Below are 459,599 nucleotides of genomic sequence, written 5' to 3'. Positions count from 1 at the left end.
CGACGAGCACGTTCCGCCGCACCCATAGCTTTATTACGGCCTAACTCAGCTTCGAATGCTGCTTTTTCGCGAGCTTTTTCAGCCGCGAAGCCAGCTTGCATCTGAGCCAGTTTAGCTTGACCTTCAGCCGCTTGCTTTTGAAGGGCGCCATAAAGACCTTTAACTTCGCCTTCTTTTTTATCCAACAACCCTTGAGTCGCAGCCAATTGTCCTTGAGTATTCGTCAACGCAGTATTTGTCTGATTCAACTGCTCATTCGTCTGAGCGAGTTGAGCATTAGCTTGTTTCAACTGACCGGCAGCTGCTTCCAATTGCTCATTGTATTTTTCATTTGCCAAAGCCAACTGATTCACGCGCTTGTCATTTTCAGCTTTAACTTGAGCAAGTCGCATGTTGTAACGTTCACGAGTGATCTTGTTCGTGCGAAGCGCTTGCTTCAACTCAGCCTGCTTAGATTTTAAGTAATTATTAGCTTCGTCGATCTTTCTTTCACCCTCAGCAATGAGAGCCTTTTTTTGCTGAACGTCTTTTTGAAGATCAGATATTTCACCCTTTTTAACTTCGATCTCTTCGTCCTGATCTTTAATTAAGTCATCACGATTAACGATCTTAGACTTCGCCATCTTATTGGCGTTCATTACGTTACGCACCATCTGCTGGTACTTATTCAAAGCTTTCACTTTGCCATCGTTAGCAAGAGCTTGCTCGATGAGTTTGTCCTTCTCGGTTTTTGCGTCCTCTTGCAACAGCGTGAGTTTGTCCATCAACTCTTGGTACTCTTGAACTTCGTCTTTCGGGGCATTGTTCATGTACTCGTTTTTTACGTTCTCATACATTTTGAGCTGACCTTTTAACTCTTCCACTTCCATGGAAAGTTTCTGGCTCTCAACCTGTGAACGGATGGCATCAGTGCTGGTGCGAAGACTAGAGATCACATACAACAGCAAGAAGATCGTACTAAGACCCAAAAATAGATCCGAATACGACGTCCAAAAACTGTCGTTAGAATGTCCTTCTTTATTTTTATGATAATTGAATGACATCTCAGCCAACTCCATTAAATGCTAAGCGCAGTCACAATAACCGCTATCATGCCTAACGGCTTTCCCACGTGGGAACTGGAGTCTGGGTGGCGTAAAATCACAACTTTGCGCACCACCCTGTTGGCCGAAAAAAAACAAGCCTGGAGTATCGTCCAGGCTTGTGCAGGTATAAATTTGTCTAGATGGAATTATGGCTCAGCCAGGAACTCTTCTTGGCGAAGTCGAGTCCATTTAATCTTTTCGTCCAGTTTGCTAAGTTGTTCACTCAGGACCTGGCCGATATCGCTCAATTCGTTAATACGTTTGAGAGTCTCTTCGTCTTGTCCACCGACAAGACGGATGCTTTCGAGCTTGGCCCCGTTGAGTTCGAGTTCCTTATTCAAGGACTCTAACTTTTGGTTCAAACGCTTACGATCATGACTGAGGGCTTTAATGATTTCGTGAAGTTGGTCAAGGTTCAGGATTTCTAACTTCCCTGTTTCAAAGGCGCTGTCTTCCTGATCCTCGCCCGCGATGCTCTCCCAGAAGAGAGCCCATTCGTTCTTTAAATTTTTAACTATCGATCTACTACCGTCGTCGCTCATACTTTACTTAAAAACTCCTAAAAAAAGGTGAGTGCTCACCTTTCAGCCATTATAGCAGAGTCGCTCCCCTGCGCCTACGACAGCTAAGGGCCAGAAATGAATGCGATGCATCGTCAGGTTTTAAACGAATATAAGCCTTCTTGGGTTAAACAAGATCGCTGCTTTCCGACAAATGACCTTCAGCGTATGGACTTGCGTCCTGTAAAAAGTTCAGGCCAAACGTCCAGTGGTCAGTATATCAGCCCCAAATGACAGTGTTTGCGGGTTTTTCACCTGAAGGCGCTCGCGCATTTCACCAATGCTGATTCCCTCAGTCCACGAGCGGCCGCCTTGGGCACCGACCACCACCGGAGCGGTGAAAATATAAAGCCTGTTTACTAAACCGGCCTTCAAGAAGTTTGCTGCCGTCAATGGTCCACCTTCCACCATCACAGAACGAAGCCCGTGATTCCAAAGATTCTGCAAAAGATCTTCGAGGTTCAAACTGCCGTCGGCGTTTTCTTGCACCTTCACGATTTTGGCAAAAGGCAGGTCCCTAGAGGAGTTTTTCACCGCGCTCACACACCAAAAAATATTTTCTGGTTTATGCAGCCGAGTGATCTGCAACTGGGAGGCCTCATGCAACAAAGTCCCGCTTGGATCAATCACCACCACGCGGTTGTCTTTTTGAATTTCAGGATGACGGATATTTAAAGACGGATTGTCGTGCTGAACCGTCCCCCTTCCAACCAGCGTTGCATCATAACAAGCCCGAAGATAGTGAGCATACTCCCGCGATTTTTCATTCGTGATCCACTTACTCTCTCCGGTTTTAAGTCCGACTTGTCCATCGAGGCTCTGAGCGATCTTCAGCGAAACGAAAACTTTCTTCTCGCGAAAGTTCCAGAGGAATGCTTCGCAGACTTCTTCGAGTTCATTTTTAAATTCAGGATGGGCGTCTGAGAAAACTTCAGTCTCGATCCCGGCAGCCTGCAAGATCGCAGCACCTTGACCGGCAACAAGTGGGTTCGGATCGACAAGACCAAACACGACTTTCTTGATTGGCAGCTTTGCCATCATCTTTGCGCATGAAGGCGTTTTTCCTTCGTGCGCACAAGGCTCGAGTGTGACATAAACTGTGGCCCCACGAAGCTGTTCGATGGAAAGATTTTTCAGAGCATTCACTTCCGCGTGTGGACCGCCATAAAATTCATGATGACCACTTGCTAAAAAGTTTCCTTCAGCATCTAAAACGACGGCTCCAACAAGAGGATTCGGACTGACTCTTGTCGCCCCTTTGTATGCTTCTTGTATGGCCATTTTCATGGCTTGCTCTGGAAACAGTTTCATGGCCGCAAAACTACTCGCACTTCGTGGCCTTTTCAAGACTTTATCATGAAGCATTCAAGACCCCTTCCCATAATTGCCCCTGGACCCTAACAGGAGGAACCCATGAGAAAATTTGTGACACTAGTTTTGGCTTCATTGATCGTTGGCTCAACACCCGTTCTGGCCGCGGAGATGAATGCAGAAGAAGCTCCATTACCAAAGGTATTAACTGATCTCGGCATCACCTCAAAAGACTTACAGGATGTCGATTCAAAAGTTGTTACTGAGAACTCTACCAAGGGCGAAGTAGACATGATGAGACGCTATCGTCGCTACTGCCCACGCGGCTATCGTTTAGAGGCCTATCGTATTCGTATCGGCCGCTTCGTGATTGTGCGCTATCGTTGCGTGAGAGATTACCATCGTGGTTGGCACGGTCAGCAACCTGTGGAACAACAATCCGTTGAACCACAAATTATCGAATAAAACTTACATGCCACTCGGCTGAGTTTGCTGCGGTGGAAGACTGCTGCTGCGACCAAACTTTTCGCTGTTCCAATCCGGGAGTGACGCCATCATGGTCGTCACTTCTGTCTTAAATTGTGCGAGGCGATCTTGTGGAATTGGCTCCGCAGATGGAAACTTCTTTCCGAGCGGATCGATGTAACGGCCGCCTTGGAAAAATTCAAAGTGCAAATGCGGGCCCGTTGAAAGACCCGTGTTGCCGGAATATCCAATAATCTGACCTTGCTGAACACGAGAGCCACTGTGAATACCCTTGGCAAAACCACTGAGATGCTTGTAAGCGGTTGCGTATTCTGAATTGTGACGGATGCGGATCATTTTACCCGCGCCACCGCGAACTCCCGCTTCGGCAATAACTCCATCGCCGACTGCACGGACTGGAGTTCCCACCGGAGCCGCGAAATCGACGCCCAAGTGCGGACGATTGTATTGCAAAATCGGATGGAAGCGTTTTGTACTGAATCTAGATGAGATGCGTCCGTAACGAATCGGACTCTTTAAGAACATGCGGCGAAGACTTTGGCCATCTGGAGAATAATAGCCGGACTCAGTATCGCTGGTGCGATAAAGAATACCTACGAGCTTTTGATTTTCATTTTCATATTCAGCTGCCAAGATGGAACCCCAGCCGACCGGCTGGCCTTTGACGAACTTCTGCTCAACTGAAAGTCTCCAACGGTCATCCGCTTGAACTTCACGCGAGAAATCCATTTGCCATGCGAACACTTCGGCAAGATCCGCGATCAAGTTCGGATCCATCTTTGCTTCAGCAGCAGAGCCCCACAAAGAACTTTTCACAACACCGGCGAATGTGACGACTTTGATTTCAACTTTTTCGGTGATCTTCTGAGCCGTCCACTGATCATTCACTTTATGAACTTCCAGCATTTCTGTCGGCGAGAAATGGAACTTAATTCCCGTCACTTCAGAAGATTCGTCTTTTGGATTTTTGTAATAAAGCTGAAAGCGCGTGCCCGGCTTGATGCGGCCAAGATCGCTGACGGGTTTCGCTGCTTGCACGATTTGGTGAATCACTTGCGAACTAATATCCATTTCACCAAGAACGCTGCCCAAAGTGGACTTCGGCGGAATCTCGTAAGGATAAAGCTCTTCGAGCGAAGGCAAAATATTTGGCGGTGGCGGAGCCGCGGCCACAGGGTTTTTAATCACTTCGTCATTAAATTGGAAAAGAAAAGATCCTCCCCAACCCAAACAAAGCCCACACACCACAATCGCGGTCATTAAATAAACATTCTTTGTACTCACCTGTCCATTATAGGCAAATAAATACACGAACGTGAAGTCTTCTTTCCTAAATTTTTCTTAAATCGACTGATAAAACTCGAGAACTTTTGGATCAACAATGATGGAACGCGGATTCCATCCAACTAATTTGAGTCCTTCAGCAGTGCGCAAGCGGCTCAGTGCCACATACGCTTGTCCTGGCTCCCACAGTGAGCGCAGATCACACCAGACTTCGTCGAGCGTTGCTCCTTGAGATTTGTGAATTGTTGTCGCGTAAGCAAGTGTTAGCGGAAATTGAATCACAGTGGCCGTCACGTTGCCTTCAGCATCTTGCAAACTGAAGGTGGTCTTATCAACATTTACTTCGCGGCCGCCATCTTTGCGCACAGTGATTTTATCCATCTCAATTTTTGTAACAGTACCGCGTGTTCCGTTAATCCAGCGTTTTTGCGGATCATTCTGCAGGAAAATGACTCTGCAGCCGATTTTCAGCGTCAGTTTTTGCGGCACTGGAGCCATTTTCATGAGGGTTTCAATAAACTTTTCAGCACCAATGTAAATTGAATCAATCGTGACTTCGACTTCGTTGATTTCGCCGAGTTTTTTTTGATTGAAGTTCTCAGACATATCACGACGACCGAAGAGTCTCGTCCCCGTATCTTCTTCATCGTGTGGACGCACTTTTTCAGACAGGAAATCAAAAACTCTCTGCGTGACTTTGCCATAGCGGACATCCGCCAGCACATCGAGGAAATAATTGTCTTGCACGCGCTGATTGTGTGAAAGCTGGCAGACTTGAAAGCCACTGCGCTGCCAAGTTTCGTTGATAAAGGCCCAATCACGCGGCCCAGAGCGCGTTACCGGCGGGAGCTGTGCGAAATCGCCGACGCTGATGACTCTCATTCCGCCCCAAGGAAGCTTCGAATCACGGGCCTTTTGCGCAAGGGCTTCAGCAATCATCAGAGCCGCACCTGGAATCATCGAAATCTCATCGATGATCACTCCTTCGACTTTTTTCAAGCGATTCAGAAGGCGATGGTCTTTGCAGCAACGCTCATAAGTGGCGTCGACGCCGCCCTCCATAATGCCGAGGCCAAAAAAGCTATGGAACGTCCGTCCCCCCAAAAGCACTGCAGCAGCGCCTGTGGAGGCTAAAATAGGCGTTTGTTTTGGATCCAGCTCGCCCATAAAATGGCGAATCAAATAGCTTTTACCGCTTCCGGCGCCGCCAGTAAGAAAAACGTTCTCCCCCGAGCGGAGAATTTCTAGAGCGTGTTCTTGTTCTGCTGAGAGAGCGATATCCATGACTTTCCTTGCTAGGACTGCCATACTACGATAAGATGGCTCACTTGACTATAACGCAGGAGCTAGAGGTCGTAATGAATCCTGGAACGAAATACATTCAATTCACTTCGAAAACTGAAAACCCACATTACGAAGGTGTATTTGATATCGGCCCCCAGGAGCTGAAAGATAAATTAAATGAAGTAAAACTAATTGATGTTCGCCAACCCGACGAATACACGGGCGAACTCGGCCATATCGCCAACTCAGAACTGATGGTCCTCGACACCTTGCCAGATAAACTCAATGCAATTCCGAAAGACAAAACGGTTGTGTTTATCTGCCGCAGTGGAGGTCGCTCTGCTCGCGCCACCGCTTTTGCTTTGATGAACGGCTTTCAAAGTGTGTTCAATCTCCAAGGTGGCATGCTTCTCTGGAATGAGTTGCAATTGCCTACCCAAAAATAATACTGCACAAGAAAAGGATTTTTTTCTTCTATGACTGGAAAAGTCTACGTAAACAGAACGCTCAATCTCAAAAGAATTCGTTACATCGGATTCGATATGGACCATACGTTGGTTCGCTACAACAGTGAAAACTTCGAAAGACTTTCTCACACCACAATGATCGATAAGCTCATCCGCGGTAAAGGTTATCCGGAGGCTTTGCGCAAACTTCTCTTTGACTACAAGTTCGCGATTCGCGGTCTGGTTATTGACCGCCAAAAAGGCAACTTGCTTAAATTGAATCGCTACACGGCGATTCGCGCGAGTTACCATGGTATGAAGCCTTTGGATTTCAAAATCCATCAGAAGCTTTACAAAAGCACTTACATCGATTTGTCGAACTCCAACTACATGGCGATCGATACGTCGTTCTCAATTTCTTTGGCTGTGTTGTTCGCACAGATCGTTGATTTGAAGGATAACGATAAGTCTAACACTTATCCCGAGTATGCTCAGATCGCTGACGACGTGTTGGATGCTTTGGATGAAGCTCATCGTGATGGCTCGTTGAAAGACGAAGTTAAAAAGAACCTCGCTCACTACATCATCAAAGATGAATCTGTGGTGCGTGGCCTCGAAAAGTTTTTGAAGCACGGAAAAAAGATCTTCGTATTGACGAACTCTGATTTCCACTACTCAAAGCTTTTGCTCGATTACGCGATCAATCCGTTTATGAAAGACGGTAAAACTTGGCACGATCTTTTTGAAATCGTCGTGACTTTGGCTTCTAAGCCTAAGTTCTTCTACGAAGATCAAAAATTTCTTGTGGTGAATCCTGCTGACGGCACGATGACCAACCTGAACAACAAGTTCGGTCCTGGCATCTACCAAGGCGGCAATGCGAAGAAATTCACTGAAGATCTTGGCCTGAACGGTGATGATATTCTTTATATCGGGGACCATATCTACGGTGACATCCTTCGTTTGAAAAAGGACTGTAACTGGAGAACCGCGATGGTGATCGAAGAGTTGGCTGAAGAAATCGCCAACAACAAAGAGGCTGAGCCTACGAATCAGGAAATCGAAGTTCTGATGCGTAAGAAAGAGCCTCTCGAAGATGACCTCACTGAGATGATGACAAAGAAAATCGAAAAGCACGCCGACGTGAACGAGGCGGCGATCGAAGGTTTGCAAAAAACCATCTCTGAAATCGATGCACAGATCAGCTCACTCATCAAAAAGCAACAGGCTTTGTACAACGATCACTGGGGCCAATTAATGAGAGCCGGCAACGAAGAGAGCTACTTTGCATATCAGCTCGATCGTTACGCTTGCGTCTACATGACGAAGATTTCGGATTTGCTGGAGCTATCTCCGCGCACTTACTTCAGAGCGCCGCGAAGACCGCTGTCTCACGAATTGTACTAATACAAAGCCGGGTTTCGACCCGGCTTTTTTTTTGACTAGTCTATTTTACTGAGGGAAGTTGATTGGGCTAGGGGAAAATATGCTTAGACTACTTTCTATTTTATCGATCACTTTTCTGCCAAGGACTTTGATCGCGGCTAATGCGCCTCCAAAAATCTTTGTCGATAAAGGGGCTTGCCCATTTGAGTGCTGTACTTATCGTGAATGGACCACTGAAAAGGATACGGATCTTTTTGATAGTGTCGATGGTAAGAAAAAAGTTGGCAAAGCAAAAAAAGGAGAGAAGGTCACCGCACTCACAGGTGAAGTACATACTATACCAATGAAAGTCAAAACCAATGAAGGAAAGGAACTCTATGTTCTAACATCTCAAGGTGAAGGCTTCTGGAAGGTGTGGGAGGATGGCAAGGTCGTAGAAAACGTAACCGAAACTTGGCAGACAGAAAAACCTGTTCAAAGCACTTGGTGGATTCAAATAAAGCTCAGTAATGGAGTCACAGGTTGGACCAAAGAATCAAAGAACTTTGGCAATAAAGACGCCTGCGGATAAAGCTTTTTGCTTTTTAAGCCCCTCGAAAATCCTCGCCAAACCCTCGAAAACACAAGCTTGTTGTTACCTAAAGTATTTACCTGGGTGTCCATTTCGTGGTCAATCCCGGGGGTGCTCCCCTGCAATTGGCTCGCATGCGGTGGTGGCCCTGCGATTGCTATTATCTCCCCTATTAATCGTGGCTAGGACCGGCCCATTTCAAAAACCCTTGCGAGGTATGTATGTTCAAAGTTTCTGCGGCTCTTTTGAGCCTGTTGGTGGCGCCGTCGTTGTATGCGCAGACCACGTGTAAAAATCCGACCCTTCATGACTTCACCGTCTATAGCATCGGCAATATCGATGTTCAGCAGTCTGACTATCAAGGCATGACTGGTGCCGGTGGTTTTATCTTGGCTCGTAATTTTCAGTTCAATTCAAATCCTGCGAATTGTTTAGCTGTTGCTGCTGGTGGCGATCTTGGTATTTCTTCTGCAGCTATCAATGGCAACACTGAGGCCGGTGGTTCTGCGGGTATCAACTCTACGGGTGCCCGTGGTGATGTGGTGGCAAAAGAAGCCTTCATCAATTCATCGAGTGTTCGTGGCAACCTCGTGACTGTTCAACCTGCTCGCGTTCAGTACTCTGGCGTTGGCGGTTCACGCAAGCGCTCGGCTCGCATCAGCCTTCGCGCAGATCACAACCAGATTTCAAACGAACTTCGTCTTGAGAGTTCTTATTTGAAATATCAAACTCCGAACAACTCGATCAAAATTACGGGTTCTGACGTAGTGATCTCCTTGAAGCCAGGCGCAAACGTTCTGACGTTCTTACGCCCTGCTGATTTGAATAACGCAAAAAGAATCTTCATCACAGGTGACTCTACTTCAACAGCGGTGATTAACGTTCCGGGCGACCAGATTATCTTGGATGGCCAAGATGTAATCTTGAGCTCTACGATTCGCGTCAGCAACATCACTTGGAACTTCCATGAGACGAGCTTCTTGCAAATCACTCATACCCACAACGGTAAATTGGGTATGCCAGGGATCGTGATGGCGCCAAATGCATTGGTTGTTTTCAATGAAGCTCTGATCACAGGTGCTTTATATGCAGGTGAAATCGTGACCAACATGACAGATTCTACTCTGAATGCGGGTCAGGTGAATATCGAGCCAAATCCAGCTCCAACACCAACGCCCACTCCGGCGCAACCTGCTCCAGCTCCAAAGCCTAACTAATTTTATTTTTCGATTGTGAATACTTGGGACCAGTCCGATTTGCTGGTCCCTTTTTCTGCACGGACACGCCAGTAGTTTCTTCCCTTCGGAAGAAGTTTTGTGACGACCAACTGATTTTCACGAACGCTTGTCGTATAGACAATCTCTTTAAAGCCTTCATCTCCGGCGATTTCAAGACGATAGATTTCAGCTTTTTCAACCGCACCCCATTTAAATACGATCGGGTCCTGCGTTCCATTCAACGAAACTAAAGACACTCCATTTGGCGGGAGCTTCGGCAGAGGCACCGGCAAATCGTTCTTCGGCGCTGGTGGCGCTTCGACAACACGCACTTCAGGAGTCGGTCTTGGTTTTTTTGCCACCGGAGGCGGCGGTGTCACCGAGGCCGGTGCACGCTTATCAAATTTCAGTGTGGCGGTTTTCGAGAATTCACTGACTTGTTCTCCGTCAGGTCCAATGACCGCGACCTTCACATAGTAATTGCCACCCTCAACCAAAGAGACATTGGCCGAATTGCGATCCGTTTTCAGATCGACTTTGCTTGGCAAGAAATTCTGATTGTCAGCAACGAGAACTTTGTACGCCGTCGCACCCGGAACTTTATCCCAAGTCACAGGCACTGATGTCGCTGCTGCATATTCAGCACGCGTCTTTGCTTTCACTTGATGGGTCATTGTTTTCTTAAGACCCGGCGCCGGCAAACTCATTTCCAAAGTCGCGGTTGCAGAATATTCGCTCTTCGCAGAGCCTGCACCATTCGCGCGAACACGCCAATAGTAACGACCCGGTCGTGCCGCATCCCAGTAGGCCTGGTTTTTAGCAAGGTTACGGCTCCAATCTATTTTAGAGAAATCTGCTTTGCTTGAAACCTGGACTTCATAGGTTTTTGCGCCTTTGATTTTGTCCCACACCAAAGAAGGTGGATTGCTCAAAGACTTGCTATCAGAAGCAGGACCTCGTCTGCCGCCAGCTTTGAATCGCAGAACGAGCTTCTGATTACCTTTACCAACATTAGGTATCTGCAACGCTTTCGGATCTGGCTTCGCAGGTTTTTCCACTCTTGGCACAACTGTCGGTGCCGGTGCAAACGCCGCGACATTCTTTTCCGGTTCTGGCGGAGGCGGAATTGGAGTCGGCGTACTCGACGCGAAGACCGCAGGTTTTTCAATAGTCAAACGACGTGGCTCAGTCCATTGAGTAAAGGTTTTCTCATCACCTTCACCGCGCACGCGCCAATGGAAATCACCAACCGGAATATTCTGAGGAGTCGTCTGTGTTTCATCGACTACAAAGTCGCTCAGAAGATGTTCAAAGGATTTATCAAAAGACATTTGGAAGCGATACTTGGTCACGCCATGCTTAGCCTGCCAGTAAAAACGCATCGCTTTACCCTCTTGAGAATTCATATTGCCAAAAGGATAAATCATTTGCGGCGCTGTCTTTGTAATTAAAGTAAAGCGTACGGGTTGTAGCACTTCAATGGCTTGACCGTCTGTTCTGCGGACAATTCTGTAATAGTAATCACCTTCGCCCGGCATCTTATCTGTCGACAACGGTGAACGTGGTGATGGAGTTTCCATCACGAGATCACGGAACTCCGGATCACGTGCAACCTCTAAAAGATCGTCTTCACCGGTGTGCCCAGTCCACTCGAAGCGGAAAAGCTCTTGCCCTGAGATCCAAATTTTTTGTCCATTGGCTGGTGTCCGAGTGCCAAATGTCTTTGCTTCTTCCTGAAGGAAACGCTGATTCAAGTAGTAGCCACCACCAAAGAATACAAACGCAAAAATAGCCATGATCAGCGCTAAACGCTGAGGCCATTTCGCAGGCTCTTGATTCTGCGTATTCGTATTCAATGACGGATTACTACCCATGTTGCCCTTTCAACAAAAACAACTTTGCCTCTCCTTTATCGGCGCCTCCAATTTTATATAAATCCGCATTTAGGCGAGTGCGGTCAGAACTGGTCCTTTTATCGTTGCCCCTTTATTTCGAAAGTCCAGGAAACGGTTATAAAGCCATTCAGTTCGAACAGAAACGCTCCGATGAGGGAAGCGTGAAAACACCATTAGCTTTATTTATTCTATTTCTCAGTATCTGTCCGCACTCCGTGAGCTTTGCGCAATCAAAGCAGGGAGCGGCTAATTCTTCTCTCGAAGTCGAGTGGTATCCACCCGAAACTGAGAAAGGCCGCACGCCCGATCGTGCTCGCGTGGTCGTCAGCGGACGCACCACCGCCAACTCACGCATTCAAGTTGATGGCGAAAGCGTCACGATCATGAATAAAGTAACCGGGGCCAGCAATGCAAAAATCGATAGCCGTGAGACGCGTTCAAACTTTGAGGGATTCTTTGAAGTCGCCTTAGAGCTACCACAAGGTCTGGCCCAGATCCCGATTCAAATTACCACCGGCGATCGGACTCAAAAAACTTTCATGATTTCTGTCGACGTAAAGATCGTGAAGAACAATATCGATGAAGTCAGGATTAACAATACAAAGATCTCGCGTAACAAACCTCCAGCAGCGGCAAAACGCTTCCGTCTGTGGGCTGGTGCCGGCTGGACTTATCAGAGTTATAATCAAAGCACGACAGGCTCGCCTGATTTACAGTTTTCGACGGTGCAAGCTCCGGGCGTTGTGTTGCGCGGGGGTTACTGGGGTGAAAAATTCGGCCTCGATCTTTATTTCCGCGATGCCCCTGGAAAGATTACGGCAGATCCTCCTCTGACAGTGAAAACAGATTCTTATCACTGGCGCACTCTCGAAGCGAAAGGTCTTTATCAATTTGATCGCGGACCTGGCAGCCGTATGATGGGTTTACCGAGCCAGTGGCAGCTTCGCTTTGGCGCGCAAAAGCATCAAGTGCCTTACTTGAACATCAATGCCAGTAATGAGATCAGCGTATCTGATGTGGATATTACAACCGCGACATTGGGTATTGGTCTTCTTTTAGGGCAAGAACAAAGCTGGTCCTACGAGTTCGCATTGGGACTGCAACAACCAATGTCTGCTTCGGCTGCTGACGGAGATTTTACTCTCTCTTCGAAGATGGCTTATGAAGTGCAGATAGGAGCAGCTTACAAATTTGCTCCCAATTGGCGTTTGGGTGTGTTCTCTTACACTCAATCTCTGGACTACACGTATGATTATAAGCCAACTTCATCTACCACGAAGAGCGGGCAACAGAAACTCTTCTACACCACTTTCGATCTCCGCCTCGGATATGAGTTCTAAGGCGGCATTTTCTCACTCTGAGACACGAGTAAACGAAAAAATGTTATCTGGCTCTCGTCGATCACACCATTTACTTATATACTAATAGGACGACCATTTTTATGGGCAGGGGGATGCCATGAAAAGATCTATCACGCGGCAAATTGCCGCCGCGGCAGTATTCATATCTTGTGTCGCTCTATTTCAGAATTGCGGTCCCGCAAAAGTCTCTACCAGTGATGTAGGTGTTGTGGGCTCGAGTGCTGATCTTGGATCTAGCACTCCAGACGCTCCTTCTTCCACTCCGATTCCAGCATCGACGCCCCCTGTTTCATCTACTCCGGTTGCAATGGCTGCGGCTTTTAGCGCCTCAAAGACGACTTTGGATTTTGGTAACGTGGCGTTTGGAGATACCAGCGCCCAACAGGTTGTCGTCGTGACAAACACTGGAAATGCTAATTTAACTCTGACAAGAACTCTGGTTGGCGGGGATTTCTCTCTCTCGAATACCGGCTTAACGAATGCTTGCACCAATAATATTTCCCTGGCGCCAGGACAAAGCTGCAGCCTTGGGGCCCGATTTTCGCCCTTTGCTACCACTGGTGCAGTTACAGGAATGATTCGTTTCAATTCAAATGCACCCAACTCACCGCACTTGATTCAGCTAATGGGTAATAGCACCTTCTTCTAAGAGGAACTCATGACAGCTATGCTTCGCGCTTCTCTTGTAATAGTCGCGACTGTTTGTCTCTTTATGTTGTTTCAAAACTGCGCGCCTGCCAAAGTCTCTTCCACTGGAGCCGATTCTTCGGGATCCGGTGGCAGTACTGATTTGGGTTCCAACTCTCAGGAGCCCGCTTCAACGCCCGCGCCGGGAGTTTCACCCACACCGACTCCGATATTAACTCCGACTCCGGCAGCAACACCAACGGCAACGCCGATTCCAACCGCTACGCCAACACCGACCCCGACACCAGTTCCTGCGCCGGCTGTGATGGCGTCAGCGACCTCACTTAATTTGGGTGACGTTGGCCTTCTGGACCGAAGTAAAACTCAAACTGTGATGTTAAAAAATACGGGCACCGCCACGCTGACAATTTCCAGTAGAGTCGTCATTGGCTCAGGATTCTCAGTAGATCCTTCGACGGCGGTGACAACATGTGGATCTTCACTCGCCGTCGGACAAACTTGCTCGATCGGGATTTACTTCACAGCTCAGATGTTTGATAAGAGCACAGGCATGCTTCGCATTACGACGAATGCACCCAACTCCCCTCTGCTGATTCAGCTCGAGGGGAATTGTCCGTTCTTCTAACTATTTCTTGGTACGGGCTTTCTTAACTGGTGGTTTCGGCAAACCCGGAGCCGCCAGATTCGGATATTCTTTCACTTGCGGATTATAAGCCGCTTTCTTTTTCAATTCCTTCATAGCTTCTTCAATCGCGCGCGCAAGCTGTGGATCACGACCGGCTTTGTAATCCTCCGGCGTATATTCGACTTCGATATCTGGATCGGTCCCGTAGTTCTCCACTCCCCAGCCCACATCCTGGAACCAGTGACTGTACTCAGGCTGAGTCACTGACGTCTTATCACGCAAGCTGTACTGCATATTAATCCCGATCACGCCACCCCAAGTGCGTTTACCGATCAGCTTTCCAAGCTTCATCAATTTAAAACTGTGCGAGAAGATATCTCCATCAGATCCCGCCAACTCATTGGTCACAGCCACAATCGGGCCACGCAAAGAATAGTGCGGATAATAACTGCGCGTCGAATAACGAGTCTCACCAACACCGATCGGCTTTTGTGCCAAGATTTTCAAAATATGCTGAGACACGTGACCGCCGCCGTTGAAACGAACGTCGACAACCAATCCGTCATAACCAAATTCGGTAATAAAGAGGCGATAGAACTCTGCATAGCCCCAGGGGCCCATGTTCGGAATATGCACGTAGCCTAATTTTCCCTTAGAAGCGGTGTGAACGTACTCGCGATTCTTTTCGACCCAGTCACGATAGATCACATCTCCCTGACGGCTCAAAGTTTTCACTACAACATCTTCGAGATCCTTCTTGCCTTTGCGTTTGACGGTCAATAAGACTTCGACCTCATTTTGATTCTGCAGGCAGGAATCGATGTCCATAGCATTATTGAAACCATGACCATGAATTTTATGAATCTCATCGCCCTCGGTGAGCTGCACGCCTGGAGCCAAGAGTGGTGAATCATTGCCCGGCCGCCAAGAATCGCCACGGTAGATACGAGAGATTTTATAAGACTTCGTTTTATCTTGGAACTGCAACTCACAACCGAGCAATCCCAAAATGTTGTAAGTAGGGCGGCGATAATACTGACCACCGGATTCATAAGCGTGGCTTGTACCGAGGTCGCCCTGCATTTCCCACATCAGGTCTGAGAACTCTGCACGTGTTTTCACACGCGCAAGAAGTGGCAAATAGTTGTTATACGTTTTTGCCCAGTCTACTTTGGACATATCTGCCCGCCAGAAGTGTTCTTTCTGCAAGTACCAAGCTTCACGATACATCTGCTTCCACTCTTCGCGCGGATGGATGTGCAAACGGACGCGGCTTAGATCAATCCAGCCGTCTTTTTTGCCGACGTTGTGTTCTTTATTTGGCTTAGAACCTGTGCCGACCAGACGCAAATCACTGCCTGTGCGATACAGTAAGTGATTGCCTTGAGCGCTCACTTTAAAACTGCTGACATTTTCAGCCCAACGCTCTTCTTTATTTTCTTCAAACTTAAATGCGCAAAGAGCGTAGTCTCGGTCCCAACTCCAATGCGAAAAATCCCCTTCCGCTTTGATTTCTGCCATTCTATAGAGAACACCGCCTGGAATCGCACGAATTGAATCGTAAGCTTTCAAATCCACCGGGAAGGACATGATACGGTGATCAATACCATCGAAATCAATTTCGATGTCTTCGGGCTCTGAGGCCTTCACTGGCTTTTTCTTTTTGCTTGCAGCCTTATCGTCATTTTTAGCTTGATCAGGAATCGGCAAATTGCTGACACTAGCCTTAAACGGATTCGGCGCAGTCTTCGTCAAAGAAACCACGTACGGCTTCACCGCGAATGGGAAACCTAAGTCAAAGTGAGTGGCATTGTAGATTGGATAAAACTCACGCACACTCAAGAAATACAGGTACTGTCCATCAGGACTGAAACTCGGTGATTCATCTGCAACAATAGGAGTAATCAGCAGCTGCGCTTTCTTTGTTTTTGTATCATAAACGTGGATTTCAAAATTGCGGCGAGTTTCTACCGCGATGGTGTACGCGAGGTAGCGGCCGTTCGGCGACCAGGTCAGATCCGAAGCTCTGTGAACACTTGAGCGCTCAACCAGAGTTACCTTCTGAGTTTTCGTATCCATCAAATAAAGTTCATTTCGGTTATTGGCAATCGCCACCAAATCTTTTTTCGGATTGCAGCGCATGGAGCGAACCACACCCCAGTCATGCTTTTCAGCCATGACTTTCATTTTACGAGTCGCCACTTCACACTGCACCACTCTGTCAGACATTTGCGAGTTATTACCGACCATGTACAAGTACTTGCTATCGTGTGAATATGTCGGATTTGAATAGCGCACATCACGCAGCAAATCCCACTCGATCACCGGACCATCAAACACCGGCATACTGAAACCATGACCACGAGAAACAATGAAAAGCTCCTGCAGATTTGGCGCAATCGCATAAGAATCCAAATAGGATTCGGCATTTTCAAAGCGCGGCTGGGCTTGAATTCCCGGTGTGGGGCATTCGATCACGACCTTTTGCTCTTTACCGTTAGAGAGGTCATAGTAGTAAATATCCGCGCCTTTTTGATAGACGAGCTGCGAGCCATCAGTGTCCATAAAGCGCACGTAATAGTCTTCATGATTTGTCAGACGCTTCAAACCCTTGCCGTCCAGTTCACAGCGATAGACATTGGCAGAACCTTCATGATCAGAAATAAAATAGATCTGATTATTCACCAAACGTGGTGACGACAAATTGGTTTTGAGATTTTTCAAAATGCGCTGGAATTTATCTTTGCTGTTTTTACGAGTCCAAATAACACCTGCAGTTCCGCCCTTATAACGTTTCCACCGAGCAGGATCTCCATTCTTACGGCCAATCATCATCGCGCCGCTTTTACCGTAGGCACACATCAAAGCTTCGCCCAAATCCAGCTTGCGATAATTTTTCTCGAGGAGATCAAACTCATAGACTTCATTCACGCCGTAAGTTTGAAAGCTGCTTGAGAACATGATGGTCTCTTCGTCTTTCCAGCCGATCAGGGACGAGATATTGAAATGAATCAGGTGCTGAGGAGTTCCGCCTTCGACTGGAATCAGGTAAAGACCCATTTGGCCTTTGTCATTGCCGATATAAGCAATACGCTCACCGTCCGGAGAAATTTTCGGAGACCGCGCTATACCAATGTTGGCTGTCAGGCGCTTCGCAAGACCGCCTTCACGCGTGACACTCCACAAATCATCGTCTGAAACAAAAACGATGGTGTCATGGTGAATATGAGGTTGTGAGTAATAGCCAAGATTGTCGGACATAGACTTCCCTTCCGTAGTAAGTTCTGGAAGGAATATCTAAACATGGCCCCATTGCCCTGTTAAGGACTTTTAAGGGGCGTTGAAAAGAACCAAATAGTCGCGCTCGCCGACTTGGTCCATCAAGCCTTCGTAGAAGCCAGGCTTCGATTTTTTGCGATAGACGAGGCGAGCTTTTTGTTCTGCCATACAGCCCATGGCACCGATCCCATCGCGATCGTTCGAACCCATTACGCACTTGATTGGCATGTCGGCCTCTTGCTCCGGGGAGCGCGGGAAACCCATGATCGAAAAACTCATAGGCGTCAGATCTGATTCTTTACGAATTCTGTCCACAGGATTTCCCTGCAAACGCTGAGAAGCATAAATGCTTGGCACAATTACAGCCATTCTCAAACCCTGCTCACGGGCTTTTTTAGCGCCTTCGATAAAACGCGTGACGTCTGCTTTAATATCCAATTTAACAGCGCTCGGAAACATCTCGGAAGCAAATGGAAGTTCAGGGTCGACAATCAACGCCTGGTATTGGATCTCAGGAATTTGGCTTTGCTCTAAGAAAGCCTTCCATACTTCGAGGTCCATTTTACGGCCCGGCATCACGCCAAGCATCAGAAGCGGAGCGCCTTTGATCTCTTGATTCAGTCTCAAAATAATTGCGTCTGACATCTTCGCGGGCCCGCTAAAATGACTGTAAGTGATTTTAGGAATGCTCTTAGGTTGGATGCCAAAATAAACCGAGAATCCGATACCACAGAGAAGAACAACCGCCGCTAGAATTCCGTACAAATATTTCATAATTAGGGGGTTAACACCTCCCCTGACGGTTAGCAAGCTTGGGGTTAAGAAACGCTTGTTTTTATTAGGATTTGTGACTAAGTTGTGCCACTCTTAAGTAAAGGACTTGATCTCCAGGTTTAAGAAACCCGACAGGTACCGTAAGGCTATGACAAAGTATTTAATTATTGGTGCAGGCAAACTTGCTAAGCACTTAAATCACTACCTCTCTCTTCTTGAGCATCATCCGCTCAACTGGGATCGTTCGCAAGATCCACACCTGCTTAAAACCAAAGTTGCTGAAGCTAGCCATGTGTTGCTTGCCATTTCTGATTCTGCCCTCGAGAACTTTTATTTAAAGCATCTCGCTGGCCTGGATAAGACCGTGGTGCATTTCTCGGGGGCTCTGAATATTCCTGACGTGATCGCGGCTCATCCGCTGATGACTTTCGGGCCGAAGCTCTACGACCGCGACACCTACTTCCGCATTCATTTTGTTCTGACAGGCGCTACGAGTTTGACTGAGGCTTTGCCTGGTTTGCCCAATGAGTTTTCAATCTTGGCACCGGAGCATAAGGCTCTTTATCACTCGCTCTGTGTGATCGGCGGGAACTTTCCGGTGATTCTTTGGCAGAAAATGTTTTCAGAGATGGAACGCCTCGGAGTTCCTCGCGAAGCCGCGCGGGTTTACCTTGAAACCGTTCTTCATAACACCATGAAGAACCCGCAAACCGCACTGACAGGTCCGCTGGCGCGTAAGGACAAAGCCACCGTTCTCAAAAATATTGAGGCGCTGGAGAATGATCCGTTTCAAGAAGTCTATTTTACATTTGCACGCATTGTCGCTCCGGAACTTCTGGGCGAGAAAGAGAGGAAGCCATGAACATCCTTGAATTCCAAGAAAGAAAGCAAAAAGGGCAAAAGATCTCGATGATCACTTGCTACGACTACAGCTTCGCTAAAATTTTAAACGAAACTGACATCGACGTCTTGCTCGTTGGTGACAGTCTCGGCATGACCATGCACGGATTCGCGACGACTTTGAATGTTTCGACTGAGATGATGGCTTTGCATACGGCCGCTGTGGTTCGTGGTGCACCTAAAAAATTGATTGTCGGCGATTTGCCGTTCTTGGCTTACCGCAAATCTCTTGATGAAAACATGAACTGCGTTGAGCAGATCATGAAAGCCGGTGCTCATGCGGTGAAACTTGAAGGCGCAACAGGCAACGTCGAGTTGGTTCGCCACCTGGTGGACTCCGGTGTTCCAGTGATGGGTCACTTGGGTTTGACTCCGCAATCTATCAATCAGCTTGGTGGCTTTAAAGTTCAAGGCCGCAATGAAAAAGCGCAAGAGGCGATCAAGAAGCAAGCTTTGCAATTGCAAGAGGCTGGTGCGTTTAGCGTTGTTCTGGAGTGCGTGCCTTCGCATCTTGCCTATGAAATTACAAAATCTCTGGAGATTCCAACCATCGGCATCGGTGCCGGGGTTGATTGTGATGGTCAGGTGTTGGTTCTGCAAGACATGCTCGGCATGAACAACGAGTTCAAACCGAAATTCTTGCGTCAGTACTTTAACGGGGTTGAAGAGCTCAAAAAAGCTTTCAACAAATACCACTCCGACGTTATCCACAAAGAATTCCCCACTGAGAAAGAGAGTTATTCATGACCCGTGTGATTCGCAGTCCGCAGGAATTCAAACAATGGCGCCGTGATCAGGCCGGCATGACCGTTGGTTTCGTGCCGACGATGGGTGCTTTGCACGCAGGTCATGAAAGCCTGCTCAAACGCTGCCGTGAAGAAACTGAGTTGGTTGTATTAAGTATCTTTGTGAACCCCACTCAGTTCAATGATCCGAAGGACTTCGAAAAATATCCGGCGACCTGGGAACAGGATCTGGCGATGGCTGAGAAAAACGGCGTCGATATTGTTTTCTATCCGCGCCCTGAAGAAATGTATCCAGACGGCTATCACTACAAAGTGATTGAAAACGATTTCACCAAAGTTCTCTGTGGTGCGACCCGCCCCGGTCACTTTGACGGCGTTTTATCAGTGGTGATGAAGCTGTTTAATATTGTTTCTCCGACGAAGGCGTACTTTGGCGAGAAAGACTTTCAGCAGCTGACTTTGATTCAAGGAATGGTTCGCGCGTTCTTTATGGATCTGATCATCGTGCCTGTGGCCACCATGCGTGAGGCGGATGGCCTTGCGATGAGTTCACGCAATGTGCGTTTGACCCCTGAGCAGCGCGCGAAGGCGCCTGAGATTTATAAAGCAATTAAGACAGCAGCGTCGGCATCTGATGCTGCTGAAGTATTAGCGAAACAAGGTTTTAAAGTGGACTATGTGACGGATTTTAAAGGCCGTCGTTTTGCAGCCGCCTTTTTAGGTGATGTGAGGTTGATCGACAATGTCCAAATCTAAAGTGCTTTTCATGATGACAGGCTCGATTGCCTGTTACAAAGCCTGCCAAGTGATTTCCCGCCTCGTGCAAGCCGGAAACGAAGTCCAAGTCGTGGCTTCACCGGGGGCTTTGCAGTTTGTGGGCAATGCGACCTTTGAGGGGCTCACCGGCAAAAGTGTCGTGAGTGATCTGTACGCTCCGGGCAGTGTGATGGATCATATCCACCTTATGCGCTGGGCGGATCTCGTGGTCGTCGCTCCTGCTACGGCGAATTACATCAATAAGATCGCTCAAGGTGTCGGCGATGATTTGCTAACGACCTTGTTCTTGGCTCATGACTTCAAAAAGCCATTCTTGTTGGCTCCGGCGATGAACACCAGCATGTACATGCATCCAGTGACTCAGTCGTCGATCAAGCGCCTGCGTGAAATGGGAATCGAGATTCTCGAAACCGCTTCCGGCGTATTGGCCTGTGGTGAAACCGGCTTTGGCCGCTTGCTGGAACCTGATTTGATGCTCGAAGAAATCCGTCAGCATCTGCCTACTGGTATTGCTACATCCGCCGCGCAGAACGAAGCTTCTGGTTCGTTGTCAATTCCGAAAAGCGACCTGGTACCTTTTCGGGTGTTGGTGACTTCGGGGGGGACGGTGGAGCCGATTGATAATGTGCGCGTGATTACGAATGTGAGTTCCGGTGAAACCGGGGCGCATCTTTCGGAACTGCTCACTGATCTTGGCTGCAGTGTTCATCTTTTGCGCGCTGAAACCGCAAAACTTGCGGATTCTCGGGTTGAGCAGTCGACCTACTCGACTTTCCATTCTCTGCAGAAGAATCTGAAGTTCTTGCTCGCGAACCGTGAGTTCGATGCTGTTATTCACACGGCGGCTGTCAGCGATTTCTCTGTCGCGAGCCTTGAAATCAACGGCCGCGAGATGTCTGCCGGCGAATTCCCTAAGATTCACTCTTCAGATAAGCTGACGATTCATTTGAAAAACAATCCAAAGATTGTCGATGAGATTAAATCCTACAGCCGCAATAAAAACGTAAAACTCGTCGCCTTCAAATTGACCAGCAAAGCTTCTGAAGAAGAGCGCGATCAAGCCGTGGCAAAATTGCGTGAGCATTCAAAAGCCGATCTCGTCGTTCAGAACGACACAAGCGAAATTGATAAAATTAAACAACAGCATCGTTTTACTCTCTATAGCGGTGCAGATAAAAAGGTCCCGCTTGAAAACATCCAGGCGCTGGCCAGCGAATTGCTACAGAATTTTATGAAGGAGAAACTATGATCCTCGCCCTCGACGTAGGTAATACTCAGATTTACGGCGGCGTTTTCGATAAAGAGAAAATGTTGCTTTCATTTAGAAGAAATTCGAAACAAGGGTCTTCTTCAGATGAAGTCGGCATTTTTTTGCGCACAGTTCTTCGTGAAAATGACATTGATCCTTCCAAGGTCAAACAAATCGCGATCTGCTCAGTCGTTCCGGATGTGATCTACTCACTTCGTGGCGCTTGCAAAAAGTATTTCGATATCAACCCTTTCATTCTGCAAGCCGGAGTGAAAACAGGTTTAAAAATTAAGTACCGCAACCCCGTTGAAGTCGGCGCGGACCGCATTGCAAACTCGATCGCAGCGACTCAGCTTTATCCGAATAAAAACCTCATCATCGTGGACCTCGGAACAGCGACGACTTTCTGTGCGGTTTCAAAAGATAAAGACTACCTTGGTGGCTCTATCGTTGCTGGCTTGAGACTTTCGATGGAATCGCTTGAGGCGAAGACTTCAAAGCTCCCGTCAGTTGAAATCGTGGCGATGAGCGAAGCTCTGGGCCGCTCAACGATTGAAAGCTTGCAGTCCGGTTTGTACTACGGCCACATCGGCACCATCAAAGAGATCAGCGAGCGCATCTCGAAAGAAGCTTTCGATGGTGATAAGCCGTTTATTATCGGCACCGGTGGATTCTCGAATCTGTTTGAAAAAGAAAAGATTTTTGACGTGATCATCCCGGACCTCGTTTTGAAAGGTCTTTTGTGCTCGCTGAAGATGAACGCCTAGTTGGATAATTGAAAATAGATCTGGAAAATGGAGTTAAATATGAACGTATCGATGTTGAAATGTAAAATCCATAGAGCGACTGTCACTGGTGCTGATCTTAACTATGAAGGGTCGATTTCGATTGATCCTAAATTGATCAAAGCGGCTGGTTTATTTTTGAATGAGCGCGTAGATATCTACAACTGTAATAATGGCGCACGTTTCTCGACTTATGTGATCGAAGGCAATAAAGGCGAAATCTGTCTGAACGGCGCGGCTGCCCGCCACGTTCATAAAGGCGATTTGGTGATTATTGCGGCCTATTGCGGAATGGACGCAAAGGAAGCTCCAAACCACAAACCCACAGTTGTCTTCGTTGATGATAAAAATCGCGTGAAAGAATTGCGCGCTGAGCGTAAACATAAGTAATGGGCATTACTCTCATCCAATTACAGAACGGCGCTAAAGGCTACGGCACTCGGAAGCTTTTCGAATCTGCAAGTTTCGCTATCAATGAAGGCGAGCACGTCGGAGTTATCGGACCTAATGGCGCCGGTAAGACCACTATGTTCAAAGTCCTCGCGGGACAAGAATCCCTCGATGAGGGCCAAGTCACGCGCTCACAGCAGCTGCGTTTGGGTTACCTTGAACAAGAGGCCGAATGGGATTTGGATGAGATCGTTGAAGACTATCTCGCAACCAACTGCCTAAAACCCATCTGGGATTTAAAGCAGCTCGGTCTCAAACTCGGCCTGACAGAGCAACACTTCCGCTCGCGTTTAACAGAACTCAGCGGCGGTTACCGCATGCGTGTGAAGTTGCTCTTCTTGATCGGACAAGAGCCCAATTTACTTCTTTTGGATGAACCGACAAACTTCCTCGATTTAGAAACATTGCTGGTTTTTGAAAACTTCCTGCAAGATTTCCCAGGCGCTTTCCTGATGATTTCCCATGACCGTGAGTTCTTGCTGAGAACCACAGATCACATCGTTGAAGTCGAAGGTGGCGATATCACAAAGTTTCCCGGAAACTTAGATGACTACTTCGAGCAAAAAGCCCAGCTTCGAGAGATTTTGCAGAAGCAGCTTTTGAATCAAGAGGCTAAACGCAAATCCGTCATGGATTTCGTGACTCGCTTCGGAGCTAAAGCCACTAAAGCTAAACAAGCCCAGAGTAAACTTCGCACGCTTGAGAAAATGGAAAAGATCGAAATCAAAGATCTGCCACTGCGGGCGTCGATTCAAATCCCTGAACCGATTAAAACCGGCAAAGAGATCTTAAGCCTGACTGGCGGTGAATGTGGTTATCCGGGCCGCAGCATTCTAAAGAACGTCGATCTGCGCTTAGAGCGCGGCAAACATCTTGGCATCGTGGGCCTCAATGGCGCCGGCAAATCGACTTTACTGAAATCCCTCGGTGATCAGATTCCCCTTGTCCAAGGCGAATTGAAGTATGGCCTGAATGTTTCCTGGGCTTACTTCTCTCAGCACAGCGCGGATCAGTTGAATCTGAATTGGACCGTCCTTGAGGCACTTAATCATGGTGCGCACTCGTCAGTTCTTCAGCAAGAAGTTCTGAATATCGCGGGCTCTTTGTTGTTCGCAGGTGAAGCCGTGAATAAGAAAATCAAAGTCCTCTCGGGGGGCGAAAAATCCCGCGTGGCTCTGGGGCAGATTCTTCTAAAGAAAGCTCCCCTCTTGCTGCTGGATGAGCCGACGAATCACTTGGACTTCGACACCGTCGAGGCTCTGACGGAGGCGCTGGCTCGCTATGAAGGAAGCATCATCACTGTCAGCCATGATCGCGCATTCATTAGCCGTGTCGCGAATCAGATCCTTGAAGTTCGCAATGGACAGCTACTGCTCTATCCAGGCTCTTACGATGAGTATGTTTGGAGTTTACAGAAAGGTTACTTGTCAGAACTTGGCAACTCACCAAGCCTGGCAACTCCCGCTGCGAAATCGTCTACGGTCGCGGCGGCAGAGCCTTCAAAGTTCAACTACAAAGAAGAACGCAAACGCCTTGATACTTTGATTAAGAAAACTCAGAAAGAAATCACAGACCACGAAAAAAAGCTCGTCGAGCTTGCTAAAACTCAGGCTGAGATGACCGAACAGCTGATCACAATGACAGGCCCCCAAGCACAAACAATGTCGAGAGAGCTTCACGGAATTTCCGGGACGATCATGGAGACCGAAGAAAAAGTTCTCAGTCTGATGGAATCTCTCGATTTAGCGCAGAAAGATTTGGAAAGCCTCGTCCAGCAAGGGTGAGGCCCTTAAGCTTCGTCTCCGGCAACGGCTTCTTCATCAAGTGGCGAGAAGGCGCGCGGCGGACGGAATCTTGCAGCCACCGCTGCGTGAGCGCGAGCGGCAACTTCACCACGATTGGCGTCAGCCGATACAACAATCGGCTCAAGATATTCGATTTCAACTTTGATGTACGGCGTGCTTAGCAAGTTGATCATGGCTTGGCCAAAGCTCATTTCACCATACCAACAAACATTATCACGGGACTTCATATTGAAATCCTGGCCACCGATATCAATATAATTAATAACTCCCGGCTGAATCGGACGACCTGCTTGAGGCCCCGCCATCATCAGAGTTTTCTTAAACGGATAAACCATGGCTCCATCGGTGGAGGTAGCTTCTGGATACAGAACAACGTTCAGGCCCTGCTCGAGAGCTTCTTTCAAAACTCCGAGTTCATTCATGATCTGCGTGCGGCTACGGCGTTCCACGAACACACAGCCAGCCATCTCGCAAATATCGCCTAAAACGGGAGTCTCACGCATTTCTTGTGAGGTTACAAAAACTGCCGGCATCACAGACGACAGCGCAAAGATATCCACAAAGCCCGTATGGTTACCCACATACAAAAAGCTGCTGTCTTTGTGAGGTTTGCCCTTCACGCTGACTTGAACATTAAAAACTTTATTCATGAGAGCACAGTGAACAGATGAGTTTTGGCTGAATGCATGCCTGCGGGCGACAACGTCCTTGCGGCTGTAGCGGAACTTAATGATAAGCGCGTGCACAAAGAACTTAGTAACAACTAGAACAGCTAAAAAAAATCTTAGGACTCCTCGGAGTCCAGCTTGTATCTCTTCCACAGTGTTCTATTTAAATCTTCGCGGTGCAGGATCGTCAAGAAATCAATGCACTTAAACTCAGCATCCCATGCAGGTTCTCCACCGATATAGGCACCAATCTTGAGATAGGCCCGACAAAGGGGCGGAATAAGCACTTCGACTTCCGCTATTTCTGCCTCTGTCAGAGGGTTTTGGAAGTACTGAATCCACAAATCCAGCTTTGGCATCGTGTAGGCTTTTGTTGGAATTGCCAAGTATTCAGAAACAATACGACCCTTCTGCGCAAAGTATTTATAAACTAAAGCAGCTTCTCTTGGGTTTTCGGTTTTGATGCTCGCGCAGCCAAAAAGCAACTGCGCGCGGCTATTTGCCATGTATTCAGCAATCCCACGCCATAACAAAGAAATGACAACCCCTCGTCTGTAATCTTTGAGTATGCAAGCGCGTCCCAGCTCCAGCTTAATTCCCGGCTGTTGCATAATACGATTGAGATTGAACTCGCGGGCGGAGTAGAAGTCTTTCGAAAACTCCGAACAGTTCAATCGGTAGGTGCCCACAATTTTACTGGTTTTCTTTTCGACGATGACCAAGTGATCGCAAAGAAAGTCGAACTCATCGACGTCGATGCCGATAGGTTTTGCTTTGCCGATCATTTCGCGATGGAAAACTTGGTAACGTAATTCAAGAGCCGCCCTTAATTCTTGTGCAGAAGAAACGGTCTTAACGAGGAATGGACCGATTTCAGAGTAGACTTCGATCTTTGGTTTGAATTGATTGATGCGGTTCAAACGCATCTGATACATTGAGTGCAAGGTCGTAGAAACTCGGTCGAGACTCCCAAGGACTAATGTGTTCAGCATACAAATCCCCCATCTGTTGCTAGTCATAGAGTAACTAATTTCCTGTTAAGGTTGGGTTAGGAGTCCGTTAGTCTTTCATTTCCTCCTTTAGTGAAAAACGTCTTTCGTCCAGCTTTTCGCTTTATGCTAGAGTCATTCGAGGAGGTTTCTATGGTTGCCGAAGCTGTTACGAGTTTCATTTTGTCATCAAGCGCATTTAAAAATAATGAATCCATTCCCGCAAAGTACACTTGTGAAGGTGAGGACTTCTCTCCGCCACTGAGCTGGAAGGGAGCTCCCGCGAATACCAAGAGTTTCGCTTTGATCGTGGATGACCCCGATGCTCCGGATCCTCAGCATCCGCAAAGAACATGGGTTCATTGGGTCGCTTATAATATTCCGGCAGAGGTTTCATCTCTGAAAGAACATACCGAAAATCTACCGCCCGGTGCGACGGATGGACTCAATGATTGGCATAAGAAAGGCTACGGCGGTCCATGCCCACCGATTGGTCAGCATCGTTATTTTTATAAAATCTACGCCCTGGACACAAAGCTGCAGGATTTAAAGAATGCTGACAAGGCGGCTCTCGAAAAAGCGATGCGGGGACACATTCTGGCCAAAGCCGAGCTCGTTGGAACTTACGTTAAGCGAAAGCACTAAGATGCTCTTAAAACCCAAATTTGAGCGCAACTTAGCAATTCTGGACAAGCTTTTTAGCCTGGCTCGGGCCACAATGCTATATGCAGAAAAAAACCAACATCAAACTGAAGCACTTTCATAGATCCCAAATCGGCCGCGCACAGAGATTCATCCGCGCTCACTCCACCAAAGATATCAACTTGAGGCAGATTGCTAAAGAAGCCGGCTCTTCAGAATATCATTTCGGCCGGTTGTTTTTATCTTACACCGGCGAAACGACATTCACTTATTTACGAAGAATCCGCCTCGTCAATGCGCTAAAGATTCTGCAAGAAGACCTCGAATGCCCCGTGACCGAAATCGCTTTGAGCGTCGGCTATGACACTCCTTCTGCATTTAACAAAGTTTTTAAATCATTCTTTAAAATCAGTCCCTCGCAATTTCGCCATCTCGGACAAGCGGAGAGAAATCGGATGATTTACGATCATAGCATCAACCCAGAAGAAAAGGAGATGACTATGAACTTAAACCTAAAACCAGAAATCGTACAGCGGCCGAACAGCCATTTACTCTATGTAGAAAAGTCCGGGATTTTTAAAGAAGTCGCGATGCCGACGTGGTATGAGCTTATTCCCCTCGTAGATAAGTTCGTCGCCAAGGACACCATCACTGAATATCTTGGCTTGAGTATTTTGGACAATAACTCCAGTGATGAAAGCAAAATGTACTACGGTGCAGGTGTTACCGTAAAAGAAGCCCCCAAGAAAGTTCCTAAAGGACTCGAGTACAAAAAAATATCCGGCGGCAACTACGCGAAGTTTATGCTGATTGGCCCGACTCACTTGGTATGGCCGGCCTTCGATCAGATTTTCAGATATCTTGCTGAAAACAAATTTAAACTCCGTGCCGGGCCTTGCATTGAGAACTACTTAAGCAATCCAGAAGTCGTTCCCGAAAATGAACTCGTTACAGAACTCCTTGTGCCGATCGAGTAATCTTATTACGGAATCACTGGCGGGTGATACTCAAGCGTGCCCGCCAGTAACCACAACAGAATGATCACCACGGGCGCATGCACGATCAGCTGCGTGACTGTGTAACCAACGATGTCACGGGCTTTCAAGCCGAGGACACCGATGAGTGCGAGCATGAAGAACGGGTTGATCAAGTTCGGCAGAGCTTCAGCTGCGTTATATACAACAACCGTCCATCCGAGATGCACTTTGAGTTCATTCGCCGCTTGCATCAAGTAAGGAGCTTCGATCACCCACTTACCACCGCCCGATGGCACAAAGAAACCCAAAATCGCCGAGTAAATCCCCATCAAACCCGGGAAAGATTCTTTGGTAGAGATCGAAATAAAGAAATTCGCAATGTGATGCGAGAGCGGCTGACCGTCAGATCCCGTTGCCTTCGTCAAGATATAGGCAATACTTCCGTACAATGGAAACTGAATCAACACACCCGTTGCAGTGGGCACAGCCTTCGCCACTGAATGCAGAAATCTCTTCGGCCGCCAATTTAGCAACATTCCCAGCATCAAGAAGAGCAAGTTGTAAGTATTCAAATTTGAAATCGCAGGAATAATCGTCTTTGCTTCGACCTCAATGAAGAACCACCAGAAACCCAGAATAATAATAAAGAACGTCAGAATTGGCGAATACTCGAGCCACTCGCCCGGGCGATCCGGCTTTTCGATATTTTCAGCCGCATCATCAGTGATCGAAATACCCAAGGCTTCCGCGGTGACTGCGCGGTCTTCCTTCGGCGCTGAGAAATAAGAAATGACCACCGAGATCACCATCAAGATGAAAAGAATCAGTAGCGACTGGGGTAAGAAAATCGTTTCACTAAACGGAATCACCCCTGTGATCGGTAATAAGCTTTTCGGAATACTATCGACGTTGGCTTGCAACTGCGAAGCAGAAGAACTCAGTCCCATCGCCCAAGTGGCACCTAAGCCCAAGTAAGCAGAAGCCCCCGCCGCTCGGTAATCCATTTTCAAATCTTTACGACGAGCCAGCGCACGAACCAACAATCCACCAAACACAAGACTAAACGCCCAGTTCAGTAACGAAGCAATGATCGTCAAGAATGCAACGAAGGCCACGGCTCCACGGCTGGATTTTGGAATACGCGCAAGCCAGTTAATCAACTTGGCAGCAGGAGGAGAAGAAGCTACCACATACCCCGAGATCGAGACGATAGCCATTTGCATAGTGAAGGGAATCAGACTCCAAAAGCCATCCCCGAAAGCAACGGCAACTGAGCGGACAGGAACACCACTGATCAATGCCCCCGCACCGACAACAATCACAGCCAGAACGGCGAAGATGTAAGAATCTGGAAACCATTTTTCCGACCACGCAGTAATACGTGCGGCAATTCTTTCAAGCATCCCCGGATTCTCTATACTCATGACGTCCCTACTTTCTGAAGAAGTCACTCAATCCTACGCCCAACTGCGAAGGGCGAAAAAGAAAAAAGCTGCATCTGTCACCTAGCAGTATGAATCAATGAAACTCTTGGAGTGGATCTTTGTGGTTCACATACTTATCAAAATTTTCAAAGACCCAAGCAAAATCAACGTTCACAAACGGCAACGGAAAAACACCCGTGAGCGGTCCCAGATGCCATTCAGCCACGCTTTGATGGCTATTTCTAAAAAAGAAAAGCACATTCCCCAATATTTTCTGATTCTGTTGGATAAGCTCGTCCGTCGTGGGCTGTTCCGAAATGGAAAACTGAAAAGTCATATCCACATTTGTCATCACCCGTCCGCCCAAATAGTTTTTATAGTTTTCATCGCAAACTTTCTTGAGCAAATGTAAAATGTAGACACGTAAGTAAGGATCAGCGGCACGAATCTTTGTAAGACGCCAATCGCAATCGCCCTTCTGATTTAAAACAATCCGCGCATTTACAAAACCACTGATTTGATGGCGGGCCAGAACCCCGGGATAAAATAACAAAGCATCAACTTTCGCGTGGAAGCGCTTCATCAGAGAAAAATCCTGAATGCGCTCGAAAGTCCCACCGCCGGCCCCCCAAGCGACGTTGGGATCATCCTCTTTGCTGTAACCACCTTCCTCCCAACTGCCTTCGCGATGGTGACGGGATCCTTTGCCAGACGCCAAAGGACCGTCAGGGGAATAATCATTGGAAAGAATTTTGTGAACCAACTCACGCGAAGTGGGTTTCTTTGAGGTCGCCCTCGAACCTCCGCTTTTCTGCGAACCTAGAGGAGTTTCAGCAGGACCGTCGCTAGAGGCTGAGGGCTTGAGTTCGAATTCAATAACGTCTGGTGGTGTCTTTAGATCTTTTTCGGCTTTCGGCCAAAACAGTAGCAGCAAACCAATATGCAAACTCAGAGATAAAAGAAAGAATCTAATGCTTTTGATCCATGTGTTTGACGACCTCAGAGGTCATATCGGTACTCGAGCCTACATAAAGCAAATCCGGCTGCTGATTCAAAACCAATCCGTACCCGCGCTCGGCCGCAACTTCAGTGATGGCTTTCTTAATTTGCTCAAGCACGGGAGAAAACAAATCGTTTTGCTTCTTCTGAAGATCAGTTTGGCTCTTGGTTACTTGTTCTCGGAATTCCATAAGTCGTTTTTGGAATTCTTCTTGTTTTCGTTTGATTGCTTCTTCAGAAAGAACAGCTTTCTTTTTTTCGAGGTCTTTTTCCAGCGTTCGTAAGTCATCTTCTGCTTTCTCCAGTTCGGTTTTCTTTTTCTTGTAGTCTGATTCAATATCTGCGCGGATCTTCACCGCCCGCGGCAGGGTCTTCATAATCTTTTCCATGTCTACCACTCCGATTTTGGTGTCAGCCCGGGCGGGAGGGGATATCACCGCCCAGGCAAACAAGAGAACTAAGTACTTTTTCATGGCTTGCCCTACTTCTGATACGCTTTCAGATTCACATTGATACCGTTTGCACGGCCACCACTGGCGTCATCCGCACTCGCACCAATTAAGAGCAAACCATGAGCCGTCTGAGGGAGGGGCTTAAAGTTTGTTCCATCTAAACTAACTTCTAATTTTGATCCGTCGACTTTCATCCACAGGTCTTTCTTCACTTTCAAAGGCGTTGGCTGCACTTGCGTCGTTTCGAAGAAATCGCCCTCAGCAGTGAACGTGAGTGGCAACGTGTCTCCTTTGCGGAACTCAATTAGAAAATCTTTGAGTTGGCCGGCAAAGACCTTCCCCCAAGTCGCTTGATCCATCTCTGTGGCTCGTATCGTTCCCGCCTCAGAGATGGCTGCAAAAAGAATAAAGATCGCGACACTGGTGATTTGTAATACATGTTTCAAAGATGCCTCCTGGTTTTACTACTACATATGTAGTATTTAGTTTCAAAAAAATGCTTTAGCTGTCTTGTGAAAAGATATGCACAGAACCGTGAGCATATGGATTGTATGTCTGATGATTGCCGCCGAGATTTGAACTCAGCACCGCACCCACAAGCCAGAACGTAATTAATAAACGGCTCCACAGATTCTTCCACATCCAACGTGGCGGCTGTTCATCCGGAAGTCCCAGCAGACTTTCGATACGAATCTTCAACAAAGATTGTTCTCTTAAAAACGGCGCATAGAAAATCATTCCGCCTTCACCGAGCATCGCAATCTCTCTTAACTTAATCAATGCGGAAGCCAGAACTTCCGGAGTGGCACCTGCGTGCACTGCTCGTTGATCGGCGATAATCTCGCGCATGCGCTCAAGCTTACGACAAAGCCAACGGTAACCCGGAACAAACCAGAAGATATCACCCAGCGCACAGATCGCCATCGTGATCAGTAAATCAAATTGCTGAACATGACCGAGTTCATGCGCAATCACCGCTTGCAATTCCGCAGGGGACAGAGACTCATAGGCATCACGGGGAATACAGATATATGGATTCAACACCCCGCCGGTAAATGGCGTGCCCGAAAACGATTTTGAAATATAAATATCAACATTACGCAAAAATAATTGCTTAGTTTCAAGCAACACCGATTCTTTGCGATCGCCAATACGCTGAAGCTCAAACTGCATTCCGAGATAAGCACGGCGAACAAGTAGTACAAGCCCCACGGCCAAGATCGCATAGACAATATAAAGCGGAAACTGCGGGCTGACATTACGAGCCAGCCAGTACACCACGTAATCACCGACGCTGACACCATACTGAGTGCCATCATAGTCATGAATCGTAAACAATGCCTTGAGCTGCGGGATGAAGTTATTCACCCCGACGCCCAAGGAAAAGGTCTGCACTCCGGGAGGGACGGCATAAGGATCGATATTGTTCAGTAAGATGGACGAGCGAGGCACACCTTTTGAGAAATCATAAATAACTTTTACAAACGGAAGTGATAACAAAAATAACTTCCAAGGACCGCAGTTCACGCGCATGTAGTGAGTGCAGGCCAAAACAAGCCCGAGCCCCACTAACAGCGAGAACGTTGCATTCACAAAGAGGTTAAAGAAAATCACTTCCACGCTTTAAGTCCTCTTCAGTCTTTGCTCGACAGCTTTTTTAAGCTCTTCGAGTTCTTCACGCGTTAAATCGTCTTCGTTATCAAGCAAACTTAAAATCGGCGTCAGACGCTCTGAGCGAAACAATGAGTTCTTCACTTTTTCGAAAATGGACTGAGCCGAAGAGTCTTTCTTTTTCGCCGCTGCATACAGGAACAAACGTCCGTCTTTTTTACGAGTCACAAGATCTTTATTATACAACCGCACAAGCACCGTCATCACAGTTGTATAGGCCAAATCGTGGCCAGAGTTTTTCAAGTGAGTTTGAATGTCACTCACGGATTGCTCTCCCGCGGTATTTAAGATGCCGAGGACTTCGAGTTCTAATGGGCCGACTTCAAGGAGTTTATTTGCCATGAAAAAATCCTACTACCGCGGTAGTAATTGTCAACTACGTTTGTAGTAGACAAAGTAAAATAGACAAAAATAACCTGTAATTACTGATACTTGTAACAACACCGCGCCGTGAGAAATGTTTAGCAGCGTTCGCAAAAGCACCATCTTATCGTCGAACTACTACGATACCGGAAACCCATACTAAACCCAAGCCGGTAACTTTCCTGGTAATGTTGAGGTTAGAAATAACTGATTCATGAGGTAAAGAAACCGGCCCTTTTTTTTACTTTGTCACTGACTCTATCTTTTCTGTCCTTGTTCCACCTCCTCGCCTTAGCTAGTTTGAGATCATGAAAGCTCTTTATGCTCTCTTTTTACTAGCTCTGCTGTCGGCGTGCTCAAGCTCGCAAGTGATTCGTGATTCCGAATACAAATACTCTGAAGCTGCTTTCAAATTTTCAAATCCTCAGAAATCTCTCGAAGAGTTTCCAACAAAAGAACAAGGAGGTTTTGTCACATCGGTTGAAAAATCCTGGCTTGGCTTTTGGGCCGACGGCAAAGACCCCTCAGCTCTGCAGAAGCAAACGAAAACACTTGAAGACCGTAGGTACATCAGCATCAGTCGTGAAGCTGAGTACTTTTTCATGAGCGAGAGTGAAGAGGGCTATATTCCCGCCGAACATGAAATCATTCTCGCGCACATTATTAGTGCCATGTACTATATGCGGGCTGAAAAATGGAGCGAAGCTCGGGTTGAAGTAAAGCAAGCTTCGTACTTCCTAGAAAACTTTTTCCGAATGGATCAAAAACATTTCGACGACCCCGCACTCAGAATCTGGATCGCCGCTCTGTGGGCCGCCCTCGGAGAATGGAATGAGGCTCAAGTCGATCTGCGCCGGGCTTATGAGATGACAAGAGATCCAGATATCCTACCACTCCTTAAAGGCACGACACCACCCAAAGTGCTGAGCCTCGCGTTTGATGGCACCGGTCCGCAGGTAACATGGGAGTTCGGCAATCCGCAGCCGACATTTGATGAAAAGGATTCTGAACCCGCTCTTGATATCACATTCTCGACACTGCCATGGTATCGTCGTCACCAAGAACGAAACTCCGCGATCCGCGATAAGATTTCAAAATCAAATTACATGAGTCAGTACTACGGCATTCAGCTTAGTAAAGGCGGACAAAAGACTCTCGGCACTGTCACCTCAACAACCATTCGAGTCGCCGGAGTTGCCGTGGCGGCCGCAGTTATTGCCGCAGGCGTTTACATTTTATCATCCGCTTCAGGTTCTGGCGAGGCTCTCGCTTATCCGGTGGCTGCTGGCATGTGGATCGGGAAAACCATGTGGAAAGAGGGAGACAACGTAGACAACACCGTCAATCAATCCGTGATGGAAACCGATCAGCGCGGGCGAGAAGATCTCAAAACATATCGTTTTGTGCGCTTTCTGCCGAGCTGGATTTCACTCACCGATACTATTGTCGTAACCGCCACCGGCAAAGATGTCCCATTTCAAGCGCCGAATTCGCAAACCACTGTGCATTTCGTTCAGAGATACTAAACCGCTTCTTTTACGAAGCTTTGATTTTCGTCAGATCCATTCGGCGCAGAGTTGGTGAGATGAATGCAATAATCACCGCGGTCAACAAGCACATGGTTCCTCCGAAGACAACAGACGGAACCGTCCCGAGCAAACGAGCCGCAACGCCCGACTCGAACTCACCAATCTCATTGGATGAGCCAATAAAGATAGAATTCACCGCAGAAATCTTGCCGCGCATATCATCCGGCGAAGCCAACTGAACCGCTGAAGAGCGAACCACCATACTGATACTATCAAAAGCGCCACTAAGACCTAAGGCAACCAAAGACACATAAAAATCACGGCTCAGACCAAAAGCTAAGATACAAGCACCGAAGCCCGTGACAGCGGTAAATAACCACGGACCGGCTTTGCGACTAACATCGAATTTCGTCAAAGCAAAACTCATCACGGTTGCACCAATGGCCGGAGCGGCTCTCAAAGCGCCGAGTCCTTTCGGGCCGATCATCAGAATCTCTTTCGCAAATATTGGCAGTAACGCCGTCACCCCGCCGAAAAGAACTGAAATCATATCAAGTGATAACGCCGGCAATAAAATCGGATGCGTGAATACGAATTTTGCGCCGGATAAAAGCTCTTCTTTGCGAGATCTATGCTTGCCATTTGGTGGCAGTGGTTCTGGATTTGATTTAATTGTGAATAGCGCTGCAAAGCCCGCCATTAAAAGCACCACGACTAGCCAAGAAGTAGTGATCATTCCGACAAAGCCATACAATAAACCGCCGGCCGCCGGGCCCGCGATACGTGCCACCTGCATCGCCGTGCTGGACCAAGCCGTTGCTCTCGGAAGATCTGCACGGTCCACGATCCGCGGAACAAATGCAAAGATCGCCGGCTGTGAAAACGCTCGGGCTGCGCCTGTTAAGAACGACGCTGTATACAACGCCCCTGCTTGAAAATTTGTACTAAAGAACGTCGGATGAAATTGTGAAACCAAAACCATGAGACCAGATAATAAACTCAGGGCGAGAACCCCTTGATAAACTCTGAGGGGGCGACTTCGGTCCGTCAGGTAACCGGCATAGAGCGCAAGCCCAATTGCCGGTACCGCTTCAACAAGTCCAATCATCCCGAGGGCCAAAGGATCTTGCATCAATTCGTACATGCGCCAACCAAGAATGACCGCCTGCATTTGCACAGCGAAGGTGAATAGAAAACGCGCGGTCATCAGCTTTTTGAAATCTTGGAGCATGCACCTAATCTACAGATTCTCAGAGGCCTCCGGCAAGGACTTTAGAAAGTTGTAAAGAGCTTTTAACTCGGTCTCATTCATTGCCGCCATTGCAGGCCATGGCATAAATTGCGGATTCAAGTTTTTCCCCTCGGGAGTGATGCCCGTCGAAGCCGTCTTCTGGAAGTCAGCAAAACTCCATTTAGAAATATTCCCTTTGACTGTGAGATTTGCCGATTTTGGCCAGCTTGGCGGAACGCCTGGAATTTTGCCGCCGCCAAAGTTAGGATGATGACAACCGACGCAGCTTGCAGCGAGGTACTTTCCATACTCCGGAGCTTCGCTTGCTTTGAGACTTACCGGAACTGTGGATTTTGGATCCACATTCTCGCCCGAGAACAAAAGAGGCATCTTTCCAAAAGAGTAGAGAATCTTAGCCATCGGGCCCACTTGAACTGCCTCCACATCACGATCCACCGCAGGGATGCTCTTTAAGTAAGTGATAAGTTTCCCAAGGTCTTCATCCGTCAAGAATGCGAACTCTTGAGAAGGCATGAACTTTAAATAGTGTTTCTGAGGTCCACGGCCGAAACGAATACTGCGAATCCAGTCTTCGTCAGTGTAGTTCGCACCAACACCGCCTTTGCCTGTGGTTAAATTAGGGCCGGCAAAAAGTCCGATGGCCGGGTCATTGACGAACACATTGCCGCCGAGGTCTTTACCATGGCAATCAAAGCAACCCTTCATTTTAGCAACTCGCTCCCCTTCTTTGATCCAATCCGGCGCCGGAGTCGCCGCGAGTTTTAAAGTAGGATCTTCCAAAGTGAGTTCCGCCGTAGAGCTAAATTTGCTTTGTGCTCTGAGGAAAACTCCGGCCCCAATGGCCACAACGATGATGATAAAGACTCCAATCCACTTTAAAACCCGTTTAAACATGGCAACTCTCTTTCTAAGTTGAAATTTGATAAGTTAGTGTTTACTAATTTAAACTAGTAAACACTAATTTGTGATTGCGGGTCAATGAATTTTAGATTACTGTACCTTCCTATGGCAGGAAAAAAGCCCAAGAAGCCCCAAATTCGCCTCAGCTCTGCAGAGCGCCGCCAGATGATTATTCTTAAGGCCGGGACCCTTTTTGCTGAAAAAGGCATCCACGGAGTCACGACAAAAGAAATAGCAAAGGCCTGTGAAGTCAGTGAACCTGTTCTTTATCAGCATTTTGCAACCAAAGAAGCTCTCTACAACGAGCTACACACTCTTTGTAAAGGTGATACGACCATGGCAAAGAAAGCTCTCGCCCGCCGGGAAGTTTCTACTGAAACGCTCTGTTTCTTTGTCTATATGATTACGTCCATCATTGCGATTTACAAACTACCAGGCGACACAGAACCTTCGCGAGACACTTTGAATATTGTTCGCCTGACAGGTTATAGCTTTTTGGAAGACGGACGCTTTCTGACGACTGTTTTGAAAGATTGCATCGGCAGTCTTTTTGAGGATTGGCAGAAGAACTATAAAGCCGCTCTGAAAAGTGGCGACCTCGAAGTCAGCACCGCTGATTCAAAAGATCTATGGGTTGCTTACGAACTTATGGTCGGTGGGTCACTCTTTAATCTTGTCGGCAAAAGGCATCTGCCGCAGCTTCATGCGGATGAAAAAGACTATCTTGAAAGAATGTCCGTATTTGCTCTCAGAGGTCTAGGCGTGAAGGATTCTGTGATTAAGAAGCACTTCAAACCGAAGGCCTGGAACGCTGAAATTCAGCAGCTGTTACAGAATTAAGCTCGCCGCTTTATTGATACGATCGTAGAGACTTTCCCAACGCTCCCCAGAGTGTGAAGGCTCTTTATACAATAAAATACAATCCGGCTTTTGCGCCGCAAGCTCGCGCAATTGAGAATAGAAACTTCTCGTCGCCAGAACCGGATCAGCCGAAAGCTGCATGCGAGCCATTTTCTGAATCGCTCCCGCGGGCTTGATGATTTTTACTTCTTCAATTGTATCCGGAAGTTCCGCAAGTCTTGTTTGAACCAGAGCCTTGATCTCGCTCTCTGTTTTCTTCGGATCCAGGCAAAGAATCAACGGCACGGGCGGCATGTAGTGATGCTTCATATGCCCCGGAGATTCTTTCTTATCGACAGTCTCAACGAACTCAAACGCAAGACCTTTCGTATGAAGATATTCTTCGATATCAGATTTCAGCACATGACCTTTGCGTAAAATCGAAAGCTTGCCATCGTCTTTCACCAACAAAACTGTCGACTCAATCCCTATTTCACTTTCGCCACCTTCGAGGACGAAAACATTTTCTTTCTGAAATTCCTGGCGGACATGAGAAGCCGATGTGGGGCTTGTTTTACCAAACTTGTTTGCACTCGGAGCCGCGAGCGGAACTCCCACCGTGCGGATCAGCTCCTGCGCCACAGGATGCGCCGGCATACGCACACCGACAGAATCCAAACCTGAAGTGATCATCGGATTCACTTTTGCACTTTTTGGCAAAATCATCGTGAGCGGCCCTGGCCAGAATTTTTCCGCCAAAGCGCGTGCAAGCGGCGAAAAGCTCGAAGTGATTTCTGTAACTTGCTTGAGATCAGAGACATGCACAATCAGCGGATCAAAGAATGGACGCTCTTTGGTTTTAAAGATCGCTTCGATCCCCGCCGGCAGATCTATGCGCGCAGCCAAGCCATAGACAGTTTCCGTGGGCATTCCCACGACCTGACCCTTTGCGAGCAGTTCTACGGCTTTTTGGATTTCAGCGTTCATAACAAGTAGTTAGCGCTCTTCCTGCAAAATCACAAGAGGACTTTCATTCACTACTCGGCGGCTGGCAAAATATGCAATGAGCGCGCTCAGGACGCACACTCCGAGGGCCGTAAACACCGGCCACACCCAGTTAAATACGAAGCTTCCCTCAAATACATAGTACGAAATAAAGTAGCTGACGACCACGCTGAGTCCAGCCCCCATGATCCCCGCGCCCAAGGCCAGAGTCACAAACTCCAGCACCAGATAGCGTGAAACCGCACCGAATTTAGCTCCCACGACCTTGAGCATATTGAGCTCCCAACGGCGCAGGCGCACCTGACCACTAACGATGGAGTAAAGCACCACGTAGCCGGTAAATAATGCCAAGCCCGCCATGAGTTCCAGCGACCAGCTCATTTGATCAGCGATCTTAAGAACCTCATTCACAGTCCTTTGCACATCTACGATAGACACATTCGAGAAGCGCTTTGCGAGCTCCATCTGCATTTGCTCTTTTTTCGCTTCAGGCATTTTCGGCAACGCCGTAATGAAGGTCTTCGGCGCATCATTCAAAACTCCGTTTTGCATGATCACGAAGAAGTTCGGCTGAAAGCTGGTCCATTTCACTTTGCGTAAGTTGACCACCTGCCCGTCGATCTCAACTCCTTGAACATCGAATTGCAGGACATCGCCGATTTTAATGCCTAAACGATCGGCGTACTTAGCTTCAACCGAAAGTTCGGCATATTTCTGCTTCGACGGATCAAACATCGGAGCTAGCGGCCGGCCTTCAACGATGGTTTCGGATTCGCTGACACCTTCGCGATAAGACAGATTTACACCACGATTACGGAACCGAGCTTCGGCCTCTTGCTCACGCGTAGTAAAACCACCGTCTTCAGCCTTACGCTCAAACTCTTGACCATTCACCTTTAAGATACGTGCACGGACCAGCGGAGAAAATCCGATGCTGGAAATATCCTGTTGCCTCAGAAATTCTTTTACTGGCTCGACTTGATCATCTTGAATATCAAACATGAAAAGGCTCGGAATCTTCGACACCGATTCTGTCTTAAATTCATTCTGCAGGCTCACTTTTAATTGCGGAAGAACGTTAATCAGTAACGAGCCCAGCCCCAGCGCAATGAAGATAGCCAAACTGCTCGCACGACGGCGCGAAAGCCCCAGCAGAGAATACTTATTCACCCAATTTTTAAATCTTCCAGCGCCCCGCAATGCCATCAACAAAAGCATCCCCGTCGCCGATAGAATCAATAGTACAACAAAGAACGCACCAACGAACACTGAACCGATTTTAAATGAATTCGACTGAGCTACCGCGAGCAACCAGAAAAGCACAATCCCCGGCAAGAACACCCAAGGCTTTTGAATTTCAATCGAAGAAGAAAACTTCTCTTCCGCAAACAAACGCGATGGTTTCAAGTCTTGGATCTTCAGCAAAAACGGCAAGCAAATCACAAAACTGCCGATCACACCCAAAATCAAAGCCATCAACACCGCTCGCAAAGACATGCTCGGATACAAATTAAACGGCGTCAGACTCGCGAGCAGCTCACTTAAGAGTGGCAGCACTAACGAAGACACAATCACCGTTGGAATCAAAGACAAGAGCCCCAGAATCGTCACCTGAGCCGCATAGAGGCTCACCGCACGAGTCGCCTGCAAACCAAGGCTCCGCAAAATCGCCACTTCACGCATTCTTTGGGTCATGAAAAGACGGAACAGGTAGGCCGCACCCAGCGCTGACATGAATAAAGCAATGATCGCAACCAAACCAAGATAGTCCGACAAGTAACCGAGCTGGCGGCTGGAGTCCTCGCTCGCAGTCTTTGCAGTTTCAATCTGAATCGCCGGATCTTTCAAAACCTTCAGCAACTCCGCCTTGCGATCATTGGTGAATTCCTCATTCTTCAGTTTAAAGAAGTAATTCACCGAGAACGTACTGCCGAACTGAATCAACCCCGACTGCGGTAGCAATGCGCGATTAATAAACACCCGCGGTGCAATCGAAGCCGCACGGAACGTCTGCGTGCCATCTTTAGAAATGACATCGGCAATTTTCAGTTTCAACTGCCCCAGCTGAATCTCATCGCCCTTATGCAACCCGATCTGCGCTTCAAGCTCTGGATAAACCCAAGCCGTCATGGATTTTAAAATCTCTTTATTCGGAGAATCGCCGCGGATCTCTTCCCCCGAGGCCAAGCCCACGGTACCATACAAAGGATAAGTATCGTCCACCGCACGGACCATCACCAGGCGCGAGCCCTTATCCGAAGTCATCATTGCATAGAACTCATAGGTCTGACTCATCGTTGAGTCTTGAGCCATGACAGCAGTCATCGCGTTCTTTTCAGCCTCGGTCAGTTCGCGGCGCGCTGACACAGCCACGTCCGCTGACAAGATCGCTTTTGAGTTCGCACTCAAAGTGTCTTGCAGAGAAACTTTAAACGCCTCGAGCGAAACATAGCCCGTCAGCCCCAGGCTGAGATTGAATATGAAAAAAAGGCCGAACTTCCAGCTGCGCAGAAGCTCACGGCGAATCCAACGGAGAAACACCTAGGCCTCCACAAGCTGACCTTCAGAAAGACGCAAGGTCCTCTGACAGCGCTTTGCCAAGGCTTCACTGTGAGTTACAAGGATCGTGGTAATTTGATATTTCTTCGCGGCTTCAAAGAAGATCTCCATCACACGATCGCCGGTGTGAATATCCAAGTTTCCACTTGGTTCATCGGCAAGCAAGATCTTCGGTCGCACAGCCAGAGCCCGCGCAATCGCCACCCGCTGACATTCGCCACCGCTCATACGGCTGGGAAACTGATGCAAGCGGTGCTCAAGGCCCATTTCTTTCAAGAGCGCAGTCGCTTGCTTTTCAGCATCGGGCTTACCGAGAATTTCCATCGGCAGCATCACGTTCTCAAGCGCCGTGAGGTGTGAAACGAGATGATACTGCTGAAAAACGATACCGATATTCTGCCCGCGGAAATCAGTGACTTGCTTCTCTGTCATCGTGCTAATGTTCACACCATCCACGACAACATCACCTGTATCGGCCTGATCAAGCCCCGCCAGCAAAGACAGCAGCGTGGATTTACCACTGCCGGATTGACCGACAATCGCCACAACCTCGCCATTCTTAATATCTGCCGTGAGGCCTTTCAATACAGCCACGCGGTCTTCGCCTTGGTTAAACGACTTCTGCAAATTCTTGATATAGAGACTCATAACAGACCTTTGATTTCCTGATAAACCGTATCCGCAATAATTTTATGTCCAGCTTCATTTGGGTGAATGCCGTCTGCTTGATTGTACTTAGGATCCCCCGCCACCTTATCAAGAATGAAAGGAATCAGCGGCGTCTTATATTTCTTAGAAAGATCGAGATACATTTTTTTGAATTTCTCAGTGTAGTCCTTGCCATAGTTCGGCGGCACATACAGTCCACCAAGAACCACAGGAACTTTCTGAGCTTGCGCAAACTCAATCGCCGCGGCGAGATTTTTCTCGCTCTCTTCGATTTTCAAGCCACGAAGACCGTCGTTTGCACCCATCACAATGAGAAGCAAATCAGGCTTTGATTTGAACAACCACTTCAAACGGCCGACAGCAGACGCCGTAGTAGAGCCACTGACACCGGCGTTCACAACGGTCCATTCTTTCTTACCACTGTCGTGGATCTTTTTTTCGACGAGCGCTGGATAGGCCGCTTCTTTCGCGACACCGATGCCTTCAGTGAGAGAATCACCAAGCACGACGAGCTTTTTGTTTTGAGCAAATGAGAAGGAGAAAGAAAAAAGAAGGGCTAAAAATAAAAAGAGTCTCATGGGTTCCATGAGACTCTATCTAAGACTTAAATGACAAGTCCGACTGTATTATTAACTCTTTGATGCGAGTTAACAATCGCAGCTACTAGTAACGACCACCGCCGCCACCGCCACGTCCGCCGCCGCCGAAGCCACCGCGTCCGCCGCCACCGCCGCGTCCACCGCCGCCGAAGCCACCACGACCGCCGCCACCTTCACGTGGAGCTTGTGGACGAGCTTCAGATACGTTGATCGCGCGACCGTCGAATTGAGCGCCGTTCAACTTTTCGATAGCCATGTCAGCGTCAGAATCTGATTCCATTTCTACGAAGCCGAAACCTTTGCTACGGCCAGTTTCACGGTCAGTGATAACTTTTGCAGAAGAAACAGCACCGAACTCAGCAAATTTGCTGTGAAGGCTGTCGTCAGTGATTGAATAAGGAAGATTGCCTACGTATAACTTTTTACCCATGGTACCTCCAGGGATCTTTAGACCGCGGGAGCCACGAGCAAACAGACTCTAGGAACTACGAACGCGGGACATTGTTAACTTTTTTAAATCTAGCACAGCCTACAATCTGTGCAAGTGAAATTCCTATCTCATATTGTTGAATTGTAATGGAATCGGGAAGTTGCCAGACCGGACTTTAGCTATGGTTTCCTGCAATTCGTCGATGCTTTTAGAGGTAACCCTCACCTTATCGTCCATAATTTGCGGCTGGACCTTTAATTTAGAGTCCTTAATCCATTTTACGATGTCCTTAGCCACTTCCTTATCGATGCCCTGTTGAATTGTAATTTTTTGGCGGAGCATCTTGCCCCCAGCTGGCTCAGGCTTTTCGAACTTAAAGGATTTTATATCCACGCCGCGACGGTGCAGCTTCGTTTGGAGGATGCTCCCCATAGCCTCAACTTTATAGTCGTCCTCAGCTAAGAGTGTGATTTCCTTCTTGTCCCACTGAATTTCAGCCTGACTGCCCTTGAAATCATAGCGGCCTTCAACCTCTTTACGAGCCTGATTGACCGCATTGTCCACCTCTTGAATATTGATTTCCGAAACAATATCAAACGAAGCCATTCTCAACCCATTCTCAATAAATTCTATTGTCCATTATCCATTTTCTATTAATGGTGGTGTCCGTGGCCATGTGCGCCGTGCGCGTGGCCGTGTTGAAGCTCTTCCGCAGTCGCTTCACGGATTGCAACCATGTCGATATCAAACACGAGGTCTGTTCCCGCCAAGGGGTGGTTTCCATCGAGAGTAACCGTTTTATCACCGATGTTAGCAACGCGAACAACTTTCGTTTGCTCACCCAAGTTCAATTGCAAGTAAGCACCGAGTTCGATTTTCAAGTGAGCCAATTCTTCTTTTGGCACTTCCATAGTCATTTTTGGATCTGGCAAGCCGTAAGCGTCTTTTGCAGCCAACTTAATCGTTTGCTTATCGCCTACTTTCATCTTCACAACTTCCTGTTCAAGCATAGGAATGATCATTCCAGTGCCTTCGAGGAAAGCTAGTGGTTCACCTGCATCTGAAGCGTCGAGGGTTTGGCCATCGGCTCCTTTTAGGACGTAATTAAATGCGAAAACTCGACGTTTCATAATGGGTCTCCTTTGATTTAACAGGGAGCTATCGCGAAAAGGGCCTAATTTCAAGGGATTATGGTCCAGGTACTTGAAAATCATACCCCAAACCCTCTATAATTTAAGATAGAGAGCTCCATGGGAGGGGTAATGCATCATTTATCCTCACTCAGGTCTCTGCTTCTCAATTCGAGTTACGAGCCAATGCGGATTGTTAGTTGGCAGAAGGCCTTGATTCTGTGGTTCCAGGATAAAGTAGAAATCTTGGAGTACCACACTGTGTTTGCCAGGTCGGCGCGGTCCAGTTACCAAATGCCGAGCGTTCTGAGGTTGAAGAGTTATGTTCGACCCAGATCCAACGGTGCGGTCCGATTCTGCCGCGAAAATGTCTATATCCGCGATAACTTCACCTGCCAGTATTGTGGCGACAAACTAGCCGCCAAACATCTCACTCTTGATCACGTAGTACCTGCTTCAAAAAATGGAAAAAAGACTTGGACGAACGTTGTTTCCGCTTGCCGAGAATGCAACCAACGTAAAGCCAACCGCACGCCACAAACTGCAAATATGCCTTTATTAACTGAGCCGAAAATGCCATCATGGCTGCCAATTCGAGAATTGGAAATCCAGATGGAAATGGAGTTGAAATCAAACTCCGCTCCGGCCAGTTGGTTGGAGTATTTGCGGTTTAAGGCAGGATGAAGTTACACCACCACATCTCTAAAATCCCAACGGAGTATACGCTCCCCTTAAGGCAGAAAGTGCTGAAGCCCTTTCTGCACGTCGATGATTGCGTGAATGTTGGCGATAACGATCCGACGACTTTTCATTTAGGCCTGTTTCACGAGAGAAAACTGGTCACTATTTGCACCTTCCTCACCGAATCCCATCCTCAATTCAACGCCGGCAATCCTTATCGCCTCCGTGGGATGGCGACAGATCCGAATTATCACGGCCAAGGCTTCGGTCAGATTCTTCTTCAACATGGAACGGTTTTGTTGCGCCAAAAATATTGTGATCTTCTCTGGTGTAACGCTCGGATCAAGGCTTTCCCGTTCTATGAAAAAATGGGTTTTGCCTACCATGGTCCGCTCTTCGAAATGGACCGGATCGGACCCCATAAAATCATGTACAAGTATTTGAATCCTCGATAGATTCTATACATGCCAAAAAATGAAAAAACATCGGGCGTGTTAGACCCGAAAACCAAAAAAGACTTAGTAAAATGGCTCACTCTGATCGTGAGCGAAACCAACGGGATCTCCCTCAAAGACACTTTGAATCTTCTGATCTCTTCCGAGCTAAATGCGGAAAACCAAAAAGCTTTGGATCTTGCCGTTGAATTCCGTGGTCTGATCGACCAGTTCGTGACAAATAAAATCAATATCAACGCTCTGCTGGTTCATCCGATTTCAGAGTGCTTGTTCGAGCTGTTTAAAAACTTCCCGATCAAATATCACGAGGAGCATATTCATCTGACGGGCTCAGTGACGGCGGAGTTCCTGTACCCTCGTTTGAAGAAACTTCTCGAAGGTCCTCACAAAGATATTTACGAAAAGAAAATCAAAGAAGTTTACGGCGACCAAGCGTTGCCGATCAAATCGGTGGCTGACGTTGATAAGCTGATTCGCCTGGATGAGACCGAGGGCTTCCTGACTTACTTAAAGATTTTATATCTTCCGAAGCTGGTCTTCATTGATCGTCAAACGCATGCGGATGCCGCTTACGATATGGCCAATGAACTCTACAACAAGTTCAATGTCGGCCGTATTCGTTTAAAGTTTACTTTGGATCGCGCGACGTCTAGCTCTTCGGAACAGATTCCGGGTATCGACGATGTCACACCTGAAGACGTCGTGCTTGGTTTGTACGAAGGTTTTAAAAAGTTCCAAGATGAGCATCCTGATTTTGATTTCGTGCTTTCTCCGTCTTTCCGTAAAGAATCGAGCTTCTTTGATTCGGCTCGCTTTAAATCCCGTAAAGATCACTTCATGGCGCAGATCAACGATATGATCCGCATGATGGATAAGTATCCTTTCCTGCAAAAGCATATGACTGACGTGGATACCGTGGGCGATGAGCGCGAACTTTACCGCAAAGAACATTTCTACGAGATGCAAACCGGTTTCCGCAAACTGCAATACCGTGGTTTGAAAATTCGCTCGCATCACGGTGAAACTTGGCACACACTCAAAAAAGGCATCCAGGCTGTCGACAATGCCATGAACATCTGGCACATCGATACGCTGGAGCACGGGATTAGTCTGGGGATTAATCCAAACGTGTACTTCCACCGCCTCTATCAAGAAGTTTCCCATAAGAATAAGCAAGGCATTGCGATCACGGCGAAAGATCCGCACTATCGTGAATTGTCGGAGCTTGATTGGGGCAACTACAAACCGGTCTTGGATAAACTCCTCAAAGGCGAGCTTTTGAGCGAGAAGGACAATACCGAGTTCTTGAAAGCAAAGTTCCATACGGCCCGTGAGGTAGAGCACTATCAGCATGACGTTTTGAACCGCATGATTCAGAAAGAGATCTCTTTGATCTCGCTCCCTTCTTCAAACAATAAACTCACCGGTAAGTTCGATGACTACAAAGATCATCCGTTCTCTTGGTGGGAAAAGAAAAATGTTCAGCTTGGCGTAGGAACGGATAACTACGTGACGCTGAATACGAACTTCATCCAGGAATTGCTGATTTTGCTCTACACAGATCCAAACGATCTCAAAATCACAAAGCTGCTGATGGTGGCCTCGAAAGAAAATCGCCGCCCTTATATCAGTCACCTCCTCTGGAAAATGAGAAAGAAAATTCTAAGCAACAGCTAGCAAGGAAGCACCATGGCCGAAAAAAAGACTCCGCTCTTAAAGGAGATCTTCAGTAAGAAGATGCTCATTATATTTTTATTGGGATTCTCCAGTGGTTTGCCGCTCTTATTGACCGGCGGAACTCTGAAGACCTGGCTTGCCCGCGAGCAAGTTGATATCAGTATGATCGGCTACTTTGGCTGGGTGGGTTTGGCTTACTCGCTCAAGTTTATTTGGGCACCGCTGCTGGATCGTTTTACTATTTCTAAAAAACTCGGCCGCCGTCGTGGCTGGATGTTATTAAGCCAGTTGTTGCTCGTGGGCTCGATCGCCGGCATCGGGATGTTTGATCCTAAGTTCTCGCTGATGAATATGGCAGTGCTTTCAGTTCTGACGGCGTTCTTTAGTGCCACTCAAGATATCGTGATCGATGCTTATCGCCGTGAGCTCTTGCATGATGAAGAGCTCGGCTTTGGTTCTTCGATGAACATGTACGGTTACCGTATTGCGATGCTCGTGTCGGGTGCTTTGGGTATGGGGCTCGTGGGAGCTCCCGGCTTTAGCCTGACTTGGAATGAGCTTTACTATGCGATGGCTGCATTTATGGGGATCGGGATCCTGACAACTCTTTGGGCGCCAGAGCCTAAAGTCAGCGAAGCTCCGCCACGTACTTTGATGGCAGCCGTGATTGATCCTTTCCGCGAGTTCTTAAAGCGCGATGGTGCTTACTTCATGCTGACTTTCGTATTCCTATTCAAACTCGGTGATGCTTTATCAGGTGCGATGTTGAATCCGTACTATGTGCAGATTGGTTACAGCAACGCAGACATTGCTTTGATTGCGAAAACTTTTGGTTTGATCTCAGGCATGGTGGGACTCTTCCTTGGAAGTACGTTGATGTACTACATTGGTATCTATCGCTCGCTTTGGATTTTTGGAATCCTGCAAGCTCTTTCAACGGGCGCGTTTGCGATCCTGACGATGACAGGTCCACAGAACTGGGCGCTGGCGTTTACGGTGTGCTTTGAAGATGTCACTTCGGGAATGGGCTCTGCCGCATTCATCGCGTTCATCTCAGCCATCACGAATAAACGCTACACGGCGACTCAGTATGCGATTCTTTCGAGTATTGCGACCCTCGGCCGAAATTTCTTTTCTGGTTTCTCCGGAGACATGGTGAAGCACCTCGGCTGGGCGAATTTCTATTACACTTGCATGTTTATTGCGATCCCAGGACTGTTGATGCTAATCCTGATGAAGAAGTACCAGAAGCAGACGGAGTCTGTCGTAGCTTAGCTTTCAAACCTGCAGGCAAATCCGGTTTCAAGAACTGGAACGGCTTTGCGGGTTTAAATTTTCCGGTGATATCTCCAATGAGATCATAATTTTTAACTAGCGTGATCTTCTTCACGCTGGTTCCTTTATTGAAGTTCAACTTCTGCAGTCGTACCCATACTAAGTTAGGGCTCAAAGTATTTTCATAGAAATAGATGCCCTTAGTAAGATCGGCAACGACTCTCCAGCGAGTCGTCGAAACATACGGACGTGCCGGATCCGGGGCGCCGAAAGGTTGCGAGACATTGCGAAGGACGCTCAGGACTCCCGCGACGGCTTCACGGTAATCGGCTGCCGGTGGCAGGTTCTGCGCGTAGTACGCAGCACGCACAAAACGGTCGGCGGCATCTGTGGTACCAGGAAGGGGCTTGTCGCCGCCGAAGCCTTTGTACTGCTTCATTGTGACCAGCTGTTGATCGTAAGGTGGAGAATTGGTCATCACGTTGTACTGACGACCGTGATAGATCTGCGCTTTGCCATCAATATATTCAATGACGGCGTTATCACCCGTCTTATCCGAGAGCGCTAAGTGAACCGTGCCTTCTTTTCTGCCTGAATCAGTTTGTACTCCGGAAGGCAAAACTTGGAAGGCAGTTTTCTCCATCCACTTCACCGCCTCATCGACAGTGGCAAAGTTATCGAGGAAGTATTGCGGCCACAAGCTCACAGCTAGACCCGGCAGCTTTTCATCGCGCACTCCGAAGTTGGCTTCGGTTAGGTAAAGGACATTGGCATTGAGGCCTTTTTCATTAATGCCGTCAGTGGTGCCGACGTCATAGGCCGATAAAATCACGCTGCCATATTTCGAAGTCCACTTCAGCGAGTTTTCGCCGGCCAGTCCATTACGAGCCATCCCTCGAGGAAATTGCCACATATTGGTACCGATATCTTCGACCCAATCCATATTGCGGCCGACGATCACGTCTTGGTTTGAGGATTCAGAAAGGACGCGTGTGCATGGATATGCAGGAAGCGCCAGCAATAGACTTAGAAAGAGTGATATTGTTTTCATGAAAAAAGCTTAAGGCGCGCATGCAAAGAAAGTCGCGTGGAGATCTCTTCAAACTGAAATGTATTTCGTCAGATTAGTGCTTGCGTTCGATTTTGCAAGAATAGCCCGGAGACAAAAAGCTATCCCCGTCCGCTTCAAGCTGCGTTCCCATCGCCAACGGATTGCTGTAAATCCCGGTCAAGGTTCGGAGGCAGGCATTGAGGTCCTTAAGATCGTCGGTCACGGTGTCGCCGCCGACTTCGCCATAGGACATGAACATATAAGTCGGCTCTTGATAGCTGTTGAGTTTGCGAGAGTACTTGCCAACTGTGTCGACCTGCACTCCGTGAGCAGCGTCACCTTCGCGATAAAGACCGAAGAACTGAATCGAGCTGGCTTGGCGGCTGTGAGTATTAATTTCTTTGAGCCAGTAGCTGATGTACTCGATGTTGTTGGGCTCTTTGATTTCCGTCGCCATCTTCTCAAGCCAGAGCTTTAAGTAAGGCTCGGCATCTTTGCTCTTCGCGTAAGGGACTTCGGGACCGATTTTCAAAATCGCCTGGCGCTCGGCTAAGAACGTCAGGAAATCCGTATTGAACTGAAAGCTCGGAACGTCTTTCTTATTGGGTGCTTGCTTCAATGCGAGCTTCATCTCTTCGATATTTGGCCAGTCGATATTCGTTGTGATGAGATCTTTGCCTTCATAATCGGTGCCGCTATCATAGCAAGGGACTGTCGTGGTGGAGGTCATCTTTTCACGGGTTTCACGTTTGGCGTAAGTGATTGTCAGGTAAGTGACATGCGAAAGGTCTTCGCTGATCTCTGCGCGCGCTTTATCACCGCGTTTGATATCCACGATGTGAAACTTGTTGTAGTATGCTTCTTTGTCTTTCTCTTTGAGCATGGTCAAGAGATCCGTGAGCATCGCTGACCAAGTGGGAGCATCGGCTTTGCGGCAGCGATCGACCTGGCGTGCGGGCACATCGCGGAAAACAGTGTCACTGACTTGAAAGACGATCCCGTTTTTAGCGGCGGCTTTTAAGAGTTCGACGGTGCTGTTGTTATATTTAGGTTTGAAAGAAGCCGGAAGACGAATGTTGCTTGAAACACAGCCCGCAGCGAAACAAATAGAAACCACTCCAAGAACCTGGGCAATAAAACGCATGCATCCTCCGCTTCCAGTATACTCAGAGAAAGGGAGCAGCTTCATCTTTGCAGCTATTTTCAGGAGGTAGGTCCGGCCCCCCGACCGACTTCCGGGTGCATTAACTCGAAATAAAAGGCCTCTGGTGGCGTTTTTCCACGAATTTTACCTAAATCCAGCTTTGACCTGGCAACATTCAACGTGCTAAACCTAGCACCTCAAATCGTTCCAAGAAGTGGACAGGTGGCCGAGTGGTTTAAGGCGCACGCCTGGAACGCGTGTGTGGTCTAACCGCCACCGTGAGTTCGAATCTCACCCTGTCCGCCAAATTTTGCGCAGTCAAAATTTCGTCTATTCTCCATTTTCCATTTTCAAAGCGATGCCGAAGGCGAGCCAGAAACTCCATGCGCAAAATTAGAAAATAGATCTAGAAAATGGACAATAGATTCAAATACCGGACATCTATTTTCCTCATCAACAATCTATTTTCTTATAGAGCTGGCTTCTGAATTGCAGTTACCCGCTTTATGGCATTTCCATTCGAAGACTTAGAAGTATACAAACGCTCCATCAACCTCTGCACACAAGTAGAATCCCTGCTCACCAGGGAAGGACTTACCAAAACCATCGCCGACCAACTCTCTCGCGCAGCACTTTCCATTCCTCTCAACATCGCCGAAGGCAACGGCCGTTGGCATTCCGGCGATAAACGCCAATTTTTTTGGATCGCTCGCGGCTCCGCGTTTGAATGCATCCCAATCATCGAGATTCTAACAATAAAATCTGTAGTCACCGCAAGAGAACGCGAAGAACTTCGCAGCAAGCTCGAAATCATTGGAAAAATGTTAACCCGATTGGTCCAAGCCCACGATGCAGCGGAAAGTTGTTCTCCAAAAAAGCATAATATCCAAAAGCGAAGTTATCGTAACTTCCCTGATTCATAATTTGTTTTATCCTGAGATTTTATTTCAGTGCTTTATTTGGCTTACTTTCAGATAGTGCGTTCGACATTCATCTTTTCTTTTCCGGCAATCTTCTAAAAATTTGCAATTTTTGAAAGTCATCGAATCTAACTTATGTCTTTTTTTGAACCATATTTTGTAGAATCGAAAAATAAACCGGAATACAAATATATTGGATTAGGAGTTCAAAGCCAATAGGTTCAACTTGAGAATACTTTAATTCTAAATGGCACATATTGTGATTAAACTTATAAATATCTGTTTTAACTAGACTTTACTTAATGATAATTTGGCTTTATTTTGGTCTAAAGTTGGTTTACATTCGTCCCGATAATATTAAAGGGAGCTATAATATGGATCAAATTAATCATCAGTTATTTTCAAATATTGCCCATACTAAAATTCCTGATTTTTATACTCCTGAGGGAGATACTAATTATCGCCAAGTGGCCTCTGTCTTTCTCAAGCTTTCTAATGACGACTTAGCAAAAATAGCCAGTGTATCTGTTAAAACTGTACGATTTGATGAAGGAAAAATGCCACAGGCATTAAAAGACAGAATTGAAGAAATTAAAAACGTCTGTGAGCTTGTTGCCGATATGCTTGGTGGAGATTTAAAGAAAACTCAGTTATGGTTTACCACTAAAAATCAAATGCTCGGTAATATATCACCAAGAGATATGATCCGATTTGGACGATATAATAAGCTTCTTGATATTTTAATGGACATTAAAAACGGAAACAATCCATAACTAAATATATGGCAAAGAAAGCTCCGCCTTATATTAAGAGAAAGCCTCCAGTACGCCCTTCATATCTTCCAAAGTTACAAACCGACAAAAAGCAAACGGGCTTCGAGCAAGGTAAGTTATTATTAGATCGGTTAAGTGCCGCAGATATCGACCTCTATAAAGAAACAGAAGCCCGTCTTCAAGCTTACTATTTGGATGAATACTATTATTATGCTGCGGAACGCGCTAAGCGATCTGTTCAAATAACTGAAGCTCTTTGCAAAAAAACCTCAAAATTTGAATTCGAAAATCACTATAGGTGCGTACTAACGCAATATAATGATAGACCACTTTCATCAGCAGGAAGCCGAATTAGCGCCGTTGGTGGTAGATTTAACTTCGGCAGAATTAACGATTTTTTTCCTACATTCCCCGCATTGTACATAGGAGAAAACGCACGGGTTGCACGCTTAGAAATGCGTCAAGTAGACGAGCAAGACCCCAAACAAATTAGCTTTGAAGATTTTAAGGGCGTTAGTATTTCAGACTATAGAGTAAACGGCGTGCTTAATAATATTCTAGATATAACTGTTACCGACAACCTCAAGCCATTTTTGAAAGTTATATCAAGGATTGAAGCTTCGCCAACATTGAACGATGAAGCAATTAGAGCGGGACTAAATAGGACGAATCCAGTTTCAACTATGAGAGAACTAACAAATGCTCTTCTTCACCCCAACTGGAGATTATCAATTACCAGATTTAGCATCCCATCTAACTCCCAATCTTTCGGCAACTTAGTGAAGGCGGCAAAAATAGAGGCAATTCGATATCAATCAAAATTTCGCACAGGCACGTGTATTGCGATATTTCCCGAAAACCTTGGTCCTGGAAGTTACGTCTCTTTAAGTGATAAGGCTGCTTCCAACGTTATCTTAACTTTAAACTCTGATAGCTATCCCAATCTGATTTAAATTCCATAAAGACAGTTCGAAACTTACCTTTTCATCTCCAGTAAGTTTTGCGGAGTCAAAATTTTCTTTAATCTCAACTTTCCAATTCCAAAGCGACATCAAAGACGAACCAGAAGCAAGTGCGCAAAATTCCTCATCTCTTCTCTCTTGAAGTATTCAAGAGGCTTTAAAATGAGACAAAGTAAATCATTTAAGTTTATATAGACTGATGCCGATTTATAGGCGATGAAAACACTTATTATCAGTCTTGTGATGCTATCTCTACTTGCATGTCAGAAAAAAGAAACTGCCAATGAGCCGAGCGAAAGCATCGAGGGCAGTAGCTGGGGTTCTAACTGCGCCCCTGCCGGCCAGCTCTATGATTTCCGTACCGCAAATTTCACCAACGGACAGTTTTCTATGACTTCGAGTGCTTATGCTGATTATCGCTGCTCGACGGGGCTTCTGAAAATGGAAGCTAAAGGAACCTACACAATTGGAAGTGTCATTTCTTCGACCACCAACTATGTGGCAATCGATGAAGTCCTTATCAATATGCTGGTCACGCCACTGAATGCATCGGTCGTTAATAGCTATAACACAAACTCTTTCTGCGGATTTACAAACTGGGCATTGGGGGTCGCTAAAGATGTCGCGGGCTTAGTTTGTAACGGAGAACAAGTGACGGCATCAGGTACTGCAGGCTTTGATATTTATTATGCCTCTAACGGAGTCCTTAACTTTGGGCTCTTCGATGCCTCTCATGACGGATCATCCGCTTCCACACGACCTGTTGATCTCGATAAAAGCTTTAACTACACGAAGTAAAGTGGCCCGCCGCCGCCAATTTAATATCTTCGACTCTTTGAGTGGAACGAACCGTCCGCGAAAGTTCTTTGCCTAGTAGAACAAAGGCGCCCGCTTTTCAAATTTTCCGTTGCCAATCTTATAAATAACCGTATCAGCATCAAGTACGTGAAAGTATCCCGCCGAAAACTTTGAATCTATGACTGGTACCTGAACACGCTCTGTTCCGACCTTACTAAAATTGTTCAGGTCTGAAGAAGTATACACGTAACCACTACTATCTATGAGGTAGATTTTTTTTGCTTCAGTATCTATGCTAAAATCTAATATTTTAAGGTCTTTGAAGCCGCTCCACTTAATGTTGGCTTTTTTGGTATGAAATACCAAATCAGACTGTTTAACTATAAACTCACCATTGAATTCCGAGATTTTTTTCAAGGTATCGCGGGCATTTTTCTCCGTTAAGTTCTGTGACTTTGGAGTTGCGATAGATTTGGAGGTTTCCCAATTATCTAAGGTTGTTCGCAAATCATTGCCATCCAACGAACCGGCAATCCCCGCCTTATCGTTAGACATAAAAATCGAAGCAAGACGGTGATCGGTATTAAATGAGGTCTTAAGCTGCTTCCATGTTTTTCCAAAGTCTTCAGAATAGGTGATCAATCCAGCGGACCCACCCATCCAAACTTTTCCGTCCGGGGTGAAATATACTGAATATACCCACTGATCATGGGTTGGCTTACTCTCTTTCCATGTAATACCGCCATCTTCTGTATGATAGATTTTTCCGTTTAATCCCCCCGTTGCGATAGCTATTTTGGTATTAAAAAAACTAATTCTTTCAAGGTCACTTGCGTACTTATCTTTTGTAGCCAACAAAGAGCCAGGCACCCAGTTATCTTCAAACTTATTAATGAAATAAGAATAGCCTGCAGCTGTCGTAATCCACACTGTACCAGTAGGTGAAACTGAAAGTTCATTCACTCTTCCTCTTGGACTAAATCTCTTGAGTTCACTTGCAGTTTTGAATCGGAATCCTGGTGGAGGGTTTGGAGGAGTCGTCTGCCCTTCCGCCCACTCATAGTTTCCCTTAGTGCCATCTTTGCATCGAATACGATAGCTATCAATTATCTCGCCATTCTTTCCATAATTAGTCCCTACTCCAGCAAACTCTGGAGTTGAGCCATCAGGGCACGCCAAACTTCTGTAGAAGGCATGCCCACTAGCTACTATCTGTTCTGACTTCTTGATCATCTTATCTAATTCTTTGGGATCTATATCTTTTGGATCTAACGCCAGTGAGAAATTGAGTTTGAGCAAGACTGCTAAAAATAAAACGCATGTAAATTTACTCATATTTATAATATGAACAATGTATCTTTCAAAAATAAAGTGGAAATTACTTTCCTGGACAGAAGTAGTTAGTGCGTGTTTTAGAAAGCAGAGAACGCGTTTAATACTTTCAACGCTATTTCAAATTACTGCGTCTCAAAGTTTATTCAGACCTAAGGCCACTCGATTGTGCATATTCATCGCAATCGTTTTATATATTTGATATTGTTTATATCTAAATCAAATAGTTTACGAGGCAATATGCACGAGTTTTCAAAATTAACTTTCTTTGGAACTTTATTTTTTTGTTCATTCCTTTTTGCAGAAAATAAAATTGAAGATATTGATGCCATACTTATAAGAGACGATAGTTCTATTGGAGTTCACGCTCCTCCCAACTACTTTCTTGATAAAGACTCTGCTTCGAACTTTGGAGTATGTAGTTTCTATATCCAGGAAGGCAATACCTTTAATAATAGCCCTGCAGTCATTTATGCCCAAATCGCTCATCCGTTTGCAAAAGGAGAAGATGGAGTAGAAAAACTTGTGAAAGAAGTTGCAGATCCATACAAAGCAAAAAGCCCAAAGTTCAAATTAGAAAAACAGCCTGCATATACTTCAAAAAATAAATATAAGTTTGAAGTAAGGTATTTTCTTAATGGCCCTTCCCCGAATAACTTTGAGGCCGCTGCCTATTTAAAAAATAAAAAAAATATTCTTCAAGTCATTTACTCCGCCAGAAAAGAGTCTGATTTCACTTCAAATATCCAAGCTTTTTATAATACTCTTGATCGAGTAAGCCCTTACTCGACACAGATGCCCGCATTCTCTGGATCATGCCTTTATCCCGTCCAAACAGGAAAAACTCCGAATAAATAATTGAAGACAAGTACGGAGACTAATTGCGCCCCATCGTTATAGGAAGAAAGTATTGGATGACTACTCCGCAGGGACTGAGAGTAGTGGTTATTGCCAAAGAGACCAATAGCTCAAGCTCTTCTATAGGATTTGTTTTAGTAGAAATCGAGTCAAACGGTATACAAACTCACGTCCAGCGCTCAAAGTTACGTGAACTAAATCCAATAGGAAAAACACCTTTCAGAAATAAGGACGCGAAACCCACAAAGCTACGGAGGGTTATAATTGTGTATTCACTTTTCGCGGCGCTATTCCTGTTTATGCTATTTCATTTTTTTTCAAGATAGAATAGCGCGCCTCTAGCGATTTCAAACTAGCTGGATAGGTTTTCTGGCTGATACACCTGCACCATCGCTCCAGTACTGAAAACTTTCGTATCAATCAGCTTGAGGTACAAAGGCTTGCTGAGCTTTTCAAAGAGGCCGGCGCCGCGGCCGGCGGCTACTGGGTGCACGGCTAAAAGGAATTCGTCGACGAGGCCTGTTTGAACGAGGTTCTGTGCGAACTCGATGCCTCCGTGAGCCATCAAGTCTTTGCCTGGTTGTTGCTTCAAAGCTTTAATTTCCTCGGCCAGATCGCCCGTCAAAACTCTTGCATCCGCCCATCCCTTTGCACTTGTCACTTGGGTGGGATCAAAACCTTTTTTTGAAAAGATGATTTTTGGGATATCGTTCATCGCCTTGGCATTGGGACCGCTCGCTGTCGGCCAGAAACTAACAAACTCGCTGAATGTTTTTCGACCTACTAGATGGGCTCCGGCTTGGCTCATTTTCTCTGCCACCAAAGCCGCACCTTCGGGACTTCTGGATTTGCCAAAATCGAGCTTTCCGGCAGAGGACTCCATAAATCCATCGATTGAAACAGATATTCTTAAGATTAATTTTCTCATGGGTTCTCCAAGCGCCGTGGCTGAGCCCAATCATATCTTTTTAGTCTGCAGGATCAAGGCTGTAAATGGAAAGTTTCTCTATCTCGGTCGTCAGGCCGCTTCAGATAAGGCGTATATTCAAGAGGCGCCCCCGCAGGAATGAGAGGTTCGCGTTTTACGCTTTCAAAAAACTCTTTTAAGATTTTTGCGTGATGAGCTCCGGCCCAAGAATGCAAGTATGGAAAGTCCACTGCATTTCTTTCTTTGGGATCCACTATGAGATTAACCAGGTGAGGCGTTGCCAATTTCTGCGGAGGTTCCGTCAAGGTTCTTTGTAGATACATCACGAGTTTAAAATCGCGCCACTTCACTCCGTACAAAGTATCACCCATCCAATAAGGAAACCCCTCGCGAGATGAATTGCGCTGTCGTCCCTCTAAAAAACCGCGCTGATCAACTCCGTCAATTTCACGATCCTTAGGGATCTCGGCCCCCGCCCATCGCAAGAGAGTCGTGAACATATCCGTGATATGAACAATCTCATTACTCTGTTGATTCACCGGAACTTTTCCCAAATAGCGAACAATGCAAGGTGTGCGGAGAGAACCCTCCATGCCGGTAAAGTAAGAACCGTCAAAAAATCCTGAGTGACCGCGCCAAGGCTCCAGTTCTTCGGGGCCATTATCTCCGGAAAACACCACAATCGTATTTTCTTCCGCTCCAAGGTCTTTAAGCATATCAAGTAAAGAGCCAAAATCCGCATCCAGCTGAAGGAGACAGTCGGCCCAATCGCCCTGACCCGATTTACCTTTAAACTCTTTACGTGGAATCGTCGGAAAATGCATCAATGAGTGATTGAAATAAAGAAAGAAGGGCTTTCGTGCCTGCTGACTCTGTTCAATAAATTTTCGGCTGCGGCGTAAGAACTCACTGTCGATGTCTCGTCGCACATCGAGTGTCAATTGCTGGTCAATTTGGACTTTACCACCCTTGCGACTTTCAAGAACATAAGTGATTCCGTCGCGCTCGGGTTTGTACCAAGGATCTTCGGGCCACAGGCACTCATCCCAAGTCCGAGGAATGCCATACCACTCATCAAAGCCATGATCCGTAGGCCAACGCCCTTCACTGGCGCCGATATGCCACTTTCCAAAACAGGCAGTGGCATACCCCTGCTTCGACAAAATATCGCCCATGGTTTGTTCCCACGCGACTAAGCCTCCTTCATCTCCGGCCAAGGCGACGGTGTGATTGCCGGAGCGAATGGCATACCGACCCGTCATCAACGCTGAACGCGAAGGCGTGCATTGAGCTTCAGGAGCAAAATTAAAGAGCTTCATCCCTTGCTGCGAGAACGTATCAATACGTTTGGTATCCGCCCCGCGAAGAAGGCCTCCACCATAGCATCCCAGTTCTCCAAGCCCGAGATTATCCACGAGAAAGTAAATAATGTTAGGACGATTTGCACGCGATGCCATTCAGTTATCGTCACCTAATCTCTCTTTGCATTCTTCTCCGGATTAAAACCATCCCAGCTCTCGAAGACATCCATGAAGCCAGGCACTGTCTTTGCGCGGGCCCAATCACGTTGAAGTTCGCAATAGAGTTGGGTCTTACTGATAAGCTTTGCGCCGGCCTGCTCTACGCGACGAAGAGCTGCCTCGTGGGCTGCAACAGAAGTTCCACCAACGGCGTCCACGACAACATAAACTTCATAGCCCTCTTTCATCGCATCAAGCGCAGGGAAGGCAAGACAGGCTTCGGTCCATAGGGCCGTCATGATCAGCTTTTTTCTGCCGGTGGCAACGACGGCTTTTTTGAACTCCACGTCCTCCCAACTGTTGATCGTGGTGCGATCATAGGTTGGGTATTTTGCCAACACGTCCATCAAGGGGCCAATCGGTGGCTTATTTCTGCCGCTCGTGACGTTCACAGTCGAGTGAACTATCGGAAGATCATAGTTTACTGCGGCCTTTGCCGTATGAACGATATTGAATACCAATTCCTTCTGATCCATCGAGCGGATGGAACTCACCTGAATGGGTTGATAATCAATCACAATGAACGCTGAGTTTTGGGGCGTTAAAAGATGGTCCTTCAAAGGATCACGAATAGGTTCGCTAGACACGACGGCCTCCTAATGATGTTGGTAGATATTTTTTCAAACATACTACCAAAGGGCCTCTGAAACGCCTTATGTAATATTGCACTGAGCCTGCTATTTCTTTTTACGTACACTCTTCTTGGCATAGTGCTCGACAATGCAGTCCATGAAGTACTTATAAATTTCTTAGTCACACCACTGAGTACATCCGTCGTTAGTAGCTATCAAACAAACTCTCCGACCGTATATGCTATTTCGAAAAGTGCGGGTTTCGCCTCGTCGATAAGTGTTCGCAAGTGTTCAATATGTGTTTGAAACATCGGAAGTTTACGAACGGCTTCTTGCTGCTCCATAGAGGCAAAAACGCTGACTAGAACTGCTGTCTTTCCATCAAGCCCCTTGAACATCCTACCACCAATAAGGCCATCAAAATTTTTCGAAAGTTCAGAGGCAAAGCGCTGTTGTAAATCGATAAACTCATCAAGTTTGCCATTTTTTACCGTAAATATATTGATGACCGAAACTTTGCTCATATCCACTCCTTGTCTCAAGACAATTTATATAGTAGGTATCATCCTACTATAATTGTAGGTGATTTCCCACTAATTTCATATTAGAGTCGATATTATGGACTTAAAGCCTCAAAATGATTCACAAAACGAATTGCCGACCCGCCTTCTCGATCTGCCTATGTACCTGATGCTGATTCTGAGCAGGATAGGTTACAGAAACGCCGTACAGAGCAAAATCAAATTCAGAATGCCTGAATACGCCGTAATGGCGACCTTGGAAGAATTTGGCCCAAGCAATCAGCAAGCCCTGGCTCAACGAGTGGGTTTTGATAAGAGCGATGTGACCAAAATTATTAATAATCTCGAAGCCGCGGGCTTCCTAAGTCGCAAAGAGGACCATGAGGATCGTCGCCGATACTGGGTGAACCTCACCACATCGGGAAAAAGGCAGCTTGAACATGCCGAGCGAGAAATTACTGAGACAATGAAGAGCTTTCTCGGAGGACTCTCCTCTAGCGAATATAAAATGCTTCAAAAACTTCTCTTAAAAGCCCTCGCAAAACATGATTCTCGCTTTCAACGGACTTAAAAAAAGGACTCCTCTCAAGCGGAAATCTACTTATTCAAATCCTTACCGCAATTAGAGCAAAAGAGACTGCGGTTTTTTCTATCGAACGCATGAGTCTGAGCGTCGCAGGTTTTGTGAGCCTTTACATGGCTCATAAATTTCTCGCCACATGAGGGGCAGAATGCAACTGGAGGGTTTTGTTTTCCGTGATTGTAATTTCGGCAATTCGGTTTAGACGCCATTAGTGTAATACCTGTTTTGAAAGAGGATTGGATAATTCTTCAAGCTCTTCGTCTGAAGCTTCACGAACTTCAAGGGTTTCAATTTCAAAAATTAAATCCTGTCCAGCCAACGGATGATTCCCATCGAGACTCACGAACTCACCAAGAATTTGTGCTGCTGTATACGTATGGACCCGGCCACTTTTTCCCGCAAGGCGAATCAGAGATCCCACGCGAATCTCTTTCGGCAATTTCTTTCGAGGATACAGGATCACCTTTTTGGGATCATAGAACCCGTAAGCCTCTTCGGCGGGCAAATGAATCACCCTTTTTTCACCTTTGGTCAGGCCTGCGAGATGTTTAGAAAGACCCTTTAGAAAAAGCGGAGTCTCCTCCGCGGCGGTAAGAACATCTTTGTTCGTACTGTGACTAATTGTTTTTCCAGTTTTCGTGCGGAGATGACAATTAAAAGAAATGACTTGTACGGACATTCTAACCTTCATTTCTATAAAAGAAAAAGTCGGCTACTTATAGCCGACTCTTCTCATGCTAGTGACTATTTATATCTAGTAAGCAGTACGCGGTCGAAAGCTTCCGCCGCTACGAGATTTGCGGTTTTCCTGAGGTTTTGCTTCAGATACGTTCATCGCGCGCCCATCAAGCGAAAAACCATTGTATTTACCAATAGCGTCTTGAGCCTCAGCGGCATCTGACATCTCAACAAAAGCAAAGCCTTTGCTACGACCAGAGTCGCGATCCATAATGACATTCGCAGATTCAACAGAACCAGCTTGCGCGAACAGATCGTTCAATTGATTTGAATCAACTGAATATGACAGATTACCAACGTATAATTTTTTTCCCATTTTATGCCTCCCTAAAAAAGCTTGGGGGCCATTCGAAGAAGACAAAAGAAAATCTAATGAATTGTCAGAACGGACAGTGGTGATCAGAATACAGAGCTCTCTGCTATAAAGATATAGCTATTTCGCCAGAGCGAACCTGACCTACTTGGCAGGGAAAATAATTTTGACGTTCCTAGACGGTGACAAACCACCACTCTTGTCAGGCGCCATATCGAACACCGCCACTTAGGCGACGGACAAACTCTGCAATCGCTGACTGAAGTTGGTCAAAATAAAACCAACAGAAGGCGCGATTGAATGAAATAATATTTGTTTTATAGCAACGAGAAGTTTTAGTGAGGTGCCGCACTCTTGTTTTACTTTGGTAACTCGGTAGAATTTTTTCAAAATCTTTTCTGAGAAAGGACCCCCTATGTTTGCCGCAAGATATGTTCCCGGCCAAAAAGAGCTTTCGTTAGTTGATATTCCGAAACCTAAGCCAGGTCCTCTGGATGTCATTTTAAAAATTCGTGCAGCCGGCATTTGCCACTCTGATTTACATATTTTGCATGGAGATATTCCGTACAAAGAGACATTCACAATGGGCCACGAGGCCTGTGGCGAAGTCGTAGAAAAAGGCTCGGAAGTTGACACGGCTTACAGTGCCGGAGAATTGTACGCCGTACACGGGCCGAACCCTTGTGGGCATTGCAACTTCTGCCGTTCCGGGCATGATAACCTATGCAACGATCCAGGCAGAACATTTATTGGTTTGGGACAAGACGGCGCTTATGCTGAATATTTGAAAGTCCCCGCACGTAATATCGTCAAAGTTCCAAAAGGCATCAGCCCTGAAGTCGCAGCCGTCGCCACTGATGCTGTGTTAACGCCTTACCACGCCATCAAAACCATAGGTCAGGTCGGCTTAGGCTCTAAATTTCTAGCTATCGGCCTTGGCGGGCTTGGTATGAATGGAGTACAGATTGCTTTAGCCCTTGGTGCCCAAGTCACTGCTTGTGACTTAAAAGAATCGAATCTCGAGATGGCAAAATCATTTGGCGTGCAAAAGGTCCTTAACTCGAAACAGCTTTCTACACTCGCACCTCAGTCTTTTGATGTTATTGTGGATTTTGTTGGTCTCGAATCGACATTCAAAGATGCGCAAACCTACATTAAACCCGGCGGTACGATTGTGCTTGTCGGCTTGGGCTCAACAAAAGTTACTATCGAATCTACCGCTGCTATTACCTATCAAGTTCGTGTTCAAGGTACTTTCTGGGGAACTCATATCGAAATGGAAGAGCTCTATGATTTAATTGCTGCCGGAAAAATCAAACCACAAGTTGAAACCGCGCCGCTAAAAGAGGTCAATCACTGGTTACACGAGCTAGCTGAAGGAAAGATTAAGTCCCGAATGGCTTTGATTCCCTAAATTCGTATTATTTGACGTCGAACTAACTATATAGTTTATGCCAAAGAGGGATTCGGCAACCGCTTTGGCTTTTGTTTGATTTCAATGCTGATGAATTTACCTCTTGGCAAACTGAGCCGGAAATCTATCCAAGAAATAGCCCCATCCGTTCTCATGCCCCTTTGCAAGTTCATGATCAGGAAGATCCGAATGCACTAAAGTCATCAGTGTATCCTCGCCTCTTCTTTGGAAGGTCAGGGTTACGATGGATTCTAATCCTAAAGTGTTCGGTGAAACCCATGTATATTGCATTCGCATCGGCCTGTGTAGCTCAACAAAGCGGCCATATAAGGATTTGCCTTTGAAATTCCAATACCAGAGTCCATCCAATTGAGGGTTGAGTATTAACTTATCGCTCTCGTTCCAAGGAGTCCCCGGTGTCTCTGGATTTAACCAAGCATCAAAGACTTCCTCGGGCGAAGCAGGAATGACTCTTTCAAACTTGAAGTCTAGTTTCGAAGTGCTCATGATTTTTACCCCTCTCTAATTTTTCCGACGTAAATTCTTTTTTGCATAGTGCTCAACAATGCGATCCATGAAGTAGTTCCAGCCGCCTTCGTGCGCCTTTGCCTTCTCGTCTTTTGGCAGATCAGAGTGTGTGAGCGTCATCAGCGTGCCCTCGCTCACTTTTTTAAATGTCAAAGTCACTGTGGATTCTTCGCCGAGAGTATATCGTGACATCCATGTGAGTCTGATTTTTTTACCGCGTTTGAGTTCGAGAAAGCGGCCATAGTGAACATTGCCGTTGGTAAGCCAGTAATACAGGCCGTTCTTTTTCACATTGAGAATCAAATCGTCGTATTCGTGCCAAGGAGTGCCCGGAACTTTTGGATTGAGCCAGCCGTCATAAACTTCATTGGGAGAGGCCGCGATGGTGCGTTCAAAGCTCAATGCCATGGTCTTTGCATTTTTCATTTCTTCTTCTCCTTCTTTGCTTTCTTATCTTTAAAATGCTGTTCAAACTGATCAAGTTTCTTATTCCAGAACCGCTCGTACTCATGCACCCAGCCCGCCACTTGCTTGAGCGGTTCAGCCCGGAGCGAGATCATCACTTCGCGCCCTTGCTTTTCGCGCTCAATCAGTCCCGCCCGCTCGAGGAGTTTTAAATGCTTCGTCACCGAGTTCAGAGCCGTATCGTAAGGCTCTGCAATGTCGAGAAAGCGTGCAGGCCCATTCGAAAGCTGATCAAGGATCGCTCTTCGCGTGGGATGAGAAATAGCAGTCAGTACATCTGATAACTGGTCCATATTAATATTACACCATAAGGTGTAATATTTTGCAAGTAAGGTTTTTTGAAGGACAGAAAGCTAGCGACTTCAATGGGTTAGGCTTGGTCATGCCAGGACTAAAAGGACTAGAATTAGAATCGTCACTTGAAACCATCGCATGTCTTTGTGCATGCTCAATATGTTATAAGAAAGATTAGGAAAGGATCTATGAAAACAAGTTTGGTCAAATGTCTCGCAGTGATGTCTCTTTTTGTCGGCTTTGCTTTCGCAGCTCCACTAAAACCGAAAACTCTTGATGCCAAAGACTACTTCGAAAACGCCGCCGGGTGTTTTCTGCTTTATAATATGAAAACCAACACCTTTGAGAAAGTCATCGGCGAGGAAAACTGTCGTGTGGACTATCCGGCAGCTTCAACGTTCAAGGTACCACTGGCGGTAATGGCCTTCGACTCCGGCGCCCTGAAAGACGAAACCGAAGTGCTGAAATGGGATGGTAAAAAAGACGTCCGCCCCGAAGCCAATCATGATCAGGATGCCAAGAGCTGGATGAGGGACTCCATCGTTTGGTTCTCGCAAAGGCTGACCCCAAAGATCGGCGAGGAAAAACTTCAAGCTTATCTCAATAGCTTCAACTATGGAAACAAGGACCTCAAAGCCGGTATCACCCAGGCCTGGCTGGTGGCCCCGAACGCCAAAGGCCCGGCTTTAAAGATCACAGCTTATGAGCAAGTCGACTTTATGAAGAAACTGTGGACGAACAGCCTTTCGGCTTCTCCCCGCTCGATGAAGCTTACTCAGGATATTACTTACCTGGAAACCTCGCCTGATGGTTTTAAGCTAAACGGAAAGACCGGTTCGAGCTTCTATGACAAGAGCCACAAGCTCGCACTTGGCTGGTTTGTCGCCCACCTTGAAAAGGATGGCCTCGAATATATCGTCGTTACGAACTTCCGCGACCTTAAGCCCACCAAAAGCAAATCCTACGGAGGCCTCCGCGCGAAAGAGACCACCAAGAAAATCCTAGGTGACCTCAAGCTTTGGTAAAGATGGGCCTGACGATCGTGAGGGAAACCTCGCTAGTGTAAGCGCTCGTTTGTGGTCTGCAATACCCACTCTGGAACTTCCGCTTGTAAGGACTACTTAGTCTGCAGGCTGCCTCTTGCGAACTCTCTAAAATGGGACTAAAACTCGCACATTATTCGAATCGGAGTTCCCATGCGCTTACTTGCTCTTGTCACTGTCTCTAGCATGTTCTTTCCTCTCTTTGCCTCTGCCACCCCGGCGGTTTTACAACCTAACGCTGTTCTTGCAAATCCCCTTGCAATGACTGTCACTCAAACACTCGCATCCCCTAAAGACGATCGCTCAAAACGTGCAACGATCAGCTTAATACCTGAACGACGTCAGACGTTCCTCTTTGAAAAAGACTCTGATTTGAAATTCACGTACCGAGTTCAGAAAGATGCCACAGCACCGCTCGTTTTCATTGTTCCTGGAACCGGTGGCGTGGCTGAATCTGCGGGCGCTCTATTTTTAGCAGAGCAGCTCTATGACCTCGGCTATCAAACTGTGACTGTTGACGACGGTTTCTCTTGGAGATTCGCACTTTCGGCAAGTAAAACGGGCCTTCCAGGATTTACGCCGGCTGATTCGCAAGATCTTTATAAAGCTCTTCGCGCTGTGAACTCGAAACTTCAAACTGAGAAGAAAATCCAGCCGCGCTCTTACTCACTCGTGGGCTACTCACTCGGTGCTTTGCAGGCGGTCTTTATGCATCGCTTGGATCAAACAGAAAAAGCTTTCAACTTTGAGCGCGTTTTGATGATCGATCCACCAATGGATCTGATGCAAGCCGTGAACTCGCTGGATAACCTCTATAATATCGGCAACACACTCAGTGACAATCGCAAGCTATTCGTTTTTAACCGCGTGATTGACGTTGGCGGCAAGTACCTGAGCGCACACGCTGACTTCACCGATCCAAATCTTTTACAGCAAGCCTTTGGCGAACTGGGCTTTGACAGCAAGGATCTTGCTTATCTTATCGGCGGCAGCTTCCGCGACAGTCTGCGCGATGTGATCTTCGCGAGCCAGCAGATTCACGATTTGAAAATTCTGAAGATGCCGGTGACTCGCTATCATCGCAACGCTCGCTACGATGAAGCTCGCCAGTTCTCATTTAAACAGTACATGAGTCAGTTCCTTTATCCGCAGGTGAAAAAACAAAAAGGCTCTGGCTACAGCATCGATAAGATGAATAAAGAATCCAGCTTCTACCAATTCGGTGAGTACGTACAAACTCACAAGAACCTTTTCATTGTTCACACGGCTGACGACTTTATCTTAAAGTCTGGTGACATCGATTGGATCCGCAGCAAGTTTGGCGACCGCGCGGTGATCTTCCCATTCGGCGGACACTGCGGCGCCATGAACTTCCCAGCCTTTGCTGAATACCTTAAATCCGTCTTTTAAGGTGCCAGGTCCTCTTTCCGGACGCGCCGCCACATCAAAGCCAGGATAACCGCACCCGAGGCAGGCTCGAGGCTTGCAGTTATCCTGGACATGCCTAGAGCCAAAGCAATTCTTCAGTCAGAGTTTCCGTACAATATCAGCGCCCGTTGTATTAATCGGGAATGGTTCAACCTGCCTATGCCGACCGCCTGGGAAATATTCTGCCAGGAGTTGACCAGAACCTCTCATGAACACAACTTACGTATTCATAGTTTTGTTTTAATGAGTAATCACTATCATCTGATAGCCTCTACTCCAGATGCGAATATCAGTCAGTGCATGCATCAGTTTATGACACGAACAAGCCGTAAACTGACTCGTGCGGGCAATAGAATCAACGAGACTTTCGCCGGACGCCACTACAAATGCATTTTGCAACATCCAAACTATTTCTTGAATGCGTATAAGTATAACTATCGCAATCCCGTAAGCGCGGGCATATGTGAAAGAGTTGAGGCTTACCCATACAGCACTCTTCATGGAAAATTAAAATTATCTAAACTACTCATTCCTGTTTGCGAAGATACCACATTGGCATTTGATCAAATTGGAACACTAAATTGGCTCAACACAGCTCCAAACCCAGAAAAAATTGAAGCTTTTAGATTTGGTTTAAAACGTCAGTTTTTTACTTCGAAAAAAAATCGCATAGATAATAGTCCGATCCTCGGAGATTCTGACATCCTGTAACAAGAAACAGGACCTGGCACTTGAAGAAAAAGCGAAGGTATTTCGGGAGATCTTCATAAATGATGGGTGGCGGACCGGTTATAATAGGCAGCTATAGATAACCTTTGAAAAGGAGTGTTTATGGCATCCGTGAGTGAAACAACCGGTACCGGGCATAGTCCGAAAAAAGAACGAAGTGTTGCAGGAATTCTTTATCTTGCACTTTTCTTTGCCGTCGCAGCAGCTGTTGTCGTTTATTTTATGGCGAGCAGCCACGAAAAGCTCAATCCGTATGAATCCAATCGTCCAGGCGCAACAGCCCCTGATGTTGGATCACAGGTGCCAGGCGACCGTTCTGGTGCCGTGGCAGCTCCGCAATCTAACGAGGTTCCTGCACCCCAAGCAAAACCTGCAGAACCACAACAACAGCCGAATCAGTAATCAGAATAGGGACGGTCGCGTTTATCTATCAAACGACCGCTCGCGAAGATTACTGGGTAAGGGGCGATGGAAATACATGCTCTTTTCCAATATCTTCGCGGTTCCCACTCCCCAATACGAATAAGCTTTGATGACGTCCATCACGGGAACATGCAGAACTTCAACATCCGTCCTTAAGTCGATCTGAATACTCCCTGTGAAAGCCGCCGGAGCCGAAGGAGTAAAAATCACCACCTGTCCGTGCGGCAAATGCTCCACAATAAAAACCAACGTCGGCATCTCATCTTTCCTGGTAAGAAGAGCAGGCTCAAATAAAACATTATTCTCTTTCGGAACAAGCCTTTTAGAAAATTCTTTGAGCGTGCGATAGATCGGTAAGTGCATCAGCGTGCGTGATTCAACCCAGTCACCGAACCATAGGCCAAACCGGGTATTTGCCACAACTCCCAAGAGAAATGCGAAAAACAGCAGCAACAGAAAAGTCACAAACTCAGCGGCAAAGTTTCGTAGATAAAAATGTTGTGGGAAAATAGACTCTGCAAGTGGCGACGTGATCTTTCCGGTCATGGTTGTAAGTTTCTCTAAAAGAAAAACCATTAATACCAGAGGAAGGATCACGCCAATCCCAGCCAGAAAGCTGGATTTAATAACTTCTTTTAATCGTTTCATGAGAGGAGCCCTCCCATGAAATGATATAATACTTATTTACGACGGAAGAGTTGTTTAATCACAGGAGCGTACGGCGGAGCAAAGAACGCCAAATAGATCTGTAACAAGCCCAAGATGAGCGCGAGTGGCAATCCGCTTGGAGCCATAAACGCATGAACCATAAAAATGTTCAAAGTCACCGGCGCAATAACAACGAGCGCAAGCGGCACAAAGTTTCCGGTTAAAATTAACAACCCGCAAACAGTCTCAGTGATTTTTAGCAAATACATAAAGTAGCCGGTTGCAGCCAACCCCGTATTAAAGGCAACGAGCTTCTCAGGAAGACCTTCTGGCGGAGGTGTCCCCTTGATGGTCATGATCAACCCCATCAAACCGGAAGCGAAAAAGATAAAGCCAAAGATGATACGTGCAATGAGTGGTAATTTTGCTTTCATAATTGTAGTCCCCTTTTACATATCCCAGCTTAAAATGTGGAATTCGGCAAGGAAAGTCTGCAAAAGGTCAGGGTCGAGCAATCAATTTGCTTTGCTCAGAGCTCTGTTAAACAATCAACGACGGCTGATCAATAATGCCTTCGATAAAGCGCTTCATTTCGTCAAATTGAGATGGTCCGACGTACTTCACGTCATTGATAAAAAAGGTCGGAGTACCTTCGACGCCACTCATTTCTCCACTCATGTAATCAGCCCGCACCCGATTTAAGATCGCTTCGCTTTTGATGTCTTCATCAAATTTTCTAAGGTCCAGCTGTAAACTCGTCGCATAGTGAGCGAGATCCTGGGCCGTCAAACGATCTTGATTTTCATACAGCATATCGTGCATTTCCCAGAAGCGGCCTTGATTGCCCGCGGCCTCCGCCGCAGCGGCGGCTAACAGCGCATGCTGGTGTGATTGGATGAGTGGAAAATTCCTAAAACTAAAACGCAGGTCCTTGCCAAAATGGCGCTGCAACCTCTTAACAACCGGATATGCCATTCCACAGAACGGACACTGGTAATCTCCATACTCCAAAAGAGTAATACTCGCTTTCTCATTTCCTTGAATATGATCCTGACCTGAAACAGCCGTGTGCAGCTTATTGTGTGCCATAGGTTTTCTCCGTGGTGGAGTTAAATGGTATGAGCTTCTATCACCACTGCCTAGCTGCTTTTTAGCATGTTGAAAAACGCAAGCTCCTTGTTATCCTCGCTGAAAAGGAATTTTTATGGCCAATGCAAACATCGTCATCGAGTCGAGAGTGCAACTCTTTTCAACTTTGGCCGAGGCCGCCGAGCTAGAACACAATTTCATGTGTCTTTATCTGTATGCGATGTTTGGCCTTAAAAGAACTATCGCCGAAGGAGTCAGTCCCGAAGAGCTCGAAGCCATCGAGCGCTGGCGTCGCGTGATTCTTGGCGTGTGCCTTGAAGAGATGACTCATTTGGCACTGGTTTCAAACTTGTTCGTGGCCATCGGTTGTACGCCTCACTTCTCGCGTCCGAACTTTCCCGCCTTTCCAGGGATGTATCCCGAAGGCATCGTTGTTGAGCTTGCGAAGTTTGACATGAACACCTTGGATCATTTCATCTTCTTGGAGCGTCCGCGCGCCATCGAACTGCAAGATGGAAAGAGCTTTAACTCCGAAGTTCACTACAGCCGCACTTCTCAACCGGGAAAATTGATGCCCTATCATGGTGACTACGATACGGTCGGAGACCTCTATCAGGCCTTGCGGGATTCCATTGCTTATTTGTGCGAGACGGTCGGAGAAAAAGATCTCTTCTGCGGAAGCCCCGCTCAACAAATCGGCCCCTTAGATTCTCCATTACCAGGCTTGATGATCATTAAAGACAAAGAAACAGCCTTTAAAGCTCTGGACACGATCATCACCCAAGGCGAGGGCGCTCTTCAGGAAGAGGGCTCTCACTTTGCCCGTTTCATGGGAGTCAAAAAAGAATACGAAGAGCTTCTGAAAAAGAATCCAAAGTTTGACCCTTCTCGTCCGGTTGCAAGGAATCCGGTGATGCGCGTGCCTTTAGATAAAGAACACCGCGTGCTCGTCGATGAACCGCTGGCCGCACAGTACATCGACCTTTCTAATGCGCTTTACATGTTTATGCTGAAGTCTCTTGTTCAAGTCTATACGATCGAGAATCGCCCAAGTGCTGAAAAGAAAGAGCTCATTGAAATCGCGTTCACAGTGATGCATACGATGGGAATTATCGGCGAAACGCTCACTCACATGCCGGCGTCTGCGAGCTGCCCGGGAGTCAATGCCGGAATGAGCTTTGCTATGAACCGGTTTATGTCAGCCCTCTCCTCAAAAGGAGAGCTCGTGATTATCAATGAACGCCTTTCGCAGTTTGAAGATGTCTTTAAAAAACTCGTGGATGAGCTAACGAGCCGCGAGAAAGATAATAAAAATATCCACGCCTGTCTTGAACAGCTAAAGGTCGCAGAGTCACAGATTCGCGAAGTCATGATCCGCGCCCAACGCCTTGCTGGTAACGGCGCGGGGCACAGTAAAACTTCATCCAGTGCCGCGAGTTCCTTAGCCGAAGTCGCCCAGTCAAGCAGTGCGGCCCCCGTGGAAACGGCGGAGTCTGGCACCATCGCGGTTTCGTTTGAAACTAAGAAATGCATGCATGCCCGTCATTGTGTCACGCAACTTCCTGGCGTGTTTCTGGCAAACACCCCCGGCAAATGGATCTATCCTGAGAATGCTTATCCTGAAGAACTCGCGGCCGTCATTCGGCAGTGCCCTTCTGGCGCCCTTTTATACAAAAGCAAAAGCCCGAATCTGCACAACGAAGAAGCTCCCGCCGTCAATGTGATGCGCCTTCGTGAAAATGGGCCTTATGCGTTTCTCGCAGATTTACAAGTTGATGGACAAAGGGTCGGCTATCGCGCAACCCTTTGTCGCTGCGGAAAATCCAACAACAAACCTTTCTGCGATAGTTCCCATATTGCTGCTGGATTCAAAGCCGGTGGCGAGCCCGACACCATCGACAACACGGAGCTTAAAACCCGCGGCGGCACTTTGTCAGTACAGCGAACGAACAACGGCCCCCTTTCGATCTCTGGCAACCTTGAACTTTGCAGTGGTACAGGCCGGGTCGTTCTTCGCTGCGAGAGTGTTCGCCTGTGCCGCTGTGGAAATTCAAAATCAAAACCAATTTGCGATAGCTCCCATGTAGCGGCGGGGTTTAAGGATGCCATCGAAAGACCACCGGAAGCCCATGCTTAGGACTTCATTTCAAATATAGACGGTCCAGGAGCCCTCTTGACTTTCTTTTAATTAAGGATATATAATATCCTTAATTAAACGGAGGACTCCATGAGCCTAAGAGTGAATTACCCACAGATTTCCCCTGATTCCTATAAACACCTTCTCGCCCTCGAAGCATCCCTTGCAAATTCATCGATAGATAAATCGCTGCGTCAGCTAATTAAAATCCGCGTGTCGCAAATGAACGGCTGCCTGTTCTGCCTCGACATGCATGTTAAAGAAGCGAAAATCCACGGTGAACGCGAGCTTCGCATTGTCCATTTATCTGCATGGCATGAATCGAGCTTATTCACACAAAAAGAAAAAGTGGCTCTTGAATGGGCCGAGCGCCTGACGAAGATGCCGCAAACGGGAGTGGAAGACTCTGAGTTCCAGAAAGCGCGGGAGTATTTCTCGGAGAAAGAACTTGCTGATTTGACTTTCGTTGTCGGCACTATCAATATTTGGAACCGCTTCGGCGTGGCTTTCAGACCCACTCCCGGAGACATGGATAAATTAATGGGTCTGGATAAAAGTGGATTGGTGTAATGGTTTTAAGAAACCAAGTTGAATGGGCTCTGCACTGTTGTTCTGTTTTGTCGGCTCTTCCCGAGGGCAAATATCTTGCAACGAAAGATCTGGCAGAATTTCATGGCGTGCCAAAAGAGTACCTTTCAAAAGCATTGCAAGCCCTCGCTACTGCAAAGCTGGTTGATACAACTTTAGGTCCAACGGGTGGCTATCGCTTAAGTCGCCACCCGAAGGACATCACTTTTCTAGATATCGTCGAAGCTGTCGAAGGTCGTAAAACAACTTTCAACTGCACTGAGATCCGTCAAAACAATCCTTGCATGACGGCGAAATCCAAAGGCGTCTGCGATGTTGCAAAGGTCATGTACGAAGCCGACGAAGCTTGGCGCGAAGTTCTGCGCGGCATGAGCTTAGAGACACTCAGACGACAATTGGAGCAGAAGCTACCTCAGTCTCTCCAAGACAAAATGGCCGATTGGTTCGCTAAACGCTAACCTATTAAGACCTCTGCAAAAACACAAAGATGATCCCCAATTGAAATCTGGAGTTTTCCCTGAATATCTGGGAAAGTAGTTTCTACAGGAGTGACTAGCCATATTTGTCACCCCCGCCGTCAGCACCTTGTCGTTTACTTATAGCATGCGGGTTTTAGGCATAATGATTGCTTTAGGTAAAGATAGGAGTTTCTATGAAGTCATTGATTTTGTTCATTTTAACGATCCTTGGTTTTCAAACGGCGATGGCCCAACTCAATAATAAGATTCCTGAAGTGGGCGGCCACTATCCCCTTTTCACTTTTGAGAAGAATGAAAACCCCCAAAACATTCTCGTGCTTTACACGAAACTTGACAATAACTGCCATGTTGCCGAAGAAGCTCATATTCCGGTTTTTGATATGTACTGGTTGATGGATCGCCTCACTTACAAGCCAACGAATAGCCTGATCAAGAGTGGCATCAAAGACCGTTTGCAAGTGATTCCAACAAATGAATCTGCGGGTTTCTATATTTTGATTAATGATTTGAAGGAAGTGAATTCTGACTTACAAGATCCGCGTTTGACGGTGATCGCCGACAAACAACAAGGACAGTGCAAAGTCCGTTCACTCTTTACTCTGGGGCCTTCGGATAAGAACGCAACGATGCAGCTGATTTCAATATACTCTGAAGCGACAAAGACGGTGATGCCGCCTTTCCGCAAATTGAAGTCCGTCACTTTGAACGGCATTAATGTTCTAACTGGAGCAAAAATTAGTCGTAAGTATCTCGCAAAATAATACAAGGGCGCGAACCACGCGCCCTTTTCTTTTTATTAAGCTTGTTTTACAAACTGAACATCTAGGCTAATAGTGACATCGTCACCGACGAGGAACCCGCCGGCTTCCAAAGCCGCATTCCATGTCAAACCAAAGTCTTTGCGTTTGATTTTTGTCGTACCAGATGCACCGATTTTGATATTTCCCCATGGGTCTTTCATCTCATCACTTGGACCTTCCACGTCCAGAGTCACTTGCTGAGTCACTCCGTGAATTGTAAGGTCGCCAATCACTTTCAACTCACCGCCAGAGCCTTCGACACGAGTCGATTTGAAGGTAATTGTTGGGTATTTTTCGACATCAAAAAAGTCAGGACTTCTTAAGTGTGTATCGCGCTGTGGCTCGCGCGTATTAATACTTGCCGCCTCAATCGCAACTTGCACGCTCGATTTAGAAGGGTTGGCTTTATCGTATGTCAAAGTACCGCTCATTTTTTCGAAGCCGCCATGAACTTTGGCGATCATCATATGTTTAATGCTAAAGCTTGCAGTAGAGTGGGAAGGGTCGATTTGATAAGTGTTGCTCATTTGAATTCTCCTTAGTGATTTATTCAATTCAGTATCGTTAACTACATAATCACTCTATCGTGCGTTTTCATAATTTATTAGATAGCAAAAAATGGAATTATATTTCATACTAATGTATAATATGAGCGTCGATCTAAACGAAGTATTTGTTTTTATTAAGGTTATTCAAGAAGGCAGCTTCAGCCAGGCTGCTAAAAAACTAGGAATGCCAAATTCCACAGTCAGCGCCAAGGTATCGTCTTTAGAAAAACGTCTTGGAGTGACACTGATCCAACGCACCACTCGTAAGCTCAATATCACTGAGCCTGGCAAAGCTTATTTCAAACGCTGCATGCAAGGCCTTGAAGAAATTGAGTCCGCCGAGAGTGAGCTTGCCAGTGTTCAAGGCGAGCCTAATGGTCTTCTGAGAATCACGGGACCGGTTGAGCTCGGCAGCTCCATCCTTCCGGATATTCTGACAGAGTTTGCGAGCAAGTATCCGAAAGTGCGCACGGAAGTAATCTTAACTGACCGTCGCGTGGATTTACTTGCTGAGAGCGTCGACCTTGCTATTCGCGCCGGCGAGCTCAAAGACTCGACCCTTATTGCCAAACGTTTAGGCTCTGCTTATTTCGTGCCTGTGGCTTCGCCGAAATATCTGAAAGCTAAAGGTACTCCGTCGCATCCACGCGATCTGAGAAATCATCAATGCATCATCTATACTCCGCTTGGAATCGATGAATGGAAACTTGTCAGCTCTAAGGGTGGATTTAATGTGCCCCTCCCCGGCCGTATTATCGCCAATGACCTTAGGATGATTCGCATGCTCGCTCTTCGCGGTGAAGGCATTGCCCTTGTACCGACGCATTTGATTTACTCTGACTGCCAGGCGGGCAAACTTGTGCGTGTTCTACGCGATTGGCGAACGGCGATTTCGCCGGTTCACTTTGTCTATCCGGCACAGAAGTACGTGACGCCGAAGCTGAGCGCCTTTATGAGCTTAGCGACCGATTCTCTAAAAAAACTTTTTGAAGAATTTGAGATGTAATGACCTCCCTGAAAGAACTGGCTCTGCTTTTTCTAAAACTCGGCACCATCGGCTTTGGCGGTCCCGCCGCTCACATTGCTCTCATGCGGGATGAAGTCGTACAAAAAAGAAAATGGCTCACTGAAGATGAATTCTTGGATTACCTCGGCGCCGCCAATCTAATCCCCGGGCCAAACTCTACAGAGCTTGCGATTCACATCGGTCACAAACAAAGAGGTATCCCGGGACTTCTCGTGGCTGGCAGTTGCTTCATTCTTCCGGCAATGCTGATCGTGTGGATCATTGCTTGGGGATACCAAAAATATGGATCCCTTCCCGAAGTTGCGGGAATTCTCGCAGGAATTAAGCCTGTGATTATCGCAATTGTTCTTCAAGCTATCTGGGGTCTCACGAAGACTTCTGTTAAGAACATTCCTCTCGGAGTGATCGGAGCTATTGCGCTTCTGTTGAGTGCTTTGGGTGTTGATGAAATCTTGGTTCTTGGTATTGCCGGCGTTTTGGGTATTTTGTCGGTACAGATCCGCGGCCGTTCAGCATTAGTGCTTATTCCGACGTTGATTTTGTCCTACGCACTTCGCGCCGCCGCTGCAACAGGCGCCGAGAGTGATTCCGCAGCTAGTCCCCATCGCGTGTTCTGGAGCTTTGTGAAAATCGGATCGGTTCTTTATGGCAGTGGCTATGTGCTACTTGCCTTCATTCGTGCAGAGTTTGTTGAGAAGCTTCACTGGCTGACGGAAGCTCAGCTGTTAGATGCAATCTCCGTGGGCCAATTTACTCCTGGCCCCGTCTTCACAACAGCCACCTTTATTGGCTACATCATGGCTGGTTCCGCAGGCGCCATCTTAGCGACGATCGGGATCTTTTTACCGGCATTTATCTTTGTCGCCCTGAGCGCGCCGCTGATCCCCCGTCTTCGTAAATCCAAATCTGCGGGCGGCTTCCTTGATGGCGTGAATGTCGCTTCGCTGGCTTTGATGGTACTCGTGACTTGGCAACTGGGGCGCGCAACTCTCATTGATTGGAAAAGTTTTCTCATCTCGGCGGTGGCTTGTGTGCTTTTGATCCGTTACAAACTGAACTCCGTGTGGCTGATCCTCGCCGGAGGAGCCCTCGGCGCCTTAGCCCTTGGCATTTGAGTGAAAGTCAGTTAACTAGAGCTATGCATTTCGAAAAGCGCATCCCATTGATGATTGAACTTGGCTTCCGTGAAGAGGCCCTGCCTCAGCTAAAGGCCTACGTGGACCTTTTGTGGGCTGCCAACGAAGAACTCAATCTCGTGAGCCGTAAGATGACTTTCGAAGAGCTTATCGACAATCACATCATCGATTGCTTGCTGCCATTGAAACAGTTTCCACAGGGCGTGAAAGCAGCGGCAGATTTTGGTTCTGGAGGCGGCATGCCGGGTGTGATTTATGCCATTCAGTTTTCAAAGATTCCGTATCACTTATACGAAAAAAGCCCACTAAAGCAGGAATTCTTGAATCGCTGTAAAGCTGTGGCTCCGAATCTACAAATCCACGGAGAAATTCCCAAGAACTTGCCAGGCATTGATGTCGTTACAGCCCGCGCTTTTAAACCAGTCGATGTGATTTTAGATATCAGCCGCGATTATTATAAAAATGGCGGTAAGTACTTCTTGCTCAAAGGTCGTCGTGAAAAGATCGACGAAGAGATCACTCTTTCGCTCAAGAAGTTTAAAGACCTGAAGGCGACGATCGAGCCGTTGAAGTCTCCGATCCTCGACGTCGAACGCCACCTCGTTTTGATTTAAGCCCTACAGGTGTCTTTTTTCTTTAGGCTCGTTCATCCAATTATTATTGAGACCATCACAGTAACGAATCGGTGCATTGATAAATTCTGTGTTTTCGATTCCGGGAATAGTCGCTAGGTTTACGCTCACGTAAGCGCCACCTAGCACATCTAAATGCCCTTCACCATGAGTCGTGATTCCGCAGGTTTTGCAAAAGTAGTGGTGACCCGTCATCGTGTTGAATTGATAGTCGCCGTACTCTCCTTGACCCGTCAGTAGCTTAAAAGCCGCGGGCTTTGCGATCGTACCCCAGTATCTCGTGCGTGCGCAGTAAGTGCAGTTACAACGAGAACTTCCATTCGCAGGATCCAACTCAACTTGATAACTTACTTTACCGCAATGGCAGCTGCCTTTGAATGTCTGAGTGCTCATGGGGCCTCCTTCGGTTGGCCTTTAGTCTGTGGGTTATTTCATTTTGACAGCATGCTGTCATTTACTCAAGATAACCGATTGACAGTACGCTGTCAATATTTCAAACTGAGACCTATGTCCAGACGAACGCCGGCGGGAGACGCCTTTTCATTAGTAGCAGTTAAAATCATGTACCTTAACGGGATTCTTTTAGAATCCGGAGACCGCATAGCCTCAGTCGCAGGACAAACTTCTGCGAGATGGAGAGTCCTCGCCGCTGCTGAAATGAAACTGATGACAGTGGCCGAAATCGCCCGCGCCTTGAGCTTAGCTCGCCAGAGTGTGCAACGACTGGCGGATTCGCTGACGGAGGAAGGTTTAACCACGTACAAAGACAACCCCAACGACAAGCGCGCAATGCATTTAGCACTGACAGCGTCCGGGCGCAAAGCGCTCACGACGATTCAAGCTGAGCAAAGAAAATGGGCCGATGAAGTTGGAAGCCACATGAGTGTGAAATCTCTCAAAGAGATCGATAGCACTCTTCGAGAGCTGATTTCAGCCCTCGAAGAAAAACCGGAATAGTTACTTTTTATAAGCAAGCATCAAGCCATCACCAACGGTGAGCAGGCAAGAATTTACGCGGCGATCTTTACTGACCTTTTCATTCATCGCGCGAATGGCTTTAGTCGTATCGTCTTGAACGCTTGGGTCCGCCACAGCGCCATCCCAAAGCATATTATCCAAAACAATCAGACCGCCGGGACGAAGAAGCTTTAAACAAGCTTCATAGTAACCGTCATAGCCTTTTTTATCGGCATCGATAAATGCAAAGTCGAAGCTTCCAGCTTGGCCGTCGCCAATAAGACCATTCAATGTTTCAATCGCAGGCGCCAAACGCAGATCAATCTTTTTAGAAAGCTTGGCTTCATCCCAAAACTTTTTACCGATGTTCGTCCATTCTTCGCTGACATCACAGCAGATGAGCTTTCCGCCTTCTGGCAATACAGCTGCCACTTTCATGGCCGTGTACCCAGTAAAGGTTCCGATCTCTAAAGCTTTCTTGGCATTCACCGCTTGTGCGAGAATTCCCAAGAAGGCTCCGACATCACTACTGCTGATCATTCCGCCGGACTGTAGTTTGCTGGTCTCTTTGCGAAGCTTGCCTTCCAATTCAGTTTCGGTAGTGATTTTTTCCGCAACATAGCGGGCGACTTTTTCAACTGTAATAGAACTTTTAACGACGAGATCTTTACTCATTTTCTCTCCAAGCGGCATTGAGCGCCTCTACGAATGTTTCTACAGGCTGTGCACCAGAAATTAAATACTTTTCTGCCAGAACGAAAGCAGGCACACCTGAGATTCCCAACTCGTTTGCAACTGCCTCATCTTCACGAACTTCAGCAGTGTACATTTCAGACTCAAGCATATCTTTGATCTCTGTGGGTTTTAAACCCGCTTCCGAGCCCAGCTGAATCAGCTCATGGTGCGAGCTCACGTCTTTTCCCTCTGAGAAATAAGCGGCAAAGAGCTTCTCGGCCATCAACGGCTGAACACCGCGGTCTTTTGCTAAATGCAAAAGACGATGTCCATCGAAATGATTCGTCAGAATTGCGGCTTCTAGGTCAAAGTGAATTCCTGCTTGCGCCGCACGCTCTGTCACAGAGGCGTTCAGGGTACGGGCTTTCTCGACGGTCATATTGTATTTCTTCGCCAGCATCTGATCCATGCTGACGTTTTGATTCTTGGGTGCATTCGGATCCAGTTCAAAACTATGCATTGTCACCTGAACTTGATCCTTATACGGGAACTGAGCCAATGCCGCCTCGAAGTTTCTCTTTCCGATGTAACAGAAAGGACATGCTATGTCGGACCAAATATCTACTTTCATGCTGTCTCCTAGTTCGTATGAATCTGCTTATCAAGAACGGCACGCAGCTCTGTAGTCAGCTTCTCAGCTTCTTCCGGGCGCCCGTGATAAGCCGCAGGCGTATTTTGGAACATCGCCACTTTCCAATCCCCACCTTTTTTCACCGCGATCATTGTTTGCACGGCATTCACCGCAGGATTGATATCAGAGTACCCACGCGGAACCATACCCACATTAGCACGAACCATCGCCGTGTCGGCAGCCAGCTGGCGAACTTCACGAACAATGTGGATAAAACGCGCTGTCGGATACTGAGCAAAGATCGGAGTGAGGTGCGCTTCGATATCTTTCAATGTATTCACCTGACTGCCGTCAAAACCCACCATGCTACCATCGTCAGTAAAAAGATTTGCCATGCCTTGGCCTTGCTTTTCATTCCACTGATTCAGCAACTCTTTATAAAGATTTAAAACTTTTTCTTCGTCAGCAAACTTTGTCGTCATGAGGTGATCTCCTAAGGCAGTTTATCATTTGGCAGTGGAATAAAGTCGACTTCGCCTTCAACGTGCCCGAAGGTTTGGTCCTTCCAAGCGGCAGCGGCTTGATGAATACGTTCTTTGCTTGAAGATACGAAATTCCACCAGATATGGCGCGGCTCCGGGAATGGCTCTCCGCCGATCGCGAGAATGCGTGTGTTCTCGGCGTACTGGATATCAATATTTTTCGGATCAGCCACCAGAATCAAATCATCGCCCTTAAGCTCATGACCGTTGATCGTTGCAGAACCATTTACTAAAAACAGGCCTAATTCTTGTTCATTGAAAGACCATTTGTCGTGACCCGCTTGTTCGCACGGAATATCCATAAATAACGTGCGTGACAGGCACTTCACCGGAGACTTTGCCTCACCGTGCTCGCCAATCATGACTTTCGCGTTAATATTCTTTCCAAATTTCAAACGTGGCATTTTATCACTCGGCCAGTGCGCAAACGTCGGCTCACATTCTTCATGCTCCACCGGCAAACCCACCCAGATTTGCACTCCGTGCATCCACTTGTGTGGATGAGCGACCTGATCTTCTTTTGGAGTTCTTTCTGAATGAACGATCCCGCGTCCCGCTGTCATCCAATTCAGATCACCCGGAGTAATCATTTGCTTTGAACCGATGCTATCGCGATGATAGCCGCGACCATCAAAAAGGTAGGTCACCGTTGCAAGACCAATGTGTGGGTGAGGGCGCACATTCATCTGGCGCTCTTCTGTTACTTCCATCGGCCCCATGTGATCTAAGAAAACAAAAGGCCCACAGAAGCGTCGCTGGGCGCTGGGCAGTGAACGATGAACTAAAAAACCACCTAAATCTCTTTCACGTCCGTGAATAATAATGTCTTCCATATGACAGTCATAATTGCTTATCCCCCTCATAAAAACAATTGATAAGACAAATAACAGGCTTTCCATTATTCTGGCTGCAACTCGTCGATGAGGATGACAACTCTACGCACACGACAGTACGAATCAAAAGCGCCGGATTTCCCGGAAGCTGGATGGCACCGCCCACACGAGTCTTGGGCTCCAGTATCAAAGACACAAATAAATGAAGACCCACCATAGGAGGTGCCAAGTGCATCAAGGGCGAAGTTTTATCGGCGAGATAACGCCGGTACAGGGACAAACCATTTCTATTTGCGGATGGATTTATTATCTCCGCGTATTAGCGCAAACCACGTTTATTGTTGTGAAAGACTGCACCGGAATCCTGCAGTGTGTGATGCCGACGAATTTGGATAATAATGATCTGCATCTCAGACTGGATGATTGCGTTGAAATTAATGGCCATGTGAATTTGGACCCACGTTCTCAATCTGGTTTTGAACTGCACGTGACTTCCATTCGAAAAATCAGCGAGTCTTCACTCGTGCAGCTGCCATTTAACTCTTCATCGCAGGTCGAGAAGATTTCTTCGGAGCTACAAATCGAAAATCGTCCGCTGGTTTTACGCAGTGAAAAGTCCGGCGGCATTTTTAAGTTGCAGGCATCTGTGATCGAACTCTTTCGCGAGTATTTGCGGAAGAATCATTTCACCGAGATCGTAACATCGAAAATCGTTGCTGGAGGAACTGAGGGCGGAGCGAACCTTTTTCAGATGAAGTATTTTGATAAAGTGGCGTACCTTGCGCAGAGTCCGCAGTTTTATAAAGAGCAAGGAGTCGCTGGATTTGAGCGCGTGTTTGAGACAGGTCACGTTTACCGGGCCGAGCCCCACGCAACGAGCCGGCACTTAACGGAGTACTACTCCCTCGACGTCGAGATGGGGTTCATTCAAGGCCCCGAAGAGATTATCGAACTTGAGCGCGATTTACTCAACTTTATGTTTGAGCGTTTGAACTCTGAACACCAAGCAACCCTCGAAGCTTTTCAGCAAAAGCCGCTGATCAGTCTCGAGAACGCTCCGGTGTGGGAATTCGGCGAGTGCCTTGAAAGATTGAAACAAGCGTTTGGCAGAACAGACCTTGTCGACGATTTAGATGGTGAGGCTGAACGGCAGCTTTGCGCTCTTGCAGAAAAAGAGTTTGGCGTGCCTGCGGTTTTTGTTCTAGGGTTTCCGCTCTCTGCGCGGCCGTTCTATACAGCTCCGCGTGGCACTTCGGGCGCGGCGCAAAGCTTCGACTTACTCTATCGTGGCCTTGAAATTACTACTGGTGGTCAAAGATTACACCGCCGCAGTGAACTCGAGGCCGCCATCAAGCAGCGCCGAATGGAAGTGGCTTCCTTTGAAAGCCATTTGCGTATGTTTGAACTCGGCATGCCCCCGCATGGCGGATTTGCGATTGGAGCTGAACGTCTCACCGCGCAGATCCTAGGACTTACAAACGTGCGTGAAGCGACACTCTACCCGCGCGACAGAAACCGACTGACGCCTTAAAGACACACTAAGGGGGAAAAGACCTCTTTTCCCCCTTTCTTCTTTGAACCGATCAATGCAAGTGATTGCCAAATGAGACGAACAGGATCATTCTGTGCACATTCGCCCGGAGGATTCTATGCAATTTGTCCATCCTGAGAAACTCAATGGGAAGAAAATCGTCATCGTTGTCGGCGGCGGCTTTGCCGGTCTTAACACCGCAAAGAAACTTGCTGCTCAAAAGGGACTTCACGTTCTTCTCATCGATCAACGCAATCATCATTTGTTTCAGCCACTCTTATATCAAGTTGCCACTGCCGGACTAAATCCCGCAGATATCGCGGTTCCGATCCGAGCGCAGTTTCCAAATACATCCAATATCGAAGTCCATCTCGGTCGCATCACCGGTGTGAACCTTGACAAGAAATCTGTGTTCAGTACCGTGAATGATGAACCCGTCGAGATGGCCTATGACTATCTTGTCTTAGCTTGTGGTGCTCAACATAGTTACTTCGGCCGCAATGACTGGGAAGACTTTGCTCCAGGACTCAAAACATTGGAGCAGGCCACCGAGATCCGCCGCCGTATTCTTTCGGCTTTTGAGCAAGCAGAGAATGCGCTGGATATTGCCGCGACCAAAAGCCTTCTCACATTTGTGGTTGTCGGTGCGGGACCGACTGGAGTCGAACTCGCCGGAGCCATTGCTGACATCAGCCGCACCGTCTTGGTGAAAGACTTCCGCCGTATCGACCCGAAAACAGCCCGGGTGATTTTAGTCGAAGCCGGGCCACGGGCTCTGGCCTCTTTCCCCGAGGATCTCTCAAGTCGCGCTGTCCGAGATTTGCAAAAGCTCGGCGTAGAAGTCAGAACCGGCGCTCGCGTTGAAAATATCAGTAGCGAAGGCGTTCAGATCGGCAACGAGTTCATTCCTGCAACCAGTGTGTTCTGGGCCGCCGGCGTTCAAGCCGCGAAAATGGAATTCACTCCGCCCGTCGAAAAAGACCGTGCCGGCCGCGTGCTTGTCGGTAAAGACTTTTCTCTGAAAGACCACCCCGAGGTTTTCATCATCGGTGACATGGCCGCTTTTGAATATGCTCCTGGAAAAATGCTGCCGGGGCTTGCCCCTGTGGCAATCCAGGCCGGCCACTTTGTGGCAGAAGCCATTCTCGGCGACCTTGCAAGTCACCCGCGCAAAGAATTCGTATATTTTGATAAAGGTCAGATGGCAACCATCGGCAAACGTCGCGCGATTGCCTTATCCGGCCACCTCAAGATGACCGGCTACCTCGCATGGCTTGCGTGGCTCTTTGTGCACATTTTCTATTTGATTGATTTTAAGAACCGCGTTTCTGTTCTGACCCAATGGGCATGGAACTATCTGTTTTCAAAACGCGGCTCACGGCTGATAACGGAAAAAGACTGGAAACTTAAGACCTAGTTCTGGCCTTTATTCGATTTTCCACTTTTCTTCGTGGCATCAGGCAAATCTGCTTTGTAGCCACGCAGCTTTTCGTCATTCGTCCCTTGAACGGTCGTATCAATGTCGCACGCTTTGATTTTCTCATAGAAATCTCGCGAGAACTCACACTTCATATTTTTAAACTGATCTGGCATCGTGAGGTTCTCTTTATCATAGACAAGCTTTGATACGCCGACTCGGCCCTTGATATCGCCAGAGCCAAACGGTTTCTTTAATTTGATCGTTAAATTCAATTTCTGGTTATCCGTCGGATGCATCTCGCTGATTTCAACGTTGCACTGGTCACCGCCCTCGGCCACGCGCGAAATCACGTTCACACCACGGGTGCCAAGATCCGTCGTCTTGTCTTTAAAGACCTGATAAATGGCACGTTCACCATAAGTGAAGTCCGAATTCATATCGATACGGATATGATTTTCGGTCTCGTCGACTTTTTCTGAACGGCAGAAAATACCTTGCGATACCTCAGGTTTACTTTTTACTTCGCAGTCATTCAGCTGCTTACGCATTTTTTTACTGAGAATTTTGCAAGAAGCGTTGGCGAATGCGGAGCCTTTTTTCCCTTTCAAGGTCAGATCCTGATCCTCATAGACAAGTTTCATCGGCATCTTGGTGTCTTCATCTTTGCCTTCAACAGTTTGCTCAAGACTTAATACACATCCCGTGTCAGACGCTTCGGTTTTTGTGATTTCCAATGCTTGCGCCGGTGCTTCTGCCTTTGCATATCCCTCTAAAGAGAAAATCGTTTTCCATTTTCCGCTTTGGGTCGACATTACAGTAAACGTGTTAGTATAGCCCGCCTTGTTTTTGCCACCTTCGCAGGTAAATAAAACTTCTTCTTTCACAGCAAAAGCGCTGCTCGCAGACAATAGAAAACCAAAAGCTAAAAAGGCAATTTTCATTGGTGCATTCTCCTGCCTCCAGTATAGCTGGAATTCTCGCAGGAGGTGTGCTCCGCTCTGAATCTAGACAGAAGTTCAGACGTAAGTTCCGCACGCGCGGAGTTCTCCGAAGGTGGGATTTTATGGTGGGATGTGAGAATGCGCGATCTGCGCTTGATTTTAGTGGCGCCCACCATCAACTGGTGCGGGCGAAGAGGAGAACCTGAAAAAACAAATATCAAGATCTTCGCCCGGCTGGCCAATTGATTGATTTTTAACCATCCATAAGAAATTCTTATGGATGGTTTTTAGAGCTCCCAATCCCCGGAAGCTTCTGGCTGATACTTAATTCCCGTGACCGTCAGCTGACGCGATTGTCCGTTCGGCATAGGCCAATCAATGCTCTGCCCCACTCGTAATCCAATCAGCGCAATCCCCACAGGCGCTAGCACAGAAACGTGACCTTTTGTCACATCCGCGTCCTTAGGGAACACCAGCTTAATTTCTGATTCCCTGCCGGTATCCTTGGCCACAAATGTCACGATGGAGTTCATAGTCACCACGTCACCGGGAATTTCTTTCTGACTCACCACCTCGGCGCGGCCGAGTTCTTCCTCGAGCGCCGCCGCATTCGGACCGTGAGAATGCAGAATTAATAATGCTAAACGTTCAAAATCTTGTTCCGTTACTAGGATGGATTCACCCGTAGCCATAGAGACCTCCTGGTTGTTTAAAAAAACTAAATTGTAAGAAAAAATAAATGCGTCGGCCGCTTAAGAGCCGACTTAAGAAATAGAGACTGTCACCCGGTCTAGAAGACGAGTATGTGAAATATATGATTTTGTAAACACAAGTTCAAAAAGCATAAGCTACTGTACCACAAGACTAACCCTTTCGTAAGTGATTCGAGTCTCATTTTAAGAAAGAAGATCTCAGGCTGATACGCCCGGGAATGTTTAAATTTTCGTATAAGAAGTTTTCAAAAGGGACTTTAGTCTCGGCATAAATTGCCGATATACTATACATCCAGTATGTAACAGGTGAGGACTCAAATGCTTAAATACACTGCAACTTTGTTTATCTGCACTCTTCTCGCAACGTCTGCGTACTCAGTACAGGACAACACACGCGTTTTGGACTCTCAGGGCGAATTGATCCTGACGAAGGCTGAGAACGTTGGTTTGCAAATGACGGATCAGTGCAAGTCCTTCCGTATCTCGAAAAACCCACCACTGGTCCCACGTTTGAAATGCCGTTGGTCTTAATTATTGGGCTGCTTTTTGGTTCGTAGCTGGCTTCGGTGAAGCCGGCTTCACTGCAGGCTTCTTCGCCTCTGTCGGAGTCGCCTCGTCCGTTGCCGCAAGGGTATCGACCTTGCACTCAGAGATCTTCGCAGCAAGATCTCCCATAAACTCACACTTCATATTTTTAAACTGATCCGGCATCGTCACGGTCTCTGTTTTTCCATCATCAGTCTTAGCCGTAATTTTTGAAACCTCGACTCGTCCTAAAGCGGCATCGGCGAACGGCTTCTTAAGGCGAATCACCAATCTGAGTTGCCTATCAGCGCTTTCTTTAGATTCCGTCACAGTAACAACACACTCATTCCCATCGCTGACTAAGTTGGATGTGATCTCAGACGATCTCGTTCCCAGCTTTGAAGCCTTGCCTTGATAGACCTGATAAACTGTGCGCTCGGTGTAAGACACATCTTTATTAGAATCGATGCGGATATGGATTTCGGTATCATCCGAATTATCCGAACGGCAAAGCATGCCTTGTGAAACTTCTTCTTTGTCTTTGATTTGGCAGTCATTAAGCTGTTTACGTAGATTCTTACTAATGATTCTGCAGGGAGCATTGCCAAAGTTCGAAGCAGTCTTATCCTTCAGAGTCAGTTCTTTATCTGCATAAACCAAATTGAGCGTACGTGGCTTGCCATTGATTTTTTGATCAAGTGTCACCACACAGCCATTGTCTTTTTTCGATTGATTACTGAGGGTGATTACATCGTAAGGAACATCGCCTTCACTCATAACACCTTCAGCTTCGACTGTCGAAACCCAGCGTCCGCTCCGTAAAGACTCCACTTTGTAGATAGGAACCACTCCGCTCGTGGTTTTGCCGCCTTTGCAGCTAAAAAGCACTTCCTCTTGTGCCGCTAACACATGTGTTGCAAACACCAAAGAACTCAAAATGAAAACGAGCATTTTCATCCACTTCTCCTATCAATTTTTATTATAAACGTTTTTTGAACTAAGATATGTTTGGGTCAATGAATCTGGACTTAGGATAGAAGTGACAAAATGGCCGAGATCACTTGCCTTCAGCCGAGCGAAGGTTTAGTTATAGGCCATGACAAACTCCCTCTCTCAATCTCACCCTCTGTCTCTGTCTCGATTTGTTTTGTGGTCTATGACAATTGCCACTGGGCTTTGTGTAGGAAACATCTACTACTGCCAACCGCTCCTACATCAAATGCAAGACACCTTCGGCGCTACACCCCAACAAATGGGACTCATCCCGACCTTAACCCAATTCGGGTACGCCGTGGGAATGCTCTTTTTGATTCCGCTCGGCGATCAAGTCGAACGCCGCCGTTTGATTTTTATTTCGACCATTATCTCCGCGTTCTCTCTTTTGGGTATGGCCTTCTCACAGAACGCATCCGCTGCCATCCTCATGAGTTTTGCTGTCGGAGTGACCACTCTCACTCCTCAGTTCATCATTCCTTTTGCCGCTCACATGGCTCCGCCGGCAAAACGCGGGCAAGTCGTCGGCATGGTCATGAGTGGCCTATTATTAGGAATTCTTCTTGCTCGCACGGTTGCGGGATTTATCGGTGAAGCCTTCGGTTGGAGGGTCATGTTCTCTTCCGCCGCTGTGGTTTTGTTCATTGTCGCTTTTGTCTTGCGTGCCGTTTTGCCGAAAAGTGAGCCGACTTTCAATGGCAGCTATCTTCATTTGCTGCGCTCAGTATTTCAACTCGTTAAAGAGCAGCCGATTTTGCGAGAATCCATGCTCTTGGGCTCTACACTGTTTGGCGCATTTAGCGGATTCTGGGCCACGCTGATTTACCTCATGGAATCTCCGGCGTTTCAATTGGGCCCTCGCACTGTGGGGCTCTTTGGTGTGTTGGGTGCATTAGGTGCTTTGGCAGCTCCTGTGGTGGGACGTTTTGCTGATAAGAAAAGTCCACGGGTTGCCATCGGCGTCGGTATTCTGCTCTGTGCGGTGGCCTTTGTTATTTACTGGCTGTGGGGTGGTCATTCGCTGATTGCTCTGGGCGTTGGTATTTTACTCATGGATGTGGGATTGCAAGGCGCACACGTTTCAAATCAGAGCCGTGTTTTCTCTCTGATTCCAGAGGCTCGCAGCCGTTTGAACACTGCTTACATGTTCGCTTACTTCATGGGCGGAGCCGCCGGCTCTTGGGCTGCAAGTTATGCTTGGCAAGTGGCTCAATGGGATGGTGTTTGTATTTCAAGCCTGTTATTTGTCGGTGTGAGTGCGTTCGCCTATTTCCTCGGGAACAAGGACAAGAAGCGCCCACACCTGTCTAGCCGATCAACAGCGAACGGCTAGAACGCGAGTTCTACTCTCATACTGCCGTTTTGGCACCAAAGAGCTGGAACCGGCTTTGCAAACACCTAAGTCATGGCAAAGCCGGAGCAAACAGACATTTATAGCTTCTTAAAAAGCGTCTCAGAACGATACGCTTCACGTCCAGCATTCTTCGGCCGCCAAGGCACTGCTGAAAATCACACGTGGGTTCCACTGACCTACAGTGATGTTTGTCATCATGCGGAGAAACTCGCACAAAAGCTGGTCTCTTTGGGCCTTGAAAAAAGTGACCGCGTTCTGATTCTGGCAAAATCTCGCCCTGAGTACTCTGTCGGATTTTTTGGGATCCCACTTGCTGGCGGCATTATTGTGCCTGTGGATATCCGATTAAGCCTTGCTGATCAAAAATTTATTTCTGAATTCTCTGAAGCTAAATTCGTCCTCTGCATGAATGATGAGACTCGTGCTATTGGGGAAAAGCTTGTGCAAAACTCCGCGCAAGAACTTCGCCTGCTTAATATCAACGACGTCATGACCGAAGATCTCGCTGTTACAGCGGATCTCACATCCCTTTCGCGCCCTCCTGATGAAACCTTCCTGATGGCTTTTACTTCTGGCACAACAAGCCAGCCTAAAGCTGTAATGTTAACTTTCAAAAGCGTCCATTTCCAAGTCGACCTCGCAGGTGAGTTGTTCAGCACCAAGAAAGACTTCCGCTTGCTGTCCATTTTACCTCTTCACCACATGTTTGAGATCACCGGCGGATTTTTGTTGCCGTTTAGCCGTGGTGGCAGCGTGTATTACGCGAACTCCTTGATCCCACATCAGATTATTTCATTCTTTAAAGAAAATAAAATTCGCGATTTGCTGGTTGTACCCCTCTTCTTGCGCACACTGAAAAAAGGCATTGAAAGCGAAATCCGCACTTCAGCCTTAAAACGGATTTGGTTCTATTCAACGCTGCGTTTGGCGCGTTTTATTCCAAGCAAATCCATTCGTCGCATCCTGTTTTATCCTCTCCATAAAAAATTCGGCGGCGAACTTCATCAAATCATCTCCGGCGCCTCGGCGCTCGATTTAAAAGTGGGAAAATTTTTCGACCTCATTGGCGTTTCAGTCTTTGAAGGTTATGGCATGACTGAGACAGCTCCGGTCATTTCGTGCAGCTCGCCGGGAGTTAAAAAACCCGGCAGTATTGGTAAAGCCCTTGAGGGAATCGAAGTGAAGCTGCACCCTGAAACTCAAGAGATCTTGGTTCGCGGCCCTATCGTGATGCAAGGATACTTTAAAAATCCTGAGGCAACAGCGGCCTGTATTTCAGCCGACGGCTGGTTTAACACCGGTGATGTTGGCGAAATTGATTCCGACGGTTTTATTACTATCAAAGGACGCAACAAGGACTTGATCGTCCTTGGCAGCGGTAAAAAAGTTGCTCCAGAAGAAGTCGAAGAAAGCCTGCGCGAAATCCCGAACGTCCAGGAGATCTGTGTCCTCGGGATGAAATCAAGTCAGGGCGCTACAAAAGGAACAGAAATCGTGACTGCGGTTGTTGTCGTCAATCCCGCGGATGCTATACTTCAAGAACAAATTCAAAAATCACTGCACCAAGCGACTATGCAACTAAGTTATTACAAGCGTCCTTCGAAATTCATCTTCCTGACCGAACCGCTTCCTAAAACAACAACATTAAAAGTTAAAAAGAATTTAGTTAAAGAACTCCTATTAAAACAAAGGATCACTGTATGAACATGACTCTCGTCACTTTACTCCTCGTGAATTTCGCTTATATCGGCATTCTTCCGCGCATTTTCTTTAAAAAAGACGGCCGCTATAATTTGATGTGGTGGATGACGGCGGGTCCTTTGTTCTTAAATGCGATCGTGATCTTCTTGCAACAGGTCGGCGTGATCAATCTCGAAACCTACTGGTCACTTCCCCTTGCCGGCGAAATCGCCGTTGTGATCCTAAGCTCCTTCTCCATCGGTATGATCTCTTACACAATGGGTACTCACCGTATCCCCCTCGCACTTTGGCACCAAAATAACGATGCGCCAGCAAACATCGTAACTTGGGGTGCTTACAAGTACATCCGCCATCCGTTCTATAGCTCTTTCATCACAGCACAGTTGGCTTCAATCATCATGATGCCTCACTGGATTACATTCTTGGGTATGGTTTGGTGTATCGTGATCTTGAACCGCACGGCGGCTCGAGAAGAAAATAACTTGTCAAACTCGGCCTTTGGTTCTGAGTACCAAAACTATATGAAAACGACGGGTCGCTTCTTTCCTAAAATCGGAGCTTAATAATGAAATCCGTTTTCGTTCACGACTTGGCTTATTTCCTGGGTGACCAGAGAGTGTCGATTGAAGAATCGTCTAAGGCCGGCCGTCTTCTTACAGACTACCAGCAATTTGTCGAAGCGGGCTTCGTGTTTCACCGCATGAGCTCGCCTTCGCAGAATGCCTATGACTTGGCCGTGGGCGCAGTTTCACAAATTAAAAATGCGCTGATCAACGTGAACTCGATTGTCTATGCGACATGCCTGCCTTTGAATGGCAATATTGGATCTTTTAATAAGTTTAAAGAAAGCCGTGATGTGAAATACCTCATGGACTATCCAGCAAGCCACTTGCAAGCCGATTTCGGTCTTGAAAGTGCGGCAGTAATTGGGCTGAACCAGCAAGCTTGCACGAGCATGCTTGGATCTTTGCGCCTTGCCCGTGCTTTGATCTTGTCAGAGCCAGAGCAAAAGAAAATCCTCTGCGTCACAGCAGATCGCTTTCCAGAAGGCGCTTCTTACGAACAGGCTTATAATGTGATTTCTGACGGCGCTGCTGCATGTGTCGTGAGCGACGAAGAAAAAGGCTATCGCTTGATTGCAACACATGCGTTGACGAACGGTGCTTTGGCGCAAGCGAACGACGACGAAACTGTCGGCAGCTATTTCAGTTATACTCATAGACTGCTTACGGAGCTTTTTGAAAAGTCCGGTCTTAAAATCGAAGATATCGACTGGATTATCCCACAAAACACCAACGTGAATGCATGGGTGATTTTATCCCGCCTTTTGGGAACTGAGTTTGAAAAGGTTTACTTCAAATCTATTCAGGAAGTCGGCCACATCATCAGTTCAGATAACATTGTGAACTTGGTTAAAATCGAAGAAGACAAGCTTGTAAAACCAGGCCAGAAGTTGCTGCTCTTCATGGCAGGCTTTGGTTTGAACTGGCAGGCCGTCATCTTAGAGAAGGTGTAGTATGAGCCACGATATCTCACAAGTTGCTAAAAAGCTGACTGCTCAATCCATTAAGGGATTCTACAATCCTTTTACCCATATTCAATTCCCTGAGCAGCTTGAGAAGAACAACTGGTTTCTGAGCCCCGAGCTCATCTCCATCTATGGCACACCTGAATGGGAAGCTCTCAACGAAGAGCAAAAGAAAAAACTCAGCTTCTTTGAAGAAGTGAATTTCTTTAGTCTGAATGTTCATGGTGAAAAGTCCTTGCTTGAAGGTCTAACTCGTCGTTTGTACGAGAGTGAAAACCAAGATGTGACGGATTATATCCATCACTTTATCGATGAAGAAAACAAACACATGTACTTCTTCGGTACTTTCTGTGAAAAGTACGCAGGCAAGATCTATCCAGATCGCAAAATTGTTTTTCCACGTGAATATGCACCTGGCGAAGAAGAGTTTTTATTTTTCATTAAAGTCTTCGTTTTCGAAGAGATCGTGGACTATTACAACGTGACGACAGCTCGAGACGAGCGCGTGATGCAGCTTTCTCGCGATATCAACGCCAATCACCACGAAGATGAAGTTCGTCACTTGGCATTTGGCCGTGTGATTTTGAATGACCTATTTAAAACATTCTCTCCGCAGTGGCCCGCGGAAACTCTGCAAGGCATTCGCGACTATATTCGTGGTTACTATGTGACAACTTGGCGTGAATACTACAATCCCGACATCTACGTAGATGCCGGGATTGAAGACGCTTACGACTTGGCTTCGCGCGTATTTGAAAGCGACAAAGCCCGCGAACACCGTGCGCGCGCTTCCCGCGCAAGTCTCAATTATCTAAAAAAATGTGGCATTATCGAGGAGATTTTCGAGTTATGAAAACAGAACAAGAAGTCAAAGAAACACTCCGCCAATGGGTTTTGAAAAAGTCTAAGAAAGTAACAGAAGCAGAACTTGCCTTTGATACACACCTTTTGGAGACCCGCATTTTGAGCTCACTCCACGTGATGGAGTTAATTTTGGAAGTCGAAAAAATCAAAGGCTCGAAATTCAATCTCAAAGCGATTAAACCAGGTGCTTTCAACACAATTGACAGTATTTATGCTTCCTTCTTTGGGAGTACAACATGAGTGAAATCAAATTCACTGAGATTCCTGGCTATAAATGGATTCCAAACGGACAATCGAATCTGAGCGGATCTATTTTTGAGCTCTTTAAAGCTCTTGATGCGATGTTTTTAAGAATTGCAGCGACGGCCCAGGCTCGTGAATTTTATTTCCCACCTTTCATTCAAGCGGCAGAACTCAATAAGCTTGATTACTTTAAATCATTCCCTCATTTGATTACTTTCCCGGTGGCTTTGGATCAGAACGATGCCAAGAACCTGGAAAAGTTCACTGAAGGCCCCCGTTTTAGCGACGGCAAAGTCCATCTTACTGAAATCGACAAGGTCTGCGACTGTTTAACGCCGGCCGCTTGTTATCATTTCTATATCCACTTCCAAAATCAGGATCTGCAGGAGCCTTTACACCTGACAACACGTGCAAATTGCTTTCGTCGTGAACTTTATTATAAACCTTTGCAACGTCAGTGGTCTTTCAACATGCGTGAAATCGTTTGCATCGGTCCCCAAGATCACGTTCGCAGCTTCGTAAAGAAGTACCGTGATATCGTGACTGAGACACTCGCCAAACTCGATCTCGGCATTTCTTGGGAAGTCGCCACGGATCCTTTCTTTAATCCCGAGAGCAATCCAAAGTTCATCATGCAACAACTGGATCCTGTGAAACACGAAATGATCTTTAATAAAGACCTCTCGATTGGCTCGACCAATTTCCATAAAGATTACTTTGGCGAAAGTTTTAACATCAAATACCAAGGCGAAACAGCAACTAGTGCTTGCATCGCTTTCGGTTTAGAAAGATGGCTCTTTGCCATTGTCAGCCGTTACGGGACGAATCCCGCTCACTGGCCGATGAAGGAGATCCAAAATGGCTAAGATTCTTCTGACCGGCGCAACCGGTTACATCGGCAAAAAACTCCTCGAGCAGCTTCTCACTGAGCGCTCGGAAACTCTTTTAGTGCCTGTGCGTGCAGGTTCCGCAGAGGAACTTGAAAAGCGCAAAGCAGATCTTTTGAAAGATGTGCCTACGGCTCAGCACGCGCGCGTTGAAATAGTCCATAGTGATTTAACAAATCTCGTGGAAAACCTGCAAGCTCAACGCAACGATATCAACATCATTATCCACAACGCCGCAAAAACCGCGTTTAACGTTGATGAAGCCACCGCGAACTCTGTGAACCGCGATGGCTCTTTGGCGCTATTAAAGTTTGCCTCTGAATTACCGAAACTAGGAACCTTCACTTATGTGAGCACTCTCTATGCTTCAGGTATGGCAGCGGGTCCGATCAAAGAAGAATTCTTTAGCTCTCCTGTTTTTGCCAATCACTACGAACGCTCAAAATGGGAAGTCGAAGAGGCCATTCGCACTCAATTCACAAACCTCCCGTGGAGAATCGCTCGCGTCGCTACGATCATTGCTGATGGCGATAGCGGCACTGTGATTCAGCACAACGCCATTCACAACACTCTCAAACTTTTCTACTATGGCTTGATTTCTTTGCTTCCAGGCCGCGCTGAGACACCGATTCACCTTGTGGACGGCGAATTCACTGCGAAGTCTTTAGCCGCCGTCGTGAACAAAGGTCAGAGTCAGAAAATCTATCACGTCTGTTATGACCAAGCCGCGAGTATTCCACTCGGTCGATTTATTGATATTGCTTTTGAAGAATTCAACAAAGATGAGATGTTTAAATCAAGGCGCTTGCTCAAACCTCTTTTTGCTGACGAGAAATCTTTTGATACGCTCGTGACAAATATGAAAGGTTTCGGCGGCAGCGTTTTGAATCAGGGTCTCGCGAGTATTTCTCCGTTTGGCCGCCAGCTCTTCGTGAAAAAAGAAGTTTCTAACCAAGCACTTCAGTCTTTGCTCCCAGGTTACAAGACGGCAGCCATGGAAGATATCGTTCGAAAAACTTGCCAGCACCTTGCTCAAACAAAATTCACTAAAGGAGGCGCCTAATGAAAATCCAGCCTTTAACAGAGAATGAAAGATGGCTTCTGAGCTTTTACCGCACGAGTGAAATTTCGGGTGCCCTCTTTTTCGGCCGCCTCGCCAAATCATTGCCTCCAGGTCCGATTCAAACGGATCTCACGAAACATTTTGCCGATGAATCCCAGCACTCTTGGTTCTGGACTCGTTGTTTGCAAACCCTTGGACACGAACCTATCAAACTCGATACCGCTTATCAGGACCAGTATATTTCTGCTGCGGGAATGCCGGCGAATATCATGGAAGTTTTGGGCATCACGTTGATCTTTGAAAAACGCGTGATTGGGCAGTATGCTCTTCACCGTCAGGCTCAGGACTTAAATCCTGAGATTAAAAAGACACTCGACCTCATTGTTGAAGATGAAAAGTGGCACATCGAATGGGTGACACAAGCTCTGAAAAACATGGAGGGCGAATACGGCAAAGAACACATCGATAAAACGCTCAAACGCTTCTACGATGCGGACAAAGAAGTCTATCAGAAGACAGTGAAAGAGCATGAAGAGCGCATTGCTGGTATTTTAAAATTTAAGAAGGACTAAGGTAGAACCATGTTAGATAATAATAAGATTAAAACTCGCATTAGCCAGATTTTGAGTGTTCCTTCAGAGAAGATCACTGACAACGCAGTCCTTCAAGAACTGGTTATCGACTCTTTCATCCTCATTGACATGGTCATCGATCTCCAGAACACTTTTAATATTAGATTAAACCAAGAGGATTTGATCCCGGTGAAAACAGTGGGGGATCTGATCTCGGTCATGAATAGCAAAACTTAGGGACCTCAATGCAAGCAAATGAAATTCTCGCCTTAAAGAACGTTGTTAAGACTTATCACCTGGGCGAGACGACCGTCCCAGCATTGCGCGGTCTGAATCTCTCGATCAAAAAAGGTGAGTTCACAGCTCTCATCGGAAAATCAGGTTCAGGTAAAAGTACTCTTCTCAATCTCGTCGGTTGCATCGATTCACCTGATAACGGACAAATCATTTTCGACGGCCAAGACATCACTCACTTGGACGAAGTGCAAAAAAGCTCCCTCAGAAATCACAAGATCGGTTTTATCTTTCAATCCTTCAATTTGATTCCAGTTCTCAATGTTTATGAAAACATCGAACTGCCACTGGTGATTCAGCCTGAGGTCAGCGCTGAAGAAAGAAAAAACCGCGTTCTTGCGGCCCTCAAAGATGTCGAGCTTGAGCAGTTTGCCCACTACCCGCCGGACAAACTCTCAGGTGGTCAGCGCCAGCGCGTGGCGATTGCTCGGGCCCTTGTCACTCATCCGACATTGGTTCTTGCCGATGAACCGACCGCGAACTTAGATTCCAAAACAAGCCATAAGATCATCGACCTTCTTTTGGACCTCAATCAAAAGAAGCACATTACTTTCTTGTTCTGCTCACATGATGAAAAGCTTATTGATCGCGTCGGCCGTATCATCCGCATTCAAGACGGAGTGATCACAGAATGACGTTGTTTAGTAAAATGGCCCTTCGCAATCTCTGGAAGAACAAGCGTCGCAGCTTTTCAACCGGGATTGCGATCATCGCGGGCTTTACAGGTCTTTGCCTCTTAGGCGGTTACATCATCTACGTAGAGCACTTCATGCGCACAAGCTCTGTGTACGTGAATCATACGGGTCACATCGCCATTTATAAAAAAGGCGGAGTGGACGGCTTCTACAATAATCCTCGCAAGTTCCACCTGAGTGCCGATGATATCCAGAAAATCCGCGATATCACAGCACAAGAACCCGCGGTTGAATTCACAGTCCCAGTTCTTCAAGGGATGGGTCTTCTCAGCAATGGAAATAAATCCGTTCCTTTTGTTGCCTATGGCATTACACCGGCTGATGAAAAGCGTATTCAAACGCATCCACAAGTCGTTCGTTGGACTCCTGAATTGGTGCCGTCTTCAAAAGAGCCCTCAATCAAGGATGCCGAAGGACCACTTGCTGAAACGATCTCTGTAACAAAGCAGCTAGGAACATTGATCGGCCGCAAAGCTCCTTTCACGGATCTATCCGTTGCTGAAAGAGATGTTCAGCTTGCGGGCCGAACTTTTGATGGCGATCTGAATGCCGTCAACGCGAACTTAGGTTTTAAACATACTACCGGTATGATGATGGCCGAAGACACGAGCCTCATTGCGCCACTCAGTGTGCTGCAGAACCTTTATGCAACAGACGGCGCAACTTACCTGGCGATCTACTTGAATCCTGAAGCCAGCGTCAGCAGTGTTCAGAAAAAGATCCAAACAAAGATCGATGCTGCGGGTTTTGACTTCCAGACAGTTCCTTTTGACGATGATTCAATAGGTCTCTTTTACGTGGGAACGCTCGGGTTTCTTTATATCATGGCCGGCTTTTTTATCTTCTTGATTTTTAGTGCCGTCGCCCTTTCGATCGTGAACTCCATGACCATCGGAATTCTTGAGCGTGTTCGCGAAATCGGAACTTTGCGCGCGATTGGATTCACAAATGCACAGACAGCCTGGCTATTCACACTCGAGAGTCTGTTCCTAACAGCAATCAGTTTGGTTTTCGGTTACATTCTGGCGCAGGCAATAGCCCTAGTGATGAATTCAATGAATATCCGTTTCGACCCCCCAGGCATCGCCGGCGACATGCAGTTTATGATGAATCCGGATACTTGGTTCTGTTTCATCTTGGCGATTCCGATTATGATTATTTGTCTTATTTGTGCATACGTTGTTTCCAAGAAACTTGTTAACAAGCCGATTATTCACCTTTTACAACAGGCAAACTAGTGAGAGTGTTTATGAAAAAGTTAGTTATTCTTTGTGCAATCACTTTAGGTTACTCGCTTCACTCTGTCGCAGCTGAAAGTGCGGCTGAGCTTCTAAAAGTCAGCGATCGCGCTCGTGGTGGCTTGAAAGACGGCGTTGTTTGGGATGCAAAAATCATCACTGAAGAAGATGGCGATAAGAGCGAAAGAACATTCACGATTAAAGCAAAAGGCAATGACGCCAACGTTGAAGCTCTGACTCCGGCCCGCAACAAAGGCGAAGTCTTCTTATTCAATGACCGCAATATGTGGTTCTTTAAGCCAAGCTTGCGCAAACCGGTTTCAATCTCTGCCCGTCAGAAACTTTCCGGCCAAGCGGCAAATGGCGATATCGCTTCTACGAACTATGCTCGTGACTACGATGCCAAAGATGCCGGCAGCGAAAAAATAAACGGCGAAGACGCCACGGTCTTGATGCTGAAAGCAAAATCGAACCAAGTGACTTACGATCAAATTAAGTACTGGATCTCTAAAAAGTCAAAACTCGCATTGAAGGCTGAGTTCATGACTTTGCAAGGAACTCCATTCAAAGTAGCGGAGTTTGAATACAATAACAAAATGACGGCAGAAGGTAAGACTTTTGCATTCATCAGCAAAATGACGATCACGGATTCGAAGTTCCCAAAGAACCGCAGTATCATTGAATACACTAAACCAAAGGCAGAATCCCTTCCGGCTTCTCTCTTTAATGTGAATAACTTGAGCCGATGAAGAGTCTGTTAAAAATAGCCCTTAGAAATGTGTTCTTGCATTGGCGCCAAAGCTTGGCGGCGACGATCAGTCTTGCTGCAGGCTTGATTTCTCTGGTGATGTTCCAGGGATACATGAAGGACGTTGAAAGAATCTATCAAGAATCCTTCCGCTCGCGCATGATGTGGGGAGATGTGGTGGTTGAAAACCTCAACCTCCGCCATGCCGAAGGCCGTGCAGAACCTTGGAAGTACGAAGTCACTCCTTCTGAGCAAGAATTCGTAAAAAAGTTCTTCGATCAGTATAAAAACAAAATCGATGCTTACAACCGCTTCCTTTCCATTAACGGAATGGTGACGAACGGTAAGACGTCGACGATCTTCCGCGGCTATGGCTATGACCTTGCTGAGGGTGAAAAAACCCGCGCGCCCGACTGGGGCTGGAATGCTCTCTACGGAAGTCCTCTTAAAGAACAGCACACGGTCTTGGTTGGGCAATCTCTCGGTAAAATCCTGGGCTGCGTTCCGGATCAAAAAGTAAAGATGATGAATGCGGTGGCAGGTTATAAACCGGAAGTTCGCCCTTTCCACTGCAGCTCTCCGGATATTCAACTCAACATCACAACGCCAGAAGGCCAATTAAACGCTTTGGATCTGCAAGTCGTGGGCTTGATGGACGCTCTTTACAAAGATATTGACGATAAGTTTCTCGCAACCTCTCTTGAGGATGCTCAGACACTGATGAACACGAAGAATATCAGTTACATCACTGTGAAGTTTATCGAAAAAGGCAGCTACATCGACGGCATCATCAAAGAATTCAACGCTGCAGCCGAGAAAGCCGGGCTCCAACAACGCATGTCCCGCTGGGAAAACCATATCATCGGTGAAATGTACGTCCGCACGATGAGCCTTCTTGGTGTTTTCAGAAACTTCGTGGTTTCAATCATCGTAGCCATCGCAGGTCTTTCTATCTTCAACACTATGATGAAGCTCGTGAAAGAACGTACGCGCGAAATCGGAACTCTTCGCAGTATCGGCTTCGTGCCGAAACAGATCTTGTATATCTTCGTGAGCGAAGCCGTGACTCTGTCGTTTATTGGCGGAGTGATCGGAAGCATCATTGCTATTGTGGGAACCTTGATCCTCAATGGAGTGGGTATCGTTTACAAAGCCGGCGTTCTTGTTGAGCCTGTCCCTTTCCAAATTCTTATTAGCCCGAATCTTTATGTTTTTAGCTTTATTTTCTTGAGTCTTTTGGCGGCCGTGACTACATGGATTGTGTGCCGTTCAACTCTTAAAAATAGCACTGCTGAAAACTTAACTTATGTTTAGAAACTCGATTATTCTAGCCCTGCTCTTGTGTGCGACGCTTCCAGCCGCTGCACAGAGCTTTCGCTGGGATATCGAGTGGTACAACTCTGTTCAAGGTATGGAACAAGATCAGGAAAGCCTGATCGACCCGACTGGCCGCCGCTTAGATAATCCAAAAGCTCGCTTTCAATCAGACCTCCGAATCAATACAAAATACACTTGGAAAAACGGCACACGTTGGGTCTTCCGCCCCCGCTTTCAGGGGTGGGCGAACCAATATCACTATCTTGATACGGATGAAACTAAGACCACCGTCACGGGCGAAGCCTCTCTTCCCGAGGCTTATCTTGAAGGCGATGCCACTCGCCGCCTGACTCTGGCAGGGGGCCTTCAGAACTATCAATGGGGACCGGCCGAATTTATCAGTCCGACCAATCCGTTCTTTCACTTCCGCCGCGATCAGCGCTCTTACACTTACCGTGAAGATGGGCGCTTCCTGCTGCGTGCGAATTGGAGCCCCAATAGCCGCTGGAGCGTCATTACCATCGCCGAGCCGATCAATAACGGCCAGTCGTTCTGGATCTACGAGCAAAAGTTTAAGCCCAAAGGGGTCGTGAAGATTGAATACCGGGGCCGAAATTCTTTGAATTACCTTGGCGTGGCGAGCGGAACCATCGACGACACCATTCCGTTTGTTGGCGAGTATTTCAATACTGAGCTCGTTCCGGGTTTTAGCATTTACCTCGATGCCCGTCACACTCATGGTTCGGCCCAGTACATGCCGGATATTTCGCCCGATCTTCTCTATGACATGGTTTATGTTCGCAATACTGAAACTTGGAATACTTTGGCTGTCGGCGGGATTCGCTGGGAAGGCAGCGTGGATTTCCGTTTAGAGTACGTTTACAACTCCTACGGTATGACCCAGGAAGATATGCTGGCGGCTTTCCAATCGGCAGTGCCTCAGCACCCACGTGGCGATGAAAACTTAAAACGTATCTTGGGTTCGGGCCGCGAGCTCTTAGGGCAGCACTATGGCTATGCCTCTTTGCGAATGCCCGATCTCTTTATTCAGAATAACAACGTCTTCCTTCGTTATATCCAGTCTCTGACCGACCAATCCTCTACGGTGCAGCTGGCTTGGGATACGGCCGTGGGCGATGCTTGGACCTTCTTTGCCGAGGCGAACTATAGCTTCGGAGACAACACTCAAGAACTCTCTGCCCTCGAGAGAGCCAGCGGCCAAATCGGCCTTAAATGGAACCGCTAACCCTGCGGAATTGCGTCTTTTAGAAATAATTCACTCTGTATAAACCCCTGACACTTTTGTAAAAAGCTTCGCGGGGGTTAAAAAATAACAATTTTCGGCGCTTTTCAGCTATAACCCTTTCCACAATATTAAGGAGACACTATGTCTGGGGTTATGGGGAAGTTCCTGGTAACGGGAATTGTTTTGAGTTCTATCGTCGCTTGTTCAAGCAGCTCCGACGACGGCAAAAATCTAACTGCACCGAAAGGGATGAACACATTTAGTTGTCAGTTCTCTTTAACTGAAGGTGGCACTGCTGATTATAGCGCCTTGGGTACTTCTAAAACGGCTCAGGCTTACTTCGATAAAGAGTTCAACTTGAACTACTTGGCAGCAGTATCTACATCAAGTGTTGATGAAACTCTTCATTTCGTTAACATGACGGGTGCGACTGTTTATAAGTCTGAATTGATCCCGACCAACCTTTGCTCTTCAAGCTTATTCTCTGGCGCGCAGACAATGCCTTCAGATATCTCTGATAAATGGAAGTCTTCCAATAAAGATTTACCAGAAGGCCAGGTTATCCTGGGTCTCTATTTGCCGAAGAAAGATTCTACCTTCTTCCCTTCACTTCATGATGGCGCTGCGATCATCGTTCGTGAAAATACAAATAGATGGACTCTTGTTCACGAATTCATGCATCACTTGTTCATGCTTCGTGCGGTTGAAACAGGTTACAGCGATGAAGCAATGAGAGCGGAATATTCGATTTCTGCAACTATCGTTGATGATATTGATTCAGATAAATCTTTGGGTATGTTTGAAAAATACCAAAAGATCGCTTTGCCGTTCGCAAGATTCGCAAATGCTCAAGACAACTTGCTTCTGCACTACTTCCTTGAAGAGATCACGATCGAAGCAACTTTGAAAGATGCTTCTGCAGCTGGCGTTCTGAAATACGTGCCAACTGAAGAAGGCAATTGGTACATTTACGAGAGTGCTAAAAAAGCTCTTAAAATGTATGAAAACGTAAGCGATGTCGCTGACAAAATGCTGATCTACTTGCCGTCTTCTGCAACTGCTGAAAGAGCTGCAATGACAGACTTGAAAGCAAGCATTGCTAAACGTAAAGCGACTATTGCGACTTTGAAAGCTCGCTTCCCTTACGATGATAATTCTCAGGGCGGTGTTCTTCTTGCTGGCGCAGCACCATCACATGTTGGTTGCTCTCACACTGAAGAAGGCGAAAAGATTATGGCAATCGGTAACAAAGTAACCGATAAGCTTAAGAACTTACACTAGACTTAAAAGCGACACTGCAAGTGTAACCGGGAACAGCTTCAAAAAACTGTAGATCCCAATCTGAAAGGCTTCCGAATTCCAACGGAAGCCTTTTTATTTTCCAGCTGGTCTCATCGACCAAAACTTCGTGAACATTCTTAAAGACACCACCGCCAACAGTTTTGACAAGGGCCTCTTTGCCGGACCAGAACTTGGCGAAGATCTCGGTTTGCTTTGCCGGATCCGCTTCTTGTTTAATCAAATCTGTTTCAGGTGGCGAAAAGAACTTCTCCGCGATCTGAGTCAGATGCTGAGGTTGGCGAATTTGCTCAATATCAACACCGACCTCACCTTTTTCAGTGAGGGCGATCGCGAAGTATTCAGCACTGTGGGAGATATTGAAATCAAGGTGTACAGTGGGATTCATCAGAACCGGCTTGCCCTCACCGACCTTTTTGAATTGAATGACATTGGGACTTAATCCCATATACTTCGCTAAAAGATTCTTGAGCACAAAGCGTGTCTGCAGGTATTCATTTTTGCGCTTTTCATTACTGAGTGTGCCGACGTAAGTGATCTCTTCCAAATTCAGAAAAGACTCCGCAGGCTCACTGAAGTCCGTAGCGAACTGATGAACCTGCAAAAGATACTTTTGCTGAGAGTCTCCGGTTTCAAAGGCTAACATTACTTGAAGTTCTTTTTAAAACCCTGCCAGCAGTCTTGATAATCCTCTTGGAGGAAATCCTTCTGCATAGCAAAGTCTGTCAGCATATAAGGAGCACGGCTTTCAAACATGAACGCCAAAGTGTTTTCAAGTTTGTGCGGCTTCAAGTCTGCGCTGCTCGCTTTTTCAAACGTATCAGCATCAGGTCCGTGAGCTGAATAGAAGTTATGTAAGCTGCCTCCACCAGGAACAAAGCCACCGCTGGTCTTTGCGTCGTACACGCCATAGATCAGACCCATGTACTCGCTCATGCAATTACGATGGAAGTACGGCGGACGGAAGGTGTGTTCACCCACCATCCAACGTGGCGGGAAGATCACAAAATCCACGTTCGCAGTTCCAAGCGTATCACTTGGTGAAGTCAGAACTGTAAAGATCGAAGGATCCGGATGGTCAAAGCTCACAGTGTTGATGGTGTTGAATTTACGAAGATCGTACTTGAATGGAACATAGTTCCCGTGCCAAGCAACAACATCGAGTGGTGAGTGATTCATCTCTGCACTCCATAGCTGATCAGAGAACTTACCGATCAACTCGATCTTAGCTTCGATATCTTCGAAGGCCGCGTGCGGAGTTTCAAAGTGACGAGGATGTGCAAGACCATTAGCACCGATCGGGCCCAAATCCGGCAAACGGAAAGGCGCACCAAAGTTTTCACCGACATAACCACGGCAAACAGATGACAATGGATTTACTTGAAACTTCACACCGCGTGGAACAACCACGATCTCGCCCGGTTCCGCATCGATGATCCCCATTTCAGTTTTCACCTGAATAGATCCCGACTGCAGCACAAACATCATGTCACCATCGGCATCCATGAAGTAACGAGAACCCATCACTTTATTGAATGCATAGAGGTGAATATGCAGACCTCTTTGCTCAATAGCAGAACCGATGCCGCAAACAGTGCGCAAGCTTTCAACGAAATCTTGCGGAGCTGCAGGAAGTGGAAGCGGATTCCAACGCATTTGATTTGGATTAATGTGTTTTGGCTTGAAAAGAGTCTTCTCAGTCAGCTCTTTCATCGGCACAAAGGGTTTGTGCATAACAGAAGGACGAATACGATAAAGCCAGCTTGCCAAATTGTGAGCACGTGGTGCGGTGAAGGCCGTGCCACTCAGTTGTTCAGCATAAAGTCCCTGCGGTGCAACCTGCGGAGAGTTTTGATTTAGTGGCAATGCATGAGGGCGTGCCTCTGACGAAAAGTGATTTCCAAAGCCTGACAAGTATTGTTTTTCCATGCTAAAAAGATAACCAGGTTTCACCTCTGAAAGTCAAAGGAGATTTTATGATTCGCTTGGGGCTCTTCTTCGCATTTCTCTCTCTGATTCTCGCCTGCTCGCACAAGGCTGTTGAGACAAAAATACCCATTTCACCACAAAAAGGTTTCGACGCAGAACTGAGTAATTATGCCTATCCGTTCCCGGTGGAATACTTCAAATTGAACGCTCAGGGACAAGATTTAAAAATGGCCTACATGGACCTGAAACCCGCTCAAGCAGCGCAAGACACCATTGTCCTACTCCATGGGAAGAACTTCACCGGCGCTTACTTTGCTCAGCTCGCTAATGCCCTTGTGGCAAAGAATTTCCGGGTGATCATTCCCGATCAGATCGGCTTTGGCAAATCAACAAAACCAAAGAGCTTCCAATATTCTTTCCAAGCTCTGGCTACGAATACAGATGCGCTGATGGAAAGTCTCGGCATTCACAAGTATCGCGTTTTCGGACACTCGATGGGTGGGATGGTCGCAACTCGCTTAAGCCTCATGCATCCAGAGAAAGTCACTCGTTTGTATTTGGTTAATCCGATTGGACTTGAGGACTGGAAAACCATGACGAGCTATCGCACGATTGATGAAAATTATAAATCAGAGCTCGCAAGCACCCCCGAGAAAGCCAAAGCCTATCAGCAAGAAAATTATTACGGCGGCTCTTGGAGGCCCGAGTATGACAAATGGGTTGAAGTGCCTCGCGGTTGGATGGAAGGACCCGACTATCCCCTGATCGCATGGAACTCTGCCCTGACTTCAGACATGATTTTCACTCAGCCGGTCGTTTATGAGTTTAAGAATCTCAAGCAGCCTACAGTGCTAGTGGTTGGACAAAAAGACCGCACCGCTATCGGCAGAGCATGGGCGCCTGAGGGAATGAAAAAGAAAATGGGCGATTATCCAAAGCTGGGCCGCCAAGTGGCGAAGATGATTCCAAAGGCAACACTGATTGAAATCAAGAACGTCGGTCATCTGCCTTTCATTGAGGATTTTGATGGCTTTTGGAAAGTATTCGAGCCAAATTTGAAGTAACAAACAACAAGGAGCAAAATATGAAATCACTCATCGCGAAATATTCTGTCGCCCTCAAAAAAGGGAATACTTACTCTTGGACTATTCTCATTGTCCGTCTCGTCGTTGGCTTAGCCATGATGATGCATGGCTGGATGAAAATTCAAAACCCTTTTAGCTGGATGGGCCCTGATGCTCCGGTACCGGGAATCTTCCAAGGACTTGCTGCGCTCTCGGAATTTGGCGGAGGTCTCGCTTGGATTTTAGGTCTTTTGACTCCACTTGCATCTTTGGGAATGTTCTTCACAATGGCAGTGGCCGCTTCGACTCATATGGGTCGTGGCGATGCTTTTGTAGGAACACCGCCAACCTATGAGCTGGCTTTGGTCTACTGTGTTCTTAGCCTTTTCATCATGCTGAACGGCCCAGGGAAGTTCTCGGCCGACTATAAGATTTTTTCCCGCTAAACTAGTCTATAGGCAAGGACCCGGCCATTAAGTCGGGCCTTTTAAACCGCGATAAGAATGCATGAGACTTTTCTCTGCATTCTTTTTTTTCGCCCTTCTTAGTACGACGGCAGTGGCTCAGCAGCTCACAAGCTCCGTCTATGAATGCAGTTTTCAGAATAATTTCGTGACGACTCAAAGTGTGCGCATGAAGGACTACTTTGATACGCAACTGGGGCAACGTGCCGGCAAAATTGATCTCTTAGACAATTTAGTTTCTATTGAAAGCACTCCTGTTCTGGTTTACCAAATTCCCTTTATAGAACAGCAGTTCTATGTACAGATTTGGTATTCCAAAGAAGTTCGGGTGGATTCGCAAATGTCGCTGACTGGCTCCAACAGGACCTTTCCGGCCACCTATCACAAAGGTTCTTTGCAACAACAACTGTTTTGCACTAACCTCAGCAATTGATGAATAAGAAAAAAGCCAGCGTACAGTTTATTTTTGCCACCATCTTTTTAGATTCACTAGGAATAGGTATTTTGATTCCTGTTTTGCCGGATTTAATCCGCCGTTTTTCCGATGATCCAAGCTTTGTCAGCCACTACTACGGATATTTTATTTCCGTCTACGCGTTGATGCAGTTTGTGGCATCTCCAGTTCTGGGTGCACTTTCAGACCGCTTCGGCCGTCGCCCGGTTTTGCTGGTTTCCCTCATCGGCGCCGTTCTTGATTATATTCTGATGGCGTTCGCGCCAAATCTTTCGATCCTTTTCATTGGGCGTGTGATTGCGGGTCTTACCGGTGCCAGCATGACGGTGGCAACTGCTTACATGGCGGATATCAGTGATGACAATAATCGTGCGGCGAATTTCGGTTTGATTGGCGCTGCGTTTGGTTTTGGATTTATCGTCGGTCCCGCCATCGGTGGCTTCACAGGTTCGATGGGCCATCAGTACCCTTTCTTGGCCGCGGCGGCTTTGAATCTTTTAAATTTCGTCTTTGGTGTTTTCATCTTGCCGGAGTCCTTGCCAAAAGAACTTCGACGCAAAGTCGACCTTACAAAGTTGAATCCCCTGAAGTCCCTCGTAAAAATTTTGAAGCCTTCGCCGATTTTGGCGCTGATTTGGGTGAACTTCCTTCTTTATTTTGCGGGCCAGGTGCATCCGGCCAGCTGGGCGCTTTTCACCGAATATAAATTTAAATGGTCACCGACGGATATCGGTATTTCTCTTTCGGTGGTGGGGATTGCCACCGCGATTGTTCAAGGGGGCCTGACTCGCATTTTGATTCCAAAGCTGGGCGAGTGGCGTTCCGTTTTTGTTGCCATTGTGGTCAGCGCTGTCGCGTACGCAGGCTACGCGTATGCAACAGAGAGCTGGATGATGTACGCAATCTTGGTACCATCGGCAATTGCAGGTATCGCCGGACCGGCACTCCAGTCGCTGATTTCCCGCGAAACCCCATCGCAGGAACAAGGTGAACTTCAGGGAACACTGGTTGCTTTAATCAGTCTTACCGCCATCTTAGGTCCACTCCTTTACACAGAGTTGTTTGCGCGTTTAACAGCGACGGGAATTGAAAGCCCCTTCCCCGGCGCACCTTATGTAGCGGCTTCCATCATTACTGTGATTTCAGGAATTATCTTCGCCGCTCATCGCGCTCCAAAAGCTCAACCTTAATTGCCATTCCACAGTTTTTCTGTAGACACAAGACGTTGGTCCAGTTCTAATTTGGAACTGGCATCCGCGCTTGGCTCTCTCTATCAGCGGCAGGATGATCAGCATCGGAGGGGGAATCATCATGAAAACTACTATGTTAAGTCCACTGCTGTGGATTATTTTGGCAACGTCCACGAGCTGGGCGGAGTCTGTCATCAACGTGACAAACTTGAATCAAACTTTGAAAAAGCAAAACGCGACTTGGGTGGCAAAAGACAATTGGCTCACTCAATTGCCGAAGGCTGAAGTGAAAAGAATGATGGGTTTGCAACAAGCTCCGGCGGTGGACGTCGAGTTCGTTGTGCCACAACAAATGAACACGCAAGACGTCTTGCCTGCCACTTTGGACTGGAGAAATAAAGACGGTCGCAACTGGGTATCACCAATTTTGAATCAAGGAAGCTGTGGAAGCTGCGTCGCTTTTGCCGCTATCGGGGTCCTTGAAACACAATTGAATATTTCTTCTTTGTTGCCGAACCTGAACATTCGTTTGTCACCATCTCACCTGTTCTCTTGCGGTGGCGGGGCTTGTAACTATGGTTGGATGCCAGAATCAGCAGCTCGTCAGCTATTGAGAAGCGGCGTCACAGATGAGGCTTGCATGCCTTATCTTTCTGGCGCAACTGGTGAAGACGTTGCTTGTAACTCTGCTTGCGCGGATGTTGCACAACGCACTTACAAAATTTCTAACTACACGACTCCGACAAGCTACGCGAAAAACGTAGACTCTGTGAAGAGAGCTCTTCAACACGGACCTGTAATGACCTCTTTGTCAGTCTACGCTGACTTCATGTCTTACGCTGGTGGCGTTTACAAGCACACAACCGGCGAATACTTGGGCGGTCATGCGATCTCTATCATCGGTTACGACGACACTACTCAATCATTCATCATCCGCAACAGTTGGGGCGAAGACTGGGGTGAGGGCGGTTTCGGTCACGTTGCTTACTCTGATTCTTCAGGAGTTGGTAGCTCGACTTGGGGCTTCGACGTTCCGGCAATGGGTGGCGCGGTTTCTATGTTGAGCCCACGCGATTACACTTATGTAACGGGTGCTACGAACTTCCAGGCAGAATCAACGATCCAAGCCACAGACGCAGTAAACTTCGCTGTCTATGGGCCGGGTAACAAATCTGCAGTATGGGCTTCTTCATGCACAGGTGCAAACTGCACAGCAAACTTCGACAGCATGAAATTGGCTGACGGCCGTTACGAAATCCAAGCAGTTGCTACGAATGCACACGGCGACAACTTGGGGACATCAACTCGTCAGTTCTTCTATGTGGTGAACAAAGCTCCAACATTGAGCTTGTCATTCAAAGGTAAGACCGACTTGAGCCGTCCCGTGAGCGATCGCATCGAGTTCGCAATCACGACACAATCAAGCAGCGTCCCTATGAGTTCTCTGGAGTTCCACTTTAAAGATGCTTCAGGCAAAGAAACAACTCGCGTAAGCAACGTTGTATTGCCAAGCATGGTAACAGGCTGGAGAACCAACCTCGTACCAAACGGCAAATACGAAATCTGGATGGTCGGCCGCTTGAAGTCCAACTCAATGGACCTCAACACCGAAAGCCAACACTACACAGTCACAGTACAAAACTAAGACTGAGTACGGTTGAAAAACAAAACCCACGCTGATGAGGCGTGGGTTTTTTTATTCCGCAATGTGCAATTTTTAAAGATTTAATAGAATGAGAGAATTTAGAGTAAAAAATTAATAGCCTCTTATTTTTCTTAGCTCTTCCGTTGAGTAAAATCGAACATTCGACATTTCTTTCGCTTTACCGTTAGTCTTGATATTCTCAAAAATGATGATTGGACCATACATGTATCCTTTCACCCCTTTTTTTTCGTCTAGTGTAGACTTAACCGTAAGAGTATATCCTTCTCCAACATAAAAAGTTGTTCCACCGTCAGAAAGATCAGGTTTTTTGGGATCTGGAATCGCATGGATTGGTTTTTTCCCCGAAAGTACTGCCTCAAAATCTTCTTTGGCGTTAGATTCCACTTTAGAACTGCTCATGCTGGTTTGATCCTTTTTGTTTTCAGACGTTGAAGCTTTAACACATGCACCCAACATCATCGCAGCACAAAATATCAATATTTTCTTTGTCATTTTCTCCCTCTTCCACTTTTCTCTTATTAAGTTTACCTAAATAATCACTTAAACGGAACTGGACTCGGTTGAAACACATTCCATTTTCCTGATCCAAAGACCGTTAAATCTCCAGTTGTATAAATGCCCAATATATCGTCAGGTGCCGTGACTGATACCCCTAGAATATTTGACAGTTGCTGTGCAAAGTTAGTTTTTCCAGGCCCCGCTGAGCCTCCTGTCGAGCATGAATTTAACTGCACCGATTGACCTACGTAACCAGGACTGTTTTGAATCATTTGAGCCACTTGCTGAGCGCTCAAAGGGCTGCCATTAGGGCCATACATGCTAGCTTGGTTGCCATGGCCCCCGACTGAAAAGCCATAGGGCGTTGGTGTTATATTAAAATCGGAGCTGTGAATTCTTTCCGCTGGTGGGAAAAGGTTTATATCGCTCAGGCCCGAGGGATCAAGTCCGTTAATAGGATCGTTAGCGACATAGCCGTAAAGATTTGCCTGACCACCTCCAAACAGAATCGGATCTTTCGATGTCCATCGCCCAGAATCAGGATCATAATCACGAAATCCAAAGCGAACTAGCTTCGAAGTTTGATCATAAACTCCGCCGGCAAATCCAAATGGTTGTAGGCCCGGATTTGTATCATTTGTTACTTTACCCCATTCATCATAGTCCATTCTCTGTTGAATTACGCCATCTGAAGACCTTACGACTAGGCGAGGTGAACCAAGATGGTCTTTAAAAATTCTATATCTAACCCCACCTGAAATCATGTAGTCAGCAGCATTGCCAGGCGTAGCAAATGCAAAAACCTTTTGGATTACGCCAGGGCCTGTAAGTTGGGCCGCAATTCTATACTTATCTTCATAAATATATCTGAAGTTTACGTTAGACGTGCCAATTTTCTTACCGACTCTTCTGTTAAATGGATCCACAATATAGTCATGCACCGTTCCCGCAGTATCAGTGAACTGATCAAGGTTTCCAAAAACATCGTAACTATAAGATGTCGTGTCGGTAGTATTCCATTGAATCTGGGAAAGATCTCCGTTTTTATTGTATGAATAAACTCTAGAATTATAAGTTAATAACCTATCCTGATCGTCAAAAGTTGCTGTAAAGGCAACGCCGGCAGTTTGGCCGGATGTTCTATTGCCGCTACCATCGTAGTTGTAACTAGAATAAACGACGGAATTCTTTTTAATTTCTGACAATCGTTCTTGAGTATCATACTGATAGTCCCAAGTGTCTGTGGTGCCTCCAATAGATTCCACTTTTTGGCTAATACGGCCAAGAACGTCCCTTGATAAAGAATAAGAATACAAAACTGTTTCGACACTTGTATTAGGATCAATATACTTTGCTGTATACGTTGCAAGAGCACCATTTACATCATACGTCCTAGCATCGTAGACATTGTCGAGCTTAGTCGTGGATAGACGACCGCTTGGGTAAGTATAATAAAGATAGAGATCACTTAATCTATTAAGTTTTACATCAAGGTTGTAATAATAATTTAGAGTTGTCGTGGTCGAAGCGTTACCTTTGACAACTCGGGTGCTTGGCATATCAATATAAGTATTATCAAAATACCAATTTACGCGGCCAAATACGTAATCGTCGGATTTCCTTCTTTGCTCATCGCTCGCAAGTCTCTCACCAGAATATTGTAAAACATCTCTAATGCCATAAGCATTACCAATAATATTTAACCGCTTAGAATTCGCGTAATAGACAAGATTTGTTGGTCCTGCTGGGCTGGCAATTGAAGTCAAAAGCCCACTTGTTGCATTATAGGTATAAGTTGCAACTTTTCCGTCCGGTCGAGTAATTGTCGAAAACTGCTTATCAAGATTGTAGGTATAGGTTGTGTCTTTCGGAGTAAAAGATAAGTTCGGTGGAGCATATTTAGAAACCCTTTCGAGTAGATTATATTCAAAGACATGCTTTGGCTTACTTGAGGGCGTGATTCCGGTAACATTTCCATTTTGATCATACTCAATTGCGGTAACCGTAAGATCTGGTTTCGTGATTGAAGTAACTCTTCCAGCTAGATCATACCCATAAAGAGTTTCTTGATTTAGAGCATTTTTTATTTTTTGGATTGTGCCATCAGTGTTGTAGATAAAGTCAGTTCGCTTATTGGTACCTTGCTTAAAGTAGCTGATTCTACCGTAAGCATCAAATGAGATTTCCCAAGGAGTATCAGTTCCTAATTGTCCTTGTATGGTTCTTCCATAGTTATCAATTTTCTCTTTAAAAGTAGTCCCTTCAGTAGTTGAAGTTGTAGTTTCTTTATTTGTCCCGTCATAAGATTTTGTAATTACCGAAGCGCCACTTGCTCCTCTTGCAACAGTTTCCGTTCTTGTACTTACTGTGAATGGATCTCCGGACGTAAATAATGTCGCTTGCCGTGAAATAGTAGTGGACTCAGTATTCCCGCCCCAATTTTGACTGATCCAATTCGCATATTTACCGGCATCTCCCCAAATAGGATCGGATGAAAATAAACGATAGTCACTCGTGTATAGAACTGGTGGATAATACGCTTGTTTAGTATTTGAGCTTATATAAGATTGAGTTTCACCTGTCGGCAAGTACTCGGTTCTTGTGGTTTCATTCGTCTCAGGATTATAGACAACATCGTAGGAAGTCGATCTTCCCATCTGGGAAGTTTTAACTAATGGCTTATTTGCCAAACTAACATTTCTAACGAGTTCCCAAAAATTACCAAACGCTCCAAGTTCTTTTATTAAATTTCCGTCGGAGTCATAGGTAAACGTTGTTGTTTGGCCCCCAGGTTTCTGAAACGTAGCCATGAGTCCGGTTGATCCATATGTCATATTGTAGATTTCACTAGCTGGATTTGTAACTGAAGCAATGAAACCATTCGTATCTAAAGTAATCGCGGTGTTTTTCCCATAAGGACTAGTAATTCCAGTAATCGCTCCACTGCTACGATTTATAGTTGTTTCGTTGCCAAATGCATCGGTGATTTTTGTTAAGCAATCATTTGAATCATAAGTCATTGTCAATAAGGCTTGGCCAGTAAGTGCGGCGCGAGTTTCCAAATGACGTCCATGAATATCAAATATATAACCTTCCTTTTCATCTGGGCTAAGCACAGCATATTCGCCAGTAGGTAATGTCTTATAATCTGTATTTTTAAAGGTTCCGGTTCCAAACCAAACTCTTTTTGAAGCAACATCCAAAAAATGAACTGGAGTAATATTCCAACCCGCCATGCAAATTCTTGATGGAAGAAATGTTCCTATTGTCAGAGATCTTTGATCCTCAAGTTCAAATGCCGTGCCATTTTTATATTTTGCTTTGTAGGTAATTGGAATAGCATTCAAAACCGCGTTTGAACTACTATCTAAGTGATTCCAAGTGTAGTTGAAATTAAGATTATCGACTGGTGTGAGACTGAAATTTTCTGTGCGACCAGCGAAATTCAATTCCACGTCTACAGAAGTAAGACTAGTTGGTGGAGCTGTGCCAAGTACAGCGACATTAATACTGCGACCCTGCTTGTAGCCTAGTGTTCTTTGGGAATCATAAGTTAAACTCCAGTTCGTACCGACTATCGGAATAGACTCAACAAATGTCTGTGCATCAATATTGATCACAGATCCTTTTCCAGTGGCTGGGCATTGTCCCCCATTTCCCCCGCTACCTGGAGGAGATCCCGGTCGACCGCTTCCTACCCGACTTGAATCGGCCGTGATTTGACAATTGCGAAACCAAAATGCGGGAGCAATACAAAGATCAGAAAACAAAGTGTGAGCTCCATCAGAGCAGACAAAACCCATAGTTATAAATGGTTGTCCTGGAGGGCAACTACTTTGGAGGGTGGCTCTATCATTGACATCTTGAGTGGATCCACATTCCATAGGCACGGTCGGGCAGGAGCTTCCATATGCAAGCGCGCTCAAAAATATACCGCTGAAAAGTAGTAAAAGCTTTTTCATAGAGTCTCCAGATTCATTTTAAAAATTTATAAAATGGTTTTCGATCGTATAAACTAAGTCAATTTAATATTTAAATACAAATTGTTTAATAAATAAAACAGCAAAAAATGATGAGGCTTAATTGAGGAATAGTCGCAATAGTTAACTATGCGAATTGCTGATGTTTCTATGTATTCAACATCGCCATCGAAAATAATTTTCTGATAAGCTAATACCTATAGTTGAACTAGATAGATCAATAAAATTCTGGACCCAGTAAAAATTATTTTACTTGTTGCCCATTCCTATTTTTTTCTGAAACACTACAGAAATCCGAAATATTTTCTAGCTAAAATTTTTCTTTAGTGTTTTATGTGTTCTAAAATTTAAGAAATATAACATTGATTAAATATTATCTTTTAAAAATAATATTTCTACTGCTTACAGCTAACACAAACCCGGTTATCGCCGAAGACCATTTTAGAAACATTCTTACTGAAATACCGTCCACCACACTTTGAACATTTGTAGTTCAAGACATGTAAGTACAGTAAGTAGAAGAGACATCCCGGAATTATCGCCGCGAAGATGAGTGCAACCCAGTCGCCCGTGTGATTGAAGTATTTTTCTTTAAGCTCTGCCAGAATTACCACTAAAGGAACAAACAGTATTAGAGCGACTCGTATATACAAAGCTGATTTGCTCTTCATATCGCCGTGTTTCGTTTTATTATGTACACAATAAGACTACTTCACTGGCCCCACTGCACTCAACCAAATACCGAAAACAATACGTAGGGCGATTAGTATGAGCAAGACTATCCACATTCGACGGTAAGTCTTTAGTTTCTTAAGCCCCTGCTTGCTAAAGAAGTTGTGCTCCCCTTGCATTGATGTGAATGATAGATGCATACGCTTTTGAAAATCGAACTGATTGAGCTCAACCGGACGAAGAACGAACAGCATGCATAGGAAAAGAATGATCGGTAATCCCATCAACGCCATTCCAATATAACTGCCGTAGCTCACGAGCACTTCATGGGGCATAAGACTTTCTCCTTACGCTCCCAGAATTTCTAGGAAACAGTTTAAAAACAATTTCTTTGACATGAACTAGACTTAATTTAGTTTCCAAAAAAAGTTGGTTACGTTTTTTTCTAAAGAGAAACAAACTTCGAAGCGCCGGGGTAAAAAGGGCTTTATCTTGAAGCAGGTTTGCGCGGAGAGGAGACAACAGTGATTTCAACTTTGTCAGTGCCGCGACTGATGAAACCTAATTTCTGTGCCGCTGCTTTTGATACGTCGATGATTCGTCCTTTCGCAAAAGGACCGCGATCATTGATTCGAACAGTGACAGCTTTTCCAGTCGTGAGACTTTTCACTTTAACCATCGAGCCCATCGGCAAAGTTCTATGAGCCGCCGTGAGTGCATTCATATTAAACTTCTCACCGCTCGCGGTGCGCTTACCTTGGTGATTCGCTCCGTACCACGAAGCAGTTCCGCGCTGACCTTTTTTCTTTTTGGTTTTCTTGCTCTGTGAGTGAGTTGTCTTTGAACGAGAAGACTTCGCGTGAGTCACCGAACCCACGCCGAAGAAAAGCGCCATGAAAAGTGTCATTGCGACGAAGCCTCTCATACCCTTTTCTTATCGGTCGTGAGAGGTTCGAGTTGAGTTTTTTCCTGGACGTCGGTCGAAGTTCGTCAAAAACTTCGTCAGTTTTAAGAAGTTAGCTCGAGCGGATCTCGCTCATGAGTGCTTTATGCAACAACATCAGATCGTTGCTCGTTTGATTCAGACGATTCATCAGGATCAGTGCAATACGCTTCACAACTGGTAAAGCAAAATGCGGCTGTTCCACTGCGAACTGATTGAACTCCTCACGATGAAGCACTAAGCATTCAACTTCGGAGTCACAAGTCACAGTCGCCGAACGCGCTTCACCTTCGATCAAACCACCTTCACCGAAAGCGGCGTGATGATCGCCATTCAAAACAGCAACCTTATAGCGATCACCTTCTGTCGTCAGCTTCTCGACACTAACTTGCCCGCGAAGTAAAACGAAGAACTCATGACCTGCATCGCCTTGCTGAATCAGCGTGTGGCCTTTGGTGAACTTCACCGGCTTCATGATGCGCTCAAAGCCATTCAGGGCTTCGGGCAGGTGCTTGATGTCTTGAAACAAAGTCACATTCGCCAAAACATGATGAGACGGAGCATTAGACGTCGATGGATTCATTATTACCTCGGCTACGAATAACAATCGCCATAGCACCTTCGCCAATCACGTAATCATCCTTCGGCGAAAACACCGGACGATTGAAACGAAGATCTTTCACGCCTTGCAGGTTCTTCACAAGCTGAGTCACATTCGGAGTCAGCTGCGCTTTACGCAAAGCCAATTCCTTAGCTTTGTGACCATTGCCAGAGTTTTCAAGCACACCTAGCAAAGTCATCTCAGGATGTTTCGCATGAAAGATCTCGCGCAATTTTCCGTAAGACTGATTCATGGCTTCGTCAGGAAGCTCACGCGTGCCAATTGAAAAATCGCCATGCGGATTTAAAAGGTCATGGAAAATATTTGTGAGACCCGTACCTGTAGAAGCCATCGCCAGCAACAAACGAGAGTAATCGCGGCTATAGATAATCTCATGCACATGCGCAAGCTTCAGATATTGCGCCATATCCGCATCAAGTATTTCTGCGGCGACCGGCACACCCTTCGCGATGTTATTCAAAGACATCGCCGTCATGATCGTGCGAGCATCTGCCTCCGTCACCGTCGGAATTCCACCGCGAGCATTCGGAGTCGCATCCGCCAAAATCAAAATCTTGGCCGCTTTCTCTGGAGCTGCACGTTTCAACACATCAGCCGAGAAGAATTCTCCGTGAATGATCTTCACATTTTTCAATTTCGGAAACTCATGCAGAGACTCGATGTCTGTATCTGCCACGTTATTCACAAGAATAATTTTTGATGCAGGCAATCCTGGATTTGAATCCAAGATGTGAGTCAGAAGGCTGTGCATTTCGTTTTTCCAGCCGCAGATAATGTAATGGTTCTTGAGAGCATCGCTATCCACGAGTCCCCTCCTGTCTCTGAGTGCAATTTCTAAAAATACTGAGGAAATTTTTGCAGTGATGATAGCTGTCGCCGCCACACCGGAAAACATACTGACGGAGCCCGCAACGCGGCCCCATTGAGTGACGGGATAACGATCGCCGTACCCCACAGTGAGCATCGTGACAATTTCCCACCACAGTGAATCTGTATAGCTGGTAATGTTTGAACCTTGAACGCCTTGCTCACAGAGATAAACGATGTACGCGTTACCGAGCCATATTATAAGGAAAAAAGTTGTCGCCACTAAAAATGGATGAGCGAGTAAAACAGCTCGGCTTTGACGCAATATTTTCTGCAGCTTTTTCACAAACTTCCCCAACAATCCCGTACTCTTATGATGATCGAGCCTTGTGAATCCTGTAAAGACCAGCTAGACTCAGCAAAAGTCGTGAACCGCCAAAATTAAGGAAATTCTATGGTAAAAGTGACTGCAAAGTACGAAGGCGACAAACACTGTGAAATCGAACACGGCCCTTCTCAATCTACAATCGCAACAGATGCACCCAAGGATAACAATGGTCGAGGCGAGTTATTCTCTCCTACAGACCTTGTGGCAGCCGCAACTGGCAGCTGCATTCTCACGGTGATGGCCATCATGGCTGAAAAAGATGGCGTGAGCCTCAAAGGTTCTTACACCACGGTTGAAAAAGAAATGGTTTTGAATCCACGCCGCATCGGTAAACTGACAATCAATGTTTTCATGCCGAAAAATATTGAAGACACTTACAGACAAAAACTGGAAAACACGGCGGCAACTTGCCCAGTGAAAAAGAGCCTGCATCCGGATATGCAATTACCAATGCAGTTTCATTACACTTTGTAGTGTGAATGTCACTTGTGCTTGATGGATAAATGTACTAGCGTTTTGTTTATGAAAAACCTTTTATACACATCCATCATCACAGTAGCCCTTTGCGCAGCTTGCGCAAGTAAACCACCACCGCCACCACCAGAGCCACCAGCTCCGCCTCCGCCGCCACCACCAATGTCGGCTCAGGCAACGCTGAAGCCTGCTAAAAAACAAAAAGTGAAAGGCATCGTGCATTTCACTCAAGAAGGCGACAAAGTGAAAGTCGAAGCTATGATCGAAGGCCTAAAGCCAGGCCCTCATGGTTTCCACATTCATGAAACTGGCGATTGCAGTGCTGCGGATTTCACATCAGCTGGCGGTCATTTCAATCCAGGTCACAAGGCTCATGGCGCTCCAGATGCGGCAGAAAAGCACTCTGGCGATATGGGTAACATCACTGCGGACTCTAAAGGCAAAGCAAAACTCAACATCGAGTTGAGCGGCGTTGCACTCGGTGGCCCAGAAGGCATCATCGGCAAAGCAGTAATTATTCATGAAAAAGCGGATGATATGAAAACTCCACCAACTGGTAATGCCGGTGGCCGTTGGGCTTGCGGCGTGATCGAGCCACTTAAACCATAAACGAAAAAGCTCCTCTGGATCCCAGAGGAGCTTCTCTTTTTCTCTCTTAATACTTTAAAACTTACTTCTTCGTTGAACGAACTTTTTGGAAGATCGTTCCAAAGATATTTTCACCGCGAGCATTCTTCATTTTCATTTCAACGGTATCCCCGTCTTTCATGAACGGCGTTGTGATCTTGCCTTCGTGAATTTGCTCCAGCGTGCGTTTCTCAGCCAAGCAGCTAGAACCCATCGTCATATCTTCATTAGAGACAGTCCCGCTTCCGATCACTGAGCCCGCCGCCAAGTTACGAGTCTTCGCTGCGTGCGCAATCAACTGACCAAAATGGAAAAACATGTCCTTCGCATTGGCTTTACCAAAGAACGCGCCATTGTAATTCACTTCAAGTGGCAGGTGAATACGGCCGTCTTTCCAAGCCTCGCCTAACTCATCCGCTGTCACCGCAAAAGGCGACAATGCTGATGCCGGCTTACTTTGGAAGAAACCAAAGCCCTGCGCCAACTCTTCAGGAATCAAACCACGCAGAGAAACGTCATTGATCAAAACAAACAGGCGGATTTTCTTTAACGCCTCTTCCGGAGTAATGCTCATCGGAACGAAGTCCGTGATCACACCGACTTCACCTTCGAAATCCGTCCCGTGCGAGAAATCCACTTGCGGGATATCTTCCGTCGGGGCCAAGAACCCGCCGCACTCCCCTTGATACATCAAAGGAACCGTCGACAAAGTTGCAGGCAACTCCGCCTTACGAGCCATGCGAACGAGTTTGATATGATGAATGAACGCAGAACCATCGGCAAAGAGCCAAGTGCGCGGAAGAGCCGAATGGAAATCCGACTCTTTCACATCAAAGGCGCCCGCAACTTTTCCTGCATTCAGATCGTCTGAAACTTGTTTCAGGCTAGCTTCAACGTGAGACCATTTTTCAACGGCCTCACGCAGAGAAGGAGCAATCTGAGGAACCTTTACAGCTTTCTTGTTATCACGACTGACAACAACAAGTTCCCCATCAAGAGATTTCGTAGATTTTAGAGAACCAAGCTTCATGATCTAATCCTTAGTCAAAAGTAACCAAAAGGTTCGCGCCAACCGCAGAGCCTTTTTCGAAGTCTTCACCGATTTTACCGATGGCTTCGTAGTAAACATCAACACCGAAGTTAGGTGCGAATTTGAAAGAGCCCCCGATTACAACCGGCATTGCGCCCTTTTTAGACGGCGAAGTAGCACAGTTATCACAATCAGCCGATGCTGCCAAAGCAACATTCACACCGCCGTAGACTCCACCGAAGTCATTCATCTTCCAAAGAACAGTCAATGGGATGTCAAAGTAGTTGTAGGTGTATTTATAAGTAGTACCACCTGACTTTGCAGTCACCGGTCTTTGTGTGTACAAGAAGCCAGAGCGGAACAAGAAAGTCTCAGTCATAGGGAACGCGCCCACCAAACCAAATTGGTAAGCCATCTCAGTGCTGGTAGAGACACCGGCTGCCACCGCATCAGCAGATTGCTGGCGAACACCCAACTCAACGCCCATGAATTGTGCGGATGCATTCAAAGAAACAAGAGCCACTAATGCTGTTGTAAAAACTGCGAGCTTCTGAAACATAGATACCTCTTCTGCTCCAATAGGGAGCGTTTGAGGCTCATTCTTTCATAACTTGAATGAATTTAAAACTTTTTATCAAAGGCCCATACCGGGCTTAATGTCATTTGATTCAGGGCCTGAACACCACTGACTTCTGAATGCTCAATGTTAATATGATGCGCAGTCCAAGTCCCACGAGCCGCCAGAGCTGTAATAAAAAGCGGAAGGAGCACGCCCATCACGACCAAAGCCAGTTTCGACTCACTGAATTTCAGTTTCTCGAGCGACACAGAATTGAGCTGAACCTTATACAATGTAAAGATGCTGCGAAAAAGCCACAGCACAATGAACAACATAATAACGCCAAAAGTGAACAAACCACCCCACGCGGACGCAACTTTACCGACAAAACCCAAACCGCTAGCTTGCCAATCATAGTAAGTCCAACGATGGCTATTCGCCGTAAAGAACATGAGATCCAGCAAACCAAGAACATGGATAATCAGAGTAGTCACGCCAAAGTATATCCAGAGTATCCAACGACGAATGAATTGAACAAGTTTGTTGGTGTTATTGGCAACCTTATCTGTACTGAGAATCCAAACAATGAACAGAACCGGTAGATTCATGAAGCCCAAAACGCAAAGATCAAATCGCGCCCCGGTAATAAAGCTCATGGCAATCGTCAGTCCATCCGCACCAAAAAGCCAATGACGTACCACGATTAGAAACAAAACCAGTCTTTGCAAGCTCATGGAAAAAAGTACCGAGCCATTGACGTACATCAGTTTTGTGAAGATCTGAGTGGATCTATTCAGTGCATTCATCATCGCAATCACCTTTGACTCGCTGGATATCTAGTAGTGTTATCAGATTATGGCAGAATTTATTTTACACAACTATTTTCGTAGCTCGACATCCTTCCGCGCCCGTATCGCAATGAACTTAAAGGGCCTCAACTATGAATATAAGGCTGTGAACCTTCTCAAGAATGAACAACAAAGCCCTGAATACAAAAAACTAAACCCGATCGGCGGAGTACCTTCACTTATTCACAACGGAAAAGTCATTCCAGACTCCTACGCAATCATCGAGTATCTTGAAGAGCTTTACCCAAACCCAGCCCTTCTGCCCAAAGATCTCTACACTCGCGCCCGCGTCCGCCAAGTCTGTGAAATCGTAAACTCATCCATGCACCCGATGGGGAACTTAAGAGTTCTCAGCTACCTAGAAAAAGCCAAAGGCTACAACCAAGAGCAAAAAGAAGAATGGTTCCAAGAGTGGGCCTACCGCGGACTCGATGCCCTTGAAAAAAACCTCGAGCAATTCGCCGGCACCTACAGCTTCGGCGACCAAGTGACAATGGCCGATGTCTTCATCGTCCCGCAGGTCATCACTTGCCAACGCTTCAAAACCAACACCGAAAAATACGCAACCATCACAAAAGTCTTCAACAACTGTCAAAAACTCGAAGCCTTCGCCAAAGCCCATCCATTCAGACAGCCGGACTGCCCCGAAGAAATGAAGATCAAGTAGCCCCTAGCAGTTAGGGGTCTGCGAAATTCGTTTATTCATTTCCTCGACCTCAACGCTTTGTTTCAGGGTTACACCACACTTCTTTTCAAGAAGTGATTCTAAGGTATCAAAACGAGCTTTCACGCCTAAGTAGACATCATTAGTTAAGGGTGAGGTTAATCCTGAAGAAGTCATTTCTAGAGAGCGCTTTCCATCAGCAGTTACATGTTCAGCAATCTTTGCCCTGTAATGCTGATGGTCCATTTCGCTAAAGCCAAATGCGACATACCAAACAGACACACCAACGATTTTACAATTTCTAACGGAAGCAAATTTGAAACTCTCGGCTATCGAATCTTCGATACAGGCTTTTTCTGGGATAGATGCAATCTCTACATCCTTCCTCACTCGATAAAAGCCGTCGCACCCCACAACCAGCGGCAATAAAATTGTCATAAAAACTACATTTAATTTACTCATACTGAAAGACTAATAGATTCAAAGAAAAAGTCATGTGTGATTTAAAACATCCACAGCCCTTTTCTTCCCCAAAATACACTAGGAGGTCGGCCACGATGGCCGAGCTCTACGGGGTTCGGGGCAGTAGCCCCGATTACAGGATGTAGAAAGACCTGCGGAGCTACACCCACCCACCAAATCTCATATATAAAAGATGATCCGGAAAAGCGACCTGGTACCTTTTCCTAGTTACGGCCGATGAAGAGGAAGTTCCATTTGTCGATGACTGGAACGAAAAGGAAGACCAGCATGCTGATGTTGGTCCACATGAAGAACGCAAACCAGCGCTCAGTTCCTTTAGAGCGGTAAAAACGAATAAATTCCTGCATCACCTTAAAAGCAAACGGCAAGCAGACCAAAAGATAAATCCAACTTGAATGCACAAACCATGGCGAAGCTAAAGCCACTGCCACATACAAGATTGTGTACAAACCAATTTGATAAAGAGTTGTATCCATTCCGAGGGCTGCCGGCAAAACCGGAACTCCGCCCTTGGCGTAATCGTCTTTGAACTTGATCGCCAAAGTCCAGAAGTGCGGCATCTGCCACAGGAACATGATTAAGAACAAATACACAGATTCAGAATTAAAAATATCTGCAGCGTTGGCTGCATAACCGATGGTTACTGGTAAAGCTCCTGGGATTGCACCCGGAACGGCGGCATAGATCCACTTCGGTTTTAAGTACATCGTGTAGATCACGTTGTAGAAAATCACCGTGAACAATCCCACCCAACCTGCTGTCGGCGACGTCTGGAAGAGCCAGTTCACACCAACGAAAAGCAAAGCAAACGCCAAAATACCCGCCGCAGCTGGTTTTAGTTTTCCAGCGGCGATCGGACGTTTCGATGTGCGGGGCATTTTTTGATCGAGCTTCCATTCTTGAACTTGGTTTAAAGCCAAGCTGCCGGAGCTCAGGAAGTACAAACCAGCAACAAACTTAAGAAAATGATGCCAGTCGAATGCGGTCTCAATTTGAAAGCTAGTGGCATAGCCAGCCAGTCCAGAAAGAAGGACGAAGATGACTATGCCAAACTTAGTAAGATCCGCGTAAATACGAAGCACAGCTTACAACGTGCTGGTCTCTACAACACGTGTCCAGATATCCAAACCGCTAAACGCAAGCAACAACGCCAAGAAGAAGAATCCTGCGCCGAAGATCACACGGTTGATAACACTGTCGTATTTTAAGTGCATGAACCACAACATAACCAAAACTGCTTTTACAGTTGCGATCAAGAACGCAACCGGAGCCGCCAAAGCGCCCAACTGTTGGTTAAAGTGGTGAGCAATGACCGTCAAGAAAGTGAGAGCGAACAAAGCGCCCGCAACTTTCAAGTAGGTAGCAAACGGAGTGATGTGATGTCCCTGACTGTCGTCATGTGAATTTGCCATTGCAATCCTCTCCTATCCAACCAAGTAAAGTAATGGGAACAAGAAAATCCAGATCAAGTCGACGATGTGCCAGAAGATACCAACACCTTCAACCGCTGTATAATAGTTCGAGTTAAAGTCGCCACGAACAGTTCTGAAAAGAACCCAAGAGATCAAACCCATTCCCAAAAGAACGTGGATCCCGTGAAGGCCCGTCATGCAGTAATAGAAACCGAAGTACATACCAAGGTTCGCATGCTGAGCGCCGACTTTCGCCACGTCCAAGAAACGACCCGGGAAAAGACCCAAGTGGAACTTATGCGTGTATTCGAAGTACTTGATGACCATGAAGATCGCACCGCAAAGGATGGTGATCGCCAAAGACATCGCCGCTTTTTTCGCTTGGTTCTTCTGCAAGAAGTAGATACCCAAAGCCATTGTCAAAGAAGAGAAGATCAGAACCAAAGTGTTCGTGAAGCCCATCTTCCAATCGAGGGACTTCGCACCTTCAGCAAACATCTCAGGATAGATGTTATGGAAGATAGAATATCCAACGAAAAGACCACCGAACATGAGGATCTCAGTTACCATGAATAACCAGATGCCTTCTTTGCTCGTGAGGTACTCATGCTCAGCACTTCTGAAGTGATGAGCAAAATGATGTTCGTGTCCGTGTGCTGAGTGACTATCTGTACTCATATGGCCCCGCTGTAATAACTGGTTCTACATCAAAGTTGAAGTGAGGCGGAGGAGATGCCGTTGTCCACTCGAGAGTTTTACCTCCCCAAGGATTCATCGGAGCTTTCTCACCTTTCGTCAAACCATTGATGATTGTGTACAATCCAATCAAGAAACCTGTAGCGATCAACCAAGATCCCACAGTCGAAATCGCGTTCAAAGAATGATACGCCGGAATGTAGTCGAAATAACGACGTGGCATACCCATCGCACCCAAAACGAATTGAGGGAAGAACGTCACGTTGAACCCGATGAAGATGAACACGAAAGACAAACGAGCTGTTACTTCGTTGTACATCTTTCCGAACATTTTCGGGAACCAGTAGTAGAAACCCCCCATGATCGCCATCAAAGTACCACCCACCATTACGTAGTGGAAATGGGCTACAACGAAGTAAGTATCATGGAAGTGAACGTCGATTGGCAAAACTGCCAACATGATCCCTGTCACACCACCGATGGCGAACAAGAACAAGAAGCCCAACGCGAACAACATTGGCGACTGCATTTGCACAGAGCCTTTGTACATAGTTGCGATCCAGTTGAACATTTTGATCGCCGTAGGAACACCTACGAGCATCGTGATGAAAGAGAACAAGATACCCGCTGTCGCAGATTGACCAGACACAAACATGTGATGGCCCCATACGAAGAAGGAAACGCCCGCAATACCCAATGAAGAGTATGCAATCGCTGTGTAACCGAAGATTGTCTTGCGAGAGAACGTCGCGATCACTTCAGACACAATCCCCATTGCAGGCAAGATCATGATGTAAACCGCAGGATGCGAGTAGAACCAGAAGAAATGCTGGAACAAGACCGGGTCACCGCCCAATGCTGGATCAAAGATACCAACACCGAAAGTGCGTTCCATAGTAAGGAGCAACAACGTGATACCCAAAACCGGAGTCGCCAAAACCTGAAGGATCGCTGTTGAATAAAGCGCCCAAACAAAGAGTGGGATACGGTACATCGTCATGCCAGGAGCACGGAGCTTATGTACAGTCGCGATGAAGTTCAAACCTGTCAAAATGGATGACATACCCATGATGAAGGCCGCGATCACCATTGTTACAACGGAAGTTCCAGTCTTAATAGAGTAAGGAGTGTAGAACGTCCAACCAGTATCGATTTTGTGTGTGAACAGAGTCGAGAAGGCTAGAAGAGCACCCGCCATCAAGCAGTACCAAGAAAGAAGGTTCAGTTTCGGGAAGGCCACGTCCTTTGCACCGATATGAATCGGCAGGAAGAAGTTCCCTAAGATAGCCGGAATTCCCGGGATGATCACCATGAAGACCATGATGGCCCCGTGGTAAGTCATGACTTGATTGTAAGTGTCAGCTGTCATGATCGTCGGGCCTGGAGTCATCAACTCCAAACGGATCAAGAGAGCCATGATTCCACCCAACAAGAAGAAGAACATAACTGTAACGAAGTACATGATACCGATACGTTTGTGGTCCAAAGTTGTTAACCAAGACCAAATACCGCTGGTTTCATTTAGATAATTTTTATCACTACCGTGGGCTGCTGCATTTGCCATCGTGCCCTCCTTATTTCAACGTCTTAATGTACTCGATGAGTGCATTAAGCTCGGTTTCGCTCAATTGACCTTGGAACGTAGGCATAACCCCTTTCGGGAAGCCTTTTACGATCTTCGCATTTGGATTCAAGATAGATTCGCGAATGTAGTTTTCATCAACGCTCACATCCGGCTCACCCTCGATATGCTCAGAGGTAGCAAATTTTTTCCAAAGAGAAGGACCTACTTTAGTAGAAGCATCAGCAACAGAGTGGCAAGATGCGCAGGCTTTCACAGAGAAGAGTTTTTCACCACGTTTAGCCAATGGCAAAGTACCGACCTGAGATTCTTCTTCCAACCAAGCATCGTATTCAGCTTGTGGAACAACTTTCAAAGTCGCCAACATGCCAGAGTGCTGAGTTCCGCAGAATTCTGCGCAGAACACGTGGAATTCACCCAATTTATCAGCATTGAACCACAAAGCCGTGTAACGGCCCGGAACCACGTCTTGCTTGATACGGAAAGATGGGATGTAGAAGCTGTGGATAACATCTTTAGAAGTCATGATGAGCTTCACGTCTTTGTTCACAGGAACAACGATCATGTTACCAGTCTTAACACCTGACTTATATTCGAATTCCCAAGCCCATTGCTTACCAAATACGTGAACTTCCAACGCATCTGTCGGCATAGAACGCATATCATGGTAAATATACCAGCCCCAACCGAATACGCCCAAGAAGATCACAAGTGGAATGAATGACCACAAGAACTCCAAGAATGTATTGTGAGTGATATAGGCGGTTTTATCGTTGTTTGTCTTACGTCTGTATTTCCATACAAAGTAGACCATCCCACCAATGAGGATGACACACGATACGAAACTCGCCAAAAGAAGGAATGCATAGAGATTGTCGACTTGAGTCGCAATCTTCGTTCCTTCCGTAGGCATAAAGGACTGTGCCTGTGCTAAATTAAACCACATCATGAAACCTCAACTCCTCGCCACTTTTGAACCCGCTCTACGTGAGCGAACCCAAATCGGCAATAACCATAAAGCCAACACCAGAACCATCAGCGCCCCGCCTAGCTTCATGATATTGAAAGCGTACAGGGTGTATTTGCTCTGATGCGGATTGTACTGAAAACAATAAAGAACCAAGTTATCAACAAAGGTTCCCATTTTACCGTTTGAAGCTTCGTTAATCGCAAGCTTCACGTCTTTAGGATCAAACATGATCCCTGGCAAATAACGTGAGATTTTACCGTCTGGAGTGACCACGATCGCCGCCGATGCGTGAGCCCACTCTTTGGCTTCTTCGTTCCATTTAAACTTGAAGCCGACAGCAGAAGTAAGAGCTTTAATATTTGCCTCGTCGCCCGTAAGGAAACTCCAGCCGCCTTCTGTTCCAGCGCGGTCATAGACTTTCATATAAGAGGCTTTTTTCTTGAGCGCGAGATCCGGAGTTTCTTTAGCGTCAAAGCTGATTGCAACAACTTTGAATTTATCGCCCACGCTCCAGTCCATCAGCTTCAAAGCATCAGTCAGACCGTTAAGGTGGAAATTGCAAAGACCCGGGCAACTATAATAGACAGGGCTGATGATCACGGGAATGTGGCTACCGTTAATGTATTTAGCCAGGGTCACAGTTTCGCCGTTTTCATCTTTAAAAGTCAGATTCAGGTCAATGTTTGAACCGATCTTTTCATCGATACCAACACCTTGAAGTTCTTTGGCCTGTTCACCCGCCAACATTTCAGCCGGTTTAGGTTCGTAAGACGCATGTGCCATTGGCGCAAACAAAAGCGCAAAAAGAGCCGCCACCGCGACTCCTTGAACTCTCTTCTGCGTGTTCCAACGACCGAGCTTCATCATGCTTCCCTATTTCGCAGTTTTTGCGAACTCTGCAACCTTTTCAGGAGAATCTTTGGATTTGTTTGTAGTGATAGATTCGATGAATTGAACCAAAGCCCAACGGTCCGCAACTTTGAAGTGACCGAAAGCCGCCATCGAAGACCCTGGGATACCGTTAGTAACTACTTTAAAGTGATCGGTCATGCCGCCGCCTTGAGTCCATTTGCCTTCAACCATATTACGTGGTTTTGGGTTCAAACCTTGTCCTGCAGGGCCATCACCCTTACCTTCGTTACCGTGGCACATAGCACAGTTCGTAGCGAAGAGTTTTGCGCCGTAAGCAATAACTTTATCGTCCTTAACCCAAGGCTCTTTCACGGTTGTGATATCGAAAGCCGGTTCGCCAGAAGCAGCAGCCACTGCATTTGGATCAACGACTTTCTCACCGAGGTTCACACCCGGATGGATCGCAACGATGTAGATAAAAAATAAGCAAACGAACACCATTGAGAAAATAAAGGCATTCATTCCACCGCGATTGTATTCATCTCTAGATTCAGACATAGAACTGCACTCCCCAGAGGGACGATTTGTAATCAATTGGTTTTCACATTTGTATCATTGATTACTAGCGTAAAAAGAAAGTGCTCGCAAGAATTTATGCCAATCCTTACGGTGTCTTATCGCGTTGTATTATTGGTCGGCACTTTTGGACTGAGACTAATTCTCAGAACAAAAACTCCTGCGCCAGTCTGACAAATTTTTCTGGCGCTTCGACATTCGCGCAATGCCCCTGGCCGTGAATGACCTTAAATTGGGCATTTTTCATCAAGCCCGCCATCGCCTCGGAATCCTGCATGGGCAAGAGTTTGTCGTGCTCCCCGTGCAAAACAAGGACTGGGTGTGTGATTTTAGCAATGGTTTGGCGCGAATCGAGGCCATCAAGGGCCTTTAACACAAGGTGTCCTACGGATTTCACCGCATGGAACGCATCCTCCACCACCACATTTTTAAAGAAATCGGACTCTTTATTATTCTGCCAGATCGTCGAGTGCATCACCGTGCCCACGAGGTCTCTATCAATTTTCATTTGCTCAAACGCGGCGATCATCGAGTTATCAAATTGAACCCCTGTCGCCCCTACCGGGTCCAAAAAGACTGCCTTTTTGAAAAGCTCCGGAGCTTTCGTCATCATCAAAGCTGCGATCAAACCACCCGTGGAGTGGCCCACCAAGTGAACCGGACCGACATTGAGATCTTTAACAAGAGCAATAAAGTCGTTCGCAAAACGGTGCATGTCGACTTCAGAATCATTTTTTGGAGCCGAGCTCTTACCGCAACCGCGGAATTCAGCATAAATCAAAGACCCTGCATAGTTTTTCGCGCGAGCTTGAGCCTGCCAAAACTCATGAGAAGGCTGCCACCAGCGATTGGACGCCAAATTACCGTGGATGAAAAGTGTGGTTTCGGGAACGAGGCCCGGGTGAACCTCGTAGTTTAGCTGAAAGCCTGTACCATCATTGACATTTAGAAGAGGCATGATTCGTTCCTTGAAGAATGTCGTAAACCCATTTCGCTGCAAAAGCCGGCATTGCCTCCGGAATTTTGTGTTCAGAGTTTTTCACGATCACGCAAGTTCCTTTTGAAGCTGCCGGAACTTTGTCCCAGAAGTTATTAAGGACGTTGCGTGGGATGTATTGGTCGTACTCCGCAATCATCAAGTGAGTTGTCGCAGGAATTTGTTTGGTCAAATCCACCGGACGGAACTTACGAATGCCTTGAACCATTCTGAAGACACCTTCAAGGATGAATGGGTTCTGCAACACCACAGGCTCTGCCTGCGGATAAGTCGCGTACACGATCTGATGCAAGAAGTAATCATAGAGCTCATCATCAGATGCGGGATTGTATGGATAGATTTGGCGAGTCGCCCAGATCTGCGACATGATCCATTTATATTGTCCTTCGAGTGGCTCCGTGTAGGGCGCCATTAAGATGAGGTTCTTAATATCTTGTGGGTAAACGAAGGAGTACGCGAGACCAATGCCGCCGCCATAAGAAAGACCCACAAAGTTATATGGACCCTTCAACTTCATCACGGTCAAAAGCTTTTTCAGGTCTTCTGCTTGATCTTGATAAGAGATCATCTCTGTCGCCGGAGCATACTTCAACAAAGTCTGCCCCATTCCAAACATGTCATAACGAAGAAGACCCACACCGCGTTTGCTAATTTCATCGACGAAGCGATTCCATTGAACAGTACTGTAAGTAAGGCCATTGAGAATGATCAGCGTAGGCTGGCCGGCTTCAGGTTTAACGTAATCTACAAAGAGCTCGCGGCCCTCGCGGATTTTAATGAATCCTTTGAAAGTCTCGCCTTTGAAGTTTTCTGCATTGCTGGTCGCGAATGCGAAACCAGAAATCATCAACACTAATAGAAACGAAAAAATACCGACCACTACTTTCATAATCAAACTCCCCTCAGAGTTAACCGATCACTAGACCGCCATCAACGCTGATCACAGTCCCGTTGATGTATGTTGCTTGTTCAGAAGAAAGGAACAAAACAGTGTTTGCGATGTCATCGACTTCACCCATACGTTGCGAAGGAACTTTTGCAGCCATTTGCTCCAAAACTTCTTTCGGCATGGCTTGTGTCATGGCCGTTTTGATAAAGCCAGGCGCAATCGCATTCACTGTAAAACCTTTACGCGCAAATTCTTTACCCCATGTTTTGGTCATTCCAATAACACCCGCTTTGGCAGCGACGTAGTTCGTTTGACCAAAATTTCCATAGAGCGCAACGACGCTCGAAATATTCACGATGCGCTTATGAGCAGACGCTGCATTGAATTTTTCAAAAACAGATTTTGTGACATTGAACAAACCCGTGAGGTTTGTGTTGATCACAGCATCCCACTCTTCACCCGTCATCTTCGCAAAAGATTTGTCGCGGGTGATTCCGGCGTTATTCACCAAGATATCCACAGCCCAAGGAACAGAAGACGCTGCTTGTGCGCAAGAGTCTCTGTTACCCACATCTACTTTAGTGAAGTGAAGTTGACTTGCGAACTGACCGAGCTCTGCTTTGGCTTGCGCAAGAGCATTGTCGGAGTAATCCCACACGCTGACATTGGCGCCTGCGGTGAGGAAAGATTTTGTGATTTGAAAACCGATACCAGAAGCTCCTCCAGTAACGATCGCGGATTTATTTTTAAAGTTAAAACTTAAGTTTGTCATGAGTGCTGATATCTCCCGGGCAAAATGCCCGGTCAACAAATTTGATTTTTTCACTCTGCGTTTTGAGTAAAAGCTCTAGATTTTACTTCTTGCCAAAGTCAAAAAAAGATTTGTACATCGTCTTACAAGATTCGGTTTGAAAGGAATAATTCTATGAGAAAAGCAACGATTGCCGGCACGGGTATGTATGCGCCTGAACGTGTTGTTACAAATCAATACTTCAATGATCTCTATAAGAAAGACATCGGCACTTTCCTCGCAGAAAACAGAAACATTCGCGAACGTCGTTGGATGAAATCAGATCAAACTACCTCCGACCTCATTATTCCTGCCGCTGAAGAAGCCCTGAAAAATGCCGGCATCACTGCGAAAGATCTCGATCTTATTATTGTGTCAACAGACACTCCTGATTATCTTTCTCCTTCAACTGCTTCCGTTGTCCAATATCGCATGGGGGCAGCGAAGGCCGGCACATTCGACATCAACACTGCTTGCGCGGGCTTTGTTACCGGCTGCGATATCGCCAGCAAGTACATCGCGAGCGATTCTAAATATCAAAACATCCTTGTTGTCGGCGCGTACGCAATGAGTAAGTACCTTAACTTCGATGACTATAAGATTGCTTCGTTGTTCGCCGACGGCGCTGGTGCTGCGGTTCTTCAGCCGGCGAAAGACACTGCGGGCTTTATCACCAGCGAACTTTATACTGACGGCCAATACCATGACTACATGGGGATCTATGCCGGTGGTTCTGCGATTCCTGTGAACGAAGATGTTTTGCATTCAAAGAAACACCTTTTGGCATTTCCGAAACGCATTCCACCTGAAACAAATGGCATTCATTGGCCACGCCTGACGAAAACTTTGCTCGAGCGTATGGATAAGCGCCCCCAAGATGTTTCTCACTTCTTCATTACACAATTTAACGTTCAGAGTATTTACGAAACAATGGATCGTCTCGAGGTTTCTCGCGACAAGGCCCACTATATTATGGATCGCTTCGGATACACCGGCAGTGCTTCTATTGGTATGGCTCTGGCGGATGCGGCTCATGATCACAAAATGAAGAAGGGCGACCTTGTAGTTCTTTTAGGTTCTGGCGGAGGAATGTCGATGGCAGCCCTCGCACTTGAATGGGGCTACAATACATAGTAGAGGATGCTCATGGAATTAGATTGGCTGAAGCGCTGGAATCAGTATTCTCCCGGAAAAATCGCCCTTAAAGATGGCGAGACTGGCCGCGCTTTAGCTTATAGCCAACTCTATCAAGCATCTCTTGCAAAAGCCCACGAGCTTCGCACTCAATATGGCATTCAGAAAAATGACCGCATTGCTGCGATCTCTCATAACGATCTCGACTATGTGGTTTTATTCTTCGCGGCCCAACGCTTGGGCGCGATTTTAGTTCCGGTGAACTTCCGCCTGACTTACCGTGAGGTGGAACACATCGTGAGCGACAGCGAACCGGCTCTGCTTGTTTATCAAGAAGCGTTTGCGGATCTCGCTGCTCAGTTATTTGAAAATAAAAAAATAACCCAGAAAGCTTTGTTAAGTTCTAGGATCCCCTCTGATGAACGACTCGACGAGAGCTTTTTGGGTTCTCCTTCAGACCCCGTGATGATTCTTTACACATCCGGCACCACGGGGGCTCCGAAGGGGGCTGTGCTGACCCACGAAATGATTTTCTGGAACTCCATCAATACAACGATGCGACTGAATCTGTCGCAAAACGACTGCACGGTGATTTTCCTCCCATTCTTCCACACCGGTGGCTGGAATGTTTTGACCACTCCGATTCTTCATCGCGGCGGTACGATCGTTCTTCTAAAAAAATTCGACGGCGACAAAATCCTCGAGCTTTCTTCGAGTGAAAAAGCCACGATCTTATTTGGTGTCCCTACGACAATGGATATGATGGCGCGCTCGCCGCTGTTTGAGAATATTGATATCTCAGCCATTCGCTACGCGATCTGCGGCGGCGAACCGATGCCGATTCCATTGATTAAGATCTGGGATAACAAAGGTATTCCGGTTCGTCAGGGCTATGGACTGACCGAGTTCGGCCCGAATGTATTTTCTTTGAATGAAGAAGATGCCTTAAGAAAAATCGGCTCAATCGGCTTTCCTAACTTCTATATTGAAATCCGCGTCGTTGATAACGACGGCAATGAAGTCGCGGCAAACGAAGTCGGCGAATTGGTGCTGAAAGGCCCGATGTGCATGGCGGGTTACTGGCGTAATGAAAAGGCCACTCGTGAAACGATCAAAAATGGCTGGCTTCATACCGGCGATCTCGTTCGTCGTGATGAAGAAGGTTTTGTGTACGTCGTTGGCCGCAAGAAAGACATGTACATCAGCGGTGGAGAAAATGTTTACCCGCCAGAACTAGAACAAGTGATCCGCACTCTTCCAGGAGTCCGCGAAGTTGCTGTGATTGGCGTCCCGGATGAAAAATGGGGCGAGGTCGGTAAAGCATTTGTCGTAAAAGACCGCCCAGACCTTTCCGCCGAGGACTTACATGTTCACTGCCTTAAAAACCTCGCGAAGTTCAAAATTCCTAAGTTTTTTGTTTTCCTCAACGAATTGCCTAAAGGCGATAGCGGAAAAATCCTCAAACGCAAGCTCGCTGAGGCAACGGTTTCTAACTAACCCCGGACATTGATCCAGGACCTCTTCGCGTCCTCCAGCGCGGGACAGTTTCGACTCCATTTCACCCTCTAAGTAGCCGATAAATCTTTAAGATTTATCAATGGAGGAATTGTGAAACGAGCTTCGTTAGCAATTGGATTTGCTGTCTTCGCACTTTTCGGCGTCTATTCATATTATCATTCTGTTCCCACGCAAGAAACGACGCTCGCATCCAACACATTTCCTGAGCAAAATACGCGGACCTCTGAAATCCAACGCACTTTCGACAATCGCTGCGTCGTCTGTCACTCGTGCAACAATGCTCCCTGTCAGCTGAACTTAACTAGCTATTCTGGTTTTGAGCGCGGAACGACGCTCGCAAAAGTTTACGATGCCTCTCGCAAGGCCTCTATTCAACCCACACGTTTAGATATCGATGCGGATTCTGAACAAGCTTGGCGACAGAAGTCTTTCACGTCTGTTGTAAATCCAACGAATCCTTACCTTGGACAATTCGCAAGAACGCTTCTTGAAAAACATGCCGAAGGTGCGAATTTTCCTCCTCCATCGGAGATGGCGCCTGTTTGTGCCTCTACCGCAGACCAACCAGTCGTCGCGATGCCATATGGCTTACCGGCTTTGACTGACAACGAAAGCCAGTTGCTCTTAGGCTGGATTCAAAGAGGTGCGCCTGGCTCTGTTCCTAGTCAGGTAGACATCACTGCGGATGAATCGAAGAATATTAATTCATGGCAGACTTTCCTGAATGAGACATCTCCAGAATCACGTTTGGTGTCGCGCTACCTGTATGAACACTTGTTCTTAGCCCACGTGCATTTCTCAAATGATCCAAAACAATTCTTCCGCTTGATTCGCAGTAAAACTTCTTGCTCCGAAAGCCTCTCTGAAATTGCAACACGACGACCGAATGATCCGCCCGGAACGGAGAATTTTTACTACTGCTTTAAGCCGCTCATGCAGACGATCGTAGAAAAAACGCATCTGCCTTACTTAATGAACGAAGCAAAACTCCAGTGGATGAAAAGAAATTTCTTTTCAGAACCATGGAAAGTTTCAAGAATGCCTTCTTATGACCCAAAAGAGTCAGCAAATCCATTCCTGACTTTTGAAGCGATTCCGACAAAGGCGCGCTTCCAGTTTTTACTAGAAGATTCACAATACCATGTTGCGACTTTTATCAAAGGGCCTGTTTGCAACGGGACACAAGCCGTAAACTCCATCGATGACCAATTCTATGTGTTCTTCATGGACCCAGCTTCAGATCTATTAGTAAAGGATCCTGAATTCCGCGAAGCTTCGAAGCAGTTACTCGTCGTCCCAGCTGAACAAGGCAGTGACGGTAAGTTGTCAGGCATTGCAGGCTACTTCAAAAAATATCCTGCTCTTCGCAATCAGTATCGTTTGCTTCGCGCTGAAGCGATTAAGAAGAACTACCCACAGGGGCTCTCGCTCAATAATCTTTGGAATGGCGATGGCAGAAACGAAAATAGCGTACTGACGGTTCTTCGTCACAACGACAACTCCTATGTTCTCAAGGGACCCCGTGGAGACGCCGCTCACTCTGCTTATGTTTTGGATTATGGCTTGTTTGAACGCTTAGTTTATAATCTTGTCGTGGGCTTTGATGTCTATGGAAATATCACCCACCAACTTCATACACGTGTTTATATGGGCATGATTCGTATGGAAGGTGAAAACAACTTCTTGGATTTCTTTCCGCCAGAATTGCGTCCTCCGATCGTTAAAAACTGGTACTCGCCGACGTTGCTGGCGTCGCTTGAAAAGAAGCTCATCGATAAGCCAATTCCGAATAGCTATCCATCGCAAGTTCGCCTTGACGGAGCCTCTCAACCTGAAGCCGCACGCGCGCAAATGTATCAGCGCATTTTGACGGAGCGACTGCCGTTTATGGTTCAGCGCTATCCAGATCCTATCAACTGGAAAAGCATGACCTTCCCGACAGCGCTCTGGAGCAAACCCAATTTAAATCCCGTGGAATACACGCTTTCAACTTTGTCCGTGCCGAATGCCAGTGGCGCGAACTCGTGGGTTCGACACCTGCCGGACACGTCTTTGCTGGTAGTTCAATCCAAAGGACAAGTTCGTCAGATCTACACGATGGTGAAGAATAAGAAATTTCGCAGCGAAGGCTCTCTGCTGTTTGAAGACAAGCAGCGCACTCCAGAGAATGACGATTTGATGATTCTGCCAGAGTTAGCGACAAGCTATCCAAATTACTTCTTCATCGTGGATGAAAACGATATTCAGAATTTCGCGCAAAGCTTGCGTGGATCACAAGATGAAACGGGCTGGAAAGCGACACTGGGTCGCTGGGGACTTGCGCGAAACAATCCTTACTTCTGGGTGTTCTCGGATCAAATCCAATCTTTCTTAAAACGCCGTATGGGCCTTAATGGCGGCGTGATTGATTATACTCACTATGACGTCTGGACAAAGTAGCGACTGATAAAGTCGCTACTAGTAGAGATCCATACAAGCAATGCGTCCGCCATCCGTTGGATCGTGAATCACGATCGACTGAGCTTCGGGCCGCGCTATCGCTTGGCTCATCGTACTGCCGCTACCAGAACCGCTCGCATCCGTTATAACGCGAATCCAGATCTCGTTACTTTCAACTGCGAGTGCATTGCTATAATCCAGTTTGTAGTGACCGCCGCCGCCTGAGATGTGGCATGGACGATCATGCACATGTCCCGTGTAAGCTGTATTTGGCAAAAGACCTGAGAGCGCCACCGAAGCGACTGTAGTCCCATTGGCTTTACGTTCAAGCTTGCCGCTGCCAAGGACGTTTCTTCCCCGTTGCAAACCAACATCCGTACTAACAAAGCCACCGTCGGTGATGAGATCCACGCAAGCCAAGCGATTTGCCGGAGTCACCGGATCATGAATGACGATCGAGAGCGCCTCCGCTCCAGCAACGTGATCTACTTCAATGCGAGACTCTGCAAAGCCTGTCGCATTGGCTGCGAGTGGCACCCAAAGTTCATTAGCTACTGAAGGTGTTACCTCAGTCACAGCAGGGTTCATCTTATAGTGAGCTCCCCCATCCATATTCGCACAAGATTGACCATGCACGTGGGCAGGATAATTTGTGTTCGCAGCAAGACCCGCGACTTTTACTTTCACGACAGTTTGGTTTGATGTTGGATTACGAATGATCACCGCATTGCCGTTAATGGTTGAGTTCGCAGTCACGCCTGCAGAAAGCAGAGCGAATCTGCCTGATTTCGAAGAAGTCGAAAGCTGCGGTACGAAACTTCCGCATGCTATGCGTGTCGCAGGCGTCGTCGGATCATGAATCACAATCGACTGCCCTTCAGGACGAACGACATGGTTCACGCTCTTAAAACCAGACCCACTGCCATCGACACCTGTTTGAAGAGCCGGCCATACTTCGTTCATCTCAGACGTTGCTGTCTGTTCTTTATTAATCAAATAATGTCCACCACCGCCGACAGCACAAGCTTGGTCATGCACATGCACAGGATAGGCAGATGAAGCACTTAATCCCGCCGCATGGACATACACGTCAGTGACGCCTTTGAGGGTGTCTCGTACCATCATGATTCTACCGGTAAACGGAATAGCCGCTGCAACTCCCGCCGGAGTGAGTTTGATAATTCCATTCGTGATCATGTATCGAGTGATTGTCGGATCACTTCCCGATTGACTGCCAAGATCGAGAGAGGTTTGCGCATCTGTGATTTCAAAATTCTTGGTGGAACATGCATTGTAAATCAGCCCCAAAGAAGTGAAGATAATCACCAATCCCGAGACCGACCACGTTGAGCGTTTCATAGAGAGCCCCCCTCTATAAATTATCGTTGTCTGAATGAAGTACTGTCAAATTTGCGAAGTATTCGATTCTTGCAATGAATACTAGCGAGCGCCTTACCGTGACTTGAAATCGATGATAGCAGTGACCCTGCCCATGTTGCCCCACGGGCGCCACAAAATTTCTGCGAGTGAAAATTTAGACTTACGCCAGTCCGTATACCGTAGTGCTCACGAAGATTTTTCTTTATTTCAAAATTAAGTCTCAAAACAGATCGCATGCTTAATTAATTCTGAGAAACAGACGCCCCACGTGGCGCGCAGGTTTGATTGTATGGCAGATAAATGTAATCCGCACTGTGGGTATGGGTGCAAATCAGATCATCCGTTGTGACTGGATAGTGCGCAGCTTGGGAAGTTCCCGCAACTGGAACATAGCCCGTTAGCAAGCAATCCGTTAAATTCCCCGCGCTATCAGCAACAAAATAGAATGGCATTGTGAATGTCTGTACGGATTGAGTGATTGGATTCTCATAAGAAACTTGCAAATCGGATAAGTAAGATGTTTCACCCGCAAAGAAAGTTCGCGGTGGAGAAAATTCGACTTTCAAAACTTGCAATTCTTCATAGCTTTTGCCGGAGGTTATAAGAATCGTGTTCGCCACTCCGCCATTGGTGCCTGGCCGGATGAAACTGACGCCTCCCGGGCGGGTTAAATCAGAAAGCCTAGTGCCAAACCCATTTGCCACTAAGTTGTCTCTGCATGATGCTCGAGATGAGTAAATCATTTTAAGACTGATACTAATAGCACTGGATCTTTCATAAGCCTTATTGCGCATCTGCAGGCGAGCGTGAGAAGTGTACCAAATCATGTAGCTGCCAGCCATTACACCGAGAGCCAGAATCAGAGGCATAGCCAATAAAATTGCCGAGCCCTTTTGATTTTTCATCTTACATACCGCCAAGGTTTCGTGATTACGTTCTGCGAAATTCTTGACTAAAGTATAAACAAAAAACCCTGCTCTACCTGAATGATATTTTTAGAGCATGTCAGAGTGGAATGAACGGCACTACGGAACAACACAAAGGATCATGCAATGAGCGCCAGCTAATTCATCAGGAGACAGATCCGCTGCCCAATCGCACAGGCAGGTATTGGGCCCGCCGAAATTATAGCGAACAGGATCTCGCGCTAGCATGATGATACTGCCATCGTTCATGTGCACAGGCTCCTGGGCAGCTTCATCATTGAAGTTAGCGTCTGAAGAGCAATTTCCTGTCGGGCTTGCTAACGGGGGAAGGTAAGCGCCCGACGGACAACTCGCCGAATTCAAATCACCACGAATCCATTTCCCATTCGCTAAGCCGCATTTTCCCGTCTCTTTATCAAAGGCGTTTAAAATTCCGCCGGTAAGTTGCAGACAAATATTATCGGCATCCATATTCGTTTTTTCGTTGCGAATCCAGCAGTCTATCACAGCGCCGCTTTGAACTCGAAAGACCATCGGGATTGTGCGAATCATATTTTGGCTTTGATCTGCCGGATCACGGAGACCCTGCGGGTGAAAATCCATACGAAGTTCCGCCATGATAAGACCGCCTTCAATCTGATGAAGCGGTCTCAAGCTTAAGCTCTGAACAATCGCGCCACTCATCACTTGGCCATGGCTGACAAGAGGACTCGCCGGAGTGTTTGTTTTTATATCATAGCCGGAAATTTTCGAGACTTGAGTATCTTGCGTTTGCGGAAAGGTCATCGGCAGACCGATAAAATTCAAACGGCATTGGCCACTTTTTTCAAGAGTCATACGCACAAGCTGAGTCGTATCCAGAAGCACTTGTGTATTATCAATCTTACTGAAAGAATCCATTAACGCTTTAGCAAACGATGAAATCAGTACGCCCGCCATCGTAACAAGCATGACCGAGATCACCATTTCTACAAAAGTAAAACCTTTCTTCATGGCGTCCCTACACATTTAATTTCTGGCACAAAGTCGTTGGGGTTCGCCGCCGCCACGTATGTAAATAGACACGATGCCGTTGCACGATCATAACTTGGTATATAGGAAATTTCGTCGTCCGAATTCCAAATATAACCGCTTTGATAGGTGCGAGCTTTTAAAATCACTCCCCTGCCGCCATCAGAATGACATATTGTATTTTCAGGAGTCATATCAAACATCGAAACAGCGGGCCGGCTCCCCGCTGGACATTGAATTTGCTTTGGATTCATAGAGCTTCGGTGCCAGAAAACATTCGCATTCAGAACACACTTATCCGTCGAAACGTCATAGTGTTCATAGCCATCACTACCGATCTCGCAGTTGCGACTTTTCAATGTCATCAAAGAATCCCCAGCAATCGAGCAAGTCGCCACAAACCCTGTCACAGGATCAATAGTTGTGTTCACCGGAATCCATCTCGTCGCTTCTGAAATTTTAGTGCCGGTCCCTTTTTGAAAAGTAAATTCGAGTTTTGCAATAATGTTTAATGGATCTTTTGCCGCGATAGGTTTCAGCCTCATCGATTTCACAATCAGATCATTTTGTTTGATATCAAAGGGTTTGCCTTCACTTAGAACAGCTCCTAGGATCGTTCCATTCTCGTCATGCAATTCAATTTTCGACACTTCGGCGCCTGCAGGGTCTGCCATTGTCAGCTTCAGTTCCGGATCGGGATTCGGATTATTGCCATAACTACTCAGGATGTAGTTGCAATACTTATCGTCCGTTCCAAATGCAATCGCCACTTCAGCCATGGCATTATCGATACTGGTATTACGATTGAGCCGAGTGTTGCCGAGATAAACAGATTGCAACCATTGAAGCGAAACCAAGAGGGCGATAGCGAAAATGGCCAGAAAAACCATGGCTTCGACTAACGACATTCCCTCTGAGTTCAGGTGATGAAAACTCAGCCCGCTTTTGTCATTTAATAAATGACTTTTGAAACTGCTAATCTTCATCGACTTCCTAAAAAAAGGCCGGAGGCGAGGGACCTCCGGCCTAGGTCTCATGAACTAATACTCTGGGGTCTACCTCTTAACTGATTTAAATGCTATCTGGTGCCAAATGGTGCCACCAATTTTTTCTCAAGTTTCCAACTATGGTCCGAGCCGTTCGGAGACGATTCAGTGTTTCCAACTGGTGTCTTTGTTTCACAGAAAAATTTCGAGCATCGTAATGAATTTATTGAAAGCCTCATTCTTGCCACTCAAGCTTCGCGCCTTTTCCAAAATCTTCGGCGTTGTTGTTTTTAAGAGCGAGCTTGCCTTAATGTTGGTCCGCAAGATGTCTTCCCATCGAGGGATCGAGACAATGTCATCCGTTTTAACAAAACTTGTCTCAATCTGAGACAAGTAAATGTTTTCCGGCAGCCGACCATTTATTTTTTCGCGGATTCGGGCGAAAATAAATGAAAGGGGTGAGGTGCCATATGCTGCGATCTATTCTTGCGATTTCATTAGTCGGTTGCAGCCTCATCTTGTCCGCATGTCAGACAAACATGCTCAAAGAATACAATAAGCTTCACATCGGAATGGAAAAAGACGACGTTCTTGAAGTCATGGGAAGCCCTCAGCGCACCCAGCGCTTCCATGGAAAAGACCGTTGGTCATACATCTTTTATCAAGACCGAATTCGTTACGAAAAAGAGGTTCAATTCTTTGAGGGCAATGCGGTCTATGTTGGAGAAAAATGGGAGCCCGAAGTAACGGCCGCCCAAGTCGATGCGAAAAACGAAGCTTCCAATAAAGCCATCGAAGAAGAGTCTGTTCGAAAGTATCAAGAGAATCCGCAAGCCTACTCGAACTATGAGAAGGAAGTCCGCGGCGCTGACAAGGTGCGCTACGTACCTACATTTAAGCCAGTCCAGTAAAATCCACGTAAAGCCCCGCTCCCATTCCACTTTTTGATGCTCCCGTTTCAATTTTCGGGTTCATTTTAAACAACATTTCTTATATATGTCGTTGCTCCCATAAGTGTTTCGGAAAAAAGTTAGCTGACAAAACAGGGAGACAACAAGTGACCTCAAAAGATTTTCTTTTCAAAATTTATACGGAAAAAAAATCCCGAAACACAAATTATTCAATCCGCGCCTTTGCCCGCGACTTATCAATCCCCAGTGGCCGCCTCACAGAAATCTTCAATGGTAAGCGCAACTTGACTGAAAAGCTCGGACATCGCATTTCTGAAAAGCTTGCTTTGAGCAACACCGATACGCTTTCCTTCATCGAAACCATTCGCCAAGAAAAGACTTACAAAAAGAAGTCTTTGAGCGGGCAACAAATCCCCTTGAACGATTTCGAAAGAGTTTTTTCACCCAACGCGATGGCCATTCTTTCTTTGATGGAAACGCGCACATTCCGTTCCGACATCGGTTTCATTTCTCAGCGTTTGGGAATTTCGGAACAAGAAACCTCGGGCCTCATCGCGAGCTTAACAAACCTTGGTTACATCAAGACCGATGCAAAAGGGCGTATGAAACCCACTCATACTTCAACTTACACATCTGGCGATGTACCGGCTCAAGCCATTCGTAATTTCCATAAAAAAGTGATGAGCAATGTTATTGATAAGCTCGACAACGTGGACATTAAGGACCGCACCGTCACTTCTATGACAATGGCGATTGATAAAAATAAAATGGAAGCGGCTCGGGCGAAGATTGCAAAATTCCGCCGCTCTCTGACGAAGTATCTAGAAACTGGACGCAAAACAGAGATCTACACTCTGAGCATCCAACTTTTCCCAGTCACGAAAGTATAAAGAGGAACGTTATGAGAATTCTTATTTCTTTTGTTTCAGCTCTCTTGGTTTTCGCTAGCCTCAGCGCTCAAGCAGGCCATGAGGTCAACGATGGCGGCCTGGCAACTTGGTACTGCAAAGGTGCTGGTTACCTTCAGGGAACTGCAGGCACTGTCAACTTGCCATTCGAGCTTCGCATTTCTCCAAATGAAATGGAGCTGACGATCCTCAGCACAACAAACTCTGTGATTAGAACAGAGAAGCTGTCATTAAGCAGCCGCGCTGTGAACTATGGCAATGGCTACGCAGAACTTCGCAGTTTCAAGCCTTCAAACGCTTTGATGAAGGATCTTGCGGCTTATGTGACGATCGCTGATATCGGAAAAGTTTTGGATCATCCGCACAACGGAACTGTGGATTTTTCGTTGGATAACGGAGTTCGTTTCTTCACAAACTCCATGCAATGCAATAACTACTTCTGAATTACGAGGGGCTCTGTCAATGACGGAGCCTCTGTTTCTCGCTTCTGACCTGGCTTTTTCTTTTTCGGATTCTTCGCATCGGCAGTTTCGCCATATTGAGAGCGCACAGTCTTGAGATTGCGCTTGAGCTTCGCTTCAACGCTCATTTGATTTTCCATTTGATCGAGTGGTTTTACTTCCATGCGCTCGTAAGTACGGCCGCCAGCAAAACCTTTTTCAGGATAACGATAACGAAGTAAGCTACGATTTTGCTCGTACTCTTCGATCATCTTGCTCATCTCTTTATGATCAGCAACCATTTCTTTGATGATCTCAGCAACCTTGTCGGGATCTTTGGTATGATTCTTTTCTTCGATCAGCTTTTGGATATTCTCTTCTTTGGATTTGATCTTAGCTTGCAGAGCTTGGACTTTGGCTTGCAGTTCCGTAGCTTCGTTGGCCTGCTTTTTCTGGGCGTCACTGCCTTCGCCCTCGCCGCCGCCTTCGCCTTCTTTAGCACCCTCTTTGCCTTCGCCCTTTTTCTCTTCTTTCTTTTCTTCTTTTTTCTCTTCTTTGCCTTCGTTTGCATAAACGACGGCCGTCCCCAAAGAAAGGTTCAGAGCTAAAGCTGCAATAAGGATTTTAGACAGTGCTTGAAAGAACATCCTGCCTCCAACTGATCTTCACCGGGAGATACTTCACCCTTTGAATCAGTATACTGGCTTTTACGGCATTCACAGATCTTATTGTCAAAACCCCGCCCTTAATCTGGGCCATGATCTGAATGACGTTCCAACCAAATTTGGAGTCAGTAATCGCCTCCTGGATCTGGGTACGAAGAGCACCCGAATCAATCCCGGAGATTGTAATCGTATAATTGAGTGCCGATTGGCTTAAATCTGCATTGCCGAAATCTGCAATATCACTGAGTGGATTTGACTCTGGTTCTAACGGTGTCATTGGCTGCGGAGTTGTCGCGCCCATTGGCTGCGAGAAGTCGTAGTTAATTTCTTCTTCTTCGGTAACTTCAACCGCAGGAACTTCTTCATGCGGAACCGGTTCTTGCTCATAAGGAGCCACCTCGAAGTTCATTGGGTCCCCGCCGAATTGATTTACAGCAGGCCCTTCTTCATTGAGTAGTTCGCCAGAAGAGGTTTCAAGGGCATCAGGAATTTCATCGCTACTGAAATTTTCAGAACTTGCCGCGGCTTCAGGCTGCCCGCCCCAGTCGACAAAGAAAACCGCACTGCACTTGGGACATGTAAAAAGAGTCCCAAAGTGCTGCGAATTAATCACAATCTCGGACTGGCAAACAGGGCACTGAGCCACAGCGACTATTTCTTCTTCATTTTGCGGCGATCCGCACGGTTCATTTTAGAATCATCAGCCGGCGCACGGTTGAAAGTCATTTTCTGTCTTTCAGATGCAGGGGCTGCCTCTTCCATCACACCGATGTCAGAATCACTTGGTGAAGAGTAATCCAAATCGCTCAAGTCAGCCGCCTCGGGTCTCATACCTTCGAGCACTTCTTCAGCGCCCGGCTCTTGAGCCACGAGTTGAACCTTCATGAGCTTTTCAATCACATCGCCTTTGATGATATTGTTGAGGTTTTCAAACGCGTTGAAGGCCTCTTTTTTGTACTCGATCAAAGGATCTTTCGAAGCATAACCGCGAAGATTGATACCCTCTTTGAGTTTATCAATCACTTGCAAGTGCTCTTTCCAGTGATTGTCGATGGATTGAAGCAAAATCATTTTTTGAACTTGTGGGAAGAACGGGCCCATGGACGCCTTTTGACGTTCATAAACCTCTTTCACCGCTTTGCTGACTGTGTCTGTGATCGCTTCAGAGTTTGCCGCGACGGAGCCGAAATCCAACCGGATGCCGAACTGCTGAGACAAGGCTGTATTCAAAGCCTCGAGGTTCCACTCTTCTTTTTTGCCCATTTCTGGAATGTGAGTGTCCAAAAGACCTGAGGTGATATCGCCCAAGAAATCAAGAATCGTTCTTTCTACGTCTTGGCCATCCAAAACTTGGCGGCGCATGCGGTAGATCACAGTTCTTTGTTTGTTCATCACGTCATCGTAATCGATCAAGTGCTTACGGATATCGAACTGATGGCCTTCCACTTTACGTTGAGCACCTTCAATTGCGTTCGTCACCATTTTCGCCGTGATTGGTTCGTCTTCAGGGATATTGAGCATGCTCATGATCTTCTGAATACGTTCACCATTGAAAATTCTCATCAACGTATCTTCGAGTGACAAGTAGAAGCGAGACTCACCTGGATCCCCTTGACGACCCGAACGACCGCGCAACTGATTGTCGATACGACGAGATTCATGGCGTTCTGTACCGATGATGTATAAACCACCAGCCGCCACAACTTCTTTGCGTTCTTCAGCACATTGCTTTTTGAATTTCTCAAGAGCCTCTGCGTATTCCGGTGATGTTTCGTCATCAACGGCTTTCTTCGCCATCACTTCGGCATTACCGCCGAGCATGATATCGGTACCACGACCCGCCATATTCGTCGCGATGGTCACGGCGTTTTTACGGCCAGCCTGAGCAACGATTTCCGCTTCACGTTCATGGGCTTTTGCATTCAAAACGTCATGACGGATGCCTTCACGTTTCAATGCAGCACTGAGAGCTTCTGATTTCTCGATGCTCACAGTACCAACCAGGATCGGCTGGCCTTTTGCTGAACGCTCACGGACATCCGCAGCGATGGCTTTGAACTTCGCCGCTTCAGATTTGTAAACGACGTCTTCTTGGTCCATACGCAAGATCGGCTTGTTCGTTGGAATGACTGATACATCGAGGTTATAGATCTTTTTGAACTCTGTCGCCTCAGTATCGGCAGTACCTGTCATACCCGCGATCTTGTTGTACATACGGAAGTAGTTTTGGAAAGTAATCGTTGCGAGAGTCTGATTCTCGTTCTTCACTTCAACGCCTTCTTTGGCTTCGATGGCTTGGTGAAGACCGTCACTCCAGCGACGACCCGGCATCAAACGGCCGGTAAATTCATCGACGATCACGATCTCGCCGTCTTTGATCATGTATTCCACATCAAGACGATAGAGGTAGTGAGCTTTCAATGCTTGGTAAACGTGGTGAAGAATGTCGATGTTTCTTGGATCGTAAAGATTCTCAAGACCCAAAAGTTCTTCCACCTTCGCATTCCCTTCGTCAGTCAGAGAAGCCGTTTTCGTTTTCTCTTCCATGTTGAAATGCACGTCGCGCTTCAATTGAGGAATGATTTTGTTGATAGTGATGTACTTGTCCGTCGAAGCTTCTGCAGGACCAGAGATAATGAGCGGCGTTCGCGCCTCATCGATCAAGATGGAGTCACACTCATCCACGATCGCATAGTTCAACTCACGTTGAACATAGTCTTCGAGTTCGAACTTCATGTTGTCACGAAGATAGTCGAAGCCCAATTCGTTGTTTGTGCAGTAAGTGATATCACAGCGGTACATTTCTTTACGTTGTTGATCAGAAAGACCGTGAACGATGATCCCCGTCGTAAGACCGAGCCAGCCATAAAGACGACCCATCCATTCAGCGTCACGACGAGCGAGGTAATCATTCACCGTTACAACGTGAACACCTTTTCCAGTGAGCGCGTTCAGGTAAACCGGCAAAGTCGCCACGAGGGTTTTACCTTCACCCGTTCTCATCTCAGAAATCGAGCCGCGATTGAGAACGATGCCACCGATCATTTGCACATCGTAGTGGCGCATGCCGAGCACACGCTTCGAAGCTTCACGGCAAACGGCGAAGGCTTCTGGCAAAATGTCATCCACGGTTTCGCCGTTTTTCAAACGGTTTTGGAACTCCGGAGTTTTTGCTTTGAGCTGTTCATCGCTAAGAGCCTGCATCGCAGGTTCGTAAGAGTTGATCTTGTCCACGATAGGACGGATTCTCTTCATTTCACGATCGTGTTTAGTACCAAAAATTTTACGTAGAATTTCATTTACCATAGTTCACCGAGAATAGTCCCAAAGTGGATTAACCGCAAGAAAACAGGGCATTTTTGCCTCCTGGACAAGACGTGTTAGGTCGGACTTTCAGCCAGGCGGGCCCTTCGGGAGCAGAGAAGTTTAAAAAATTTAGATTTTTTAAGATTTTTAGGAGAGCTTTTTACCTTATTCACGCATAGGATTCCTCCATGAGCACTCCCATTCAAGACGTTGTTATTATCACGACCGGCGGCACCATCGAAAAAACTTATAATGAGTTCGATGGCTCGCTCGAAAATCGCGGCACGAGTATTCGTAACCGGATCCTTTCCAAGATGCGCCTGCCTTACACAAACATCATCGTCGTTCCGGTGCTCAGCAAAGACTCCCTGTACATGACGGATCAGGATCGCGTCCTGATTGCGGCCACCATCAAAGATCAAGCACAGAAAAATTGCCCCATCGTTGTTCTGCACGGAACTGACACCATGAGTGTTTCCGCAGAACATTGCTTCAAGGAACTCGGAACACCCCACGTCCCAGTGGTTTTCACAGGCGCGATGATTCCAATGGGATTCGACGACAGCGACGCCGCCCAGAATGTGACTGAAGCGTTGCTTGCGGCAAAACTCCTGCAACCTGGGTTTTACATTTCCTTCCACAATCAAGTGTTCAAGGTGCCTCGTGTTCGCAAAAACAAAGACAAATGCACCTTTGAGGAATTCTAGGGCTGAAGTCCTCTTTCGAAATGTGTTTCTAAAACAACAACTGTCAAGGTGCGGTCGATTTCTTCCAAACTTCGCACCTTATCGATGAGCTTTGACAGCTCCAATGGGGATTGCACGCGGGCTTTGACCATCACGCAGTCTTCACCGGCAACGCTATGACATTCTTCGATATTCTCGATTTTCTGGAGATGTTTAGCGATATCAATTGAAAGCCCCCGGCTCTTTGCGATCCGGATGAAAGCACACATCGGAAGTCCCAAGGCTTCAGGCGCGATGTCGACGGTATAGCCCCGGATGACACCTTCTTTTTCCATCTTCTTAACCCGGGCATGAACGGCTGGAGCCGACAGATTCACCTTTTTACCGATCTCCGCGTACTGCATGCGCGAGTCTTGTCTCAGTAAACCTAATATTTTTCTGTCTGTTGCATCGATCATGGGGTGTCTCCTCCCGGCGAACCTGAACGCCATTCGTATTTTAATAGAACCTGCCATTTTGACAGAATTTTGTTAACAAAATTAGGTATTATTATACATATGATTTACCAGATTAAGCTACAAAAAGGCGAGCTCTGGAGACCCAAGGAACTAAAACGGGGCTCCTACAAAGTGCTGTCAGGGATGGCTTGGGTAACCTATACGGGCGTGCCCGACGACTACGTCGTGAATCTTGGCGAAACACTTCCCGCCACTCACAACGGCATGGTGGTCGAGGCCCTTGAAGACCTCACACTCGAAGTTCAGACCATTGAATTTAAACTAGAGAGCTACGAACTTTAGACGCCGAAAACTCTATTTCGCAAATGATGTTATGAGGTTAAAGAGCTCTTTTGGTTTGGTTAGATCATACATCAAGCCAAAGTGAGCTTCGACACCGTCATTGTTTGGCTCATCCAGGAGCTCATACATATTGATCTCTTGGATAATGTCTTTGTGGTTGGCATTCACCTCGGTCAGTAGCTGCTTCATGCTATCGTAGCAAGCCTTATCACCAGCCTTACCGCCGTCGGTATTGCCCTGATAAATATCGGCGCAGTTGACCTCGTTGTAGAATATTTTCGTTTTATATTTCGTAGCCATTGCACGCATTTGGCCGAAATACATATCGTACCAGTAACCCTTGTCGCTCAGATACGCATAGTAGTGAAAGCTGATGTAATCAAAATTAAATCCAGAAGCCTTCGCCATATCTAAGAACCACATAGCGCCGTTTTTATCATTCGGGCAGCGAGCAGTTGCTGAGGTGTCGTCACTATTACAAGCCATCACGTTGATCGTAAACTTCAGATTCAAACCCAATTCGTCAGATGCTTGCTTCATGCCCTGGTACATGGTCACCATGGCATTGATGCGATCTTGAGCGCCGGTCTTTGAGTAGTCTTGTTCATTGCCGATTTCCCAAATTTTAATATCAGCGCCGTATTTTTTTGCGAGCGTATAACCATCAGCTTTCGTCAGCGGATACACCATCGGCCGCACATTCACGTTGTACTTTTTCTGCAAACGAACCATCTCGTCTAACAGAGTAAAATTTCGAGGATCCGCATCGACACGGTAAGAGCGCAAGTTTTTTGAATCGAGAAGCTTAAACAAATTTTCAGACTGTGTGAGCGGATAATACTGGCGACCATCGTGCCCGTTCACACCCAGCACGATATTCTGATTCACTGGACTTGCCTTGGGAGTTGGCGTCGGTGTCATCGTCGGAGTCGGCGTCACACTCGCCCCCGGCAAAGGTGTCGCCGTGGGACTCACTGACGGTGTTGGCGTTGGAGTTGACCCACCGACAGATCCCAATGACTGATTCCCGCTGCTGGAAGCGACATTTGGCACGGAAAAGTGCCCACCCGTACAGCCGATGATCAGTAATAAAGAGGCCATTGTAGAAAAAGATTTTGAAAATGACATGATTCCCCCAACTTCTTCAGTGTAACAAGACCACCGAGGACCTCTAGCAACATCGGCGCGCCGTCTCAAAGCGATGACAGTCTTCATGATAAAAGTATTCGCTGGCGAACCATGACTCCCCACCGCCATCTCACGTTGAGATTTAATCACTGGTTTTTCAAACAAACCCGTGTGAGTATTTCGTCATGAACTTCATTCTTAATATCTTATGGCTTCTCTTCGGTGGATGGACTACAGCGATATCGTGGTTCACCTCTGCAATTATTATGGTGATTTCGATCGTCGGCATTCCCTGGGCTCGTGCTGCTTTCAACATTGGTCTTTTGAATCTCTGGCCCTTTGGTTCCCGCGTTGTCGATCGCGAGCATGTCAGTGGCGCAGACATCGGCACAGGCGCCCTCGGCGTGATCGGAAATATTTTATGGTTTGTCTTCTGCGGCTGGTGGCTGGCTCTGGTGCACCTGTTCTTTGGTATCGGGCTTTGCATCACTATTGTTGGCATCCCTTTTGGTCTTCAACACTTTAAGCTCGCCGGTATCTCTTTGGCTCCTATCGGAAAGGCCATAGTCTTCAAATAAAAGGTCTGTGTTTCTCCATATTTTATGGGTCCTCGTTGACTGGCTCCACGTGCCTCCAGATAAAATTTTTACTGGAGGTCCCGATGAAATTACTCAGCATCTTTGTTGCTCTTGGTTTTCTATCCTCAGCCCACGCAGCTTCAGCAGCTTGCACAGATAAATACGAAATCTTTGGTGGCACTCAAGTGCAGATGGTTGATGGCCAAAATGGCTGCTATCTGACGGTTCACCCCCGCGATGCCTACCAGACTCTGATCTATCGCGACTTCCTTTTTGATGATGACGGCCTCTTCATGATTTTCAATTCCTATGGTCCTGGTGACGAAAGCAAAACGACGGCGGCTCGTGAGTTCCGCTTCTTCCCACGTGGCAAAGGCAACCTTTCTTACAGCCACGATGCCGCAACACAAAGATTGAGTGTCACAACACCAAGCGGAAAAGTTTTTGTCTTCAATTCTCAAAAAGGAATTTTGGTCAGCGTTTCCGGTTCACAAATCACGCAAGACTACTCTGTGAATCCTAATAACCGTGGCGGCATTGAGTTCACAAAGAACGATGGCTTGATGTTAGACGGCGGTTTCAAAATTGGTTCTAGCCCAAGTCAAAATTCAAAAAATAAAATCATGTTCAAAGACGCAGATGCTCGCCAATGTCAGCTCGCAAATGGTGATGTCTATCGCTACACGGCGGATGATGATGTAATCTTTAGATATGACGATGCTCAATTGAAGAGCGTCTTGAATAACAAATGTCCTAATTTGCAATTCTAAGAAAGTATACGCTACTTGTTCTCTCGATTGAGAATATTGGATTCAAAGAAAAAGCCCTTCCCAGGAAGTGATTCGTCAAGATGGGCTTTACCAATATTCTCTTTCGTCGCAACCCCGATATCACTTTGAAAACGACTTTGATTTATCGTGTTCTCTATCGCCTCAATAGCAAGGTGAATACTTTGTCTCGCCAAGACGACGGGCTTTTCCGTGGAAGTCGCAAGAATCTTACCGTCTTTTAGTGCTTCGATAATTTCATCTGTTTCATACGTTGAAATAATATAAGGCACTTGTTGCTTATCGTGCTTATAGCCAAAATAGCGACTGGCTGCCAAGGCCGCCACACCATTAGCAACAATGTAATCAGCCTTCCTGTCAGAGAAATAGTCACGAATAAGACTCATCTGTTGATAAATGCCTGTGTCTTCAAACCCACCAAAAGAAATTTGCACGTCCTTGTGTTTACTTTTCGCCATAAATCCAGAGTAAGTGTCTTGGGACCAGCCAGCTCCTTTAGGTCCTGGAAACACGACAATACGAATAGGCTTTTTTAACTTGTTTGCCTGAGCATGTTTAATAATGAAATCAAAGATCTTATCCGACACCTTTAGGTAGTTCACCGTCGCCTTTGCAACGATCGCCGAAGAATTCACACCATTTACTAAATCAATCACTGGAATCCCTGCCTGACGAACTTCTTCCAGAGGAATGGAGAGTTGCTCACGCGAAATACCGCCTAGAATCATGGCATCGAATTTTTGATTTTTACATTGGAGAATTTGCTTTTTTTGCTGGCCTAAAAAGCTGTAGCCATCAGCTAAGAAGATCTCAACCTTCACGCCCATCTTTTCGGATTCATCCTTAAGACCATAAGCAATCCCCCACCAATAACGGTCCTTTGCATGAGGCAGGAGTGCGCAGATTTTCAAAGGCTTCGCACTCGCTGTCAGCGCGATGAACACAGACATAAGAGTTATAAAAAAGACCTTCATAGAGGGCATTATACTGCTTTTACGGGATCTCACGGGATAGAAAATAAATTATGTCTTCTGGCAAAAACCCAGTTGGCGCACACCTTCGTAGGCCGCAATCGCAACACTAGTAGCGAGATTCAAGCTACGGGCGCCTTCACCGATCATCGGAATGGTGAGGGTCTGATTTGGAAACTTCGCCAAGAAATCCGGAGCAAGACCCTTGGTCTCTTTTCCGAAAACAAACCAATCTCCAGGCTGATACTGCGGTTCAAAATAGGTGCGCTGAGTTTTCGTGGTGAAAAGCCACATGCGCGTTGGATCCGTCACAAGCTTCAACCAATCTTCGAAGGTCTCGTGGCGATACCAGGTCAGATGCGGCCAATAATCGAGGCCCGCACGCTTCAAATTTTTATCGTTGATCTCAAAGCCCATTTTGCCAACAACATGAAGCTCACAGTTCGTAGCTACGCACGTACGCCCGATGTTCCCCGTGTTTTGTGGGATCTCGGGCTCGATGAGCACAATTTTGAATGTCGGCTTAGGCAAGGTGTCTGTAGACTTCATGACCGAGCTTAGATAGCGCAAGTCTTCGGCCCTTGTCTACGATCAGCTCTAAGTTCATGAGTTCTCTGTAAAGTTGTAAGTCGATAGGTACGATCTCACGCCCAGAAGAGTTCCCTAGCTTAGAAATGTAGCATTTCTGCTTATCAGTCAGCTTTTGGGTCATTGCCGGCTGGTCCTCGAGGGACTTTTGCCAATCTCCGCCATGAATTGGCGTTGCATTTGCCGGCAACTTCATTGGATTCAAGAAGTAAGCCCACGCTTTTTCAACGTTTTCGCCCTCGATGGACACAAGAGTTTCTTGGCGATGATAGAGGCTTTTAGACGGATCTTGCTGATTATAGCCAAAAAACTCATCTAAAAGAGCAATCAAAAGATCTGAAGAGCGTAATTCAACGAGATGACCGGGAACCAAATCTGCTCCAGAATTAATCAGAGCAGGAAAACCGACTTTAAGTCTGTAGGCTGTGGCGCGGATCTGAGCTGGAACAGAAGATTCAATAAAACTTTGAATCTTAGAAAAGTGAACCATCCCCTCGCACAATGAACCATAGACAAAAAAACGCGTTGTAGTCATGAATCCCCCCCGAAATTGCGACAACAATAAGCTTTTTGCAGTGCTCGAGTGTGTACCAGAAACCACATAGGCCCGCAAGCGATTGAATTCAGAATTGAAGCAATTTTAGAAAATTTCTCGGGTATTTACTCGAATTATTTTGTCTTGCGTTAACGATGGTGGCTTTTGACTAAAAAGCCAAATTTGCTATCGTTCTAATAACTTGAGATCTCATGAAAAAAATTGAAGCTATTATTAAGCCTTTTAAACTTGACGACGTAGTTGATGCTCTCGCGGAAGTCGGAGTCGAAGGTATTAGTGTCACTGAGATCCGCGGTTTTGGACGACAAAAGGGACGCACTGAAGTCTATAAAGGTGCCGAATACGTCGTCGACTTTCTACCAAAATTAAAAATTGAAGTGGTCGTGCCAGGTGCACTTTGCGACGCTGCTGTTGAGGCCATCGCGAAGACTGCGCGTACAGGGAAAATTGGAGACGGAAAAATCTTTGTATTGCCTGTCGAGAGTGTGCTGCGGATACGAACCGGTGAAAAAAACGAAGAAGCGTTGTAATCATAAAGGAGACATATGAACGCACAACAAGCTCTGCAATTCGGTAAAGATAAAGGCGCCCGCATGGTCGACCTCAAGTTCTGTGACTTAGTCGGAACTTGGCAACACATCACCATCCCATTTGCTGAACTCAGCATGGAAATCTTTGAACATGGATTGGGTTTTGATGGCAGCTCTATCCGCGGCTGGCGCGGAATCGAAGAATCTGACATGATCATCTTGCCAGATCCTTCGACTGCGAAAATGGATCCTTTCATGCAAGTACCGACCCTGCATTTCATTTGCGACGTTTGCATGCCTGAAACGCTTCAACCTTACGACCGCGATCCGCGCCAAGTGGTGAAACGCGCGGTTGCGTTCATGCAATCCACTGGTATTGCAGATACAGCTTACTTCGGTCCTGAGGCCGAGTTCTTCATCTTCGATGACGTTCGCTATGAACAAACCAACAATTCTGGTTTCTACATGATTGATAGCGAAGAGGCGGCTTGGAACACAGGACGCGACGAAGGCGGCAGCAATCTCGGTTACAAAATCCGCCAAAAAGAAGGTTACTTCCCAGCTCTTCCTACCGACACTCAACAAGATATCCGCACTGAAATGTGCTTGGAGCTTGAGCGCGCCGGTATGATCGTTGAACGTCATCACCACGAAGTGGCTTCTGCGGGACAAGCAGAGATCAACTTCCGTTATGATTCAGCGCTTGAAATGGGCGATAAAATGATGTGGTTTAAATACATCGTGAAAAACGTAGCTCGCCGTCATGGGAAAACTGCGACATTCATGCCAAAGCCCTTGTTCAATGACAACGGCTCTGGAATGCACATCCATATGTCTCTGTGGAAAGATGGCAAAAATCTTTTCGCGGGCAATAAGTATGCAGGTCTTTCCGAATTGGCTCTTTACTACATCGGTGGTGTTTTGAAGCATGCTCCTGCACTTTGCGGTATTATCAATCCAACAACAAACTCATATAAACGTTTGGTTCCTGGGTTCGAGGCTCCGACCAAATTGGCATACAGCTTCAAAAACCGTTCTGCGGCAATGCGTATTCCAAACTCTGGTCCAAATCCAAAAGCAAAACGTATTGAATTCCGTACTCCAGATCCTTCTGCGAACATTTACTTAGCGCAAGCAGCTGTGTTGATGGCGGGTCTTGACGGTATCATCAATAAAATTCACCCGGGTGATCCTTTGGATAAGGATATCTACGGACTTTCTCCTCAAGAGGCTGCAGGAATTCCTGCGGTGCCTGGAACTCTCGAAGAAAGTTTGATGAATTTGAAAAATAATGGCGGATTCTTGAAAAAAGGCGATGTTTTCAGTGACGATTTGCTGGAAACATGGATCAATTACAAGATTGATCGTGAGGTTCGTCCTGTTCAGCAGCGCCCGGTGCCTTACGAATTCCATTTGTACTACGATATCTAGGAGAGAGTTATGTCATCCAATGATGTAAGAAATTTTATGGGCTATATGTGGATCCAAGAAGAGGATGGCATCATCACTATTGGTATCAACGAAGAGGGCCTTGCAGATTTCGAAGAAATCACTTCCGTCGACCTTCCAGCTGAAAACGACAAAGTTGAAGCTGACGAAGTTTGCGGGACTGTTGAAACAGACGACGGTCCGCTGGACATCTATTCACCGGTTTCCGGCACAGTTCTCGAAGTGAACTCTGCTGTGATCGACGATCCAACTCTAATTCAAGAAGATCCTTTTGAAGAAGGCTGGCTCATCCGCGTGGAAGCATCCGAGGACCTCGATGACGAGGATGAAGATGAGGATGACGACGACGATGAGGACGAGGATGACGAAGAAGAGGATGAGGACTAGGTCTGAGAAACCTAGTTCTTTACCTTCTCTGTACTTTAATTTGGGGCTCCACTTGGTTAGTAATCACCTTCCAACTTGGAGCCGCCTCACCGGTTGCCTCAGTCTTTTACCGCTTTCTGATTTCAGCTGTTCTTCTACTCATCGCTTGCAAAGCGTTCCGACTCCCACTTGATTTTAAGTTAAAACACCACCGCTGGTTTCTAGCGCAAGGTATTTGCATGTTCTCTGTGAACTATATGCTGACCTATGTGGCTGAAGGACTGATCAGCTCGGGCATGGTGGCAGTCACTTTCACATTGCTACTTTATTATAATATTTTGGGAACCTGGCTTCTATTTCGAACCCCCGTTCGACGAAACGTAATTTTCGGAGCTGTCATCGGAGGCCTCGGCATCGGGCTCATTTTTCTGCAAGAGATTTTGAGTTTCAAATCCGGCTCCACTTCTCTCTGGGGTTTGGTTGTGGGCGCTGTAGCGACCGTATTTGCCTCTGCAGGAAATCTGATTTCTTACGTTCATCGCAAAGAAAACATTCCGGTGATGTCTTCAAATGCGTTTGGGATGCTCTATGGAAGTATTTTTACTTTTTTAGTGGGTCTCGTTTTGCAACAAAGTTTTCATGCCGACTGGACCCTGAAGTACACGGTCAGCTTGCTGTATCTTGCGGTCTTTGGCTCAGTCATCGCCTTCGGTGCCTATCTGTCGCTGGTAGGCCGTATAGGCGCTGAGAAAGCGTCTTACACAAGTATCCTGAGCCCCGTGATTGCGCTGACTCTATCGTCTTTCTTTGAGAACTTTCACTGGACTCCGGAAATCGCTACCGGGATCGTGCTCTGTCTTGCCGGTAACGTCATTACCCTGCAAAAGGCAAAAAAAAGGACTGCCGATTAGGGCAGCCCTCTTCCTTGTTATGATGATTCACGTAAGGTTATCGTGCAATTCCACTGCTACTACTGCTGCTGTTTGCGTTTGGGGCAGTGGTCGTATTGTTCGTACTAGTCCCATTCGCAGCTTTTTTAGTGTGATTATAGAATTTCTTTTGTAAATCTACTCTGACCTGTTCAAGAGTGGATTCCAAGATCACATCAAACATCTCGTCGACATTCACGTTGTACATCTCAGCAAGCTTCTTCAAGGTGTGCATTGGTGGGCTTGAAAGTCCTCTTTCCCAGTTAGAGATGAATTGTGCGGAACTATATCCGAGCTTATCCGCAACATCCTTCTGAGAGAGACCTACCTGTGTGCGTTTCTCTTTTAAAAAATCTGAGAGAGCTTTTACTTGTTTCATCTTTCACCATCCTTGCTTTACGTTCATCATCATCAACCAACAATCAACTACAAGTTTACGCCCGTTTACTTATCAATAAAATCCCGTCCGAGTGAATTTTACCGTAATTTTAAAACAATCCGAATAATTCTCGCGCCTGTTGCTAAAACCGATTTTTAATCATAAATTTGTTGGAATTTATGCCGAAAATCAGAGGCGCTGTTAAAGACTCTTTACAAAAATATGAACTAATTTATGAATGCTGACTCCGAATGCGTTCATTCTCGTCCCCTGTTAAATATGAACTGTTTCAATTTGATATCGAACAGTCATTTATGACTCACTACATTCTAGACCTTAACAATCATACTAGCAAAATATCATAAATCACTTCGATCTTTTTGTGCTGACACCAACTGTAGCCATTGTCCGCAGGAGATTCTTTCTATGAATCTCTCATCATGACTGACGATGATGAGAGTGCCGTCGTACTCTCTCAAAGCGGCCTCTAAAACCGCTAAGCTATCAAGATCCAGATTGTTGGTCGGTTCATCCAGGATCCATACCTCTGGCGTCTTTAAACTGAATGCTAGCTTCGCTAAGCACAACCTTAGCCTTTCACCGCCACTTAAAACACCGATGGACTTGAAAACGCTGTCGCCGGTAAAACCATAATCTGCAAGACGATTTCTCGCCTCAGTTTGATCATAGCGGCAGTCTTCAAGAAGACTCTCTATAATATTTTGTTTGTTATCTAGCAGATTATAGTTCTGATCGAGATAAACATATTTTCGTAGGATCTCGGAAACATGACCATACCGCTCGCATTTTTCAGATGCGAGTACCCCGGTCAAAATCTTCAGCAGAGTTGATTTTCCAGTGCCATTACCGCCACGAATATTGAGGCGATCACCCGCATACAAAGTCAGAGTGATGGGCTGTTGCCACAGCATCGATTCTTGACCGACATAACGACAGTTGAAATTTTCGAGACTGAAAATCACTTTGCCTTTCGGTTTTGTGCCTAAAGAAAAATCTAAGCGAATCTCTGAAGACTGCTTTTGCTTTTCTAAAAGCTGTTGAAACTCTGCGGCTCTTTGTTGGTCGCGCTCTTGTTCTGCGGAATGGATTTTTCCGGCGGTCACCTGGGCTTGGCGTTTGCGGCCACCCAGAATAATTTTCGGGATTCCCATATCCGGAGCTTTCTTCTCAGCAAGGCGTGTCCGCTTGGCCTGCCGATCGAGTTTCTCGATATGTTCACGCTCTTGTTTTTTCTTTTCTCTACGAGCGGTATCAATCCTTTCCGCAAGTAGAGCCCGCTCTCCTATTTTGGCTTCTTCATAAAAATCAAAGCCGCCTCCATAGACAGAAATTCCTTGATTGGTGAGCTCCCAAATCTCGTCAACATACTCAAGCAGTTCACGATCATGACTAATTATCAGCAAACCGCCAGTGTATGTTTGCACAAAATGATAAAGACCTTTACGGGATTCGCGATCTAAATCATTCGTTGGCTCATCGAGAATCAGCAAATCACCTGCGTGCGCCAAGGCTCGGAGCAGACGCACTCGCATCCACTGCCCTCCGCTGAGAACCGCCAAAGGCTTTGCAAGATCAAGATCTTTCAGCAAGGACTCGCGAAGAGTGGCTTCAGTGCCTTCCCAGATATCCACAAGGTATTCCCCCGCAGTCATCTCGGGCCGGTCCTCCCACTGAGGCAAATAGACTCCACGAGTGGCGCCAATTAGCTGACCACTCGACGGCTCCAAGACTCCGCCGAGAATTTTGACGAGCGTGCTTTTACCTACGCCGTTGATTCCAACAAGTCCGTACTTCTTGTTTTCGATCGTAAAATTTAAATTTTGAAAGAGCGCACGCCCCTCGGGCAGCGCATAGCCTAACGCTTTTGCTGTTAGCATAACTAAACCTCTTAAGGCCGAATCTCATAAGGTTCGAACCATCATATTCTGATGTAAGTAATTGAATAAAAGAGTGTCTGGAGAGACTTAGTTATTTCATAAGATGTCGGGTTCAGAGCCCGACATCCATAACTATATCAAAACATGGAAAGGACTTCCACTGGAAAACTGACGGGGCTTATTTGCTTTGTGATAATCCATACATAGCAGCTTGCTCCGCTTCTACTTTCGCGACCTCCTCTTCAGTCACGCACTGCTTGAGGCTCTTTGCCTGGTCCGGGTAAGCCTGACGGAACTTCTTCACATCTTCGGATTGATAGAAGTCTGTAATAACGTAACCCGTTCTCTCGGCGCAAGTTCCGCAGTCTTTCCATTTCGCTCCGTAGACCACACGACCATCTCGAGTCATGCCTGGAAAAGCATCGGCACTGACCCACTTAGTACGATCCCCTAGGAAGAATGTGCGTTTCAAATCACGGTCATAGAGGTGAATACCATACAAAGCTTGGCCGTTAATCACCGAGTTCGACATAAATACCAAAGGAGCTGACTTACCTGTTTGCGGAAAGCCAAAGATCGCTTTGGATGCCGGCACATTGAGGTCATCGGAAGGAATACATTCTTTATTGTCTGCGCCGAATTTATAAACTCTTATCGTCATACGGCGGTCTTTTGGATTCTGCGGAAGAGCTGAGAACTCAGATCCATTCGTCGAAATCATCGGCAATGAGAATGTCGACCCATCAGTCTTGCGAAGGTTGTCGCACATTGAAAACACTTTGCTGGAATCTACTTTGTCATAGGAACCGTCAGAGTTTTTCTTTACCGTAATAATCTCATTGGTCAACTGTCCAACACCTTGAGTGTCATTCATTCCATGGCCACCGTTAGAATTTGAATTTGGCCAAGACAAGGAACGAATCTCGATTTTGGCATCGGTCGCACCCGGCATTTCAGCTGCCGCTGTATAGAATCCTGAAATTCCGCCCTTGAACTGACGTTTTGCATTTTTCTGATCGCGAACAATATCGCCAACACGATAGTGAGATCCGTCTAAGTCCGAAAGAAAGCGCCAGGTCCCTTGAATCGGAAAAGCTTCGTTATTGAAATCCGTCTCGTAAGCTCTTGCGCCCTTTGTGCCATCCGCTTGCTTCTGGATTTCCATCAAAGTTACAGTGCTAAGGCCGCTGCCTGAGAAGGAACGCATGATAAAGCGACCATCAGGGCTAATTCGAGAATACATACCCACCGGAACTGTACCACTGGCATCGGGCTTTGCCGCCTGACCGATGAATGGGACATACTCGTTCGCCGGAACGCACTTCGCAAAACCATTCTGAGCTGTGAAAGCCACAACAAGGCTTGTAATTAAGTACTTCATTTGAGTTCTCCCATCATTTCATCCAGGGACGCATTCATACCATCGTTTGTCATTACGCCGATAATACGGCGAGAATGCATTTTACCGTTTGCCGTTACAAAAACTGTCGGGAAATGCAACGTACCGTTTCTCATATAAAGCTCCACCGAATTCATGCGCTTATAAAGAGCGATCGACGAAGGCTCACGCTGAGAGTTCGCAGTTTTAATTTGGAAATCAATGCCTGCCTTTTTCATAGCTGCACGTGCTTCTTTGATATCCACCATCGGATCCAGAACTGGAACGAATTCCATTTTTCTTTTCTCAGCCAGCGCACGCATACGAGTGAATTCAGTCACAGAGTACACCATGCGTGGTGACCACATATAAATCATCGCCGTCTTTTTATCTGCCATAAGCTTTGCGAGATCCGCATCGCCATAAATTTCAGACTTGTCGTTACCTGTGAGCTTAAAAAATTCTAGACCCGGCTTTTTCGTCGTCGCTAATTTACAAGTTTTGCTCCATGAAGATGTGGAATTCTTTGCTGACGAATAGAAAAACAACTTCGGTGTTTCTTTTTCGCTAATTTGTAACTCGTACCACTCACCGGTTTTTGCTGTCGGCGTGCGGAAGGCTTGAGTATCAAAGCTCGGGTCCACAGTGCGTTCCCAATCAGGGCTTACTCCAGAGAAAACTTTTTCGAGTTCTTTCTGTACTTCCGCTTTACATTTGAAATCTTGAGAAGAGTCTTTTGGTAAGATATCTGCGCCAAAGCTGCGCAGGGAAAGACCGAGCATGAAGCTCATGAAGAGAAGCTTTTGCATGATTATATTTCCTTTAATGGCTATATAATCATGCTATACCTCTGATTGTTTAATTGCAAAATTTTTGCTCAAGAGTTGTCGCTAAGTCTAAGCGTCCGTTCGTTCCGAAATACTTAGCGGCATGATTCAACACGTCTGTCTTGCCGCCAGACTCAATAGGATAAATTTCAAAGCCATCACGATATGTCGGCGTATATCCGACTCCGAATATTTTTGCTTTTCCTGGACCTTCTTTGCTTAGGCCCATGTAAATAATTGCTCCTGTTTGCTTTTCAAGTCCGGGCTGGCCAGCGAGGAAATTCCCCAATGAATATGCGATGAGTGTTTCACGGCCATCTTTTGTGCGGTACGTTTCCCAAGGCTGCAAGACATGTGGATGCGAACCGATCACCGCGGTCGCGCCTGCTTCTAGGTATTTTCGAGCATAAATCTTTTGGTTTTTATTCGGTGCGGGTTCGTACTCTTCTCCCCAATGCGGATAGACGATCACTGCATCAATGTCTGACCGCGATGAAAGATCTTTGATCGTTTTCATCAGTTGTTCGTTGTTGTAACAGCGAAGAACTTGGTTCGCTGGATCCGCCATTCCATTTGTCGCTTCTGTACAGCTAATGAATGCCACACGAATATGATTGATATCCATCACCCGATGAAAATCACCGTTGGTGTCTTTTGACATCCGCGTCCCTATGGTCGGCATCTTATAAACTTCAGCCGCTTGCAGCGTGCGATCAATACCAATACTTCTGCGATCGAGCGAATGATTATTCGCCACAGTCAGCAGATCAAATCCCGACTGATTCAGTTCCGCGAGTATCTGGGGATGATAATTAAAGACAAAATTCGTGCCCGAGTATACAACGCCGTCATAGACAAAGCCGATATCCCCATGATCTTTGCCCTTAGCATCGATACCCATAGCGGCGGGTCCCTCTAGATTTCCTACAGAAAAATCGGCCTTGGCAAAATAGGGAATCGTTCTCCTCCACGTGCTAGCAAAACGTTTTGAGTTTTTAACCACTGATTCGTAAATTGCCTTGTGGACCAGAATATCCCCTACAAAAGAAATCGTCGCACGATCATTGGCCCGTAGGCAGTTTGCATCAAATGATAGGTCTTGGGCCGCGAAAATGTTTTGAGACAAAAGCAAAGCTAGTGCAAAAACTAAATTGCGCATAAGGGCTCCTTCGATTGCGTAAGAAGACCTATCTAACATAGGACACTATGCTGAGCCTTGATTTCTGAGTGACCATATTATGAAATAACCTCCAATCTAATTTTCTGCGAGGTATCTCATGTTTAAAGCAAAAGCCTATGCTGCTCCTTCTGCTAAAGCCCCTCTTGCACCTTTTTCTTTTGAGCGCCGTGATCTCAGAGCGAATGACGTTCATATCGAAATTCAATACTGTGGTGTTTGCCACTCCGACGTTCACCAGGCACGGGATGAATGGGGGCGTGGAATATTCCCAATGGTTCCGGGACATGAGATCGTCGGCAAAGTTATTGCGGTCGGTAACAACGTTAAAAAATTCAAAGTCGGTGATTTTGCCGGTGTGGGTTGCATGGTCGACGCCTGCCTCGACTGCCGCTCTTGCCGCGAAGGCCTTGAGCAGTTCTGTGAACGCGGCTTCGTCGGCACTTACAATAGTAAAGAAAAAGACGGCACTCCTACCTACGGCGGCTACTCCTCTTCGATTGTTGTTCGTGAAGAGTTCTGTCTTTCAATTCCAAAAAATCTCGATCTCGGGGCCGTGGCTCCGCTTTTGTGCGCGGGGATCACAACATACTCTCCACTCCGTCACTGGAAAGTAAGCAAGGGACAAAAAGTCGGAGTTGTTGGTTTAGGTGGTCTTGGCCACATGGGTGTTAAACTCGCCAATGCGATGGGCGCACACGTTGTTGTATTCACCACTTCGCCTTCGAAGGTCGAAGATGCAAAACGCCTGGGTGCTCACGAAGTGGTGATCTCTAAGGATCTGGCACAAATGAAAGCTCACACCGGCACCTTTGATTTCATTCTTGATACGGTTTCAGCTCCGCATGACTACGATCTTTATCTGAGTTTGCTTCGCCGGGATGCCACAATGGTGTTGGTCGGTCTTCCAGACAAGCCGCCAGAATTGCACGCCGGCGCTTTAATCATGGGTCGCAGAAGCCTCGCAGGTTCTTTGATCGGCGGCATTCAAGAGACCCAAGAAATGCTGGATTTCTGTGGCGACCATAACATTGTCTCGGATATCGAGATGATTCCAATTCAGAAAATCAACGAGGCTTATGATCGTATGGTCAAGTCCGACGTCAAGTACCGCTTCGTGATTGATTTGAAATCTTTGAATAATTAAGTCGTTCAGGCGTTGTCCATGTGGCACAAACAAAAACATGGACAACATATTTGAGCGTATATTTGGAAAGAGGTCTTCTCCCCTGACTCAAAATGAAAATCCTTGCGAGTCCTTTATTTAATAAATCACCTTCAGATTAATATAAATAAAGATCTCGTGGGGAGGATTCCATGCGCTATGGCCTGCAAAAGGGTGTCGTCACAATCTTGATACTTGTGACTTTGCTGATTGGCTTTCAAAACTGCGGAAACGGCTTCGAAATGGTCGAAAAAACCGTCGGCTCCCCCGGTGCGATGGATCTAGGCAGCGCCGATCTAAAATCTCAAGCTCTCATCATTATGGAAAAAAACTGCGTTTCTTGCCATGCGGGCTCGAATGCCTCTGGGACAGGATTCTCTTTTGCTGATGACCTCAATAAAATTGCAGCTTCTCGCTATGTGGTCCCTGGGAATCCTAACAGTTCACTGATCTATCAACGTATCGCTTTAGGAAACATGCCTCCTTTGGCAATGCTCCCTTCCGACCAGCAACGGGTGATTGCAGATTGGATTATGTCTTTGCCAACATCAACCCCAAGCCCAACTCCGGTCATGACGCCAACACCAGCTCCTACGGCAACTCCGACCCCGAAACAAACGCCAACACCTACTCCGACAGCGACGCCTTCAATGGCCACATACTCGTATCTCTACAACAGCTTCCTATCAACGTGCGCTGGATGCCACGGCAATGCCGGTGGATATACACTGAAAACCTATAATGACTTCTTAAAAATTATCGTTAAAGGCAACGCGAATCAAAGCCTGCTTTATGGCGTGGTTTCTGACGGACGTATGCCACAAGGACGAGTCGTCAGTGATCAAGATAAAAAAGCTCTCTACGACTGGATTCAAGCCGGCGCTCTGAACAATTAGGTCGCATCACCGACATGTCGTTGATGCGCGCGACAGACGTACTAGTTCTTTACATGAATATAAATCTTATTGGAGTCTACCGTCGCGGAGACCCCATAAAGGACGCCATAAAGCTGGTGCCGGCCGTTTCTTAACTTTTTAGTATCCAACAAAAGCTGATACGGCGCGGTCGGGATCCTTCCAATTAAAACTCCCTCATCGACATAGACAAAAACAGCCGGCGTGAAGTCTGGTTCACCTTTAGCAGTCCGGGTCCCAATATTTAGACCGAAAAAACGACTTACCGCTCGATATCAACCGGTTCTCGGGCGACCAATAAAAAACAGCGGATAAATCAGCGCTTAGCCCGCCAAGCGGGCTGAGCCGTGAACCGATAGAACATTATAGATAGATACAGGCTTTTCAATTCCTTTTAAGTTCACCTGCCCCAGTGGCATTGTCACACAATCCATGTTTTTCACTCGAGACAGAAAGCGATGAGAAATCAAAACCTGTCCGTCTGTTGCAACGTCACTCAATCGCGACGCAAAATTGCTTACTGTTCCAATAACGGTGTATTGTGAGAATTGTTCAAACCCAATCCCGCCGATAGTCGCGTAACCTTCGCTAATGCCAATACCAAAATCGATATCGTAGTTTCTCTCATCCCAAATTTTTTTGTGCTGATTGAGAGCCTCTCGCGCCTCAAGCGCCATATGAATGGCCACTTCGCGATGATCTTTGACCGGCTCTGGATCATTAAAGAAAACCATAATTCCGTCACCAGCTAAGTGACTGAGAGTTCCCTTATATTTTACCGCCGCTGTACCAACAGCGGTATAATAGTCATGCAAAACTTCTAGCACTTCTTCCGGCTCAACTTTTTCCGAAAACGCAGTAAACCTTCTCAGATCCACAAATAAAACCGTCACCTCCGCACGATGAGGCCGCAGAATTCCCTGATGATCCGCAAAACCAAGACGACGAGCAATATTTGGCGAAACAAAGCGACCTAATTCGATATTTAAATCTTTGGAGGTCTCCAGTTCTTTCAATCGCAGCACTTCGCGCTCACGAATACTTAATAAAGAGCGGATCTTTGCAAGTAAGTGACGAACCTCAAAAGGTTTACCGATGAACTCATCAGCACCGGCTTCAACACCTTGAACGCGATCAACACTCGGATCTGAACCCGTAATTAAAATCACCGGAAGGCGAATCAAAGAAGCCGAGTCTCGCAAAGCCCGACAAAGATCAAAACCCGAAGCTCCCGGCATATTGATATCTGAAATCACAAGATCATAATTTGGAAAGGACTCAGGTGCATTTAGAAATGCGCTTGCCGACGGAAAGTTGATCACCCGAAAATTTTCAGAGATCAAAATATCAGCTAGCGCTTCACTTTGTAAGGTGTCGTCATCAACGATACAAATGAGGGGTTTGTTTTCGCTCATACTATTTTCCATCGGAATATTGATTCTAAATAATTAAACAAAATTAATTTAAAGCTTAAAATTTCCAATGGAGCCCAGGAGTGGGCCTTAGGACTTTTGTCCAGCTTGGACTCAGGCGACAGTCTGACACCAAAATTGTAAATGGTAGGGGGCGAGGGACTTGAACCCCCGATCCGCCGGTTATGAGCCGGCTGCTTTAACCAACTAAGCTAGCCCCCCATCGAGACAGATTAGTTCCCTCAAAACTACCAAAAATCAGATATTTAGCAACACCTTCCGGCATGCAACACGAGCCCCCGCCACATGAGAAAAACTCGAATTGAATTAGCTACCTAGGCCATTTTGGCTCCATTTTACTTGGCACAAATTGTGGAGTAGTGTCCATCGTCTAAAACGCTTGGTAACTTTTTATACCTTATTTTGAAGGAGCCACAGAAATGAAGAAACAAGCTTTACTCGGAACTCTGATCGCAGCCACTGTTTTGCAATCAGCATCACCAGCATTCGCCGGCAAAGAAGAAGTCGGTAATATCATCGGTGGTGTTATCGGTGGAGTTATCGGCAGCCAAATCGGCGGCGGTAACGGTAAAACAGCTGCCACGATCATCGGTGCTATCGCAGGTTCAATGATCGGCGGTAACGTTGGTCGTGATCTTGACGATGCAGATCGCCGCGCGTTGGGCGATGCTCAAAGAAGCTGTCTTGAAAATCAAATCGGTCAAAGCGTTAACTGGGATGGTGGCCGTTATGGTTCCCGCACCGGCGCACGCGGAAGCTTCACATCTACTCGTGAAGGGTACAACTACCGCACTGGCGAATACTGCCGTGAATACCAAAGCGTGATCTATGCAGGTGGCCGCCAAGAAAGCACCTCTGGCGTAGCTTGCTCACGCCAAGATGGTTCTTGGTATGAAACTCGTCGTGAAGAAGTTCGTTACGATCAAGCCGGTCTTGATCAATACCGTCCACCAAGATACCCAGGTCCAGGTCATGGTCCAGGCCGCCCAGGCCCAGGTTATCCAGGTCGTCCGGGCCCAGGACCGGGTCGCCCAGGTCCAGGCTACCCACCTCCATACCCAGGTCGTCCAACTCCTCCGCCTCCACCTCCTGGATACGGTCAGTACACTGGCTCAGCGCAAATCAACCAAATCACTCGTCAGGGTGGTGGTCGTTGGTACCGCATTCAGTTGCAACAACCGATGTCTCTGACAAACGTAGAACTTCGTGTATTGCGTGCGAACGTTCAATTGCATGAAGCTGCTTTGGTCACTGACTACGGTCAACGTATGCCAATCTACGAATTGTCTAACACTCCAGTTCTAGGTCAGAACGCGACAGTGGGTGCTTACGTCAATCGTAACGATCGCATCTCTGCTATCGATATCCGTGCAGAGTCTTACGGTGCATTCGCCGACGTTGTTGTCAACGTGACTTCACGTGAAGGCTACCCGCAACTTTTCGTGACTCAGTTCTAAGAGCTAGTAAACAAGCTTTTCAAAAGCCGGTAGCCAAAAGCTATCGGCTTTTTTTTTGACTCGCGCCCTGGTCTAATAAAAAATAAAAACATGCAAAGAAACTGGATACTAATTCGTGGATTAGTCAGAGGAGTGGGCCACTGGGTCGACCTACCTCAAACGCTGCAAAAGGCCTTCCCTAACGATCACTTTGAATTCATCGAGATCCCCGGCAACGGCACTCTCTATAACGAGAAAAGCCCTACTGACATGGATACGATGGTGGAGGAACTCCGCCGCCAGAGCAAATTTATCCAGCAAGGTGAAAAGGTTCATATCTTTGCAATTTCTCTTGGCGCGATGATCGCAACGGCATGGGCGGACAAATACCCTGCCGAAGTTCAGCAGTTGGTACTTATTAATTCTAGCTCTGCAAAGTATTCTAAGTTCTACGAGCGCTTACGCCCGGGCAATTACTTAAAAATGCTCGGCCTCGCTGTAGGTTACAAAACTCGTTATAAAACTGAAGACATGGAGCGCGAGATCCTCAATATGACCGCGAACTCGTCCGAGCGCCGCGAATTTGCTCTGCCGTATTGGACAAAAGAGTCTGAGGACCATCCGGTTCATCCAGCAAATTTTGTTAAGCAACTCGTTGCGGCTGGTAATTATAGTTTCCCGTCAGAGCCGCCGGTACCAGTAATCCTTTTTGCCTCTGAAAATGATCATTTTGTGAATGTGTCTTGCTCAAAAAATCTAGCTAAAGCTTGGGGCTGCCCGATTCATTTTCATCCATGGGCAGGACATGATTTACCGTTAGACGACCCTCAATGGGTCGTTCAGCAGTTACAACAAATATAGGCTATGTGATAAGGACCAGAGATCTAACCCTGAAGTTCGGCAAGGAGATCCCAGCCGAACTTCTCGATCTTAGATTCGCCGATACCATAGATATCTTCTAGGTCTGTAATATTCTGCGGGTTCTTTAACGCCAATTGCTTCAAAGTCTGATCACTGAACACCACGAAGGCTGGAACATCGAGCTCTTGAGCTTTCGCTTTTCTCCAGCGACGGAGATTCTCAAAACGTTGCTCTTGAATATCATCAAGTTCAACTTCCTCAGCACCCGATTTCGATTTGCGTGATTTCGGTTTCACGAGTTTAGTCACAACAGGTTTCGCTGGTTTCTGCACACGACGCTCAGATTTTGGATCACAGCTATCGCAGTGACCACAGCTCTCAATACGCTGAGAATCCTTATAGTAAGTCAGAATCTCTGCATGCCGACACTCACCGCCTTCGGAGTAATTCACTAAAGCTTCTAAATTTCTCCAGCGCGCACTTTTGATCGCTTTCGGCGCATCCGAATTATCAATGAAGTAGGACTGAAGCCCTTTATCTTTCTTCGCATAAAGCATCAAGCATGTAGAATGTTTACCATCACGACCCGCACGGCCCATTTCCTGATAAAGAGAATCGATATTCGCCGGCATTTGGAAGTGCACCACAAGACGCACATCCGGCTGGTCAATCCCCATCCCGAAAGCATTGGTTGCAACAAGGATTCGCAAATCCCCGCGTGCATAAGCCTCTTGTGTTTCAGTGCGCTCTTCGGTCGCAAGCCCTGCGTGATAAAAACCAACCTGATCAAACGTACGTGACAATGCGCCTGAAAGCTCTTCAGTCACCCGGCGAGTGCCGCAATAAACGATGATTCTGCCTGTTGGCGTCTGGCGAATTGCTTGCATCAACATCAAGAGTTTTGCGTCTTCATCCCCGCACTGTTCAACCTGATAGTAAAGATTATTACGATAGAATCCATGAACCATACGTTCTGGATTCACCAGACCCAAGTTTTTAGAAACATCGGCAAGCACCGTCGGAGTCGCCGACGCCGTCAAAGCCAGAATAGGCACATCCGGGCGAAGTGTTTTCAGAACTTTCAGCTGACCGTACTCTTCACGGAAGTCATGACCCCATTGAGAAACGCAATGGGCTTCATCGACCGCAAAGAGAGCAATCTGACGGCCTTGAATCCACTTCTGAAACCCTTCTTTCTGAACACGCTCAGGAGAAAGATAAAGCAGAAAAGCGCCGCCCTTATTGATTTCAGCAAAGATCGCCCGCTTTTCTAAATCAGACTGACCGGAGTGCAAGCAACCGGCGGCAATCCCTTGGCGCTGCAGATTCATCACTTGATCTTTCATCAAAGCAATCAGCGGAGAAATCACCACCACAAGCTGTTGAGTATAGACCGCCGGGAACTGATAGCAGAGGGACTTTCCCCCGCCCGTCGGCAATACTGCCATGACATCTTTTTTCGCCAAAATTGCAGAAATGATCTCGCGTTGCCCGCCACGGAAAGAAGGCAGCAGAAACGATTGTTGGAGAAGATGTTCAAATGGCACAGAAGTGGCGGATTGCATAGACACTACTTTCGTTGAAAGCCTTTATCAGAGCAACAACAATGCCCGAGTCATAACGAATTTCTTCTGTTTACCCGTCCGATTCCGGAATTAATGCCCTTATTTCGGACAATAAAAAAGGGAGACCGAAGTCTCCCTTAATAGTTTCCTATTTGATCTAAAATCAAATTAGAAAGTCATACGAACGCCAAGGTTCGCAACTGTTTCAGTGTAAGCTTTATCTTTATCGCCATTAGATTGAGTAACATCTTGGTGCATTTCCATGCCCAAACCCAAAACGCCTGTGAACATGTCGTTGAAGTCGAAAGTACCGTATGCCAAAAGGCCTGTGAAACTTGCAACTTTCGAAGTTGAATCAGAGCCAGAGACTTTCGTCGTAACATCGCTTACTGTGTTGTAAGAAAGCTCGGCGCCGACAAAACCCATACCCCAGTTGTACTCGACGAATGGAGCCAGTTTCAAAACATTGCCACCGGTAACTTTAATGTCTGTAGTGCTATCTACGCTGCGCTCAAATGCCATTACATAGGACAAATCAGCACCGTAGTTCAGAGCACCACTGCTCATCAAAAGACCGCCATTCACTTTCAAAGACATGCCACCAGTAGAACGGTTGTCTACGAAGTTGCCAGTCGTGTCCGTCTTGATTTTCGCAGTGTTGATACCCAAGTCAGCACCATAGTGCCACATATCTGTGAAACCTTTGTAGAACAAGTGAAGATCGCCCATACCATTTGCAGTATGAGAGTTAGCTCCTTTAGTTTGCTTATTAGAGCCAAAGAAAAGCTCTGCACCAAGAGCGTTGTTATCATTTAAACCATAAGCATAGTTCAAATAGATGTCGCTCATTTCGCTTTTGTCATCGCTCTCAACGCCGCTAGTTTCTGTTTTACCTGGTGAAATATCCATTTTGTAAGTTGCCGTGACTGCGTTTACACCAGCAGATGGTTGGTAGTAGTACTCAGTAGTAGATTTGCCTGCTGCAAGTGCAGAAACAGAAGCAAGAGTGATCGTTGCAAGTGCAAGAAGTTTCATGATGTATCCTCCTAAGTGATAGCGGTGAAACTATGTTGATGCGGAAATCGTATGCCCGCGTTTAAGAGACGACAATATCTTCTGCGCGAGGACAAACGCGAACTAGACTTTGTGTTAAAATAAAAAAGGGAAGGTGTTTCCACCTTCCCTGCACAAAGTAAAAATACTTTTATTACTTTACTACCCGTCGATGAATGCCTTCAGCTTATTGCTGCGGCTTGGGTGACGAAGCTTGCGCAACGCCTTCGCCTCGATCTGACGAATACGCTCACGGGTTACGTTGAAGTCTTGACCTACTTCTTCCAAAGTATGGTCAGATTCTTCACCGATACCGAAACGCATACGCAATACTTTCTCTTCACGCGGAGTGAGAGTAGAAAGCACACGGCGAGTTTGTTCAGCCAAGTTCAAGTTCACGATGGCTTCAGCTGGATTGATAACCTTTTTATCTTCGATAAAGTCCCCGAGATGAGAATCTTCTTCTTCACCCACTGGAGTTTCCAAAGAGATAGGCTCTTTCGCAATTTTGAGAACCTTGCGAACTTTATCCACCGGCATATCCATTTTCTCTGCGATCTCTTCAGGGATTGGCTCACGGCCAAGCTCTTGAACGAGATAACGAGAAGTACGAACAAGTTTATTGATCGTTTCGATCATGTGAACAGGGATACGAATCGTACGCGCCTGATCGGCAATCGCACGAGTGATCGCCTGACGGATCCACCAAGTCGCATAAGTTGAGAACTTGTAACCACGACGGTATTCGAACTTATCAACGGCTTTCATCAAACCGATGTTACCTTCTTGGATCAAATCCAAGAATTGAAGACCGCGGTTTGTGTACTTCTTAGCGATAGAAACCACGAGACGCAAGTTTGCTTCAACGAGTTCAGATTTCGCCAAGTCAGCCTCACGCTCACCTTTCCAGATAGCTGTGTAAGTGTCTTGGATCCAACGGAAGTTCATCTCAGTTTCGCTGTCCAAACGTTGCAAGCGGCGTTGAGCCTCTTGAGCTTGAAGAGCATATGAACGGAACTTGTTGTAGTTCAAACCGGTCTCACGAGTCATCTTCGTGAGTTCTTTTTCGTTACCATCGATGAGCTTCAAACGCTCAACGAGTGTTGGCACGTCTTTAGAGAATGTTCTCTCCGTACCATCTTTGATACGACGGCGAAGAGTCGACATACGGCCCACCAAGTTTTTAAACTTGATCACGATGCGGTTGATTGTCTTACGGTTGAAGTTAATGGACTCGAAACTTGCCATCAACTTGTCGTTCACTTTCAACAACTCATCCATCGCCGCTTTACGAGCTGGTGTGTTGGTTTCTTCTTTACGAAGGATGTCGAAATATTTTTTCACAGACTCGTGGTAAGCAGTCACTGTACCGATGAGCTCATGAATTTTATCGATGTATTCCTTTTCGTCGTATTGAGTTTCTTCGTCTTCCAGACCGCGGAAGATCGATTTAACTTTGATACGGCCTTCATCCAAGCGCTTACCGAGCTGGATGATTTCGTAGGTACCCAAAGGTGACAAGAGGATCGCCTTAACGATCTCACGCTCCCCTTTTTCGATACGACGGGCGATCTCAACCTCACCCTCACGAGTGAGAAGGGATACGCTACCCATTTTGCGCAAATACAAACGAACAGGGTCGTTGCCCTTAACGTCTTCGCTCTCGGCGATTTCGTCTTCGTCTGCTTCTTCATCTTCTTTATCTGGATCAGCAAGGAAAGAGCCTTCGCCCTCTTCCTTAGCTGTTTCAACCAGCTCAGTGATAACAACACCGCTGGCTTCGAGACCTTGCATGAAGGAATCAAGTACGGAAGGCGCAATGATCTCTGGCGGAAGAAGATCATTGATCTCTTCGATTGTCAGAGTGCCTTTCTCTTTCGCGAGCTTGATAAACTTCTGGATCTCTTCTTTGATCAAAGCTTCTTGCTCTGCCACTGCGAGAACTTTTACCGGTTCTTTCACATTGGCATTCGGAGTGTTTGATTTCATTGATACCCCATTCTTCTATTCACGTGCTTTAAAAACTAAAATTTAAAAATCGATTTTGGCTGTACGTCCGACAAGTACTTCAGACTAATTTTTATTCAAAGAGTGTCGGTTTCTTTGAATGTTCATAATCTGTTCCAGCTTCTCGGCGCTTGGATCTGCTTTCAGATCTCTTGCTAATTTTTTCGCCTGCTCTTTCAAGCTGTTGTCGCGAACTCTTTTAAACACATCTCTTAAAAGTTTTCGTTCACTGTCCTCGTCAAATGACTCGTTGGCATTTTCATTCACGAAAAGCACTTCAGGATGATCCACAAATGATACGAGAAGACTGGTCAATTTATCAAATTTATTAGGATCTTGTCTATAGACATCGGTCGCTTTCTTCAAGATCTCAATGACTGCCGGATGCGAGAGAGTTTCACTCACGTTTTCCTTCAAAAATGCATCGAAGTTGGCACGACTTTTGAGTACAAGTCCCATGAGCAAAATTTCCGGTTTAGGCGCACCCTTCAGAATAAATCTCGGAGTATTTGGCACAGTTTTTGGCTCAGAAGAAGATGTTGGCGCCTCTGAAGCTGCCGAATTTCCTCTCACGGATGCCATTGAGCTGTTTGTTGCATACGCTGTGCCACCTTGCGGAGCCGGTCTTTGCGAGTTGACGGAATTTTCACGTCGAATATTTTGCGCCTCGGCTGCAAGTTTTCCACTGGTTTTAAACAAAGCTTCCTTCAACCAAGTCGATGGCACACTCATACGACGGGCCGCTTCCTGAAGGTAAAGATCCTGTAATCGCGAATCAGGAATGGTCTCGAGGACGGGTTTCAACTGATCGCAAAGCTTCACCTTTTGCGAAGCCTCACCACGATAGTCTTCCATCCAACGCTGCAAAATTAAAACAAACAAGTCTGGAGCTTTCGCCATGAGGTCACGGAGAGCATCCGCACCCTTTGCTTTCACAAAGTCATCGGGATCCATTCCGTCCGGCAACGTAAGGCCTTTCGGATGGACATCGGCCGAAAGTAGGATCGGAAGACTCCGTTCTGCAGCCTCTTGCCCGGCGGAATCGCCGTCAAACAAGACCACCACATTCTTAGTCATGCGCTTTAAAAGTTTTCCATGGTCCGGCGTCAAAGCCGTCCCCATGGTCGCCGCCGCATTACGAATGCCTGCCTGATACAAGGAAACCAAGTCCATATATCCTTCGACAATGATGGCTTGGTCTTCGGTTCGTATATAGCGCGCAGTTTGCGCCAATCCGTAAAGAATTTTCCCCTTAACGAATACAGGCGTCTCTGGCGAATTCAAATATTTGGGTTCACCCTGTTCAATGATACGTCCGCCGAACGCGACGGGCTCGCCCATCGGGTTCAGAATCGGGAACATCAAGCGGTCACGGAAGATATCAAAGTAGCCGGTTTTCCCACCCGAGCGGGCTTTGGCCAGACGAGCTTCCTCGACCAAATCCATCGGCACTTTTTTAGACTCTAAATATTTAACCAATCCATCCCAGTCCGGTGTCGCATAGCCGATCTGGAAAGCATCGAGGACCTCTTGCGAGAGCCCGCGCTTCGCGATGTACTTCTTCACCGGATGGTCGGCGTTCACGCGTTTCAGCTGCTCGCCGAAATAATAGTTCGCCAGCTGGTTCACGCGATTGAGGAGCTTCTTACGCTCTTTCGCGCGATCAAACTGCTCATCATTGCCAGAGTTTTTCTCAGGCATCGGAATTCCTGCGCGGTTCGCAAGATACTCGATAGCCTCAGGAAAGCTCATGCCCTGATAGTTTTGAAGGAACGTAAAGATGTTGCCTTTTTTATGACAACCGAAGCAGTGATACACCTGCTTGGTTTCGGATACAGAAAAGCTCGGCGTCTTTTCTTGATGGTCCGGAAAAGGACAGCGGCCCATAAGGCCGCTTCCCGTAGGTTTCAACTGTGTGTACTGAGAGATGATGTCGACGAGATTACTAGAATCACGGACCTTCTCAATAAACTCTGGAGAAAATTTCATGCAACTCCGCTCGTCAATTAAGCGCCTCATTGAGGCGACTCAAAATTAAGTAAGTTTAGACTTAATAACTTCGCTGACTGTTTTGTTGTCGGCAGTACCGGCTGTGCGAGCAATGACTTCCTTCATAACAGGACCCATGTCTTTCACAGTTTTCGCACCGAGAGCTGCAATCACTTCCGTGACAACCTTCTCGATTTGATCTCTGCCCATTTGAGCTGGCAGATAGCCCTCAAGTACTTTCAATTCAGCGGCTTCTTGATCTGCAAGATCTTGGCGGCCACCGTTTTGGTATTGCTCAATCGATTCTTTTCTTTGCTTCACCAACTTTTTGATCACGCCCATGACTTCGTCAGAGTTGATCGGGTTGGGGCGAAGTTCAATCTCACGGTTTTTCACCGCAGCTTGAAGGAATCGCAAAGTGTTGAGTTTAAGTTGATCTTTACTTTTCATGGCCTCCTTCACGTCGGCCATGATCTGATCTCTGATTTCCATTAGAAACCTCCGCTAGGCTTAGTCGTTGCCCCAGCCTTTTCTAGATTTCTTCATCGCGCGTTTACGAGCAGCCATTGATTTCTTTTTCAAGCGAACGCTTGGCTTTTCGAAATGCTCACGTTTTTTAACTTCAGAAAGAATGCCCGCTTTTTCGCAAGATTTTTTAAATCTGCGGAATGCTGATTCAAAGCTTTCTCCGTCTTTGATTTTCGTCATTGACACTGAAAATCACCTGCCTCTCACGCGTGTCGGAAATGCTCCCGCGTTGCGGGAGTTTTGAAAGAGTAAGTCTATAACAAACCGACCCCTAGATGACAAACGCTAAAGCCCCGCGGAGCTTAGATTTTGCGCACGCAGCACTGCGCCATTGACAGGGGTTCGAGGAGTCACTAATCTCGGATCCTGTGATTTCAACTTATCTTGTTGATATTACTTATGTTTTAACATCTTGAAAGGTGTTCATGGAAGCTTTTATGACTCCCGCGATTTGGGTTTCGTTCTTTACCCTCTTCGCCCTCGAGTTGGTCCTCGGTATTGATAACATTATCTTTATTTCAATTTTAGCCGGAAAACTCCCGAAGGAGCAGCAGAACAAGGCTCGCGTCATGGGTCTTTCCCTCGCGGTCATTACCCGTCTGATTCTGCTGATGTCCCTGTCTTGGATCATTACTTTGACCGAACCGATATTCAACTTTTTCGGCCAAGGGATCTCGGGGCGCGATCTGATTTTGATTTTGGGAGGTCTGTTCCTCATTGGCAAAAGCACGTTGGAAATTTCCCACAAGCTTGAAGGCGAAGAAGGCAGCCAGTCCAATCAAGTGGCGCATTCCTTTCATGCGGTGATCATTCAGATTCTTTTGCTCGACATCGTATTTTCTTTGGATTCAGTGATTACTGCCGTCGGTATGGTGACCCAGCTTTCCGTCATGGTGGCAGCGGTTTTGGCGTCCACCGCGGTGATGCTCTTCTCAGCGAAAAGCATTAGCGACTTTGTTGATCGTCATCCGTCGTTGAAGATTTTGGCTTTGAGCTTCTTGTTGATGATCGGTTTGACTTTGATTGTAGAAGGCTTTGATCAACACGTACCAAAAGGTTACATTTACTTTGCGATGGCCTTCTCCGTTTTCGTAGAGCTTTTGAATATCAAAATGCGTTCTAAGAAAAAGATCGAGCCCGTAAAACTGCGCGAGCGTATTGCTGAGGATCACGTTGAAGCAAAAAAATCTTGATGAAAAATGGATGCGACATGCCCTGAAACTCGCTCACAAAGCGGGTTCCGAGGGCGAAGTCCCTGTTGGCGCCCTGCTTGTCGGGCCCGATGGCGTGAGCGTGCTTGCGCAGTCCTATAATCATCGCGAAACATGGCAAAGTCCTTTGGCCCATGCGGAAGCGATTGTGCTTCACACTGCCGCTAAGAAAACTCAGAACTGGCGCCTCGAAGATTGCACATTGTACGTGACACTTGAGCCGTGCTTGATGTGCGCAGGGGCTTTGTTGCAGTCTCGCGTGAAGCGCGTGGTGTACGGAGCAAAAGATCCGCGCGGTGGCGCAGTTGAAACTTTGTATTCTACTTTTGACGACAAACGTTTGAATCATCAGATTGAATTTACCTCTGGCGTGCTCGAACAAGAATGCGGAGAGCTTCTGCAGGATTTTTTCAAATCCCGCCGTGACGAGCACAAACACGAACGTGACAGCAAAAATTATCGCTATCGATCCAGTGTGGTCATTGTTCACAAAAATAAAATTCTTGGTTTTCATGCGATTGATCCACACAACAAAAAGAAATATTTCTTTCTGCCCGGTGGCCAAATCGAAAATGACGAGACCGCCGCAGAAGCCGCTGTCCGAGAGACTTTCGAAGAAACTGGCTACAAAATTCGTATTCTGCCAGATCTAGAACTTCGTCGTCGTTACGACTTTGATTGGAATGGAAAAATCAATCCTTGCGACACTGTTTTCCTTGTTGGCGTGCTTGATGAAGCTTGGCACGAACCTCGTCCGGTCAAAGATGCCGATTACAACAAGGGTGCCGAGTGGATTCCCGCCTCACAGGCTTCGAAAGTATTCGGCTATCACGCCGATGTCTTATGGGGCGTCAACTGGGGCCTTAAAAAACATCAGCGCGTGCAATCTCAGAAATCTTAACGGCTGAACACAACCAATGGCTTTAATGACTTCTCTACTAGTTGAGTAAAGGCACTCTGCTGAGCGTCTGTCGCCAGGGGTTTCTCTGAGCAGCAAGCAATCTGCAATTGAGGCGTGCTAACGGTTTCATTTCCTTCAAAGACCGCATCGAGAACTAAGCAGCCAGCCGGCAGCTCGCCACCTTCTTGAGATCTCTCAGTATTTGAAATCTTGTACTTACTTTTAGCAGGAATTGTAATGGCCTTGGGTCCGTCTTTTATAATCGCGCGAAACTCACAAAGGCCCGGTGCTGCTTTCTTCGCCGCGGCCATAGACATCTTTTTCATATCCCAATACTGATAATAATAAGAGTGCGTGCCTTTTTTAGGATCGCCGTCTGCTGAAAGCTCCAATTTTTTTACGGCCGTCATCATCGAACCGTTGCCAACGTTGGTCTGAGATTTTTCCGCAGCAAATGCTGATAAATTCATGAAAGCGATCGCTACAGCGACGAAAATATTCTTCATTTTTCCTCCAAAGCTATTGTTCATTGAGGTCTTGCAATCTCGCAAGTCTAGTTCCCAAGCCTTGGAACACTAAAAACAAAAAAGCCAGGTTCATCACCGGGCTTTTCTTTATTTCTCGCTCTTCGATTTTATATTTTCTTTTTTAAGGTTTTTAAAATCGCTTTGGCTCATTTCAACAGAGATGAGCTCTCCAGCCATGACTTTATTTTGATACATTTTCTTCGGAATATCGATTTTTTGGCTGCCGCTTTCGATAATAATGGTTTCATTATCAAATCCAGTCACATAACCTTCGACAGAAATTTTACTTCCTGTCGCAGCAAAGGCCAAAGCACTCAGAAAATTCACAATAAGAAGAACAAAAATCTTTTTCATCTATTCCCCTTGAAGCTATCGGGATTTCCCGTCGTGATCGTACCAAATGGATTTTTTGATTCTGATTTTTGTGGCGATGAAGGTTTTGAAGAAGAACCTTGCTGATCACAGTCTCGTTCTATAGGACGGTCTGGCATAGGGCGAATTCGCGCTATGTCAGAATCACGAATTGATGGGTCAGCAATACATGCGGATCCCGAAGGGCAGCGCCCCGAAGAACCCGGTCGGCAATAAGCTCGTACAGACACCAAAGAATATGTAGATGGATTCGACAATGCGTACTGCTCACAACGGACCCTTTGAATACAAACCGGATCGCTATTCAGCAAACCGCGGCTCTCGTTCGTCGTATTGCAATTGCGCGTTCCGTAGCCAATCATATCGGCACGAGCCGCGAAGGACACCAAAACCAAAACTATGGATAAAGCGAATTTCACCACTGCCTCCCTTATTTATAGTTTCGAGAGAGGTTATGAAATCTGCAAGTCCGGCTCCAGAGCTTGGAGCACTAAAAACAAAAAAGCCAGGTTCATCACCTGGCTTTTTAGCGTCTGCACCCTTTTAAGGTTTTATGGGCTCAGTCAATCCTGTACTTCAAGACGGTAACCTAAGCTTGGTACCGCGAGAATCTTACCCTGGAATTTATTGATCTTACGTTTGAGGTAGTTGATTTGTGAATCCACGTTACGTGAAGTCACTTCCGTGTCACCCCAAATTTCATCCAAGCACTTTTCGCGAGTCACAAGGTTGTTCTTGTTGGACACGAGCATTTTCAAGATATCGAATTGCTTTGGAGTTAACTGAACTTCTTCACCGCCAACGAATACTTGGCGCGAAAGAAGGTTCATTCTCAAGTTAGCTGCCTGAAGTTCGGCCCCCAAATCCTGATCTTTCTCAGACAGACGAGCTTTGATTCGCAAAATCAGCTCTTTCACGTGGAAAGGTTTTGAAATGAAGTCGTCCGCACCTTGTTCAAATGCACGAATTTTTTCGTCGATTGTGGCCGCACCGGACACAAAGATAATTGGCGTGTTCTTCGTCGCTTCGTTTTCACGAATCATTTTACAGATATCAATACCCATCAAACCAGGCATCTTATAATCGAGCAAAATCAAGTCAGGCTTCTTTTCTACAACTAACGGAAACGCCTTCGTGCTGTCAGAGGTGTAATAGCATTCATAAGTTGAACTCAGGATTTCTGAGAGCAACTTACAGCTTTCTTCGTAGTCGTCGACGATTAAGATTCTTCTATTCATTTGAGCCACTTCATTTTCCCCTTGCATTGATTATGCTGGCGAACGCGCATAATTTTGACAAGGCTAGTATTATTCACATCCAGAACAAAAGTTTTTTACAGGCTAAGTACCTTACATACCTTTGTATTTTATGCCTTTTTGATCAAATATCTTTTTTATTTGCTCGCGTTTATCTCCCTGGATCTCGATAAGGCCTTCTTTGCCTGAAGTCGAGTAAGTTCCCCCGACTCCGCACTTTGTTTTTAGTTCCTTACAAAGATCCTTAAGGTAGATTTCAATTTTAGGTAATGCATCGATCACAGTCACTACCTTGCCGCCGCGCGCGTTCTTTTCCAGTCGGAATACAGCTACGAAGTTTCGGGATTGAACTGCTTCTTGTTTAACGCAGGTGCACTCAGAAACGTACTCTTTACACTTTGGGCACACCTGGTCTTTGGGATCCGTGGAGTAGACTAGCTTGGTATTCTTTTGGTTCACTCGCCATTCTCTGTGTTTGATGGATTCGGACTTGGTCCTTGGTTTAACTTATAGTTCTTAAACTCTTTTCCATCAAATCTAAAAAGCTGTGCCTCGCCATCCATTGCGGTTGCAAGGTTAACGGGACGAGTCCACAACTTAAAGAGATTTTTAAGTGTTTGCTCCATGTAGTCAGGTTGCATGTCGATACCTTCATGCAAGTGAGTCAGCAATAACTCGCCACGATTCTCGAAGTTCGCATCTTCGATACGAATGATCGGCTGACCAAAGTTCGTCATGTGAAACAGCAACTGATGCTTAATCGCCTTAAAGTCGCGTGTGTCCACCTCGAACTTATTCGTTTTCTTATTAAACTTGTAAACGAATAACTTATTTCGAACACAGAAGTCCTCAGTCAGGAACTCATCGATGAACGTCACATCATTATAGACCTTACGAACTTCGAAGATCTTATCACGACCAAGACCTAGTTTCTTGTCCCAGTGTTTACGTTCACGGATATCGTCACATTGCTCCCACTCACGACCGAATTGCCCTTTATTCCAACGCTCTTCGATATCGCGCATCAGCTCAATGCCTACTTTATAGGGATTATATCCATTCGGAGCCATCGCCATGGTACCACTATGATGATCGGCGAAGTCGATGATTTCAGAATCATCGAGGATCTTCGTGGTCATCAACTTCGAATGCCAATAGGACGCCCAACCTTCATTCATCGTTTTCGTCATACCCTGAGGCGAGAAATAATAAGCTTCATCACGGATAATCGACAAAATATCCTGTTGCCAATCCGCCAACGGAGCATAGTGAATCAAGAAACGAAGGATGTCTTTTTCAGGTTCTGGCGGAAACTTCGCGGATTTTTGCGAAAGCTCTGCCATCTTGCGTTTCTGCTCCGCCACGAAATCAGGCGGATTAATATAGTCGCGCATATAAGGACGGTTTACCTTCAGCAAGAAGTCAGAATCTTGTGGAGCCGCTTCGGGAGCTTTCGGTACAATCGACTTGTCCACATAAGGACTAAAACGGTCGATCAAGTTCTCGAGGCTTAAGCAAAGGTCAATAAAGCTTTCAACAGTCTCGGTACCATAGCGGTCTACGTAACGGCGGATGCGAGTCGCATGATTCGCCATTTGGTCCATCATTTTACGATTCGTTTTAGAAAACCAAATATTGTTCTTAAAGAAATCACAGTGACCATAAACATGGGCCATCACAAGCTTCTGGTCCATCATCGCATTGCCTTCCATCAGGTAGGCGTAGCAAGGGTCTGTGTTAATCACCATTTCATAGATTTTAGAAAGCCCGTACTCATAGGATTTCGAGAGGTGTTCGTACTCCATCCCAAATTTCCAATGTGGATATCTTACTGGAAAACCGCCGTAGGCCGCGAACTGATTGATTTGATCATAGGTAATCAATTCGAAAATAGTTTCGAAGCAATCGAGGCCGGCATCTTTCGCTATTTTGCAGATTTTTACTCTTTCGCGCTCTAGTTCGGGAGTGAGATTTGCCATGGCTTACTTGCCTTTCCCTAAGAAGTCCTTAATCGAATCGAGGATTTTATCCCGGTTTTCAATCTGGCTGCAGATGATGCGTTCATCAGGGCCAAACTCTTTCTGTAGGTCTTTCAGGAATTGACCACTGCCGTACTTACTTTCAACTTGTCCGTAACAGAACACGTTGGTCTTCGGCAGGAAGAATTCTTTCAATAAACGCGTACAAAGACGCGTGTCCTCGCCACTCCAGTTATCACCATCCGAGAAATGGAATGGATAAATGTTCCATTCATTCACTGGGTAATCAGTTTCGATAATCTGCTGGCAAAGTTTGTAGGCAGAACTAATCAAAGTACCACCCGATTCACTGGTGCGGAAGAAAGTGTCTTCATCGACCTCTTTTGCGGCCGCATCGTGAATGATGAAACGAGTTTCAAGACCCTTGTAATGCTTCTTGAGCCAAGTATTGATCCAGAAGCTTTCAAGACGAACGATCTCTTTTTGTTCATCACCCATGGAACCAGAGACGTCCATCATATAGATGACGACAGCTTTGGCCATCGGCTTCGTGACCTTCTTGAAGCTGCGATATTGGAAGTCGCGGCGAATAGGAACAATCACTGGATCTTCTGGATTGTAAATCCCCGAGCTCACGTAACGTTTCAATGCTTTTTTATAGGAAGACTTAAAGTTGCGCAAACCTTCTGGACCGACAGGAGCCATTCCCGAGTAACGGGTCTTCTCCATTTCGATGTTCTTATTGCCTTTAGGTTGAATGCGCGGAAGTTCGAGCTTCTCGCCGAGGATGTCGGCGAGCTCGTCCATGCTGAGTTCTACTTCCAGCAAGTGCTCGCCGGGATTTTCACCAGCTTGGCCTTGGCCATCTCCAGGTTCGCCAACCCCTTCACCGGGTTGTCCCTGTCCTTGACCAACGCCGCCTTGCTGTTTCGGACCATAACGGAAATTCGGAATTTCGATGTGTGGGAGTGGGATTTTGACAAATTCATTCTCTCTTTTGCCAATCATCTCCCCTTGGGTGACGTACTTTTTAAAGTCCTCTTTCACCTTTCCCTTAACGATATCCTTAAACCTGTTGTGGTCTTCTTTAATTGACATTATTTCACACTACTTGTTTTTGACGTCCCCACGGGCAAAAATACTCGCCACGTAATGGAGCACGTCAGTTGCGGAAACATCATCGTACCCAAAGTCTTTAATCAAACGAGTCTTCACGATATCAATCTTCTCTTGCGTATCCTTGTCGGTCACAGAAGAAACCAATGACGTGAGTTTGATACTGTCTTTTTGGTCTTCAAAAAGTTTCAGTTCCAAAGCCTTATGCAGGCGCTCGTTCATTTTGTAATTGAACTTCTTACCTTCAATCGCCAAAGCACCGATGTAATTCATGATCTCGCGACGGAAATCGTCTTTGCGAGACTCAGGAATTTCGATCTTCTCTTCGATTGAACGCATCAGGCGCTCATCCGGCTCATCATCCTGACCAGTAAACTGGTTACGGACTTTTTCCTTCTGAGTGTAAGCCTTTACGTTATCGATGTAGTTCGCACAAAGACGTTGAAGCGCACTTTCATCGGCGCTGATCGCTCTTTGTACTTCCGCTTTAATGATCTCTTCGTATTCCTGTTTCACAACACCCAAGAGTTCGCGGTAATCCGCTTTCAGCTCTTCGTTTGAAAGGAGCGAGTGGTTTTTAAGGCCCGACTCAAGCTCATTCAAAACCATGAACGGATTCACAGAACCTTTGTTGTTCTGCTGAGCCGCCACAAGCGCATTCGAAAGCTTATCCTGGATGTAACGAGGAGAAATCCCCTCGAGACCTTCGCGCATAGTCTCCTTACGGAGCTCTTTGACGTTGTCTTCAGTATAATTCGGTAATGTTTTACCGTTATAGAGTTTCAGTTTTTGCAATCTCGTGAGGTTCGCCTTCTTAGGTTTTTCCAAACGAGTCAGGATTGCCCACATTGCCGCCATTTCAATCGTGTGCGGAGCAATACTGATGCCTCTCAGTTTCTGAGAGTTGAAATCCTTTTTATAGATATTCACTTCTTCTTTCCAACGAGTGATGTACGGAATATCGATCTTCACAGTACGGTCACGGAGGGCTTCCATGAACTCATTGTCTTGAAGCCGGCGATACTCAGGCTCATTCGTGTGACCGATGATCACTTCATCGATATGAGTTTGAGCAAACTTCTTAGGTTTTACTCTATGCTCTTGGGATGCACCCAAAAGGTCATACAAGAACGCAACGTCGAGCTTCAGCACCTCGACGAACTCGATGATCCCACGATTGGCAACGTTGAACTCACCATCGAAGTTGAAAGCACGCGGATCTGAATCCGAACCGTACTCAGCAATCTTACGATAGTTGATATCACCAGTGAGCTCTGTAGAGTCTTGGTTCTTTTCATCTTTCGGCTGGAAGGTACCGATACCGATACGATCTGCTTCTGACAAGAACATACGTTTCACACGAACGTGAGAAAGAACTTTCATTAGATCACCATGATAGCGATCCATCAAAGCACGGAAGATAAAGCGGCTTGGCGGGCTAAGTTCACCATCAATGTGCACGCGGAACGTGCCTTCTTGACCGCGATTCAACTCTTCACAAATTTTTGGACGAAGTTCTTCAGGAATAAGCAACAAAGGTTCTTCATGCATCGGGCTTTGGAAGGCCTTCACGCCTTTACCGAGAAGACCATCGAGCTTACCTTCTTCATCCACCCATTCAAAAGTGTAAAGTGCACCGGAGTCTGATTTCGAATAAGCCTCAAGACCTTTTTTGATCATACGGCAAATCGTAGATTTCGCACTTCCCACCGGACCGTGAAGCAGGATCACACGTTTTTCCGTACCGTAGCCGAGTGAAGCAGCTCTAAGTACGTTCACAAGTTTCATCAAGGCAACGTCCAACCCAAAGACCGCGTCTTTACCGTTGTTGGCAGCATCGTCAAAAAACTTATAACGAGTCACTTGTTTTTTGAAGTCGATGTAGTCTTCAGTGCCCGCTTCCATGATCATGTCATAGAGACGTTGATAGGCATTGCGAGTGACTTTTGGGTTCTTTTTTACAAGAGCCAAATAATCATCAAAACTTCCTGACCAGTGGGCATTCACGCGCTCGCCGGAATTCTGCCAATTTGTAACGATTTGCTTCAGATCTAAAGGTGAGGCCATAGTACACTCCTTGTGAAGAGTTGCTCCACGGTCTAGTGGCTCAAAATAGAGAGGCAATGAGGCCCCTCTATATATAGATGCTATCTCAATCTAAGATGGTTAGAAACTCTTTAATAATTTTTTAAGTATTAACTCTTATGTTTATTTGAGCTGTATTGTTTTGAACTCGGCTGGAGCCTCAAGAGAGAACGTTTCATCCTTGAACTGGACTTCAGTCTGGGGTGGCTTAAAGAGCCATCTCATCTCGAACGTAGGGCCGCTGATGAGCACCTTTTTCTGTCCCTCAGGGGTTCGGTCGGTCCATTGGACTTTGACTCCCTTCGAAGCCTGATCACACTCGCTTGGTAAACCCGATGGGTCCTTTTTGCAGTCCCAGCCGGTTCCTCTCATCGGCAGGTCATAGGCAATGCTCATAAAATTTCGCGGGTGAAGAGGAACATTCATCAAAGGCATGAAGGAGCCTTCGTTCGCTTTTCCTTCAAAGAACTTTTTCTGAGGGTAAATCGCATAGCGAATATCGTCGTTATTCAAAGCAAGACTTGCAACAGACGTTCCCATGAACGCTTTCACATCCATACGAAGCTTTCCCGGATAATCACCGGCAATTTCAATATCAACGGAGTGAGATTTGTTGGCTTTGATATCGCGAATGACAGCTTTGGTATCCCATTGAGCTTGTTTCAAACTGCCCGGCGCAACCGGTGGCGCTTTAGGAGCAGTAGCACATGAAATTAAAAGACCCATCAATGGTAATAAAAAAAATAAACGCTTCATGATCTCAAGGATAATGAAGCGTTTTCAGATTTGACAAGGAATAATGTTCTTAGCGATCAGTTCCTGTAGATGCTGGCATGCGCAGCTCAGTAGGAATTTGTTGTTTTTCGATCGCTGTGATCTTCGCACGGATGCCCTCAACCTTTTTAGAATCAGATTCAAGGTCCGCGGCTTTCATGTACATCTTTTTCGCCTTCTCAATCATTTGGTGCTTATAGTAAGCATCACCCAAGTGTTCAGCGATAATGCTCACTGACGATTGATTTTTGAAAGCTGCTTCCAAAACTTTCACGGCTTCATTGAAGCGACCTTGTTTGTACAAGATCCAGCCGAGTGTATCCATGATGTAACCATCTTTTGGTTCGATCATCAGAGCATTACGAGCCATTTTTTCCGCTTCCGGAAGGTTCGTGTTGCCTTCAGCCCAAGTGAAAGCCAAGTAGTTCATCGCTTGCACATGTTTTGGGTCAAGCTCAAGTACCTTTTTCATTTCTGTGATCACGCGGTCTTTTTTACCTGTGCGATCATAAAGAGTACCGTAGTAAAATCTCAATTGAGCGCTCTCTGGGAACTTCTCAACTGCATCTGTCAGCATATTTAGAGCTTTATTGTAGTCACCGCGCTCATCAAGCAACGAAGCATACATTGCATAGAGCTGAGCTTGGTCTTTACGTTCTTTCAAAGCACCTTCAACGACCTCGATGGCTTCGCTCACGCGGCCTTTGTTCTTCATGATATAAGCCGTGTGAACCATTGCTTCACCATAGAACTGGCTTGCTGCTGGAATTTTCTTGAATTGCGCTACGGCCTTGTCGAATTCTTTAGTCTCTTCATAAACCGCTGCTAAGTAGAAGCGGATTTTGTCAGACTCAGGGGCATCACGAAGGATATCTTCCAGTTTCGCAGCCGCTTTCGCGAAGTCTTTTCTTTCGATCAAGATCAAAGCCATTTTGAGTTTGATGTTGAGCGTGTCTTCAGAGCTTCCTTCAAGAATTTGATATTGCTCGTAAGCCAAATCGTACTGTTCATTCTCAACATACATTTGCGCGAGAATCTCAGCCACTTTTGCGTTGGGGCCTTGCTCCTTTTGATACTTCTTATAGAGAGCCAACGCTTGGCTTTCTTGTCCTTTTTGGATGTAGTAAGAAGCAATTGCTTGGTATGCGTCCAAGAAGTCCGGCTTCAACTCAATCGCTTTTTGATAAGCTTTGATTGCAGCCTTTTGATAGTTTTCGCCTTTTTGATCTGCGCGCACGCGGCCAATATAGTACCAAGCCAAGTGCGGAGTCGCATAGTCGTCATTCTTCAATAAAGCATCGAAGAACTTCACAGCTTTGTCGTACTGTTTGATCTCAGTGTAAGCGGCACCCAAGTAAACCGGAGCTTCAACATTGTTTGGTTGAATCTTCAAAACATATTCGTACTGGGCAATCGCTTTCGGGAAAAGTTTCAAAGAAAGATACAAACCACCCAAGAGCAAACGGCCTTCGGTATTTTTTGGATCTTTGCGAATCGCTTCTTCCGCTTGAGTCAAAGCCTCTGTGAACTGAGCCGTTTTGAAGTACTCTGTCGCCAAACGAATATTCACCATTGCTGAGTCTTGATCGTAGAGCAAAGTCATCTTGAACGCATCGATCGCTTTGCTGTGATTGCCGTCAAGGCTGTAGGACTCACCCATCGCAAAGTAGTAATCAGCTTGCGTACGGAGATAGAGAGGATCCAACACAGTCGTTGTTCCCTCACCGCCAGTGAGAAGTTGCGGAGTGAAAGCTGCCGGTGCCCGATTCTTATCGTTGAAAGCCGCATCGTAGTACTGAGCTTTATCTGAATCCTGCATTGTTGCGCAGGCCGAGAGTGTAAGTAAGGCTGTAGCTATGAGCGCGGACTTTGTTGAGCGGTGAAGCATGAAAACTCCTTAGTCATATGACTTTTCGGAGCCTCTAGAGCGGTGCTTAAACGAAATTGCTGAATTTTTAGTCAGATCGGATTAATTGCGACTTAGGTCTTACTGTTCGGCAGGTCTATTACCAGACAGATGGCTCATCGAGAGCACCACACCGACATCATCGCCCTTATAGCTTTCTGCAGGCACACCCGGCTTGTCGTCGGTTTCAAAGACCTTGTTAGGCCCTGCCGACCAGATCTGAACCCTCATAGGCTCCCCGCTATTGGTCGAGTTAGCGCTAAGGATTTTGTAACGATACGGCTGACCCCAGGGATCATTACCAATGCTGCCAGCATCACGAAAATTGAGAGCTTCCCCCTCCGAAGGCCCTACCGAAGCAGGTGCACGGGAGTTTGTATTTTCTGGGTGTGTATTTCTTGCCGCTTCGCGATAGATTTCAAATACTTGGTAACCAAGGACTTCGGCGTGGCGTTTGGCGCTGAGAATCCGGTCTTCGTCCCTTTGCTTGGTCCAGCTAGGGACCGCCATAAAGCCAAGAAGGCCTGCGAGACTCGACATGAAGACAATGTTCTTATAGCTAAGTCTTTGTTTTGATTGAATTTTCATTAAATTACCGGCTCGCAAAGGGTTTGTGATAACTAGTATTTCGGCCAGTCGAAAACTAAACTTTAGACCTTTGTCATAAACCAGAACGAATTTTTTTCGTTGACCGAAAATGCCTGTTTTTTTGTCAAACTTTGTGTCGCATGGCGTTTTTTTATTTGAGATTACGACCCCTTGACAAGGGGTGGCGGTGGGGTTAGGTTGCCGCCAACTGCCGCTTTATGAGTCAGCAGAATGCTGAATAAAACAAGTTTCTGTAGACCTCTTGATGCGGTAGGGAAACTAAAAAGGGGTCAGGATTTTTGCCAAATGCTAAGGCAGGTCCTGAAAGATAAGTTCTAAAACCAAGTAGACTTTCCAATGGGAGGCACTTTGATCAACCAAAACGAAACACTGACTTCTAAACAAAACTCAAAAGTCAAAATTATCAAGCGCTATCAAAACAGAAAGCTCTATGATACTCAGCAATCTTGCTACGTGACTTTGGACGATATCGCTAAAATGATTCGTACAAACGAAGAAGTAATGGTTATCGACAATAAGTCTAAAAACGACATTACTGCTGCAACATTGACTCAAATCATTTTCGAAGCAGAAAAGAAAGCATCTCAATATGCTCCTCTTTTCACACTTCGCGAAATCATCCAAAACGGCAACGGTAGCATTTCAAACTACCTCGCTAAATTGGGCGCTTTCCCTCAAGACTACATGACTAAGCAAGCGGCTAACATCGCAAATGTTGAGCGCGTTTCTGCTGATGACGTGAAACAAAATCTTGAGAACCGCGTTGCTAATGCAGCGACTCGTTACAATCCAGATACAACTGCGAAAGCAGCTGCTGAAAAGGCAACTGTTCTTCCTGGTGCTCAGAACGAAGAGGAAACTCCAAATCTTCCTTCTAGCAACCCAAGCTTGAACAACTAGAATCCAATCATTTTAGAAAAGCTTTTCGTAGTTCAAAAAGGCTCTGAGGAAACTCGGGGCCTTTTTTATTTCTGTGCGCATGCAATTAAGGCATGAACGTCAGTGAGATGTACGAGAAGAGAATCATTAAGTGCACGATTCCCTTTAGCGCTGCCGTCTTCCCTGTTCCTAAGGTCAATCCGCTTACGATGAATGTAAGTGCGAGGAAGGCCATGCCTTTGGCGTCGAGGCCCAAGGCGACCTGTTTTTCTGCGAAGATGGAGTAGAATGCGATCACTGGGATCGTCAAAGCCACACTGGCTGCGCCTGAGCCGAGAGCTAGGTTCAAACTTGTCTGCAGTTGGTTCGCTCGTGCTGCTTTCAGTGCAGAGCCTGCTTCTGGCAATAAGACTAACAATGCCAAGATAATACCAAGTGTTGATCTTGGTGCACCGACAGCAACGAGACCGCTTTCAATTGAAGGACTCAGGGTTTTTGCCAGACCAATTACCGCCATCAAACTGATGATCAGACAAATTGCGTTTAACAAAGTCATGATTCCCGATGGCTTTTCGGTGTGGATGATTTCTTTTTGTGTGTCTGATTCTGCGAAGTAATCTTTATGAGTCACTGTCTGCGCGATCACGAGAGTCGCATACAATACTACCGAGACGATTGAGACGAAAACAAGCTGGGCGCTGGAGTAAGTTGCTGCTGGTGTTGTGGTTGTGAAGTTCGGAAGGACCAGGCTGATCGTCACGAGTGTTGCTAGGACTGCGAGTAATGAGCTTGTTCCTTCAACGCGGAAACCGAGTTCTTTGTAGCGAAGTCCTCCAAGGAGAAAGCAGAATCCGGTAATGCCGTTAGTGACGACGATCACTGCTGAGAAAACTGTGTCGCGGGCGATTTCCGCCCCACCCGACGTGGCTGTCGCCATCATATTTACGATGAGGCCCACTTCGATGACGGTGACTGCGATTGCAAGGATCAAGGTCCCTAAAGCGGGACCGAATTTTTCGGCGATGCTTTCAGCGTGATGGATCGAGGTCAAAACTGCGACCGCGAATAAAAGACCGGTCAGAATCACCATACCGATACTGAGAGTATCAGCCAGTTTTAAGAGCGCAAAAGCGCCAATACAGATAAGAGAAGCAAGATGGAAGACATTGAGATTTTTTAGTACTGACATGGCCGGAGTATATCGGCTCAAACAATTTGAAGTCTAACTATTTGGAAATTTCGTAGGTAAAATTCTTTAGAAGAAAATTACTTGAGTGTGCGCCAGCGCAAGAAAGTGATGCCTTGAGATTTGATAACCACGTTCGAGAAGGCCTTACCGTCCGTGCTGAGGTCTCCACGGGAAGAAATGCCCTGTAGATTCACATTATAAGTACCGACTTTTAAAGGAACGCGAACAAGTTGCACCGTCTGCGGCAGAGTCGACCACTGACGAAGATCCGCGCGCTCAGAGAGCTGCATTGCAAGCCACGCAACATTTCCGAGGGCTTCGTTCTTCTGGCGAATTTGGTCGGCAACGACCTCTTTCGTTGCAAAAGCGCCGATACGTTTTGCCGACAACCAAGCGTAGTCATGCTGCAAAGTTTCGATCGCTGCGTGCTCTACGTCGTAAACCGTGCGGCTTTCAAACTCGCCGACTCCGGAGATCGCGGCCTTCATGCCGATCACTTTGTTTCGAACCGGCTGCAAAATCGGCGGATTGTACCCACCGGCATAGATCCCCGGGCCACCGATTTGCACTTTGCGCGGGCCCCAGCCTTGTTCGTAAATGATGACGAGTTCGCCGTAGTTTTTATCATACCATTCTTTTTTCTCAGTTACTTGCGGGAAGGACTTCTTCCATTGCTGATAAGTATCCATACGACGAGCGCGCTTGGAAGAACGGATCAGGTCCGCACCAATAAATGGAATTGTCGGATCGAGTTTATAAGCTTCGTTGTAAGCAATGTACGCATCATCCCAGTTTTTATTGGCTTCCCAAATCATGGCCGAGAGATATTTACCAAAGACGTTTTTCTCGAAAGTTTTGCGGTCTTCGCTGTTAATTTTGACGTATTTTTCGTTCATGCGGCGGGTTTCGACCAACGCTTCATCGAGCTGACCGAGTTCGAGATAATTGAGTGCCGCATAAGCATTGATATAGAATTTTTCAAAAGAATCCCCTTTGTATTGAACCATTTCTTGATTCAACAATAAGGAGCCGGCCTCACGCGAAAGCGAAGTATAATCTTGAACTTCGGCTAGGCGATCGGCTTGTTGCAAAGCCTGGGCGCTTTCTTTGATTTTCCCGCCCATTTGCAAAGCCACGGAATAATCGAGGAGATAAACCAACTGGTCTCCGTCTTTCTTTTCGGCAAGTGGCTGGAGGGATTTTTCAGCGAGATCGTATTCGCCGTTTTCAAGGTAAGTGCGAGATGGAGCTACTTTACTTTGATAGGTAGCACAGGAAATCGTGCTTAAACTGATTAAAAAAAGACCCGCCAAGACGGCGGATCTTTTTAAAAATAAAATCATGTCTTACAGACCGATAGTTTTCTTTTTGTAAGCTTTACGGATTTGCTTATTATCAGACCAAACGATCATGCCGGTTTTCAAGTTCGTCATGTTCAAAGTCACTTTGTAGTACACAGTCTTATCTTTGCCGACTTCTTGAACGATAGAATCCAAGCGACCGTTGATGATGAAGTCTGCGCCCGTCTGACCGCCAGGACCTTTTTTAGATTCCTTAGCAACCATGCCTGAGTTTTGGTAGTTGTACTCGTCAGCGATGTCTTGGCGCGCTTCTTTGTCGATGAAACCGACTTTGCCGGTTTTCATCAAATCAACGCGAACCATGTCCATCACACTTTGAGTGTCGATGTGTTCGCTAGTTTTGTTTTGCAATTGAGTCACCATCACAACTGGTGGGTTTTTTGCGTCTTTGATTGATGGGTGGCCAGCGAGGCTTGCAACCAAGTCTTTAACAACATTTTGCATGTCTGTTTCAGACCATTGGTCGTTCATCAGGTTTGTTTTTTCTGGATCTTCGTAATCACCTTTTACGAAAGCTTTTTCGCCGCAGCTTGAAAGGATCATTGCTGACAGAGTTGCGACCACTACCGTTGTAACAGTTTTCACCAGGCGATTCATAATACCTCCACCCTAGTTTATATGTACATATTGTGTACCCTACTAGAATAGAATCTTCCTAGTAATATTCAAGACTTGAACCTGCGCAGCGCCCTACTGTGCGCCGCTGCCTGAGGACTTATTAAACAGCTCGTAGCTGTCGGCGGGCTTACGGATTTGCTTTACAGAGATTACTTTGTAATCGTCACTGAGCTTGATCAAATAGCCTGCTTTTCGGGCATTTTCTACGAATTGGCGGGCGTATTCCTTCTTATAAGCCTCGGAATATTCTTCGTTTTGCTGCGCCTCGAACAAGTCGGCTTGAACCTGCTCGTCCGCGTTCGTTGGACCATTTGACTCTTTGTCGCCCCGGCCCAACTCACGAATGAGCGCTTCAGCCCGAGGGTCCGCAGAGAAATCCAGCTTATGCATTTCCTCTTTCTGCTTACCAGTGCCTAAACCCTGGTTCTCGATTTTGGCCGCTTCGATTTCCATCTTTTCGCGCGAAAGCTCGATTTGTTGAGAAGTACGGAAGAGATGTTTATTCACCTTTTCTTCAAACTCTTTGGATTGAGCGGCCCCCATCGTGCCTTGCGACTTCTTACCATCCGGAAGCAAGAACAAGAAAATAAAGAACCCCGCAAGCAACAGCAATGCGAGCCCTAACAAGTGGGATTTGTCCTTTTTTTCCTTCTGAACCATAAATCTCCCGATATGTTCTTATCGGAAAACCCGAAGACATTTTTAGTGGGTTTCCTGGACTTTGATCCCGGATTTGGATCAATTTTCATCTTTCTTCGCCAGACGGCTCGCCGGAGGATACACCGGAATGATCACCGTGAACTCTGTTCCAACACCAACTTCCGAACGAACTTGGATTTCGCCCCCGTGACTTTGCAAAATGCCATAGGAAATACTGAGGCCCAAACCTGTTCCTTGGCCGACGCCTTTGGTGGTAAAGAACGGATCGAAAATCTTTTCGAGAACTTCGGGACTCATCCCCTTCCCGCTATCTTGAATCGAAACCTGTACTTTGCCATTCTTGTCAGCGGTTCCACGCAAAGCCATTGTTGAAATCCAAATGTGTCCTGGGCCTTCAATCGCCTGAAGCGCATTCGACAGAATGTTCATCAAGACCTGATTGATCTGACTGGCATAGCACGCCACATGCGGAATCGGTTCGTACTGTTTATGAATCTCGACACGGTTTTTTATTTCGCCCGCAAGCAAGTTCAGCGTCGTATCGAGGGATTCATGAATGTCGATCTCTTTGAGCTTGGCCTCTTCAAGTCGCGAGAAATTTCTAAGACCCAAAACAATGTCTTTCGTTCGGCGTGCACCATCTTCGCAAGAGGCAATCAGTTTGGGCATATCTTTTACGATGTAATCGTACTCAAGCTCATCTTTCATCGCAGGAAGGGCTGTCGGATTTGTCTCGGCGGTATCAACGAGCTTGATGAGCTTTTCAGAATAGTCACGCAAGTGAGTCATATTGCTTGAAATGAAACCGATCGGGTTATTCAATTCATGCGCAACCCCGGCCACCAGCTGACCGAGACTAATCATCTTCGCTGAGTGAACCAGTTTTGCCTGAGTGTCTTTGAGTTCTTGGTTGGCACCTTCGAGCTCAAAGATTTTCTTCTTCAATTCGTTTCTGGCTTGGTTAATCCTACGGCTCATTTCGTTAAAGCTCGCAGTTAGAAGCCCGATCTCTGTGTCATTCTTTACCGGAATCTCGGCCGAGCTTTCGCTGGTTTCAAAGCGCTGAAGAGCTTCGACCAATTCATAAAGCGGCTTCAGCACCCAGTTACTGGCCACCAGAATCGTAATGAACAGCAAGATAATGATCACCAAAACGACCGAGGCAAAGGCAAAGTTCACATTACGAAGGACTTCTTTAGCTTCACTTTTTGAAGCTCCCAAGGCGACGTAGATTTTTGCCGGCTCCCACTCAAGGGGCGCCACCAAAAACCCGTAAGGCATCGTGCGGATATTTAAATCAAAAAACGGATCACGCCCCGCTTGGAAGTAGGGCTCAAAAAAGTCTTTTTTATAAAGGTAAAAATCAGGATGACTTGCCATCATCAGTTGACCGGTATCTTTAAAGAACATCACTTCAAGCTTCATGCGCGCTTTCAGGCGGTTCATGAAACCTTTATCAAGATCAATGATCTGCTCGAAGTAACCAACGATCTTCCCCGCCCCGTTGGTTACACGCGAAATTAGTAACAACGAAGTCTTGTGCTGTTCAGAGAACTCAATCGAGCCCACTTCTTTTTGGTTTTTAAACATTTCAACGTAACGGTTATTGAGGAAAACCGCCTGACCGGCTGGAGCAAAATTTCTGACTTCGCCTTTTTCATCTTTGAAAACACTCACCACCATTTTTGCGTCACGGCTAAAAAACGTAAGGCTTGAAGTGAAATCCGAGCGCAACCACTGTGTGGCGATATTACGGATCGTATTCGCATCACCCACGGTGAGGTGATAAATCAAGTTCGGGTCGCGAATATACTTGTCACGTTTTTGCTGAAGGTTGGCGCGATACTCGCTGAAGATCACATTGATTTCACGGGCATTGCCGGAAAGACGCTGAGCAAGCTCACGATCCAGAGCTTTCTCGTACTTCATCATTGAGTATACGGTCACGAAGGCCAAAGGAATGACCGAGAATAACAAGAACCAAACTATCAAGATGGTTCTTAATGATCTTTTAGGTTTTTTCTTTAGTTGCTTCACTTCTTCGCTTCATCAACAGTGATAATTAAGCGGATGATCCCATCTGGCATCACACGCGGATGCTTATCCTTACTGATTTTAGCCTTTCCGTACTCAGAGAGGAAGGCCTGTAATTCAGCGTATTTTGCCTCGGGAATTGTGAAGTGGAAATATGCGGACCCTTGGGTTTTCTGCCAACCGAGTTCAACTTCCCCGGCCTTACGTCCACCCAGTTCAATGATCTTATCTTTAATTTTAGGACCAACAGCATCTAGATTCGTTACCGCGATCTGACCACGGTACAAATAACCAGTACTTGCTTTACCCGACTCGGTACTTTCTTCTTCTGAGTCGTCTTCGCTGGCCGCAGTTGCCGCCGCGACTTTCGCCGGAGCTTTAGTTGGTGTCGGAGCCGGAGTTGCTTTCGCTACGGCCGCCGGAGTTGCCGTCGGTTGAGGCTTCGCAGCCGTTGCAGTTGTCGCCGCCACTGCCGGAGCCGGAGTTGCTGCTGCTTCTTTTGCTTTGATACCTTCATCGACAAACTGTGGAGTTTCCGTCGTCTCAGGTGCTTCTTGTGGAGGTTGTTTTACTTGAGACTTGTTCAGCTCAGTCAACACAACATCAGACCCCGTCGACAGGCGAAGCTTCATTACTTTTTCCCATGGAGCCACTGTCAAAACTGTCACGACGACAAAGACAACAACGAGAGCTTCTAAGCCCCACTTTAAACCCACGGGCCACTGATCAAATTTCGATTTTCTAAAGAGCACTGAAAGATAAGACGAAGGCGCACCCAAGCGTTCTTGAAGAGCATGCGAGACGGTAATCTGGCGCATCTTCTCTGCGTACTGCTGACCAATTTGGATTTTTTGAAAATCCAACTGCGCCTCCCGCGAGCTTTCCATGTGAGCTTCAACCGCTTTTTTTCTTTCCTCGTCGAGGATGCCACTCATGTAATCGTAAAGAAGCTCATTGCCGGTAAACGGAGTCACTTGGCGCTGACCTTTTTTTGAGAGTGCGAGACGGTTTGTATCTTCAGACATATTCTTATTTTACCGCATTTAGTTTCTTAGTAGAAACCCCTTGAGCCATAGAACCAAGCTTTCGGAGGGCACGACCTAAACGGTAGCGAACTGTGCCTTCAGAAATCCCAAGACCTTGGGCGATGTCTTTCTCTGGAATCTCGAGAATCTTAGACCAAATCACCGCCAGCAACTCATCTTGGGTCGCCAATTTTTGGAACTCGCGCCAAGGGCCCAAGTCTAAATCTGTCGGCATCATCCAACCGGCGTCCGTCGAAATATTTGGATTTCCACGATTGAGCTTGAGGTGATGTTTCGTCCAAACAGAGAACGTCGACATCACAATTAAAACATTGCTATTGAACTGCGGATTTTTTTTCTTTTTATCGGAACAGAGAGAAATTGCCTGGGTTGAAGCTTCCAGCGCCCTGCGATCATCTAAAAAAGCAAAGAAGAAAAACAGGGCTATGGATTTAACTTCGGATTCACCCATTCAATTCCTTAGTCGATGGTCAATTGTCTCAACAGATCCAATTGATCGAGAACTTTACCGGAACCCATTACTACACAGCTGAGTGGATCTTCGGCGATAGAAACTGGCAAACCCGTTCTTTCACGAAGGAGAACATCTAAGTTCGCAAGCATCGCACCACCACCCGTGAGCACGATACCGTTATCAACGATATCAGATGCCAACTCAGGCGGAGTTTTTTCAAGCGCCGTACGAACAGCATCAACAACCTCAGAGAGAGGATCCATCAATGCATCATTCACTTGTGAGCTTGTGATTTCGATGGTCTTAGGCGCGCCTGCTACGAGGTCACGACCTTTGATCTCCATCGTTTTTTCATCTTCGAATGGATAAGCATTACCGATTTGAATTTTGATCAATTCAGCAGTTCTTTCCCCGATGAGAAGATTAAATTGGCGACGAACGTAGTTGATGATGGCTTCATCAAATTTATCGCCGGCAACTTTGATTGATTTACAGTAAACGATACCACCCAAAGAAATCACGGCAACACCGGTAGTACCACCACCCATGTCGACAACCATGTTTCCAGAAGGCTCCGTGATCGGAAGACCTGCACCAATAGCCGCTGCCATTGGTTCTTCGATCAAATAAACTTCACGCGCACCAGCTGATTGAGCAGCTTCTTTCACCGCGCGCTTTTCCACCTGAGTGATTCCGTAAGGAACGCAGATGATAATGCGTGGACGGATGAAAGATTTTTTCTCTCCCATAGATTTCGCAATGAAATATTTCAACATGGATTGCGTGACTTCAAAGTCAGCGATAACACCGTCTTTGATGGGACGGATGGCAACGATACTGCCTGGAGTTCTACCAAGCATGTCTTTTGCTTCTTTACCTACTGCTAGAACACGGTTTTGCATTCCACGATAATTTTTTTGTACAGCAACGACAGAGGGCTCATCCAAAATAATTCCACGTCCTTTGACATAAACCAAAGTGTTCGCGGTACCCAAATCAATCGCGATGTCGTTCGAAAAGTAATCTGTGAATTTCTCAATAATTGACATTATTCTCTCGCAAAGAAATTAAGTTTGAGTAAAGTCTAGATTCCACAAAAACGGGAGTCAATGCAGATATTTAGCTTCTTGCGAGAGATTACGTCACGATGCGCCAACATTTGTCTGCAAGTCTTGGTCTAAAGCTTCGCTCGCCAAGCCAGCTCTCGGTCCATGTAAGAGCTCAAAGCTTCTTTTTGTTTTTGCGTTTCAGAGTCTGACCAAGAGAGTTTCTCTCGGAAAACTTCGCAAATACTCTCTAGTTGAGGCAATCCGTGCTGAGGGTCTGCTAGAAATAAAGGCACTCTGCGAGAGTAAAAATCCGTTAGATTCAAACACAAAGTATGGTCGATAGCCTGAGCTGCTTCGAGTTGCCAGTAATTGTAGTGCGCTGGGTAGAAATGCAGGATTTCCGCGGCTTCCATCCCGTAGCGCTCAGCTAATTTTTGTATATCCGACTCAGGTCTGCCTGTTTCGCGAGCCCAAACCGATGTCATCACCAAGGACTGATTAAACGAATTTACGTCTGTGTACTGGTTCAACGCCTTGGTTGTATCACTCTTCGAGAACTTCACGCGCTCATCGAAGTTAAATGACTTCAAACTGTGCGAAACAACCTGCTCTGACATGAGGCGATAGGTCGTATACTTCCCGCCGGCAACAAGCGTGATTCCACGCTCATCATCAAGGATCGTATGCTCACGGCTGGTTTTGCCCTCAGAGGAAGACTCATCCTTCACGAGCGGACGAACTCCCGCATAAGTTGCAACGATGTCTTTTTCGGTGATTTGAGCTCCGGGGAAGTACTGATGAGTCACCTCCAACAGGTATTTCACATCTTCTGGAGTTGCCACAACCCCATCCGGTAGCTCTTTGTAATCCGTGTCGGTGGTGCCAATCACGACCATCTCGTGGCGTGGAATACCGAAAACAATCCGATCGCTCTTCTCGGCCGCCATTACTACGGCGCTCGTCAGAGGCAACCGAGATTTCTGCAAAGTGAGATGAATCCCTTTGGTCGGGCGAAGAATGTCTTTCCACTGACGGAAAAGCTTGTGACCGAGATCATCTGTCCATGGGCCGACACAACTAACAACATGCTTAGCGCGGATTTTGAATTTTTTCTGACTGAGTTTGTCTTCACACTCGACGGCTTCGATTTTCCCGGCGCTATTAAATGCCGCTCCGGTTGCTTTCACAAAGTTTGCGGCAACAGCACCCATTTCCACGGCAGAACGTAAAGTTTCGTGAACCAGACGGTCGTCATCCATGTAGGCATCTGAGTAGATGTAGGAACCGCGAAGATCCTTTGGCGCAAGCGCCGGCATACGTCGCATAGACTCATCCGCGTTCAGACGTTCATGCATTTCAGGAGCCTGGAAGAGCGCCAAAGCATCATACAACCACATGCCAAGACCCATTTTGAACATGCCGACACGGCTGTTCTCATAGAGCGGAATCATAAAACGCAGCGGATGCACCAGGTGCGGAGCCATCTCGAAAAGGCGCGTTCTTTCGTTCAGCGCCTCGAAAACTAGATGAAACTCCATGTTTTCTAGGTAACGGATTCCCCCGTGAATGAGTTTGCTTGAACGAGACGATGTGCCCGACGCAAAATCACTAGCTTCAACAAGCGCCACCTTCATTCCGCGGCTGGCAGCATCGCGAGCAACACCGGCACCGTTAATGCCTCCGCCGATAATGCAAAGATCGAAAACTTCGTCCTGCATCGTTTGAATATTCTGACCGCGCTCGTAATGAGAAAATCTTTTCATGATTACTTCGCCTTTGTGGTTTTAACACTCATCACGCCGGGATTCCATGCTTCGGCTTTGAAGGCTGAGATGGAGTTGGTGATTCCAGCGATATTCGGGAAGAAAACTTTTTGGAAATGCTTTTCACGGGAAAGTTTGTAAGCAAGCTCGCAAAGCTCATCCCGCGCTTGCAAGGACGCATAGGCCAAATGCTCTACCCAAAGACTTTGCGTCTGGCCGTCTAGGAACAATAATGGCTGGGCAATGAAATATCCGACCATCAAACCTTCGTCAGAAAAGTTACTGGGTTTGTCTTTGTCACGTGCGATGAAGGACCAACCTAGTTTCAGATAGTGTTCGAGGGCCTCTTTACGCCATCGTGCGTTCCAACTTGCGAGGGTGCGCTCCATCTCATCCGGGATTTGCTCTTGTAGTTTTTTGTTTTCAAAATCGAGAATTTCGTCAAGGTCTTGGAGTTGAACGATCCGGCAAAAAAGGGCCATTTTGCGAGGTCTCCTGTAGGAAGCATAGCTTGTCAATTCAATGATCCTATTTCATACTAAGACGCTATGAAATACAAAGCTTATTCAAAAGAAATTTGGGACAGAATCAATACCGCACTGGACTATGCGTTGGCAAAAGATGCCGAGCCAGTCGCGGCTTTCGACGCCGACGGAACTTTGTGGGATATCGATCTTGGCGAAACCTTTTTCCAATACCAAATCGACAATAAGCTTGTCAGTCTTCCGGCGGATGCGTGGGAACATTACCTGGATCTCAAGAAGCAAGACCCAACGGTGGCTTACTTGTGGCTCGCGCAAATTAACAAAGGACAAAAACTCGAAACTGTTCAGCAATGGGCTGATGCCGCAGCAAAGGCCGCAGCACCCGTTCCGGTTTTTGAAGAGCAAAGAAAGATCATCGAGCTTTTCAAAAGTAAGGGCGTCAAAGTTTACATCATCACGGCTTCCGTCAAATGGGCTGTGGAACCTGGAGCAAAACTTCTAGGACTGGATGCGGACGCAGTCATTGGCGTAGAGACGACGCTTGAAAACGGCCTTGTCACCGAAACGCAAAAAGGTGTTATCACCTACCAAATGGGTAAGGTCGAAGCCTTGCTAGAGTACACAGATGGCAAAAAACCATTCTTTGCGTCTGGAAACACCATGGGCGACTTCCAACTCCTGAATTCAGCAACGAGCCTGGCAATGGCCGTCAGTGCTGCAAATCAAGATGACAGACTCTTTAAGACGGAAAATGATCTTCTAAAAATCGCTGAGCAAAAAGCTTGGCTTCACCATAGGTTCATCTAAATGAAAATCACCATTCTCGATCAGCTGTCAGCCCTGGATCTTAAAAACTTCCACGTTGAAACCCTGCAGATCGAGAGTGATTGCTTGAAGGGAAACTCCCTCAAAGACCCGACTCTTCGTCGCAATCCCGTTTTAATTCCGAAAGATGCCGAAGGACCACTTCCGGTGGTTTGGATTCTGGCAGGACTTATGGGAAATGGACCAGATTCTTTTTCTCCTCGTTTTGGTGAACTCAATACTGCGCAAAATATTGATCATGCGGTCAGCGCAAAGAAGGCACCCCATGCATTGTATGTTTTTGCCGATGCTATGACTTCGTGGGGAGGATCTCAATTCATTAACAGCGCCCAAGGCCGCTATGAAGACTACCTCATGAAGGAACTCGTCCTTGCTGTTCAGCAGTGCTACGACGTTAGCCCCCATGCAAAGCATTGGTGTGTTACTGGCGGAAGCAGCGGCGGTTACGGCGCGCTTCACTTAGGTTCGAAGTTTCCAGAGACTTTCGGAATGGTTGCGGCTCTTGCGCCGGATTGTTTCTTTGAGGCGAGTCTACTCCCAGAATACTATAAAGCTTTAAATGAGTGGAATCAGTTCGGGGGCCCCAAAGGCCTTCTCAAAGAACTGCAAAGTGGACGGCTTAAGAAAAACAAAAACTTTGGTCCGATCGTCAACGCCGTCGGCATGAGTCTTTGCTACGCCGACGGAGCTTTGCCAATTGATTCTTATACAGGCGTACGCAATCCCGCAGTGTGGAAAAAGTTTCAAGAGAAAGATCCCTTGGTGTTTTTACCAAAGCGTCTTGTAGGCCTTAAAAAGCTAACAGCACTTTACATTGATGTCGGCAACAAAGATCAATTCGATCTGCACCTAGGCTGCCGCCAGTTGCACCAGTGGCTGAAAACAAAGAAGATCAAGCACCACTACAATGAATTCAATGGGACGCACTTCGATTTAGCCCCACGCCGCCTTGATGTTTGGGTTTGGCTTCATAAAGCCTGGGGTAAATAAAAAAGGCCGCTCGCAAGCGACCTTCCCCCTCAGAACATTCTTATTAGCGAAGTAGCGCTATTCGCACCTAAGGTGCGTATGCCGCTTCCTATTTACCGACAACCTTTTCAATATCCGCAATTTCTTTTGGTACGGAAGAAGTCATGTTTTCAGATCCGCTAGAAGTCACACGGATATTATCCTCGATACGGATACCGATACCGCGATACTTCTGAGGTGCGCTTATATCATCCGCAGGGATGTACAAACCTGGCTCGATCGTAAAGCACATGTTTGGTACCACTTCACGAGGCACGCCTTTTTTGAAGTAAAGACCCGCATCGTGCACGTCCATACCCAACCAGTGACCGATGCCATGGGGGTAATAACGTTTCTGCTGAAGCGAAGAAATCAAATCCTCTTTACGGCCTGACAACAAACCAAGCTCCAACATCAAGTCCGTCAACAAAGACGTTCCCATGTCGTGCAAGTCTTTAAACACGATACCTGGTTTGACGTACTCGATGATTTGCTTTTGAACATTCAAAACACCTTGGTATACACGAGCTTGCTCATCTGTGAACTTACCATTCACTGGGTAAGTGCGCGTGATATCGCCTGTGTAGTAGTTGTACTCAGCACCCGCATCGATCAAAAGCAGATCGCCATCACGGCAAGGTTGATCGTTAAAGTTATAATGCAAAGTCGTCGCTGAGTTCCCACTGGCAACGATGTAGTTGTAACCTTCACGAGCTGCACCCTTCATAAAAAAGTTGTGAGCAAGAACGCCTTGAACCTGACGCTCAGTCACACCCGGGCGAGTAAAGCGCATCGCTGCCAAGTGAGCTTGAGCAGAGATCTCGCAAGCTTCGCGGAGGTTTGTGAGTTCCATCTCAGACTTGATAACACGATATTCGCCAAGCATTGTGTCAGCATCGTGGATTGGTAGCAATCCATAGCCTGTACGCCCTTGCATCGCTTTTACACGCTCTAAACAAGCCTGAACTTTTTGGTCCGCTTCTGGGTTTTTGTAAAGAGCGTAGTAAACCTTTTCAACTTCTTTGAGCAAAGCCGGCGCATGCACCATGAACTCGTCGATGGGATAAGCTTTATCAATTTTGTATTCACGCTCAACACCTTCAGGTCCATAGCGGAAGCCATCCCAAGTCTCACGCTCTTTATCGCGACGACGCACGAACATCACAGTTTCTGGCTGCAAACCAGGACGGAAAATCAAAATGCTTTCTGGCTCTTCAAAACCAGTTAAGTAATACATATTAGAGTCTTGGCGATAAGCATAGCCGACGTCGTGATTGCGGATATGCTCAGGATGAGCCGCCACGATCAATGCAGAACCTTGTAAGTCCTGGCCGATACGCTGTCTGCGTTCTGCGAAAATTCTGACGTCTTCCGTTGGTTTTCTCATAGCTCTATCCTTTTCTTAGAAACCTAATTTGCGGGCCCAAGTTTCAATACTCTTCTGAGAAACCTCTGCGCCCTTTTGCATGATCTCTCTGCGTTTTTCAAAATCAGTTACCATGTAACCATCCAAGTCCACCGCAATCGCCGCATCAATGCCCGGCTGTTGTTTTGCGTAGAAGCTTGCAAGCTCCGACCACATCACGGACTCGGCACTGTCAGCATCTCTTACCAGAGATCTGCGGCCGGCATCACGACCTAATACGTTTACAAGGACAATGTAGTTCGCACCTTGCGAGCGGAGGTAGTCGGCCGCCATCTTCAACTCACGAACCGCACTGACGTTGCGATTGTAAGCCTTGAACATCGGTGGATACGGCAAGCAGTAAGGCATGAGTTGTTCCACCTGACCACGGCTCATCATATACACCTGGTTCTTAGCGATGTTGTAAGCCGGACATCCAAATGGATGGCGGAAGCTCTCGACGCGTTGGTTGCCAAAAGCGGTTTGGAAAAACTCTTTCAACGCCGTCACGTCTGTTTTGCCTGAAGAACCGATGAGGGATTTTTTAGAAAGCTCATCATCCTTCAACTTAAACATCTGCCACTCAACATCATAGACTTGTCCCTTAGAGGATAAAAGCGCTGCCGCCGGGGCGCCCCACTCAATACCGACAGTCGCATAAATCGGTACTTTGAGGCGGCTGAGGTTTTGTAGCGCGCCAATGTGACCGTAAGCACGGGCTCCACCTGGGCCAAGGATCAAGCCGATTTTAGGAATTGCCGGAATCGGAGACGACACTGGAGGTGCGGGTTGCGTCGCAGGAGGCTGAGGTTGTGAAGGAATTTGTCCTTCGTACTTTGGTGGCTGGACGGGCCCTGATGGAGTTTCTGCGCGCTCTTCTTCCTGTTGTTCATTTTTGATATCTTCGCGAGTACGAAGATTTTGGCAGGCTGCCAAGACGACGAAACTTAAAAATAACGGGCTAAACTTTTTGAGCAAAAATGAAAAATTCCCTGTTGCCATCTTTTCCCTCAATCGGTGAATTAAAATAATCCTTCACGCTCATCCCAGAGCTCTGACAAAGATTTCTCACTTTATCTTCAACTACGGAATAGAGTCCAGGATCTTTCACGAGGCCACCTTTACCAAGACCTTCGGGGCCGACTTCGAACTGCGGCTTTACAAGGCTCAGCAAAAAGCCCCCGGGTTTTACTAAAACCACTAGCTTCGGAATAATCAAACTGATCGAAATAAAAGAAACATCCATGACGATAAGATCGAAGCCTTCCGGAGGCATTTTCTCACGCACCTGAGGATTCTGATCGATCTCACGGGCATTCAAACCCTCGATATGTTGCAAGCGTGGATGCGTTACAAGGGACGAATGCAATTGTCCATGACCGACATCCACTCCAAGAACCGACATCGCCCCCGACTGGAGTAAACAGTCACTAAAACCGCCGGTGGAAATACCGACATCAAGAACCTTCAATCCTTGCACCGACAAATGACAGTGCGCAAGTGCGCCTTCGAGTTTCAAACCGCCACGGGACACGAACCGGTTCGCAGGTCCTTCTTCCACAAATACTTGGTCTTGAGCTTCGTCAACTTGGTGATTGGGCTTCTTTAAAATGACTTTGTGGTTATTTTTGAGAACGAACACCTGACCAGCATGAATCAGCTCCTGCGCATGCGAGCGTGAAGAAGCGAGCTGCTTTTGTACCAGATAAAGATCTAATCTCATTATTTGTTACGCTGTTGATTGAATTCAATCATGTGCTCGAGGATCACCGAGCGAGTCGGGATCTTATGCAACTCTTTAAGAGCTTTATCGCTGATCTCTTTCAGATATTTCTTAGTTCCATCAACACCGAGAAGCCCTGTGAAGCTACGAGCTTCTTGGTCCTTTTCACCATGATCAAGAATGTCGTCTGCCACTTGGAAAGCTAAACCTAGGTACTCACCGAATTTCGCAAGGCTATCCATCTCAGCAGGACTCGCGCCGGCAACAACTGCGGCGCCTTCCGCGGCGACTTGGATCATGCGGCCGGTTTTAAGGTTATGTAAATGCGTAAGCTCTTCGACGGTGAGGTTCTTTGCTTTCAAATCAATCGCCTGGCCGCCGACCATACCACGCACGCCAGCTGCACGCGAAAGCAGGTCACAGAGCTGAGACGCTAAGAATCCGTTGTCTTTGTAGCCTTTAGTAATTGCCAGAAAAGCTTCCGTCAGAAGCGCATCGCCCGCTAAGAGCGCTGTGGTTTCGCCATAAACTTTGTGATTGGTCGGCTTGCCACGACGATAATCGTCGTTGTCCATACAAGGTAGATCATCGTGAATCAAAGAGTATGTGTGAATGAATTCAACGGCTGCTGCAAACGGCAGAACACGTGAAGCGGGCACTGAAAAAAGTTCCGCCACGAGAAGCGACAGAACCGGACGGAAGCGTTTACCGCCGCTTCCTGCGGAATAGTACATGGACTCTTTGAGTTCCGTGATCGCAGAGCCTAGGGGCAAATCCAGCGAAGAAAAGTATTCCTGAATGTAATTATCCACCAGGGCGATACGTTGCTTAAGCTCTTCTTCGAACTGAATCATAAGGTCCAAAAGAAATCCTAGTTCTCGTCAGGAACAAAGTTCACTGTGTTCGCGTTGCCATTTTGGTCCATACTGACCAACAACTTCACTTTCGATTCAGCATCGTTCAACTTCTGGTGGCACTCACGAGAAAGTTTCACGCCTTCTTCGAAGAGCTTCAAAGACTCTTCCAAAGCGAGGTCGCCTTTTTCCATTTTATTGACGATCTCTTCGAGACGGCCTAATTTTTTTTCGAAATCCATAGGGCACTCCCTTACTTAATTACTTTTTCAATGCGGGCTTCAAGCTGCCCGTGAGCCAATGTGATCTGCACTTGATCGCCGGTCTTCACCTGATCAGCACTCTTAATCACTTCGCTGTCTTTTTTCACAATCGAATATCCGCGCTCAACAACTTTGAGTGGGCTCATGCTATCGAGCACCGAGCACCATTTGTTCCACAGAGCTTTCTTGCGCTCGATGGAAACACTCACGCCTTTGTTCATACGCTGAGTGAGGTATTCGAGTTCTTTGACTTTGCGCTGGATGAGCTCCTGCGGAGACCCCATACGCTTTTCTAAAATTTGCAATTTATAGCGGCGTTCAGACAATGAACGATCTTGTGCCATTTGCAAACGCTCAACCAAGTCATCGTTGCGAAGAATGAGATCCTGCAATTTCTTTTGCGGATCAACGAGGCCTTTGGTCAACAACTGCCACTTTTGCTCAAGTGCTTTGAAGTACTTCTGCATATTGAGCTTCAGCAAGCGTTCTTGCTGCTGCAACTTCGTGGTGAGTTCCTGGGAACTCTTCGCCACAAGCTCTGCCGCTGCCGAAGGAGTCGGCGCGCGCAAATCGGCTACGAAGTCTGCAATCGTGAAGTCGATTTCGTGACCGACTGCTGAGATTGTCGGAATCGGAGACGCCGCAATCAAACGCGCCAGCTTTTCGTCGTTAAAGCACCACATATCTTCAATCGAACCGCCGCCACGGCCAACAATGATCACATCAACGTTTGGTAGTTTCTGAGCAGTCAAGAAGGCTTCACAAATTTTCGGAGCTGCACTCTCGCCCTGAACAACCGTTGGGACGACAGTGACTGGCAACCAAGGAGCCCGGCGCGAAAGAATGTTCAGAATATCGCGGATCGCAGCGCCCGTTGGTGAAGTCACAATCGCCACATGACGAGGCATGTGCGGAATCGGGCGTTTACGAGTGGCCTCGAAAAGACCCTCACCCTTTAGTTTCAATTTCAATTGCTCAAACGCTTTTTGAAGAGCGCCGGCGCCCACAGGCTCCATCATTTCGCAAAGGATCTGATAGTTTCCACGTGGTTCATACACAGAGATGCGGCCGCGAACGATGACTTCCATCCCATCCGTCGGCTTGAAGCGCAATTTTGAATTGTGCCCGCGGAACATCACCGCGCTAATTTGAGATTTCGCATCTTTGAGAGAAAAGTAAAAATGTCCCGAAGTATGTGCTTTGAAATTTGAGATCTCGCCGCGCACCCAAATGAGACTAAATTGACCTTCAAGAGAACGCTTGATCGAAAGGTTGAGCTCTTCGATCGTGAGAACATGGGGTTCCGAACTTTCCACGACATCCGTCATTGGAGCAGTCAGCTTCGCACCCAAATCTGTCTTAAGTAATGGTTTTGATTCTGTTTGATCGGCCATCTGGGGACGACCTTAATGAAGGCATCCTAGAGAGTCAAATAGACATTTTGGATTGACCAAAGGCCCCCAACAAAAAAGCAAATCCAAGCAAGTCCTTTGTGACGACTCATCTGCTGGAAAGCCGCGCCCAGACGCTCCTCCCCGATCTTTACGAGGGCTGGGTTTTCCAGCACAACTAGAATCAGGAGTCCATAGAAAAAAACGATAAATGGGAAGAAAAAATCCAATTTTTCTGGCGTCATATTCCGCTTATCGGACAAAAACGTATTGGCACGAGTCTGGCCCGATTGCTTTTTTTCGCGGTATAGATGACAATGGTTTTAGGGTTCGACGGCGTAAAGCTCAATCGAAAATAAACCTTATGAGCATTGAATAGGGGGCTGTCCCTGACAATGGTGTGCAAGCTCAGCTCGTACTGAGAAGCCTAAAGTTGTTACCATGGCCACCCACTTTAGCGAAAACAGGTTTATGTTTCAGAGTAGCCATCGAGCCTTTTTTTATTTCTCTCGATGAAAATTCTGACAACCTAAAAAGCTCGAAAAAAAATCCTATCCATATTTCAACTCATATTTTCCACGCTCTCGTCTCGACTCGACTGTCCGATTTCCATACTCCTGTTTTTGAGGCGTTTCACTCGGGAATCGTTTAAATCATCGACAGTTCCCCTCGAAATTCGACAGCAAAATGTTCGTTTTTCCTCGACCTATTATGAGACGAGGCGTTCAGCTAGGTCTCGTTAGGGCCGATAATTAAGACATGGACTTAAGAAGTAGGCACCATCAGCTCTGCTGGTACATCTTTGCGTTTTTCATTCTGCTCACGGGCTGTCAAAACGCTCTTGAACCAGATAATAATGACTATACTCAAAATCCCGAAAGCGCATATTGCGGAGCTGCTCAAGCAACTTCCTACTCTGGCGCGACCACGACCATCACCGGGACAGCGACTTTCCAATATCGTCCTTTGGTACTGACTTCGAACAAAGGTCTTTATGGTAACCCGGTTTCTAAAGGCGTGACCTATGCCGAGGTTCATATCGTAGATAGTTCTGGCAACACTATTCAGTGTGGCGAGACTGACTCTCTGGGTGCTTTCAGCTTGGCAGTGCCTCAAGTGGCCGGTACCTACTATGTGCAAGTTTTTTCGCGCTCCATGAGTAGCAAAGTGAAGGCAAGCGTTCTCAAGGACATCTACTCTGCGCTACCCTACTCAATCTCAAAACAGTTTACGATTTCTGCGTCTGCTACTTCGGTGGCTATTCCAACTCCGTTTGTAGCAAGCGCTCGTATCAGTGAAGACAGCGACCTTTCAGGAGGCGCATTCAATATCTTGGCTGATATCTTCTGGGCCAATGAATTTATCCGCGGCAATACTTCGCAAACGAGCTTCGTTGCAGATAAAGTTTCTGTCTTCTGGAAACAAGGTTTCAATCCTTACTCTTATTACAATGCTCCGAGCGTGCTCGCGTCTTTCTATGTCGCTTCTGAAGACCGTTTGTATATTCTCGGCGGTAAGAACGGTGACGTGAAAGCCTCTGATACTGATCATTTCGATGACTCTGTCATCTTGCACGAATACGGCCATTTCTTAGAAGCTCATTATGGCCGCTCCGATACTCCGGGCGGATCGCACAACGGTAACTTCATCATCGATCCGCGTTTAGCGTGGAGTGAAGGCTGGGCGAACTACTTCCAAGCAGCCGTTCAAAACAATATCGTTTATAACAGTTCATACTCCGGGCCCAAAAAAGGCTCCAGTGGCTGGACGGGTTATGTCGACACCGTTGGTTTTGGTAATGACTCTGTCGAAGGCTCCGGATCTTCTTACGGTATTCAAATCAATCGCGATCTTTCAGAGCTCAATTCTGCAGCGGTTTACGATAAGGCCTCCACCAATGAAGGCGTCTTCCGTGAGTTCTCGATTTCTCGCACTCTCTTTAAGAGTATGACGAATGCCAGCGGTATTCCGTTTGCTGCGATCTGGGATGCGTTTAAGGCTTTGCGTACATCTTCGACTTACAAGTTTATTAACTTTGGTCTGTATAACAGCATTCTAAATACAACTCTGACTTCGAGCTACTCAAGTCAAGGTATGGCGACATGGACCTCTGTGATTACAGAAGAGAATCAGAAAAAAGATACATCACTTTATGGCCGTTTCATTGCCACCGACGGCACGACTTCCTGCTCTGAAATTGCCATGAGCCCCGTGGCAGATCAAAGCCTGAACTACGATCGCTCGAATCAACTCATGTCGAATGATTTCTACGCTTATTATTATGATGGTTCCGGCAAACAGATCGTTTTAAAATCCCGGAACTCCGGTGCGAATATCATTGATATGAATCTTTATGTTTACTCGGATGGTTACTACTACTCTGAAGAAATTCAAGAGGCCCAAGCAAGCTTCAGCAACTCGACAATGGTTCGTAAGAGTAAGACTCTCAATACTGGCTCAACCAATGAAATAGAAGTTGTGGATATGAGTGGTTTGCCCGCGGGTTACTACATGATCGATGTTAAAGCGTCGACGTATGGTAAGACTTCGGCAAGCCTCAATGGCACAGCTAATTATTATTTATATATCGGCACAAGCTCGACGGTGACATCATGCCTAGTACCTCAGTAAAGAAATTTAATAGAACCAAGTTGATTCTTTTAAGTCCACTCGCCTTGGGGATCATTGGCTCCGCATTGGTCTACATGCAAGAGCACAAGGTGCATCGTTCGATCGCGAGCATTGAGCCCTATCAAGCTCATGGCTTGATGATCGGTAAGCAAGCAGCCGCTATGACGATTGAGATCGTCGGACCTGAGTCTTATCCCGAGAGCAATACAGAAGTGGTGGAACTTGTTGGCTTCATTACTCAGTACCTGTCTGCAGACACTCCTCTCAGCTATGAATGGTCTTTACCCGCGGGTGTCGAGCTCGTGCGTGGCCCGCAAGCGGATACGTTAGCGAATATTTCCCTCGGAAAAGCGCAACAGGTTAGCATTCTTGTGAAGGGCTTTTCGCGTGATGCGCAAAAGTTGATTTCACTCAAAACACAAATCACGACTTCGAATATGCCATTAACAGCTTCTGCAGTGGTGGTGAGCCGCCCAGAAGAAACAATGGAGGCTCGCGTGATGGATCTTCAGGCGCAGGCTAAAGCTGCAGCTGAAGAAGCCAAAGAAAAAGATTCTGAAACTAAATAATCTTACAAAGCAATCACTTCGATTTCCGGGTTGTATTCATCCCGGAGAATGCCTTCGATCGCCATCAAAGTGCCCGTCGTAGCACTCGGGCAAGTTCCGCACGCACCTTGATAGTAAACCGTGAGCTTGTTGTTTTCGTAGCTCACAACATCCAAGTCACCACCATCGCCTTGCAAGCCTGGACGAACTGTACGATCCAAAATCTCTTCGATTTGTTGGATCTCAGGCGACTGGCTCTGACGACGAAGTTTCTTTTCGTCAACCTGTGTTTGATTTGGGTCATGAACCGCCATGCGAGTCTGAATTACAGCGCAAACTGCTTTTTGCACTTCATCTGGATCAGCATCGAAAGTATGAGTCACCGTAATCACATTTTGGAAGTAGTGAACCTGCTTCACACCCGGAACTTCGAAAATCCCTGCAGCCAAGCGATTGTTCGCAGCCTCTTCAACACTCGAGTAAGTCGCTTTGCCCTCGGTCAAAACCGCACGGTCCAAAACAAACTTCCATGCTGCTGGATTTGGAGTCGCCTGAATTCGGATTAGTACATCTTGCGCGCTCATTGAAATAACTCCTGAGCTTTTTTAACGGCTTTCAAAAAGCTCTCAACATCTTGCATATTATTATAAACTGAAAAAGAAGCTCTGACAGTTCCGGTAATCCCGAAACGCGCCATCAGTGGCTGGCAGCAATGGTGTCCTGCACGGACTGCAATCCCCTGCTGATCCAAGACTTGGCCCACATCCGAGTGATGCGCGCCTTCCAAAACAAAACTCAAAACAGGCCCTTTATGGGGAGCCGTCCCAATAATGCGGACTCCAGGAATTTTCTGAAGGCCTTCGGTGGCTGCTTCTAAGAGCTGCTTTTTATGAGTCTTAATTTTATCAAAACCAATCGAGTTCACGAAATCAAGGGCCGCATGCAAAGCAATGGCTCCTTCAACATTCGGAGTCCCTGCTTCAAAACGGAAAGGAGCTTCGTTGAAAGTGGTTTTCTCGAAACTCACCTTAGAAATCATGCTGCCGCCACCTTGATATGGAGGCATTTGATCCAAAAGATCTTTTTTGCCAAAGAGGACACCAATACCAAACGGTGCAAAGATCTTGTGCCCCGAGAACGCAAAGAAGTCACAATCGATGTCCTGAACGTTCACAGCCTCTTGAGAAACGATCTGCGCCCCATCAATAAGGACCTTCGCCCCCACCTTGTGAGCCGCTGCTGTCAGGGCTTTCATGTCATTCACGGTGCCTAGTGTGTTAGAGCACGCAGTGAAAGCAAAGATTTTGGTTTTTGAGTTCAATTTCTTTTTGAAATCCTCAAGATCCAGCTCGCCGTTATCTTTCACATCTACCGCGATGACTTTGGCTTTCTTTTCTTCAGCAACGATTTGCCAAGGAACGATGTTCGCATGATGCTCCATCACGGTAACTAAAATCTCATCGCCTTCTTTGAGGATGCTACGAGCATAGCTAAAGGCCGCAAGATTAATAGCCTCAGTCGTACCACGAACAAAAACAATTTCGTCCTGAGTTTTTGCACCCAAGAATTTCGCAACCGCTGCACGTGCGTTTTCGTAGTTCACCGTCGCTTTATCGGCAATGTGATGGGCGCCACGGTGAACGTTAGAAACTTCGTACTGGTTAAAACGGTAAATACGCTCGGCCACAACTTCTGGCTTCAGAGTGGTTGCTGCACTGTCGAGGTAAATCCAGTCCTTGCCATGCACTTTTTGAGTCAGGGCCGGGAACTGAGCGCGTACTTTTTCAAAAACCGGATCTTGCTTCATATTACTTTAACGCAACTTGGAGACCTTGGAAGGCCTCACGAAGCTCCTTATTCAACCAATTTTGCAATTCTTCATTCTCTAATTTGTAAATTAATTCAGATGCATAACCAAAGCTCATCATCGGAACCGCGATATCTGCTGAAATTGCACGGCTTTGCAAATAGAAGAGCTCTTCTTGATTGAGCTGACCCACTGTCGAACCGTGACCTGCTTTGACGTCATCAGCATAAACCTCTAATTGCGGTTTGCTGTCGGCTTCCGCCTCGCGGCTTAACAATAAGTTGTTATTGAGCTGCTCAGAGTTCGCTTTCATCGCGCCCTGACGGATAATGACTTTACCGTTAAACACGGCACGGGAAGCATCCGCCAAAATACCTTTGTAGTGCTGAGAGGTATTACAAGCGCCCACTTGGTGATCAATCACAGTGGTGTTGTCGACCACTTGGTTGCCTTTAGTCACATAAACGCCATCAAACACACCGAACGCCTCAGGAGCCTTCATTTCAGCCGTCAAACTGTGACGAGCAAGAATTCCACCAGTCGAGAAAGCAAGGCTATGCACGTGGGATGCCTTACCCAGAGTAAAGTTCGTGCGACCTACGTTCACAGCCATAGAGCCTTCTGCCTGCAAGCGCACGTAAATGAGCTTTGCAGATTCAGCGACTTCGACATCCACTTGTGGATTCACAAAATAGCGGACATCTCTTTGACCATAGTAAGATTCAAGATACTTAGTCGAAGACATTTTACCGGCTTTGATTGTCACGCGTGGGTTCACCATGACAGCCGAAGTGCCCTCAGCCGAGCTGTAAAACACAAAGTTCACAGCTTTATCCACAGAGGTTTCTGGGGAAATCTCTAGTGTGTAGTTTTTTGTGAAGTAAGCAACGTTCAAAGCCTCGAAGGAATCTTTGAAGTCCGTCGCCACAACGTCTTTGCCCTCGGTGAACTTCACACCGGCTGGCAACTCTTCGACAGAAGAAAGTGTCTTATTGAACTGACCGTTGTGGAAAACGATGTTGATAAATTCAGGATTCAATTTAGCTTGAATCGCCTTCATCGTTTCGTGCGTTGGCTGAGTAACTTCAAGGCCTGCTGGAACGAAGCTTTCGTCGTTCAGCACCTTGAGGCTTGTGTATTTCCAGTCTTCGTCCTTGCGGGTCGGAAGACCTTTTGCATTCAAAAACTCAAGCGCTTTGGCACGCAAAGTTTGCGCCCCGCCCGTCGCCGGAGTTTGAGAAGCAAATTTGTCGAAGTGGCTCAATAAGTTCATAGTTATTAACCCACCAACCAGTCGTAACCACGCTCTTCGAGAGTTTCAGCAAGCTTGTAATCACCGGTCTCGATGATTTTACCGTTTGCCAACACGTGCACGAAATCAGGCTTAATGTAATGAAGAAGACGTTGATAGTGCGTTACCAACACAATCGCATTGTCTTTACGGCGGAGTTTATTCACACCTTCAGCAACGATACGAAGAGCATCGATATCCAAACCAGAATCTGTCTCGTCAAGCAAAGCCAAGCGCGGAGCAAGGACTGCCATTTGCAAAATTTCATTACGCTTCTTTTCGCCGCCAGAGAAACCAACGTTGACTGGACGCTCGAGGAAGTCCTTCTTCATAGAGACAAGCTTCATTTTCTCTTCAACGTAAACGCGAAAATCAGCTTCATTCATTGGTTCAGAACCTTGGTGAGTCAAAACCGCGTTGAATGACGTATGCAAGAAATTGAAATTGCTGATACCTGGAACTTCGATCGGATATTGGAATGCCAAGAACACGCCCTCTTTAGCGCGCTCATCCGGAGCCATATCGAGCAAGTTCGTCATTTGGAAGTTGATTTCGTATTTAACTTCGCCGCCAGTGACTTCGTATGCTGGGTGGCCGGCAAGGACTTTAGAAAGTGTCGATTTACCAGAGCCGTTCGGGCCCATGATCGCGTGAACTTCGCCAGCTTTCACTGTGAGGTTCAAACCTTTAAGGATTTCTTTTTCTTCGACTTTAGCTTGGAGATTCTTAATTTCTAACATCTTATTACCCAACTGAATTTTCTAGTTTCATTTCGATTAATTTCACAGCTTCAACAGAGAACTCTAAAGGAAGCTCTTTAAACACTTCCTTACAGAATCCATTGACCAACATAGAGATTGTTTGCTCCATGTTGAGACCGCGCGATTGCAGATAGAAGATCTGATCTTCACTGATGCGCGAAGTAGTTGCTTCGTGCTCTAATGTCGCGGATTTGTTTTTCACTTCAATATATGGATAAGTGTGAGCACTGCACTGATCACCCACAAGCATAGAATCACACTGTGAGTAGTTACGTGCGTTTTCAGCCGAAGCCATGACTTTTACTTGGCCACGATAAGCATTCGAAGAGTGACCTGTCGAAATACCCTTCGAGATGATCGTGCTCTTCGTGTTTTTACCGATATGAATCATCTTCGTGCCAGTATCTGCCTGCATGTAATCATGTGTGAGGGCTACAGAATAGAAAGCACCTTCAGAGTAGTCGCCTTGCAAGATCACGGAAGGATACTTCCAAGTAATTGCAGAGCCGGACTCCACTTGCGTCCAAGAAATTTTTGAATGCTTACCAACGGCCTTTCCACGCTTCGTTACGAAGTTGTAGATACCACCCTTACCTTCTTTATCGCCCGTGTACCAGTTTTGAACTGTCGAGTATTTGATCTCAGACTTTTCCATGGCAACAAGCTCAACCACTGCCGCATGCAATTGATTTTCGTCACGCTGAGGCGCTGTACAGCCCTCGAGATAATTCACGTAACCGCCTTCGTCACACACAAGCAAGGTGCGCTCGAACTGACCGGTATCTTTTGCGTTGATACGGAAGTAAGTCGAAAGATCGATTGGACAACGAACGCCTTTAGGAATGTAGCAGAAAGAACCGTCTGTAAAGACCGCCGCATTCAAAGCCGCATAGTAGTTGTCAGTAATTGGCACAACGGAGCCCAAGTATTTTTTAACGAGATCTGGATGCTTTTGAATCGCTTCAGAGATCGAGCAGAAAATCACGCCCGCCTTCTCAAGCACTTCGTTATGAGTCGTACCGACAGAGACGGAGTCAAACACCACATCAACCGCGATGCCGGAAATACGTTTTTGCTCAGTCAGTGGAATACCGAGCTTTTCAAAAGTCTTAATCAACTCAGGATCGAGCTCGTCCATGGATTTTGGACCGTCGGCTTTTTTCTTCGGAGCCGAGTAATAGCAAATATCCTGGAAATCGATCTTAGGATAATTCACATGCGCCCACGTCGGCTCAGTGAGAGTCATCCAATAGCGGAAAGCTTTCAGACGATAATCAAGCATCCACTCTGGTTCGTTTTTCTTTGAAGAGATCAAACGAATGACATCTTCATTGAGACCTTTACCAACCGTATCGGTTTCGATATCGGTCGTGAAACCCCATTTGTACTCTGTATCCGGCAGAGTTTGTGCCGGTTTTGTCGAATTATCCATTGAGCGCCTCCTCTGCTACTGGTTTGCGCTTCGCTACTTTAGCTCCGCTAGCCGCTTCCAAGAGAAGCTCTTTCAGAGTGATGTTGCCGTAGAATTCATTCAGTTTTGATTGTAAAAGCTGAACTGGAGAAACGATGTTGCACGTGCCTTGAATTTCACAAGGGCTTTCCTTGTACATGCACTTCACCATCGCCGTAGGACCTTCGATGATCTCTAGAAGTTGGAGCATCGTGACCTTGCTAAGATCTTTCGTGATTTGATAACCACCGAAAGCTCCATGCTCGGCACGCAGAAGTCCCTTTTGGGCCATCGCCTGCATTACGCGTGCGGTAGCATCAAACGGAGTGCTGAATTGTTCAGACACTTCTTTGGCTGATGTGAGCTCACCCGGTATTTTTGCGCTCATGTGCTTTAAAGCCATCAGAGCATATTCGAGTTTGCGATTGAGTTTGTTCATAGGTCCTATCCTCAACACTTCCAGGTCGTTAACGGAGTGAAAGTGTGATGCAAACTAAATGAAAGAATTCTAAAGCGCAAGAAGTAAGTACGCCTTTTTTTAGCGTATATTACAGGTTTTTTAAGATTTTTAAAATGGCTAAATATTTCATGTATTTAAGCAAATAAACCGGAAGCCCAAGATGGTTCCATAATGGAGCTAATCCGGGCTCAAAAAGCCTTACTTAATGAAGATGCTTCAAAGACCCCTTCATGATAGACCCATTAGCACTATGAGAGTTCTGTTTATCAGTGTCGTTTCCATCGTTGTTTTGTTTGTTGTTTTGCTCACCTCCCGCCTTTGGGGGATGAGTCAGCAGTACCCGGATTTCCAGCATCCGTTCTTTGAAAACGTGGCGACACTGGCGATTATCGTGAAGGTTCAAACGGAAAAAGAACTCGAGGACGCTCTCAAAGCAAAACCCGATGTGTTGTTTTGGTTGGATGTCGAAACCACCAGCGATAAGAAGATCATCGTTTTCTCGACAGATTTGGACCCGAAGCAAATGTCGATTGAAGCTTATCGTGGCCCAAAACCAATGGGTTATACGCTTCAACAGTTGAAGAACACCCATCCGGATATCCGCGAACTACGTGATGTCGTAGCAAAATACCCTGAGCAAAAATTTATCCTGAACATTTTAGACAATGTGGAAGGCGTGCACACCGGACTTGTTGAAACCTTGAAAGGTCTTTCGCCTGAAAAGCGAATTCTTCTGCAGTCCAATTACAATGTCATCATGACAAGCGTGAAGGAGCTTGAACCCTTTTGGCTCTTTGGTTGCAGCCAAGCGGATCTAATGCGCTTCCTTACTTTTGAATCGATGTGGATTTTGCCGGCCACTCCATTTAAAGGAGATGTTTTTATCTCTCCGTTTGTTTTGCTCGGACGCCCTGCATTTCATGAAACTACACTCGAAGAAGTTCGCAGACGTAAAAAGAAAATTATCTTAGGCCCTGCACTCGATAAAAAAGAATTTGATGACGCCCTACGCATGAAAGCTGATGGGATAATTATCGAGAATCTCAGTGATTATTTAGATTGGTCTAGACCATAGTCTTGCATTCTGGGTTGCCGACTGGACGTTTTGGTTTTAGCCTTAATGTCTATGAATATACCAATCAATTTTCTAGTCGAATCTGCTCACGCTGCTCCTCCACAAGTTGCTATTAATACAAGTGCGATGGATGCTCTTACTCAAGCTAGTCCCGTCGTGCAGTTAACTCTGCTCATTCTCGTGGGACTTTCTGTTTTCTGCTGGGCGATTGCCTACACGAAATATCGTCAGCTGAAACAACTTCGCGAAGCCAATGAGCAATTCACGAATAAATTCTGGAAAGTGAGTTCATTCGATACTCTTTACGGAGACATCGATGACTATCCTGCGAGCAGCATGGCGCGTATCTTTAAGTCTGCTTATCTTGAAATGAAAAAACTCGCAGACTCTCCGCTTGTGAGCAAGAACAGCGACGACAAACCTCAGTTATCAGGTCTTGATAACTTGGAACGTTCCATCCGCAAAGCGACTGAAAACGAAATCGCTAAAATGGAAACCCGCCTGACAGTGCTTGCAACCACAGGCAGTACCGGCCCTTTCATCGGTCTCTTTGGAACCGTTTGGGGGATTATGGGTTCTTTCCATAAAATTGGTGCTACTGGAAACGCAAGTTTAGCGGTTGTTGCTCCCGGGATCTCTGAGGCCCTCATTGCAACGGCGATTGGCTTGGCTGCCGCGATTCCAGCCGTGATCTTGTACAACAACTTCGTCGCGCGTGTTCGCCGCGAAGAAATTGAATTGAATAATTTCAGCGCTGACTTTTTGAATATCGTAAAAAGAAACTTCTTCAAAGCTGAGTAGCTACAGGGATAATCATGGGAATGAGTTCTGGCGGCGGCTCAAAAAGTCGCGCAACCCTCAGTGAAATCAACGTCACCCCGCTAGTTGACGTCATGCTGGTTCTGCTCATCATGTTCATGGTGACCACTCCGCTGATGCAACAAGGGATCGAAGTGGATCTGCCAAAGACCTCTTCGGCAGGTGTTGAGTTGAATGATGAGCCTTTTGTTTTAGTGATTGATGCCGGTCAGAAGATGACGGCTGGTAAGCAAAATATTGCTATGGCGGATCTCCGCTCTAAAATTAAAGCCATCTTTCAAAATCGTAAGAACAAACAAGTGTACATCCAGGCTGATCGAAAAGTGGACTATGGTTTTGTGGCCGAAGCTATGGGCGAGATTCGTGCAGCCGGTGTATTCAATATCGGATTGATCACGGTACCTAAAGACAAGTGAGTACTGCTAATAAACGCCTCATTAAAGATGACGATTTGTTGAAGGGCCTGAAGGTCTCTCTTGGCCTTCACGCAGCTTTAGTTGCGATCTTTACTGTTCGCGCGGCGTTTTTTACTCCTGAAAAAATCGATTATTCAGCAGCAGTTCGCGTAGACCTCGTGGGCCTGCCTGATAAAATGCAAGACCAACAGCTTCCACCAAAACAAGAAGAAGCTGCAAAGCCTGCTCCGCCAAAACCGGAACCGGCTCCGAAGGCTCCTCCAAAAGAAGCTAAAGTAGAAAAGGCTGAAAAGCCGGTCAAAGCTCCGCCGAAAAAAGACGCCGAAGCTATCAATCTGAATAAAGAAAAGAATAAGCAAAAAGAAGCCCTCGAGAAATTGAAAGCCATGGCCGCGATCGAAAAAATGAAAGAGGAAGCGGCTGAAAAGGAAAAAGAATCTAAAGCCAAGATGGCTGGCGTTGGCGACACTAAATCCTCAGCGACAAAAATCAAAGGCAATATTTTGTCACCTGGAACAGCCCTCAAAGGCCTCGATAAGCTCCAACACGATAGTTATCTTTCTTCTCTTGATCATCAAATCAAGCAGAATTGGTTTTTGCCTGAATGGTTGTCAAAGAAACCTCTCCGCGCCCAGGTGCGCTTAAAAATAGATGAGAAGGGACAGATCCTGTCTCGTGAAATTATTTTATCTAGTGGTAACCCAAATTATGATGAACAAGCTCTGGAGGCGATTGATAAAGCTGCGCCATTTGCAGCACCTCCGGAAAAATTTGTAAGTATCGTGGCCGTGAGCGGCCTCGTGATTGGCTTTCCTGAATAGAACGGAAGGAGCATTTCATGCTTAAGTTTTTGATCGTAGTTATCGCAACCCTGTCTTGTTATGGCGCTTTCGCCCAAGAAGAAGGCCGCGAACCATCCGCGGCACCTGCCGCCGGCGCCGTTTCTTCCGACATTAAGTTGGGCGAAGCTCGCACTAAGAAGAGCCTTTTAGCTTTTCCGGCGCTGAACTACCAAGGCAGCCCTTCGGGTTCATATCAAACTGTCGGCGCTGACCTTTACAACACTATCAATAATGACCTGACGGTTTCTGCATTCTTCCAGATGATCCCGCAGAAAGCTTTCCTCGAAGACACTTCTAAAGTCGGTCTTCGCCCGGCTCCAGGTGAAGCCAACGGCTTCAAATTCCAAAGCTGGAGTACAATCGGTGCTGAGTTCCTGATCCGCGCAGGCTTCTTCCTCGCTGGAGGCGAAGTGAATATGGAAGCTTATGTTTACCACGTTGGTAAATCTCAGCTTGTCATGGGTAAGAAGTATAAAGGCCCGATTTCAAGCACTCGCAAATTGGCTCATACATTCTCGAATGATGTTCTTGAAGCCCTCACCGGTAAAACCGGCATGTTCCTTTCTAAGATTGTTGTTGGCAGTGACAAAGGCCAAGGCGACTACAAAGAGATCTTCATTATGGACTGGGATGGCGCAAATCCTGAGAAAATCACAAGCCACAAGTCTATCTCTTTATCTCCGGCGTGGTCTCCGGATGGAAAGCGTATTGCTTACACGTCTTATGTCGTTCGCTCTAAGACTAAAATGCGTAATGCCGACATGTTCTTGTACAACATTCAAACCGGTAAACGCGATTTGATCTCTTTCCGTCAAGGTCTGAACTCAGGAGCTTGCTTTGCTCCAGACAATAAAACCATCTTTCTGACGATCTCTCAGCAAGGTGCTCCGGACCTCTATAAAATGTCTTTTGATGGAACTCTTCAGGGCAAAATTACGAATGGCCCTAACAGTGCGATGAACGTTGAACCAGCCGTCAGCCCCGATGGCAGTAAAGTGGCATTCTCATCAGATCGTAGCGGTCGCCCGATGATTTACACAATGGGCGCGGACGGTTCTAATGTGAAACGCATCACTTTCGCCGGCGTTTACAACTCAACACCGGCCTGGTCTCCGGATGGTAAGAAGATTGCTTTTGCCGGCCAAAGTGAGGATCACTTCGATATTTTTGTGATGAATGCCGATGGGACGAACATGATCCGCCTGACTTCTGCGAAGAAGACTAACGGCAAATGGTCCACGAATGAAGATCCAAGCTTCTCTCCCGATGGCCGCTTCGTTATGTACACAAGCAATCGCACTGGTAAAAACCAGATCTATATCTCTACGGTTGACGGCACTGAAGAGCGCCGCGTGACTTTAGATGATGCGAATTACTACAAGCCAAAGTGGTCTAATAACTTTGAGTAGTTTAAAACCTGTTTCTTCATATTCGGCCTCCGAGATTTCGGGGGCCGAAAAATTTTCGTCGGCTCTTTCTCACTACGCTCAGTTCAGTTTTTCTCCGGACCAAAGCCGTCATCAGCAGCGAACCTCCACTTGGATGTCCGCGGCCCTCGGTACTATCCTTGACACTGCTGATTCCAAAACCGTTTGCCATACTTGGAGTCAGTTCGCGAATGATCTTCTCAAAGACGTCTTTAATGAATGCTTCGGACAAAGTGCGGTCGCGCTCTTTGCTTTAGGTAAGTTGGGTTCACAAGAACTGAATTTAAGTTCGGATGTGGATTTGATGATCGTCGCGCAAGAAGCCGATGCTCAGCACTTAAAAGCTCTGCGCCTTTTTCAAAAAACTCTGACTGAAAGAACTCCCCGCGGATTTCTTTTTCGAGTTGATTTTGATCTTCGCCCCGGAGGTCGCCAAGGCCCGCTCATCCCGACTCTGGATCAGTTCGTGGATTATTACGGAAACTATGGCGAAACCTGGGAACGTCTTGCGTTTGTTCGCCTCGTCGGTGTTGCCGGTGACTCAGGATTGATTTCACAAGTTGCCGCTTTCGCGAAGAAGTTCACTTACCGTAAGCACCTTGATTATACGCTCTTAGAAGACCTAAAATCCATGCGGGCTAAAATCCGTCAGCACTATTCACCGAATTCGACGGATTCCGTTTGGGATCTGAAACTCGGCGTTGGTGGTATTCGTGATGTGGAACTTTTCGTCCATGCGATGCAAGTCATTCACGGCGGAAAGAATCCAAATCTCCAGGTCGCATCGACCGATCACGCACTGACATTGCTGGAGGAAACTAAAATCCTTCCGGCGGTAGATGCGCAGTTTTTAAAGAAACACTATTGGCAGCTCCGCCAGCTTGAAAACTTCGTTCAAGCACAGAATGATGAGCAAACTCACCTGCTTGAAAAGAAAACACTGCTGCCAAGCTGGGGCTCTGCGATCACTGCAAATCTTGAGAAGGATTTTAATCGCTGTGACCAGATCGTCAGTACTCTCTTGGGTAAAGCCTCCGACAAACTGACGACGGTGACTTTGCAGAACACGTCTTCCCAAGAAGTCTGGCAGGAGATTCTGCAAATCGAAGTTCTTTCTCGCCATAAAGAGCGCGATGAGCAAGCTCGTTTGCAATTCCTGAATGAGTTCTACGAAACTTTAGAGAAACAAAAAGGTGATACGGATAAAGCTCTTCAGCATTTGAAGGAGTTCATTAAATCCACCCGTGCTAAAGCCAGCTTCTTTACCCTACTGGTTCGCAATAAGAACTTGATGGATGAGCTTGCGTGGCTTTTCGGTCATTCGCCTTATTTATCGCAGATCCTGAGTTCTCGGCCGGAACTTATAGATAGCTATGTCTATCGTTCACAAGAACTGCAAAAGGATGATTTATCCATTTTGCTTGAGCAGCTTGTTGAAAAACGTCTGCTCGGTGAGCTTATTAATGGTTCTCACTATCTTGAAGACAAAAACATTGAGGAGCTACAAGCCAATGTCAGTGCCACGGCTGACGAAATCACCACCACGTTGTTGGAAGAACTCAAGAAGGAGTTCCCTTCAAAGATTGAGATTCTCTGCCTCGGAAAATGGGGCGGAAGAGAACTTGGCTTCCGCTCAGACCTTGATTTCATCTTTGTAACTCCGGAAGATCCTAACGAAACGGACGGTAAGATCGCTCGCCGTTTTATCAACCGCCTCACCGAAACTAGAAAAGGCGGCAGTATCTATGCAATTGATACCCGACTGAAGCCTTCAGGCAAAGCCGGGCCCTTTGTTATTTCAGAACAACAGCTTTTAGACTATCTCGATCATGAAGCTCAGCCCTGGGAACGCCAAGCTTACTTGAAGGCTCATTGGCTGAATCCCCAGAAAGAAAATCTGCAATCCAAATTGCGGAAAAAAGCCCTCACGGATGCGGACTTACAAGAACTCGAGAAAGTTCGCCAAGGTCTCGTGCGATTCGCACCGGACTCGATTGATTTGAAGTATGCTGAGGGTGGGATGCTGGATATTGAGCTCTTTTCGCAAGCCGAAGTGCTCAACAAATTGATCCCCATTAAGGGTCCAAGTACGATGAATTTTCTCTCTGAAATTGCTGGCACCCAGTCATTGCAGCGTCATTATCTACGCCTGCGTCAAATGGAACAAATGCTGCAACTTGTGTCGACCGAGGGCGGCGCAAAAGTACAAATAAATCATGAATCATTTCAGCAGCTTGCTAAGGCGCTCCAAGCAACTCCGCAGGCGCTTGAAAACGAACTAAGTTTACTAATCTCTGAGAATTTACAGGTACTTAATCGACTTGACCCCCGCAGACGGTCAAAGATACTAAATCCTAGCTCATAAGCATTTTTATGAAGGAGTTTATGTGATTAATCGCATTCATCTAAAGAAGATTTTGTGGATCTACGTTTTGGCCTTTATCTTAACGGCCTTCAGTTTCCACTCAAAAGCAGAAGAGAAAGCGGCAGCCCCAGCGGACACTACGAAAGTAGAAAAGGCAGAAGGCAAAGACAGTAAAGAGACTTCAAAAGCAGATAAAAAAGAGAAGAAGTCCAAAGCGACAAAAAAAGACGATAAAAAAGGAAAAGACATGATCGCAGTATTCGAAACCAACAAAGGCACATTCAAAGTTAAACTTTTCGCTGATAAAGCTCCAAAAACAGTTGAGAACTTCGTGGGTCTTGCTGAAGGCACTAAAGAGTGGACGGATCCTAAAACTGGCAACAAAGTTAAAAAGCCATTCTATGATGGTTTGAAATTCCACCGCGTCATCCCTAACTTCATGATCCAAGGTGGTGACCCACTTGGAACTGGTACTGGCGGCCCAGGTTACCGTTTCGAAGATGAGTTTCCAGCGGATGCTCCTAAGCACACTAAACCAGGCATCCTTTCTATGGCGAATGCCGGACCTAACACAAACGGTTCTCAGTTCTTCGTGACTGTGGCTGCAACTCCTTGGTTGGATGGCAAACACACAGTGTTCGGTGAAGTGATCGAAGGTATGGATGTCGTTGATAGCATCTCTAAAGCTCCAACAGGCGCAATGGATCGCCCGGTTGAAGACATCGTGATCAAGCACTTGAAAATCGAAAAGAAATAATTTCGGTTTACAATCTGAATCTAAAAGCCCACGTCAAAAGCGTGGGTTTTTTATTTATGGCAGCTCGTTCAGCGAGACTTGCGCTTTCTTGATGCTTTCGTCGGTTTCACGCCAGTCGTTTCTAAGTTCGCTGAGTCTTGAGCGAATATCGTCCATCTTTGACCAAAGATCTGAGCGGCGGCTGCGAATGTAAAAAGCTTCTTCGCAGACAGTCTTGTACTCGTTCTGCTTGCTTGATTCATTGTAAACACTCTGTGAGTGGCACTCTTGAGCATTTGAAGGGAGTGTTGAATACTCGCTCTGAAGATTTCTTTCGGTCTGGGCGTAGCCTGCTTCTAATGCCTTAATTTTATCGAGACTCGCACGTTGTTCCGCAATATAGGAAGTTAAGTATTCTCTGCGACCTTGATAGAAACCCGGCAAAAAGACCTTTTCTTGCTCAGGTGAGCAAAGATTTTGATAGATCTTTCCCGCTTTACCAAACGTATATCCTTTTTCTTTCGTACAATATGTCAGAAGACCCTTTTGATAGAGACTTTTCATCTGGTTCATTTCAAGGCCATCACAGAATTTAAAGAACACCGGAACGCCTTCTTTAGCGCGGGCGTAAATCTCGTCATACTGACACATTTTTTCGCGGCCCTGTTTGAATCCTAGATCCAATTGCACAGCACTTGTTAAATCGAGCTTTTTGCAGGCCTTCACGAAGCCGTCTTCTTCGAGATACTTTCCTTCGAAAGCCACTTGTTGAGAGTAATTAAACCAGTTGGTTTTTTCACAGCGCTCTTTCAACGCCCAGTTTGAACAACCCACCGTCAATAGAACTAAAAACCCAGCTATGAAATGTCTCATAATGAGATTTTACTAAAACCCCTTCGAATGTCACACATCTAACACGGGATAGACAAATTAGGGCCTGGTCTCACTCTGAGACGCCTCTATTCAAATATAACCAGGCATCGGCCTTGCTTTATACCTTTGTAAGCACCCATACGTGTTTTAGGAGAGCCCATGAATTGGTCCAAAATCATTGCTAGTTACTTTGTAATAGCCCAAATGGTCTTGGCGCCTGCTATTTCTCATGCGGCCACTCCAGGCCTTGAAGTGGAAGACGGCAAACTGACTCAAGAGGGTCAGAAAAGTGCTGCTGCCTTATCCGATTACGCAGCAAAGATGAACTACGACTCTCGCTTGGATCTTAAAAATAACAAAATGTACTTCGTCGACCGCGAAACTAAAAAAGTTGTCGGTGAGGTTGCTCTTCGCGATCAAAAATCTCTGATGGAATATTCGCCAAGCACGCTAAATTCAAAATTGCGTGCCGGCATGGCAAACTTAAAAATCGCGAATAAGGAATCCGCGATGCACGCCTGGAAATCATTCCCGGTGGAGTCCGCAGCCTTCTTCCTCGCTTTGGGCGGTATGACCGCTGTTCAGCTTTTGACGAACTATGCTGATAATCCTGTAGGCATGAAACAACATATTGAGCACAGTCTTTCTCCTGTGGGTCAATTGGGTTTCTTCATGTTTATGTATTCTCAAGGCGTTACATCAAACGTTTTGAACATGTGGTTGAAACGTCCAAAGCTCGGCATGCCGATTGGTATGCTGGGGATGACTGTCGGTATGGCGGTTCAGGGCTATTTCACTCAAGTCGTTAGCGATCCGCACATCCGTGCTTGCGCAGCTTCTGTATTTAAAGGCGAAAAAACTGAAGGCGTCGATAATCCTTGCGATGGCGCATACAAATATCTCGTCGTAGACAAGAAAATCCTTGAAGGCCCGGGCATTGCTTCCCTTTTAGGGTCTTTCTTAGTTGTGACTGGTGCACGTTTGGCGGTTGGTGCCGTTCTCAGAGTCGTTGGTATCGAGCTCGCAACGTTGTTGATGCCGGGCGGTCTTGAAGTGAAAGGTGCACGCTGGCTGATTACACTCGCTTCTAGTGGTGTGAATGCGGCCCTCTTTACCGTTGTTCAGATGAAATTGGAACACTACATTTCCTATGCTTGGAAAAACTACTTCGATGGAAAAGAATTTGTCGGTCTTAACGATGACATCGTCGCCGGTATTGAAGCACAAAAGAAATCTCAATGGTCCGGCAAAACGGATGAGCTCAATCAAAATCTCCGCGACTTTTCTAAGAAGATGAGCGCTTGGCGTGTGAACAACCTTTCAGAAGCATACATGGCTCACCAAGCTTGGTCTGGTTTCTTAGGAGAGCTGACTTCGAACTATACGGCCTCTTTCAATTTCTACGACATTTATGTCAAAGAACTTCTGTCACCAAAAGATTCAGGTATTGACCGCCTTTACCCGCTTTATGGTGTAAAACCTAAAAACTTGGCTGATGGCAATGAAGACAATTATTTCACTCGTCCAGAGCGCATTGAAAAGATGCAAATTGAAACGGCAAAAGACGTTGGCGCTTTCATCGCCGAGAACTTACAAAATGGATACTATAAAAAATTAGGGTTTATTAAGTACCAAACAGACATCATGACTAAGATCCAAACCGGTCTTATTTCGGGCGATGCCTCTACTCAAGGTAAAGCAATTCTTGAACTGAATGATGCCCGCAGAAAATACTCACAAACAGTTGTGGGTTCGATGGATTTCGGCCGTGAACTTTATAAAGTAGCTGCGATGCTAGGCGATCCAAATCCAATGTTTGAAAAAGGTCGTGGTTTTGCTGCGACGATGATGATGTCTCCGAGCATGATGGAGCCATACAAAAATGTTCAGTTGGATAAATACAACGGTTTCTTTAAGACGCCGACAGTTGCTGACTACTTCATCGTGCAAATGATGTGCGGCCCTGACGTTACAAGAAATGAGAAAACAATCAGCATTACGAAAGGCTTCCCCGCGAAGTTCAGTGCACCAACAATTACTTTAGAAGACGAAGCCAAAGAAAGACTTTGCTATGGTGCCGTTGCGAATGCGGTGGGCGCTGAGCGCTTGTACAACTTGCCTGTCGGCAGCTATAAAACCGCTCCTGATTTCTTACGTGGAAATATCAATCCAGAAGTTAGCAAGGACTTTAACAATTGGTGGGAAAGCCATACCGAGGCTGAACTGAAGACGGCCTTCCAAAGCTTCGGTCAGTCTTACAAAGGTATCATTGCTAAACTCTATAAAGGTTTGAATGAAACTAAGAATAGTTCATGGAACCGTGGTTTGATTTCAAACGGTGCGATGATTGCGGCCTTCCAAGAAGCACGCATGTACTCGCTCGTATTGGGTGAGATCTTGAAAGACTCTTATAAGGCAAGCAATAAAAAGGATTTACCTCAGCAGTACTTCTCTGCGGACGTAGATCCTAAGACGAGTGTGACTATTGCTTCCTATAATATGAGCAAAAAACCTGTATTAGCTTACCTCGCGTATGCGCCGCGCTTTGATTTCAATACGTTGACGAGCAGAAACCCCAATGCTGACGTTCGTAGCTTAAAGATTCAAAAAGAACTCGATAATCAGTTTGCTCTGATGAACGGTCTCATTCAGAAAGCAAGAACTCAATCTGTTAAGACAGAGGAGTATCAAAATCAATTGAAAGCCATCGAAAGTAAATTGACGGAGTTCAGTGATCTTTTGGGTATTAAGAAAGCTCAAAAAGCTCAGGATGCCTTCGCAATGCCTGCGGTCCCAGGTTCTGAGGCTGCTATTGAGTCTTCGAATTCACTTGTGACTTTGAAAGACGACCAGAAGGCGCTGGCCGTTACTTGTCTAGAACTTCTACAGTCACTCAGCCAGGAGTTGTCAATGTATGGCAATATGGCGGGAACGGCGAGATATCCGGACTCTAAATAATTGGAATAGATCTTGAAATAATTACTAACTGTTAAAACGAATACCAAGAATAAAGGAGCTTCAAAATGAAAAAGCAATTTATCGTAGGAATGATGATCATGACTTCCGTTATCTCTTTCAACGCTTTCGCGGGCTCTACAGCCGTGAGATCTCCAAAAGAGGTGGTAGTTGATTACATGAAACAAATCGAAGAGTTCAAAGCCTCTGTAAAAAGCGGTAAAGTAAAAGCTTCTAGTCTTGAAACTGCTGAAGCTCTGAAACAACAAGATAAGACGATGGATGACCTCGGTCTTACTAATAAAGAAAAGAACACTCTCAAATCTTACATTTCTTCTGGTAAAGCTCAGAAAGTAGATGTTATCAGCACTTTGAATGTGTTGTTGGCTGCTAAAAACGGTACTGCCGGCAAGACAGATGCTGAGTCTGTTTCTATCCGTAACTACGTAGAATCTGCTACGAAACTTTTGACTAACATGGATTTGATCGGTGAAAAGAAAAGCTCAACTGAGTTGTCTGAAACTGAGTTCAAAGAGTCTGGTGACGCTTTGACTAAAATGATCGCAATCCTTGATAAGCCATTGTCTTACGAGACTGCTGAGAGAGATATGTTCACTGCTTCTTTGAACAAATTGGGTGAAAAAGCTCCGACAGCTGAATCAATCAATTCAGCTTTCGTTCAATCAATCATGGCTTCGGCTAAAAACGCTGATGGTAAAGTTGGTGTTTCAAAAGATAAAGCGATGGAAATCATCCGCAAAATCTTGAAATGCGTATAGTATCTTAGTTTATTTTTGGTAAGAAAGAGCCCTCCGAAAGAGGGCTCTTTTTATTTTCTAGCTATGCCATTTCACATTGCGTTTTTCTTTAATGAAGATCCCACCAATGATGGCTGTTGCCAGAGCCACACAGATCGGATAAATCAAACCCGCAAAATGATTTCCGGTTGAAGCCACAATCGCTGTTCCGATGAACGGAACCAACCCCCCGAAAACCCCGTTACCGATATGATAAGGCAGTGACATCGACGTATACCGAATATGGGTCGGGAAGAGCTCCACCAAGAACGCGGCAATCGGTCCGTAGACCATTGTGACGTAGATTACTTGGATGAAAACTAGCACAGTTAACATCGTGGCATCAGGCCCCTCCGGCAAAGTCGCATAGTGTTCCATTCCTTGATAGATTGGAATATAAGTCAGAGCGGCAATCACCATCCCCGTCAGCATGATTTTCTTTCTGCCGATTTTATCTGACAGTCCACCGAAGACGATAAAGAACGGCGTCCCGAAGAGCAAAGCGACCGCGATAATTTTATTCGCTAGAACGAAGTCGACTTTTAGCACCGTCTGCAAGAAGTAAAGTGCATAGAACTGACCAGTGTACCACACAACCCCTTGGCCTGCCGTCGCACCAAAGAGTGCCAACAAAACCAGATTTCTATTCTCTGGAACTAGGAAGCTATCACGCAAGGGACTTTTTGAGGCCTTCCCACTCGATTTCATTTCCAAGAAAACCGGAGATTCCGACATACGACGACGAATGAGGTATGAAAAAATCACGAGAACAATTGATATCAAGAACGGCAACCGCCATCCCCAGTCTTTAAAAGTATCTTCACCGAGTCCCAAGCGCGTCGCGAGAATCACACCAAGAGATACGAACAAACCTAGAGTTGCCGTTGTTTGAATGTAACTTGTGTAGTACCCGCGTTTCCCATCGGGACTATGTTCAGCAACGTAGGTCGCAGCACCGCCGTACTCACCACCCAATGCAAGACCTTGCAATAGACGAAGTAACAAAAGGCAGATCGGCGCGAGTATTCCGATTTGTTCATAGTTTGGAAGAAAACCGATCGCTGTCGTTGAAAGACCCATGATGATCAATGTCACCATGAACGCATACTTTCTGCCGACGACATCACCGACCCGTCCGAAAACCAAAGCACCGAAAGGTCGCACGATGAATCCCGTTGCAAAAGTGGCCAGCGTACTTAAGAGCGCAACGGTTGGATTGTCCTTAGGAAAAAAATGGGCTGCAATAATCGTCGCGAGTGAACCGAAGATGTAGAAGTCATACCACTCAATCAGAGTGCCCGCACTGGAAGCGGCGATGACCTTCCAAATATTTGTAACCTCTTTGCTTTTCATAAACATCCCTCCATAAGATTTTTATAGAGTGAACGCTCAAGTCCGTCAGTGACGGTCGCAAGAAGATTTGATGAAAAAACAGGCTCTATTTAGGTTCGTCAATAACGATGAGAACTTCGATACGACGGTTCTCTGCTCGATGTTCAGGAGTATCATTCGGGACGAGTGGCTTCTGATCCGCATACGAGATCGCAGCCATGCGTTTCGGATCGATGTTTTGATACTTGATAAGATAACGGACAACACTCGTCGCGCGAAGACTGCCGAGTTCCCAGTTGCTGGCAAACTTATCGGACTCCGCCGGTTGGTCATCGGTGTGACCTTCAATAATGATCTTCTTATCGGTTTGCTTGAGGAGTTCGCCGAGCTTATTCAAAGTCTCGAGAGCTGATCGCTTCATTTTGAATTCACCCTCGGGGAACATCGCTGAAGCTGCGAGAGAAACACGAACCCCAACGGCATCATGACGAACCTGCAAGCCCAAAGCTTTTTGTGTCTCGGCATTGATTTGCTTACTTAGATATCTTGCCGTGTAGTCGGCGGCCTCGGCACTCTTACCTTGTTTCGGAAAGCTTTGTGGGCCCTCGGTGCCTTGAAGATGTTCTGCGATGATTTCACCGGCGTCTGGAACTTGGCTGCCGCCTTCTTTGCCGGCGCCACCGGTGCTTAACCGAAGGTTGACCCGGACGGAATTCTCAAATTCTTTCTGTTTGTCGACGTTATTTGTCGAAGTTGCGTACATAACCACAAAAAAAGCAAAAAGCAGAGTGATAAAGTCAGCATAAGAGACCAGCCATCTTTCATGATTTTCATGCTCTTCATGACGCCTCCTCATCTTTCCTCACTTAAGCTCGTGAGCGAGCGCTCTTAATTTTTGGTCAATCAACATAGTACTGAGTGAAGAATTAATTAAAAGTCCGCCTTCTAGCAGAACTCTTCTTTCTTTCATACGCAATGCAATTTTCTTTTTAATTTTGTTCGAGATCGGTAAGAAAATCAGATTGGCAAAGCCGACGCCATAAATCGTCGCAACGAACGCAACCGCAATCCCCGCACCGAGCTTGCTGGTGTCAGAAAGATTGCCCATGACGTGGATCAAGCCAAGGACCGCACCGAGGATTCCAATGGTAGGCGCAAAACCACCGGCATCACTCCAGATCTTTGCCGCAGATAACAACTCGTCTTCTTCTGCATGGAGTTTGCTTTCGAAAATTTCTTTCGTCATCACTTGGTCTGTGCCGTCAACGATCACTCTGAGCATGTCTTTAATCAGGGGATCTGTCGCCTTTGGAATTTTAGCTTCCAATGCCATTAGATTTTCTTTGCGAACAGTGCGTGCGTAATCGACCATCTCATTGATTTTGTATTCAATATCACTCTCTTTTTCAGAGAACGCCTCGCCAGCCAACCGGAATCCGAGTTTGATGTCTTTAGAATTATTCGACACCATGACAGCGCCCAAGGTTCCAGCGATAACAATCATCGCAGCGGTTCCTTGCATCAAAGAACCGAAATGACCACCATCAAGCGTATTCGCCAGAAGTATCCCACCAACGCCAATAAGTAATCCAAACCACGTCGCTTTATCCATATTCTCTATGGTGACATAGGGGCCCAGGAATGACACGGTCGCAGCATTGTTCCTAGACTTTCTTAAGAGGTGAATTTACCTTGGGAAATATGGATTTTCTGTACGAGCTGGACAAAAGCCTTCTTTTACTTATCAACCGTCAATGGACGGCCCCATGGGCGGATGCTTTTTTTCCGGCTATTACTGATCTCCATAAAAGTCCCCTCTTCATGGTGTTCATTGTTCTGACTTTGCTTTCATTCTTTCTTTGGAAGTATCGCAAGTACGGATTGATGTTCTTTGTAGGTCTTTTGCTGGCTCTAGGAACTTCAGATCTTGTTGGTAATCATGTTTTCAAGAAAAATGTCGCCCGCGCACGTCCCGGGGACTACCTCAAAGAGATGGTCATTGTTCGCTCCCCTTACGGCGGCTATAGCTTCACTTCAAATCATGCGGCGAATATGTTTTGTTTGGCAAAGTATGTCGCGGAGTTTTTTCCACAAAGCCGTCTTGTGATGTACGGAGCTGCGACTTTGATTTCCTATAGCCGTGTTTACAATGGTGTTCACTACCCTTCTGACGTTGTTGGAGGTGGTATCATGGGTTGGATCATGGGATGGATTTATAGTATTCTTGGGAAAGAACTCTATAATCGCTGGAGAAAGAGAAAAGTAACGACATGAAAGTTCTAGTTACAGGTGCGAACGGATTTTTAGGAAGCTGGCTCACACGTGCTCTCGTCAAGCAAGGACACGAGGTCTATGCCTTAGTTCGCGCCCAAAGCGACTTGTCAGAACTAAACGGTGTCTCTTGTAACTACGTCTACGGAGACATTACAGATCTCGATAGCTTGTACAAAACCTTCGGCGGTATGGACACCGTCTTTCATCTTGCGGGATTGATTGCCTACAAAAAAGCAGATCGCGCTAAAATGGAAAAGATCAACGTGTTTGGGACTGAAAATGTGGTGGATGCCTGCCTGACAAAAGGCGTTCGCCGTTTAGTATTTCTTTCTTCGGTCGTCGCCGTGGGTGCGGGATACAACAAGAACCAAATTCTCAATGAAGACTCCGAGTACAATGTTGGAAAGCTAGATCTCGGTTATTTCGAGACAAAACGTAAAGCTGAAAAAATCGTTCTCGAGGCCCATAAGAACAAAGGCCTTGATTGCGTCATCTTGAACCCGAGCACGATCTATGGAGAAGGCGATGCCAAAAAAGGCAGCCGAAAAACGCAGTTAAAAGTCGCTCAGGGAAATTTCAAGTTCTATACTTCCGGTGGCGTTAGTATTGTTGCCGTTGAAGATGCTGTCGACGCAATTATTTCTGCTTGGAAGAAAGGCCGGAGCGGTGAAAGATACATTCTTTCCGGAGAAAATATCACGATCCAAGAGCTGTTCCGCCTGATCGCGGAAGAAGCCGGCGTACCTGCTCCGAATACCAAAATGCCGACCGCCGTAATTTTTGCGTTGGGTAAAATTGGCGACATTATGGAATCAATGGGTATGAAAGGCTCGCTCAGTACTGAGAACGCCTGGACCGCCACGATGTTTCACTGGTTTGATAACAGCAAAGCAAAAAAGGAACTGGGCTTTAATCCGCGTCCTGCTCGCGAAGCAATTCGAAGTAGTGTAAAGTGGATGAGAGATAATGGATTGCTGAGCCACCAATGAAAAAGCTAATTAAAATTGTAGGTATCCTTCTTTTAGTCGCGATCGTCGGCGCGGGTTCTTTTGCCGCCTATATTTATTCACACATTCCGAGCGAACAACAAATCAAAGGTTGTGTCGTGACGACGATGTATCAAGTGAATTTATGCCCAGGCTCTAAAGATTACGTTCCCTTAAAACAGATTTCTTCTCTCTTGCAAAAAACTGTGATTTTGACCGAAGACTCTTCATTCTACGAACACAATGGCTTTGACTGGAAATCCATCGAAGAAAATGCGCGTAAAAACTATGAAAAAGGCACCTACGCCAAAGGCGGCTCGACGATTTCTCAACAGCTTGCAAAAAACATGTTCCTCTATAAAGACAAGACTCTGCTCCGTAAAGGACTAGAGCTTGTAATTACTATGAAGATCGAAAAGACCCTTAGTAAAAAAGAAATCCTCGAGCGCTATTTAAACGTGGTTGAGTTCGGCAAAGACATCTACGGAGTTAAACAAGCAGCTCACTTCTACTTCAAAAAAACTCCGGCACAACTCGATGTGGTTGAATCTGCTTTCTTGGCGATGATCCTGCCAAATCCGGTGAAATACTCCCAGTCTTACTTCCGCAAGGAGCTTACTCCTTTCGCCCACAAACGTATTAAGCAAATCGTCACGGACATGTATCAGTACAGTCGCATCACCGAGGATGAATACAATACCGCTATGTATAAGGTAGATAGTTTCTTCTCACCGGGTGGTGGATCCATGGATGCCTATTTGCAAGAAATTGAGAACTCAGGTCAGAATGTCGATGGCAATAACAGCCCACAAACAACCGACATGCCGACTCTCGATGAACTTGAAAATCTGGGCTCTGAAGAAGACTCTGGCTTCTAAGTTTATTTGAGGAGTTTTCCGCGAATACGATAGATTGCGATATTCATTGCGAGCACTCCCGCAATCAACAATACCAGCGTATGAATTCCGACAGCCATCGTGAAGCCCTCTTGCAAGAGTCCACGGACAGCTTGAACCGCATGGGTCAGTGGGAAAAGGTACGCAACGTACTTTAATCCACCTGGCAGTTGATCAATCGGGAAGTAAGTTCCACTAAAGAGTGACATCGGTACGATGAAACCCGAAGTCGAATAAATGAAAGAATCATAGTTACGTGCATACGAAGTCATGATCATCGCCAGCGAAGCAAACAGCCAGCAAAGCAAAAGTAGAATCAAAAGGGCTGGCAGAATTCTCCATGTGTCGATCAAACCGAAGAACGACGCCACAAAAGCAACCCCGATCACACTGAAGTAACCCTTTGTTCCCGCCCATAAGAGTTCACCAAGAGCGATCTCTTCAGGACCGATACGAGTGAGCATGATCGTTGCGTACGTTCTTTGGTGAGTCAGCTTCGTGAAGCCACCGTACGTGCCTTCAAAGAAAGCGACCATCATACCCGTGGAACAAAGCAAACCTGGGAAGAAGAAATCAATATACGAGTGGCCGCCGATATTTGCGACGAACGTACCCAAACCAAAACCGATCGCACCCAAGTACATGAGCGGTTCCAACAGAACCCAAAAAAGGGATACGGTCCAAGTTTTACGGAAATAAAGGAAATTACGAGACCAAACCCGTAAGAAGCCACTATTCATCTTTGGCGTACGAATCATATCGACGAACTTCATTACTCGTCCCTCAATTGATGACCGGCAAGCTTCAAGAAAACGTCGTTCAACGTCGGCTTACGGATAAGGATTTTATCGCTGGCGATCAACTCAATCGCCTTGCGGCCATCTTGAGTTGGATTGATCAAGATCATCACAGTGTCCTGGATGACTTGATAACTGTATCCGCCCTCTTTCAAGCGGCCGATGTAGTAATTTAAATCGACAGGGTTGGTTTCAAACTCAACCACTTCAATTCCGATATGCTCAAGAATCAAATCCGCCGGAGAACCGACAGCCAAGATACGGCCGTGATCCATAATCGCCACACGATCACAGAGGCGTTCGGCCTCTTCCATGTAGTGAGTCGTTAAAATCACAGTCGATTTTTCCGCTTTAAGATGTTTAATGAAATCCCAGATCCACAAACGCGCTTGCGGGTCCAGGCCCGTTGTTGGCTCATCGAGGAACAAGAGCTCTGGACTATTCATAAGCCCGCGAGCAATCGCCAAGCGGCGCTTCATACCGCCGCTCAGAGTATCGACAGAGCGATCCGCATATTCTTCAAGACGCATTTCACGCAGCAAAGCCTGAGCCTTCTCAGAAGCGGCACGCGCAGGGATCTCATGATAGCTCGCATAGACTAGCAGGTTTTCCAGAACGCTAAAGTCTGGATCCAAACCGTCTTCTTGCGGGATCACACCAATTCGATTTTTAATTTCACGGAAGTTTTTCTTAACATTTAGGCCGAGGACGTAGAGTTCGCCGCTTGTAACAAGGGCACTGCAATACATCATCTTCATGGTGGTGGATTTGCCGGCTCCGTTGGGACCCAGCAAACCAAAGCATTCGCCTTTAGGAATCTCTAGATTGATGCCGTTGACGACAAAGTTCTCGTCATATTTCTTTTTGAGATCTTTGAGTTCAACGGCAATCTTTTGGCTCATTACCTACGTTATTCTTTCGCTGCTCTCGCACGAGCGTTAGGGCTCAGCTCGCGGCAACGCAAACGAATATTTTTAGGCGTTACTTCGATGAGCTCAGATTCTTTAATCCACTCCATCGCAGATTCCAACGTCATAGGACGAACTGGAACGAGACGGATAGCTTCATCAGAACCCGACGCACGTACGTTGGTCAACTTTTTCTCACGAGTGATGTTCACTTCGAGGTCATTTTCCTTCGCGTGCTCACCGACGATCATGCCTTCGTACACATCTTGACCATGAGTTACGTACATAACCCCACGCTCTTGAAGATTCCAGATCGCGTATGCAGTGGCTTGGCCTTTACGGTCAGAAATCATCGCGCCGTTCATACGGTGCTCGATCTCGCCCTTGTATTGGTCCCAACCATCAAACTGAGTATTCAAAAGACCTGTACCGCGAGTATCGGTCAAGAATGTTGAACGGTAACCGATCAAACCGCGTGAAGGAATACGGAATTCCAAACGAGTACGGCCAGAACCTTTCTGAACCATGTTCGTCATCACACCTTTACGCTTACCGAGTTTCTCAGTCACAGCACCAACGAACTGATCTTCGATATCGATAACCGCGATCTCCATTGGCTCCATTTTTTGACCGTTTTCAGTTTTCATAACAACGGTTGGTTTTGAAACTAGCAACTCGAAGTTTTCACGGCGCATTTGCTCGATCAAAACGCCCAATTGCAACTCACCACGGCCGATAACTTTGAAAGCATCGGTGTTGTCAGTTTTTTCTACGCGGATCGCAACATTGTACAACAATTCGCGCTCAAGACGCTCAAGGATCTTACGAGAAGTAACGCTCTTACCTTCCATCCCTGCGAATGGACCGTTATTTACCGAGAACACCATACCTACTGTCGGCTCTTCTACGCGGATACGTGGAAGTGGACGTGGGTCTGTTGCAGAAGTGATAGTGTCACCGATCGTGAAGTCTTCCATACCTGCGATAACTGCGATGTCACCGGCACCGATTTCTTGTGCTGGAACTTGCGAGTTCACTTTGTATTGGAACAAAGCAGATACTTTTACTTTCTTTTCTACGTTCGCCTGAACGCAAAGAACTTCATCACCTACTTTGATAGTACCGGCACGCATGCGGCCGATCGCCAAACGACCTACGTAGTCGTTGTAAGAGATGTTAGAAACCATCACTTGAAGTGGATGATTTTCTTCGATCTTTGGTGGTGGAACCAAGTTTACGATAGCATCGTACAATACTTCCAAAGAACCTGTGTTTACTTTTGGATCGAGTGTCGCCATACCTTCACGCGCGATTGCGTAAACGGTGTGGAAGTCACATTGTTCTTCAGTTGCATCGAGGTCGATGAACAAATCGAAAAGCTCGTTATGAACTTCTTGAATACGAGCATCGGAACGGTCGATTTTGTTGATACAAACGATGACTTTGAGGTTTTGCTCAAGAGCTTTTTTCAATACGAAACGAGTTTGCGGAAGTGGACCTTCAGAAGCATCGCAAAGAAGGATACAACCATCAACCATGTTAAGGATACGTTCTACTTCACCACCGAAGTCACTATGTCCCGGTGTATCTACGATGTTAACTTTGATATCTTTGTAAACGAAAGACGCGTTCTTCGCGGCGATCGTGATACCACGTTCTTTTTCAAGATCCATAGAGTCCATCAAGCGTTCTTCCACGTGCTCATTGTCACGGAAAGTACCGGCTTGCTTAATCAAGTGGTCAACCAAGGTAGTCTTACCATGATCGACGTGCGCGATAATTGCGATATTTCTAATTTTCTTTGGATCCTGAATCATCTGTTTTCCTTTTATCCGTGTCCGCCCATAAGGAATTCCTCATGGCTCGTATCTTCTTGTTCAATTGTACCAATGCTTTTAAAAAATTCCGTCGCTAGATCCATGAGTTCATCATGAGATTTTGTTTGGAATAAGTTTTTTCGAAATTGGGAAGCGCCAGGATACCCTGTCGAGAACCAAGCTGCAAACTTTCGCAGCTGAATTCCGGTGATATGCTCATCACAATGCGCCACGATAGCCTCTCTCAGGTCTAGGAAAAGGCCCAAATAGTCTCGAGAGAACTCTTGAGACATCTCTTCGCCTTTCCACAGGCTTAAGGCATCCATAAAAATGTGTGGATTTTTTAAGCAGCCGCGGCCGATCAATACGCCATCACAGCCCGATTCTTTCACACGTTGAACCGCTTGTTTAGGAGTGAGAATATCTCCGTTGCCTAAAATCGGTAACTTCGCTTTTGATTTTACATCTGCGATGTAATCCCAATCAGCCCAACCAGAATAAGATTGAGCGCGCGTGCGACCGTGAATCGCAACCCAAGTAATACCCTCGTTGTATGCGATATTGCAGACATCATGCGCATTCAAAGAATTCGCATCCCAACCCGTTCTGATCTTGATCGTCACTGGAATCTTCACTGCATTCACTGTTGAGCGAAGAACTTTCTCCAACAGAGGCAAATCACGAAGCATCCCAGAACCCGCGCCCTTTTTAACGACTTTAGGCACAGGACAACCGAAGTTGAGGTCGACGAAGTCCGCACCCATCTCTTCAGCGACTTGCGCGCCTTTTGCGATAGTCTCAGGATCTTCACCGAAGAGTTGAATGCCAATCGGTCTTTGTGTTGGATCAAAGCTCATCAGCTTGAGAGTGCGTTCGCTTTTGTATTCAATGCCCGTCGCGCTCACGAGTTCTGTGACAACGACACTCGCCCCACGTTTTTTCATGAACGTGCGGAAAGCGTGGTCGGTAATACCCGCCATCGGTGCTAGCACAAAAGGATTCTGCTTTAAGGCTTCAAGTGGATGCATGCGAAGGCACAGGGTATAGCAAAAAGGCCGTGTTTGGGATAGAGGATTCATGTTAAGTTATTATTTTATTTGAAGTTTTTACTGTGGGATAAGTTTGTTTAGGATGCCCACAACCCTCAGATACGCTATAAGAGTTTTCAGCCCAACAGCGGAGGAAATATGGCCGACAGTGTATTCGATAAGCCCTTAGAAACCACTTACTCTGAGCCTGCAATCGACTGTGACTTTGAGGCCTTTTCTCAAGTAGTCGAGAGTCGCCGCTCCGTCCGCGTCTTTACCGACGAAAAAATCCCCGATGCTATTGTGGAAAAGTGTCTGGATTTGGCGTTACTAGCTCCCAACTCTTCGAACTTGCAGCCCTGGGATTTCTACTGGGTGAAGTCCGCCGATAAACTTGAAAAACTCAAAGAGTATTGCCTCAACCAGCCCGCGGCAAAGACCGCTCCGACGCTGATCGTGTGTGTGGCTCGTCCCGATAACTGGCAACGGGGGCAAAAGATCAACATCGACTTCTTTGCGAGCCAAGAAAAAGTTCCGTCGAGTGTAAAGAGCTACTATCACAAGCTCGTACCTTTCGTTTATGGCAATGGGCCGCTGAATATTTTGGCTCCGCTGAAAACATTGGCTGTTGCCGTGCTCGGTCTTTTCCGAGTGATGCCCCGTGGGCCCTTTGGCAAAAGTGGAAATCTTTTGTGGGCAACAAAAACGGTTTCTCTTGCTTGTGAAAATCTCATGCTCGCCTTCCGCGCCGCGGGTTATGACACTTGTCCGATGGAGGGTTTTGACGAAGTCCGAGTTAAAAAGCTTTTAAAACTTCCTCGAGGAGTCGGTATCACAATGGTTATCAGCGCGGGAAAGCGCGCCCCTAATGGAGTCTACGGACAACGCATCCGCGGGACTAAAGAGCTGTTTGTGAAAACCATTTAGTTCTGAGCACAAAATAGAGTTTTTACTTATACCGATTTCAGTCAAGTTTTCGTGGGGCTCTTTCTTATTGCTCTTAGTATTTGGTACGATAGAGGCATGAGAACAATATTTCTTACTCTTGTGCTTATTTGCTTTTTTGGAATCTCTCAAGGCTTCGCAGCTGGGCCCATGTGCTCACTGGTTTTCACCCAATTTGGTGGCAAAAAATATTTCTCTGAAAATGGTTTGCAGATTTTTCGCTCGCCAACTCTGAAAAAAGAAATGGCCTTTGATTACAAGCCCGCGAAGAAAGCTGGGCCAACGTGGCTGATCATCCACGGCCTTGGTGATGACATGAGTAAGATGGAGCAAATCACAGCCCTAGCTGACGCTGAAGGGTTTGGTGTTTTACGAGTTGATCTGTTTGGTCATGGCGAAACGCTGCAACGATACATGTCGACTCACGATGGACATCTGCCGGGGGATCTGTACTACAAAGACAATATCATTGTAATCAAAGAGCTCTTACAGAAAAACAATATCAAAGACGTTGTCATTGTCGGCCATAGCTACGGTGGCGGCATTTCCTATGGGCTTGCAGCGGAGCTTGGCCATCTCAAAGGTAAAAACAAAATCAACGTACGCTCACTGCATATGCTGGCTCCGTATGTCCAAAGAATTGATAAGTTTATAAAAAACTATTTTCAGTCCCCGGACTTTTTACTGCACCAAACGGCGAAAACCATGGAGCAAATGGGTGCTCACCCCGAAGTCGTCAAGAATATCATGGATCCTCTTTTTAGTATGACTTGGGCAATGACGGCGGGAATTCGTTACATGAATGACTTCGTGACGAGCTCTTTTAAAGTCGATCAGTGGCAGGACTTCGCCATGGATCCAATTTTGCAAAAATACATGTCACAATCATATCGCAAGTATTTCATTGCAATGACCAAGAAAGATGAAAGTGCTCTGAATGAGAAAGAGCTAAAAGCGATCGATATTCAAGTTGAAGCCGCCATTCGCGTGACAAAGGGAATTCGCGATTTCGATTTGTTGGATACGACATCTGATCTGAAAGACTTCGGAGCTCCGGTGCAAGTGATCGGTGGCAATAAAGATAAGCTTGTGATCCCCGGTCAGCTTTATGAATTCGATCAGCGTCTAAAAATCGATAACATTCCTCACCGTCTAGATTTTGTCGACGGCGAAAATTCGCATCATCTGTTTCCGCGCTATATGGCTCCGGAAGTTTATGGGATGATTCGCGCGTTTCAAAAAACGCCTCAGAAATAAAAAACAAAAGCCAGAGGGACGCTTGAAACCACTCTGGCCTTTGTTGCCGTTCATTATTTAATTTTCAAACCTAGCTAACAGATTACTGAGCAAGCTCGATGTGCATTTTGTTGAGGCCCAAGTTCACACCAAGACCACGAGCGAATTGCAAAGAAACTTGGATAGCCAATTGTGGCAAACCCACTTTAGTAGCCGCGATAACACCAACGCCACCAGCAACTGCTGCTTGACCTTGAGCTACGTAGTAAGTACCCAATACGTCTTCTGGTTGAAGGTTCAACAATGAGAACTCAACTGCTTGACCAGCAAGTTTCATGTAACCGAAAGAAACTTGTGGAGACAATGGAGCTGCATCCATAGTTACATTTACTGGGTAGTCAGCAACTTGACCCGTTGGAGTTGCGCAAAGAAGGTTCCCTTTACCAGAGAATTTGTACTCACCAACAAGAACCTTAAGGCCTTTAGCTGCGCCGTTGAAGTTCAAAGAGCAAGCCCAAGTTGGTGAAGTGAATGCGTGCGCTGAAGATGCACCCAAAACCATCGCGATTGCCAAGATCATTTTTTTCATTTTATTTCTCCTTACCGATTTCACTCGGTGGTTATTATTTTTTCGAAGCTGCTTAATTGCCACTTCTTGTTTTTCAATTTTCTCCCGCGTCGGGAACACAAAGAGAAATATGGCAGGTGCATTTGAAAGTCTAGAGGGTGAGCGGGACATCTTGTCCCGAATTTAAGTTCCGGGACACTCTGTTCCGATTTTTGGGTTTTTTACACACAACGCGTAGGGAACACAAAAAAAGCTCGTGTTTATGACCTATGTCGAGCGCTCAGGGCAAACCAGTTCTCAAAGGAAATGAGTTTTCATAAACTAGAAGCTCTATTAATTTAGGAGCTCGCTTGTATCAGTTAGTAAACCTCTCAAAGATTTATAACAAACAGCCCGTCTTATCAGATTTGAATCTGCGATTTCAGAAGGGGCGCTTCGTCGCACTTCTCGGCAGAAACGGATCAGGCAAATCGACATTGATGCGACTCCTGGCTCAGCATGAGCCTTTTGAAACAGGAGATATTCTTTTTCAAAATCAAACCCTCAGATCGCCACGCCTTCAGCTTGCTCAGCAAATAGCTTTTATTACCGAAGAAATGGCTCTTCCCGTCGCTATTGATTTGAAGACTTGGGGGCGAGAGTTCGCACGCATCCATGCCGCCTATGATATTGATCTTTTCCAAAGCCTAGCAAAGCAATTCGAGATCGATCTTGGAAAAAGTCTATTGGATCTTTCTCGAGGGCAAAAAGCCAAAGCTCTGTTCTCTCTTCACGCTGCAAAGAAACCCAGCATCTATATCCTTGATGAAATCACCTCCGTCCTCGACAGCGGCTCACGGGTTACGCTCATGCGTTTCTTAGAAAAAGAACGCACTCGTGGATGTCTTATCATCATGAGTACTAATATCGCCGGAGAACTGCAAGGCTATGCCACAGACGTTTGCTTTCTCGAAAAGGGTCATATCGAGTTCGCCGCCACCGCCGAAGAGATTCCTCAGCATTTTCTAAAAATCAAAGCGAGCGAGTCTGAAGTACAATCTTTAAGACTTGTAGAAAAAGGTTTTCGTTTTATAGATAAAAATGCGGATGGCTCCTGGACGCTCATCGTACGAAAAAAAGATCTGACGACGGATTACCAAGCGCACGTAGACCGTAGAGCACTAACGATCAGCGAGTTGACTACTTATTTCACAAGCACGGTGACAGCATGATGTGGTCGATCAGATTACGGTTCATAATGATTGGTTTTATCTTATCTCTTTTAGTTTGGCTCCTCACAATAGGTCTTGATCGTCTATTCGGATTTGGTGCAAGCCTAGCCTCCTTTGGTTTAGGAGCCTCTTTATTTGTATGCTATTTGGTAAACTTAAATTCCAATTTACCACAATTTTTAAGAACTATTTGCCCTTCAATCAGCAAGGCCTGGCAAGAACATGCTCTTCGAGTTTCTAGCCTCGTAATACTAAATATGGGATTCTACTTGTTGATAAGAAATGATTCTTTTTCTCAGCAACCTATTTTAGATCCCTTCGAAAATATACTGTATTCAAAACTGGGGTTTTTCTGGTTGTTCCTTTGCGTTTTTCTTGGTCTCTTTATGACCAGAAATCCAAGGATAGCACTTGAGCCACTCACCAAGAAAGTCTTAGCGAAACGGTTTGGATTTCTTTTATTAGTATATGTCGTCCTTATTGTAATCGCCGTGCTTTTTGCGTTTAGCCCTTTGGTAGCAATGGTAGCCACAGCTCTCGCGCTCTGTATTTTATGGAAATCGGACTATTTCGCAAAGACCAGCTTAGCTCCCCGCCTGCAGAATAAAATTTTGGCTGGTGCAATGATTGGCGTTATTTTGGCTGGATTGGTTTCATATAAAATAGCCATCGAAACGGTCAACACGACTTTTTTGGGTCAGCTCGCTTCCAGAAAGCCTGATTGGAAAAAAGCCGAAGAAATTAAGACTGTGGATGAATGGGCCCGATGGTACACTTCAACGGACACCTCGAAGACTATTGATCAAACCATTTCAAGTTATATGCAACTCGAAAGACTTTGCCAAGTAAAGCACAGTGATAATGTAGCCGAACTCGTTTGCGACGGAGAGGCCGATAACTCGTTTGCAATTAACGATCATTGGAAAAATGAAGATATTTTAAAATTGCTCGCATCAGAAAGTCTTTTGGCGAATAAAATCGGTTTACTTCAAGCACGGACGCTCGCACCCGCCTCTGAAGATCTAAAGATTTTGATTACAAAGGTCGCTGCGAAAAGTCCGGCACTTTCTGTTCTTGCCGAGAATACGCTTTCGCTCATCCTACCACAAAGTAATCCAAGACAGCTTCAAGTCACGATCCGTAAGAAAAATGTTTTAAGCACAATCAACGAGAAGTAAGTACTTTTCTCGTCACGCGTTCGCTACTCCAGCCAAGTGACACGCCCTTCGAGCTGGCGTGGCGCTTTCGGTGGCTGGTGATCGGGATAGCCAACGACGATGCCGCAAAGAAGTTCTAGTTCGCCCTTTTGGTATTCAGGCAACTGATCCACGCCGAGGAACTTATCTACTTCCTCTTTGATTTCTAGTGGCGCCCCCATTGTGCAACAACCGAGGCCTTCAACAAAGCAGGCAAGATTCAGGTTTTCCACAGCCATATACACACTGCCAATGCTCGTGTGATAGCGTTCTTCATTATCGTTGTGGGAATAAGCAAAAATCAAAACCGGCGCATCACCGAGGGTAAAGAAGAATCTCTCTGTGAAATCATAGAGCGAAGGCTTCAAACGTTTTTGCAAAACATCTTTAATACCAAGCCACGATTTCTGCGAGTACTGCATGTACTCGTCGCGTTTTGCTCCTTGAACGACGAAGAAGCGCCAGTTTTGACGGTTCTTTCCTGAAGGCGCTTCCATCGCCGCCGCGAGAAGGCGATCCAAGACCTCTTTCGGAACGGGGTCTTTTTTAAATTTACGAATCGAGCGGCGAGCCTTTAACAAATTGTAGAAATCTTCTTTATTCATCGTGTTCATTCTAACAAACTTGTGGCAGACTTCACCTATGGAATCTAAAAAATCCTCATTCTCTGCTGAAAGTCTCCTCATTGGCGGTCTGCTGCTTTTGGCTCTGCTCGTCACAGCCGTGGCGATTACCCCGAGCTGGCGTCAGGGAGTACGGGATTTCTTTCTTCCGGAACAACGCCTCATCTTGGCCAAAGTTTCTGGAGATCTGACAGGCCAGGGTCTGCATGTCACAGTTTTAAAGATTCAAATGCGCGATACGCTTGTGCTCGAAGTCTACAATGTCGAAAAACCTGAAGAGAGCACGCTCATGGCAAGAATTGTTTTGCCGGAAAAACGTGATGCCTATTTTCAGTTAAAGGGAAATGCGACGAACTTAGGTCTTGCGGATGTGGATAATGACGGGACTCTCGAGATTATTGCTCCGGCATTTGATGATCAGATGATCGCACGGCTGAATATTTACAAATACAACCCGGCAACGCATGGCTTTGACCGCTTGAATGCGCCTCCGGGCACTGAGTTCTAATTTTTATCTTGATACGAAATACACACCGTCTTCTGGTGCCGGACATGCGTCTTTAAAAAGACGGCTATGCGATGGCACCAAGTACACTCGGCTCCATTTAATATTATTGGCAGTGACAATCGTTGATGGACGTGGATCGATGTAAACGATATCGCCCGCCATCAGCTGACCGCAAACCTTCGCCGAAGTCCCTGCTGCCGCACGCACATTGCGCTTGTCAGCCATTGTGAATCTCGCATATGTGCTCTCCACATCTGTTGGCATGGATTGAATCCATTGGGACACAATCTTATTCAGTCGCTCACCTTCAGATGTGCCATAGAACTGAGGCTTATCCACCGGAGGCATCGGCGTATAACCTTCAACCCTTGCAATTGCACCGTACATTTTACTGTGTTCAAGATTCTTAGGCTGAATCCATTCGTTCTTCACGAGGAAATCTAAATTGCTGAATCTGTCTTTTGCAATGTCATCGGCTTCGAGATTTCCGTGACAGCCAAGACAGTATTTTTGTACGAGCTCCGCCTGCACTTGCTTGTAACCCTGATCTAATGCCGGGTTGGCTTTGATCATTGAGCGCCAAGCAAGAAGCTCGATGCTCGGATCAATCGCTGTCGCAGCATCTTTATTGCAAGACTCTTGATAATTCGCAGTTTGAGTTCTTGCTAAGCGCAGAATCGTGCGGTTCTCGCGATCTTCAACAATCCACAAAGACCCATCTTCAGCTTCGGTAAACGCAACTGGTGCGCCCTTAGGGCGAACATTCTTTACTTCATTCCATTTAGAAATGACTTCTTCATACGGCGCTTGACGATCCATTCCGCCATGGGGAGCAAAGAGCTTCTTCGTCGGACAAGTACCGGGTTGGTTGAAATTAAAAACCGCTGTTTTATCCACTGGCTTTGTAACAGGCACTCCGCGGTTATCCACAGGATAAGCCACAAGACGATGACCTGTGGGTTGATACCCATGCCACGTGACCAGCAACTTTCCACCAAAGAGATCTTTAAAAAGATTTCCGCGGTAGTAAGCCATATGAAGAGGCGCCACATGTGGTGGCATCAACGCCAGTGGTGCTTGGTAATCGCCCGGCCCTTGGGGATCAGTCGCAGTGCAATCAATCGGTTTTTTAAACTGCTGATGAATCGGGAGAGTTTTGTTTTCAGGGAACAGCCACTCCGGAGACGTTGCATGAAAGTCATAACAATAAGGCCAGCCATAATGAAGGCCACGTTTATTGTCTAGATCAATCAAGTTCATCTCTTCATAAGGTTCTTCAAGCTCGGGGAAGTCGCGACTGTTTTCGCCTTGAATTAAAAATCCTTGCGACGAGATCGCCATCGCCATGGAGTTTCTAAGACCCGAGGCCGCCACTTCGAAGTAACGAATCCCGCCGACAGGAAGATGTTTCAATTGCTCACCCGGAATACGGTAGATAGCGCCATTTCCTTGAGCAGCCTCTTCTGGACAAGACTTGTAAGCACCCGTTCCTTGCACAATACAGTGATCGCTCGGAGAGCCTGAGTTGATGTAGAGATCCCCGTTACGTGGATCGAAGGTAAATTGTGAAAGAGGATGCATGTAGCCCTCTTTGCGCGGAATATTTCCGATGACGATTTGCCAATCGGTAATTTGACCATTCACAAAATGAAATTTCGAGATCTGTGTTTTTTCACCGATGTAGTAGAAGCCATCAGGTCCCATTGCCAAACCATGGGGATTATCCAAAGCGAATTTTAAGAGCTGAATTTCATAGTTACCTGTTTTTCCAGGCTTAAGCCAAAATAAGCGGCCATTCTTTGGATTCCACCCACCCATATCGACAACGAGGAATTGGTTTGTCTTTGGAATCTGAACAATGGTCCGTGGTTTAACAAAACCTTTTTGAGTGGCCGCATCGAGAGCGCGATCACGCGGTAGGACCATCCCCAAGCAAGTGCCCGGCATCGTTTCAACCATCACGCGTGGATAGCCGTCACAGGATTTATCTTGGGGGTCATAAAGATAACCGCTTTTATCCAGCACCATTTTGCTTGAAGCGGTCACGCGAGTTTGTGGGCCGACGAACGGGGTATTGGTTAAAGTTGAGCATTGAATTAAAAATGTACTTAAAACCAATAACCAGATTTTCATAGGCCCCTCATAATGGGGCACCTTTATTCGCAGAAAATACGAACGGTCTCCCCTTGTTTATCTTGGACGTGAATATCCATGTCTGACAAGGCCTGAATTAACTCTGAAAAATCCGCGTCCTTCATTGCTTTTAAATCCAACGGAAAGCCGTTTTCTTCCAGAGCATGATTTACTTTTTCATAAGCTTTGTCCGGCAAAAATGCCGTGAGCTTCAAACCTGCCTTAATAAACTTAATCGGGATCTTAATGTTTACCTTATCTCCGCCTTCTTCTTTTGAATCGACGCTAATACGCAAGAATTTGATTTCTTTTGCTGGACCCGTTGTCCCGCCGCCCAAGACTGAAGCTTCACCGATCGCAGACAAAAGCGATTCAGCTTCTTGAACACTGATTTTACCTTGGGAAAGCATTTCTAAAATTTGTTTCTTTTCGTTAGACATATCATTCTCCGTAAAGAGTTAAAAAATTCGAATAAAAACGCGATCTTTCTTTGAATCCACTTCGATGACCGTTCCGCTTGTTGCGCACCAAAGCTCATAGAGCCAGCCCATCAATGAAACCGGAGTCTTTCCGCCCCCGAATAGCCATGCGATCAATCCCATTGCGACTAAGAAAGGCAGAATGATCAAAAATAGCGGCAACAAAAGAAGGTATAAGAAAAATAACGGAATCCAAAAGTTGATCTTTTTCTTGCCGCCTTCATAAATCGCAAACTTCATCAGCATTGGAGGAATCATACATTCCTCAACATTTCTGCCGCCTGCTGTGCAGTGATTTCGCCACGATTTAGTTTTTCTAAAATATCCGCCTTAGAAGGCGCCGGATTAATATCCACCAATTGCAACTGCTCAGAGATTTTGTTCAGACGTCCTTTAATGGTCGGATAGCTCACACCGAAAATCTTCTCCATCTCTTTGATGGAACCATGAGTTCCCACAAACGCCATCACGAACACTTGATCTTCGATCGTCAACTTTGCCAATGCTGGAAGCTCAAAAGGTCCTTCGATCGCAATATCGTTCTCTATGAGTCTCACTCTTTCAACGATGAGGCTCTTATTCTGTGTGAGCGTCGTCAGCTCTTTCCAATCTTTAACTTTATTCATTTCAGTGCCTTCAGGGGTTGATTTTCTTAACCCGCAGCTTCATTTCTTTAATTAATATGCCACGGTATCTTAATTAAATCAATATTTATCTTAATTTTATTAAGATTACATGGTTCGATTTTTAAGAAAATTAATTCGAAGGGGAAATGGGAATGATTTTGAGGGGTTAGCTAAAAACAAATTTGGCGAACCCTCTCCATAAAAGGTCCGCCAACAAAGTCTGTGCAACTTTTTGAAAACTTTAAATCAATCTTAGAAACCGGAAACGTCGCCCACATCACCGCGGCCATTGGCCACTGGAACTGCCGATGATTCATCCTCATCAAAAGGAATCACTTCTTGAGCTGCTGTTTTGTTCTTCGCAGCTTCTTTCTTCGGAGTGAACTTTACGACGTTCTTGGCTTTTGCCAAGACCGGCTTTTTTTCCGCATGAACGACAGGAGCTGCGGCGTCCTTTTTCTTAGAAACCGCTTTTTCCACAACGTCCGCACCACCACTCGTGCCGAGGACGACTTCATTTAATGTTTCGGTCAATTGCTGCATTTGAACGGCTTGAGAAGAAATTTCTTCTGAAGTTGACGCGATCTCCTCTGAAGAAGCCGCATTACTTTGCGCACCTTGATCCAATTGGTTCATGGCTTTGCTGATTTGTTGAATACCGCTTGTCTGCTCAGAAGAAGCAGATGCAATTTCGTTCGCGAGGTCAGACACTTTCTTCACTGAAGAAACGATGTCTTGCATGACCACACCGGACTTATCTGCGATGTCAGTGCCTTTTTCGATTTTTGAAACGGAGTCTTTAATAAGACCCGTGATGTCTTTTGCAGCCTCTGCGCTCTTCTGCGCCAATGTGCGAACGGCATCAGCAACGACCGCAAAGCCCTTACCTTGTTCACCGGCACGAGCTGCCTCAACCGCTGCGTTCAGCGCCAGCAAGTTCGTTTGGAAAGCGATATCATCAATAACGTGGATAATTTCTTCGATCTTCTTAGATGCTTGAGAAATACCCTGCATAGACTCCACGAGAGTTTTGATCTCTCTTTCGCCTTTTTCAGCAGAATCACGTGATGTCTGCGCCAAAGCCGCTGCCTCGCGTGCATGGTCGGAATTCATTTGCACCATGGATGTCATCTCTTCAAGCGAAGCCACTGTCTCTTCTAACGAAGCCGCAGATTCTGTTGAAGATTCAGAAAGTGAATGGCCAGCGGCAGATAATTGCTCAATCGCCTGAGTCACCTGACCCGTAGAATCCGACAATTTAGCTGCGACATCTCCCACTGAGTTTGAAACTCTATAAGCAATCCACATCAAGATGCTAAAGATTGTGAACATCGCGAGAAGACCTGTGAAAAGAAGAAGGTTCTTGCTGAACGCGCGTACTTCTGCTTGAGTCTGCAGACCTTCTTTTCCGTCCCTTGTATAAAAGTCAGAAATCGGATTGAAGGTTTTCTTAATCTTATCAGCAAGTGTATGCCACTCACCTTTTGCCATTTGGCTATAGGCAAATTTTAAAGACTCTGAATCACCTTTCTCAAGAGCCGCAATCACTTGTTCAGTTAAATCATAGAAGCGCTGATTATTCCCTTTAATTTCATTGTACAGCTTTTCTTCGTCAACACCGAAAGGGGCCGCTTCATACTTAGCAACACCTTCTTTAAATTCCTTCAAAGAATCTTTTGCCTTATTAACAAACTCCTTAGAAAGCTCTGGATTAGTAGGTGCATTTGAATATGCCGCCCAGAAATAATATCCGAGGCTCGAGCGAGCACTCATGATATCAATGAATGAATCCATGTTCGGAATCATCCGCGTATACGAGTCTTCCAACAAGCTGCCCAGCTTATTGCTCGCATGCATAGAAATACCGATTACAACTGCTAATGCCACCACAGGCAGACAAGCTGCCATTAAAAGACGTCCTCTGATCCCCTTAAACCAAGCTTTCACTTTGCGCCTCCGTCGAAATAGACTTCATGCCTAACATTTCGAGCAAAAGTCTCAGTTTCTGAAGGCAAACTGACGGAATTGTTCAGAATTTGATGATAAGAGTGCTCCGATCAAAAGCACTCCACATCGACCAGTTTTGTAAATAAGTTTTGAATTGATTTTATGGAAATCTAAAAAAGATACTGCCGTGTCTCTTATTTGCTCGCTGCTGGCTTATTTAAATCGCGCCAGGACTTTCCTTCGCGAGCCTTCGGATTTATTTGGAATTTTTGAACGGCCTTGTTGTGATTTCCGAGATCTTCCGAGAACACTGTCGTTCCATCATTTCGACTAACGAAGTAAAGATACTTCGACGAAGCCGGTTTCAACGTTGCAAGAAGCGACTCGCGGCCAGGATTGGATATTGGTCCTGGAGGAAGCGCCCCGATGACATAAGTGTTATAGCGGGTTGGCTTTAGAATATCGTCTTTACGGATATTGTTAGGCATAACTCCAGTCATGTCCGCCATCCCGTATAGAATCGTAGGATCGGTTTGCAGCTTCATATGTTTGCCTAAGCGGTTGTGGAACACAGAGGAAATCAGCGCGCGGTCTTCTTTAGCCCCCGTCTCTTTTTCGACGATACTGGCAAGGGTCACGACTTGATTGCGGCTCCAACCCGGCAGAGCTTGAGCAGCGCCAATCTCAGAGTAGACTGCAAGAAACCTCTTCACCATAGAAGAGATCAAATCACGAGTGCTATCAAACTTTGTAATCATGTAAGTTTCCGGGAAAAGGTAACCTTCGAGACTGTCAACGGGCTCCCCGAGCAACTGCTGCGCAAAGGCCTTGTCTTTGACGAGAGCTAAAAAATCAGCTTTCTTACCAAAGCCTTGGGATTCATAGAGATCACTGATCTCATAAATATTTAAACCTTCGGCAACAGTAAATGGCTTGGCGATACTTTTGCCAGAGGTAATGATACTGAGAACTTCACTCGGCATCATATCTTTGCGGAAACCGTATTCTCCACGTTTCACCTGCTGACGTTGATTGGTAAAACGCGCGTACATAGAAAATGCAAACGCGTTCTTAATCAAACCTTGAGACTCAAGATCTTTGGCAATGGCATTGAAACTCTGGCCTGGCTTCACTTCGTAAATCACTTCAGTGCTGTCAGAACTTGGTGCGGTATTTAAAAACTCATGAGCAAGATAACCAGCAGCTGCGCCGCCGGCAACGATCAAGCTCACAACCGCGATCAGAGCAATCAATGTCACTTTCTTCATAGACTGATTCCTGGAAGCATTTTGGTTTTATCAAATGGCGTCGGGTCTTCAAGGCTCGCCACCGGAACTGTACAGTATTGAATCGCGTAGTCCGCTGACGGTCTGTCATTACCGGATTTACCCATACCGCCAAATGGCAAACGAGAGCTCGCTCCATTTGTTGTACGGTTCCAGTTCAAAAGACCCACACGCGCTTTCAACAAAGATTCTTCGTACAAAGACTTATTCTTCGAGAAAAGCGACATCACCAAGCCGTAACCTGTTGAGTTCACCATGTTGAGGGTCTCATCGAAGTCGCCGCTTTTGTAGATGGCAACGTTCGGACCAAAGATTTCACTTTTTTGATAGACTGAGTTTGGATCAAATTTGTTCACCAAGTGAATACTTGGAGTGACATAGAAACCTTTTTGCTTCAGATCCAAAGATTTACCACGCATCATCGATTCGCAGCCTTCGCGGTTTGCGATTTCTTGGAAGCGGATGTATTTCTCAACCGCTGCGGCATTGATCAAAGAACCCATGAACGGATTTTCACTCCAATGACCGATCGTGAGCTTCTTTGCCGCTTGGTAGAATCTTTCAGTAAATTCGTCAGCGATTTTCGGGTGCAAAATCACGCGGCTTGTACCCGAACAACGTTGACCCGTGCTCAAGTAAGCACCGATCAAAGTTTCATAGATCGCTTTATCCAAATCAGCGTCATCCCAAACAACTGTCGCGTTCTTACCACCCATTTCGAGTGCCAAGATCTTCCAGTAGTGAGTCATGGTCTCTTGCTTGATTTTCAAACCGACTTCGTAAGAACCCGTGAACAGAACCCCATCCACATTTTCGTTTGCTGCCAAGCGGCGGCCAGATTCACCATCACCCTGAACCAAGTTGAAAACGCCTGGTGGAAGACCGGCTTTCTCAATCAGTTCAGCCATGTACTGACCGACTGCCGGAGTTTGCTCTGAAGGTTTGAACACCACTGTATTACCAGAAATCAATGCCGGAATAATGTGACCGTTTGGCAAGTGCGCTGGAAAATTAAATGGGCCTAACACCGCCATCACACCACGGCCTTTGTGACGAACCACACCCTCGACACCCGGAAGAGCATTAGGAATGTGGGTTTCGTTAATCAGCTTGAGCGAGTTATTGATGGTGATGTCAATTTTGTTACCGAGGTTTTTAGCTTCGGTCATCGCATCCCACAATGCCTTCCCTGTATCGCGAGCAATGATCTGCGCCATTTGCTCAGTGTGCTTGTCGAAAACTTCCTTCAACTTGAGGAGGTAATTCTTTCTTTCATCCAAAGACAACCGCGTCCATGGAATGAAGGCTTTCTTCGCCGCCATGCAAGCTTCATCGATATGATCGTATTTAAACTTTACAGTCATGATTTGATCGTTCAAATCACCCGGGCTGACGTCTTTGAATTCGCCATCGCCTTTTTCCACAGGAACAAAGCGACCTGCAATAAAGTCCCCTTGATATTTAATTGGATAGATTTCCATTATGTTTGTTCCTTTCTCTTGGAGTAGTTCCATGGTGAAATAAACACTTCATCACCAATTTCGGCACCCAAAGCTTCACGAACCTTTTTAGGAATCGCCACTTCGCCGCCACGTAAATCATAAGATACCAATGCCGCACGGAAAGTATCTCCGCCGGTTCCTAACATTCCCTGCTCTTTGAAGGTTGCATCTTTAAAATCCTGCAACTTCGCACGACGACCCAGCTTCACCGGCAAAATATCTTCGATGTTAGCTCCATAATGAGGTCCACCATCGAATGGGTCAACCTCGTCCAAATATTCAAAGCCAATGCTCTCGAGCAAGTGTTGGGCTGGTTTAGTTGCTTCACCGACGCGTCCCAAAACCAAACGGGCTTTACCATCGAGCAACGCTAAATAAATGTCATCCTTAGGAAACAGGCTTTCGATGAATTCTTTGTGGCTTTGGCTAAGCAAATCCGCCTCTTGATACGGAAGGCCCGTAAATCTGCGCCCTAAAGCTTCCCAGAATTCACTGCGGCCTTCATCCGTCAATGGCGGAGTCAATTCGCAGAGCACGCGGCTTTCAAATTTTTCTGGGTGCAAGCCCATGTAAAGGAAGCGTGCGAGGCTGATTTGTTTACCGAGCTTCTCAGGACGGCGGCGATAAGTTTTATCAACCAATAAACCGCCGATTTCCGTCGGTCCGTCAAAATCCAACTGGAAGCGCAAAACTTGGTGGATAAATCCGATTCCCAAATCTTGGCTAAACATGTCTCTTTTCAAAATTTTAAAGAAGCAATGCGGAACTTCGTCGTTGCCGTGTTTAGCGATCACAAGTGAGCTTCCGACAATCATCTTTTCTTCGATGTCTTCTAAGACAAATAAGTACTCTGCCTGGTCTTTCGGAAGTTTTCCGGCAAAAGATTGTTCGCTACGATCAATCTTTTGACTGAGAACTTTACGATCGCCTGGCAAGTTCAACAAAGAAAACTGCTTTGCCAAATCCACAAGCTGGTTCAGGTCATCGTGCTGAACGGCTCTAATAACAAAACTCATAAGCAAAACCTTTCAATCACACGTTTATAAAATTCCACAGCCTTTTTCAGATCTTCCACGGCAACATGTTCTGAGGGCGTGTGAACATTCCCCTCGCGTTTGCCGGGCCCGAAGCATAAACATTCAATCCCCGTGCGGGAAAAAATGCTGGCTTCATTGGTTGAAGGCTGTGTCGCCAGACCGTCTGCTAATCCCATATTGCGAAGTTCATCACGGCAGCCCTTTACCAACATCGAAGTTTCGTTCGTGCGGTAAGGTTTTTTATAATCCGTGACCCGGAATTGCGAGGCATTGGCTTCACACACTTGGCGTAACTTTTCCATCCAGCCTTCATAGATCTCATTCGTGATCACCGGAGGCACACGGCAAGACCCTGCTAGAAGCACGTGATCTTGGTATGTGCGGATCAAGCCGATGTTCAGAGTCGGCTCTGACGGGAAAAAGTCCTTATCCAAATGCTTTAAAAATTCTTTTTCGAGAACCTTTACGGCCTCGAAGATATTTACAATTTTAGTAATAATCGGCTTGGTCGTATTCGAAACAACATCGATCTCAAGCAATGCATGACTTGGAACAGAGTTGTAGTTCACCCCGCCGTCAATCTCCATCAATGTCACAGAATCCGGCAGTTGCTGCAAATACTGAAGCATTTTTGTGATAGCGCTTTCTCCAAGATGCGGTGTCGACGAGTGTGCTGCTTTCCCGATAAAGAGTTTACTTTGCGTTGACGTACTCTCTTTGAGATTGTGCTCTTGTCGATACTCAACCTCTTCGGCTTCAAACGGGATTCGCACCTCAACCGAAGCAAAGCCTTTTGCTGCATTGATCAATTTCAAATCGCTGGGTTCCCCAATAAGCGCCATTTTTGCAGCAATTTTGTTTTTGCGAATCAGGCGAAGCGCCCCTTGCATGCCAAGCTCTTCACCGTAAGTACCGACTAACACTGGTGGCAATTTCCAAGCGCGGTTTAGACCAAATGAAGCCAGCGCTTCAAGTTTACACAAAAAATCAAGCTTCACATCCGCTGCGCCCAAACCATAAATGTTTCCATCCATAATCGTGGCATCAAACGGGTTGCACTCCGTCTGTGTCCAGAGTGCAAACGGCCCTGGATCCACAGTGTCTAAGTGAGTTTGTAGCAAGAACTCCAACGGCGGACGTTCACTCACAGGACGGGCGATCACATTGGCTTGCTCGGTGTCGCCCACAAAATCTGTCTGCAATTCAACCTGAAGACCCTTCGCACGGCAAAGCTCTGCCACAAACTCCGCGGCTTCTTTATTGCCGTGAGTGGGCGTGCTGTCGATCGAGATGAGTTTCCTGCAGGCCTCAATAAAATCCAATCAAGCTTCCTAACTAAACGCCTTCAAGGATCGATTTTTCAATGATCTTGATCGCGAGATCGATTTCTGTGTCCTGAATAACTGCAGGAACCAAGAAACGAACACGCACTGGATCTTTACCACAAGTAAAGCCGATCAAACCGTTGGCGTAGAATTTCTTCGTGAGCGCATCGACTTGTTCTTTTTTACCGTCAAACGGCGTAAACGCGATCATCAGGCCCATACCGCCGGCATCTTGAACTTTGCCTTTGCAAGTCGTTGCATTTAACTCGTTCAATTTTGAAATGAATCGGTTGTGGATTTGCATGATGCGACCATTTTTACCGAGGTAACCTTCTTGAAGCATATCGAGGATTTCGATACCCACGCTCAAAGAAGTTGAAGAACCTGAGAATGTCCCAGCGATCAAACCTGGTTTTGGATTGTACTCTTCAGTGTAAAGCGTGCAGCCCACTTGCGCTGTCTTCGCCAAAGTGCAGATGTCGATGTACTGACCGATACCCAAAGTTTCAAACGCGAACAATTCGCCTGTGCGAGTAAACGTCTGCACTTCATCCGCCCAAACTGCGATGCCTTGTTCTTTACAGAACTCAAGCATTGGCACAAAGAACTCGCGAGGTGCTGCTTGATAACCGCCCTCACCGAGCATTGGTTCAAATGCAAACGCGCAGATATTTTTTCCGTGCTTCGCAACGTGCTCTTTCATTGTCGCAAGAGCCTTCGCGCCGCTTTGTGGATCGTTCTTATCATAGAAAGGAATACGCAAAACTTCGTTATAATCTGGCAAGCCTTGTTTGTAAGCCGGATTGTCAGTCACTTCCGCCATCATCGTAGAACGGCCGGCGAAAGCATTTTTGAAACTCATCACCAAACGCGCTGGAGAATTTTTTTGGCGAGCCATTTTAAGCGCGCTTTCATTCGCCATCGTTCCGCAAGTAGAAAGCCATGCATATTTCAAACGGCTGTTCTTACTAGCAAGCTGAACAATTTTTTCGAGAAAGATTTCATACTCGCGATTCGGTTGCAAGTTCCCTTGAGTGATAATGTCAGAAAGAGCGCCACGAACAGCGGCTTTCATCACGCGTGGGTTGCCATGACCCATCAGGTGAATACCGATACCGTTAATCAAATCCAGTTTGATGCTTCCATCTTCGAGTTCTACGAAAGGACCACGACCAGCTCCAGTCCCGACGTAAGGATAGTGCAAAGGACGGCCACGGAATTGGCCCACTTTATCAAACCACTTCTTACCAGCCTCAACAAACTCAGGCTGAGGAGCTTGTGGTCCTTTGATTTGTTCATTGATATTCGTTACTTCTTGAACCAGATCTTTAATAAGACTTTCAACTTTTGGAGATTCAGCGATTTTACGCCCGACAAGAGAATTCATTTTTAACCTTCCATTGGTAATTGACTGATTTTCGCAGTTTAGTACAATTTCCCAATCATGTCTTCGTTATTAAAAGTTCTATTTATATTCCTGGCTTTCATACCATCAGTCTACGCTGAACAACCAGCAACGACGCAGGCCACAGCAATCGAGAATGAGGCGAAGACAACTAACGCTGCTCCTCAAGACAAAAGCCCCGAAGTTCCCGCAGCGTCTGCAACTAAACTGAGCTTCGAAGAATACTTCGGGCGCGGCACAAAGAGTTATCAAGAAAAGAAGTTCGAAGACGCGACTCTGAATTTCGAAAAGGCCCTAGACCTTCATCCTGATAGCGCCACTGTGTTAACGGATTTGGGTCTTAGCTACTTCCAATTGCAAAAGAAAGGGTTGTCGGTTGCCATGTTCCGACGCGCCCTTTACATCGACCCGTCCCAAACAGTTGCGGAGGCAGCACTGAAATTTGTCTTGTCGCAGCTAGAGGTCAAAGAAATCCCTCACCAAATAGAAACCTATGAGCGCCTGCGCTCGACTGTTCTAAATTCTGCGTCACTGAATGGTTTTCACATTTTGACCGCGCTCTTGCTTTTTAGCTGTGGTTTTATCTGGCTCCGCTTTTTGGGACGCCGTCGCAAAGCCTTTGAGGAAGAACAAGCTCCTCCGAGCACTCCGGTCATCGGTTTATTGCTGGGATTAGCCCTGATTCTTTCGTTTTCTTTCACACTTTTGAAAATTTATGACCTCACAGTCCCGCGCGCGACCATCATTGCTGACAAAGTCAGTGCCCAAACTGCCCCTGGCGACGGCCAAACCGGGCTTTTTGACCTCTATGCTGGCTTTGAGGTGATTGTCAGAAACGCCGCAAATGATTGGATTCAGGTCAGCTACCCGGGCGGGCTCACCGGCTGGGTGAAAAAAGACAGCCTGATGAGCACTTCCGGCAAAAATGCCTTTTGACTCGACTAAGGGCCCTTATTAAACTCAGGGCCTTATGATGCAAACACGCAGATTTATTCCATTTTTGTTAAACAGCCTGATCGCAAGTTTCATGGTTTTTTCCGGCATGCTCGCTTGCTCTACCATGGATAAAAATAGTGACACTCCAGAAGGTGCTTACGGCATCGCTGAAGAGTTCGATAAAGACGAACGCTATGAAGAAGCTATTCGTCGCTACACCGATGTGAAAAACAAATTCCCTTACAGCAACTTTGCGACAAAAGCGGAATTGGCCATCGCTGATGTTTACTTCAAACAAGAATCTTATCCAGAAGCCCAGGTGAGCTATCAAGCTTTCCGCGAACTTCATCCAAAACATCCGCAGATCGATTACGTTATGTATCGCATCGGCATGAGTTACTATAATCAGCTCCCGACAAGTTTGGATCGTGATCTCACTGTCGCTCACGAAGTTCTCGCAAGCTTTGATGACTTGATGAAACGCTTTCCGAACTCTCAGTACATCAACGAAGCGGCCGACAAAAAGTTAGAAACCTTGAAAATGCTTGCCGGTAAAGAAGAGTACATCGCAGCTTTCTATTTCAAACGCGAAATGTACGACAGTGCTTTGCCTCGCTATGAGGGTCTTGCTTCGAAATACCCGAAACTCGGTTTTGACGAAAAAGCTCTTTACGGAGCGGCTGTCAGCGCCAACAAAATCGGCGACTCATTCAAAGCGAAAAAATACTTGAACGAATTGATGACCAAGTTCCCAAATTCGTCTGAGGCGAAAAGTGCTGAAAGGGAAGTTAAGCTATGAAATCTTTGAATGATGACATGCTGGCTGAGGCCCGCGAGTACTTTATCGACGGCAACTACAAAATGGCGGAACCTATTTTGCAGCAAATGCTTTTGCAAAATACCCGCAACCCAGAAGTTTACCAAATGCTGGCAACGATCTATTACGATAAAGGTCAGTTCAGTAAAGCCATCAAGACTTTCAAACGCGCGCTTGAAATCGATCCGACTTACACCGACGCCAGCGTTGGTCTTTCAATTATTTTGAACGATTTGGGTAAGTATGACGAAGGTAAGCAAGTTTTCACCGATGCCCAGGACCAACTTGAAAAGAAAAGTGGCAAGAACGACCCCTTCATCGATGAAAAGCTTTCTTCGAAGCACGAAGAGCTCGCGGATTTGTACTTCCAGTACAAACGCTATAACGAAGCTCTCGACCAACTGTTGAAGGCCCAGAAGCTTTCAACCCGTAAAGCTGAAATCACAATGCGTATTTCTGAGGTCTATGTCCAATTGGGACAAACCGAACGCGCCATCAAGGACCTCCGCGCACTGATTCGCGAGTACCCACACTTTATTCCAGCTCGCCTAAAGCTCGGAGTTATCTATTACAACTCAAACAATATTGCTGAGGCCACCGAGCAGTGGGAGAATATTTTGATGCGGGATCCACAACATCCTGAAGCATTGAGATATTTGAAAATGGCACAAGCAGCTGGCATTACTTCCATCGAACTGTAGAGGCAAAAGACTATGGGACAAATTAAAAACGAAATGGTTCCTTTTATCACCCGTGAAGAGATCGCTGAGCTTGTTGATGGCTTGGCCCAACAGATCGAGTATGATTACGAAGGAAAAGAGATTGTTTTCATTTGCCCACTCCGCGGATCTGTTCATTTGACCGCCGATTTGATGAGAAAAGTGGATTTGCCTCAGCAAGTGGACTTCGTCTACGTCAAAGCCGTTGAAAAAGGCGGCGCCATCAAGATCGTTAAAGATATTTCCGTAAATATCGCCGGTAAGCACGTGATCATCGTCGAAGAAATCATCGATACAGGCCGTACTCTGAGCTTCCTCAGAAACCGTTTGTTCGCTTCTGCACCGGCATCACTCAAAATCGTAACCCTTTTAGATAAGCCAGCTCGCCGCGAGCTTCCTATCAAAGCCGATTACATTGGTAAGACTATCGATGATCGTTATGTTGTGGGATATGGCATGGATTCCGAAGAACTGGGACGTAACTATCCGGATATCTACCACCTTAAGAACTAAGGTGCTGGGAAACGGAAACTAGCTAACAGCGACGTTCACTAAAAATAGAGCAACGACACAAACTACGTAGAGCACGACGAGCTGCTTTGACATTTCTTTTCCTTCTCCTTGATACATCCGTTTCCACATACTCTAAATGGGCAAATTTTTCCCGTCAATAGGTCGTGTCGACAAAAGGCTAGACAGGGTAAATCACAAAAACTGTATCGAGTTGAGACATTCTATCGTTTCTTCTAAAAAGGCAAGGCCCTCTTAAGATAATCTCGAAATAAGCCGATAGTCATAGCATAGGGGGAACACTATGAAGTTCAAATCATTCTCTAAGAAGTTGTTCAAAAACCAACGTGGCCAAGGCGCAACTGAGTATATCTTACTTCTCGTTGTGGTCGTTGCCCTTGTAATGATGTTCAAAAATCAAATCAAAGCAACAATGGAAGGTAAACTCGGCGACCTTCAAGGTATGATTAACGAAATCAAGTAGGTTCTCGTGACCGTAGAGTACATTCTTCTGCTCATTGCGGTGTTTTTCATCGGGCTTAAATTTTTTTCGGGAGCTCCTCAGGATGCTTTTAAAAAATCGGGCCCGGTCCTCGGCATGCGCGTAGAGAAACAACTCATCACGGGTGATGGTTTCAAGCCGAACGGCGACAGAAACAAGTGGGAAACCGAACAATAACTTTCAGGAGGTCTCGAGTATGAAAACAAACTCTGGAATAAACCTCCTGAAAAATGCGCGCGGGCAATTCGTTATCGAAGCCGTGTTACTGATGGTTGTGTCCGTCAGTATTTTGCTTTTTGGCCTGCGCTATTTGAAAGAAAACAAGACCATGGCAACCCTCGTTTCCGGTCCATGGGAGAAAACCGCTGGAATGATTGAAAGCGGTGTTTGGAAACCCGCAGAGGAAGCGGCAAAAAAACATCCAAACCAGGGCGATCGAGGCCTGAGCTTGGACCCGAAATAGGGGAAATATGAATTTGGGCATTGGAAATGGAAATCCAGCAAACGCACTTCGCAACTCGAAAGGCTTCCTTTCAGCTGATTTCCTATTTTCAATCGTCATCGCTTGCTGCCTTTGTGCAGTCTTCTTCTCTCTCAGCTTTACTCTTTCAATGGTCGAGGTCGGCCAATACATCGCCTTCTCTGTTTCGCGCGCGCATGCTGCTGGTCACAAGACCCAAGACGATCAAGAGAAAGCCGCGAAAGATAAATTCGCTTCATTACAGAAAAACAAAGTCCTGGCTCCTCTTTTCAGCAATGGCTGGTTTGAGATCGGCAATCTCGATATCCGCGGTGGTGGTGCAAGCGGCAAGGACTTTACCGACCGCTATCCAAAGCCAGCTGATAGCACTCGCGGTATTCCGCAAGTGGGTATCCGTTTGAACTTCGAAGCAAAGTTGCTCGATCTAAAAATTCCCCTTTTGGGTCCGACGGATCCGGATGGCAATGGTTTTAAAGCATTCCTGACTGGTATGATGATTCGCGAACCGACCTCGAAAGAATGCCGCGATCAGATTAAAACCGATCGCTATAAATCGATTTTGCAACTTGATAAGCGTTTTGAACATATTGCCGGCGCTGCCAGCCAATCGGATTACATTCCGATGGAGGACAACGGATGCTAGCGCTTCAACAAACCCGAAAACATCAAAAGGGCATGGCGATCATCGAGTTGATTCCGATCATGATCATCATTCTTCTTTTGTTCAATTTTTCTATCGGCTTCTTTGGTGTTATTCACACGGGTATCTTGAATTCGATGTCGGCGCGTAACTATGCGTTTGAAACTTTCCGTCATCGCTCGAACCTGACTTACTTCCGTGAAAATGTGAAGACTGACATCATTAGCTACAAAGACACAGGAATGCGTATTCATGCAACTGTGAGTGAAAATAAAAAAGGCGATCAGTTGTTCGTCGCAACTCAACGCCCGATTGATTTTATGTCTAAAACGGATACGACCGGGAACTCAGATTTACACAACTCTAGGATCTACGACGCCGTCGATGGCAAGCGCTACACCGCTGGAGGTGGTGTGACGCCTGTTTGGGTACGACCGCAGTACGGCATCTGCTTGAACACTAAGTGTGGGGAAAAGTAAGGGGACGTTATGGGATCGAATGAAACAAGAAATCTATGGCTCTCAATAGCTGCCGGTGTTTTCGCCGCGTTCCTTCTGTATAGTTGGTCGCAAGAGAAGCGTGCCGAATATAATAAGAAATACGGATCCCTGAAAACCATCGTCGTCGCCAAGGAAGATATTGTCGAGATGGGGACGGTTTACGATACAATGCTCACAACGATTGAAAGACCTAGTGAGTTCGTTGATCCAGATGCTGTCTCAAATCCAGACGAAGTCGTCGGTAACGTCGCTGCGATCCCTATTAAAAAGGGTCAGGTCGTCCTCAAGAACAGCTTGCTGACTCCCGGCCCAGATACTGGGATCTCTCTGCAAGTCGCTCCTAGCAAGCGTGCTATTGCGATTCCAGTTGATGAAGTCCGTGGTGTCTCAAAATTGGTCCGACCAGGTGATCGCATCGACATTCTTGCCGCTGTCGACACTGGCAAGGGCGTAAATCAGAGAAGAGAAGTTCAGACGCTCATGCAGGATGTAGTAGTTTTAGCCACTGGTGTAAACGTAATGAACAACATCCCTCGTGTATTCGAGTTGGATTCGAGTGGTAAGAATTTGAGCCAAATTGCTCTCACAAGTGACACAAAATATAGTACAATTACAGTAGAGGCGAATCAAAAAGAGGCTCAAGATCTGGTTTATATTTTATCAACCGCTCCAGGAAATATTTATCTGACCTTGAGAAATCCAAACGATCGTACGATTCCTCCACGCTTGCCAAGCTCTAGTGCAGAAAGCGTTTTAGGAAAACCGGTCGTGAATATGGATGCACCCGCGACTCCGGTTGCTCCACCTGTAGTGATGCCGCCTGCACCTGCGCCTCGTGTGGCGCCGCCGACGCAAAGACGCAATGGGTTTAAGACTCTATAGATCCATTGGGGAGATGAGGGGGATGTTTATGAAGCTGAAGTACTTGTTAGGACTTGTCCTCGTTCTGTCGTTTCAATTTGCTTTCGCTGTCGATACAGACGACGACGGGCAATCTGATGATACGAAATTCCGTTCACGCACATTCGTCAATTTGACTTTAGGTATCGAGCAAGATGAGAAGCTTCCGCCGATTCCTGAAAACGTCGAATTCAAAGGTGACTTCCGCCGTATCGTAACAGCCGCTCACTCTAAAGAACTTAACGTCATTCGCTTCACACCAAAAGCTGAAGGCTTTGCAACGATGACGATTCACGATAAGAAGACCGGCAAAGTCGTCGCTGAATATCGCATCGATGTTAAGAAATCAAAACTCGATAAAGTCGTCAAAGAAATCCGTGCCCTTCTTGGTGATATCGAAGGTATCACCATCAAGGTTGTAAATAACAAAGTGGTTGTCGATGGTCAGATTCTTCTGCCGCGCGACCTCAGCCGTATTTACAACGTGATCCAACAGTTCGGTGACCAAGCTTCGTCTTTAGTCACCCTGAGCCCACTGGCGCAAAAGAAAATCGCTGAGTTCATTTCCCGCGATATCAACAATCCAGAAATCGAAGTTCGCGCAGTGAATGACAAGTTCATCTTGCAAGGTTACGCAAACTCAGATGAAGAGCGCAGCCGTGCCGAGATCATTGCAAAAACTTATGTGCCAGATATCGTTGTTGAAGCCGCCGAAGAAAAAGGCGTTATCAAAAAACGTAAGCCGGCAAACGATGGCGTAATCAACTTGATCGCCGTGAAAGAGCAGGCTCCGCCTCCTCCTTCAAAAATGATCCAGTTGGTTGTTCACTACGTGGAACTCAACAAAGACTATTCGAAAGCTTTCAAATTCCAGTTCACTCCGCAGTTAGACGACGGATCACAGTTGCAATTCCAAACTGGCTCTTCCTCTGCCGGCGGTGTTGTGAGCTCTTTGACGGGCGTGGTATCAAATCTTTTACCTAAGTTAACTTGGGCAAAAGAACATGGTCATGCTCGTATCTTGGAAAGCACAAGCTTGATTATCCAAGACGGTAAAAAAGGTGAAATTAAGCAGCTCACAAATATGCCTTACTCGATCATCGGTAAAGATGGTCAGCCAGGAACTGCATTTGCCGAAGTCGGTATCAAGTCTTCGATCACTCCTGTGATCTTGGGCGAAAAATCCGGCAGCGTGCACATGGATATGGACTTCGCTTTGAGCAACTTGTTGGGCTCCGGCCAAAACGGCGCGCCGATTACAAGTTCAAACTCGATTCAGTCGACGGTGGTTATTCGTGACCGTCAGAGTGCTGCGATCGGTGGTTTGATCCGTAATGCTTCTTCAACCGGTTACAACCGTATGCCGAGTGAAGTAAAGAACCCGATTGTTAGCTTGTACGCTTCTAAGAACTTCCAGCGCAATCAAAGCCAGTTCGTCGTTTTCGTAACTCCGGTTATCAAGACGTCTGCGAGTGCTGGTGCCGAGCAAATCAAAAAGAAGTTCCGTCTTAGAGACTAGTACTAAAGACCAAAGGCTAGGGTCACCTAGCCGCTTCCTGGTCTTATTGAAGGCTCCTCTAATTCCGATAAGTATTTCGGAGGACTCTTGGCATTAAACCCGAATTGTAATCTCATTGCTGTTGTCGGTGGTAAAGGTGGCGTCGGAAAAAGTATTTTCGCTGCCAACTTCTCTATTGCTTTGATGTCTGAGCTCCGCACTCAGGTCCTTTTGATCGATGGCGACAGCAAAAGCGTCGGCGATCAAAACGTCATCATGGGTATTAAACCCAATAAAACTCTGAAAGAGCTCGCTTCGATGACAAGTTCTGTGAATGCTCAGAACATGAATACCTTGCTGACGATGCATCCAAGTGGCTTAGCCTATCTCGGAGCTGTTCGCGGGCCTGAAGAGACTCTGAACATCAGTCCGGATCTCGCGCTAAAGCAGCTTGAATTCTTTAGTCGTCAGTTTAAGTTTATCGTTGTTGATATCGGTAATGACCTGGGGCCTTTGCAAATGGCGATCCTTCAGGAAGCGACCGCGATTATGATCGTGACGACTCCTGAGGTTCTCGTTGTGACTCAGACATTACGTCTAATCAACGAACTTCTTTCGAATACTTTCCCGAAAGATATGTTCCAGCTGATTATCAATAAAGCGTCACCAACGGGTCTTTCTCCACAAGCCATCGCAGGCCAGCTGCAGTTGGCTCCTCTGGGTATTATTCCTCAGGATGAAATCACAGCGATGGCTTCATTGCAAAAGTATCAGCCCTTTGTGATCGGTCAGCCGAAAGCTCCCATCACAAGTGCTTACTACGAAGTCGTTCGTAAACTCAGCGGCGGTGTGATTCAAAAGCTTAAAACTCTTGCACGCCCAAAACCTGCCGCTCCGGCTGCATCAGAATCAGCTTCGTCAAATACCTCTTCACAAGGTGGCGGCGCAAATTCAGGTTATGATCCGCGAACACAGCTGAAACTCCGTATCCATTCGGAATTGATCCGCACTGTGGATTTGAAAAAACTCCTTCTCGATACGAAGGGGGATGAAAATAAAGAAAAGGAAGTTCGCGAAAAAACTCGTCGCGAAATTACTTTGATCACGGACCGCGAAGCTCCAGATCAACCGCGTGATGAACGTTCGCGTATCATCAAAGAGGTTTTAGAAGAAGCTCTCGGCTTGGGCCCTCTCGAAGACTTGCTTGCTGATCCAAACGTCACAGAGATCATGGTGAATGGTCATAAGAAAATTTTCCTCGAGAAAGCCGGTAAGGTTCAATTGAGCCCCGTGACTTTCACTTCGAATGATCACCTTCGCCGCATTATTGAGCGTATTGTGACTCCGCTGGGTCGTCAGATCAACGAGTCGAGTCCCTACGTGGATGCCCGATTGAAAGACGGAAGCCGCGTAAACGCCGTGATTGAGCCTTTGGCAATTGACGGTCCGGCGCTGACTATTCGTAAATTTAAAAAGGGCGGTATTTCTCCGGAGAAATACGCTGAGTATGGCAGTATCACCAAACCGATGATCGACTTCCTCCGTATCTGCGTGGAAAACGGTCTCAACGTTGTTATTAGTGGCGGTACCGGTTCCGGTAAAACATCTTTGCTAAATATGTTGTCATCGTTCATCCCTTCGAATGAACGTGTGATTACTGTCGAGGATGCGGCCGAGCTGCAGCTTCAGCAGGAACACGTTGTGCGTCTTGAAACACGCCCAGCTTCGATGGAAGGCACGAACGCCATTACGATTCGTGATCTTATTAAAAATGCCCTGCGTATGCGTCCTGACCGTATCATCGTCGGTGAGTGCCGTGACGGCGCCGCTTTAGATATGTTGCAAGCGATGAACACAGGTCACGATGGTTCAATGACAACGACTCACGCGAATAGCCCCCGTGAATGTATCGCTCGTTTGGAAACTCTGTGCTTGATGTCAGGTATGGATTTACCAATCCGCGCGATTCGCGAACAAGTCGCTGGAGCCGTCAACTTGATCGTACAGATTTCTCGTCTGTCAGACGGTAGCCGTAAAGTTCTCAGCATCACCGAGGTCTCTGGACTTCAGGGCGACGTTGTGACTTTGGCAGAAATTTTTCGCTTTAAAGAAACTGGTTATGATAAAAACCGCCGCATCCAAGGAACTTTCCAGTCGACAGGTGTGGTGCCTAGCTTTATTCAAAAGCTCAGCGACAAGGGTGTTGTGATTCCACGCGAGATCTTCTCTAACGAGCCTCGCCCCGCTGGAACGCCTGAGCAAAAACCACCTCAAGGACCTAAACCCATGGGCCCATTGAACCCGATTAAGAAGACTAGCTAGGAAGGAGGAATCGGATGCCATCATTTTTATTAAATCCTTGGTTCGTAATTCCTGCAGTGGCCGTCTGCATCGCGCTAATTGTTTATGCCTTCGCAGATAAAGCGATCAACTTCCTCTATAAACGCAGTCTCGGTCAGCGTGAAGAGGTGATGAAGATCCTCAAACTCATGTCAGTTGAGGTCGACGAGCGCCAAGTAACTTGGGCGATTTTGCTCATTAGTTTTGGTATGGGTTCTTTGTTCTTCATTCTGTTCTGGCCAAGCGTATTCTTGGGCGCACTCTTTGGTGCGACAGTCACCATCGCTGGCTGGTCTATTCCATTGCTTGTTGTGAGATACTTGTACGAGCGACGTTGCACCGTGTTCGTGGATCAAATGGTTGATGGTCTTACAATCATGGCCAATGGTATTAAGAGCGGATCGAATGCAATGCAAAGTATGGAACGCGTGATTGAAATCATGGGAAATCCCATCAGCCAAGAATTCCGCCAAGTGATCACTCAACATCAATTCGGTCAAAGTTTCGAAGAAGCTCTCCTAGACTTAGGTGAGAGAATTCCTCGACCTGACGTGCAGATGTTTGTAACCGCGATCAATATTTTGAAAGAAACCGGCGGTAATCTCGCGGAAACTTTTGAAACAATCGTGACCACAGTGCGCGAGAGACAAAAAGTAGAGAAAAAAATTCAAGCACTCACCGCCCAAGGTCTTATGCAAGGGATTATCGTCACATCCATTCCATTCATATTGGCAGCGGTTTTCCTGGTGATTGATCCGAATTACATCAAACCGATGTTCAGCACGACCCTTGGTCTAGTCCTTATCTTTGCCATGCTAGGCCTGCAAATTATCGGTGGCATCATGATCAAAAAGATTGTTACAATTAAAGTGTAAGTTTCTATTTGTTCTTCAAGGATGAGGTACAACGATGAAAAGAGCACTTTCAGTGTTGCTGCTATTTGCAGCCGTTCAAGCGCATGCTCTCGTAGACATGAAAAATGCCAACTACTCTAATACTTGGATCGATATGGATGTTCCTGGTAGCGGTTATGATCTTAAGATCTCGCGCACCTACAACAGCCGATCGCTCTTTAATGGTATCTTTGGTTTCGGTTGGTGTTCTGACTTCGAGACTTCCATGGATATTACTGCCGAAGGAAATCTCAAAATCAAAGAGTGCGGAGGCGGTCTTGAAGTGACGTTCTCTCCTCGTGAAGTCACCAAAAAAGACGTTGAGAACACGATCTCTAATATTATCGCAAAGATGAAAGCTGATAAAAAGGTCGGCCAAACTGAGTCCTTCTATAAGAATTTACAAGCTCAGTTAATGGAAGACGACAACGCGCGCTCTGAATACGCTCATCAGTACGGTATTAATATCGCCATCAAAGAGGGTACGAAGTTCTTCGCCAACGGCCGAGAAGTCGAAAACATCGTTTTCAACAAGACTTTTTACACTCGTACGTTAGTGGATGGCAGCTCTCAGCGCTTTAGCCCGCAAGGTAAGCTAACTCATATGTACGACAAGAACGGTAATTTCTTGAAGTTCGAGTACGAGAAAGATCTCATTCAAAACATCACAGATAACAATAGCCGCCGTTTGACGTTCAAATATTTCCCGAATAAGAAGGTCAAATCAATCTCTGGTCCGAACGGTTTGATGTCAGAGTATCGTTTTGCGAATCTTGATGACTTGGCACTCGTAAAGAATGCTTGGTTAAAGACATATACTTACGAATACGATGACCTTCATAACTTAACCAAAGCGAACTATCCAGATAAGACGTCGATCGTATTGAAATACGATAGAAAGAATGACTGGGTTACAAGCTTCACAGACCGTGAAAAGTGCGTTGAGTCTTATACTTACGATGTAGACAACAAAGACCCTAAGAATCACTACTGGTCGATCGTTAAAAAAGTCTGTGGCAAAGAAACAGTTGCAGATAATAAGTACGAATTCTGGCACAAGCAGCGCGCTGATGGTCAGTACTACTTACAGCGCGTTCTCTCGACAACGAACGGTAACACGACAGATATCAGCTACCATGAAGTCTTCGGTAAGCCGCTTTCAATCCGCCGCAATGCTGAGAAAGTTTCTTACGAGTACTATCCAGATGGCCAAGTGAAAGTAAAAGCGAGCCCGAATGTTCGTATGAGCTTCGAGTACGATGCAACCATCAAGAAGGTCAGCCAAGTCACAAGCACTTTCTATAATGATAAAGGTGTAAAAACCACATCCAAGAGCTCCCAGTTCAAATACGACAACAAGGGGAACTTGGTTTACGCTCAGAACAGCGACGGTCAAAAGATCAATATGACCTACGACAACAAAGGCCGTATCGCAACAATCACGGACCAAGCAAAGAAAGTTGTTAAAATTGAATACGAAGACCGCTTTGGTAAGCCGTCTGTCGTTACTCGCCCGGGCCTTGGCACTATTAAAGTGACATACAAACCAAGTGGTGAGATCAACAAGGTCGAAAGCAAAGAAGGCCCTAGCGTTGCCATGCAGGTTGCTAGCACCTTTAACAATCTCTTAGACGTCGTTGCACCGGCAACTTCAGAAGTATTCTAAGGAAGGATCGAATAATATGAGAAACCTCATTCTTGCAATTACGAGCTTTTTCGCAACTGTTCTGATCTTTTCTGGCGTTGCAATGGCAGATATCAATGTCCCTTTGGATCCCGCTCACACAACAAGCGCAACAAGCCCCGATCCTGCTAAATCGGCCTCTGAAGAGGGGGGCGCAAACCATAGTGAGAACGGTGTTGGAAATGCCGGGAATAAATGCCCAGATGGCACCTGCTTTAAAAACACGGTTGGCGGCCAAAACACAGCAGCTAACGGCCGCATGGTCCCAGCTACGAAGTGTGTAGAAGGCAATAAAGGCTCTTGCGGTGGCTCTAGTTCCGCGGGCTCTGCTTCACCTGGTTCTGGCAGCAAATCTAACGGCGGTTCTCAATAGTACGCTTGTCTCATAGTGAGACACCAAGCCCTTTTTCGTTTCTCGCATGTCTAATATAAGTACACCTTAGGAGAGGGCCCCCTCTCCTAAGTCATTTAAACCCTTAGGTTTTTCCCTTTCCAAAATCAACCCGACTCTGGCACGTCCTTCGCTATAGATAGTCTTTGTAATGGTCTACGAATTGACTCTCTTACTGAGGAGGAGAACATGCGTATCTCTAAATTGATGATGTCTTTTGTTATGTTGGCTTCTATTGCCACAGCGGCGGCGACTGCGTCTGCTTCAAGTGCTTGCAACTCTAGATCTGGAGTTCCGCGCACTGGCAATACAAATCCAGAAAGAGCAACAGTGAGCAAGAGTTCCGCTTCTGCAAAGAGCGAGACGACTTCTAAAGTTAAGTCTCATAAAGCTCGTAAGTAATTTCTTAGCTTAAGATCAGATACAAGCACTGGTTCTTTCCCCCGAGGGCCAGTGCTTTTATTTTTGATGAATTAGCGACCGGCTTGTTGAGCCTTCGATCCTTGGCGATAACTATCGATCGTTCCCGTCACGCTGCCTTTAACCCCTGTCACGAGATTCTTGAGCGCCAAAGCCCCGCCCGCGGCGACACTTTGAATATAGATTGAAACCGAAGATTTCTGCAGCCACCACTGCGAATACGATTCCAGTGAAGAATTTCCCACCTTCACTTGCATGGCCACAATTAATACCACCGTAATAATGAAGCTCTTTAGAACAAACATCAATTCACTCATTTTGTTTTCTCCGGCGTATTCTTAAAATATTTTCCGACAACTTGAAGAAGACCTTCTTTGCTAAAAGGCTTCACAACATATTCATTGCAGCCTACATCCATCGCGTTGTCGATAATGTTGCGATCATCGAGTGTAGAGCAGGCGATCAAAATCGTTTCGCGCGAGACCTCGCGAATTTTACGAGCAAGCTCAATGCCGTTTTCTTTCGGCATCACCATATCTAGAATAACTAAATCAGGCAGTGTCTTTTCAAAAAGGCGAAAGCCTTCTTCACCATTCAACGCTTGCCCGACACAAATAGCACCTGCGCCTTTAAGAATATTCTTAACAAGCTCACCAACGAACGCGGCATCATCAATCACGATATAGCGAAAGGACATAGTTCATTATCGAAATTTCTAGGGGAATTGTCTAAGCGCTTTCGACTGGACTCGACTTAGCGAGGGGATTGTTAGTTCCCCCAGCGATAACCTAAAGAGAACATGTAGAACGTATTTGTGACACTCACGTTCTTTGGAGTCAGACTCGTAGCAGGGTCGACCGACTTGGCAGCTCCATCAAACAAGTTCTTCTCAGAAGTCGCTGACGCCTCATAAAAAATCTGAGAATCGCGTGAAAGCTTGATTTCAGAACCCAATTGCACGCCCATGCGGACGTTTTCTTTATTATTGCCAGAACCAATATCAGCACCCGCTTTTTGCTCGGTATGCTGAAGGCGCGGATAGAAGCTGCCGCCGATCAACCAAGCAACGTCATTGCTTGAAGGAAGTCTCAGAGTCATTTTCAAACCTAGACCCGTCGTCTTCAATTTCGTACGGTAAGTATCATCAGAGTCCACGTTGAACTTATAATCACTATACAACACATCAAATTCCAAAGACTTCGATGTCTGTGAAAACCCAAAGAACTGACGGAACTTCAAACCCGCATCCAAGAACTCATAACGAGCTGGCGAGCGCGTGTCAGAAACTGCATCCCCGCTAGTATCTGCACCGAGCGAAAACATAAAGTTTCCACCGATACCCACTGCCGGAGTTAACCAAACATTTGCACCCAAGTTCATGCCGGTAAACACCGAGCGATAATCACGGTATGAATAGTTCGAAGAAGAATCGTTAGTGACGTAACTAGGAGCAAAGCTGATTTCAATTTTATTGCGACGAGGATCTGATTCATCAAATTGAGATTGATAGAAATCCAATACGCGCTCTGGATCGGCGGAAAAAATACTCTGAGCCTGCTGAGTGATTGTCGGTTCTTCCTCGGTAGGTTGCATTTTCACTGGCATCGGACGGCCTTGCGGAACTTCGCTCTTCTCAGCCACAGTCGGAGTGACTTTATCCAACGCCGCTGGCTGGACATTGGTCTGATCGTCATTCGACGGCCTACGCTTTTTAGGGGCTACCTTCTGAGCAACTGGAGCCTGCTTCTTCGGCGCTAGCAATGGCGACGGAGAGTTTCCGAGCAATAGCTCATAGGAAGAATCCAACTGAGCATAAGAAAGTACCGGAAGTATAAAAGCAGCAGTAAAAATAAACGCGCGAGATACGAACTTCATACCAGATTTTTCGGATTCAAAGGCCATTTACTTGATGTGAAATTGACGAGTTTTTCGACTCCAGGCAGAATTAAAATATGAAAAAATATCTTGGCGTCCTGCTTCCATTCGTCGTTCTCTTTTCACTACAGACTAGAGCCCAGTCGAACTCTGCTTTCGTAAGTGCAGCCGACCAAGACTTAACGATTAAGACCGTCACCGCAGTTCCGTTTACTGACAACATCAAAGGCATCTACGCAAATCCACTTTATAAGAAATTCCAAGAGCTTCTTACCAACGACAAATCTTGGTCTTACGAAGCTCTTCCCGACAAAACCGTCACTCCGCTGGATCTTGATGAAAATCCAAACGCTGTAAAAGGCTTTCTTAATTCCGCAAAAGCTCAAGGCTTGTTCTCATTCCGTATAACAAAAGGTCCCAAGGGACTTAACGGAAAAATGTATTTCTTCGTAGGCTCTTCGGGCATGCCCCTTTTGCAAGAAGAGCTCTCTGACTATCAGGGTTTTGAAATCGCAGATCTTGAAAAGCAAGTTCAGCGCATGTACGAAAAAATCAAATCCCGCCTACCATACCGCGGGATGATCCTGAGCCGTCGGGGCCAAGAGGTCACTATCAACCTCGGTTTTAAAAATGGTCTAAAAAACAACGATGAGATTTCGGTGATCCAAATCCTCAAAGTGAATCGTCACCCGAAATTAAAATTCATGATTAGCACCGAAAAAGAAATTCTCGGCAAAATTAAAGTTTACAAAACAGATGAGTACTTAAGCTTCGCCTATGTGACTTACGAAAAAGAGCCTGGCACAGTTCAGCCAACGGCGAAACTCCTGCCACAGGAATTCATTCAATATGCGGAGCCCGTTGTTCAGAACGGCCAAGTCATACCAGGTTTAGAAAACCGCAAAGACCGTGACCTCAGTTATGGCGACAACCCTCGTGAGTGGCTGCCACAGCAAGCCCCACAGTATGGCCGCATCGCGATTTTAGCCGGCCTTGGCAATTACAGCATTTCAACAAATCTCTCGTCAGGTTCAATTGATGCCTCGACACCCATGGCTCCTGAAATCGCCGTCAAGGGCGAGCTCTGGATCAGCAGCGAATGGAACATCTTGTACAACATTCGTCAGTCGGTCTTTAGTGTTTCAAATCCACTCGCTGGTTCAACGCCTGGAAAACTGAACATGTCCTTGTCATCTTACGGCGTGATGGGCGCTTACAACTTCTTGATGAGCGAAGACTTTTTCGGCCCTAAGATTCAGCTCAGCGCCGGCTATGCAACTTACAACTCGCACTCAGATCAAAGCACACCGCTGGCATTTACAAATATGAACTACGGCGGTCTGGTCTTTGGCTTGCTTGGCCAATTCCCGCTGACGACAGAAGTACCAATGGACCTGGGAGCTCAGTTCAATATGTTCATGAGCCCGAGCATGAGTGAATCCACAGCCTCAGGTGACTCTTCAAAAAGTTCGATCAACCAATTTGGCTTCTTCGGTGTCTACCATTTGAAAAGCCGCTTTAAAATTCGCGGCGAGATCAATTTCGAGTATTATTCTTCTGACTTCTCGGGCGCGGGGTCCGGTACGCACACCTCCACCAATACGACTCAGAAAATGACCAGCATTATGGGTGGTATTGAATATCTTTTCTAAAGAAACGTAACCCAAGCGGCTATAAGTATGATCCAATGCAACTTATGAAGTTGCTTCTTGGTTGCTTTTTCCTACTTTCGTTCTCTATGAGCCAAGCGAAGGCACTACGAATCTCAGGCCTTGAGGGCGCACCTCATATTATCTATGATTCAAACAGCCCACGGCCAGGTGGACTGGTCCCGAAGTTTGTTGATCTCTACTTACAAAAAAGCCTTAAAGAAAAATTTGGCCTGGATATTGAGTGGCACCAAGCTCCTGCTTCAAGACTCTTGCACGAGCTTGAGACCGACGATCTCGACGTCCTTTGCTTCCTCAGCAAAAATCCAGAACGCGAAAAAATCTATGACTACTCTAAGGAACCCTTTTTGATCGGAAGAAACTCCCTGATTGTCCGGAAAGATTTTATACCGGGCCATGAGGTTCAAAATTTACAAGCTTTGAAAAATAAAACCATCGGAGTGATGTTAGGTGTTGCTCAGCCAGCATCATTTTCCGCGAATAAGATTCAGATATTTCCGCTAACGGGTGCCAATATCACAAGCCGCACTCTTTCTTTGATCGACAAGAAAAGGATCGATGGAGTTTTTGTTCATCAGAATCAAGTGGCCGAATTCATCGTCAAGAATAGCAAGTACCGAGACTCACTCAAAGTCGTACAACTGCCCGAAGAACCTTTTAAGGTTTATCTTGCTTTCAGAAAACGACTCTCTCCAGAAATCAAAAACTTTGTCGAGCAAACTTTCTTCAAACATCACGGCGATTACATGGCCATGATGTCCGGAAAATAAAAAACCCCCGGTTCATCACCGAGGGTTTTTGTGAATGTGCTTAGTTGTAAGTCTAAACTTACATCATGTCGCCCATGCCACCCATGCCGCCCATACCAGGAGCGCCAGGCATTGCTGCAGACTCTTTCTTAGGAGCTTCAGCAATCATAGTTTCAGTAGTGAGCATCAAAGATGCTACAGAAGCAGCGTTTACAAGAGCGCAACGAACTACTTTAACTGGATCGATAACACCGTCTTTGATCAAGTCAGTGTATTCGTCAGAGTATGCATTGTAACCCCAAGCTGCAGATTTGTTTTGAAGGATACGATCCAAAACGATCGCGCCATCAAGACCCGCATTTGCAGAGATTTGACGGATAGGCTCTTCGCAAGCGCGTTTGATAATCATCGCACCAAATTGCTCTTCTTCAGAGAATTTAGATTTATCGATTTTAGTAGACGCTCTCAAAAGGGCAGTACCACCACCAGCAACGATACCTTCTTCAACCGCAGCGCGAGTTGCGTTCAAAGCATCTTCTACGCGGTGTTTTTTCTCTTTCATTTCAACTTCAGAAGGAGCACCAACGTGGATAACAGCTACGCCGCCAGCCAATTTAGCCAAACGCTCTTTCAATTTTTCTTTATCGTAATCAGAAGTTGTTTCTTCGATCTGAGATTTCACTTGGTTTACACGAGCAGTGATGTCGTTTTTCTTGCCAGCGCCATCGATGATTGTTGTGTTGTCTTTATCAACCACGATGCGTTTTGCAGAACCCAAGTCAGCAGCAGTTGCTTGCTCAAGTTTAGCGCCCATCTCTTCAGAGATAAGGTTTGCGCCAGTCAAGATCGCGATGTCTTCAAGCATAGCTTTACGGCGGTCACCGAAGCCAGGAGCTTTTACAGCGCAAACTTGAAGAGTGCCACGCAATTTATTAACAACCAAAGTTGCCAATGCTTCGCCTTCAACGTCTTCAGCAATGATCAACAATTGACGGCCTTGCTTAGCAACGCCTTCCAAAATACCGATCATATCTTTCATAGAAGTGATTTTTTTATCGTATACAAGAACCAAAGCGTTCTCGAGAACTGCTTCCATTCTTTCTGCGTTAGTTACGAAGTACGGAGAAAGGTAACCGCGGTCGAACTGCATACCTTCTACAACTGTTACTTCAGTTTTAGCAGTTTTAGATTCTTCGATAGTGATAACGCCTTCTTTGCCGACTTTATCCATCGCATCTGCCAACATTGTACCGATTTCTTTATCGTTGTTTGCAGAGATTGAACCAACTTGAGCTACTTCGTTAGAGCCCTTTACTGGTTTCGCCATAGACTTCAATTCGTCTACGATCAAGTTTACAGCTTTATCAATGCCGCGTTTTACTGACATTGGGTTGTGGCCAGCTGTCACGATTTTAGCGCCTTCGCGATAGATCGCTTGAGCCAAAACAGTTGCAGTTGTTGTACCGTCACCGGCTTCGTCATTGGTTTTAGAAGCAACTTCTTTAACCATTTGCGCGCCCATGTTTTCGAATTTGTTTTCCAATTCGATTTCTTTAGCAACAGTCACACCGTCTTTAGTGATAAGCGGGGAGCCGAAAGACTTTTCGATAACAACGTTACGACCTTTAGGCCCAAGTGTAACTTTCACTGCGTTCGCGAGAGTGTTCACACCTTTCAAGATGTGCGCGCGAGCGTCTTCAGAAAAACGTAATTCTTTACTCATTTGAAATTCTCCTTAAATAAAACTTTTAGAAATAAGCTAGATAGTGTGGACGATTAGTGGAAGATACCGAGGATATCTTCTTCTTTCATCATCAAGTACTCTTGGCCATCGAGTTTCAACTCTGTGCCTGCGTACTTGCTGAAAAGAACCTTGTCGCCAGCTTTCACTTCAAGCGGAAGAATTTTTCCGTCTTCAGTGACACGGCCTTTGCCGGTAGCAACGATTTCACCTTTTTGAGGTTTTTCTTTAGCAGTGTCTGGAATGAAAAGACCGCCAGCGGTTTTTTCTTCTTCAGCCATGCGACGAACCAAAATACGATCATGAAGAGGGCGAACGCCAATCTCTTTAGCCATGTAAAATACCTCCGAAATGATTATGCATCTATAACGGAGCTAATATGAATTGCCTCGTAATTATGTCAAGGCATATGGGGTAAATTTCTTGATATCGGGGCGCGTAAATTTAATGTTTTTAAGAACTTACTTCGACACTTATTTTACGCGATCGGCAGACAGGACACTGGCACTGGGAGCCAGATCCGAGGAGTGTGTTCCGAAAACACTGTTCGCATAAGCAGCCATGAGTTCGGCCACTTCTTCGGCGGTCAATTTGCCTGCAACTTCATTGAAAGCGGCCTTCTTATCCTGCACCTTTGTCAGATAACCGACAAAGTAATCCGTCACGGAAAGATCCTTGGCCATTTCAAGGGTTGCTTGGTCTTGTTCTAATTGCTCTTCGAGAGTTTCACTATTGGCACCGGAGGTGGCCTCTAGAGCACCCTTGCGACGATTTAAATTAGGGTCTTTGGTTTTTGCGATCTGAATTTTGGTTTTAGTAGCGGTCACTTTGCCGAGGGCATCTTGGACTTTTTCACTCTTCCATTCACGGAAGCTCTTAGTTTTAGCAGTTTCAACGGCCGGCGCACCCATCGGGGCCGCCGTTCTAATGGACTCGTGGGCGGCGGCGCTCGCGTCCAAAGACACAGCGATGCACATCAAAAATGGCAAACATAGAAGTGAACTCTTAAGCATGAAAGGCCTCCGCAAACACGTACAGTATCCAGGGGGCTACCTTTCAAGGACTGTGCCTCAGCTTGAGACGCGTCAGGTCAAATATAAAGGCTTTAAGCTGAAATATGGAACAATAATGGGCCTTTAAGCCCCCAAAATTGTCCGCGCTAAGCTTTTAGATTATGGGCAAAAAGGGACGGCAAAGTCGCCTGTTACGCGGGTGCCTCCCACCCTTGGATTTTGAAACGAGCCGATCACAACCCCGCTGACTTGGTCTTTATCGATAGAAAGGAAGGTGATCTCGCCATGATCCGCACGCATATTATCGCGCGGCTGAAGCTCGAAATCGAGGTCGGCGAAAAAGATCGAAAGGTTGGCGTTGAACGGATCTTCAGGAGTGATCGTCCAAGTGCCCACTTCATTAGGCGCTGTCAGACGCATTTGCAGAATGGAGCCAGTCTTCTCTTGGCAGGGCTTAGAGATCGGATCATTCCAGAGCTGAACGATCATGAAATTCGGCTGTGATTTTTTAAGGTACGCTCGCCCGCTACGGAAATTCCAAAGCTGACCGTTAATCACTCCGTGAGCAGATTCGCCAGTCCCAGTTTTTCTTTGATCATCATTGGGGGTTGGCGACGAAGAGTTCGACGAGCTCCCCGGGGAGCATGCAGCAATAAGAGTTAAACTAAGAAGTAGAAAGTGGCGTCTAATACCCATCTAACTTAAAAGTTATAGGGTTTCGAGTTTTAACTCAAGTTAGCGAGTAAAAATACAGACATTTAGCTTAGTTAGGAACTTTCAAGGAACAGGCCCATAGTAAGAGCGCCCACCGGAAAAGTGGGCGCACTGTCCGCAAAATGATTAGTGACGACCGCCACCACCACCGTGACCTGGATTCCCTGGGTAGCCACCGCCGCCGCCGTGACCTGGGTTACCTGGGCCCCGACCGTGCCTACGACGGCAAGTCCAACCAGAGAACTCCCAACGATGGCTGCGATGGTTCCAGCGATACTGAGGAACGCGATCCCAGCCGCGAGGACAACTACGGCGAGCATACATTTCATCTTCTGGGGTGTTGATAGGTCCAAAACCTGGATCGATTTCAGGCATAACATATTCTTCGTTGCCAACCATTGATACGCCCTCGAAGGCAAATACCGGAGCTGCAGCTAGGAATGATGAGGCCAAAAGCAATGACATGAACTTATTCATAAAGTCTCCTTCGGTGTTTTCATTGTTGAAGAGAGAATTATGCAAAAGTTTCGGATGCTTCGTAGTGACGATCTACCTAAATTTTTAGAAGCTTTGATTGCGGAGTTTTGACGAAATAGAAAAATGCCGGGTTTGAACACCCGGCATGGATTTAAATTACAATGTGGTTTCAGCTTCCTTTAGCCTGGGCAGCTCCTCGCTGAGAAGATACTCGATCACTTCCGTCGCACTGTAAGACATGCGACCGCGTTTCATCATACGAGAAACGTTGTTCAAGTCATCACCCGCTGTTAGCAAGTGAACCTCTTTTGCGCCACCGGCTTGGATTTGCGCCATGCCGACGTCAGCCATCAGAGCATTGCACAAGCACTTACGGCCAACAGTGTCCTCAACGAGGCCACCTTTTTTCACGTAGTCCGCGACTGGTTCCGCAGGACAACGTTGGCCTACGGTTCCATCTTCTTTTTTATAAAGATGTCTTAAGTAACCGAGATCGCAAATGCGTTTACGAGCTTCGTAAATCGCCGGCTCAGAAATACTTCCAGGAATGCGCGCCGCTTTGAACGGGAAGCCCGTCGGAGAGGAACGTGGATCTGTAAAGATCCAACCTCCCGGAGGTGGGGTTTCACTCATCACAGTGTGAATGGCTTCCAAACGCAATTTCGTATCAACGCCGGATTCGTCTGAGAACGCAAACAGAGTTCCCACCTGAATGCCATGCGCGCCTTGATCACGAACGGCTTTCATCTTCGCAGGTGTTGCGTAGTCGCCAGCCATCCAGAACGGAAGCTCCAAGGCTGCCATATCCTGAAGAGAAACCACATCACGCTCACCGTAAATAGGCTCGCCACGATCGTTGAGTTTCATTGGTCCACGCGGAGGAGCATTGTGTCCGCCCGCGAGAGGTCCTTCGACGATGAAACCGTCTACACGACCCGTAGATTTCTTTTTCAAGCTTGCTGCCAATACAGCAGAAGAAACAATCGGGAAGAAGAACGGGCGCTTCAGAGCTTTGAACTCCATGCCTTCCATCACTTCTTTTGGATCAAACCAAGAAACAACGTCATCGCCGCCCTCAACAGGGATTTTCAAACCGGCTTTTTCATTGTTTGCAAAGGCATCGAGAGCCCCTGGAATTTCACGCGGAATCCCCGCGCCCATGATGACATAATCCACGTCCGCAAGCATGGCACCATAAAGGCAAGCCAAGTTCGGCAAGTGAATTTTCTCAAGCAAGTTAATGCCGACCACTCCGCTGTGGCCTTCTTTTGCAAGCCATACCTCAACGAAACTGGATGCAACCGTCAGTTGCAAAAGTGCTTTTGGGGACTCCACAGAGAACATCGGAGCACGCTTGTAAGCTTTATCTGGAGCACGACCACCCTCGATGAAATAAGTCTCGAGGATTTTTTGAGTGACACTTTGTAAAGGAAATGCGGCAAGCGCACGTCTGACGGTTCCGTCAACATCACCGTCTTGAAGACGACGAACGATCACGGAGTTAATTGCAGTTCCTGAGACAACACCGAGCTGACCAGTTTTAGATACAGTTCTCGCCAATTTCCAATTCGAAACCGCGATCCCCATACCACCTTGAATAATAATTGGGTGCTTAAAAGCCATCGATCCTCTTGCGCTAATTGCTTTAATCAAACGCTTAATTGCAGGCTCAAGTAGAGCAAGAATTAAGCAATTTAGCATCAGGATATCCACCCCGACGCTAAAGCAAAAAAACACAAATATGTGGAATTAGTAAAGAAAATAGTAAAAATTCTTTAACTAAATGTTCGCGGGACGGTTTTAAAATGACTGTGGAAAAATAGGTATGAAAAAATGGCTCAGAAGGAGGGACTCGAACCCCCGACCCAGCGGTTAACAGCCGCTTGCTCTACCGACTGAGCTACTTCTGAACGCGTCGGAAGGGCCAAATTAGGGCCCGTGGCCTATAAAGTCAAATTTTTTCTATTTGTTGCTAGCGCCGAAAAGTAAAAAAATCGGGTTGTTGCTGTTTGCCCGCATCATCCCGGACGGCTGGCGCAACTCGCGCATCGCATAAAGGACCATGTAGAGAGCCATGACCATCACCAAGATTTTTAGAAGTACTAACTTGTTCATGACCTAAAGCTAGCTTACTCGCCGGATGAAGTCCAGTTCGGGGGCAAAACCTCCTGGCCAATTTCGAGCGCTTTCCTAGTCTCCGATAGGCCCCCCTTTTTGCCGACACGTAAGCCATGAAAACAGAACGAATTAGCTTACTTATCGGCTTTACCATCACCATCTGTGTGTTTGCCTTTTCCCTTCAATATTACAAATACAAAGAAACGCCGACCGTTCGCCGCACCGACAGTCCATTTATGGAAACCGTTGAGGTCCTTGATCTACGCTTTAACGACTTGAAATATAAACTCCGTAAGCCCGTGAAATCCGAAGCCCCCGTGGCTTTGATCGCCATCGACGATGCTTCCGTTCGTGAAATCGGTCGCTGGCCTTGGAGCCGCGAACTCGTATCTGAAATGACCAGCAAACTCATCGACAGTGGCGTGAGCTCTGTCGGATTCGACGTGATCTTTTCTGAGCCTGAAAAAGGATTTCTTGAAGCCGACGCAAAATTTGGCGACCTCATTAAAAAAAATCCAGATAAAATCATCTTAGGAACCTTCAGTGAAAATCAGCATGACTATAAACCTTATCAAGATCTTTGTGTTGCTGAAGCGTTTTTGAAAAATGGCGGAGATCAGGTTGCAAAACTCAATCCGAAGTTTGCCATTGATGAGCCGGGGAATGCGATTGATGAATTAAACTGGGCTCCGCTTTTTAATCTGTTTTTTGAAAACGTTCAGCAACAAACACAAGAGGAAGCGCTCGCTTCTCTCGGGAAAAAAAGCGTCGATGATCTTTCTGCGTTTCAGAAAAATAATCTCAGCGCCAGAAAGTCGCAGGCGTTGTTTGACTACTGCAAAACTTGGCTGACGAAGTCGGATGTTTTTATGGAGCCCGGAGTGGTCGAACGGGTTGAGCCGCTTTATCTGAAACTCACTGCGGAAAATAAAGAACTCTCGGGACTTTCTTTTAGGGATTTCGCTGAGAAAGTAAAAAGCTCTTACAAGAACCACCCGATTCCTCAATATGGGGAGTGGACGCCGAATGTTCCTATCATGCAAAACCCCGCCGCGTTTACGGCAAGCTTCATTGCGATGCTCGATGCCGATGGATATGTTCGTCGTTACCCGCTTTACTATCGCTCGGGCAACAAACTCGGCTCGAGCTTCATTCCGTCCCTCGCGCTTGAAAGCTATTTACTGTCAGGTCCCTATCGTGCTGAAGTAAAAATGGGGTTGCGCTCGAATGGCGAAAAGAAGCTTGAAGAATTTAATATCTACAACATGGATGCAAATCCTGAGACGAAAGTGATGAGCATCCCTGTGGATAAGTCTGGGGAAGTCCTCGTGAACTTCTACGGCCGCCAAATGTCTTTACCCTATGTTTCGGCTCGGGAGCTTTTCAATGACAAACCGACAGTTCACGTTCAGCGAGGAATCAAAACTGCTGAAGGTAAGCAACTGCAGATCCTAGAAACTGAAGTCGATAAGAAAGAATTCTTTAAGGGCCGCAGTGTCCTCGTGGGCGCGACGGCCGTGGGACTCTACGATTTGCGTAATACACCGGTTGAAGCCAACTACCCTGGGCCAGAGCTGCATTTAACGATGCTCGCGAACTTACTCGAGCAAAACTTCCTCACGGCGTGGAGTAAGGAAAATGCGGTGATGCCGTGGTTCTTCCTGATCTTAGGTATCACACTCACGGTAATTTGGGCTTATGTCGATTCTGTGGTCTCATTCTCGGTCTTGTTGGTGGCTCTTATCATCGGACTTGGAGTTGATCTGTTCTTCTTCTTACAAAAGAAGATGATGATCCACACGTTCCTGCCATATGTGCTAGTGATATTCTGTTTCTTTAGTATTCAACTATACCGTTACTTCACTGAAGAAAAGAAAAAGCGAGAACTCAAATCGACGTTCTCAAAATACGTTTCGCCTGCAGTTGTTGATGAACTTCTAAAGGATGCTGAGAACCTGAAACTCGGTGGCCGTAAAGAGCATATGAGTGTGTTCTTCTCGGACGTGCGCGGCTTTACAACGATTTCCGAGAAATTGCCGCCGGAAGAACTCTCGCGTGTGTTGAATTTATATCTCACTCCGATGACCGAGATCGTATTTAAAAATAACGGAACCCTCGATAAATATATCGGTGATGCGATTATGGCGTTCTTTGGTGCGCCAATCAAACATCCTCAGCATGCGAAAGAGGCTTGTCGATGTGCCTTGCAGAACCTTGAAAAGCTCAAAGAGCTGCAAAAAGAATTCGAAGCCCAAGGACTTCCGCATATTGATATCGGGATTGGTATCAATACCGGTGCGATGAGCGTAGGAAACATGGGATCCAACATCGTACAGAACTATACGGTGATGGGTGACTCTGTAAATCTTGCGGCCCGCCTTGAGGGTATTAATAAAGAGTACGGCACAAGAATCATCATCAGCCAATTCACTTACGAAGAAGCAAAAGACGCTTTCACCGCACGCGAGATTGATCGAGTCCGTGTGAAAGGAAAGTATGAGCCTGTGCGTATTTTTGAACTCGTCTGCGAAGGTGAGCCCTTAGATAAAACTGCAGAGACATTAAAGCTCTTCGGGCAAGGCTATGAGCTTTACCATCAGAAAAAGTTTAGTGAGGCTCAGGATCTATTCAAGAAAGCATTTGCTGTGTCTCAGAACGATCCTGTTTCAGAACTTTATATCGAACGCTGCCAAGACTATCTCGATTCAGCTCCACCTGAAGATTGGGACGGAGTCTTTGTGATGAAAACGAAGTAAATGAACACAGATTGTTTTAGTCGAATTAGCGCAAATCCGAAGAGATTACGTAGGATTGCAAGGGAGAAGATTACAATGCGGACGAACATCTTCATGCTAGTAGTAAGTGTGCTGGCCTTGGGTTTTATGGGCTGTACACGCGCTGCCAAGGACGCGGCCAAACTAAATCTAACCATCGCTTCAAGCGTTGATGGACAAGGCACACTTGCCGCCACACAAGTTCTCTCCCACGTTTCAATCAACGTCACTGGTACTGGAATATCGGTTCCTCAGATCCTTACCTGGGATAACTGCCAAGACTGTTCTGCGCCAACAATCATTCCTGCAAGTTTCGACATGGCAGTGCCTATGGGCGCGGGCCGTCTGATCCAAATCCTTGCTGTGTATAAAGATTCAAGCACGAATCAAATGAGTTTCTATTATGGTGACGTTACCAAAGACCTCACCTCTTCTGAGGCGACAACGGTTGCAATCGATGTCGCCAAAGTGGGTTCAGGTAATATCACGGGCGGCCGAGTTGCCGGCCGTTATTTCAATACCGCAACTGGTGGTCCGACTGGGTTGATTGATATCAAGTACAATCCAGGTAGCGGCAAACAACCCTTGATTGTTGATAAGGCGTCTATCGTCAACGGTTGGTTCTCGATGTTCATGCTCTCGGGAGCTAGTCTGCAATACTCTATTCGTCAAACGGGCGAAGTACTTTGGGGTCAAGAGCTAAGCTTAGAATCTCCGATGTTTGATCCTGCCCAAAACTCTGGGGCTTATTTTGATCAACGCGTGCGTGCCTTACTGCCTGTGCATATTGAGCAAAGAAACGATAACGGCGCGACCACTTACTCAATTCAAGATGCTGAAACTTATGTCTGGGGATACTGGGGTCCAGGGGCCGCCGGCAAAAAAGTTTGTACTTCAGGTTTGGATTCTTCACCAGTACCACAAAGATTGAGACAATATAAAACTGGTGATCCTTCTGGCTCAAATCCATTAAGCGTTAGCCACTATATTAACTGGAATCTTTCAGTTCCAACGAAAACACAACTTACCGATACGGCGAACCCATACAGCTATGTTGTGTTCCAAGGTGGCGTAAGCATGTCCTCCGGCTGTGATAGTTTCGCAGATACTTTTGCAAACCAATTCACGAACTTCCAAAAAATTACTTTGAATATGATTGATGGCAACGGCGGCGACAGCGTCGCAGGCTTCAATGGCGTCTTCAGACTTAACAGCAATAACAATGCGGTCACCGTTTCTAGTGCTGATCCAAAAGTAATTTCTGGCGATCTTCTTCCGGGCGTAGAGCAAGTTTTCAACGGCTTGCGCGTTTTCAAACGCTTGGGTAACGATGACTTCCGCCTCGAAAATCCTGATTGTAATGACCTAGCAAGACAAGATTTTGGCCCGGCTGGTGCGGATACTCCGATACCCACTGCGGGCGGCAATGTCTCTGTAACTACAAATATCACAGCCGCTCAAGGTACTAGTGGTGTTTCAGCAGTCTTGTGCCCTGTAAAGGACGGCATCGTTGGTCCATCCGGCGTCTTCTTAAGCAAGTGGAATTTCAATATTGGCTCTAATGGCGTGGGAGCCAGCAGTCCGGCCACTAAGTTAGCTTTCGTAGCCCCGCAAAAGAATCCTGGCACGGGCGCCCTCGTAAACAACGTTTGTACTCCAATGACCATCGAAGCCCGCACAGCAAGCGATGCAGTCGGTTACTTGCCTGGTCCGACAACTATTACACTTTCTTCGGGCGATGGAAATACACAGTTCTCTAACTCCCCAAGTTGCACTGGCTCTATTACCTCGCTTCAAACTGGTTCTTCTTATACTACTATTTATGTTAAAAGATCTACGACTGGCGCCATGGCTGGTAAAAGTATAATGGCGAGTGCAAATGGTCTTACCTCTGCTACATCCATAATCGATTTTTATGATGTTCCTGGAACGCTTATTCCTAAGGTGAATATCAACATGCCGTCAACGATCTCGGCATATGAATGCTATCCCGTCTCTTTCGAAAGCTGGCATAGCAATCTCTATATGGTGAACTTTTATGACAGCTATGCCACAAGCTTCACCCTCACGCTTCCGACTACTCCCGGAGTTGGTTTCTATTACAGCGGAGATTGCGGCACTGGAGGATATACGACTGTTACATTAGGAAGTAGTCCTCAGACTTCTCTGTATGTTAAATATACGGGGAGTGCGACCACTTTGAACTTACAGCCCACAGCAATCACTCCATCGCAAGTCACAACAGCTGACATCGTCGGTGGAAATAACATTACAGTTATTCAACCGGGTGCTGCTTCAACATTGGATTTCAATATGCCTTCCTCTTTATCAGAAGGACAGTGCACGCCTGTCATGATTCGCTCAACTGATTCGAGCGGCCGCACCGCTCCTTTGGCATCTTCTGTACTCGTCGACCTTGCAACAACACTTTCTGGCGCCTTTTATACGATGGCTGACTGTTCAACGCAGCTGACTCAAATAAGTATGTCTAGCGGAAGTATCAATTCAACAGTCTATTTTAAAGCCGTCGCTGCGGGCACAGGCACCTTCACTGCAAGTTCAACTTCACCGGTAATGTCAGTCACTCGAAATACAACAGTAGCTCCTGCAACATTTAATCAGATCGCCATTATCATGCCAGGACAAACATTCGTGAATGGCGCCGCTTATGGCATGAGTGTACAAGGGACTCCGAATAAAGTTCCGCAAGGTACACCAAGCTATTTTGACATCTATCTCGTAAAATATAATGGCATGATAGATACGACTGCAAACGGCTATTACTTAACTTCAGGCAACATCAACAATGCTTCGATGCCAACACCAGGCGGAATACTCTTCACTAATGGCGTGGCAACAGGAATCAGCTTTCTTCCGGATAATTCATATACGGATATTTATGTGAGCTTAAACGCCGGCTCTTATTACGGCAATACTCTTCCTGTAAAAACATTTGCACCCGCAACAATGCTTAACGTTTACATGACAGCTCAAAGCAGCCTCCCACCGAATGGTTGCCAAATCTTTGCAGTTATTCCTGAAACGACGGATGGTGCAACATCCGTCGTATCACCAACCAGCTATACTCTGACTACAGATAACGGTGCGACGATTTATACGGATGCAAATTGTACTATTGCAGCTTCAACAAGTCAGATGATGAATACCAATAATCGAATTTCCGCATTCTATTTCAAACAACCTAATTCTAACACAAGCAGTGCGATTACAGTTATTCCATCAAATGGGCTGGTTTCGACCTCATTAAATGTTGCAACAAACACATCTGCAACTGGAAGTGCTTATAGCTATATGTTCACAGGCCGCATGTCCTCCATGAAAGCGGTTGTTTGTCAGCCCTACTTAGTATCCGTTGTAGATAATGCCGATCATTCTGTTGTTATTGGAGCTGATCAAAGCGTCAGCTTGACGGTAAGCTCTGGTGGCGGAACTGTAGGTACCTTTGACAACCAATCTTGTGACTATCCATACGATGGCGCGCCGACAAGCATCCCATCTGCTACAAATTACGTAAGTGTATTCTTAACGGCAATGATTCAGGGATCGACAAATTTACTGAATGCTTCAGGTAGCCCACTCCAGCCAAGAACATCAACAGGAATCGTGCCTAGCCCGTAAGGGTTAGGCAGCTGCCTTACTTTTTATCCAAAATGCTCGTTGTATAGGTGAAAAGACTCGTAACGAGGAACTTATTATATTTATAAGTATCCACGTCGGAGTTGGCCGTTGTCGCTTGAATACTTAAAAGCATGTTCCACTGCTTATTCAAATCTTTGGTATAACTTGCTGTCAGTGCAATATTGGTATCTTTGCGCGGAGTCGCTGCATCACTATAGTCTTGGATCGCATAGTCTGCACGTAATGAACTGGTGCCTTTAAAATAAGTCGGATACGAAACCGTCGCCGCAAGGCTTAGCTTTTTATAGCGATTATTTTTTCCAGTTGCATTGTTGTACAAATAACCAAGCTCTCCAATGAGAGTTTTTTCACCTTTAAGGTCTAACATCTGAGTTGGAATCAAAGTAAATCCATAACGAGTTGCCGAAAGATCGTCATCTCCAGTGGCTGTTTCTAAGAAGTTTTGATCAGAACCCAAGTCTAATCGACCTGAAAGATACAAATCCTGTTTCATTGGCGTCGAAAGCGTTGTAGACATCTCCGTCGTTTTCAACGCCACCTCGCGAACGCCACTGGTGTTTGGTATATACGTGTTTTTGTATCCAGGAATGACTTCCAGATTGAAGTCTCTTTTGCCACTCTTAAAATCAAGGTGATAGGGCAGTGTAATACCCACTTCCATCGTATCAGCAGCTTGAATATCTGCATTCTTTTGGAAGCTTGAATCCATGCTATAGTAATCCGAGTAAGAAAGCTTAGCCCCAAAGTCTGAAGTCATAGTCCGAGTTAAGATAGCCAATGCGCTCGCACCATAGTTTAGACGCCAAGCCTTGGTATCTGTAGCGGCATTATTCTCCGCCGTATTTAGAACATTCGTATCATATAAGAGCCCGGCGAATGCAGAAAGACGATATTTTTCTTTCTTACTCTCGTAGTAACTTTCCATCTTATCGATCTGCTCAAGCATCGCTTCTGCAGATTTATCAAGTTTAGGATCTTTGGAGTTGTCGAGCACATACTCCATACTTCTGCGTGCTTCGATAAACTTCTGCTGCTGAACTTCGATATTACCAGCAAAAAACGAGGCAATCGGACTTAACTCTGGCGAGTTTTCCTCACGGATTTCCACCAGCTGCCTCAAAGCTTTGTCATAGTTTTTCAGTTTTAAATTATTGAGTGCAACATAGTAGTCTTTTTCTACAGTTTGTTCTTGGTCGACATCTGCAAGTGACAGGGTCGCCAAAGATTTATTGTAGTTGCCAATTTTATAGAGGCTCACCCCGTAACGATAAAGGTAAGACTCCTCTGCTGGATCTAAATCCGTGGCTTGAGAATAGAGCTTTTCCGCGCCAGCGTAGTCTTTGCTGGCGTAAAGAGAATCTGCTTTCTTCACGATTTCTGCAGCTTCTGCTTTCTTTTTCTTCTTAGCTTCTTCAGACATTTTTTGCTGCTGCTCAATTAAAGCCATTCGCTTTTTAGCCTGAGCTTCTTCTAACGAAAGCTGCGCAGCCTCTTGCAATTTACCTTGCTGCCGAACTAACTGCTCTACTTTTTCTTTATTAATCGGTATCGCGGGATTTTTCGGTTTTGCTACTTGAATTTGCTTAGCAATTTGTTTCTCGGCGATCTTCTGTTTCTCTTCTACCTGCGTAGCCTCATAAAGAGCGAGTTCCTCAGGAGTTTTAAACAAGGTGACTTTCTGAACCGCTTTGCCTTGAGAAATAGCCGCGTTAAAAGATTCTCCCGATTGAGTTTGGAAATCCAAAGTTTTCGTCGAGGTATCACCTTTAAAAAACTGGATCACGAAGTATCCACTCCAAACCTGCGGAGTTGATGGATCTTTACTCAGTGTCAGTTGAGTAATTTTACCCGATTCTACTTCTTTCACGCGAATGGTCTGCTCTTCGGCTTCTCCGGTAGCGTCACGCAATTCAACCATAATCGCTTGGGACTGCGATATTTTATTTTCTTTAGCAAAAGTAACCGGTGCAAATACAAAGGCCAGCAGAAACAGCGTGATTCTTTTCATGGTGGTGTCGGCTTTCTAATTCGATGGTGGTAACTTCGGTACGACTTTCAAAAGAGTATTCCCACTACGCACTTGAATCGGTGTCGCCGTTGGAGCTGTCTTTGGAGGCGTCGGAGCTGTTGGTGGAGGTGTGCCGACAACGCTCGTTTGCACTTTGATGTCTTTACTGATTGCGCCCGCATCCATGTCTTTTGCATCAACCATCGGAGCCGGAGCTGGCGGCAATCCAGCGGGAACACCCTCTTTAGCGGTTTCCTTTGATGATGAAGAGCTCTCCGAAGCTACTTCACGTTTTTGATCGCCATCTTTTTTTGATTCTTTATTACTAGCTGTGGATTCGCCATCCATCTTTTTCATGTCTTCTTTAGGTACGGCCTTTGGCGCTTCTGGAGTTTTATCCGGAGCCGATTGAGTCATTTCACCTTTTTTAATAACCACAGGAGTTCCGATCATGGCACCGTTCGCGCCGATCGAAGCAAGCGTCACCGCCCCCTTGAAAGTCACGATCGAAGTCATTTTCGTTTTTGGGTCAAAGCCCGCCAAGAACTGCGTTCCACGCACACCTGCAACCGCGGTGGGCGTTTTGATCAAGAACTTGTTCTTCTCACCGTCATAAGTTTGCTCGACGTTATTACGAACTTTACCTTGCAGCAGGTTCATCTCGACGTTCTTCTTTCCAGAAGCGGCATCGTTTTCGTATTTTGCGATTTGTACTTGCGTATCAGGATTCACGTTGATGACGTTACGATCTGACATCACGATCTTTGCGCGGGAGTCCGCCGCTGTAATGACCGTGTCGCCCTCGGCAACTTTACTGCCGACTTTGGCGTCGGTTGTTTGCTTGCTCGCGTTTTGAACTTTGACGGAGCCCTTAACCACCATCAATACGCCGTACATCGGCTCGGCCCACGCGGCCACAGAAACCAAAGACAATACCGTCGAAATCCCCAAAAGCATCTTCATAGCAAATTCCCTCTCGCTCTCTTCAGGATATGCGAAAGGGTTCGGGGATTGAATGTAAGGCTCTGCAGGCTCGTATTTTTGGACTCTAGTCAGACCGTCTAGCTAGGACTCAATAAGTTTTCAAAGATAACGTAAAAGTGCCTGTTTTCAGTTATTTACACGTTAAATGGGAAAAGTGATCGAATAAGGCTTGGAAGAAAAGTTGGTGCAGACGGGAGGATTCGAACCTCCGACCACCTGATTCGTAGTCAGGTACTCTATCCAGCTGAGCTACGACTGCACGTAGGATAAAAATCCGAAAGAGACGGTATTAATAGGACTCTGCGACCAAAAAATCAAGGCCCTTTACGCACTTTTGCAAAAAGAATTGGGGTCTAAGCTTGATTATAAGGGGTCCATATGGCAGTTTCTCTTGGTCTGCCCTAAAAAGCTGACCCAAAGCTCGCGCGGAGAGGTGGGTGAGTGGCTGAAACCAAGCGTTTGCTAAATGCTCGTACACCAAAAGTGTACCGAGGGTTCGAATCCCTCCTTCTCCGCCATTTCTCACCTTCTCGTTAATTCCTCTATATATTGAGCAATCTCAAATTGAGACATCGCTTGTTCGATCGCGCGGTCTCCACACTAAAATGCTAAACTGATAGGAGCCTCATTGTTCATGTAAGGGGGACCTATGAGACTGTCTGGCATTTTCAGCCTTGTCATCACGGCCTTGCTTTTCACCGCCTGCGGAAAAAGTGGCGGCACCCTGAACCTTACTTTAGATCCCCCGGCCTCCACTTCAAGCACCAGTGACCCTAATTCATCAAAAGCACTCTTCAGTGTGTGGACTGAAGCCAATAACTATTACCAAATGGATTTGCGCTCAGTGCAGTTTGGGGTTTCCTCCAACGTCACGATCACGACGGCTCTCGGTGGCCAGTCTTGTAGCTGCAAGGTTCTAGCTCAAGGAGCAGAGACCACCGGCACCATGGCCTTCTCAAGTTGCGCAGGAACTTACTCAGATTGTGGTTCATTTAACCTGACCGGTAATTACACCAAATCAAGTGCTTCTCTTTTGCAGATCTGCCTGAACGCCAGCAACTGCACCAATCTGAAATAGGTTTTACCCGATGCTCAAACTTCTTCTTGTCACGGCATTCTTGGTTTCCGGTTTGAGCGCAGAAACTTTTGCTCAAAGCAAATCTACGAGCAAAACCCGCCCACGCAAAACTCAGCCTTCGACACATCCGTCTTATAACTATTCACCAGCACCAACGCCGGAGCCCCTGGCGGTCCCTGAACTTCCACCTGCGAAGTATTTCTATATTACAGGTCTTTATAGCTCCGCCAACGCAATCAAATACAAAGGCAGCGCTGATTTGCTAGGAACGCCGACAGCATTCACAGCAACTGAAAGCACCACAGGAGCTTTCGGGTTCGCCGGAGGCTATATGGTTCGCGAGGCCGGTAAGCTTGGTTACAGCGGAGAACTGACATACGAACTGCCACGAACATCGAGTGGCGTTGAAGGCATGATCGGCAATCAGGGGGTCCACGGAACTTACGAGGGGGCTCCCAGTAACAGCGTTTTAACTCTGGCCGCAAATGGCAACTACTCACTGAACTCCCATATATACTTGTATGTGGGTCTTAACTATCCGTTCGCAAGTGGCAACGGCGACTCGATGAAGGGACTTCCGGGCTATCAATTCGGTGGCGGCTATGTTTTTTCACGCCATATCTCGAGTGAGCTGAGCTACCGTGTTTTGCGACTGCAAGGAACAATCGACAGCCCTGGATTAAACCTCAAAGTCGATGAGGCGACTTTCTCAGGTCTATTGTTGGCAATCCAGTATATATTCTAAAACAAGCTCCAGGCTTGGAACTTCGCTCGTCAACATTCTCGCCGCAGAGTAAAATAAATTCCAGTTTGTTTAAATTTTCTTGCGCTTTTCTTGATGTAGGGGCATATCGCTTTACATGGTAAATAAGCTTTTTCGGTGGCAGGTACTCGCTCTAGCAGTATGGCTTATATCGTTAGGTGTTGGTTTGAAAATTCTCTGGAACTATCAGACCACACCTGGCGTACAACAAAAGAAAACAACCCGAATTCTCAACACGAGTCTCATCCAACTGACTTCGCAGCAGCCGACCCTTATTATGTTTGCTCACCCGCAGTGTCCCTGCACAAAAGCAAGCATCACAGAACTTCAAGGGATCGCGCAAAAGCTACGAGGCCACGTGAACATCAAAATTTTCTTTATCCACCCAGCTTCTAAGGACAGAGGCTGGGTGGAATCTTCTTCGTGGGCGTTGGCGAAGAAGATTCCGGATGCTCAAGTACTCGCAGATCCTCGCGGTATGATGGCAAAAATGTTCAGCGCCCGCGTGTCCGGTGAAACTCTGCTTTACTCCAAAGAAGGAGAACTGCTGTTTGAAGGAGGAATCACTCCTTCTCGTGGACACATCGGTGAAAACCATGGGACGCAATCTATTGTCGAAGCAGTTCAAACGGGGGCCTCTTCAATAAAGAAAACGCAGATTTATGGCTGCAGTCTTTTTACACACGAAGAGGAGGAGAAACTAGCGTGGAAGTAAACAAGCTCTTTGAAGAAAACCTGCACAGCCTCAGAAAGCGCACTGATCGCGCTTTCGGCTGGCTTATGCTGGGTCAATGGGCTTTTTGCATTCTGCTCGCGATCACTCTCACTCCATACACTTGGACCGGCGAAAGTCAGTCGCTTCATATGCACGTATGGCTCGCCATTATTTTGGGCGGTGTGATTTCATCTTTACCACTTTATTTTTCCTTTGCCCGTCCCGGCGAAAATTTCGGTGGCTATGTTATTGGCGTTGCACAGATGTGTTTTTCTGCGCTGATCATTCATCTCATGGGCGGAAGGATTGAGGCACACTTTCATGTCTTTGGTTCGCTGGCCTTTCTGGCAACATATCGCAATTGGCGTATTCTTGTCCTGGCTTCAGCCGTCATTATCCTTGACCACTTTATACGCGGATTTTATTTTCCATTCTCTCTTTATGGCGTAAGCACCGGAGTCGAGTGGCGCTGGCTTGAACACGCAGGCTGGGTGTTCTTTGAAGATCTGTTTCTGATCTACTCGTGTGTGCAATCAACCCGCGAAATGAAACAAACCGCGGTCACGCATTGGGAACTAATGAACGCTCGCCTTGATACTGAAACCCTCAATATCAAGCGGACTCAATTCTTCTCTGTAATTAGCCACGAAATTCGCACTCCTCTAAACGGCATTATTGGCTTTTCGGATTTCTTGAAAGAGTCTCCCATTCCTGCCGAGCAAAAGGAATATGTTTCGATCATTAAGCAATGCTCGGATACTTTGTTAAAACTCGTTAATGATCTTTTGGATTTCAGCCGTATCGACAGCGGACGTCTGGATATCGACCCACATACTTTTAAAATCAAAGAAATCCGAGAATACCTTGAGAATGTTTTCTCTCTCGAGTGCCAAAAGAAAAAACTGAACTTCCACTTCGAAATTTCCAGTGAAGTGCCTGAAGAACTCGTCGGCGATTCTCATCGCATTCGCCAAGTGCTCACTAACATTGTCGGCAATGCTGTGAAGTTCACTGACGCTGGCGGAATCTATGTCAAACTTAAAAAGAAATGCCCTGAAGGCAATATCTATTGCTGGTCGATCGAAGATACTGGTGTTGGCATTAAAAAAGACAATCTCAACAAAATCTTTAGTCCTTATACTCAAGAGTTCTCATCAACAGCGCGCAAATATGGCGGCAGCGGCCTTGGCCTTGCGATTTCAAAAAAACTCGTGGAGCTCATGGGGGGCCAGCTGGATGTTGAAAGCACTCTTGGCAAAGGCACTGTATTTTTCGTCACAATTCCCTTGAAACATTCTTAAGCAAACAACGCTATTTTCGTCTTCACACAATCGTAACATGACTATAAACTATCAAATATTTATGGTAGCTTTTTACCTGCGGTGACGAATTGAGATCTTTGAAACTATCTTTTCTATTTCTAATTTGGCTGGCGGCATCGGCCGTTCATGCTGCGATTACTCCGAAAACGGAGTCCGTTCCGCGTGTTTCATTTGCGATTACACCTTACAATCCATTTGTCATTCTTGAAAGCGATGGACACTTACATGGTATCTATCAAGAGTACCTGGCCGAGCTTATTCAACGCGCGGGTTTAGATCCTCAGTTCGATACGATGCCACTGACGAGAATGCTTCATCATGCAACGAAAGGAACGTACGATTTCTTTATGGGCATCTCGGGCATTCCAGAGGCTGAAGGGCAGTATCTAGAGATCGCACGCTTTCACAAAATGAAAGTCATCCTGATTGGAATGGTTGATAAAATCGATTTCAAAAACGGGCCACTCGTTATCGGTAAAGCTCCGAACACTTACTGTCCGCTCTTTAATAAACAACAAGAAAAGAAAATTCGCTATTACGAATACAAAGATACACCACAGGCTCTGAAGATGCTTGTTGCAAAACGTATTTCAGCAATCTGTACCACTCGGGAACTATTTTACTTTGAAATACAAAACTCGCGCTATGCAAGCATGTCTTTTAAGGAATTTAGTGAGTTCCATCACGAATTTGTGGTCAGTCTTTTTGCTCATAAAAGACTTGCCCCTGAAAAAATAAAGTCCGTTAACAAGGCCGTCGCTGAGCTTGAACAGAAAAAATTGCTTTCAAATTTGTACAAAAAATACGGTCTGGAAGAAACCGTAAGGCCCTAGTAAGTAACCTTGTCTTGTTTTTCTTTCCACTCTTGGAAGACAGTCAAAGCTTCATCATGAAGACACTGAACCATCGGAACCTTACGGTCGTTGAGGTCTTTGGGAATTTCCTGATAAATAAAATCATCATCAAAGTTGATATCAGCGGCATCCTGACGGGTGTTTGCGTAGTAAATTTTATTGATACGCGCCCAGTAGATCGCTGACAAACACATCGGACATGGTTCACAGCTTGTGTAAATCTCAGCGCCTGACAAATCAAAGTTTCCGAGATTCTGACAAGCTTCGCGGATCGCCACCACTTCAGCGTGTGCTGTTGGATCGTTCGTCGAAGTGACTTTGTTCCAGCCTGCGCCAATGACTTTTCCATCTTGTACAACGACAGCGCCAAATGGACCGCCGGCGCCTTTGCGCATATTATCCAAGGATAACTTGATGGCTTGTTTCATAAAGTCTTTGTTCACAGAGGCTCCTTCGCCGTTTTTCACAGGGGCGAAGGGCCGATATTATCAGGGTAAAGACTCTAGTCAATCGGCAGGGTGGATTTTCGCGGACTACATCAGGCCAATTCGCTTAAACAGCACTTTGCTGTTTAGCACAACGCGTGCAACAAGCTCGACGGCAATAAAAATGAAAAGCCATAACCAGTCGAAGGCACGAGGGTGTTCCCCCCAAAAACTCATCATCATCGGGCCGAGCGGAAGGAAAACAAACTGAAGTAAGTAGCAAAAACCCAGGCGCTGATTCCAGCGGAGGGATGAAACCCATTCAACTGGTTTCGCTTGGGATAGTAACTGGTTCACTCTCGGATCCAAACTCAGGCGCATTAAAAAGGTAAAAGCCGACATATGGAGCCAGAACAGCAACGGTTTCTGCTTAAAAACGAATGCTTCAAACCCAGGTCCCGCGGGGAATGCTCCCGCGTCCGGTGACAAAAAGTAAAAGGTCGCGATCAAAGCAATCCAAATCGGCCATTCATATATTTGAAGTTTCAAGAATGTTCCCGGAACTTTCTCCCGCCAGAGAAGTCCAAGGGAATGGAATAACACCGGCAATCCCAGCCACGGAAGAATGTTCCAACCCGTGAACTGAACAGAGTCGGGGATCTTTAACAGCGGCGCATAGACTTCGTAGGGAATACTTAACACCGCAATGCTCGCAATCATCAGCGATAGGCGCACATAAAGGTTCTTCGTCACCAACATTACAAAGATGTAAGAAAACACCAGATAGGAATAGACATCCCAGTTCCAAGTGCTCGGGTCTGCGGGATCTTCAGCACTCAGAATTTGTAAGCCAATCACACCGATGATCAGAATAAAGAACCGGCTAATGTGATGGGACTTTGCTTTAAAACCAATAAGGAAGAACGAAAGAGCGACAATAAAAAGTCCGCCGTACTTAAACACCGGCCCCACCCAGTCGGTCAGGTTGTGATAGCCTGAAATTTCTGGCGGCAGAGTGATCACGTCTTCGAAGAATGAAAACTGCCACACGTGAAAATAAAGAATCGCCAACACTGTGGCGATTCTTAAAAGATCAAATCCGTAAATGCGTTTAATAAGTTGAACGCTAGAAGCCTGCATCGAACTGTTTTCTATCCATTGTACAGAATGGCAAGTTTGCATCACCCGCAGCCATTGGCTCATAGTAACGTTGAGACTTATGGTTCGGATCATCTACCCATGGATGCTCTGGAATATACGTTGGAACTGTACACTCCGCATAGCACCACATATAGCAGCTAGAGCTTGCGCCCTTCGCGCCGGCCGCCGCACATCCATCCCAGTAAAGTTTCGTCGCCTTACAAGCAAAGTTGATTGTATCCGGATCATTTGGATCCTGAGTTCCCTTGGCACAACCGGGCCCGTTCTGCATTTGCGTCGCGCCGGCGGTCATACTGTTTGTCGCAATTGGCGAGCTCTGAGGGCAGTTCCCACCAACAACGCGAGGATCTGTTGAGATATTCCCTGTTGAATTCGTCAATGAGCATTGCTCGTTATACTTAGACCAATTCCAAAGCGCTGTGCCACTCGGATTTTGTGGACCCGTCATGAACTCCACTTCCAAGCAGGCGTTACCACCTTGAGCAATACCGTACTGACTGTTATTGAAGGCAATCTTCTTACCCGTTCGTACTGTTGAACAGCCCATCAGCGGATACAAGTTGTTATCTCCAGGAACTTCACTGCTTTCCTTGATCACTTGCAGTTTTCCTTGAGCACAACGAGTCGCTACATAACAGAAACGAGAGTTGGCCGCATCAAACGCCGACCACATCACTTCATCACCCGGCTGGATCTTATCCGTCGTCGCATTGGTCATGTAATCGTAACCAGCACCACCAGTTCCTTTTGGAACTTTGTACGCAAGAGTCGGAGTCATACCGCCAACAGAATTCATTGGGGCGCCATTGTAATAGAAAGTACTTCCTGGCGCACAGGCGTTTTGTTCAAGCTTAGAAATATCAAAGCCTTCAATCCAAGGCGAAGACCATGGCGGAGCCGGCGGTTTAATCGCATTACACTTCTGACCGCACTTACATCCGTTATTACTGTCATCGCAGGACCTGTATTTCCCTCCACTGGTGGAAGGAGCATAGTTGGTGCCACCGCCACTGTAGCAGCCGAGGCCACCGTTCAAGCACATCGCACCGACAATCACGGCACCGATAACCCCGAACAAACCACCGCTCACGACAACAAGAACTACGAATAAGAACCAGTTGAATAAACCACCAAAGAGGCCTTTACCACCCTTACAAGGCTTACAGTTACAAGTGTAACAAGGAGGTGGCTTGAAATAGACATGCGGATTAATTTCTTTAATCGGCGGACGCTTATCACCCGCAATATAAGAATCGGCTTGAATACCTTCAACAGCTGGAACGTAACTTAAATTCCCGGCCATATCGAGCATCGCCACGCCAAATTTCATTTCACAACCCCACATACGCGGGTTGTTCTTATCACCAGAAATATTGTCGTAGTGATATCTGTATTCTACGTAAGGCTGACCAGAAACACCGGCGCCAGGAATTTTGCTGTTCGTTCCTGTGCTCTTAACAACTTCCACGCGGTCAGGACGCGAGTTGCAGAACTGCATGTGCTCACATGGCACCCAGCCTGTGTAACGCATGTTCCAACTCTTATCGAAACTTTGTTCTGCTCCACCGTTATATGATCCAGGACACCAATTGCCAGAATAGTTTTTGAACCACTGGTTCGAAGTATCCATACACATCGGCACAAGGCCCGGTTCTTTTTGAGTGTTATAAACGCGGATGCTGACAACCATGCTCGTGTTGTTAGCCGGAGTCTGCGAACACAGAGGTCTATCACGATTTTCCGGCCAATCTGGATTCGCAGCATTGTATGGTTGTAAGTTGGTATAAATGGTTTCGAACGGGTGACCCAAACAGTTTCCACCGTTACAGACTGTTCCATTTCTCATGCGATAGTAATCATCGACGATTTTTGAAGTATCTACCGGCGAAGCTTTCACATAGCTGACGTCATAGAAATAATCAGAAACGTTTTGCTTGTCTTCTGGCAAAGAGAAGTCTTTCGTGCCGTCGCAGTCTTCAGTCTGACCTTTATCATTCGTATACTGCGCGCGCATAGTAACACGGAAGCCATCAGTATCTTGAATCCAAGCGGGGAATTGTCCGATGATTTGTCTTGGTGCTGTGACGCCATTACCAAATTGCGGTTCATACACGATGCTTGAGCGCGCGCCGTTACGGGGACGCGGCCAGAATGTTCCACAAGATGCTCCGTTCAACTGATTCGAAGCAATGTCATAACGGCTAACCTTCATGCTTAAACGAAGATCTTTGAGGCCACCTTGAAACAAACTACTCAAAGCATTTGAATCCGTGTTTGTTAAAAGCTGAACAGGGGCAAAAGCATCGCAGTGACCCGCATTGTATTTCGTCGCCAAGTACTCCATCGAACCTTTGAGCAAAAGCGGAGTATATAAAGTGACACCATCATGCTGAATTGTTTGTGTAACCGGAGCTGTATCCGGAGGAAGAAGAACATTCTTCGGACCGTTCTCAGTATAAAGCGCTCCACCCGGAGCTAGACCATACATTGTCGCTCTTTGTGACGCAAAAGCCGGGTCATAGGCGTTAGGCTGAACAGCAGGAATTTGATATGCCAATAAGGTCGCAGCATTTGCGCCCGTTGTGAGTGTCATCGCCGGATTCACCAAAGCTTGGTGACCATCCAAAGAATTTCCGAATGAATTCACGCGCGCAAAAGCAGTGTCAAGAATAGCCTGGCAGTTTGCAGAGGTTCTTAGTTGTTTAACAATTTTTCCTTGTTGGCTAAAGAAAGGCATTGCTAGAATAAAGATAGTAGCAAGAATACCAATCGCCACCATCATCTCAAGAGATGAGAAGCCCGATATACGGTTATGACAATACGATTTGTTCCCCCGAAACATCCAAAAGCCCCCGAAAATACAACAAGTTGCCGTTGTTTAAAGTCTAACAGTATCTTGTTGAGCCAACAAGGCTTTTCCCTGATGGAAGTCCTCCTCGCAGTTGTGCTTGTTTCGGTGTTACTCTACGGAATTGGAACACTCATGAACATGGCGGCGACCCAGAATGAGTCACTCACAAATCGCATTCAATCTGAAGCTCAAATTAACGAGATTTCTTTTTATCTCAAACACGTTCTCTCCATGGGAGTGAACGTCGAATATAGCCCCGGTGTTGATCTGAACAATAGATCAGGTTCGGGTACAAGAGAGAACATTGGTTGGGTCCGCGGGGATTACGATTTCGCATCGACGTTTAATCCTGCAACAGCGGCAGCAAATATCGACACCATTGGGTTCTTTCTTCGAGACAATTTGCAGAGTGATTACACCGGCGCTGCTCCTGCTCCGGCTGATCGCTATATGCCGACAGCGATTTATTTTCAGCGCCCAACACCACGCACTTTCGGTGTCCTCTATATTGATCTTGGTCAGTCACAAGCCGGCGGCACTGTTGCGCTCTCGCCAACGCGTGATGATTTGTGGTTTGGATCCATCGTAGATTTTAAAGCCGTTGAAGCTGAATCTATTCCTTTCGATGTTGATAACCCAGATGCAGATCAGACAACCGTTGGCAGAAGACGTCTCTCTTCCGTGAGTTTTAAGGTCACCGTGCGCGAGTATTTACCTAAAGGCAACGACGCCCGCGGATACACATGGTGTCCGCCAACATACATGACGACCGCTCAATGCCAGACCACGACTCCTTACCGCGATGTCGAGCGCGTGATTCGTGTCATCTTCAGAAATAACATCATTGGCTTGTCGTCGGCACAAATGCAGGTGACGAGCGAAACTCCGACATCCCTTCGCAACTTGCGCCGCCCGATGAATCGTCGTCCCTTCGACTTAGTATATTTCCTAAAACCCTCTTACCCATCAGGTCAGCTGAAACGCAATTAAGGAGCACGTATGAAATCCTTCTTAAAAAATCAGCGCGGGTATGTGGGGGCGATGCTTGTGATCGCAATCGCCGTGATCGTGGGTATTATGATCGTCGGCATTACTCACAAGATGGGTGACCTCACAAAAACTTACGACAAATCACGCGCGTTCTTTGACTCTGAAATTGCGATTGAGAAGTTCTCGGTCTCTTTAAAGAACGCTTACGACCGCGCAAATTATCTGCAAGATTTACGGCCCCAAACTGCTGGCAGTCCCGCGACAGATGACTACGGCTGCCCTGGTAAAATCACAACAATCGGTGCGGGAACAGCCGCTCCGATCCGTCTCTGCTGGGAATTCAATAACCTCTGCACAAAACGCGCAGCGGGCACAAGCTTGGATATCTGCATTGATCAAAGTAATCTCCAAGTGCGTATGAAAACTCCCAATGAATGGGAAGTCGCTTTAGAACCAACACCGCTTTCAAATGACGAAAAATGGGCCCTCTTCAAAGAAGCCAGCGTCGCCTTTATGAAGGACTGGGCAATTCCTGAGGCCAAAGCCAATCTCGAGACCTTTATGCCTGGATTGCCTGCAGCTTCCTCAGTAAATAGTATTGTTATGAACATGGGCGTTCGAAGCCGTCCCGAAGCTCCGGACTGCACACCTGGAGCTGCAAACCCCTTTCAATGTTTAAAAGTTTCTTTCTGTGTGAAAAATGGCGGCGCATGCGCGGCCAACGAATTAATCCGTCAAACTTACTTATTCTCTAAACCAGCAGCGACAACCCAAGGCTGGTGATGACAGCGGCTGGACGTTTTCGTTTTTTACTGTCCTTGATTTTTATAACAGCTTTTTGTAGCTACGCGTATGAGTTGGTTCTTGCGCAAATTCTCTCCATTCTTTGGGGCGACGTCGTTCTTCAATATACTGTCACCACCGGCGTGTATATTGCTTCGATGGGCGTTGGGGCTTTCTTAACTCCGATTCGTGGCTCCGCTGAAAGGCGCTTCATCTGGATTGAAGTCGCCTTATCTTGCTTAGCTATTGCTGCACCTTTTTGCCTTGTCGGCGCCGATATCGAATACCGAGCCCATGCAAGCTTCGTGAGTTACTTATTCATCATTCTTATTGGCTTCCTCTCCGGAATGGAGCTTCCGCTAATTCTTCGAATCTTAAACGAGTCCAGCGAAGAAGAAGCCAAGACGGAGCGAGCTCTCTTTACAGACTATCTGGGAATGTTCTTTGCCGGACTGCTGTTTGCACTTTTTTTAAATCGCTTATTGGGGACTCTGAAAACAAGTCTGTGGCTAGCGCTAGCCAATTTAGGACTCGCACTAGTGTGTGGAATAGTCTGGGGATTTCACCAAAAGAAAATTCACACGCTGGAAGTTTCAGCGATCGGCGCGGGATTTCTCGGCATAGCTTGGTTTATCGTCAGCTATTTCAATCTTTATCAGGAACAGTTGGAAAAATGGGTGATCGGAAATTAAAAGTACTATCATTCGCACTGTCCTTCTGTGGGTTTGCCTATCAAAGTCTGATGGCAAAAACCTTCGCGGTGACTTTAGGTGAAGAGATCATCGGTTTCTGCCTATCGAGCGCACTATTTATCTTAGGTATAGGTATTGGCAGTAAGCGGTCTGCAAAAGCAAAGGATCCTTTGCATAGTCTTTTCAAGATTGAGCTCATGCTGATGTGTCTTGGTGCGGTTTCACCTTTGGTTGTCACTTACTTGTCGTTTTTGCCGGGGCTTCGCCATATTCAAATCGGTGATTTTTCGATTCGCCTGATTCCACTTGCTCTGCTTTTTGCCTTGGGCTCCGGGATGACATCTTTGATTCTGGGTGCGCTCACGGGGTACGAAACTCCTTTGCTTTTTCGAATGCGCGCTCAACCTGAAGACCCAAAAGGCCTCAACCAGATTCTTGCCTTTAGTTACTTCGGTGCTCTGGTGGCCTCGATCCTCATTCCTGTGTTTGTTATTCCTCATTTAGAAATTTACGGCAGTGCCTTAGTGATCGCCTTCTTAAGCGGGTGTCTCTGCCTAAGTATCTACACACATTTTCCTAAGAAAGAAGCTTCGGCCCATGCCTCTTTGATCGGAGCTTTTTTCTTTATCGCAGTTCTTGCGGCGGCACATAGTAGCCTTCAGCAGATCGCACTCAGGATGACCTATTACGATGGGTTTCCCAACAGAGTGACTTCTTTCTCTGAGATCGGGGGTTACTTCAGTGATCTCGCTCATAAAATCAAAGTCCAACGGATTCTCAGCCCTTACCAAGCAATTGATGTCGTTGATGGTATTGACGACGATGGGCCTTTCTTTCAGCTTTATCTCAACCGTCAATTCCAGTTCGATTCGCGCTTTGAAAAGGAGTATCACTATGCCTTTTTGCAGGGCGCGCTGAAGCTAGCCCCTTTTACGCCCAAAAAGATTTTGATCTTGGGTGCGGGCGACGGCCTTTTGATGCGAGACATACTTGCGACTCTACCGGACGCCACGGAAATTACGATGGTGGAACTAGATCCAATGATTCTTCGTCTTGCTAAAGAAGATCCGCGCTGGACGGATTTAAACCGCAACTCGCTTTTAAATCCCAAAGTTCATTTAATTACTGACGACGCCTTCCATTTCTTACGCGAAACCAAAGAAGCCTGGGATGCCGTTTTCCTCGATTTCCCTTATCCATTTAGCTATGAGGTCGCAAAGTTATTCAGCCTTGAATTCTATCGTATGCTTCATAAGCGGCTGGCTCCTGAGTCGTTCATCGTCTTCGACTTTCCAGTTCGCGGGAGTTCTGACGTTGTTCATTCAACCCTTCGCAAAGTTCCGTTTCGCTCCATTATCGCCTATGAAAAAGGTGAAACCTTTGTCTTTGCTTCGGACCTTCCTGAAAGCTCCTTAAAACTAGAAGAATTCAAAAAAGAGTTCACGCAAACGGAACTACCCCCTGCGCAAGACGAATTTGTTCACTCGCTTTTTAAACCGACATTGCCTAGACTCGAGGAATGAGCTCTCGGCGTTTTTATGCTTTAGATATCTTTCGTAGTTTTTGCATCTTGGTCGTCACGTTTTACCATGTTTGGGAAACAAGCTTCGGCCAAGAGAAAATGATCTTCGGCCCCACACAATCCTTCTTTGGCCTTCTGACAGATTTCTTTTTGAACTATTGGGGTTATTCAGGAATCATTCTGGCATTTATCTCGTTCTTCTTGATCGGCTACTCAAAAAAACGTCTGAACTGGCAAAGATATTTGCTTATCACCGTCGGTTTTATCGGGATGCTTGCCCATGACAGGTTTGATTTCTCGGACCCTTCAAGCTGGGAGTGGAATCTCTACGGTTACTTGTTCCTAAGTATTATTGTCGTGCAATTCATTCCATCGAATAAGGTTATTCTAACTCTCTTAAGCCTTGTTTCGCTGGGGCTTTTGGCTGTGCCGGTGGATTATTGGCAGGGCTTAAAAAATAATTTTAGCGAACTTGGCGGCCAGATCATTGTAGGTGACTTGGATGTGGATAAAACCATCGGTTGGGGCTTGCTACCATGGCTAGCGATTCCGGTTCTTGGGTTTTCCATCGGTCGCCTACTTCGTCAATTCCCACAAACTTCGGTTGCTTACAAAGGGTTGAAGTGGGAACTTCCGGTATTACTCATCATCGCTGTGGTTTTCATCGCGCTCTTTCCCTTTAATGACAATATCTCGATCACAAACACCGGGTTTTATTATTATGTGTTTTCCGGCACTCCGTGGTTTTTCTGGAGTCGGTTTGCTGTCATTTTAATTTGGCTCAGACTCAGCTGGCTTGATAGCGTAAACGAGTTCCTCGGTAAGTTTGTCTTTGTTCGATGGCTCTCGAGTCTTAGCTGGAACCGACACTTCGGGCTTTGCTACTTCATCGAATTCGCCTTTATGCCATTGGCGCTTCAGTGGAATGACAAGTTCGTTGATAGCCCGCGCTTGATGGATCTTTTTTGGATCTTCATTCTAGTTGCCACCGAACTCAGTACACGTGTTATCGTGAGCTTATTTAGAAACATACAAGTTGCGACATCGAAAAACCCCTAGAGTGGGAAAGTCGCAAGTCTTAAGAGCTCGCGGCCTGCATTCGAAGAAAGAACTTCCTTACGATAGGCGAGATAAATTTCATCCGGGCGCGATGGCAACGACTTGTCAAAAATCACGAGATCCTTGCTTTCCGCATGTGCCACACGTTCTGGCAAAACGCCAACTCCCAAGCCTTGACTCGTCAAAGTACGAATCAGTTCCAAGCTGGTGGATTCGACAATCTTCCAATCACCAAAATGTTTCTTCATCGTTTTACCAAGCAGATCTTCAGTTTGTGCGCGACTGCCATCGGCAAAAATTCTCTTAGGTAAATTCTCGGCACCCTTCTTTTTCCAGAACGTTACTCTATCGTCGCCGAGCTTTTTGAACACTAGGTCTGGATGCTTTGCAGGATTTACGACATAACCCATATCGACTTCGTAGGAGACGACCTTCTCTGTAATCTTACGAGAAAAATCATGCACAAATTTTACATGGAGCTTCGGAGCCTCTTTCTCTAAGTTCTTTAAAAGCCTTGGCGCTGTATAAGCACCCACACTTTGATGGCAACCAACCACGAACGAGCCTTCTATCTCTGTGTCAGAGTTAAAGACGCCATCTTGGATATCGCTCCAGCATTCTTTTAAACTATTAGCACGGCTATAGAACACCGTCGCACTCGTCGTTGGCACAACCCCTTGCTTTGTTCTATGAAACAGCGTGGTTTTGAGCTTTTCCTCAAGCTTTTGCAGCGCCTGTGTCAACGTCGGCTGAGTAATGCCAAGTCGCATCGCCGCTTTGGACACGTGTTTCGTTTGGTAGACCTCTAAAAAGTAAGTGATTTCGGTCGGTGTAGGTATCATAGACTTTTACCTATCATACAGACCCTCATTTTCAATTATTTTTTATAATTAATCTTGTTTAGCTTTGTTTTTGAAAGGAGGACCCATGAAAAAAAGTCTTATTCAAACCATCATGACCAATAAAAAAGCCAAAGATAAGTGTTTCGGAAAATGTTGCGCTATCGTTCGTTAATTTGCTAAGGGCGGCGAGTCCTTCCTCGTCGCCCTTCGTATAAAGGAGTAAGTATGCTTTGCACCCTCGAAGAAATTTTAGAATACAAAAACCTACCTGTTGTTCGTCGTTTTCAAAAAGAACACCCGAACAAAGCTGACCGCGCCGAAGACATCTTTACAGACCTGATGCGCTTTTTCTGGGGCACCAAAAAGCACGACCTCGATCGTCAAGCGAGTCCAAAAAACGAAGAGTTGGATTTTTTCTACATCATGGACGATGACATGCGCGAGATCGATCAGATGTGGCACGTTTTCTTGCTTTATACCCGTGACTATATGAACTACTGCGAGAAATACTTCGGCACTTACTTACACCATCAGCCGGATCTAGTTCCGCTTTTTGAAAAGAATGGCTTTAAGTTTGAAACGAATCTCGAAAAGTTCTTGGATTACAACTACGAACTTTTTGGAGAGGACACGATCCGCCGCTGGTTCTCATCCAGCATTGAAGACGCTATTTAATAATAGATTCCGCGCCATGCAGCTCAATATCTCTCAGCATGAGCGCGCGACGGAAGAGAATCCCAGACACCTCACTTGGCGTCGCATCGGAACCTAGAACTTCAGCGACGGCTTCAGGTGTCAGGGCTTTAAGTTTCTGCAGAAAAGACGCCGTATAGCGTGTAGGCAAGTTCGAACCGGTGCTAGCAGAGTAACTCAAACTCTTGTGCGAAAGCCCCGGAATGAACGCTGGATCATGATCAATAACAACGGGATCCACTTCACTTAACGCTGAAATTGCACCTTCGCCATCACGCATGTCTTTATTCTTCGTGCGGCTCAAAACATTGAACCCCCACTCTGCTTCGTAGTTGCCAATAAGAAATTCGAAAGCTTCCATATCGTAAAAACGCTTCAGCCTTGAATCGTTACTTTTGTGCACTTCATAGCTCCAGGCATTATCGCTAATAGGGTGCTTGATAAACTCCGAGAACAATCCAACCTGCCCATTAAGAGTACCTATCCAAGCATCAGGTACGGATTTCAATCCCAACCAACGGTTGAGTTTATAAGCAAGGAGTGTTTTACGAATGATCGTAATGTTTCCACCATCAGTATTTTCGTAGCGTCCTCCGTTTGAGTTTTCAACATGCTCAATGCCAGGACGGAAAATAACTTTTTCGTCTCCCTTTAAGCGCACAAGATAAACATCACTTGCAGCTAGACCCAAAAAGCTCATTTTATTTTCTGGGACAGAAAGATTCGGCCCTTTCGCTGCTTCGATTTGCGCATTCTTGATCCACTTCCGCGCCAACTTTAAATTATTTGTTGCTTCGCCTTCGGATGTGCCGAGCAGATCCGACGGAAGTTGCAAATGCTGTTTTTTAGCGTCTGAGATAAAGGACTGAAGAACAGAGTAAAGGCGCGGGTTTTTTCCATCCGCATATTCAAATTCTTTCTCGTAATGTGCGACCTGGGAGGAAGCCTTCTCTCCGCTAAAAACAGCAGAGCAGCTTTCGACAGCCAAAGCGTGCCCCTGACCTAAAAAGGTCATCACTGTAAAAGCAAAAGACAGAAAAAGGGCTTTAAATCGCATTCAAAGTCTCCAGGATGTAACTGAGAAAGAATGCAAAACTGATGCTACCAAAGCACTACAAGCGGTTATTTTTATTAGGATTTTGTCAGTGAGAATCAGCTAAGAAGCTTATGAGACCAAAATGGCGGAGAGCGAGGGATTCGAACCCTCGAGGCCCGCGAAGGCCTGCCAGTTTTCAAGACTGGTGTATTCAACCGCTCTACCAGCTCTCCGTCGACCGTTTTATTGGTTTTGGTGAGCTGGTTCAAGCAGTTGTTAACTTAACGCGGTGTTTATTTTCGGATCTCTTTGCGGCCACCCATGTAGTTCTGAAGCGCCTTCGGAATAGCCACACTTCCGTCCTCGCGCTGATAGTTTTCTAAGATCGCAACGAGGGTGCGGCCGACAGCCAAACCAGAACCATTCAGAGTGTGCACGAACTGAGGCTTACCACCCGCTGGGCGGAAGCGAATGTTCGCACGACGAGCCTGGAAGTCCTCAAAATTAGAGCAAGAACTGATCTCGCGATAAGTATTCTGGCCCGGAAGCCATACTTCCAAGTCATGGGTCTTCGCAGATCCGAAGCCCATATCCCCCGTACAAAGAAGCATACGACGGAATGGAAGCTCCAGATCGATCAAAACCTGCTCAGCATGGCTTGTGAGGGCCTCATGGTGTTCATAAGACTTATCCGGGTGAGCAAACGTCATCAGCTCCACCTTGTCGAACTGATGCTGACGGATCAAACCCTTGGTGTCTCGACCGGCACTGCCGGCTTCAGAACGGAAGCACGGAGAGTAAGCACAGAAGCTCTTAGGAAGATCGGTTTCATTCAAAATCTCATTATTATAGTAATTCGTCACCGGCACTTCCGCTGTCGGAATCAGGTATAAATCCGTCCCAGACAAATTAAAGACGTCCTCTTTAAACTTCGGAAACTGACCTGTTCCCAGCAAGCTATTGCTGTTCACCATGAACGGCGGAATCATCTCAGTATAACCATGCTTCGTAGAGTGCATATCCATCATGAATTGGATCAAAGCACGTTCCATCTGAGCCGCCGCACCTTTCAAGAAGGCAAAGCGAGTTCCCGTGGTTTTACCAGCACGTTCAAAATCAATGATGTCGAGGCTTTCACCCAACTCCCAGTGTTCTTTTACTTTGAACCCGAAAGTCGGAGGCGTTCCCCAAGTTTTCATCACTTTGTTTTCTTTTTCAGAAGCACCCACCGGCACAGAGCTGTTCGGCTTATTCGGCATCGTCAAAGCAATGTTCGTCACTTGCAAGTCGATCTCGGCCGCTTTCGCCTCGAGATCCTTCACTGTACCCTTAAGTTTTTCAACCTCAGCCATGATCGTAGAAACGTCGCCACCTTCGCGCTTGAGTTTGCCGATTTCACCACTGAGTTTGTTCTGTTTTGCTTTTTCGCTCTCAGCAATGGTGATCATCTCACGGCGTTTTTTATTGAGCTCAACGATTTGCTCAAGCACTTCTGCCGAAGCGCCGCGATTCAAAAGGGATTGCTTGTATTCATCAAAATAGCTAGGGCCGTTCTCGGCTTTTTTCTCGAGAAGTTTAATGTCGATCATGTTGCAGTCCTTTCTAAATTACGGAGCGACGAGAATATACATCCTGAGGAGCATAGCCACAAGGACGAGAATGAGATCTAAAATGAGGATTTTGCCAATGTTCCATCCCGATGTCGTCTTGAGCACCAAGCCCATCACAACCACCATCATGAAAACCAGCGCCAGAGTTCCATAGCCAATCAGCTCTTGGCCAATCAACGCCAGCGTTAGACCCAGCATAAATCCAGTCAGCACACGAAGGGTGAGGCAGATCAAGGACACCGACGAAGTTTTCACTCCATCTTGAACATTGGTCGAAAAACCCTGCATTTTATCTGAGATCCCCATGTTTTCCCCTTTAACCGCCACCAATTCGGTTGATGCGATTTTCAATTTCAGCACGATCCGGAGCATTTGGCGAGAGCGCTAAGTATTTATTGTAAGACTGAACGGCTGCCCGAATGTCTCCACGCACTTCATAAATCGCGCCTTGCTCTTTATATATATCAGCATAGCCCGACTCGCGGCTTGATGCCATAGATAGCAAATCTTGAGCAATATCGACAGACCCAGACAGGCGATAACACTGAGCGGCTTTCACATAAGTATCCGCCCCTTGGGATCTGAGCTTCATCGACTGAGAATACTCCGCCGCACACTCAGCAAATTGCTTCTTGGCCGCATAGATTTCCCCGGCCAACAAATAACTGTCGGCTAAGTTCGGGTTGTCCTGCTTCTCTCTTTTAATCGCTTCCAGCGCCATGTTGTAGTTACCAGCAAGCACCGCGGCTTTGCCGATATAGTAATAAGTGCGCGGGAAGTTCGGATTAATCGACTGAACCCGTTTAAATTGCGCGATGGCCTTTTCGTACTCGTTGGTTTCAAGCTGCAACTTCGCCGCCTGGAACAGAGCTTCGCCATCCGACGGATCTAAAACCGCCGCCGACAAAAAGGCCTTTAAAGCCTGCTTATCTAGACCAGATGCTTTATAACATTCGCCTAAGCCGATGAAGGCTTTCTTATTGCGGGGATCTGCCTCGGTCACTTGCTCATAAAATTCCTGAGCTTGCGAATACTTTTCATCCGCACGATAGATCTCAGCCAGCGCGATTCGGTATTCTGTCGAGTAAGAATATTTCTTAATCAACTCTTTCACGTAATTCACACCGGAATCCACGCCGTTAATTTGCGCCATCACTTTCGCGTAAGTCACTTGCGCTTCAGTATTGGTGTTATCGATCTCAACCGCCTTCGTGGCAAAACGAAGAGCATCCCGCTGATAAGTTTCACGGGCATCAATATCTTTTTTGGTCGCCGCAATCGTTGAAGAATATAGTGCCGCATTCGATTTCGCGAGCAGGGTGTAGGTCTCAATATCAGCATCATACGCCCGTAACGCTCGCTGAGCAAAATTGATTGAACCCTGCATATTGCCGCGACGGAACTCCATCAAAGCCATGCCACGAAGAACCTCATAGTTGTTCGGCGAAATTCTCGCTGCCGCCGTCAGTGCGTTTGCTGCACCGATAAAATTATAGCGCTGAGACATGTAATCAGCCTGCAACACATAAGCTGTAATCAGATTCGGCTCAGCCTTCGTCGCTTTTGTCAGCCACTCGACAGCCTCAAAACTTTGATTCAGTTGCCACAAGCATTTCGCAGCTTTCACAGCCGCCATGCCGTTCTTTGGATCCATCTCAAACGCAGCTTTATACTCCGCTTGCGCCGCCAGGCAATCGCCCGTACGAGCATACTGATCCCCAACGAACATCATCTCGCTATTCGAAGACTTTTCCTTGATGCGATCAGAGCCACCGAGGCGTACTACAAGCTGCTTGTACTGAGTCGTATTCGGACTTAGGCGATAGGCGTGTTGGGCGGCATCAAGCGCTGAACTCTTTTCGCTTTTATTCAAGTAAAGCTCGGCCAAAACAAAATATCCTTCGGCCTCGAGATCTCTTTGCACGCGGGCTTGGGAGCTCATTGCCGATTTTAAATATTTAAACGCATTATCCTCTTGCTTAAATGCGCGGAACTCCAAGATCCCTTGGCGAATCTTTGCCTCGCGATGATTTGGATTTTTCTCAAGTACTCCGCGGAAATACTGCGAAGCTTTCGGTCCTTGATTCTGAACCGCCGCCATCACGCCCGCTTTGACTTGAGGACGAAGCCATTTTTCCCAAAGCTGAGCCGACTTTTCATAATAAGGATTGGCGTTCAGATAATCTTTGTCCGCTTCGAGCAACTCCGCCTTGAATTCATACAATACCGGCAGGAGCGAGAAGTGGTCCGCATTTTCCAGCGCAGACTCTACAACACCGCGAGCCTCTTTGTAGTGGCCTGAAGTTTCAAGATTCACGACTTCACAGATATTTCCGTATAGACCAACGGCATTCAACGCACGCGTCGACTGAGTCACGCTTGAGATCGTACGAATGTCATTGGCATCTTGCTTCGCATACGGCCAGAGCTCTTTATAAACCAAACACAACAAACCGCGAACTTCGAGATTCGACGGCGCCCCTTCAACCACGGATACCAAGTGATTCTGGGCAACCAGGTATGATTCAATAGTATCGGCCTCAATCGCAGCAATCGCAGCCGCGTATTTTTCTTTCGCCTGCTGATCACTCATTGCTGCGGAACCTTTTTTCGGTGCGATCAAGCTGATCTTCTCGCCGCTGTCAGGTCCATCCGGCAAAAGCACATACACAACCAAAAGCAACGCCGCGGCCACCAAGATCAATGGCAACTTTGCGCTCTTTGCGAGTTCTTTCTTTGTCACTTGAGCAATGTTCTTAAGCTCGATCACTGCAGGCTCAGCCGGTTTTGAAGATGCCTTCGCCGGAGTTGCATGAGCCTTCACGGTGTTCGCGTGCTGAGGAACCGCACTGCCACCTGTCACATTTGTTTTTTCCAAAAGTGGGCGCGAACCTTGCGGGTTTTTTAAATGCTCAGGCACCGGTCCCACAATGGTTTCAGCGTTCTCGTTATTGCCCTTACTAGGAACAGGTTCTACAGAACTCTCGAGAGCCTCGAGCAATTTGTCATAAAACTGTGTTTCCTGAGACAGCAGAGTCCATTGACCGCCGGGATAACGCGCCACCATTTCAGAACCAGAAAAAACGCCTTCACCAATCAGCTTCATGAGTGCTTCGGTAGTGTAAGGCCCTTTGGTTTGGCCTGCGGTGGTTTTTACGATCCAGTGGATTTGAACGCGCGTCATAGATAGTTGATTATATTTCGCTTTTTAGCCGCGGCCTAGCATCTGCTGAGTTCCTGAAAAGGTCCCTACAAAAGTCTTTAGACTTAGGTCCCAAATTGGAATCACCAAACCCATTCTGGAATTACTTTTCATGAGTTTAGTTAGTGGTTTTTCATCTGAAACTGAATTTAATGAACTTTGAGCTGTCAAAACCTTTGGCACGCGAGTTGCTTTAAGGAGTTTGTACTGGGAGAGAACTTTAATGATTCGCAACGCACTCATAGCACTCTACATCTTGGCAGTTCTAGCAATCTCTGCTGTGTCGCGCGCTGAATCCCAGATTGTTTTTGAGCCTAAACGTCCTGCGGGACCCGTTATTCAGCCAATCACTGTGGACCCCCTCCCTGGTTTTGGTGCCAACGGGCCTTGCAAGACGAAGCTAAGTTTCGGTACTAGAGAAGTTAGTAAATAACTTCGATACCATTGGATGTCTCAGTCCACCCCCTCCGGACTGGGACATTTTTTTTAATCCCTTCAAAAGCCTCGAAAGGACCCCCTCCCAACGAGGCTTTTTTTTGCCCGGAATTCACGGAATAACAGAGCCGGCAAATCAGCCGATTCGCAAACACATCGCCATTTCAAAATGTACTCAAAGTTATTTCTATTGTCCTAAAGATACAAAGGTCTGACGGACACGACGTCCGTCAGCAGCAGGAGCTCGAGGACAGAGTCCTCGATTGTCAGGATGCAGAGACCCCTGCGGACCTCTACTCAACGCGCTTAATCTTCGCGCCCAAGCTTTGCAGTTTCGCCTCAAGATTTTCGTAACCGCGATCCAAGTGATAGATACGACCGACGGTCGTGTCGCCCTTAGCGACCAAGCCAGCAAGCACCAACGAAGCACTCGCACGCAAGTCCGTCGCCATCACCGGAGCTGCCGTCAAACCATCAGGCTTTCCGCGAACAACGGCCACACGAGTTTTCGGTGTGATATCCGCGCCTAAGCGAATCAATTCTTGAACGTGCATGAAGCGATTTTCAAAAATCGTTTCACTGATAACGCTCGTACCATTAGCAACTGTCATCAAGGCCATGAACTGAGCCTGCAAGTCCGTCGGGAAAAGCGGGTGAGGAGCCGTCGTAATATCCACAGCTTCCCAAGAGTTCGCCTTCATCACAGTAAGTGACGTTTTACCTTGTTCAATTTTAAATCCGGCTTCGCGCATTTTGAGAACCAACGCCTCAAGGTGAGCAGGAACACACTTCTCAACAGTCACTTCGCCTTTTGTAATCGCACCGGCGATCAACAATGTCCCTGCCTCGATACGATCTGGCATAATGGAGTGTTCTGCAGGCTTCAGCTGATCAACACCTTCGATCGTGATGATGCTCGTGCCGTGACCTGTGATCTTCGCACCCATCTTGATGAGGTATTCTGCTAAATCAACGATCTCTGGTTCTTTCGCTGCGTTTTCAAGAATGGTTTTACCCTTTGCAAGGGTTGCCGCCATCATAACATTTTCAGTTCCACCCACAGTGGTGGTTTCAAAAAGGATCGTTCCACCTTGCAAGCGCTTCGCGGCTGCGTGAACGTAACCTTCTTTCAAAGTGATCTCAGCACCGAGGGCTTTCATACCTTCTAAATGCAAATCGATCGGACGGGTTCCGATCGCGCAACCACCAGGCATTGATACAACCGCCTCACCGTATTTCGTGAGGATCGGACCCAAGCAAAGAATGCTGGCTCTCATTTTACGAACGAGATCATAATGTGCTTCGATGGATTGAAGCTTATTCACTTTTACACGGAAAGTACTGCCATCACGACGAGTCTCGCAACCGAGGCTCTCAAGCAATGCCGCTGTAGATTCGATGTCTTTCAAATCAGGAACGTTTGTGAATACGTGCTCACCCTCAGCTAAGAGCGTCGAGAAGAGGATTGGTAACGCCGCATTCTTTGCACCACTTGTGTGAACAGTTCCATGCAGGCTTGCTCCGCCTGTTACTAACATCTTATCCATTTTTTACCCCTCTGATGACGCGATCAAGACTCGCAAGATCTTTGATGACATCCACTTTGTTGAAAACACCTAACCCCTCGAAGTGAGTTTTCATCGCTGGTCCTTGAGACATTCCCATTTCCATTAAAACAATGGCTTTGTCTGAGAGAAATGAAACATATTTTTGTGACCAATCGAGGAGAAACTTTAACCCATTTTCAGGGGCGAAGAGAGCGATTTCTGGTTCGAATTTTTTCACGTTTTCTTCAACATCTTTATCGTCCGTCGCAATATACGGCGGATTCGAAACCAAGATGTGAATTTCCGCTGCTCCCGTAAAGTCCCGTACTGTGGCCAGAACCTGGTCCACGTTCGCAGCATCGCTATGAGCGAAACGGACGCGATCTGCTACTCCCAAGGCTTCAGCATTGGCTTTCGCGACTTCAAGAGCCTTCTCAGAAGTATCTACTGCTACAAGCTTTGCATTCGGAAGTTTTTTAAGAAGCGTCAGACCGATTGCTCCAGAGCCGGAGCCCAAATCGACAATGCTATAGATGGCATCTTTATCTTGAGCCCATGCAATTGCTGACTCAACAATGTGCTCCGTCTCGGGACGTGGAATGAGCACGGCAGAATTAACGATAAAGTTATAACCAAAGAAATATTTTGAACCCAAGATATAAGCGACAGGCTCGCCCTGAACGCGACGACGAACAAGTTCGCGGCACGCAGCAAGTTCTGCATCCCCCAGAGGTTGATCAAATTTGAGGTAAAGTTGCATGCGCTCAAGCTTCAGGCCATGCGCCAAAAGCAATTCGGCATCGAGACGAGGAGAATCAATGCCTTTTTCTTTAAAGAATTGGGTGGTTTTATCCAGAACTTCTTTTAGCTTCATTACCCTGCAGAGGTCTGTTGTTTCAATGCCTCTGCTTGGAAGTTAGCAACGAGTGGATCAATCAGCAACTCAAATGCGCCGCCCATGACTGAATCCAACTGATGGATCGTCAAACCGATACGGTGGTCCGTGATGCGAGTCTGAGGGAAGTTGTAAGTACGGATACGCTCAGAGCGGTCTCCGGTTCCGATTTGCTCAAGACGAGCGTCGGAAGCTTGCTTACGGTTCTTTTCATCTTCGATTTGCTGAAGTTTAGCGTAAAGGATCTGAATTGCGCGCTCACGATTGGACGACTGTGACTTACCCTCTTGGCACTTCACATCAAGGCCGGTTGGAATATGCACAACGCGGACTGCAGACTCAGTTCTGTTGACCGACTGACCACCAGAACCTTGTGAACGCATCGTCTCGAACTGCAAGTCGTTCATGTTGACTTTGATGTCACTGATTTCAACTTCAGGAATGACCGCAACGGTTACAGTTGAAGTATGAATACGCCCCGCAGCTTCTGTTTTAGGAACACGTTGAACGCGGTGAACACCAGATTCGAATTTCAATTTACTGAAAACAGAAGTGCCGGAGATCGTCGCGATCACCTCTTTAGCGCCGCCCACGTTACCTTCAGAGAAGGACATCATTTCGACTTTCCAACCCTGGGTAGAAGCATAGTGCACGTAAGCGCGGAAAAGCTCATCGCAGAACAAAGAAGCTTCATCACCACCGGCACCCGCACGGACCTCGAGGATGATGTTCTTGTCGTCGTTTGGATCTTTGGGAATCAACAAGATCTTAAGTTGCTGTTCCAACTCAGGGATCGCAGCTTCGAGTTCTTTGATTTCTTCACGGATGAGCTCACGCATTTCGTTGTCGGTCTCAGCCGTCATCAACTCTTTGCTGGCCTTCAAGTTTGCAGTTTTCGTTTTGTAGTCACGATAAACCACAACGATCTTTTCAAGATCTGCCAACTCTTTCATGTAAGCGCGATATTGCTTCTGATCAGAGGCAATATCGGGCCTTTGCAGTTGGAGATTTACCTGCTCATAACGGGATTCGACTTCAGCAAGTTTTGAAAACATCTTTCATGCCTCTGGATTGAAGGAGTCTGTGATCAAATCGGAAAAACGAAGCTCAGAAAAAACAAATGCGGCCTCATTGTGGGCCGCATTGCTATGCAGTAGCCCTCCAGCAGATTGCGGAGGTTTGCGTATTTACTTCTTGCCGTATTTCTTTTTGAAACGATCGATACGACCTTCTGTATCCATCACACGTTGCTTACCAGTGTAGAACGGGTGAGATTCAGAAGAGATCTCAACTTTGATCAAAGGATATTCTTTACCGTCTTCCCATTTTACTGTCTCTGCAGAGTGCAAAGTGGAAGTGCCCAAGAAGCTGAAATCACAAGAGATATCTTTGAAAACAACTGTATTAACTTTTGGATGAAGATCTTTTTTCATGACCTAATTCCTTCTAAATATTGAATATTATTGGCCGTAAGGCTCAGTTTTGTAACATAGGGGGCCAAGCGATGTCTATCAGAAATCGCTAATTTTTTAGGCTTTAGCCATCGAAGGAAAAGGCATTTATAATCAATAGCTTATGGATTTTTGGCGTAGTTCACCATGCCCTGAAAATCAACGACGACAACGGGCTCATCACCCACAACCCAAGCATCATGCCCCGGAGGCAGAACCGAGACATCGCCCGCACGACATTGATAGGTTTCACCCGTGTCCATGCGAACCATCAAAACTCCTGAAAGATGATACTGAACATGGGCCGCCTCACAGCTTTTTGTTTTGGCAATAGGCTGAACATCTTCGGACCACTTCCAACCCGGTTCAAAAGTTGCGCGGCCGACCATGCGGTCTGCCACTTCGATCAGTTCGATGTGTCCATGGGGAAAATTTCTTATTTCCTTGGGCTTCTCGAAGCTTTTAATTTCAACGTTCGAAACTTCCATAGGCGGTGGAGCTCGTTGGGGTTCTTTTTCAACTTCCATAGAAATCTCCTTCAAGAGGTATTTAAGAATATCTTTCCCGTAAAAAAGCACCGGAGTTTTCTGGGGTTTGGTTTTTTTCATCGCAATCAAAACAGTTCAAACCTGGCGCTTTCACGACATCATCAATAAATAAAAAAGCCGCTCACGGATGAGCGGCTTTCTATTCTTAAATCTGTTTTTGTTAGCAACTAACCGTTGCCTGACATGGCTTTCAAGAAATCGCCATTTGTTTTTGTAGCTTGTACTTTGTCGATCAAGAATTCCATCGCGTCGATAGGATTCATTGGCGCCAAAACTTTTCTCAAGATCCACAAGCGATTCAAATCACCCTTGTCGATCAGCAAATCTTCTTTACGAGTGCCGGACTTATTGATGTCCATGCAAGGGAAGATACGTTTTTCCATCAGCTTACGATCCAAGTGGATCTCGGCGTTACCCGTCCCTTTAAACTCCTCGAAGATAACCTCGTCCATACGAGAGCCTGTATCCACAAGCGCTGTTGCGATGATTGTCAAAGAGCCGCCTTCTTCGATATTGCGAGCAGCACCGAAGAAACGTTTTGGTTTGTGAAGGGCATTCGAGTCAACACCGCCCGACAAGATCTTACCAGATGGTGGAACCACCGTATTGTAAGCACGAGCCAGACGCGTGATAGAATCAAGAAGGATCACAACGTCGTGTTTGTGTTCTACGAGACGTTTTGCTTTCTCGATAACCATTTCTGCAACTTGAACGTGGCGAGTTGGTGGCTCGTCAAACGTAGACGAAATCACTTCGCCTTTTACCGTACGTTGCATGTCAGTCACCTCTTCCGGACGCTCATCGATCAGAAGAACGATGAGCTTCACTTCAGGGTGATTTGTTGTGATCGCATTCGCGATATGTTGCATGAGAACTGTTTTACCCGTTCTTGGCGGAGCAACGATCAGAGCGCGTTGACCTTTACCAAGTGGCGCCATCAAATCCACAACGCGAGTCGTGTTATCAGCTGGGTTGTGTTCAAGTCTCAAACGCTCATTTGGATATAGAGGCGTCAAGTTGTCGAAAAGGATTTTGTCTTTACCTTTTTCAGTCGTCTCGAAATTGAGAGAGTCGACTTTGAGAAGTGCAAAGTATCTTTCGCCGTCTTTTGGTGGGCGAACTGTTCCTGTCACCGTGTCGCCGGTACGAAGACCGAAGCGGCGAATTTGTGATGGGCTTACGTAGATATCATCCGGACCCGGAAGATAGTTGTAATCTGGTGAACGCAAGAAGCCGTAACCATCTGGCAAGATTTCAAGAACGCCAGAGCCATAGATGTCCTGACCGAGCTTCGCAGCGCGCTTCAAGATTTCGAAAATCATATCCTGACGGCGCATACCGGCCGCATTTTCGATTTTCAATTTTAATGCAAGGTCTGTGAGCTGTTGGATGTTTTTAGATTTGAGGTCTTTCGAGTTGAGCCAGCTTTTCTCCTCGTCACTCAGATTGATATCTGCGAGATCAACTTCGATATTGTTTTGGTTAGCTGCTTGCTCGTCTTGAGGTCCAAGATCTTCATTGCGAGGTCCGCGATCGCGGTTTTCATATTTCTGGAAATTATCACGGCGTTGTCCGCCGCCACCTTGCTGATGTCTGTGTCCGCCACCGCCGCGGTTGTCACGATTGTCTCTGTTTTTATTATCAAATCTGCGATGTTGATTACTGTTGCGATCACCACGGTCACCGCCACCACGGTTGTCTCGATTATCACGGTGTTCGCGATGTTCTCTTTGTTGTGGAGATGGGTTTTCTGACGGGGTATTTTCAGTTGGAGCAGATGCTTGAACTGGAGCTTCTGCGGCAGGAGGTGGTTCAGCGGGTGCTTCGGGTGCTGCTTCTGGAGCGGCAGCTTCGGTGTCGGCTTTTGCCTTAGCACGGGTAGGACGCTTTTTAACAACCTCAACGTTTTGCGAATCTTTTGGGTCTGACAAACTTTACTCCTTAGTATTCGATTTTCAGATATATTTTGAAATATAGATTATTTTTAAATTTATGAATGAATTTATGTGTTTAGGTATCGTTTGAGATACAGAATTGGGCTCAGGGTTTGAGCTTTGATATTATTTGAGTTCCCTTTCAATTTGGCGAAGGGGTCTAGTTTTGTCAACGGAAAATCCCGTTACGACTTCTGTCCGCAAACATCTAAAATCTGTTCTAAGGTCTCTTTTTGTTTAGACTTTTTCACGTCTTTTCAAATAGATAGCCTATTTATGAGACGATCAAAGTGAGACTTTGAACTCCACAAAATTCCCGAGAACCCAACCGGCCTACAGTTTTTGCGGACAAAAACCGATATTAAATACACACACTTAGCCTAGGAACTACCAAAGGAGATAAATGTGGACACAGCAAAACAACCAGCTCCACGGACGCCTCTATATTTAGAGGTTGGTTTTAAGAGAAATTACGCCCGTGAGGAAGTGAGAGGCACGTTGAAGAACATTAGCCTTTCAGGAGCATTCCTCGAATTCCGCGGAGAATCTTTCCGTGCGAATGAAAAGCTTCATTTACGATTCGTAGTGAGCGGTCGTGAAAGAAAAATTGCAGCAGCCGTTGTCTGGTGCAACTCACTTGGTTGCGGGATCAAGTTCATGCCTACGAACAATCGCGATGTTCAAATTGTTGATGATTTAATTTACTTCGTTGAAAACAATCGTGACGGTCGTCGCGATGTTCTCGACAAGATCTTTAAAAAAGTATCTTAAGAATTAAGCTTCACCTTAATGAAATAAAAAAGGGTCCCTGAGGACCCTTTCTTTTTTTGAGCTTAGCCAACTTGTGTATCTTGGATGGCTTGTTCCAATTCTTTCTTACGGCGTCTTCTCATAATCATGAAGAGAGCCAGGGCCACGGCAAGGACTGCACCGCCGGCCAATGTTGTCATCTGATCATCCTCGAGAGGACTTGCACCAGCGCCTTCTTCAGGCTTGTGCTGTTTCGCCATTGGCGGTGGCGGAGGAGGTGGCGGAGCCACAGCTTCAACCGGTGGTGGTGGAGGTGGTGGCGGAGCCATCTCGTTTGCAGCCATGTCCGCAGGTGGAGGCGGAGGTGGCGGCGCTGCCATGTCTCCCGGCGGTGGTGGTGGCGGCATTTCTGCCGACGGAGCCGGAGGAGCAGGTGGCATTTCATTCATTGGCGGAGCTGGAGGAGGTTGAGCGGCTGCAACTTCAGTTTTCGGAGCTGCGGCTACCGTTCTCCAGTACTTAATCTGTGTACCTTCATCCAACGCGCCTTTAGATTCAAAATCATTTGTAGCATAAAGTTCTTTCCAGCCCTGTTCAGAACCGAAAAGTTCCTTTGCCACTTTCTTCAAGTTATCGCCGCCTTTAGCGATATACACTTCAGGGGCGATACCACTGTCAGCGTAATAAGTAAGAACTTGTGTCTCATCATCAGGACGGTGTGGGGAGTTGTAATAAACTTTATCGCCCACTTTCAACTTACGGCCCTTGATCGATGGATTCATCTTTTTCAATTCGCTGGCTTTTTCAGTTCCATAGATCATTGAGCTCACACTCGCCCAAGAATCGCCCTCACGAGCAACGTAAACCGTGTTCAAGATCTTGCCGCCTTCTTTCCATGGAGTGTGTTCGACTTTGCGGTAAGAAACTTGTGGCTTCGGAGCTTCTTCTGCCGGAGTTTCCACAGAAGCTTTGCTGCTTGCATGTTTCGTTTCGTGAACAGGCTCGCTGGTCTCCATCACCGGAGGAGCGTTTTCAACGACTGAATCACCCAACGTATCTGGTGGAAGAGTGTCTACAGCAGGAGGTGGCTCTGCTGGAGAAGACTCAGCCAAAGGATTGTCTTCGATTTGGGGAGCAGCTGCTGTGTCTGGCGCTGGAGGTGGAGCATCGCCAAGTGCATCTTCTGGGAGCGCGTCGTTGTTGGAGAGTGAAGCTGAAGAGTCATCGGCTGCGATATCAAGGCTTTGTTCGCCTTCAACTTTTTCGACTTCTGCAGAGTCTGCGGCCGCTGCATCAATGGCCATTTCTTCGCCGCCGTCCTCTTTCGAGTCTTTCGACGTGCAGCTCGTGAGTTGAAGAACTCCTAAGCAGGCGAGAATTACAACAAACTTTTTCAACATATATTCATCCTTGATTAATGCGCTGAAACGTTCTGTTTCAAAAATAATCTATCTTGATTTAAACATAAGAATAGAGCCTTGCAAATAATTTATGCCCGGACCTAGTTGAAGGGCGAAGCCATCTAGACTATTGTCGGCGCATAGAAAATTGAAACTTCTGACCTAGTTTTACTTTGTTTTTTGCGAACCAACCTTTGTTCATCTCGAGCGCGTACATCGCAGGCTTCGCACTTGGATATGACGGAGGTCTAGTTTCCATCATGCTGGTCGCTTTCATCTCTTGAATATCGATGAGCGTTTTATCTTTATCGAAGTAACCAATACTTAAGTCTATGTAGGTGTTCTTCATCCAGAAGTAACGAGTGTCTTCTTCGCCAAAGATGAAAATCATTCCATCATTTTCAGGCATGCTGTTTCTGAACATTAAGCCATGCTCATGTTGTTCTGGTGTTTCCGCGACTTCGACGGAAATAGTTTTTCCAGCAAGCGTGATTTTTTCTTTCTTAAATGTGACGTCCTGTTTAGCCTCTGGCATTTTTCCGGCAAAAGCACTGGACCAGATCAGAAAACTAGCGGCGAAGAGCTTCCAAGGCGACACCATATCGCACTCCTTTAATTGAAACCTTCATGGAAGGTTTATTTAACTGCAATAAGAATTGATGAAGAATGGTTGCGCCGACAAATAAAACGTCTGCACGTCCAGCTTCAATTTTGTATTTATCAATCTTTTCCTGGATCGTGGTATTGGCAAGTGTGTCGCACCACTTTTTAAGTTTGTCCTGATCTAAAATGAACCCGTGAACTTTATCCGGATCAAATTTTCCGCCAAGCTCGGCAACGGCAAGCGCCGATGGCGTCCCCGCAACCGCGAGAATTTCTTCCGCCGGATATTTTTTGATTTCGGGCATGATCGTGCGAAGCTGTTCGCCAACTGCTTCTTCGACAAAGAGTCTTTCTTTCTGCGATAGCGGCTGAGCTGTAATATATTTCTCGGTCATACGCACGCAGCCGATATTAAGGCTCTTTGAAAAATGAAGTGTATCTGTGTTACCAACAATAAATTCCGTCGAGCCGCCACCCACATCAATCACAACACAGTTTTCTTTGCCTTGAATACTGCCTTCTGTCGCTCCCGCAAACGTAATACGTGCTTCGTCTGCACCTGGGATAATTTCAATAGGAATGCCGAGGTCTTCGCCGATCTTAAAAAGCTCTTTGCCATTTGAGGCATCGCGGGCCGCCGAGGTCGCCATGGCGAGAATGCGGTCCACACCGTGACGATCGATTTCTTTTTTGAACTCCGTCAGACAGGTCTTTGCTCTTGCAAGAGCCTCCGGGTGAAATGCGCCCGTCCTGTCGACTCCCTGACCCAAGCGAACGACCTTTGCCTGATCTGAAAGGACTCTTTTGATCCCGGATTTGTCGCCTTCGACAATAAGACAAAGAAAAGTATTTGTGCCAAGATCAAGGGCTGCGACTTTCATAACTATCCGTTCAGTTTCTTTTGTAGAATTTGGTTAACCAACTCAGGATTTGCCTGTCCCTTCGAAGCTTTCATAATGGCACCAACGAAGAATCCAAACAAGTTTGTCTTACCAGATTTATAGCCCGCAACTTGCTGTGCGTTCGCTGCAAGGATTTCATCAACGATCTTTTCGATCACCGCCGGATCTGATACTTGCACCAGGCCTTTTTCTTTGATGATGGCTTCAGGCTCTTTTCCGGTCTTCCACATCTCAGAGAAAACCGTTTTAGCGATTTTTCCAGAAATAGTGCCCTTATCAATCAGCGCAATCAACTGACCCAGTTGCGCCGGCTTAATTGGCGATGCCGCGATTTCAAGCTTACTGTCGTTTAACTCGCGAATCACTTCAGTCATGATCCAGTTCGCGCTGCTTTTAAAATTCTTACTGACTTTTGCAGTTTCTTCGTAGAAATCCGCCAAATCTTTTTCTGAAGTAAGAACTTCGGCATCGTGTTCTGGCAAACCATGAGCAGAAACAAATCTGTTCTTTCTCGCAATCGGAAGTTCCGGCAACTCTGCTTTCATTTTACTGATAAGCTCATCACTCACGACAAGTGGCAATAGATCTGGGTCCGGGAAGTAACGATAGTCTTGTGCTTCTTCCTTGCTTCGCATGGTGAAGGTTTTATTTTTATCCGGATCCCACAGACGAGTTTCCTGTACTACTTTTTCGCCCCGCTCAACAACATCAATCTGCCTTTCGATTTCATACTCGATAGCTTTTTCAACAAAGCGGAATGAGTTGATGTTCTTAAGCTCTGTTCGAGTTCCCAACTTTGGATCACCGACCTTGCGCACGCTCACGTTACAATCACAGCGCATGGAGCCTTCTTCTAAGTTTCCATCGCAAACGCCGAGGTAGCGCACAATCTGACGAATCGTACGGCCATACTCAGCAGCCTCTTGTGGCGTATGCATATCAGGACCAGTCACCACTTCAAGGAGCGGAATACCTGCACGATTGTAGTTAATCATCGTGAAGTCGCCCAAGTGACTTGATTTGCCGGCATCTTCTTCAAGATGAGCTCGCACAATTTTCACTGTTTTAGTTTGATCACCGACTTTGAAAGTGATGGTGCCATTTTCGCAAATTGGCTGATCGTACTGCGAAATCTGATAGCCTTTTGGTAAGTCAGGATAAAAATAGTTTTTACGCGCAAAAATAGATTTTTTGCGGATGTTACAACCAAGAGCTAAGCCCGTCTTGATTGCAAACTCCACAGCGCGTTTATTTATTACAGGCAAAGTCCCGGGCATTCCTACACTGACAGGCGAGGTATTTTCGTTATCGCCAGCATTAAATTGAGTGCCATCCGCGCAAAAGATTTTGCTGGCAGTGTTTAGCTGAACGTGAATTTCAATGCCGATAACGGCTTCATACCCTCTATACACTTGGAGCCTTGCCTTTCACGGAAGAAGCACCTTCCAATGCGTAGCCGACGTTCAGCATTCTTTGCTCGTCGAAATGAGCTCCCGTCAGTTGCACGCCAATAGGTAAGCCATCGGCTGACATTCCAAATGGAACGCTCATGCCCGGCAGGCCCGCTAAGTTTGTAGAGGTTGTGAAAATATCATTTAAGTACATCGTAAGTGGATCTGAAACTCGTTCACCAATTTTAAAAGCAGGTGACGTTGTCACAGGACTTAGGATGACATCACATTTTTGGAAAGCTTCGCGGTATTGATTCATGATCATGCGGCGAACCTGTCCGGCTTTATTATAGTAAGCATCATAATAACCGCTAGAAAGACAATACGTCCCCAGCATAATTCTGCGTTTGACTTCCTTGCCGAAGCCTTCGCCACGGGTTTTTCCATAGAACTCTTCAAGATCAACTGCTGAAAGATTCGGGAACTCCGCGCGGTATCCATATTTTACACCGTCATACCGAGCAAGATTGCTGGACGCCTCGCTCGCGGCCACGAGGTAATACACAGGAACTGCGAACTCTGTCATGGGAACAGACACTTCAACAAACTCAGCACCTTGAGATTTTAGTGCGCTGATTGCTTGATCCACGGTTTTTTGCACATCGGGATGCAAACCACCTTGCATGTATTCTCGGATCAAACCGATCTTCATACCTTTTACATTGGCTGTGAGGTCTTTGCTGTAAGCAGGAACTTTTCTTTGTGACGTTGTTGAGTCCATCTCATCATGACCACTGATCACTTCGAGAGTTAGCGCCGCATCTTTAACAGAGCTCACCATCGGTCCCGCCTGGTCTAACGAAGATGCGTAGGCGATAATACCATAGCGGCTGACGCGGCCATAAGTTGGCTTCACACCGACAATCCCGCAGAAACTTGCAGGCTGACGAATCGATCCACCGGTATCTGTGCCCAAAGTTCCTGCACATAGACGCGCGGCTTGTGCCGCCGCCGAGCCGCCGGAAGATCCACCGGGAACACACTCGAGATTCCATGGGTTCTTAGTCACACCATAGAAAGATGTTTCATTCGAGGAGCCCATCGCAAATTCATCTTGATTCAATTTCCCCGTAATAACGATTCCAGCTTTTTTTAAGCGCGCAACGACTGTTGCATCATACGGAGGAACAAAGTTTTGTAGAATCTTTGATCCAGCATTTGTGACAATGCCTTTTGTGCAAAACATTTCTTTAATACCAAATGGAACACCAGCCATCGCGCCGATATCCTCGCCCTTTGCGATACGCGCATCAATAGCTTCGGCCTCTTTGAGTGCATTACTATTCAAACTTGTGTAAGCATTCAATTTTGGATTGAGGCTCTCCGCACGCTTCATGAACTGAGTCGTTACTTCTTTGGCGCTGGTTTTCTTTAACTTAACCGCGTCTGCAATTTCTGTGATGGAGGCGTTAATCAAATCCATTTTATTCCTTAGACGACTGGTGGAACTTTGAACAGGTTGCCGGCTTTCGCTGGTGCATTGGCTGTCATTTCTTCCGGAGTGAATTCTTGCTTTACAACATCTTCGCGCCAGAACTCTTCGATCTCTGTCGGAGTCACAAGTGGCTCAATACCTTTTGTGTCAATTTTCGAGATCTGTTCAAAATGGCTGAGGGCTTTGCCAAGTTGCTGGCTGTACTCGTTGGCCTCGGATTCTGAAATTTCAAGCCGAGCTAATTTTGCGATATGTTCAATGGTCTTTTTATCGATCATGTTGGGGCGCTCCTTAGGGCAGGTGCAAGTATCTAAACTAGTCAAATTCCCTTTCACAGTCAAACCGCCTCATGGTACAAATTCACTCATGTCAAAGAAACGTCACGAAGAACTTAAGAAGATCATTGCCGAGCACGACTACAACTATCACGTTCTCGATAAACCAGTTATTTCTGACTATGACTACGATCAACTCTACTCAGAACTTCTTAAGCTTGAAGCGAAAGAATCTGGACTAGACCTCAGTGACTCTCCTTCGCAACGCGTGGGTGGCGCTCCACTGGGGTCTTTTGAAAAAGTCGCTCATCGGCGCCCCATGCTCTCTTTGGCAAATAGCTATTCTCCAGAAGATATCGTCGACTTCGATGAACGTGTGCGTAAATTTTTGAAGAGCGATAAGAAAATTGAATACTTCGCTGAGCCGAAGTTTGACGGCCTTTCCATGGAACTCGTATATGAAAATGGGACTATGGTTCGCGCCATCACCCGCGGAGACGGTACGACCGGCGAAGATGTGACTCAGAACATCCGTACGATCAAAAGCATTCCTTTGAAACTTAAGACGACAAAACCGCCACGCTTGCTTGAGGTGCGTGGCGAAGTATTAATGTTTAAGGCCGACTTCGCAAAACTCAATGAACAACAACAGGAAAACGGCCAGCAGACATTCGCAAATCCTCGCAACGCAGCTGCAGGAACAGTTCGGCAGCTCGATTCAAAGATTGCGGCCTCTCGACCATTGCGTTTTTTCGCTTATGCCCTTGGCGAAGTCGATGGTGTTGAGTTCGAGAACCAATCAGATATCGGTGAATACTTTGCAAAAGTTGGAATTCCCACTGCGCAGACGCTGAACCCAGAGCTCGTCCGCATTTGCGACAGCGCTGAAGAAGCTGTCGAATATTATCACTTTATCGAGAAAGATCGCCCCAAACTTGCCTTTGATATCGACGGAATTGTGATTAAAGCAAACTCCATCCGGTTGCAAGATGACTTGGGCCTTGTTGCCAGAAGTCCGCGCTGGGCGACGGCTGCAAAGTTCAAACCTGAACAAGCAGAAACGGTTGTTGAAAGCATCCACGTCCAAGTCGGCAGAACCGGCGCACTGACTCCCGTGGCAATCATGCATCCGGTTCGCGTCGGTGGCGTGACAATCACAAATGCAACTTTGCACAATCAAGAAGAAATCGACCGTAAAGACGTGCGTGTCGGTGATACAGTGATTATTCAGCGTGCGGGTGATGTGATCCCTGAGGTGGTGGAAGTTGTTTTATCGAAGCGCCCAAAGGGCTCCGAACCTTTCTTGATCCCGAGCAAGTGTCCTGCCTGCGGGAGCCGCGTTCAGAAATTGGAAGGCGAGGTTGTTACTCGCTGTACGAACCCACTTTGCATCGCCATCGTAAAAGAGTCTCTGAAGCACTTCGTTGCTCGTCGTGCGATGAATATGGATAAAATTGGCGATCGCCTGATTGAAACACTGGTTGATGAAAAGCTTGTCACCAAGTTCAGCGATCTTTTCCGTCTTAAAAAAGAACAGCTTTTAGCCCTTGAGCGCCAGGGTGAAAAGTCTGTGGAAAACATTCTTAAGAGCATCGAGCATAGCAAGCATACGACTCTGGCTCGATTTATTTTTGCCCTTGGAATTCGTTTCGTCGGCGAGCAAACAGCAAAGCACGTAGCCGATCACTTCGTGACCGTTGAAAACTTTATCGGGGCGAAAGAAGAAGATCTCTTACAAGTGCCGGAGATTGGTCCGAAGGTCGCAAAGGCCATTCTTGAGTGGCTCAGCAATCCAAAGCTCGTTAAAGATATTAAAGAAATGATGGCTCTTGGTGTCCAGCTCGAGGCACCAAAGCGCTCAACCACTGGAAAGCTTTCGGGTAGCAGCTTCTTGATCACGGGAACTTTGCCGGTCAAGCGCGATGACGCGAAAGATTTTATTGAGCATAATGGTGGTAAAATTCTTGGATCTGTTTCTTCAAAGTTAAATTACCTTGTTGTCGGCGACGACCCTGGTTCTAAACTTGAGAAAGCGCAAAGCCTCGGAGTGAAAGTGATCTCCTGGGAAGAGCTTCAGGCGATGGTGTAGATATGGCAGATAAGACAGTTCAGTACGGTCCTTTAACTCCGCAAGAGCTCGATAGCTTCGTACGCGAACTTCAGCTAAAAAATATTCCTTTTGAAATTCAAAAAGACGAAGATGCTGAGAAGAAATTTAGCTCCAATAATTTCTCAAACCTCGTTAATCAAGTGGAGTATCGGACAGAACAATATCTTGGCCAGATTTTCTACGTCACCTTGGCAACCAAAGATCTATCAAAGATTTCTAAAACTCTGGAGCGCCTTGGCTTTCCAACGGAGTTACCGGAATTTCCAAAAGAGCTTGAAACGGATACAAGCGAAGATGTCTTTGTGCGCGCAAAGGCAGACAAAACAAAATTCAAGCGCCGTATGGTGGCCTGGATTCTTTTTATCGGTGTGCTGAGCTCGATCTTAATTGGTGGAGCTATGCTTTTTTTAGGTCAGTCTTAAGCTTCGCATAGACTGCCGTATCACGATAGCTTCCGGCACGCAGAGTATCTTGGCGAAGAATGCCTTCAAAGGTATAGCCATTTCGAATTGGAACTGATGCCGATTTCTTGTTGTGAGGATCGCAACGAATCTCAATGCGATGAAAACCCATTCCAAAGAATTCTTTTTCTAAAGCCTGCAAAGCTGATGTGATAAACCCTTGGCCTTCATATCTTTGATGAATCCAGTAACCGATTTCACAGCGATTATGGTCCCATTGAATATTATGAACGCCCATCGCACCGATAAACTCATCCTCAGCATTAAATATTCCGTAATCGAAGAGTTTGCCGGCATCCCAATCCTTGAGACATTCGCCAACATACCAAACTTGATCTTCAACGGACTTCGAAGCATCCACCCAGGGCAGAAATTCACGCAAACGCGTGCGATCACTATCGACACATTCGAAAGCAGAATAAACGTCTTTGATGTTTCTTCGTTTAAGTAGGGCGTGGGTGAGTGGAATTTTCGATGGCGGAAATACTTTTTCCATAGCTTTACCTAAAGCATAAGCCACAAAAATAAAAAAAGAAGCCCTTGCGAGCTTCTTTTTAAAGTTCGAAATAAAAAGCCCGTGGTGTAAGGCTAATTTCTACAAGTGATCAATAACGATATCACGAGCCATTACAGTCTTGCGACCGTCAGCTTTCGCGCTATCAATGCCTTTAAGGCAGAGTTGCTCAATCGCTTTGCTCAAAACGTCGATCGTTTCAGCAGAAGTATTCATTCCGCCTTTTTCCTTGATCAATTTTTTTACTTTGCTAGTTACAACTAGTACTTCTGACATAGTCCTTAGCCTCCGTTTTCGCTTTTAAAAACATTAAGAGGTTTGCATAGCGCCTGGTCATTGACAAATTCTATTTTTCGCGCGGCGCATAACAAAGGCTTTTTTAACTAGCGAATGCCTGCCGACATAAAGAGTTGCGATTGTCCGTCGATAAATTTGTAAAGTTCCGCCTGTCTTTCTCCGGTTTCAAGGGGAGAAATCCACACGTACGTTTTCTGATCCAGTGGTTTCGTACACTCGATATCTAAAAAAGCCGGTGACCAGCAGCCTGAGTTCAAGTGTTCTACTGCGCCAATCATTTCGTGGCGAACGTGATGAGTATGCCCATAGATGACGCGTTTGACCTTCGTAATCGTACTCGTCATCGCCAAGATTCTTTCATTCGGCTCTTTATAACTGGAAACCAACGAAGTAACGGATTTGCTATAAAAGAGAAAAAACGGCAGCAAGATGAACATCGGAATAAATGCCCAGAAAAACGACAAATCATATACCTGCCGAACAAAAATCATCAGCTCAAAGATCAAAAAGAACGCGACACAAATCAAGAAAGCCCGGTCCAACCACAGCTCGCGGGCAAGCAAGAACGGATTGCTGGCCGCCGGAGCCACAAAAAGCTCTTTCATCTCGCGCACCATCCTCGGTTCGGCGTTTGAATTACGGGCAATGGCCTCAATACGGTCTTCAATCTTGAGTGGATTCCGGATGGGCGCCGCCAAGCGGTCTTTAAAGGATTGAATCAGGGTCATGATCGACCCAAAGAACCAAGTAAGGACCATGAAGGGCTGAGCGCGGGCCATGTAACGCAAAAAGACCATCACATAATCTGTAATACCCATGATGTAGTTTGAATCGACATGGGGATTAAAGAATCCCAAGCCGTTCATGATATACCGGCACGCGAGATTTCCAAACGGCAGCCTGAGCGAAACAAAGTTATATCCTTGCACATACGGGTTGATCGGGTCCTCACACATACAATAAGGATCGTACTGGTTTCCGTGTTCAATCAGGGTGTCTTCATTTGAAATATAAAACCATTCCACAAAGCGAACCTGATGTTGTTGTTCTTCCGTCAGATCCAATGCGTGACGAACTTCTTGCTGAACTTCCGGAAAGTGAAGCTCAAGATCGTGATTACCGATCACAAAGACTACACGATTTCCGCGACGGATGAACTCACGCAATGAACGCATAAAGATCGCATGGTCCTCAAGAATCACTTTGATTTTGAAACTAGAACGCTCAGCACGCGGATAAAGACCGCGTCTTTTTTCAAGACGGCTCACTCTAAAAATCGGCTCTTCAGGCAAACGCAGGACGCTATCAAAATCAAAAATATCGCCGTTCAAAACCAACTCGACGATTTCGCCTTTGGCTTTGTTTTCTATTTCCTGCAGAAAATTTGTGAAGATATCGTCGAAAAAAAACTGCTTGGTCTTAAACTTTTTCCAGAGGGGAAACTTGGGATTAATAGGCTCGGCCTCGCACAGATGCAGGTCGCTAATAATGGCTGTGTATTTTGCGCTTTTGAAGCTTGGAGAAGTTTCGCCGTTCATTATTTAATTTTGACCTAGAATCATTCCTTTGCAAAGGGCCAAATTTAAGTCATTATTTCGCGAGGACGAGGGAGTTCATGATTCAAACACCGGTTGCAATCGTAGGAATGGCTAGAAGTGGGGAAAGTGCCGAGCGCTTTTTGTTGGCTCGCGGCCTGAAGCGTGAGGACGTTCTGACCTTTGATCAAAAAGCTCCCGCTCAATTTAAAGATCCCCAAACTTTGATGTCCCAAGGAAGACCAAAAACACTCGTGGTTTCTCCAGGGGTCCCGCTAAAGTCTTCTTGGATTATTGAAGCCCAAAAGTCCGGGGTGGTAATCACAAGCGAAATCAATCTTGCCTGCGAAGTTCTTGCAGATGAAAAAGTTATTGGCGTGACAGGCTCTCTAGGTAAAAGTACGACAGTTTCACTTTTGGGCGCCGGTCTTGCTGCCTTTGATAAAAACGCTTTTGTAGGTGGCAACCTTGGCACTCCATTCTGTGATTATGCTTTAGGAGTCCTCACCGGAAAACGGCCGCGGGCTCAATGGATCGTGCTTGAGCTTTCCAGTTATCAGCTTGAAAATTGTAAGGATCTCAAGCTCGATCACTCAGCAATTACCTTTTTGTCGGCAAACCATATGGAAAGATACGACTCCCTTAAAGATTACTATCTTACCAAGTGGCATATGATTGATCAGACATCAGGAGCTATGTTTCTCAATAAAAACGGGGGTGATCTTGTCAGCTTCGCAGAAAAGCAACCGGAGTTCTCTCGTTGTGTGATTGTTTCCCGTCAGGACAAGGCCTTAATGCCTCATGCGCTTTCTCAAAGTGCCCTGCTAGGGTCCCATAATCAGGATAACTTAGCTTTGGCTTCGCAAATTGCGTTGCATTGCCATTGGCCTATTTCTGCCATTCAAGGAATGAAAGGTTTTGAAGGACTTGAGCATCGTCTTGAAAACGTCGGCATCTTTGATGGCGTTCGTTACATTAACGACAGCAAAGCAACAGCTCTTGATAGTGTGATCACAGCGGCCGAAGTGGCGCATGAATACTTAGCTCCGAATGGACGCTTGCACCTTTTAATCGGTGGGCGTGATAAAAATCTTCCTTGGGAAGAGATTTCTGAAATCGGAATCTTGCCAAGAACCTATTTCTCCTTTTTCGGGGAAGGGCGCGCAGTGGCTCAAAGCAAATCTGGCCTGCCAGGTCCTCAATTTGCAACCCTTGGCGAGGCATTGAATGATGTTTTTTCTCACGTTCAAAGTAATGACATTGTTTTACTAAGTCCCGGCGGAACAAGCCTGGACGAGTTTAAAAGCTTCGAAGATCGCGGCCGTGTTTTTAAAGAAATGGTAAAGGGCTTCTATTCTAGTAAGAAGTAAAGTTTAGAACTGAAACTGTGTCGGTATCGACTGGAACGACTTTAGAGAAAACTTTCTCCGATGCGCCGACGATCACAGTTTCTTGGGTGCCGTAAGGCGCATTGAAGATCACAAAACCACCGCCAGCAACTCCCTGGCGACCATCAACAACTCTTCCTGCAGCATCAAAGTAAATAATTGTCGCCGGTGAATCTTTGTCTTGGCCCGCAAGATAAGCTTCAAATCTTTCTTCACCAAAGAAACCAATGATGGTTCCTGTTTGTGGAGTCTCATTCGCTTTTGCAATTGTTTTAAGTTCAGCGAGCCACTCAGGATTAATCATTGGTAAGTGAATGAAAGAATCTTGATCGTTATAGAAATAATTTGCGCTCACGTAAGCTGCCGGTGCTTCAGTATAGATCATGCTCATACGAGAAACTTGCGGTAGTACAATCGATGCGGAGCCCTCATTAATTTGCAGTGGCTCAGATAAGCTTTGCAGATTTGCTACTAAAGAAACGGGCTCACCACTAAACGCATCAAACGCGCGAACGCGAACCGGTTCTGTGTGTAAAGTGCTTTGAATATCGCCAATAGCAACACTGCCAGCTTCAACTTCAACATTTTGGTGACCAAAATAAGAATCACCTCTTTGCGCGAGCAGGGCATGAAAGCCCTCACCAAGGTCGACAAAAGCATACAATCCGCTAGAGCTTGTTGAAGTCAGCTTCGGATCTGGAATGAGAAACTCATTAAAGTAAATCGCTTTGGCTTCTGGATCGGTTTCGGAAATTACTGTCACTCCTGAAAGCGGTTTGCCATCAAGAGTCGCTGTACCCCAAACGATCGAGCTATCTTTAAGACGGCTATGAACCATGTTCTTCTGATCTGCAACGATGGTTTTCAAAGCCTCCATCATCGAATTCGGGAACATAGAAATACCAAAAGATTTTTCACCTGCAACCATGATCTTGCTTGCTGGCATATAGTCTTCAGCTTCAGCACGAACAATCGTCGTTGAGTTCTTAGAAACATTATCCAAACTGATTTCGCCCTTTTGGTTCACAACAACTTGGTTTTGACCACCGAATGTTGTGACATAGGGAGGGGCCGCTGTTTTCTTAGTATTTGGATAGTAGTAAGAGACTTTTCCTGTCCAAGTCGGGCTCGGAGAGATTTCAAGACGCGGACCATAGATCAAACGGCCTTCACCCACTTGAAGCTTGCTCAAGCGAATGCTACCCTCACCAAGAACAATGCCGGATTTATCAAGCAGTCTTGCAACTATGGCGCCGGTCGCCTCATCGATATCGATGCTGTAAGAGCCTTTCATTAGATCAACTTGACCCATTTCACGAAAGACGCCCTCATCACTGCGACGAATTTCGATGTGATGCTCATTGGTAACCGCAAGTCCTTGAGTCAATTCAATCGGACCTGTCACGCGTTTTGCCGCCATCATGTTTTGCGGACGCTCTTCTTGCACAGCAGGAGCTTTACCCAAAGCTGCCGGCTCACGCACGATATTTTTCAACCACTGCGGTCCTTCGTTTTCTTGAACAGCTTGAGCGCTCGTTTTGTAAACGCCGGAAGTGTTCAGAGCAACAGTCTCAACACTCTTATGAATAGTGAATCCTTCGAGCGCACGTTTTTGCGTCAGCACGTAAGGACCTTGCACGCCCACCTCGTTCAAGCCAACACCGATTGGCTGCTTTGTTTTTTTCTCGAGATCATTCCACTCATTATCTTGAGATTCGAAATGACTATCCATATAGGCAATGTGCGGAGGAAGTTTTTTGTTCGCTTTAATCGTAAGGGTTTTATAAATAGGAACGAACTTCAATTTTCCCGCGGTCACAGGAAGAATCGAAACGAGTGCGAACATAAGAGTAGGCAGAACTAGCGCCTTACCAATCAAACTATAAACCCCTGTCAAATATCCATATTTGACTATTCTTTAATGATATTTAGTAGGGCTTGAAATCGTCAATGATGTTGCGGTTGTCGCGACTTTGGACAAGAGCTTTTTGGATGTCTTTTGCGATTTTTTCAGCACGAGCGTCATCGCGCTCGACGATCTGATAGACGCCTTCTTTATCGCGGATCTCGACCACGACTTCGATCTGGATGTCGTAAGGGCGGCGGTCGCCAAGGATCGTAACATGCGTCGTGAGGCGCTCACGAGCCGTTTTCATCTGATCGTCGGAATTTCCTTTACGATCGTAGTACTTAGAGAGGAGTTCACGGCCGTTTTCACTCGTCAAACGAGGTTGGCCAATGACGGAAACAACGGCCTTGCGGGTATCGCTCACGTTTAATGGCGTCTCACGCAAATAGACTCCGCTGGTTTGACAACCCGCGAAGACTAAAAGCGATAGCAACGACGATACCCAGACCTTTTTCATGGATTACTTCTTAGCCTTCGCCCAATCATCCATAAACATCTTAATACCTTTGTCTGTAAGCGGATGATGAGTCATTTGCTGCATAACTTTGAATGGAATGGTCGCGATATCAGCGCCCATTTCAGCCGCGATTTGGATATGCATCGGGCTACGCACACTTGCTACGAGAACTTCAGTATCAAAGTCGTAGTTTTGGTACATTTGAATAACCTGATTAACCATCTGCATGCCTTCGACACCAATATCATCAAGACGACCTACGAACGGAGAAACCATTGTCGCGCCAGCTTTAGCAGCTAGCAACGCTTGCATTGGCGAGAACACTAACGTGACGTTGGTCTTGATGCCTTCAGCTTTTAATTTCTTAACAGCAATCATGCCGTCTTCGCACATAGGAATTTTCACAACAACATTGCTGGCAAGCTTCGCAAGCTCCAAGCCTTCGCGAACCATCTCATCCGCTTTCAGGCTGATAACCTCTGCGGAAACGGGACCAGAAACTTCTTTGCAAATTTCTTTAATAACGGTGAAGAAATCCTTTCCAGATTTAGCAATCAAAGATGGATTAGTTGTTACACCATCTACCCAACCACGCAGGTTAGCTTGTCTGATTTCTTCGATTTCAGCCGTGTCGATAAAGAACTTCATAGTCTCCTCCAATTCCCTTTTTTGTACGTCTGCTGATATTAAAAAGCAACCAAGCTTTTGCCTTGCATGAAAAACTCAGCATCCATAGCAGGAAAGGTCAAAGAAGTGATTTCACTCAGCGTTTTCTGAATAATCGGGTGTTCAAACTGCGTCCATGCTTCGGAAGCACAGCGAACAATAAGGAAGTCCGTATGGAGGCTCGGGTGTGGCAAGGTGAGCTGCGGTGACAAAACCACCAAGTCATCGTAAGACAGGAGGTTCAATGATGCCTTTTTGTCTTTCACGTACTGCTTGAAATACCACAGAAGCTCGTCCACTTCGCAATCCGTCGCTAAGCGCACGACCGCTTCAATATTTGCATTGAGGTCCACACGGCTATTGCTGAGGTAGCGCTTATAAACGGATGAAACGGCGGTAATTTCGCCGATCTTCCCCATTTCAGTGACGAGACTTTGCGCAACGGGAGTGCCGCCGACTAAGTCAGTAACAATGTGAACCAACGTCTGGTGATTGAAAACTTTCATCAGCCATTATTGTAAAGAACATCGCGCATGCTGTAGAAGCCTTTTTTCTTCGAACACAACCATTGGGCGGCTTCCACCGCACCACGAGCAAAAACAGCTCGATTTAAGGCCATATGCTCAAACACAATATGCTCTTCTTCGGCCATCGCGTGAATTTTGTGGATTCCGAAAATGCCACCACCACGAATAGAAAGGGGGGCAGGCAGTTTGCGGCCAACGGCTTTTTCGAGGCTTTCTTGTAAACTCTTTGCTGTTCCGCTGGGTGCATCTTTTTTACGATTGTGGTGAAACTCTTCGATTTGGAAATCAAAGTTGCTGATACGAGAAAAAACCTTCAGCGCTTCCGTCACAACCGCAACGCCTAAACTCATATTTGAGGCCCAAAGCACCGGAATATTCTTCGCAGCTCGCTTCAAAGCCGCCTGATCAGCAGGAGTCAGCCCTGTTGTTCCAGAAACTACCGGTGTTTTATTTTTCGAAGCAACCGTTAAAAGTTTTTTCAAAAGCTCCGGGCTTGAGAAATCAATCCAGATGTCGACTTCTTTTGCCTCTGGACAACTTGGTGTAGCGCGCGTGTAGGCAAATTCAGCCAAAGAAGCTGATCTGCAAACCGCAAGATGAAGTTCGAGATCCGGTTTTGTTTTCAAAATCTCAGTGATCTCTTGTCCCATGCGGCCACTGGCGCCGACCAATCCCACTTTCAACTTCTGCTTCATTCTAGATAACTCCCAGGGATTTCATTTCTTGCTTCATTTTTTGCGCAAGGTCTTCAGACATCTGAACGAGTGGCAAGCGCAACTCAGGGGACTTAATCAAGCCCATAAAATATAGGGCCATCTTCACCGGAATTGGATTTGCTTCAACAAATAGGTGATTGATCAAAGCCATATGCTTTTTCAAGTCTGCATTCGCTTCGTCATATTTTCCGCTCTTAACAAGCTTCTTCCAGTTCAGCATCTCGCGAGGGATGACATGACTTGCGACCGAGATTACGCCATGGCCACCGGCTTGCAAGAAATCGACATAAGTACCGTCATCACCAGACAGCATCACAAACTCAGGGCTTGTTTTACGAATAATCTCAGAGGCAAATTCAATATTCCCGGAAGCCTCTTTAATGCCAATAATATTTTGAACCTGGCTCAGTTCGCGAATGCTATCCGCAGACAATGCTGTAATCGTGCGACCTGGAACATTATATAAAATCACAGGAATGCTGACAGACTTCGCTACCTCTGAGAAGTGCTGAACCAATCCGCGCTGCGGTGGTTTGTTGTAATAAGGAACAACGACCAAAACCGCATCAGCACCTAATGCTTCGGCTTTCTCAGAGGCCTCTTCTGTTTTTGCCGTGCTGTTAGAGCCCGTTCCCATAATGAGCGGAAACTGTGGGCCTACGACAGAACGTGCTGCTTTAAAAATCTCTTCGACCTCTTTGTCAGTCAAAGTTGGGCTCTCGGCCGTTGTGCCGTTAATCACAAAGCCTTCGACACCGTTTTGAATTTGATGACGAATGAGCTTTTCCAGCGAGGCAAAGTCAACGGCGCCGTTGCTGAAAGGGGTGATAAGAGCTGTTATTGTAGATTTGAAGTTTTTCATCCGACCACCTCATAGAAATATTGGAACTCCATCACGAAGACCGCTTCACCGGTCATCAATGGATGGTTTCCCTCTTCAGGAAATTGCACAAATAAAATTCCGCCCGGCATATGGACATCAATATTGCGAACTTTGGATTTCATAAACTCGACATAGGCGGCCGCAACGGCACCTGTTCCACAAGCTTGAGTGTAGTCCTCAACTCCGCGCTCAAAGGTCACCGCTTTGATCAAATTATCTTTCTCACGCACATAGAAAGTGACATTCGCACCTTCCGCACCAAGGTCTTTATGATGACGAGCTTTGCGGGCCATCTCTTTTAAGTCCGCAGCGTGCTTGTAGTTCGCAAGCTGCATTACCAAATGTGGAACGCCTGAATTCACATAAGAAAATGTATGGGGATGTCCATCAATTTCAAGCGTCTTAAACTCCTGATAACTTTTCACCGGAGGCATCAAGACTCGAACACGCTCATCGCCTAGAACTTGTGCGACCACTTGGCCGGCACCGGTTTTAAACTTATAAGTACCGGTCACGGCCGCACTCAGGTATTCATTCACATACAAAGCCGAGCAGCGAGCCGCGTTGCCACACATATCAGCCGTTGAACCATCGGCATTGTAGAAGTCCCAGGTGTAGTCATTGCCATCCACACCATCTTGCAGAAACAAGACACCATCAGCACTGACGCCAAGAGTTCTGTCGCAAATCATTTTAACAAATGGAACGCGCTTAATACGCAGTTTGCTTTCAATATCGAGCCAAGTCGATCTGCTTGTGGCATCAACCAAAACAAACGTGTTTCCAGCACCAGACATTTTCACAAGGGGAATTGGCAAGAAAGCCATTCACATCACCTTTTCTGATAATTTTTCTTTTCGTCTTTTTTGTTGAGAACAGGCTCACCAATCCCAATGGATGGTGGCTCCAGTGGCGGCAAAGGTTTCCCTTTCACCCCGCAGGCGGTGATTCCAAAAACAATGATTGTTGCTAAAAGTGCTTTATTCATTGGTTCCATTTGTGCTTTTTGCAGCGGCCTCAACTTCGGCTACTCTACGACAGAGATTCACGTCTGTCATATACTGTCTGTAAAGAGTTGCCGACATGTTTTTACATTCTTTGATGTACTTTTGTGCCAGCGGTGGCCTGTCCGAGCCGCTTGCAACGCGCCATTGCCAATAATGGAGCTCTGGATACTTCTCGTCGAGCTTTTGCAAGGCCGCGATCATGTCTTTGGCACGAGCGGGACTCTTTTCATAGAAAGCGAGCTCTATTTCAAGCGCCTGCCAGAACTTAGCCAAAGTGGATTTTTTTGCATCGAAAAGGTCACGGGTCTTTTTATACTCTTCCCACTGGTTCAAACACCCTTGGGCCTGGGCTTGCAAGAGAATCAGGTTTTCATCAAAAGGATCCTGCAGACGCTCTTTGGAGATGTTCTCCAAGCCACCTGAACAATCACCTTTGATCAAAATCATTCTTTGCATTTCATTAAACAGAGTCAGGTTATCGCTTTCGATCCTAACAGCCTCATTCATTTTCTGAAGCGCTTGACCTGGATCCGTTCGGCGTAGAGAGAGGGCCAGCTCATAAGCCTGTTGGGCGCGATCGGAATAAAATAAGTAAGACACCTGTTGCAAAGCTTTTTTCAGCTCCGTCGTGTCTCCTTTGCGAGCATTTTCCTGCTTGATAGCATTAACGAGGATATTGATCGCCTGAGAGCGGTCTTTTTGCAGACTTAGATTATAAGCTTTTTCGATAATATCTTTGGAGGTCTCCGCTTTTTTAGACTTGTTCTCAGCGGAAACTGAAATAGAACCCTGAAAAAAGAAAAGAGCCGCACAAAATAGTGCAGCTCTTCTTACTGAAATCAAATTCATTAGTTTTTAACGAAAGATTTCAACTCAACAGTCACTTGACCGAATTGGCTCGGTTGGATTGTTTTCAACATACCAGAAAGTGGGATGAGTTGTGGGTTGATCCAAGCGTTAGTTTCTTGGTTAGTATCTTTGTCTTTGATACGTGCGTGGATGCAATCGAAAGAGCCAGCTGGAACAGTGATGTGGTCTTCAACAACTTCAACGATTTCTACGTTTTGTTTTGGAATTTGTTGGTCTTGACCGTTAACAACCATTCTTTTGATTTCGCCAGTATTTGGATCCAAAAGCATTTGAGCTTTTTGTTTTCCAGCGAAGCCCATGTCCATATCTTGATCCAACCAGTAACCATCAGCAGCGATTTGTCTCATAGTCATAACCATAGAGCCTTTGATGAAGCCCATGTCCAATGTGTATGAGTTTGAATCGCCAACTTTCCAGTCCAAACCTTGAGTGTGAGCTTGGTCCATGATGGCAGCTTGTTGAATATTTCTTACTACGTCGAAAACTGATGGAGCAGCGTGAGCTTGAACAGTTACTGCCAAACCAAGAGCCGCGATGATTGCTTTAAACATTGATGTCCTCCTTGAACTAGTTGTTTAAGGATTACAATCAGATCATGTTCAGAAACGGAGTCAAGTTTGAGAGGCTAATCTCTCAAACTATTCACAAGAACTTGACGCGGCTTGCTGCCGTTGGCCGGCCCCACAACGCCCTCTTTTTCGAAAATTTCAATAATTCTCGCAGCTCGAGGATAGCCAAGGCGGAACTTCCTTTGTATGAGCGACGCGCTGACTTCTTTTTGGTCCGCAGCCCAAGAAAGAATTTCGTCATAGCGTTCGTCGTACTCTTGATCATCAAAACCGTCGCCACTCGCGCCGGCGAAATCTCCATCACCACCACCGCCACCTGCGAAACCATCAAGTGCTTTCATCGCGAGCGGATCAAATTCTGGTTCTGCTTGATCTGACCAGAATTTTGCAACGCCGTTGATTTCCTGATCTTTCAAGAATGGACCATGGTGACGCATTGGTTTTGCTACACCCGGAGCGAGGAAGAGCATGTCACCATTTGCAAGCAAACGTTCCGCCCCCATCTCATCCAAAATAATTCGCGAATCCATTTTTCCGGCAACTTTGAAACTGATACGGCCAGGAATATTTGTCTTAATCAAACCGGTCACAACTTCTTTGCGCGGCGATTGCATTGCAAGCATCAAGTGAATACCGCACGCACGAGCCATTTGCGCGAGGCGGATGATCGTCTGTTCCACATTCACTTTGTCAACCGCCATCAAGTCCGCGAACTCTTCCACCACGATGACGATGTACGGCTGCGGAGTGTAGTAGTACTGTTCCAGTTTTGCGATGCCTTGATTTTCAAGTTCTTCATTAAATTTCTGATGCTCAGCGATTTTATCAGCCGGCATGTTCGCAACCATCTCGTTGAATTCTTCGAGCTTACGCGCGCCGAACTTCGACATCGATTTGTTGCGCTTTTCCATTTCTTTCACAGCCCAACGAAGTGCCGACACGGCTTTCTTCGGATCCGTCACCGGCGGCATGATCAAGTGAGGCACTTGCGAGAACGCCGCCAAATCCACTTGTTTTGGATCGACCAAAATCAGACGCAAAGTTTTAGGGGAGTGCTTAAACAACATTCCTGTAATCGAAGAAACAGTGAATACCGATTTACCAGAACCCGTCGTGCCGGCAACAAGCAAGTGCGGCATCTTGCGAAGATCAACGATCTTCGGGTCACCATTGGCTTGCTTACCCAAAGCAATCGGTAGCTTCAAATCTTCAGACCAGAATGTATCTTCAGCCAACATGTCTTTCAGATACACGGTCTCACGTTGTGCATTCGATGTTTCAATACCAACCACATCGCGGCCCGGGATCGGAGCAATGATCCGCAAAGACTCACTGCTGAGGGCCAACGACAAGTCGTCGGCAAGCTCGGTGATCTTACTGAGCTTCACATCGGCATTCGGTTTAAATTCGAACATGGTAACCGCAGGCCCCGGTTTTACGGCAACGATTTGGCCTTCGACATTGAATTGCTTCAACTTATCCACAAGCAAATCCGCTTTTCTGCGAATTTCTTTCTCGTCGACCTTAATGCGTGTTGCAGGAGGGTCTTCGAGTAAAGAAAGCTTCGGCATCTGCCAGTTGGCGACTTTTTGAGGAACACGTGCCTTCAGAACGACTTTACGCTTCGCTGGCGCTTTTGACACCGGAATCTCGTTGTCCTCATCGCTCTCGTCCGCATCATCGACTTCCTCGTCCTCTTCTTCTTCCTCGAGACGAAGTTGCTTAGCGGCAGATAAATCCGGAATAGGTGACGACTTTTCCTCAGACTTTTCCACAAACTCTTCGCCCTTCATGCTGAAGAAACCCTTGCTGGCGGCAGGTTCTGTGGATTTCTTGGCTTTTTTCTTAGGCGTAGAGGATATAAACATTTTTTGGATGCGGGCGATTACGCCCCACTCAGAAAAAGCTTCCCAAACCTCGACAGGCAGGCGAACAAGCTCCTTCACGGTTTTTTCTGAATAGAACACCACGAGCACCGCAGAAAGACTCCAAAGAACCACCTGAACGCCCGCGTAGTTAAACGCGCGCAAAAGGGCCTGGGACACGCCTAAACCCAAAAGGCCGCCGAGATAGATCTGGTTCGCAAAAATCTTCTTATCTGGCATGTACAGAGACAACAGGCTCGATAAGTTGATGATAAGTAACAAGCCCCAAATAAAGCGAATGTTCTTCAGATCCACGTCCTCGCGACGGAAACCCGCATACGCGAGCTTTAAAAAGCCCGCCACCAAAAGCCACGAGGTCAGGCCGAAAAATTGAAAAAGAAGGTCCGAAAGAAAGCTCCCCACGATTCCGCAATGATTCGTTGCTTTTAGCCCTTGTCCCAGAGAGTTGAGAGAAGGATCCATCGGGTTAAAACCAGCAAGCGCCAGACCCAAGAAGCAGGCAAGTCCAAGAAAAGAGATGGCGAGAATGTCATGACGGAATTTTTTTAAAATGAGGTTCATTACAAAAATTTACAGGACATATTACAATAGGGAAAGCTTTGGGGAGCTGGCCTTGACCTAAGGATATGGTCTGGGTACATAGAGTCACGACAAGGGTCTGGAACATGCTAAAAAGTCAGCTTAAACTAAATGAAATTTTCTATAGTATTCAGGGTGAAACCACTTACGTAGGCAACCCAACGGTCTTTGTCAGAACCACTGCGTGCAATCTTCGCTGCACTTATTGCGACACCAAATATTCTTACTACGAAGGTGAGAATCAGTCTCTCGATGACATCATCAAGGAAATTAAATCGCACAAAACAAAATATGTTTGCATCACCGGCGGTGAACCGTTGCTGCAAAAGCCCGTGCACACCTTGATGAAAACTTTGTGCGACGACAACCATATTGTTTCGCTAGAAACCAGCGGCTCAAAGAGCATTGAGCACGTGGACTCACGAGTGAAAGTCATTCTCGATGTGAAAACTCCCGACAGTGGCGCTGCAGATTCTTTCTTGATGGACAATCTCCGCTTCGCTGCTCCTAGCACGGAATTCAAGTTTGTCATTTGTTCTGAAAAAGACTTCGAGTGGTCAGAAGAATTCTGTCGTCAACATGATTTATTTGAAAAATATGTGGTTTTATACAGCCCATCATACGGCCAAATTGCTGAACGCTGGTTGGCAGAAACTATTTTGCAAAAAAATTCATCTGCGAGGTTGCAATTGCAACTGCATAAGTATATTTGGTCTCCTGAAAAACGCGGAGTTTAGTCAAAAGCCGGCTTTAGTTTTCCGGGCTTGTGATATCAGCAAATTACACTTTGAATAATTGGGAGTTCCATGACGCCGAACCTGAACAGTTCAGACAATCTTTTTGTTGCAAATCTTCAATCTGTAAGCCTCGAGAAGCTTGTAAAAAGCAAACTCGAAGTTTTGTTTGCTCAACAAAAAGAAGCGCAAGTAGAACTCAATGGCCTTTACAACGTCGTTATCGAACAAGTTGAAAAACCTTTGCTGGAGCTAGCACTCCGCGCCTACAACGGTAACCAAGTTAAAACCGCTCAAATGCTAGGCATCAATCGCAACACTTTGAAAAAGAAAATCGACAATTACAAAATTCGTGTTAAGAAAAATAACTAAGAGAACGTCCTGACTTTTCATCAGCGGGCCATCCTTGGCTAACTACTATGAGTGTCCCGCACTGTCGTTCTAGAATTTTCGGTAATACCGTGTCTCAGGAGGGGTTATGAGCGCACGTATCCCGCCTCAGCATCTGGAGGCTGAACAGTCGATTATTGGCGGCTTGATGTTAGATCAAGAGGCCTTCGACCAAGTCGCAGACTTGATCGATACAGACGACTTCTACAAGCCCGCAAATCAAAAGATTTATCAGGCTATTAAAGATCTCCACGGCAAAAGCCAACCGATCGATATCATCACTGTCACTAACTTGCTTCAATCTCGCGATGAGCTTGAAACATCCGGTGGTCCTGAATATCTCGTGAGTCTTTTGGATAAAACAATTTCAGCAGCTAACATTCAAACTCACGCCGAGATCGTGCGTGAAAAGTCTTTGCTTCGCCGTTTGATCGCAACCAGCAACGGCTTGATCGAGCGTGCTTACAATCAGGACTACGCCGATATTGAAAGTTTGATCGACCAAGCCGAAGCCGAAGTTTTGAAAGTCGGCGAAAACAAGGCCAAGCAAGGTCTTGTCGGCTCTATGGAGATCGTTAAATCTTCTATCGAAAAAATCGAAGAACTCTTTAAGCGCAAAGCGGACATCACAGGTCTTGCGACAGGTTTTAAAGGGATGGATGACATGACTGCCGGTCTTCATCCAGGCGAATTAACGATTATTGCCGCTCGTCCTTCCATGGGTAAAACCGCATTCAGCTTGAACATCGCTCAGCACGCAGCCCTTCGCATGAAGAAGACTGTAGCTTACTTCTCTCTCGAGATGGGTAAAGAGTCGATGATGATGCGTCTTCTTTCTGCGGAGGCAAAAGTCGGTATGGGTGAAATCCGTACCGGTCGTATTCAAGATTCTTCTTGGCCAAAGTTGATCAGCGCTGCTGGTACTTTGAGTGAAGCAAACTTGTTCATTGATGATACTCCGGGCGTAAGCCCCTTCGAGATCCGTGCACGTTGCCGTCGTTTGAAGGCACAACACGGTCTAGATCTCGTCATGATTGACTACTTGCAGTTGATGGATTTGAAACAAAAAGTGGAAAGCCGCGAGCGCGCGGTTTCTGAGATTTCAAAAGCCCTGAAGGTTCTTGCTAAAGAATTACAGATTCCTGTCATCGCACTTGCGCAGTTGAATCGTGGTGTAGAGGGTCGTTCAGATCGTCGTCCAATGCTTTCAGATCTTCGTGAATCCGGATCGATCGAGCAAGATGCCGACGTTATCATGATGCTTTATCGTGATGACTACTACGACAAGGATGATCCAGATAAGCAAGGTCACGCCGAAGTGATCATCGGTAAGCAACGTAACGGTGCCACGGGTACTGTTAAGCTCCGTTTCGATGCGAAGTTCTCACGCTTCCGCGATCCAGATCCAGAACCGGTGGGTCCAATGACAATGGCGCCGCCTCCACAGGCTCCGCCACCAATGCCAGGTAAACCGCGTAACTTCGCTCCTGGTGCTGGAACATAATCAGAAAAAAGAATCAGTAAAAGAAGAAGAGGCGTTTGTAACGCCTCTTCTTCTTTCGTGGGTTTTATTGTTTCAGTTTTAAATCTGGATTTGCACAAGTTCCCGGAACCGCTCCTCCTCCGTAGTTAGGCACTTTATCAAAGTGCTTAGCGAAATAGTTTCGAGCTTCACTCTTATGCATTACGTAGTCGACTCCTTGGTAACAAAACATAGGACATTTTTGTTGTCCTTCGTCCCTTGAACCAGGAGGGCAAATCGCGACAGAGCTCATAGGTACATGTCCGCGACCGCCGGGGATGTATAACCAATCCGCGCTATCCTGATCATCTTCGTCTTCTTTGTTTTTCGCTTGGTCATCGCCACCGCAGTTACCGCCGCTCATAGCGCCGTCGTCGCCAGGAACATCGTCTGCAGTGCCGAGAACTCCATCATCGCCTGCGGAGCGCCCGTCAGCCCCGGATTTAAGAGCCATCGCAGATGCATCAGAATTGAAGCCCACCTTTGAGCAGTTTTGAAATAGAGCCATCATTATGATGAAGCTGCCTGTAATGAGATATTTCACACATCCCCCTTGTGTATGTTTTCTTTCATTGCACAGGTGGTGCCACGGTCCTTGGCCTCTACAAACGTTCCCGCTGTGATCCGCCTGTCGATGCAAACACTCGTTTTGGCGCATAAGTGTGGAAGTAGCTGAATCCGCTCGGAAAAGGCTCTCTGGCTAGGAGTTAGACGATTTTAGATTCCATAAACACGTTGCTCCCATGCGGACATACTGGGACCAGACCTTGGACTAAATCAATTTAAGTCACCACCATTTGGTTGAGTTCCGACTAACCGATTGGTGCAATGATTTTGTCATGAAGACAAACCCACAAAGCATGGAGGCTAACATGGGTAATGCACTTCTTGAGATGGTCATTCTTGCGACCGGACTCCCAGAAGGGGAGATTCGCCGCGAGCTTCAGACACTCATGCAGCAACACGGTAAAACAGCTGAAACTCTCACTACTGAAGACTTGCGCGAGATCATGGCCGAGTACCTTCAAGACGTCCTCTTGGCAGCCAAAGAGCGCCATTCGTAATTCCGGCAAGAGTGCTTTAAAACAAAAAAGCCGCTCAAGGATGAACGGCTTTTTCGTTAATAGCACTGAGATCTCTTCTACTATTTGCGTGTAAGCTGAAGGCACGTTACATCATAGCCAAGCTGCACGAACAATCCGACGCCCATCTTTGCTTCGATCGGGGTTCCATCGTTAGCTAAAGTCAGCTTCACTTTTGCCTTAGCGATATCGTTACTAGATTGCGCAGTGAAAGTGTTGCCATCAATGCGAATCTCGTCATTTTTCATATCAACATAACCGTATTCGTTTTTACCGTTTTTTGTCCAAGTAAACTGAATAGTCGTTCTTTCGTAGATAGCTTCGTTTTGTTTAATGCGGAGGCCGCAATTGCTACCATCTTTCGTGTGGCCAGTGTAATCACCCTTGCTCAGCGAACTCGCCGCCATGGCACTAAAACCTGTTAATACAGTCATTACAGAAACTAAAACTTGTTTTTTCATAGGCACGTCCCTTGCGAAAAAGATTATGGAATGGTCACAAACCTACTGAGCAAACTCGAGGCCGCAGCCTATTAAAATAAAAGTTCCTCTCGGCCATTTTTAAGTGTCTTCCCTCTAGACAGAAAGGAAATATCTTCCTGATCCCACTGTTTCCTGAAAAGCAAAAAGGCCGCCATCATGGCAGCCCCTCCGCAATTATTTTTTATCGATAGATCTTAGTCGCCGATTTCCAAAACCATATTCGTATCTGGAATTTCAACTTCATAGCGTGGGTTATTAGGAACCACCGCTGAAAACGAAAGCATCACTTGGCCTTCAGAATCAGGGCCCGTGAAACCCTCGTCTGTATTTGTGAATTCACCTTGTCCGAAAGTCAGTGTGCAATCATAAACAGTCGCATCCTTCACTGATTTTGAATCGTCTGTCGTTACATCACATGAGATGTATGTGTACTTGAGGCTGCCAACAGTGCCCGTATTTTCTTCTTTCAACTGGAAGTAGCCATTTAAAAGGGCGTCTGAAATAAGCTTCGGCAAAGCGTACTCTTCCGGAGCTTCGCTACCGTCGGAATATGTCACCGTGAAAAGGTTTGCGTTTTTAATAACCGTTTCAAGAATTTCAGCTTCTTGTTTCGATACTGCATGCGCGGACATAGAGAAAAGCACTGTAAGTGCGACGATAAGGTGTTTCATAAGTCTCCTGTGTAAATACATTCCGTTTAGGGGGAACACCTGGTAACACAGGCAAATTAAGAAGAAACTGGATTTCTATCTTTCTGTAAACATTTCTTGTTGAGTGATTCAAATAATAAAAGGGATCCTGTTTCCAGAATCCCTTTCAAGATTTTCTCTTTGTAAGGCGGGCGATTAAGCGCGCTCTACGTTGATCATGATCTTAGCTTCAGCGCCTTCACCCATGCGGATGACAGCTTTGTGCTGGCCAAGAACCTTGATCGGCTCTTCCAAGTGGATATCACGGCGGTCTACAGAGTGACCTGCTTTATCCAACTCTTTAGAGATGTCAGTCGTAGTCACTGTACCGAAGAGTTTGTCGTTCTCACCAGCTGCAACTTTGAAGTTCACAGTTGTGCCGTTGATTTTCGCCAAGACAGCTTGTCTTTCAGCGATCGCTTTTTTCTTCTTCGCATCAGCAACGCGCTTCAAGTGTTCCCACTCTTTTACGCGTTTTTCAGTAGCTTCAGCAGCCAACTTTCTTGGGAACAAGAAGTTGCGTGCGAAACCTTCAGATACGTTAACGAGATCGCCAACTTTACCCACATCTTTTACGTCTTTTGAAAGAATAACTTTCATTTGATCCTCACTATTTCTAGTTTTTCCCAGAAGCCAGTCTCATTTTTTTGAGACGCTTTCTGAAATCAACCCAGTAATCAATCAAACCAATTGCACACACTGCTGGGAACAATTGGCCGACTAGTAATAAATAAGTCACAGCTCTTAGCAAAGCACCGGCTCTGAAAGATCTGAGACTTACCTCAATTATTGCCAAACCCTGGAAGAAATAAAGCACCGTACATACGTTGACGATATTCAATCCAAGAATCTCTAACGCCTTCACGTTGAAATTCTCCATTGTCAGAAGGAAGGCTATCATCGCAACCCAGATCACAAAATCTGGAAGGCGAAATTCCAACAATTTGAGTTGAGAAGCCACTCTTTCCCGCGGAAGATCCAACCAGGAAAAAACTCTTTTCTCAAACATCAACCCAACACCTAGGGCCACTACCAAGATAGTGACGATCGCTGATGGGATGAGCTGGACCAGAAGACCGGCATCTAATTGCAGACCAGGATTCATCGCTACGATCTTGTCGTTGATGAACTGTTCTACAAGGGTCTTAGCCGCAGCAAGATCATGCACTCCAACTTTACCGAGATTAATCACTGCCGCCGTTGCAAAAAACAACAGACCAGAGACAATCCCAATGAGGGCGGAGGCTGTCCATCGAAGGCCCTTTCTCTCCAATTCCATGTAAACCCCTAAAGTCATCCAAATAGAGCCTACAAAGAGTGCGAGAGCCGGAGCATCGATAAACCAGAAGAAGGCCGCCACTGCGACACCCAAGAGCCAATAAGTAAGCGCGCCGTAAGTAATTCGTAGTACGCGCATGAGAGGAGCCCCAAAAACCACCGTCAGTAATGATAACAAAACTGAAATCGAAAAAATGGCCAGGAATTTTCGGGGCGAGTGTTTAACTCTCATCTTAAAGACCCTCGAGTTTCGTCAGAGACTACTTCTTCTCAAAACGATCGCCGCGATCACCACGATCACCGCGTTCGCCACGCTCTGGACGGTCACCGCGATCGCCGCGCTCACCACGTTCAGAGTTAGCTGCTGCAAAAGCCGCTTTACGAGCTGCGATTTTTGCTTCGCGCTCTTTTTCACGTGCTGCAGATTCAGCCAAACCTTTTTTGAAGGTTTCAGCGTGCTTCGCCAAAGCTGTACGCTCGTCAAGACGAGTGTGCATGAAGCGAAGTACTTTTTCGTTGATGCGCATAGTACGCTCAAGCTCGTTGATCGCTTGAGTGTCTGCTTCGAAGTAAGAATGGAAGAAAATAGCTTTCTTCAACTTACCAATAGGGTTAGCAAGCGTGCGTTTGCCCCAAGTTTCCAATGAGAACACAGAACCTTTGTAGGTTTCGATAGTAGCTTTATTTTTTCTGAAAAGCTCTTTTTGTTCGTCAACGGTCGCGTCTGGGTGAACGACAACGATTACTTCATAAGGACGTTTTACAGTCGCTTTAGATGTTTCCATTTCGATCCTTTCGGTTTATAGCCCCTGACCCAATGTCAGGAGCAAGGATGACTTTCTTAACTGAGTTCGATGGTTTAGCACGCCCAAAGGATAAGCACAAGCGGGGAGTGTTGAAGGTTTTCGAAAAGCTCCTTACAATAATTACATGGTACTATTCATAGAGGCTCTCGATGGGCCCCATCAGGGCTCACGATACAAGGTAGAAGACGGCCACAAGATCGGCCGCAACCGCGGAGAGATCGTCATCAACGACGAGAAAATCTCCGGCGAGCATGCTCGTTTTGAGGTCGATAATAAGGGTCAGTACGTTTTAATTGATTTAGACTCCTCAAATGGCATCTTGCTGTCGAACCGGCGGGTGAAACGCGTCTCTATGTTGCCAGGCGTCACGTTCCGTTTAGGTAGAACAAATTTCCGCGTTCTTACGGTGGAAACTCCAAAGGCTGAAGAGTTTGCCCGGGTCCGTTCTTGGCGGGAAAACCTCGTGGAAAAACTTCCTAGCGACTGGATTCAAAACAAACTGGTCGAAGGGAAAGGCCTGCCTTTTTCGCCAACTTTGAAACTTCGCTTTGTTCAGGGCATTCAAGCCGATGAAACTTTGCACTTGGGTTATGGGCCGCGAATTGCCGGGGCAAACTCGCTGGATATAGACCTGCGGGATCCTGAAGCTCCGGACCTTGCTTTTGAAATCGTCCCCGGCGATGGTCTGGCCAAAATTAAAAACCTCTGCAGGAATAAGTTAAGTCTCAACAATCAACCCGTTGAAACCGAAACTCTTCAAGATGGGGATCTCATTCGCATTGGCGGAACCCTGATCAAGGTCACGTATATTTAAAGGCTGTTTCTCATGACAATGATTGAAAAAGAAAGTGGCGTCTTTGAAAGCTTCGACAAGACTCCGATTTACTACGAAGTTCGTGGTGAAGGGGAGCCGTTGATTCTGATCTATGGAATTGCCTGCCTCATGAATCACTGGCACTTCCAAATGGAGCATTTCTCAAAGCACTACAAAGTGATTACTTTCGATATTCGTGGTCATCATAAGAGCCAGCCCCTCGGAAATCCGCAGAATTTGAAAGTCTCGGATCTTGTCGATGATATCGTGGGACTCATGGATCATCTGCAAATTTCAAAAGCGCACTTTGCCGGTCACAGCTTCGGCGCGCCTTTATTGCTAGAGCTTTTCCGTGTTGCTCCTGAGCGTATTGGCTCAATGACATACATCAACGGATTTTCTAAGAATCCTATCAAGGGCATGTTCGGTCTCGATGTCGTAGAGCCTTTTTATTATTTTGTGAAAGCTCAATATGAAAAGTCTCCGGATCTGTGGACAACCTTGTGGAGAATGGCTGTAGATAATCCTTTCTCGATGTTCCTTGCTGGCGCTGCTGGTGGCTTCAATCTGAAGCTCACTCATTTCAAAGATATCGAAGTGTATGCTCGCGGAGTTGCTCACATGGATCTCCGCACTTTCTTGGTTTTATTCGAAGAGCTCATGAAATTCGACGGCGAGCTCATTCTTCCAACAGTGAATGTGCCGACGTTGATCATCTCTGGCGAACGCGACAATGTGACTCCTCAGAAGTTCCAGCAAGAGTTCCATCATAAGATTGCCGGCAGTGAGTTTGTGGTTGTGCCTTATGGCTCTCACTGCACTCAGCTTGATTTTCCGGATTACATCAATATGAAGATGGACGCCTTTCTTAAAAAATACGAGCTTTAAGGCCGAATTTTCTACGACCATCTCGCAGAAAATAAAAAAGCCACCGTTCATCACGGTGGCTTAACCAATTGGAGGTATCGCTAACTTATCTCCAAGCTGCCTTTGTCACTTCAAAGCCGTAGAGGCTTACAGAGTCATCGGACTTGAAGACGATTTTCACATAATCACCAGTGATCACAGGCGAGAAGCTGTCATCGTTATTGCCTGACATTTCTCCTACGAGTTTGCCTTTTGCATCGAAGAATTGAACTGTGTCGTAACCTCTTTCAGTTTCGAACTTCGAGAAGTAAAGAGAGAACTCTTTCGCGCCCGGCACAGAAACTTCGTATGTTTCATTCGACTTATCAGCATATGGATGAGCTGTCGCCGCAGACACCGACATTGCTTGCCAGTTTGCTGGATCGTTCGCGTCAGGTTGTGGAACTGTGTTTGTTAAAGCTGCATAAGCGTTTACGAAACCGGCGCCACGAACTTTGCCACGAAGACCCGCGATTGGACGAGCTGTCGTGATAATGCGGTTTCTGATTTCAATCGCGCTCAAACCAGGCTCATGAGAAGCAATCAAACCAGCAACACCTGATACATGCGGAGTCGCCATTGAAGTCCCAGACCATGCTTCATATCCATTAGTCGTTGTGCTCACGATGTTCACACCGGGCGCACCAACATGAACTGAGTTCTTACCGTAGTTAGAGAAAGAAGCAATTTGGCCTCTATTATCTACTGCTGCGACTGAAAGTACGTTTGGTACTTGGTAAGAAGCCGGGTAAGAAGGGTTCGCATCGTTGTTGTTAGATTCGTTACCAGCTGCTGCTACGAAAAGAGCGCCGGCTTTGTTAGATCTTTCAATAGCTTCTCTCAAAGTTTGAGATTCGCCGCCGCCGCCCCATGAGTTCGACATGATCTTTGCGCCCATTTTAGAAGCGTAATCGATACCTTTGATTGCATTTTCAAGAGTACCAGAACCGTTTGCATCGAGGAACTTAACTGCCATGATGCGAGTATTCCAGTTAACACCTACGATCCCTTTGCCATCATCACCTTTAGCACCGATAGTGCCAGAGCAGTGCGAACCGTGACCGTGGTCATCTTTTGGATCACCGCTGTTATTGATCGTGTTGTAACCATAGATGTCGTCAACAACGCCATTACCATCATCATCAACACCTTTTTTACCGTTCAATTCAGCTGCATTGGTCCACATATTAGGAGCCAAGTCAGGGTTTGTGTAATCAACCCCTGTATCGATAACGGCGATAATCACATTCTTAGAACCCGTTTCGATGTCCCAAGCTTGAGTCGCGCCAATATCAGTTCCCGCAATACCTTGTTGCTTGTCTGCATCTGCTTGGCCGACGTTGAGCATACCCCAAAGCTGGCCGAGCATTGGATCGTTCGGAGTTCTGCTTGCATGATAAATATAGTTAGGCTCGATCACTTCGATGCTTGGATTTTGCGCCATCGCTTTTACAACCGATGATTGCATTTCAAACACAGGGCGTTTGATAACTACGATGTTTTGACCTGGAATTGAAGACTTAATGTATGAACCGAGCTCTTGGCTCAATACATTCATTTGATTCTTATAAGCAGAGATTGGTTCTCTCAACTTAACGACGTACTCACCTGGAACTGCTTCTGGCTGAGCTGCTGTTGCAAATGCTGAGGCGAAGAGTGCGCCAACAACTGACACGAGACGGGCTTTTTTCACAAGCCTTTTCATAATCCCTCCTTGGATTGATGGTTCGATCAGAGATGAAATTTTAGGGAGAGAATCTCATTCATCGACCTAGTTCCAAAATGGTACCAAGGTCGAATAATTACGTTATTTATTTATGAGCTTTGCGTGAAAAGTTGGACCTTGGTTGTGTTTCATTGTGGAAGCCGAAGCTGAGCTGCTCTGCCTTGTGAGCAACGGGCAGGACTTTGATCTTGTTTGGATCGGCCTTGATCAAAGTTTTCTCCGTCGGAGTAAGTACATTCACTCCTTCGCTCGCCTTAATAAGATACTTAATAAATGCTTCTTTGACGGCGGGAGATCCTTCTGGATCAAAGCCCAGCTCGTCCATTAACTCGCTAACTTTTTTCATTCGTCCCTCGAATCCTTCTTCGGACTTATTGCTAGGATTCTTTAGGACCTTAGGTGGGTTAGCCGCGGCTTGGCGGCGTAAACTGCTCGCAAAAAGAAAAAGGCCCTGGACTATCATCCAGAGCCTTTTAAAAAACCTCGATATTGGTCTAGTAGATACTAGAAACCGCCGCCCACTTCCACTTCGTCATCTTTCAAAAGTGTCGCTTTGAAGAACTCGCGGTTCATCAATGCAATGTTCACAAGGCTAATATCTTTCGGGCAAGAAGCAGAGCAAGAACCCGTGCTTGTACATGCGCCGAAACCTTCTGCGTCCATTTGGCCAACCATGCGCTCCGCGCGTTTTTTTCTTTCAACCTGGCCCTGCGGTAGGTGAGCCATGTGAGAAATTTTCGCCGACGTGAAGAGCATTGCAGACGCATTCTTGCAAGAAGCTACGCACGCGCCGCAACCGATACATTCAGCTGCACTCATTGCTTGGTCCGCCGCCGTTTTTGGAATCAAGATGCTATTCGCATCACGTGCACTTCCAGTATTTGCAGAAATGTAACCGCCAGATTTGATGATACGATCGAAAGCCGTTCTATCAGCCATCAAGTCTTTGATGATCGGAAAGGCTTCCGCTCTCCAAGGTTCCAAAGTCAATACGTCGCCGTCAGAAAATGCACGCATGTGCAACTGGCAAACCGTTGTTGATTTTTGGGGACCGTGAGCTTGACCATCGATCATGAAACCGCAGCTACCGCAAATGCCTTCGCGGCAATCGTGATCAAAAGCAATCGGGTCATCACCTTTAGAGATCAGCTCTTCGTTAACAGCATCGAGCATCTCTAGAAAAGAAGCATCTGTAGAGACGTTTTTAGCAGGATACTCTTTAAAGCCGCCAGAATCCTTCGGGCCTTTTTGTCTCCACACTTTGAGGGTCAAATTGATTTTTTTAGATGAGTCACTCATATCACACCCTTATTTATAACTACGAGTTGCAAGTTTCACATTCTCGAATTTGAGCTCTTCAATATGGCGAGTTTGCGGCTTGTTAGGACCATTCCACTCCCAAGCAGCCACATGGCTGAAGTTAACGTCATCACGTTTTGCTTCACCATCTTCTTGGTACTCTTCGCGGAAGTGACCACCACAAGATTCGCGGCGCTCAAGAGCATCACGGCACATCAGCTCGCCAAGCTCCAAGAAGTCCGCGACACGTCCCGCTTTTTCAAGTTCAGGATTCAAGTAATTTGCCTCACCAGGAACACGAACGTTCTTCCAGAACTCCTCGCGAAGTTTCGGGATCAACTCGAGAGCTTTTTTCAAGCCCGCTTCATTACGGCCCATACCACAGTATTCCCACATGATGTGACCAAGCTCTTTGTGGAAGCTTTCTACTGTGCGGTTGCCTTTGATGTTCATCAATTTATTGATTTCATCAGTTACGGCTTTAGAGGCGTCTTTGAAAGACGCGTGATCAGTTGTGACCTTTTCGAACTTGTTGCTCGCAAGATAGTTGCCGATTGTGTACGGCAAAACGAAGTAACCGTCAGCCAAACCTTGCATCAATGCCGAAGCACCGAGACGGTTCGCACCGTGATCTGAGAAGTTCGCTTCACCCGCAACGAAGAGACCCGGAATTGTTGATTCCAAGTTGTAATCCACCCACAAGCCGCCCATGGTGTAGTGCGGAGCTGGATAGATTCTCATTGGTTGCTTGTAAGGGTTTTCGCCCGTAATTTTCTCGTACATTTGGAACAAGTTGCCATAACGTTCAGCGATTTTATGTTCGCCTAAACGGTTGATGGCATCACGGAAATCCAAGTAAACCGCTTTACCAGAATCACCTACGCCACGGCCTTCATCACAGCGATACTTCGCCTGACGAGAAGCCACGTCACGAGGAGCCAAGTTACCGAAGCTTGGGTAAACGCGCTCCAAATAGTAATCGCGTTCATCTTCAGGAATGTCATTTGGATGACGCTTGTCGCCCTTTGCTTTTGGCACCCATACACGTCCATCATTACGCAATGACTCTGACATCAAAGTCAGCTTCGATTGGTTTTCACCATGAACTGGAATGCAAGTAGGGTGAATCTGAGTGAAGCAAGGATTTGCAAAGTAAGCACCACGTTTGTGCGCTTTCCAAGCCGCCGTTACTGCACATGCCATCGCGTTCGTTGAAAGATAGAACACGTTTGAATAACCGCCAGTGCAGAGAATAACTGCATCAGCTTCGTGTGATTCAATTTCACCTGTCAGCAGGTTTCTAACGATAATACCGCGAGCTTGACCGTTGACGATCACAAGATCCAGCATCTCGCGACGGTATTTCAATTCCACCGTGCCGATGTCAACCTGTCTCATCATTGAAGAGTACGCGCCCAGCAACAACTGCTGACCTGTTTGTCCACGAGCATAGAATGTACGAGAAACCTGAGCACCGCCGAAAGAGCGGTTATCCAAAAGGCCACCGTAATCACGCGCGAGCGGAACACCTGAAGCAACTGCTTGGTCAATGATGTTCACAGAAACTTCAGCCAAACGATGAACGTTTGCTTCACGTGCGCGGAAGTCTCCGCCCTTTACCGTGTCATAGAAAAGACGATAAATGGAGTCGCCGTCGTTCTGGTAGTTTTTCGCAGCATTAATACCACCCTGAGCCGCCACAGAGTGGGCGCGGCGAGGAGACTCATGCACGCAGAAAGCTTTAACTTTATAACCGAGCTCACCCAAAGATGCCGCCGCACTCGCGCCCGCAAGGCCGGTACCAACAACGATCACAGTGTGCTTACGTTTATTGGCAGGGTTCACAAGCTTCATCTTGAACTTGTGGTCAGTCCATTTTTTATCGATTGTTCCCTCAGGAATTTTACTATCTAAAGTTTTAGACATTGCGTTCTCCCTAGCCCTTCAAGAAAAGAAAAATGTAAAGGGGTTGCGCGATAAACCCCGCCGCTACGACGATGGCGTAGATAGCGCTGAGCTTGCGAAGCATCGGCTGGTGACGGCCGTTCATCCAACCAAAGGATTGGAACACAGAACCAACGCCGTGGCTCAAGTGGAACGCCAACAACACCAAAGCCACCAAGTACCAAACAACATAGCCTGGGTTTTGGAAGACTTCGATCATGAGTTTAAAGAGGTCTCTCATGACAACACCATTGACCGTCGTTTCATAATGAGTACCGTATTTGAAAGTAGCCAAGTGAAGAATCACGAAAGCTAAGATAATTGAACCCTGAACTCCCATCCAAGTGGATGCGAAGCGGGCTTTTTTCTCTTTCGCCTTCACTGCGTATCGGCCAGCGCCGCCACCGGCAGCTCGATTGGCCATTGTCAGGCTGATCGCCAAGCACACATGGGCTACCAGCGCCAAAACCAAAACCGCCTCAGCGACGATCAAAAGCTTGTTACTAGTCAGTGTGTAGCTGTACAAGTTGTAGGCGTCAGAGCCTACAAAGATAAGAAGGTTGCCGGCCATATGGGTGAAAACAAAACCCGCCCAAATCAGACCTGCCAACCCCATGAGATATTTTTTGCCGATCGAAGATCTCAAAAAACCATGAGACGATGAAAGAGCCACAATAAACCTCTTTTTTATGCAGTATTTTCAATTGAGTTTCACTATGTTTTACTCCCGCTAAGTCTGCTTGTCCACGGCACTTCTCGGCGTTTTCGCGTCACGTTAGTTTGGGATTTTTAGGTTTGCCAAAAGTGGCCTTTGAGATAGAACCACCCAACGAGGTTCAACATGAAAATTTTTGTTTGTATTAAGCAAGTTCCGGACACGGAAACAAAGATTAAAATTGGCCCCGATGCCTCTTCTATCGACACAAATGGCATCAAATGGGTCATCAATCCTTACGACGAGTACGCTATCGAAGAAGCTGTTAAATACCGTGAGGCCAATGCTGGCACTCAAGTATTTGCTCTGAGCGTAGGTCCTAATAAGCGCGTTTCTGAGTCCTTGAGAACTGCTCTCGCTATGGGTGCCGATGAAGGTATCGTGGTGAATGCTCCTGAAAACATCGACTCTTATTCAACAGCTCGAGCTTTGGCAGAAGTCATCAAAGCTGAAGGCGGCGCTGATTTGATCTTCACTGGCAAACTCGCAATCGATGACAATGCTTCTTCAGTAAGCCAAATGGTTGCTGAGTTCTTAGGCATGCCACACGCAACGGTGGTTTCTAAGTTCTCTATGTCTCCAGAGGGTGTGACTGTAGAACGCGACATCGAAGGTGGCGCAAAAGAAGTTTTGGGTTTGAAAGCTCCAGCAGTTGTTGGCGCAAACAAAGGCCTCAATACTCCTCGCTACGCAAGCTTGCCTGGTATCATGAAAGCGAAGAAAAAGATTTTGAAAGAAATCGAATTCGCTTCTTTGAACATTCCTGCAACTGACACAAAAGTTAAATACACTCAACTCAGCCTCCCTGCGGAAAAACCAGCTGTGAAAATGATCGCTGGCGATTCTTCAGCTCAAGTTGCTGAACTTGTGAAACTGCTTCGTGACGAAGCGAAAGTATTGTAGGGGTTGACGATGTCTAAAGTATTCGTATTTGCAGAACACAAAAATGGTGCTTTGAAACGTGGTGCGATGGAGCTTTTGCAGGCAGCTGCAAAGTCCGGCAACACGGTTGTTGGTATGGCTGTTGGCACCGGCGCTGATAAAGCAGCCGCTGAAATGGGCCATCACGGAGCAACAGAAGTTCACATCCTCAAAGATGCGAGCCTCGATGCTTATAACTCAGAACTTTACGCAGCAGCCGTTGCTTCTGTTCTTGAAAAAGTTCAACCGCAAATCTTGTTGGCATCTGCGACAAGCACGGGCCGTGATCTTTTCCCAAGAATTGCTGCTCGTATGAAAACAGGTATTGCGTCTGATTGCACAGAGCTCAACATCTCTGGCGACAACGTCACAGCAAAAAAACCTATGTACTCTGGTAAAGCTTTTGCAAACGTCGCTTTTGAAAACAGCCCGCTCAAAATCGTTTTGATGCGCGCTAATCAATTGCCCGTAGCAGCGGCAGACGGCTCAAAAACAGCGACTGTTATTGAGCAGACTCTTGCAAAGCCAGACTTGAAAACTTTGGTAAAAGAAATCGTTAAGGGCACTTCTGAAAAGTTGGATTTAACGGAAGCAAACATCATCGTTTCTGGTGGCCGCGGCTTGAAAGAAGCCGGCAACTTTAAGCTTTTGAATGACCTTGCGGACGTTTTGGGCGCAACAGTGGGCGCGTCTCGCGCGGTTGTCGATGCTGGCTGGGTTTCGCACGGTATGCAAGTAGGTCAAACGGGTAAAACTGTAGCGCCAACTTTGTACATCGCTGTGGGTGTTTCCGGCGCGATTCAACACTTGGCTGGTATGAGTGGCAGCAAGGTGATCGTTGCGATCAATAACGATCCAAATGCTCCGATCTTCCAAAAAGCGACTTATGGTATCGTCGGCGATCTTTTCGACGTTGTTCCTAAGCTCACTGAAGAATTCAAAAAAGTTCTTAAGCACTAGGCCTTGAGAAAATATCTTTTAGGCTTCTTAGTCTGGTTCATCTATCGCACCATTTCACTGACGTGGCGGGTGCGACTTATTGAACCAGAACCTTTGAAGCAAGCTATTCGTGATAGAAAACCTTTTTTGATGGCACACTGGCATGGTGATGAGATTGCTCTCATCCAACTTTGCCGTCGCTATCATATTGCTACGATGTCTTCGCAATCGAAAGACGGGCAGATGATGTCTGTGATTCTCAGACTTCTCGGTGCAAAAACCACGGCAGGTTCATCCACACGCGGTGGAGTCGGCGGACTCAAAGGTTTAATTCGCCTCATGCGCGAAGGACACAGTTGCAGTTTTGCTGTCGATGGCCCCAAGGGACCCATCTACAAAGTAAAGCCCGGTGTGTTTGAGCTCTCTAGACTTTCGGACAGCCCGATTTACTACTGTGGAGTTAGTGTAGATCGCGCAATTTATTTTCCAAAAGCGTGGAATAAAACTTTCTTTCCCAAACCATTCGCGAAGGTCGTTATTCAGTGGCACGGACCACTTCCTCCTACGACGAAAGACCAGGATCCTCGCGATCCAAAACTCGCTGAACAACTCGAAACTTTGCTACACAGCGCAAAAGAACAAGCCCTTAAAGTCATTGCTGAATCTTAAACCCGGTGCTAGCGTTTTAATGTGGTATGTCGTCAACTTTTTAAAGGGACTTTTAAGGTATGAAACTGACTGCATTTACGTACGCCATGGGCGTCATTCTTCTTTCGACTTCGATGTCATTTGCTCAATCGAAAGGTTCTGAAGTTGTCGCTACTGTCGGCAATAAAAAAATCACGGTCGACGAATTCAATAAGAAATTCAATGAGATCAAATCTCAGACTTTGAATCCTCCAACAAAAACTCAATTCCTTGAAGACATGGTTCGCTACGAAGTGGGTTTGCAAGAGGCTGCAAAAAGAAATATGCAGAACGATCCGGTAGTTATCGACCGTATCCAGCAAGAGACTTACAAAGCGTTGCTCGAAAAAGATTTGGGACCAAAGGTTCAAAAGATCCAGGTTTCAGATGCTGAAATGAAGGCTTGGTACAAAAACAACCCTGAAATCCGCACAAGCCACATCCTCATCGAGTTCAAGCCAGGCGCAACTCCAGAGCAAATCGCTGAAGCCAAAAAGCGCGCGACTGAGATCTATGAAGAAGTTAAAAAATCTAAACGTCCATTTGAGGAGCTCGTAAAACTCTACTCAGATGACCCTCTCAGCAAACAAGCTGGTGGCGATGTGGGTTGGCAATCTCGCGTAACTCTTGTTCCAGCGTATTATGAGGCGGCGCTCAATGGAAAAGTGGGCGAAGTAAAAGGTTTGGTTGAAACTCCGTTCGGATTCCATATCATTAAAATCACTGGTCGCAGAACTTTCGAAGACGCTAATAAGCGTCAAATTCGCGCTGCAGTTTTCGACGAGAAAAGAAAACAAGCTTTCAATGAATACTTTGATAAGCTGAAAAAGGGCTATTCAATCAAAACGAATCCAAGCGTTTTGAAATAAGGGAATCTTGCACATGAAGTTTCTTAAGAGCCCCGCACTGACGGGGCTTTTTATTTTGGGTCTGATGTTTGCCGGTAGCGCCTGCACATCGAATTATCAAAAGCTTTCATCCAAGCCCGTGGTGAAGGTGAACGATCATGTTCTGACGGCTAAGGAGTTCTCAAATCAGCTCGCAAGAAAGCTCAAGGACCTCGATGCTTTGACTGCAAAAGATCCATCCACTGTTCATAGAACCAAAGAAGAACTCCTTCGCTCATTCATTGTTAAATCCCTGACTCTCGATTGGGCCCGTGCAAATAGCCTTGTCGTCACTGAAAGTGATCTGGATAAAGAGGTGGATAAGTACCGTGCGAATTATCCGGATGACCTGTCTTTCCGCAGATTACTTGCTCAGGAAAACCTTTCGTTCTCTGAATGGCGCGAGGAGCTTCGCTACACACTGATTGAGCGGGCCGTGTTTAAAAAGCTCAACGAGCGCGTAAAACCGCCGACAGACAGCGAGATCAAGCACTACTACGATGAACACAAAGAGCAGTTTAAGAAGAAAGAGCGAATTTACCTTCGGCAAATCGTGACAGATGAGCAGGGGAAGGCCGACCTTCTCAAGTCCCAGGTTAAAACCAAGGACTTCTCGGAACTTGCCAAGAAATACTCCGTCTCTCCAGAAGCCAAAGCTGGCGGCCTTGTGGGCTGGATTGAAATCGGCACAGTCGACTTCTTCGATCCTTTGTTTAAAACCGCCGTAGGCAGCGTGACGCAGCTCAAGAGCCCTTTTGGCTACCACGTTGTAAAAGTTGAGAAAAAAGCCCCTGCCGGCATTACACCAATGGAAGAGGTGCGTAATCAGATCGTCCGTACTTTGACAGCGCAGCGTGAGCAGGCTGAGTTCGTAAAATGGTTGGACGCCCAACTAAGAAGTAGTAAAGTTCTCAGAGACAATGACCTGATCAATTCAATCGTTGTCGAAACGAGGACTGAAAATGAATAAGCTACTTCTCTCTTTCTTTTTGTTGATTCCCTTTGTTGCGAACGCAGAGGTGGTTGAGCGTATCGTTGCCATCGTAAATAACGAGATCATTCTTGAGTCTGATTTCAAAGATCTTCAGCATAAAATGAAAACTCCGGCGTTGATCGACGACAGCCTTTTGATGGGTAAGTCGGTTGATGATCTTAAAAAAGATCGTAAGGCTCAGCTTGATTACTTAATTAACGAAAAGATCATGCAATCTGAAATCAAACGCCTGAACCATAGCGTAACCATGGAACGTGTTGATCAAGAGATCAAAGACATGGCGAAGAAGAATAACGTCACTGTTCCAGAGATCCTCGCAGCTTTTAAGTCTCAAGGAATTTCCCAATCTGAGTACCAAGCTTTCTTGAAAGAAAAAATCGAGAAGCAATCTTTGATTGAATCCGAAATCATTTCTAAACTTCGTATTTCTGATGACGATGCTTTAGCTGAATACCTTAAGAAAAACCCTGAAAACAAATCCAGCGTCAATGAGTTCACTATCGCGCATATCTTCTTTAATCCTAAAAAGGGCGGTCCTGATGAGGCGTACAAGCGCGCGCAAGCTGTTCTCGAAAAGCTTCGTCAGGGCGAAAGCTTTGAGACTCTGGCTGAGCAAAACAGTGAAGATCCGAACTTCACAACAGGCGGTTTGCTAGGAACTTTCAAATCCGGCGAATTTTTAAAAGAAGTTGAGGACTCCATTCAGAATCTCAACCCTGGTCAAACAACGGGTATCGTGAAATCTCGCATGGGTTATCACATCGTGAAGCTTCTCGGTAAGAAGCTCACGACAGATCCTAAGTTTGAACGTGAAAAAGAACGCATTAAGTCCGCTCTTTTTGAACAGAACTTCAAACGCCAAATGAAAAACTGGCTTCAATCAAAGCGCGAAGAATCCTTCATTCGTATTAACGAAAAATAGTCGATGAAAGCCGTCGCCGCTTTGAAGATTGCTATCACCACCGGAGACACCGACGGCATTGGTCTTGAGATTGCCGAAAAGGCACTGCTCAAACTCGGCCCTCAGCGTGGGGTGCACTTTCTCATTTGGCGCGGCGAGAAGTCGTTTCCTCGCGCCCTAAAAAAACTCTCTAAGAAGTTCAAGCTCGTCAGTTTTAATTCACCAATTAAAGCTCTGAGCTACTTACGATCAGCCGATATGAAACCGAATCAGCTGGTCGAAATAGTTTCTTCTGATTCACCAGCTTTGTGGGTGCAACAAACGGCAATTTGGTGCCAAGAAAAACAAATTCACGGCATGGTCACCGGGCCTCTTTCAAAAACTGAGATCCATCGCGCGGGCCTAAAAGACATGGGTCACACCGACATCTTAAAACGCGTTTCAAAATCTCCGAAAGTACATATGGGCTTTGTCGGCGATAAATTCAATGTTGTTCTGAATACGGCCCATATTCCTTTATCACAGGTGCCGCACAGCTTGACGGTCAGAGAATTACTCTCTGGGATTGAAGCAGCAAATAGCCTTCGTCTGAAGCTACCAAAGTCTCTGCAAAAGAAGCCGATCGCCGTCTTGGGTCTAAATCCTCACGCTGGCGAAGAGGGCATGATTGGTCTTGAGGAACAGACCGATATTATGATTGCTATTTCGGAGGCCCAGAAGGCCAAGATCCCTCTTGTCGGTCCTTTGGTTCCTGATGCCGCCTTTCTAGAAGAAAACTGGAAAAAATATTCCGTTTATCTGGCGATGTACCATGATCAAGGACTCATTCCTTTTAAAACTATTCACGGCCAAAAGAGCGGCGTGCATATTTCCCTCGGAATTCCATTCGTTCGAACAAGTGTTGATCACGGCACGGCGAAGGATATTTTCGGCAAAAACAAAGCCATTGCGAACTCGATGATTGACGCAGTTCAAGCTTGTATCCGCCTGGCAAAAAATTTATAACTTAGTGTTTTGACTCACAAAAGAGGTTTCAAATGTTTAAACCAGTCATCTTTAGAGAATACGATATCCGTGGTGTTTACAATGGCGACTTCGATGACGCTTTCGCGGAGCTACTCGGCCGCTCGTATGTCGTTTACATGAAAGAAAACAAAGGCGTTTCAAACCCAACAGTGGCTCTGGGTAATGACGCTCGTTTGTCTTCACCTAACATCATCAATGCGCTTACTAAAGGGATCACTGAATCTGGCGGTAACGTTATTCACTTGGGTCTTGTCACAAGCCCAGTATGCTATTTCGCGACCTTCACTTTGCCTGTTGATGGCGCGATCCAAGTTACCGGTAGCCACAATCCACCAGACTATAATGGTTTCAAAATTTCTGTCGGTAAAGCAACCATCTTCGGCGAAGAGATTCAAAAGCTTCGTAAGATTATGGAGAAAGGTCAGTTCCTGAATGGTAAAGGAGCTGTTTCCAAGCACGACATTTTCCCTGCGTACTTTGAAAAGTACAAAAAAGAATTCGGCAATCTCGGCAACGTCAAAGTTGTCTTGGATTGCGGTAACGGCGCCGGCGGTGTTGTGGCTCGCGGCCTTTTCAATGCAGTTGGGTTGAATCCAACGATCTTGTTTGAAGAGCCAGATGGTCGCTTCCCGAATCACCATCCAGATCCAACAGTAGAGAAGAATCTAAAAGATCTTCAAGCTCAAGTCCTTAAAGAGGGCGCTGTTTGTGGTATCGGCTTTGACGGTGATGCAGATCGTATTGGTGTCGTCGATCACACCGGCCGTATGGTTTACGGCGATGAGTTGATGGTCATCATCTCTCGGTCCATCTTAGCGACTCAGAAAGGCGCTAAAATCGTTGGCGATGTAAAGTGCTCTGATCGTCTTTATGATGATATTGCGAAGCACGGTGGCGTTCCAATCATGTGGAAAACGGGCCACAGCCTGGTTAAAGAAAAAATCAAAGTTGAACATGCTCCCTTCGGTGGCGAAATGAGCGGTCATGTGTTCTTCGCGGACAGAAATTACGGTTACGACGATGCTCCTTACGCGGCTCTCAGACTCGTAGAAATCTTGCACCAGACAGGTAAAAACATCCCGCAACTTCTAGAGGGTTTGCCACCGGCATTCAACACTCCAGAAATTCGCATCGACACAACGGAAGAGAAGAAAGTATTGATCGTTGAAAAGATGATCGAAGCTTTCGGTAAGGGCGGACCAGATTTCAAAGCAAACTTGATCGATGGAATTCGTTTAAGCTTTGCAGACGGCTGGGCCCTTTGCCGTGCTTCTAATACTCAGCCAGTATTGGTCGTCCGTTACGAAGCAACAACCCAAGCGGGTCTTGATAGAATCCGCAATAAAGTTGAGTCTGTCGTAAATAAGTATCTCTAAGACTTAAAGATATTTAAAAAAGCAAAACCCGACGTGATGAGCGCCGGGTTTTTTTATTGCCTGATTCAGAAATAAAAAAAGGCCACCTTTCGGCAGCCTTTTTCATGAATCGATGTCCCGATCTTAAAATTAAGAAAGGCGCAATGCGATCAAAAGAGCGTAGATCACGAGAGACTCGATAAGAGCCAAACCGATGATCATTGGAGTCAAGATTTTGCCAGACGCTGCTGGATTGCGAGAGATACCTTCAAGAGCAGAAGAAGCTGCTTTACCTTGAGCCATCGCACCACCGAATGCTGCCAAACCGATTGCCAAAGCAGCTGCGATTGCAACCAAACCTTGTTTTTCTGCTGGAGCAGCAGCAGCCGCTTCTTGTGCGAATGCAGGTGCAGTTACCATTGTTGCAGCCAAAGCTACGATCATTTTTTTGCTGAAGTTTTTCATTAGTGTTCTCCTTTTAACTTCTATTTTAATAATTTTATCTGACTATTAGTGATCGTGTGCTGTTGCGAACGCGACGTACACCATAGACAATAATGTAAAAACGAATGCCTGAACGAAAGCGACGAACAAACCCATGATGTAGAATGGGAGTGGGGCACCGATTGGAATCAAATCCAAGAACACAGATACAACTGTGTGGTCACCCATCATTACGTTCGCCAAACGAAGTCCCAAACTGAAGGGACGTACGAAGTGAGAAACTAACTCGATCACAAACATCAAAGGCGCCAAGAAAACAACTGGGCCCATGAAGTGCTTAAGGTAAGCAACGATACCGTTTTCTTTAATACCGAGTGTGTTGTAAGCGAGGAACATGAAAAGACCCATACCGAATGTGGTATTGATGTTTTCTGTTGCTGGAGTCATGCCAGGAATAACACCCACCAAGTTGTTCACGAATACGAAGAAGAAAACTGCGGTGAACATTGGCGTGAAGTGACGGCCGTGGTGACCGATAACAGTGTCGACAAGATTTGCAATGAACTCCGTGATGAGTTCCAAGATGCCACGAAGAGAGAACTTTCCAGCAGGAACAACGGCAACATCACCTTTACCAAGAGATGCGCGACCAAGAAGACCCACAAAAACCAGGGCAATGCTTGTGATAGCAAAAGTCGCAACCGCTACTTTATCGTGATCGTGACCGACTTGAGGAATTAGCTGTGTCCAGTTAAAAGCCATGCTTTACTCTTTTGTTTCTTCAGGTTCTTTTTCAAAAAAACCTTGTGTTAACGCATAGATTAAGGAGGCGCCCATCATGGTAGCAACTCCGGTTGCGAACCAAAAAGGTTGCAGCCAGCTCTGCTTCACGAAGTGATAAATAATGACTCCTAAAATCGCGTACTTAAATACAATGATAAGAACGGACAGGGCAATCAGTTTTTTACGAAAAACCAATTTCCAACCCGATCCGAGCAAAATGAAGTTCCCCATGACGATCAGGCCAGCGACACCAAAAGATAGATCCGCATATTGCGGCCCGTTAAGGCGTAACAAGATGTAGCCGATGGCTAGCATAACTATTTGAAATAATAGAACTCTTTTCATTCTTATTCTTTATCTTCGGGTTCGTCTTTTTGAAAACGGCGAAGAAGGAGTATCACATGGGTCAGCCAGCTGGCGAGCCCAATGAACATCAATGCAATTAATGCCAAACCCTTTGTTTGATAGGTTTTATCAATTGTCTGACCTAAATAAATCGAAGCGACCATAATTCCGACGAGCTCAAAACCGATCGAAGCAAAAATTAGGTACTTTTTCATTACTTTCGAAGCCCCCGTGCGCCTGGGCGGTTTTTCTGCCTGTCTTTTAGGCGTTTGATCCGGATCTCTATATATTCAGGCTGCGGATATTTGTCCTTTACTGATTCCAAAGTTTTAATGGCTTCAGCAAAGTTATCACTTTCTTCATAACAGACGGCAAGTGTCTGATACACGTTTTCCAGCAAAGACTTTTGCGGATAAGTCGTGGTGATCTTTTTAAGAATCTCAATCGCCTTCGGATACTCTTTTAGAGCAATGTGGATGTTACTTTTTAGCACCCAGGCAGAGAATCTTTCTTCATCATCGATGTTCAATTTCAGCAAGTCGTCGAGCTCGCTATGAGCCTGAAAAAAGTTATTCTGGTAATAGTTTGCGCGAGCAATATCGAGCTTATATCGAGCCACCTCAATGTCAGACTCTGTGCTGCGAACAAGTTTATTCAACTCTAGAATAGCTTTGTCGTAGTTCTGAAGTTGGTCAAAGTAGATAGAAGCAAGTTGCTTCTGAGAATTCAAACGCTCTTCAGGATCCGGCGAGTGCAAAACCAAAAACTGATAATAATCGACGGCTTTTTTATAATCTTTAATTTCAAGAGAGGCTATTCGAGCACCATCGCGGGCTGCTTTCACAGCGTATTCGCTGTCAGGAGCCCGTTTTAACACTCGATCAAGACTTGAGAGAGCAATGTGGTGGTGACCCTGGGCGATTTCTTCCTGGGCCTGTTTATAATCTTTCGCCTCTGGAGGCGAGCAGGCGCTGAGACCGAGAGTGAGACCTACGATCAGCACCTGCTTAAGCATTTTAGTGAACTTCCTCACCCGCAACTTCTTCGTCGTCTACGACCGCAAGGCTCGTGACCATTTCCTCTTTTTCGCCGAGGTTGATCAAACGAACACCTTGAGTATTTCTGCCGAGGACAGAAATATCAGAAACCTTCATACGGATGTTTTGACCTTTATCAGTCGACAAGATCACTTCTTGAGTCGCTTTTACTTTGCGCGTTCCGACAACCATACCGACTTTGTCAGTGGTTTTCTGAGTGATGATACCCACACCGCCACGGCTTTGGATTCTGTACTCTTCAAGCTCAGAACGTTTACCGTAACCAGATTGAGTCACCATTAAAATAGTATCTTTGCTGCCTTTTTCAAAGACTTCCATACCGATAACGATATCGTCTTTCGCCAAAGTAATACCTTTCACGCCACGAGCCGTACGACCCATACCGCGAACGTCGCTTTCGTTGAAACGAATCGACATACCGTCTTTAGTCGCAATGAAGATGTCGCTAGTGCCGTCTGAGATTTTGCAATCGATGATCGCATCATCCAAATCTGTCGTCAGAGCAATCAAGCCAGCTGTACGAGGATTTGAGAAGGAATCCAAAGAGGTCTTCTTGATAATCCCTTTTTCAGTCAACATAACGATGTACTTGTTCTCTTCGAATTGATCGATCGGGAGGATAGAACGAACTTTCTCTCCAGATGCCAATTGAACCACGTTCGCAATCGCTTTTCCTTTTGAGGTACGGTTGCCAAGCGGGAGTCTATGAACTTTACACCAGTAGACTTTACCTTTATCTGTGAATACCAAGAGCATTGTCTTCGTACTCGCAGTAAAGATGCTAGTAACGTAATCTTCTTCTTTCGTTTCGATACCTTTAAGACCTTTACCGCCACGTTTTTGCAGACGGTATTCCTCAGTCGGAATACGCTTGATGTAACCAGTGTTTGTGATTGTCACAACCATCGATTCATCAGCAATCAGGTCTTCGTCTTCGATATCTGTCAAATCGCCGGTGATTTGGGTACGACGAGCGTCCGCGTAACGCTTTTTGATGTCTTCAAGTTCGGCCACGATGATTTTATAGATCTCGCGAACGTCAGAAAGAACCATTTTCAACCAGTCGATTTGTTTCATCAATTCAGCAAGTTCGTTGAGGATTTTATCTCTCTCTAAACCTGTCAAACGCTGCAAACGCATTTCAAGAATCGCAACTGCTTGGCGCTCGCTGAATTCAAACTTCGCCATCAAGGCTTCGCGAGCCGCATTGGCTTCTTTAGAGGCTTTGATTGTCGCGATCACTTCATCGATGTGATCAAGGGCTTTTTTCAAACCTTCCAAGATGTGTGCGCGTTCTTGGGCTTTCTTCAATTCAAAGATACAACGTTTAGTAACAACGTCGCGGCGGTGATCAACGAAAGCTTCCAACATGTTTTTCAAATTGAAAGTCACTGGTTGGTTTTTCGCATCCAACGCCAGCATAATGATACCGAAGCTGATTTGCATTTGCGTGTACTTGTACAAGCGATTCAAGATCACAGTTGCGTTTTCACCGCGCTTAAGCACGATCACAATGCGCATACCTTCACGAGAAGACTCATCGCGGATATCAGAGATACCTTCGATTTGCTTATCACGAACAAGGTCCGCGATGCTTTCAATGAGCTTTGCTTTATTCACTTGGTAAGGAATTTCGCTAACGATGATTTCTTCGCGGTCTTTACCTTGAACGATTTCAGCAACCGCTTTTAAAGTAATAACGCCACGGCCCTTTTTGTAGGCCTGCATGATTCCTTCACGACCAGCGATTACACCAGAAGACGGGAAGTCCGGACCTTTTACGTGCATCATCACATCGTCGATCGAGCAATCAGGATTGTTGATCACATGGATACAACCATCGATCACTTCGCCCAAATTGTGTGGCGGAATATTTGTCGCCATACCAACCGCGATACCAGAAGAGCCGTTCACCAAAAGGTTCGGGTACTTCGCCGGCAATACTAATGGAATTTCCAAAGAGTCATCGTAGTTCGGACCAAATGGAACCGTTTCTTTTTCAATATCGTTCAGAAGTTCTTCCGCCAAACGAGTCATACGAACTTCGGTGTAACGGGCAGCAGCCGCATTATCACCATCGATCGAACCGAAGTTCCCTTGACCATCCGTCAACGGGTAGCGAAGAGAGAAGTCCTGCGCCATACGAACCATCGTTTCGTAAACGGCAGCATCACCATGCGGGTGGTATTTACCGATCACGTCACCGACTACACGGGCAGATTTTTTATATGGTTTATCGTGTGTATTGCTGAGTTCGTGCTGAGCAAACAAAATACGGCGATGAACCGGTTTCAAACCGTCACGCACGTCTGGAAGGGCACGGCCCACGATCACTGACATCGAGTACTGAAGATACGCATCACGCATCTCCTTGTTGATATCTACGACCGTTACGCCTTTTTCTTGATTAGTATTGTCCATCATTTCACCAGTTCAAAAATTAATTAAACGTCCAAGCTACGAGCAAGAAGAGCATTGTCGTGAATAAATTGACGACGTGGTTCTACTTGTTCACCCATCAAGACACTGAAAGTCTCGTCAGCAGCAACAGCGTCGTCGATGCTCACGCGCAAAAGTGCACGATGTTCTGGATTCAGAGTTGTTTCCCAGAGCTGCTCTGGATTCATCTCTCCCAATCCCTTGTAACGTTGGATGTAAACGCCTTTTTTCGTCGATTCCATCACGTGATTTTGGAAGTCGTTGTAGTTTTCAAACGAGAATTCCGATTCATTTTGCGTGATAGTGAATGGCAATTTCGTAATGCCTTGGATTTGACCCCAAAGATTACGAAGCTCAACGATTTCAGGCGCAGTGAGGTTTGAAGCACCAAGCTTTGTCGTCACGCGGTCCGCATAGCGAACGGTGAAGATGTCGGCATAAGGTTTGCCAGCCTCATCTTTTTTGATTTCAGTTTTAACTTCTGTGATACCAGAAGCAGGATTGGCATGAATCCAAGCTTCGAGATCTTTCAAAGCTGCGGATAACTTGCCTTCATCTGATAATGTTTTCTCAAGATCAGCCACTTTACTGAGGAAGAAGTATAAAACGTCTTTGTCGTATTTCGCTGACGATGATCTCAACAAACCATTAAATTTTTGGATGTTGATGATCATTTTACGAAGGTCCACTTCAGAAGTATTCTCTTTGCCTTTGATTTTGAAGTTATTCAACCCAGAGCTCAAAAGATACTCAGTTAAAGCTGAATCATCTTTCAAATAGTTCTCAGATTGGCCTTTTTTCGCACGATACAACGGCGGCTGAGCGATGTAGATATAACCACGCTCAAGCACTTCCGGCATTTGGCGATAGAAGAATGTCAGAAGCAACGTACGGATATGGGATCCGTCGACGTCGGCATCTGTCATGATGATGATTTTGTGATAGCGGATTTTATCCACGTTCACATTCTCTTTACCGATCCCGGTACCAAGAGCTGAGATCATCATTTTGATCTCTTCGTTAGAAAGCATTTTATCAAAGCGCGCCTTCTCAACGTTCAAGATTTTACCTTTCAAAGGCAAAACAGCTTGCGTCTTGCGGTCACGGCCCTGCTTCGCAGAACCACCCGCGGAGTCACCCTCCACCAGGTACAATTCACACTTCGCTGGATCACGTTCTTGGCAGTCCGCCATTTTACCCGGCAAAGAACCGCCATCAAGAGCTGTCTTACGACGAGTCAGATCGCGAGCTTTACGAGCGGCCTCGCGGGCGCGCGCTGATTCCACGCATTTCATGATGATGTTCTTTGCAACTGATGGATTACGATCCATCCAGTCTGCAAGTTTTTCATTTACGAGAGATTCAACAATACCTTTTACTTCGGTGTTACCGAGTTTGGTTTTTGTCTGACCTTCAAACTGTGGTTCACGAACTTTTACAGAAATAACCGCTGCCAAACCTTCGCGAATATCTTCACCCTCAAGATTCTCTTTCAAATCTTTCAAAAGGTTCTTTTCAGTAGCGTACGCATTTGTTGTACGAGTTAGAGCTGAACGGAAACCCATCAAGTGAGTTCCACCTTCGTGCGTATTGATGTTGTTGCAATAAGTGAAAATAGATTCTGAGTAGGAGTCATTCCACTGCAATGAGATCTCAGCTTCAACTCCCTCTTTTTCACCGCGGAAGTAAATGACTTCATTGTGAAGAGGTTTTTTAGATTGATTCATGAACTGAACGAATTCAGCTACACCATTCGCATATTGGAAATCTTGTTTCTTTCCGGTGCGCTCATCTTTCAAAGAAATGTGCAAGCCACCATTCAAGAAAGCCAATTCACGGAAACGATTTGCTAATGTGTTGAAATCGTAAGTAATCGTTTCATCTTTGAAGATTTCACGGTCTGGTTTAAAGGTCGTTTTCGTTCCTGTTTTAGTGGTTGTTTCGCCTTTTTCGACTGGAGCTTGAATCACCCCTTTTTCATAACGTTGAGTCCAAACAAAACCTTCGCGCTGAACTTCAACTTGGCAACGAGCAGAAAGGGCATTCACTACGGAAGCGCCTACACCATGAAGGCCGCCGGATACTTTGTAACCACCACCGTCGAATTTACCGCCGGCATGGAGAACAGTCATAACGATTTCAAGCGCTGATTTTCCGTTTTTATGGGCACCTACTGGGATACCACGGCCATCATCTTCGACAGTGATAGATTCATCGGCGTTGATAGTGACTTGAATGTGTTTGCAATATCCTGCAAGCGCCTCATCTACGGAGTTATCCACAACTTCATACACAAGATGGTGATAACCACGAACTCCAGTATCACCGATATACATCCCTGGTCTTTTACGAACAGCTTCCAAGCCTTCAAGAACTTGAATTTGGTCAGCACCATAATTCTTTTGTTCAGGAGCTGTAGATACATTTTGATCTGACACGCTTAATCCCTTCGAACTTTCCATTCAGTTAAAATTTAATCACTGAAGAATTTGCCCGTTGTTAATTTTTAAAACAGTCACTTCATCCAAAGAAAAACTCTTCGGCAGAGTGAAGTCTGTCGTCGTCACAAAAATCTGGGTATTGATCTCGTGTAAGAACGTAATCAGTGAGTCCCGCTTCTGTTGATCGAGTTCAGATAAGACATCATCCAACATCAAAATTGGGTAAACGTCGTGAGCCTTCCTATGATACACAATTTGAGCCATTTTGAAAGATAATATGATGGCTCTTTGCTGCCCCTGCGAACAATAAAAACGCGAGTCTTTTTGCCCATATAGGAACACGATATCGTGCTTGTGCGGACCGACTAAACTGACTCCGCCAGAGAGCTCTGCATCACGCAATTCTTCGCAGCGTTTTTGTAGTGCATCAAACACATCTTGTGCACTAAAACTAAGCGCATTTTGCCCTGAGATGATGTACTCAACGCCAATTTCGGTCGAATTGTTGGAAATATATTGCATCGCACTGTTAAATTCCTTCAAAAGGCCCTGGAGAGCCGCAATCCGGGCGGTGGCTAGCTGAGCACCCAAACGTAGGAAAGAAGGGTTTATACTCTCGATTAAGCGCAATGTGCTGGCTTTGTCCTCTTGGTTCTCGACGTAATTTTTCAAAATTCTGTTACGCGTTTTTAGCGCTTTGCGAAATTCTGAGATCAAATCAGCGTTTCGTTTGTTGAAACTAATCAGCAAATCATCAATCAAAGTGCGGCGAAAATCCGCACCTTCTTTAATCGAAGCCAGACTCTCTGGCGAAAACACCACAGCCGAAAATTCTTTACGAAGATCCGCAGAGCTCACACGTTTTCCGTTCAGAAAACTATGCTTACGGCTTTTCATGATTTGAGTTTTAAGCTCGTAGGTCAGATCTTTTTCGCGAACGAGTGCTTGTAGAAGCGAGAAATCAATATTGCTACGGATGAGATTCACATTGTCAGCGTAGCGAAAGGTGTCTCCTTGAAGAGTGAGATAAAGGGCTTCGAGGAGATTTGTTTTACCTTGGCCGTTTTCTCCGAGAAAGACATTTAATCTCGGAGAAAACTCTGCTTGAGAATCCACGAAGTTTCGAAAGTTGTGGATTCTGATCTTTTCAAAAAACATCAAATTCTCATAGGCATAAGAACGCAAGTGTAAGTCGCGTCGTTATGAGGGCGTACAAGTCCTGGAGAGAGTTGATCATTCAATTCGAAATCGACGCGATCGTCATTCATGCTAGTCAAAATATCTGTGATGAACTTCGCATTGAAGCCGATCTTCATTTCATTTCCTGAGTAGTCAACTTCGATCTCTTCTTTAGCGTCACCCAATTCAGGGTTGTTAGAAGAGATTTCCATTTTACCATTTGTCAGGTTCAACAAAACCGCTTTTGATTTTTGATTAGCCAACAATGATACACGCTTCAACGAAGTGAGGAAATGTTCACGGTTGATTTGCACTCTCTGAGTGAGTTTCTGTGGAATAAACTGTTGATAATTCGGATACTTTCCTTCGATCAAACGAATCATCAAAGTCGTTGAAGAGTGTTTCAAAATAAATTGAGAACCTTCAATCGCGATTTCCACAGTGCCATCCACACCATCCAACAATTTTTTGATCTCACCGAGACCTTTACGAGGGATGATAACACCTGGAGAAGCTGCAGATTTAGAATCGTTTTGTGTACGATTCACGATACTCATTCTATGACCGTCAGTTGCAACCATTCTAAAACCCGTGCCACCAACGATTTCGAAATAAACACCATTCAAGTGGTAACGAGTTTCATCCGTCGACACGCTGAAAATCGTTTTATCGATCATATCTTTCAAAACTTCTGCCTGAACTTTAATGAATGATTGAGCATTGTAAGTAGGGAAGATCGGATATTCGTCTGCGCTGATACCAACAATTTTAGAAGTGTACTTACCTTGCTTGATTTCAAGCCAGTTGTTTTCTTTCTTAATTAATTGGATCGTTCCTTCAGAAAGTTCCTTAGCGATATCAAAAAGGCTTTTCGCGCTGACCGCAACTTTACCTGGTTGAATCACTTTAATTTTAGTTTGGTCTGTGAGGCTCACTTCAAGGTCTGTTGCAAAAACCTTGAGTGCATCATTTTCAGCTTCTAAAAGAATGTTTACGAGAATCGGCATTGTATTTCTTTTTTCTACAATGTTCTGAGTCTTACCGATTAATCCTAGTAAATCTCTTTTATCGATTTCCAATCTCATGATGAGTCCCTCTTATTTGAATCCCTTATATATCTATTACTATTAATATAAATACTAGTAGTAGTAGTAGGCTTGTGGATAAATCCAAATACCCTTTAAGTTATTAAATCCGTTCAATTTTTTCAGTGGATAAAAACCTCTTCAGGTCGCCCTAGGATTTTTCAAATTTGTGGGTAAGTTGAATGCACATTTTTACCCTCAAATCTTTCCACAGGCTTATCCACAGTCCACATTCACACTCCTGTGATATTGTGGATCCTTTGCTCCAACTCTTCGATATCTTTCATAATATCTTGGTCAGTTGCTTGTAGATGTTGGACTCTTTCAAGGGCATTCATCACAGTTGTGTGATCTTTGCCACCAAAAGCTTTACCAATATCAACGAGTGATCTATCCAAAAACTTTTTAATCAAATACATCGCGATCTGGCGCGGCACTACGATAGGTTTAGCGCGCGTGCTAGATTTTAGATCCGTGATTTTAACTTTAAAATGATCCGCTACGAGCTTTTGAATCTCTTCCAAAGAAATCGTCGACTGGCTTTCATGATGTGAAAGGATCTTTTTAACCAGGTCGTAGTCGATACTAAGCCCTTGAAGCTCAGAATAAATTTTTACCTTTTTAAGGTTGCCTTCAAGTTCACGAATCGAGCGTTTAGAAATGCGGGCAATGTGATTAACCACATCTTCAGGCATACGCACGCCAAATTTTTCGGCTTTATAACGAAGAATTGCAATTCTCGTTTCCAAATCCGGCATTGTGATGTCTGCGATCAAACCGCGTTCAAGACGGGTACGGCTGCGGTCTTCAAGGCCTAAGATATCCTTAGGCATGCGATCGCTGGCTAAAATAACCTGTTTTTTACGGTCGATGAAGTTATTGATTGTGTGGAAAAACTCCTCCTGAACAGCCTCACCACGTCCAATATACTGTACGTCGTCGACTAATAGGATGTCGGAGTTTTCACGATATTTCTGGCGGAACTTATCCATTTGATAGTGGCGAAGGGCCGCCACGCACTCATTCAAAAAGCGTTCTGCAGAGATATAGGTAATTCTAAGATGCGGGAATTGTTCACGGATATAGTTTCCGGCCGCATTTAATAGATGCGTTTTACCCATTCCCACAGGTCCGAATATATATAGAGGGTTGTAATCATCCGCCCCTGGGTTCCGAGCCACGTTAAAGCAGGCGGCATGGGCGAACTCTGAATTTTTTCCAACAACGAAAGTAGAAAAGGTCAATTCTGTGTTCAAAAAGTCAGACTTATTATTTTGAGTAGTCACCTGGGCAGCTTGATGAGTAGGCGCCGGAGCTTGTGGACGGAACTGGGCCTGCTCGTTCGCGGTGATTGCTTCATCCAAAGCTAAAGGATTCTCCGGCGGAAGAGGTGGTTTGTTCCCTGTGATCACGAATTCAACTTCAAACGGATTCTTGTAACTATCTGAAATTTCGGTGTAAATTTGATCTTGCAGATTCTGAGTCACGTAATATTGATGAAGGGCGTTTGGCACACCAAGAACAATACGAGGACGTTCTGAAGAACCCGAAGTGGATAGATACTCAATAGGATCCAGCCAAGTCTCAAGGTACTTGTTATTCAGATTGCGGCTTTTCATCTTGGTTTTAATTTGTGCCCAAAACGAATTATTAATATCCACGTGGATGACCCCTCAAACTGACCCCTCAGCTCGTGTTCAGAATTGCAGCAGAACGCGCCAAAAATCTTTAGCAGGGCCTGTCGAAGTTTTCAACAGTTGACCTTATTGCTGCATTGTGATTAATTCGGCGTCCACCTAAAAGAGTGGCAGGACGTCCTAAAGCGTCAAAAATGTTTCACCAGGAGTTGAAAATGAAACGTACTTACCAACCATCTAATCGTCGTCGTAAAAACAAACACGGTTTCCGCGCTAGAATGGCTACTAAAGCTGGTACAGATGTTATCTCTCGCCGTCGTGCAAAAGGAAGAAAACGTTTAACGGTTTCAACTGGTGGAAAATAGTCGACCCGTTGTAATTAAACGAAGTTCCGAATTTCTCTCTCTTAAAAAGACTGGAAAAAGAGCCTGGCCAACGAAATGGCTCCTTTTGAACTACTCAAAAAAGGGTCCAAAAGGGCTACATTTTGGCGTGACTGCAAGCCGTAAAGTCGGCTCTGCAGTTGTGCGCAATAAATTGAAGCGTTGGGCACGGGAATACTTTAGGGACTTCGTTGATAGGTCGAACCAGACAGGATCGCCGATTGACGTCTCCATCAACATTATCTTTAAACCCATCGACCAGGGCTTTTATAAAGGACTCAAATATGACGAGTTCAAAAAAGCCATGGACACCGGTCTTGAGATTCTTTCAAAGTCTTCCTAAGTCTTTGCTACTTTTGTTCGTAGCAACTTATAGGACTCTTGGGACAACTCATATGGGTGGAACTTGCCGTTTCACTCCGAGTTGCTCTGAATATGCTGTTGAAGCCATCAAAACTCACAACTTCTTCTCTGCGATTTATTTAATCAGTAAAAGAATTTTGAAATGCCGTCCTGGCGGAACTTTTGGTTTTGATCCGGTTCCGACTTGTGGCTGCACAGGAGATGCCCATGCAAGAGCAAAATAAAAGCTCGTTCTTTGATCCTAAAACCATTCTCGCTCTCGTTCTTGTTGGCGCCGTATGGTTTGGCTGGCAAACTTACCTCACTAAAAAGTACCCGAACTACAACAAGCCGGCTCAAAAAACCGCAACAACTGAAACGACGACTACAGCAGCACCTACGACAGGTGAAACCACTGTAGGAACTCCAGGTCAAACGGTCGAAACTAAATCGACACCTGGCCAAGTTGTCGCTGAAAAATCCTTCGACTTTAAAGACGACAATATTTCATTCACAATCACGAATCACGGGATGGGTTTGAAGAATGTCGTACTTAATAAGTATGTCGATTACGATAAAAACCCTATTAAAGTCGGCCAATCAGATACTGAATCTCTCTTTGAATTAAAGCTCGCGGCGCAAGCAGCTCCCGTGAACTTCGACCTTAAAGAAGAAGCTCCAGGTCAGTACGTGGGAACCGCCCAGGTGGGTGAATCCACTGTGACTCGTACTTTGAAGTACGACGTTGAGAAACAGGCTTTCACGAATAAAGTTGTGATTGAAAAACCATCAGCTGAAATTGCTCAAGGTGTAACTTTGGTTATCCCTGAGAAAGTAACCGTACCTCAATCAACTTCATTCTTAATGCCTTCTTATCAGCACCAAGATTTCTTCGTAAAACACAATGGTGGTAAATCTGAAACTGTGAACTTCAGCTCTGCAAAAGAGAATGTTGCGAAATCATTCCCACAAGTTTCTTTACTCTCCGCAAGCACTCAGTATTTCTCAGCGGCGATCGTTGATAAGTCTGAAATCATTCCAGAGACAGCTTTGCATTCAAACGTTGCTGCTAAAACAGCTTATGCGGAGTTAATCTATAAGCCAGCGCAAGCAAGCCAAACAATTGCATTAGAACAAATTCTTTATGCAGGCCCTAAATCTATCGAGACTTTGAAAGCCATCGACCCAGAATTACCTAGCATTATTGACCATGGTTTCTTTGGTTTCATCGCTCGCCCTTTGCTTTACATTATGAAGGCATTCTACACAGTTGTTGGTAACTGGGGTCTTGCGATTATTTGTCTTACTTTGCTCGTGCGTCTTTGCGTTCTTCCATTTGCCTTGATGTCTGCAAAATCAATGAAGGCGATGCAAGAGATTCAGCCTTTGTTGCAGACTTTGCGTGAGAAATATAAAGACGACCCAATGGCTTTGAACCGCGAAACAATGGCGTTGATGAAAGAACATAAAGCAAATCCAATCGGTGGTTGCTTACCAATGCTTCTTCAAATCCCTGTGTTCTTCGCTCTTTATCGCGTTATCGGCTCTAGCATCGAGCTTTATCATTCTCCGTTCTATGGATGGATCCATGATTTGAGTTCTGCAGATAAGTTCTATGTATTACCGATCTTGATGGGTGGAACCATGTTCTTACAACAGAAGATGACTCCAACCACGATGGATCCAGCACAAGCGAAGATCATGGCTTTCTTGCCGTTGGTTTTCATTCTATTCATGCTTCAACTTCCGAGCGGATTGACCCTTTATATGACGGTCAGTGCGATCTTCGGTATTACTCAACAATTCTTTTTCTTAAGAGACTCAAAAAAAGCGACTGCCTAGGAGGAAATAATGGCCGGATTTTTTAGTAAACTGTTTGGCGGCAAAAGCAAAAGTTCTGGTGGCGAAGTAGAAACCCTCGTTCACGACACCTTGACTGGTATTATTGAAAAAGGACAATTCGATCTTTCATTCAAAATTAACTACGAGAAAGAGTCAGACACGGAAGGTGTTTTGGCGATCGAATTCTCTGGTTCTGATGAAGAGCTTTTGAAAGATAAAAAAGGACAAATGTTGGATGCTTTCCAATTGTTCTTGAAACGCGTTGTTCAGCACAATTTCCCAGAAGATAAAACAAACATCACAGTAGACTGTGGTGGCTACCGTGATGAATCTGCGGCAGCTCTTATTGAGCGCGCTGAAAACTTGAAAACAATCGCGATCGAGCAAGGTAAGTCTGTGTACTACCGCGCTCTTCCTCCGAAAGATCGCAAAGTTGTTCACCAATACTTGGCTCAAGACCCACGCGTAAAAAGCCGTTCTTTGGGCGAAGGCCTTTATAAGAAAATCAAAATCTACCCAGCGAAGGGCGCTAATAACAACGCTCAAGCTCAAGAGACTGCTGGAGAATAGCAGTCTATGTACGGTGGCGACAGAGACTCCCAAACGATCTGTGCGGTGTCCACACCTCACGGTGTAGGTGGGATCTCTGTTATCCGCGTATCCGGGCCCCACGCCCTTGAAGTCACCCGCAAAATTGCGGGTTTTTTACCTTCTAAAGTGGAAACTCATCGAGTTTATTTCGGCACTCTTCATGACTCTCACGCTCACGAAGACATCGATGAAGTGCTGGTCACTTACTTTCAAAAAGGCAGATCATTTACGGGAGAAGAAACTCTCGAGATTTCTTGCCATGGAAACCCGCAAATCTGTCAGAACATTTTAAATCTTCTCATCGCCGGTGGAGCTCGCAGTGCTGATAAAGGCGAGTTCACTTATCGTTCTTTCATGAACGGCAATGTGGATCTAGTTCAGGCAGAAAGCGTCTTGGCCTTGATTGAAAGCCAAAGTGATAAAGCCCAAAAGCTCGCTCTCAGACAGTTGAAAGGTCAGCTTTCTCAGAAGCTCGAAGGCATTGAAAATGATGTGACTTGGCTGATGGCCCATATGGAAGCCGGCATTGATTTTTCGACCGAGGGCCTTGAGCTCATTTCTAACGATGTCGTTATAAACCGCCTTCAGGATGTTGAAGAGGGGCTTAAATCCCTAGTTCAATCCTATAAAGCGGGGCGCATTCTCAAAGATGGTGTCCGCATTGCTTTGGCGGGCCGCCCGAATGTGGGTAAATCGAGCCTGTTAAACCTCTTCCTGGAAGAGGAGCGCGCCATTGTCACGGACGTGGCAGGGACGACCCGGGATGTGATCTCCGGGGACACCCAGTTTAATGGCCTTAAATTCACGTTTTTAGACACGGCGGGGATTCGCAACCATACATCTGACATCGTTGAGCAGATCGGCATTAAAAAGAGCCGGGAAGCCCATACAGAGGCTGATGTCGTGCTTTTTGTCTTTGATCTCACTACGGGTATTCAGCCAGAGGATGAGGAGCTCTTAAAGCAGCTCGCCAAAACAAACCTCTTTGTGATTGGCAATAAGGCGGACCTCGTGAAAGAGCCGACTCAGACGCCTGGGTTTGAAAAACTTACCCAATACGCGGATTTCGCCAAGAGAAACCTTTTCTTTGTCAGCGCTCTCGATCAAAATGCCAGAGCGTTGATTTTGAAAGAGATTTCGGGTCGTTTCTCGCAGACGGATCTTCAGGATTACGTCTTACTTTCGAATGCTCGTCACTATGAGAACCTTTCGAAGGCCCTTTCAAACATCGTTCGCTGTCAGCAGTTGCTGAAAGAGGGTCTTGGTTCTGAATTCTTAGCAATTGAACTCAAAGAAGCTTTGATTGCTGTCCAAGAAACTCTCGGTAAACGCTTCGACGACCAAGTAATGGATCGTGTGTTTAAAGAGTTTTGTCTCGGAAAATAATTATGAGTATGTCCCAATATGATGTCATTGTAGTCGGTGCCGGCCACGCCGGAGTAGAAGCATGTCTTGCATCTGCACGCTTGGGCTTGAACACGCTTGTAGTTACGACAAATTTAGATCGCATCGCTTACATGAGCTGCAATCCTTCGATCGGTGGTCTTGCAAAAGGCCATATGGTTCGCGAGATTGATGTGCTTGGCGGTCAAATGGGTCTGGCGGCCGATGAAACTTGCATTCAATTTAAACGCCTGAATGCCAGCAAGGGTCCCGCGGTTCGCGGCACTCGTGTTCAGTCTGATAAGCAGCTTTACTCTCAGTACATGACTGAGCAACTTCGCAATCATCCAAATATTTCTTTGCTTCAAGGTGAAGTAAAACGCCTGATTTTGGAAAAAGATCTGTGTGTGGGCGTGGTTTTGCAAGATGGCTCTGAAATCCGCTCAAAAGCAACGGTGATTACGGCCGGAACTTTCATGAACGGAGTTATGCATATTGGTCTGACTCAGACACCTGGTGGCCGAGTAGGGGATAAAGCCTCTATCGGTCTTTCAAATCAGCTCGCAGATTTCGGGTTCACAGTTCGCCGCCTAAAAACGGGCACTCCCGCGCGTCTTCATAAAGATTCCATCGATTGGAGTAAGACTTTGCCTCAGTACGGGGATGAAAAGTTCTATCCATTTAGTTTCCGCTCTGAAAGGCAGTTCAAACTTCCGCAAGTGGCTTGTTACTTGTCCCGCACTTCTGAGAAGACCCATGAAATCATTCGTGCGAATCTCGATAAATCTCCTATGTTCTGTGGCAACATTGAAGGCACTGGACCAAGGTATTGCCCAAGTATCGAAGATAAAGTCACACGCTTCGCGGACAAAGACAGCCACCAAACCTTCTTAGAACCCGAAGGTCTGAATACAGATCTGATTTATCTCCAAGGGATTTCGACAAGTTTGCCGGAAGAGGTTCAGTACGAATTTTTGAAAACCATTCCGGGGTTAGAGAACGTAAAAATCGTTCGTCCAGGTTATGCGGTCGAGTATGATTTCATCGAGCCGACCCAAATCTGGCATCGCCTTGAAACACGAACCATCCGCCAACTTTTCTTAGCAGGTCAAATCAACGGAACCTCTGGTTACGAAGAAGCCGGTGCTCAAGGTTTGATTGCCGGCGTGAATGCCGCGCACTCTGTTTTGGGCCGAGAAGAATTTGTTCTCGGCCGCGACCAAGCTTACATCGGGGTCCTCATCGATGACTTGGTAACCAAAGGAACAAACGAGCCTTATCGCATGTTTACTTCCAGAGCCGAACATCGTCTTGTTCTAAGAGAAGATAATACTATCGATCGCTTAGGTGAGGTCGCTATCGGTGCTGGTTTAGTAAATCCTGAGTCTATTCAGTCACTCAGAAATTTAAAAGAACGCCGCTCGACAATGATCGAGAAATTACGCTCAGAACGGCTCTTTCCGGTGGCTGAAACGCAGGAAAAGCTCACGGCTTTGGGCACTTCAGTTTTACTAAAACCCGTTAGTTTCGAAGAGTTATTACGTCGTCCTGAGATTTCTTGTTCTACGTTGCAAGACTTTGGTTTTGAGATGGATTTGGATCCGAATGTGTCTGAGCCGGTCGAAATCGAAGTGAAGTACTCGGGCTACGTAAAAAGACAGATGGAACTTATCGAGCAGTCCAAACGTCTTGAAGAATTGCGTCTCCCAGAAGAACTTTCTTACAAAGAAATTCGCGGGCTTTCGAACGAAGAGGTCACAAAACTTTCGCAAGTTAAGCCACGTACCTTAGGCCAAGCTCAACGCATAAGTGGTGTTAATCCATCAGCGATTCAAGCTATAATGATCTATCTTAAAGGTCACAAAAAGCTGAAAGAGGTCGCTCTTGGCGGAGAATCAAGAATTACCAACTAGTCACTGGCGTATGGAAACCTGGTTCCCAGACTTGAGTCCAGAGATCCAGAAGCAGTTTAAAATCTACAACGAAGAGCTCACTAAATTTAATAAGACATTAAGTTTGGTTTCTCCAAAGACAATTCCCATGGCCGATGCACTTCATTTTGCTGATAGCATTTTGGCTTCACGCGTTATTGCAAAATCAAATTCACGCATGACTGAAATCTATGACCTTAGTATGGGGAACGGCTTTCCGGGCCTTGTTTTTGCGATTTTGAACCCGAAAGTAAAAGTCCATGTCGTAGATCCAGATCAGCGCAAGTGTGAGTTTTTAAAACACATCATTGCAGTTGCTCAGATTCCGAATGCAGATGTTTTAAATGTTAAGCCAGATACCTTAAAGGAAGGCACCGTTCAGTATGTTATGACTCGCGGATTTGCCTCAATTTCAAAAGTGATTCTTCTTCTTCGTAAGATTGTTCCAAAGGGCGGTATTGTGTACCACCTTAAGGGCGAACAGTGGGGTATGGAGGTTTCTGAAATTCCGATTCAGCTTTGCTCTCTTTGGACACCAGGATTGGTAGGGGAATACCGCCTGCCGATCGGAGAAGTTAAGTTTTCAGTGATTAAAACAGATAAATTAGCCTGATTTGTTCCACGTAGAACATTTTTAGCCCGAATTATTCGCCTTTTGGCTCAGATTCGGGTTTTTTTGCGCCTTTTTCACCTTTTTCACCGCCTTTTGCGCCGTCAGAGGCGATGCCGCGGTCTTTTTCATAGGCTTTTACGCGCTTGCGGGAGTCCCAGCCGCCATCTACACGGGCCGAGAGTTTATACTGCTTGTAGGCCGCGAGTTCCTCTTCTGTAGGCCAAGGCTTGCCGGCTTTGAAGGCTTTAAGATATTCGGTCTTCGTGTAGTGCATTCTATCGGCCGCTTTTATCTCGTAGTATTTAGCGAGCTGCTCGAGCTTCTGAACTCTTAATTCCGACTCGAAATAGCGCTTTTGGGCGTGTTTAATTTCACCTGTCTGGGGGACGGCCTTTTCAATATCCTTTTTAAAGCCCTCGAGCTTCTTTTTCTCAGATTCGGCCTCTTTCTTCACTTCACCAGCCTGGGTAGTGAGGTCTTGATAGATCTCATCAGCCAATTCCGGATTCGGATTGGGCTTATTACAGCCAAAAAGGCCGATTGTGATGAGTAGTAGGACGAAAATACGCATAATCACCCGATGTTCTACGTGGAACATCGGAATATTTGCGTAAAACATTAGGAAAAACTTGCCATCGTGAAAAAAATGCAGGACTTTTGATAAATCACGGAGGAATTGAGCATGGCTAAGACAATTTGCATAGCTAATCAAAAGGGTGGAGTAGGCAAAACTACCACTTCAGTGAATCTCTCTTCTGCTTTGGCATCTCTAGGTAAGAAAGTCCTACTCATCGACATGGATCCGCAAGGGAATGCATCCAGTGGTTTGGGTATCAAAAGATACGAGAGTCAGGATTCAAACGTCTATCACGTTTTGATCGGCGAAAGAGATATTCAAGAGACTATTCAAAAAACAAAAGATGAGAACCTTCAAGTAATCACTGCGAATCCAGATTTGGTAGGAGCAGAGATTGAGCTTGTTGACATGCCGCAGCGAGAATACAGACTAAAGTCTGCTATCGCAAGCATTGGCGATCTTTACGACTACGTCCTTATTGATTGCCCACCATCTTTGGGTCTTTTGACCCTGAATGCACTCACTGCTGCAGACAGTTTTTTGGTTCCACTTCAATGTGAATACTATGCGCTCGAAGGCTTGAGCCAACTTTTGAATACAGCAGGTTTGATTAAGAAAAATCTTAATCCGCAATTACATATAGAGGGCATCGTTCTCACGATGTTTGATACGAGAAATAATCTCAGCCACCAAGTTGTGACTGAAATTAAGAACCATTTCGGCGACAAAGTTTTCAATGCGATCATTCCAAGAAATGTTCGTTTGAGCGAGGCGCCTAGCCATGGTCAGTCCATCTTTGAATACGACCAAAAATCAATCGGCGCGACCAAGTACTACGATCTTGCCAAAGAAGTTGAGCAAAGAACCGCAGCGAAAGCGACCGAACAAAGACCGCAACAGGAGACTGTAAATGTCTGATTTGAATGCTGAAAACTCTAACAAAAAGAAGGGCCTAGGACGTGGCCTCGGATCTTTGTTGGGTGGAGGTCCTGCAGCCGAAGGTATGGCAAGCAAGACGATGGCCGATAATTTGGATACCCAAAAGGTTATCCAAAACAAGCCGGCTCAGAATTTTGCGGGTGCTTCTGCTAAGCCGGCTCCGGCTGCCGCTGCACCAACTGCTACGGTTGCAACCCCGGCTCCTGCGCCGGCAGCTGCTCCTATTAATACTGAGGGAAAAGTTTGGCAGGTTGCCATTGATAAGCTGGCTTCAGGTCAGTTTCAGCCTCGCAAAAGCTTTGAAAAAGAATCTCTGCAAGAGCTCGCACAATCTATTAAAGAGAACGGCATTCTTCAGCCAATCATCGCACGTAAAATCGCCGGTGGTCGCCTTGAGATCGTAGCCGGTGAGCGCCGCTGGAGAGCTGCGCAGTCTGCTGGGCTGCATGAAGTTCCTGTTTTAATTAAGAACTTTGATGACCAAGAGACTTTAGAGCTCGCGATCATCGAAAATATTCAACGTGAAGATTTGAATCCGATTGAAGAGGCCGAAGGTTACTTCCGTCTTATTAATGAGTTCAAAATGTCTCAACAACAAGTGGCAGATAAAGTGGGCCGCGATCGCGCAACTGTGGCGAATGCGGTTCGTTTGTTGTCCCTCCCTACAGAGGCACGAAAACTTATTATTGATGGCGAGCTTTCTGTCGGACATGCAAAGGTGCTTTTGTCTTTGCCGGATCCAAAGAAGCAAATTGAGTTCGCGAAGAAAGTAATTAGCGATAAACTTTCTGTGCGTAAGTTAGAGAAAATGGTGGCTGACGCTCAAAACCCAAGCTCCTCCCCAGAGCGTGAGTCGACCATCGATCAAAATGTGACGCAGAGACTCATTTCCGGCCTTTGCGACGAACTGCAAAAGATCCTAGGAACCAAGGTCAATATTGATTATGCTAATTCCAAGGGAAAAATCGCAGTTCATTTCTATTCAGATGATGAGCTGACTCAAATCGTGGATAGGTTGAAACAAGGATGGCAGAACTAAAAGCTCTTTCAAACAATGATGATTTTCTCACGGGTCACGTAACGTCTATATTAGATTACGGGACCCGCTTTGAGGGAAAACTCAGTTTTGAGGGCACCGTCCAAATCGGCGGCGAGTTCGTCGGTGAAATCTTTACTAATGATACGGTGGTAATTAACAACACCGCCAACATCCAAGCCCAAGTTGAGGCCGATACCATCATTATTTCTGGCCGCGTAGAGGGAAATCTCTTTGCCCGTCGCAGAGTTATAATGCACCCACCCGCAGTTTTTAAGGGCACCGTGACCTCGCCAAGTCTTCGAATCGACGAAGGGGTCGTATTTGAGGGTGCTTCGTACATGCCGAAGTCTTAGTCAAAGCCCTTTGTTTACGCTGATTTAAAGCTAGTTTCGCCTTGACCATTTATTTCCAAAAATGCTAATCCCGAGGTTCCAAAAAAACAGTAGGGATTTCAATAAAATGGAAATTATCCAACAATTAGGAATTAATGGCACCGCACTGATCCAGTTCGGGATCTTTATTTGTGCGTTCTTCTTTTTAAATCTGTATCTCTTTACGCCATATTATAAAGCTCTTGAAGAGCGCGAAAAGCGCACTTTGGGCGGCGAAGATTTGGCTCAAGAGTTCCAAAAAAAATCAACAGAGCTTCACTCTGAATACCAAACGAAGGCTAAAGAAGTGACGAAGAAAATCAAAGACATCTACGATGCTCATCGTACAGATGCTTTGAAAGAGTTCGATGCTCTTGTTGGTAAGGCTCGTTCTGATGCTGCTGCATTGCTCGAGGCGAACAATCAAAAAATCGCACAATCAATTCAAGCTACGACTGCGGCGTTAAGAGCTGAAACTACAAATGTATCTGTAGTAATCACTCAAAAGCTTTTGGGAAAGTAAGAGACAATATGAATAAGTGGATTCCGTTTCTTTTAGTACTTGGAACAAGCGCAGCTTTTGCCTCTGGCGGCGAACACCACGCTGAGGGCCCGGTTGAAGTTCCTAAAGTTGTTTTGTATCAAGCAATCAATGTCGCCATTTTGTTCGGCGGTCTTTTCTATTTCTTGAAAGGCACTGTTGTAAAATTCTACTCTGAGCGCAAATCTGGTTACTTGGCGGCTGCTCAAAAATCTCAAGCAGCTCGCGAAGCCGCTGAAAAGCAATTCGTAGATATCAAGCACAAGCTTGATCAATTGGAAGCTTCTCAAGACGACAGCCTTGCTCGCGCAAAAGCCGAAGCTAACGACATGAAGCAATCTCTGATTAAAGAAGCTCAAGAGCAGGCAGCTCGTATTAAAAATGAAGCTGAGCAAACTGCAAAAATTGAAATTCAAAAAGCTCAAACGCATCTTCGCGAGCAGCTTTTGAAAGACTCTTTGGAGGCGGCAAAAGCTGTTCTTTCTAAAGACATCGGTTCTGCTGATCACCAAAAACTTCAAAGCGAATTTGTTAATAAAGTACAGGCGGTAAATCCATGAAGATTTCTGAAGTCGCTCGTCGTTATGCTAAGGCCCTCATTGCCGTAGCAAAACAAAAAGGCCAAGCAGATCGCGTACAAAAAGAAGTAGCTTCTGTTGCTTCTGCATTTAAAGCAGATGCTCAGATCCAAGCTTACTTTGAAAACCCTCTCGTTACTCCAGAGCAAAAGAAAGCCGTTATTCAAAACACATTCGGCGGCAAAGGCTTGCTGGAAGAGGTTTTCAATCTGCTGCTTCTTCTGGTTGAGAAAAATCGCATTGGTGGCTTCGAAGAAATTGCGGCAGCTTACCAAGAGCAAATGGATGTTGAGCAAGGAATCACTCGTGGTTCTGTGAAGTCTGCAAAAGCTTTGTCTGACGAAGCTAAAAAAGACCTCGAGTCTCGCATCAACAAAATTTTGAACAAGAAAATCATCCTGACATACAAAGAAGATCCAACTCTCTTGGGCGGCGTTGTCGCTGAAGTGGGCGGATGGACATTTGATGACAGCATCGAAACACATTTAATTAAATTGAACGAAGAATTAAACAGGAGAGCCAACTAACCATGGAAACACAAATCCGTGCCGACGAGATCAGTCGCGTTCTTAAAGAGCAGATCAATCAGTATAATAAGAAAATCGAAGTTAGCGAAACCGGCAGCGTTCTCTCAGTAGGGGACGGGGTTGCGCGCGTATACGGTCTTGAAAACGTAATGGCGGGTGAGCTCGTTGAGTTCCCAGGCGAAATCTACGGAATGGTTCTGAATCTTGAAGAATCTTTCGTGGGTGTGGTTATCTTCGGTGAAGACCGTGGTATCAAAGAAGGCGACACTGTTAAACGTACTAAAAAAATCGTACAAGTTCCAGTGGGCGAAGCTCTTCTTGGTCGCGTAGTTGACGCTCTTGGTACTCCAATTGACGGCAGAGGCCCGATCACAACTCCACACACTCGCGTGGTTGAGTTGAAAGCTCCTGGTATCGTTTACCGTCATCCAGTTGAAGAATCTCTTGCAACAGGGATCAAAGCAATCGACGCCTTGATCCCAATCGGTCGTGGTCAGCGTGAGTTGATCATCGGTGACCGTCAAACTGGTAAAACTGCGATCGCAGTAGACACTATCATCAACCAAAAAGGTTTGGGCGTTCAGTGCTTCTACGTAGCTATCGGTCAAAAACAATCTACAGTAGCAGCCGTTGTTGAAAAACTCCGCGCAGCTGGCGCTCTTGAGTACACGACAGTTATTTCTGCAGGTGCTTCTGAACAAGCTCCATTGCAATTCTTGGCTGCGTACTCTGGTACAGCAATGGCGGAATACTTCCGCGATACTGGCCGCCATGCTTTGATCATCTATGATGATTTGACGAAACAAGCTCAAGCTTACCGTCAGTTGTCATTGCTCCTTCGTCGTCCTCCAGGACGTGAAGCGTATCCAGGCGACGTATTCTATCTCCACAGCCGTCTTTTGGAGCGTGCTGCGAAATTGTCTGCGGATAAAGGCGGCGGTTCTTTGACTGCATTGCCAATCATCGAGACTCAAGCGGGCGATATCTCTGCATACATCCCAACAAACGTGATCTCTATCACTGACGGTCAGATCTTCTTGGAAACGGACTTGTTCAATAAAGGTATCCGTCCAGCGATTTCTGTCGGTAAGTCAGTATCTCGCGTGGGTGGTGCCGCTCAGATTAAAGCGATGAAACAAGTTGCCGGTTCTTTGAAACTTGAACTTGCTCAGTTCCGCGCGATGGAAGCTTTCGCCGCGTTTGCTTCTGACCTCGATAAAGCGACTCAACAACAGTTGGCTCGTGGTCGTCGCTTGGTGGAAGTATTGAAACAAGGTCAATACTCTCCAGTTAAAGTTGAAGAGCAAATCGCGATGATCTTCGCAGCCGGTAACGGTTATGTGGATCAATATCCAGAAGCTGATGTTAAGAGATACGAAAAAGAGATGATCGAGTTCTTGAAACAGAAACACTCTCACGTACTTAAAAACATCGCTGAGAAAAAAGCTATGGCTGACGATATCAAGAAGACGCTTGTTGCGGCTCTTGAAGAGTTCAAAGCTGTTTTCCAACCTTCTACTAAGTAATAGGGTGCCGAAATGGCGAGTTTAAAGGATATCAGGGCTCGTATCGAGTCCACTAAAAATACGCAGCAGATTACAAAGGCGATGAAACTCGTCTCTGCTGCGAAATTACGTAAGGCGCAGAATAATATTCAAAATATGCGTCCTTACGCTCTTACTTTGCGAAAAGTAATTGCTGATATCGCTATCACTAACAAAGTTTCTCACCCTCTGATGGAACAAAAACCAGAAGTTAAAAAAGTTCTTTTGGTTGTTTTGACTTCAGATCGTGGTCTTTGCGGTGGTTTCAATGCGAGCATCAACAAATTCGCAGAGAACTATTATAAGCAAAATGTAAAAAGCTACGAAAAGATCGACTTCCTTTTCATCGGTCGTAAAGGGAATGATTACTTCACTAAGAAGGGCTACAAAGCCATCGATTCTATCACTCGCTTGGATAAGGACATTTCATATGACTTGGCTTCGCACGTGGCAGATCGCTTGATGAAGCAATATCTCTCTGGTGACTATGATGAGATTCGTTTGGTTTACAATGAGTTCAAATCAGCGATCTCTCAACAGGTTGTTTGTGAGACCCTTCTACCTATCGATGTTGAAAAAACTTCTTTCGACACGACTGGAACAGCAGTGGGCTTCTCTGTCGACATGATCTTCGAACCCGCTCCTCAACAAATCATTGAACAATTGTTGGTGAAGCACTTCGATCTTCAAGTATACAGAGTGATGTCAGAAAGCGTTGCCGCAGAACATGGTGCTCGTATGACTGCCATGGAGAATGCGACAAACAATGCGAAAGAGATGATCAACTCTTACACGCTGACATACAACAAATTGAGACAAGAAAAAATTACTACAGAATTAACAGAAATCGTGTCTGGCGCAGAAGCGCTGAAATAATTAGGAGCGTATGAAAATGGCTAACGGTAAAATCAAACAGGTGATGGGTCCGGTTGTCGACGTTGAGTTCGAAGGTGGCGAGCTTCCTCCCATCAACACTGCTCTCCGTGCAACAAACAAAGCAATCTCTGATAAAGAAGGCAATTTGACTCTTGAAATCGCGCAACATCTTGGTGATGGCGTGGTTCGTACTATCGCGATGGACTCTACAGAGGGTCTTGTTCGTGGTGAAAAAGTTGTGAGCACTGGTAACATGATCTTGGCGCCAGTAGGCCCTGAAGTTTTGGGTCGTATCATCAACGTTATCGGCGAGCCGGTAGACGAAGCTGGCCCGGTAAAAGCTAAAGACAACTGGCCAATCCACAGAGCGGCTCCTAAATTCGAAGACCAAGCCGTTGCAGCTGAAATGTTGATGACTGGTATCAAGGTCGTAGACTTGCTCGCTCCTTACGCTAAGGGTGGTAAGATCGGTTTGTTCGGTGGTGCCGGTGTAGGTAAAACCGTATTGATCCAAGAATTGATCCGCAACATCGCTACTGAGCACGGTGGTTACTCTGTATTCGCCGGCGTTGGTGAGCGTACTCGTGAAGGTAATGACTTGTGGGCTGAGATGAAACAATCAGGCGTTATCAACAAGACAGCGCTTGTTTTCGGTCAGATGAATGAACCACCTGGAGCACGTGCGCGTGTTGCTTTGACTGGTTTGACAGTTGCGGAATACTTCCGTGACGTAGAAAAACAAGACGTTCTTTTCTTCGTAGATAACATCTTCCGTTTCACTCAAGCGGGTGCCGAAGTGTCTGCGTTGTTGGGCCGTATCCCTTCTGCCGTGGGTTACCAACCTACATTGGCAACTGAGATGGGCGCGATGCAAGAGCGTATTACATCAACTAAATCTGGTTCTATCACTTCCGTACAAGCGGTTTACGTACCTGCCGATGACTACACGGATCCAGCTCCAGCGACGACGTTCACTCACTTGGATGCGACGACGAACTTGGACCGTGATATCGCTGCTATGGCGATCTTCCCGGCGGTTTCTCCGTTGACTTCAACTTCTCGTATCTTGGATCCACAAGTTGTTGGTGAAGCTCACTATAAAACAGCTCGTGACGTTCAAGCGATCCTCCAACGTTATAAAGAACTTCAAGATATCATCGCCATCCTTGGTATGGACGAGTTGTCTGAGGACGATAAGTTGGTTGTATCACGCGCTCGTAAGATCCAGCGTTTCTTGTCTCAGCCGTTCTTCGTTGCTGAGCAGTTCACGGGTCTTTCTGGTAAATACGTTGATATCAAAGACACTGTTAAAGGTTTCCGCGAAATCTTGGATGGTAAACACGATAGCTTGCCTGAACAGGCATTCTACATGGTTGGTACTATCGAAGAGGCTGTTGAAAAAGCTAAGAAGCTTCAGGCTTAAGGATAACTTATGTTTACATTAACACTCGTGACTCCGGAAAAAAGACTCGTTATCGATCAAGAAATTGAAGAGGTAACGGTTCCGGCTTTTAAAGGAGAACTAAATATTCTCCCTGGTCACGCTCCTTTGATCACTACGCTTGAGACTGGCATTTTGAGATACAAACTCAAAGGTCAAGCTGAGCAGAGAGTGGCAATCAGCTGGGGTTACTGCCAAGTAAGCCCACAAGGTGTGAACATCTTGGCTGAGTACGCTGCAGTTCCTGTTGATCTGCAAATCGAAGACCTCAAAAAAGCATTGGCTGAAGCTGAGCGCAAACTCAGCACTGAGTCTTTGGATGAAGAGCAATGGGCAGAGGCTCAAAGAGAAGTGGCGAAAGCTAGAACAGGAATGGAAATCTTTCCTGGCACTTGGACATAAGGTTCAAGTTTATATTAAAAAAAACGAAAAGCCCGGGTGATAAACCCGGGCTTTTTTATTCTGAATCCTCGTCACTATCGTTGTTGTCATTCGTTGGTGGCGAAGTCTCCAATCGCTCCTCGCCTGGCTAATGTGCGCAGATTGTCAGCGACTTTTTTTCCCGCCTCTGGATGAGGGAAATAGAGATTTACTACATTGAGAAACTTCTCGGAGTCAGGAATAAGGCTGGGCGTATTCAGGTTTACAACTAAGAATTTTTTCGCGATGGCCTTCGGCAGATTTTCTAATACCACAGCGGTTTTCCGGCCGTAGACCGCGTAAACGCCGTAGCTGCAAGAGGCCTTGGCCATCGAGTTGACAAGGCTTTGCGGCTTGGTTTTCGCTGTGGTTTTGATTGCCATCATCGGGAGATTCGACTTTTTAAACGAATCGATGAACTCCGTCATGGGCGAAAAGACACAGATAGGCTTTTTACTAGAGATCGACTTTTCAGGAATAGCGGCCGGAGCGCGATCATCGCCTGTGGTTGATTTTGCTTTTTGCATTGCCACTTTGATATTGAAATCAAGAATGCGAGACTCGATTTCACGAAGTTTTTTGGTAGAAAGAGCGATGACGCTCGGGCTTTTAATTCCACCGAGTTGGGGCGTTTTATCGTGGAGATACTTTTTAACTGCGAGAATACGTGCGACCTTTTCGTTGAGCTCCGCCATAGGGAGCTCGCCTTTTACGACGGCCTGTTTGACGTGCTCAATGGCCTTTGCCTGGTCTTTGAAGGACCAAGTCATCATGATGATATCTGCACCAGCTTTGAGGGCGCGAAGGCCAGCCTCATAGGGATTGCTAACTTCAGAGAGCCCCTTCATCTGAATATCGTCTGTAATTACAAGACCGTTATAGCCAATCTGCTTGCGCAGAATCTCTTTAATGATCTTAGGTGAAAGAGTCGCCGGCGTCTTTGTTGCATCTAGAGTCGGATAGCTAAAATGCGAGAGCATGATCGCTGTATTGCTGCCGAGTTTTGAAAACTCTTCGAAGGGTTTTAAATCTCGTTCATAAAGCGTTTCGGCAGAAGCTTTGTACTCCACAGTCTTTTTGTGTGGATCATCGTTGATCGAGCCAACACCTGGAAAGTGCTTTGCAGTTGGAATTACAGCCTCATCAAGCAAGCCCTTTGAGAGGGAAACGCCGATAGAACTGACGTTCTCAGCACTTGAACCGAAGGATCTGAGACCGATAAAACTATCGCTTTCAGGGCTACTGATATCAAGCACCGGCGCTAAGTTCATATTGAAACCGAGAATCCGAATGATCTTTGCGGTCTCTTGGCCGAGAGAAAGCGCAAGGGCGGAGTCTTGAGTTTGACCAATCGACATTGCACTCGGAATCGGTGGGCGAGTAGGAACGCGTGCAACTTGCCCACCTTCTTGATCGACGGCAATAAACGGTAACGTTTTCGTCGATTCCAGAGCGAGATTTTGCAATTTTGAATTCATCTGCGCAACTTGCGCGAGAGAAGAAATATTTCGCTTAAATAGAATGAAAGAAGAGATTTTATATTTTTTTACAAACGCTTCGAGTTGCGGATCAACACTTGTTTGTGGGAAGCCGATCAAAAAGAGCTGGCCCACCTTCTGATCGAGACTCATTTCCTCTACTGATGGAGGTGTCTGAGCTGTCACAAAGGCGGGAAATAGAAGCAAAATTAAAAAACCAATAACACCGCGGAAACAAACTTCCATAGAATAAGAATAACAGTTTCGTCCTCCCACTACAGGCGAGAATGCGTGGTTATGAAGAAAATGAACTTACGTCTTAAGGCTTACGATTTGCTGACAGCGACCTTGGTCTGTCTTATTACGACCTTGATCGTAAGCACTGCCGTGGCTGCGGAAGAGGACGCTCCTCCCGTCGAGGACTATCGCACAGCCAGCGACCTCGTGGAACTTCACTACCCCGTCAACGTTCAAGCTCCGTACAAACAACGCCGTGAAACGAATGGTTTTATGTTTGATGCCGGCTATGAGAACGTGATGCTCGATCGCTATGTCTCTATTGCGGACTTCAAAACGTTCTACCAAGAGATGTTCGGTGAAACCGAGTTTCCTCTCGTGAATGTCGATTTCAGTTATAAGTACAATTTCATTCTAGGATCTCTTCTTGCGACTGTCGGTTACGGTTATGGTTCGATTTCCGACGATGCCTCTGGTGTAAAGAGAACACTGACACTCACAAAGGTTCGCGGTTCTGTGAGCTACTTGGCAGATAATATGTTTAATGAACCGTATGTTGTTCCTTACGGAACGATTGGCTATCAGAACCTCGGCATTGAAGAAAAAGCGGATGATGTTGGATATAGCCATGCCGTTGATACGATTTACTATCAAATGGGGCTTTTGTTTCAGTTGGATTGGCTCGATCCCTCTTATTCGAAGAGAACTATTTCCGAATACAGCCTGCAAAATACTTATTTAGATGTCTTTATGTCTAAGTACGAACCAAGTTCTAATTCAGAAGACCCTGATACCAGCACGGATTTCATGTTTGGTGCAGGCATTCGCCTCGAGTTCTAAGTTTGTTTTAAGAGATACTCGAGTTCTTCGTAAACATTCGCCCAAGTAATAGTGTTCATGCGGATATTTAAACGGTTATCAGGCGTGATGGCGTATTTTTTATTCTCGCGCATTGCGAGCTGAATAGCGGTCTCTGGTTTCAGTGGGGTCTTCTCAGTAAAGATCAAAGAAACAGTTTTTACTCCCGCGCTCAGATCACGTACACCGAGATCTTTACAGAGTTTTCTAATGAGCATCACGCCCATCAAATTCAATGTCGGCTCTGGAATTTCGCCGAACTGATCTTTGAGCTCTTCTTCGATACGATCTAAATCATCCGTAGAGTTAATGTCAGCCAATGCTTTATAGTAACTGAGACGAATGCGGATATCGGCAATGTACTTATCTGGAATCATTGCGGGGATGCGCAAGTTGATTTCTGGATCAAGCTCGATATCGTCAACGGCTTCGCCTTTAGCCTCAGCGAGTGCCTCTTGCAGAAGCTCCATATAGAGTTCGTAACCAACAGCATTGACGTGACCTGATTGATCATCGCCAAGCATATTGCCGGCACCACGCAACTCTAAATCATACTGTGCGATTTTAATACCGCTACCGAGAGACGAGTTTTCTTGAATGATTTTGAGGCGCTCTTGTGCGTCTTTTTCGAGTTTGCGATCTCGCGGCATCATCAAATAGCAATAAGCACGGGCTTTACTTCGGCCAACACGTCCGCGCAATTGATACAATTGACTCAGGCCAAACATTTGAGCCTGGTCGATGAACATGGTGTTCGCGCGCGGGATATCCATGCCAGACTCAACGATCGCCGTACAAACGAGGACATCGATCTCGTGATGGAAGAATTCCAGCATTGTTTTTTCGAGCTCGTCTTCATTCATTTGCCCGTGGGCGACGCGGATGCGGGCCTTTGGAACAATTGCGCGGATCTCATCGGCGATACCGTAAATACTTTGCACGCGGTTATGGATGAAATACACCTGACCGCCACGGCCGATTTCGGCCTCGATGGCTTTACGGATAGTTTCTTCATCGAACTTACAAACAAATGTTCTTGTCGGCAGGCGATCGACAGGAGCTGTATTAATCAAACTCAGGTCGCGAACACCCGCAAGACTCATATTAAGTGTGCGCGGAATTGGCGTCGCTGAAAGCGTGATTGAATCCACGTTCGTGCGCATTTTTTTAATCTTCTCTTTGTGAGTAACACCAAACTTTTGCTCTTCATCGATAATGAGTAAGCCAAGATCTTTAAAGCTCACGTCTTTGCTGAGGATTCGATGTGTTCCGATAAGGATATCGACCTTGCCCTCAGCCGTGCCCTTTGTGATTTGTTTTGCTTCAGCCGTTGTCACAAAGCGGTTCAGGGCTTTGATTTCAACTGGCCAACCTTGGAAGCGTTTTTTAAAGGTCTCTAAGTGCTGGAATGCGAGAACTGTTGTCGGCGCAAGGACTGCAACTTGTTTGCGATTTTGTACCGCAAAGAAAGCCGCACGCATTGCAACCTCGGTTTTACCAAAGCCCACGTCGCCGCAAATCAGGCGATCCATCGGCTTTGTTGATGCGAAGTCCTTGGCGATGTCACGAACGGCACGCAGCTGGTCTTCGGTTTCTTCATAAGCAAAACCATTTTCGAAGAGTTCATACTCGTTTTCATTGATTGGCATTGGAATGCGCTCAATCTCGGCCCGCTTTGCATAAAGCGCCAAAAGATCGTGAGCAATATCGCGAAGCTGGTTCTTAACTTTGGTTTTGGTTTTTTCCCAACCAACGCCGCCAAGCTTATCAAGAATGGTCGTTTGTGAAGCCCCCGAATACTTTTGAAGTTGGCCAACGCGATATACAGGAAGATAGAGTTTATCCTTATCTTTGTAGCCTACTTGAATGAATTCTGAATCAATGCCGTTAATAGGCATGATTTTAAGTCCTTCATAAACACCAATTCCGTGTTTGACGTGGACAACCAAATCGCCCGGCTTCAAATCACCGAAGCTCAAACGCTTTGCTTGCTTTTGGAAATCTTCAGAACCTTTTGATTCCGTTACACGTTGTTTGCGGCCGAAGAAGTCTTCTTCGCGCAAAAAGATGATCTGCTCTTCTTCTAAGCGGAGGCTTTCGGGCAAGTAGCGTGGAATCAGATGAATAATATTGCCAGAAGAATCTTGGTTTTGGATCCAAGTGTCCCACAAATACTCATTGGCGTCGCACTTGATCGGTTTAAAATCTAAGCGCTCGATGATGTGGCCAAGCCTTTCCATCTGCGATTGGTTTTTAATACCGACAAATATTTTATAACGATCCTCTTTCCAGCGACCGAGTTTTGTTTTCGCAGCCTGCAGCCACGGGTCCGAACTCGGCGAGAACGAAAGGCTAATATTAGAGAAGTCCGTTACCGGTGCCGCACGATACTCGATCTTTACCGAATCTGAGTTTTCCTCTTCGAGATATTCAAGCTTTGAAAAATAAATCTGCCGGGAATCCGAAGGAAGTTCGAGTTCATCAAAAGGAGTATAGAGATCTTTGATTTCAGGACGGATGACAGCTGTATCCGAGTTGCCAAAATCCTGCTTCATATCTGCGATCAAATCATCTGCGTAACGAGATATCTCTAATGGATCGAGCAACCAGATATTGAGCGATGAATTAAAATGATCAAAAGCAGTTGCGAGCTTCTTATAAAAATAGGGAAGTAAGAACTCTGTACCTGGGAAATAGTTTTTCAAAACAAGTGAACGCAGAAGTTCTTCGGATTCACCCTTGTCGATTTTGCGGCCTTCAAGAGTTTTCCGGAAGTTTTTCAACAGCTCTTCGTGATAATCATCGCGGAAAAGAATTTCGCGAGCAGGAACCACCGCCGCTTTTGAGATTTCTTCCTGGCTTCGCTGATCAACCGGATTAAAGAATCGCAGACTTTCAATTTGATCGCCGAAAAGTTCGATACGAACCGGGCGAGTTTGCGCCGGCGAAAAGATATCGATGATCCCACCACGCAAAGCATACTGACCGGAGTCCTCCACCATTGGAGCTGACTGGTAGCCAAGATTGTTTAAAAAATTAGCAATATTGTCTGGGAGCTCGGTTCCTGAACTCCAGATGTGTGTGTGATCCTTAAGTTCTTTGAAAGGAATCGTTTTTTGACACAGCGCTTGAATTGAGGTGATGAAGATTTCCCCGGGCTTCGCATGTTGAGCTCGGTAGAGAAACTGCAAGCGGTCCCCAATGGAACGCGCGTTTGGATAAAGACCCGAGTAAGGTGAAACGTCGAAATGATTAAATATGTAGCAGCTCTTTTGCGGATCAAAGAAGCGAATGAGTCGCTCTAACTCCTCTGCGGAGTGATGACTGCCAGTGATTACTAGATGCGGCAAGTTGTTAATTTGCTTAGAGTAAGTTTGAGACAAAAAGAAAGAAAGCGGCAACTCGGAGGAGCTTCCAACAACCTGAATTTTTGCTTTTTTAGATTCAAAGGCTCTTTCTAGAAGAGTCTCGAGTCTTGTATGGACTAACTCTGTTTTCATTTTTGTGTGATGTTGCCACTAGTTAGGTGATCTTTCCATTCATATTTCTTGGATTTCACGCAAGGCATGAGTATAAAGGATTATTCTCAATAACGTGTCAATAAGGGGAGGAAGCTGTGCCATTAGGCGGAGTTATATTTATCACTGTGTTCGTAGCGGTGTTTGGCTGCTTGTGTTTGTACTTGGGTCGCCTGTGCGGCGGCAAAAAATTTCAAGACGAAGTAAAGCTGGCGCCATATGAGTGCGGTATCCCTGGACAAGAAAAAAAGGAAACACGCGTTTCCGTAAAATTCTATCTTACTGCAATCCTCTTCATCCTTTTCGATATCGAGATCATCTTCATGTATCCATGGGCAACGAGCTTCAAAGAAATGATGGCGTCCGGAATCGGCGCTTACGCTTTGATCGCCATGATGATCTTCATCGCTGTTTTCATCTTTGGACTTTTCTGGGAAATCAAATCAAAAGCTTTGGAGTGGGACTAGATCATGGGTTCTGATGCATTCGAAATAACGATTAACTGTATTAAGCTTGTTCTTGTGTTTTTGTTGATGGTTCAAGCGGTTCCTATCCTTGTATGGCTTGAGCGTCGCGGATCTGGCTTCATTCAAAACCGTTTCGGTCCAAATCGCGTGGGTCCTTTGGGTTTGATGCAGCTTCTTGCCGATGCGGTGAAGTTCCTCACGAAAGAAGAGTTCAGCCCGAAAGCAGCAACTAAGTTGCTCTTCTATGCGGCTCCGGTCTTCGCCTTGATTCCTGGTACTTTGGGTTTTGCGGCAATTCCGATGGGCTCTCCGCTCAAATGGGATAACTACACGTTTGCAATTCAAGGCTATGATATCGGCGTTGGCATCGTGTTCATCTTGGGTGTTTCATCCTTGGCGGCCTACACGATTTTGATGGCGGGTTGGGGATCTGGAAACAAATACGCTCTGATGGGCGCATTGCGTGCGAGTGCCCAAACGATCAGTTACGAATTGGCTCTCGGTCTTTCAATCGTGGGCATCATCATGATGTACGGCACGTTCAACTTGAGCGAAATGATCGCGGCTCAGCAGGGCACGATGGTGTTCCATGCTTTCGGTAACACGATCGCAACGAGCTGGTTGCCTAACTGGGGTATCTTCTATCAACCGTTGGCAGCTGTGATTTTCTTTGCGGCAACTTTCGCCGAATCAAACCGTTTGCCATTCGATTTGGCGGAAGGCGAAGCGGAATTGGTTGCCGGCTTTCATACGGAGTACGGCGGCTTCAAAATGTTGCTGTTCTTCATCGGTGAGTACGGTCACATGATGGTTGCTTCAGGTTTGATGGCAACTTTCTTTTTCGGCGGTTACAACATTCCTTGGACAACGACTGAGCAAGTTTATCAATGGGCCTTGGGCATCGTTGGCACTGCTAACGGCGCGAGCGCTTTGACATCTTTGATCCACTTCATTTCGTTCACTGTTAAACTTGGAATCTTCCTTTGGATCTTTATTTGGGTTCGTTGGACTTTGCCGCGTTTCAGATACGATCAATTGATGGATTTGGGCTGGAAAACAATGCTCCCTTGGGCGTTGGCTAACACCATCCTTTCAGCGTTAGTCATTTTCGCAGTTTCACAAGTTTGGTAGAGGTTTATTGTGACAGCAGATAGTTTTTTATTTTGGTTGTTAGCAGCGGTGACCCTGATCAGTGGTCTTGCTGTTGTTTTGGTTTCTAATCCGATTTACTCAGCCCTTTGCTTGGCGATGACAATGGTGGGCGTCTCCGCGTTGTTCGCTACTTTAGGCGCATACTTCATTGCGGGCGTTCAGATGATCGTTTACGCCGGTGCGGTGTTGGTTCTCTTCGTCATGGTTCTGATGCTTTTCGACTTAAAGACGGAGCTGGGAACGTTCTCTCGCGGTAAGATCAGCGGTTTATTAAAGATCGCAACGATCGGTACTTTGGCAGGATTCCTTGCTGGTGCATTTAGCATGAGCATCGAGTTTGCCGAAAAGCCAGCGGCAAAAGCGGTTGTGGCGGGTGTTGATACAACTCACAACCTCGGAGTTCTCTTATTTACAAAATATATTCTTGGTTTCGAGGCCCTTGGCATCTTGCTTTTGGTTATCGCAATCGGAGTTGTAGGTCTTGCGCGCAGTAAAGGTGGAACACATGCCAAGCACTGATATCATTACCAATGTTGGTTTGAATCACTACCTCGTTCTTTCTGCATTACTTTTCGTAACCGGAATGGCTGGGGTTCTTATCAGAAGAAACATTATTGTTCTTTTGATGTCTATCGAGTTGATGTTGAACGCTGTAAATATCAGCTTTGTCGCTTTCAGCAAGTACCTCGATAAACTCGATGGCCAAGTTCTTGTGTTCTTCGTGATGACGATCGCTGCGGCTGAAGCTGCGGTTGGTTTGGCTATCGCGGTTTCAATTTTCAAACGTTATAAAGAAGTGAACATCCGCTTCTTCGAGCACCTGAAGGGATAATCGCCAATGAATCATACCATCCTGATGTCGATTTTGATCCTCAGCCCGTTCATCGGCTTTTTGATCAATGGCTTCCGTTATAAAAAGCACAACTACATAGTTGCGGGCTCAATCGCCACGGCAGCTGTGTTCATCTCCTTCATTTCGGCGGTTCTTTTGGTAGCTGACGTTGTTAGCTCACCGGAAGAAAGCCGTCGTATCGTAGTCACCTTCTTTGAGTGGATCACGGTCGGCAACCTGAAGATCGATGCGGCTTTTGTTGTCGATGAAATCAGCTCGATCATGATCTTGATCATTACGGGCGTTGGTTCTTTGATCCACTTGTTCTCGATCAGCTACATGCACCACGATAAAGGCGTTGCTAAGTACTTCGCGTACTTGAATCTCTTTATCTTTAATATGTTGCTCCTCGTTCTCGGTAGCAACTTGCTTGTGATGTTCGTTGGTTGGGAGGGCGTAGGTCTTTGCTCTTACCTCTTGATCGGTTTCTGGTTCACAGACAAAGAAAAAGCGGCGGCTGGTATGAAAGCCTTCGTTACAAACCGTGTGGGTGACGCGGCTTTCTTGCTTGGTATGTTCATCTTGTTCCTGACTTTCGGAACTTTGAACTTCCACGAGTTGAATGCTTTGGCGCCAACCACAGCTGAGGCCTCTTGGTTGGGTGCTGTGACTTTGGGTACTTTGTTCCTCTTTATCGGTGCGACTGGTAAGTCCGCGCAGATTCCATTGTATGTTTGGCTTCCAGACGCGATGGCAGGTCCAACTCCAGTTTCGGCGTTGATCCATGCCGCGACGATGGTGACTGCCGGCGTGTACATGATCGTGCGTTTGAATCCTTTGTTTGTTGTTGCTCCTAATACAATGGCTGTGATTGCAATCATTGGTGCTGCGACTGCAGTGATGGCGGCAACGATCGGTATGACCCAATGGGATATCAAGAAGGTTCTCGCTTACTCGACAGTTTCTCAGCTTGGCTATATGTTCTTGGCTTGCGGCGTGGGAGCTTTCGGCGCGGCAATGTTCCACTTGATGACTCACGCATTCTTTAAAGCCCTTATGTTCTTGGGTTCTGGTTCTGTGATCCATGCGATGCACGAAGAGCAAGATATCCGCAAGATGGGTGGTTTGAAGAAGTACATGCCAATCACTCACTTCACGTTCTTGTTGGGCTGGCTTGCAATCATCGGTATGCCACCATTCGCAGGGTTCTTCTCTAAGGATGAGATCTTGTGGGAGGCATTTACCTCTCCGTACGGTCACCCAGCTTTGTGGGCGGCAGGTGCGTTGGGCGCGACTTTAACTGCGTTCTATATGACACGTTTGATGGCTCTGACTTTCTGGGGCGGCAGCCGTGTTCCTAAGGATGTTCATCCGCACGAATCTGATGCGATGATGACAATCCCGTTGATCGTTCTTGGCGTTTTGTCAGTGATCGGCGGTTGGATCGGCATTCCGCACGTAATCGGCGAAGTCTTTGGTGGCATCCCTAATGTTTGGGAACACTGGTTGCATCCTTTGATCAAAGAAGTTCCAGCAGCGGCAGAAGGTCATCATGATGCGAGCCTCGAGTGGACTTTTATGGCGATCTCAGTTGGTTTGGCGGCGGTTTCTGCGATTGTTGCTTTCCAAATGTATGTTCGCAAACCAGGCAGCTCTGAAAAAGTGGCGCAAGGTTTGGGTCCAGTTTACAAAGCTATTTACCACAAGTACTTCGTGGACGAAGCTTACTTCGGAGCGATTATCAATCCGTTGGTTAAGTTCAGCCGCGTTCTTTGGTACTACGTAGACGTTAACTTTATTGATAAATGCACTTACTGGGTGAGCGATGTTGTGAAGGGCGGGGGTTCTCTCGTTCGTTCACTTCAAACGGGCAATATGCAGCAATATGCAATGTATATTGGTATTGGCTTGGTATTTGTTCTCTCCATCCTTTTGATGAGGTAATTTCATGTTACTCAGCGCGATTGTTTTTCTGCCTCTTTTATTTGCCCTGATTATCGCCCTCTGGCCGAAGACGAACTCGATTCGTCCTTTGGCTTTCGGTTTTGCGATTATCGAATTCATCTTGAGCCTTAGCATTCTGCAAAGATTCGACGCAAGCTCCGCAGCCCTTCAACTCGTTGAAAGACATGTGTGGATCGAGCGTTTTGGTATCTCTTACTTCATGGGTATCGACGGTTTGTCTTTGTGGCTTGTGATCATGACGACATTCCTTATGCCGATCATTATCCTTGCGAGCTGGACATCGATTGATAAGCGCGTAAAAGGCTTCCACGTTAGCCTCTTTGTTCTGCAAACAGCAATGTTGGGTACTTTCTTGGCGATGGATGCGATCTTCTACTACGTGTTCTGGGAGCTTTCTCTTGTACCAATGTACTTCATGGTTGGTATCTGGGGTGGTGCAAGACGTATCTACGCGACAGTGAAGTTCTTCATCTTCACTTTCGCCGGTTCAGTTTTGATGCTCGTAGCGATGATCTATATGATGTATCTCACGCAAGAGGCAACTGGCCAAATGAGTGCAAGCTTGCTTGAGTTCTATAAGTTAAAGATCCCGTTTGTTGGCGGTCAGTTCTTCAGCCTTCAAACATTGCTCTTCTTTGCATTTGCATTGGCATTTGCGATCAAAGTTCCGGTCTTCCCACTTCACACTTGGTTGCCTGACGCCCACGTTGAGGCGCCGACTCCAGGTTCTGTGATCTTGGCGGCCGTGATGTTGAAAATGGGTACTTACTCATTCCTTCGCTGGGTGATTCCTTTGTTCCCAGAAGCATCTGAATACTGGGCCTGGTTGTTCATGTTGATCGGTGTGATCGGGATCGTTTACGGTGCCCTGGTCGCGATGGTTCAGCCGGATATCAAGAAACTTGTGGCATACTCTTCAGTTTCTCACATGGGTTATGTATTGATCGGTATGTTCGCATTCAACGCGTTTGGTTTGCAGGGTTCTCTGTACCAAATGTTGAATCACGGTATCTCTACCGGCGCATTGTTCATCTTGATCGGTATGATTTACGAAAGAACTCACTCACGTGAGATTTCTAAGTACGGTGGTTTGGCAGGCGTATTGCCAATCTTCACGATCTTCTTCTTTATCATCACTTTGTCTTCGATCGCGGTTCCAATGACGAACGGTTTCGTCGGCGAGTTCTTGATCTTGCTCGGTACTTTCAAAGCGATGCCAGCTTATGCATATGTTGCAGTTCTTGGTGTTGTTTTGGGTGCGGTTTACATGCTTTGGATGTTCAAACGTGTATTCTTTGGCCAGCAAGGTGAATTGGTGAAAGATGATCATCACCCACTTCATGATCTTAATATGCGCGAAATCGCCGTGATGGTTCCGCTTGTTATCATGGTGTTCTGGATGGGTCTTTTCCCGAATCAGTTCCTTGATTGGTCTAAAGCCAGCGTTGAGCATTTGATCCAAAATCGCTCTGGCTACAGCCTCACAATCTACGGCGCTTCTCAGGCCGAAGCTGCTACACCAGCAGCAACAGAAACAGCGCCTGCAGCGGCGTCGGAATCTACTCCGGCTCCAACAGAGCAAGCAACTCCAGCAGCACAAGAGGGAGCGACTAAATAATGAAAGCGAATATCTCAATTAACGATCTACTTCTTATTTCGCCGATGATTGCGCTCTTCTTGGTGAGCTTGATCCCGATCACTCTCAAAGTGTTGAGAGGCAATCGCGAGCAGAATCCTTTGTCTACTTTGATCCAAGGCTTGATCGGGCTTGTGATCGCAGCGGTTCTTTTGGGTATTTTTGCAGGTGCGACCGGTGCAACGGCTTTCTCGCATAGCCTTGTATTTGACGGTATTACTCAGTGGATGGGCATCATCGCACTCGCAGCGGCTGCGGGTTCTTTGGTTTTGATGTACGAAAATCCAGCGACAAAAGGAAATCAGTTTTCTGAGTTGGTTTTCTTAACTCTGAGCTCAGCTTTAGGTATGTTGATCCTGGTTTCTGCGGCCGATCTTTTGATGATCTTCATCGGTCTTGAGACAATGTCTTTGTCTTTGTACTTGATGATCGGCATGAGCCACGAAGAAAAGCTCGCGAAAGAAGCGGCATTGAAATACTTCGTATTGGGCGGCTTCGCTTCTGCGATCTTCCTTTACGGTGTGGCGTTCATCTTCGGCTCTACTGGCAGCACAAACATCTTGGACTTCTTGGAAACGGCAAGAAACTTGGTGGCGACTAGCCGCTTGTTCTTGTTCGGTATCACGTTCGTGATCGTGGGCTTCTGCTTTAAAGTATCGATTGCTCCGTTCCACGCATGGACTCCGGATGTTTATCAAGGTGCGCCGACTCCGCTTTCTGGTTTCATGGCAACAGCTGTGAAAACAGTATCGTTTGCGGCGTTCTTGAGAATCATTGCAACTCGAAGCTTGGAAGGTTCTCAAAACCTTTTCGACGTTCTTCAGTGGTTGGCAGTGATCACGATGATCGTTGGTAACGTAGCAGCGATTTTGCAAAACAACTTGAAACGCATGATCGCATACTCAAGTGTTGCTCACTCAGGTTATATCTTAGTGGGTATTATCACCGCAGGCGTCAGCGATGTTGGTTCTTTTGGTGCTTCTGGGGTGATCTTCTACTTGATCAGTTACGCATTGATGACCTTGGGCTGTTTCGCAATCGTAAGCATGCTTGAAAGTTCAGAGAATTCGGTAGTGAATGTCGATGATTTGGCAGGTTTGGCAAGCAGACGTCCTTTGTTGGCACTTTGCTTTACAATCTTCCTCTTGTCTTTGGCGGGGATCCCACCGACAGTTGGTTTCTTCGGTAAATTCTATCTTTTCAACGCAGCGATCGGTGAAGGCCTCTTGTGGCTAACAATCTGGGGTGTGTTGAGCTCTGTCATCAGTGTTTACTACTATCTCCGTCCAGTCGTTGTAATGTACATGAAAGAGGGCGATGCAGAAGTTGCGGGTCACTCTTTGAATGCAACAACTGTAACAGTTCTTGTTTCTGCAGTTTGTATCGTATTGCTCGGCCTGGTATCTGGCCCGATCTTTACAGCTGTTGAAAAGAGTTTGATGTAGTTCTGGCTAAAGCTAGAAATGAAAAACCCGGGTTATCCCGGGTTTTTTTATGCCCAAAACCTTGTGGTCTTTCCTAGACAACTACAGATCGTGATGTCTTAAAGTATTATAAGCGGATTTAAATCCGACTCTGACAATTCGAGCTAGAATCTGTGGATTTAAACTAAAATGGTCGACGAAGAACATCTCATAGTTCTGCGGGCGAGGATGGATATATATATAGTCAACACCCGGTTTGAACTTACCGTTTTCACGAACCTTGTCTAATAACTGAGTGCGGAGCTCGTCCGGAAGCTTATGTTCTTTAAAGAACCCATCTACTTCCTGATAAATCTTGCGCATATTAGATTGGTATTCGATATGCTTCGCAATTTTCTGTTGGATCACTTGGTACAGAGCTTGGTTAATAATCACCGGGATTCCGTACTTATGAAGCGAACCCATTTCCGGAGTATAGTGATAAGGCTGGACCGAGTAAGATGAAATCACTAAGTCGGCACCATGATCAGCCGCTACGTGAGTCGACAAAGTATCGCGGATCTCGCCATCGAAATAGAAGATCTCTTTGCCGTCAGGCCGAGTAATTCCGTACGGTGAAAACACCGGCGGAAGAGAAGCTGAACAAGCAACAGCCTCGCTGATGGTGGAATATCCTATATACTTAGTGGTTCCGTTTTTTGATTCCTCAGGAAAATTCCCGAAAATCGCCTTACGGGTATGATTCAACTGAGTCCCGATCACAAACAACTCAACACCCAAACGGGCAAAGTCGTTCTCGATCAGCACCTCTTTGCGGAGATATTTCTCCAAGCCTTTGGTCGTGAAGAGCCCGTTGAGTTTGAATCCATTCTTAACGAAGGTTTCAATCCCGCCGGCCACCAAAGATTTGCGCAAAAAAGTATCGGGGATGAGGTTTAGGATATTCATCCCATTCACGCTAAAAATGTCGCGGTAACTCATCGGCTTCAGATATTGAATGTCGTCCTTATTAAAGACGGGCTCATTTCCGGAACCAACTTGGAAAGCATTGATCAAAGATTCAATCGGGTAGCCGGCTGCAAGAACCGAAGCCACAAAAGCTCCGGCGCTGGAGCCAACATACATGCGAATCGTGAGCGGAAGATCGTCGGGATACTTTTGACGCACGATCTCTTTTTGCCCGCCAGCGGTGTTGAAACCGAGTTCTTTAAGGGCCAGAAGCACCCCGATATGAAAGGCGGCGGCTTTAATTCCTCCTCCACTCAAGACTAGGGCTATCTTCTTTTTCTCTCGAATACGCATGGGAAAATTATTCCACTAATTATGAGATATTCAACGGAAGAATGGTCGAAAACCCTTGATCAGCGCGGGAACAGCGGCTTGAATAGGACCATGGTCTAGGGTGAACAGTGTGAATACCCAGCCTCAGGTCGAGAAATTGGCTGAGTAATCACACAAAAGGCTGATAAATTTGACAGTCGACCTTGGTGTGATAAAACTGATTACGCAAGCTGGAGACAGCTGAATAGGCGGAGTGAAGATGACTAGTATGCCTAACGGGGAGAGAACTCCCAACACGAATGAGTCTTGGTTGGTCCTGATGGACTACTCAACTAAGTACAAAGTGAGTGTGAGCACGCTACGTCGTCGGATCAAAGCTGAAGATATTAAGTACAGGCTCGAAGATGGTAAATACTTTATTATCGACGAACCGATGAGTACCCACCAGCGCGTACATCGCCCCTCCCTAGAAAGCGACCTCGCACAGGTGGGTGCTCATCAAGGAAACCAAACGGCTCCGAGTTCTGCGTCTTCTAAACCGGACATCTCAGATAAAATTGCTATGGCAAAAAACGACGAGCCGATCCTTACAGCAGCTAATAAACTTCTGACCGAACTCAAAAAAGCTTACACGCAAATCCTCCAAGAAAAAGAAGAACAGATGTTGATGCTCAAAGATGAGGTCGCAGATCTGAAAACTTTGGTGCGTGTTCTTGAAAGCGAAAACGAAAGACTCAAAGGATTTAAACAATAGGAGAAAAACCTATGAAATCTGTTTTGGTAAGTGCAATTTTATTGTTGAGTGTAGCTGCCCAGGCAAATCACTGCAAAACGGGCGATCTTAAAGACTGCGGTAAAGTTCTGAAGGCCAAAGAGGGTTCTGAGGAATTTAACTCTACTTACGATTCTATCTGCTCAGAAAACAAAACTTTCAAATGTCTGAAGCGCACCGTTCGTGGTGACGTGAAAGAGGAGCTCAAGTACATGAAAGAAGAGTTCCCAAAAGCCCAGCTCTTTACCACTAAAGAGAGCGGTGAAGACAAAGTTTTTGTTCTTGATAAAAAGTAAACCCCTCCCATGTCGGCCAAAATGCGATTCTTCTTTTTAGGGTCGTTAGCACTCGTGGTTTTGGCCATGTCTTGGCTGGTATTCCGTGGATACCAAGCCAATCAAGAACCGGCGCCGGAAGTCACTTCCAATACGGTAACAGCCGCGCCGGTTTCTAAATCAGATTCTGAAAAGCCAAAACCGTCAGCGACGGCTACGAAAGTCGCAAAATCCGATGTGCCCACAACAGCACCTGCTACGAAAGCCATTGATGCTTCTCCAAAAAAGAAAGAGGCGAGTAAGGGCTCTTGGATTACTCCTTCTGAAATTACCTACCTAGATCAATCACCTCAGCAAAAGATGATTCTAGATTATTTAAAGGCAGTGGGGACTTTCAATACACCTCCAAAAGCAGAGCCGGTTTTCGTTGGCATGAACGATCAGGGTCTTGAGCAATATGAATACGATACTTTCGATGATGGTCACGTCGTTCAGTGGAAAAGAAGCGGCGATACCGCGGTAGAACAAATCGAATACCCGGGCGGTGATAAAGTGACTCGCCGGGCACCTGAAAATGACCGGCCATTCACCGAAGTATCGTATGAAAGCAAAGCCAACGGAACTTTTCAAAGCGTAAATTACCGAAATAATGGAACCGTCGAATCGATCCAAGATACAAAAGGCAAGACCACAACGATTTATTACTATGATGAGCAGGGCCGGCTCACTGATGTTTATCATTACAACGAAAAATAGAAGCTCTAAAGCAGGATATTCTAAGTGAAATTAGTCTAATTCGATAGGATCTCTCCCGGAGATAATATCTTCAACTTGAATATTTTCCCAAACAAGTAGCTTTGATCCAACCCGAGTCATGACTCGCACGTCACCGTCTTGCGAAATAACGAAACCAACAGCTGAAGGATTGTAGTAGCAGTAACGAATCATTGAGCGGTGGCGCGTTCCAAATTGCGTTGGATCAAGCTTCTTGAGGTGTCGGGCTTTTGGATCAGATTTCGATGCTAAATAGACACTCTTTGCCTCTCGACGCTCACGAATTTCAACTCCAAAACCGCTAGTAATAAGACCCTTAGAAAGCAAAATGGCGCCGTCAACTCGCGACATTGAGGAGATGAAATTTAAACAACCAATTTCTGCCTCTTGATTGTCTTCATAGGCATCATTAGCAACTGACTCATTTAGATAAAGAGAGACTGGCATAGCGTTGGAGTCTTGGCTAGTGTATCGATGATGGACTTCCTCGGCATATTCATTTCTTAAGATATAGTTAAATACCTTATCTTGGAGATTCTTATTCAGTCGATCATATCTTAAGTCGTATTTTATATGAAGATTTGCTTTCCGATTTGTAGGATTAAGAATAATTGCGCCACCATGTCGAGTTCGACGAATTTGAAGTAGAACTTTTCGGAAAACAGACAGCCAAGCATCCCGTATGTCCGGTATCCAATCGTATTCTAGATCGATAGATTGTTTTTCAATTCTAGAATGAACTTTAATTGCAAAATCTTGTATATAAGGAACAAGCTTCTTAAAAATGGGTCCTTCCTCAAAAACATTGTGAAACTCTGAGACTATGCTTTGATTGCGTAAAGTCGTAACTAAGACATTACCGTCATAAACGGAAATTATTCCAGGCCCTTCAACTTCAACTTGAAAAATTCCTGGTCTTCCGAAAGATCCACTGCGATCGTGATTCACAGATCGTCTATATACAACCTCTTGATCGGTAGCGCCCCAGATAATTGGGGTTCCGCTCTTATCTACAAAAACGGCAACAGCTGAAAACGCAGGATTAATTGCACTTGAGAGTTTGACTATATTCTTGATATTAAAAGGTGATTTGTCCTTGAAGGAGACAAAGGTCCATCTATGGGGCCTAACGCGTTTGGGTGGAAGTGGGTCGGGGGATTTAGGATTAGCATATACAACTGTAAATGATATTTCTTTTCCTTCTTCGGTACGCATACTAGCAAAAAAGCAAACTTCCAGAATTTTTCTGAGAGCACTGCGGTTTACACGCTTTCTGCCGACCCGCATAAGGTATTCATAAAGAATATCCGCCACATCAGACGGGTAGCCGTGTTTAGTTCTAAGTTGAGAAGCAGTTCTCTTCTTAAAAAAAACAAAACTCATAATAGCCTCACTTAACTTGAAGACATTTAATTGCAGCCGCTAAAATCAATACACCAAGAAAAAAGAAAATCTGAACATACGGACGCCTTTTCAAGATAAGGCTCAGAGTTACTTTAAAATACAATGCGACTATAAGAAAAAAATCCTTAGCAAACCACTTGCCAACAGAATTAATTTTCAGATAGTTTTTTATCTCTTTACTTTTGTTATTTAAATCTGAAGCGAGCTTATCGATCTCGTTATGATTTTCATACTCTTTTAGCAGGTCGTAATACTTCTTATTTAAACTATTGTAGACATCGATTGGAACTTCCAGCTTATCATTATTTGCATAGGCATCGATATTTGATATTAGTTCTCCAATACTATTCCCGCAGTCTAATGCTTTCGAAGAACGTTCTTGATATTTTCCACTACTGAGTACTGAGGAAGCCGTAGCGATCGCGACTCCAAAAAAGGCGGAGATAGCAGCTGGAAGATTATTTAATGTTAAAACATTTGCCAATGAGAGAGTGGAAATTAAAGCAGAGAGAAGAGAATAGAAAGTAATCAAAGTTTGAATTGAATTCCCACTCTCTCTAAGGCGCTCACTGTAATTAAATCGGCAATACTGAGTTGTTTGAAGGCGTTTTCGGAACTCTACGATAACATTTTGATCGGTAATTTTCATGTAATATATATCGGCCATAGACTAAACTTGTTTAGTCTGTTAATAATAAAAAGCCAGGTACTAGACCTGGCTTTTTATTGCTCTTAGGGAGGAGCGATGTTGCGGGAGCCGAGCCCAAGGGGATCGGCCAGTGAACAACTAAGCTGCAGCTGCTGGAGCTTTTGGCTTTTTGCCGTCTTTTTTGCCGCCAGGAGTTTTCTTAACTCCCTTGGCATTTTTGTCAAAGACTACCGCGAAAACTTCATCGAGGTTTTCAGCCAAGATGAAATTCATTTTATCTTTAAACTGCTTAGGAATATCAGTGAGGTCCTTAGCATTCGCGAACGGTACGATCACGTTCGTGATACCTTGGTTCAAAGCTGCCAAGCATTTTTCACGGATACCACCGACAGGAAGTACACGGCCTTGCAGTGTTACTTCACCAGTCATTGCGATGTCATGGCGAACAGGAGTGTCCGTCATCAAGCTCACAAGAGCTGTTGTCAGAGTGATACCTGCTGAAGGACCATCTTTAGGGATAGCGCCTGCTGGCAAGTGAACGTGGATATCAAACTTCTCGAAGAAGTCAGCTGGGATATCGAGTTCTTCCATGTGAGCTTTTGTATAGCTCATTGCTGCGTGAGCAGATTCCTTCATTACGTCACCCAATTGGCCAGTCAGCATCAAGCCGCCTTTGCCTTTCATTTTCAGGGCTTCAACGTGCAGAACTTCACCGCCAGCCTGAGTCCAAGCAAGACCTTGTACGATACCTACTTGAGAATCTGGCAATTTGTCTTCACGCAAGAAGCGTGGAGGGCCAAGAAGTTCTGGAACAGTCGTAGCATTTACCTCTACGAATTTAGTTTCGCTCATCACAACCATCTTAGCCACTTTACGGCAGATAGAACCGACTTCGCGCTCGAGGTTACGAAGACCTGCTTCACGAGTGTAGCCGCCGATCAAGTATCTGATACCTTCATCAGTAAAGCTGATGTTTTCGTTCGTGATACCGTTGGCTTCGATCTGTCTGTCGATCAAATGTTTCTTAGTGATCAACAACTTATCGTTCTCTGTGTAACCAGGGATGTTGATGATTTCCATACGGTCACGCAAAGCTGGTGGGATATTCTCCAACACGTTCGCAGTTGCGATGAACAATACGTTTGAAAGATCGAAATCAACATTTAAGTAATTGTCGCGGAAAGTTGAGTTTTGTTCTGGATCCAAAACCTCCAACATTGCTGCTGATGGGTCACCACGGAAATCAGAACCGAGTTTATCAACTTCATCGAGAACGATCACTGGGTTGTTAGTTTTAGCTTGGCGAAGTGCTTGAATCACTTTACCTGGCATTGCACCAACATAAGTACGACGGTGACCGCGGATTTCAGCTTCGTCTTTCACGCCGCCGAGAGCGATACGGAAGTACTCACGACCCATTGATTTCGCGATTGAGCGACCAAGAGAAGTTTTACCTACACCAGGAGGACCCGCGAAGCAAAGGATAGGACCTTTGATAGATTGTTTTAATTTACGAACCGCGAGGAATTCCAAAACGCGATCTTTTGCTTTTTGAAGATCGTAGTGATCGTCATCAAGGATTTCTTTAGCTTTCGCCAAATCAAGAACGTCTTCAGTTTTCTTAGACCATGGAAGGTCTACCATCCAGTCGAGGTAAGTGCGCACCATTGTTGCTTCACTTGCATCTGGATGCATACGCTCAAGACGAGCCATTTGCTTCAAAGCTTCAGTTTCTACTGCTGGAGGCATACCCGCGTTGACGATTTTTTCGCGGAGTTCTTCCATTTCCTCGGACTTCGAGTCTTGCTCGCCGAGTTCGTTCTTTATAGCCTTCATTTGCTCGCGCAAGAAGTATTCACGCTGAGTTTTAGACATTTCGTCTTTAGCATTCGTGCGGATCTTAGCTTGCATTTGCATAACTTCAATCTCTGCAGCGAGAAGCTCGTTGACGATTTTAAGTCTTTCTTTTGGCTCAGAAGTCTCAAGAACTTTTTGAGCGTCTTGAACTTTGATACCCAAGTTACTAGCAACGAGGTCTGCTACGCGACCTGGATCGTTGACATCATCAAGAACCAAAAGGATGTCCGGAGAAAGAGGACGACCTAAAGCGATAATTCTTTCGATATGTTCTTTTGCAGTTCTGATCAGAGCTTCTGATTCAGATGCAGGAACTTGGAATTGTGATTCGTCGATTTTATCAACGGCAACTTCAAAGCTTGGGGCTGTCTTCACGTAGTTTTTAACACGTGCTTTAGCCACACCTTGAATCAAGATTTTTACGCGGCCATCAGAAAGCTTACGCATTCTCATGATCATCGCCACAGTACCGACTGTGTAGATTGATTCTGGAGTTGGATTTTCTTCGTTGATATCTTTTTGTGAAGCCAAGAAGATCAGGCGATTCTTAGCCAATGCTTCTTCAACAGAGCGGATCGAAGCCTCACGTCCCACAAAGAGTGGAATAATCATGTAAGGAAATACAACGATATCGCGAACTGGCAACATGGGAAGTGTCTGCGGGATCTCTAGTACTTTTTCGTCAAAGCTCATGTGGCTCCTCCGCTTCCAGGCGGGAAATAAGTGTTTCTGTCTGAAATACTTGTCGGAGCAGCTTTAAAAAGGCTTTAAGGAAAAAACGGCTAGATCTATGGAAAATCAGTAAAATCAAGACTGACATCCATGTCAGAAGTCCTCATCCAATGAGAGCTAAACAGGTCTATTGTTGGTAGGAATTACGTAGATCCTCTTGGTCCTCCATGCACTCAATGCACATAGTGGTAAAAGGTCTAGCTTGAAGACGTCGAGGATTGATGGAACCGCCGCAACATTCACACTGGCCGTAAGTCCCTTCGGAAATTTTTCCGAGAGCACGCTCAATCATGAATAATGAAGTGCGATCTCTTTCATGCAAATGAATAGAGATGTTGTTTGATAAATCTATGGAAGCAGCCTCGGCCTCATCGGATACCGTGACAGTCTTGGACTGCTCTTGCTTAAACTCGCTCGTTTTGTTCAGAATAGCACTCTTCTGTGAAAGGAGAGACTCTCTGATTGCGCTGAGTTCGGTTGAGTTCATCTTTACCCCCTTCGTAAGCTCACTGAATGAATCACTTCAAAACAAAAAACTTAAGGATGATCCTTGGCCGAAAACTGAGTGCATCTTACGAAGGAATGATTTGGTGTCATCAAAAAAAAGTGTAGTGCTAAAACTCTCAGCACAATCCTAACGCCTCGCGAGGGCTTGAAAAGCCCTCCTAGCGCGCGAACTTGCGTGTCATAGCTTCTTGAATTTCAGCACCTTCAATGCTGAGACGAGTCCATGGCACTGCGAAAAGACGTTCTGTTTCGATTGGTTCTTCGGTTTCTTCACAGATTCCGTAAGTGCCATTCTCAATACGTGCAAGCGCTTGGTCTATTTCGATGAGCTGTGTGCGCATTCTTTCTTGCGCAATGAGAAAATGATTTTCGGCAAGTTGAGCAACGGTTTGATCAACCTCGTCACCACTGCTTTTCTCAACATGCCCAAAGTCGAGTTGTGCCATACGAACACGATTGAGCAAATCTTGTCTCATCGAGATCAATTTTTTTCTGCACTCTGCGATTGTTTGTGGTGATAAATGCGTGTTCATAAGGCCCCCTCTCTAATGATTCAGTGTGTTCATTCACACTGTTGAGGACTAGGACAGTCGCTCCTAGGGGGCCGGTTAGCGGAAAAATTATTTTTGAATTTTTAATGGAACAACTTCGCCTTTTTCAAGCGTCAGTGCCATTAAAGGGCGTTGAACTTCGCGATCCTGAGTCATATTCAGGGTGCCTAATGCGCCTGGAAATTTTTTCAACGAGCTCAGCTCACGAGTCAAAGACTCACGCGTAGCCGCACCTTGAGCGACCAGCTGACGTAAAATCAAAGCGGAGTCATAGGCTTGGATTTCAATCAGGGAAGGCTCTTCGTTATAGAGCGCTTTATACTCCTGAACGAAGCGGGAATGAGTCGCCGTCGCAGGGAGGAAGCTATCTACAAAAATAAGGTTATTAACGAAGTTCCCGGCACGTTTAGCTAGGCCTGGGGTATTCCATAGGTTGGTCCCCATGAGCTTTACGCCCTTAACGCCTGAGAACGAAAGGAAGGCGGCGATTTGACCCATAGCCTTTGCGCTGTCTGGAATAAATACAGCATCAAAATCTGTAATGGGTGGTAAAACTTCTTCTTCGTGAGAGGTCCGGACGGATTTCTTTTTCTTGTCAGAGTCTTCACTCATTTTAGCGAGACGGGCTTTGTACTCATCTACGCGGCCTTCAATGTAGTAAGTGCCGACAAGACGTTGAATCACATAACGGAAGTCTGTTTCTTTTGGATTGTAAACCTGTGCAGAAGCAATCGTTCCACCACGTGCAAGGACTTCATCCCAGAATAAGTTTGTGTACTCAATGCCGTAAGGATCGTTTGGATAAACGATGGCGAAACGTTTCATCCCGTAGTCTTCCATCGCGGTGCGAACGAGATAACGTACCTGCATTTCGCTCGTTAGTGCGTTACGGAAAACAGTTGGGCCGAGCTCAGTCAAACCGGACTTTTGTGAAAGACCGATGGTGGGAACACCCAACTCATCTGCTTTAGAGGCCACGGCTGGAGCGGTTTTGCTGAGAAGGCTACCGACAATTGCGATCGCATTATCTTCTTTTACCAGGCGTTCCACGCCACGGCGTGCGTTGTCGGGATTGCCTTCGCTATCCATGACAGCCAGACGGAAGCCCGAGCCTGGGTTGTTGAGGCCTAGACCCATTTCTACGCCACGCAAAGCTTTTTGACCAACCGAGGCGGCTTTGCCCGTCAAAGGAAGAACCACACCGATAGTTTTAGATTCTACAAATTTGCTGCTTTCAAGTTGAGATAAAATATCCTGAGCGCGAAGAGCAAGATCACTGCCCGGTAAGAACTCGCCAACGTTTGAGAAGTACTTTCTAGCGCGCTCTTTGTCGCGGTCTTCAAGCGACATTTCACCCAAACGGAAAAGAGCGTAACCGCGAGCAAAGCCAAAATCAGAATCGCGCGCGACTTTTTCAAGTTGCTCTTGATTCAATTTGCCTTCAACGATTTCAACACTTTTGAGTCTGAAAGATTCTTGTTCTTGAGGAGTGGTTGCGCTGACAGAAAAGTTCACGCTCTCTTTAAGGGCTTGCATATAATCGCCGGCTGCTTCGAGCTCACGCACACGCGCAGCGTTTGTGCGTTGCTGCTGCGGAAGCTGCTGGCCCATGCCGCCGACCTGCTTTCCGCCTGGAGCAGGCACCTGTGTCATCACCGGCATTTGGCCTGGGCGACCTTTTTGCGGTGGTTGCTGTTGGCCTTGAAGTTCCGGTCTTTTGGTTTGCACACCGGCACACGCTGCCAAGCTCAGCGCAGAGAGAATTAGAAATCCTTTTCTCATTTTTTATTCCTCATGATGTTTGCTGCCTTCTCTTTAAAGGCCTTTACCAACGGCGTTTCATCGCCGGCTTTCGAAAGTTCTTCGAGCAGTTCTTTTTGTCGATTACTAATTTTCTCTGGCGTATCGACAATCAGGCGAACCATCATGTCTCCGGAACCAAAACCACCGATTTTAGGGAATCCTTTGCCCTTTAACCGGAAGGTCTGTCCTGTGTGCGTTCCCGGAGGAATACGAATCACCGCTTTGCCAGACAAAGTCGGGATTTCCACAGAAGTCCCAAGAATAGCATCCGTGTAAGTGACAGGAAGATCCATCAGGATATCGTTTTCCTGGCGCTTAAATAGCGGATGGTCTTGGATTTTGATTATGACATACAGATCGCCGGCAGCGCCGCCGCCAGCAGGACTATCGCCCTCGCCTGCGAGCTTCAGACGTTGGTCCTCTTTTACGCCGGCAGGAACATTGACCGCGAGCTTTGCAGTTTCGTCTTTGCCATTGCGCTGACGAACAAAGCTGATCACTTTCTCTGTGCCGAGAGCAGATTCTTCAAAGGCGATATTCAAAGTATAACGAAGGTCGGACCCTTTTTGCTGACGACGGCGAGGACCACCAGTGCCAGCACCAGGGCCGCCACTGTAACCGCGAGCTCCGAAGATCTCGCTGAATACGTCGCCGAAAATATCTTGGAATGGATCTTGGCCTTGGCCTGCACCGCCGCCACCACCGCCGAATCCGCCAAAGCCACCGGCGCCCCCAAAAGGACCGCCAGCTCCACCGAATCCACCTTGTGCGCCGGCATGACCGAATTGGTCATACATCTCGCGCTTTTTGGGATCGCTGAGCACTTCGTAAGCTTCAGAGAATTCTTTAAACTTTTCTTCAGCCTTTTTATCGCCGGGATTTTTATCCGGGTGATATTGCATCGCGAGCTTGCGGTAAGCTTTTTTGATCTCATCCGCAGTTGCTGAGCGGGCAACGTTTAAAAGTGAATAGTAGTCTTTTTTAGACAAGAGAGAGCTCCTCTTTACTCAGGTTTCTTCGCAACCACCACTTGAGCAGGGCGAATCACCTTGTCGTGAAGTTTGTACGCTTTTTTGAAAACGCGGGCGACATGGCCCGGAGGAACATCATTTGTTGGCTCGGAACTGAGAGCCTCCATGAAGTTCGGGTCGAAGGCAGTGCCCTCACACTTAACCTCGGTGACGCCATTGCGCTGAAGAACGGCCTTCAATTCGCTGGCCGTCATCTCCACACCTTGAACAAAATTATTAAAAGATTCCGGAGTGACTTTGGTTTGTAGTGCGCGCTCAAAGTTATCTACAACACCAAGAACGTCGTTCACGATGCGCTCAGAACCATACTTCAAAGCCTCAGAACGTTCTTTAATTGCGTTGCGTTTGTAATTTTCAAATTCCGCACGCAGATAAAGATAATCATTTTTGTATTTTTCGCTTTGCTCCTGAAGTTTTTTGATCTCAGAAGAAACGTCAAAAGAAGTGGCTCCATCAGAAGCTGGTTTATCGTTTTGATCCGCTGGATTTTGATCAGACACAAGAGACTCCTTTAAGTACAATATACATCAAACTAAGATTGTGTACTCATTGGGAAAAGTCAATGTGACAGAGCTAAATCTCGTCCTCTAAAAACGTCAATTGAGCGAAGATTTGGTTGCTGATAAGAACGCCCTCTTTTGTCAGGGACCAATGCCCATTGTCATTGATCTGGAGCCAATTATGAGTCTGTAAACGACGCAGAATTTTCAGCACTTTGTCAGCGGTTTCTGTGGAAAACTTGGTGGTTAACTTGACCGGATCAAGGCCACTCAACATACGCAAAGAAGTATGACAGAAATCCGTCAATGATTGATGTTTATCGAGGCGTTCATACTGGGTGTCAGGCAACTGACTGTCGGGACTTGTGAATGCCTTCCCAGTTTGTGACAGGATCTGTTTTTCATACTCGTTAATATTCGAAAGATTCCAATAACGAAGGCCCCAAGGTGCGTTCTTAGAGTAAGAGTGCGCACTGAGTCCCAATCCCCAATACTCTTCATCTGCCCAGTAGAGAACGTTATGGCGAGATTCGTAGCCGGGCAGGCTGAAGTTCGAGATTTCGTATTGATGGAAGCCACGAGACTGCAATCTTTCAGAAATAATCTCAAACATCGAGACCTGATCGTCTTCAATCGGTCGGCCTTTTGACAAGGGATGCCCCTCAGGCACGGTTAGGCAATAGGGGCTGATGTGTTTTGCACCTTGCTCAATTGCAATATCAACGTCGCGCTGAAGACCTTCGACAGTTTGTGAAGGCAGGGCGAAAAGAATATCGAAGCTGAAATTCAAATTGTGCTTACGCAGAAGAGCTAGGGTATCCAACGTCTGCTGAGCATTGTGTTCGCGATGAACCATCTTTAGCAAACGGTCGTCAAAGGTCTGAGCGCCGACACTAAAGCGGTTGACGCCCGCGCTAAGGTACATGGCGAGTTTCTTTTCGTCCACAGTAGCTGGGTTGATCTCGATCGTGATTTCGGTTTGAGGTCCAGTCGTGAAGCCGTGCTTTGCGAGTTCTTGAATAATGGCTACAATAAGCTCTGAAGGAATAAGGCTGGGCGTGCCTCCACCGAAGTACAAAGTATCAAGTGGGCGAGCTGGGTAGTAGGCCTTCTTTTGGCGGATTTCTTCAAAGAGAAGTTCGACATACTTCTGCGGCGGCAGGATTTTAAACTGCTCATAGGTCGCAAAGTCGCAATACGTGCAACGCTGGATACAGTAGGGAATGTGAACGTAAATTCCAAAACTCATAGGAGCACTACTTAGGTTATGTCTAAAAAATTTCAACTAAAAAACGGCCTTAAAGTACTTTTGTTAGAATCTCATAAGTCTCCGGTGATTTCAGTACAAATGTGGGTGAAAACCGGAAGCGCCGATGAAAAAAAGACTGAAGAAGGCATTAGTCACTTTATCGAGCATTTGGTCTTTAAAGGCACTCGTAAATACAAAGTGGGCGAAATCGCATCGGTGGTGGAGGCCTCTGGCGGGGAACTCAATGCCTATACGTCTTTTGACCAAACGGTTTTCTATGTAACTATTTCGAAGCAGTTTGCAGATGTGGGTTTGGACGTGATCAGTGAGATGATGGGCTTCCCGACATTTGACCCGCAGGAAATTGATAATGAGCGCGAAGTCGTTATCGAAGAAATCAAACGTGGCCAAGACAGCCTAAGCCGTGCGGGCAGCCAAATGATGTTTTCAAGCGTCTTTAAGGGACATCCATATGCAATCCCCGTAATTGGTTACGATAAAAACGTTCGTAAGTTTTCAGCTAAGAAAATCGCAGACTTCTTTCACTCGCGTTACGTTCCGCGCAATATGTTCCTCGTTATTTCCGGTGACTTTGAATCGGCGGAAATGAAAAAGAAAGTGCAAAAGTACTTTGGCGACTTCAAAGACTACAAATTACGCCGTTCGACTCGACCGAAAATTAAGCCAGTAAAGAAAAACCAAATCAAAGTTCAAGAGTCGACGTTTGAGCAAACAGTGGCCTATCTTGCTTGGCCGGCACCGAATGTTAAACACAAAGACGTACCGGCATTAGAGGTTATGAGTTTGATTCTGGGCCAGGGTGACAGCTCGCGCTTAATGCATTCATTGCGGCTGGAAAAGCCACTGACAAACTCCGTGGGATCTTATGCGTTTACTCCGCAAGATGCTGGAGTTCTTGCCGTTTCTATGGGCCTTGATAATGTGAACTTCGAAGAGTCTCTGACGAAAATTCGTGAGCACATCGTTGAAATCGTGAACAACCCGCCAAGTGCCGCCGAGATGCAAAAAGCCGTGACGAACTTAGCGAGTGAGCAAATTTATTCACTTGAAACAGTGGATGGAATTGCCCGCAAAGCCGGAACGCTTGAGTTTTATATGGGCGATCACGAGTATTTTAAGAAATACCTTAAACAGATCTATGCCCTGAAGCCTGAAGACATCTCGAAGGTTGCGAAAAAATATTTCACGGCGGATCAGTTGAGTATTTGTGTGTTGACGAAAACAGACGTCAAAAAAGTTGAAAAAATCTGCCAGCAGTTTGCTAAAGATTTAAAAAACTCGTTAAAAGCCAAGCCTGCTAAAAAAGCAAAGCCAGTGAAGTTTACGCCGAAAAAGCTGTCCCTAAAATCCAGCGGGGGAGCCGCGACCGACGTTGAAGAAGTCACAATTGCGCCAGGAGTGACTGTTCTATTTAAGGCTCAGAAAGAAACGCCGACAGTCTCTGTCCGTGCGGGTTTCCTGGGCGGTTTGCGTGCTGAACCAGAATCGCAAGCGGGTTTGACTGAGATGTTCTCGCGCGCGTGGACAGGTGGCGGCAAGAAGTTCAATGAAACTGAGCTCAATCTGAAAATCGACGAAATGGCCGCGGGCCTGGGCGCTTTCTCGGGCCGAAATTCTGTCGGCGTGAGCATGGATTATCTTTCTGTCTATGAGAAGCCGATGTTTGAAGTTTTCTCAGACGTGTTGGCAGCGCCACTGTTCCCGTCTGAGGTGATTGAACGTGAAAAGCAAATTCTGAAAAATCAGATCAAGTCTCGCAATGACAACCCGTCGCAGATTGCGATACTGCAGTTTATGAAGACACTTTTTAGTGGTCATCCATATGCTCGCGATATGATGGGCACGCAAGAAAGTATTTCACAAATTCAGACCGACGCGCTTCGCGCGTATTATGAAAAAATCGTAGCGTCCCGCAACTTCACTATTTCAGTCGTGGGTGATTTCGATAAATCGTTCTGGATGGAAAGTCTTAAAAAGCTGGCTTCTGAACTGCCGAAGGGCGAGAAGTTTGAAAGCACGTTCTCGCTCGATCCTATCAAGCAAGAACATTACCTCTATCAAGAATCTAAAAAAGAGCAAAGTCACGTGGTTATGGGTGTTCGTGGCTTAACCATCACCGATGAAGAACGCTATCAATTGGAAGTGATCCAATCGATTTTGTCGGGCCAGGGCGGCAGACTCTTCATTGAACTTCGCGATAAAAACTCACTCGCATACTCTGTAGCACCTATGCGTATGGAAGGGCTCGAGGCCGGATACTTCGGTGCGTACATCGGCTGTTCGCCTGAAAAAGTGAAAAAAGCGATTGCAATGATGAAGGAAGAATTCCGTAAGCTCATCGAAACAAAAGTCCCTGAGCAGGAACTGTTGCGTGCCCAAAGATACATCGTTGGGCGCCATGATATTGACCTCCAAAGAAAGAGTGCGATCAGTAACAGCATTCTTTTCGACCGTATTTACGGGCTAGATCCACGCGAAGGTCTAGATGTTGCCGATAAGTACTTCGCCGTGAAAGCCGCGGATTTACAGGCTTTGGCGGAAAGACTCTTTAAGCAGCATTTCGTGATCAGCGTGGTAGGACCACAAAATCCGTTTTAAGCCCTAGGTCTTGGCTCGTTTTGAGAATTTGGCGCCGTTCCAAAATAATCTGATATAATGAAAGTCAGAGGATAAAGCGTGTCTCAAAAAGAGTCGAAACAACAGAACGCAGGTGCTGAACTTTTCGTATCTCCGGGGGATTTTTTTAAGGATCTCGTGCGGCAGGGTTTTGCTCAACGCAAGTTGGAAACTTATCCCCATGTCGAGACTTACCTTGTTGATCTCCTTCAGTATTACCTTGATGCCAAGAATCTCTTTGATCCTGACTATGATGAACAAGGCCGCAAGGTTCCTAAAACTTTAGCGGAAATGTACCTTCACGCCAACAACGCTCAAGACCAAATTGTGAAGGTGGAGTTGCTTAAAAAGTTAGGTGATCGCTCACTCTATATGAGTGGGTTTTTTGGCGACTCCCTTCAGCGTAAAATTGTGGATGTGGATTACTACGTGAATATGGGCGGAGTCGCGTATGCGACACTGGCAACATGTGTGCGCGAGGACACCACAGCCAAGGTCTACTCAACTATTTCTCGTCGCTTTATTGATTTCGTGGACGTGCTAACCTATATCAGCCATAGCTCCCTTATTAAGAGCAACGAGAGTGTTCTGCGGCTATACGACCGCTATATGACGACCGGCTCTGAGCTGGCGCGCGAAAAATTGACGGAAATGGGCGTTCTTCCTATGACCCAGGACCAAGCCAAAAGAGGCCGTCAGTATTAAACGCGTGACTGCGCCGGGCCCTTTCGCTATGTTAAAATCATGCTAGGTTTGAGTTTGCCGGAAATTATATTTTTAGCCATCTTGGCTCTCGTGGTGATTGGTCCAAAACAATTGCCAGAGGTTGCAAGAACTCTTGGTCGCTTGCTCAATGAGCTTCGCCGCGCTTCAAATTCTTTTAGTGAAGAACTTCGTGCTCAAGTAAAAATCGACCCAATTCGCCTCGAAGATAAGCCTGAACAAAAAGCTCACAAACCAAATGAAGGTGGCAATTACGCTCCCTCTGAGCCTTTTGCCAAAGACGAAGCAATCCAAGAGGTCAAAGAAGAGGCCAAACCTGCCGATTCTTCTGAAACGAAAAAATCATGATTGAAACCAACGATCAACGCGACGAAAAGTATCAAAGTCTTGTAGAGCATCTGAGTGAGCTTCGCGTTCGTATCATGTATGCCGGCTATGCACTTATTATTGCTACAGGCATTTGCTATGGTTTCAGTGAGAAGATTTTTAACTTCGTTCGCTTGCCGATTGCTCCTTATTTGCCGACAGGCGGTTTGGTGTTTACAGCACCAATGGATAAATTCATTGCGCATTTAAAAATCTCTTTTGTGTGCGGTGTGATTATTTCTTGTCCATTCTGGCTTTACCAAGTTTGGTTGTTCGTTGCTCCGGGTCTTTACTCTAAAGAAAAAAAGTACGCTGTTGGATTCATCGGTGCAGGTTCAGGCCTCTTCATGCTGGGCACGGCGTTTTCTTATTACGTCGTTTTACCAATGGCTTTTCACTTTTTGATGACCTACGGAGGCGATGTCGACAAACCGATGATCACGATTGATCACTATTTGGGCTTCTTCACTCAAATGTGTTTGGTTTTCGGTGCGGCGTTTGAGCTCCCGTTGATATTGATCATCTTGGGCCTGATGGGTGTTGTTACGCAAAAATTCCTGCGTGATAAACGACGTTATGCGATTATGACTCTGGCGGTGGCTGCGGCGATTATCACTCCACCTGATTTGCTCAGCATGATCATGATGTTGGTACCTATGATTGTGTTATATGAAATTGCCGTGTTCTTTGTCGGTTTCTTTGAGAAGAAAAAAGCCCTCGCGGCAGTTAACGAACGGGAATAATAAATTCCCTTTTGCTGAATTCATCTCAACAAATTCAAATACATTTTGCATTCCTTCTCTAAGCTTTTTAGCGGGGAGGGGATTATGGACAATCTTCGAAAGTTATTATTGTTACTTGCCATCGTGGTGACTGCATCTCAGGCAAAAGCAACTTTGTACGAAAGGGATTTCACCAGCATGGGCCGAGATTATCTGAAAAGTCTTGGCCGACTCGATACAGACAGGTTAGACCGTCTACCGGCCGCCCAAAGAGATAGATGTGTCAGTCGATACAATCGGATGATCAACGACGGAGTTCTCGATATCCGCATAATCATGGGCTACTTCGATTGGACAACCGGCACAGAAGTAAACAAGGATGGCACAAATTACGGCTATAGTCCATCGATCGATCCTGGCGCGTATCAGGCAGTGCGAGGTATTCTAACCGGAAGATGCCCTGGCGATGCTGAGTTCTGCGGGTTCAACCAAGACAGCACCTATCAGTTCACAAAACGAGTTAACATTCAGGGTAAGAGCGTTCTTGCGAAAATTCAGATGTACTACCCTTCGGTGTCTGAGTACTACAGTGCAAATATCGGTAGATATGCTGGCGAACAAGCGGATCGTTCCGCGGCATCACAAGCCCAGTTCCGGGATGCGCTTCAAAATGCGGATGTTGTTTTCTATTTTGGACATTCTCGCAATGGTGGCGGGCCTGATTTCAATCCGCCGATTCTGATTAAGGGAACGAACAAAGTAAATTACAACGGTTACTATAAACCGAATCGCCCGGGCTTAAAGAGAATGATCTCGGGACTGCAAGGCAGTCATAAGCCTTCTATTTTAGGACTCATGTCTTGTGATTCCCGGGATCACTTTCTGTCGAGTCTTAGAAAAGTTGCGCCGAATATGGGCGTAATTACTTCTTTAAATGTGCTTCAGGTCGATGGTGTTTACACAGCAATGATTGGTGCGGGGGACGCGGTTCTTCGTGGCCAATGTCAAACAGGTTTCATGGAATCTATTCGCAGAACGAGCTTTAATGCTAAGAATATCACCATGGACGGTGTGTTTCAGTAGTGCTAATGGCGAGGCTTGATGATCAGGGATGCGATCATCGAGCCGCCAATACAGAGTGCGATGATGATAAGCGACCAGCCGATCGGGAACTTCCCATCATAAAGATCATTGAGCCACACCATCTTTAGCCCCACAAAGACCAGAACGGCGGCGAGGCCATAGCGGAGCAGATGAAACTTCGTGATGACCCCAGCGAGCAGGAAATAAAGAGAACGCAGCCCCAAAATTGCAAAGATATTTGAAGTAAAGACGATCAAAGGTTCTTTCGAAATAGCAAAGATAGCGGGGACTGAGTCGACCGCAAAAACGATGTCTGTCATTTCTAAAAAAACCAACGCAATAAAAAGTGGCGTCGCATAGGTCAGTCCCTCGTGCTTCACAAAGAAATGATCATCTTCAAGGTGATCAGTTACGCGCAGTCGCTGTTTTAGAAACTTAATCAACCAATTCGAGGAAGGGTCTACGTGGACTTCGTTCTTAACGGCCATGCGGACGCCCGTAATGATCAAGAATACTCCAAACAGAATCACGACAGCATGATATTGAATTAGCAAAGTTCCAAGGGCGATAAAAATGGCTCGAAAGACAAGAGCGCCAAGGATCCCGAAAAACAAAACCCGGTGCTGATACTTTGCTGGGATTGCAAAGAAACCAAAGACGACGACGAAAATGAAAATGTTGTCGATCGAGAGTGATTTCTCAATCAGGTAGCCAGCTAAGAACTCCAAAGAGACTTCTTTGGCAATGGCCGGATCATGAAATGTGTCGAGAGAGATATAATAAAGACCGAGATTGAAAAGAAGGGCGAGAGAAATCCAGGTAAGAGACCAGAGCAAGGCTTCTTTGAATCCAACGGTGTGTGAGTGTTTATGAAAGACCCCCAAATCAAGGGCCAACATCCCAATCACAAAACCGACAAAGGCTAAATATAGCCACCAAAACTCTGCAATGGGAAAAAGCAGAGTTTGGTTCAAAGAAACCTCCTAGGGAAAGTTTAAGAAGGCTCCTCGAATTTAATCATAACAGCACCTGTTTCGACGCTATCACCTTGTTTAACGAGGATCTCCTTGATCTTCACGTCACGAGACGCACGCATCTCATTTTCCATTTTCATGGCTTCCATAATAAGAAGTGGCTTATTCGCTTTCACGACATCGCCTTTTTTCGCGAAGATTTCGATGATTTTTCCAGGCATACCGGCCTTGAGTTCTTCATCGCCACCGAAACCGCCACCTTTCTTCAGTGATTCATGCAAGAGCATTTCATCATTGAAGATTTTGATAGTACGGAACGAGTTGCGCGCGAAAACTGTGTACTCAGTATCTTGTCCAACAACATCGATCAAATAAGACTTACCTTCGAAAAGGAAGCTCACGTACTCCTCCGCGAACTTATAATCGTTCTTAGAGATATCGTAGTGCTTCCAGTCTTTACCCTCTTCTTGAAGGGAAATTTTCCAGCTAGATCTTTGCTCGGTGACGTCGACTTTGTACTTGCGGCCTTTAATTTCTGCTTCGAAATACATAATTAAGTCCTCAATTGAAGCTTACGGCCCGTACGCTTCCAGTTAGAAGTAATATTGAGCTGGCGAACGTCTTTCGACTTGCGGTCGTTATACGCCGTAATGGCAGCAGCAATTAAGAACATCGGATCGTCGATCTCTTTAAAGAGTAACGGTTCGATAACTTCGAAGTTCTTTTCGATAAACTGAGTCGTGTAAGAACCATCACGGAATTTCGGATGATCCAAGATCGTCTTGTGAAGAACGATGTTGGTTTTAATTCCCGTTAATACAAACTCAGTCAAAGCACGCTGCATACGATCGATGGCCTCATCACGAGTCTCACCAAAAGTAATCACCTTCGCGATCATTGGATCGTAGAAGATAGGCACTTCGTAACCAGGATAAGCATAAGAGTCGATACGCAAGCCAGGACCTTGTGGGTGACGGCAGGCACGAATCACACCTGGAGATGGTTTGTATGTGATAGGATCTTCCGCACAGATACGCGCTTCAATCGCATGACCCTTCTGGCGGATATCTTCTTGCTTAAAGCTCAGAGGACGGCCGGCAGCTACAAAGATCTGCTCTTTCACCAAGTCGAAACCACATACGATCTCAGTGATCGGATGCTCTACTTGAAGACGTGTATTCATCTCCATGAAGTAGAATTCTTTCGTCTGATTGTCGAAGATGAACTCGATTGTACCAGCACCAACGTAGTTGATTTGCTTAGCCGCGCGAACAGCTGCCGCGCCCATTTTCAAGCGAACTTCGTTCGGAACTGAAGGAGAAGGACACTCTTCGATGATCTTTTGATTACGACGTTGAACAGAGCACTCACGTTCAAATAAGTGAACATGGTTATTGTGTTTATCGCCGAAAACCTGGATCTCGATGTGTTTTGGATCGTTAACGAACTTCTCGATGTAAACAGTCGGGTTTGCGAAGTAGTTCTGACCTTCAGAGCGGCAAGCGCGGTAAGCACTTTCAAGCTCGTCCATCTTACGAACTACGCGCATCCCTTTACCGCCACCGCCGGCGGTCGCCTTGATGATGATCGGAAGGCCGATTCTTTCTGCGATCGAGAGTGCTTCTTCAACTGTCTCAACGCCGCCGTCAGAACCAGGAACTGTCGGAACACCGGCTTTTTTCATCAGAAGCTTCGAAGAGATTTTGTCTCCCATAGCATCGATGTTTTCCGGAGTCGGGCCGATGAAGTTGATTCCTGCATCGACGCAGGCCTTAGCGAAAGTCGTGTTCTCAGAGAGGAAGCCATAACCAGGGTGGACAGCGTCGGCACCGGCAGTTTTAGCGACCTCTAAGATTTTACGATAGTTCAAATAGCTTTCTTTCGAAGGGGATGGGCCGATGTGATAGGCCTCATCCGCCAGGAAGACGTGCAAGCTGTCTCGGTCTGCATCACTGAAGACCGCTACAGAGGTGATTCCTAGCTCGCGGCACGCACGGATAATGCGGATCGCGATTTCCCCTCTGTTTGCGATGAGAATCTTATTAAAAGGCTTCTGCATACCAAACTCCTACAGAGGAATGTTGCCGTGTTTTTTCGCCGGCATAACGTCACGTTTATTTTTAAGCATTTCCAACGAATCAATGATGCGTTTACGAGTCAACGCAGGTTCGATCACTTCGTCCGTGTAGCCAAGCTCTGCAGACACGTATGGATTGCTGAACTTCGCTTCGTATTCAGCCGTCAAGCGTGCGCGCTCAGCTGCTGGATCTTTTGCCTTCGCAATTTCTTCACGGAAGATGATGTTTACCGCACCATCAGCACCCATAACCGCGATTTCCGCAGAAGGGTAGGCGAGATTCACATCAGAACGAAGAAGCTTAGAACCCATAACGATGTAAGCGCCACCGTAAGCCTTGCGAGTGATGACAGTGATTTTTGGAACTGTCGCCTCGGCGTAAGCATAAAGCAACTTCGCACCATGAGTGATAATGCCGTTCCATTCTTGGTCTTTACCAGGCAAGAAGCCCGGAACGTCTACGAAGCTCACAACGGGAATGTTGAAAGAGTCACAGAAGCGGATAAAACGAGCCGCCTTGCGAGACGCTTCGATATTCAAGCAACCAGCCAAGATATTTGGCTGATTCGCAACGATACCAACGCTGCGGCCGTTAAAGCGCGCAAAGCCTACGATCACATTCTGAGCGTAGTGTTTGTGAACTTCCAAGAAGTAACCCTCATCCACGCACTCAGTGATGATATTGAGCATGTCATAAGGTTTCTTAGGGTTGTCTGGAATCAAAGTATTCAAAGCTTCAACCAAGCGATCTGGACGATCTTTGGTTGGCAATGTCGGAGCATCGTCCAAGTTGTTTGAAGGAACGAAGCTCAAAAGCTCACGAATCATAAGCAAGCAGTGCTTGTCATCGTTCGTCGCAAAGTGAGCAACGCCGGACTTCGAAGAGTGAGTGGTTGCGCCACCCAATTCCTCTTTAGTTACTTCTTCGTGAGTTACAGTCTTAATTACATCAGGACCAGTTACGAACATGTAGCTCGTGTTTTTCACCATGAAAACGAAGTCCGTGATAGATGGAGAATAAACCGCACCACCAGCGCATGGGCCCATGATCGCAGTGATTTGCGGAACGAGGCCAGAGCACATTACGTTGCGAGTAAAGATATCAGCGTAACCACCGAGAGCTTCGATACCCTCTTGGATACGAGCGCCGCCGGAGTCATTCAAGCAAATAAAAGGCGCACCGTTTTTCGCTGCGAGATCCATCACTTTGCAGACTTTGTTAGCTTGAGTGCGAGACATTGAGCCGCCAATGACAGTGAAGTCTTGGCTAGAAACGTAAACCAACTTACCATTCACGCGGCCGTAACCAGTGATGATACCGTCGCCAGGAACTGCGGTTTTATCCATACCGAAATTCGTGCAACGATGAGTAACGAAACGATCCATCTCAACGAAGCTGCCTGGATCCAAAAGGATATCTAAGCGCTCACGAGCAGAAAGGCGTCCGCCTTGTTTGTGCTTTGCAACCTTGGCAGCACCGCCACCTTGCATTGCTTGCTCGTTTCTTCTGTCGAGGTCAGCGAGTCTTTGCTGAAGAGTATTTGTTTCTTCCATGTATTCTCCAATAAGAGTTTAAGGATAAGAGCGACCGTACAAGCGAGGGAATGGAATCGTCTCACGAATGTGAGGCAAACCACAGATCCACGCCACTGTTCTTTCAAGGCCCAAGCCGAAACCGCTGCTAGGAACTGAGCCATAGCGACGGACATCGAGGTACCAAGCAAAATCAGCTTCTTTCAAGCCGTGTTCTTTGATTTTACGCAAAAGAGTTTCGATGCTCTCTTCACGCTGACCGCCACCGATCATTTCGCCGTAACCCTCTGTTGCCAAAAGGTCCGAACCCATCGCGTATCCTGGATCTTTCGGATCTTCTTTCATATAGAAAGCTTTCACCGCAGCAGGGTAGTGATGCACGAACACAGGTTTGTCGAATTTTGATGAGATAATGGTTTCGTCAGGTGCGCCGAAGTCGTCGCCCACAACGAAAGCAGGATTTTCTTTCAAGATGATTTCCACAGCTTCTTTGTAGTGAAGCTTAGGGAATGGAGCGATGATCGGAGATAATTTGCTTGTATCGCGCTCAAGCGCCTTCAACTCGTCCGCACGGTTTTTCAAAACACGCTGAACGATGTACTCAACGAATTGCTCCGCGAGCTCCATGTTGTCGTACATGTCGTTGAATGCCACTTCCGGCTCAACCATCCAGAACTCGATCAAGTGACGACGAGTTTTAGATTTCTCTGCGCGGAAAGTAGGACCGAAGCAATACACTTTACCGAAGGCACGCGCCGTTGCTTCCATGTAGAGCTGACCTGATTGTGACAAGTAAGCTTTTTCGTCGAAGTACTGAGTTTCGAAAAGATTCGAAGTTCCTTCACACGCAGCCGGAGTAAAGATCGGAGCGTCTGTCAGAGTGAAGCCTTTGCCGTCAAAGAAATCGCGAATAGCCGCGATAATCTCCGCACGGACGCGCAAAATCGCGTGTTGGCGTTTTGAACGGATCCACAAGTGACGGTTGTCCATCAAGAAGTCTGTGCCGTGCTCTTTCGGAGTGATTGGATAACCCTCAGCTTTGCCGAGAATTTCTGCTTCACTCACGCCGATTTCGAATTCACCTTTGCGCTTAGGATGTTCACGAACCACGCCGACAACGCGAACGGAACTTTCTTGCGACATTTGGTCAAACAACGCATAGGCGGCGTCGCCGCAATCAGCTTGGAAGAAGATGCAAGGAACTGTGCCTGTGCCATCGCGAAGTTCAAGAAACTTAACTTTACCAGATGAGCGGGTGTTGTAGACCCAACCTTTGAGCTCTACTTTCTGACCCACATAATCTTTTAGATCAGAGATATAATACCTCATGAGAAACCCTTTCCAAAAGAACTTGAAAGAGGGTTTTTACCATGGGTCGAGGCTGAATCTCACTCGAAATAGTGGACGCGCAGCAATGGCTTACGGCGCTGCGCTAAGGAACCATTTGGCGAAGAGTATCGAGGGCTTTTTTGACGTTCATGCGGCCCATCGTTTGAACTTTAAATTCGTGGGTCGCAGTGACGTCGACGGATTGCATCAAGGCGCTCTTAATCTGTAATGCCGTTGCTTGAGGACGGTCACTCCAGAGGAGAGCCGCGGCGCCAGTAACAAATGGAGCCGCCATGGAGGTTCCGCTCATGTAACCAAGGCGATTTCCCGGCAAAGTACTGAGAATGTCTGCGCCCGGAGCCGCCAAGTGAACCAAACTAAAACCGCTATTTGACCAAGAGGCCATATAGTCCGCCGCCGTCGAAGCCGCGACGGTCAACTGGTTTGGCATGTTGAAAGCGGCAGGGTAGTCCGGAGAATAATCAATATCTGTCCCGTCATTACCCGCGGCAACCACCACAAGGATCCCTTTGTTGTTGAGATCAATGAACGCGTTGCGGAGAGAATCCATGCACGGAGCTCCACCCCAGCTGGCGTTGATGATCTTTGCTCCACGAGAGCTCACATATTGTAGAGCTAAGATCGCGTCACCGATCGAGCCGCCCTTGGCGCTATCGATGAACGGCGCAGGAATCAATTTTGCCTGCGGAGCCATGCCCTTCATGTAACCCTTTGTCGAATCAGCTGCAATGATACCTGAAACGTGGGTTCCGTGTTCGCTCACAGCAGCGCCCGGAGTGGGATCTGAAATAAAGCTATAGCCGGCGTAATCATCAACGAAGCCGTTGCGATCGTCGTCGACACCGTTGCCCGGAACTTCGCCGGTATTGTAAGCAATTCGCGGAGCGATCTGAGTGCCCGTCGTATCGACGAAAGAATCAACCACACCGATGATCACGTTCTGACCGTAAACACCTTGGCTCCAAACGCTGCCGGCTTGAACCATGTTCTGTCCCCAGTAATCGTCGGGGTTCAGATCATTCGTATTTACAGTGCCGGAGTCGGTACTGCGCTCAAACTTCACGATGCGATCGTATTCAACTTTGCGAATTTTATCTAAGTTTGGTTCGAGGAAATCTTTTTTGAAATGATCGAGACTCGCGGCCGTTTCAACCGAGAATTTTCCGTCTTCCCACTGCACGATGTAGCGTGTAGTGAGCGCTTGGCCCGAGCAGCGAGAGCTTGCGTAGTTGCCACTCTCTGGAAAAACCGAAGTCGTCGTTTTTGGGCTGCACGCGGAAATAGAAACAGAGGCAAATGTAAGAGCTATGATCGAGCGAAATCCAACGTCCATGTTGTCTCCCGAGGAACCTTGCTGGTCCCATCAGTGAGACAAGCGAAACGAAGTACCTCGGTTAGCTCATCGGCTGGTTTTGCAAATTATATAGTCTTGAAATGGGTCAACTAGACCTAGGGCGCGGCCTCTAAACGAGGGCCGCTTGCTCAATACAAATCAGGGCGCCGACCTTTTTATTTTTGTAAAGGGGGCCAATATATTTCATATAGAAATCCATCTTGAATTTATCGCGGGAGATAGATTCCACAACTAAGTGTTGTGGGAGCGGACCGCTCACGCCGTTAGGATACTTCCTTTGAAAAAGATCACTGACGAGTTGAACGATGCTTTTGGAAACGGCTTCATCACGGCGGAAAAGTCTCCACCATTGGATACAGAAAAGCTCTTCAATTGTGTAAGAACAAATATCGAAAAACTCGAGGTTGCGGAAAAGCTGAACCTGCTCTTCGTTATAAAGTTCCACAATATCGCCGCTTTCAATGCGATCCAAGAAGTCAGATTGTGGACTCAAACCCAACTTTACAAGCGCCCGCCAAGTAAATTTCTTGCTGTCGCGCAAAGGCTGACCTTCATCAACCTGATCGCGGCAAAGATCATGATAAAAACGCAGGCTTTCAATAGCGACTTTTTTGTCGTGAAGCTCGAGGTTGTCAAAATGAGGGAAGCCTTCTAAGCCTGCCTGAGTTTTTGTACCAGCTTCGTTGAGCATTTTTGCTAAACCTATCGCCAGCGCAATGAACTCGGTTCTTAGCCTTTGTTCTTGCTTCGATGTGTTCTCATTTAAAACCAACATAGATGCCTACCTCTAGATGGACTGAACAAACTCTTTCAAGAAGCCTGTAAATTGCTTCTCAACTTGCTTTGCAGTATCAGTCACTTCTTGGTGAGAAAGTTTCTGACGAGAGATGCCTGCTGCTAAATTCGTAATGCAGCTTAAAGCAGCCACACGCAAACCCAGATGATTTGCCGCGATCACTTCAGGCACCGTGCTCATACCTACTGCTTTGCCGCCAATCAATTTCAAGTAGCGAACTTCTGCCGGCGTTTCGTAAGTAGGACCACTTACGCCGCAGTAGATGCCCTTATGATAGCGGATATTTTGCTTTTGGAACGTTTGTTCCATTTTTTCGATCAGTTTTTTATCATACGCTTCCGTCATATCCGGGAAACGAGGACCCAATTCTTTAATGTTTGGGCCCATGAGTGGGTTTGTGCCCATCAAATTGATGTGGTCTTCAATGATCATGAAATCACCAGCCTGCATTGTTTCACCGAAACCGCCGGCCGAATTTGTAAGAATCAAAGATTCGATACCCAAAAGCGCTAGAGTTCTTGTCGGAAACACAACGGTTTCCATATTGTGGCCTTCGTAGTAGTGATTGCGTCCTTGAAGAACCACCACCTGCTGAGAGCCGACTTTACCAAAGATCAAATTGCCTTGGTGGCCTTCAACCGTTGGGGGCATGAAATAAGGAATTTCGTGATAAGGAATCGTGTGTTCGACTTCGAGCTCTTTAACGAAAGCACCTAGGCCGGAGCCCAATGTAATTCCGACACGTGGCTTGCTGGCAGAGATCGAGCGAATGTATTTTACAGTTTCAGTCAGCTTTTGAAATACCATAGTTTCCTCTAAACAAGAGTTTTAAGTATCAAACTCGGACTTGCCGGTTTTTGCAAGGAGATAGTGACTGAGGATTTGAGCATAGGAACTGCAGATTCTAAGAGCTGTAAATCATCTCCGTGAAGAGTGTAAATAGGCTCTCCTGCCTGAATAGAATCCGATACTTTTGCATGGAACTCAATACCCGCCGTTGGAGCAATCACATCTGTTGTCACTGCACGGCCGGCTTTAATCAAGATACCCGCAACACCGATAGATTCTGTGTTAAATGCACTCACAAAACCGGATTTCTCTGCGGGAATAGTGATTTTGTATTTTGGTTTTGGCAATGCCGATAGGTTCCCGCTGTGGATCGAGCACAGTTCTTCAAATTTTTTATATGCTTTACCGGAAACGAGCATTTCAGTCGCAAGTTTGTAACCATCATCGGCGGTTTTTACTTTTCCAGACATGTGCAGCATATGTGCCGAGAGCCACAAGCTCAGTTCCCGAGTATCATGGTAAAAGCGATGTTCTTTGCCCTGCATGATCTCCACGCACTCTTCCACCTCAAGAGAATTTCCGGCGAAACGGCCGAGCGGCTGATCCATGTTTGTAAGCATTGCCACAACTTTTTTGCCGTAACCTTGAGCAATGCCCATAAGTTTTTTTGCAAGCTCTTCAGCGTCTTCCGGACGCTTCATAAACGCGCCCGAACCGTATTTGACGTCGAGAACAAGGCCATCAATACCTTCGGCGATCTTTTTTGACATGATACTTGCGCAAATCAGCGGCAAGCTTTCAATTGTCGCCGTCACATCGCGAAGAGCATAGATTTTCTTATCGGCAGGACAAATTTCTTTGGTCTGACCGATAAAACAAATTTGATGTTTCGCGATCATTTTTTTAAATGTCTGCAAATCAAGCTGAGTATTAAAACCAGGAATGCTTTCAAGTTTGTCGAGCGTTCCACCGGTATGACCGAGGCCGCGGCCTGAAATCATGGGCACAGCAATTCCTGCTGCGGCCACAACGGGTCCTAAGATCAAACTGGTTTTGTCGCCGACCCCGCCGGTAGAGTGCTTATCAACCTTAAAACCCGGAATATCCGAGAAGTCGACAATCTCGCCCGAGTGAAGCATGGCCTTTGTCAGTGAAAGCGTCTCATCCGCGGTCATGCCTTTAAAGTAAATCGCCATGAGAAGTGCTGACATTTGGTAATCAGGAATGCGTCCGCGAGCATAGCCAAGAATAAATTCTTCGATCTGCTCTGGCGAAAGAGTCCCACCATTACGTTTTGCTTTAATAATTTCTGCTGGAAGGAAAGACATCAGTAAGCTCCAGTAACATTTTGATTTTTAACCAGCTGCACGCCCGAGCTTGTGCCGAGGCGGGTAGCCCCGGCTGCAATCATTGCTTCAGCCGTGGCCTGATCGCGAACGCCGCCGCTGGCTTTAACTTGCAAAGCATCGCCCACAACACTCTTCATCAGTTTCACATCATCAACCGTGGCACCGCCGCCGCCGAATCCGGTACTTGTTTTCACGAAATGCGCTTTAGCTTCTTTGCTGAGCTCGCAAGCTTTGATCTTTTCATTTTGCGTGAGCAGGGAGGTCTCGATGATGACTTTTACAGTGCGGCCTTGAGCGGCTTCAACCACCTTGCGAATGTCTTCGCGAACGTAATCGTAGTTTCCGCCTTTGAGTTCACCAATCTGAATCACCATATCGATTTCATCAGCGCCATTTTCAACAGCCCACTGAGTTTCGAAAGCTTTTGCCGGAGTGCTCATAGCACCCAGAGGAAAGCCGACAACAGCGCAAACTTTTACCTGCGAACTTTTCAACAGAGTTTTACACAGAGGAACAAAGCTTGTGTTCACACAAACGCTAAAGAATTTATTATCGAGAGCCTCTTGGCAGATCTGTCGAACTTGTGCTTCGGTGGTCTCAGGCTTGAGAATTGTATGATCAATGTATGAGGCGAGATTTTTCAAAAGGACCTCCCGGTTTCGCTCATAGGGAGGTTATCGAGTCTTAGCTATAAAGTCAAAAAGCTAGCAAGTTTTATAGAGGCACAAAAACTTAGCGGCTCTTTCGAGCCGCCAGGGATTAACCAATTTTCGTTGCGCCACCAGGACCGGCAACGGTCGTGTCGCCCTCTTTGCCGAGGAACGTTTTTGCGTCGTGTGCAGAAACCTTTCCTTTTCTAACCAAATCTTCAATGTATTTTTCGAAAAGAATCATACCACTAGAAGATCCTGTTTGCATTGCCGAAGGGATTTGATGGATTTTGCTCTCACGAATCAAGTTACCAATCGCTTTGGTATTTCTCATGATCTCGTAGGCGGCAATACGGCCTTGACCATCCGCGCGAGTAAAGAGTGTTTGCGCGATAACTCCACGCAAGCTCTCCGCGAGCATCGTTCTGATCTGCTGTTGCTGGCCAGAAGGGAAAACGTCAATGATACGGTCAATTGTTTTTGCCGCACTGTTGGTGTGCAGAGTTCCGAACACGATGTGTCCCGTTTCCGCAGCCGTCAATGCAAGAGAGATCGTTTCCAAGTCACGCAACTCACCCACGAGCAAGATATCCGGGTCTTCGCGGAGCGCGGCTTTCAACGCATTGGCGAAAGACTTCGTGTGGCTACCAACTTCACGTTGGTTGATAAGAGATTTGATGTTTGGATGCACGAACTCGATCGGGTCTTCAACCGTGATAATGTGTGCTTCACGAGTGGCGTTGATATGATGGATCAATGACGCCAGAGTCGTCGACTTACCAGAACCCGTAGGACCTGTCACAAGAATCAAACCTTTTTCGCAATCGATAACGTCCATGATTGCCGGTGGCAAATTCAACTCTTGAGCTGTTTTAATCTTCTCTGGAATGATACGAAAGACGGCACCAAGACCTTTACGCTGCATGAAAATGTTGCAACGGAAACGGCCAACGCCTGCGAGTGTATAAGCGCAGTCGAGTTCCCATTTTTCGATGAAAGACTTTTTCTGTTTTTCGCTGAGAATTTCAAAGATCAAACCTTGAACGTCTTGGCTAGAAAGTTCGCGATAATTCAAAGCAATCATGTTACCATGAAGGCGAAGATATGGCGGGGCACCACTTGTAATGTGAAGATCCGATGCGCCTTGATCGACCATCAGTTTAAATAGTTCGTCTATCGTTGCCATGTTCACCCTTTCACGCAGGTTTTCACTTATCTTTTCGGCGAAAACCCCTTAAAATTTAAATACTCATTGCATTTGTACGCCGAACTGGACTAAGGACAGGTGAAGAGGTCTTAAGTATGTCAGCAGAAATTCTCATCAATGTTAAACCGCATGAAACTCGCGTTGCCTATATCGAATCTGGCGTGTTGACGGACCTCAAAATCGAAAGAAAAACCTCCCCGACCTTGGTCGGCTCAGTTTATCGCGGACACGTGATTCGCGTTCTTCCGGGAATGCAGGCTGCGTTCGTAGACATTGGTCTAGATAAAGCCGCATTCTTGTACGTCGGTGACATCCGTGAAGATGTCGACTCTGGCGCATATCCTTTCGCGGATTTAGATCGTGACGACGTATTGGGTGCGGATGCAGACACTGAATCACCACCACCTACTTCGCATCACAATAAAACTCCGATCCAAGATTTGATCAAAGAAGGCCAATCTATTCTTGTTCAAGTAGCAAAAGATCCTCTTGGCACGAAGGGTGCGCGTTTAACGACGCATATTTCTTTGCCGGGTCGTTTCGTCGTGTATTTACCAACCGTTCGTCACTTAGGTGTCTCGCGCAGAATCGAGAGCGAAGAAGAGCGTGAGCGTCTTCGTCACATCGTTCAGAAAATCAACCCGCAAGGGGGCGTGATTGTTCGTACAGCGGGCGAGGGTGCGGCTGAAGAAAGCCTTCGTTCTGATATCGAGTATCTTGATCGTCTCGGCAAAGAAGTTTTCAAAAACTACGAAAAGAAGAAAACTCCTGGCTTGATTCACCAAGAGCCCGAGGTTGAACTTCGCGCACTCAGAGACCTGATGAGCGAAAACGTTTCCAGCGTGTGGGTGGATGACGTCGAAATTCACAAAAAAGTTGCGAAATTCGTGACTCAGCTGATGCCCAAGTACAAACAAAACATCGTCTTCTACGAAGAGAAAAAACCTCTCTTTGACCTCTATGATATCGATATCGAGATCTCTCGTTCGATGGAAAGAAAAATGTGGTTGAAGTCGGGTGGTTATATCGTGATTGATGAGGCGGAAGCGCTTGTCGTGATCGACGTGAACACCGGTAAATTTGTCGGCAAAAAAGACCTCGAAGATACGATTTTGAAAACCAATCTTGAAGCCGTTCGCGAGATCGCGCATCAGCTCAGAATTCGTAACTGCGGCGGGATTATCATCATCGATTTCATCGATATGGAAAAAGAATCTCACCGTGAAAAAGTTCTCGATGCTTTGGCCGAAGAACTTCAGCGCGACCGTGCTCGCACCAACATCGTTTCGATGTCGCAGCTAGGTTTAGTTGAAATGACTCGTAAACGTATCCGTCCAAGCCTGATTAAAACCTTGTGCGAGCCATGCTCCTACTGCGAAGGCAAAGGCTACATTAAACGCAAATCAACGATCGCAAACGAGATCTTCCGTGAGCTTGAGCGCGACGCCGGCATTCTTGAAAACAAAAAGACCAACATCGTTGTTCACTGTCATGCAGAAGTGGTGGATTGGATCTACGAAATGGAAGGCGAAAGCCTTGAACATGTCGAGAAAAAACTCGGCCGCTCCATGGCGTTTAAAATTGAGCCAAACTACCACATCGAGCAGTACGAGATCTTCTTCGTTTAAGCCAAAAGTCCCGTCTTGTAACCATGGAAGAACGCCGATACGTTGTCCATGGTACGCTGGATACTTACACTAGCTATATTCTTCTTGGGAGCAACAGGACTCGCTGCCGATACCTGCAGTCCTTACGATAGCCAATTTGCTTTAACCCATTTGGATCAATTGCAGAATCATACCTGCGAAGAAGTTAAAAAATCCCAAGAGTGCCAGCAGGTTTACACTCAAATCAAAGCCGAAGGCGGCGACCCTAAAGACTACGAGCTTCAATGTAAAGATCGCGGGCAACTCATGCGCGCTTTGGAAAATTACGCGAACATTCAAGCGGGTTGTGCACTCGGCGGCTGGAACTTCGTAAAAGACACATTCGTCGGTTTAGGTACGGCCATCGGCGAAGGCGTTGCGAAGATGGTTGTCGATGCTCAACAAGAAAAAGCCGACAACGAAAAGTGCGACAAAGATCCAAAGCTCAAAAAAGCCATCTACACCAGTTACAACTCAACAGTGCCAAAGATGTTGCAAGTGGAAGTGCCGGCAGACGAAGTTTTCAGCCGGGTGCCATGCGCTCAACTCAAAGCGGGCTTACGAATGATGCAAACTCGCCAAGGCTTTGTGGCAATGGACAAAGTTCGCTCTCGTATCACAGATACAAATGCCAAGTTTAATCCTGAAGAGAAAGAATACGTCGACTGGATTAAGAAGATGAACTCGCGCGAAAGCAATGGGCCGAGCGCCGTTGAGCTCGCAAAAAAGAAGATTCATGAGCTGGGTGTAAAGTACGAATGCTATAACACTCTTCGTGCAACAGCGATGATCTGCGAAGGAATGCTTTCAGTAGGCACGATTGCAGCAGGTGGCGTTGGTATCGCGGCAAAAGTGGCCCGCATTGCAGGGGTTGCTAGCAAAGCGGAAAAAGTCGCAGCCGCTTCAAATCTCGCGAAGGCCGGAGAGGCCGAGAGAGCTGTTCAATCCACTGGCAAAGTCGAAGAACTCGTCAGCAAGGTCCAAGCGGCGGATCGCCGGGGAGCAGGTGGCGCGGGCCAAGCTCTGACAAGCCAAGCACAAAAAGAAGAAATTCTAAATATTGCGGGCTCAATGACCAATCAAGAGCGTGTCTCTGCATTTGAAGGCATCACAGGTCGCAAACTGACAGTCGATGAGGCCAACCAACTACAGAAGATGCACGAAATCGGCACTGTCGAAGGCCGCACCTATTCGACACTGACAAAGAAGGACCTGGAAGCTAAGGCAAAGCTTGCTTCTGAGATCAACCCGGCAACGGGCAAAGCCTATTTCACCAAAGAAGAAACTAATATTTTGATGAGAAATGGTATCACCGGTTGGTCTGAGGCCGACAAGCTCAAGGCCTATACCAAATATTCGGAGCTTGCGGCAAAGAACGACTATTCTCAGTATTATCGTCTTCATGCGGAAGCTTCCAGTGCTCTAGGTAAAACGCAAGAAGCTCAAGCCGCTTACAAAAAGGCCTACGCCGCTTTAGTTAAAGAAAATAAGGTAGATTTTTCAAATCCAACGGCCGCTCGCCAGAAGCTCTCTTCGATGAGCGAGCGTGATCTGGGGGAGCTTGAGAGCCTCTCGGCCTTTTCCGGAAATACCGAAAAGCTCGCCGAAGTCACAAAAGCTAAGTGGAACGCCATTGAGCGAGACATCCGCAGCCAACGTCAGTACAGAAACGGCCCAGGCGCCTCCCAGGTGATGGAGTCGACGGTCCATGCGAGCTACCAGGAGCTGCAAATGGCCGCTCGGAGCGCAGATCCGATGATTAAAAAAGCCGCAGAAGAGAGGATCAAAGCCATGAAAGTGGCCTTCCCTGGTTTGAAATAGTCCAGCAAATTTCGCCTGACATGTCCGTCACAAAAGCAGGCTAACCCACCGAAATCACAACAGCATTGTCCACACGAAGGCGCCGATAAATTCGGTTGCTTTCGCGGGGCACCCAAGATAATCTCTCCTACTCTCCGAAGTTGCCTAAAAAATAGATCTAATCAGTTGACAAAGACTGGTGCAAGGTGGCATTTACACATGGCTTATTTCGGGTAGCTGGAGGTTATTCATGTACGCAATTATTCGTACCGGCGGAAAACAATATAAAGTTCAAGCAGGTGATGTTCTTCAAGTAGAAAAGCTTGAGCAAGATCTTGGTAAAGAATTCGATATCACTGAAGTTCTCATGATCGGCGGCGATGCTGCTGTTATCGGTCAACCAGTAGTTAAGAATGCGAAAGTAACTGTTGTAGTTACTAAGCAAGCTCGCACTCGCAAAGTGATCGTATTCAAAAAGAAACGTCGCCAAGGCTATCGCCGTTTCAACACTCATAAACAAGATTTCACAGAAATTTTCGTTAAGGCGATCACATCTCCAGACGGAAAATCTGTTAAAGCTGAATCAACTGCAAACGTAACTGACATCGCAGCAGCACGCGTACAAAGAATCGCTGATAAACAAGCGGATCGTAAAGCACGCGCTGAAGCAGCAGTAGGTGGCGGTAAAGCTGCAGCTGAAACTTTGAAGACAGAAGCTAAAAAAGTTGCTAAAAAGAAAGTAGCTAAAAAGGCGACAGCTAAGAAAGCTACTAAGAAGCCAGCAAAAGCCGGCGCTAAGAAAAAAGCAGCTAAAAAAGCTACTAAAAAGTAATTTCTAATTTATTTGAACGAGGTATAGGTCATGGCAAGTAAGAAGGCCGGCGGTAGTACGAAGAATGGTCGCGATTCACAGAGTAAGCGACTTGGTGTAAAAAGATTCGGTGGCGAGCAAGTTCTCCCAGGTACAATCATCGTTCGTCAACGTGGTACAAAGTTCCACCTTGGCAACAACGTGAAAATGGGACGTGACTACACTATCTATTCAGTTATCGATGGATTGGTTAAATTTGAGCGTTTCTCTAAAGAGCGTTTCAAAGTTAGCGTTTATCCTAAAACTGCGTAATTGATACAACTCGTCAATTAGGTTTGTACAAGCAAAGCTAATTCCAGTAGTTAAAGAGGGGCCGATGTTCGGTCCCTTTTTGCATTTGAGCCCACTTGATTTGGGCGCGGTATTCCTATGAAGTTTATTGATGAAGTTACAATCACAGTTTCCTCGGGTCACGGTGGCCCAGGCGCCGTTAGTTTCCGTCGCGAATCGATGATGCCACGTGGTGGTCCTGATGGTGGTGACGGCGGCAAGGGTGGTGACGTTGTCCTCAAGGCTTCAAAGCACGTAAATTCTCTGATTGATATTCGTCATAACAAAAAATATCCAGCTGAAGATGGTCATCCAGGCACGGCTTCAAAAAGTTCGGGCGCCAATGGACAAGACATGGTTCTTGTTGTTCCTGAAGGAACTCTCATTCGTAATATGGATGGCGAAGTTCTAGTGGACATGACTGGCATCGAAGAATACACGCTCCTTAAAGGTGGTCGTGGCGGTAAAGGAAATCATTTCTTTAAAACCAGCACGAACCAAGCTCCAGAGCACGCTCAACCTGGCGAAGACGGTGAAGAGCTTGAAATTAAACTAGAGCTTAAGCTGATCGCTGACGTGGGTATCATCGGTTTTCCGAATGCAGGTAAGTCGACTTTAATCTCTCGTATTTCAGCGGCGAAGCCAAAAATCGCAGATTATCCATTTACCACGTTAACACCAAACTTGGGTGTTGTGAAAGCGGCGGACTTTAAATCCTTCGTCGTTGCCGACATCCCAGGACTGGTTAAGGGCGCGCATCAAGGCGTTGGTTTGGGAATTCAGTTCCTAAAACATATCGAGCGCACTCGGTTCTTTATTCACTTGGTGGATGCATCCGGCTTGTCTGGCCGGGATCCAGTTCAGGACTATGAAGATATTAACTATGAACTTGAAAGATACGATGAAGACAGTGCGGATAAAGAGGGTTTCTTCTCTTTGCGCGATCGTCCTCAGCTCGTAGTACTTAATAAAATTGATACATTGAGTTCCGATCAACTCGAGAAATTAAAATCCACTTTCAAAAAGAAAACGGGCGTTGAGCCGTTGGTGATTTCTGCAGTGACCGGAAAGAATATTAAAGAACTAGTCATTGAATTGACTCGTAAGGTTTTCCAAGAGGACAAGTAGTATGAGAGTCGGTATTTTCGGCGGAAGTTTTAATCCACCACACATGGGCCACATCAACAGTCTTTTGACTGTGCAGAAAAAAGCGGGTCTCGATAAGATTCACGTGGTTCCTGCGGCTCAAAACCCGTTGAAAGTTCCGATTGCGGGCCCTTCTAACGAACAACGCTTGGAGCTCGTGAAACTTGCTTTGAACACCTACGGTAAGCAGTTCTTCGTTGATGACCAGGAAATTAAACGTGGTGGCTTAAGCTATACAATTGATACGGTTCAAAATCTTCGTAAAGACGTCGATCCTGAAGATTTGTTCCTTATTATCGGTGCGGATCAATTCGAAGAATTTAGCCAGTGGAAAGACTATCAAAAGATTCTTACTGAGGCGAACTTGATCGTCACAACTCGTCCAGGCTGGGATATCCCAAGCGAAGCTGATGAGTTGCCTGAGTTCTTAAAGTCTCTTGTTGCTGAATACGATTTCAACTTCATCGAGCTCACAACTGGCCGTAACGTTCAGTTCATCCGTCTGCAAGACGTTGAGGTTTCTGCGACTGAAGTTCGTAAGCTTTTACGCACGGGCCGTCCGGTTGAAAAAGTATTGCCGTTGTCAGTTGAAAACTACATCAAGGAACATAAGCTTTATCGTCCGATCGGTGAAAAAGTCGGCGACTTCGAAAAGTTCACTGAGTTCTGCGGCCGTGTTCTTTCTGAAAAGAAAGCGATCCAAGTTCGTGGGTTTGACCTGACGACATTGGCAGCTCCTACGGAATACTCTTTGATCGCTTCTGGTACGAGCACGCGTCATGCGGTTTCATTGGCTGAGAATGTTGTCGAAGCTGTAAAAGACGAATACAACGTCCTTCCACTCAGTGTGGAAGGTATCGAAGAAGGCCGTTGGGTTCTTGTGGACTATGGTTCTTTGATTGTTCACGTGTTCTATGATTTCGTTCGCCAAGAATACTCTCTGGAAAAGCTCTGGAAAGATGGCCGCGAATTGAGTCTTAAAGACGCTGCTAACTAGTCTATGAAATTTGTCTTATACAACCTTGCCACTGCTAAAGAGGCCTGGGCGGACGAAGCCGCGAGGTTGTATACGCAAAAGATATCGCACTTTAATCCCTTTGAAATTCTAACCCTCAAGCCGAAGAAGTCCTCTCGTGACGAAGCGGCTGTGAAAAAGAAGGAAGAATCCGAGTTGATTCTTTCCTCGTTGAGCAACGACGACTTTGTGATCTTGTTTGATGAGCGGGGAAAGTCCTTTAACTCGATTGAGTTTTCCAAAAAAATTGAGAGCGTTCTTTCAAGCTCTAAGAAACGCGCGGTTTTCATTATTGGCGGTGCCTATGGTGTTTCTGATGAAGTTCGCAGCCGGGCCCAGCTGGTTGTGACACTTTCACCGATGGTAATGAATCACCTGTTGGCACAAACAGTGGCGCTTGAGCAAATCTATCGAGCGTTTACGATCATTAGAAATCTTCCTTACCACAACTCTTAGGAACCATTTTTGCTTCTGACAGAGGCATGTTTCTCAGTGAAAAACTGCTTTGGTTTGGTCTTCGTGGTTGTCTGTATTGCGGATCTCTAGATCGCGGACCGGACGGGCTTTGTGCGTTTTGTTCAGAAGACCTCTGGAATTGGCAGCAACAGGATGGTGGGCTTTTCCACCAACACATCCACAAACTCCCGGTCGAAGCCTTGTTCAAATGGATCCCTGGCAAACAGGAAGTACTGTCGAAACTTATTCGCGCGTTGAAAGGGTCGGGTGGGAAAAAACTTTGGCAGCATTATGCCGAGGAATTTCTTCGCAGGCACTGGAGTGAAAAGGCGTCTGGCAAACAGTATCTGCTGATTCCAGCACCCTCACGGAACGGCTGTGAAGATCACGCCCATTACTTTGTCCAAGCTCTTGTAGACGGGGGCGTAGGCTGTGAGCTCTACAATTGTTTGTCGAGGGTAGAGTCCACCGGATCGCAGAAAAAGCGCACGCGCTCGCAGCGTGAACGGACCGCTATGGAGTGGGCTGAAAATTTTACACAGAGGGACTTCAACGCTAAAAGTGCGGGAAAGCACGTTATATTCGTCGACGATGTCGTGACCACCGGATCAACAGCGCGGGCTGCGTGGCGTACTCTCGGGAAGCCTAGAGATTTTGCAGTCTGGGCCTTGGCGCAGAGGGGCCTCTCTTGCGGAGCGTCCAGGGATTTGATATAAGAACTGAATGTCTAAATTCCCCATTTTACTCTCTATTTTGGTGTTCGTTGGTATGGGCCCTACTTTCGCGGCCGTAGCAAAGAGCAAAGAGAAAAAGCCCGCATCTGCTGTTTCAGTTCTCAAAGAAGTTAGCAAAAAATATCGCAACAGCAAGCTCGTGAAAATTGAAGCGGATAAAAAAGTAACGTCAGAACTTTTAGGTAAGACGACGAACTACGAAGGCGAGATCTACTTGTCGCAAGGAAAGTTCCGCTGGGAAAACGAAACTCCTGAGCAAACATTGTTGCTATTCGATGGTGATACAATCTGGAACGTTCAGTATCCACCGAAAGATCTCGGCGGCCCTGTGCAAGTTGCGAAAGCAAAGTTGGATAAAAACACAAAGTCGCAAATCTTGATTTCAACTTTGATCGGTAAAGAACCTATCGACAAGAACTTCAAAGTGATCAGCGAAAAATCTGACAAAGAAACTCTGAATGTCGAGCTTCAGCCGCTTTCAGGCGATCTGCGGGTGAAGGGCTTAACCCTTGACGTGGATTTGAAAACTAAGCAGATCAAAAAGATCTCGTACAAGGATGACGTCGATAATACGACGGAAATTCAGCTGAAGAAAACAGAATTTATTTCTAAAGAAAACAAAGATCTCTTCAAATACAAAATTCCGAAAGACGCTCAGGTAACAAATCTATGAAGCAGGAAATTACAAACGGCACTAAAAAAGTTCACTTTATCAGTCTCGGTTGCCCGAAGAATCTCGTCGACTCTGAGATCATGGCCGGCACGTTGCTAAAAGATGGCTTTGAAGTTGTAGGTGACCACAGCGAAGCTGACACGGTGATCGTCAACACATGCGGTTTCATCGAGGACTCTAAAAAGGAATCCATTCAAAGAATTTTGGAAATGGGAGAGCTCAAGAAGTCTGGCCAGTTGAAAAAGGTTGTGGTCGCGGGCTGCCTTACTCAGCGTTATAAAGATGACTTGGTTGAAGGTCTGCCAGAAGCCGATCTTTTCGTCGGTTCTGGTGAATTCCAGAATATCGCTAAGATCTTGCGTAATAACGATGCTGGCGAGAAGAAAAAGACATTCTTTAATCTTCCGACCTACCTTCAAGAAGAAGCGACTCCGCGCGTGAATTCTCAGCCGGGTCACAGAGCTTATTTGAAAATCTCTGAAGGTTGCATGAAGCGTTGTGCGTTCTGTGCGATTCCTTTGATCCGCGGTAACTTGCAATCTCGTACAATCGCTAACGTTGTGAACGAAGCAAAACTTCTTGCTGCGGGCGGCGTGAAAGAACTCATCATCATTAGCCATGACTTCACAGACTATGGCTGGGATCTTCGCCGTAAGAACCCAGAAGCAAAAGAAAGCCCAGTAGAGCTTCTTCGCGCACTCACTGAAGTTGAAGGCATCGAGTGGATCCGTCTTTTGTACCTCTATCCAGATGGTATCACTCCTGAGATGATCGACCTTATTAAGAACAACAAGAAACTTGTTAAGTACTTCGATATGCCTTTGCAGCATATCAACGATGCTGTTCTGAAGTCGATGAATCGTAAGATGACTCGTAAAGAGATCGAAGAGGCTTTGAGAATTATCCGTACGGAAATTCCCGATGCTGTGATTCGTACTCAGTTCATCGTTGGTTTCCCTGGTGAAACAGAAGAGCAATTCGAAGAGCTTCTTGAGTTCATCGCTGAGCAACAGTTCGATCGCGTTGGTTGCTTCCAGTATTCTCCAGAAGAAGGCACTCCGGGCGGTAAGATGGATGCCCAAGTGGATGAAGAGACAAAACAACAGCGCTTTGAAGCTGTGATGGAAGTTCAACAGAACATTTCTCGCGAAAAACATCGCGCGTTCATCGGTAAGACGGTGGAAGTTCTGGTTGAAGGTTTCTCTGAAGAGACAGACTTGCTCTTGCAAGGCCGTACTTCTCAGCAAGCTCCAGACATCGACGGTGTTGTTTTGATTAACGACGGCGAAGCGAAAGTCGGCGACATGGTGAAAGTCCTTGTTACTGACAGCATGGAATACGACCTCATCGGTGAGATCGTACCTCAGTAATTAATATCCCGAGCAGGCTTCAGAAGCAGTCTCAAACTGCTTCGTCCAAGTGGCCTCTTTTGTATTTCTTAGGGCCGTGGTGGCTTTTCTAAAACTCACTGCGGTCTTATTGTCGAGCTTGCAGGCTTTTTTGTAAGCATCCAAAGCCACATCATACTTGTGAATTTCAAATGAAGACTTTGCGTAACCCAACCAGCAACGCGAGGATTTTGCGTCAGCAACCGTGCAAGCTTGATAGTACTTGCTGGCTTCGAGATAGTTCTTCTGAGTTTCGATGAGGTTCGCGTAAGTGTACTGCGCGAGTTCAGACTTAGAATGCGCGTCTGCAGCCGATTTAAGGGTCTTCTTGGCCTCGTCAGTGTCACCAGCATGCAACTGGGTCACGCCTAAATTAACGTAGTTGTCGGCGATTTTAGGGTCTTTTTGAATGGCTTCCTTACAATCGGACAGTGCTTGGTCTTCTTGATTGTCTTTGGTGTTTATATCGCACAACTTTGTAAGAAATTCTGCCTTACGGCCGATATTCACGAGCATATCTTGGTACAAAATCCGAAGCTCGTAGTTGTTCTTCTTTTTCTCGTACATTTCAGCGAGTTTTTCGTAGGCCGGCTGATATTTTGGATTGATCTCGAGAGACGTTTTTAAAGCCTCCAGAGCGTCGCTGTCCTTCTTATTCATCATAAGATAGGCGCTTCCAGAGAGGTAGAATGCCTCGTAGTCTTTTGGATTCTTGCCGGTCAGGATGTTTGTCACCTTCAGAATGTTATTCGGCTCTTTCTTTTTCTCGTGGGCCACGGCGAGAAGCAGGAGCTCTTTTCGCTCAAGCTTATCGATATTTTTCCACAATAAGTCGGTGACCTTGTCGTACTCACCCTTCTTAAAAGCGGCTTCAGCCGTCGCCAGCAAATTAGCTTCTGGAGCCATTGCCGGAGATGCGGCAGGGGCTGGGCTTTTGGCGGTGTTCGCGGCCCATGCTGTGATTTGAATTGAGACGGCGACCGCAACAAAGGCTAGTCTTATCAAGCTTTTGTAAACTAGGGGTGTATTCATATGATATATTATTACCTAAATGGCCCTCTCAGACATAGTGCAGAAATATAAAAAGCAGTCCAGATTATTCCACAGCCGAGGGCAGGCGTTGGTGGAGTACGTTCTTCTTCTCGTCGTGACGGTTTCCATACTCTTAGCGGTCGTTTATCAGATCTTCCGTCCTTTCCAGAGCTTCGTAAAAAGTTATATGGGCGATTACGTTGCTTGTTTGCTGGAGACAGGGGAGCTACCAAGTTTAGGTAACCCAGATTCGGAAGCACTCTTGTCTGACGAAGGTTGCGATTCCAAATTCGAGGCGGCCACTTTGGCAAGCGGGCGGCCATCTAAGTACGACTCTCAAGGCACTAACACGGCAACAAAGTCTGACCCCAGCAGCTATGAAAGTTCTGGTAGCGGCGGTGGCGGCGGAGGTGGTGGCGTTTCGCCATCTTCGGCAACAAACTCACGAAACAATCTTTTGATTGCCTCGATGAAAAAGAAAACTGCAACCGAATCTGGTGGCGGTGCAAATGACAAAGTGACAGACATTCCAATTGAGAATGGCAGTAAGTTTTATAATCGCAAGGATTCCTATTCCCAAGATGGTGTCACAAAAGATGGGAAGCGAACATATGTGCCGATTACCGGACTAACTGAAGAAGAAAAAAAGAAAAAAGAACGTCAAGAAAACACTCGTAGGACAGTAGCGAGTGGAGAAAATCTCGAGGGGCCACCTAAGAAAACTGCTGTGAAACCTCCTGCTCCGAAAGTGGCGAAGGAGGCGGAAGATGAGCCAATGACGTTTGGTAATTTCTTCAGATTTTTGTTAATTGCCGCGATTGTCATCGCCATCATCGTTGTGCTCGGATCGCAGGCACTTCGAATCGCAAAGAGTCAGGAAAAATAAGCTCAACACACTGCAAGCATAATTGTTTTCCGGTGCTTCGGAAATTTCTTCACGCGACATCTTAACTTGTCTGTAATTTTCGATATTGATTGCATGGAAAATCCGTTTGCTACATATCACTAGCTCTGCAAGACAATCCGGGGGGAAATCGGTGGAGAATGTGATTGAGATCAATCGCAAAAAAGTATTTATGCATCATGAGGTGTCACAACTCCTCCCGCTGGTTTACCGTTTGACTGAAGAAGCTCAACAAGAAGTTCGTAAGATCATCAATTTTATCGATGCACATACTGATAAAAAATGCCGTGCGGTCCATGAGCTCGAAGCTCGACTCAATGAAATTGTCACTCGTTGGCAAATTAAGATCGAAAAGCTGGGCGGGGAGCCAAAAGGCCTCTGGCTTGCTGACTTTGACAGCGGAGACGGGTACTTTTGCTGGAAGTTCCCGGAAACTGAAATTAATTATTGGCATGGCTACCAAGATGGATTCACCGGGCGTATACTGATCAAAGAGAAAAGCAGGCCCGAACTATATGAGAATAGCAATAGCTCAAATTAATCCGACTCTTGGTGATTTCGCTTACAACTACGAAAAGATCATAGAATTTATCAAACGCGCACAAGAAAAAGACTGCGAAATGGTCGTCTTTCCGGAGTGCGCTCTTTTCGGCTATCATCCCTACGACCTCTTAGAACGCACGAAAGTGGTTCTAGAGCAGGAAAAATTCCTTCAGAAAATTCACAAACAAATCCCAAAAGGAATGGGCGTATTTGTCGGGGCATTCACTCGCAATCCGGCGAAACTCGGCCGTCCTTACTTTAACTCTGCAGCCTTTATGGTGAAGGGTGAAAAGATCAAGTTTTTCAACAAGCAACTTTTGCCGACTGGCGACGTTTTCGATGAAGCGCGTTTCATTCAACCAGGCTCGATGAAGAACAACTATCTGACGTTTAAAGGCAAACGTTTCTTCGTGACGATTTGCGAAGATATTTGGGCGTGGCCGGACGCAAAGGGACGCTCACCGTACGTTAAAAATCCGATCACGGAAGTGCCGAAGAAAAAAGTGGATATGGTGATCAACTTGAGTGCCTCTCCCTTCTTTCCAGGAAAGCTGAAGCAGCGTGAGTATGTCACTTTGAAGACGGCGCAGTACTTTAAGGCTCCGATCTTGTATGCAAACCTTGTGGGCGCCCAGGATGAAGTTATTTACGATGGCGCGAGCTTCGTATTAAGCCCTCAAGGCAAAGCGCTTATGCGCTGCCATGAGTTCGAAGAAGATCTCAATGTCATTAACGTCGATACTTTGCAGGCTTGGTCGCAATCAGAAATGATCAAGGGACCTGAGCTTCTTCGTAAAGCTCTTGTTTTGGGGATGCGTGACTTCTGCCGCAAGATAGGCATACAGAAGATTCACATGGGTTTGAGCGGCGGCATTGATTCTGCAGTGACGGCGTGTTTAGCGGTTGAAGCTTTAGGCTCAGGCAATGTTTCTGCAGTCGCAATGCCGGGACCATTTAGCGCAGCAAAAAGTTTGAAGCTCGCTGAAGAGCTCGCAAAGAACTTGATGATACAGTTAACGACGGTTTCTATTAACGACACCTATCAAACAATTACAAAAGATCTCGAGAAATCTTGGAATTTGAAAGAGTTCGGAGTGACTCAGGAAAACATTCAGGCGCGTTTGCGCGGAATGATTCTGATGGCTTATTCGAACAAAGAGAATTCGCTGCTTATTACGACGAGTAATAAAAGCGAGTACGCAGCTGGTTACTCGACGATGTACGGTGATATGTGCGGAGGCCTTGCGCCGCTGGGTGATTTGACGAAAAAACAAGTTTACCAATTGGCCGATCTTTACAACGCACAAGCGGAAGTTATCCCACAAGAGATCATTGATCGCGCGCCAAGCGCAGAGCTTCGTCCGAATCAAAAAGATCAAGACACTTTGCCGCCATATGATGAATTAGATGCAGCGGTAGTAAACCTTGTTGAGCATTCAGCAGCGGCGAAAACAAAAGCTGAAAAATGGCTACTACCTGTGATCATGCGTACGGAGTTTAAGCGTTGGCAGGCTCCGCCGATTCTGAAAGTGTCAGAGCATTCGTTTGGGCGCGGTCGTCGCTGGCCAATTGCTCATAAAGCGAAAGAGGCATAAAAAAAGGCACCACATAGGTGCCTTTTTTTATGCCTTCAATTTTTTATTGTCATCAGAGCTAAAGCAAACCGCCGAAGAGATCCATTTGCTTTGGCTGTCTCACGATTTGCGGGAAGCGAAGTTCTGGCTTACCAGTTAAGGCTACCAAGTTTGCAACTTGAGGAGCTTGGCCTGCCACAGAGATTCTTTTAATCATGTGGAAGAAAAGCTGACCGCAATAAGAAGCATCCTCTTCCGCTCTATGGAAGTCTGTGCTTGGGATTTTCAAGTACTGAACCAACGTTCCTAATTTGTAGTTTGGAAGGCCAGGAAATACTTTTCTTGCGATAGGCAAAGTATCCAAGATCACGCCTTTTGGCGCTAAGGCTTCATACTTCTTAATATCTGCAGTCAAAAACTGAGAGTCGAAGGGTGCATTGTGCGCAACCAACATATCTTCACCGCAGAACTCTGCAAAGGATGGCAATACGGATTCGATCAACGGCTTTCCTTTAACCATGTCGTCAAAGATACCATTTACTTTTGAAGCTCCTGCAGGAATAGGCCGTTGAGGGTCAACGAGGGTCGCAAAGATGGCCTCAGGAGCACCGTTTACAAAGCGCACGGCTCCGATTTCAACGATTTGATCAACACCAGGAACTGTACCAGTAGTTTCTAAGTCAAAAGCTATGAATCTCATAAAATCATTGATACATATTTGGTATGCCGATTTCAATAAAGTTCCTGCCAGAAAATAGGCTTGTCGATGCGAGTCAAGACGAGAGCATTCTTGAGGCAGCTTTACGTGCAGGCCTTGAAATATCGCATAGTTGCGGGGGCAATGGCACCTGCGGAACCTGCCGTGTGTGGGTTCGTGAGGGCCTGAGCGCCCTGCCAGCGCGCAATGAGGTCGAACAGGAGATGGCCGAGGATCGAGGATTTCAGCCTCAGGAGCGGCTTTGCTGTCAAAATCAGCCCATTCCTGGTCTTATATTAGAAATTCCTGTCACGGACTTCGAAGAGTAGATTGTAAAATCTAAATAAACTAGGGCGTTACGTAAAACGGATTTGCATAAATCCAGCTGATCCAACGATTGGCATCCGGCAATGGCATGGAAACGGCGATACGCACCTGTACACGATAAACACCAGGTTCTGTGATTGGCACACTCACTTCAGGATCATTGAAAGTACGGAAGCGCTCACCATTTTTATAGATCACGATTTCGAAGAAATTTTTCGGAGGTCCTGGAATATGAACATTGAGGCTCATACCTTTACTCAGTTTTACTTGCGAGCCCATTAAGTACGAACGGCCGCGATCTTCAATGGTTGCAACAAAACCTTTTGGATCACCTAGCGCATCGAAGGCTAAATAGAATTGCCCTTTCTTAAGAGCCGTTAAAATCTTCTGGCGATCGCTGTTCAAATTGCCCGTGAGCTCTGACGATAAAAGCACGTGATTTGTCGCGATTTCAAAGTTGCGCTGATAGCTTGGGAATCTGATCAGATAATTCGCCAGAGGAATCGCCCGCGCAGAGGCCTCGGCACCGGCAAAGCCATAGATTTTTTGATGTGTAGAAGTTTTGTCAAACAATGAGATCTCTTCACTGGGCTCCAAGAAAAGACGGGCGAGGGCGAACTCTGGATTAAACGGATAAATCAAGAAGCTCCAAATAACCGAAGCCTTCGAAGCCTGCCATGCTTGAACGGAAAGACTTTTGACGTTGATGAGTTCCATGCCATCAAGACCTGGCGGCAGATCTCCGTTCCAAGTAAAACCCAAATGGTAAGGATGCGCTAAAATTGAAAGAGAATCCTTATTGCCGGCCTCTTTCTGGGTGAGCATATCGGCGAAACGAATTTGTGCTTCGCCCAGATTTTTGCCAATGACGTCCTTCACTGGAGAATAGAAGATCAAGCGAGAGTCCAGATAGCTGTATTTACCGCCGTTGAGAAACAATACATTTTGTGAATAGCTGTCGTTGTGAACGTTCTCTGCAAAAGCATTCAGATCCGTGAGGATCACAAAATCAATTCCGGCTTGCTTGGCTGCGGTTGCAATTTGTTGCGGAGAAGAAGACCCGATACTGATATCAGAGTGGACGTTGATCACTCCGCGATAGTCAAAATAAGCTGCCGGCGTCTCGCGTTTTAATTTTTGCGGGATGACGCTGATTTCATATGTCGAGATATAAAACCCGTACACGAAGTACGAGATCAGCAAAAATGTAATGCCGATGATAAACTTGATCATTTAGAAACCTTCACGACTAAGAAAAACGGCTCAATTTCTTTTACTACAGAGATTTTATACCCTGCTTTTTCGACCCAGTCAGGTATCTCGCTCCAATTTTCTTGGACAAGATAGAAACTGTCTTCCTGCGGCAAAGATTGCGGGAGAGAGTCGTAGAAATCGTGGCGGCTCATGTCGCGAAGTTTGTAGATAGGTGTCTTGTTTTCGTACCAAATAGTGGAAGCGATCTGATAGGTGCCTGCATAAAGGGGTTGATATTCCTGCTGCAGACTAGCGAGCGGCCGGAAACGGAATTGCTCGCGGAAGGGTTTTGCCACCGGATTGTTCTTAGGCAGCAAAAGAGCAGATGAAAATCCGAAGATATAAAACGCAAGCCAGAATCCTGAGGTCCATAGAGCAACCTTCTTGGCATTCGGCGCAAAAAGGACCAAGGCAAAAATCACCGGGAACGCCGTATTTGGCCAATTGAGCTCCACAGTTCCGCGGAAGGATGAAAGAAAGAAAAATAAAAGCGGACCCCAGCCGAGATACTGCAAGAATTTAAAATCCCGCGGTGGTTTTGCTCGAAGGGCCGCATAAATCACCGCTGGGAAAAGAAGAATAACTTCAGCAGCGACGTATCCCAGCGTCCAATCCGGTGTCCAGTTGGCTTTACCAAGACCGTGGTCAATCTGAAATCTGAACGAAGCAAAATCGTTTTGAATATTCCACATAATCACAGGGAGCGAGCAGAGCAGTCCGCCCGCCACTGTCAGCAAGAGCTTCTTCAGAGAAACTTCGCGCCAGCGCTTTTCAAATAGCAAATAGGCTAAGATGAAAGGAACAAAAAGGACGATGTGATACTTGCTGCAGAAACCTAAACCAAGTGAAGCTCCAAGCAGGAAATAATCGCGGGCTTTTTGGTGGTACAAACACTGCTGAAAGAAATAAATCGCCAGCGACCAAAAGAGCAAAAGCGGTACATCCGGCGTTCCCACCATAGAGCCAAAGCCTACGAGGGGAGAGAAGAAGGCAAGTGCATACCAGTACTTATATTTATCCCAGGAAAATTGCGGTTTTAAAATATAATACCAGACCAGAAACGTCAGATGACCAATGAGAACCGTCGGCAAGCGTAATAGCTGACCGTAAGGCTCAAGCCAATGTCCTAAATAAAATAACCAAGCGACAAATGGGGGGTGGTCGAAGTAACTGAGCTGCATGTGGTGCGACCACATCCAATAGTAGGCCTCATCGGGACTCAGCGGGAGTAAAGCCGCGAGTCCGATTTTGAAGAGCAAACTGAGGATCCAAATCTGTAAAAACTGTCGCACTTTAGAAATTTAATTTTACCGGTTTACCGAGGTTTCCTGGAATACCAAGATCTTTTCCGTTAACGATGACATTAACAGCGCCACCATTGCTGATGTTGAGTTTGAGACCCGTTTTACTTTTGAAAGTATGTACTTGCTCTGCGCTCAAAGTAATTTTCTCTGTTTTTCCATCTTTTGTCGAGACTTCCACCTCAACGTTATCCAAGGCTTCGAGGATAACTTCAACCGGTTTGTTTGCCGGAGTTGGTGAAACTGTTGGCGACGCACTTGGTGATGGACTTGGAGTCGGTGTTGCGGTCGGCGTCGCAGTTGGTGACGGACTTGGTTTAGGAGTCGGCGTCGGAGTTGCTGAGTGAACCGGTGTAGGAGTTGGCGTCACTTTTGGCGTTGCTGTCGCGACTGGTGTAGCTGTTGCTGCTGGAGTGTGAAAAGGAGTTGGTGTGCTGAGTGGAGTGCTCATTGCGGTCGCCATTGGTGATGGAGACGGTTGAGCTAAGCCCATAGCTGCTTCTGCGGCAGGAGCATTTGGCTCCGGAGTCGCCTCAGAAGGCGGCAGCGGAGTCGTGACTTCGACCTCCGAGACAGCACCCTCTTTTTGATACTTATCAATCATCTTCTTAGTGAAAACAATCAAACCAACAAGAACCAAGCCAAGCGCTGTAAACGTGACTGTCTTAGAGTTGCTATTTTTGTTGGCGAGATTGCTATAGGTTTTCTCCTGAGCAGGAGTAGAGCCACGAGGAGTTTGTTGCGTCGACTCTGAGCCCTTTTTATCTTGTTGCATGGATTCCAATGTGGAATCTTGCTCAGGCATTTGAATCAATGGGCTCGGCTTTGTAGTGCCCATTTCATCTTGGAAAATGCGCAAGACTTCGTTCACGTCCAGGCGCAGGTAGTTCGCATAACTTTGCACGAAACCACGAAGGAAAGTCTTTGCAGGAAGTTGATTCGCATCACCGTCCTCGATCGCTTTCAAAACCTTGCTGCTGATTTTCAATGAAAGGGCGATTTCATTGATTGAAAGTCCCTTTTGTTCTCTGGCTTTCTTGAGGATCTCCCCGGTGCGTTTCATTATTCTGCCTTCCTTAGCATATCAAGCATCGCCTTAGATTTCTCTCGGTATTTACCTTCCGGATACAGCTTCACAATTTCAGAAAAACGCGCCATTGATTTATCCTTATCGCCCAAGCGATAGTAGGTCAGAGCGCTGTAGTAGTGAGGTTCATCGTAAAGAGCGCGCTGGCAGAACCCAATGGCAGTATCGAGTGCTGGTGCGGCTTTGTCGTATTCTTTCATTTCGAAAAAGGAACGCCCGTAATAAGCGTTTGCAATGCAGTTGTCGCGAGAAGCGTTGATCGCGTGTAGGAAGCTCTCTTTCGCATCTTTATAGTTTTTTTGATTGAACTGAGCGAGCCCCATGTTGACGTAAGCCTTGTCGACGGACGGATATGTCAAATCATCGATCACGATCTGAACCTCTTTTTCCGCTTCGGAAAACTTTCCTTCTTCGATCAGGACGCGGCTTAAGTTGTTACGCGCTTCGCTGTATTTGGGATTCAGACCAATAGCTTTACGCATGTGTTTCTCTGCAAGATCGTAACGTTGGCGCATGAAGTACACCAGTCCGAGATTATTTTGAATTGCAGGATTTTTTGGATCTAGCTCCTCGGCTTTTAGTAGAGCGCTGAGTGCCGCAGGATAGTTGCCATTGCCAAATTGTGTACTACCCATCTGTAAGAAGAGTTCAGCTTTTTCTGAGTCTGATGCGCTGGTAGTTGCACAAGCAGCTAAGATAAATAGTGAGAAAGTCAGGATTATTTTGGCCATGTAACCAAGTTAAGCACTCACTCACAGAGTGTCAACGGCTAGCTCTGCTATGGTCTCGACGTGGTCGGTTTGCGGAAACATTTCGAAGCATTGGACTCGGCGCAATTTGAGTTTGCGTGAGCTAGACGTTTGTTCTTGAGTGGCGAAAAAATACTTCAAATCGCGCGCAAGGGAGGCCGGATGACAACTAATATAGATAATTCGCTCTACACCGGCGCGTGCAAGCGCTTGCATAACGGCTTCATCCGCTCCCGCACGAGGAGGATCTAACAAAACCAGGTCCTTCGGCTGGAACTTTGTTTTCTTCATGAACGATTCGACATCAGACAAATAGAACAGCACTCGTTTATTGAGAGAGTCGTCCTTTTGAATTTTATCTTTCGCTCGTTGAACCAGCTTGGAGTCTAGTTCCGCAGCGGTGACCGGAAGATTCGGATATTGAGCAGCGAGGGGGAAAGTAAAATTTCCGCTGCCAGCATAAAGATCAAAAATACGTTCATATTGAGGGCCTCGACTCCAGTCGAGCGCCGTTCGCAAGAGGTCTTCATTTTGAAAACGATTTACTTGTGAGAAGCCAACACCTTCTTTTTCTTCGCCCATTAAAAGCCACTGAGGCTTCTCGTACTGATCCAAATAAATTTCAAGACGCTGAATATCTTTGGAGTTCGCGTACTTCTTATCCATTTCAGATTTAATACGGGCAAACTCGTTGGTGATCTTCTCTTCAGTGATGGGGCAATCTGGGGCCTCGACGATTTCGTGGCTTCTTCTTGCGAAGAAACCGAATTTACCACGATGGTATTTCGGCTGAATACGATTGCGATAACGGAGTGAAGGACTTTTCTGAATCGGGAGGTAATTGAAATCGTGGCCCGGTAAAAATTTTTTTAAAATCTCTTGGACCATGATTTGTTTTTGCTGACGCTGTTCGGACTCTTCAAGGTGTTGCCAGTTACATCCACCGCAACGATCTGCGATCGGGCAAGGAGGAGTTCTGCGTGAAGGACCGGGTTTTAAAACCTGAACGATTTGAGCTTCAGCGAAGTTTTTCTTCTTCAGGGTGATTTCAACGAGAAGTTCATCGCCGGGGGCGGCGTCAGGCACAAAAACAACAAAGCCATCGTGGCGGGCAATGCCCGAACCGCCGATGGCCAGTTTTTCTATCGTGACAGTGATCTGTTGTCCCCGTGACGACATCTATTCCGCGACTATACGTTGCAGATTTCTTGTTTTTCGAAGAACAAAGCAAGCTCACGAGCTGCAGACTCAGCAGAGTCAGAACCGTGAACAGCGTTTTCACCAACGTTGTCACCGAACTTAGCGCGAACTGTGCCAGCGTTAGCTTTTTTAGGATCAGTTGCACCCATGATTTCGCGGTTTTTCAAAACTGCGCCTTCACCTTGCAAGCACATAAGCATTACAGGGCCAGAAGTCATGAAGCTAACCAATTCACCGAAGAAAGGACGAGCTTTGTGTTCAGCGTAGAACTCTTCAGCTTTAGATTTTGACAAGATTTGGATTTTCGCAGCAGCGATTTTCAAACCGTTTGCTTCGAACATGCTAACGATATCGCCGATAGCGTTTTTCTTCATTGCGTTTGGTTTAATGATTGAGAATGTTTGCTCAACAGCCATTAGTTGACTCCTTGTGTTAAATTGAATTTAAGATCACTGGGTTTTAACCAAATAAGCCCAGCCTGTCCATGGAATTTCATGGATCTTTCCCAGTTTTGAAATCTTCCCTCGAGACAATATTGGGGCCTTAAAACCCAATAGAGGAGATTTTATGAAATCATCTTTGAGTTCTCTGATAGTCGCGGCTTTAGCCACGGCGATTTTTGCAGCCGGCGGTTGCTCTTCGAAACCCAAAGTTGCCAAAAACCCGGATGATATCCGGCAAATGGCGAAAGAAGCCTATATCTATGGCTACCCACTCGTTTTGATGGATGCTTCTAAGGATGTAGGAACCGGGGTTGCGAGCCCATCCACGGAGCGCTCTGGAGCTAAAGCTCCGATCAACCAGTTTGCTCACTTCAGGGAGTCGCCTGACGACACGTTTACAGACGTTGTTTCTCCGAATGTGGATACGCTCTATTCCATGGCTTGGTTAGATCTTTCTAAAGAGCCTCAGGTCCTTTCGATTCCAGATTCTAATAAAAGGTATTTCCTTGTGCCGATGCTGGATGCTTACACGAATGTCTTTTTCTCTCCGGGTTCAAGAACCACTGGAACGGGAGAGCAAAACTACGTGATCGTGGGTCCTTCATGGAAGGGTGAGCTTCCTAAAGAGTTAAAACGCGTCGATGCACCAACGAATATGGTGTGGGTGATGGCGCGAATGGCTTATAACGGAAAAGCTGACATAAAGAATGTTCAAGCATGGCAGGATAATCTTTCCCTGCGACCGCTCAGTTATTTGGGAAAAGACTATCGTCCGCCAACAGTGGAGGTTTCTCCGAATGTGGATACGAGAACAGCCCCTGCAAAACAGGTTGCTAACATGAGTGGAGCGGCATTCTTCTCGAGAATGGCCGAGCTCTTTAAAACAAATCCACCGGCAGCTGCTGATGGCGACACTTTGAGAAGATTTGCTGGCCTAGGAATTATTCCAGGCAAAACCTACGACCCAAGCGCGCTTTCTGAAGAGGGACGTCGCGCACTGGAAGAAGGTGCTCGTCAAGGGATGGCAGAGATCGTGGCCGAAGGCCGTGATATGAACGGCATCGAAAAGAAAGATGGCTGGGCGTACTCTCGCCATGTTGGTTTGTATGGAACGGACTACAAACATCGTGCAGTTATTGCGATGTTTGGGTTGGGCGCGAACTTAGATGCTGACGCCCTTTATCCGCGTGCGACGACAGATGCGAATGGCAATCCGCTCACCGGAAAAAACAATTACAGAATTCACCTCACGAAGGAAAATCTACCTCCAGTGAGTGGCTTCTGGTCGTTGACGGCGTATACACCTCATCAAAGCCTAGTGAAGAATCCCATCAATCGCTTTGCGATCAATGGCCATGACAAACTGAAATACAATGCCGACGGGTCCCTGGATTTGTATATTCAAAACAAATCACCAGGCAAAGCGAAAGAGGCCAACTGGCTCCCAGCCCCGAAAGATCAATTCAGTCTGATTGCGCGTCTGTATTGGCCAAAAGAAACGGCCTTAAACGGCACATGGAAGATGCCGGGCATTGAAAAGGTTAGCCCCGCACCACGAGTGGGTAGAACAGCCTTGTTAGATCAGCAGTAATAATTCAAGAGATTGAAAATCAAAACCCCGTTATGAGCGGGGTTTTGATTTTCAATCTAAGCTCACAAAATATTTATTTGAATTGCGAGCTTAAATAAAAATATGGGAAGAACTTGTACTAGATGAAAATCTAGTTCGTCAGTCTAATGGTCCTATAAACTATATAAATTTATAAATAGCATTGACCACATAAACACAAAATCTAGAGACTATCAAAGTTCAAACTGTTCGTTTCAAAACCTACAAGAATTCGAAAGATGTGGTTTGTATGAAGATGGTCTTTATTGCTGTTCATTTTTTATTTTTACCTGCAGCCAATGCTCAGTGGTCCACGAGTGGATCAAATGTTTATTATAATAGTGGAAATGTTGGGGTAGGTACCTCGGCTCCCGCTGCAAAGTTCGAAGTTGTTGGAGGTGATGCGATTATCAACGGTATTACCGTTGGCATGGGCGCGGGTGAATCAAATACTAATGTTGTTTTCGGAAATGATGCCTTTACTAGTAATGTAGATGGCATAAGAAATACGGCGGTTGGGTCGTTTAGTTTGAAAGTAAATGATATCGGTAATACCAATACCGCGGTTGGTAATTCAGCTTTGTATGCCAATACCGCGGGATCTAACAATACTGCAGTGGGTGGCGCGTCTTTGCGCGCTAATACTACAGGAGCCTTCAATATTGGGGTCGGAGCATTTAGTTTATATAGTAATACAACCGGTGTTGGTAATGTCGCATCTGGAGGTAACGCCGGCATATCTAATACGACTGGTTCGTACAATGTGGGGCTCGGCCACTACTCTTTGTTGAGGGGGACAACAAGCTCATTTAATATTGGCATTGGTGGATATTCCCTTAATGGCAATACAGTTACGTCTGGCAACATAGCGATAGGTTTCAATTCTCTATACGACTATAGCAGAACAAGTGATGGTGATGGATACAACACTGCTATTGGATATGCGACTGGCTTGGGAATTACCACTGGTAATAACAATACGATTATTGGTGCGAGAGTTCAGGGGCTTGATCCAAATTTAAGTAACAACATTATAATTGCCGATGGTGCTGGAAATAGACGTATCAATGTTGATTCGGCCGGTAAGGTGGGAATAGGCACTAATACACCAAGCTCTCAGCTTGAAGTGGCGGGCGCTATTCGAACGGATTCGATTTGTGATCGCAGTGGAGGAAACTGTAAGGTTCTATCTACGGGTTGGCCAGCGAGTGGAACTGTTACAAGCATTTCTGCAGGTAGCGGTTTGGCGGGTGGAACTATTACCACTGCGGGTACGCTTTCTCTTGCTAGTACAGGAGTATCAGTAGGCACTTATGGTTCTGCGACGCAAGTTGCGACTTTTACAGTTGATGCCCAAGGACGAATTACCTCAGCTAGCAATGTTGCAATTGCGGGCGCAGGTTCTGGAGGTACTGCCGGAGGTGATCTGGTTGGAACATATCCAAATCCAACGCTTACCACAACCGGAGTTATTGCCGGAACTTACACCAAGCTAACAGTTGATGCTAAGGGAAGAGTAAGCACTGGGACAAATTTAAATATTGCCGATATTCAGTCTTCAGTAACAGGGAGTTGGTTGTCAGCTTCTGGTTCGTGTATGGCGGGACAGCAGCTGACATATTCAACCATTTCAGATACGCTCTCTTGCCAGCAGTTTGCCCTTACTGCTGCTCAAATTACTTCTGCCCTTGGGTATACCCCAAGTCCTAGTTCGAATGCTAAATCAGTAAGAACCGTAACTTCAGCTGCGACACTAATTTCAACTGATGATGTGGTTGAGGCCGACGCTTCATCAGGAGGGTTTACTATTACATTGCCGTCAGCGTCTATTGTGACTGGTAAAGAGTTCGTAGTTAAAAAATCAGACAGTAGTACAAATCAAGTTACAATAGTTAGAGCTGGTTCAGATACTATCGATGGATCTGCCAATAGAAAATTGAACATTCGTTACGAAGTAGTGCGGTTGGTTTCTGACGGTACAAATTGGCTGGACGTTTCGCAAAAGACTAACCGTACTCCTACAATTCAAAAATTTACTTCTGGATCTGGTACTTATACCACTCCCGCAGGAGTTACTTACATCCGAATTCGTATGGTCGGCGGCGGTGCCGGGGGCGGGGGCGGCAGCACGGGTTCGCCTACGGCCGGAGGAACTGGTGGGAATACTACTTTTGGGACGAGTCTTCTCGTTGCTGGTGGTGGCGCTGGGATATTAGGTGGTGGTGCGAGTCTCGGCACCGGACCTATTGGAACTGCGATCAGTGGAGCTAACGGTCAAGGTACTACTATTTCAATTTCCTATAGCTCCGTCTATCCGTATGGCGGTATGGGCGCAGGTACGCCATTTGGAGGCGGTGGTGCTGGTGGTGAAGCAAATGCTATAGGTGGGTCTGCCGTTGCAAATACTGGCGCTGGAGGCGGCGGTGGTAGTACTAACGGTTCGGCAAGCACTTACTCGGGAAAAGGTGGCGGTGCGGGCGGCTACGTCGAAGCTCTTATCTCAAGTCCTTCATCAACCTACCCGTACTCAGTTGGTTCTGGTGGGTCAGTTGGGCCTGGCGGAACTAACGGACTGGCTGGTGGCTCGGGTGGTTCGGGCTATATTGAAGTGACTGAATACTATCAATAATTTTTTTGTTGAGAGTGCAATTGGGCGATAGCAACTTAAAAAACGACTTTATATTATGATTTTCTATCAAAATAGAGATTGAAAAGTAAAAACGATTAGAAGGATTCTATGTCGAAAGTTATTAAGTTTTTTGTATCTTTAGCAGTTTTATCACTTTTTTCTTTTTATTCTTATGGCTTTGATTCGGTTTACTTAAAAGGTGAATATACTTCTAACCAAATGGGTGCGGCTTCTTACTCAGTGCCGTTAGAAATTCCGAAAGGTGCAGGAGGTTTTCAACCGTCATTAGTGTTGTCGTATTCGAGCCAAGGGATTAATGGCTTGATGGGAATGGGTTGGTCTATTTCTGGGCAGTCATCAATCTCGCGCTGTTCTGCCACATTAGCTCAAGATGGTTTTCAAGCAGGAATCACTTTAAGTGCAAATGACCGATTTTGTCTCGATGGAGCAAAACTACTAGCTATTAGCGGTACGTATGGTGCGAATGGAACAGAATACAGAACAGAAAACGAAGATTTTAGTAGAATATATTCTTACGGAACTAGCGGCACAGGCCCAAATTATTTTGTTGTGTATTCAAAGAACGGAAAGAAATTCACTTACGGCAATACCCTAGATTCTAAAATTAAGGCGCAGACGAATCCCAATGTTGTAATTTGGGCGCTCGATTCAGCGACGGATATCAATGGTAACTATTATACCATTCAATATCAAAACGATCCTACAAACGGTCAATACTATCCGCTAGAAATTTCTTATACTGGTAATGTTAATAACGCTGTCTCTCCGTCAAATTCTGTAAAATTCTTTTACGAGAGTCGTCCCGATTTGTCGCCAGTTTATCGTGGCAGTATTAACTTAAGCAGTCTCGTGCGCTTAAAAAATATCAAGACGTATGCAAACTCGGTTCAAGTTTACAACTATCAATTCGGGTATCAACAAAGCGCTCAAACCGGCAGATCGCTATTGATGAGTATTAACGTAAGTAGTGCTGATGGTACAAAATCACTCTTGCCGACTTCATTTAATTGGAATGGACCAGGGGCCACTTATAGTTCAACAGTTACTCTTCCAGTGCAAACAATGGGAAGCGGAGCTTCAGTTCCGGTAAATTATATTGGTGGAGTTGGTTCGGGGAACAGCGGGTCTGGTATCTACAACAACAGTAACTCGGAATGGTTGTCTGGGGACTTTAATGGCGATGGCATTTCTGACTTTATTCAGCCCACGCCAAATGCGACATCAGTACCAGTATGTTTTTCTACTTTTGGTGGAGGCGCCTTTAATTGTACTAACTATGCTCTCTCTACGGCCTTATCTACTGGTGACTTTATCACAGGTGATTTTGATGGAGATGGAAAGACAGATTTTGCTCAGGTAAATAGTGGCGTTAACACAATGACCGTCTGCTATTCAGTCGGCGATGGTAATTTCTCTTGCGTTCAGAAAACTATGCCAGGCCTAGCTCCAATCGCCTCAGGTCTGACTATTAAATGGCAG

At 46.3% G+C, this 459,599-nt stretch carries 458 protein-coding genes, 6 tRNA genes and 1 other RNA gene (2 of these 465 cut by a window edge); 214 read left to right on the top strand and 251 right to left on the bottom strand.

What is annotated here, in order from left to right; all coding sequences use genetic code 11:
* The 3 genes from JSU04_04065 to ribD all read right to left on the bottom strand — a co-directional run.
* Positions 1 to 1,043, bottom strand: partial view of a microtubule-binding protein gene (locus tag JSU04_04065; protein MBS1969453.1) — the 5' portion only. It extends 688 nt beyond the left edge of the window; the window shows 1,043 of its 1,731 coding nt (coding positions 1-1,043); the start codon lies at positions 1,041 to 1,043; its stop codon lies beyond the left edge, outside the window.
* A gap of 188 nt (positions 1,044 to 1,231) precedes the next feature.
* Complete coding sequence (locus JSU04_04060; GenBank protein ID MBS1969452.1) at positions 1,232 to 1,627, bottom strand: hypothetical protein; 396 nt, start codon at positions 1,625 to 1,627, stop codon at positions 1,232 to 1,234.
* A gap of 210 nt (positions 1,628 to 1,837) precedes the next feature.
* On the bottom strand, positions 1,838 to 2,956 hold the full coding sequence (ribD, locus tag JSU04_04055) for a bifunctional diaminohydroxyphosphoribosylaminopyrimidine deaminase/5-amino-6-(5-phosphoribosylamino)uracil reductase RibD (GenBank protein MBS1969451.1): 1,119 nt from the start codon (positions 2,954 to 2,956) through the stop codon (positions 1,838 to 1,840).
* A 102-nt stretch (positions 2,957 to 3,058) separates the two neighbouring features.
* On the opposite strand from ribD, the gene JSU04_04050 reads away from it, so the two are divergent.
* Positions 3,059 to 3,421 (top strand): hypothetical protein, encoded by a 363-nt coding sequence (locus JSU04_04050; GenBank protein MBS1969450.1) that lies wholly within the window; start codon positions 3,059 to 3,061, stop codon positions 3,419 to 3,421.
* Positions 3,422 to 3,424: 3 nt separating this feature from the next.
* Here the strand turns inward: JSU04_04050 and JSU04_04045 are convergent, their stop codons facing one another.
* Together JSU04_04045 and JSU04_04040 are read right to left on the bottom strand one after the other, a co-directional pair.
* A complete protein-coding gene (locus JSU04_04045; GenBank protein MBS1969449.1) occupies positions 3,425 to 4,726 on the bottom strand; it encodes a peptidoglycan DD-metalloendopeptidase family protein in 1,302 nt (433 codons plus the stop codon).
* 57 nt (positions 4,727 to 4,783) lie between these two features.
* On the bottom strand, positions 4,784 to 6,034 hold the full coding sequence (locus JSU04_04040) for an AAA family ATPase (GenBank protein MBS1969448.1): 1,251 nt from the start codon (positions 6,032 to 6,034) through the stop codon (positions 4,784 to 4,786).
* A gap of 50 nt (positions 6,035 to 6,084) precedes the next feature.
* Here JSU04_04040 and JSU04_04035 point away from each other — a divergent pair, with 50 nt between their 5' ends.
* The 4 genes from JSU04_04035 to JSU04_04020 all read left to right on the top strand — a co-directional run bounded on the left by JSU04_04035 (position 6,085) and on the right by JSU04_04020 (position 9,630).
* The gene (locus tag JSU04_04035) at positions 6,085 to 6,456 is read left to right on the top strand and encodes a rhodanese-like domain-containing protein (GenBank protein ID MBS1969447.1); all 372 of its coding nucleotides are present in this window, start codon (positions 6,085 to 6,087) and stop codon (positions 6,454 to 6,456) included.
* 30 nt (positions 6,457 to 6,486) lie between these two features.
* On the top strand, positions 6,487 to 7,863 hold the full coding sequence (locus JSU04_04030) for an HAD-IG family 5'-nucleotidase (GenBank protein ID MBS1969446.1): 1,377 nt from the start codon (positions 6,487 to 6,489) through the stop codon (positions 7,861 to 7,863).
* A 79-nt stretch (positions 7,864 to 7,942) separates the two neighbouring features.
* Entirely contained in the window at positions 7,943 to 8,413 is a 471-nt protein-coding gene (locus tag JSU04_04025) for a hypothetical protein (GenBank protein ID MBS1969445.1), read from the top strand.
* A gap of 221 nt (positions 8,414 to 8,634) precedes the next feature.
* Positions 8,635 to 9,630 carry a choice-of-anchor A family protein gene (locus JSU04_04020; GenBank protein ID MBS1969444.1) on the top strand — a complete coding sequence of 332 codons (996 nt, stop codon included), beginning with the start codon at positions 8,635 to 8,637 and terminating at the stop codon, positions 9,628 to 9,630.
* 2 nt (positions 9,631 to 9,632) lie between these two features.
* On the opposite strand, the gene JSU04_04015 is transcribed toward JSU04_04020, so the two are convergent.
* Positions 9,633 to 11,504 (bottom strand): hypothetical protein, encoded by a 1,872-nt coding sequence (locus JSU04_04015; GenBank protein MBS1969443.1) that lies wholly within the window; start codon positions 11,502 to 11,504, stop codon positions 9,633 to 9,635.
* Positions 11,505 to 11,686: 182 nt separating this feature from the next.
* On the opposite strand from JSU04_04015, the gene JSU04_04010 reads away from it, so the two are divergent.
* From JSU04_04010 to JSU04_04000, 3 genes are all read left to right on the top strand, one after another.
* On the top strand, positions 11,687 to 12,865 hold the full coding sequence (locus JSU04_04010) for a hypothetical protein (GenBank protein MBS1969442.1): 1,179 nt from the start codon (positions 11,687 to 11,689) through the stop codon (positions 12,863 to 12,865).
* Positions 12,866 to 12,983: 118 nt separating this feature from the next.
* A complete protein-coding gene (locus JSU04_04005) occupies positions 12,984 to 13,535 on the top strand; it encodes a choice-of-anchor D domain-containing protein (GenBank protein MBS1969441.1) in 552 nt (183 codons plus the stop codon).
* Positions 13,536 to 13,544: 9 nt separating this feature from the next.
* Positions 13,545 to 14,159, top strand: coding sequence for a hypothetical protein (locus JSU04_04000; protein MBS1969440.1), 615 nt, complete (start codon positions 13,545 to 13,547; stop codon positions 14,157 to 14,159).
* Here JSU04_04000 and JSU04_03995 read toward each other — a convergent pair whose 3' ends face one another.
* Both JSU04_03995 and JSU04_03990 read right to left on the bottom strand, forming a co-directional pair.
* Positions 14,160 to 17,420 carry a PDZ domain-containing protein gene (locus JSU04_03995; GenBank protein ID MBS1969439.1) on the bottom strand — a complete coding sequence of 1,087 codons (3,261 nt, stop codon included), beginning with the start codon at positions 17,418 to 17,420 and terminating at the stop codon, positions 14,160 to 14,162.
* Between the two features lie 69 nt (positions 17,421 to 17,489).
* On the bottom strand, positions 17,490 to 18,212 hold the full coding sequence (locus JSU04_03990; GenBank protein MBS1969438.1) for a hypothetical protein: 723 nt from the start codon (positions 18,210 to 18,212) through the stop codon (positions 17,490 to 17,492).
* Between the two features lie 148 nt (positions 18,213 to 18,360).
* On the opposite strand from JSU04_03990, the gene JSU04_03985 reads away from it, so the two are divergent.
* The 7 genes from JSU04_03985 to JSU04_03955 are packed head-to-tail and all read left to right on the top strand — an operon-like array spanning position 18,361 to position 24,903.
* Positions 18,361 to 19,074, top strand: coding sequence for a DUF2520 domain-containing protein (locus JSU04_03985; GenBank protein MBS1969437.1), 714 nt, complete (start codon positions 18,361 to 18,363; stop codon positions 19,072 to 19,074).
* Positions 19,071 to 19,859, top strand: a complete 789-nt coding sequence (gene panB / locus JSU04_03980) for a 3-methyl-2-oxobutanoate hydroxymethyltransferase (protein ID MBS1969436.1) — start codon at positions 19,071 to 19,073, stop codon at positions 19,857 to 19,859. Before JSU04_03985 ends, panB begins: the two co-directional genes overlap by 4 nt.
* Positions 19,856 to 20,614, top strand: a complete 759-nt coding sequence (locus JSU04_03975; GenBank protein ID MBS1969435.1) for a pantoate--beta-alanine ligase — start codon at positions 19,856 to 19,858, stop codon at positions 20,612 to 20,614. The genes panB and JSU04_03975 overlap by 4 nt, the downstream gene beginning before the upstream one ends.
* Positions 20,601 to 21,884: a bifunctional phosphopantothenoylcysteine decarboxylase/phosphopantothenate--cysteine ligase CoaBC gene (gene coaBC / locus JSU04_03970; GenBank protein ID MBS1969434.1), complete on the top strand. Its 1,284-nt coding sequence runs from the start codon at positions 20,601 to 20,603 to the stop codon at positions 21,882 to 21,884. The genes JSU04_03975 and coaBC overlap by 14 nt, the downstream gene beginning before the upstream one ends.
* On the top strand, positions 21,881 to 22,651 hold the full coding sequence (locus tag JSU04_03965) for a type III pantothenate kinase (protein MBS1969433.1): 771 nt from the start codon (positions 21,881 to 21,883) through the stop codon (positions 22,649 to 22,651). The genes coaBC and JSU04_03965 overlap by 4 nt, the downstream gene beginning before the upstream one ends.
* Before the next feature lie 39 nt (positions 22,652 to 22,690).
* A complete protein-coding gene (locus JSU04_03960; protein ID MBS1969432.1) occupies positions 22,691 to 23,059 on the top strand; it encodes an aspartate 1-decarboxylase in 369 nt (122 codons plus the stop codon).
* Positions 23,059 to 24,903, top strand: coding sequence for an ATP-binding cassette domain-containing protein (locus JSU04_03955; GenBank protein ID MBS1969431.1), 1,845 nt, complete (start codon positions 23,059 to 23,061; stop codon positions 24,901 to 24,903). The genes JSU04_03960 and JSU04_03955 overlap by 1 nt, the downstream gene beginning before the upstream one ends.
* 5 nt (positions 24,904 to 24,908) lie before the next feature.
* Here JSU04_03955 and JSU04_03950 read toward each other — a convergent pair whose 3' ends face one another.
* Positions 24,909 to 25,670, bottom strand: coding sequence for a 1-acyl-sn-glycerol-3-phosphate acyltransferase (locus JSU04_03950; protein ID MBS1969430.1), 762 nt, complete (start codon positions 25,668 to 25,670; stop codon positions 24,909 to 24,911).
* 38 nt (positions 25,671 to 25,708) lie between these two features.
* Complete coding sequence (locus JSU04_03945) at positions 25,709 to 26,584, bottom strand: GNAT family N-acetyltransferase (GenBank protein ID MBS1969429.1); 876 nt, start codon at positions 26,582 to 26,584, stop codon at positions 25,709 to 25,711.
* Positions 26,585 to 26,734: 150 nt separating this feature from the next.
* Here JSU04_03945 and JSU04_03940 point away from each other — a divergent pair, with 150 nt between their 5' ends.
* Both JSU04_03940 and JSU04_03935 read left to right on the top strand, forming a co-directional pair.
* Complete coding sequence (locus JSU04_03940; protein ID MBS1969428.1) at positions 26,735 to 27,226, top strand: YbhB/YbcL family Raf kinase inhibitor-like protein; 492 nt, start codon at positions 26,735 to 26,737, stop codon at positions 27,224 to 27,226.
* A gap of 80 nt (positions 27,227 to 27,306) precedes the next feature.
* Positions 27,307 to 28,200, top strand: a complete 894-nt coding sequence (locus JSU04_03935; GenBank protein MBS1969427.1) for an AraC family transcriptional regulator — start codon at positions 27,307 to 27,309, stop codon at positions 28,198 to 28,200.
* A gap of 5 nt (positions 28,201 to 28,205) precedes the next feature.
* On the opposite strand, the gene JSU04_03930 is transcribed toward JSU04_03935, so the two are convergent.
* From JSU04_03930 to JSU04_03905, 6 genes are all read right to left on the bottom strand, one after another.
* On the bottom strand, positions 28,206 to 29,624 hold the full coding sequence (locus tag JSU04_03930; protein MBS1969426.1) for a short-chain fatty acid transporter: 1,419 nt from the start codon (positions 29,622 to 29,624) through the stop codon (positions 28,206 to 28,208).
* A 94-nt stretch (positions 29,625 to 29,718) separates the two neighbouring features.
* Positions 29,719 to 30,558: a hypothetical protein gene (locus JSU04_03925; protein ID MBS1969425.1), complete on the bottom strand. Its 840-nt coding sequence runs from the start codon at positions 30,556 to 30,558 to the stop codon at positions 29,719 to 29,721.
* 34 nt (positions 30,559 to 30,592) lie between these two features.
* Positions 30,593 to 31,012 carry an OmpH family outer membrane protein gene (locus JSU04_03920; GenBank protein MBS1969424.1) on the bottom strand — a complete coding sequence of 140 codons (420 nt, stop codon included), beginning with the start codon at positions 31,010 to 31,012 and terminating at the stop codon, positions 30,593 to 30,595.
* Positions 31,013 to 31,104: 92 nt separating this feature from the next.
* Entirely contained in the window at positions 31,105 to 31,521 is a 417-nt protein-coding gene (locus JSU04_03915; GenBank protein MBS1969423.1) for a hypothetical protein, read from the bottom strand.
* A gap of 55 nt (positions 31,522 to 31,576) precedes the next feature.
* On the bottom strand, positions 31,577 to 32,695 hold the full coding sequence (locus JSU04_03910; GenBank protein ID MBS1969422.1) for a M56 family metallopeptidase: 1,119 nt from the start codon (positions 32,693 to 32,695) through the stop codon (positions 31,577 to 31,579).
* A gap of 3 nt (positions 32,696 to 32,698) precedes the next feature.
* On the bottom strand, positions 32,699 to 33,088 hold the full coding sequence (locus tag JSU04_03905; protein ID MBS1969421.1) for a BlaI/MecI/CopY family transcriptional regulator: 390 nt from the start codon (positions 33,086 to 33,088) through the stop codon (positions 32,699 to 32,701).
* Positions 33,089 to 33,417: 329 nt separating this feature from the next.
* Here JSU04_03905 and JSU04_03900 point away from each other — a divergent pair, with 329 nt between their 5' ends.
* The gene (locus tag JSU04_03900; protein MBS1969420.1) at positions 33,418 to 34,635 is read left to right on the top strand and encodes a hypothetical protein; all 1,218 of its coding nucleotides are present in this window, start codon (positions 33,418 to 33,420) and stop codon (positions 34,633 to 34,635) included.
* Positions 34,636 to 34,645: 10 nt separating this feature from the next.
* On the opposite strand, the gene JSU04_03895 is transcribed toward JSU04_03900, so the two are convergent.
* Together JSU04_03895 and JSU04_03890 are read right to left on the bottom strand one after the other, a co-directional pair.
* Complete coding sequence (locus JSU04_03895) at positions 34,646 to 35,869, bottom strand: MFS transporter (GenBank protein MBS1969419.1); 1,224 nt, start codon at positions 35,867 to 35,869, stop codon at positions 34,646 to 34,648.
* Positions 35,870 to 35,878: 9 nt separating this feature from the next.
* Complete coding sequence (locus JSU04_03890) at positions 35,879 to 36,784, bottom strand: cytochrome c (protein MBS1969418.1); 906 nt, start codon at positions 36,782 to 36,784, stop codon at positions 35,879 to 35,881.
* Between the two features lie 171 nt (positions 36,785 to 36,955).
* Between JSU04_03890 and JSU04_03885 the strand changes: the two genes are divergently transcribed.
* Positions 36,956 to 37,630, top strand: coding sequence for a helix-turn-helix transcriptional regulator (locus JSU04_03885; protein MBS1969417.1), 675 nt, complete (start codon positions 36,956 to 36,958; stop codon positions 37,628 to 37,630).
* On the opposite strand, the gene JSU04_03880 is transcribed toward JSU04_03885, so the two are convergent.
* The 7 genes from JSU04_03880 to JSU04_03850 all read right to left on the bottom strand — a co-directional run bounded on the left by JSU04_03880 (position 37,619) and on the right by JSU04_03850 (position 44,022).
* Positions 37,619 to 38,617 carry a threonylcarbamoyl-AMP synthase gene (locus JSU04_03880; GenBank protein MBS1969416.1) on the bottom strand — a complete coding sequence of 333 codons (999 nt, stop codon included), beginning with the start codon at positions 38,615 to 38,617 and terminating at the stop codon, positions 37,619 to 37,621. The genes JSU04_03885 and JSU04_03880 overlap by 12 nt on opposite strands.
* Positions 38,618 to 38,626: 9 nt before the next feature.
* Entirely contained in the window at positions 38,627 to 41,176 is a 2,550-nt protein-coding gene (locus tag JSU04_03875; protein ID MBS1969415.1) for an ABC transporter permease, read from the bottom strand.
* On the bottom strand, positions 41,177 to 41,842 hold the full coding sequence (locus JSU04_03870; protein ID MBS1969414.1) for an ABC transporter ATP-binding protein: 666 nt from the start codon (positions 41,840 to 41,842) through the stop codon (positions 41,177 to 41,179).
* Positions 41,839 to 42,441, bottom strand: a complete 603-nt coding sequence (locus JSU04_03865) for an arylesterase (protein MBS1969413.1) — start codon at positions 42,439 to 42,441, stop codon at positions 41,839 to 41,841. The genes JSU04_03870 and JSU04_03865 overlap by 4 nt, the downstream gene beginning before the upstream one ends.
* A gap of 85 nt (positions 42,442 to 42,526) precedes the next feature.
* Entirely contained in the window at positions 42,527 to 42,892 is a 366-nt protein-coding gene (locus JSU04_03860; protein ID MBS1969412.1) for an RNA-binding protein, read from the bottom strand.
* A gap of 123 nt (positions 42,893 to 43,015) precedes the next feature.
* Entirely contained in the window at positions 43,016 to 43,498 is a 483-nt protein-coding gene (locus JSU04_03855; GenBank protein MBS1969411.1) for a YajQ family cyclic di-GMP-binding protein, read from the bottom strand.
* 47 nt (positions 43,499 to 43,545) lie between these two features.
* Entirely contained in the window at positions 43,546 to 44,022 is a 477-nt protein-coding gene (locus JSU04_03850) for an FKBP-type peptidyl-prolyl cis-trans isomerase (GenBank protein ID MBS1969410.1), read from the bottom strand.
* 186 nt (positions 44,023 to 44,208) lie between these two features.
* Between JSU04_03850 and JSU04_03845 the strand changes: the two genes are divergently transcribed.
* Genes JSU04_03845 through JSU04_03830 form a run of 4 tightly spaced genes read left to right on the top strand, consistent with a single transcriptional unit; the run spans position 44,209 to position 48,110 of the window.
* On the top strand, positions 44,209 to 44,706 hold the full coding sequence (locus JSU04_03845) for an HNH endonuclease (protein ID MBS1969409.1): 498 nt from the start codon (positions 44,209 to 44,211) through the stop codon (positions 44,704 to 44,706).
* Complete coding sequence (locus JSU04_03840) at positions 44,703 to 45,158, top strand: GNAT family N-acetyltransferase (GenBank protein MBS1969408.1); 456 nt, start codon at positions 44,703 to 44,705, stop codon at positions 45,156 to 45,158. The genes JSU04_03845 and JSU04_03840 overlap by 4 nt, the downstream gene beginning before the upstream one ends.
* A 9-nt stretch (positions 45,159 to 45,167) precedes the next feature.
* Complete coding sequence (locus JSU04_03835; GenBank protein MBS1969407.1) at positions 45,168 to 46,835, top strand: hypothetical protein; 1,668 nt, start codon at positions 45,168 to 45,170, stop codon at positions 46,833 to 46,835.
* Positions 46,836 to 46,847: 12 nt separating this feature from the next.
* Complete coding sequence (locus JSU04_03830) at positions 46,848 to 48,110, top strand: AmpG family muropeptide MFS transporter (protein MBS1969406.1); 1,263 nt, start codon at positions 46,848 to 46,850, stop codon at positions 48,108 to 48,110.
* Here JSU04_03830 and JSU04_03825 read toward each other — a convergent pair.
* Both JSU04_03825 and JSU04_03820 read right to left on the bottom strand, forming a co-directional pair.
* Entirely contained in the window at positions 48,034 to 49,161 is a 1,128-nt protein-coding gene (locus JSU04_03825) for a linear amide C-N hydrolase (protein MBS1969405.1), read from the bottom strand. The two genes, JSU04_03830 and JSU04_03825, sit on opposite strands and share 77 nt — an antisense overlap.
* Positions 49,162 to 49,234: 73 nt before the next feature.
* Positions 49,235 to 50,305, bottom strand: coding sequence for a hypothetical protein (locus JSU04_03820; GenBank protein MBS1969404.1), 1,071 nt, complete (start codon positions 50,303 to 50,305; stop codon positions 49,235 to 49,237).
* A 216-nt stretch (positions 50,306 to 50,521) separates the two neighbouring features.
* On the opposite strand from JSU04_03820, the gene JSU04_03815 reads away from it, so the two are divergent.
* The 5 genes from JSU04_03815 (at position 50,522) to JSU04_03795 (ending at position 53,758) form a co-directional block, all read left to right on the top strand.
* Positions 50,522 to 50,611: transfer RNA gene (locus JSU04_03815), tRNA-Ser, on the top strand.
* A gap of 200 nt (positions 50,612 to 50,811) precedes the next feature.
* Positions 50,812 to 51,228 carry a four helix bundle protein gene (locus tag JSU04_03810; GenBank protein MBS1969403.1) on the top strand — a complete coding sequence of 139 codons (417 nt, stop codon included), beginning with the start codon at positions 50,812 to 50,814 and terminating at the stop codon, positions 51,226 to 51,228.
* Positions 51,229 to 51,599: 371 nt separating this feature from the next.
* Positions 51,600 to 51,998, top strand: coding sequence for a hypothetical protein (locus JSU04_03805; protein MBS1969402.1), 399 nt, complete (start codon positions 51,600 to 51,602; stop codon positions 51,996 to 51,998).
* 8 nt (positions 51,999 to 52,006) lie between these two features.
* Positions 52,007 to 52,951 carry an RES family NAD+ phosphorylase gene (locus JSU04_03800; GenBank protein MBS1969401.1) on the top strand — a complete coding sequence of 315 codons (945 nt, stop codon included), beginning with the start codon at positions 52,007 to 52,009 and terminating at the stop codon, positions 52,949 to 52,951.
* Between the two features lie 225 nt (positions 52,952 to 53,176).
* Entirely contained in the window at positions 53,177 to 53,758 is a 582-nt protein-coding gene (locus JSU04_03795; protein MBS1969400.1) for a hypothetical protein, read from the top strand.
* Positions 53,759 to 53,830: 72 nt separating this feature from the next.
* Here the strand turns inward: JSU04_03795 and JSU04_03790 are convergent, their stop codons facing one another.
* On the bottom strand, positions 53,831 to 55,093 hold the full coding sequence (locus JSU04_03790; protein ID MBS1969399.1) for a hypothetical protein: 1,263 nt from the start codon (positions 55,091 to 55,093) through the stop codon (positions 53,831 to 53,833).
* A gap of 237 nt (positions 55,094 to 55,330) precedes the next feature.
* On the opposite strand from JSU04_03790, the gene JSU04_03785 reads away from it, so the two are divergent.
* The gene (locus JSU04_03785; GenBank protein ID MBS1969398.1) at positions 55,331 to 55,948 is read left to right on the top strand and encodes a hypothetical protein; all 618 of its coding nucleotides are present in this window, start codon (positions 55,331 to 55,333) and stop codon (positions 55,946 to 55,948) included.
* Between the two features lie 352 nt (positions 55,949 to 56,300).
* On the opposite strand, the gene JSU04_03780 is transcribed toward JSU04_03785, so the two are convergent.
* From JSU04_03780 to JSU04_03765, 4 genes are all read right to left on the bottom strand, one after another.
* A complete protein-coding gene (locus JSU04_03780) occupies positions 56,301 to 56,876 on the bottom strand; it encodes a dihydrofolate reductase family protein (GenBank protein ID MBS1969397.1) in 576 nt (191 codons plus the stop codon).
* A gap of 53 nt (positions 56,877 to 56,929) precedes the next feature.
* Positions 56,930 to 58,333 (bottom strand): arylsulfatase, encoded by a 1,404-nt coding sequence (locus tag JSU04_03775; protein MBS1969396.1) that lies wholly within the window; start codon positions 58,331 to 58,333, stop codon positions 56,930 to 56,932.
* Between the two features lie 14 nt (positions 58,334 to 58,347).
* Entirely contained in the window at positions 58,348 to 58,983 is a 636-nt protein-coding gene (locus tag JSU04_03770; GenBank protein ID MBS1969395.1) for a hydrolase, read from the bottom strand.
* A 200-nt stretch (positions 58,984 to 59,183) separates the two neighbouring features.
* Positions 59,184 to 59,492 (bottom strand): antibiotic biosynthesis monooxygenase, encoded by a 309-nt coding sequence (locus JSU04_03765; GenBank protein ID MBS1969394.1) that lies wholly within the window; start codon positions 59,490 to 59,492, stop codon positions 59,184 to 59,186.
* Between the two features lie 94 nt (positions 59,493 to 59,586).
* Here JSU04_03765 and JSU04_03760 point away from each other — a divergent pair, with 94 nt between their 5' ends.
* Complete coding sequence (locus JSU04_03760) at positions 59,587 to 60,060, top strand: MarR family transcriptional regulator (GenBank protein ID MBS1969393.1); 474 nt, start codon at positions 59,587 to 59,589, stop codon at positions 60,058 to 60,060.
* A gap of 220 nt (positions 60,061 to 60,280) precedes the next feature.
* Here the strand turns inward: JSU04_03760 and JSU04_03755 are convergent, their stop codons facing one another.
* Both JSU04_03755 and JSU04_03750 read right to left on the bottom strand, forming a co-directional pair.
* Positions 60,281 to 60,751: an FKBP-type peptidyl-prolyl cis-trans isomerase gene (locus tag JSU04_03755; GenBank protein MBS1969392.1), complete on the bottom strand. Its 471-nt coding sequence runs from the start codon at positions 60,749 to 60,751 to the stop codon at positions 60,281 to 60,283.
* Between the two features lie 75 nt (positions 60,752 to 60,826).
* Positions 60,827 to 61,126 carry an RNA-binding protein gene (locus tag JSU04_03750; GenBank protein ID MBS1969391.1) on the bottom strand — a complete coding sequence of 100 codons (300 nt, stop codon included), beginning with the start codon at positions 61,124 to 61,126 and terminating at the stop codon, positions 60,827 to 60,829.
* A 412-nt stretch (positions 61,127 to 61,538) separates the two neighbouring features.
* Between JSU04_03750 and JSU04_03745 the strand changes: the two genes are divergently transcribed.
* Positions 61,539 to 62,537: a zinc-binding dehydrogenase gene (locus JSU04_03745; protein MBS1969390.1), complete on the top strand. Its 999-nt coding sequence runs from the start codon at positions 61,539 to 61,541 to the stop codon at positions 62,535 to 62,537.
* 96 nt (positions 62,538 to 62,633) lie between these two features.
* On the opposite strand, the gene JSU04_03740 is transcribed toward JSU04_03745, so the two are convergent.
* Genes JSU04_03740 through JSU04_03730 form a run of 3 tightly spaced genes read right to left on the bottom strand, consistent with a single transcriptional unit; the run spans position 62,634 to position 63,823 of the window.
* Positions 62,634 to 63,044: an SRPBCC domain-containing protein gene (locus JSU04_03740; GenBank protein MBS1969389.1), complete on the bottom strand. Its 411-nt coding sequence runs from the start codon at positions 63,042 to 63,044 to the stop codon at positions 62,634 to 62,636.
* Between the two features lie 15 nt (positions 63,045 to 63,059).
* The gene (locus JSU04_03735; GenBank protein MBS1969388.1) at positions 63,060 to 63,491 is read right to left on the bottom strand and encodes an SRPBCC domain-containing protein; all 432 of its coding nucleotides are present in this window, start codon (positions 63,489 to 63,491) and stop codon (positions 63,060 to 63,062) included.
* Positions 63,488 to 63,823: a winged helix-turn-helix transcriptional regulator gene (locus JSU04_03730; protein MBS1969387.1), complete on the bottom strand. Its 336-nt coding sequence runs from the start codon at positions 63,821 to 63,823 to the stop codon at positions 63,488 to 63,490. Before JSU04_03730 ends, JSU04_03735 begins: the two co-directional genes overlap by 4 nt.
* A gap of 189 nt (positions 63,824 to 64,012) precedes the next feature.
* Here JSU04_03730 and JSU04_03725 point away from each other — a divergent pair, with 189 nt between their 5' ends.
* The 4 genes from JSU04_03725 to JSU04_03710 all read left to right on the top strand — a co-directional run bounded on the left by JSU04_03725 (position 64,013) and on the right by JSU04_03710 (position 67,426).
* Positions 64,013 to 64,849 (top strand): class D beta-lactamase, encoded by an 837-nt coding sequence (locus tag JSU04_03725; protein ID MBS1969386.1) that lies wholly within the window; start codon positions 64,013 to 64,015, stop codon positions 64,847 to 64,849.
* 171 nt (positions 64,850 to 65,020) lie between these two features.
* Positions 65,021 to 66,277: a hypothetical protein gene (locus JSU04_03720; protein MBS1969385.1), complete on the top strand. Its 1,257-nt coding sequence runs from the start codon at positions 65,021 to 65,023 to the stop codon at positions 66,275 to 66,277.
* Positions 66,278 to 66,367: 90 nt separating this feature from the next.
* Positions 66,368 to 67,006, top strand: coding sequence for a transposase (locus JSU04_03715; GenBank protein MBS1969384.1), 639 nt, complete (start codon positions 66,368 to 66,370; stop codon positions 67,004 to 67,006).
* 120 nt (positions 67,007 to 67,126) lie between these two features.
* The gene (locus JSU04_03710; GenBank protein ID MBS1969383.1) at positions 67,127 to 67,426 is read left to right on the top strand and encodes a hypothetical protein; all 300 of its coding nucleotides are present in this window, start codon (positions 67,127 to 67,129) and stop codon (positions 67,424 to 67,426) included.
* Between the two features lie 21 nt (positions 67,427 to 67,447).
* Here the strand turns inward: JSU04_03710 and JSU04_03705 are convergent, their stop codons facing one another.
* The 3 genes from JSU04_03705 to JSU04_03695 form a co-directional block, all read right to left on the bottom strand.
* On the bottom strand, positions 67,448 to 68,095 hold the full coding sequence (locus JSU04_03705) for a DUF502 domain-containing protein (GenBank protein ID MBS1969382.1): 648 nt from the start codon (positions 68,093 to 68,095) through the stop codon (positions 67,448 to 67,450).
* A gap of 32 nt (positions 68,096 to 68,127) precedes the next feature.
* Positions 68,128 to 68,529 (bottom strand): DoxX family protein, encoded by a 402-nt coding sequence (locus JSU04_03700; protein ID MBS1969381.1) that lies wholly within the window; start codon positions 68,527 to 68,529, stop codon positions 68,128 to 68,130.
* A gap of 106 nt (positions 68,530 to 68,635) precedes the next feature.
* Positions 68,636 to 69,184: a DsbA family protein gene (locus JSU04_03695; GenBank protein MBS1969380.1), complete on the bottom strand. Its 549-nt coding sequence runs from the start codon at positions 69,182 to 69,184 to the stop codon at positions 68,636 to 68,638.
* Between the two features lie 115 nt (positions 69,185 to 69,299).
* On the opposite strand from JSU04_03695, the gene JSU04_03690 reads away from it, so the two are divergent.
* The 4 genes from JSU04_03690 (at position 69,300) to JSU04_03675 (ending at position 73,149) form a co-directional block, all read left to right on the top strand.
* Positions 69,300 to 71,321, top strand: coding sequence for a CDGSH iron-sulfur domain-containing protein (locus tag JSU04_03690; protein MBS1969379.1), 2,022 nt, complete (start codon positions 69,300 to 69,302; stop codon positions 71,319 to 71,321).
* 90 nt (positions 71,322 to 71,411) lie between these two features.
* Complete coding sequence (locus JSU04_03685) at positions 71,412 to 71,891, top strand: carboxymuconolactone decarboxylase family protein (protein ID MBS1969378.1); 480 nt, start codon at positions 71,412 to 71,414, stop codon at positions 71,889 to 71,891.
* The gene (locus JSU04_03680) at positions 71,891 to 72,367 is read left to right on the top strand and encodes an Rrf2 family transcriptional regulator (protein MBS1969377.1); all 477 of its coding nucleotides are present in this window, start codon (positions 71,891 to 71,893) and stop codon (positions 72,365 to 72,367) included. Before JSU04_03685 ends, JSU04_03680 begins: the two co-directional genes overlap by 1 nt.
* A gap of 194 nt (positions 72,368 to 72,561) precedes the next feature.
* A complete protein-coding gene (locus JSU04_03675; protein MBS1969376.1) occupies positions 72,562 to 73,149 on the top strand; it encodes a hypothetical protein in 588 nt (195 codons plus the stop codon).
* Positions 73,150 to 73,184: 35 nt separating this feature from the next.
* Here JSU04_03675 and JSU04_03670 read toward each other — a convergent pair whose 3' ends face one another.
* Positions 73,185 to 73,715 carry a YceI family protein gene (locus JSU04_03670; protein ID MBS1969375.1) on the bottom strand — a complete coding sequence of 177 codons (531 nt, stop codon included), beginning with the start codon at positions 73,713 to 73,715 and terminating at the stop codon, positions 73,185 to 73,187.
* Between the two features lie 121 nt (positions 73,716 to 73,836).
* Here JSU04_03670 and JSU04_03665 point away from each other — a divergent pair, with 121 nt between their 5' ends.
* The 3 genes from JSU04_03665 to JSU04_03655 are packed head-to-tail and all read left to right on the top strand — an operon-like array spanning position 73,837 to position 76,513.
* Positions 73,837 to 74,742, top strand: coding sequence for a LysR family transcriptional regulator (locus JSU04_03665; GenBank protein MBS1969374.1), 906 nt, complete (start codon positions 73,837 to 73,839; stop codon positions 74,740 to 74,742).
* Positions 74,742 to 75,878, top strand: a complete 1,137-nt coding sequence (gene chrA / locus JSU04_03660) for a chromate efflux transporter (protein ID MBS1969373.1) — start codon at positions 74,742 to 74,744, stop codon at positions 75,876 to 75,878. The genes JSU04_03665 and chrA overlap by 1 nt, the downstream gene beginning before the upstream one ends.
* A gap of 23 nt (positions 75,879 to 75,901) precedes the next feature.
* Positions 75,902 to 76,513 carry a class I SAM-dependent methyltransferase gene (locus JSU04_03655; GenBank protein MBS1969372.1) on the top strand — a complete coding sequence of 204 codons (612 nt, stop codon included), beginning with the start codon at positions 75,902 to 75,904 and terminating at the stop codon, positions 76,511 to 76,513.
* Between the two features lie 3 nt (positions 76,514 to 76,516).
* Here the strand turns inward: JSU04_03655 and JSU04_03650 are convergent, their stop codons facing one another.
* Entirely contained in the window at positions 76,517 to 76,924 is a 408-nt protein-coding gene (locus tag JSU04_03650; GenBank protein MBS1969371.1) for a GFA family protein, read from the bottom strand.
* A gap of 114 nt (positions 76,925 to 77,038) precedes the next feature.
* On the opposite strand from JSU04_03650, the gene JSU04_03645 reads away from it, so the two are divergent.
* Positions 77,039 to 77,488: a MarR family transcriptional regulator gene (locus JSU04_03645; GenBank protein MBS1969370.1), complete on the top strand. Its 450-nt coding sequence runs from the start codon at positions 77,039 to 77,041 to the stop codon at positions 77,486 to 77,488.
* Here JSU04_03645 and JSU04_03640 read toward each other — a convergent pair whose 3' ends face one another.
* From JSU04_03640 to JSU04_03625, 4 genes are read right to left on the bottom strand one after another with little or no spacing between them, the layout of a single operon-like run.
* Entirely contained in the window at positions 77,489 to 78,163 is a 675-nt protein-coding gene (locus tag JSU04_03640; protein MBS1969369.1) for a class I SAM-dependent methyltransferase, read from the bottom strand.
* Complete coding sequence (locus tag JSU04_03635; GenBank protein ID MBS1969368.1) at positions 78,156 to 78,794, bottom strand: DsbA family oxidoreductase; 639 nt, start codon at positions 78,792 to 78,794, stop codon at positions 78,156 to 78,158. Before JSU04_03635 ends, JSU04_03640 begins: the two co-directional genes overlap by 8 nt.
* 8 nt (positions 78,795 to 78,802) lie before the next feature.
* Positions 78,803 to 79,276 (bottom strand): SgcJ/EcaC family oxidoreductase, encoded by a 474-nt coding sequence (locus JSU04_03630; GenBank protein MBS1969367.1) that lies wholly within the window; start codon positions 79,274 to 79,276, stop codon positions 78,803 to 78,805.
* Between the two features lie 11 nt (positions 79,277 to 79,287).
* Positions 79,288 to 80,169 carry a pirin family protein gene (locus JSU04_03625; GenBank protein MBS1969366.1) on the bottom strand — a complete coding sequence of 294 codons (882 nt, stop codon included), beginning with the start codon at positions 80,167 to 80,169 and terminating at the stop codon, positions 79,288 to 79,290.
* Positions 80,170 to 80,398: 229 nt separating this feature from the next.
* Between JSU04_03625 and aspS the strand changes: the two genes are divergently transcribed.
* Both aspS and JSU04_03615 read left to right on the top strand, forming a co-directional pair.
* The gene (aspS, locus tag JSU04_03620; GenBank protein MBS1969365.1) at positions 80,399 to 81,700 is read left to right on the top strand and encodes an aspartate--tRNA(Asn) ligase; all 1,302 of its coding nucleotides are present in this window, start codon (positions 80,399 to 80,401) and stop codon (positions 81,698 to 81,700) included.
* A gap of 118 nt (positions 81,701 to 81,818) precedes the next feature.
* Positions 81,819 to 83,117 carry an NAD(P)/FAD-dependent oxidoreductase gene (locus JSU04_03615; protein ID MBS1969364.1) on the top strand — a complete coding sequence of 433 codons (1,299 nt, stop codon included), beginning with the start codon at positions 81,819 to 81,821 and terminating at the stop codon, positions 83,115 to 83,117.
* Here the strand turns inward: JSU04_03615 and JSU04_03610 are convergent.
* Together JSU04_03610 and rnk are read right to left on the bottom strand one after the other, a co-directional pair.
* A complete protein-coding gene (locus JSU04_03610) occupies positions 83,114 to 84,061 on the bottom strand; it encodes a hypothetical protein (protein ID MBS1969363.1) in 948 nt (315 codons plus the stop codon). The two genes, JSU04_03615 and JSU04_03610, sit on opposite strands and share 4 nt — an antisense overlap.
* Positions 84,062 to 84,348: 287 nt before the next feature.
* On the bottom strand, positions 84,349 to 84,753 hold the full coding sequence (rnk, locus tag JSU04_03605) for a nucleoside diphosphate kinase regulator (protein ID MBS1969362.1): 405 nt from the start codon (positions 84,751 to 84,753) through the stop codon (positions 84,349 to 84,351).
* Between the two features lie 339 nt (positions 84,754 to 85,092).
* Between rnk and JSU04_03600 the strand changes: the two genes are divergently transcribed.
* Positions 85,093 to 85,305 (top strand): hypothetical protein, encoded by a 213-nt coding sequence (locus tag JSU04_03600; protein ID MBS1969361.1) that lies wholly within the window; start codon positions 85,093 to 85,095, stop codon positions 85,303 to 85,305.
* Here the strand turns inward: JSU04_03600 and JSU04_03595 are convergent, their stop codons facing one another.
* Complete coding sequence (locus JSU04_03595; protein MBS1969360.1) at positions 85,306 to 86,256, bottom strand: hypothetical protein; 951 nt, start codon at positions 86,254 to 86,256, stop codon at positions 85,306 to 85,308.
* Between the two features lie 199 nt (positions 86,257 to 86,455).
* Here JSU04_03595 and JSU04_03590 point away from each other — a divergent pair, with 199 nt between their 5' ends.
* The 16 genes from JSU04_03590 to JSU04_03515 all read left to right on the top strand — a co-directional run bounded on the left by JSU04_03590 (position 86,456) and on the right by JSU04_03515 (position 101,323).
* Positions 86,456 to 87,625 carry an MFS transporter gene (locus tag JSU04_03590; GenBank protein ID MBS1969359.1) on the top strand — a complete coding sequence of 390 codons (1,170 nt, stop codon included), beginning with the start codon at positions 86,456 to 86,458 and terminating at the stop codon, positions 87,623 to 87,625.
* A 72-nt stretch (positions 87,626 to 87,697) separates the two neighbouring features.
* Positions 87,698 to 89,350 (top strand): AMP-binding protein, encoded by a 1,653-nt coding sequence (locus JSU04_03585; protein MBS1969358.1) that lies wholly within the window; start codon positions 87,698 to 87,700, stop codon positions 89,348 to 89,350.
* Complete coding sequence (locus JSU04_03580) at positions 89,347 to 89,910, top strand: isoprenylcysteine carboxylmethyltransferase family protein (protein MBS1969357.1); 564 nt, start codon at positions 89,347 to 89,349, stop codon at positions 89,908 to 89,910. Before JSU04_03585 ends, JSU04_03580 begins: the two co-directional genes overlap by 4 nt.
* 2 nt (positions 89,911 to 89,912) lie before the next feature.
* Positions 89,913 to 90,863, top strand: coding sequence for a hypothetical protein (locus JSU04_03575; GenBank protein ID MBS1969356.1), 951 nt, complete (start codon positions 89,913 to 89,915; stop codon positions 90,861 to 90,863).
* 1 nt (position 90,864) lies between these two features.
* Entirely contained in the window at positions 90,865 to 91,728 is an 864-nt protein-coding gene (locus tag JSU04_03570; protein MBS1969355.1) for a diiron oxygenase, read from the top strand.
* On the top strand, positions 91,725 to 91,979 hold the full coding sequence (locus tag JSU04_03565; GenBank protein MBS1969354.1) for a hypothetical protein: 255 nt from the start codon (positions 91,725 to 91,727) through the stop codon (positions 91,977 to 91,979). Before JSU04_03570 ends, JSU04_03565 begins: the two co-directional genes overlap by 4 nt.
* On the top strand, positions 91,976 to 92,848 hold the full coding sequence (locus JSU04_03560; GenBank protein ID MBS1969353.1) for a hypothetical protein: 873 nt from the start codon (positions 91,976 to 91,978) through the stop codon (positions 92,846 to 92,848). Before JSU04_03565 ends, JSU04_03560 begins: the two co-directional genes overlap by 4 nt.
* Positions 92,841 to 93,932, top strand: coding sequence for an SDR family oxidoreductase (locus tag JSU04_03555; GenBank protein MBS1969352.1), 1,092 nt, complete (start codon positions 92,841 to 92,843; stop codon positions 93,930 to 93,932). The genes JSU04_03560 and JSU04_03555 overlap by 8 nt, the downstream gene beginning before the upstream one ends.
* Positions 93,932 to 94,504, top strand: coding sequence for a ferritin-like domain-containing protein (locus tag JSU04_03550; protein ID MBS1969351.1), 573 nt, complete (start codon positions 93,932 to 93,934; stop codon positions 94,502 to 94,504). Before JSU04_03555 ends, JSU04_03550 begins: the two co-directional genes overlap by 1 nt.
* A gap of 9 nt (positions 94,505 to 94,513) precedes the next feature.
* Positions 94,514 to 94,741: an acyl carrier protein gene (locus tag JSU04_03545; GenBank protein ID MBS1969350.1), complete on the top strand. Its 228-nt coding sequence runs from the start codon at positions 94,514 to 94,516 to the stop codon at positions 94,739 to 94,741.
* Between the two features lie 8 nt (positions 94,742 to 94,749).
* On the top strand, positions 94,750 to 95,433 hold the full coding sequence (locus JSU04_03540) for an ABC transporter ATP-binding protein (protein ID MBS1969349.1): 684 nt from the start codon (positions 94,750 to 94,752) through the stop codon (positions 95,431 to 95,433).
* Positions 95,430 to 96,731, top strand: coding sequence for an FtsX-like permease family protein (locus JSU04_03535; protein ID MBS1969348.1), 1,302 nt, complete (start codon positions 95,430 to 95,432; stop codon positions 96,729 to 96,731). The genes JSU04_03540 and JSU04_03535 overlap by 4 nt, the downstream gene beginning before the upstream one ends.
* Before the next feature lie 11 nt (positions 96,732 to 96,742).
* Positions 96,743 to 97,480: an outer membrane lipoprotein-sorting protein gene (locus tag JSU04_03530; GenBank protein MBS1969347.1), complete on the top strand. Its 738-nt coding sequence runs from the start codon at positions 96,743 to 96,745 to the stop codon at positions 97,478 to 97,480.
* A complete protein-coding gene (locus JSU04_03525; GenBank protein ID MBS1969346.1) occupies positions 97,477 to 98,793 on the top strand; it encodes an ABC transporter permease in 1,317 nt (438 codons plus the stop codon). Before JSU04_03530 ends, JSU04_03525 begins: the two co-directional genes overlap by 4 nt.
* Positions 98,786 to 100,042, top strand: a complete 1,257-nt coding sequence (locus tag JSU04_03520) for a hypothetical protein (protein ID MBS1969345.1) — start codon at positions 98,786 to 98,788, stop codon at positions 100,040 to 100,042. The genes JSU04_03525 and JSU04_03520 overlap by 8 nt, the downstream gene beginning before the upstream one ends.
* Positions 100,043 to 100,183: 141 nt before the next feature.
* Positions 100,184 to 101,323 carry a hypothetical protein gene (locus tag JSU04_03515; protein ID MBS1969344.1) on the top strand — a complete coding sequence of 380 codons (1,140 nt, stop codon included), beginning with the start codon at positions 100,184 to 100,186 and terminating at the stop codon, positions 101,321 to 101,323.
* Here JSU04_03515 and JSU04_03510 read toward each other — a convergent pair.
* Positions 101,307 to 101,987 carry a 4'-phosphopantetheinyl transferase superfamily protein gene (locus tag JSU04_03510; GenBank protein ID MBS1969343.1) on the bottom strand — a complete coding sequence of 227 codons (681 nt, stop codon included), beginning with the start codon at positions 101,985 to 101,987 and terminating at the stop codon, positions 101,307 to 101,309. The two genes, JSU04_03515 and JSU04_03510, sit on opposite strands and share 17 nt — an antisense overlap.
* Positions 101,987 to 103,270, bottom strand: coding sequence for a homogentisate 1,2-dioxygenase (locus JSU04_03505; GenBank protein ID MBS1969342.1), 1,284 nt, complete (start codon positions 103,268 to 103,270; stop codon positions 101,987 to 101,989). Before JSU04_03505 ends, JSU04_03510 begins: the two co-directional genes overlap by 1 nt.
* 47 nt (positions 103,271 to 103,317) lie before the next feature.
* Between JSU04_03505 and JSU04_03500 the strand changes: the two genes are divergently transcribed.
* The 5 genes from JSU04_03500 (at position 103,318) to JSU04_03480 (ending at position 108,087) form a co-directional block, all read left to right on the top strand.
* Entirely contained in the window at positions 103,318 to 104,334 is a 1,017-nt protein-coding gene (locus tag JSU04_03500; protein MBS1969341.1) for an alpha/beta hydrolase, read from the top strand.
* A 20-nt stretch (positions 104,335 to 104,354) separates the two neighbouring features.
* The gene (locus JSU04_03495) at positions 104,355 to 104,780 is read left to right on the top strand and encodes a DoxX family protein (protein MBS1969340.1); all 426 of its coding nucleotides are present in this window, start codon (positions 104,355 to 104,357) and stop codon (positions 104,778 to 104,780) included.
* 61 nt (positions 104,781 to 104,841) lie between these two features.
* Complete coding sequence (locus JSU04_03490; protein ID MBS1969339.1) at positions 104,842 to 105,231, top strand: cell wall hydrolase; 390 nt, start codon at positions 104,842 to 104,844, stop codon at positions 105,229 to 105,231.
* Positions 105,231 to 106,442 carry a TCR/Tet family MFS transporter gene (locus tag JSU04_03485; protein MBS1969338.1) on the top strand — a complete coding sequence of 404 codons (1,212 nt, stop codon included), beginning with the start codon at positions 105,231 to 105,233 and terminating at the stop codon, positions 106,440 to 106,442. Before JSU04_03490 ends, JSU04_03485 begins: the two co-directional genes overlap by 1 nt.
* Positions 106,443 to 106,563: 121 nt before the next feature.
* The gene (locus JSU04_03480) at positions 106,564 to 108,087 is read left to right on the top strand and encodes a hypothetical protein (protein ID MBS1969337.1); all 1,524 of its coding nucleotides are present in this window, start codon (positions 106,564 to 106,566) and stop codon (positions 108,085 to 108,087) included.
* A 111-nt stretch (positions 108,088 to 108,198) separates the two neighbouring features.
* On the opposite strand, the gene JSU04_03475 is transcribed toward JSU04_03480, so the two are convergent.
* From JSU04_03475 to JSU04_03450, 6 genes are all read right to left on the bottom strand, one after another.
* On the bottom strand, positions 108,199 to 108,600 hold the full coding sequence (locus JSU04_03475) for a hypothetical protein (protein ID MBS1969336.1): 402 nt from the start codon (positions 108,598 to 108,600) through the stop codon (positions 108,199 to 108,201).
* Between the two features lie 44 nt (positions 108,601 to 108,644).
* Entirely contained in the window at positions 108,645 to 112,568 is a 3,924-nt protein-coding gene (locus JSU04_03470; GenBank protein ID MBS1969335.1) for a hypothetical protein, read from the bottom strand.
* Positions 112,569 to 113,293: 725 nt separating this feature from the next.
* A complete protein-coding gene (locus JSU04_03465) occupies positions 113,294 to 113,593 on the bottom strand; it encodes a hypothetical protein (GenBank protein ID MBS1969334.1) in 300 nt (99 codons plus the stop codon).
* A 152-nt stretch (positions 113,594 to 113,745) separates the two neighbouring features.
* Positions 113,746 to 114,183 (bottom strand): septal ring lytic transglycosylase RlpA family protein, encoded by a 438-nt coding sequence (locus JSU04_03460; GenBank protein MBS1969333.1) that lies wholly within the window; start codon positions 114,181 to 114,183, stop codon positions 113,746 to 113,748.
* A 91-nt stretch (positions 114,184 to 114,274) separates the two neighbouring features.
* The gene (locus JSU04_03455; protein ID MBS1969332.1) at positions 114,275 to 114,784 is read right to left on the bottom strand and encodes a cyclic nucleotide-binding domain-containing protein; all 510 of its coding nucleotides are present in this window, start codon (positions 114,782 to 114,784) and stop codon (positions 114,275 to 114,277) included.
* Positions 114,765 to 115,976, bottom strand: coding sequence for an NAD-binding protein (locus JSU04_03450; protein ID MBS1969331.1), 1,212 nt, complete (start codon positions 115,974 to 115,976; stop codon positions 114,765 to 114,767). Before JSU04_03450 ends, JSU04_03455 begins: the two co-directional genes overlap by 20 nt.
* Before the next feature lie 108 nt (positions 115,977 to 116,084).
* On the opposite strand from JSU04_03450, the gene JSU04_03445 reads away from it, so the two are divergent.
* On the top strand, positions 116,085 to 116,492 hold the full coding sequence (locus JSU04_03445; GenBank protein ID MBS1969330.1) for an OsmC family protein: 408 nt from the start codon (positions 116,085 to 116,087) through the stop codon (positions 116,490 to 116,492).
* A gap of 48 nt (positions 116,493 to 116,540) precedes the next feature.
* On the top strand, positions 116,541 to 117,101 hold the full coding sequence (locus JSU04_03440; GenBank protein MBS1969329.1) for a superoxide dismutase family protein: 561 nt from the start codon (positions 116,541 to 116,543) through the stop codon (positions 117,099 to 117,101).
* Between the two features lie 61 nt (positions 117,102 to 117,162).
* Here JSU04_03440 and JSU04_03435 read toward each other — a convergent pair whose 3' ends face one another.
* The 3 genes from JSU04_03435 to JSU04_03425 all read right to left on the bottom strand — a co-directional run bounded on the left by JSU04_03435 (position 117,163) and on the right by JSU04_03425 (position 119,517).
* Complete coding sequence (locus tag JSU04_03435; GenBank protein MBS1969328.1) at positions 117,163 to 118,149, bottom strand: fumarylacetoacetate hydrolase family protein; 987 nt, start codon at positions 118,147 to 118,149, stop codon at positions 117,163 to 117,165.
* 10 nt (positions 118,150 to 118,159) lie between these two features.
* Positions 118,160 to 118,708, bottom strand: coding sequence for an outer membrane beta-barrel protein (locus JSU04_03430; GenBank protein MBS1969327.1), 549 nt, complete (start codon positions 118,706 to 118,708; stop codon positions 118,160 to 118,162).
* 62 nt (positions 118,709 to 118,770) lie between these two features.
* Positions 118,771 to 119,517 carry a hypothetical protein gene (locus JSU04_03425; protein MBS1969326.1) on the bottom strand — a complete coding sequence of 249 codons (747 nt, stop codon included), beginning with the start codon at positions 119,515 to 119,517 and terminating at the stop codon, positions 118,771 to 118,773.
* Positions 119,518 to 119,563: 46 nt separating this feature from the next.
* Between JSU04_03425 and maiA the strand changes: the two genes are divergently transcribed.
* On the top strand, positions 119,564 to 120,223 hold the full coding sequence (maiA, locus tag JSU04_03420) for a maleylacetoacetate isomerase (protein ID MBS1969325.1): 660 nt from the start codon (positions 119,564 to 119,566) through the stop codon (positions 120,221 to 120,223).
* Positions 120,224 to 120,226: 3 nt separating this feature from the next.
* Here the strand turns inward: maiA and JSU04_03415 are convergent, their stop codons facing one another.
* From JSU04_03415 to fabG, 11 genes are all read right to left on the bottom strand, one after another.
* Positions 120,227 to 120,682 (bottom strand): hypothetical protein, encoded by a 456-nt coding sequence (locus tag JSU04_03415; GenBank protein MBS1969324.1) that lies wholly within the window; start codon positions 120,680 to 120,682, stop codon positions 120,227 to 120,229.
* 224 nt (positions 120,683 to 120,906) lie between these two features.
* Complete coding sequence (gene cyoE / locus JSU04_03410; protein ID MBS1969323.1) at positions 120,907 to 121,785, bottom strand: protoheme IX farnesyltransferase; 879 nt, start codon at positions 121,783 to 121,785, stop codon at positions 120,907 to 120,909.
* Positions 121,786 to 121,788: 3 nt separating this feature from the next.
* Complete coding sequence (locus JSU04_03405; GenBank protein MBS1969322.1) at positions 121,789 to 122,115, bottom strand: cytochrome C oxidase subunit IV family protein; 327 nt, start codon at positions 122,113 to 122,115, stop codon at positions 121,789 to 121,791.
* 12 nt (positions 122,116 to 122,127) lie between these two features.
* Complete coding sequence (locus JSU04_03400; GenBank protein ID MBS1969321.1) at positions 122,128 to 122,793, bottom strand: cytochrome c oxidase subunit 3 family protein; 666 nt, start codon at positions 122,791 to 122,793, stop codon at positions 122,128 to 122,130.
* Positions 122,780 to 124,375 carry a cytochrome c oxidase subunit I gene (gene ctaD, locus JSU04_03395; GenBank protein MBS1969320.1) on the bottom strand — a complete coding sequence of 532 codons (1,596 nt, stop codon included), beginning with the start codon at positions 124,373 to 124,375 and terminating at the stop codon, positions 122,780 to 122,782. The genes JSU04_03400 and ctaD overlap by 14 nt, the downstream gene beginning before the upstream one ends.
* 10 nt (positions 124,376 to 124,385) lie before the next feature.
* Entirely contained in the window at positions 124,386 to 125,342 is a 957-nt protein-coding gene (coxB, locus tag JSU04_03390; protein ID MBS1969319.1) for a cytochrome c oxidase subunit II, read from the bottom strand.
* 6 nt (positions 125,343 to 125,348) lie between these two features.
* Complete coding sequence (locus JSU04_03385) at positions 125,349 to 126,227, bottom strand: SCO family protein (protein MBS1969318.1); 879 nt, start codon at positions 126,225 to 126,227, stop codon at positions 125,349 to 125,351.
* A 9-nt stretch (positions 126,228 to 126,236) separates the two neighbouring features.
* Entirely contained in the window at positions 126,237 to 126,773 is a 537-nt protein-coding gene (locus JSU04_03380; protein MBS1969317.1) for a cytochrome c, read from the bottom strand.
* Positions 126,774 to 126,936: 163 nt separating this feature from the next.
* Positions 126,937 to 127,749 carry an alpha/beta hydrolase gene (locus JSU04_03375; GenBank protein MBS1969316.1) on the bottom strand — a complete coding sequence of 271 codons (813 nt, stop codon included), beginning with the start codon at positions 127,747 to 127,749 and terminating at the stop codon, positions 126,937 to 126,939.
* Positions 127,727 to 128,677: an alpha/beta hydrolase gene (locus JSU04_03370; GenBank protein ID MBS1969315.1), complete on the bottom strand. Its 951-nt coding sequence runs from the start codon at positions 128,675 to 128,677 to the stop codon at positions 127,727 to 127,729. Before JSU04_03370 ends, JSU04_03375 begins: the two co-directional genes overlap by 23 nt.
* Positions 128,678 to 128,696: 19 nt before the next feature.
* Entirely contained in the window at positions 128,697 to 129,449 is a 753-nt protein-coding gene (fabG, locus tag JSU04_03365) for a 3-oxoacyl-ACP reductase FabG (GenBank protein ID MBS1969314.1), read from the bottom strand.
* A gap of 153 nt (positions 129,450 to 129,602) precedes the next feature.
* Here fabG and JSU04_03360 point away from each other — a divergent pair, with 153 nt between their 5' ends.
* The 3 genes from JSU04_03360 (at position 129,603) to JSU04_03350 (ending at position 134,558) form a co-directional block, all read left to right on the top strand.
* Positions 129,603 to 130,601 (top strand): ketoacyl-ACP synthase III, encoded by a 999-nt coding sequence (locus tag JSU04_03360; GenBank protein MBS1969313.1) that lies wholly within the window; start codon positions 129,603 to 129,605, stop codon positions 130,599 to 130,601.
* Between the two features lie 12 nt (positions 130,602 to 130,613).
* Positions 130,614 to 132,098: a long-chain fatty acid--CoA ligase gene (locus JSU04_03355; GenBank protein MBS1969312.1), complete on the top strand. Its 1,485-nt coding sequence runs from the start codon at positions 130,614 to 130,616 to the stop codon at positions 132,096 to 132,098.
* Between the two features lie 111 nt (positions 132,099 to 132,209).
* On the top strand, positions 132,210 to 134,558 hold the full coding sequence (locus JSU04_03350) for a fatty acid cis/trans isomerase (GenBank protein MBS1969311.1): 2,349 nt from the start codon (positions 132,210 to 132,212) through the stop codon (positions 134,556 to 134,558).
* Positions 134,559 to 134,576: 18 nt separating this feature from the next.
* On the opposite strand, the gene JSU04_03345 is transcribed toward JSU04_03350, so the two are convergent.
* The 4 genes from JSU04_03345 to JSU04_03330 all read right to left on the bottom strand — a co-directional run bounded on the left by JSU04_03345 (position 134,577) and on the right by JSU04_03330 (position 138,783).
* Positions 134,577 to 135,917, bottom strand: a complete 1,341-nt coding sequence (locus tag JSU04_03345; GenBank protein MBS1969310.1) for a hypothetical protein — start codon at positions 135,915 to 135,917, stop codon at positions 134,577 to 134,579.
* Between the two features lie 263 nt (positions 135,918 to 136,180).
* The gene (locus tag JSU04_03340) at positions 136,181 to 136,843 is read right to left on the bottom strand and encodes a hypothetical protein (GenBank protein MBS1969309.1); all 663 of its coding nucleotides are present in this window, start codon (positions 136,841 to 136,843) and stop codon (positions 136,181 to 136,183) included.
* Positions 136,844 to 136,963: 120 nt separating this feature from the next.
* Positions 136,964 to 137,857 carry a hypothetical protein gene (locus tag JSU04_03335; GenBank protein MBS1969308.1) on the bottom strand — a complete coding sequence of 298 codons (894 nt, stop codon included), beginning with the start codon at positions 137,855 to 137,857 and terminating at the stop codon, positions 136,964 to 136,966.
* Positions 137,854 to 138,783: a hypothetical protein gene (locus JSU04_03330; GenBank protein ID MBS1969307.1), complete on the bottom strand. Its 930-nt coding sequence runs from the start codon at positions 138,781 to 138,783 to the stop codon at positions 137,854 to 137,856. Before JSU04_03330 ends, JSU04_03335 begins: the two co-directional genes overlap by 4 nt.
* 593 nt (positions 138,784 to 139,376) lie before the next feature.
* Between JSU04_03330 and bamE the strand changes: the two genes are divergently transcribed.
* The 3 genes from bamE to JSU04_03315 all read left to right on the top strand — a co-directional run bounded on the left by bamE (position 139,377) and on the right by JSU04_03315 (position 141,123).
* Positions 139,377 to 139,772, top strand: a complete 396-nt coding sequence (gene bamE / locus JSU04_03325) for an outer membrane protein assembly factor BamE (GenBank protein MBS1969306.1) — start codon at positions 139,377 to 139,379, stop codon at positions 139,770 to 139,772.
* A 146-nt stretch (positions 139,773 to 139,918) separates the two neighbouring features.
* Positions 139,919 to 140,662 carry a DUF4423 domain-containing protein gene (locus JSU04_03320; GenBank protein ID MBS1969305.1) on the top strand — a complete coding sequence of 248 codons (744 nt, stop codon included), beginning with the start codon at positions 139,919 to 139,921 and terminating at the stop codon, positions 140,660 to 140,662.
* 11 nt (positions 140,663 to 140,673) lie between these two features.
* A complete protein-coding gene (locus tag JSU04_03315; protein ID MBS1969304.1) occupies positions 140,674 to 141,123 on the top strand; it encodes a hypothetical protein in 450 nt (149 codons plus the stop codon).
* Here JSU04_03315 and JSU04_03310 read toward each other — a convergent pair.
* From JSU04_03310 to secA, 3 genes are read right to left on the bottom strand one after another with little or no spacing between them, the layout of a single operon-like run.
* Positions 141,114 to 141,767: a hypothetical protein gene (locus JSU04_03310; GenBank protein MBS1969303.1), complete on the bottom strand. Its 654-nt coding sequence runs from the start codon at positions 141,765 to 141,767 to the stop codon at positions 141,114 to 141,116. The two genes, JSU04_03315 and JSU04_03310, sit on opposite strands and share 10 nt — an antisense overlap.
* Positions 141,745 to 142,431 (bottom strand): hypothetical protein, encoded by a 687-nt coding sequence (locus JSU04_03305; GenBank protein ID MBS1969302.1) that lies wholly within the window; start codon positions 142,429 to 142,431, stop codon positions 141,745 to 141,747. Before JSU04_03305 ends, JSU04_03310 begins: the two co-directional genes overlap by 23 nt.
* 5 nt (positions 142,432 to 142,436) lie before the next feature.
* On the bottom strand, positions 142,437 to 145,091 hold the full coding sequence (gene secA, locus JSU04_03300) for a preprotein translocase subunit SecA (GenBank protein ID MBS1969301.1): 2,655 nt from the start codon (positions 145,089 to 145,091) through the stop codon (positions 142,437 to 142,439).
* Between the two features lie 188 nt (positions 145,092 to 145,279).
* Between secA and JSU04_03295 the strand changes: the two genes are divergently transcribed.
* Positions 145,280 to 145,798, top strand: coding sequence for an asparaginase (locus JSU04_03295; protein MBS1969300.1), 519 nt, complete (start codon positions 145,280 to 145,282; stop codon positions 145,796 to 145,798).
* Here JSU04_03295 and JSU04_03290 read toward each other — a convergent pair.
* Positions 145,795 to 146,235 carry an Lrp/AsnC family transcriptional regulator gene (locus JSU04_03290; GenBank protein ID MBS1969299.1) on the bottom strand — a complete coding sequence of 147 codons (441 nt, stop codon included), beginning with the start codon at positions 146,233 to 146,235 and terminating at the stop codon, positions 145,795 to 145,797. The genes JSU04_03295 and JSU04_03290 overlap by 4 nt on opposite strands.
* A 99-nt stretch (positions 146,236 to 146,334) precedes the next feature.
* On the opposite strand from JSU04_03290, the gene JSU04_03285 reads away from it, so the two are divergent.
* Entirely contained in the window at positions 146,335 to 146,577 is a 243-nt protein-coding gene (locus JSU04_03285) for a DUF2917 domain-containing protein (GenBank protein ID MBS1969298.1), read from the top strand.
* A gap of 12 nt (positions 146,578 to 146,589) precedes the next feature.
* Here the strand turns inward: JSU04_03285 and JSU04_03280 are convergent, their stop codons facing one another.
* Positions 146,590 to 147,705, bottom strand: a complete 1,116-nt coding sequence (locus JSU04_03280; GenBank protein MBS1969297.1) for a glycosyl hydrolase 53 family protein — start codon at positions 147,703 to 147,705, stop codon at positions 146,590 to 146,592.
* A 185-nt stretch (positions 147,706 to 147,890) separates the two neighbouring features.
* On the opposite strand from JSU04_03280, the gene JSU04_03275 reads away from it, so the two are divergent.
* Positions 147,891 to 148,283 carry a YccF domain-containing protein gene (locus JSU04_03275; GenBank protein ID MBS1969296.1) on the top strand — a complete coding sequence of 131 codons (393 nt, stop codon included), beginning with the start codon at positions 147,891 to 147,893 and terminating at the stop codon, positions 148,281 to 148,283.
* 83 nt (positions 148,284 to 148,366) lie between these two features.
* On the top strand, positions 148,367 to 149,053 hold the full coding sequence (locus tag JSU04_03270) for a hypothetical protein (GenBank protein ID MBS1969295.1): 687 nt from the start codon (positions 148,367 to 148,369) through the stop codon (positions 149,051 to 149,053).
* 11 nt (positions 149,054 to 149,064) lie between these two features.
* On the opposite strand, the gene torT is transcribed toward JSU04_03270, so the two are convergent.
* The 3 genes from torT to JSU04_03255 are packed head-to-tail and all read right to left on the bottom strand — an operon-like array spanning position 149,065 to position 151,165.
* Positions 149,065 to 150,045 (bottom strand): TMAO reductase system periplasmic protein TorT, encoded by a 981-nt coding sequence (torT, locus tag JSU04_03265; protein MBS1969294.1) that lies wholly within the window; start codon positions 150,043 to 150,045, stop codon positions 149,065 to 149,067.
* A 48-nt stretch (positions 150,046 to 150,093) separates the two neighbouring features.
* Positions 150,094 to 150,591, bottom strand: a complete 498-nt coding sequence (locus JSU04_03260; GenBank protein MBS1969293.1) for a tRNA (cytidine(34)-2'-O)-methyltransferase — start codon at positions 150,589 to 150,591, stop codon at positions 150,094 to 150,096.
* The gene (locus tag JSU04_03255) at positions 150,566 to 151,165 is read right to left on the bottom strand and encodes a gamma-glutamylcyclotransferase (GenBank protein MBS1969292.1); all 600 of its coding nucleotides are present in this window, start codon (positions 151,163 to 151,165) and stop codon (positions 150,566 to 150,568) included. The genes JSU04_03260 and JSU04_03255 overlap by 26 nt, the downstream gene beginning before the upstream one ends.
* Before the next feature lie 212 nt (positions 151,166 to 151,377).
* On the opposite strand from JSU04_03255, the gene JSU04_03250 reads away from it, so the two are divergent.
* Genes JSU04_03250 through JSU04_03235 form a run of 4 tightly spaced genes read left to right on the top strand, consistent with a single transcriptional unit; the run spans position 151,378 to position 154,442 of the window.
* A complete protein-coding gene (locus JSU04_03250) occupies positions 151,378 to 151,716 on the top strand; it encodes a P-II family nitrogen regulator (protein MBS1969291.1) in 339 nt (112 codons plus the stop codon).
* A gap of 15 nt (positions 151,717 to 151,731) precedes the next feature.
* Positions 151,732 to 153,147 (top strand): type I glutamate--ammonia ligase, encoded by a 1,416-nt coding sequence (glnA, locus tag JSU04_03245; GenBank protein ID MBS1969290.1) that lies wholly within the window; start codon positions 151,732 to 151,734, stop codon positions 153,145 to 153,147.
* 36 nt (positions 153,148 to 153,183) lie between these two features.
* Positions 153,184 to 153,552 carry a glycine cleavage system protein H gene (locus JSU04_03240; GenBank protein MBS1969289.1) on the top strand — a complete coding sequence of 123 codons (369 nt, stop codon included), beginning with the start codon at positions 153,184 to 153,186 and terminating at the stop codon, positions 153,550 to 153,552.
* 2 nt (positions 153,553 to 153,554) lie between these two features.
* Positions 153,555 to 154,442 carry an EamA family transporter gene (locus JSU04_03235; protein ID MBS1969288.1) on the top strand — a complete coding sequence of 296 codons (888 nt, stop codon included), beginning with the start codon at positions 153,555 to 153,557 and terminating at the stop codon, positions 154,440 to 154,442.
* A 37-nt stretch (positions 154,443 to 154,479) separates the two neighbouring features.
* Here JSU04_03235 and JSU04_03230 read toward each other — a convergent pair whose 3' ends face one another.
* The 5 genes from JSU04_03230 to JSU04_03210 all read right to left on the bottom strand — a co-directional run bounded on the left by JSU04_03230 (position 154,480) and on the right by JSU04_03210 (position 160,101).
* Positions 154,480 to 154,839 (bottom strand): helix-turn-helix transcriptional regulator, encoded by a 360-nt coding sequence (locus JSU04_03230; protein ID MBS1969287.1) that lies wholly within the window; start codon positions 154,837 to 154,839, stop codon positions 154,480 to 154,482.
* Between the two features lie 359 nt (positions 154,840 to 155,198).
* A complete protein-coding gene (locus tag JSU04_03225) occupies positions 155,199 to 156,737 on the bottom strand; it encodes an ABC-F family ATP-binding cassette domain-containing protein (protein ID MBS1969286.1) in 1,539 nt (512 codons plus the stop codon).
* Positions 156,738 to 156,915: 178 nt separating this feature from the next.
* Positions 156,916 to 158,118 carry a hypothetical protein gene (locus JSU04_03220; protein ID MBS1969285.1) on the bottom strand — a complete coding sequence of 401 codons (1,203 nt, stop codon included), beginning with the start codon at positions 158,116 to 158,118 and terminating at the stop codon, positions 156,916 to 156,918.
* On the bottom strand, positions 158,115 to 158,924 hold the full coding sequence (locus JSU04_03215) for a hypothetical protein (GenBank protein ID MBS1969284.1): 810 nt from the start codon (positions 158,922 to 158,924) through the stop codon (positions 158,115 to 158,117). The genes JSU04_03220 and JSU04_03215 overlap by 4 nt, the downstream gene beginning before the upstream one ends.
* Positions 158,925 to 158,973: 49 nt before the next feature.
* A complete protein-coding gene (locus JSU04_03210) occupies positions 158,974 to 160,101 on the bottom strand; it encodes a CapA family protein (GenBank protein ID MBS1969283.1) in 1,128 nt (375 codons plus the stop codon).
* A gap of 118 nt (positions 160,102 to 160,219) precedes the next feature.
* Here JSU04_03210 and JSU04_03205 point away from each other — a divergent pair, with 118 nt between their 5' ends.
* Together JSU04_03205 and JSU04_03200 are read left to right on the top strand one after the other, a co-directional pair.
* Positions 160,220 to 161,266 carry an NAD(P)-dependent alcohol dehydrogenase gene (locus tag JSU04_03205; GenBank protein MBS1969282.1) on the top strand — a complete coding sequence of 349 codons (1,047 nt, stop codon included), beginning with the start codon at positions 160,220 to 160,222 and terminating at the stop codon, positions 161,264 to 161,266.
* 170 nt (positions 161,267 to 161,436) lie between these two features.
* Positions 161,437 to 162,180 (top strand): c-type cytochrome, encoded by a 744-nt coding sequence (locus JSU04_03200; GenBank protein MBS1969281.1) that lies wholly within the window; start codon positions 161,437 to 161,439, stop codon positions 162,178 to 162,180.
* Positions 162,181 to 162,521: 341 nt separating this feature from the next.
* Here the strand turns inward: JSU04_03200 and JSU04_03195 are convergent, their stop codons facing one another.
* Positions 162,522 to 163,613, bottom strand: a complete 1,092-nt coding sequence (locus tag JSU04_03195) for a response regulator (GenBank protein MBS1969280.1) — start codon at positions 163,611 to 163,613, stop codon at positions 162,522 to 162,524.
* 142 nt (positions 163,614 to 163,755) lie between these two features.
* A tRNA-Met gene (locus tag JSU04_03190) sits at positions 163,756 to 163,832 on the bottom strand.
* 218 nt (positions 163,833 to 164,050) lie between these two features.
* Here JSU04_03190 and JSU04_03185 point away from each other — a divergent pair.
* Complete coding sequence (locus JSU04_03185; GenBank protein MBS1969279.1) at positions 164,051 to 165,088, top strand: beta-sandwich domain-containing protein; 1,038 nt, start codon at positions 164,051 to 164,053, stop codon at positions 165,086 to 165,088.
* 132 nt (positions 165,089 to 165,220) lie between these two features.
* Positions 165,221 to 165,928 (top strand): alpha/beta hydrolase, encoded by a 708-nt coding sequence (locus JSU04_03180; protein ID MBS1969278.1) that lies wholly within the window; start codon positions 165,221 to 165,223, stop codon positions 165,926 to 165,928.
* A gap of 23 nt (positions 165,929 to 165,951) precedes the next feature.
* Here JSU04_03180 and JSU04_03175 read toward each other — a convergent pair whose 3' ends face one another.
* The 6 genes from JSU04_03175 to JSU04_03150 form a co-directional block, all read right to left on the bottom strand.
* Positions 165,952 to 167,493: an ATP-dependent DNA helicase RecQ gene (locus tag JSU04_03175; GenBank protein MBS1969277.1), complete on the bottom strand. Its 1,542-nt coding sequence runs from the start codon at positions 167,491 to 167,493 to the stop codon at positions 165,952 to 165,954.
* Between the two features lie 168 nt (positions 167,494 to 167,661).
* Positions 167,662 to 168,528 (bottom strand): hypothetical protein, encoded by an 867-nt coding sequence (locus JSU04_03170; protein ID MBS1969276.1) that lies wholly within the window; start codon positions 168,526 to 168,528, stop codon positions 167,662 to 167,664.
* A gap of 180 nt (positions 168,529 to 168,708) precedes the next feature.
* Complete coding sequence (rpoD, locus tag JSU04_03165) at positions 168,709 to 170,535, bottom strand: RNA polymerase sigma factor RpoD (GenBank protein ID MBS1969275.1); 1,827 nt, start codon at positions 170,533 to 170,535, stop codon at positions 168,709 to 168,711.
* Between the two features lie 84 nt (positions 170,536 to 170,619).
* Positions 170,620 to 172,542: a DNA primase gene (locus tag JSU04_03160; GenBank protein ID MBS1969274.1), complete on the bottom strand. Its 1,923-nt coding sequence runs from the start codon at positions 172,540 to 172,542 to the stop codon at positions 170,620 to 170,622.
* A 45-nt stretch (positions 172,543 to 172,587) separates the two neighbouring features.
* Positions 172,588 to 173,034 carry a GatB/YqeY domain-containing protein gene (locus JSU04_03155; GenBank protein ID MBS1969273.1) on the bottom strand — a complete coding sequence of 149 codons (447 nt, stop codon included), beginning with the start codon at positions 173,032 to 173,034 and terminating at the stop codon, positions 172,588 to 172,590.
* Between the two features lie 18 nt (positions 173,035 to 173,052).
* Complete coding sequence (locus tag JSU04_03150; protein MBS1969272.1) at positions 173,053 to 173,256, bottom strand: 30S ribosomal protein S21; 204 nt, start codon at positions 173,254 to 173,256, stop codon at positions 173,053 to 173,055.
* Between the two features lie 239 nt (positions 173,257 to 173,495).
* On the opposite strand from JSU04_03150, the gene JSU04_03145 reads away from it, so the two are divergent.
* A complete protein-coding gene (locus JSU04_03145; protein MBS1969271.1) occupies positions 173,496 to 174,263 on the top strand; it encodes a TerC family protein in 768 nt (255 codons plus the stop codon).
* Positions 174,264 to 174,273: 10 nt separating this feature from the next.
* Positions 174,274 to 175,182 (top strand): NUDIX domain-containing protein, encoded by a 909-nt coding sequence (locus JSU04_03140; GenBank protein ID MBS1969270.1) that lies wholly within the window; start codon positions 174,274 to 174,276, stop codon positions 175,180 to 175,182.
* Here the strand turns inward: JSU04_03140 and JSU04_03135 are convergent.
* The 11 genes from JSU04_03135 to JSU04_03085 form a co-directional block, all read right to left on the bottom strand.
* Entirely contained in the window at positions 175,179 to 175,688 is a 510-nt protein-coding gene (locus JSU04_03135; GenBank protein MBS1969269.1) for a hypothetical protein, read from the bottom strand. The genes JSU04_03140 and JSU04_03135 overlap by 4 nt on opposite strands.
* Positions 175,689 to 175,796: 108 nt before the next feature.
* Entirely contained in the window at positions 175,797 to 176,063 is a 267-nt protein-coding gene (locus JSU04_03130) for a hypothetical protein (protein MBS1969268.1), read from the bottom strand.
* On the bottom strand, positions 176,060 to 176,500 hold the full coding sequence (locus JSU04_03125) for a hypothetical protein (GenBank protein MBS1969267.1): 441 nt from the start codon (positions 176,498 to 176,500) through the stop codon (positions 176,060 to 176,062). Before JSU04_03125 ends, JSU04_03130 begins: the two co-directional genes overlap by 4 nt.
* A 144-nt stretch (positions 176,501 to 176,644) precedes the next feature.
* On the bottom strand, positions 176,645 to 177,346 hold the full coding sequence (locus tag JSU04_03120; protein ID MBS1969266.1) for a response regulator transcription factor: 702 nt from the start codon (positions 177,344 to 177,346) through the stop codon (positions 176,645 to 176,647).
* A gap of 84 nt (positions 177,347 to 177,430) precedes the next feature.
* Complete coding sequence (locus JSU04_03115) at positions 177,431 to 177,796, bottom strand: stress response translation initiation inhibitor YciH (protein MBS1969265.1); 366 nt, start codon at positions 177,794 to 177,796, stop codon at positions 177,431 to 177,433.
* Positions 177,793 to 179,316: a SpoVR family protein gene (locus tag JSU04_03110; GenBank protein MBS1969264.1), complete on the bottom strand. Its 1,524-nt coding sequence runs from the start codon at positions 179,314 to 179,316 to the stop codon at positions 177,793 to 177,795. The genes JSU04_03115 and JSU04_03110 overlap by 4 nt, the downstream gene beginning before the upstream one ends.
* Before the next feature lie 3 nt (positions 179,317 to 179,319).
* Positions 179,320 to 180,414: a DUF444 family protein gene (locus tag JSU04_03105; protein MBS1969263.1), complete on the bottom strand. Its 1,095-nt coding sequence runs from the start codon at positions 180,412 to 180,414 to the stop codon at positions 179,320 to 179,322.
* A gap of 9 nt (positions 180,415 to 180,423) precedes the next feature.
* Positions 180,424 to 182,499, bottom strand: coding sequence for a serine protein kinase (locus tag JSU04_03100; GenBank protein ID MBS1969262.1), 2,076 nt, complete (start codon positions 182,497 to 182,499; stop codon positions 180,424 to 180,426).
* Positions 182,500 to 182,640: 141 nt separating this feature from the next.
* Positions 182,641 to 183,273 (bottom strand): hypothetical protein, encoded by a 633-nt coding sequence (locus tag JSU04_03095; GenBank protein ID MBS1969261.1) that lies wholly within the window; start codon positions 183,271 to 183,273, stop codon positions 182,641 to 182,643.
* Positions 183,274 to 183,322: 49 nt separating this feature from the next.
* Entirely contained in the window at positions 183,323 to 185,179 is a 1,857-nt protein-coding gene (locus JSU04_03090) for a tetratricopeptide repeat protein (GenBank protein ID MBS1969260.1), read from the bottom strand.
* Positions 185,180 to 185,278: 99 nt separating this feature from the next.
* Positions 185,279 to 185,785: a type II secretion system protein gene (locus tag JSU04_03085; GenBank protein MBS1969259.1), complete on the bottom strand. Its 507-nt coding sequence runs from the start codon at positions 185,783 to 185,785 to the stop codon at positions 185,279 to 185,281.
* A gap of 369 nt (positions 185,786 to 186,154) precedes the next feature.
* Between JSU04_03085 and JSU04_03080 the strand changes: the two genes are divergently transcribed.
* Positions 186,155 to 186,706: a polyhydroxyalkanoate synthesis regulator DNA-binding domain-containing protein gene (locus JSU04_03080; GenBank protein MBS1969258.1), complete on the top strand. Its 552-nt coding sequence runs from the start codon at positions 186,155 to 186,157 to the stop codon at positions 186,704 to 186,706.
* Between the two features lie 85 nt (positions 186,707 to 186,791).
* Here the strand turns inward: JSU04_03080 and JSU04_03075 are convergent, their stop codons facing one another.
* The 10 genes from JSU04_03075 to JSU04_03030 all read right to left on the bottom strand — a co-directional run bounded on the left by JSU04_03075 (position 186,792) and on the right by JSU04_03030 (position 197,341).
* Entirely contained in the window at positions 186,792 to 187,874 is a 1,083-nt protein-coding gene (locus JSU04_03075; protein MBS1969257.1) for an ionic transporter y4hA, read from the bottom strand.
* Positions 187,875 to 187,951: 77 nt separating this feature from the next.
* Entirely contained in the window at positions 187,952 to 189,217 is a 1,266-nt protein-coding gene (locus JSU04_03070; protein ID MBS1969256.1) for a hypothetical protein, read from the bottom strand.
* Between the two features lie 3 nt (positions 189,218 to 189,220).
* Entirely contained in the window at positions 189,221 to 189,832 is a 612-nt protein-coding gene (lpoB, locus tag JSU04_03065; protein ID MBS1969255.1) for a penicillin-binding protein activator LpoB, read from the bottom strand.
* Between the two features lie 93 nt (positions 189,833 to 189,925).
* Complete coding sequence (locus JSU04_03060) at positions 189,926 to 190,513, bottom strand: hypothetical protein (protein MBS1969254.1); 588 nt, start codon at positions 190,511 to 190,513, stop codon at positions 189,926 to 189,928.
* Positions 190,514 to 190,591: 78 nt separating this feature from the next.
* On the bottom strand, positions 190,592 to 192,550 hold the full coding sequence (locus JSU04_03055) for a HAMP domain-containing protein (protein MBS1969253.1): 1,959 nt from the start codon (positions 192,548 to 192,550) through the stop codon (positions 190,592 to 190,594).
* Positions 192,547 to 193,572 (bottom strand): zf-HC2 domain-containing protein, encoded by a 1,026-nt coding sequence (locus tag JSU04_03050; protein ID MBS1969252.1) that lies wholly within the window; start codon positions 193,570 to 193,572, stop codon positions 192,547 to 192,549. Before JSU04_03050 ends, JSU04_03055 begins: the two co-directional genes overlap by 4 nt.
* Before the next feature lie 4 nt (positions 193,573 to 193,576).
* Positions 193,577 to 194,044: a sigma-70 region 4 domain-containing protein gene (locus JSU04_03045; protein ID MBS1969251.1), complete on the bottom strand. Its 468-nt coding sequence runs from the start codon at positions 194,042 to 194,044 to the stop codon at positions 193,577 to 193,579.
* An 8-nt stretch (positions 194,045 to 194,052) separates the two neighbouring features.
* The gene (locus tag JSU04_03040; GenBank protein ID MBS1969250.1) at positions 194,053 to 195,096 is read right to left on the bottom strand and encodes a rod shape-determining protein; all 1,044 of its coding nucleotides are present in this window, start codon (positions 195,094 to 195,096) and stop codon (positions 194,053 to 194,055) included.
* A 128-nt stretch (positions 195,097 to 195,224) separates the two neighbouring features.
* Complete coding sequence (locus tag JSU04_03035; protein MBS1969249.1) at positions 195,225 to 196,859, bottom strand: glycerol-3-phosphate dehydrogenase/oxidase; 1,635 nt, start codon at positions 196,857 to 196,859, stop codon at positions 195,225 to 195,227.
* A 2-nt stretch (positions 196,860 to 196,861) separates the two neighbouring features.
* Entirely contained in the window at positions 196,862 to 197,341 is a 480-nt protein-coding gene (locus tag JSU04_03030; GenBank protein ID MBS1969248.1) for a hypothetical protein, read from the bottom strand.
* Between the two features lie 66 nt (positions 197,342 to 197,407).
* Here JSU04_03030 and JSU04_03025 point away from each other — a divergent pair, with 66 nt between their 5' ends.
* Both JSU04_03025 and JSU04_03020 read left to right on the top strand, forming a co-directional pair.
* Positions 197,408 to 198,151 (top strand): HAD-IB family phosphatase, encoded by a 744-nt coding sequence (locus JSU04_03025; protein MBS1969247.1) that lies wholly within the window; start codon positions 197,408 to 197,410, stop codon positions 198,149 to 198,151.
* Positions 198,152 to 199,159 carry an enterochelin esterase gene (locus JSU04_03020; protein ID MBS1969246.1) on the top strand — a complete coding sequence of 336 codons (1,008 nt, stop codon included), beginning with the start codon at positions 198,152 to 198,154 and terminating at the stop codon, positions 199,157 to 199,159.
* 88 nt (positions 199,160 to 199,247) lie between these two features.
* Here the strand turns inward: JSU04_03020 and JSU04_03015 are convergent, their stop codons facing one another.
* From JSU04_03015 to JSU04_02990, 6 genes are read right to left on the bottom strand one after another with little or no spacing between them, the layout of a single operon-like run.
* A complete protein-coding gene (locus JSU04_03015; protein ID MBS1969245.1) occupies positions 199,248 to 200,564 on the bottom strand; it encodes an aminopeptidase P family protein in 1,317 nt (438 codons plus the stop codon).
* Positions 200,565 to 200,579: 15 nt separating this feature from the next.
* A complete protein-coding gene (locus JSU04_03010; GenBank protein ID MBS1969244.1) occupies positions 200,580 to 201,584 on the bottom strand; it encodes an alpha/beta hydrolase in 1,005 nt (334 codons plus the stop codon).
* Positions 201,544 to 202,305, bottom strand: a complete 762-nt coding sequence (locus tag JSU04_03005; GenBank protein MBS1969243.1) for a TlyA family RNA methyltransferase — start codon at positions 202,303 to 202,305, stop codon at positions 201,544 to 201,546. The genes JSU04_03010 and JSU04_03005 overlap by 41 nt, the downstream gene beginning before the upstream one ends.
* On the bottom strand, positions 202,305 to 203,168 hold the full coding sequence (locus JSU04_03000) for a polyprenyl synthetase family protein (protein MBS1969242.1): 864 nt from the start codon (positions 203,166 to 203,168) through the stop codon (positions 202,305 to 202,307). Before JSU04_03000 ends, JSU04_03005 begins: the two co-directional genes overlap by 1 nt.
* A gap of 8 nt (positions 203,169 to 203,176) precedes the next feature.
* Positions 203,177 to 203,401, bottom strand: a complete 225-nt coding sequence (locus JSU04_02995) for an exodeoxyribonuclease VII small subunit (protein MBS1969241.1) — start codon at positions 203,399 to 203,401, stop codon at positions 203,177 to 203,179.
* Between the two features lie 11 nt (positions 203,402 to 203,412).
* Positions 203,413 to 204,816, bottom strand: coding sequence for an exodeoxyribonuclease VII large subunit (locus JSU04_02990; protein MBS1969240.1), 1,404 nt, complete (start codon positions 204,814 to 204,816; stop codon positions 203,413 to 203,415).
* A 319-nt stretch (positions 204,817 to 205,135) separates the two neighbouring features.
* Between JSU04_02990 and ssrS the strand changes: the two genes are divergently transcribed.
* The 3 genes from ssrS to JSU04_02975 all read left to right on the top strand — a co-directional run bounded on the left by ssrS (position 205,136) and on the right by JSU04_02975 (position 208,013).
* Positions 205,136 to 205,314: non-coding RNA, 6S RNA (gene ssrS, locus JSU04_02985), on the top strand.
* Positions 205,315 to 205,572: 258 nt separating this feature from the next.
* Complete coding sequence (locus JSU04_02980; protein MBS1969239.1) at positions 205,573 to 207,444, top strand: hypothetical protein; 1,872 nt, start codon at positions 205,573 to 205,575, stop codon at positions 207,442 to 207,444.
* Complete coding sequence (locus tag JSU04_02975; GenBank protein ID MBS1969238.1) at positions 207,426 to 208,013, top strand: hypothetical protein; 588 nt, start codon at positions 207,426 to 207,428, stop codon at positions 208,011 to 208,013. The genes JSU04_02980 and JSU04_02975 overlap by 19 nt, the downstream gene beginning before the upstream one ends.
* 2 nt (positions 208,014 to 208,015) lie before the next feature.
* On the opposite strand, the gene JSU04_02970 is transcribed toward JSU04_02975, so the two are convergent.
* From JSU04_02970 to JSU04_02945, 6 genes are read right to left on the bottom strand one after another with little or no spacing between them, the layout of a single operon-like run.
* On the bottom strand, positions 208,016 to 208,576 hold the full coding sequence (locus tag JSU04_02970; protein ID MBS1969237.1) for a NifU family protein: 561 nt from the start codon (positions 208,574 to 208,576) through the stop codon (positions 208,016 to 208,018).
* The gene (locus JSU04_02965; protein ID MBS1969236.1) at positions 208,573 to 209,799 is read right to left on the bottom strand and encodes a SufS family cysteine desulfurase; all 1,227 of its coding nucleotides are present in this window, start codon (positions 209,797 to 209,799) and stop codon (positions 208,573 to 208,575) included. The genes JSU04_02970 and JSU04_02965 overlap by 4 nt, the downstream gene beginning before the upstream one ends.
* A 1-nt stretch (position 209,800) precedes the next feature.
* Positions 209,801 to 211,072, bottom strand: a complete 1,272-nt coding sequence (locus JSU04_02960) for a SufD family Fe-S cluster assembly protein (GenBank protein MBS1969235.1) — start codon at positions 211,070 to 211,072, stop codon at positions 209,801 to 209,803.
* A gap of 5 nt (positions 211,073 to 211,077) precedes the next feature.
* Positions 211,078 to 211,830: a Fe-S cluster assembly ATPase SufC gene (gene sufC / locus JSU04_02955; protein ID MBS1969234.1), complete on the bottom strand. Its 753-nt coding sequence runs from the start codon at positions 211,828 to 211,830 to the stop codon at positions 211,078 to 211,080.
* Between the two features lie 4 nt (positions 211,831 to 211,834).
* Positions 211,835 to 213,283 (bottom strand): Fe-S cluster assembly protein SufB, encoded by a 1,449-nt coding sequence (gene sufB, locus JSU04_02950; GenBank protein MBS1969233.1) that lies wholly within the window; start codon positions 213,281 to 213,283, stop codon positions 211,835 to 211,837.
* Positions 213,276 to 213,740, bottom strand: a complete 465-nt coding sequence (locus tag JSU04_02945) for an Rrf2 family transcriptional regulator (protein ID MBS1969232.1) — start codon at positions 213,738 to 213,740, stop codon at positions 213,276 to 213,278. Before JSU04_02945 ends, sufB begins: the two co-directional genes overlap by 8 nt.
* 271 nt (positions 213,741 to 214,011) lie before the next feature.
* Here JSU04_02945 and JSU04_02940 point away from each other — a divergent pair, with 271 nt between their 5' ends.
* The 7 genes from JSU04_02940 to JSU04_02910 all read left to right on the top strand — a co-directional run bounded on the left by JSU04_02940 (position 214,012) and on the right by JSU04_02910 (position 221,462).
* Positions 214,012 to 214,836, top strand: coding sequence for a hypothetical protein (locus JSU04_02940; protein ID MBS1969231.1), 825 nt, complete (start codon positions 214,012 to 214,014; stop codon positions 214,834 to 214,836).
* Between the two features lie 63 nt (positions 214,837 to 214,899).
* The gene (gene tolQ / locus JSU04_02935; GenBank protein MBS1969230.1) at positions 214,900 to 215,637 is read left to right on the top strand and encodes a protein TolQ; all 738 of its coding nucleotides are present in this window, start codon (positions 214,900 to 214,902) and stop codon (positions 215,635 to 215,637) included.
* 14 nt (positions 215,638 to 215,651) lie between these two features.
* Positions 215,652 to 216,071, top strand: coding sequence for a biopolymer transporter ExbD (locus JSU04_02930; protein ID MBS1969229.1), 420 nt, complete (start codon positions 215,652 to 215,654; stop codon positions 216,069 to 216,071).
* On the top strand, positions 216,068 to 216,892 hold the full coding sequence (locus JSU04_02925; GenBank protein ID MBS1969228.1) for a TonB family protein: 825 nt from the start codon (positions 216,068 to 216,070) through the stop codon (positions 216,890 to 216,892). The genes JSU04_02930 and JSU04_02925 overlap by 4 nt, the downstream gene beginning before the upstream one ends.
* 17 nt (positions 216,893 to 216,909) lie before the next feature.
* Positions 216,910 to 218,322, top strand: coding sequence for a PD40 domain-containing protein (locus JSU04_02920; protein ID MBS1969227.1), 1,413 nt, complete (start codon positions 216,910 to 216,912; stop codon positions 218,320 to 218,322).
* Positions 218,315 to 220,705 (top strand): glutamine-synthetase adenylyltransferase, encoded by a 2,391-nt coding sequence (locus tag JSU04_02915; GenBank protein MBS1969226.1) that lies wholly within the window; start codon positions 218,315 to 218,317, stop codon positions 220,703 to 220,705. Before JSU04_02920 ends, JSU04_02915 begins: the two co-directional genes overlap by 8 nt.
* Positions 220,706 to 220,952: 247 nt before the next feature.
* Positions 220,953 to 221,462: a peptidylprolyl isomerase gene (locus JSU04_02910; protein MBS1969225.1), complete on the top strand. Its 510-nt coding sequence runs from the start codon at positions 220,953 to 220,955 to the stop codon at positions 221,460 to 221,462.
* A 54-nt stretch (positions 221,463 to 221,516) separates the two neighbouring features.
* On the opposite strand, the gene JSU04_02905 is transcribed toward JSU04_02910, so the two are convergent.
* Positions 221,517 to 222,314: a DUF2799 domain-containing protein gene (locus tag JSU04_02905; GenBank protein MBS1969224.1), complete on the bottom strand. Its 798-nt coding sequence runs from the start codon at positions 222,312 to 222,314 to the stop codon at positions 221,517 to 221,519.
* Between the two features lie 159 nt (positions 222,315 to 222,473).
* Between JSU04_02905 and JSU04_02900 the strand changes: the two genes are divergently transcribed.
* Positions 222,474 to 225,272, top strand: coding sequence for a hypothetical protein (locus JSU04_02900; GenBank protein ID MBS1969223.1), 2,799 nt, complete (start codon positions 222,474 to 222,476; stop codon positions 225,270 to 225,272).
* A 65-nt stretch (positions 225,273 to 225,337) separates the two neighbouring features.
* The gene (locus tag JSU04_02895) at positions 225,338 to 226,048 is read left to right on the top strand and encodes a hypothetical protein (protein ID MBS1969222.1); all 711 of its coding nucleotides are present in this window, start codon (positions 225,338 to 225,340) and stop codon (positions 226,046 to 226,048) included.
* A gap of 57 nt (positions 226,049 to 226,105) precedes the next feature.
* Here the strand turns inward: JSU04_02895 and JSU04_02890 are convergent, their stop codons facing one another.
* The 3 genes from JSU04_02890 to JSU04_02880 form a co-directional block, all read right to left on the bottom strand.
* The gene (locus tag JSU04_02890) at positions 226,106 to 227,425 is read right to left on the bottom strand and encodes an MHS family MFS transporter (protein MBS1969221.1); all 1,320 of its coding nucleotides are present in this window, start codon (positions 227,423 to 227,425) and stop codon (positions 226,106 to 226,108) included.
* A 79-nt stretch (positions 227,426 to 227,504) separates the two neighbouring features.
* Entirely contained in the window at positions 227,505 to 228,254 is a 750-nt protein-coding gene (locus tag JSU04_02885; GenBank protein ID MBS1969220.1) for an OmpA family protein, read from the bottom strand.
* Between the two features lie 6 nt (positions 228,255 to 228,260).
* Complete coding sequence (locus JSU04_02880; GenBank protein MBS1969219.1) at positions 228,261 to 229,010, bottom strand: flagellar motor protein; 750 nt, start codon at positions 229,008 to 229,010, stop codon at positions 228,261 to 228,263.
* 89 nt (positions 229,011 to 229,099) lie between these two features.
* Here JSU04_02880 and JSU04_02875 point away from each other — a divergent pair, with 89 nt between their 5' ends.
* Genes JSU04_02875 through mtgA form a run of 3 tightly spaced genes read left to right on the top strand, consistent with a single transcriptional unit; the run spans position 229,100 to position 231,536 of the window.
* A complete protein-coding gene (locus JSU04_02875) occupies positions 229,100 to 229,672 on the top strand; it encodes a phosphatase PAP2 family protein (GenBank protein MBS1969218.1) in 573 nt (190 codons plus the stop codon).
* A complete protein-coding gene (locus JSU04_02870; protein MBS1969217.1) occupies positions 229,669 to 230,661 on the top strand; it encodes an SDR family oxidoreductase in 993 nt (330 codons plus the stop codon). Before JSU04_02875 ends, JSU04_02870 begins: the two co-directional genes overlap by 4 nt.
* Positions 230,658 to 231,536, top strand: a complete 879-nt coding sequence (gene mtgA, locus JSU04_02865) for a monofunctional biosynthetic peptidoglycan transglycosylase (GenBank protein ID MBS1969216.1) — start codon at positions 230,658 to 230,660, stop codon at positions 231,534 to 231,536. The genes JSU04_02870 and mtgA overlap by 4 nt, the downstream gene beginning before the upstream one ends.
* Before the next feature lie 2 nt (positions 231,537 to 231,538).
* Here mtgA and JSU04_02860 read toward each other — a convergent pair whose 3' ends face one another.
* From JSU04_02860 to dusB, 4 genes are read right to left on the bottom strand one after another with little or no spacing between them, the layout of a single operon-like run.
* Positions 231,539 to 232,327, bottom strand: coding sequence for an ABC transporter permease (locus JSU04_02860; GenBank protein ID MBS1969215.1), 789 nt, complete (start codon positions 232,325 to 232,327; stop codon positions 231,539 to 231,541).
* Entirely contained in the window at positions 232,327 to 233,253 is a 927-nt protein-coding gene (locus JSU04_02855) for an ABC transporter ATP-binding protein (protein ID MBS1969214.1), read from the bottom strand. Before JSU04_02855 ends, JSU04_02860 begins: the two co-directional genes overlap by 1 nt.
* A gap of 8 nt (positions 233,254 to 233,261) precedes the next feature.
* Positions 233,262 to 235,076 (bottom strand): translational GTPase TypA, encoded by a 1,815-nt coding sequence (gene typA / locus JSU04_02850; GenBank protein ID MBS1969213.1) that lies wholly within the window; start codon positions 235,074 to 235,076, stop codon positions 233,262 to 233,264.
* An 11-nt stretch (positions 235,077 to 235,087) separates the two neighbouring features.
* The gene (gene dusB / locus JSU04_02845; GenBank protein MBS1969212.1) at positions 235,088 to 236,104 is read right to left on the bottom strand and encodes a tRNA dihydrouridine synthase DusB; all 1,017 of its coding nucleotides are present in this window, start codon (positions 236,102 to 236,104) and stop codon (positions 235,088 to 235,090) included.
* Between the two features lie 159 nt (positions 236,105 to 236,263).
* Here dusB and JSU04_02840 point away from each other — a divergent pair, with 159 nt between their 5' ends.
* Complete coding sequence (locus JSU04_02840; protein ID MBS1969211.1) at positions 236,264 to 237,031, top strand: nitroreductase family protein; 768 nt, start codon at positions 236,264 to 236,266, stop codon at positions 237,029 to 237,031.
* A 96-nt stretch (positions 237,032 to 237,127) separates the two neighbouring features.
* Positions 237,128 to 238,306, top strand: coding sequence for an alpha/beta fold hydrolase (locus tag JSU04_02835; GenBank protein MBS1969210.1), 1,179 nt, complete (start codon positions 237,128 to 237,130; stop codon positions 238,304 to 238,306).
* An 82-nt stretch (positions 238,307 to 238,388) separates the two neighbouring features.
* Here JSU04_02835 and JSU04_02830 read toward each other — a convergent pair whose 3' ends face one another.
* Positions 238,389 to 238,874: a hypothetical protein gene (locus tag JSU04_02830; protein ID MBS1969209.1), complete on the bottom strand. Its 486-nt coding sequence runs from the start codon at positions 238,872 to 238,874 to the stop codon at positions 238,389 to 238,391.
* A 329-nt stretch (positions 238,875 to 239,203) separates the two neighbouring features.
* On the opposite strand from JSU04_02830, the gene JSU04_02825 reads away from it, so the two are divergent.
* Both JSU04_02825 and JSU04_02820 read left to right on the top strand, forming a co-directional pair.
* The gene (locus JSU04_02825; GenBank protein ID MBS1969208.1) at positions 239,204 to 240,064 is read left to right on the top strand and encodes an ATP-binding cassette domain-containing protein; all 861 of its coding nucleotides are present in this window, start codon (positions 239,204 to 239,206) and stop codon (positions 240,062 to 240,064) included.
* 26 nt (positions 240,065 to 240,090) lie between these two features.
* Positions 240,091 to 241,242 carry a hypothetical protein gene (locus JSU04_02820; GenBank protein MBS1969207.1) on the top strand — a complete coding sequence of 384 codons (1,152 nt, stop codon included), beginning with the start codon at positions 240,091 to 240,093 and terminating at the stop codon, positions 241,240 to 241,242.
* A 23-nt stretch (positions 241,243 to 241,265) separates the two neighbouring features.
* On the opposite strand, the gene JSU04_02815 is transcribed toward JSU04_02820, so the two are convergent.
* Entirely contained in the window at positions 241,266 to 241,865 is a 600-nt protein-coding gene (locus tag JSU04_02815; protein ID MBS1969206.1) for a nitroreductase family protein, read from the bottom strand.
* A gap of 37 nt (positions 241,866 to 241,902) precedes the next feature.
* On the opposite strand from JSU04_02815, the gene JSU04_02810 reads away from it, so the two are divergent.
* Positions 241,903 to 242,391 (top strand): hypothetical protein, encoded by a 489-nt coding sequence (locus JSU04_02810; protein MBS1969205.1) that lies wholly within the window; start codon positions 241,903 to 241,905, stop codon positions 242,389 to 242,391.
* A 3-nt stretch (positions 242,392 to 242,394) separates the two neighbouring features.
* On the opposite strand, the gene JSU04_02805 is transcribed toward JSU04_02810, so the two are convergent.
* The 10 genes from JSU04_02805 to JSU04_02760 form a co-directional block, all read right to left on the bottom strand.
* Positions 242,395 to 244,524: a PQQ-dependent sugar dehydrogenase gene (locus JSU04_02805; protein ID MBS1969204.1), complete on the bottom strand. Its 2,130-nt coding sequence runs from the start codon at positions 244,522 to 244,524 to the stop codon at positions 242,395 to 242,397.
* A 23-nt stretch (positions 244,525 to 244,547) separates the two neighbouring features.
* Positions 244,548 to 244,964: a hypothetical protein gene (locus tag JSU04_02800; protein ID MBS1969203.1), complete on the bottom strand. Its 417-nt coding sequence runs from the start codon at positions 244,962 to 244,964 to the stop codon at positions 244,548 to 244,550.
* Positions 244,965 to 244,982: 18 nt separating this feature from the next.
* On the bottom strand, positions 244,983 to 245,261 hold the full coding sequence (locus JSU04_02795) for a hypothetical protein (protein ID MBS1969202.1): 279 nt from the start codon (positions 245,259 to 245,261) through the stop codon (positions 244,983 to 244,985).
* Positions 245,258 to 245,629 carry a DUF2089 domain-containing protein gene (locus tag JSU04_02790; GenBank protein ID MBS1969201.1) on the bottom strand — a complete coding sequence of 124 codons (372 nt, stop codon included), beginning with the start codon at positions 245,627 to 245,629 and terminating at the stop codon, positions 245,258 to 245,260. Before JSU04_02790 ends, JSU04_02795 begins: the two co-directional genes overlap by 4 nt.
* 252 nt (positions 245,630 to 245,881) lie before the next feature.
* Positions 245,882 to 247,537, bottom strand: a complete 1,656-nt coding sequence (locus tag JSU04_02785) for an MCP four helix bundle domain-containing protein (protein ID MBS1969200.1) — start codon at positions 247,535 to 247,537, stop codon at positions 245,882 to 245,884.
* 233 nt (positions 247,538 to 247,770) lie between these two features.
* Positions 247,771 to 248,844, bottom strand: coding sequence for an endolytic transglycosylase MltG (gene mltG / locus JSU04_02780; GenBank protein ID MBS1969199.1), 1,074 nt, complete (start codon positions 248,842 to 248,844; stop codon positions 247,771 to 247,773).
* On the bottom strand, positions 248,841 to 250,343 hold the full coding sequence (locus tag JSU04_02775) for a succinylglutamate-semialdehyde dehydrogenase (GenBank protein ID MBS1969198.1): 1,503 nt from the start codon (positions 250,341 to 250,343) through the stop codon (positions 248,841 to 248,843). The genes mltG and JSU04_02775 overlap by 4 nt, the downstream gene beginning before the upstream one ends.
* Complete coding sequence (locus JSU04_02770; protein MBS1969197.1) at positions 250,343 to 251,380, bottom strand: arginine N-succinyltransferase; 1,038 nt, start codon at positions 251,378 to 251,380, stop codon at positions 250,343 to 250,345. Before JSU04_02770 ends, JSU04_02775 begins: the two co-directional genes overlap by 1 nt.
* A complete protein-coding gene (locus JSU04_02765) occupies positions 251,377 to 252,723 on the bottom strand; it encodes a M20/M25/M40 family metallo-hydrolase (GenBank protein MBS1969196.1) in 1,347 nt (448 codons plus the stop codon). The genes JSU04_02770 and JSU04_02765 overlap by 4 nt, the downstream gene beginning before the upstream one ends.
* 13 nt (positions 252,724 to 252,736) lie before the next feature.
* The gene (locus tag JSU04_02760) at positions 252,737 to 254,113 is read right to left on the bottom strand and encodes an aminotransferase class III-fold pyridoxal phosphate-dependent enzyme (protein MBS1969195.1); all 1,377 of its coding nucleotides are present in this window, start codon (positions 254,111 to 254,113) and stop codon (positions 252,737 to 252,739) included.
* 57 nt (positions 254,114 to 254,170) lie between these two features.
* Here JSU04_02760 and JSU04_02755 point away from each other — a divergent pair, with 57 nt between their 5' ends.
* From JSU04_02755 to JSU04_02680, 16 genes are all read left to right on the top strand, one after another.
* The gene (locus JSU04_02755; protein ID MBS1969194.1) at positions 254,171 to 255,067 is read left to right on the top strand and encodes a hypothetical protein; all 897 of its coding nucleotides are present in this window, start codon (positions 254,171 to 254,173) and stop codon (positions 255,065 to 255,067) included.
* Between the two features lie 37 nt (positions 255,068 to 255,104).
* Positions 255,105 to 255,866 (top strand): outer membrane protein assembly factor BamD, encoded by a 762-nt coding sequence (locus JSU04_02750; GenBank protein ID MBS1969193.1) that lies wholly within the window; start codon positions 255,105 to 255,107, stop codon positions 255,864 to 255,866.
* Positions 255,863 to 256,585, top strand: a complete 723-nt coding sequence (locus JSU04_02745; GenBank protein ID MBS1969192.1) for a tetratricopeptide repeat protein — start codon at positions 255,863 to 255,865, stop codon at positions 256,583 to 256,585. The genes JSU04_02750 and JSU04_02745 overlap by 4 nt, the downstream gene beginning before the upstream one ends.
* Positions 256,586 to 256,597: 12 nt before the next feature.
* Positions 256,598 to 257,116 carry a hypoxanthine phosphoribosyltransferase gene (gene hpt / locus JSU04_02740; protein ID MBS1969191.1) on the top strand — a complete coding sequence of 173 codons (519 nt, stop codon included), beginning with the start codon at positions 256,598 to 256,600 and terminating at the stop codon, positions 257,114 to 257,116.
* Between the two features lie 301 nt (positions 257,117 to 257,417).
* On the top strand, positions 257,418 to 257,597 hold the full coding sequence (locus JSU04_02735) for a hypothetical protein (protein MBS1969190.1): 180 nt from the start codon (positions 257,418 to 257,420) through the stop codon (positions 257,595 to 257,597).
* Positions 257,598 to 257,603: 6 nt separating this feature from the next.
* Entirely contained in the window at positions 257,604 to 257,792 is a 189-nt protein-coding gene (locus JSU04_02730; protein MBS1969189.1) for a hypothetical protein, read from the top strand.
* Positions 257,793 to 257,811: 19 nt separating this feature from the next.
* The gene (locus JSU04_02725) at positions 257,812 to 258,078 is read left to right on the top strand and encodes a hypothetical protein (protein MBS1969188.1); all 267 of its coding nucleotides are present in this window, start codon (positions 257,812 to 257,814) and stop codon (positions 258,076 to 258,078) included.
* Between the two features lie 7 nt (positions 258,079 to 258,085).
* Entirely contained in the window at positions 258,086 to 258,739 is a 654-nt protein-coding gene (locus JSU04_02720) for a hypothetical protein (GenBank protein MBS1969187.1), read from the top strand.
* A 65-nt stretch (positions 258,740 to 258,804) separates the two neighbouring features.
* Positions 258,805 to 259,215, top strand: a complete 411-nt coding sequence (locus tag JSU04_02715; protein ID MBS1969186.1) for a hypothetical protein — start codon at positions 258,805 to 258,807, stop codon at positions 259,213 to 259,215.
* Between the two features lie 9 nt (positions 259,216 to 259,224).
* Complete coding sequence (gene cpaB, locus JSU04_02710) at positions 259,225 to 260,118, top strand: Flp pilus assembly protein CpaB (protein MBS1969185.1); 894 nt, start codon at positions 259,225 to 259,227, stop codon at positions 260,116 to 260,118.
* Between the two features lie 28 nt (positions 260,119 to 260,146).
* Positions 260,147 to 261,655, top strand: a complete 1,509-nt coding sequence (locus JSU04_02705) for a pilus assembly protein (protein MBS1969184.1) — start codon at positions 260,147 to 260,149, stop codon at positions 261,653 to 261,655.
* Positions 261,656 to 261,742: 87 nt separating this feature from the next.
* On the top strand, positions 261,743 to 263,956 hold the full coding sequence (gene tadA / locus JSU04_02700; protein ID MBS1969183.1) for a Flp pilus assembly complex ATPase component TadA: 2,214 nt from the start codon (positions 261,743 to 261,745) through the stop codon (positions 263,954 to 263,956).
* A gap of 14 nt (positions 263,957 to 263,970) precedes the next feature.
* Positions 263,971 to 264,849: a type II secretion system F family protein gene (locus tag JSU04_02695; GenBank protein ID MBS1969182.1), complete on the top strand. Its 879-nt coding sequence runs from the start codon at positions 263,971 to 263,973 to the stop codon at positions 264,847 to 264,849.
* A 34-nt stretch (positions 264,850 to 264,883) separates the two neighbouring features.
* Entirely contained in the window at positions 264,884 to 266,533 is a 1,650-nt protein-coding gene (locus tag JSU04_02690) for a cell wall-associated protein wapA (protein MBS1969181.1), read from the top strand.
* A 16-nt stretch (positions 266,534 to 266,549) separates the two neighbouring features.
* Positions 266,550 to 266,924: a hypothetical protein gene (locus tag JSU04_02685; protein MBS1969180.1), complete on the top strand. Its 375-nt coding sequence runs from the start codon at positions 266,550 to 266,552 to the stop codon at positions 266,922 to 266,924.
* A 207-nt stretch (positions 266,925 to 267,131) separates the two neighbouring features.
* The gene (locus tag JSU04_02680) at positions 267,132 to 267,344 is read left to right on the top strand and encodes a hypothetical protein (protein MBS1969179.1); all 213 of its coding nucleotides are present in this window, start codon (positions 267,132 to 267,134) and stop codon (positions 267,342 to 267,344) included.
* Positions 267,345 to 267,415: 71 nt separating this feature from the next.
* On the opposite strand, the gene JSU04_02675 is transcribed toward JSU04_02680, so the two are convergent.
* The 3 genes from JSU04_02675 to JSU04_02665 form a co-directional block, all read right to left on the bottom strand.
* A complete protein-coding gene (locus tag JSU04_02675) occupies positions 267,416 to 267,679 on the bottom strand; it encodes a hypothetical protein (GenBank protein ID MBS1969178.1) in 264 nt (87 codons plus the stop codon).
* Complete coding sequence (locus JSU04_02670; GenBank protein MBS1969177.1) at positions 267,676 to 268,059, bottom strand: response regulator; 384 nt, start codon at positions 268,057 to 268,059, stop codon at positions 267,676 to 267,678. The genes JSU04_02675 and JSU04_02670 overlap by 4 nt, the downstream gene beginning before the upstream one ends.
* 71 nt (positions 268,060 to 268,130) lie before the next feature.
* Positions 268,131 to 269,237, bottom strand: a complete 1,107-nt coding sequence (locus JSU04_02665; protein ID MBS1969176.1) for an autotransporter outer membrane beta-barrel domain-containing protein — start codon at positions 269,235 to 269,237, stop codon at positions 268,131 to 268,133.
* Positions 269,238 to 269,314: 77 nt separating this feature from the next.
* On the opposite strand from JSU04_02665, the gene JSU04_02660 reads away from it, so the two are divergent.
* Positions 269,315 to 270,889 (top strand): hypothetical protein, encoded by a 1,575-nt coding sequence (locus JSU04_02660; protein ID MBS1969175.1) that lies wholly within the window; start codon positions 269,315 to 269,317, stop codon positions 270,887 to 270,889.
* Between the two features lie 35 nt (positions 270,890 to 270,924).
* Entirely contained in the window at positions 270,925 to 271,677 is a 753-nt protein-coding gene (locus JSU04_02655) for a transporter substrate-binding domain-containing protein (GenBank protein MBS1969174.1), read from the top strand.
* Between the two features lie 58 nt (positions 271,678 to 271,735).
* On the opposite strand, the gene groL is transcribed toward JSU04_02655, so the two are convergent.
* The 8 genes from groL to JSU04_02615 form a co-directional block, all read right to left on the bottom strand.
* Positions 271,736 to 273,379: a chaperonin GroEL gene (gene groL / locus JSU04_02650; protein MBS1969173.1), complete on the bottom strand. Its 1,644-nt coding sequence runs from the start codon at positions 273,377 to 273,379 to the stop codon at positions 271,736 to 271,738.
* Positions 273,380 to 273,432: 53 nt separating this feature from the next.
* Positions 273,433 to 273,720 (bottom strand): co-chaperone GroES, encoded by a 288-nt coding sequence (gene groES, locus JSU04_02645; GenBank protein MBS1969172.1) that lies wholly within the window; start codon positions 273,718 to 273,720, stop codon positions 273,433 to 273,435.
* A gap of 150 nt (positions 273,721 to 273,870) precedes the next feature.
* Positions 273,871 to 274,410 carry a hypothetical protein gene (locus JSU04_02640; GenBank protein ID MBS1969171.1) on the bottom strand — a complete coding sequence of 180 codons (540 nt, stop codon included), beginning with the start codon at positions 274,408 to 274,410 and terminating at the stop codon, positions 273,871 to 273,873.
* 159 nt (positions 274,411 to 274,569) lie between these two features.
* Entirely contained in the window at positions 274,570 to 275,106 is a 537-nt protein-coding gene (locus tag JSU04_02635) for a hypothetical protein (protein ID MBS1969170.1), read from the bottom strand.
* Positions 275,107 to 275,250: 144 nt separating this feature from the next.
* Complete coding sequence (locus JSU04_02630; GenBank protein MBS1969169.1) at positions 275,251 to 275,601, bottom strand: hypothetical protein; 351 nt, start codon at positions 275,599 to 275,601, stop codon at positions 275,251 to 275,253.
* Between the two features lie 156 nt (positions 275,602 to 275,757).
* Positions 275,758 to 277,224 carry a nitronate monooxygenase gene (locus tag JSU04_02625; GenBank protein ID MBS1969168.1) on the bottom strand — a complete coding sequence of 489 codons (1,467 nt, stop codon included), beginning with the start codon at positions 277,222 to 277,224 and terminating at the stop codon, positions 275,758 to 275,760.
* Between the two features lie 211 nt (positions 277,225 to 277,435).
* Positions 277,436 to 277,511, bottom strand: a tRNA-Asn gene (locus JSU04_02620).
* A gap of 52 nt (positions 277,512 to 277,563) precedes the next feature.
* Complete coding sequence (locus JSU04_02615) at positions 277,564 to 277,716, bottom strand: hypothetical protein (GenBank protein MBS1969167.1); 153 nt, start codon at positions 277,714 to 277,716, stop codon at positions 277,564 to 277,566.
* A 116-nt stretch (positions 277,717 to 277,832) separates the two neighbouring features.
* On the opposite strand from JSU04_02615, the gene JSU04_02610 reads away from it, so the two are divergent.
* Entirely contained in the window at positions 277,833 to 280,475 is a 2,643-nt protein-coding gene (locus JSU04_02610; protein MBS1969166.1) for an adenylate/guanylate cyclase domain-containing protein, read from the top strand.
* Between the two features lie 75 nt (positions 280,476 to 280,550).
* Entirely contained in the window at positions 280,551 to 284,132 is a 3,582-nt protein-coding gene (locus tag JSU04_02605; GenBank protein ID MBS1969165.1) for a hypothetical protein, read from the top strand.
* 16 nt (positions 284,133 to 284,148) lie between these two features.
* On the opposite strand, the gene JSU04_02600 is transcribed toward JSU04_02605, so the two are convergent.
* The 3 genes from JSU04_02600 to JSU04_02590 all read right to left on the bottom strand — a co-directional run bounded on the left by JSU04_02600 (position 284,149) and on the right by JSU04_02590 (position 287,404).
* Positions 284,149 to 286,161, bottom strand: coding sequence for a tetratricopeptide repeat protein (locus tag JSU04_02600; GenBank protein ID MBS1969164.1), 2,013 nt, complete (start codon positions 286,159 to 286,161; stop codon positions 284,149 to 284,151).
* 15 nt (positions 286,162 to 286,176) lie between these two features.
* Entirely contained in the window at positions 286,177 to 287,124 is a 948-nt protein-coding gene (locus JSU04_02595; protein ID MBS1969163.1) for a FecR domain-containing protein, read from the bottom strand.
* A gap of 203 nt (positions 287,125 to 287,327) precedes the next feature.
* Positions 287,328 to 287,404 (bottom strand) — tRNA-Arg (locus tag JSU04_02590).
* A gap of 168 nt (positions 287,405 to 287,572) precedes the next feature.
* Between JSU04_02590 and JSU04_02585 the strand changes: the two genes are divergently transcribed.
* The 6 genes from JSU04_02585 (at position 287,573) to JSU04_02560 (ending at position 291,856) form a co-directional block, all read left to right on the top strand.
* Positions 287,573 to 287,663: transfer RNA gene (locus JSU04_02585), tRNA-Ser, on the top strand.
* A 131-nt stretch (positions 287,664 to 287,794) separates the two neighbouring features.
* A complete protein-coding gene (locus tag JSU04_02580; protein MBS1969162.1) occupies positions 287,795 to 288,223 on the top strand; it encodes a hypothetical protein in 429 nt (142 codons plus the stop codon).
* A gap of 10 nt (positions 288,224 to 288,233) precedes the next feature.
* Positions 288,234 to 288,968 (top strand): hypothetical protein, encoded by a 735-nt coding sequence (locus JSU04_02575; protein MBS1969161.1) that lies wholly within the window; start codon positions 288,234 to 288,236, stop codon positions 288,966 to 288,968.
* A gap of 184 nt (positions 288,969 to 289,152) precedes the next feature.
* Entirely contained in the window at positions 289,153 to 289,701 is a 549-nt protein-coding gene (locus tag JSU04_02570; GenBank protein MBS1969160.1) for a hypothetical protein, read from the top strand.
* Entirely contained in the window at positions 289,692 to 291,002 is a 1,311-nt protein-coding gene (locus JSU04_02565; protein MBS1969159.1) for a hypothetical protein, read from the top strand. The genes JSU04_02570 and JSU04_02565 overlap by 10 nt, the downstream gene beginning before the upstream one ends.
* A 98-nt stretch (positions 291,003 to 291,100) precedes the next feature.
* Entirely contained in the window at positions 291,101 to 291,856 is a 756-nt protein-coding gene (locus JSU04_02560) for a transporter substrate-binding domain-containing protein (protein MBS1969158.1), read from the top strand.
* On the opposite strand, the gene JSU04_02555 is transcribed toward JSU04_02560, so the two are convergent.
* The 3 genes from JSU04_02555 to JSU04_02545 all read right to left on the bottom strand — a co-directional run bounded on the left by JSU04_02555 (position 291,853) and on the right by JSU04_02545 (position 296,305).
* A complete protein-coding gene (locus JSU04_02555) occupies positions 291,853 to 292,320 on the bottom strand; it encodes a nucleoside deaminase (protein ID MBS1969157.1) in 468 nt (155 codons plus the stop codon). The genes JSU04_02560 and JSU04_02555 overlap by 4 nt on opposite strands.
* A gap of 90 nt (positions 292,321 to 292,410) precedes the next feature.
* The gene (locus JSU04_02550; protein MBS1969156.1) at positions 292,411 to 293,442 is read right to left on the bottom strand and encodes a hypothetical protein; all 1,032 of its coding nucleotides are present in this window, start codon (positions 293,440 to 293,442) and stop codon (positions 292,411 to 292,413) included.
* Positions 293,429 to 296,305 (bottom strand): hypothetical protein, encoded by a 2,877-nt coding sequence (locus JSU04_02545; GenBank protein ID MBS1969155.1) that lies wholly within the window; start codon positions 296,303 to 296,305, stop codon positions 293,429 to 293,431. The genes JSU04_02550 and JSU04_02545 overlap by 14 nt, the downstream gene beginning before the upstream one ends.
* An 81-nt stretch (positions 296,306 to 296,386) precedes the next feature.
* Here JSU04_02545 and JSU04_02540 point away from each other — a divergent pair, with 81 nt between their 5' ends.
* The 5 genes from JSU04_02540 to JSU04_02520 are packed head-to-tail and all read left to right on the top strand — an operon-like array spanning position 296,387 to position 301,360.
* Entirely contained in the window at positions 296,387 to 297,304 is a 918-nt protein-coding gene (locus JSU04_02540) for a hypothetical protein (protein ID MBS1969154.1), read from the top strand.
* 9 nt (positions 297,305 to 297,313) lie between these two features.
* Complete coding sequence (locus JSU04_02535; protein MBS1969153.1) at positions 297,314 to 298,087, top strand: hypothetical protein; 774 nt, start codon at positions 297,314 to 297,316, stop codon at positions 298,085 to 298,087.
* A complete protein-coding gene (locus JSU04_02530; protein ID MBS1969152.1) occupies positions 298,087 to 298,779 on the top strand; it encodes a hypothetical protein in 693 nt (230 codons plus the stop codon). The genes JSU04_02535 and JSU04_02530 overlap by 1 nt, the downstream gene beginning before the upstream one ends.
* Positions 298,761 to 300,302: a hypothetical protein gene (locus JSU04_02525; GenBank protein ID MBS1969151.1), complete on the top strand. Its 1,542-nt coding sequence runs from the start codon at positions 298,761 to 298,763 to the stop codon at positions 300,300 to 300,302. The genes JSU04_02530 and JSU04_02525 overlap by 19 nt, the downstream gene beginning before the upstream one ends.
* Positions 300,299 to 301,360: a hypothetical protein gene (locus JSU04_02520; GenBank protein ID MBS1969150.1), complete on the top strand. Its 1,062-nt coding sequence runs from the start codon at positions 300,299 to 300,301 to the stop codon at positions 301,358 to 301,360. Before JSU04_02525 ends, JSU04_02520 begins: the two co-directional genes overlap by 4 nt.
* Here JSU04_02520 and JSU04_02515 read toward each other — a convergent pair.
* Positions 301,357 to 302,202, bottom strand: coding sequence for a LysR family transcriptional regulator (locus JSU04_02515; GenBank protein ID MBS1969149.1), 846 nt, complete (start codon positions 302,200 to 302,202; stop codon positions 301,357 to 301,359). The two genes, JSU04_02520 and JSU04_02515, sit on opposite strands and share 4 nt — an antisense overlap.
* A 225-nt stretch (positions 302,203 to 302,427) precedes the next feature.
* Between JSU04_02515 and JSU04_02510 the strand changes: the two genes are divergently transcribed.
* On the top strand, positions 302,428 to 302,877 hold the full coding sequence (locus JSU04_02510; protein ID MBS1969148.1) for a hypothetical protein: 450 nt from the start codon (positions 302,428 to 302,430) through the stop codon (positions 302,875 to 302,877).
* Here JSU04_02510 and JSU04_02505 read toward each other — a convergent pair.
* The 5 genes from JSU04_02505 to JSU04_02485 form a co-directional block, all read right to left on the bottom strand.
* Positions 302,870 to 303,952, bottom strand: a complete 1,083-nt coding sequence (locus tag JSU04_02505) for a hypothetical protein (protein MBS1969147.1) — start codon at positions 303,950 to 303,952, stop codon at positions 302,870 to 302,872. The two genes, JSU04_02510 and JSU04_02505, sit on opposite strands and share 8 nt — an antisense overlap.
* A gap of 122 nt (positions 303,953 to 304,074) precedes the next feature.
* Positions 304,075 to 304,164: transfer RNA gene (locus tag JSU04_02500), tRNA-Ser, on the bottom strand.
* Between the two features lie 60 nt (positions 304,165 to 304,224).
* Positions 304,225 to 305,520, bottom strand: coding sequence for a serine--tRNA ligase (gene serS, locus JSU04_02495; GenBank protein MBS1969146.1), 1,296 nt, complete (start codon positions 305,518 to 305,520; stop codon positions 304,225 to 304,227).
* An 18-nt stretch (positions 305,521 to 305,538) separates the two neighbouring features.
* Positions 305,539 to 305,847, bottom strand: a complete 309-nt coding sequence (locus JSU04_02490) for a hypothetical protein (protein MBS1969145.1) — start codon at positions 305,845 to 305,847, stop codon at positions 305,539 to 305,541.
* A 10-nt stretch (positions 305,848 to 305,857) separates the two neighbouring features.
* On the bottom strand, positions 305,858 to 308,725 hold the full coding sequence (locus JSU04_02485) for a tetratricopeptide repeat protein (GenBank protein ID MBS1969144.1): 2,868 nt from the start codon (positions 308,723 to 308,725) through the stop codon (positions 305,858 to 305,860).
* Between the two features lie 241 nt (positions 308,726 to 308,966).
* On the opposite strand from JSU04_02485, the gene JSU04_02480 reads away from it, so the two are divergent.
* Entirely contained in the window at positions 308,967 to 309,176 is a 210-nt protein-coding gene (locus tag JSU04_02480; GenBank protein ID MBS1969143.1) for a hypothetical protein, read from the top strand.
* Positions 309,177 to 309,471: 295 nt separating this feature from the next.
* On the opposite strand, the gene murA is transcribed toward JSU04_02480, so the two are convergent.
* The 6 genes from murA to rho form a co-directional block, all read right to left on the bottom strand.
* Positions 309,472 to 310,725 carry a UDP-N-acetylglucosamine 1-carboxyvinyltransferase gene (murA, locus tag JSU04_02475; protein ID MBS1969142.1) on the bottom strand — a complete coding sequence of 418 codons (1,254 nt, stop codon included), beginning with the start codon at positions 310,723 to 310,725 and terminating at the stop codon, positions 309,472 to 309,474.
* Complete coding sequence (prmC, locus tag JSU04_02470) at positions 310,718 to 311,599, bottom strand: peptide chain release factor N(5)-glutamine methyltransferase (protein ID MBS1969141.1); 882 nt, start codon at positions 311,597 to 311,599, stop codon at positions 310,718 to 310,720. Before prmC ends, murA begins: the two co-directional genes overlap by 8 nt.
* Positions 311,599 to 312,675 (bottom strand): peptide chain release factor 1, encoded by a 1,077-nt coding sequence (gene prfA / locus JSU04_02465; protein MBS1969140.1) that lies wholly within the window; start codon positions 312,673 to 312,675, stop codon positions 311,599 to 311,601. Before prfA ends, prmC begins: the two co-directional genes overlap by 1 nt.
* Positions 312,676 to 312,807: 132 nt before the next feature.
* Complete coding sequence (locus tag JSU04_02460; protein ID MBS1969139.1) at positions 312,808 to 313,053, bottom strand: type B 50S ribosomal protein L31; 246 nt, start codon at positions 313,051 to 313,053, stop codon at positions 312,808 to 312,810.
* 140 nt (positions 313,054 to 313,193) lie between these two features.
* Complete coding sequence (locus tag JSU04_02455) at positions 313,194 to 313,598, bottom strand: cupin domain-containing protein (protein MBS1969138.1); 405 nt, start codon at positions 313,596 to 313,598, stop codon at positions 313,194 to 313,196.
* A gap of 188 nt (positions 313,599 to 313,786) precedes the next feature.
* Positions 313,787 to 315,550, bottom strand: coding sequence for a transcription termination factor Rho (gene rho, locus JSU04_02450; GenBank protein ID MBS1969137.1), 1,764 nt, complete (start codon positions 315,548 to 315,550; stop codon positions 313,787 to 313,789).
* A gap of 408 nt (positions 315,551 to 315,958) precedes the next feature.
* Here rho and JSU04_02445 point away from each other — a divergent pair, with 408 nt between their 5' ends.
* Positions 315,959 to 316,324: a PilZ domain-containing protein gene (locus JSU04_02445; GenBank protein MBS1969136.1), complete on the top strand. Its 366-nt coding sequence runs from the start codon at positions 315,959 to 315,961 to the stop codon at positions 316,322 to 316,324.
* A 62-nt stretch (positions 316,325 to 316,386) separates the two neighbouring features.
* Here the strand turns inward: JSU04_02445 and JSU04_02440 are convergent, their stop codons facing one another.
* The 6 genes from JSU04_02440 to gatC all read right to left on the bottom strand — a co-directional run bounded on the left by JSU04_02440 (position 316,387) and on the right by gatC (position 322,372).
* Positions 316,387 to 317,703, bottom strand: a complete 1,317-nt coding sequence (locus tag JSU04_02440; protein ID MBS1969135.1) for a LysM peptidoglycan-binding domain-containing protein — start codon at positions 317,701 to 317,703, stop codon at positions 316,387 to 316,389.
* A 127-nt stretch (positions 317,704 to 317,830) separates the two neighbouring features.
* Positions 317,831 to 318,304 (bottom strand): DUF192 domain-containing protein, encoded by a 474-nt coding sequence (locus JSU04_02435; GenBank protein MBS1969134.1) that lies wholly within the window; start codon positions 318,302 to 318,304, stop codon positions 317,831 to 317,833.
* Positions 318,273 to 319,187, bottom strand: a complete 915-nt coding sequence (locus JSU04_02430; GenBank protein MBS1969133.1) for a Ppx/GppA family phosphatase — start codon at positions 319,185 to 319,187, stop codon at positions 318,273 to 318,275. Before JSU04_02430 ends, JSU04_02435 begins: the two co-directional genes overlap by 32 nt.
* 2 nt (positions 319,188 to 319,189) lie before the next feature.
* Positions 319,190 to 320,620, bottom strand: a complete 1,431-nt coding sequence (gatB, locus tag JSU04_02425) for an Asp-tRNA(Asn)/Glu-tRNA(Gln) amidotransferase subunit GatB (protein MBS1969132.1) — start codon at positions 320,618 to 320,620, stop codon at positions 319,190 to 319,192.
* Complete coding sequence (gene gatA / locus JSU04_02420) at positions 320,613 to 322,082, bottom strand: Asp-tRNA(Asn)/Glu-tRNA(Gln) amidotransferase subunit GatA (GenBank protein MBS1969131.1); 1,470 nt, start codon at positions 322,080 to 322,082, stop codon at positions 320,613 to 320,615. Before gatA ends, gatB begins: the two co-directional genes overlap by 8 nt.
* An 8-nt stretch (positions 322,083 to 322,090) precedes the next feature.
* A complete protein-coding gene (gene gatC, locus JSU04_02415; protein MBS1969130.1) occupies positions 322,091 to 322,372 on the bottom strand; it encodes an Asp-tRNA(Asn)/Glu-tRNA(Gln) amidotransferase subunit GatC in 282 nt (93 codons plus the stop codon).
* 88 nt (positions 322,373 to 322,460) lie between these two features.
* Between gatC and ligA the strand changes: the two genes are divergently transcribed.
* The gene (ligA, locus tag JSU04_02410) at positions 322,461 to 324,458 is read left to right on the top strand and encodes an NAD-dependent DNA ligase LigA (GenBank protein ID MBS1969129.1); all 1,998 of its coding nucleotides are present in this window, start codon (positions 322,461 to 322,463) and stop codon (positions 324,456 to 324,458) included.
* A 2-nt stretch (positions 324,459 to 324,460) separates the two neighbouring features.
* Entirely contained in the window at positions 324,461 to 324,901 is a 441-nt protein-coding gene (locus JSU04_02405; GenBank protein ID MBS1969128.1) for a hypothetical protein, read from the top strand.
* Here JSU04_02405 and JSU04_02400 read toward each other — a convergent pair.
* The 3 genes from JSU04_02400 to JSU04_02390 all read right to left on the bottom strand — a co-directional run bounded on the left by JSU04_02400 (position 324,876) and on the right by JSU04_02390 (position 327,289).
* Positions 324,876 to 325,436 (bottom strand): GNAT family N-acetyltransferase, encoded by a 561-nt coding sequence (locus tag JSU04_02400; protein MBS1969127.1) that lies wholly within the window; start codon positions 325,434 to 325,436, stop codon positions 324,876 to 324,878. The two genes, JSU04_02405 and JSU04_02400, sit on opposite strands and share 26 nt — an antisense overlap.
* A 99-nt stretch (positions 325,437 to 325,535) precedes the next feature.
* On the bottom strand, positions 325,536 to 325,730 hold the full coding sequence (locus JSU04_02395) for a hypothetical protein (GenBank protein ID MBS1969126.1): 195 nt from the start codon (positions 325,728 to 325,730) through the stop codon (positions 325,536 to 325,538).
* 107 nt (positions 325,731 to 325,837) lie between these two features.
* Positions 325,838 to 327,289: a metallophosphoesterase gene (locus tag JSU04_02390; protein MBS1969125.1), complete on the bottom strand. Its 1,452-nt coding sequence runs from the start codon at positions 327,287 to 327,289 to the stop codon at positions 325,838 to 325,840.
* Between the two features lie 107 nt (positions 327,290 to 327,396).
* Between JSU04_02390 and murD the strand changes: the two genes are divergently transcribed.
* Positions 327,397 to 328,656, top strand: a complete 1,260-nt coding sequence (gene murD, locus JSU04_02385; GenBank protein ID MBS1969124.1) for a UDP-N-acetylmuramoyl-L-alanine--D-glutamate ligase — start codon at positions 327,397 to 327,399, stop codon at positions 328,654 to 328,656.
* Here murD and JSU04_02380 read toward each other — a convergent pair.
* The 11 genes from JSU04_02380 to JSU04_02330 all read right to left on the bottom strand — a co-directional run bounded on the left by JSU04_02380 (position 328,643) and on the right by JSU04_02330 (position 338,725).
* Positions 328,643 to 330,520 carry a hypothetical protein gene (locus JSU04_02380; GenBank protein ID MBS1969123.1) on the bottom strand — a complete coding sequence of 626 codons (1,878 nt, stop codon included), beginning with the start codon at positions 330,518 to 330,520 and terminating at the stop codon, positions 328,643 to 328,645. The two genes, murD and JSU04_02380, sit on opposite strands and share 14 nt — an antisense overlap.
* Before the next feature lie 82 nt (positions 330,521 to 330,602).
* The gene (locus JSU04_02375) at positions 330,603 to 331,040 is read right to left on the bottom strand and encodes a hypothetical protein (GenBank protein ID MBS1969122.1); all 438 of its coding nucleotides are present in this window, start codon (positions 331,038 to 331,040) and stop codon (positions 330,603 to 330,605) included.
* A 3-nt stretch (positions 331,041 to 331,043) separates the two neighbouring features.
* The gene (gene fsa, locus JSU04_02370; GenBank protein ID MBS1969121.1) at positions 331,044 to 331,688 is read right to left on the bottom strand and encodes a fructose-6-phosphate aldolase; all 645 of its coding nucleotides are present in this window, start codon (positions 331,686 to 331,688) and stop codon (positions 331,044 to 331,046) included.
* A gap of 38 nt (positions 331,689 to 331,726) precedes the next feature.
* Positions 331,727 to 332,212: a hypothetical protein gene (locus JSU04_02365; protein ID MBS1969120.1), complete on the bottom strand. Its 486-nt coding sequence runs from the start codon at positions 332,210 to 332,212 to the stop codon at positions 331,727 to 331,729.
* On the bottom strand, positions 332,212 to 332,928 hold the full coding sequence (gene dapB / locus JSU04_02360) for a 4-hydroxy-tetrahydrodipicolinate reductase (protein ID MBS1969119.1): 717 nt from the start codon (positions 332,926 to 332,928) through the stop codon (positions 332,212 to 332,214). The genes JSU04_02365 and dapB overlap by 1 nt, the downstream gene beginning before the upstream one ends.
* A gap of 1 nt (position 332,929) precedes the next feature.
* The gene (locus JSU04_02355; protein MBS1969118.1) at positions 332,930 to 333,811 is read right to left on the bottom strand and encodes a 4-hydroxy-tetrahydrodipicolinate synthase; all 882 of its coding nucleotides are present in this window, start codon (positions 333,809 to 333,811) and stop codon (positions 332,930 to 332,932) included.
* Positions 333,808 to 334,659 carry a diaminopimelate epimerase gene (locus JSU04_02350; protein MBS1969117.1) on the bottom strand — a complete coding sequence of 284 codons (852 nt, stop codon included), beginning with the start codon at positions 334,657 to 334,659 and terminating at the stop codon, positions 333,808 to 333,810. The genes JSU04_02355 and JSU04_02350 overlap by 4 nt, the downstream gene beginning before the upstream one ends.
* 5 nt (positions 334,660 to 334,664) lie before the next feature.
* A complete protein-coding gene (locus JSU04_02345) occupies positions 334,665 to 334,820 on the bottom strand; it encodes a hypothetical protein (GenBank protein MBS1969116.1) in 156 nt (51 codons plus the stop codon).
* A complete protein-coding gene (locus tag JSU04_02340; protein MBS1969115.1) occupies positions 334,813 to 335,679 on the bottom strand; it encodes a hypothetical protein in 867 nt (288 codons plus the stop codon). The genes JSU04_02345 and JSU04_02340 overlap by 8 nt, the downstream gene beginning before the upstream one ends.
* A gap of 8 nt (positions 335,680 to 335,687) precedes the next feature.
* Positions 335,688 to 336,260, bottom strand: coding sequence for a hypothetical protein (locus tag JSU04_02335; protein ID MBS1969114.1), 573 nt, complete (start codon positions 336,258 to 336,260; stop codon positions 335,688 to 335,690).
* A 74-nt stretch (positions 336,261 to 336,334) separates the two neighbouring features.
* Positions 336,335 to 338,725: a DNA translocase FtsK 4TM domain-containing protein gene (locus tag JSU04_02330; protein ID MBS1969113.1), complete on the bottom strand. Its 2,391-nt coding sequence runs from the start codon at positions 338,723 to 338,725 to the stop codon at positions 336,335 to 336,337.
* A 104-nt stretch (positions 338,726 to 338,829) separates the two neighbouring features.
* On the opposite strand from JSU04_02330, the gene JSU04_02325 reads away from it, so the two are divergent.
* From JSU04_02325 to dnaB, 3 genes are all read left to right on the top strand, one after another.
* Entirely contained in the window at positions 338,830 to 339,480 is a 651-nt protein-coding gene (locus JSU04_02325) for a radical SAM protein (protein ID MBS1969112.1), read from the top strand.
* Positions 339,481 to 339,549: 69 nt separating this feature from the next.
* Positions 339,550 to 339,849, top strand: coding sequence for a site-specific DNA inversion stimulation factor (locus JSU04_02320; protein MBS1969111.1), 300 nt, complete (start codon positions 339,550 to 339,552; stop codon positions 339,847 to 339,849).
* A gap of 106 nt (positions 339,850 to 339,955) precedes the next feature.
* Entirely contained in the window at positions 339,956 to 341,371 is a 1,416-nt protein-coding gene (dnaB, locus tag JSU04_02315; protein MBS1969110.1) for a replicative DNA helicase, read from the top strand.
* Between the two features lie 64 nt (positions 341,372 to 341,435).
* Here dnaB and JSU04_02310 read toward each other — a convergent pair whose 3' ends face one another.
* Positions 341,436 to 341,933: a hypothetical protein gene (locus JSU04_02310; protein MBS1969109.1), complete on the bottom strand. Its 498-nt coding sequence runs from the start codon at positions 341,931 to 341,933 to the stop codon at positions 341,436 to 341,438.
* Between the two features lie 328 nt (positions 341,934 to 342,261).
* Here JSU04_02310 and JSU04_02305 point away from each other — a divergent pair, with 328 nt between their 5' ends.
* On the top strand, positions 342,262 to 342,453 hold the full coding sequence (locus tag JSU04_02305) for a hypothetical protein (protein MBS1969108.1): 192 nt from the start codon (positions 342,262 to 342,264) through the stop codon (positions 342,451 to 342,453).
* Positions 342,454 to 342,533: 80 nt separating this feature from the next.
* Here the strand turns inward: JSU04_02305 and JSU04_02300 are convergent, their stop codons facing one another.
* The 5 genes from JSU04_02300 to rpsF form a co-directional block, all read right to left on the bottom strand.
* On the bottom strand, positions 342,534 to 342,932 hold the full coding sequence (locus JSU04_02300) for a hypothetical protein (GenBank protein MBS1969107.1): 399 nt from the start codon (positions 342,930 to 342,932) through the stop codon (positions 342,534 to 342,536).
* A gap of 215 nt (positions 342,933 to 343,147) precedes the next feature.
* Positions 343,148 to 343,624 (bottom strand): hypothetical protein, encoded by a 477-nt coding sequence (locus tag JSU04_02295; GenBank protein ID MBS1969106.1) that lies wholly within the window; start codon positions 343,622 to 343,624, stop codon positions 343,148 to 343,150.
* A 174-nt stretch (positions 343,625 to 343,798) separates the two neighbouring features.
* Positions 343,799 to 344,242 (bottom strand): 50S ribosomal protein L9, encoded by a 444-nt coding sequence (locus JSU04_02290; GenBank protein MBS1969105.1) that lies wholly within the window; start codon positions 344,240 to 344,242, stop codon positions 343,799 to 343,801.
* A gap of 16 nt (positions 344,243 to 344,258) precedes the next feature.
* A complete protein-coding gene (locus tag JSU04_02285; protein ID MBS1969104.1) occupies positions 344,259 to 345,152 on the bottom strand; it encodes a DUF2232 domain-containing protein in 894 nt (297 codons plus the stop codon).
* A 28-nt stretch (positions 345,153 to 345,180) separates the two neighbouring features.
* Entirely contained in the window at positions 345,181 to 345,705 is a 525-nt protein-coding gene (rpsF, locus tag JSU04_02280; GenBank protein ID MBS1969103.1) for a 30S ribosomal protein S6, read from the bottom strand.
* A gap of 145 nt (positions 345,706 to 345,850) precedes the next feature.
* Here rpsF and JSU04_02275 point away from each other — a divergent pair, with 145 nt between their 5' ends.
* Together JSU04_02275 and JSU04_02270 are read left to right on the top strand one after the other, a co-directional pair.
* Positions 345,851 to 346,540 (top strand): FHA domain-containing protein, encoded by a 690-nt coding sequence (locus JSU04_02275; protein ID MBS1969102.1) that lies wholly within the window; start codon positions 345,851 to 345,853, stop codon positions 346,538 to 346,540.
* 12 nt (positions 346,541 to 346,552) lie between these two features.
* Positions 346,553 to 347,428 carry an alpha/beta hydrolase gene (locus JSU04_02270; GenBank protein ID MBS1969101.1) on the top strand — a complete coding sequence of 292 codons (876 nt, stop codon included), beginning with the start codon at positions 346,553 to 346,555 and terminating at the stop codon, positions 347,426 to 347,428.
* An 85-nt stretch (positions 347,429 to 347,513) separates the two neighbouring features.
* On the opposite strand, the gene JSU04_02265 is transcribed toward JSU04_02270, so the two are convergent.
* The 5 genes from JSU04_02265 to JSU04_02245 all read right to left on the bottom strand — a co-directional run bounded on the left by JSU04_02265 (position 347,514) and on the right by JSU04_02245 (position 353,031).
* Positions 347,514 to 349,151 carry a S8 family serine peptidase gene (locus JSU04_02265; GenBank protein ID MBS1969100.1) on the bottom strand — a complete coding sequence of 546 codons (1,638 nt, stop codon included), beginning with the start codon at positions 349,149 to 349,151 and terminating at the stop codon, positions 347,514 to 347,516.
* A 106-nt stretch (positions 349,152 to 349,257) separates the two neighbouring features.
* The gene (locus JSU04_02260) at positions 349,258 to 349,518 is read right to left on the bottom strand and encodes a hypothetical protein (protein MBS1969099.1); all 261 of its coding nucleotides are present in this window, start codon (positions 349,516 to 349,518) and stop codon (positions 349,258 to 349,260) included.
* A gap of 158 nt (positions 349,519 to 349,676) precedes the next feature.
* Entirely contained in the window at positions 349,677 to 350,471 is a 795-nt protein-coding gene (locus tag JSU04_02255; protein MBS1969098.1) for a succinate dehydrogenase/fumarate reductase iron-sulfur subunit, read from the bottom strand.
* 9 nt (positions 350,472 to 350,480) lie between these two features.
* Positions 350,481 to 352,397 (bottom strand): fumarate reductase/succinate dehydrogenase flavoprotein subunit, encoded by a 1,917-nt coding sequence (locus tag JSU04_02250; protein MBS1969097.1) that lies wholly within the window; start codon positions 352,395 to 352,397, stop codon positions 350,481 to 350,483.
* A gap of 10 nt (positions 352,398 to 352,407) precedes the next feature.
* Positions 352,408 to 353,031: a succinate dehydrogenase cytochrome b subunit gene (locus tag JSU04_02245; protein MBS1969096.1), complete on the bottom strand. Its 624-nt coding sequence runs from the start codon at positions 353,029 to 353,031 to the stop codon at positions 352,408 to 352,410.
* A gap of 225 nt (positions 353,032 to 353,256) precedes the next feature.
* Here JSU04_02245 and JSU04_02240 point away from each other — a divergent pair, with 225 nt between their 5' ends.
* The 8 genes from JSU04_02240 (at position 353,257) to JSU04_02205 (ending at position 360,861) form a co-directional block, all read left to right on the top strand.
* Positions 353,257 to 354,033 (top strand): electron transfer flavoprotein subunit beta/FixA family protein, encoded by a 777-nt coding sequence (locus tag JSU04_02240; protein MBS1969095.1) that lies wholly within the window; start codon positions 353,257 to 353,259, stop codon positions 354,031 to 354,033.
* 9 nt (positions 354,034 to 354,042) lie between these two features.
* Complete coding sequence (locus JSU04_02235) at positions 354,043 to 355,011, top strand: electron transfer flavoprotein subunit alpha/FixB family protein (GenBank protein ID MBS1969094.1); 969 nt, start codon at positions 354,043 to 354,045, stop codon at positions 355,009 to 355,011.
* 3 nt (positions 355,012 to 355,014) lie between these two features.
* Positions 355,015 to 355,659, top strand: coding sequence for a lysophospholipid acyltransferase family protein (locus JSU04_02230; GenBank protein MBS1969093.1), 645 nt, complete (start codon positions 355,015 to 355,017; stop codon positions 355,657 to 355,659).
* Between the two features lie 86 nt (positions 355,660 to 355,745).
* Entirely contained in the window at positions 355,746 to 356,546 is an 801-nt protein-coding gene (locus tag JSU04_02225; protein MBS1969092.1) for a peptidylprolyl isomerase, read from the top strand.
* Between the two features lie 13 nt (positions 356,547 to 356,559).
* Positions 356,560 to 357,534 (top strand): peptidyl-prolyl cis-trans isomerase, encoded by a 975-nt coding sequence (locus JSU04_02220; GenBank protein MBS1969091.1) that lies wholly within the window; start codon positions 356,560 to 356,562, stop codon positions 357,532 to 357,534.
* Positions 357,527 to 358,480 carry a peptidylprolyl isomerase gene (locus JSU04_02215; protein MBS1969090.1) on the top strand — a complete coding sequence of 318 codons (954 nt, stop codon included), beginning with the start codon at positions 357,527 to 357,529 and terminating at the stop codon, positions 358,478 to 358,480. Before JSU04_02220 ends, JSU04_02215 begins: the two co-directional genes overlap by 8 nt.
* Before the next feature lie 3 nt (positions 358,481 to 358,483).
* The gene (locus JSU04_02210) at positions 358,484 to 359,464 is read left to right on the top strand and encodes a 4-hydroxythreonine-4-phosphate dehydrogenase PdxA (GenBank protein MBS1969089.1); all 981 of its coding nucleotides are present in this window, start codon (positions 358,484 to 358,486) and stop codon (positions 359,462 to 359,464) included.
* A gap of 32 nt (positions 359,465 to 359,496) precedes the next feature.
* Positions 359,497 to 360,861 carry a phosphomannomutase/phosphoglucomutase gene (locus JSU04_02205; protein ID MBS1969088.1) on the top strand — a complete coding sequence of 455 codons (1,365 nt, stop codon included), beginning with the start codon at positions 359,497 to 359,499 and terminating at the stop codon, positions 360,859 to 360,861.
* Positions 360,862 to 360,990: 129 nt separating this feature from the next.
* On the opposite strand, the gene JSU04_02200 is transcribed toward JSU04_02205, so the two are convergent.
* The 10 genes from JSU04_02200 to dnaA all read right to left on the bottom strand — a co-directional run bounded on the left by JSU04_02200 (position 360,991) and on the right by dnaA (position 372,275).
* Complete coding sequence (locus JSU04_02200; protein MBS1969087.1) at positions 360,991 to 361,305, bottom strand: ATP synthase F0 subunit C; 315 nt, start codon at positions 361,303 to 361,305, stop codon at positions 360,991 to 360,993.
* Positions 361,306 to 361,350: 45 nt separating this feature from the next.
* A complete protein-coding gene (gene atpB / locus JSU04_02195) occupies positions 361,351 to 362,046 on the bottom strand; it encodes a F0F1 ATP synthase subunit A (protein ID MBS1969086.1) in 696 nt (231 codons plus the stop codon).
* 3 nt (positions 362,047 to 362,049) lie between these two features.
* Entirely contained in the window at positions 362,050 to 362,412 is a 363-nt protein-coding gene (locus JSU04_02190; protein MBS1969085.1) for a hypothetical protein, read from the bottom strand.
* 2 nt (positions 362,413 to 362,414) lie between these two features.
* The gene (locus JSU04_02185) at positions 362,415 to 362,627 is read right to left on the bottom strand and encodes an AtpZ/AtpI family protein (GenBank protein ID MBS1969084.1); all 213 of its coding nucleotides are present in this window, start codon (positions 362,625 to 362,627) and stop codon (positions 362,415 to 362,417) included.
* On the bottom strand, positions 362,627 to 363,427 hold the full coding sequence (locus tag JSU04_02180; GenBank protein MBS1969083.1) for a tetratricopeptide repeat protein: 801 nt from the start codon (positions 363,425 to 363,427) through the stop codon (positions 362,627 to 362,629). Before JSU04_02180 ends, JSU04_02185 begins: the two co-directional genes overlap by 1 nt.
* A gap of 1 nt (position 363,428) precedes the next feature.
* Positions 363,429 to 365,891 carry a DNA gyrase subunit A gene (gene gyrA / locus JSU04_02175; GenBank protein MBS1969082.1) on the bottom strand — a complete coding sequence of 821 codons (2,463 nt, stop codon included), beginning with the start codon at positions 365,889 to 365,891 and terminating at the stop codon, positions 363,429 to 363,431.
* A 23-nt stretch (positions 365,892 to 365,914) separates the two neighbouring features.
* Complete coding sequence (gene gyrB / locus JSU04_02170; GenBank protein ID MBS1969081.1) at positions 365,915 to 368,371, bottom strand: DNA topoisomerase (ATP-hydrolyzing) subunit B; 2,457 nt, start codon at positions 368,369 to 368,371, stop codon at positions 365,915 to 365,917.
* Positions 368,372 to 368,386: 15 nt separating this feature from the next.
* Positions 368,387 to 369,508, bottom strand: coding sequence for a DNA replication and repair protein RecF (gene recF, locus JSU04_02165; protein MBS1969080.1), 1,122 nt, complete (start codon positions 369,506 to 369,508; stop codon positions 368,387 to 368,389).
* Positions 369,508 to 370,614 (bottom strand): DNA polymerase III subunit beta, encoded by a 1,107-nt coding sequence (gene dnaN / locus JSU04_02160; protein MBS1969079.1) that lies wholly within the window; start codon positions 370,612 to 370,614, stop codon positions 369,508 to 369,510. The genes recF and dnaN overlap by 1 nt, the downstream gene beginning before the upstream one ends.
* A gap of 233 nt (positions 370,615 to 370,847) precedes the next feature.
* The gene (dnaA, locus tag JSU04_02155; GenBank protein MBS1969078.1) at positions 370,848 to 372,275 is read right to left on the bottom strand and encodes a chromosomal replication initiator protein DnaA; all 1,428 of its coding nucleotides are present in this window, start codon (positions 372,273 to 372,275) and stop codon (positions 370,848 to 370,850) included.
* 191 nt (positions 372,276 to 372,466) lie between these two features.
* Between dnaA and rpmH the strand changes: the two genes are divergently transcribed.
* The 8 genes from rpmH to JSU04_02115 are packed head-to-tail and all read left to right on the top strand — an operon-like array spanning position 372,467 to position 379,336.
* Positions 372,467 to 372,616 carry a 50S ribosomal protein L34 gene (gene rpmH / locus JSU04_02150; GenBank protein ID MBS1969077.1) on the top strand — a complete coding sequence of 50 codons (150 nt, stop codon included), beginning with the start codon at positions 372,467 to 372,469 and terminating at the stop codon, positions 372,614 to 372,616.
* Positions 372,606 to 372,977, top strand: a complete 372-nt coding sequence (locus JSU04_02145; GenBank protein MBS1969076.1) for a ribonuclease P protein component — start codon at positions 372,606 to 372,608, stop codon at positions 372,975 to 372,977. The genes rpmH and JSU04_02145 overlap by 11 nt, the downstream gene beginning before the upstream one ends.
* The gene (yidD, locus tag JSU04_02140) at positions 372,919 to 373,221 is read left to right on the top strand and encodes a membrane protein insertion efficiency factor YidD (protein MBS1969075.1); all 303 of its coding nucleotides are present in this window, start codon (positions 372,919 to 372,921) and stop codon (positions 373,219 to 373,221) included. The genes JSU04_02145 and yidD overlap by 59 nt, the downstream gene beginning before the upstream one ends.
* The gene (gene yidC, locus JSU04_02135) at positions 373,205 to 374,818 is read left to right on the top strand and encodes a membrane protein insertase YidC (GenBank protein ID MBS1969074.1); all 1,614 of its coding nucleotides are present in this window, start codon (positions 373,205 to 373,207) and stop codon (positions 374,816 to 374,818) included. The genes yidD and yidC overlap by 17 nt, the downstream gene beginning before the upstream one ends.
* Positions 374,819 to 374,827: 9 nt before the next feature.
* A complete protein-coding gene (locus tag JSU04_02130) occupies positions 374,828 to 375,388 on the top strand; it encodes a hypothetical protein (protein MBS1969073.1) in 561 nt (186 codons plus the stop codon).
* A gap of 6 nt (positions 375,389 to 375,394) precedes the next feature.
* Positions 375,395 to 376,795 (top strand): tRNA uridine-5-carboxymethylaminomethyl(34) synthesis GTPase MnmE, encoded by a 1,401-nt coding sequence (gene mnmE, locus JSU04_02125; protein MBS1969072.1) that lies wholly within the window; start codon positions 375,395 to 375,397, stop codon positions 376,793 to 376,795.
* Positions 376,796 to 376,797: 2 nt separating this feature from the next.
* A complete protein-coding gene (gene mnmG, locus JSU04_02120; GenBank protein MBS1969071.1) occupies positions 376,798 to 378,705 on the top strand; it encodes a tRNA uridine-5-carboxymethylaminomethyl(34) synthesis enzyme MnmG in 1,908 nt (635 codons plus the stop codon).
* A complete protein-coding gene (locus JSU04_02115; GenBank protein MBS1969070.1) occupies positions 378,677 to 379,336 on the top strand; it encodes a class I SAM-dependent methyltransferase in 660 nt (219 codons plus the stop codon). Before mnmG ends, JSU04_02115 begins: the two co-directional genes overlap by 29 nt.
* A gap of 31 nt (positions 379,337 to 379,367) precedes the next feature.
* Here the strand turns inward: JSU04_02115 and JSU04_02110 are convergent, their stop codons facing one another.
* The gene (locus JSU04_02110; GenBank protein ID MBS1969069.1) at positions 379,368 to 379,955 is read right to left on the bottom strand and encodes a hypothetical protein; all 588 of its coding nucleotides are present in this window, start codon (positions 379,953 to 379,955) and stop codon (positions 379,368 to 379,370) included.
* A gap of 63 nt (positions 379,956 to 380,018) precedes the next feature.
* Here JSU04_02110 and JSU04_02105 point away from each other — a divergent pair, with 63 nt between their 5' ends.
* From JSU04_02105 to atpC, 10 genes are all read left to right on the top strand, one after another.
* A complete protein-coding gene (locus JSU04_02105; protein ID MBS1969068.1) occupies positions 380,019 to 380,831 on the top strand; it encodes a ParA family protein in 813 nt (270 codons plus the stop codon).
* Positions 380,824 to 381,891, top strand: a complete 1,068-nt coding sequence (locus JSU04_02100; protein MBS1969067.1) for a ParB/RepB/Spo0J family partition protein — start codon at positions 380,824 to 380,826, stop codon at positions 381,889 to 381,891. Before JSU04_02105 ends, JSU04_02100 begins: the two co-directional genes overlap by 8 nt.
* Positions 381,879 to 382,244 (top strand): polymer-forming cytoskeletal protein, encoded by a 366-nt coding sequence (locus tag JSU04_02095; protein MBS1969066.1) that lies wholly within the window; start codon positions 381,879 to 381,881, stop codon positions 382,242 to 382,244. The genes JSU04_02100 and JSU04_02095 overlap by 13 nt, the downstream gene beginning before the upstream one ends.
* A 106-nt stretch (positions 382,245 to 382,350) precedes the next feature.
* The gene (locus tag JSU04_02090) at positions 382,351 to 382,785 is read left to right on the top strand and encodes an ATP synthase F0 subunit B (protein MBS1969065.1); all 435 of its coding nucleotides are present in this window, start codon (positions 382,351 to 382,353) and stop codon (positions 382,783 to 382,785) included.
* An 8-nt stretch (positions 382,786 to 382,793) separates the two neighbouring features.
* Positions 382,794 to 383,363 carry an ATP synthase F0 subunit B gene (locus JSU04_02085; protein MBS1969064.1) on the top strand — a complete coding sequence of 190 codons (570 nt, stop codon included), beginning with the start codon at positions 382,794 to 382,796 and terminating at the stop codon, positions 383,361 to 383,363.
* Entirely contained in the window at positions 383,360 to 383,908 is a 549-nt protein-coding gene (gene atpH, locus JSU04_02080) for an ATP synthase F1 subunit delta (protein ID MBS1969063.1), read from the top strand. The genes JSU04_02085 and atpH overlap by 4 nt, the downstream gene beginning before the upstream one ends.
* 2 nt (positions 383,909 to 383,910) lie before the next feature.
* Positions 383,911 to 385,434, top strand: coding sequence for a F0F1 ATP synthase subunit alpha (locus JSU04_02075; GenBank protein ID MBS1969062.1), 1,524 nt, complete (start codon positions 383,911 to 383,913; stop codon positions 385,432 to 385,434).
* A 12-nt stretch (positions 385,435 to 385,446) separates the two neighbouring features.
* Entirely contained in the window at positions 385,447 to 386,328 is an 882-nt protein-coding gene (atpG, locus tag JSU04_02070; GenBank protein ID MBS1969061.1) for an ATP synthase F1 subunit gamma, read from the top strand.
* Between the two features lie 16 nt (positions 386,329 to 386,344).
* A complete protein-coding gene (gene atpD, locus JSU04_02065) occupies positions 386,345 to 387,751 on the top strand; it encodes a F0F1 ATP synthase subunit beta (GenBank protein MBS1969060.1) in 1,407 nt (468 codons plus the stop codon).
* Between the two features lie 9 nt (positions 387,752 to 387,760).
* Positions 387,761 to 388,171 carry an ATP synthase F1 subunit epsilon gene (gene atpC, locus JSU04_02060; GenBank protein MBS1969059.1) on the top strand — a complete coding sequence of 137 codons (411 nt, stop codon included), beginning with the start codon at positions 387,761 to 387,763 and terminating at the stop codon, positions 388,169 to 388,171.
* Between the two features lie 86 nt (positions 388,172 to 388,257).
* On the opposite strand, the gene JSU04_02055 is transcribed toward atpC, so the two are convergent.
* On the bottom strand, positions 388,258 to 389,820 hold the full coding sequence (locus JSU04_02055) for a glycoside hydrolase family 3 protein (protein MBS1969058.1): 1,563 nt from the start codon (positions 389,818 to 389,820) through the stop codon (positions 388,258 to 388,260).
* A 144-nt stretch (positions 389,821 to 389,964) separates the two neighbouring features.
* On the opposite strand from JSU04_02055, the gene JSU04_02050 reads away from it, so the two are divergent.
* The gene (locus JSU04_02050; protein ID MBS1969057.1) at positions 389,965 to 390,744 is read left to right on the top strand and encodes a hypothetical protein; all 780 of its coding nucleotides are present in this window, start codon (positions 389,965 to 389,967) and stop codon (positions 390,742 to 390,744) included.
* Here the strand turns inward: JSU04_02050 and mfd are convergent.
* The gene (mfd, locus tag JSU04_02045; protein ID MBS1969056.1) at positions 390,741 to 394,262 is read right to left on the bottom strand and encodes a transcription-repair coupling factor; all 3,522 of its coding nucleotides are present in this window, start codon (positions 394,260 to 394,262) and stop codon (positions 390,741 to 390,743) included. The two genes, JSU04_02050 and mfd, sit on opposite strands and share 4 nt — an antisense overlap.
* 116 nt (positions 394,263 to 394,378) lie before the next feature.
* Here mfd and JSU04_02040 point away from each other — a divergent pair, with 116 nt between their 5' ends.
* From JSU04_02040 to JSU04_02010, 7 genes are read left to right on the top strand one after another with little or no spacing between them, the layout of a single operon-like run.
* Positions 394,379 to 394,747 carry an NADH-quinone oxidoreductase subunit A gene (locus tag JSU04_02040; GenBank protein ID MBS1969055.1) on the top strand — a complete coding sequence of 123 codons (369 nt, stop codon included), beginning with the start codon at positions 394,379 to 394,381 and terminating at the stop codon, positions 394,745 to 394,747.
* A 3-nt stretch (positions 394,748 to 394,750) separates the two neighbouring features.
* A complete protein-coding gene (locus tag JSU04_02035; GenBank protein ID MBS1969054.1) occupies positions 394,751 to 395,878 on the top strand; it encodes an NADH-quinone oxidoreductase subunit H in 1,128 nt (375 codons plus the stop codon).
* Positions 395,879 to 395,887: 9 nt separating this feature from the next.
* Positions 395,888 to 396,418 carry an NADH-quinone oxidoreductase subunit J gene (locus JSU04_02030; protein MBS1969053.1) on the top strand — a complete coding sequence of 177 codons (531 nt, stop codon included), beginning with the start codon at positions 395,888 to 395,890 and terminating at the stop codon, positions 396,416 to 396,418.
* Positions 396,405 to 396,731: an NADH-quinone oxidoreductase subunit NuoK gene (nuoK, locus tag JSU04_02025; protein MBS1969052.1), complete on the top strand. Its 327-nt coding sequence runs from the start codon at positions 396,405 to 396,407 to the stop codon at positions 396,729 to 396,731. The genes JSU04_02030 and nuoK overlap by 14 nt, the downstream gene beginning before the upstream one ends.
* A 6-nt stretch (positions 396,732 to 396,737) precedes the next feature.
* Positions 396,738 to 398,675, top strand: coding sequence for an NADH-quinone oxidoreductase subunit L (nuoL, locus tag JSU04_02020; GenBank protein ID MBS1969051.1), 1,938 nt, complete (start codon positions 396,738 to 396,740; stop codon positions 398,673 to 398,675).
* A gap of 4 nt (positions 398,676 to 398,679) precedes the next feature.
* Complete coding sequence (locus JSU04_02015) at positions 398,680 to 400,314, top strand: NADH-quinone oxidoreductase subunit M (GenBank protein MBS1969050.1); 1,635 nt, start codon at positions 398,680 to 398,682, stop codon at positions 400,312 to 400,314.
* Complete coding sequence (locus tag JSU04_02010) at positions 400,314 to 401,777, top strand: NADH-quinone oxidoreductase subunit N (protein MBS1969049.1); 1,464 nt, start codon at positions 400,314 to 400,316, stop codon at positions 401,775 to 401,777. Before JSU04_02015 ends, JSU04_02010 begins: the two co-directional genes overlap by 1 nt.
* Positions 401,778 to 401,858: 81 nt before the next feature.
* Here the strand turns inward: JSU04_02010 and JSU04_02005 are convergent, their stop codons facing one another.
* Positions 401,859 to 403,058, bottom strand: coding sequence for a patatin-like phospholipase family protein (locus JSU04_02005; protein MBS1969048.1), 1,200 nt, complete (start codon positions 403,056 to 403,058; stop codon positions 401,859 to 401,861).
* 328 nt (positions 403,059 to 403,386) lie between these two features.
* Between JSU04_02005 and JSU04_02000 the strand changes: the two genes are divergently transcribed.
* Genes JSU04_02000 through JSU04_01990 form a run of 3 tightly spaced genes read left to right on the top strand, consistent with a single transcriptional unit; the run spans position 403,387 to position 404,840 of the window.
* The gene (locus JSU04_02000) at positions 403,387 to 403,791 is read left to right on the top strand and encodes a hypothetical protein (protein MBS1969047.1); all 405 of its coding nucleotides are present in this window, start codon (positions 403,387 to 403,389) and stop codon (positions 403,789 to 403,791) included.
* An 11-nt stretch (positions 403,792 to 403,802) separates the two neighbouring features.
* Complete coding sequence (locus tag JSU04_01995) at positions 403,803 to 404,105, top strand: hypothetical protein (protein MBS1969046.1); 303 nt, start codon at positions 403,803 to 403,805, stop codon at positions 404,103 to 404,105.
* Between the two features lie 9 nt (positions 404,106 to 404,114).
* Positions 404,115 to 404,840: a hypothetical protein gene (locus JSU04_01990; GenBank protein MBS1969045.1), complete on the top strand. Its 726-nt coding sequence runs from the start codon at positions 404,115 to 404,117 to the stop codon at positions 404,838 to 404,840.
* Positions 404,841 to 404,870: 30 nt separating this feature from the next.
* Here JSU04_01990 and JSU04_01985 read toward each other — a convergent pair whose 3' ends face one another.
* The 9 genes from JSU04_01985 to hemW all read right to left on the bottom strand — a co-directional run bounded on the left by JSU04_01985 (position 404,871) and on the right by hemW (position 415,141).
* The gene (locus JSU04_01985) at positions 404,871 to 406,241 is read right to left on the bottom strand and encodes a hypothetical protein (protein MBS1969044.1); all 1,371 of its coding nucleotides are present in this window, start codon (positions 406,239 to 406,241) and stop codon (positions 404,871 to 404,873) included.
* A 7-nt stretch (positions 406,242 to 406,248) separates the two neighbouring features.
* On the bottom strand, positions 406,249 to 406,911 hold the full coding sequence (locus tag JSU04_01980) for an SLATT domain-containing protein (protein MBS1969043.1): 663 nt from the start codon (positions 406,909 to 406,911) through the stop codon (positions 406,249 to 406,251).
* A 138-nt stretch (positions 406,912 to 407,049) separates the two neighbouring features.
* Complete coding sequence (gene lon / locus JSU04_01975) at positions 407,050 to 409,461, bottom strand: endopeptidase La (GenBank protein ID MBS1969042.1); 2,412 nt, start codon at positions 409,459 to 409,461, stop codon at positions 407,050 to 407,052.
* 166 nt (positions 409,462 to 409,627) lie between these two features.
* Positions 409,628 to 409,987, bottom strand: a complete 360-nt coding sequence (locus JSU04_01970; GenBank protein MBS1969041.1) for a TraR/DksA family transcriptional regulator — start codon at positions 409,985 to 409,987, stop codon at positions 409,628 to 409,630.
* A gap of 178 nt (positions 409,988 to 410,165) precedes the next feature.
* The gene (locus JSU04_01965) at positions 410,166 to 410,540 is read right to left on the bottom strand and encodes a TraR/DksA family transcriptional regulator (GenBank protein MBS1969040.1); all 375 of its coding nucleotides are present in this window, start codon (positions 410,538 to 410,540) and stop codon (positions 410,166 to 410,168) included.
* Positions 410,541 to 410,627: 87 nt separating this feature from the next.
* The gene (locus tag JSU04_01960; GenBank protein MBS1969039.1) at positions 410,628 to 412,340 is read right to left on the bottom strand and encodes a penicillin-binding protein activator; all 1,713 of its coding nucleotides are present in this window, start codon (positions 412,338 to 412,340) and stop codon (positions 410,628 to 410,630) included.
* Positions 412,337 to 413,350: a DnaJ domain-containing protein gene (locus JSU04_01955; protein MBS1969038.1), complete on the bottom strand. Its 1,014-nt coding sequence runs from the start codon at positions 413,348 to 413,350 to the stop codon at positions 412,337 to 412,339. Before JSU04_01955 ends, JSU04_01960 begins: the two co-directional genes overlap by 4 nt.
* 14 nt (positions 413,351 to 413,364) lie before the next feature.
* Positions 413,365 to 413,892, bottom strand: coding sequence for a nucleotide exchange factor GrpE (gene grpE / locus JSU04_01950; protein ID MBS1969037.1), 528 nt, complete (start codon positions 413,890 to 413,892; stop codon positions 413,365 to 413,367).
* A 73-nt stretch (positions 413,893 to 413,965) separates the two neighbouring features.
* Positions 413,966 to 415,141 (bottom strand): radical SAM family heme chaperone HemW, encoded by a 1,176-nt coding sequence (gene hemW / locus JSU04_01945; protein ID MBS1969036.1) that lies wholly within the window; start codon positions 415,139 to 415,141, stop codon positions 413,966 to 413,968.
* Between the two features lie 18 nt (positions 415,142 to 415,159).
* On the opposite strand from hemW, the gene JSU04_01940 reads away from it, so the two are divergent.
* The 5 genes from JSU04_01940 (at position 415,160) to JSU04_01920 (ending at position 420,672) form a co-directional block, all read left to right on the top strand.
* Positions 415,160 to 417,760: an insulinase family protein gene (locus JSU04_01940; protein ID MBS1969035.1), complete on the top strand. Its 2,601-nt coding sequence runs from the start codon at positions 415,160 to 415,162 to the stop codon at positions 417,758 to 417,760.
* Between the two features lie 78 nt (positions 417,761 to 417,838).
* Positions 417,839 to 418,483 (top strand): hypothetical protein, encoded by a 645-nt coding sequence (locus JSU04_01935; protein MBS1969034.1) that lies wholly within the window; start codon positions 417,839 to 417,841, stop codon positions 418,481 to 418,483.
* A gap of 39 nt (positions 418,484 to 418,522) precedes the next feature.
* Entirely contained in the window at positions 418,523 to 418,849 is a 327-nt protein-coding gene (locus JSU04_01930; protein MBS1969033.1) for a twin-arginine translocase TatA/TatE family subunit, read from the top strand.
* Positions 418,846 to 419,610 carry a twin-arginine translocase subunit TatC gene (tatC, locus tag JSU04_01925; protein ID MBS1969032.1) on the top strand — a complete coding sequence of 255 codons (765 nt, stop codon included), beginning with the start codon at positions 418,846 to 418,848 and terminating at the stop codon, positions 419,608 to 419,610. Before JSU04_01930 ends, tatC begins: the two co-directional genes overlap by 4 nt.
* Positions 419,611 to 419,694: 84 nt before the next feature.
* Positions 419,695 to 420,672, top strand: coding sequence for a hypothetical protein (locus JSU04_01920; protein MBS1969031.1), 978 nt, complete (start codon positions 419,695 to 419,697; stop codon positions 420,670 to 420,672).
* 2 nt (positions 420,673 to 420,674) lie between these two features.
* Here JSU04_01920 and JSU04_01915 read toward each other — a convergent pair whose 3' ends face one another.
* From JSU04_01915 to JSU04_01865, 11 genes are all read right to left on the bottom strand, one after another.
* Positions 420,675 to 421,646 (bottom strand): TerC family protein, encoded by a 972-nt coding sequence (locus JSU04_01915; protein ID MBS1969030.1) that lies wholly within the window; start codon positions 421,644 to 421,646, stop codon positions 420,675 to 420,677.
* Positions 421,647 to 421,666: 20 nt separating this feature from the next.
* Positions 421,667 to 422,197 (bottom strand): acetyl-CoA carboxylase biotin carboxyl carrier protein subunit, encoded by a 531-nt coding sequence (locus JSU04_01910; protein ID MBS1969029.1) that lies wholly within the window; start codon positions 422,195 to 422,197, stop codon positions 421,667 to 421,669.
* 2 nt (positions 422,198 to 422,199) lie between these two features.
* Complete coding sequence (gene accC / locus JSU04_01905; protein ID MBS1969028.1) at positions 422,200 to 423,705, bottom strand: acetyl-CoA carboxylase biotin carboxylase subunit; 1,506 nt, start codon at positions 423,703 to 423,705, stop codon at positions 422,200 to 422,202.
* Between the two features lie 9 nt (positions 423,706 to 423,714).
* Positions 423,715 to 425,277 carry a methylmalonyl-CoA carboxyltransferase gene (locus JSU04_01900; protein MBS1969027.1) on the bottom strand — a complete coding sequence of 521 codons (1,563 nt, stop codon included), beginning with the start codon at positions 425,275 to 425,277 and terminating at the stop codon, positions 423,715 to 423,717.
* An 18-nt stretch (positions 425,278 to 425,295) separates the two neighbouring features.
* On the bottom strand, positions 425,296 to 426,585 hold the full coding sequence (gene asnS, locus JSU04_01895; protein ID MBS1969026.1) for an asparagine--tRNA ligase: 1,290 nt from the start codon (positions 426,583 to 426,585) through the stop codon (positions 425,296 to 425,298).
* Between the two features lie 103 nt (positions 426,586 to 426,688).
* Positions 426,689 to 427,939 (bottom strand): S8 family serine peptidase, encoded by a 1,251-nt coding sequence (locus JSU04_01890; GenBank protein ID MBS1969025.1) that lies wholly within the window; start codon positions 427,937 to 427,939, stop codon positions 426,689 to 426,691.
* A 130-nt stretch (positions 427,940 to 428,069) separates the two neighbouring features.
* Positions 428,070 to 428,735: a hypothetical protein gene (locus JSU04_01885; protein ID MBS1969024.1), complete on the bottom strand. Its 666-nt coding sequence runs from the start codon at positions 428,733 to 428,735 to the stop codon at positions 428,070 to 428,072.
* A 12-nt stretch (positions 428,736 to 428,747) separates the two neighbouring features.
* Entirely contained in the window at positions 428,748 to 429,563 is an 816-nt protein-coding gene (locus tag JSU04_01880) for a purine-nucleoside phosphorylase (GenBank protein ID MBS1969023.1), read from the bottom strand.
* Positions 429,564 to 429,571: 8 nt separating this feature from the next.
* The gene (locus JSU04_01875; GenBank protein MBS1969022.1) at positions 429,572 to 430,873 is read right to left on the bottom strand and encodes a thymidine phosphorylase; all 1,302 of its coding nucleotides are present in this window, start codon (positions 430,871 to 430,873) and stop codon (positions 429,572 to 429,574) included.
* Positions 430,873 to 431,538, bottom strand: coding sequence for a deoxyribose-phosphate aldolase (gene deoC / locus JSU04_01870; GenBank protein MBS1969021.1), 666 nt, complete (start codon positions 431,536 to 431,538; stop codon positions 430,873 to 430,875). The genes JSU04_01875 and deoC overlap by 1 nt, the downstream gene beginning before the upstream one ends.
* A gap of 115 nt (positions 431,539 to 431,653) precedes the next feature.
* Positions 431,654 to 432,730, bottom strand: a complete 1,077-nt coding sequence (locus JSU04_01865) for a type IV pilus twitching motility protein PilT (protein ID MBS1969020.1) — start codon at positions 432,728 to 432,730, stop codon at positions 431,654 to 431,656.
* Positions 432,731 to 432,846: 116 nt separating this feature from the next.
* On the opposite strand from JSU04_01865, the gene JSU04_01860 reads away from it, so the two are divergent.
* The 9 genes from JSU04_01860 to rimO all read left to right on the top strand — a co-directional run bounded on the left by JSU04_01860 (position 432,847) and on the right by rimO (position 442,732).
* Positions 432,847 to 434,379: an Rne/Rng family ribonuclease gene (locus tag JSU04_01860; GenBank protein MBS1969019.1), complete on the top strand. Its 1,533-nt coding sequence runs from the start codon at positions 432,847 to 432,849 to the stop codon at positions 434,377 to 434,379.
* A gap of 48 nt (positions 434,380 to 434,427) precedes the next feature.
* A complete protein-coding gene (locus JSU04_01855) occupies positions 434,428 to 436,218 on the top strand; it encodes a hypothetical protein (GenBank protein ID MBS1969018.1) in 1,791 nt (596 codons plus the stop codon).
* Between the two features lie 229 nt (positions 436,219 to 436,447).
* The gene (gene rplU / locus JSU04_01850) at positions 436,448 to 437,029 is read left to right on the top strand and encodes a 50S ribosomal protein L21 (GenBank protein MBS1969017.1); all 582 of its coding nucleotides are present in this window, start codon (positions 436,448 to 436,450) and stop codon (positions 437,027 to 437,029) included.
* 30 nt (positions 437,030 to 437,059) lie between these two features.
* Entirely contained in the window at positions 437,060 to 437,320 is a 261-nt protein-coding gene (gene rpmA / locus JSU04_01845) for a 50S ribosomal protein L27 (GenBank protein MBS1969016.1), read from the top strand.
* 117 nt (positions 437,321 to 437,437) lie between these two features.
* Complete coding sequence (gene obgE, locus JSU04_01840; GenBank protein ID MBS1969015.1) at positions 437,438 to 438,466, top strand: GTPase ObgE; 1,029 nt, start codon at positions 437,438 to 437,440, stop codon at positions 438,464 to 438,466.
* Between the two features lies 1 nt (position 438,467).
* Entirely contained in the window at positions 438,468 to 439,481 is a 1,014-nt protein-coding gene (nadD, locus tag JSU04_01835) for a nicotinate (nicotinamide) nucleotide adenylyltransferase (protein MBS1969014.1), read from the top strand.
* Between the two features lie 3 nt (positions 439,482 to 439,484).
* The gene (locus JSU04_01830; GenBank protein ID MBS1969013.1) at positions 439,485 to 439,955 is read left to right on the top strand and encodes a 23S rRNA (pseudouridine(1915)-N(3))-methyltransferase RlmH; all 471 of its coding nucleotides are present in this window, start codon (positions 439,485 to 439,487) and stop codon (positions 439,953 to 439,955) included.
* A 723-nt stretch (positions 439,956 to 440,678) separates the two neighbouring features.
* On the top strand, positions 440,679 to 441,362 hold the full coding sequence (locus tag JSU04_01825; protein ID MBS1969012.1) for an outer membrane lipoprotein carrier protein LolA: 684 nt from the start codon (positions 440,679 to 440,681) through the stop codon (positions 441,360 to 441,362).
* Positions 441,359 to 442,732 carry a 30S ribosomal protein S12 methylthiotransferase RimO gene (gene rimO, locus JSU04_01820; protein ID MBS1969011.1) on the top strand — a complete coding sequence of 458 codons (1,374 nt, stop codon included), beginning with the start codon at positions 441,359 to 441,361 and terminating at the stop codon, positions 442,730 to 442,732. The genes JSU04_01825 and rimO overlap by 4 nt, the downstream gene beginning before the upstream one ends.
* Here rimO and JSU04_01815 read toward each other — a convergent pair whose 3' ends face one another.
* Positions 442,733 to 443,782 carry a tetratricopeptide repeat protein gene (locus tag JSU04_01815; protein MBS1969010.1) on the bottom strand — a complete coding sequence of 350 codons (1,050 nt, stop codon included), beginning with the start codon at positions 443,780 to 443,782 and terminating at the stop codon, positions 442,733 to 442,735.
* A 91-nt stretch (positions 443,783 to 443,873) separates the two neighbouring features.
* Here JSU04_01815 and JSU04_01810 point away from each other — a divergent pair, with 91 nt between their 5' ends.
* From JSU04_01810 to JSU04_01800, 3 genes are all read left to right on the top strand, one after another.
* A complete protein-coding gene (locus JSU04_01810; protein MBS1969009.1) occupies positions 443,874 to 444,668 on the top strand; it encodes a hypothetical protein in 795 nt (264 codons plus the stop codon).
* 151 nt (positions 444,669 to 444,819) lie between these two features.
* Positions 444,820 to 445,227: a DUF2203 domain-containing protein gene (locus JSU04_01805; protein MBS1969008.1), complete on the top strand. Its 408-nt coding sequence runs from the start codon at positions 444,820 to 444,822 to the stop codon at positions 445,225 to 445,227.
* Positions 445,202 to 446,824: an NAD+ synthase gene (locus JSU04_01800; protein MBS1969007.1), complete on the top strand. Its 1,623-nt coding sequence runs from the start codon at positions 445,202 to 445,204 to the stop codon at positions 446,822 to 446,824. The genes JSU04_01805 and JSU04_01800 overlap by 26 nt, the downstream gene beginning before the upstream one ends.
* 58 nt (positions 446,825 to 446,882) lie before the next feature.
* On the opposite strand, the gene JSU04_01795 is transcribed toward JSU04_01800, so the two are convergent.
* On the bottom strand, positions 446,883 to 447,503 hold the full coding sequence (locus JSU04_01795) for a 3'-5' exonuclease (protein MBS1969006.1): 621 nt from the start codon (positions 447,501 to 447,503) through the stop codon (positions 446,883 to 446,885).
* A 23-nt stretch (positions 447,504 to 447,526) separates the two neighbouring features.
* On the opposite strand from JSU04_01795, the gene JSU04_01790 reads away from it, so the two are divergent.
* Positions 447,527 to 447,829: a (2Fe-2S)-binding protein gene (locus JSU04_01790; GenBank protein MBS1969005.1), complete on the top strand. Its 303-nt coding sequence runs from the start codon at positions 447,527 to 447,529 to the stop codon at positions 447,827 to 447,829.
* A gap of 19 nt (positions 447,830 to 447,848) precedes the next feature.
* On the opposite strand, the gene JSU04_01785 is transcribed toward JSU04_01790, so the two are convergent.
* Genes JSU04_01785 through ndk form a run of 6 tightly spaced genes read right to left on the bottom strand, consistent with a single transcriptional unit; the run spans position 447,849 to position 453,834 of the window.
* Positions 447,849 to 449,057: a hypothetical protein gene (locus JSU04_01785; protein MBS1969004.1), complete on the bottom strand. Its 1,209-nt coding sequence runs from the start codon at positions 449,055 to 449,057 to the stop codon at positions 447,849 to 447,851.
* Positions 449,057 to 450,373: a glycosyltransferase family 39 protein gene (locus tag JSU04_01780; protein ID MBS1969003.1), complete on the bottom strand. Its 1,317-nt coding sequence runs from the start codon at positions 450,371 to 450,373 to the stop codon at positions 449,057 to 449,059. The genes JSU04_01785 and JSU04_01780 overlap by 1 nt, the downstream gene beginning before the upstream one ends.
* 1 nt (position 450,374) lies before the next feature.
* Positions 450,375 to 451,445 carry a helix-turn-helix domain-containing protein gene (locus tag JSU04_01775; GenBank protein MBS1969002.1) on the bottom strand — a complete coding sequence of 357 codons (1,071 nt, stop codon included), beginning with the start codon at positions 451,443 to 451,445 and terminating at the stop codon, positions 450,375 to 450,377.
* A complete protein-coding gene (locus JSU04_01770) occupies positions 451,445 to 452,200 on the bottom strand; it encodes a tetratricopeptide repeat protein (protein MBS1969001.1) in 756 nt (251 codons plus the stop codon). Before JSU04_01770 ends, JSU04_01775 begins: the two co-directional genes overlap by 1 nt.
* Before the next feature lie 21 nt (positions 452,201 to 452,221).
* Positions 452,222 to 453,397, bottom strand: a complete 1,176-nt coding sequence (locus JSU04_01765) for a class I SAM-dependent RNA methyltransferase (protein ID MBS1969000.1) — start codon at positions 453,395 to 453,397, stop codon at positions 452,222 to 452,224.
* 11 nt (positions 453,398 to 453,408) lie between these two features.
* Positions 453,409 to 453,834, bottom strand: coding sequence for a nucleoside-diphosphate kinase (gene ndk / locus JSU04_01760; GenBank protein MBS1968999.1), 426 nt, complete (start codon positions 453,832 to 453,834; stop codon positions 453,409 to 453,411).
* Positions 453,835 to 453,985: 151 nt separating this feature from the next.
* Between ndk and JSU04_01755 the strand changes: the two genes are divergently transcribed.
* The 3 genes from JSU04_01755 to JSU04_01745 form a co-directional block, all read left to right on the top strand.
* The gene (locus tag JSU04_01755) at positions 453,986 to 455,452 is read left to right on the top strand and encodes a DUF1254 domain-containing protein (GenBank protein MBS1968998.1); all 1,467 of its coding nucleotides are present in this window, start codon (positions 453,986 to 453,988) and stop codon (positions 455,450 to 455,452) included.
* Between the two features lie 970 nt (positions 455,453 to 456,422).
* Positions 456,423 to 458,099, top strand: a complete 1,677-nt coding sequence (locus JSU04_01750; protein ID MBS1968997.1) for a hypothetical protein — start codon at positions 456,423 to 456,425, stop codon at positions 458,097 to 458,099.
* Between the two features lie 108 nt (positions 458,100 to 458,207).
* On the top strand, positions 458,208 to 459,599 hold the beginning of the coding sequence (locus JSU04_01745; protein MBS1968996.1) for a VCBS repeat-containing protein. It continues 4,668 nt past the right edge of the window; 1,392 of the gene's 6,060 nt are visible here — the first part of the coding sequence; the start codon lies at positions 458,208 to 458,210; its stop codon lies beyond the right edge, outside the window.

The organism is Bdellovibrionales bacterium (genome assembly GCA_018266295.1).
Lineage (GTDB): Bacteria > Bdellovibrionota > Bdellovibrionia > Bdellovibrionales > Bdellovibrionaceae > JACMRP01.
The sequence above is the reverse complement of the archived record's forward strand: the minus strand, read 5'-3'. Positions and strand labels throughout refer to the sequence as shown.

Bases quoted from the DNA above. Each gene is read 5' to 3' on its own strand.
- JSU04_03225 (MBS1969286.1), bottom strand. From the start codon at position 156,737: ATGCTAACAGCAAAAGCGTTAGGCTATGCGCTGCCCGAGGGGCGTGCG.
- hpt (MBS1969191.1), top strand. From the start codon at position 256,598: ATGGGACAAATTAAAAACGAAATGGTTCCTTTTATCACCCGTGAAGAG.
- JSU04_01855 (MBS1969018.1), top strand. From the start codon at position 434,428: ATGGTACGCTGGATACTTACACTAGCTATATTCTTCTTGGGAGCAACA.
- JSU04_02075 (MBS1969062.1), top strand. From the start codon at position 383,911: ATGGAAACACAAATCCGTGCCGACGAGATCAGTCGCGTTCTTAAAGAG.
- JSU04_03720 (MBS1969385.1), top strand. From the start codon at position 65,021: ATGCGCTTACTTGCTCTTGTCACTGTCTCTAGCATGTTCTTTCCTCTC.
- JSU04_03480 (MBS1969337.1), top strand. From the start codon at position 106,564: ATGAAAACTACTATGTTAAGTCCACTGCTGTGGATTATTTTGGCAACG.
- panB (MBS1969436.1), top strand. From the start codon at position 19,071: ATGAACATCCTTGAATTCCAAGAAAGAAAGCAAAAAGGGCAAAAGATC.
- JSU04_02180 (MBS1969083.1), bottom strand. From the start codon at position 363,427: ATGCTTAAGCAGGTGCTGATCGTAGGTCTCACTCTCGGTCTCAGCGCC.
- JSU04_03825 (MBS1969405.1), bottom strand. From the start codon at position 49,161: ATGAAAACAATATCACTCTTTCTAAGTCTATTGCTGGCGCTTCCTGCA.
- JSU04_02250 (MBS1969097.1), bottom strand. From the start codon at position 352,397: ATGTCTAAAACTTTAGATAGTAAAATTCCTGAGGGAACAATCGATAAA.
- JSU04_02535 (MBS1969153.1), top strand. From the start codon at position 297,314: ATGAAATCCTTCTTAAAAAATCAGCGCGGGTATGTGGGGGCGATGCTT.
- yidD (MBS1969075.1), top strand. From the start codon at position 372,919: ATGACGAGTTCAAAAAAGCCATGGACACCGGTCTTGAGATTCTTTCAA.
- JSU04_03260 (MBS1969293.1), bottom strand. From the start codon at position 150,591: ATGAAGTCTACAGACACCTTGCCTAAGCCGACATTCAAAATTGTGCTC.
- JSU04_02870 (MBS1969217.1), top strand. From the start codon at position 229,669: ATGAAAGTTCTAGTTACAGGTGCGAACGGATTTTTAGGAAGCTGGCTC.
- JSU04_03930 (MBS1969426.1), bottom strand. From the start codon at position 29,624: ATGAGTATAGAGAATCCGGGGATGCTTGAAAGAATTGCCGCACGTATT.
- JSU04_03975 (MBS1969435.1), top strand. From the start codon at position 19,856: ATGACCCGTGTGATTCGCAGTCCGCAGGAATTCAAACAATGGCGCCGT.
- JSU04_03195 (MBS1969280.1), bottom strand. From the start codon at position 163,613: ATGAGCGAAAACAAACCCCTCATTTGTATCGTTGATGACGACACCTTA.
- JSU04_02325 (MBS1969112.1), top strand. From the start codon at position 338,830: ATGCTAAAAAGTCAGCTTAAACTAAATGAAATTTTCTATAGTATTCAG.
- JSU04_03625 (MBS1969366.1), bottom strand. From the start codon at position 80,169: ATGGAAGACATTATTATTCACGGACGTGAAAGAGATTTAGGTGGTTTT.
- JSU04_02485 (MBS1969144.1), bottom strand. From the start codon at position 308,725: ATGACGCGCGTTCAAATCCACTGGATCGTAAAAACCACCGCAGGCCAA.
- JSU04_03240 (MBS1969289.1), top strand. From the start codon at position 153,184: ATGGGCTATATGTGGATCCAAGAAGAGGATGGCATCATCACTATTGGT.
- JSU04_02240 (MBS1969095.1), top strand. From the start codon at position 353,257: ATGAAAATTTTTGTTTGTATTAAGCAAGTTCCGGACACGGAAACAAAG.
- JSU04_03725 (MBS1969386.1), top strand. From the start codon at position 64,013: ATGAAAACAAGTTTGGTCAAATGTCTCGCAGTGATGTCTCTTTTTGTC.
- JSU04_02880 (MBS1969219.1), bottom strand. From the start codon at position 229,010: ATGGATAAAGCGACGTGGTTTGGATTACTTATTGGCGTTGGTGGGATA.
- JSU04_03715 (MBS1969384.1), top strand. From the start codon at position 66,368: ATGCCTAGAGCCAAAGCAATTCTTCAGTCAGAGTTTCCGTACAATATC.
- JSU04_03800 (MBS1969401.1), top strand. From the start codon at position 52,007: ATGGCAAAGAAAGCTCCGCCTTATATTAAGAGAAAGCCTCCAGTACGC.
- JSU04_02785 (MBS1969200.1), bottom strand. From the start codon at position 247,537: ATGGCAGCTTGTCTGCCTGTGGTGGCATTAGCAGTTGTAATCGGTATT.
- JSU04_03610 (MBS1969363.1), bottom strand. From the start codon at position 84,061: ATGAAAATTGCCTTTTTAGCTTTTGGTTTTCTATTGTCTGCGAGCAGC.
- JSU04_03375 (MBS1969316.1), bottom strand. From the start codon at position 127,749: ATGCCTCTTCTAAATGTCAATGATGGTACAGGCTTTCAGCTAAACTAC.
- lon (MBS1969042.1), bottom strand. From the start codon at position 409,461: ATGAGCTTTGACGAAAAAGTACTAGAGATCCCGCAGACACTTCCCATG.
- JSU04_02215 (MBS1969090.1), top strand. From the start codon at position 357,527: ATGAATAAGCTACTTCTCTCTTTCTTTTTGTTGATTCCCTTTGTTGCG.
- JSU04_03640 (MBS1969369.1), bottom strand. From the start codon at position 78,163: ATGAGTAAAGATCTCGTCGTTAAAAGTTCTATTACAGTTGAAAAAGTC.
- JSU04_02200 (MBS1969087.1), bottom strand. From the start codon at position 361,305: ATGAAAAACTTCAGCAAAAAAATGATCGTAGCTTTGGCTGCAACAATG.
- JSU04_03010 (MBS1969244.1), bottom strand. From the start codon at position 201,584: ATGGCAACAGGGAATTTTTCATTTTTGCTCAAAAAGTTTAGCCCGTTA.
- tatC (MBS1969032.1), top strand. From the start codon at position 418,846: ATGATTGAAACCAACGATCAACGCGACGAAAAGTATCAAAGTCTTGTA.
- JSU04_03645 (MBS1969370.1), top strand. From the start codon at position 77,039: ATGTCCAGACGAACGCCGGCGGGAGACGCCTTTTCATTAGTAGCAGTT.
- JSU04_02685 (MBS1969180.1), top strand. From the start codon at position 266,550: ATGAGAAACCTCATTCTTGCAATTACGAGCTTTTTCGCAACTGTTCTG.
- JSU04_03105 (MBS1969263.1), bottom strand. From the start codon at position 180,414: ATGTCAATTAAAGAAGACCACAACAGGTTTAAGGATATCGTTAAGGGA.
- JSU04_03355 (MBS1969312.1), top strand. From the start codon at position 130,614: ATGGAATTAGATTGGCTGAAGCGCTGGAATCAGTATTCTCCCGGAAAA.
- JSU04_01880 (MBS1969023.1), bottom strand. From the start codon at position 429,563: ATGGTATTTCAAAAGCTGACTGAAACTGTAAAATACATTCGCTCGATC.
- sufB (MBS1969233.1), bottom strand. From the start codon at position 213,283: ATGGATAATTCGACAAAACCGGCACAAACTCTGCCGGATACAGAGTAC.
- JSU04_03085 (MBS1969259.1), bottom strand. From the start codon at position 185,785: ATGAAAATTCAATCAAAACAAAGACTTAGCTATAAGAACATTGTCTTC.
- JSU04_01860 (MBS1969019.1), top strand. From the start codon at position 432,847: ATGTCAGCAGAAATTCTCATCAATGTTAAACCGCATGAAACTCGCGTT.
- JSU04_03430 (MBS1969327.1), bottom strand. From the start codon at position 118,708: ATGTTTCAGAAGCTCGCAGTTTTTACAACAGCATTAGTGGCTCTTGTT.
- JSU04_03040 (MBS1969250.1), bottom strand. From the start codon at position 195,096: ATGTCAATTATTGAGAAATTCACAGATTACTTTTCGAACGACATCGCG.
- JSU04_01765 (MBS1969000.1), bottom strand. From the start codon at position 453,397: ATGTCGTCACGGGGACAACAGATCACTGTCACGATAGAAAAACTGGCC.
- JSU04_02975 (MBS1969238.1), top strand. From the start codon at position 207,426: ATGCCTAGTACCTCAGTAAAGAAATTTAATAGAACCAAGTTGATTCTT.
- gatC (MBS1969130.1), bottom strand. From the start codon at position 322,372: ATGATCGATAAAAAGACCATTGAACATATCGCAAAATTAGCTCGGCTT.
- JSU04_01830 (MBS1969013.1), top strand. From the start codon at position 439,485: ATGAAATTTGTCTTATACAACCTTGCCACTGCTAAAGAGGCCTGGGCG.
- yidC (MBS1969074.1), top strand. From the start codon at position 373,205: ATGCAAGAGCAAAATAAAAGCTCGTTCTTTGATCCTAAAACCATTCTC.
- JSU04_02635 (MBS1969170.1), bottom strand. From the start codon at position 275,106: ATGGGTATTAGACGCCACTTTCTACTTCTTAGTTTAACTCTTATTGCT.
- JSU04_03110 (MBS1969264.1), bottom strand. From the start codon at position 179,316: ATGGCAAATCTCACTCCCGAACTAGAGCGCGAAAGAGTAAAAATCTGC.
- JSU04_03600 (MBS1969361.1), top strand. From the start codon at position 85,093: ATGCTTAAATACACTGCAACTTTGTTTATCTGCACTCTTCTCGCAACG.
- JSU04_02890 (MBS1969221.1), bottom strand. From the start codon at position 227,425: ATGTTTATGAAAAGCAAAGAGGTTACAAATATTTGGAAGGTCATCGCC.
- atpH (MBS1969063.1), top strand. From the start codon at position 383,360: ATGAAGATTTCTGAAGTCGCTCGTCGTTATGCTAAGGCCCTCATTGCC.
- JSU04_01790 (MBS1969005.1), top strand. From the start codon at position 447,527: ATGCCGATTTCAATAAAGTTCCTGCCAGAAAATAGGCTTGTCGATGCG.
- JSU04_02895 (MBS1969222.1), top strand. From the start codon at position 225,338: ATGAAAAAGCAATTTATCGTAGGAATGATGATCATGACTTCCGTTATC.
- JSU04_03020 (MBS1969246.1), top strand. From the start codon at position 198,152: ATGAAAATCACCATTCTCGATCAGCTGTCAGCCCTGGATCTTAAAAAC.
- JSU04_01775 (MBS1969002.1), bottom strand. From the start codon at position 451,445: ATGAAACGCACCGGGGAGATCCTCAAGAAAGCCAGAGAACAAAAGGGA.
- JSU04_03145 (MBS1969271.1), top strand. From the start codon at position 173,496: ATGGAAGCTTTTATGACTCCCGCGATTTGGGTTTCGTTCTTTACCCTC.
- accC (MBS1969028.1), bottom strand. From the start codon at position 423,705: ATGCAGAAGCCTTTTAATAAGATTCTCATCGCAAACAGAGGGGAAATC.
- JSU04_03270 (MBS1969295.1), top strand. From the start codon at position 148,367: ATGAAATTACTCAGCATCTTTGTTGCTCTTGGTTTTCTATCCTCAGCC.
- JSU04_01755 (MBS1968998.1), top strand. From the start codon at position 453,986: ATGAAATCATCTTTGAGTTCTCTGATAGTCGCGGCTTTAGCCACGGCG.
- JSU04_02035 (MBS1969054.1), top strand. From the start codon at position 394,751: ATGGGTTCTGATGCATTCGAAATAACGATTAACTGTATTAAGCTTGTT.
- JSU04_03530 (MBS1969347.1), top strand. From the start codon at position 96,743: ATGAAAAAGTTAGTTATTCTTTGTGCAATCACTTTAGGTTACTCGCTT.
- JSU04_03635 (MBS1969368.1), bottom strand. From the start codon at position 78,794: ATGAAAGTAGATATTTGGTCCGACATAGCATGTCCTTTCTGTTACATC.
- JSU04_02540 (MBS1969154.1), top strand. From the start codon at position 296,387: ATGGAAGTCCTCCTCGCAGTTGTGCTTGTTTCGGTGTTACTCTACGGA.
- JSU04_03345 (MBS1969310.1), bottom strand. From the start codon at position 135,917: ATGAAACGCTCAACGTGGTCGGTCTCGGGATTGGTGATTATCTTCACT.
- JSU04_02735 (MBS1969190.1), top strand. From the start codon at position 257,418: ATGAAGTTCAAATCATTCTCTAAGAAGTTGTTCAAAAACCAACGTGGC.
- gyrA (MBS1969082.1), bottom strand. From the start codon at position 365,891: ATGGACAATACTAATCAAGAAAAAGGCGTAACGGTCGTAGATATCAAC.
- JSU04_03895 (MBS1969419.1), bottom strand. From the start codon at position 35,869: ATGCTCCAAGATTTCAAAAAGCTGATGACCGCGCGTTTTCTATTCACC.
- ribD (MBS1969451.1), bottom strand. From the start codon at position 2,956: ATGAAACTGTTTCCAGAGCAAGCCATGAAAATGGCCATACAAGAAGCA.
- JSU04_03135 (MBS1969269.1), bottom strand. From the start codon at position 175,688: ATGAAGAATATTTTCGTCGCTGTAGCGATCGCTTTCATGAATTTATCA.
- JSU04_03505 (MBS1969342.1), bottom strand. From the start codon at position 103,270: ATGGAAAAACAATACTTGTCAGGCTTTGGAAATCACTTTTCGTCAGAG.
- JSU04_02860 (MBS1969215.1), bottom strand. From the start codon at position 232,327: ATGAAGTTCGTCGATATGATTCGTACGCCAAAGATGAATAGTGGCTTC.
- ligA (MBS1969129.1), top strand. From the start codon at position 322,461: ATGTCAAAGAAACGTCACGAAGAACTTAAGAAGATCATTGCCGAGCAC.
- coxB (MBS1969319.1), bottom strand. From the start codon at position 125,342: ATGATGTGGTTTAATTTAGCACAGGCACAGTCCTTTATGCCTACGGAA.
- JSU04_03820 (MBS1969404.1), bottom strand. From the start codon at position 50,305: ATGCGTTTTATTGCCCAGGTTCTTGGAGTGGTTTCTATTTGTTTCGCT.
- JSU04_01910 (MBS1969029.1), bottom strand. From the start codon at position 422,197: ATGTATTTCGAAGCAGAAATTAAAGGCCGCAAGTACAAAGTCGACGTC.
- JSU04_03740 (MBS1969389.1), bottom strand. From the start codon at position 63,044: ATGAGCACTTCGAAACTAGACTTCAAGTTTGAAAGAGTCATTCCTGCT.
- JSU04_03745 (MBS1969390.1), top strand. From the start codon at position 61,539: ATGTTTGCCGCAAGATATGTTCCCGGCCAAAAAGAGCTTTCGTTAGTT.
- JSU04_02245 (MBS1969096.1), bottom strand. From the start codon at position 353,031: ATGGGGTTGGCAGGTCTGATTTGGGCGGGTTTTGTTTTCACCCATATG.
- JSU04_02680 (MBS1969179.1), top strand. From the start codon at position 267,132: ATGCGTATCTCTAAATTGATGATGTCTTTTGTTATGTTGGCTTCTATT.
- JSU04_02455 (MBS1969138.1), bottom strand. From the start codon at position 313,598: ATGGAAGTTGAAAAAGAACCCCAACGAGCTCCACCGCCTATGGAAGTT.
- JSU04_03210 (MBS1969283.1), bottom strand. From the start codon at position 160,101: ATGCGCAATTTAGTTTTTGCACTAGCTTTGCTTTTGTCTCAAAACATT.
- JSU04_03425 (MBS1969326.1), bottom strand. From the start codon at position 119,517: ATGATGAATGCACTGAATAGATCCACTCAGATCTTCACAAAACTGATG.
- JSU04_03880 (MBS1969416.1), bottom strand. From the start codon at position 38,617: ATGAACGCTGAAATCCAAAAAGCCGTAGAACTGCTCGCAAAGGGTCAG.
- JSU04_03215 (MBS1969284.1), bottom strand. From the start codon at position 158,924: ATGCAAAAGCTTCTCTTCATGAGCTTCATGCTCGGTCTTTCCCTGCGC.
- JSU04_03470 (MBS1969335.1), bottom strand. From the start codon at position 112,568: ATGAAAAAGCTTTTACTACTTTTCAGCGGTATATTTTTGAGCGCGCTT.
- JSU04_03695 (MBS1969380.1), bottom strand. From the start codon at position 69,184: ATGGCACACAATAAGCTGCACACGGCTGTTTCAGGTCAGGATCATATT.
- rnk (MBS1969362.1), bottom strand. From the start codon at position 84,753: ATGGCTACGGGTGAATCCATCCTAGTAACGGAACAAGATTTTGAACGT.
- JSU04_02945 (MBS1969232.1), bottom strand. From the start codon at position 213,740: ATGAACAAACTCAATCGCAAACTCGAATATGCTCTGATGGCTTTAAAG.
- JSU04_02265 (MBS1969100.1), bottom strand. From the start codon at position 349,151: ATGAAAAGGCTTGTGAAAAAAGCCCGTCTCGTGTCAGTTGTTGGCGCA.
- JSU04_02185 (MBS1969084.1), bottom strand. From the start codon at position 362,627: ATGAAAAAGTACCTAATTTTTGCTTCGATCGGTTTTGAGCTCGTCGGA.
- JSU04_03550 (MBS1969351.1), top strand. From the start codon at position 93,932: ATGAAAATCCAGCCTTTAACAGAGAATGAAAGATGGCTTCTGAGCTTT.
- JSU04_02395 (MBS1969126.1), bottom strand. From the start codon at position 325,730: ATGTCAGAAGTACTAGTTGTAACTAGCAAAGTAAAAAAATTGATCAAG.
- JSU04_02760 (MBS1969195.1), bottom strand. From the start codon at position 254,113: ATGAATTCTCTTGTCGGGCGTAAAATCGCTGAATCTCCAAAAGTTGAA.
- JSU04_02235 (MBS1969094.1), top strand. From the start codon at position 354,043: ATGTCTAAAGTATTCGTATTTGCAGAACACAAAAATGGTGCTTTGAAA.
- JSU04_03205 (MBS1969282.1), top strand. From the start codon at position 160,220: ATGTTTAAAGCAAAAGCCTATGCTGCTCCTTCTGCTAAAGCCCCTCTT.
- JSU04_02505 (MBS1969147.1), bottom strand. From the start codon at position 303,952: ATGCGATTTAAAGCCCTTTTTCTGTCTTTTGCTTTTACAGTGATGACC.
- JSU04_03885 (MBS1969417.1), top strand. From the start codon at position 36,956: ATGATTATTCTTAAGGCCGGGACCCTTTTTGCTGAAAAAGGCATCCAC.
- JSU04_03765 (MBS1969394.1), bottom strand. From the start codon at position 59,492: ATGAGCAAAGTTTCGGTCATCAATATATTTACGGTAAAAAATGGCAAA.
- murA (MBS1969142.1), bottom strand. From the start codon at position 310,725: ATGGATAAGATGTTAGTAACAGGCGGAGCAAGCCTGCATGGAACTGTT.
- JSU04_03995 (MBS1969439.1), bottom strand. From the start codon at position 17,420: ATGTCCGACAATCTTGGCTATTACTCACAACCTCATATTCACCATGAC.
- asnS (MBS1969026.1), bottom strand. From the start codon at position 426,585: ATGAGGTATTATATCTCTGATCTAAAAGATTATGTGGGTCAGAAAGTA.
- JSU04_04050 (MBS1969450.1), top strand. From the start codon at position 3,059: ATGAGAAAATTTGTGACACTAGTTTTGGCTTCATTGATCGTTGGCTCA.
- dnaB (MBS1969110.1), top strand. From the start codon at position 339,956: ATGAGCGCACGTATCCCGCCTCAGCATCTGGAGGCTGAACAGTCGATT.
- JSU04_03780 (MBS1969397.1), bottom strand. From the start codon at position 56,876: ATGAGAAAATTAATCTTAAGAATATCTGTTTCAATCGATGGATTTATG.
- JSU04_02575 (MBS1969161.1), top strand. From the start codon at position 288,234: ATGCTCAAACTTCTTCTTGTCACGGCATTCTTGGTTTCCGGTTTGAGC.
- ndk (MBS1968999.1), bottom strand. From the start codon at position 453,834: ATGGCTGTTGAGCAAACATTCTCAATCATTAAACCAAACGCAATGAAG.
- maiA (MBS1969325.1), top strand. From the start codon at position 119,564: ATGGCAGAATTTATTTTACACAACTATTTTCGTAGCTCGACATCCTTC.
- JSU04_03920 (MBS1969424.1), bottom strand. From the start codon at position 31,012: ATGGAAAAGATTATGAAGACCCTGCCGCGGGCGGTGAAGATCCGCGCA.
- JSU04_02520 (MBS1969150.1), top strand. From the start codon at position 300,299: ATGAGCTCTCGGCGTTTTTATGCTTTAGATATCTTTCGTAGTTTTTGC.
- JSU04_02580 (MBS1969162.1), top strand. From the start codon at position 287,795: ATGAGACTGTCTGGCATTTTCAGCCTTGTCATCACGGCCTTGCTTTTC.
- JSU04_02105 (MBS1969068.1), top strand. From the start codon at position 380,019: ATGGCTAAGACAATTTGCATAGCTAATCAAAAGGGTGGAGTAGGCAAA.
- JSU04_02725 (MBS1969188.1), top strand. From the start codon at position 257,812: ATGAAAACAAACTCTGGAATAAACCTCCTGAAAAATGCGCGCGGGCAA.
- JSU04_03760 (MBS1969393.1), top strand. From the start codon at position 59,587: ATGGACTTAAAGCCTCAAAATGATTCACAAAACGAATTGCCGACCCGC.
- JSU04_03200 (MBS1969281.1), top strand. From the start codon at position 161,437: ATGCGCTATGGCCTGCAAAAGGGTGTCGTCACAATCTTGATACTTGTG.
- JSU04_01800 (MBS1969007.1), top strand. From the start codon at position 445,202: ATGAGAATAGCAATAGCTCAAATTAATCCGACTCTTGGTGATTTCGCT.
- lpoB (MBS1969255.1), bottom strand. From the start codon at position 189,832: ATGAATCGCCTGGTGAAAACTGTTACAACGGTAGTGGTCGCAACTCTG.
- coaBC (MBS1969434.1), top strand. From the start codon at position 20,601: ATGTCCAAATCTAAAGTGCTTTTCATGATGACAGGCTCGATTGCCTGT.
- JSU04_03630 (MBS1969367.1), bottom strand. From the start codon at position 79,276: ATGACGACAAAGTTTGCTGACGAAGAAAAAGTTTTAAATCTTTATAAA.
- JSU04_03570 (MBS1969355.1), top strand. From the start codon at position 90,865: ATGAGCCACGATATCTCACAAGTTGCTAAAAAGCTGACTGCTCAATCC.
- serS (MBS1969146.1), bottom strand. From the start codon at position 305,520: ATGATCGACATTAAACTTCTCGAGAAAAAAGCCGAGAACGGCCCTAGC.
- JSU04_02995 (MBS1969241.1), bottom strand. From the start codon at position 203,401: ATGGATTTCGAAAAAAAATTAGGCCGTCTCGAAGAGATCGTCAATAAA.
- JSU04_02095 (MBS1969066.1), top strand. From the start codon at position 381,879: ATGGCAGAACTAAAAGCTCTTTCAAACAATGATGATTTTCTCACGGGT.
- JSU04_03295 (MBS1969300.1), top strand. From the start codon at position 145,280: ATGAGCACTCCCATTCAAGACGTTGTTATTATCACGACCGGCGGCACC.
- JSU04_03275 (MBS1969296.1), top strand. From the start codon at position 147,891: ATGAACTTCATTCTTAATATCTTATGGCTTCTCTTCGGTGGATGGACT.
- JSU04_01940 (MBS1969035.1), top strand. From the start codon at position 415,160: ATGTCTAAAAAATTTCAACTAAAAAACGGCCTTAAAGTACTTTTGTTA.
- JSU04_03455 (MBS1969332.1), bottom strand. From the start codon at position 114,784: ATGAATCCATCGACGTCTAATGCTCCGTCTCATCATGTTTTGGCGAAT.
- JSU04_03590 (MBS1969359.1), top strand. From the start codon at position 86,456: ATGACAATTGCCACTGGGCTTTGTGTAGGAAACATCTACTACTGCCAA.
- fsa (MBS1969121.1), bottom strand. From the start codon at position 331,688: ATGAAGTTCTTTATCGACACGGCTGAAATCGAAGAAATCAGACAAGCT.
- JSU04_02755 (MBS1969194.1), top strand. From the start codon at position 254,171: ATGTCTTCGTTATTAAAAGTTCTATTTATATTCCTGGCTTTCATACCA.
- JSU04_03490 (MBS1969339.1), top strand. From the start codon at position 104,842: ATGAGACTTTTCTCTGCATTCTTTTTTTTCGCCCTTCTTAGTACGACG.
- JSU04_04030 (MBS1969446.1), top strand. From the start codon at position 6,487: ATGACTGGAAAAGTCTACGTAAACAGAACGCTCAATCTCAAAAGAATT.
- JSU04_02190 (MBS1969085.1), bottom strand. From the start codon at position 362,412: ATGAAAAGAGTTCTATTATTTCAAATAGTTATGCTAGCCATCGGCTAC.
- secA (MBS1969301.1), bottom strand. From the start codon at position 145,091: ATGGTAAATGAAATTCTACGTAAAATTTTTGGTACTAAACACGATCGT.
- JSU04_02610 (MBS1969166.1), top strand. From the start codon at position 277,833: ATGAAAACAGAACGAATTAGCTTACTTATCGGCTTTACCATCACCATC.
- JSU04_03540 (MBS1969349.1), top strand. From the start codon at position 94,750: ATGCAAGCAAATGAAATTCTCGCCTTAAAGAACGTTGTTAAGACTTAT.
- JSU04_03785 (MBS1969398.1), top strand. From the start codon at position 55,331: ATGCACGAGTTTTCAAAATTAACTTTCTTTGGAACTTTATTTTTTTGT.
- JSU04_03520 (MBS1969345.1), top strand. From the start codon at position 98,786: ATGTTTAGAAACTCGATTATTCTAGCCCTGCTCTTGTGTGCGACGCTT.
- JSU04_03755 (MBS1969392.1), bottom strand. From the start codon at position 60,751: ATGTCCGTACAAGTCATTTCTTTTAATTGTCATCTCCGCACGAAAACT.
- JSU04_02800 (MBS1969203.1), bottom strand. From the start codon at position 244,964: ATGTCTAACGAAAAGAAACAAATTTTAGAAATGCTTTCCCAAGGTAAA.
- JSU04_03945 (MBS1969429.1), bottom strand. From the start codon at position 26,584: ATGCTGAACACATTAGTCCTTGGGAGTCTCGACCGAGTTTCTACGACC.
- typA (MBS1969213.1), bottom strand. From the start codon at position 235,076: ATGATTCAGGATCCAAAGAAAATTAGAAATATCGCAATTATCGCGCAC.
- JSU04_03485 (MBS1969338.1), top strand. From the start codon at position 105,231: ATGAATAAGAAAAAAGCCAGCGTACAGTTTATTTTTGCCACCATCTTT.
- JSU04_03500 (MBS1969341.1), top strand. From the start codon at position 103,318: ATGATTCGCTTGGGGCTCTTCTTCGCATTTCTCTCTCTGATTCTCGCC.
- nuoL (MBS1969051.1), top strand. From the start codon at position 396,738: ATGAATCATACCATCCTGATGTCGATTTTGATCCTCAGCCCGTTCATC.
- JSU04_03575 (MBS1969356.1), top strand. From the start codon at position 89,913: ATGAAATCCGTTTTCGTTCACGACTTGGCTTATTTCCTGGGTGACCAG.
- JSU04_02300 (MBS1969107.1), bottom strand. From the start codon at position 342,932: ATGAAAAAACAAGTTTTAGTTTCTGTAATGACTGTATTAACAGGTTTT.
- JSU04_03545 (MBS1969350.1), top strand. From the start codon at position 94,514: ATGTTAGATAATAATAAGATTAAAACTCGCATTAGCCAGATTTTGAGT.
- JSU04_03185 (MBS1969279.1), top strand. From the start codon at position 164,051: ATGAAGAAACAAGCTTTACTCGGAACTCTGATCGCAGCCACTGTTTTG.
- JSU04_03595 (MBS1969360.1), bottom strand. From the start codon at position 86,256: ATGAAAATGCTCGTTTTCATTTTGAGTTCTTTGGTGTTTGCAACACAT.
- JSU04_02805 (MBS1969204.1), bottom strand. From the start codon at position 244,524: ATGAAAATCTGGTTATTGGTTTTAAGTACATTTTTAATTCAATGCTCA.
- JSU04_03990 (MBS1969438.1), bottom strand. From the start codon at position 18,212: ATGAAATATTTGTACGGAATTCTAGCGGCGGTTGTTCTTCTCTGTGGT.
- JSU04_03840 (MBS1969408.1), top strand. From the start codon at position 44,703: ATGAAGTTACACCACCACATCTCTAAAATCCCAACGGAGTATACGCTC.
- JSU04_02345 (MBS1969116.1), bottom strand. From the start codon at position 334,820: ATGAATAAAGCACTTTTAGCAACAATCATTGTTTTTGGAATCACCGCC.
- JSU04_02225 (MBS1969092.1), top strand. From the start codon at position 355,746: ATGGGCGTCATTCTTCTTTCGACTTCGATGTCATTTGCTCAATCGAAA.
- JSU04_03285 (MBS1969298.1), top strand. From the start codon at position 146,335: ATGATTTACCAGATTAAGCTACAAAAAGGCGAGCTCTGGAGACCCAAG.
- prfA (MBS1969140.1), bottom strand. From the start codon at position 312,675: ATGTTTTCAAAACTTGCTGAAGTCGAATCCCGTTATGAGCAGGTAAAT.
- JSU04_03680 (MBS1969377.1), top strand. From the start codon at position 71,891: ATGGTTTTAAGAAACCAAGTTGAATGGGCTCTGCACTGTTGTTCTGTT.
- JSU04_03465 (MBS1969334.1), bottom strand. From the start codon at position 113,593: ATGCCCCATGAAGTGCTCGTGAGCTACGGCAGTTATATTGGAATGGCG.
- JSU04_02525 (MBS1969151.1), top strand. From the start codon at position 298,761: ATGGGTGATCGGAAATTAAAAGTACTATCATTCGCACTGTCCTTCTGT.
- JSU04_03370 (MBS1969315.1), bottom strand. From the start codon at position 128,677: ATGAAAGTAGTGGTCGGTATTTTTTCGTTTCTATTAGTGTTGATGATT.
- recF (MBS1969080.1), bottom strand. From the start codon at position 369,508: ATGTTTTTTGAAAAGATCAGAATCCACAACTTTCGAAACTTCGTGGAT.
- JSU04_03940 (MBS1969428.1), top strand. From the start codon at position 26,735: ATGGTTGCCGAAGCTGTTACGAGTTTCATTTTGTCATCAAGCGCATTT.
- JSU04_03030 (MBS1969248.1), bottom strand. From the start codon at position 197,341: ATGGCCCTTTTTTGCCGGATCGTTCAACTCCAAGACCTTGACGAAATT.
- JSU04_02920 (MBS1969227.1), top strand. From the start codon at position 216,910: ATGCTTAAGTTTTTGATCGTAGTTATCGCAACCCTGTCTTGTTATGGC.
- sufC (MBS1969234.1), bottom strand. From the start codon at position 211,830: ATGTTAGAAATTAAGAATCTCCAAGCTAAAGTCGAAGAAAAAGAAATC.
- JSU04_03960 (MBS1969432.1), top strand. From the start codon at position 22,691: ATGAACGTATCGATGTTGAAATGTAAAATCCATAGAGCGACTGTCACT.
- JSU04_02130 (MBS1969073.1), top strand. From the start codon at position 374,828: ATGGCCGGATTTTTTAGTAAACTGTTTGGCGGCAAAAGCAAAAGTTCT.
- dapB (MBS1969119.1), bottom strand. From the start codon at position 332,928: ATGAAGCAGAAGTTGAAAGTGGGATTGGTCGGCGCCAGTGGCCGCATG.
- JSU04_03835 (MBS1969407.1), top strand. From the start codon at position 45,168: ATGCCAAAAAATGAAAAAACATCGGGCGTGTTAGACCCGAAAACCAAA.
- JSU04_03665 (MBS1969374.1), top strand. From the start codon at position 73,837: ATGAGCGTCGATCTAAACGAAGTATTTGTTTTTATTAAGGTTATTCAA.
- groL (MBS1969173.1), bottom strand. From the start codon at position 273,379: ATGAGTAAAGAATTACGTTTTTCTGAAGACGCTCGCGCGCACATCTTG.
- JSU04_03160 (MBS1969274.1), bottom strand. From the start codon at position 172,542: ATGAAATTTTCTCCAGAGTTTATTGAGAAGGTCCGTGATTCTAGTAAT.
- atpG (MBS1969061.1), top strand. From the start codon at position 385,447: ATGGCGAGTTTAAAGGATATCAGGGCTCGTATCGAGTCCACTAAAAAT.
- torT (MBS1969294.1), bottom strand. From the start codon at position 150,045: ATGAAGGTCTTTTTTATAACTCTTATGTCTGTGTTCATCGCGCTGACA.
- JSU04_03965 (MBS1969433.1), top strand. From the start codon at position 21,881: ATGATCCTCGCCCTCGACGTAGGTAATACTCAGATTTACGGCGGCGTT.
- JSU04_03445 (MBS1969330.1), top strand. From the start codon at position 116,085: ATGGTAAAAGTGACTGCAAAGTACGAAGGCGACAAACACTGTGAAATC.
- JSU04_01990 (MBS1969045.1), top strand. From the start codon at position 404,115: ATGTCGGCCAAAATGCGATTCTTCTTTTTAGGGTCGTTAGCACTCGTG.
- JSU04_03735 (MBS1969388.1), bottom strand. From the start codon at position 63,491: ATGAAAAATGCAAAGACCATGGCATTGAGCTTTGAACGCACCATCGCG.
- JSU04_02400 (MBS1969127.1), bottom strand. From the start codon at position 325,436: ATGGAAAAAGTATTTCCGCCATCGAAAATTCCACTCACCCACGCCCTA.
- cpaB (MBS1969185.1), top strand. From the start codon at position 259,225: ATGGGATCGAATGAAACAAGAAATCTATGGCTCTCAATAGCTGCCGGT.
- JSU04_02285 (MBS1969104.1), bottom strand. From the start codon at position 345,152: ATGAGAGTTAAACACTCGCCCCGAAAATTCCTGGCCATTTTTTCGATT.
- JSU04_02335 (MBS1969114.1), bottom strand. From the start codon at position 336,260: ATGTTTAAAGCAATCATCGCGGCTCTTGGTTTGGCAGTAACTGTTCAA.
- prmC (MBS1969141.1), bottom strand. From the start codon at position 311,599: ATGAAGCTAAAAGAAGTTCTGGATAAAACCACCCAATTCTTTAAAGAA.
- JSU04_02375 (MBS1969122.1), bottom strand. From the start codon at position 331,040: ATGAAAAAGGTCTGGGTATCGTCGTTGCTATCGCTTTTAGTCTTCGCG.
- JSU04_03900 (MBS1969420.1), top strand. From the start codon at position 33,418: ATGAAAGCTCTTTATGCTCTCTTTTTACTAGCTCTGCTGTCGGCGTGC.
- JSU04_02390 (MBS1969125.1), bottom strand. From the start codon at position 327,289: ATGAACGGCGAAACTTCTCCAAGCTTCAAAAGCGCAAAATACACAGCC.
- JSU04_03330 (MBS1969307.1), bottom strand. From the start codon at position 138,783: ATGTCGTTAGTCGAAGCCATGGTTTTTCTGGCCATTTTCGCTATCGCC.
- JSU04_03250 (MBS1969291.1), top strand. From the start codon at position 151,378: ATGAAAAAAATTGAAGCTATTATTAAGCCTTTTAAACTTGACGACGTA.
- JSU04_03850 (MBS1969410.1), bottom strand. From the start codon at position 44,022: ATGAAACGTCGAGTTTTCGCATTTAATTACGTCCTAAAAGGAGCCGAT.
- JSU04_02750 (MBS1969193.1), top strand. From the start codon at position 255,105: ATGCAAACACGCAGATTTATTCCATTTTTGTTAAACAGCCTGATCGCA.
- JSU04_03515 (MBS1969344.1), top strand. From the start codon at position 100,184: ATGTCTGGGGTTATGGGGAAGTTCCTGGTAACGGGAATTGTTTTGAGT.
- JSU04_02010 (MBS1969049.1), top strand. From the start codon at position 400,314: ATGAAAGCGAATATCTCAATTAACGATCTACTTCTTATTTCGCCGATG.
- JSU04_02815 (MBS1969206.1), bottom strand. From the start codon at position 241,865: ATGAATAAAGAAGATTTCTACAATTTGTTAAAGGCTCGCCGCTCGATT.
- mltG (MBS1969199.1), bottom strand. From the start codon at position 248,844: ATGAAGAAAGTGACATTGATTGCTCTGATCGCGGTTGTGAGCTTGATC.
- JSU04_01985 (MBS1969044.1), bottom strand. From the start codon at position 406,241: ATGAGTTTTGTTTTTTTTAAGAAGAGAACTGCTTCTCAACTTAGAACT.
- JSU04_03580 (MBS1969357.1), top strand. From the start codon at position 89,347: ATGAACATGACTCTCGTCACTTTACTCCTCGTGAATTTCGCTTATATC.
- JSU04_02720 (MBS1969187.1), top strand. From the start codon at position 258,086: ATGAATTTGGGCATTGGAAATGGAAATCCAGCAAACGCACTTCGCAAC.
- JSU04_02595 (MBS1969163.1), bottom strand. From the start codon at position 287,124: ATGAAGATGCTTTTGGGGATTTCGACGGTATTGTCTTTGGTTTCTGTG.
- JSU04_03870 (MBS1969414.1), bottom strand. From the start codon at position 41,842: ATGAGTCTCTATATCAAGAATTTGCAGAAGTCGTTTAACCAAGGCGAA.
- JSU04_02005 (MBS1969048.1), bottom strand. From the start codon at position 403,058: ATGCGTATTCGAGAGAAAAAGAAGATAGCCCTAGTCTTGAGTGGAGGA.
- hemW (MBS1969036.1), bottom strand. From the start codon at position 415,141: ATGAGTTTTGGAATTTACGTTCACATTCCCTACTGTATCCAGCGTTGC.
- JSU04_03675 (MBS1969376.1), top strand. From the start codon at position 72,562: ATGAAGTCATTGATTTTGTTCATTTTAACGATCCTTGGTTTTCAAACG.
- JSU04_03400 (MBS1969321.1), bottom strand. From the start codon at position 122,793: ATGAGTACAGATAGTCACTCAGCACACGGACACGAACATCATTTTGCT.
- nuoK (MBS1969052.1), top strand. From the start codon at position 396,405: ATGCCAAGCACTGATATCATTACCAATGTTGGTTTGAATCACTACCTC.
- JSU04_03690 (MBS1969379.1), top strand. From the start codon at position 69,300: ATGGCCAATGCAAACATCGTCATCGAGTCGAGAGTGCAACTCTTTTCA.
- mnmE (MBS1969072.1), top strand. From the start codon at position 375,395: ATGTACGGTGGCGACAGAGACTCCCAAACGATCTGTGCGGTGTCCACA.
- nadD (MBS1969014.1), top strand. From the start codon at position 438,468: ATGAGAGTCGGTATTTTCGGCGGAAGTTTTAATCCACCACACATGGGC.
- JSU04_03860 (MBS1969412.1), bottom strand. From the start codon at position 42,892: ATGGGTAAAAAGTTATACGTAGGCAATCTTCCTTATTCAATCACTGAC.
- JSU04_04035 (MBS1969447.1), top strand. From the start codon at position 6,085: ATGAATCCTGGAACGAAATACATTCAATTCACTTCGAAAACTGAAAAC.
- JSU04_02775 (MBS1969198.1), bottom strand. From the start codon at position 250,343: ATGGAAATCTATCCAATTAAATATCAAGGGGACTTTATTGCAGGTCGC.
- JSU04_01920 (MBS1969031.1), top strand. From the start codon at position 419,695: ATGGACAATCTTCGAAAGTTATTATTGTTACTTGCCATCGTGGTGACT.
- ctaD (MBS1969320.1), bottom strand. From the start codon at position 124,375: ATGGCAAATGCAGCAGCCCACGGTAGTGATAAAAATTATCTAAATGAA.
- JSU04_02790 (MBS1969201.1), bottom strand. From the start codon at position 245,629: ATGAATAAAGTTAAAGATTGGAAAGAGCTGACGACGCTCACACAGAAT.
- mtgA (MBS1969216.1), top strand. From the start codon at position 230,658: ATGAAAAAGCTAATTAAAATTGTAGGTATCCTTCTTTTAGTCGCGATC.
- JSU04_03855 (MBS1969411.1), bottom strand. From the start codon at position 43,498: ATGGCTTCGTTTGATATTGTTTCGGAAATCAATATTCAAGAGGTGGAC.
- JSU04_02530 (MBS1969152.1), top strand. From the start codon at position 298,087: ATGACAGCGGCTGGACGTTTTCGTTTTTTACTGTCCTTGATTTTTATA.
- JSU04_01890 (MBS1969025.1), bottom strand. From the start codon at position 427,939: ATGGACGTTGGATTTCGCTCGATCATAGCTCTTACATTTGCCTCTGTT.
- JSU04_03155 (MBS1969273.1), bottom strand. From the start codon at position 173,034: ATGGAAATCAGAGATCAGATCATGGCCGACGTGAAGGAGGCCATGAAA.
- JSU04_03045 (MBS1969251.1), bottom strand. From the start codon at position 194,044: ATGGGTGAATCCGAAGTTAAATCCATAGCCCTGTTTTTCTTCTTTGCT.
- JSU04_03310 (MBS1969303.1), bottom strand. From the start codon at position 141,767: ATGTTCTTTCAAGCACTGTCTAAAATCCTTATTGCAGCTTTAGCTCTG.
- JSU04_03035 (MBS1969249.1), bottom strand. From the start codon at position 196,859: ATGAAAAGATTTTCTCATTACGAGCGCGGTCAGAATATTCAAACGATG.
- JSU04_03830 (MBS1969406.1), top strand. From the start codon at position 46,848: ATGGCCGAAAAAAAGACTCCGCTCTTAAAGGAGATCTTCAGTAAGAAG.
- JSU04_04005 (MBS1969441.1), top strand. From the start codon at position 12,984: ATGAAAAGATCTATCACGCGGCAAATTGCCGCCGCGGCAGTATTCATA.
- JSU04_03340 (MBS1969309.1), bottom strand. From the start codon at position 136,843: ATGAAAAATCAAAAGGGCTCGGCAATTTTATTGGCTATGCCTCTGATT.
- JSU04_03015 (MBS1969245.1), bottom strand. From the start codon at position 200,564: ATGAGAAAACCAACGGAAGACGTCAGAATTTTCGCAGAACGCAGACAG.
- murD (MBS1969124.1), top strand. From the start codon at position 327,397: ATGGCTAGAAGTGGGGAAAGTGCCGAGCGCTTTTTGTTGGCTCGCGGC.
- JSU04_04040 (MBS1969448.1), bottom strand. From the start codon at position 6,034: ATGGCAGTCCTAGCAAGGAAAGTCATGGATATCGCTCTCTCAGCAGAA.
- JSU04_02290 (MBS1969105.1), bottom strand. From the start codon at position 344,242: ATGAAAGTTATTCTTTCAAAAGACGTAAAAGATGTGGGTAAAGTTGGC.
- JSU04_03415 (MBS1969324.1), bottom strand. From the start codon at position 120,682: ATGAGTAAATTAAATGTAGTTTTTATGACAATTTTATTGCCGCTGGTT.
- JSU04_02665 (MBS1969176.1), bottom strand. From the start codon at position 269,237: ATGAAGTTCGTATCTCGCGCGTTTATTTTTACTGCTGCTTTTATACTT.
- JSU04_02355 (MBS1969118.1), bottom strand. From the start codon at position 333,811: ATGAAAAACTTCAAATCTACAATAACAGCTCTTATCACCCCTTTCAGC.
- JSU04_03220 (MBS1969285.1), bottom strand. From the start codon at position 158,118: ATGAAGTACTTAATTACAAGCCTTGTTGTGGCTTTCACAGCTCAGAAT.
- JSU04_04025 (MBS1969445.1), top strand. From the start codon at position 7,943: ATGCTTAGACTACTTTCTATTTTATCGATCACTTTTCTGCCAAGGACT.
- JSU04_02970 (MBS1969237.1), bottom strand. From the start codon at position 208,576: ATGAGCGCGCAAGATGTACTAATCCGAATTCAGGCGACTCCAAATCCA.
- JSU04_02940 (MBS1969231.1), top strand. From the start codon at position 214,012: ATGAGAGTTCTGTTTATCAGTGTCGTTTCCATCGTTGTTTTGTTTGTT.
- gatA (MBS1969131.1), bottom strand. From the start codon at position 322,082: ATGGATTTGATTAACGCCTCCATCACAGAAATTGCAGACGCGGTTAAG.
- glnA (MBS1969290.1), top strand. From the start codon at position 151,732: ATGAACGCACAACAAGCTCTGCAATTCGGTAAAGATAAAGGCGCCCGC.
- JSU04_03685 (MBS1969378.1), top strand. From the start codon at position 71,412: ATGAGCCTAAGAGTGAATTACCCACAGATTTCCCCTGATTCCTATAAA.
- JSU04_01960 (MBS1969039.1), bottom strand. From the start codon at position 412,340: ATGAGAAAAGGATTTCTAATTCTCTCTGCGCTGAGCTTGGCAGCGTGT.
- JSU04_01795 (MBS1969006.1), bottom strand. From the start codon at position 447,503: ATGAGATTCATAGCTTTTGACTTAGAAACTACTGGTACAGTTCCTGGT.
- JSU04_03730 (MBS1969387.1), bottom strand. From the start codon at position 63,823: ATGGACCAGTTATCAGATGTACTGACTGCTATTTCTCATCCCACGCGA.
- JSU04_03985 (MBS1969437.1), top strand. From the start codon at position 18,361: ATGACAAAGTATTTAATTATTGGTGCAGGCAAACTTGCTAAGCACTTA.
- JSU04_02905 (MBS1969224.1), bottom strand. From the start codon at position 222,314: ATGAGACATTTCATAGCTGGGTTTTTAGTTCTATTGACGGTGGGTTGT.
- JSU04_03140 (MBS1969270.1), top strand. From the start codon at position 174,274: ATGCGACATGCCCTGAAACTCGCTCACAAAGCGGGTTCCGAGGGCGAA.
- JSU04_02490 (MBS1969145.1), bottom strand. From the start codon at position 305,847: ATGGGGATCTCAGATAAAATGCAGGGTTTTTCGACCAATGTTCAAGAT.
- JSU04_02840 (MBS1969211.1), top strand. From the start codon at position 236,264: ATGGCCGACAGTGTATTCGATAAGCCCTTAGAAACCACTTACTCTGAG.
- JSU04_04000 (MBS1969440.1), top strand. From the start codon at position 13,545: ATGACAGCTATGCTTCGCGCTTCTCTTGTAATAGTCGCGACTGTTTGT.
- JSU04_02405 (MBS1969128.1), top strand. From the start codon at position 324,461: ATGGCAGATAAGACAGTTCAGTACGGTCCTTTAACTCCGCAAGAGCTC.
- JSU04_03710 (MBS1969383.1), top strand. From the start codon at position 67,127: ATGGCATCCGTGAGTGAAACAACCGGTACCGGGCATAGTCCGAAAAAA.
- JSU04_03120 (MBS1969266.1), bottom strand. From the start codon at position 177,346: ATGCAAGGGGAAAATGAAGTGGCTCAAATGAATAGAAGAATCTTAATC.
- JSU04_03460 (MBS1969333.1), bottom strand. From the start codon at position 114,183: ATGAGAGGCTTCGTCGCAATGACACTTTTCATGGCGCTTTTCTTCGGC.
- JSU04_03585 (MBS1969358.1), top strand. From the start codon at position 87,698: ATGGCAAAGCCGGAGCAAACAGACATTTATAGCTTCTTAAAAAGCGTC.
- JSU04_03095 (MBS1969261.1), bottom strand. From the start codon at position 183,273: ATGAAGCGTTTATTTTTTTTATTACCATTGATGGGTCTTTTAATTTCA.
- JSU04_02430 (MBS1969133.1), bottom strand. From the start codon at position 319,187: ATGAAAGTCGCAGCCCTTGATCTTGGCACAAATACTTTTCTTTGTCTT.
- rpoD (MBS1969275.1), bottom strand. From the start codon at position 170,535: ATGAAATCAAACACTCCGAATGCCAATGTGAAAGAACCGGTAAAAGTT.
- JSU04_02795 (MBS1969202.1), bottom strand. From the start codon at position 245,261: ATGATTCCTCCAATGCTGATGAAGTTTGCGATTTATGAAGGCGGCAAG.
- JSU04_03795 (MBS1969400.1), top strand. From the start codon at position 53,177: ATGAAAACACTTATTATCAGTCTTGTGATGCTATCTCTACTTGCATGT.
- JSU04_02275 (MBS1969102.1), top strand. From the start codon at position 345,851: ATGGTACTATTCATAGAGGCTCTCGATGGGCCCCATCAGGGCTCACGA.
- rplU (MBS1969017.1), top strand. From the start codon at position 436,448: ATGTACGCAATTATTCGTACCGGCGGAAAACAATATAAAGTTCAAGCA.
- JSU04_03405 (MBS1969322.1), bottom strand. From the start codon at position 122,115: ATGGCAAATTCACATGACGACAGTCAGGGACATCACATCACTCCGTTT.
- rimO (MBS1969011.1), top strand. From the start codon at position 441,359: ATGAAGCAGGAAATTACAAACGGCACTAAAAAAGTTCACTTTATCAGT.
- JSU04_02210 (MBS1969089.1), top strand. From the start codon at position 358,484: ATGAAAGCCGTCGCCGCTTTGAAGATTGCTATCACCACCGGAGACACC.
- JSU04_02910 (MBS1969225.1), top strand. From the start codon at position 220,953: ATGATCGCAGTATTCGAAACCAACAAAGGCACATTCAAAGTTAAACTT.
- atpD (MBS1969060.1), top strand. From the start codon at position 386,345: ATGGCTAACGGTAAAATCAAACAGGTGATGGGTCCGGTTGTCGACGTT.
- JSU04_03360 (MBS1969313.1), top strand. From the start codon at position 129,603: ATGAGAAAAGCAACGATTGCCGGCACGGGTATGTATGCGCCTGAACGT.
- JSU04_03655 (MBS1969372.1), top strand. From the start codon at position 75,902: ATGCATTTCGAAAAGCGCATCCCATTGATGATTGAACTTGGCTTCCGT.
- chrA (MBS1969373.1), top strand. From the start codon at position 74,742: ATGACCTCCCTGAAAGAACTGGCTCTGCTTTTTCTAAAACTCGGCACC.
- JSU04_03175 (MBS1969277.1), bottom strand. From the start codon at position 167,493: ATGCAATCCGCCACTTCTGTGCCATTTGAACATCTTCTCCAACAATCG.
- JSU04_02830 (MBS1969209.1), bottom strand. From the start codon at position 238,874: ATGAAAAAAATGATCTTGGCAATCGCGATGGTTTTGGGTGCATCTTCA.
- JSU04_02655 (MBS1969174.1), top strand. From the start codon at position 270,925: ATGCAACTTATGAAGTTGCTTCTTGGTTGCTTTTTCCTACTTTCGTTC.
- JSU04_02480 (MBS1969143.1), top strand. From the start codon at position 308,967: ATGATTCGCAACGCACTCATAGCACTCTACATCTTGGCAGTTCTAGCA.
- JSU04_03865 (MBS1969413.1), bottom strand. From the start codon at position 42,441: ATGAGACTCTTTTTATTTTTAGCCCTTCTTTTTTCTTTCTCCTTCTCA.
- JSU04_02320 (MBS1969111.1), top strand. From the start codon at position 339,550: ATGACGCCGAACCTGAACAGTTCAGACAATCTTTTTGTTGCAAATCTT.
- JSU04_02515 (MBS1969149.1), bottom strand. From the start codon at position 302,202: ATGATACCTACACCGACCGAAATCACTTACTTTTTAGAGGTCTACCAA.
- JSU04_03750 (MBS1969391.1), bottom strand. From the start codon at position 61,126: ATGGGAAAAAAATTATACGTTGGTAATCTGTCATATTCAGTTGATTCA.
- JSU04_03315 (MBS1969304.1), top strand. From the start codon at position 140,674: ATGAGAATTCTTATTTCTTTTGTTTCAGCTCTCTTGGTTTTCGCTAGC.
- JSU04_02085 (MBS1969064.1), top strand. From the start codon at position 382,794: ATGAATAAGTGGATTCCGTTTCTTTTAGTACTTGGAACAAGCGCAGCT.
- JSU04_02550 (MBS1969156.1), bottom strand. From the start codon at position 293,442: ATGCAGGCTTCTAGCGTTCAACTTATTAAACGCATTTACGGATTTGAT.
- JSU04_02050 (MBS1969057.1), top strand. From the start codon at position 389,965: ATGAAGAAAATGAACTTACGTCTTAAGGCTTACGATTTGCTGACAGCG.
- JSU04_03380 (MBS1969317.1), bottom strand. From the start codon at position 126,773: ATGTCTGAATCTAGAGATGAATACAATCGCGGTGGAATGAATGCCTTT.
- JSU04_03775 (MBS1969396.1), bottom strand. From the start codon at position 58,333: ATGGCATCGCGTGCAAATCGTCCTAACATTATTTACTTTCTCGTGGAT.
- JSU04_03070 (MBS1969256.1), bottom strand. From the start codon at position 189,217: ATGATTTTATTTTTAAAAAGATCCGCCGTCTTGGCGGGTCTTTTTTTA.
- gyrB (MBS1969081.1), bottom strand. From the start codon at position 368,371: ATGGAAAGTTCGAAGGGATTAAGCGTGTCAGATCAAAATGTATCTACA.
- JSU04_03475 (MBS1969336.1), bottom strand. From the start codon at position 108,600: ATGACAAAGAAAATATTGATATTTTGTGCTGCGATGATGTTGGGTGCA.
- JSU04_02330 (MBS1969113.1), bottom strand. From the start codon at position 338,725: ATGAACCTCATTTTAAAAAAATTCCGTCATGACATTCTCGCCATCTCT.
- JSU04_03255 (MBS1969292.1), bottom strand. From the start codon at position 151,165: ATGACTACAACGCGTTTTTTTGTCTATGGTTCATTGTGCGAGGGGATG.
- JSU04_02350 (MBS1969117.1), bottom strand. From the start codon at position 334,659: ATGGCTTTCTTGCCAATTCCCCTTGTGAAAATGTCTGGTGCTGGAAAC.
- JSU04_01885 (MBS1969024.1), bottom strand. From the start codon at position 428,735: ATGTTGGTTTTAAATGAGAACACATCGAAGCAAGAACAAAGGCTAAGA.
- JSU04_02855 (MBS1969214.1), bottom strand. From the start codon at position 233,253: ATGAGCCAAAAGATTGCCGTTGAACTCAAAGATCTCAAAAAGAAATAT.
- JSU04_02630 (MBS1969169.1), bottom strand. From the start codon at position 275,601: ATGAATAAGTTCATGTCATTGCTTTTGGCCTCATCATTCCTAGCTGCA.
- JSU04_02305 (MBS1969108.1), top strand. From the start codon at position 342,262: ATGGGTAATGCACTTCTTGAGATGGTCATTCTTGCGACCGGACTCCCA.
- JSU04_02930 (MBS1969229.1), top strand. From the start codon at position 215,652: ATGGGAATGAGTTCTGGCGGCGGCTCAAAAAGTCGCGCAACCCTCAGT.
- JSU04_02090 (MBS1969065.1), top strand. From the start codon at position 382,351: ATGGAAATTATCCAACAATTAGGAATTAATGGCACCGCACTGATCCAG.
- JSU04_03290 (MBS1969299.1), bottom strand. From the start codon at position 146,235: ATGATCGATGCAACAGACAGAAAAATATTAGGTTTACTGAGACAAGAC.
- JSU04_03130 (MBS1969268.1), bottom strand. From the start codon at position 176,063: ATGAAAAAGATTTTTGTTCTTCTTATTGTGAATTTTCTGAGTGCTTTG.
- JSU04_03955 (MBS1969431.1), top strand. From the start codon at position 23,059: ATGGGCATTACTCTCATCCAATTACAGAACGGCGCTAAAGGCTACGGC.
- JSU04_02270 (MBS1969101.1), top strand. From the start codon at position 346,553: ATGACAATGATTGAAAAAGAAAGTGGCGTCTTTGAAAGCTTCGACAAG.
- JSU04_02660 (MBS1969175.1), top strand. From the start codon at position 269,315: ATGAAAAAATATCTTGGCGTCCTGCTTCCATTCGTCGTTCTCTTTTCA.
- JSU04_04015 (MBS1969443.1), bottom strand. From the start codon at position 11,504: ATGGGTAGTAATCCGTCATTGAATACGAATACGCAGAATCAAGAGCCT.
- JSU04_03230 (MBS1969287.1), bottom strand. From the start codon at position 154,839: ATGAAACAAGTAAAAGCTCTCTCAGATTTTTTAAAAGAGAAACGCACA.
- rpmA (MBS1969016.1), top strand. From the start codon at position 437,060: ATGGCAAGTAAGAAGGCCGGCGGTAGTACGAAGAATGGTCGCGATTCA.
- JSU04_03650 (MBS1969371.1), bottom strand. From the start codon at position 76,924: ATGAGCACTCAGACATTCAAAGGCAGCTGCCATTGCGGTAAAGTAAGT.
- mnmG (MBS1969071.1), top strand. From the start codon at position 376,798: ATGAGTATGTCCCAATATGATGTCATTGTAGTCGGTGCCGGCCACGCC.
- JSU04_01970 (MBS1969041.1), bottom strand. From the start codon at position 409,987: ATGAACTCAACCGAACTCAGCGCAATCAGAGAGTCTCTCCTTTCACAG.
- mfd (MBS1969056.1), bottom strand. From the start codon at position 394,262: ATGAAAACAGAGTTAGTCCATACAAGACTCGAGACTCTTCTAGAAAGA.
- JSU04_02015 (MBS1969050.1), top strand. From the start codon at position 398,680: ATGTTACTCAGCGCGATTGTTTTTCTGCCTCTTTTATTTGCCCTGATT.
- JSU04_02960 (MBS1969235.1), bottom strand. From the start codon at position 211,072: ATGAACTTATTGAGCCACTTCGACAAATTTGCTTCTCAAACTCCGGCG.
- JSU04_03495 (MBS1969340.1), top strand. From the start codon at position 104,355: ATGAAATCACTCATCGCGAAATATTCTGTCGCCCTCAAAAAAGGGAAT.
- JSU04_02365 (MBS1969120.1), bottom strand. From the start codon at position 332,212: ATGAAAGTTTTCAATCACCAGACGTTGGTTCACATTGTTACTGACTTA.
- JSU04_01980 (MBS1969043.1), bottom strand. From the start codon at position 406,911: ATGAAAATTACCGATCAAAATGTTATCGTAGAGTTCCGAAAACGCCTT.
- JSU04_02460 (MBS1969139.1), bottom strand. From the start codon at position 313,053: ATGAAAAAAGATCTTCATCCAAAAGTTAATACAGTTGTTTTCAAAGAT.
- JSU04_02745 (MBS1969192.1), top strand. From the start codon at position 255,863: ATGAAATCTTTGAATGATGACATGCTGGCTGAGGCCCGCGAGTACTTT.
- JSU04_03560 (MBS1969353.1), top strand. From the start codon at position 91,976: ATGAGTGAAATCAAATTCACTGAGATTCCTGGCTATAAATGGATTCCA.
- JSU04_01865 (MBS1969020.1), bottom strand. From the start codon at position 432,730: ATGGCAACGATAGACGAACTATTTAAACTGATGGTCGATCAAGGCGCA.
- rpmH (MBS1969077.1), top strand. From the start codon at position 372,467: ATGAAACGTACTTACCAACCATCTAATCGTCGTCGTAAAAACAAACAC.
- JSU04_03555 (MBS1969352.1), top strand. From the start codon at position 92,841: ATGGCTAAGATTCTTCTGACCGGCGCAACCGGTTACATCGGCAAAAAA.
- JSU04_03100 (MBS1969262.1), bottom strand. From the start codon at position 182,499: ATGGCCTCACCTTTAGATCTGAAGCAAATCGTTACAAATTGGCAGAAT.
- JSU04_02380 (MBS1969123.1), bottom strand. From the start codon at position 330,520: ATGTTCGCACTCGTTTCGATTCTTCCTGTGACCGCGGGAAAATTGAAG.
- JSU04_02220 (MBS1969091.1), top strand. From the start codon at position 356,560: ATGAAGTTTCTTAAGAGCCCCGCACTGACGGGGCTTTTTATTTTGGGT.
- JSU04_03435 (MBS1969328.1), bottom strand. From the start codon at position 118,149: ATGAAGCTTGGTTCTCTAAAATCTACGAAATCTCTTGATGGGGAACTT.
- JSU04_02100 (MBS1969067.1), top strand. From the start codon at position 380,824: ATGTCTGATTTGAATGCTGAAAACTCTAACAAAAAGAAGGGCCTAGGA.
- JSU04_02110 (MBS1969069.1), bottom strand. From the start codon at position 379,955: ATGTTTTACGCAAATATTCCGATGTTCCACGTAGAACATCGGGTGATT.
- JSU04_02435 (MBS1969134.1), bottom strand. From the start codon at position 318,304: ATGGTGTCGCCTTGGAAGCTCTTCGCCGCTAGTTTTCTGATCTGGTCC.
- JSU04_01815 (MBS1969010.1), bottom strand. From the start codon at position 443,782: ATGAATACACCCCTAGTTTACAAAAGCTTGATAAGACTAGCCTTTGTT.
- JSU04_01965 (MBS1969040.1), bottom strand. From the start codon at position 410,540: ATGAACACGCATTTATCACCACAAACAATCGCAGAGTGCAGAAAAAAA.
- JSU04_03905 (MBS1969421.1), bottom strand. From the start codon at position 33,088: ATGGCAAATAAACTCCTTGAAGTCGGCCCATTAGAACTCGAAGTCCTC.
- JSU04_03060 (MBS1969254.1), bottom strand. From the start codon at position 190,513: ATGGTTCAGAAGGAAAAAAAGGACAAATCCCACTTGTTAGGGCTCGCA.
- JSU04_03075 (MBS1969257.1), bottom strand. From the start codon at position 187,874: ATGTCAGTACTAAAAAATCTCAATGTCTTCCATCTTGCTTCTCTTATC.
- JSU04_01995 (MBS1969046.1), top strand. From the start codon at position 403,803: ATGAAATCTGTTTTGGTAAGTGCAATTTTATTGTTGAGTGTAGCTGCC.
- JSU04_01900 (MBS1969027.1), bottom strand. From the start codon at position 425,277: ATGGAAGAAACAAATACTCTTCAGCAAAGACTCGCTGACCTCGACAGA.
- JSU04_02820 (MBS1969207.1), top strand. From the start codon at position 240,091: ATGATTGGTTTTATCTTATCTCTTTTAGTTTGGCTCCTCACAATAGGT.
- JSU04_03510 (MBS1969343.1), bottom strand. From the start codon at position 101,987: ATGTTAGCCTTTGAAACCGGAGACTCTCAGCAAAAGTATCTTTTGCAG.
- JSU04_01770 (MBS1969001.1), bottom strand. From the start codon at position 452,200: ATGGCCAAAATAATCCTGACTTTCTCACTATTTATCTTAGCTGCTTGT.
- JSU04_03810 (MBS1969403.1), top strand. From the start codon at position 50,812: ATGGCATTTCCATTCGAAGACTTAGAAGTATACAAACGCTCCATCAAC.
- JSU04_03565 (MBS1969354.1), top strand. From the start codon at position 91,725: ATGAAAACAGAACAAGAAGTCAAAGAAACACTCCGCCAATGGGTTTTG.
- JSU04_03805 (MBS1969402.1), top strand. From the start codon at position 51,600: ATGGATCAAATTAATCATCAGTTATTTTCAAATATTGCCCATACTAAA.
- JSU04_02875 (MBS1969218.1), top strand. From the start codon at position 229,100: ATGGATTTTCTGTACGAGCTGGACAAAAGCCTTCTTTTACTTATCAAC.
- JSU04_02440 (MBS1969135.1), bottom strand. From the start codon at position 317,703: ATGTTGAAAAAGTTTGTTGTAATTCTCGCCTGCTTAGGAGTTCTTCAA.
- JSU04_02615 (MBS1969167.1), bottom strand. From the start codon at position 277,716: ATGAACAAGTTAGTACTTCTAAAAATCTTGGTGATGGTCATGGCTCTC.
- JSU04_03705 (MBS1969382.1), bottom strand. From the start codon at position 68,095: ATGAAACGATTAAAAGAAGTTATTAAATCCAGCTTTCTGGCTGGGATT.
- JSU04_03170 (MBS1969276.1), bottom strand. From the start codon at position 168,528: ATGAAACTTCTTGCACTTGCAACGATCACTCTTGCTTCTGTTTCTGCA.
- JSU04_02510 (MBS1969148.1), top strand. From the start codon at position 302,428: ATGCTTTGCACCCTCGAAGAAATTTTAGAATACAAAAACCTACCTGTT.
- JSU04_03790 (MBS1969399.1), bottom strand. From the start codon at position 55,093: ATGAGTAAATTTACATGCGTTTTATTTTTAGCAGTCTTGCTCAAACTC.
- JSU04_02690 (MBS1969181.1), top strand. From the start codon at position 264,884: ATGAAAAGAGCACTTTCAGTGTTGCTGCTATTTGCAGCCGTTCAAGCG.
- atpC (MBS1969059.1), top strand. From the start codon at position 387,761: ATGTTTACATTAACACTCGTGACTCCGGAAAAAAGACTCGTTATCGAT.
- JSU04_02835 (MBS1969210.1), top strand. From the start codon at position 237,128: ATGAGAACAATATTTCTTACTCTTGTGCTTATTTGCTTTTTTGGAATC.
- JSU04_02810 (MBS1969205.1), top strand. From the start codon at position 241,903: ATGGAATCTAAAAAATCCTCATTCTCTGCTGAAAGTCTCCTCATTGGC.
- JSU04_02640 (MBS1969171.1), bottom strand. From the start codon at position 274,410: ATGCTTAAGAGTTCACTTCTATGTTTGCCATTTTTGATGTGCATCGCT.
- JSU04_02695 (MBS1969182.1), top strand. From the start codon at position 263,971: ATGCCATCATTTTTATTAAATCCTTGGTTCGTAATTCCTGCAGTGGCC.
- JSU04_02965 (MBS1969236.1), bottom strand. From the start codon at position 209,799: ATGAAGCAAGATCCGGTTTTTGAAAAAGTACGCGCTCAGTTCCCGGCC.
- fabG (MBS1969314.1), bottom strand. From the start codon at position 129,449: ATGACAAACTTAAGTTTTAACTTTAAAAATAAATCCGCGATCGTTACT.
- JSU04_02205 (MBS1969088.1), top strand. From the start codon at position 359,497: ATGTTTAAACCAGTCATCTTTAGAGAATACGATATCCGTGGTGTTTAC.
- JSU04_02260 (MBS1969099.1), bottom strand. From the start codon at position 349,518: ATGAAAAAAGTTAGCGAGTTAATGGACGAGCTGGGCTTTGATCCAGAA.
- JSU04_04060 (MBS1969452.1), bottom strand. From the start codon at position 1,627: ATGAGCGACGACGGTAGTAGATCGATAGTTAAAAATTTAAAGAACGAA.
- rpsF (MBS1969103.1), bottom strand. From the start codon at position 345,705: ATGGAAACATCTAAAGCGACTGTAAAACGTCCTTATGAAGTAATCGTT.
- JSU04_02545 (MBS1969155.1), bottom strand. From the start codon at position 296,305: ATGTTTCGGGGGAACAAATCGTATTGTCATAACCGTATATCGGGCTTC.
- JSU04_03935 (MBS1969427.1), top strand. From the start codon at position 27,307: ATGCAGAAAAAAACCAACATCAAACTGAAGCACTTTCATAGATCCCAA.
- JSU04_01825 (MBS1969012.1), top strand. From the start codon at position 440,679: ATGTCTAAATTCCCCATTTTACTCTCTATTTTGGTGTTCGTTGGTATG.
- JSU04_03670 (MBS1969375.1), bottom strand. From the start codon at position 73,715: ATGAGCAACACTTATCAAATCGACCCTTCCCACTCTACTGCAAGCTTT.
- JSU04_02600 (MBS1969164.1), bottom strand. From the start codon at position 286,161: ATGAAAAGAATCACGCTGTTTCTGCTGGCCTTTGTATTTGCACCGGTT.
- JSU04_02705 (MBS1969184.1), top strand. From the start codon at position 260,147: ATGAAGCTGAAGTACTTGTTAGGACTTGTCCTCGTTCTGTCGTTTCAA.
- JSU04_03440 (MBS1969329.1), top strand. From the start codon at position 116,541: ATGAAAAACCTTTTATACACATCCATCATCACAGTAGCCCTTTGCGCA.
- JSU04_02670 (MBS1969177.1), bottom strand. From the start codon at position 268,059: ATGTCCTTTCGCTATATCGTGATTGATGATGCCGCGTTCGTTGGTGAG.
- JSU04_02675 (MBS1969178.1), bottom strand. From the start codon at position 267,679: ATGAGTGAATTGATGTTTGTTCTAAAGAGCTTCATTATTACGGTGGTA.
- JSU04_02900 (MBS1969223.1), top strand. From the start codon at position 222,474: ATGAATTGGTCCAAAATCATTGCTAGTTACTTTGTAATAGCCCAAATG.
- dnaN (MBS1969079.1), bottom strand. From the start codon at position 370,614: ATGAGATTGGAAATCGATAAAAGAGATTTACTAGGATTAATCGGTAAG.
- dusB (MBS1969212.1), bottom strand. From the start codon at position 236,104: ATGCATCCACTTGAAGCCTTAAAGCAGAATCCTTTTGTGCTAGCACCG.
- JSU04_03050 (MBS1969252.1), bottom strand. From the start codon at position 193,572: ATGTCTGAAGATACAAACCGTCTCGCACTCTCAAAAAAAGGTCAGCGC.
- JSU04_02255 (MBS1969098.1), bottom strand. From the start codon at position 350,471: ATGAGTGACTCATCTAAAAAAATCAATTTGACCCTCAAAGTGTGGAGA.
- JSU04_03385 (MBS1969318.1), bottom strand. From the start codon at position 126,227: ATGAAGCTCGGTCGTTGGAACACGCAGAAGAGAGTTCAAGGAGTCGCG.
- JSU04_03535 (MBS1969348.1), top strand. From the start codon at position 95,430: ATGACGTTGTTTAGTAAAATGGCCCTTCGCAATCTCTGGAAGAACAAG.
- JSU04_02885 (MBS1969220.1), bottom strand. From the start codon at position 228,254: ATGAGGAGGCGTCATGAAGAGCATGAAAATCATGAAAGATGGCTGGTC.
- JSU04_03845 (MBS1969409.1), top strand. From the start codon at position 44,209: ATGCGGATTGTTAGTTGGCAGAAGGCCTTGATTCTGTGGTTCCAGGAT.
- JSU04_03005 (MBS1969243.1), bottom strand. From the start codon at position 202,305: ATGAGATTAGATCTTTATCTGGTACAAAAGCAGCTCGCTTCTTCACGC.
- JSU04_02605 (MBS1969165.1), top strand. From the start codon at position 280,551: ATGCGGACGAACATCTTCATGCTAGTAGTAAGTGTGCTGGCCTTGGGT.
- JSU04_02055 (MBS1969058.1), bottom strand. From the start codon at position 389,820: ATGAGTCTCGATCAGAAGGTGGGCCAGCTCTTTTTGATCGGCTTCCCA.
- atpB (MBS1969086.1), bottom strand. From the start codon at position 362,046: ATGGCTTTTAACTGGACACAGCTAATTCCTCAAGTCGGTCACGATCAC.
- JSU04_01930 (MBS1969033.1), top strand. From the start codon at position 418,523: ATGCTAGGTTTGAGTTTGCCGGAAATTATATTTTTAGCCATCTTGGCT.
- JSU04_02770 (MBS1969197.1), bottom strand. From the start codon at position 251,380: ATGAGTTTTGTTATTAGAGCCGTTCAGCACGATGACCTGAACCAGCTT.
- JSU04_03335 (MBS1969308.1), bottom strand. From the start codon at position 137,857: ATGAAGAAAGGTTTTACTTTTGTAGAAATGGTGATCTCGGTCATGCTT.
- JSU04_03090 (MBS1969260.1), bottom strand. From the start codon at position 185,179: ATGCTTCACCGCTCAACAAAGTCCGCGCTCATAGCTACAGCCTTACTT.
- JSU04_03700 (MBS1969381.1), bottom strand. From the start codon at position 68,529: ATGAAAGCAAAATTACCACTCATTGCACGTATCATCTTTGGCTTTATC.
- JSU04_02295 (MBS1969106.1), bottom strand. From the start codon at position 343,624: ATGAAACACCTTATCGTCGCACTTACAGTGCTTTTCTCTATGTCCGCG.
- JSU04_03525 (MBS1969346.1), top strand. From the start codon at position 97,477: ATGAAGAGTCTGTTAAAAATAGCCCTTAGAAATGTGTTCTTGCATTGG.
- JSU04_03890 (MBS1969418.1), bottom strand. From the start codon at position 36,784: ATGTTTAAACGGGTTTTAAAGTGGATTGGAGTCTTTATCATCATCGTT.
- JSU04_01875 (MBS1969022.1), bottom strand. From the start codon at position 430,873: ATGTCTTTCCTTCCAGCAGAAATTATTAAAGCAAAACGTAATGGTGGG.
- JSU04_02980 (MBS1969239.1), top strand. From the start codon at position 205,573: ATGGACTTAAGAAGTAGGCACCATCAGCTCTGCTGGTACATCTTTGCG.
- obgE (MBS1969015.1), top strand. From the start codon at position 437,438: ATGAAGTTTATTGATGAAGTTACAATCACAGTTTCCTCGGGTCACGGT.
- JSU04_02625 (MBS1969168.1), bottom strand. From the start codon at position 277,224: ATGGCTTTTAAGCACCCAATTATTATTCAAGGTGGTATGGGGATCGCG.
- JSU04_03280 (MBS1969297.1), bottom strand. From the start codon at position 147,705: ATGTCATTTTCAAAATCTTTTTCTACAATGGCCTCTTTATTACTGATC.
- JSU04_03615 (MBS1969364.1), top strand. From the start codon at position 81,819: ATGCAATTTGTCCATCCTGAGAAACTCAATGGGAAGAAAATCGTCATC.
- JSU04_03025 (MBS1969247.1), top strand. From the start codon at position 197,408: ATGAAATACAAAGCTTATTCAAAAGAAATTTGGGACAGAATCAATACC.
- JSU04_04020 (MBS1969444.1), top strand. From the start codon at position 8,635: ATGTTCAAAGTTTCTGCGGCTCTTTTGAGCCTGTTGGTGGCGCCGTCG.
- JSU04_02990 (MBS1969240.1), bottom strand. From the start codon at position 204,816: ATGGCCGATCAAACAGAATCAAAACCATTACTTAAGACAGATTTGGGT.